The sequence below is a fragment of the Skermanella rosea genome (assembly GCF_016806835.2).
Taxonomy (GTDB): Bacteria; Pseudomonadota; Alphaproteobacteria; order Azospirillales; family Azospirillaceae; genus Skermanella; species Skermanella rosea.
Window position 1 is genome coordinate 4,744,095 of the sequence record NZ_CP086111.1, and the last position, 452,230, is coordinate 5,196,324.

A 452,230-nucleotide genomic window follows, 5' to 3' on the forward strand; every position below is an offset into this window, starting at 1 on the left:
CTCTCGGTTGGCTTGGCGCACGGCCAGGTCGCGCAGCCGGTCGATCATCTCCTGGTGGAACCAGACGCCGAACTGGGGATTGGTCCGGGTCAGGTCGAGGAAGCTCTCCTGCGGCAGGAGCTGGCAGACGCTGTCCTCGCGCGCGACGAAGGTGCTGGTGCCGGGCGATCCCAGCAGCGCCTTGATGTCGAAGCTCTCGCCCGGACCGTAGGCGGCCAGCACCTCGGTCCCGCTCAGCTCCTGGACGAGGCCCTTGAGCACGATGTGCAGGTGGCCGGACGCCTCCTCCCCGCGCAGGACGGTGGCGCCCTTGGACCAGACGGCGATGTCCGAGGCCGCCATGACCTGATCCCGCTCCGCGGGTGTCAGGCGGTCGAACGGCGCGATCGTGAAACTGAAGGCTTCGAACACGTCGGCGCACCTTCGGCGTTGGAGTTCGGAAAAACCGGGGCCCAAGAAAAACGCCCCAAGGTTGGCAGCCTTGGGGCGTCTTGGCGAGAGCCATAGTCGCGGGGGAGCGCTCCCCCGCGACACCATGGCGCAGCCTGCCGGGGCGCAGGGCGCCGGCACTCAGTGGGACGAAGCACCCTCGGCGCCCAGACCGGTCTGGGAGCGGATGTACTGCGCCTCGTAGGCGGCGGCCTCGTCCGCGGCATTCTGGCTCTTGTCGATGATCGAGAAGAACCAGGTCCCGACGAAGGCCAGGGTGACCGAGAAGATCGCCGGGTTGTCGTAGCCGAACGGCGCGCTGCCCTTGGCGTTGCCCAGCACGCTTTCCCACACGGTCGGCCCGAGGATCACCATCACGGTGGCGCTGATCAGGCCCAGGAAGCCGCCGATCAGGGCGCCGCGGGTGGTCAGCTTGCTCCAGAACATCGACATCACGATGATCGGGAAGTTGGCCGAGGCCGCGATGGCGAAGGCGAGGCCCACCATGAAGGCGATGTTCTGCTGCTCGAAGGCGATGCCGAGCACCATGGCGAGGATGCCGAGGACCACGGTCGAGATCTTCGACACCCGGATCTCCTGCACCTCGTTGACCCGGCCGCGGCGGAACACCGAGGCGTAGAGGTCGTGCGACACGGCGGACGCGCCGGCCAGCGTCAGGCCCGACACCACCGCCAGGATGGTCGCGAAGGCGACGGCCGAGATGAAGCCCATGAACAGGTCGCCGCCGACCGCCTTGGACAGATGGATGGCGCCCATGTTGGTGCCGCCGATCATGTCCTTCAGCTTGTCGTAGGAGACGCCGTCGGCCCCCAGCTTGAAGTAGCTCGGGTCCTTCATCAGCAGGACGATGGCGCCGAAGCCGATGATGAAGGTCAGGATGTAGAAGTAGCCGATGAAGCCTGTGGCGTAGAAGACCGACTTGCGGGCCTCCTTGGCGTCGGCGACGGTGAAGAAGCGCATCAGGATGTGCGGCAATCCTGCGGTGCCGAACATCAGCGCGATGCCCAGCGAGATCGCCGAGACCGGATCCTTGACCAGGGTGCCGGGCTCCATGATCGCGATGCCCTTGGGGTGGATGTCCACCGCGGCCTGGAACAGCGCGCCGAAATTGAAGTTATAGGCCACCAGCACCATCAGCGCCATGAAGGACGCGCCGGACAGCAGCAGGACCGCCTTGATGATCTGCACCCAGGTGGTGGCGAGCATGCCGCCGAAGGTGACGTACATGACCATCAGCACGCCGACCAGGATGACGGCGTAGTTGTACTGCAGGCCGAACAGGAGCTGGATGAGCTTGCCGGCGCCGACCATCTGGGCGATCAGGTAGAGCGCCACGACGACCAGCGAGCCGGAGGCCGCCAGGGTGCGGATCGGGGTCTGCTGGAGGCGGTAGGAGGCGACGTCGGCGAAGGTGTATTTGCCGAGGTTGCGCAACTGCTCCGCGATCAGGAACAGGATGATCGGCCAGCCGACCAGGAAGCCGATCGAGTAGATCAGCCCGTCGAAGCCCGAGGTGTAGACCAGCGCCGAGATGCCGAGGAACGAGGCGGCCGACATGTAGTCGCCGGCGATCGCCAGGCCGTTCTGGAAACCGGTGATGCCGCCGCCGGCGGCGTAGAAGTCCTTGGCCGACTTGGTCTTGGACGCGGCCCAGTAGGTGATCCCCAGCGTTCCCGCCACGAAGGCCAGGAACATGACGATGGCGGTCCAGTTGGTCGCCGACTTCTGGACGGCGCCGGAAATGGCGTCGGCGGCGAACGCCGAGCCCGGAACGGCCAGGGCGGCCGCGGCGACAGCCGATGCCGCCGCGAATGCTGCGATGACGCGCTTCATTATTTCAGGTCCTCGATGATCTGCCGGTTCAGTTCGTCGAACTCGGAGTTGGCGCGACGGACGTAGATACCGGTCAGCACGAAGGCCGAGACGATGATCAGCGCGCCGAGCGGAATGCCGATGGTGATGACGCCGAAGACGGGCGTGCCCAGGGCCTTGGGAGCGAAGGCCACCAGGAGGATGAAGCCGTAGTAGATCACCAGCATCACGATCGACAGGAGCCAACCATAAGCTGTACGCTTCCGGGTCAGCTCCTCGAATTTGGGGTTGTTCCTTATTTTTGTTGTTAATTCTCGCTGCATCCGGGGTCCCCTCGATTTGTCCGAGCGCCATGTCAGAAATGAAGCTCTGCTTTTAGTCGCGGGATCGTACCGGAAGCTTCGCGCGATGGGACTGATCTGGATCAATTGTTAAACGCCGCGGTGCGGCAGCCGCGGCGCAGCCCGCGCGCCGATGGCGGGCCTGCCCGGCCCGCGATTTCAATCGGTGGCGGCTCTCTCGCCGCGATCATCTCCGCGCAGATGTGTTTATCCCGGGAAGGTCATGACCATGCGGTCCAGCCGCGAGACCGCGAAGAAAGGACTCCCGATGACTGCAGGCCCTTGGACCTATGATTCCGCCAATGGTCAGATGCCCGGGTCTCGAAATGCAAAGGACTTCCCTCTCGGGCGACATATCCCAAGCGCCGTCGGTCACGACAAGTCCCACGGCATGTTTCTCCCGTATGGATGCATTCACGACGGGGACGATCATGGTGACCAACGAATTCTTCGTAACGACCCGGGTCGGCAAATGGTACGTGGACAACGGGACCGAAAGCCACGGTCCCTATCTCAGCCAGCACGATGCGACCGCCGACGCGATCGACGCGGCGGAGCAGGTCTCGGGCCGCAAGAAGCTGGCGGCCGTCCTGTTGAAGCTGCCCGGCTCCAAGGCGTCGCTGGTCTGGACGTCGCGGCGCGGCCGGGAAGGCGCGACGGCGGAACCCGCGGTGGAGAAGGAGGTCCAGGCGAGCCTTTGAGGCGGCCGGCAGCAGCGCCGGGCGCCGGCCTTCCTGCGTGCCTTCCCGCCTGCGTCCGGAGTTGAGCATGTCCCACTCCTCCAGGAAGGAAGCGCGCTCCCGGCACCCGGAAGAGTCGCCCGAGGCGATGCGCCGCCTGATCGACGACCTTCGGCGCGATCTGGTGATCTCGGGGCTCGAGCGCGAGCAGCTGCAGATGGAATCCGATGATCTGCGCGAGCAGTCGAACCTGTATGCGCAGGCCTGCGACCGCCTGGAGGCGCGGCTCGAAGCCGTGACCGAACAGCTGCGCCGGACCGAGCGGACGCTCGCGGAGGTGCGGCAGCGGCTCGACGACGAGAGGATCTTCCGTCGCTCGCTGGAGCGGCAGCTGCTGGCCAGCCGGGTCGAGGCCGAGACCGCCGAGGAGGAATTCCGCGTCGCGCTGGAGGAACTCGACCAGTCGTCGCGGGAGCTGGCGGAAAGCAATGCCCGGCTGCTCGACCTGAACGAGACGCTGGAACGCCAGGTCGACCGGCGCACCGCCGACCTCAAGGCGGCGCTCGCCGACCGCGATGCCCTGATCCACGAGATCCACCACCAGACCCGCAACAATCTCCAGGTCATCTCAAGCCTGCTCAACCTGCAGGCATCCCGGCTGGAGGAGCCGAGCGCCCGCGAGGTGCGGAAGAGCTTCGGGCGTATCCAGACCATGAGCCTGGTCCACGGCTTGGTGTTCGACGACAGCAGCACCGCCGACATGCCGATCGGGCCGCTGATCGCGACGGTGTGCGACAGGATGACGGCGGAGCTGGAGCCCTCTCCCGGCATAGCGGTGCAGGTGACCGGCGGCACCGGACTGGTTCCCCTGAAGGCCGCCGGGCAGCTCGCCCTGATCGTCGCCGAACTGGTCGCCAACGCGCTGACCCACGCCTACCCGCCCGGCGACGCCGGGAACGGCCGGAACGGCACCGTCGAGATCACCGTCACCGGCGAGCCCCGGGTGAATACCATCCGCGTCCGCGACGACGGGATCGGCCTGGACGAAAGCCGCACCGCGTCGCGCCGCGGCCTGGGCCTGCTGCTGGTCCAGACCCTGGCGCGGCAGGTCGGCGCCCGGATACGCTTCGCGTCCGCCGCGACGCCGGACGCGTCGCCCCGGCCGTTGCGCGGCACGGAGATCGAAATCCGGCTGCCGCGGATCGATTGATGCCGGTCGGATCGGTGCTAGACTAGGGCCGGACGCCTCCCCGCAAGCCCGGACCCGCAGGAGACATCCCTGTCCGCCCTAGGCATCGTCATTCCCACGCTGAACGCCGGAGGACCCGGCGGCCTGAGCCGGACGCTGGAAGCGATCGGCCCGGCCGCGGCGGCGGCGGGATGGCCGATCCTGGTGTCCGACGGCGGCTCGACCGACGGCACTCCCGGGACGGCCTTGCGGCACGGCGCCCGGGTCGTCAGGGCGCCGCGCGGACGCGGCGTCCAATTGGCCGCCGGTGCGGCCGCCCTGCTGGCGGACGGCACGGCGGAATGGCTGTTCTTCCTCCATGCCGACAGCGTGCCCGACCCGTCCTGGGCGGACGAGGCCGCGCGCTTCATGGCGGTGGCGGAGAACCGCGCCCGCGCCGGCTACGGGCGGTTCGCGCTGGACGACGGCGCGGCCCCGGCCCGCCGGATGGAGCGGCTGGTCGAGTGGCGGTGCCGCCGCCTCGGCCTGCCCTACGGCGACCAGGGCCTGCTGGTCCACCGCGACCTGTACCGGGCGGCCGGCGGCTTTCCCGCCATCCCCCTGATGGAGGATGTCGCCCTCGTGCGCCGGATCGGCCGGCGCCGCCTGGTCCCCCTTCCCTTCGCCGTGACCACCTCGGCGGAGCGCTACCGGCGCGGCGGCTATGTCCGCCGGCCGCTGCGCAACCTCGGCTGCCTGGCGCTCTATCTGGCCGGCCTGCCGCCCGACGCCGTCCGCCGGCTTTACGGGTGAACCCGCGATGATCCTCGGCCCCGGCCCGACGGCACGGCACCTCGTGGTGTTCGCGCGGGAGGCCCGCCTCGGGCGCGGCAAGCGGCGCCTGGCGGCCCATGTCGGCCCGGTCGCGGCCGTGCATTTCCAGCGCACCGCCCTCCCCGCCCTGCTGCGCCGCCTCGCCCGGGATCCCCGCTGGACCGTCTGGCTGGCCCTGACGCCCGACCGCGCGCGACCGCCGCCGGGACTGCCGAAGCGGGTGCGCCCGCTCGCGCAGGGCGGCGGCGGCCTGGGCGAGCGGATGCGCCGCCCGATGCGCCGGCCGCCGGTCGGCCTGCCGCCCGGTCCGGTGGTGGTGCTCGGAAGCGACATCCCGGCGGTCCGGCCGGACCACGTCGCGGCCGCCTTCCGGGCGCTGGGAAACCACGCCTTCGTGTTCGGGCCGGCGGCGGACGGCGGTTACTGGCTGGTCGGCGCGCGCCGCCGGCCGGCCGAGCCGCGCGACATCTTCGCCGGCGTCCGCTGGTCCGGCGCGCACGCCTTGTCCGACACGCTCGCCAACCTGCGCGCGCGCGAGGCGGGACCGCCTCTGGACCTGCTGGAGGACGTCGACGATCCGGCGGCCTGGCGCCGCTGGCGGAGCGGCGGGAAAACCGGGCGTTCACGCCGATGTGAAGACCCATGCCCTATGACCGGGCGGCCGGAACGGCCATATCGTTTCACATGATTTCGACGCCCCTGCTCCAGGCCCTGCACCGGCGGCTGATCCGCCTGTCCGGATTCGGGGATGTCCGTCTCGAAGACCTGACGCCCCTGCCGACCACCGGGCTGGCGCACGACCATGTGCGCGTGGCCGGCCACGGCGTCCTCCTCAGGGTGCCCAGGCAGAGCCAGCTCGGCCTGTCCGCGGCGTCCAACCTGACCTACCAGGCGGCCTGCTTCGAACGGGCGGGCGCGGGCGGCCACGTGCCGGGCCTGCACGCCGTGATGCTGCCGGAGGCGACGGTGCCGATGGGGGCGCTGGTGGTCGACGAGATCGTCGGCCGCCCCCCCGTCCTGCCGGCCGACCTTCCCGCGATCGTCCGCGCCCTGGCGTCGATCCACGGGCTCCCGGTGCCGCCCCCGCCGGCCCGCCGCCCCCTGCGGGACCAGGACGACCCGGTCGGCGCCACGCTCCGGGAGGTGACGGCCCAGGCGCGGCATCTCGACGCCGCCGGCCTCCACCCCGAGGCCCGGGCCGCCGTGGCGGAGGAGCTCGCCTGGGCCGAGTCCTTCGCGCGCCGGAGCGGCCGGCCCCCGGTCACCCTGATCTCGTTCGACGCCCATCCCGGCAACTTCCTGATCGCCGGTTCCGGGCCGGCTCCCGGCACGGCCGTCCTGGTCGACCTGGAGAAGGCGCGCTACGGCGCCGCCGGGTTCGACCTGGCGCATGCCACGCTCTACACCTCGACCACCTGGGACGTCTCCTGCCACGCCGTGCTGGGCACCGCCGACATCGCCGCCGCCTACGGGCTGTGGCTGGATGCCGTGGAGGCCCCCCTCGCGGACTCCTGCCGTCCCTGGCTGCTGCCGCTGCGGCGGGTGATGTGGCTGTGGTCGGTGACCTGGTGCGCCAAGTGGCGGGTCGAATCGCGGGCCGCGGCCAAGGCCGGCAAGGACCGGGCCGAGAGCGCAGAGGACTGGTCGGCCGACCTCAGCGACGCGGCCCTGGTGGACCATGTCGCCGGCCGGGTGGCCGATTACCTGGACCCGGTCACCATCGCCGCCGTCCGGTCGGAATGGCTGACCGCCAATCCCCTGACCGACCTGCTGCCGCTCCCGGGCTGAGCCACCAACAGGAGACTCCCGAACAGTGCCATCGCCGTCCCGATTTTCCCCGATCGCCGCCGCCGTCCTGGCGGCGGCGCTCCACCTCGTTCCGGCCGGGCCGGCACACGCCCAGGCGCCGTCGTCCCCGGCGCCCGGCTGGGACGCGACGCTGGCGGCCGCGCGCGGCAAGACCGTGTACTGGAACGCCTGGGCGGGCGATCCCAGGATCAACGACTATATCGGCTGGGTCGGCGGCCAGGTGCGCGACCGGTTCGGCATCGACCTGCGCCACGTCAAGGTGACCGACACCGCCGACGTCGTGTCCCGCGTGCTGGCCGAGAAGGCGGCCGGCAAGGACCGGGGCGGCTCGGTCGACCTGGTCTGGATCAACGGCGAGAACTTCGCGGCCATGAAGGAGAACGGGCTTCTGTACGGCCCCTTCGTGGACCGGCTGCCCAACGCCGCCCGGATCGACACGACAGGCAAGCCGACCACCACCGTCGACTTCACGATCCCGACCGACGGGCTGGAGGCGCCCTGGGGCATGGCCCAGTTCGTCTTCGTCCATGACTCCGAAGAGGTCGCGGATCCGCCGCGCAGCGCCGCCGCCCTGCTGGACTGGACCAGCGGGAACCCCGGTCGCTTCACCTATCCGAGCCCGCCGGACTTCATCGGCAGCACCTTCCTGAAGCAGATGCTGGTGGAGGTGACGGCCGACCCGGCGCGACTTCAGCGGCCGGCCGACGATGCCGATTTCGACCGGGTGACGGCGCCGCTCTGGTCGTTCCTCGACCGGCTGCATCCCAACCTGGCGCGCGGCGGCCGGAGCTTCCCGGCGACCGGCCCGGCGCTGAAGCAGATGCTGGCCGACGGCGAGGTCGCCATGGCCTTGAGCTTCCATCCCGGCGAGGCGTCCCGCGACATCGCCGGCGGCCTGCTGCCGCCGTCGGTCCGCACCTTCGTGCTGGACCGCGGGACGATCGGCAACACCCACTTCGTGGCGATCCCCTACAATGCGAACGCGCCGGAGGCCGCCATGGTGGTGGCCGACTTCCTGCTGTCGCCGGAAGCCCAGATCCGCAAGCAGGATCCCGCCGTGTGGGGCGACTTCACCGTGCTGGACCCGGACCGGCTCGATCCGGAGGACCGCCGGCGGTTCGAGGCCCTGCCCCGGGGCGTGGCGACCCTGTCGGACGAGGAGCTGGGCACGGCCCAGCTCGAACCGCACCCCTCGTGGATGGTGCGGATCGAGCAGCAATGGACCAAGAGGTACGGGAGCTGACGCTCCCGGACTTCGATCTTCCCGGCCTCAGCCCTTGAGCGCCGCGACGCCCGGCAGGTCCTTGCCTTCCAGCCATTCCAGGAAAGCGCCGCCGGCGGCCGAGACATAGGTGAAGGCATCCTCGACGCCGGCCGCGGCCAGGGCCGCCACGGTGTCGCCGCCGCCGGCCACGCTCAGCACCCGGCCTGCCTTGGTCAGCGCCGCGACGCTGCCGGCCACGGCGTTGGTCCCGGCGTCGAACGGACGGGTCTCGAACGCGCCCAGCGGGCCGTTCCAAACCACCGTGCGGCAGCCCTGCAGCTTCAGGGTCACGTACTCGACCGTGGCCGGGCCGACGTCCAGGATCATGGAGTCGGCGGGCACCTGGTCGATCGCCACCACCTGGCTCTCGGCCCCGGCCTTGAACTCCTTCGCGACGATGGCGTCGCGCGGCAGCAGGATCTCGCAACCGGCCTGCTCGGCGATCGCCATGATCTCGCGCGCCTGCTCGGCCATGTCCTTCTCGCACAGGGAGGCGCCGACCGCGGTGCCGCGGGCATAGAGGAAGGTGTTGGCCATGCCGCCGCCCAGCGCCAGCAGGTTGACCCGGCGCACCAGGTTGCCCAGCAGATCCAGCTTGGTGGAGATCTTGGCGCCACCGACCACGGCGGCGACCGGGCGCTCGGGATTCTCCAGCGCCAGGGACAGGGCCTTCAGCTCGGCCTCCATCAGGCGGCCGGCGGCGTTGGGCAGCAGGCGGGCCAGCGCCTCGGTCGAGGCGTGGGCGCGGTGGGCCGCGGAGAAGGCGTCGTTGACGTAGATGTCGCCCAGCTCGGCGAGCTGCTTCGCGAAGCCGGGGTCGTTCTTCTCCTCCTCCGGGTGGAAGCGGAGGTTCTCCATCACGATGATCGAGCCGCCATGGAGCTTGGCGAGGGCCTCCTTGGCCTGGGGCCCGACGCAGTCCGGCGCGAAGGCGACCTTCTGGCCGACCGCCTTGGACACCGCGTCGACCACGGGCTGCAGGGAGTATTTCGGATCGGGGCCGCCCTTGGGCCGGCCGAAGTGGGAGAGCACGACCACCTTGGCACCGGCCTTCGACAGCTCCGTCAGGGTCGGAGCCAGCCGGTCGATGCGCGTCGTGTCCGACACCGCGCCGTCCTTCATCGGGACGTTCAGGTCGGCCCGGACCAGGACGGTCTTGCCATCGAACTGGTAGTCATCAAGGGTTTTGAAGCCGCTCATCGGTTCCGTCCCATTCCTCGTGGATAGTGCGCGCCCAGTGGATCGCCAAAGGTGTCGCAGAATGACTTCGTGGCATTTTCATGATGCCTGTCGCCGCGGGGGGAACCAACCACAACCGGCCCGGCAAATCAATCTCCGGCCTCCGCAAGGGGCGGCGACTATGTCAGGCTACCCGTATCGAAATGGGCGCCGCCTGCGCCCCGGCCGCTCCCGGCTTGACTTGGCGGCTTGACTTGGCGGCCCGGAAAACCAGCATAGCTCTGGTATGATCGCCAACGGTGACGGAGCTTCGACCATGATCGGACCGGCAGGACGCGCGGCCTATGCCCTCAGCCAGACCGCCCGCATCTCGTGGTTCTTCGGGCAGTACCTCCTGGCGGCCAGGCTGAACGGCCGGGTCGTGCCCAGGGACCGGCTGCCCAAGGATCTGAAGACGCCTGACAGGGCGGTCATCCTGGCCGACATCAGGGAGCTGATGCGCCGCGACTTCGCCAACATCGACGCCGGCTACTACCGCATGCCCCACGACATGGTGGAGCCGCCGCGCAAGGTGCTGCGCGACGCGGTGCGCTTCTTCCAGGACCTGCCGGAGGTGCGGCGCCGGCGGCGCGACCGGATCGCCACCGAGGTCTTCGAGGAGCGGCGGGCTGAGGGCGCGAAGCTGCCGCGCTACTATCTTCAGAACTTCCATTACCAGACCGACGGCTATCTCAGCGACCACTCGGCCGAACTGTACGACCATCAGGTGGAGGTGCTGTTCGGCGGCGGCGCGGACGCGATGCGCCGGCAGGCGCTGGTGCCGCTCCACCATCACTTCCGGGAGCGCAGGGTCTCCGAGTGCAGGCTCCTGGACGTGGCCTGCGGCACGGGGCGCTTCCTGACCTTCGTGAAGGACAATTACCCCCGGCTGGACGTCACCGCCCTGGACCTGAGCCCGAACTACCTGCGCCAGTCCCGGCGGCTGCTCAGCCCCTGGTCGCGGACCCGGTTCGTCCAGGCCGCGGCGGAAAGCATACCGGCCCCGGACGAGAGCTTCGACGCCGTCACCTGCATCTACCTGTTCCACGAACTGCCCCGCAAGGTGCGGGCCGCCGCCGCGGCCGAGATGGCGCGGGTGCTGAAGCGCGACGGCATCCTGGTCTTCGTCGAGACCCTGCAGAAGGGCGACCGGCCCGACTATGACGGCCTGCTGGACCTGTTCCCGCTGGCCTTCTACGAACCCTACTACGACGACTATATCCGCCAGGACATCGGCGCCCTGTTCTCGCAGGCCGGGCTCGAAATCGTCGAAACGACGCTGGCGTTCATGTCCAAGGTGGTGGTATTGCGCAAGCGGTGAAAGCGACGGCGGCGGGCCGGCGACACCAGCATCGCGCCGCCGTCGTCTTTCCGGCGGAAGCATCATTATTACAGTTTTGTGAAACTAATATTACATATTGTTTGTATATGGGCTGTCTCCTATAAAGTTTGCCAATGTTTTCAGTTTCATGACAAATCTCGGGCGCTGACATTGTCCCCGGGTTGAGAGACACGAAAGAATGGCAAGCCAGGAGATCGAGCTGAAGCTGCGGGTCGAGCCGCAGCATCTGCCCCGCTTCCGCAATTCCCCGGCACTGGCCGGATCGGCGGGCCGTCCGGCCGCCAAGAACCTCGAGAGCGTCTATTACGACACCGAGGACCTGCGCCTGCGCAGCCGCGACGTGACATTGCGGGTCCGCAAGCAGGGACGCAGCTTCGTCCAGACCATCAAGGCCGCCAACGAGCATGCCGGCGGCGTGTTCAGCCGGGGCGAGTGGGAATGCGCGGTGCCGACCGCGGAACCCGACCTCGCCGCCGTGACGGACGAGGAGCCGTTGCGCCGGCTCGGCCCGATCACCCAGGCCGACCTGCGGCCGGTCTTCGCCAGCCACGTCAAGCGGCAGGTCCGGATGCTGAACGGCGCCGCGGGCCGCGGCCCCGAGACCGTGATCGAGGTCGCCATCGACCAGGGCGAGATCCGGACGTCCGGCGGCGACGTCATGCCCCTGGCGGAGCTGGAGCTGGAGCTCAAGGGCGGCGACCCCCAGGCCCTGTTCGACCTGGCGCTGGAGCTGTCGGGCGTGGCGCCGCTGCGGATCGAGACCCGTACCAAGGCGGAGCGCGGCTACGCCCTGGCCGCGGGCGAGGCCGAATCGGCGGTCAAGGCGCAGAAGCTGATGCTGACGCCGGACCATACCGCCGAGCAGGCGCTGGCCTCGATCATGCGCAACTGCCTGAGCCACGTGGTGCTGAACGAGGCGTCGGCGCTCAAGGGCGCCGACCCCGAGGGCGTCCACCAGATGCGGGTGGCTCTGCGGCGCCTGCGCTCCGCCCTGGGACTGTTCCGCAAGCTGGTGCCGGCGGACCAGTACGGCTGGCTGGCCGCCGAGGTGAAGTGGCTGGCCGGCGAGCTCGGCAACGCGCGGGACTGGGACGTCTTCCTGGCGGACCTGCTGGCCCCGGTCGAAGGCGCGCTGGACGAGGAATCCGCCCGGGGCGGCCCCCTGAGCGCGCTGCGGGAAGCGGCCCTGGCGAGCCGGGAGCGGGCCTATGAACGCGCGCGGGCGGCCATCCTGTCGGCTCGCTACACCACCCTGCTGCTCAAGCTGGGAAGCTGGCTGGAGGCGCGCTCCTGGCGCCAGCAGCCGCTGTCGGAGGAGGCGGCCCGGCTGTTCGCCCCCGTCACCGACCTCGCCGACGGGCTGCTCGCGAAACGGCACAAGCAGTCGCGCCGGCGCGGCGCCGGCTTCGCCCACCTGCGCGCCGAACAGCGGCACGAACTGCGCATCTCCCTGAAGAAACTGCGCTACGCCGCAGAGTTCTTCCGCTCGCTCTACGGCGACAAGGCCACGGCGAAGTATCTCCGCCGGCTGGCCGCCCTGCAGGACGACCTGGGCCACCTGAACGACGTCGCCACCGCGGAGTCCCTGATGGGGCGGCTGGCGGCCGAGCAGGCCGGCGGTCCCGAGCTGTGGCGGATCGGCGGCGGCATGGTGATCGGCTGGCACGCCCGCGGCGTCGCCCAGATCGAGCCGAGGCTGATCCAGGACTGGGAGAATTTCGCCGCGGCGAAGCCTTTCTGGTCGAAGGCTTCCAACGGGTAGGATAGGATCGCCGCCACCATGCTCACAGTCCTCGTCGCCAACATCAAGGGCGGTTGCGGCAAGACCACGATCGCAACCCATCTGGCGGCCGCCTTCGCGACGGCCGGGCAGAACACCCTGCTGGCGGACGTGGACCGCCAGAAATCCAGCCTGGGCTGGGTCGACCGACGTCCGGCCGATGCGGCTCCCCTGACCGGGCTGGACTGGAGCAAGGACCTGGCCACGCCGCCCAAGGGCTCGGGCCGGCTGGTGATCGACGCGCCGGCCGCGCTCAAGACCAAGCAGATCGAGGAACTGGTCAGGCTGGCCGACGTGATCGTGCTGCCGGTGCTGCCCAGCACCTTCGACGAGCAGGCGACCCGGCGCTTCCTGGACAAGCTGGAAGAGCTGAAGCCGATCGCGAAGAACAAGAAGGCGGTCGCGGTGGTCGGCAACCGGCTGCGCGCCCGGACCCGGTCGGCGGACCGGCTGGACGAGTTCCTGGACGGCGTCGGACACAGGGTCGTGACCCGGATCCGCGACACTCAGCTCTACCCCGACACCGCCGCCACGGGCCTGAGCCTGTTCGACCTCAAGGGCAAGCGCGTCGGCGACTACCGAACCGACTGGGAACCGCTGCTCAGCTACATAGCGCTGGTGGAATAGACTCCCCGATCGAGGTAGTCCAAAATTACTGGACAGGTTCCAGCAAACTCGACGGACTGAGCGGCCCCAGACCGGGCCGGCGATGTCCAAGCCCTGGAAAAACCCATCGGGGCGGCGGCTTTCCCACCACTTTCAAAAGTGGCACGCGGCTTGCTGATAGAGGAAGCATCGGCGGACGGCGACGGTGCCGACGGCGAACTGGAACAAACCTTCGATCAGCGGAGAAAATCATGAGCACCAATGTCGGCGTTGAGCAGAGCGGCAAGTCGGGCGGCGACGCGTTCGGTCACTCCACCTCGGGTTCCATGGGCGTCGGCGGCGCGGGCCTGGGCTCCGCCTCGGCCTTCGGCGGCTACGGCAATGGCTCGGCCTCGGGCACCGCGTCGGGCTTCGGCGGCGATGCCGGCTCCAGCTCGGCCGCCTCGGGCGCCCTGGGCGGCGACGTCAGCGACAACACCTCGATCGGCTCCATCACGATCAACTCCTGATCGCTGACGGACCTTCGGGTCAGGAAAAAGGCGCGGTGCCCCCTGGGCGCCGCGCCTTTCCGTTTTCGACGTCCGCTCTCAGTTCTCGTGGGCCGCGGTATCGCCCGGTCCCCGGGGGCGCGCGCCGGCCTGGTCGAAGGCCCGGCGGATCGAGAAGAAGATCACGCCGACGGCCACCGCGAAAACGATCAGCCCCATGTAATAGAACGTGTGATCCGCTGCGCGCGACGCCACGAACAGGCCGATCAGGCCGATCACGCCGACGATGCCGTTGGTCACCCATGTGCCGATCTTGTCCACCGTACTCTCCTCCGTTCCGCAAGGCGGCTCGCCGCCACCGTCGATGATTCCGCATCTCTAATAGGGAAACGGCGCGATCGTCGCAATCGATCCTTGAGGAGGATCCCGGGTGCCTTAAGACGACGGGCTGCCGGCCAGCGGGAGTTCCAGCACGAAGCAGGTGCCGCGGGAATCGCTCCCGGCCAGGCGGATGTCGCCGCCGTGGGCGCGGGCGACCTCGCGGGCGATCGCCAAGCCGAGCCCCGTCCCGCCCGCGCGGGCGGAGCCGGCGAAGGGCTGGAACAGGTTCTCCCGGGCGCGGGGCGCCAGGCCCGGCCCGTTGTCGCTGACCGTCAGGGCGAGCCGGCCGTCACTCTCCGGCGCCGCCGCGGCGACCGTGACCTCGGTGGCGCCGGCCTCCAGCGCGTTCCGCGCCAGGTTGGCCAGCGCGCGGGAAAGCTGCTCGCGATCGGCCTGGACCTTCAGTCCCCGCGGTACCCGGTTGACCAAGGCGATGCCGGTGCCGGCGGCCGGCGCCAGCTCGGCCCCGACCTCCTCCACCATCTCGGCCAGCGGCACCGCCGCGCGCCTGAGCGGCAGCGTGCCGTCGCGCGAATAGGCCAGGGTCTGGCTGCACAGCTCGACCGCCCGGTCGATCGCCTGCATCAGGCGCGGCGTGACCCGGCGGACCTCCGGATCCTCGCTGACCGCCAGCCGTTCGGAAACCAGCGCCGCGGTGGACAGGATGTTGCGGAGGTCGTGGTTGATCTTCGTGACCGCCGTGCCGAGGGCCGCCAGCCGTTCCTTCTGGCGCAGCGCCGAGCGCAGCGCCGCCTGCATGTCGATCAGCTCGCGCTGGGCCATGCCGATCTCGTCGGCCCGGCCGGTCGGCGGCAGGGTCGCCGACAGGTCCTCGGGATCGCGGCGGAAGGCCATCATGCTGGCGGTGATCCGCTGCATCGGCCGGACCATCAGGCCGTTCAGGCTGAGGAACACCAGACCCGCGGTGATCAGCGAGATCAGCACCGACAATGCCAGGATCCGCTCGGCGAAATCGATCATCTCCGCGCGGAGCGGCGCCTCGTCCAGCACCAGCTCGACCTCGGCGCCGCCGTCCTTCGGCGAGACTCCGGCGACCTGGATGACCCGGTCGTCCCGGCGGACCAGCAGGGCCACGGCGTCCATGATCATGTCGAACCATGTGGCCCGCCTCAGGTCGTAGGCTTGCGCCACCGGCGGAGCGGGCGTCGTGCTCAGCATGTAGATGCGCTCGTCCGGCAGCTCGAGATCGACGGAATAGGCGCCGACATGGGCGAGCAGCTTCGTCTCCAGTTCCTCGGTGACCATCTGGTCGGGCGCCGCCTCGATCGTCAGGGCCGCGAGATGGCCGGCCGCCATCCTCTGCTCCAGCCAGACCTGGCGGAAACGGGCGACCGACGGCGCGAAGATGAGAACCTCCGCCAGCATGACGAACAGGATGGTCATGACCAGCAGCTTGGCCGACAGGCTGGTGGCGAACTTGCGAAGGATCATGGCCGGCGGCGCATCCGTTCCGTTGGGGACGGACACCTTATACTTAAAAAGCCGGCTTATTGAACCCGTGCGGCGGAAAGTTTCAGCCGAACCGGCCGAGGAAGCGGACCAGCCCGCGGGTCCGGCCGCTGAACAGCTTGGGCGTGTAGAAGCTTCCCGCCGCCCGTTTCGCCGCCTCGCCCCGGGTCGGGTACGGCGCGATCATCGAGGCGACGGCGCCGATCTTGAGCTTCTGCGAGATCGCCAGGCACCAGACCTGGATCAGTTCCCCGGCATGGGCTCCCACGATCGAGGCGCCGAGGACCCGGCCATTGGGCAGGGTCACGACCTTGACCTTGCCCTCGGTGTCCCGCTCGGCCTGGGCGCGGTCGTTCTCCTCGAAGCCCCAGGTCAGCACGCGCACGTCGCCGTGGGCCTCGCGCGCCTGGGCCTCGGTCAGGCCGACATGGGCCAGTTCCGGCTCGGTATAGGTGACCCAGGGCAGCGCCCTGTAATCCACCTTGGCGGGCAGCCGGAACAGCGCGTTGCGGATCACGATCCCGGCATGGTAGCCGGCGATGTGGGTGAACTGCGGTCCGCCCGCCACGTCGCCCACGGCATAGACCCGCCGGTTGGTGGTGCGCAGCCGGGCGTCCGTCTTCACCCCCTGGGGGGAGTACTCGATCCCGGCGAGATCAAGCCCCAGGCCGTCCACGTTGGCCTGCCGCCCGGCGGCCACCAGCAGGTCGGAACCCTCGACCCGGCCACCGTCGGCCAGCACGACGGCGATGCCGTTGCCGTGGCGCTCGACGCGGGCGATCTCCGCCCGCTCGCGCAGGTCCACCCCCTCCGCCCGGACGCGGTCGCGCACCACCGCGACCAGGTCGGGATCGTCCTTGGGCAGGATGGTGTCCTTCTGGAGCACGGTGATCCGGACGCCCAGCCGGCGGTGGGCCTGGGCCATCTCCATGCCGATCGGCCCGCCGCCGATCACGATCAGGTGATCGGGCGCAGCCTTGCGCTCGAAGATCGTCTCGTTGGTCAGGTACGGCACCGCGTCGAGGCCGGGGATCGGCGGCGTGGCCGCGCGCGAGCCCGTCGCCAGCACGAAGCGGCGGGCGCGGACCGTGGTGCCGCCGGCTTCCACCGTGTCCGGGCCGGTGAAGCGGGCCTGGGCCTGGATCACCCGGACACCCAGCCCCTCGAACCGCTGCACGGAATCATTGGGCGCTATGGCCGCGATCACGCCGTGGACATGGTCGTGGACGCGGGCGAAGTCGATCTCCGGCTCGTGGCCGTTCACGCCGAAGAGGCCGGCGTGGCGGACCGCGTCGGCCGCCCGCGCGGCGGCCAGCAGCGACTTCGACGGCACGCAGCCATAGTTGAGGCAGTCCCCGCCCATGGCGCCGCGCTCGATCAGGACCGTGGAGGCGCCCATCTGGACCGCGCCGGCCGCCACCGAAAGCCCCCCGGAACCCGCACCGATCACGCAGATGTCCGTCCTGATCTCAGCCATTGGCGCTATTCCCCTTGAACTTCTTGTAGATGACCGGCACCAGCGCCAGCAGCGACAGCCCGGCGATCGGCAGCAGGATCTCCGGCTTGAAAATGATCGACAGGTCCGGCGTTCCGCCCGCGTCGAACACGGTGCCCACGCCGTTGCCGACCGAGGCGTAGACGAAGCTGCCGGGGATGATCCCCAGGAAGGTGCCGAGCGCGTAGGTGCCGAGCGGCACGCCCAGGAACGCCGGAACCAGGTTGACCAGCCAGAACGGGAACAGCGGCACCAGCCGGAGGACCAGCAGGTAGCTGAGCGCGTTCTCGCGGAACCCTGCCTCCAGCTTTGCCATCCACGGCCCGGCCCGCCGGCGCAGCCCGCTTCCCAGGGCGGTCCGCGCGGCCAGGAACACGCCGACCGCGCCGAGCGTGGCGCCCGTGACCACGTAGATGCCGCCCGCCAGGGTTCCGAACAGGAAGCCCCCCGCGATGGTCAGCACTGCGGCGCCCGGGATCGAGAACGCCACCGCCGCCGCGTACGCCCCGATGAAGGCCAGGGGCGCCGCCACGGGATGGCGCGCGACCAGGTCGAGCAGGGTTTCCCGGTGCTCGCCGAGGCTGGTGAAATTCAGGTAGCGGTGCAGCCCGAGCGCGAAGAAGGCGACCAGCCCGGCGGCCAGCACCGCCAGCGGCAGGAAGCGTTTCAGGTTGGAGGGCTCGGACATCGGTTCGGCAGCGGCCATGGGCGTCTTCCTCTCCATCGGCGGGGTGCTTTCGAGAGTTACCATCGGGCGATGTTCACCGGCCAGTCACCTTGCCGTGAGGCCGGCCGTGAGGTTGGCTGGCGGGGACGGTTGATCGGGTCATGACACACGGCATCGGGGATCCAACGCCATGGCCGAGAGAAAGAGCCGCCGGCACGCCGAAATCGTCGAGCGCGGCGACATCTACTTCCTGTACCGCCCCAGGGTCCGCGCCGAGGGCGAGCCGGAGGAGAGCGCCGGCGGGATCGGGGACGTGGAGCGCTTCCACATCGTCCTCCGCCCCGACGGGGCGGCGCGGTTCCGGCTGATGACCGTCGGCCGCAAGCGGCTGCCGGACGTGGAGGACCACGAGCGCAACTGGGGCTTCGTCGATCTGGTCGCGAAGAGCGCGAAGGAGATCACCTCGGAGCTGGACGAGCAGCACTACCGGACGAAGACCCGGGGCGAGCGCGTACGTCCCGCCGCACGCCCGGCCGGCGAAGGGGTGTACGTGCTGGCCAGGACCGGCCATTCCCTGCATCTGGCCTATGCGCTGGAGCTTCCGGAGAAGCCCGGCCCGGTCCAGGGGGAGCTGAACATCCTTCCCGAAGGCAGCTTCGCGCTCTCGGTCAAGAATCCCGAGAAGGGCTCGCCGGCCAAGGCCGGGCTGGACGAGGATCGGGAGGCGGACTATCCCGAGAAGCTCCGGGAGGAATTCCGCGGCCGCCGCTTCGCGGCCGAGGACACGCGGCTGCTCGACTATGCCGGGGCCGAGTTCATCCTGGTCGGAGCCGGTCGCGACGTGAAGGGGGACCTCGGCATCGGGCTGGACCCGGAGGATGAGTCCGAAGGGTCGGCCGACATCTTCACCCAACTCCGCCTCGCAAAGGGCAGGCACCCGATCGAGCCGCTCCTGACGGGCAAGTGGCGTTGACGAACTTGGATTGACTCGCGCGGCCCCTGCCCCTATACACCGTCCTTCGTTTTTCCAGTCACCAGTTTCAACGGAGTGTGTGTCGTGAAACGCACGTACCAGCCGAGTAAGATCGTGCGCAAGCGCCGGCACGGTTTTCGCGCCCGTATGGCCACCGTGGGTGGTCGCCGGGTTCTGTCCGCCCGCCGGTCCAAGGGCCGCAAGCGCCTCAGCGCTTAAGCCCGATGCCGCCCGAGGGGAGCGCGCCCGGGCTCGGGCGCCTCAAGCGGCGGCCGGAATTTCTCGCTGTAGCCGGCGCACGCCGTAAATGGGTTGCTCCCGGCCTGATCTTGCAAGCCCGCCGCCATGACGACCGCCAGCACCCCGGTGCCGGCGAGGCGTCCGTGCGCGTGGGCTTTACGGCCAGCAAGAAGGTCGGCAACGCCGTCGCCCGCAACCGGGCGAAACGGCGCCTCCGGGCGCTCGCGGCGGAGATCCTGGCCGAGCACGGCGCGCCCGAGACGGATTTCGTGCTGATCGCCCGGGGCGAGACGCTGGTCCGCCCGTGGGAAGATCTGCGCCAGGACCTGACGACCTGCCTCAAGCGCCTGAAGGCGTGGCGCGCACAACGTGGGACGGACCGATGCGGGACCGGACTATGAGCGGCGGCACGATGGACGGCACCCCTGCGGGCGCAAGCCCTGCGGCATGGCTGCTGCGCGCGTTGGTCAGGGTTTACCAGTGGACCCTGGCCCCGGTTCTGGGCAACAACTGCCGTTTCGAACCAAGCTGTTCCAACTACGCGCTGGAAGCGCTATCTAAGCATGGCGCGGTCCGCGGCGGCTTGATGGCCGCCTGGCGCATCCTGCGGTGCAATCCGTGGGGCGGAGCAGGCTGGGACCCGGTGCCGGATGCTGGAGATGCCAGCGCCCGTCAGGCCGACGCCGGGCAGGCCACCAAACATAAGATTCATAACAGATGCGACCACGGCAGGGACTGACCAGGATCCATGACTGACCAGCGCAACCTCCTCGTGGCGATCCTGCTGTCGATCGTCATCCTGCTCGGATTTCAGTACTTCTACGAAATCCCGCGCATGGAACAGCGCAAGGCGGAATTGGCGCAACAGCGCGCGGAAGAGCAGGCCCGCCTGCCCGCTCCGACCACTCCGGACGGCATCACCGCCGACGGATCGCCGGTTCCGATCCCGGGGGCCCCGGCCGCGGGCGCTCCGCAGGACCGCTCCCAGGTGGTGGCGGCCGGCCAGCGGGTCCGGATCGACACGCCGCGCCTGCACGGCACGATCTCGACCGTCGGAGCGCGCGTGGATGACCTGACGCTGGCCGACTACCACGTGACGCCAGACCGCAGCAGCCCGGAGATCGTGCTGCTCTCCCCCGCCGGGACCACCCAGCCCTATTACGCCGAGTTCGGCTGGGTTCCGGCCGCCGGGACCGACCAGCCGGTGCCGAACGCCTCGACCCAGTGGACCGCGCCGGACCAGCCGCTGACGCCGGACAATCCGGTCACCATGACCTGGGACAACGGCCAGGGGCTGGTGTTCGAGAAGACCTTCTCGGTCGACCAGAACTACATGTTCACGGTGACCCAGCGGGTGCGCAACAACACGGGAGCGCCGGTGTCGCTGGTGCCCTACGGGCTGGTGTCGCGCCACGGCACGCCGCCGACCCTGGGCTACTACATCCTGCACGAAGGCCCGCTGGGCGTCTTCGACGGCACGCTGCGCGAGTACAAGTACGGCGACATCAAGGAAGACGGCAACATCCAGCACCAGACCACCGGCGGCTGGATGGGCATCACCGACAAGTACTGGCTGGTATCGCTGATCCCGGACCAGGACGACCAGTTCCGGTCGCAGGTCCGCCACACCTCGGCGAACGGCCAGGACCGCTATCAGGTCGACTATACCGGCCAGCCGGTCACGATCGCCCCGGGCGAGAGCACCGAGACGACCAACCGCCTGTTCGCCGGCGCCAAGCAGGTCAAGCTGCTGGACGCCTACGCGGAGCAGTACGGCATCAAGAACTTCGACCTCGCGATCGACTTCGGCTGGTTCTACTTCCTGACCAAGCCGTTCTTCTACGCGCTGGATTTCTTCGGCACGCTGTTCGGCAATTTCGGCGTGGCGATCCTGGTGTTCACCGTCTGCGTCAAGGCGGTCTTCTTCCCCCTGGCCAACAAGTCCTACAAGGCCATGAGCAAGATGAAGGCCCTGCAGCCGGAGATGACCAAGATCCGCGAGCGCTTCGGCGACGACCGCCAGCGGATGAGCCAGGAGATGATGGCGCTGTACAAGCGCGAGAAGGCCAACCCGGTCAGCGGCTGCCTGCCGATCCTGATCCAGATCCCGGTGTTCTTCGCGCTCTACAAGGTGCTGTTCGTCACCATCGAGATGCGGCACGCGCCGTTCTTCGGCTGGATCAAGGACCTGTCGGCCCCCGATCCGACCACCATCTTCAACCTGTTCGGCCTGTTCCCCTGGGACCCGCCGAGCCTGCTGCACCTGGGCGTCTGGCCGATCATCATGGGCATCACGATGTACCTGCAGCAGAAGCTGAACCCGGCACCGCCGGACCCGGTGCAGGCGAAGGTGTTCATGGCGCTGCCCTTCGTGTTCACCTTCATGCTCGCCAGCTTCCCGGCCGGACTGGTGATCTACTGGGCGTGGAACAACAGCCTGTCGATCCTGCAGCAATGGATCATCATGCGCCGCATGGGCGTCAAGGTGACCTGACGCGGGAGCCCCGCTCCGACAGCGCCGCCCCGGGCAACCGCGGGCGGCGTTCGTCGTTATGAGACATGGGCCCAGAGCCAGAGAGAAGAAGGAACGCGACCGCCATGACCGGCCCGATCATCCCGACCCTGATGCCCGAGCAGACCGAGTCCGGCCTGGAGGAGGGCCGCCTGCTGTTCGCCAAGGAGTGCAACTTCATCTGGGGTGCGGCCGACGAGGCCAACCTGCCGGAGGCCACCCTGCCGGAGATCGCCTTCGCCGGCCGGTCCAACGTCGGCAAGTCGAGCCTCGTGAACGCCCTGACCGGCCGCAAGACGCTGGCCCGCACGTCCAACACGCCGGGGCGCACGCAGCAGCTCAACTTCTTCGACCTGGGCGGCAGGATGATCCTGGTCGACCTGCCGGGCTACGGCTATGCCAAGGAGTCCAAGACCAAGGTCGCCGCCTGGACCGGGCTGGTGAAGAACTACCTGAAGGGCCGGGTCACGCTCCGCCGGATCTGCCTGCTGATCGACGGCCGCCACGGGCTGAAGCCGAACGACGTCGAGATCATGGACATGCTCGACAAGGCGGCGGTGCCCTACCAGGTCGTTCTGACCAAGATGGACAAGGTCAAGAAGGCCGAGCAGGCCGCCGTCGTGGAGAAAACCGTCGCCGGCCTGAGGAAGCATCCCGCCGCCCATCCCGAGGTGGCCTCGACCAGTTCCGAGGAAGGCACCGGCATCCCCGAGCTGCGCGCCAGCCTGGCGACCCTGGCGCTGCCGGCCTGACCGAGTCCGGCCGGGGGACGCGAAGTCACGGCAGTGTTGCGGCCGAATCACTTGCAACGGGAAAGCGGTCTGTCGCAAAACCGCCGCTAGCAGGCACCACCCCATTGGCTTAGAGTCCCGCGCCATGAGCGAACCGACCGTCCCCCCCGCCCCGCCGCAGCTGTCCCGCGAGGAATGGCTGAACAAGGCCAGGACCCTGTCCGAGGCCCTTCCCTATATGCGCCGCTATTCCGGCCGCACCTTCGTGATCAAGTACGGCGGCCACGCGATGGGCGACGAGTCGCTGGGCGAGATGTTCGCCCGGGACGTCGTGCTGCTGAAGCAGGTCGGCATCAACCCCGTGGTGGTCCACGGCGGCGGGCCGCAGATCGGCGCCATGCTGGAGCGGCTGAAGATCAAGAGCTCCTTCGTCGACGGCCTGCGCGTCACCGACAAGGAAACGGTGGACATCGTCGAGATGGTCCTGTCCGGCTCCATCAACAAGCAGATCGTCACCGCGATCAACAACCAGGGCGGCAAGGCGGTCGGCTTGTCCGGCAAGGACGGCCACCTGATCAGTGCCCGCAAGCTGCGCCGGACCCAGCGGGACACCGACAGCAACATAGAGAAGATCCTGGATTTGGGCTTCGTCGGGGAGCCGTACCAGGTGAACCCCCAGATCCTGGAGACCTTCGAGAAGTCGGACGTGATCCCGGTGATCGCGCCGATCGGCCTGGGCCGCAACGGCGAGACCTACAACATCAACGCCGACACGGCGGCCGGCGCCATCGCCGCCGCGCTGGGGGCCACCCGCCTGTTCCTGCTGACCGACGTCGTCGGCGTGCTGGACAAGCAGAAGAACCTGATTCCCAACATGATGCTGGAGGACGCCCGCCGCTACATGACCGACGGCACGATCACCGGCGGCATGATCCCGAAGATCGAAACCTGCATCTCTGCGGTCGAGCAGGGCGTCGACGCCTCGGTCATCCTGGACGGCCGGGTACCCCACGCCCTGCTGCTGGAGATCTTCACCGAAGGCGGCGCCGGAACGATGATCGGGCGGGACTGAGGCGCCGACCGGCCGCCGAAGGGGGACCCGGTTCCCCCTTCCCATGCCTGATCCATCCACCACAGCGGCATCACCGGGTTAGCCCCGACGCCGACAAGGTCGATGCGACATGCTACGCGGTTGTCTATACGTGGCGGCTCGCCGACGACGAAAGCCCCTGTGGCTGGATGATTTCAGCGCGCAAAGCAAACCGTTGGGAGTCGCGGATTCATGAAACGGTATTCCCTGGAGGAGGTCGCCGAGGCTCATCCGGCGGACTTCCGGAAGATAGAGGCGACGACCGACGCCGACATTGAGCGCCACATCGCGGAGGACTCCGACACCGCGCCCGATCTGGGCAGCCAGTCCCCCTCCGAGTTCGTCGCCCGCTCCCCCGACCTGGACGCCAGGGTAATTCGCAAGCGGCTCGGCATCACCCAGGAAGAGTTCGCCTCCCTTTCGGAATCAACAGCTGGACGCTGCGGGAGTGGGAACAGCATCGCCGTGAGCCGGATGGACTGGCCCAGGCGCTCCTGAGGGCGCAGGAACGTCTATACCAACGGATCCGGCCGGCATGCCGACAAAATGCTGGCCCGGCTGCCTGGCCGTTCCACTCGCCGCACTGTGTTGGGCCATGGGCCCAACCTACGGTTCGATGCAGGGCAAAGGTGATGCGAGCCGACGATTGTAGGTAGGGCCCGTGACCCAACGCATCGGATCGGCTGTCCCGGACGGATCGACCTGATCGGGCACAGCTCTAGCGCGACGCTCCTTCGCCCGGATCAGGCAGGACGTCGCCGCCGCAAGATTCCTCGTCCCCGGCCCCGTTCAAAAATCCAGGAAGGCGCTGCGCTCTCCAGCGGCCGCCCGATTCCTGAAGTACTCCTCGGTCTGCAGTGCCGACAGCTCCACCGCGGCAGCCTTCAACGATGGTTGAGGTCGCAAAGTGTAGTTAAGCTTGCTCATCCGATTCTCGTCGCGTCTTCAGAAAAGACTACATCGGAAACGAATCGACCTGCGAGAGCGAAATGGCGGCGGAATGGGCGACGGAGGCTTCCTTCGCCGCTGTCCATGATGCATGCCCGTCCTTCGCCTTTAGGTGCCCCGCCCCCCTCAGCGCGCCGGCGGCTGGTTCCGGACGGCCCGGTCGAGCATTTCCCGCACGACGGCGTCCTCGCTGCGCTTGGTCGCCATGGCGGTGCCGCGGACGATGGCGTCGGTCAGGTCCATGGCCCGGGTCAGGTCGACGCGCCACTCCCCGTTCTCGCGCACGAAGTCGGCGGGCACCATGACGGGGCGCTGGTTGACCACCAGGGTGCCGCTGGCGCGATCGCCGCGCACCGACACTTTCTCCATGCCGGCCTGGGTGATGACGTTGGGTCCCAGCCAGTTCTTGCGCAGGCCGAACTCGACGATCTGGGCCGGGGTCATGCGCTTCAGCTCCGCCGGCTTCAGATAGTGCTGCAATCCCAGCGCGCCGAACTTCTCCGACGGGCCGAGACCCGCCATCTCGCCGTCCAGAGCCGCCTTGCGGGTCCGCTCGACGCGGGCGAGGCTATCGCGCGACAGCAGCTCCAGCACGCCGCTGCCGTCCTTCGCCAGAAGCGCTTGGCGGGCCGCGACGAAGGTCTCGCCGACCGCGGTGGCGTCCTGGTGGGCCGGCGCCACCTGCGCCAGGGCCGGAGAGCCTTCCGGGTAACCCGCGCTGATGCCGGCGCCGGCGAGGATCGCCACGCCCAGCAACGCATTGCGCACCGCAGCCACAGTCTTCATTCCATCCTATCCGTCACGAAGAGGGATCCTTCCCCCGGGGCGTCCATCACATAATGCGCGAATGCGGCGACGCAAAGGCGTCCCCCGCGGTGCAGCCACTTGCCGTACCGGCCCATCCGGCCCATTGTCACGCCATGACCGCGACCGACACCCGCTCCCCCTCGCCCCTTTCAGGCATCGACGTCTGGATCTTCGATCTGGACAACACGCTCTACCCGGCCTCCAGCAACCTGTTCGCCCAGATCGACCAGCGCATGACCGAGTTCATCGGCGAGCGCTTCGACCTGCCGTGGGACGAGGCGCGCCGCCGGCAGAAGCAGTTCTTCCGCGACTACGGCACGACGCTGCGCGGCCTGATGACGGAGCACGACGTCGATCCGATCGAGTTCATGGATTACGTCCACGACATCGACGTGACGCCGGTGATCCCCAGCCCCGAGCTGGACCGGGCGCTGGAACGGCTGCCCGGCCGCAAGATCGTCTATACCAACGGGTCCTGCCGCCACGCCGACAACGTGCTGGCCCGCCTCGGCATCGCGCGGCATTTCGACGTGATCTACGACATCGTCGCGGCGGGCTACGTGCCGAAGCCCGATCCCCGCCCCTATGGCGAACTGGTCGAGCGGCACGGCATCGAACCCCGGCGCGCCTGCATGGTCGAGGACATCGCGCGCAACCTGGTCCCGGCCGCGGCACTCGGCATGACCACCGTCTGGGTCCGGACCGAAGCCGACTTCGCCCGCCCCGACCGCGGCGGCGTCGGGCATGGCGACCACATCCATCATGCGGTGGACGACCTGATCGAATGGCTGGTCGGCCTGACGCGGCCGGGCGGGTCTCCGGACGCGACTGCGGTCGGCAGTTGACAGCGGCTTTGCCGGTGAACCATGTTCCGGTTTCCCTGATATAGAGCCGGATCGACCCCTGCCATGACCTCCGCCGACACGACCGACCTTCAGACCGCCATCGAGGCCGCCTGGGAAAACCGCGACCAGCTGAATACCGGCACCAGGGGCGCCGTCCGCGACGCGGTCGAGACCGCCCTGGCGGGCCTGGACGAGGGTCGCTTCCGGGTGGCGGAGCGTTCCGGCGACGGCGGCTGGCAGGTCAACCAGTGGTTGAAGAAGGCGGTCCTGCTGTCGTTCCGCCTCAACGACATGGCGCCGATCCCCGGCGGGCCGGTAGACGCGGCGCTGGGCGCGTCCTCCTGGTTCGACAAGGTGCCGTCCAAGTTCGCCGGCTGGGACGACCAGCGGTTCCGCGCCGCCGGGTTCCGCGCGGTGCCCAACTGCGTGGTGCGGCGGTCCGCCTACATCGCGCCGGGCGTCGTGCTGATGCCGAGCTTCGTCAACATCGGCGCCTATGTGGACAGCGGCACCATGGTGGACACCTGGGCGACCGTCGGTTCCTGCGCCCAGATCGGCAAGAACTGCCATATCTCCGGCGGTGCCGGCATCGGCGGCGTTCTGGAGCCCCTTCAGGCGGACCCCGTGATCATCGAGGACAACTGCTTCATCGGCGCCCGCTCGGAAGTCGCGGAAGGCGTGCGGGTCGAGACCGGCTCCGTGCTGTCGATGGGCGTCTATCTCGGCGCCTCGACCCGGATCGTCAACCGCGAGACCGGCGAGATCCTGTACGGCCGCGTTCCGGCCTACTCGGTCGTGGTCTCCGGCACCATGCCGGGCAAGCCGCTGCCCGACGGCAGCCCCGGCCCCAGCCTCTACTGCGCCGTCATCGTGAAGCAGGTGGACGAGCGGACCCGCTCCAAGACCTCGATCAACGAACTGCTGCGCGCCTGATGACCGCCGCCCCGGCAGCGTTGGACCCTGTTGCCCTGACCCAGGCGCTGGTGCGCTGCCCCAGCGTCACGCCGGCCGACGCCGGCGCGCTCGACGTGCTGCGGCGGGCGCTGGAGCCGCTGGGCTTCGTCTGCCACCGGCTCCGCTTCGAGGAGGAGGGGACGGCCCCGGTCGACAACCTGTACGCCCGCCTCGGCACCGCCGGCCCGAACCTCTGCTTCGCCGGCCACACCGACGTGGTGCCGCCGGGCGACCCCGCGGCCTGGGCCGCCGACCCGTTCGCCGGCACGATCGTCGACGGCCGGCTCTACGGCCGGGGCGCCTCCGACATGAAGGCCGCCGTCGCCGCCTTCGCGGCGGCGGTCGCCCGGCGGCTCGGCCGCGCGGGTCCGCCGCCCGGCTCGATCAGCCTGCTGATCACCGGGGACGAGGAAGGGCCCGCCGTCAACGGCACGCGCAAGGTGCTGGACTGGCTGGCGGAAAAGGGCGAGGTGCTGGACGCCTGCATCGTCGGCGAACCGACCAATCCCAACACCCTGGGCGAGATGATCAAGGTCGGCCGCCGGGGCAGCATCACCGGCTACCTGACCGTGTACGGCACCCAAGGCCACGTGGCCTATCCCCACCTGGCCGACAATCCCCTGCCCCGCCTGGTGCGGATGCTGGCGGCGCTGACGGCGGAGCCGCTGGACCGGGGCAACGCCCATTTCCAGCCCTCCACCCTGGCGATCACCACCATCGACGTGGGCAACCCGGCGGACAATGTGATTCCGGCCAGGGGCTCGGCCAGCTTCAACATCCGCTTCAACGACGAGCACACGTCGGACACGCTGAAGGACTGGATCAGGCGGACCTGCGACACCGTCGGCGGGGTTTACGACCTGAAGTTCCGGGTCAGCGGCGAGAGCTTCCTGACGCCGCCCGGCCGCCTGAGCGATCTGGTCGCCGACGCGGTCGAGCGGGTGACCGGCCGCCGGCCGGAGCTGAGCACCACCGGCGGCACGTCGGACGCCCGGTTCATCAGGTCGCACTGCCCGGTGGTCGAGTTCGGCATCGTCGGGCAGACCATGCACAAGGTGGACGAGCATGTGGCCGTGGCCGACGTGGAACGGCTGACCGCCATCTACGAGGCCGTGATCGACGGGTTCTTCGCTCCCGATCCTTCCCCATCCACCGGAGGCGACGCGGCATGACGCTGACGGCACGGGAAGCGGTCTATTCGATCTTCGGGGCCTACCGGCTGGCCATGCTCGACAAGACCGGCCTCAGCTATTTCGACCGCACGCCGGAAGGCGCCCTGCGATCCTTCTACGCCGCCCTGATCGTCCTGCCGGCCTATGCCGTGCTGGTCGTGCTGCGCCTGTGGGACGTGCTGCCCCAGGTATCGGCCCTGCGCTTCATCACGGTGGAAGGGCTGGCCTATGTCATAAGCTGGAGCGCCTTCCCGCTCGCCATGTTCCACATCAGCGGGCTGCTCGACCGTTCAGGCCGGTATTTCGACTTCCTGAGCGCCTACAACTGGTCCTCGGTGATCCAGATGGGCGTCTACCTGCCGGTCGTGGCCGTCGCGGATTCCGGCCTGGTGCCCGAAAGCCTGGGCGAGGGAATGGTACTGATCGTGACGCTTCTGGTGCTGATCTACCAGTGGTTCATCGCCCGGACGACCCTGGACATCAGCGGCGGCGCCGCGGCAGGCGTGGTCCTGCTCGACATGGTCCTGGCCGTCTTCATCACGGGCACCGCCGACGGCATGCTGGGCTGAACGCTCCCTGGTCTTGCGGATTAAAACAATTCGATCGGACTGTCGGCCCGGACTCCGCGCTATGGTGGCACGTGGTCCCGCGCGGTCGCGCCCGTGTCCAGCTTAGGCGCATCGGCTGACTTAACCGGGACTTCGAACCGTTATAGCCTGGGCACCAGCCGGCGAACCTGGATCGGGCCCCGCTCCGAAGGGATCGGGCGGGCCGGACACGAAACGATCGGCCAAGAAGAATGGAATCGCGATGATCAAACTCCTGCATATCGACGCCAGCGATTCCTATCGGTCGCTCCTGGCCGCCATGGCTCCGGCCGGTGCCTTCGCTGTCACGGCATCCCATTCCGGCGTCGCGGAAGCGACCGGGGACGACCGGGGGCTGTCCGGGTGCGACATGGTCATCCTGAGCGGCGCCGCCGCGGATCAGGCGGGAACGGGCATCGCGGCGCTCAAGGCCGCCGCGCCGACCAAGCCGATCGTCATCCTGGCCGAGCGCCTCTCCCTCGACAGCCTGGGCGCCAGCTTCGAGGCCGGGGCGATGGGCTATCTGGTCAAGTCGATCTCCCATGACGCGCTGTTCGAATCCCTGATGCTGGTGATCCTGGGCGAGAAGGTCTTCCCCGCGCAACTCGCCGATCTCTTGATCGAGAAGACACCGCACGACCTGGACCCCGGCCTGGCCGAACGCCGCCGCGCCCTGACCGCGAAGGAGTTCGAGGTCATGCAGTACGTCAAGCTGGGCTACAGCAACAAGCAGATCGCACGGACGCTGGGAATTGCGGACATAACGGTCCGTCTTCATATCAACAACGCGTTCCGCAAGATGAACGTGAAGAACCGCATCCAGGGCGCGCTCTGGATGATCGAGCACGAGGAGGAGCTGAACGCCCGGAAGACGATGCCGCGGGCCGGATAGTTCCAAACAGGACGGCGGTTGGATGCCATGAACGTTGACAAGCCGGATCTGCCCAGGGACGCCGCGGTCGGACGGCAGTCGACGCATCTCTGGATCGCGCGTCCGGACGGCAGCCTGGATTATGTCAACGGCAGCTGGCGCCGCTTCGCTGGCCGCTCCGCTTCGGACATGCTCGCCGACGGCTGGCAGCGGCTCGTCCATCCCGACGACCTGCCGGGCTTCCTGGCGGACTGGCGGGAGGCCTGCCGGTCCGGCACCCCGATGACGGCAGAGGTCCGGCTGCTGGCCGCCGACGGCTCGGCGCCCGTCTTCGTCGTGCAGGCGCAGCCGCTGACCGGCGGCGGCGGCGCGATCCTCAACTGGCACGGGATCAACACCGTCTTCCCGGCGGACTCCCCGGCCCTGTTCCACGGAAGCGAGAAGCCGTCGGAGATCATGGCGCGCGTCCGCACCCGGATGATCGCCTCGGCCGACCACGACCTGAGGCAACCGCTGAGCGCGCTGTCCTTCCTGTCGAATTCCCTCACCAAGCGCCTGCACGACCCGATCTCCCAGGATCTGCTGGCCGCCATGGGCCGGGCGATCCAGTCCATGCAGACGGTGGTCGACGGCCAGCTCTATTTCGACCAGGTGGATTCGGGGCAGGTCCAGCTCAACCTCACCGACCACCCCGTCAACGCCTCGCTGGTGACGCTGGCGAACGAGTTCAGCCCGATGGCGGAGCGCAAGGGACTGGGCTTCACGCTCCATCCCAGTTCCGCCACCGTCCGGACCGATCCGGCGCTGCTGGACACCATGCTGAAGAACCTGGTCTGCAACGCGCTCCGCTACACGGCCGAGGGCCGCGTCGTGGTCGGATGCCGCCGCCGGGGCGACTGGCTCCGCATCCAGGTGCTGGACACCGGCCGCGGCATCGCCGCGGAGGAGCTGGGGCTGATCTGGCAGGACTTCTTCCGCAGCTCGCAGAGCGTCCGCTCCTATCCCGGAGGCTTCGGACTCGGCCTGCCGGTGGTGAAGCGCCTGGCGGAGCGGCTCGGGCACACGGTGGAGGTCTCGACCACCCCCGGCCGAGGCTCCTGCTTCACCATCGCCCTGCCGCTGAGTCATCGCTCGGCGGCGCCGGCACCGGCCGGCGGCACGGCCGCGACACGGCCGCTCGACGGCCTGAGGCTGCTGGTCCTGACCGAGGAAACGGCCGCCGCCAACGCGATCCGGCTGCTCGTGGAGGAATGGGGTGGGACGGTCGAAACCGCGCGCACGGCGGCGGAGGCGGAGAGGCTCCTGGCCGGCGCCTCCGTCCCGCCCGACGCCATCGTCGCCGACTTCCGGCTGGGCGGACGGGCCGGCGTAGCCGGCGGCATCTTCACCATGCACACGCTGATCGGCGGCCAGGGCCATTCCCTGAAGGCGCCGGTGCGCGGCTTCATCCTGTCCGGGGACGACGGCGCCGTGCGGGAACGCGAGATCGAACTGGCCGGCTACGGCATGATCGCCAAGCCGATCGACCCCGAAGCCCTGTTCCGGGCGCTCTTCCCGATTCCCCGCCGGCGGCGACCGTAAAGAATCCCGACGATGCCGCCGTCAAACCCCTGACCAGAAACGCGCAATTCCGGTTTGTCCGGTGTCGGCGGTGTCAAAGGGGCTGACACATTGGGATTAGCCGATTGGCCCCGCAGACGCGGGCTCTCCCCGGCGCTACTGTCCCCACGCACAGTGCGGACAGAGAATGCAGCTCGACCAGACGATGATCGGTGCGGCGACCCATGGGGTCGCGGCGCTCACATATCTGATCCTGACGGCTCTGCTGGCCGGGACCTGGCGGCGCAACCGCCCCGGCGGGGCCCACGGCGTGGCGCTGATCGCCGCCGTCCTGCTGACCGCGGCCTGGGCGGGCGCCGAAGCCTTCGCGCGGATCGCCGCCCTGCCGCCGGCCGTCCCGGAATCGCTGCTGGTGCTCCGCTCGGCCGGCTGGCTGCTGTTCCTCCTGGTCGTGCTGCGCGCGGTGACCCACGGCCCTGCCGCCGGGTTCTGGCGGAATCCCCTCGCCGCCGTGGTGGGCGTGGTGACTGCGGTGGCCCTTGCCGACGCGGCGGTTCCCCTGCCGGTCGGCGGTTTCGCCGACGTCTCGCTGGTGGCCGGGCTGGCGATGGCGGTTCTGGGGCTGCTGATGGTGGAGAACCTGTTCCTGTTCACCCGCGACAGCGCCCGCTGGACCTTCAAGCATCTGCTGATCGGGCTGGGCGGGCTGTTCGCCTTCGACCTGTTCCTGCACAGCGGGGCGCTGCTGCTGGGCCGCACCGATCCCATGGCGCTGGCCGCGCGGCCCCTGGTCCAGGTGCTGGCGGTGCCGTTCCTGCTGGTGTCGGCTGCGCGTATCCGCACCCTGTCGTTCGACGTCACGATCTCGCGCGAGACGGTGCTGCACACCACGGCGCTGGTCGGCAGCGGCGTCTACCTGCTGGGCGTCGCGGCGATCGGTTACCTGCTGCGCGAGACCAGCATGACCCTGGGGCCGCTGGTCCAGATGCTGTTCTTCATGGGCGCCGTCATGGTCCTGGCGGTGCTGCTTCTGTCCGGCGAACTGCGCGCCCGCGCCCGGATGGCGATCGCGCGCAACTTCTTCAGCCTCACCTACGATTACCGGCGGGAATGGCTGCGCTTCATCCGCACGTTGTCGGACAGCGCGTCGCAGACCGGCCTGCACGAGCGCGCCGTCCGCGCCATGGCCGACCTGTTCGAATGCAGCAGCGGCGCCCTGTTCCTGCGCGGGCGGGGCGACATCTACGCCATGGCCGGGCGCTACAACTGGTCGGGCGGCGCCGGCATGCTGGCGCTGCCCAACGCCCTGGCCGAGCGGCTGGGCGAGCGGCGCGTGGTTCTGAACCTGCGCGACGGGCTGGACCTGTCCGGCGACCCGGCCGAGCAGGCGGTGCTGGGCTGGCTGCGCCGGCTCAACGCGCCCTGGCTGCTGGTGCCGCTTCGCCTGCGCGACGAGATCGTCGGCGCCATCGTGCTGAGCGAGCCGCGGGCGCCGCGCGACCTGACCTGGGAGGACGAGGACCTGCTGGAGATCCTGGGCGTCCAGGTCGGCAGCTACATCGCGGAGGAGCAGGCGAGCCGGGCCCTGTTCGAGGCCCAGCGGTTCGAGCGGCTGGGCCAGTCCTTCAGCTTCGTGGCCCATGACCTGAAGAACATGGTCAGCCAGCTCTCCCTGATCCTTCAGCACGCCGAGAAGCACGGCGACAAGCCGGAGTTCCAGCGCGACACGCTGGAGACGATCGGCGACTCGGTGGAGCGGATGCGGGCGCTGCTGGGTCGCCTGCGCGAGCGCGCCGAATCCGGCCCGGACCCGGTGGCCGGGGCGGCGGACCTGCGCGCCATGCTGCTCGACGTGGTCGAGCCGCGGCGCCATGCCCTGCCCGGCCTGGCGTTCGGCCGGCTGGACGAGGGCGTCGCGGTCGCCGTGGACCGGCTGGGCTTCACCGCCGCGGTCGAGAACCTGGTGCAGAACGCGATCGACGCCGCGCGCGGCCGGATCCGCGTCTCCGGCTTCGCCGAGGGCGGCCATGCCGTGGTCGAGGTGGCCGACGACGGGCCGGGCATGACCGACGCCTTCATCCGCGACCACCTGTTCCGCCCCTTCGCCTCGACCAAGACCACCGGCTACGGCATCGGCATGTACCAGACGCGCGACCTGATCGAGCGCTGGGGCGGCCATCTGGAGATCGAGAGCGAGGTCGGCGCCGGCACCACGGCCCGGGTGCTGATGCCCCTCGCCGCGGCGCCATCGCACACGGAACGGCAGGCCATACCATGACGGCACGCACCCTGCTGCTGGTCGACGACGACCCCGCCATCCTGCGCGGCCTGAAATGGTCGTTCGAGGACTGGGAGGTGCATACCGCCTCCGACCGCGAGAGCGCGCTCCGGCAGGTCAAGGCCCACCGGCCGGCGGTCGTGACCCTCGACCTGGGCCTGCCGCCTGCCCCCGACGACGCGGTGGAGGGGTTGCGGACCCTGGCCGAGATCCTGGCGGCGGCGCCCGGGACCAAGGTGATCGTGGTGACCGGCAACGAGGAGCGGGCCCACGCGGTCCGCGCGATCGCGCTCGGCGCCTACGACTTCTACCAGAAGCCGATCGACGGCCAGGTGCTGGGCCTGATCGTCGATCGGGCCTGCAAGGTCTGGGAGCTGGAGGCGGAGAACCGCCGGCTCCAGCAGGCGCGGGAGCCCAGCTTCCAGGGCATCGTTACCGGCGACGACGGGATGCTGGCGCTGTGCCGCACGGTGGAGAAGGTGGCGCCGACCGACATCAGCGTCCTGCTGCTGGGCGAGAGCGGCACCGGCAAGGAGCTGTTCGCCCGGGCGCTGCACGAACTCGGTCCGCGCCGCCGGGCGCCCTTCGTCGCCATCAACTGCGCCGCAATCCCGGAGAACCTGCTGGAATCCGAGCTGTTCGGCCACGAGCGCGGTGCCTTCACCGGCGCCGTCCGGCAGGTCAAGGGCAAGATCGAGACGGCGCAGAAGGGAACGCTGTTCCTGGACGAGATCGGCGACATGCCGATGAGCCTCCAGGTCAAGCTGCTGCGGTTCATCCAGGAGCGGGTGATCGAGCGGGTCGGCGGGCGCGAGCCGATCCCGGTGGATGTCCGGATCGTCTGCGCCACGCACCAGGACCTGGAGGCCCGGATCCGCGACGGCGCGTTCCGCGAGGACCTGTTCTACCGGATCGGCGAGATGGCGCTTAACATACCGCCGCTGCGCGACCGGGGCGACGACTGCGTCCTGCTGGCCCGCCACCTGATCGACAAATTCTCCGCCGACCATGGCCGGCGCAGGCTCCAGCTCTCCCCGGACGCGCTCGCGGCGCTGCGCCGCCACCCCTGGATGGGCAATGTCCGGGAGCTGGAGAACCGCATCAAGCGGGCGGTGATCCTGGCCGGCGGGCAGAGCATCACGGCCGCCGACATGGGACTGGCGGCACCGGCCGGCGATGACGCCGGGCAAGCCTCGGCGACGCTCCAGCAGGCGCGCGACGAGGCGGAGCGGAAGGCGCTGTCCAGCGCGCTCGCCCTGTCCGCCGGCAACCTGTCGGCCGCCGCCAAGATCCTGGGCGTCAGCCGCCCGACGATCTACAGCCTGCTGAAGCAGCACAACGTGAATACGCCGTCCTGAGGAGGGACCTTCCATGAAGACGCATCCGCCGACGAAAGCCCGGCACGGCATGCGGCGCAAGCTGGGCCGCCTGATGGCCGCGGCGTCGATCGCGGCCCTGGGCGCGGGCTTCACCCCCGCGCATGCCGACGCCCAGCGCTCCCAGGGCTTCTACCAGGACGCCGTCCGCCAGTACGAGGCCGGCAACGCCGGCGCCGCGGTGATCCAGCTGCGCAACGCGCTCCAGCAGGACGCCGGCAACCTGGAGGCCCGCCTGTTGCTCGGCGAGCTGTACCTGCGCACCGGCGACCCCGTCTCGGCCGAGAAGGAGCTGCGCCGCGTCTTCGACGCCAGGCGCGGCGACGCGGTTGAACTGCTGCTGGCGCAGTCGCTGATGCTGCAGCGCCGCTTCGGCGACGTCTTCGAGGTCCTGTCGCCCCAGGGCGCCACGCCGGAAGCGACCCGGGCCAAGCTGGTCCTGACCGGGCAGGCCTATATCGGCACCGGCCAGATCGACGACGCCGAGACCATGTTCCGGACCGCGCTGGACGGAGCCCCGGACGCGGTGGACGCCAAGCTCGGCCTAGCCCGCGTCGAGGCCCTGCGCAACGACCTGGACTCCGCCTCGGCGCTGGTGGAGGAGGTTCTCCGGGCCGATCCCGACAGCCTGGAAGGGCTGCTGCTGTCGAGCGAGATCGACCTGGTCCGGCAGCGCACCGACAACGCCCTGGCCGCCCTCAACCGCGCCGGCTCGATCGCCCCCGACGACCCCAGGGTGCTGCTGCCGCGCGCCCGCGTCCGGCTCCAGACCGGGCTGGTCGACGAGGCGGAGAAGGACGTGGCCCGCGTCCTCCAGCGGTCGCCCAGGGACGTCACGGCCCGCTACCTGAAGGCGTCGATCCAGATGATCCGGGGCGACGCCGACGGCGCGCGGGAGACCTTCCTGCCGATCGAGGACGCCCTGGCCGACTACACGCCCGCCCTCCTGCTGAACGCGCTGATCAAGTTCAATACCGGCCAGTATGCCCAGGCCGAAGCCGCCCTGAACCGCTTCAGCGCGGTGATGCCCGACCATACCGGCGCCCGCCGGATGCTCGCCGCGACCCATCTGCGCACCGAGAACCCCTTGAGCGCGGTCGAGGTGCTGAAGCCCCTGGTCGCGGCCCATCCGGAAGACCTGACCGCCCGCCAGATGCTGGCCGGCGCCTATCTGCGGCTGGGCGAGTTCGATCAGGCGACCGCGATCTACCGCGACCTCGCCACGGTGCGCGACCGCCAGACGGCGCTCCGCGCCCGCTCCACCCTGGGCCTGCTCCAGGCCGCCGGCGACCAGTCGCAGGACCTGCCGCCGGAGAAGCGGCAACAGGCGGCGCTGGTGCTGGACTATATCCGCAACGGCGAGTTCCGGCGGGCCCACGAGGCGGTCGCGGCGATGCGGCAGGGCGAACCGGACAACCCGATGCTGGCCAGCCTGGACGCCGCCGTCTACATGGCCGAGGGCGACCTGGGCGCCGCCCGGTCGAAGCTCGAGGACGCCCGGCGGATGGACCCGGAGATGGCCGAGCTGATCGGCAACCTGAACGCCGTGGATGTCCGCATGGGCAACCTGGAGGCCGTGGAGAAGCGCCTGCGCGACGACGCCGCCGCGAACCCGCGGGACGAGCAGCCGGCATTGCGGCTGGCGCAGTTCCTGGCGCGCGGCCAGCGCCCGGACGAGGCGATCGCCGTGCTGGAGGGCGCCGCGGCCGCCCAGCAGGATTCGATCCCGGTGCGCCGGGCGCTCGCCGACCTGTACGCTCGCCGCTCCGACAAGGCCAAGTTGCAGGCGGTCGCGGCCCAGCTCCGCCAGATCGGCGCCGGCCGGCCGGAAGGCCTGGCCGCCGCCGCGGCGGTCTACCGCGCCGCGAACGAACCGGGCAAGGCGGCGGACGCGCTGCGCGACTATGTCAGGGCAAAGCCCGACGACACCGAGGCCCAGGTCGCCCTGGCCCAGAACCTGATGGCGGCCGGCAGGCAGGCCGAGGCGAAGCCGGTCCTGGAGGGGATCAAGGCGAAGGACCCCGCCAACCCTGTGGCGACCCTCGGGCTGATCGACCTGGCGCTGGCCGCCAACGACGCGGAGGGCGCGCTGGGGCTGGCCGACGGCCTCGCCCAGGCCGACCCGGTGGCTTCCGCCCAGCTCCGGAGCAACGTCCTCATCAGGACGAACCGCCCGGCCGACGCGCTGACGTCGCTGGAGCAGGCGATGCAGCGCACGCCGGACCGCCGGCTCGCCATGGCGCTGTTCGAGGTTCGCCGCAACCAGGGACAGGTCGACCGGTCCATCGCCGGGCTGGAAGACTGGGTCCGGGAGAACCCCGACGACACGTCGGTGCGCACCGTGCTGGCCGATACCTACCTGACCCTGCAGAACCTGAAGCAGGCCGAGACCCACTACGACGTGCTGGTTCGGAACCGGCCGAACGACCCGATGCTGCTGAACAACGCCGCCTGGCTGAAGCATGAACTGGACCGGCCGGAAGCGCTGGAACTGGCGCGCCAAGCCTACGCCGCCGCTCCCAACTCGCCGGAGATCGCCGACACGCTGGGCTGGATCCTGGTCCAGGCGGGCGAGACCGGCGAGGGCCTGAACCTGCTGCGCCGCGCCGCCGCCGTCGCTCCGGACAACCGGGACATCCAGTACCACCTGGCCTATGCGCTGAACGCCTCGGGCGCCAAGGACGAGGCCACGGCGATCCTGGAGAAGCTGACCCAGGGCGACCAGGCGTTCCAGGCTCGCGACGATGCGGCGGAGCTGCTGGCCTCGATCAGGCGATAGGGACCATGCAGCTCCGGGTCTCCCCCGCCGCCCCGTCGCGCGCGCTTTCCGACTCGCTGGTGTGCCCGCGCTGCCGGGCTCCGCTGATCGGCCGGGAAACCGGGCTGGCCTGCACGGCTCCCGAGTGCGGCAGGGTCTATCCGGTCGTGGACGGCACCCCCATCCTGATCCACGACGAGAACAGCGTCTTCGCCGTCGCCGACTTCACGGCGCGGCGCGGCGGGGCCGGCGGGGGGCCCGAGACGATCAAGCTCCGCGACGAGGCGCCGGCCCGGGGCCTCAAGGCCGCCCTGCGGCGCGCGGCGGAACGGGCGATCTATTTCTCGGTCAACGCGTCGGACTGGAGTTCGGAGAAGTCGATCGACTACGTGGCCCGGGCGCTGCCCGAGGCGCGCATCCTGGTGACCGGGGCCGGCGACAAGCGCTACCCCGACCTGCCCAACGTCCGGTACGTCTATACCGACGTGATCCTGGGCCAAGGGGCCGACCATGTCTGCGACCTCCACGACCTGCCCTTCGCCGACGCCACCTTCGACGCCGTGATCGCGGTCGCGGTGCTGGAGCATGTCGCCGACCCGTACCGCTGCGTCGCCGAGATCGCCAGGGTGCTCAAGCCCGGCGGCTACGTCTACTCGGTGACGCCCTTCATGCAGCAGGTCCATATGGGCCGCTATGACTTCACCCGCTTCACCTTCCTGGGCCACCGCCGGCTGTTCCGCCATTTCACGGAGATCAAGGCCGGCATGGCGCTCGGTCCGGCCGGCGCGCTCGCCTGGTCGTTCGAGTATTTCGTGCTCAGCTTCTTCCGGGACCGGCGGGCGCGGAAATACGCCAGGGCCGCAGCGAAGATGGCGACCATCCCGCTGAAATATCTCGACCGCGTCCTGGCCAAGCGCGAAGGCTCGCTGGACGCCGCCGGAGGCGTATATTTCTTCGGCACCAAGGCGGAGCAGCCGATCTCCGACCGCGACCTCCTGAAATTCTACCGCGGCCTCGACGTCGTCTACGAGGATTGACGCGGCGAAGGGAGGAATGGGGCACAGATAACGGCGATGGACATGGATACCGCCCGGATCATCTCCGTCCATCGCCGTCATCCGTGGCAAGACTATACATTATCCGACCTACAGCCCCGACGGGTTCTCGCCGTTCAGGACGCCGCGGCCGGCGGACAGGGCGGCGCGGGCGATCTCGGCGGGGGGCAGGCCTTGGAGCCGCAGCCAGCGGACCGCCTCGACGAAGCGCCGGTCGCGCGCGGCGCGGGTCAGCAGGACGCGGGCGGCCCAGTAGCGGCGCGCCTCCAGGATCGGGCGCAGGCGGTCGGACCCGGCGCGGGCGTCGAGCCAGCGGATCACCCGGCCCAGGGCCTCGACATTGTCCATCAGGCGCGGCAGCACGCGGGTTTCGTCGCGCGACAGGCTGGCCGGGATGTTGGCGATGACCGTCCCCGGTTCGGGTGCGAACCCGATGCGGTTCGCCGCGATGGCGGCGCGCCAGAACAGCTCGAAATCCTCGCAGGTCCGCAGGTCGGTCGGGAACAGTCCGCCGATCCGGTCCAGCAGGTCCCGGCGCAGGATCACGCTCGACGTCTTGATGTGCCAACCCGTCAGCAGCGCGGCGGGGTCGCAGCGCTGCTCGACCGTCAGCGGCGATTCCGGGTCCGGCTCGGTTCCACAGGCCTGCTCGAAGTCCTGGACGCAGCGGGAGTGGATGAAATCCAGGCCGGGTTCCCGCCCGATCATCCGGCGGGCATTCTCCAGCTTGCCCGGCAGCCAGGCGTCGTCCGAATCAAGCAGCGCCACCCAGTCGCCGGTCGCCACCCCGATGCCGAGGTTCCGCGCGGCACCCGCTCCCCGGTTGGCCTGCCGGAGCGCCACCACGGGCGGGCCGCCCTCGCGCCCCACGGCTTCCAGGATGTCCGCCGTCCCGTCGATCGAGCCGTCGTCCACGACGATGACCTCGTGGGCCGGGAAGGTCTGGGCGCGCACGGACCGGACCGCCCGGGCGACATGCTCCGCTCGGTTGTAGGTCGGGATCACCACGCTGAAGCGCGGACCGGTCATGACGCCAGGGACAGCGGCTGTCCGCCCGGACCGCCGACCAGCGCCGCCCGCAGGTCGTCCTTCAGCCGTCCGGCCAGCCGGGGCGCGCATGCCGCCCTGACCGCCTCGACCTGGGCGCGGTAGCGCCCGCCCTCCCCCAGCGTGTCGCGGAGGCCGCTGCGGATAAGGTCGGCCATCTCCTCCCCGTCGCGGCACAGATAGCCGATGTCGCCGTGGCGGTCGAACAGGTCGCGGAAGATCGGCAGGTCGAAGGCCAGCATCGGCTTGGCGAACGCCAGGGCGTCGGCCAGCACGCCGCTGGGCGAGTAGCGGTAATGGTCGCCCCGGTAGGGCATGCAGACGAAATGCAAGCGGGCCAGGGCGTCGACATAGTCGCGCCGTCCCAGCTTGGCCGCGGCGGGCCGGCTGGCGAGCGCCTCCAGGTCGGCCCCGGCCATGTCGGCGCCGAGCCGGCCGGCGGCATGGAACTCCACGCCCGGCCCTGCCGCCCGGCCGGCGATGTCCAGGAACTCGGCAAAGCCCTTCTCGCGCGAGGCGCCGCCCATGAAGCCGATGCGCAGCGGGCCGTCCGCGACGGGCGCCGGCGCGGACGCCGCCTCGACCGAGCTGACGGGGTGCGGCAGCACGCGGACGTCGGCGGGATTCAGGCCGGGCAGCGCCGCCAGCAGCTCGCCCCGGATCGCCGGCTCCATCACGAAATAGCGGATCGGCAGCCGGCTCGGCAGCGACAGGGCGGTCCGCAGGTCGGTCAGCCGGGTGACGGGGTTGCGTGACCGCCAGGACCACAGCAATGCCAGGTTCCCGTGCAGGACCACATGGACGTCGCGCACGCTCGACCGAAGGCCGCGCAGCTTCAGCGCGGCGATCAGCGACGGGCACGAGCTGGCCAGGATCAGGTGGGACTCGGTGGCATCGGCCAGCAGCCGGCCGGCGAACTCCAGGTCGTGGCGCATCCGGCCGCGGAAGTCGGGCGTCCGGGGCGGCAGCTCGACCGGCCGGAAATCCACATCAGCCCCGTCGGCAGGGTCGATCAGGGAGCGGATCAGGCCGATATGCCCGGCCTCGCCGTAGAAGCGGACGGGCTCGCCGGGAAAGGCGCGCACGACGGTTTCCAGCAGGCCGGTATTCACCGGCACATGCTCGTCGCCCCAGATGATGGGTTCGGTGACGATGATCATGGTCGGGCGGACATACCGGACGGTGCGGACCCGGTCAACTCGCCGGGGCGCCGGTGGCGGCTGGCCGCAGGAAGCCGCCCCGGCTGACCCGCGCCACCGCCGGCTCGGCCGCCGCCCGTTCCGCCCGCTCGGCCGCGGCCAGGATCGCCTTGACCGAGGTCACGATCACCACGGACACGAAGAACACCGTGTAATAGGCCATCGACAGCGCCGCCCCGGCGACGAAGTAGCTGATGAAGCTGACCTGCATCATCCGTCCCAGGTGGAACGCCCACTCGAACTCCGGCCGGTCCCGGCTCATCCGGATGATCGCCCGGGCGTTCAGCCAGCCGACCAGGCCGATCCCCAGGAAGATCCCCAGCCCGATCGGCCCCTGGTCGCCCAGCACCTGGAAATAGATGCTGTGGGCCGCGCGTTGCGGCCGGCCGGGGACGTAGCGCTGGAACACCTGCCGGACCTCCGTCGTGGCGAGGCCGCCGCCCACCAGCGGGCGGTCGGCCGCCACCCGCATCGCGTAGTTCCAGGCGTCGAACCGGCCCTGGACCGATTCGTCTTTCTGGTAGTTCTCGATCGTGCCGATGCGCTCCTTCCAGCTGTCCGGCATCATCGTCACGGCGGGCACGAAGGAGGCCAGCAGGAGCACCATGGTCACGAACTTGCCGGACGAGCGCAGCCAGAACACGAAGGCGGTCACGCTGAGCGCCAGGAACCCGCCGCGCGAGTAGCTCCCGATCACCGAGATGATGGTCAGCGCCATGGCTAGCGCCAGGCCCAGCTTGATCAGCCGGTTGGCCGTGGTCACCCGCAGGTAGTTCATCAGCGGGATGACCATGCAGCAGGCGAGCGCCAGGTGGTTGCGGTCCTCGATGATCGATTGCGGCGGCCCGAGCACGGTATAGGCGCCGCCGTTGGCGATCGTGAAGCCGCCGCCCTTGACCCCGAAATAGCCGATCGACAGCGTGATCATCCAGATCAGCGCCTGGATGCGGACCTGGCTGCGCATGATCGCCGCGACGGCCAGGGCGAAGACCAGGTTCTTGATGTGCAGGTCCCAGTGGAACCAAGAATTGGACGGCGCCAGCGAGGTGGCCGTCGTGAGCGTCATCCAGGCCATGAACAGCAGGATCATGACCGTGGCGGCGTTCAACGGCAGGCGCTTCGGTTCCCTCGCCACCAGCCACGCGATGAAGGTGATGACGACGATCACCAGGTTCAGTTGGAGGGCGTAGGTGAAGTCCCAGGTCAGGCGGTGCGGGCTCATGATCGCGATCCAGGCCCAGGTGAGCACGCCGACCGCCGGCATCGTCAGCGCCATCACCGCGAGGACCAGGAAAAGCATGAACAGAATGAGGGAACGCATTCAGTGCCCGTCCACCGGAATTCCAAAATCCCTAAAAATCTTTGAAAAGACCATCCGCCGAACGGCCGGCCGCGGCAGTCCGGACCGCATCATGGCGGCCATTTACGGTGCCCGGACCCGTAAGGGTCAAATTGAACTTGGAAGTAAGCCCATTTCGCACTATTGGCCCCCTTTGACTTTTTGCGTAGTGATATGGCGGGTGTGTTTCATGCCGCTTGGCAATATTTCCCGGGTATCGGCGGCATCCTTCAAGGCGGACGAACCGTTTGCCCTCTGGTTGTTCATTCCGGGGGGGTCGTTCATTCCGGGGGGCCGTCCGCCCCGCGGAGCCGTGTCCTGAAGGATCGGGCCCGAAAGGAACTAGGTTGACTGGGTTTGCTTCTTCACAGATTGATCAGGCCATGGTGTCGGCATCCGGCCGCGACGGCGAGGAGCGGAGCGACCGCGATCCCCTGAAGGTGCTGATCCTGTCCTGGTATTTCCCGCCGTCCAACACGATCGGCGCGATCCGGGTCGGCAAGCTGGCCAAGTACCTGATGCGCCGCCATGTGGACGTGCGGGTCGTGACCGCGCGCGAGCCCGACCTCGCCAAGACCCTGCCGCTGGAGATCCCGCCGGAACGGGTCGTCTATACCCGCGCGGTGGACGTCAACCGGCCGATCGACGTGGTCGGCAACCTGCGCAACCGCCTGCTGCGCCGGACGCCGGCGCCGGGCGGCGGCGCTCCGGCCGGGGCCGGCGGTGCCGGCGCAGGGGGCCGAAGCTCCCTGGTCGGCAGGGTCCTGTCCACGGTCAGCGACCTCTATCTCAACCTGTCCAACCTGCCGGACCGCTATGTCGGTTGGCTGCCCTGGGCCGTCGCGGGGGCCAGGCGCACCTGCCGCGACTGGAAGCCCGACCTGATCTACGTGACCGGCCCGCCCTTCACCGCCTTCCTCGCCGGCCACCATCTCAGCGCCCGGCTGGGCGTGCCCTGGATCGCCGAGTTCCGCGACCGCTGGGCCGACGACCCCTATTTCGAGGCGCCGGACTGGCGGATGGCGCTGCTCGACCGCATGGAACGCCGGGTCGCCGGCAGCGCCAGCGGCATCGTCACCGTGTCCGAGCCCTGGACCGAGTTCTACCGCGCCAAGTACGGCAAGCCGGTCGCGACCATCTACAACGGCTACGACCCCCAGGACTTCCCGCTGCCGACCGAGCCGCCCCCGGCCTCGCCGGACCTGACCATCACCTATGCCGGCGTGCTCTATTCCGGCCGGCGGGACCCCTCGCCGCTGTTCCAGGCGCTGGCCCTGCTGGGGCCGGAGCGGGAGCGGGTCCGGATCGAGTTCTACGGCAGCGACCCCGGGCTGGTGTTCCCCCCGGCCGAGCGGGCGGGCGTCACCGACCGGGTCACGGTCCACCCCGCCGTGCCCTACAAGCGGTCGCTGGAGATCCAGCGCCGGTCCGACGTGCTGCTGCTGCTCCAGTGGAACAACCCGCGCGAGCAGGGCAACGTGCCGGCCAAGCTGTTCGAGTATTTCGGCGTGCTCCGCCCCATCCTCGGCATCGGCCTGGAGGACGGCGTGCCCGCGCGCCTGATCCGCGAGCGTCAGGCCGGCTTCTTCTCCAACGATCCCCAGGCCATCGCCGACCAGATCCGCCGCTGGCTGGCCGCCAAGGACGCCGCCGGCGGCCGCCTGGAACGCCTGCCGCCCGCCGCCCGCGAGGGCCTGTCGCGCGACATCCAGTTCGAGCGGCTGCTGGATTTCTGCGCCAAGGTCATCCAGCCCGCCGCCGCCGACTGCGCCACCCGCAAGCCCAGGGACGCCTGAGGGACTCAGGCGAATTCCCGGACTTTTGCCATAAAAACTGCCAAGAACCGCATCGTCGGATGTCATGGAAGGATGGTACCCAGCCGACGGTTGGCAGCGTTCCGAATGACGGGGGCTGAAGATGGCGCGGGCGACGGAAGTACTTATCGCCATTGTCGGTGCAATGATCGCCGTATCCTCCGCCGCCTCGGCGGAGGAAAAGACCGTCATGATCAACACGCTGGAGTGGTGCCCCTATGTCTGCGCCGACGCCGCCGACGGCGGCTTCAACACCGTCATCGTGCGCGACGCGTTCCAGGCGATGGGCTATACGCTCCAGTACGAGATCCTCCCCTGGCAGTGCGCCGTCGCGCAGGCCAAGGACAGCGACACGGTCGCCGGCTATTTTCCCGAGTACCCGGCGGAAATCGAAGGCTTCACGCTGTCGGACAGCATCGGCGAGAGCCCGCTCGGCCTGATAATGCCCGCCGGTGCCAAGGTGCCGGAAGTCACGCCCGCCGGCTTGGCGAAGCTGAAGCTCGGCGTCGTCAGCGGCTACGTCAACGCGGCCCCGGTGAGGGAGGCGGTCGAGAAGCATGGTCTGAAGACCGAAGGCGTGGTGGACGACGTCATCAACATTCGCAAGGTCGCCGCAGGCCGGATCGACGCGGCCGAAATCGACCGGTATGTCTTTGCCCACCTCCTCCGCACGGAAAAGCAGCTCGCCCCGTTGCGCACCCAGGTGGATTACGCCGCGACGATGGAGATCAAGACCCTCCACATCGCTTTCAACAACGGCCCTTACGGACGCAGGATCGCCGAGATCTTCGCCGAGGGACTGAAGCGGATAGACGTGAAGGCGCTGCAAAGCCGCTATTTCGCGCAGGCGCCCACGACCGGCACCGTGGCCCGCTGAAGCCGCATCCATGCGATCGTCAACTCGAAAGTGCCGAAGATCCCTCTCCGCCCTCCCGACCGCCTTCGCCTTGTCGCCCCCGGGCCGGAGTCCTGTTGGCCGGATGCGTCGAGCCTTGGTGCCGGTGAGTCGCAGATCGTTTCCCGATCATCGCCATCAGTAGCGGAAATCGGGCCTTGTGACCACGCCCAGCAAGGTGCCGGTGGAATTCGTGACAAGTAGCGCCTGCGGCCTTGACGCTGGCGTCGAGCCCGCCGGGAAGAATTTCGCAGACAGGTCCCCGGTGGAAACGCCGACATCCACCGTGTCGATCAGCACCGCTGGAGTGGCGGCGACGACGTCGGCGACGGTGGATGCCGTCACGTCGACCAACCCGCCGTCCTCGGTCGCCTTGACGGAAAAGTACTCAAGCAGCATCGTCGGAGTCAGCAGCCGGTAGGGTGGCGTAGCCGTAGGATCGGGGACAAGCGCAAGCGGCGGCCGGGCGCTTCGGACGACACCCAACGCCAAGGCGAGCGTGTCGGTCAAAGAGACGACGGTCGGCGCTACAAACTTTACCGTGGTCAGCAGCTTGCCCGGAAGGTTGGCCTCCGGTGTCGGCGCCGTACGGATCACGGCCGGCACCGTCGAGTGGCGACTCACCCATGCTCTCGTGGATGTGCAACGGAACCCGATGAATTCCAGGATCCTGTCGTGAACCTGTTTGTGGTTGATGTGCCGGTAGTGGACAGGTTCGTGATGCGCGACCCTGTTCCTGAAATCGTTGATGGCGGCAACCCGATCCTTGACGTAGCCTCTTCCCTTGCCAGCCGGCAGGTTGGGAAAAACCGTTTCGAGGATGCTCTTGCCGCTCACGCGGTCAGGCAACGGCCACAGCCAGCTGTAGTCACGACGAAAGAGGTTGGACCAGAAGTCGAACGTAAGCGCTGCGACGATGTCGTCCGGACTTGGATGAATGTTCCCGTTCGCCGCCAGCCTGCTGATCGCTTTCTGAATGGCCGCCTGGGGCTGGATGTTCAGGCGTTTATACAGTCGCCCGGAAGCGGGGTCCATCCACCCAGGACCGCCGAAATTGCTTGAGAACGCCTCGTGCATCGCGTTTCGGGTTATCACCTCGGCAACGTGCAGCGGGTACAGGAACGATTTCGCGATCCTGGCATTCCAGAGATATAACTTCATTGCCATGTCGCGGTCCGAACCGCCCACAGCCACGAGGTATGGCGCCAAGCGCGAGGGCGATATCGCCGCATCGAGGTCGCTATGCATCTGCCCTGTGTAGTGGAACAGTTCTTGACTTTCCGCCATTGCTCACTATTCTCGGTGCCAGAGCAGCTAGCGCAACGCAAGGCGCAGCACAGACCCCGGACCAGGTACGCCGCGTCCGGGGTTTTTCATTTTCTATATAGCTGGCTGCCGATTTTCCACCCTTATAAGCTGTGGTAGCCATACAGGTACGTCGCAAGGAAGCGTCTGGGGATTTTCGGCACGTGTCAATCGCCGGTGCTCCGGCGGAACGATAGCCGTTCCGTTGCTCGGCAGGCTCCCGAACCGAACGCCCTCTCCTCCGGGCAGGGAGAGGGCTGGAACGAAGGGCCGTCTCGATGCCGGCGTCAGCCCGCAACCTCCCGCTCCAGCTCGTTCGCGTCGATGAAGAACTTGGCGGCCCAGTTCAAATACTCGTAGGTGCCGTAGCCGCCGTCCACCGGGAAGGAGCCCTTGACGCCGCCGCGGGTTTCCGGCGGGCCGGCGGTCTCCACGGTGCGGCGGACATGGGCGTTCACCTTCAGCGCCGCGTCGCGGTACCGGGCATCGCCGGTGTCCTGGTACAGCATCAGCCAGCAATGGGCGACCTGGACGGAGCCGGTCAGGCATACCCAGTCGACCGCCGGTTGCCACTCCGCCGTCAGCCGGCCGGGCAGCGACCCGTCGGGGCCGACGCAGCCCAGCAGGCCGTCGGCCAGCCGGATGCCGGCCGCGCGGAAATCCTGGTCGGGCCGGAATCGCGACGCCTCCAGGATGCCCCGCAGCGCGTAGCCCAGCGTGTGGGTCAGCGGCCGGTGCGGCTCCTCCAGGCAGCAGTCGGCCATCCAGCCGTTGGGCCGCTGACGGCCGATGGCCCAGCGCACCTGGGCCAAGCCCGCCTCCCCCCAGCCGCGCGACGGGTCGATCCGGGCGGCCTCCAGCAGGCCCCAGGCGACATGGGTCTCGTAGCTCTTGTCGTCGGCGCGGGCGAACGGCGTCGGAAAGCGGCGCCAGCAGCCGTCCGCGTCCAGGCTACCGGCCAGCCAGTCCGCGGCCTGGGTCATGGCCGGGCGGTAGGCGTCGCCGAACTCCGCCACGCCGGCCGCCAGCCCCAGCAGGATCTGCCCGGTGTTGAAGGTCACCGGCACGCGCGGGGTCTGGCCGACCATGCCGCCCTGGAACCCGCCCTCCGGGAATTGGATCGACGCCAGCCAGTCCAGCATGCGCCGCGCCCGCTCGCGCAGGTCGGCATCGCCGCGCAGCCGCGCCTGGGCGATCAGCGTCGGCACGATGTAGCCGGTCGTCTCCGGGTAGGAGGGCGCCCAGCCGCCCACCAGGCTGTAGTGCCGCGCCACGCCGCCGTCGCGCGAGGCGGAGTTGTCCTGGGCCGCGCGCAGCCAGTCGAGCGATGCGGCGACCGCCGCCTCGATGCCGGGGTCGGCGCGCTGGTCGCCGGAGCGGTCCTGCCGCACGGCCGCCTTGGCCGCCGGGGGCAGCCGCTGGAAGTCCGCCAGGTGCTTAAGCGGACGCAGCCTGTCTTTGACGATCCTCGGGACCAATCTGGGCAGAAGCTCTTGAACCGGCACCGAAGTCTTTCCTCTCGTTGTCATGGCCCGACCCCTCGGCGGGGTCGCGGTAGATGGTGACGCCCTGGACCATCAGGCATTCCAGGCAGGTGAACATGTCGGCCGCCCGGATCACCCAGGCCTTGCCGTCGCCCAACTTGATCCAGCGCAGGCCGCCGTCCCGCTCCAGGTAGCGGGTGATGTGCTCGCGCACGGCCAAGCCCGTCGGCTTGTCGATGCGGTCGGCCGAGACGACCGACGAATGGGCCATGACGGCGACCTTCAAGGTTTCGCCGTTCCGGCCGGTGACCTCCCGCAGGAGCGGGCTGTCCGGCGTATAGACCGGGAACGGGAAGCTGTCGCCGCGAAGGTCCTCCAGCACGTGGTAGAAGGTGACCGGCCCCAGGTCCGTTCCCAGGCCCATCAGCCAGCCGTCCGCCTCCAGCAGCCGCCCGAAGGGGCTGTCGGCGTCGAACGCGAAGGGCGAGCGGTGATGGTCGGCGACCAGCCACTCCGCATGATCGCCCAGCGCCGCCACCGAATGGGTGGGGTGGATGCTGCGCCGGGCGCGCGGGTCTCGGCGCAGGGTCTCGGCGATCCTGCCCATGCCGGTCGGCGTCTCGCGCACGTCGAAGCGCGGGCCGGACTTCAGCGTCTCGTACATCGACCCGGTCATGGTGAAGGCCGGCATCGCCAGCGTGCCGCCCCGTGCCACGACCGTATTCTCCAGCGCCGCCAGCACCGTCGCGGCGCCGCCCTCGACGAAGCCCAGCCGGGAGAGAGAGCTGTGGACGAAGACCACGGCCCCGTCGGGCAGGCCGGCCGCCTTCAGGTCGTTTTCCAGCTCGGCCCGCCCGATCGCGCGGCGGCCGGCGCCGTGGCGCCGCTCCGACCGCTTCGCCAGGGCGGACTCGACCAGGGCGGCCCCGCCGGAAGATATGGCCGCGTTGATCGCCCGCTTCATTCCGGCCGGAAGCAGCCGGCTGGCCGCCCTGAGCAGCGGGCCGGGAACGGCCGATTCGATCATCCGATGGATCCGTTTCCTGTTCTCCGGCGGCACCGACGCGGTCTGGCCAGGGTTCGCAGCCATCGGTTTGTCTCCCCTTGGACTTTCTACAGTCTCGGTATGATTACGCTGATCTTCTCCAGTCAATCGGACCCGGTCCTTTTCATAAATAAAGCTACAAATACAATCATTTCTCTTTGCTCGTGCGAGGTTGCGGGAACCGTAATCGACCATCAATGACGCCAATGGTGAGGCCGATACTTCATATGGATTGTTGCATCTTCGGCACCGGATTCGGGAAAACTCGACCTGCAACAGCCAGCGCCTTGAAGCCGTTACCTCTTCGTTGCGGAGGTGCCGCGAATCACCCCGGCGTTACGGCCCGGATACCTCGTAAGGACAGCGGACAAGCCGCTGTCGCGTCATGCAACTCTATGGGTTCTCATGGTTAGATCGGTTTCCACGATGAGCCGGGCTCCGCTGCAGCAGCACGGCACGGAAGCCGACCCCGACCGGACGGCTCCCGGCGGCATGACAGTGGACGACAGGGCGGCGGACCATGGGGCGGCGGATGACAGGGCGCCGGACGAACCGGCAAAGGAGCGGGAGGTGACACAGAGCGTCCGGGACCGGATTCCGGATGACAGAACGCTGGAGGAACTGGCATCCGACCTGCGCGCGCTGTCCGGCCAGATCGTGACGGCCCGGGTGATGGGCCTGGACGGCCGGCCCGACACGGCCCCGCCCCCGGAGGACGACGGTTCCCACGGGCGTGCCCTGGCGCCGGCCGCCCGGATGGTCGGCGACCTGCTGTCCGCCGAGCTGGGCCGGACCCTGGAGCGGACGATGGAACAGGCGGGAGCGCGACAGCGCGAGGAGCTCGCCTCGCTCCTGCTGAACCATACCCAGGGCATGCGGGCGACCGCCGACCGGGTGGACCGGCTGATGCGCCGGCTGGAAGCCGACCGCGAACGGGAAGAGCTGCTCGGCCGCGCGCTGATCGACCGGCTGGACGCGCTTGCCGTCCGGCAGGAGGAATTGGAGGCGCTGCTCCGGCACCAGCGCCGGTCGCTCGTGCCCGACTGGGTCGCCGGCCTCCTGGCGCTCGCGGCGGTCGGAATCAGCATCGGGTCGGCCCTGGCGATCCATTTCGGCATCCAGCCCTGACCCACCCCCTCCATCTTGTCGCTTGCGGGCCGGCGGTGGCCGGCTAAATCAGGCACACAACACAGACGAACGCGGGAACATGCGGGCGGAAAAGCAAAAAGTCCTGTTCGAGGACGACTGGAATCCAATCAAGGCTCCGCCCGAACTTCCCCCGATCCTGCTGGTGGTGGTGGACGCGGAGGAGGAGTTCGACTGGTCGGCCCCCTTCTCCCGCGATCAGCGCAGCGTCCGTTCCATGGCGGCCCAGGGCCCCATGCACCGCATTTTCGAGAAGTTCGGCATCCGCCCAACCTATGTGGTCGACTATCCCGTGGCGAGCCAGCGCGACGGGCTCGAACCGCTCCGCGACCTGCTGAAGGACGATGCCTGCCTGATCGGGACCCAGCTCCATCCCTGGGTCAACCCGCCGTTCGACGAGGAGGTCTCCGAGCGCAACTCGTTCCCCGGCAACCTGCCGCCCGACCTGGAGCGGGCCAAGCTGGAGGCGCTGACCCGCGCGATCGAGGACGGGCTGGGGCTGACGCCGCGGATCTACAAGGCCGGCCGCTACGGTCTCGGCCCGCGCACCTTCCGCACGCTCGCCGACCTGGGATACTGCATCGACCTGAGCGCCGTCCCGGGAGCGGACCTCCGGGTGCATCACGGCCCGGATTTCCGGCGCGTCGAGCCGCAGCCCTACTGGATCGGCCCGCCGGGCCGGCTGCTGGAGCTGCCGCTGACCCGGGGCTATGTCGGCCTGCTGTCCGGCCAGGGCCCCGGCCTGGAAGGCGCGCTCGAGTCGCCGGTGGCCCAGGCCTGCCGGATACCCGGCGTGCTGTCGCGCCTGGGGCTGATCGACCGCATCATCCTGACCCCGGAAGGGGTGCCGCCGGCCCAGCACATGGCCCTGGTCCGCGCGATGATCCGGCGCGGCCAGCGCATCTTCATGCTGTCCTACCACAGCCCGTCCCTGGTGCCGGGGAACACGCCCTATGTGCGGACCCGGCGCGACCTGGACGTCTTCATGGACCGGGTGGAAGGCTTCTGCGAGCGGTTCTTCGGCGAGCTGGGCGGAACCGCCGGCGATCCCCTGTCGGTGCGCGACCTCCTGAAGCGGCACGCGGGGCTGGCCCGCGACGAACAGCCGAACCGGGCGCCCGCGGTCCGCCCGGCGGCCCGGCAATGCTCGTCGAGCGGCTGACCCACGATTGGCCAGTGGACGCCCGCACGGGGTTGCGCCATGGTGGGCGGGACTCGCGTACAGACAGGCAATCAGGGTTCCCCACCATGCGTCCTCTCTTCACCGCCGCCCTCCTCGCGACCGCCACCCTGGCGGCCGGCGGCTGCACGACCCTGTTTCCCGAGACGACCGCCGCCGAGGCGTGCGCCGAGCTGCCCTCGGCGGTCTGGCCGTGGCAGCCGATTCGGAACGCCCGGATCGAGATCCTGCCGGAAGCCGGTACGCCGGCGCTGTTCCCGATGCGGATGATCCAGGTCGTCGGCACGATCGAGGACGGGGACCGCTTCCGCGAGCCGGTGCCGGTCAAGTTCGAATGCGTCTTCCGCGGCGACCAGGTGAAGAGCTTCGGCTGGATCGAGCCGGCGCAGTTCGTCACGCCCTACACGGAGTGACGCGGAGGGGGCGCCCCCTCCCCGCCCGATCCCTCAGGTCATGTGAATCATGTCGGCCTTCAGTTCGTTGGCCGACACGCCCAGCAGGACGATCTCGATGCCGTTCCCCAGATGGAGCACCGCGTTGCCGTCGGTGTCGGAGGTCGCGGTCCCGATCACCTGGGCGGCCGTGCGCAGCCCGTTGCCGTTCAGGTCGGCGGTGATCTCCAGGATGTCGGAGCCGTGCCCGTTGAAGTCCCCGATCCGGTTGCGTCCGCCCGCCTCCCGGTCGAACACGAAGGTGTCGTCGCCGGAATTGCCCTTCAGGTAGTCGTCGCCCGGCCCGCCGTACAGCCGGTCGTCGCCCGGTCCGCCGTAGAGGAAATCGTCCCCGGCCCCGCCCTTCAGGATGTCGTTGCCTTCCGCGCCGAACAGGATGTCGATCCCCTTCCCGCCCGTGATGGTGTCGTCGCCCAGCGAGCCGTGGATCAGCTCGTTCTTGTCCGCCCCGGTCAGGGTCTGCTTGCCCGACGAGCTGGTGATGCGGATGCTGTCGAAGGTCAGATAGCTCCCGTCGGACAGCTTGGGCGCCACGTTCCAGGTCGGATCATAGTAGAAGGACGGGGCCCCCTTGGCCTGCACGATGGACTTGGTCAGGAAGCCGAACGCCTCCATCGCGTCGGGCGACTGGATCGCGCTGAAGATGGCGGCGACCGCCGCCTTGGCGTTGGCGGCATAGCCGTAGGGCGAGGTCGGCGTGCCCATGATGCCTTCCGCCGGAACCGAGGGAGAGGAGCCGAAGCTGCCTTTGAAGAGGTCGGCCCAGGTCTTGTAGACCGGCCCGTTCGCCGGCGCGTTGACCTTCAGGACGTAGGCCGCCCCGAAGCGCGGGTCGAAACCGTCGTCGCCGTGGATGAAGCGCCCGGACGTGAAGCCGTCCATCCATTTCAGCAGCTCGGCCGCCTGCGGGCTGCCGCGCTCCGCGATCGAGCCGAGGACCAGGGCCACGAAGTCGGACTGCCAGACCAGCAGGTCCCCGTCGGGCCACATGTCGTGGCGGAAGAAGCCCTCGATCTCGCCGTACTTGTCCATGGCGCCTTTGGTGATGTACCGCTCCACCAGGTTGTCCAGGTTGCTTTCCAGCATGTCGACGAAATAGGTCTTCATCTCGTGGTCGTCGGGCGTGATGAAGGCGGTGTCGTTCATGTTGCGCCACGTCCAGGCCCGGCCGCGCACCTGGTCGAAGTCCAGGAAGCCCTCGCCGTGGCCGCGGTAGTGGGGGGCGTACGCCCCGATGCTGTAGGAGGTCTGGGCCAGCAGCTCGTCCAGGTAATACTGCGAGCCGGTGACCAGGTAGGGCAGGTAGCTGAGCGCCGGCTGGTGGGCGGTGTCCATCTCCCAGCCGACCGCGGTGCCCTTGGCGAAGCCGTTGGTCAGCCCGTCGGAACCGAACTCGGCCCAGTTGGTCCGGCCGTCCATCCACAGCCTGGGATGCTGGTCGATGCGCAGGTATTCGCCGGTGTCCTCGTCGCGGTAATGCCACGGGATGCTGCCGGCGGCGTCGGCGTTGGCCAGCATGGTCTTCATCGCGTCCGCGTCCTGGCTCGCCAGGTAGCGGGCGTTCCAGATCGGCATGATGCCGATGTCGCCGCGCCCGCCGACGTCGGACATCTTCTTGTAGATCATGGCGTTGCCCAGGGGGTCCGTGTTCGCCCCCGACGGCAGGTGGACGCTGCCGGCGAGCACGCCCAGGGAGCTGTCGATCGAGGCCACGGCGCCGGTCGCCTGGAGATACCCCACGTCGTAGGCCACGTGGATGTCGGGCTCGTCGCCCGACCAGATCTCCTTGTGCCAGCGGGTGTTCCGGTAATGGGCGATGTCGGTCTTGGCGTAGGCCACGGCGCCGTGGTCGAGCACCTGGATGTCGTAGGTGTAGAAGTTCTGGACGCCGGGCTTGTAGGAGCTTTCGACGCCCAGGGTCACGTCGGTCCGGACGCTGCCGTCCTTGAAGGCGCGGATGTCCAGGGTGACGCTTAGATGGTCGTTGATCGGTTTGACCAGCCGGTACTCGCTCGCCAGCGGGCCGCTCATCCAGGTCGTCAGGGTGCCCGCCGCGGCGGCCTTGGCCAGCTCGGCGGCGGCGTCGACGGTGAACTTGGTGACGGTCCCGTCGGCGTTCTTCAGGTTCAGGACCACGTCGACGTCATAGCCCTTGTTCAGGACGTCGGACGGCCGGATGGCGGGCCCGGCCGGCGGAGCCGATGCGGCCTTGAGCATCAGGTCCACCTTTGCCCCGGCGGCCAGCGCCGGCTGCGCCACGGTCAGGAGGGCATGGCGGACCGAACCGTCCTCGTGGGTCGCCTTGACGTCGAGCTGGACCGGCACCTCGCGCCCGTCGATCAGGGCCACCAGGTATTTGCCCGGCCCGAGGTCGCCCTGCTTGAAGACGTGTCCGAAAGTGACCTGGCCGGCGGGCTCGGCCTTGTCGCCGTCGTTCTTGAGTTGGAGCGCCACGATCTCCCCCGCCCTGGCGGGTTCGGCCAGGTCCGGCGCCTTGAGCACCGGGCCGGAGGCCTTCACCTCGATCACCGCCGGGACGATCGCAACCGGGGCGCCGTTGAACACCAGGGAGCCGCCCCATTTCATGGCCTCGGCCCCGGTGATCGTGCTCAGGCCGGTGCGTGAATAGGCAGCGTCCTCGGCCTGGAGCCGGGTGCCGTTGACCTCGATATAATCGACATACAGGTTGCGGTCGCCCTGCGACGAGCTGTCGTTGGTGTAGCGCAGCTCGATCTTGCTCTGGGACGTCGTGCCCGACGGTGGCGTGAAGGTGAAGGTCTGCCACTGGCCGCCGGCGTGCGACGCGGTGACCGGCGTGGTCGCCCCGATCTTCATGCCGTTGACGTACAGGTCGAACTGCGGCGGAACGCCGCCCGCGAGGTCGCCCGACGCCTTGACGGTGATGGTTCCGGAACCCGAGCCGCCGGACCCGCCGCTGCCGGTGCCCGGAGCGCTGCCGCCGGAGTCCGGCGTCTGCGCGAGGTCGGCGAAGATCAGCTTGCCGCCCCACAGCAGGGCTTCCTGCCCCTTGATCGCGGGCTTGGAATAGCGCTCGTACCGGCCCTCGTCCGGCGTCAGCCGGGTGCCGAGGACGTCGATGTACTGGACATAGAGATTGCGGTCGCCGCCGGAGTCGCCCTGGTCGTTCTCGTAGCGGATCTCGACCCTGCGCGGGTCGGTGCCGGGCGGGAGCTTGAAGACGATGTCCTGCCATTGGCCCAGCTTGTGGGACGCCTGCACCGAGGCGGTCTGGCCGATCTTCTGGCCGTCCACCAGCAGGCTGAAGGTCGGCGCGCCCTTGTAGCTGTCGCCGGAAGCGCGCACGACGATGTCGGTGGCGGCGGCCTTGGCGAGTTGGACCTCCACCGTCTTGTAGGTCGCCGCGGTGTCGCGGTTGGACGACTCGACCGACTGGGCGGCGACGGTCAGCGCGAAGCTGTCGGAGAAGGCGGCCGGCAGGATCATCTGCAGTCCCGCCAGATCAGCCGGCTGCAGGACCCAGTTGCCGCTGTCGTCGCGCGCGCCCGCGGTGAAGGTCACCCCTTGCGGGACCTCGCTGATCATCACCGTGAGGTTTTCGGAACCGTCGAGATCGATCAGGTTCGCGGAGATGTCGATGGGCACTGCTGTCGTCTCCGTGGGCTTCACTTCGGCTCGGAGCGTGCCGGCGACGGAGAGCAGGGGTTTGTCCGCCACGGCCGAGACCTCGACGGACACGAAACCGGTGGTGGTGCCGTTTTTCCCGTCGCTCAAGCTGTAGGTAAAACTATCCCGGCCGCTCCAATAATCCTTCGGGATATAGGTCAGGGTCCCGTCGGCATTGATGGTAACCACGCCGTCGGCGGGCTGCCCCACGCCCGTCAGGTGCATGCTCTCCCCGGCGGGCACCGTGTCGTCGGCCAACACGTCGATGACGACCGGGGTTCCCTCCTTCGTGTCGGCCTCGTCCGGCGCCGCGACGGGCACCAGGTCCTTGAGATCGACGGTGCCGTCGGCGAACTTCAGCTTCTCGATCCCGTCCAGCCGGTCGTTCGATCCGCGGCCGGTCACGGTGACCGTGCCGTCGGTCTCGGCGGTCACGGCATAGTCGGCCCTGGCATGGAGATAACCCGCGGTGTCGATCCCGGCCCCGCCCTCCAGGACGTTGCTGCCGGTGCCGCCATGGAGCAGGTCGTCGCCGTCGCCGCCCCTCAGGACGTCGTCGCCGGCGCCGGGGACCCAGGCGGGATTCCTGACGGCCGGGTATTTGGCCGTATCGAACACCAGCGCGCCGCCCCACATCATGCCGGACTGGCCGGGCTGGACCTTGCCGCCCCGGTCGTAGATCGACTGGTCCGGCGTCAGCGTCGCGCCGTTGACCTCGATGCTGTCGATCCAGAGATTGCGATCCTTGCCGGGCGTCGTGCCGCCCAGGTCGTTGACATATTCGATCCTGATCCTGGCGGCGCCCGACAGGCCGACCCGTGAGAACGCGAAATCCTGCCAGGCACCGTCGCCATGGACCGCCGTGACGGTGACCTCGCCCAGGAAGACCTTGTCCGCCCAGACCCGCATCTTCGGCGCCCCCTGGTAGAGGTCCGCCGACGCCTTGACGCGCAGGCTGAAGGGCTCGGCCACCGTTATCGGCGTCCCGTCGCCCCAGATCGTGTCGTTGCCCGGGCCGCCGGTAAGGACATTGTTGCCGCCGGTGCCGACGAGGGTCTGGCCAGCCGATTGAGCAGTCATGATGCGGATACCTTGGATAAGAACTCTGCTGCGGCGCATCGGAGCGCCCGAAGTTGATCCAAGGCTATTGTTGCGGGCTTAATGATCAGTAAAGGCACAAGTACTTCTAAATCGTAATTTTTTGTACATGGTATATGTAAAGTTAATTATGTAGTCTCCTTTGTGTCTTTATCTGTATTGATTTACTCTGGCAATTACCGCATTTTGTCATACGGCTTTACGCGCTGATTCCGTGCATTTTCGAAGCAAAGTCGAACGGCAGGAATCGCTGCGCTCTCCAGGCCGCAACCTTCGATGGGGTCACCGGCGGCGTGGGAGCGCCTAGCCCGCGTTCCGCTCGCCGCATTGCGTTGGGCCGCCGCCAACCCGCGGTTTTACGCGAAGCGAAGGTGACGCGGGTCTATCGAGTTTGCTTGGGCTGCGGCGCAACGCATCGATCCGGCTGTCCCGGACGGATCGACCTGATCGGGTACCGTTCCAAGCCAATTCGACCGCACGAGGACGCCGCTGCCGAATCCGATGAGGCGGCGCAGTCAGGCGCACGGGAACCGGATTGCGACTTCGCGCCGCAGGGGGTCGTCAGCAGCCCGATCCAGGTCGGCAGGTAAGCTGCCCGGACGACGCTGACCTACCCGACTGAGGCCAACCGGAACCGCTGGTCCATCGCACGATACTGACGGCGATCGAGCGGTTCGACGATGGCTCCCGACAGGCGAGGTGCATTCAACTTGTTGCCGAACGGTCTGGCGGTGCCCCCAAAAGCGGGATTCAAAAGCTGGGGTGACCACGGTCCGCAACGTTCCGGCCGACGGAGGGCGCAGCAAACGCTTCCCGCATACTATCGGAAGGGTTATATTGCGCGACCGGAGGGACAGATGGGCCGTCTATCTGGGAAGTGTCGATGCAATGGGCGGAATCCCTGGCAGTAGACGTTTGCCGCCGATCCGCCGGAGAGAGATTCCATGACTACCCTGACTCGGGAGGAGTTGGTTCTGGCGACCCTCGCCAGTCAACCTGCCGCTTGGTACCAGCCCATTCACGTCCAAAAGCTGTTCTTCCTGATTGATCAGAATTGCGCCGACATGATCGGAGGCCGGAAATTCGATTTCCGGCCCTACAATTTCGGCCCCTTCGACCGAACGGTCTATGACACGCTGGATGGACTTTCCTTGCAGGGATGCGTGATCACGCGCGGCCAGATCGGTGTGGATTATCGGGAATATCACCTGACCGAAGACGGTGCTACGCGGGGTCGGATGGCGCAAGGTCGTCTGCCCGGACCGGTGCGGGACTATATCGACCGGCTGGTGCCATGGGCGTTGAACAGTTCTTTCGATCAGATCGTGGAAGCGGTTTATGAAAAGTATCCGGATATGCGCGCCAACAGCATCTATCGCTCCCGGATTTGATCGCGAGTGATAGCATCATGACGGTCGCTATCGGTATGTATTGCGTGGACGGCGTCGTGATCGTCACCGACAGCGCCCTCACGACCGGCGGCCCGGAGCAGGACGGCGCGACTTCGGAAATGCGTGGACCCAAGGTCCACAAGCTGAACGACCACGCGATTTTCGCTTATGCGGGCGATTATTCGCTGGCTGAGCGTATCCGGCGTCGGATCGAAGGCCTTTTGGACGATTGGATGAAGGAGGCGCCCGACGGTCTGGAATTGGCGGACAAGATCAGTGACGATCTCCAATGCTTTTTCGAAAAGCGCCGCAAGGATGCGATGCATGGCAACGCCTCCATCATGCTGGCTTTCGAAATCAATGGGTGCATCGAGTTGGTCACCTTCGGCGGGCAATTCGTTCCGACTCACTACTCAAGAGGGACATTTTATGTGGCGATGGGGACGGGCAAGAAGATCGCCGATCCAGCCATGTCCTTTCTTCAGGTCGCTTGCGACATCAAGGAGTTGCGGGTAGATGACGCGGTGGTGCTGGCGATGCTGGTCGCCACCCAGGTGATCATCGCCAATCCCGGCGGCGTTCGCGGCCCCCTTCAGGTGCAATATTTGAAACGGACCGACAGCGGATTCGAACACGTCGTCCTTGACGATTTTTCGGAACTCAACACCAAGATCAAGCAGATCAATGACCGAATTCGGACCGCGATCTTCGGATCCGGCGTGCCTGCCAGGGCCGCTCCGATGCCGGAGTTCAATGATCGATGACCTTGATCGGCGACACCACGATGCCGGCCTGACGCCTCCCGGGGTCACCGGGGGGAGAGGGCTTCCTCCCGCGCCCGCCCGGTGGCGGGCGCGCCCGTGCCGGTCGTCTCCGCAACCCGCTCCTCCGGCACGAACAGGTAGTTGCAGTTGTCGGGATGGTAGGGCACGTCGTAATCGGTCGTCTCGAGCAATCCGGCGGCCGGCATCATGCGGAACGAGCGGTAGCCCCGGTCCTTGTTCTGACGTAGCAGGCGCTCGACCGCCGCGGTGCGCCGGTCCCGGATCCCGCCCGCCACCGGGCCGTCCCGGCCGATCGGGTCGACGGTGTAGGGCAGGATCTCGATCAGGACATAGGGACGGTGGCGCCGCACCGTGCGCTCCAGCCCGTCCAGCACGTCGGCCTCGGCGCCCTCGACGTCCACCTTCAGGATGCCGACATCTTCCAGGCCCAGTTCCTCGATCACGGCGTCGCCGACCCGGAGCGGGACCAGGCGCGCGTGCGGCTGCCAGTCCGGCGGCCAGAAGCCCTGGACCGTGGTGGCGCGCGGGTCGCCCGGATGCTCGCTGGTCATGGTGGCGAAGCGGTCGGCGTCCGACAGCCCGATCGGCAGGATCTTGAACGTGTCGAGCCGGTTGATCGAGATCAGCTGGTCGAGATAGTGCAGGCACAGGGGCTGGACCTCGAACCCGACATAGGCGCGCCGACGGTCGTGGCGGGCGACCTTGAGCAGCGTCTGGCCGAAGTTGGCGCCCACGTCGACGAAGCAGCCCGGGCGCAGGTCGAGCAGCCGCGCGATCATCCGTTCGACGATCGGTTCGTGCCCGGTCAGGTTGCCCAGTCCCTGGCCGTCGATCACAGGGATCTTCAATCCCGCGGCGCCGTCGGCGATATCGAACCGGCAATGGTAGCGCAGGAAGGACGACGACAGGATTGCCAGCTTGACACGGTCGGCGAGGCTCTTCATTGCGGCATCCCATGGCATGTTTCCATCGAGCCGATCTGATAGCGAAGCCCGCGGCATGCCGAAAGGCCGGAAAGGGTGTAGCACGGATCGAACGGGGTGCCGGCCAAGTAATTCCCGACCGATCGGACACACCCTTGACGAAATCGGCGCGATGTTACGGAAGAACCGGTACGCCAGTCCGACCGGTCACGCTTAGCCCTTTAGTGGTTGCCCGTACAGACCGTTGAAAAGCACTTGCTTAGATGATTGTTTTTCTATCGTTTTCGGGCGGGAACTCGGCAATTCGCCTAAAAAGCCGTCAGTTCTAAAAGGGGTATGTGGGGTGGAGGAATGATCTCGCGCCGTTTTCGCGGTCGGCCGATGACTCTCGTGACGGCATTCGCGTCGGCGTTCCTGGCCGTGGCCGGCCTGGCGGCCTGCTCGTCCGCCGACAACCCGCCGGCTCCCGGCACCGTCCAGGTCCAGCAACCGACCACGCCCGACTACCGCATCGGGCCGCTCGACACGATCCAGATCTATGTGTGGCAGAGCCCGGAATTCTCGGTCACCGTCCCGGTACGTCCCGACGGCCGGATCTCGACCCCGCTGATCGAGGACCTGGAGGCGACGGGCAAGACGCCGACCCAGCTTGCCCGGGACATCGAGGAGAAGCTGAAGGTCTATGTCCAGGACCCGCTGGTGACGGTGATCGTCAGCGGATTCGCCGGCCCGTTCGACCAGCAGGTCCGGGTCGTCGGCGAGGCGATCCAGCCCCGCGCCATCCCCTATCGCGCCAACATGACGATGCTCGACGTCATGATCGAGGTCGGCGGCCTGACCGAGTTCGCCTCGGGGAACCGGGCCGTCCTGGCGCGCGGCGGCGGCGCGAGTTCCGACAAGACCACCTTCAACGTCCGGCTGGACGACCTGCTGCGCGACGGCGATATCCGGGCCAACGTGCCGGTGCTGCCCGGCGATGTGATCATCATCCCGCAAAGCTGGTTCTAGGGGGCCGTGCCGGGGCCTCGGCCCCGGAGCGCCAGGACAAACCGGACGGTTCACATGAATGACCTGACCTTCAACCTCAAAGACCTGCTGCGCCACTACGCCTCCGAGACGTGGGCGCGGCGCTGGTGGGTGGTCGGCATCGTCTGGCTGGTCAGCCTGGCGGGCTGGCTGGTCGTGGCCAAGCTCCCGGACAGCTACAGCGCCAGCGCGCGCGTCTATGTCGATACCCAGAGCCTGCTGAACCCGCTGATGAAGGGCATGACCGTCCGGCCCGACGTGGAGCAGCAGGTCGAGATCATGCGGCGCACCCTGATCTCCCGGCCCAACATGGAGCAGCTGCTGCGGCTGACCGATCTGGACCTGACGGTCGACAGCGAGGGCGCCCGCGAGGCGCTGCTGACCGACCTGGAGCAGCGGATCAGGTTCTACGGCGAAGGCCGGCAGATCTTCAGCATCCAGTTCGAGGACAGCGACCCGCGGCTCGCCCACTCCGTCGTGCAGTCCATCCTCCAGATCTTCGTCGAGCAGAATGTCGGCGACAACCGGCGCGACATCGAGCGCACCCGGCGCTTCATCGACACCCAGATCGCCGACTACGAGAAGCGGCTGAGGGACTCGGAGGCCGCCGTATCGGACTTCCGCCGGATCAACGCGGAGGAGCTGCGCTACAAGGACGTCGTCAACGGCCGGCTCCAGACCACCGAGTTCGACATCCGCCAGCTCGAGAACCAGCTCCAGTCGACGACCTGGCAGCGCGACCAGCTGCGCGCCCAGCTCGCCGGGACGCCGGAAACGCTCGCCGCTGCCGACGCCGCCCAGGCCGCCGCGGCCCTGGCGGCGACGCCGGCCGGCCAGCGGCTGGAACAGCTCCGCCAGCAGCTCACCGACATGCGGCTGCGCTATACCGACCAGAACCCGTCGGTCGCCAATCTCCGCCGCATGATCCAGCAGGCCGAAGCGGACGTCCGCCGGCAGTCCTCCTCCAGCTCGGTGCCCAACCCGATGCGCCAGCAGCTGGAATCCGAGATCCAGCGCCTCGACTCCGAGATCGGCGGCCTGAACCGCCGGCTGGAACTGCGCAACGAGGAGCTGGCCCAACTGCGCGCCCGGCAGAACGAGGTTCCCGCCGTCGAGCTCCAGCTCGCCCAGATGAACCGCGACTACGGCGTGCTCCGGCAGAACTACGAGCAGCTGATCGAGCGGCGCGAGTCGATCCGGATGGCGGAGCGGCTGGACAGCCAGACCACCAACGTCGATTTCCGCGTGGTCGATCCGCCGGTCGTGCCGAACCGGCCGAGCGGGCCGAACCGGGTGCTGCTGTTCGGCGGCGTCCTGGCGGCGGCCTTCGCGGCGGCCCTGGGCGTCGTGTTCGTGCTGATCCAGCTGAAGGACAGCTTCACGAACGTCAATACGCTCCGCGACACCTTCAACCTGCCGGTGCTGGGCAACGTCAGCATGGTCGAATCGCCCCACCGCAGCCGCTGGCGGCTGCTGGAGGTGTCGGCCCTCGGCGGGTCGGTCGCGGTGCTGCTGGTCGTGTTCGCCGGCCTGATGATGCTGTACCAGCCGGGAGCGCCGAAGCCGACGCTGTCCGGGCTGGCCGGCGGGCTGTTCGAGCGCGGCGAGACCTGATCCCCGGCCGATGCCGGAAGACCGTTCGATCCCGGCGATGCCGGGCGATGCCCGGAGAAGGGCTGTCAAGAGAAGCTCCACGAGGGCAAGGCTACGAACATGGATCTGATCCACAGAGCGGTGCAGCAGTCGAGCGCGGCCCGGCGCGGCAACATCGTCGAGCCGCGGGCCGAGCCGGCCGCCGGCCCGGCCCCGCAGCTGGCTCCGGCGGCATCCCCGGCGTGGGAGGCCCGCGACTCCCGGGGCGATCCCCAGGATACGTTCCGGGAAGCCGTGGAGATCTCGATCGATCCGGCCCGGCTGCGCGAGATGGGCATGATCCATCCGGGCGACCGCCGGTCGCGGCTGGCCGAGGAGATGCGGCTGCTGAAGCGGCGGCTGATCCAGAAGCTGAACCCGATGGAAGCCGACGCGGAGGGACGCACCAACCTGGTGATGGTGACCAGCGCCGTGCCCGGCGAGGGCAAGAGCTTCATCTCGCTGAACCTGGCGCTCAGCTTCGTGGCCGACGAGCATTTCGACGTGCTGCTGATCGATGCCGACGCGATGCGGCCGAGCATCCTGCGGATGCTGGGACTGCCGCCGGCGCGCGGGCTGTCCGACCTGCTGCTGGAGCCGGGCCTGGACCCGTCGGAAGTCCTGCTCCGCGACCCGGGGATGCGGCTGACCATCCTGCCGTCGGGCGGCGAGGTGCCGTCCGCCACCGATCTCTACGGCAGCCCGGCCATGAAGGAGCTGGTCGACCGGCTGGCGCGGTCCCAGCGCAACCGCATCGTGATCCTGGACGCTCCGCCGGTGCTCGCCACCACCGAGCCGGTCGTGCTGTCCCACGTCGTCGACCAGGTCCTGCTGGTGGTCGAGGCGAACCGGACCGCGCATTCCCAGGTGCAGCACGCCCTGGACCTGCTGGAACCCTGCGACAACGTCAACCTGGTCCTGAACAAGTCGGCCGCGGGCAAGACCAGCGAGCATTTCGGCTCCTACTACAGCGGCTACGACAAGGCGTCCCAGGGCGGGCGCGGCTACGGCAAATCCGCAGGCTCCGCCGCCGCCGAAGAGAAGGCCTGATGACCTACCGAACGGAACGTCGGCGGGCACTGCTTCCCGCCGCCGCGCTGCTGGCCTTCACCCAGGCCCTGGGTCCCGCGTCGGTCCTCCCCGCCAAGGCCGCCAACATCCAGGCGCAACGGAACGCCGGATTCGACGTCACGATCACCGACAACGTCAACCTGGAGCCGGACGACCGGGCGGACGCGGCCCTGATCCTGTCGCCCTTCGCCGGAGTCAACGTGCGCGGCGAAGGCGGCCGGGCCGATTTCATCTTCGACTACCGGCTGACCCTGGACACCACCCTGTCGAAGGACACCGACGTCAACGTCCGCAACGACTTCGTCGGCTTCGGCACCGCCGAGCTGGTCGATGACATGCTGTTCGTCGACGTGACCGGGTCGGCCAGCCAGCCGCTGATCGATCCGGCCGGGCGGACCTCGACCAACGCGTCGGTCGGGCGCGGCAACCGGACCCAGGTGGTCGGCGGCTCGATCAGCCCCTACCTGCTGAACCGCTTCGGCAACCTGGCGGAGAGCGAGCTGCGCTACCGCTATTCCTATACCTTCGTGGGCAAGGACGAGATCGGCGACAGCACGACCAGCGAGGCCCGGGCGCGCCTGTCCACCGGCCCCGTGTTCTCGCGCGTGGCGCTCGACGCCATCGCGGAGTACGAGAACACCGACTCGGAGAGCCGGACCGGCGACATCGAGCGCTCGACCTACCGGCTGAACGGGCAGTACGCGGTTTCCCGCCGGTTCTTCCTGCTCGCCTCCGGCGGATACGAGACGATCGACACCAACTCCCTGAACGACGATCCCGACGGGCCGATCTGGTACGTGGGCTTCCTGACCCGGCCGGGGCCGCGCACCGAGTTGCGGGTGACCTATGGCGAACGCTACGGCGAGCCCGACTACAACGGCTCGCTGACCTACCGGATCACGCCCCGGCTGACCTTCCAGGCCGGCTACGTGCACGTGCTGGAGACGACCCAGCGCCAGTTCAGCAGCTTCCAGCTCGCGGTGGACCCGTCGGGCCAGCTGATCGATCCGGTCACCAACCTGCCGGTGGACATCACCGATACCGACCCGGGTTTCGGCCTGCGCACGGAAGCCTTCATCGCCAGCCGGTTCCAGACCTCCCTGGTCGGGAACTACGACCGCAACACCGTGACCCTGGCCGGCACGGCCGAGGAGCGCGAATACGACATCCGCCCGGACGAGCGCTACCTGTCGGCCCGCCTGGGCTGGACCCGGCGGCTGTCGCCCCGGACCAACCTGTTCACCGGGGTCGGCTGGCGCCGCACCGAGAACGACGGCGATGCCGCGGCCACCGCCGGCGCCGCCCCGGTCGCCGGCATCCTGGGCCCCACGGCGCCCGAGACGGATACCTTCAGCGCCCGCATCGCGTTGACCCATTCACTCGCCAAGGACGTTTTCGGAAGCGTGGCGCTCGGCCGCACCCAGCGCGTGGCCGACGACGAGGCCGACGAATACACCGAGAATTCCCTGACCTTTGGCGTACGGATCGTGTTCTGATGTTCGAGGATTTCTACAATCTGACCGGGTCGCCCTTCAAGCTGGGGCCGGACCACCGGTTCTTCTTCCCGAGCCGGAACCACGACAAGGCCCTGTCCTATCTCCGGTACGGATTGCAGCAGGACGAGGGCTTCATCGTGGTGACCGGCGACATCGGAGCCGGCAAGACGACCCTGGTCAGCCAGCTGTTCGCCGAACTGGACCGGAAGCGGTTCCTGGCGGCGCAGATCGTGACCAGCAACATCGATGCCGACGACGTGATCCGCATGATCCTGTCGGCCTTCGGGGTGACGCCCCGGACCACCGACAAGGCCGGGCTGCTGCGCGCGTTCGAGAGTTTCCTGCTGTCCCAGTACCGGGCCGGGCGCCGGGTCCTGCTGGTGGTCGACGAGGCCCAGAACCTGCCGCTCCAGACCATCGAGGAGCTGCGTATGCTGTCGAACTTCACGGTCGAGGGCGGATCGCTGTTCCAGAGCTTCCTGGTCGGGCAGCCCCAGTTCAAGGACGTGCTGGCCGATCCGGCGCTGGAGCAGTTCCGCCAGCGGGTGATCGCCTCCTACCATCTCGGCCCGCTGTCGGAAGAGGAGACGGCAGAGTATGTCCGACACCGCCTGCGCCTGGTCGGGTGGAACGACGATCCCGCGATCGACGCCGAGGCCTTCGCGCTGATCCACCGGCACAGCGGCGGCATCCCGCGCCGGATCAACACCCTGTGCAGCCGGCTGCTGCTGTTCGGCGCGCTGGAGGGGCTCCACGCGATCGACGCGCCCGCGGTCGAGGCCGTGGTCGCCGACCTCAGCACCGAGGTGACCGAGGCGCCCGCCGGCGGCGCCGGGAGAAGGGCCGCCGCCCCGGCCGGGACGGCCGCCTCCGGCGACGTGGCGGCCCTGCTGGCGAGCCTGGACGAGCGGCTGGGCCGGCTGGAAAGGCTGACCGAGACGGTCAACTCCCATGACCGGACCTTGCGCCACCTGCTGGAGACGGCGATGGGCTACCTTGCGGTGAACGCGGCCGGCACGGCCTGGAACGGATCGGCGGCCGGGATCGCCAGGGAGGCCGACGATGACCGCACGTGACGCCGCCACCCACCCGATCGTCAATGCCATGTCGGTGGACGTGGAGGACTATTACCAGGTCTCCGCCTTCGCCGGCACGGTGGACCGCGCCCGATGGGACGGGTTCCCGTCGCGGGTCGGCGACAACACGCGGCGCATCCTGGACCTGTTCGCCGGGGCCGGCGTGCGCGCCACCTTCTTCACGCTGGGCTGCGTCGCCCGGCGCGACCCGTCGCTGGTCCGGGCCATCGCCGACGCCGGCCACGAGGTGGCGAGCCACGGCTGGGAGCATTGGCGCGTCGGCGAGCAGACCCCGGCGGAGTTCCGCGCCGACGTGTCGCGCACCCGAAAGCTGCTGGAGGACCAGTCGGGCCAGGCGGTCACCGGCTACCGCGCCGCCAGCTTCTCCATCGACCGCGGCACCTGGTGGGCGTTCGACGAGCTGGCCGAGGCGGGATACCGCTACAGCTCCAGCATCCACCCGATCCGCCACGACCATTACGGCGTGCCCGACGCCCCCCGGTTCCCCTTCGCGCCGGCCGCGGGCCGCGACCTGGCGGAGATCCCGGTCGGCACGGTGGACCTCAGGGGCCGGCGGCTGTCCTGCGCCGGCGGGGGCTTCTTCCGCCTGCTGCCCTACCGCTGGTCTTCCCACGCGATCGGCAGGGTCAACCGGACCGAAGGCCAGCCCGTGACCTTCTATTTCCATCCCTGGGAGATCGATCCCGGCCAGCCGCGCATCGGCCCGGCGCCGCTCCGCTCCCGGCTTCGCCACTACACCAACCTGTCCGTCATGGAAGCCAAGCTCAAGCGCCTGCTGTCCGACTTCCGGTGGGACCGGATCGACCATGTCTACCGGTCGGCCCTGTCGGGAAAACACAATCATGGAGGGGAAGGCGGATCGGCTTCCATTTCGGCATGACCGGCCTTGATCCACGGCCGTCCGGCACCCTTTTCGGCCGGGGTCCGAAAGCATTGCATTCGGGCGCAAGCCTCCCCTTTCCGTCATGGCCGGACTTGATCCGGCCATCTCTTGCGGGGATCAACGACGTCTTCATGCCCGGAGATGCCCGGATCAAGTCCGGGCATGACGACAGGAAAAAGGAAATCACCTCCTGTAAGCTTCTTTTCGTTGAGGCGGCGGCATGACGGCGATCGTCGAGGTCGGGGCGTTGGACCCGCAGACGGAGCCCGCGTGGGAGGCTTTCGTCGCCGAGTCGCCGGAAGCCACGTTCTTCCACCGCGCCGGATGGGCGCGGGTGATCGGGCGGAGCTACGGGCACCCGACATATTTCCGCCATGCGAGCCGCGGCGGCCGGATCGTCGGCGTGCTGCCGCTGGTCCACGTGAAGAGCCCGCTGTTCGGCAACGCGCTGATCGGCACCGGGTTCTGCACCTTCGGCGGAATCGCGTCCTCGGACCCCGCCGCGATCCAGGCGCTGGCCAGGGACGCCGCCGAGCTGGGCGCCCGGCTCGGGGTCGATCACGTGGAGCTGCGCCATGTGGACGCGCTGCCGATCGGCTGGACAGTCAAGTCGGAGCTCTACGCCGCGTTCCGCCGGCCGCTCGACGCCGACATCGGCGTCACCTGGGGGACCTTGCCCCAGCAGAAGCGTCAGGAGCTCCGGCGCAGCATCCGCGGCGGCCTGCGCCAGCAGGTCGGGCCGGGCCTGCTCGACGCGTTCTACCGGATCTACGGCACCAGCGTCCGCAACCTGGGCACGCCGGTCTATCCGCGCCGCTTCTTCGCCGCCATCGCGGAGGAGTTCGGCGACGCGGTCGAGCTGGCGGTGGTCCACGGCGCCTCCGGCCCGGTCTCGGCCGTGATGGCGTTCCATTTCCGCGACACGGTCTGCCCCTACTTCGCGGGCGGCCTGCCGGAGGCGCGGACCGAGCACGCCTACGACTTCATGTACTGGTCCCTGATGGACAGGGCGACGGAGCGGGGCGCCCGGCTGTTCGACTTCGGCCGCAGCAAGCGCGGGACCGGGGCGTTCGACTACAAGCTGGGCTGGGGGTTCGAGCCCCGGACGCTGCATTACCAGTTCCATCTGGTGCGCGGGCGCGAGTTGCCCGAGATCAACCCGCTCAACCCCAAGTACCGCGCGATGGTGGAGACCTGGAAGCGCCTGCCGCTGCCGGTCGCCAACCTGATGGGTCCCGTGATCGCCCGCCAGATCGGCTGAGCCGCCATGAAAGACCTGCTGTTCCTGGCCCACCGCATCCCCTATCCGCCGAACAAGGGCGACAAGATCCGCTCGTGGCACTTGCTGCGCCACCTGGCGGAGCGCTACCGCGTGCATCTCGGCTGCTTCGTGGACGATCCCGAGGACCGGGCCCACGAACCGGTGCTGCGGGCGCTGTGCGCGAGCTGCCATTTCGCCCGGCTCGACCCGGCGCTGGCCAGGCTGGGCAGCCTGCGCGGGCTGGCGACCGGGGAGGCGCTGACCTTCGCCTATTTCCGCGACGCCGGGCTGACGGAGTGGGTGCGCGCGACCCACGCCGCCCGCGCCATCGCCGTGCAGTTCGTCTTCTCCTCCTCCATGGCGCCCTTCGCCGAGGCGGTGGAGGATTTCCGGGGCCGGCGGATCGTCGATTTCATCGACCTGGACAGCGACAAGTGGCGCCAGTACGCCATGAGCGGCCGGGCGCCGATGCGCTGGATCCACGGGCGCGAGGCCCGGCTGCTGGGCGAGGCCGAGGTCGCCATCGCCGCCCGCGCATCGGCCAGCCTGTTCGTCAGCGAGGCCGAGGCCGACCTGTTCCGCCGGCAGCCGGGCGTCGCCGCGGAACGGGTCCACGGCCTGGGCAACGGGGTGGACCTGGACTATTTCGACCCGCGCCGGGACCATGCCGACCCTTACCCGCCGGGCGGGCCGGTGCTGGTCTTCACCGGCATGATGGATTACCGCGCCAACGTCGATGCGGTGAGCTGGTTCGCGGCGGAGGTGCTGCCGGCGATCCGGGCGCGCCGCCCGGAGGCGCGGTTCGCCATCGTCGGCGCGAAGCCAGATCCCGCGGTCAGGCGGCTGGCCGGGCAGCCGGGCGTGATCGTGACCGGCCGCGTGCCGGACGTGCGCCCCTATCTCGCCCACTCCGCCGTCGCGGTCGCGCCGCTGCGGATCGCGCGGGGCATCCAGAACAAGGTGCTGGAGGCCATGGCGATGGGCCGTCCGGTAATCGCCACGCCCCAGGCCCACGAGGGCATCGACGCCGGGCGGGACGCCCACCTGCTGGTCGCCGACGATGCCGCCGGCCTGGCGGCGCAGGCCTGCCGGCTGCTCGGCGACCGGGCGGAGGCGGAAGCGCTGGGAGCCCGCGGACGGCGCCTGCTGCTGGACCGCTACGCCTGGGAAAGCCGTCTGGCGCCGCTCGACGGCATCATCGAGCGGGCGCCGGCGGTGTTTCCGGCCATGCCGGCGGAAACCCGCTCCCTCGACCGGTCGTGGGAGGGACGGGCATGACCCAGCGCGCCGACATGGATGGCGGCTACTACGCCGCCACCGCCACGCCCCCGGCCGACCCTGCCTGGCCGCGCGCCGTCGCCTGCTTCGCCGCGACGGCGGCGCTGCTGGTGGCGCTGCTCCACGACGTGGCCGGGGCCATGGTCCATACCTGGTCGACCAACGTCACCTACAACCACGGCTTCCTGGTGCTGCCGACCAGCCTTTATCTGGTCTGGCTGCGCCGGGACGAGCTGCGCCGGCTGACGCCCCGGCTGGAGCCGCTGGGTCTGGCCGCCCTGGCCGCGATGATGCTGGCTTGGCTGCTCGGCCGGGCCGGCGACGTGCTGGCGGTGGAGGAGACGGCGCTGGTCGGCATGCTGGTCGCGCTGTCCGTCTTCTTCTTCGGCCGGGCGGTGGCGCGGCGGATCGCCTTCCCGCTGGCCTTCCTGTTCTTCATGGTGCCGGTGGGCGACGCGCTGATCCCGCCGCTCCAGGACTTCACCGCCGTCTTCGCGGTGGCGCTGCTGCGCCTGATCGGCATCCCGGTGTTCCACGACGGGATCATGATAGAGATTCCCAACGGGCTGTTCCGGGTCGCCGAGGCCTGCGCCGGCATCCGCTTCCTGATCGCCAACCTGGTGATCTCGGCGCTGTTCGCCCATCTCGCCTATACCAGGCGCTGGAAGTTCTGGCTGTTCCTGGTCATCGGCTTCACCCTGCCGATCGTCGCCAACGGCTTCCGGGCGTTCGGCATCATCCTGATCGCGCACCTGACCGACGGCAGGCTGGCCGCCGGCGTCGACCACCTGGTCTATGGCTGGGTCTTCTTCTCCGTCGTGATGATCCTGCTGCTGGTGATCGGCAACAGCTTCGCCGATCGCCGGCTGGGCGACTTCTCGCGCGAGGCCGCGGTGCCGCCGGCGGCGAGCCGCCGCGGCTGGTCCTGGCGCCTGCCCCTGGCGCTGCCGGCCGTCCTGGTGGTGCTGGCCGGCCCCGCCTACGCCTGGACGGTGATGGGGCCGCCCGACGGCACCTCCGCCGGCCCGGCGGCGCTGCCGACGCCCGGCGTGGCCGGCTGGACCGCCGCCCCGCCGACCGACTGGCGGCCGGCCTTCCCCGGCGCCGACGGCACGGTGCTGGCCGGTTTCCGCAATCCGGAAGGCCGGACCGCCGAGCTGTTCGTCGCCCATTACGCTTACCAGCGGCAGGGCTCGGAAGTGGTCTACTACGCCAATCGCCTGGAAGGGGACGGCTGGACCCGGGTCGAGAGCCGCACCGTCGAGGGCGTCGGCGGCATGCCGCCGGGCCGGCTCGACCGGATGGTGCGCGGGCAGCGCCAGCGTCTGGTGCTTTCGTGGTACTGGGTCGGCGGACGCTTCACGGCGAGCCCCTATGAGGCCAAGTTGTACCAGAGCCTCGCCACCCTGCTCGGCATCCGCCCCGCCGCGGCCCTGGTCGCCCTGTCGGTCGAGCGGCCGGAGGACGCCGCAAGGTTCCTCGATACCTTCGCGCCGGAATCCTACCTGGAGCAGGCCGCCGCACGATGACGTTTCCCCGACGAGGCCCCACGATGAGGTTCCATGGATAGCCTGCTGTTCCTGTTCTCGCTGATCGGCGTCGTGGTCATCGTCGGCTGGGCGGTGATGAACGACAAGGTCCCGGACGGCGGCAAGACCACCGGGCTGCTCGCCATGCATCACCCGGACGGGGATCGGCCGGACCGGAACCAGCCGGCCGGCCGCAAGCGCCGGCACCCGCGGTGAGGGGACGGCTGACGGGAGCCGCGCTGCTGGCGGCGCTCGCGCCGGCGCTGGGCGGCTGCGCCGGCCTCGCCGCGCCGGTTTCCGCCGACGCCGCGAATCCCGCCGGGACGGAAGCGCCGCCGGTCGTGACCTGCCACGAGCCGGGCCGGGACCTCGTCCTGCGGGTGGCCCCGGCGGAGTGCCGGGGCAGGATCATCGACGAGGCGGAGGCCGCCGCCCTGGCCGCAGCCCGATCCCGGCGGCAGCGGGCGCAGATCGTCGGCGACCGCCGCTCCCGGCCGGACGACAAGGTGGAGATCCGCAGCGCCGGCTCCGGCTTCTTCATCAACGGCCAGGGACAGGTGCTGACCGGCTTCCACGTGGTGGCCCGCTGCGCCGCCCTGACCGTCTCGACGGTCGGGGGCGGGCGGAAGCCGGCCAACGTGATCGCCTCCGACTACGGCATGGACCTGGCGGTGCTCCAGACCAGGGCGAAGCCGAACCGTTTCGCCCGGTTCAACCCGACGCCCGAGCGCAACCAGGGAATGGACGCCTCGGTGGTGGGCTATCCGGCGCTCGGTGCCGCGACCGTCGTGCCGAGCCGGACCGCGGTGGAGGCGTGGCCCTCCCAGGTCACCTCCGACATGCTCGGCGGCGGGACGGAATTCTCGGTCGAGGGCCGCATCCGCGCCGGCCACAGCGGCAGCCCGGTGCTGGACGAGACCGGCAGGGTGATCGGCATGATCCGCAGCAAGGTGGACGAGGTGACCACCTTCCGCGAGACCGGCCGGTTCGTCGACGACGTGGCCCAGGCGGTCACCAACGAGACGATCTTCCGCTTCCTGACTCCGCGGAACATCTCCTACGCCACGCAGGCGCGCGGTCCGGTGCTGTCCCCCGAGGACCTGCTGGAGCGCGCCGGTACCTATTCCGCGCGCGTCGAATGCTGGAACTGACGCCGTGCGGCGTGACGGGGCGGGCGGCATGAGCCGCTTCCTGATCCTGGTGGCGGTGCTGTTCCTGGGCACCCGGCTCGGCTGGATGACGGCGGTCGACGCCGCCCCGATGAGCGACCAGCTCTGGTATTTCCAGCGCGCGGTGGGCCTGCTGGACGGCCAGGGCTACTCGGTCGGGGGGCAGCCGACGGCGTTCTGGCCGGTCGGGTACCCGGCCTTCCTGGCCGGCCTGTTCGCCGTGACCGGCCCGAGCCTGGAGGCCGCCAAGGCCGCCAACCTCGTGCTGTCGGCGGCGGCGCTGGTCTTCCTGTTCCGGATCGCGCGAAGGGCCACCCGGTCGGAGACGGCGGCCCGGGCGGCGCTGGTGCTGGCGGTCCTGTCGCCGACCCTGGTCTTCTACACCGAGCTGCTCTATGCCGAACTGCTGTTCATGGCCCTGCTGCTGGCCGGCCTGGACGCGCTGCTGGCGGCCCTGGACCGGCCCGGCTGGCGGAGGCCGGCCCTCGCCGGCCTCTGCTTCGGCCTGGCCGCCCTGGTCAAGACCCAGGCGCTGCTGCTGCCGGCCTGCGTGATCGCGGCGGCCTTCGTGCTGCGGCGGGCGGGCCTCCGGCGCGCGGTGGCCGTGGGCTTGGTGCTGCACGCCGCCTGCCTGGCCGTGATCGCGCCCTGGACACTCCGCAACGCCCTGGTCCTGGGCGAGCCGGTGCTGGTATCGACCAACGGCGGCTTCAACCTGTTCATGGGGAACAATCCCTGGAACCGCTGGGGCAACTACATGTGGCCGGCCCCGGCCGAGTTCACCGCGGCGACGGAAGGGCTGAACATCCTGGAGCCGATCCCGGACGAGATCGCCCTGGACCGCCGGCTGAACCAGGCCGCCCTGTCCTACATCCGCGACAACCCGGCGCAGGCCCTGCTCCGCGTGCCCTACAAGCTGGACCAGTTCTTCCGGTTCGACCGGCTGCCCCTGGACCAGGCGGAGATCGGCGCCCGGCGCAACGGACAGGATGTCGGCGCCCTGGTCGCGGCCGTCACGCCGCTCGCCGAACTGTGGCACTGGGCGATGGTGGTCCCGGCCTTCCTGTTCCCGTTCCTGTTCCCCTGGGCGCTGCGTCCGCGCGACGCCGCGCTGGCGGCCTTCGTCCCGATCGGCTATTTCGCCGCCATCACCGGCGTCTTCTTCGGGGAGCCCCGGTTCAACCTGCCGCTGCTGCCACTCTACGCGCTGCTCGCGGTGTCGCTGGCGGCCGGCCTGCTTCGGGCGGTGCCCCGGCCGGGAACGAGGTTCGGAAAAAGAGCATGAGCGCCGCCGGTTCCACGAAAGCCCCCGCCCGGACCGCCGGCCCTGTCGCCGTCATCGGCGGCGGACCGGCCGGCCTGATGGCGGCCACCGTCCTGGCGGAGGCGGGCGTCCGCGTCGAGCTGTTCGACGCCATGCCCTCGGTCGGGCGCAAGTTCCTGCTGGCCGGACGCGGCGGCCTCAACCTGACCCACTCGGAACCGCTGGAGGATTTCCTGCCGCGCTACGGCGACCGGGCGCCAACCGTCCGGCGGTGGCTGGAGCTTTTCTCCCCCACCGACCTGCGGCACTGGGCCGCCGGCCTCGGCGTCGAGACCTTCGTGGGCAGCAGCGGCCGGGTGTTCCCGGTGCAGTTCAAGGCGTCGCCGCTGCTCCGCGCCTGGCTGCGGCGCCTCGACGGCCTGGGCGTCGCCGTCCATCCGCGTCACCGCTGGACCGGCTTCGACGAGTCCGGGACGGTGCTGGTCCGGGGTCCGGACGGAGCCTCCCGGCCGGTCCCGGCGGATGCGGTCGTCCTGGCGCTGGGCGGGGCGAGCTGGCCCCGGCTGGGCTCGGACGGCGGCTGGACCGGAATCCTGGAGGCCCGCGGCGTCGCCGTGCGGCCGCTGAGGCCGGCCAATTGCGGCTTCGACGTGGCCTGGGAGCCGGGCTTCATCGCCCGGCACGAGGGGGAGCCGCTGAAGAACCTGGCGCTGACCTTCGAGGGCAGCACCGTCCGGGGCGAGCTGGTCCTGACCCGCACGGGGATCGAGGGCGGCGCCGTCTATGCCCTGAGCGCGCCGTTGCGCGACATGGTCGAGCGTGACGGGTCGGCCTGCCCGACGATCGACCTGCGCCCGCAGCTTTCCCCCGAACAGGTGCGCGACCGGCTGCGGCGGCCGAGGGGATCGGAATCCTGGTCCACCTGGCTGCGCAAGTCCTTGAACCTGACGGGTCCCCTGCCTGGCCTGCTGCGCGGCGCCGCCGGGGCCGACGCCGGACCGGCCGAGCTTGCCCGGCTGGTCAAGGCGCTGCCGCTCCGCCTGACCGGCGTCAAGCCGATCGAGCGCGCGATCTCCTCCGCCGGCGGAATCGATCTGGACGAGTTGACCGACGATCTGATGCTGCGGCGCCTGCCCGGCGTGTTCGCGGCCGGGGAGATGCTGGACTGGGAGGCGCCGACCGGCGGCTACCTGCTCCAGGCCTCCCTCAGCAGCGGCGTGGCCGCCGCCCACGGCGTCCTCAAGCTGTTGGGCCATGGGCCCAACCTACGGCAATTCGCCGACCCGTAGCTTGGGCCCATGGCCCAACAACAGGTCAGAACTTACCGTATCCGGCATGAGCCCGGGCGTCAGGCGCTGCGGGCGACATCCTGGTCCTGGCGGTCCTTTCCGTCCGTCCGGCGGTCGTCGCCGACGATCAGCTCGTCCAGCGGCCTGCGGTGCGAGCGGCTGGCCGGGCGGGTGGTCCTGGGGCGGCCGATGCGGCCCATGAAGACCAGCGAGTCGACCTCGTGGCCGGACACCCGGCCCAGCTCGACCGCCAGTTTCTCCGCCTTGGCGATCAGCTTCGGCGCTTCCGTGAAGCGTGTCCCCGTGACGGCGTAGCTGGCGAAGGCGAGCGGCGCCAGGCTCGGCTGCATCGCCAAGCCCAGCTTCGCGGCGGTCAGCCAGAAGCGCTGGAGCCGCTGCCCGGCGGCCAGCAGCTCCTCCGCCGTCGGCCTGGCGGTCCGGGGAGTGCTCCAGCCGATGGTGAAGTGCCCGGCGCAGGCCATGCCCGGCAGGATGTCCAGCTGAAGGCTGGCGGCGCCCGTGCCCAGCAGGTTCATCCGCTCGACCCGCGACCAGTCCTCCATGGCCCAGCGCATGAGCTTGCGGGTGGCGCCGTCCAGCCCGATGGCGGTGGACGGCAGGCCGTGCGGGCTGAACCGGTTCTCCCAGTCGATCATCCGGCGGTGGACGTCGTAGGCTTCGCGGCAGCGCAGCCGGATGTCGGTGGCCAGCCCGTTGAGGCGGGAGAACTTCCAGCGTTCCCCCCGGCTCTCGAACCAGGAAAGGGTCAGGTCGGGTCCCAGCGCCTCGGCCAGCGCGTCCTTCTGCGCCTGCGTCAGGCCGTCGCGCTTGTAGGCGGTCCGGTCCACCGACCGCAGCTTGACGAAGCCTTCGAGCGGGTCGGGCCGGATGCCCGGCTGCTTCGGCAGGCGGACCTTGATCCGGATCCCGGGCTCGCCGGCATCCGTCCGTTCAAGCGCCCACTCCATCCGCCGGCCGAACCGGGCCGCGGCGATGGCGATGGTCTCCAGCAGGTGGCCGGCCGACAGCAGCGTCGGCTGGCCGTCGGCATACTCGTAGACGTTGGCGCCAGCCTCGTTCCGGATCAGCACCGTCACCGCGTCGTCGCCGTCGACATGGAAGCGCCAGGGCTGGCTGTTGTCGCCGCTGGGCGCCCAGCGGGCGAGGTCGAGGATCCGCTCGATCTCCGAGGCGCGCGGCTCCGGCCTGGCCTGGGGCGCGTTGCGGGCGATCGCCTGCATCATGCGCATGCCCAGCTTCTGCTTGAACCGCTGGCCGACATGCCGGCTGCCGCCCGGCAGCTTCCTGCTGACGAACCGCCCGCGATAGGCGTCGAACTGGTGGAACCAGGGGGCGGCCTTGACGCCGCCGCGGTTCAGCAGGATGCGGAGCGCCTCGATCCCGGTCACGCCGGCGCAGATCTGGCAGGCCATGCCGGTGGACGGTCCGCGCTGGTTGACCAGGTCCAGCCGGGACGGATCGACCAGATAGGAGCGGTGCAGGCCGCGGGGCGTCAGCCCGACCAGGAAATTGACGTATTGCTGCTCGATCGGCTGGCCTTCCAGGCCGAAATACTGCTCGAAGGTCATGCCGCCGGGCATGAAGACCAGGTAGGCCGTGCCCATGCCGATCGGCCCCGCCGTGATCGCCGGGATGCCCAGCTCGGCGCAGCGGGCGAACACCTTGGCGCGCACGTCCAGGACGAAGAAGTCGAAGCCGTCGATGAACAGGTCGACGCCGTCCAGGAAATCGTCGATGTTGTCGTCGCTGATTCCATTCGGGAAACGGCGGATCTCGGCGGTCGGGTTGATGTCGCGCGCCATGCCGGCCATCACGTCGACCTTCGGCCGGCCGAGCGTGGCGGTGCTGGCGCCGATCTGCCGGTTGAAGTTGACCGTCTCGAAGACGTCCATGTCCGAGATGTTGAAGGCGCCGATGCCCAGGCGCGCCAGCGTCAGCAGGTGGACTCCGCCGACGCCGCCCATGCCGGCGATGGCGACCCGCTTGGTGCGCAAGATCTGCTGCTCCCACTCGGTGACCCACCCGATGTTGCGGCTGAAGGCCTCGTCATAGTCGAAGTCGAACGCGCGCACAGGCATCGTGGGCATGGTCATGGTCGGCATTTTCCTCAAGATCGCGTCCCGGGCGGCCGGTTCCTGTCGGTTTGCCCCGGTCGGTGCCCACCCTCAGTTGGCGACCGCCAAGCAGGCCGACCGGGAGGGAGCGGCGACCGCTTCGGCCGGGCTCGTTTCATCCAGCGGCCACAGGCGGCCGCCATCGGTAATGATTTCCCACACGTCGGGACGCTCGGCATGGACGCGGCGCAGCATGGCGCCCAGGTCGGCCCAGCAGGGCTGCCGCCGTCCATGGTAATCGACCAACGATCCCAGCGGGTTGAAATGGATGCCGAGGCGGGTCAGCAGCCGAAGCAAAGCCGGCTCCATCACCGCGGCCCAATGGGTGATTCCCTCGCGCACGCTCATCTCGACACAGGATTTAATGAGCCCGAGCGGCAGATGGAAGAGCATCTTGCGCCATTCTTCGGGAGAAAGGGTCGCCTCGACCCCGTTTTCCGGCATGTGCTGGCGGAAACTCTTGACGATCGAGAAGCGCGAGATCTCGGCCGTGCGGTAGACGGGGAACGGCGCCACGGCATCCGCCGCGATGGCGCCGGCGATCCGCTGCATCGGCAGCACGCGGCGCTCGCCGCCATGCTGCGGGAGCACCAGGCGGACGGTGCCGATGGCGTTGCCGGTGGCGCGATGGGTCAGCAGGGAATGGACGGAATGGGCGTCGAAGGAGTCGCGCTCGAGGCCATCGGGGCTGTTCGCGGGGTCTTCGAACGCGTTATCGATGCAATAAACCTGAAAACGAATACGGAAACAATCATTCTTAAGTTCTGAAGTCGTCGCGATGGAAGATCCAAAAACCGAATTGTAGTATTCCAGGCCGGTGAAACCGGGAGACTTTCGCGGGGCAGCCGTATCGTTCGTGAGTGAAGTGGCGTTACCGATGGCCTGCCCTTCGGATACGAGCCGCTCAACTCCAGATCTCGAATGGTACATGGTGTCTTCCAGTTTGTTTTTGGTTGCACAAACCACCGTGTCCCGGTGATGGCGGCTCCTGCTCATGGTCTCTCGGCGACGGTATGGCCCGATCGCGCATTTCTCGTGCAGCCGCGCTGATCCGGCTGCCTTGCGGTGTGACACGGAGCGGTGCAAAGTGCCGGGAGGATCCCCGGATGGCTCCTGGCGCCCCATGCCGTTCAGCGCAGCCGAATTCAGTGAGCGAACTGCAAATTCGCACTTCATCAAGTCGCTACAAGGGAAACGGGCCTCGGAAGGCCAGACCGCTTACAGCAGATCAAGCATAAAGTCGGATATACGGTTCTTCGCCATGTATCAAAGCACTCAAAAGTTAAATCTCAATTAATTGAGTGCAGACTAACTTTATGCCACGGACGCGAATGTATTCGAAATAGAGGAAAATTTGACGTGGCAAAGATGTGACCTCGATGAGAATTGCTGTGACTTTCAGGGGCTAATCCTGTGAATTTTCCGGCATAATCGTCGTCAATTTCGAAGGATGACCGGCTTATGCAATCAACTTATTTGAAAGGATTCAGGGGTACCGACGCGGCCGGCCCACCGTCCGTGGGCCGCCCGAACATGGTTGCCCCGGGCCTGCGAAATCGCCATCCTGAAGCAGGATTTCGGCAGCCGGATCCGGCGAGGATGGTGGAAGAATGGCAGGCGTTTCCCGGGTTGACCTGAACTGCGACATGGGCGAGAGCTTCGGCGTCTACACGCTGGGCAACGACGCCGATATGCTGAAGATCGTCACCAGCGCGAACGTCGCCTGCGGCTTCCATGCCGGCGACCCCCTGGTGATCGACCGCACCGTGCGCCTCGCCCTGGAAGCCGGCGTCGCGGTCGGCGCCCATCCCAGTTTCCTGGACCAGTGGGGTTTCGGCCGCCGCCCGATCCTGGGGGAGGATCCGGCCGACATCGAGAAGATGCTGGTCTACCAGATCGGCGCGGTCCAGGCGCTCGCCTCCGCCGTCGGCCACCGGGTCACCCACGTCAAGGCCCACGGGTCGCTCGGCAACATGGCGGCGGTCGATGCCGACCTCGCGCTGGCCTGCGCTCGGGCGGTGCGGGCCGTCGACCGCGACCTGATCTGCGTCGTCATGCCCGGCATGGAGACGGAGCGCGCGGCGGAACGGATGGGCCTGAGGGCCGCGCGGGAGATCTATGCCGACCGCACCTACGACGACAACGGCAACCTGACGTCCCGCAAGAAGCCCGGCGCCGTGCTGCACGACCCGGGGGAGGCGGCGGACCGGATCGTCCGCATGCTGGAGGAGGAGGCGATCCCGACGGTGAGCGGCGCCCGGATCCCGGCGCGGATCGACACCATCTGCGTCCACGGCGACAACCCCCAGGCGGTCGCGATGGCGCGCACCATCCGCGGGCGCCTGGAAGCCCTCGGCGTCGCGGTCGAACCGTTCAGCCGGACCCTGGCGTAGGGCTTGGCGGCACGCCTTCGGAGCGTCCAGAGCATCTCCCCCTCCCCTCATCGTCATGCCCGGGCTTGATCCACGGGCGTCCGGCACGGTTGTTGCCTGCTGCTCAAAAGGCCGCGCTGTGGACGAAAACACCCCCTTTTCGTCATACCCGGACTTGATCCGGGTATCTCCCTGCATGGCGGCGCTGATCAAGCCTGCAAGCGATGACCGGGTCAAGCCCGGTCATGACGATAAAGAGAGGAACGCTCTACTGGAAAAGCATCCTCCAATCGAGTCGGCAATCGCCGTGCCGGACAGCCGTGGGTCAAGCCCGGCCATGACGAGTAGGGAGTGTTTCCGCCCGTAGCTTGCAGAACGCAGTTTTTTGGATGGTCGTGACCGGACTTGATCCGGTCATCCACGCGCAAACTCCATTACGCCGGTTTGCGCGTGGATGCGCGGGTCGAGCCCGCGCATGGCGAAGACCAGCCCCGATCAGGGCCGGTCGAAGATCGGCGGGTTCCCCGGCGTGCGGATCGTGGTGGCCGAGCTTCCCGGAGGGGCGTTCTCGCGCCGGGTCTGGCCGAGCGTGTCGGCGGCTTCGCCCGTCACGGTGTCGGAATGGGACGCGGAGCCGTCCGGGGTCGCCCAGCCGACGCTGGTGCCGCCGCCCGCCGAAGCCCCGCCGGCCGGGCCGCGCAAGGGTTCCCCGTCGGGTCCCAGCAGGACCGAAGCGCTCTCCCGCGCCGATTTGCCGCCGCCGGGCATGCCGACCAGCCGGTCGGGATCGGGCGAGCGGCCGGCCGCCCGGCCCGAGATGTCCCCCGAGACATGGGTATGGTGACGGTCCGGATCGGTGTAGAGCCGCGACCTCCGGCCCGCCCCATGGCCACCGTCGCGCTGGTAGCGGTAGCCGAGCCAAGCCGCCAGCAGGATGCCGGCGCTGGCGGCGAACATCACGAAGGGCACGGGATGGTCGCGGATCACCGCGCTGATTCCGCCCGATTCCCCGCTCTGCCGGCGATCGGCACCGCCGATGCGGGCGCGGCCATAGGCGCTGGGGGTGTCGTAGGGGATGTAGGGGTGCTCGGGCGTGTTGCTGAGGTAACGCCTGTTCTCGGTATCGGAAGCGGGTATGGCGTCCACCATTCTTTTGCCCCATTCGTTGGTTGTTGCTTGGGGACCGCCGCGGCGCGACGGCTATGCGATACCAACCGCGGGAAGCCTCGGAACGTTCCGCGGCCGGCCCGCCGCCTTGTTGCCAGAACCGGCGCTTGCCGGTATGACGCCTCTCCCCAACTCCAGTCCCATCCACGGAGCCTGATCTTGATCGACGCTGGTGCTACGACGGCCGAACAGTTGAAGCAGTTCGCCGACCGCATGGAAAATCTGCTGAACGAAATCGACGGACTCAAGAACGACCTGAAGGACCTGAAGGGCGAGGCGAAATCGGCCGGCTTCAACATCAAGGCGCTCGACCGGCTGGTCGCGATCCGCCGCAAGGACTCGGCCGACGCCGAGACCGAGCTGCTGAACGATCTGCTGCTCTACGCCCACCACACCGGCACGCATCTGGACCTCGCGGTTCCGGAGATGGCCGAGGAAGCGGCCTGACCAACCGTACCGGGCGGGGCTCGACATCGCGCCCCGCCCGATGCATCATCGGGCGCGCGATTCGCCGGGCAGCCGGCGGGACGGGCCGTCCGCATCGATCCAGCCCCGGACGACGCCTCGAATTATTGGGACCACCAGCTTGATGGGCACCGCCATTCCGGGCCAGCAGATCTCCGAGATCCAGCGGCTCGAAGCACTTCGCCGGTACGGCATACTCGACACCCCCCGCGAGGAGGAGTTCGACGACGTCACGCGCCTCGCCGCCTATGTCTGCCGCGCCCCGGTCGCCCTGGTGAGCTTCGTCGACGCCAACCGCCAGTGGTTCAAGTCGGAGATCGGGCTGGGCGCCAGCGAGACCGCCCTGAACGCTTCGGTCTGCCGCCTCGCCATCCGGCAGTCCGGCCTCATGATCGTGCCCGACCTGGCTGCGGACGCCCGTTTCTCCGACAACCCGCTGGTGGCCGGCCCTCCGGGCATGCGGTTCTACGCCGGCGCGCTGCTGAAGACCTCCGACGGGCACGCCCTCGGCACGCTGTGCGTCCTCGACCACGAGCCGCGCCCCGGCCTGGACGAGGAGCAGAAGGCGGCCCTGTCCACCCTGGCCCGCCAGGTGATGTCCCTGCTGGAGCTTCGCCGCTCGATCCAGCAGAAGGACCTGATGCTCAAAGAGGTCAACCACCGGGTCAAGAACAGCCTCCAGCTCGTCTCCAGCCTGCTGCGGCTGGAAAGCCGCCAGATCTCCGACCCGGTGACGCGCCGCCACTTCGACGAGGCCTGCGCCCGCGTCGCCACCATCGCCCGGGTCCATGAGCGCCTGTACAAGACCGACAAGGTCGGCATCGTGGAATTCGGCCTGTTCCTGCGCGACCTGTGCTCCGACCTCGCCCACTCCGCCATGGTCGAGCAGGGTCACCACATCGAGGTGGAGGCCGATACCCACGAACTGCCGACCGACAAGGTCATCCCGCTGGCCCTGGTGGTCAACGAGCTGGTGACCAACGCCGTCAAATATGCCTATCCCGCGGGCCGCCGCGGTGTGATCCGGGTCCGGTTCAAGACCCTGCCGGACGGCGGGTTCGAGGTCGGCGTCGCGGACGAAGGGGTGGGATTGCCCGCCGGTTTCGATCCCGCGAAGACCCAGAGCCTGGGAATGCGCATGGTTTGCGCCCTGCTGGGACAGTTCGGCGGCGAACTGGCCTGCGAGTCCGGCCCGGCCGGAACCATGTTCCGGATCCACGCCGCGGGGTGACCGCATCGGGACGACCGGAACCCCATCGGCCGGAACCCCATCGGCCGGAAGCCCATCGGAAGGTCCATTGGAACGACCGCTTTGTAGGCATTTGGACGATTCGAGCCGACAGGTGTTGATCTCTTGCCACCTCCGAGTCCCGAACTGTAGCTTGGTCCGATGCACGCAATCTCAAAAATTCGACTCGTCCACTCCAGCCCCGCCGGTTCCCTGCCCTCGGACCGGCAGGAACCCGCGCGATCACGGCATGTCCGGATCCTGATCGTCGAGGACGAGGCGATCCCGGCCATGCTGCTGGAGGAGATGGTCGAAGACATGGGATTCACCGTCTGCGGCAAGGCGGTCTCCGGTCCCGGCGCCGTGATGGCCGCCGAGGACTACCGGCCGGACCTCGTCCTGATGGACATCCGGCTGGCCCAGGGAACGGACGGCATCGACGCCGCCATCGAGATCCGCCAGCGCCTCGGCATCCCGTCCCTCTTCATGAGCGCCTTCAGCGATCAGGCCACCATGGTCCGCGCCCAGGCGGCCCAGCCCGTCGGCTTCGTCGGGAAACCCTACGACGACGCCCGGCTGGGCGCGGCGCTGACCGCGGCGCTCCAGGGCATGGGGCTGGCGGAGGACTGAGCGGCGCTGCCGCTCCGGCCCTGGTGCCGGCGTCGCCCTGCCGCCCATGAAAGCCCTCCAATGTTCCGGACAGTCAATCCTCCTGCTGTCAGGTAAGTGTTGAAGCAGGCGGCAGAATACCGCTACACACCCGCATATCCCGTCGTTGAAACGCGGGCCGGATCTGTGCCGAGGGACAGCCGAGACGTTGCGGAAATTTAGAGATAAACTCGATATTCAGCCGGCGGACTCCTGTCTTGTCTTCCGTTCGCGCCTGGAAGACTGTATCGCCCGGTTCGATAGATTGCGCCTCGTGCTTCTGTCGGGTCCTTCCGGCGTCGGCAAGACGACGCTGATGGCGCGCTGGCATGCGATCGCACGCAACCGCGGCATCGCGGCGGGCTGGCTGTCCCTGCATCGCAGCGGCCATGATCCCCGGCGGTTCCTGGCGGACCTCGCCGATGTCCTGGACCCGGTCCTGCCGGTCTTCGCGCGGCGGGTCGCCGGCCTCGACGCCGGCGGGGCTCCGGCGGTCCTCGAGGATGTGCTGTGCGATCTGGCGGGGGAACTTGACCGCCTCGGCCGCCAAGTCGTGCTGTTCCTGGACGATTACCAAGCGGTCGCCGACCCGGCGATCCACCGCGACGTCAACCGGATGCTGAGCGCCCTGCCCGGCTGCTTCACCTTGGTGATCGCCACCCGCATCGACCCGCCGCTGCCGCTGGCACGCCTGCGCGGCTGCGGCGCGCTGCTGGAACTGCGCGCCGCCGATCTGCGCTTCACCCTGGACGAGGCGCGCTACTACCTGACCCGGGTCCAGTCCCTCGACCTTACCGAGGATCAGGTCCGGGAGGTGACGGAGAAGACGGAAGGCCGCATTTCGGCCCTTCAGCTGGCGGTGCTGACCCGGCGCCTGATGGCGAAGGAACGCGACGCCCTGCCGGAGATCCGCCACCGCGCCGACCAGTGGCTCGACCAGGTCGATCCCGCCGGATCCGATGCGGCTCCCCAGGCCGACGACCTGCTGCTCCGCGGCTTCGCCGCCCTGATGGTCGGGTATGCGGCGGGTGCCGCCGGCGACCTGGAGTCCGCCATGGCCCAATGCCGGGATGCGATCGAGATGTCCGGCCGCGTGCTGGAAACCCTCCAGCCGGAGACCGCGCGGGCGACTCCCGCCGCGTCCGACCGCCTGCACCACCGCGAGATCCAGATCCTGCGGCTCGTCTCCGAAGGGTTGCGCAACCGCGAGATCGGCGGGCGACTGCGCATCTCGGAGGACACGGTCAAATGGTACATGAAGAGGTTGTTCGCCAAGCTGTACGTCACCACCCGCACCAGCGCGGTCGCCCGGGGGAGGGAAATGGGCTATCTGCCGTAGGTCTTTGGAGTTTCAGCAGAATGCCACCCTTTCGGGTGGTGCGTCCCGTCCCCCCCTGTCCCTAACTTCACGCAAAATCCAGGACATCCGACCGCGTGACCCGGCGACGGGCGATCCGGCGGACCGTCCGATAAGGGGAGGTGCGCATGAACGGGGATCATATACTTGAAACCCGGAATCTGACGAAGGAATTCAAGGGCTTCATCGCGGTCAAGGACGTCAACCTGCAGGTTCGCCGCGGCAGCATCCACGCCCTGATCGGGCCGAACGGGGCGGGCAAGACGACGGTCTTCAACCTGCTGACCAAGTTCCTGACGCCGAGCGGCGGGCAGATCCTGTTCAACGGCAACGACATCACCCGGGTCAAGCCGGCCGACATCGCCCGGCGCGGCCTCGTACGCTCGTTCCAGATCAGCGCCGTGTTCCCGCACCTGACCTGCCTGGAGAACGTACGCGTGGCGCTGCAGAAGCGCCTGCGCGGCGACAGCTTCGACTTCTGGCGCTCGGAGACGACGCTGCACGCGCTGAACGGCCAGGCCGACGACCTGCTCGACCAGGTCAACCTGGCGGCCTACCGCGACATCCCGGCGGTCGAGCTGCCCTACGGGCGCAAGCGGGCGCTGGAGATCGCGACCACGCTGGCGCTGGAGCCGGAGCTGATGCTGCTCGACGAGCCGATGGCCGGCATGGGCCACGAGGACATCGACCACACCGCGGCGCTGATCCGCAAGGTCTCGGCCGACCGCACCATCCTGATGGTCGAGCACAACCTGTCGGTCGTGTCCGACCTGTCGGACAAGATCACGGTGCTGCGCCGGGGCGAGATCCTGGCCGAGGGACCCTACGCCGTGGTGTCGAAGGACCCGCAGGTGATGGAAGCGTACATGGGGACGGGACATGCCTGACGGGGCCGCGACGACGACGGGGATGCTGGAGATCCGGGATCTCCACGCCTTCTACGGCGAGAGCCACATCCTGCACGGGGTCGGGCTGGAGGTGCGGCGGGGCGAGGTGGTGACGCTGCTGGGGCGCAACGGCGCCGGCAAGACCACGACGATGCGCTCGATCATGGGCATCGTGGGCCGGCGGACCGGCTCGATCCGGCTGAACGGGACGGAGCTGGTGAATCTTCCGTCGAACCGGATCGCCCGGCTGGGCATCGGCTACGTTCCGGAGGAGCGGGGGATCTTCTCCAGCCTGAACGTGGAGGAGAACCTGATGCTGCCGCCGACGATCAAGGCGGGCGGGATGGAGGTGGAGGCGATCTACCGGCTGTTCCCGAACCTGAAGGAGCGGCGCAAGAGCCAGGGGACGCGGCTGTCGGGGGGCGAGCAGCAGATGCTGGCGATCGGGCGGATCCTGCGGACCGGGGCCGACCTGATCCTGCTGGACGAGCCCACCGAGGGCCTGGCGCCGGTGATCATCCAGCAGATCGGGCGGGTGGTCCGGGAGCTGAAGCGGAGCGGCTTCACGATCCTGCTGGTCGAGCAGAACTTCCGCTTCGCCGCCACCATCGCGGACCGCCACTACGTGATGGAGGAGGGACACATCGTCGACATGATCCCGAACGACCAGCTCGAAGCCAACATGCACAAGCTGCATGAGTATCTCGGCGTTTGACCAACCAGAACAACGGACAACAGGGGAAACGGTGAAGAGGATGAGCAAGATGCTGAAGCAGATCATGGCCGGAACGGCGCTCGCGGCACTGTCGGTCGGCTTCGCCGCCGCCGCGAACGCGCAGGGCGCCATTTCCGACGGCAGGATCAAGATCGGCGTCCTGAACGACCGCTCGGGCATCTATGCCGACGTGGCGGGCGAGGGCTCGGCCGTGGCGGCGCGCATGGCCGCGGAGGAGTTCGGCAACGCCATCGACGGCACGCCGATCGAGATCGTGGTCGCCGACCACCAGAACAAGGCGGACATCGCGGCCAACGTCACCCGCCAGTGGATCGACCGGGAGCAGGTCGACGTGATCGCCGACGTGCCCAACTCGGCCGCGGCCCTCGCGGTGCAGGAGATCACCCGCGACAAGAACCGCATCTTCCTGATGTCGGGTCCCGGCAGCTCCCGCCTGACCGGCGACGCCTGCTCGCCGACCGGCATCCACTGGACCTACGACAACCACGCGCTGGCGGCCGGCACCGCCCGCGCGCTGACGGAGGAAGGCAAGAACACCTGGTACTTCCTGACCGCCGACTACGCCTTCGGCCATTCGCTGGAGGAGGAGACCACGGCCGTCGTCAAGGAACTGGGCGGCCAGGCCCTGGGCTCGGTGCGCCACCCGCTCGGCAACTCGGACTTCTCGTCCTTCCTGCTCCAGGCCCAGGGGTCCGGCGCCCAGGTGATCGGCCTCGCCAACGCCGGCAACGACACGACCAACGCGATCAAGCAGGCCAACGAGTTCGGCATCACCCAGGCGGGCCAGACGCTGGCCGGGATGCTGCTGTTCATCTCCGACGTCCACGCGCTGGGGCTCGACGCGGCCCAGGGCCTGGTCGCGACCACCGGCTTCTACTGGGACATGGACGAGGAGACCCGCGCCTGGTCGGCCAAGTACCAGGAGAAGATGGGCTCCAAGCCGACCATGGTGCAGGCCGGCGTCTATTCCTCGGTCAAGCACTACCTGAAGGCAGTCCAGGCGGCCAAGACCGACGAGGCGAAGGCCGTGGTCTCCAAGATGCACGAGCTGCCGATCCAGGACATGTTCGCCAAGAACGGCAAGATCCTGGCCAACGGCCGCATGGTCCACGACATGTACCTGGCCCGCGTCAAGGCGCCGTCCGAGAGCAAGGGGCCGTGGGACTATTACGAGATCGTCCGGACCATTCCCGGTGACAGCGCCTATCTCGACGCGGCCGCCAGCGGCTGCAAGATCGCCCAGAAGTAAGGGACGGACCCGAAATGATGGAGCTGCTGGGGATTCCGCCCCAGGTCCTGTTCGGTCAGCTCCTGCTGGGGCTGATCAACGGGTCCTTCTACGCCCTGCTGAGCCTCGGGCTGGCCGTCATCTTCGGCATGCTCAACGTCATCAACTTCGCGCACGGCGCCCAGTACATGCTGGGCGCCTTCGCGGCGTGGATGCTGCTGAAGTTCGCCGGGATCAACTACTGGCTGGCCCTGGTGCTGGCCCCGGTGCTGGTCGGCCTGCTCGGCGTCGTGCTGGAGAAGCTGATGCTCAGCCGGCTCTACAAGCTCGACCACCTCTATGGCCTGCTGCTCACCTTCGGCCTCGCCCTGATCATCGAGGGCATGTTCCGCCACTGGTACGGCGTCTCCGGACAGCCCTACCCGATCCCCCAGGCGCTCGCCGGCGGCTACAACCTCGGCTTCATGTTCCTGCCGACATACCGCGGCTGGGTCGTCGCCGTCTCGCTGGTGGTCTGCTTCGGCACCTGGTTCATGATCGAGCGCACGAGGCTGGGAGCATACCTGCGCGCCGCCACCGAGAACCCGGTGCTGGTCCAGGCCTTCGGCATCAACGTCCCGGTCATGATCACCGCCACGTACGGCTTCGGCGTGGCGCTCGCCGGCCTGGCCGGCGTGCTCGCGGCGCCGATCTACCAGGTCAACCCGCTGATGGGATCGCACCTCATCATCGTCGTCTTCGCCGTCGTCGTGATCGGCGGCATGGGCTCGATCCTCGGGGCCGTGCTGACCGGCTTCATGCTCGGCATCCTGGAGGGCTTCACCAAGGTGTTCTACCCCGAGGCCTCCAACATCGTGATCTTCGTCGTGATGGCCGTGGTGCTGCTGATCAAGCCGGCCGGTCTGTTCGGACGGGAGAAGTAAGCCATGGCAACCCATTCCCATAGCGAGGCCCTGCGGGCCGGCACGCCGCCGCAGGCCCGCCAGGGCTCGCCCGCGCTGAAATGGGCGGCGCTGGCGGCGCTGCTGCTGGTGGCGCTGGCAGCACCCTTCCAGCTCTATCCGGTGTTCCTGGCCAAGGCGCTGTGCTTCGCGCTGTTCGCCTGCGCCTTCAACCTGCTGATCGGCTATGTCGGGCTGCTGTCGTTCGGCCACGCGGCGTTCTTCGGCTCGGCCGCCTACGTGACCGCCCACGCGGTCAAGGTGTGGGGGCTGACGCCGGAGCTGGGCATCCTGCTCGGCGTCGCGGTGGCGGCGCTGTTCGGGCTGGCGTTCGGCTACCTGGCGATCCGGCGGCAGGGGATCTACTTCGCGATGGTGACGCTGGCGCTGTCGCAGATGGTGTTCTTCCTGGCGCTCCAGCTGCCGTTCACCGGCGGCGAGGACGGCATCCAGGCGGTGCCGCGGGGCCACCTGTTCGGGCTGGTCGACCTGGGCGACAACCTGACCATGTACTACTTCGTGCTGGCGGTGTTCCTGGCCGGGTTCCTGCTGATCTACCGCACCATCCACTCGCCGTTCGGCCAGGTGCTGAAGGCGATCCGGGAGAACGAGCCGCGGGCGGTGTCGCTGGGCTACAAGGTGGAGCAGTACAAGCTGGCGGCCTTCGTGATGTCGGCGGCGCTGGCGGGCCTCGCCGGCGGGACCAAGGCGATCGTGTTCCAGCTGGCCTCGCTGACCGACATCACCTGGCAGATGTCGGGCGAGGTGGTGCTGATGACGCTGCTGGGCGGGCTCGGCACGATCTTCGGACCCGTCGTCGGCGCCTTCCTGGTGGTCACCCTGCAGAACTACCTGGCCGGCACCCAGCTCCCCGTCACCGTGGTCACCGGCGTCATCTTCGTCGTCTGCGTCCTGCTGTTCCGCCGCGGCATCGTCGGCGAGATCGGAGCCCTGCTCAAGGGCCGAGGCTGAGGCTTTGGGGAGGAGCTTGCGTCCACGGCCGCCTTTGATTAGCACTATGACTGGTCACGGACGGCCGTGGACACCCGCACAGGCTTCGGTATGGGAGAACGAACTGCTTTCGGCGGAGACTCTCCTTGAGGCGACATTCCCGTACCCGAACGCGGTCGCCTGCATCGCCGTAGGTTGGCCTTCGCCCGTCAGGGCGAACGCCGACGCCCCGCATCGACGCTCCGGCCACGCTGTCGGCGTCGGCCTTCGGCCGAGGCCGACCTACAGTAGGAACTCACTCGAAGCTGAGTTCCACCGCCCCCAGCCTCCCCAAGTCCATTACCACCCGGTCGCCGACGGCCACCCAGTTGGTCTGGACGACGCTGCCGGTCAGCACCAAGTCGCCCGCTTTCAGCCCGCCGCCCTGCCCGGCCAGCCGGTTGGCGAGCCAGGCCAGCGCCTCGAAGGGATGCCCCAGCACGTCCGCGCCGCGGCCGCTCCCGACCACGGCGCCGTTGATCAGCATGGATCCCGCGACCTCGTCCAGGGCGCCCCAGTCATGGACCGGGGCGCCCAGCACGCAGCCGGCGCCGAAGAAGTTGTCGGCGATCAGCAGCGGGGTGCCGACGGTCCGCCAGTCCGCGTAGCGGTCGTCCACGATCTCGGCCGCCGGCATGCAGCACTCGACGAACCCGGCGACGGAGTTCCTGTCGTAGGGCGCGCCGGATTCCGGCACGTCCTTCCCCAGACGCACGGCGATCTCGCATTCCACCCCCGGCCGGCGGAAGGCGGCGTGGTTCAGCGCCGCCCCGCCCCCCGCTACGGTGCTCGACAGGATGCCGCCGCGGCACGGGCTCGCGATGCCCAGGTAGGCCTGCATCACCGCCGTGGTGCAGCCGATCTTGTAGCCCGCCAGCTCCCCGAAGCCGGCTCCGGAGAGCTTCCGGTTCAACGCCTCCTGGACCTGGTAGGCCTCCGCCTCGTCGGCCGGCTGCAACGGGTCGGGCAGCCGGTCGAGCGCCCGCAGGCTGAGATGGGCGGCGAACAGCTCGCAGGCGGCGAAGACGGCGCTCTCCGGGGTCATCATGGCGTCACTTCATGACGGGCATGGTGAACTCGGCCCCGGCGCGGATGCCGGTCGGCCAGCGCGATGTCACGGTCTTCAGGCGGGTGTAGAAATGCACGCCCTCCATGCCGTGGACGGCGTGGTCGCCGAACAGGCTGCGCTTCCAGCCGCCGAAGCTGTGGAACGCCATGGGAACCGGGATCGGCACGTTGATCCCGACCATGCCGACCTTGATCTTGTTGGCGAAGGTCCGGGCGGCGTCGCCGTCGCGGGTGAAGATGGCGGTGCCGTTGCCGTACTCGTGGTCGTTGATCATGCCGACCGCCTGGTCGAAGTCGGGCACGCGGACGACCGCCAGCACCGGGCCGAAGATCTCCTCCTTGTAGATCGTCATGTCGGTGGTGACGTCGTCGAACAGGCAGCCGCCGATATAGAAGCCGTTCTCGTAGCCCTGGAGCTTCAGGTCGCGGCCGTCGACCACCAGCTTTGCGCCCTCCTTGACGCCCTGGTCAACGTAGCCCCGGACCTTGTCGCGGTGCTGCCGGGTGACCAGCGGCCCCATCTCGGCCTCGGGATCGTTGCCCGGGCCGATCTTGAGCGCGCGGACCTTGGGCTCCAGCCGCTCCATCAGCGCGTCGCCGACGCCGCCGACCGCGACCGCGACGGACACCGCCATGCAGCGCTCGCCGGCCGAGCCGTAGGCCGCCCCCATGAGGGCGTCGGTCGCCTGGGACAGGTCGGCGTCGGGCATCACCACCATGTGGTTCTTGGCCCCGCCCAGGGCCTGGACCCGCTTCCCGTGCTCCGTGCCGGTCCGGTAGATGTATTCCGCGATCGGGGTGGAGCCGACGAAGCTGATCGCGTCCACGCGCGGGTCGGTCAGCAGGGCGTCGACCGCCTCCTTGTCGCCGTTGACCACGTTGAACACGCCGGGCGGCAAGCCCGCCTCGGACAGCAGCTCGGCCAGCCGCAGCGCCGTGGACGGGTCGCGCTCCGACGGCTTCAGGATGAAGCTGTTGCCGCAGGCGAGCGCGATCGGGAACATCCACATCGGCACCATGGCCGGGAAGTTGAACGGCGTGATGCCGACGCAGACCCCGACCGGCTGGCGCATGGAGAAGCTGTCGACGTTGGTGCCGACATTCTCGCTGAACTCGCCCTTCTGCAGGTGCGGGATGCCGCAGGCGAACTCCACGACCTCCAGGCCGCGGCTCAGTTCGCCGCGCGCGTCCGACTGGACCTTGCCGTGCTCGGCGCTGATCAGGCGGACCAGTTCGTCGGCATGGGCCTCGACCAGGTACTTGAACTTGAACATCACGCGGGCGCGGACGACCGGCGGCGTGGCGGCCCAGCCGGGAAGCGCCGCGGATGCCGCCTCGACCGCTGCGGCCACGTCGGCCTTGTTCGCCAGGGCCACCCGGCCGCTGACCTCGCCGGTCGCCGGGTTGAACACGTCGGCCCGGCGCTCGCCGGTCCCGGCCACGATCCTGCCGCCGATGTAATGGTCTATGTTGGGCATGTCTGCCCTCCCCCTCTTTGATTGGTTGGTTGCGGGAGACACTAGCAAGCAATCGGCCGTTCCGACAATCTCCGGGGCGGATCCCTGGACCGGCGGCGTGAAAAGACTATCTCCAGGACCAAGTTCCGCCTCCGACGGGGTTTTGCCATGCGCCGTTCCGCCTGCGCCGCCATGCTGATGCTGCTGTCGCTGGTCTTCGCCCTGCCGCCCGCCACGGCGATCGCCGCGATGCCGACGCCCGGAAGCGCCCATGACTTCGACTTCGTCTCGATCGACGGCCGGCCGCTGCCCCTGAAGGAGTTCGCCGGCAAGGCCGTGCTGGTGGTGAACACGGCGTCGATGTGCGGCTACACCCCGCAATATGCCGACCTTCAGGCTTTGTGGGAGCGCTACCGCGGGCGCGGCCTCGTCGTGCTGGGTGTGCCCAGCAACGATTTCGGCGGCCAGGAGCCGGGCAGCGCCGAGCAGATCAAGGATTTCTGCGAGGTCAACTTCTCGGTCGACTTCCCGATGACGGAGAAGCAGGCCGTCACCGGCGCCGGTGCGCATCCCTTCTACCGCTGGGCCGGGCAGGAGCTCGGGCCGGCCGCCGCGCCCCGCTGGAACTTCCACAAATATCTGGTCGCGCCCGACGGGCGGCTGGCCGGCTGGTTCCCGACATCGACGTCACCCCGGTCGGACAAGGTCGTCCAGGCGGTCGAAGCCGTCCTTCCGGAGTGACCTGTCGTTGAATCCGCCGTTCGCTGTTGCGCCGGCCCCGGTGGCTTTGCGATAAAGCAGCCTCGCGAAGGGGGTACGTACGTGCCCCCGGCATGCTTGTCGACACCACGGGAACCGCAGCATGACGCTCGGTCTGCATGACTATGAACGGCGTCGGCGGCGTCGCTTCTGGGTACGTACGGTCAAGTTCCTGGCGTTCGTCGGCGTACTCCTCGGCGTCGGCCTGTTCGCGTACCAGATGGGCGTCGAGCAGGTGAAGGCGCGGGAGGCCGGCCTCAGGGCGGAGAACGCCCAGCTCTCCCAGGCCAATGCCGACCTGGCCCGGAACGTCGCCTCGCTGCGCATGGCCGCCCAGACGGCGGAGACCAGGGCCGCCGAGCTGGAGGCTCGGCTGACGCGCGAGCTGCCGACCGGCGACCTGGCGCGCCTGACCGAGCTGGCGCGCGAGCGGCTGGCGGCCGGCGTCGATCCCAGGCGGCTGGTCTTCGTGCTGAACCAGATCCGGACCCCGCGCCAGTGCGAGAAGCCGGAGAACAAGCGGTTCATCCTGCCCACGCCCATATACAAGGGACCCAATTCCGTGGTCGGCTTCGCCAATGGCGCCGTCACCGTCAGCGGCGAGGGAACGCCGGCCCGGAGCGCCGCCGGCAACGCGGAGGGCTGGTTCGATCCCGCGGCCCCCGTGACGATCCGGTTCACCGAGGCGGGCGGGCGCCAGACCGAGGCCACCGGCGTCCTGCCGCTCAACCACGTGGTGGTGGCCGCCGGCGTCGAGCACCAGTTCACCGTCGTCGCGGGATCCCGGTCGTTCGTCGAGGTGACCAGCGAGCGCTGCCCGTTCCCGTGATCCCCCATTCCTCGGATTTGTAAGTTAATCGGGTATTAAGGGCTCCCGGTCCACATATCGGCCCTGCCGCCCCCGGGGCGGAAAGGTGTTGCGACGGGGACTCCCATGAAGATCCTGATCCTGCTGCTGGTGGCGCTCCTGTTCGGCGGCGGCGGTTTCGGCGCAGGCTGGTACCTGTTCGCCAACAAGGACGCCCACGAGGAGAAGGTCGAGGCGCCGCCGGAGCCGCCCCCGCCCGCCGGGCCGCCGGTCTTCGTCAATATCGGCCCCCTGACGGTCCCGGTGCTGGGCGCGGAGCGGATCGACCAGTTCGTCACCCTGATGGTGGCGCTGGAGGTGCCCGACGCCGCCATGGCCGACCGGGTCCGCGACCAGGCGCCCCGCCTGACCGACGCCTTCCTGACCGGCGTGTACGGTGTCATCGCCTCGGGCAAGGCGATGCAGGCCGGGCTGCTCGACGTCCCGCAGATCAAGGCGAAGCTCAACGAGTCCACCACCAAGGTCATGGGCAAGGGCATCGTCCGCGACGTTCTGATCCAGGTCGTAAACCAGCGCCCGATGTGACGTCCTGGGTGAATCCCCGGAGTCGTGGCCCGAGTCGCGACCCTTAGTTTCCTATTCATCGTCCCGGTTCGGCCGCGGATGGCGGTTTTCGGCCCCGCGGCGTGGCATCCTTGTGCCGAAACAGCCCCGCAGTTGCTTTGTCCGCGGCCCTCCTGCATGCTTCGCCGATAAGAAGTTGCCCGCTACAGCCTTGAATCAACGGGATGATTGCGCGCGATAAAAGCTCTTCGACGGAAATCTGGGGGGATCGATGTCAGTTGCGTTCGTCTTCGTCATTCTATGCGGCCTCGCGGCCCTCGGCTACGGCATCTATGCCGGCCGGGAGGTCCTCGCCGCGAGCGCCGGGTCCGCCCGGATGCAGGAGATATCCGGCGCCATCCAGGAAGGCGCCCAGGCCTATCTGAACCGGCAATACACCACCATCGCCATCGTCGGCGTCGTGATCGGCGTGATCCTGGGCTTCATCCTCGGGTTCCACGTGGCCGGCGGCTTCTTCATCGGCGCCATCCTGTCCGGCGTGGCGGGATATGTCGGCATGAACGTGTCCGTCCGCGCCAACGTCCGCACGGCGGAGGCGGCGCGCCACGGCATGACCCCGGCGCTCGACATCGCCTTCAAGTCCGGCGCCATCACCGGCATGCTGGTGGTCGGGCTGGGGCTGCTGGGCGTGGCGGTCTATTACGGCGCGCTGCTCGCCGCCGGGCTGGAGATCCGCGCGATCCTGGAGGCGCTGGTCGCGCTCAGCTTCGGCGCGTCTCTGATCTCGATCTTCGCCCGTCTGGGCGGCGGCATCTTCACCAAGGGGGCCGACGTCGGCGCCGACCTGGTGGGCAAGGTCGAGGCGGGCATCCCGGAGGACGATCCTCGCAATCCCGCGGTCATCGCGGACAATGTGGGCGACAATGTCGGCGACTGCGCCGGCATGGCCGCCGACCTCTTCGAGACCTACGCAGTCACCATCGTCGCCACAATGCTCCTGGCGGCGATTTTTTTCGTGGGCGAGACCCAGGCCCGGCTGATGATCTATCCGCTGGTGATCGGCGCGGTCTGCATCATCGGCTCGATCGCCGGGACCTTCTTCGTGAAGCTGGGATCCACCAACAACATCATGGGCGCGCTGTATAAGGGACTGGCGGTCACGGCGGCGATCTCGGCCGTGCTGATCTTCCTGGCGACCGCGATCCTGCTGGGCTTCCGCACGCCGCTTGAGCGGATCGGCGGGGAGGCGGTCACCGGCATCCGCCTGTTCGTCTGCGCCCTGGTCGGCCTGGGCGTCACCGGCCTGCTGGTCTGGATCACCGAATACTACACCTCGACCGTGTTCCGCCCGGTGCGCAGCATCGCCAAGTCGTCGGAGACCGGGCACGGCACCAACGTGATCCAGGGCCTCGCCGTGTCGATGGAGGCGACCGCCCTGCCGGCCCTGGTGATCTGCGCCGGCATCCTCATCGCCCACGCCATGGCGGGGCTGTTCGGCATCGCCGTCGCGGCCACCACCATGCTGGCGCTGGCCGGCATGGTCGTTGCCCTGGACGCCTACGGCCCGGTCACCGACAATGCCGGCGGCATCGCGGAGATGGCCGACCTGCCGAAGGAGACCCGCGTCATCACCGACGCGCTGGACGCGGTCGGCAATACCACCAAGGCGGTCACCAAGGGCTACGCGATCGGCTCGGCCGGCCTCGCGGCCCTGGTCCTGTTCGCCGCCTACATCGAGGACCTGAAGCATTACTTCCCCGACGTGGTGGTCACCTTCAACCTTCAGGACCCTTACGTGGTCGTCGGGCTCCTGATCGGCGGCCTGCTGCCCTACCTGTTCGGCGCCATGGGCATGACCGCGGTCGGCCGGGCGGCCGGCTCGGTCGTGGTCGAGGTGCGGCGGCAGTTCCGCGAGATCAAGGGCATCATGGAAGGCACGGCCAAGCCCGACTATGGCCGCGCCGTGGACATGCTCACCCGCGCCGCGATCCGCGAGATGATCCTGCCCTCGCTGCTGCCGGTGGCGGCGCCGATCGTGCTGTACCTGGTGATCAGCCTGATCGCCGGCCAGGCCGAGGCCTTCACCGCGGTGGGCGCCATGCTTCTGGGCACCATCGTGACCGGCATCTTCGTCGCGATCTCGATGACGTCGGGCGGCGGCGCCTGGGACAACGCCAAGAAATACATCGAGGAGGGGAACTACGGCGGCAAGGGATCGGACGCCCACAAGGCGGCCGTGACCGGCGACACCGTCGGCGATCCCTACAAGGACACCGCCGGCCCGGCGGTCAACCCGATGATCAAGATCACCAACATCGTCGCGATCCTGCTGCTGGCGATCCTCGCCAAGCTGGCGGGCTGAGGGTGGAGGTTCCGGGGCGGCGGCGCCGTCCCGGGACCCGCCTCACGCGGCTCAGCGCCGGGGCAGGCCCGGCTGGCGGACGCCGCCCTGGCCGCCGGAGAAGCGACCGATATTGCCCAGCATCTGTTCGATGAAGTTCATGTCGCGGCCCGCGGTCGGCGTCGTGCGCTCGACCAGCTCGACCTGCTGGCCGGCGGACTGGTCCAGTTCCTTGATGTCGGCGACCGTGCCGTTCTCGTCGAACCTGACGACCACGACCTTGCGTTCCACAACCTCCGGCTGGAAGAACGCGGTCTTCTCCGTGCGCGCGCCGATATAGTACCAGGTGTTCTCGTCGAAGGTGCCGACCGTGGACGGCGTCCCCAGCGTGACCGCGACGTCGTCGCGCGTGCTGACGCCGGGCTGGATCTGGTCGAGCCGGGCCTTCTCCGCGAGATTGCCCCGCGTATCGATCGTTGGGGAGCAGGCGGCCACCGTCAGGCCGAGCAGGCAGGCGGCGGAGACGTGACGAAGTGTTGGTCTGACCATGATTGCCCGGTAATGTCCATTGAACGCCCTCCCCGCCATCCGAGGCGGATTGACGGGGACTGGGGCGGCACCCATTTCGGGTGGGACAATTGCACCCCCCGCGCCGCCATGTCAACTTTTCGGATCAGGGAGATCCCCCTTGCTGAACCGCCTGTTCCAGCGCAAGCGCCCCGAGGCCGAGGCCCTGGGCCTCTACGACGCCATCGTCGCCCAGGCGCGGCGGCCGGAATTCTATGCCGGTTTCGGCGTGCCCGACACGATCGACGGGCGGTTCGAGATGATCGCGCTGCACGCCTTCCTGGTGATGCGCCGGCTCAAGGGCCAGGGGCAGGCCGCCGCCGCGGTGTCCCAGGAACTGTTCGACACCCTGATCGCCGACATGGACCGCAGCCTGCGGGAGATCGGCATCGGCGACCTGAGCGTGCCGAAGCATATCAAGAACATGGCCAAGGGCCTGTACGGACGCATCGTCTCCTACGAGAAGGGCTTGGAGGAACCCGGCGACGCCGAGCTTCACGCGGCTCTCGACCGCAACCTGTACGGCACCGTCCTGGAAGTGCCCGAGGCCCACCTGGCCGCCATGGCCGCCTACATGAGGCGGGAGTCCGCCGCCCTCGCCGGCCAGCCGGTGGAAAGCCTGGCCGCCGGCCGTGTGCAATTCGGGCCGCCGCCTGTTATAGGGTGACATTTTCGCCGGTGACGACCGCCCGGCACCGGAGGACGTCAAAGGAGGCCCCCCATGACCGACCAGCCGACCGCCACCCCGTCGATCGGACCGGAATTCTCCCGGACCGTGCTCGCCGACAAGGTGAGCGGTGAGGAGACGATCCAGACCATCAAGGCGAACCCGCAGGAATGCCGCCGGCTCGCCGGCCGTCTGGACCTGCGGGACCTGAAGTCCCTGACCGCCACCGTCCGGCTGAAGCGGGTGCGCGGCGGCCAGATGATCCGGGTCCGCGGCACGCTGGAGGCCGACGTCGTCCAGACCTGCGTCGTCACGCTGGAACCGGTTGAGAACCACGTCGCGGACGAGTTCGAGACGATGTTCGCCCCCCGCCACCTGATCCCCGAGATCCCGATGGAGGTGGAGATCGATCCGGACGCGGAAGAACCGCCCGAGCCGCTGGTCGGCAACCGGATCGACATCGGCGAGCTGACCGCCCAGCACCTCTCGCTGGCGCTCGACCCCTATCCGCGCTGCCCCGGCATCGCATTCGAGGACCATATAGAGGACGCCCCGGCGGAGGGTGGGGAGGAGGTTCCGGACGAGCGGCCGAATCCGTTCCTGACCCTTGCCAAGCTGAAGCGGCCCCACTAAATTCGCGGTTCGCGCTTGCCCCCCGGGGGCGTTTTCTGTAATGAAGCGGTTCGCATAAGGCGGCTCCTTCGGGCCGCCTTTTATAATAGAGAGTTCCGACCATGGCTGTTCCGAAGAAAAAGACCTCCAAGTCCCGGCGCGACATGCGCCGCTCCCACCATGCCCTGACCGCCGCCTCCTATGCCGAGTGCCCGAACTGCGGCGAGCTGAAGCGCCCGCACCATGTCTGCGGCTCCTGCGGCCAGTACGACGGCCGTGACGTGGTGGCCGAAGCCGCGACCGCTTGACCGGTCCGGCGGACGGAGCGGAACCGGACGGTGTACGGAGATCGGATGCGGTGAGCGCGCGTTTGACGATCGCCCTGGATGCCATGGGCGGAGATCATGCGCCGGAGGTGGTTGTCGCGGGTGCCGATATGGCTCGGCTGCGTTGCCCGGAGATCGATTATCTGTTCTTCGGCGACGAACAGCGGATAAGGCCGCTGCTCGCGAACCTTCCCGACCTGGAGCGCATTTCCACGATCCATCACACGCCGGATGCCGTCAGCAACGACGCAAAGCCGGCCGTGGCGCTGCGCGCTGGCCGGAATTCGAGCATGCGGCTCGCCATCGACGCGGTGGCGCAGGGCAAGGCCGCGTGCGTCGTGTCTGCCGGCAACACCGGCGCGCTGATGGCCATGGCCAAGTTCGTGCTGAAGACGCTGCCGGGCATCGACCGGCCGGCGATAGCCTCGTTCTTCCCGACGCTGCGGGGCGAGAGCGTGATGCTGGACCTGGGCGCCAACATCGAGTGCGACAGCAGGAACCTGGTCGAGTTCGCGGTCATGGGCTCGGTCTTCGCCCGCACCGTGCTGGGCCTGATGGAACCGACCGTCGGGCTGCTCAACATCGGGGCCGAGGAGGTCAAGGGGCACGAATCGATCAAGGCCGCCGCCGCCCAACTGCGCGTGACGCCCCTGCCCGGCAAGTTCCACGGCTTCATCGAAGGCAACGACATCCCGTCCGGCACCGTGGACGTGATCGTCACCGACGGCTTCACCGGCAATGTCGCGCTGAAGACGGCCGAGGGGACCGCCAAGCTCTATTCCGAACTGCTGCGCCGGACGTTCGAATCCTCGATCGTGGCGCGCCTGGGCTATCTGCTGGCCCGCAACGCCTTCACCAAGCTCAAGAAACGCATGGACCCGCGACGCTACAACGGCGCGATGTTCCTGGGCTTGCAGGGCGTGTGCGTGAAGAGCCACGGGGGCACGGACCCGACCGGCTTCGCCAACGCGATCTGCGTGGGCGTCGACCTGGTGACCCGGGGCTTCAACGAGACGATCAAGACCGAGATGGCCCGGATCGGCGACCTGACCGCCGCCGCCGGCCCGGACGGCACGCCCCAGAACCCCACGGTTCCGAATTCATCCCTCCCGGACTCAAAGGCAGCGGCCATATAGATGGTTCGACGTTCAAGGATCGTAGGCTGCGGCTCGTACCTGCCGCAGAACGTTGTGACCAATCATGACCTCGCCCAGCGGGTCGACACTTCCGATGATTGGATCACCCAGCGGACCGGCATCCGGTCGCGCCACCTCGCCGCATCGGACGAGAAGACGTCCGACCTTGCGCTGGCCGCGGCGCGCCGGGCGCTGGAGCATGCCGGCATCGCGGCCGCCGACGTCGACCTGATCGTCCTGGCGACCACCACGCCGGACCACACCTTTCCGGCGACCGCCACGAAGGTCCAGGCAGAACTGGGGATCACCCGGGGGTTCGCCTTCGATCTCCAGGCCGTCTGCTCCGGCTTCGTGTTCGCCCTGTCGGTCGCGGACAACTTCATCCGGCTGGGCCAGGCGAAGACGGCGCTGGTGATCGGCGCGGAGACCTTCTCCCGCATCCTGGACTGGGAGGACCGGACCACCTGCGTCCTGTTCGGCGACGGCGCCGGGGCCGTGGTGCTGCAGGCCGCCGAGGGCGAAGGCGCCACGAGCGACCGGGGCATCCTGTCCACCCACCTGCACTCCGACGGGCGGCAGTACGAGCTGCTGTGGGTCGACGGCGGGCCGTCGGCGACCCAGAGCACCGGCCATGTCCGGATGGTCGGCCAGGAGGTCTTCCGCCACGCCGTGACACGGCTGAGCGAGGTCGTGAACGAGGCGCTGGAAGCCAACAAGCTGACCGCCGACGACATAGACTGGCTGGTGCCGCACCAAGCCAACAAGCGGATCATCGAAGGCACGGCGCGCAAGCTCAAGCTGTCGGTAGACAAGGTGGTGATGACCGTTGACCATCACGGCAACACCTCGGCCGCCTCGATCCCGCTGGCCCTGGCGGAAGCGGTCCATGACGGCCGCATCAAGCAGGGCGACTTGGTGCTGATGGAGGCCATGGGCGGCGGCTTCACCTGGGGTTCCGCCCTGGTCCGCATGTGACGGGGACGCCGGTCCGGGAAAGCTGTGATGCCGCCCCGCCCTTCAACGACGCGCGCCAACTCTTTGTAATTGACGCATTTCTTCCGTGGGATTACGGTTCCGGCGGCAGGTCCGGCGGCTATCGGGCCACTGGCGAGAGGGAAGACGTCATGACTCAGGAGACCGTCACCCGCGCTCAACTGAGCGAGGCCGTGTACCAGGAAGTCGGCTTGTCGCGCAATGAATCCGCCGATCTGGTGGAGACCGTCCTGAATGAGATCTCCGACGCCCTTGCGCGTGGGGAGATGGTGAAAATCTCTTCGTTCGGCAGTTTCTCGGTCCGGCAGAAGGGGCAGCGCATCGGTCGCAACCCCAAGACCGGCGAGGAGGTGCCGATCATGCCGCGGCGCGTGCTGGTCTTCCGGGCGAGCCACGTGCTCAAGTCCCGGATCAACCAGACGCTCGCCGAACTCGATCCGCCGCATATTGAAGTAGCCTCGTGACGATGACCGCACCCAACCCGGACCCGCGGCCCCGCAGCATGGCGAAATCGGCCACAGCCTTCCGCACGATCAGCGAGGTCTCGGCCGAACTCGACGTGCCGCAGCATGTGCTGCGCTTCTGGGAGACCAAGTTCCCCCAGATCCGCCCCCTGAAGCGCGGCGGCGGCCGGCGCTATTACCGGCCCGAGGACGTCGAGCTGCTCCGGCGGATCCAGAGCCTGCTCTACAAGGAGGGCTACACGATCAAGGGCGTGCAGCGCCTGCTGCGGGAATCGCGCGGTGGCATGCCCCAGGCCGGCACCGACCAGCAGCCCCGGCCCGGGGAGGGGCCCCGTGCCGCCACGGCCGCGGAGACGGACCACGAACCTTTCGACCATGACGACGACGAGGACGATCATGGCCACGGGTACGAGGAGCCCGGCGGGATGACCCGCACCCAGCGCGAGGACATCGAGGCGGTGCTGACCGAACTGATAGCACTCCGCGACATGCTGCGGGGCGGCAGGAAATAGGCAAATAAATTCATCGGAGCGATTGCGTGACCCCGGGGGCGCGGCTATAGTCCGCGCCACACCGGACGAGCCGCCGCCGACAAGGCCGGTACGGATCGCCTGAGTTTGACGGGCAGTAGCGCAGCCTGGTAGCGCATCAGTCTGGGGGACTGGGGGTCGTGGGTTCGAATCCCGCCTGCCCGATATCTTCAGGAAACTGAAATCGGTCGAGAGCCGGCAACGTGACGAACGTTGCCGGCTCTTTCCGTTCCGGAGCGGCGCCCGTCATCGACGAGGGAACCCGGCTCCGGCCGAAGGATAAGGCACGCGCAAACACGAACGGCCCCCGATCGGGGGCCGTTCGCGTCTACCGAAATTTTCTTGCGGCTCGTTGGCCGCGTCACCCTTTTTCGGGCGTTCCCCCCTAAACTCGGGCCGGTCAGATCCGTTGCATATGTATGCGATCAAAGAAGGTATTATGTCAAGCCTGCGACGTATCGCCACTGGCAAAAATCTAACGTCCAGCTGTTCCGCCGTCCGTCCCGCCGCCCGCCTGCACTTCCAGCAGCAGCCGTCCCGCCTCGGTCAGGCGGCAGACGACCCAGTCCGGCTTCAGCGGATTGTGGAACCAGCGTTCGGCCCAGCCGGCGTTCAGGCAGGACCGGACGAGCGCACGGTCCACGCGCTGCCCCTCCTCATCGAACAGCGGAAGCTTCCCGCCGGGCTGCGCGAGCCCCCGGCGCAGCCACTGGAGTTGCCGGGGCTCCGGCCGGGCGCCGGTCTCTGGGCCGGGTTCTGGCCCTGGTTCTGGAACGGCGGTCATGGATCGGTCCGGCTGGTGGGATGACGGGTGGCGCATCTTACGTTAGCCTGCCTGTTCAGCCAACATCATGCACACGCGACGGGCGATCGATGGACATGATCTTCGTTTACATGACGGTGCCGACCCCCGACGAGGCGCACCGGATCGGACGCATCCTGGTGGAGGAGCGGCTGGCCGCCTGCGCCAACCTGCTGCCCGGCATGACCTCGGTCTATCGGTGGCAGGGCAAGGTCGAGCAGGCCGGAGAGGTAGTCGTCATCGCCAAGACGAGGGCCGACCTGTTCGACCGGCTGGAGGCGAGGGTAAAAGAGCTCCACAGCTATGACTGCCCCTGCATCGTGGCCTTGCCCCTCGCGCGGGGCCACGCCCCCTATCTGGACTGGATCGCCGCCGAAACCGGATGAAGGCGCGCATAGGAGCCATGCGCGGGGTGCAACTTGCCCGTTTCCGCCGCAACATGCGACGGTTTCATCCGGCATCCGTCGACGGCGCCCTTTCTTCTTCCGAGGTCCCTCATGTCTCCCCTCTCCGCCCGCCTCTCGCTGGGGTTCGCCTGTATCGGCCATGCCTTCATGCATGTGCTGACCGCGTTGTACCTCACGGTCGTGCTCGGGCTGGAGCGGGACTGGGCCATGACCTACGACGAGCTGATCCGCCTGTGGACGGTCGGCTCCCTGATGATCGGGCTGGGCGCCCCGATCGCCGGCTGGCTGGGCGACCGCTGGAGCGACGCCAAGATGATGGTCGTCTTCTTCCTGCTGACCGGCGCCGGGTCGATCGCGGCCGGGCTCGCCGGCGGCACCACGGCGCTGGGGGTCGGCCTGGCTGTCCTGGGGCTGGGCGGCTCGATCTTCCATCCCGTCGGCATGTCCTGGGTGATCAAGAACGCGACCAACCGGGGCCGCGCGCTCGGCGTCATGGGGATCTTCGGCAGCGTCGGCATCGCCGGGGCGGCGATCGTCGCCGGCGGCCTGACCGAACTGATCAACTGGCGTGCCGCCTTCATCGTTCCGGGGGTGGTGTGCATGGCCGCGGGCTTCGTGCTGCTGGCCTGCATCGCGACCGGTCTGGTCACGGACAGGGAACGGGACGCCAGGCCGCAGCCGGGGACCAACCGGGCCGACGCCGTCCGCGCCTTCCTGGTGCTGTCGGTCACCATGGTCTGCGCCGGCCTGATCTTCCAGTCCACCATGACCGCGATGCCCAAATGGTTCGGCGAGCGCATGACCGGCCTGGTCGGCGAGGGGACCCTGGGCGTCGGCGGGCTGGTCACCCTGGTCTACCTGTTCGCCAGCGGGTCGCAGTTCGTCGGCGGCATGCTGTCCGACCGCTATCCGCTGAAGCGGGTCTATGTCGGGTGCCTGGCGATCCAGATCCCGCTGCTGCTGATCGCTTCCAGCTTCGCCGGGGTTCCCCTGCTGATGGTGGCGGCCCTGGTGGTGTTCACGCAGAGCCTCCAGATCCCGGCGGAAACCATGCTGCTGGCCCGCTACACGCCGGCCCGGCACCGCGGGCTGGCGTTCGGCGCCAAGTTCGTCCTGTCCTTCGGCGTGGCGCCCCTGGGTGTCCAGCTCGTGGCCCTGGCCTATGGCTGGAGCACCGACTTCTGGTGGCTCTTCGTCATGCTCGCCGGCTTCGCGGCCACCGCCGTGCTGGCGGCCACCCTGCTCCCCCGGGAGGCACCGGCGGCTCCCGCCGTGCCGGCCGCCCCCGCGACGGTGCCGCTCGCGGCCTCCGCCGTCAGCGCGGAGTAGCCTTCGCCAGCGCCTGGTCCAGGTCGGCGATCAGGTCCTCGGCGCTCTCGATGCCGACCGACAGGCGGATGACGTCGGGCGTCGCCCCCGCCGCCTTCAGCCCCTCGTCGGAGAGCTGGCGATGGGTGGTCGAGGCGGGATGGATGATCAGCGACCGCGTGTCGCCGATGTTGGCGAGGTGGCTGAACAGCTCGACGCCCTCCACCACCGCCACGCCGGCGTCGAAGCCGCCCTTCAGGCCGAAGGTGAAGACCGCCCCCGCCCCCTTGGGCAGGTACCTGCGGGCCAGCTCATGGTACGGGCTGGACGGCAGTCCCGCATAGTTGACCCAGGCCACGGCGGGGTGTCCCTGGAGGAATTCGGCGACCTTCAGAGCGTTGGCGCAGTGCCGCTCCATGCGCAGCGCCAAGGTCTCGATCCCGGTGATGGTCAGGAAGGCGTTCATCGGCTGCTGGTTCGGGCCCAGGTCGCGCAGGCCGATGGCGTGGCCGTGGATCGTGAAGGCGAGATCGCCGAAGGTCTCGTGGAAGCGGAGGCCGTGGTAGCCGGGCTCCGGCTCGGTCAGCGCCGGGTACTTGCCCGCCGCGGTCCAGTCGAACCGGCCGCTGTCCACGACCACGCCGCCGACCGAATTGCCGTGGCCCGACAGGAACTTGGTGGTGGAATGGACGACCAGGTCGGCACCGTGCTCGATCGGGCGGCACAGGTACGGCGTCGCCATGGTGTTGTCCACGATCAGCGGGACGTTGGCCTCCCGCGCGACCTCCGCGATCGCCGCGATGTCGGAGACCACGCCGCCCGGATTGGCCAGGCTCTCGATGAAGATCGCCTTGGTCTTCGGCGTCAGCGCCCGGCGGTAGCCGTCGGCGTCCTCCCCGCCCACGAACACCGCCTTCCAGCCGAAGGCGCGGGGAAAGCTGTTGGCGAATTGGTTGAGCGACCCGCCATAGAGCCGCCGCGACGACAGGAACTCCTCCCCAGGCGCCATCAGGGCGAAGAAGGTCAGCATCTGCGCCGCGTGGCCCGAGGCCGTGGCGGTGGCGCCCCGGCCGCCCTCCAGGCTGGCGATGCGTTCTTCCAGCACCGAAACGGTCGGGTTGGTCAGCCGCGAATAGATGAAGCCCATCTTCTGGAGATTGAACAGCGACGCCGCGTCCTCGACGTCGTCGAACACGTAGCTGGTGGTCTGGTAGATCGGCGTCGCCCGCGCGCCGGTCGCCGGGTCCGGAGCCGCCCCGGCATGCACCGCCCGCGTCTCGAACCCGAATGTCCTCTGCCCAGTCCCGTCCCCGGCCATGGCGCTTCCCTCCCCTGTCCTACATCAGTTTCTTGACGGCCTTGACCGGCCGCTTGCGGTTGGTGATGACGTTCGAATTGATGCCGTTCCAGCCCAGTTCGCCGTGGAGCCGCATATACTCGATCTTCGGGCAGCGGTTCATGACGACCTTCAGCCCGGCCTGCTCCGCGCGCTCGGCGGCCTGGTCGTTCCGCACCTGGATCTGCATCCAGACGACCTTGGCGCCGATCGCGATGGCGCTGTCGGTCACATGTCCCGCCGCCTCGGAATTGCGGAAGACGTCGACCATGTCCACCGGCTCGGGGATGTCCTCCAGCCGGGCGTACACCATCTCTCCCAGCAGCTCCTGCCCCGCGACGCCGGGATTGACCGGGATCACGCGGTAGCCTTTGGATTGCAGGTACTTCATCACGAAGTAGCTGGGCCGGTTCCAGTTGGTGCTGGCGCCCACCAGGGCGATCACCTTGACCGAGGCCAGGATGTCCGAGAGGTACCGGTCCGTGTACGTGTCGTGCTGCATGGGATCCGCCTGTGTCAGCGCACTTCGCTGAACGGCATGTACGATACCATGCCGCCCCGCTCAAGCCGGGTCATGTCCTCGGACAGGACCACGAGGCCGTCGGACTCCACCATGGAAGACAGGACGCCGGCGCCGTCGCGGGCGAACTTGGTCGCGACCAGTTCCCCGTCGGCTCCGGGCGCCAGGCAGACCCGGACGAACTCGCGGCGACCCTCCTTCTTCCGGTAGTCGAAGTCGGCCCGGACCCGGAACAATGTCGGCTCCGAAACGGTCTCTCCGGCCAGGTGCTGGATCAGGGGGCGCGCCAGGCAGAAGAAGGTGACCATGGCGGCCACGGGATTGCCGGGCAGCCCGACGAACGGTTTGCCCCGGATCTGGCCGAGCGCCACCGGACGGCCGGGCTTGATGGCGAGCCGCCAGAAATGCAGCCCGCCCAGCGACTCGACGGCCCCCTTGACGTGGTCCTCCTCGCCGGTCGAAACCCCGCCGGTGGTGACGATCAGGTCGTGCCCTTCGGCGGCCCTCGCCAGCGCCGCCCGAAGCTCGGCCGGATTGTCGCGGAGGATGCCGAAGTCGGTCACAAGCCCGCCCATCCGGCGGACCAGCGCCGACAGGGTGAAGCGGTTGGCGTCATAGATCGCGCCGGGGCCGAGCGGCCTGCCGGGCTCCTCCAGCTCGTTGCCGGTCGAGACGACGGCGACCCGCAGCGGCCTGCGCACCGCGGCGCCGGTCAGCCCGACCGCCGCCATCAGCCCGACATCCTGGGGCCGCAGCCGCCGGCCGGCGCGGAGGATGACCGAACCCTCCCGGACATCCTCCCCGGCGCTGCGCCGGTTGGCGCCGCGCTTGATGCCAGGCCGGATCACGACGCTCCTCGTCCCGTCGGGCGCTTCCCGCTCGCCGCAGTCCTCCTGCATCATCACGGTATCGTAACCGGCCGGCATCGGCGCCCCGGTGAAGATCCGGACCGCCGTCCCCGCCGGATCCCGCTCCACCGGCCGGTCGCCGGCCGCCATGCGGGCGACGATGGGGAGCACGGTGTCCCGCTCGGCGGACAGATCCTCGAACCGCACCGCGTAGCCGTCCACGGCGGAATTGTCATGGGGCGGCACGCTGACCCCCGCCACCACGTCCTCCGCCAGCACCCGGTCCAGGGCGTCGTCCAGGGCCACCCGCTCGACCTCCGTGACGGCCACCAGCCGGGACGCCAGCATCCCGCGCGCGGCGTCCAGGGACATCAGGGGGCCGCCGAAGGCGAAGCAATCGTCACTGAGCTGGGCCATGGGGAGTGTTCTCTCGAAGTCTCGGAAACGGCAGGGTCGGAACGCGGCATCCTAACGGGCCTGACCGAAGCCGTCACCCAGCGGATAGTAGCCCACCGGATGTCAGGATGAAGACCCGTTGCGTATCCGCAGGATTTTCACGCCGGTTGCGGCTTCCACTCGATCGTTCCAGGCTCTGTCGGCGGTGATGACCACGGCCCGCCGCTCCCAACCTAGGGAGAGACAAGCCCGATCTCCCAGCGACAGGCCGAACGGCTTGGTCAGGGACCGAAGCTCTCCGGTGCGCACTGCATGACCGTCCGTATAGGGAATGATTTCCACCCCGAGGCAGCGAACCGCTTCCGCGGCAATGTCGGGCGGAGCACCCCGTTCGCAGAGTTTCGAGACGACCTCGGCGAGATTGATCGCGCTGAGCAGCGCAGCGGGCAGGACAGCGGATACCACCTCGTGGCCCGGTTCACTGTTCAACAGGGCAAGGACCGCCGACGCATCAAGTACCGGTTCACTCACGCTCGGCCGCCGCCCGACGCTCCTCGCTCAGTTCATCGACCAAGCTGAGTCCTTCCGGAACATACCGGCGTACCATCGCCTGGGCACGCGCCACGGCAGCCTGGATCGGCTCAAGACGGATCTGGCCGTCCTCGACATGCACGATGAACTTGCCCCCCTCCTGCAAGCCCAACTCGGACCGGACATTCGCCGGTATTACCAGCCGCCCGTTCGCGGCCATGGCGACATACTGATGCACAACACTGCTCTCCATGTTGCCAACTGTCGAGAGTGTGCCACGTCCAGATCTAATGTCAAAACGAAGCTCCTGCCATCGCTCAGCCACATGCCGGGGCCCTGTCCTGCTCCCAGGACTGACCGTTTTCCCTGGGAGCCTATTGGGAATTGGCGGCGAAGTAACGGCTGGGCCCGCTGACAAGAACAGGGCAGGCGAACTGTCTCTACTTTCAATCAGTCGCGAGGGAATTGTGCCGGATCGCCGGGGCTTGTATCCGGTCCGTGATTGACGTTATGCCGAACCGGGCGCGGCAGCAGTGATATCTGCACCGGCCGATCAAGGGCGTAAGCCAGATCAGCGAGGGTTTCCAAAGTCATGTTGGTCTCCCCGCTGAGCTTCCGTGAGATATGCGACCGGTCCACCTCCAGGATGCGTGCCATCTCCGCCATGGTCAGTCCACGCCGTTCCTGCTCTTCAGCCAGGGCTTGAGCGAGGACATGCTTGATCTCGCTCACCAGACGCAGATAGGAGCGGCGGCGTTCGTCGATACGGAAGCTACGTGTTCTCATCGGGCCTTGTCCCCGCGATGCTCTTGGGTTCGTCCAGTGGCAATGCGTCACGAAAGTCCGCGACGTGGTCGATATGCTCTCTATAGGCCGGGGGCTGCCTTAGGTTACGCTTCATGGCACTCCTCACTGCAAGGAAGGTTCCAAGAGCCGGAAACCATCCGAAGATCCGCACGTCCGGTGTTCTCAATGACCAGATGCCCTGCGTTTCCGGTCGGAGAAGCTTCTTATGGACCCCATAGACCATGGGCCATCCCTTGACGAAATCGACGAATATCGCCTCGACCTGCTCATAGGGGCTGATGTCCCTACTGCGGGCATCGCTCCATTCGTTATACAGGACGGCCTCGATCCATTCATCGAATTGCGCCGCGAAATAGACCGACCGGTGCGGCAGTTCATGCGGTGCAAGGTTCGCTTCGAACTTGACGAGGGTACCCTTCGCCCAAAGATGCTCCGGCGTTGCCATAAAAGTCAACGCTTCGTATTTGGGACGGGGGGCGCGGACACGCGTCCAACGTCGCGTTTGGGGCGGTGCTCATGGAGTCTCGCGCGCATTCCCGTCACCAGGCGGCTGAACGATCGGTTCCCATGCAGCCTGGATATAACGAAAGAGGTAGTCAAGCAATTCTCTCGTATGCACGAAAACTGGGAGCGATCATTCCCCCCTGAAATGGCACGCCGCGAAGTGTCCCGGCGCCACCGGATCGAAGCCGGGCGCCAGCTCCGCGCAGACCGCCTCGGCGCGCGGGCAGCGGGTGCGGAAGTAGCAGCCGCTGGGCGGGTTCAAGGGTGAAGGCAGATCGCCGGTCAGGACGATGCGTTGCTTGGACCGCTCGCGGTCGGGGTCGGGGATCGGCACCGCCGAGATCAGCGCCTTGGTGTAGGGGTGGCGCGGGTCGCGGTAGAGGGTGTCGCGGTCGGCCAGTTCCGCCTGCTTGCCCAGATAAAGCACCATGATGCGGTGACTGATGTGGCGCACCACGCTCAGATCGTGGCTGATGAAGATCAGCGACAGGTGGAACTCGCGCTGAAGCCGCATCAGCAGGTTCACGATCTGCGCCTGGATCGACACGTCCAGGGCGGAGACCGGCTCGTCGCAGACGATCAGCTTGGGGTTCAGGATCATCGCCCGGGCGATGCCGATCCGCTGGGCCTGCCCGCCGCTGAACTCGTGCGGATAGCGGTTGATCATCTCCGGCAGCAGGCCGACGCGGGCCATCATGTCCTCGATCCGGGCGCGGCGGGCCGGTCGTTTCAGGTCCGGATGGAAGGTGTCGAGCGGTTCGCCGATGATGTCGCCGACGGTCATGCGCGGGTCCAGCGAGGCCAGCGGGTCCTGGAAGATCACCTGCATGTCCCGGCGATGCGGGCGCATGCGGGACTCCGGCAGGGCGGAAATGTCCTCGCCCAGCCACGCGACCGTGCCGCCGGCCGGCTCGATCAGCTTCAGGACGGCGCGGCCCAGAGTGGACTTGCCGCAGCCGGATTCGCCCACGATGCCCAGCGTCTCGCCGGGATACAGGTCGAAGCTGACACCGTCCACCGCGCGGAGAGTATCGGTGCCCCGGAACATGCCGCGCGGGATCGGGAAGGAGACCCGCAGGTCGCGGACCGACAGGAGGGGAGCGGGTGCGGCGGTCATCGGTATCCCACGGCAGGGTGATCCACGGTAGGGTGATCCACGGCAAGGCGGTCGAGATGGCAGGCCTTGGCGCGGGCCAGTCCCCGCGCGGGATCGACCGTCAGCAAGGCCGGATCCTCGGCGACGCAGCGCTCGAAACGGTAGGGGCAGCGGGTCTGGAAGTTGCAGCCCGGCGGCAGGTGCTGGAGGTTGGGCGGCTGGCCCGGGATCGTCGGCAGCTCCGACAGGGTGTCGGCGTCGATGCGCGGCATGCTCCTAAGCAGCGCCTCGGTATAGGGGTGGCCGGGCGCGTAGAAGATGTCGCGGACGGTGCCGGTCTCGATCACCCGGCCGCCATACATCACCATCACCCGGTCGGCCAGCCCGGCGATCACGCCCAGGTCGTGGGTGATCAGGACGATGGAAGTGTTGAACTCCCGCTTCAGGTCGGCCATCAGGTCCAGGATCGCCGCCTGCACCGTGACGTCCAGGGCGGTGGTCGGCTCGTCCGCGATCAGCAGGTCGGGCCGGCACAGCAGCGCCATCGCGATCATCACCCGCTGGCGCATCCCGCCGGAGAACTCGTGCGGATACATGTCCAGCCGGCGCCGCGCCTCCGGGATGCGGACGAGGTCCAGCATCTCGACCGCGCGGGCGCGGGCCGCCGCCTTGTCCATGCCCTTGTGGAGCCGCAGCACCTCGGTCATCTGGGTGCTGACCTTGAGGTAGGGATTCAGCGAAGTCATCGGGTCCTGAAAGATCATGGAGATCTTCTCGCCCCGGATACGGTTCAGCGCCGGGGCCGGCAGCCCAAGGATCTCCCGGCCGCGGAACCGGACGCTGCCCGAGGCCCGGCCGTTGCCGGCCAGCAGGCCCATCACGGTCATGAAGAGCTGGCTCTTGCCGGAGCCGGACTCGCCGACCACGCCGATGGTCTCCCCCGGCATCACGTCGAAGCCCACGTCGTCGACCGCCCGCACCTCCCCCTCCGGGGTGGCGAAGCGGGTGGTCAGGCCGCGCACCGAGAGCAGGGCGTCCTCAGCGGTCTTTTGGATCGAGAGCGTCACGGATTCCGTCACCGATGAAGTTGAGCGAGAAGAGGGTCACCGCCAGGAAGACCGCGGGGAAGACCAGCATCCACCACGCGCTTTCCATGTTGGCGGCGCCCTCGCTGATCAGCACGCCCCAACTGGTCATGGGTTCCTGGACGCCCAGGCCCAGGAAGCTGAGGAAGCTTTCCAGCAGGATCACCTTGGGCACGGTCAGCGTCATGTAGACGACCACGGGTCCCAGGGTGTTGGGGATGATGTGCCGCCGGATGATCGAGAGCGGGCGGACGCCGCCGGCCCGCGCCGCCTCGATGAACTCCTTGCGCTTGATGCTGAGCGTCTGGCCGCGCACGATCCGCGCCATGTCCAGCCACTCCACCGCCCCGATCGCCACGAAGATCAGCACGATGTTCCGGCCGAAGAACACCATCAGCAGGATCACGAAGAACATGAAGGGCAGCGAGTAGAGCACGTCCACCAGCCGCATCATCACCGCGTCCGTCCGGCCGCCCAGATAGCCCGCCGTCGCCCCGTACAGGACGCCGATGGTCAGGCTGACCGCCGTGGCGACCAAACCGACCATCAGGGAGATACGGCCTCCGTGCAGGGTGCGGACCGCCAGGTCGCGGCCGTTGGCGTCGGTGCCGAAGTAATGCCCGGCTGCGATGTCCGGCGGCGCCATGATGGCGTCCCAGGAGATCTCGTCCAGATCGAACGGGATCAGCAGCGGCCCGGCGAAGCAGGCCAGCACCACCAGAGCCAGGACGACGCCGGCCGACACGGCGGCCTTGTTGCGCATCAGCCGACGCCGCGCGTCGCCCCACAGGCTGCGCCCCCGGATCGGCGCCGCCGTCACGGCGGGGTCGTGCAGGACCATGTCAGGAAACCTCAATCATACCGGACCCTCGGGTCCAGCAGCCCGTAGGCGAGATCGACGATCAGGTTGAACAGGATGATCAGCACGCCGTAGAAGATCACCACGCCCATCACCAGCGTATAGTCGCGGTTCAGGGCGCCCTGGACGAAGTAGCGGCCGATGCCGGGGATGCCGAAGATCTGCTCGATCACCACCGACCCGGTGATCACCGCCGCCGTCGCCGGCCCCAGGTAGGAGACCACCGGCAGCAGCGCCCCTTTCAGCGCATGGCGCAGGATCGTCACCCGCTCCGGCAGGCCCTTGGCCCGCGCGGTGCGGATGAAGTTGGAGCGCAGCAGCTCGATCATGCTGGCCCGGGTCATGCGGGCGATGTAGGCGATCTGCGGCAGGGCCAGCGCCACGACCGGCAGCAGCATCTGTTGCCAGGTTCCCCAGCCGCCCGTCGGCAGCAGCCCCAGATGGACGCCCAGCACCAGGGTCAGCAGCGGCGCTATCACGAAGTTGGGCACGGCGATGCCGACCATGGCCGTCCCCATCACCGCATGGTCCAGCCCGCTGTTCTGGCGGAGCGCCGCGAAGGCGCCCAACGCCGTCCCGATCACCACCGCCAGCAGCATGGCCGTGCCCCCGAGCTGGAGCGACACCGGGAAGCCGCTCCAGATCAGCTGGGTGACGGAGAAGTCCTTGTACTTGAAGGACGGCCCGAAATCGCCCTGCGCCACCTGCCCCAGGTAGCGCAGGTACTGCATCGGCAGCGGCTCGTCCAAGTGGTAGACCGCCGCCAGGTTCCGCTCGATCTCCGCCGGAAGCGTGCGCTCGCCGTCGAACGGCCCACCCGGCGCCAGCCGGACCAGGAAGAAGGTGATCGTCAGGATGACCAGCAGCGTCGGGATCGCGCCCAGCAGGCGGCGGACGGCATAGCTCAGCACGGCAGGTTCTTTCAGACAGGAGCTTCCGGGCTATTCGAGGCGCAGGTAGCGGGTCGGGTGCCAGTCCATCAGGTTGTCCTGCCAGCCCTTCACCTTGTCCGACACCATGTGCTGCTGGCTGTAGAAATAGATCGGGATGATCGGCATGTCGGCCAGCACCATCCGCTCGGCCTCCGCCAGCAGGCCGAATCGCGCGGCCGGGTCGGTCTCGGCGGTCGCCTTGTTCGCCGTCGCATCGTATTCGGGATTGGCGTAGCCGGCCGGGTTCTGCTCTCCGATGTCGCCGCGCAGCAGTTCCAGGAAGCTGTAGGGATCGACATAGTCGCCGATCCAGGCGGCGCGCATCACCTCGAACTGCTTCTTGTTGCGGCTCTCCAGATAGACCTTCCACTCCTCGTTCCGAAGCGTGGTCTCGACGCCCAGGAACTGCTTCCACATGCCGGCGACCGCGATGGCGATCTTCTTGTGGTTGTCGTTGGTATTGTAGAGCAGTTCGACCTTCAGCGGGTTGCCCTTGTCGAAACCGGCCTCGGCCAGGATCTTCTTCGCCTCGGCGACGCGGGCCTTCTGGTCGGTTCCGGCCCAGTCCACCTGCTGCTGCTCGTATCCCGGCACGCCGGGGGGCACCCAGCCATAGGCCGGGATCTCGCCGCCCTTGGTGATCTGCTTGACCAGGATGTCGCGGTCCAGCGCCATGGCCAGCGCGTGGCGGAGCTTGACGTTGCTCTTGAACGGCTCGCGGGTGACGTTGATGCCGTAATAGTAGGTGCCGAAATAGGGCGAGTTGCGGAACTGGCCGGCCATGTCCTTTTCGAGCATGGGGATCTGCTCCTGCGGGACGTCGTAGGTCGTGTGCAGCTCGCCGGCGCGGAACTGCTTCAACTCGGTGCCGTACTCCTCGATCGGGTAATAGAAGACGGTGTCGATCCGGACCTCGGCGGCATCGCGGAACCTTGGGTTCTTGACCGCCTTGATATGCCCCTGGGGCACCCATTCCTGGATCATGTAGGCGCCGTTGGACACGATGTTGCCCGGCCGCGTCCATTCCCGGCCGAACTTCTCGATGGCCTGCTTCGGCACCGGATAGGCCGAGTGGTGCATCAGCATCTGGAGGAAATAGGGGGTCGGAGAGCGCAGGGTCACCTTCAGCGTGCGGTCGTCCACGGCCTGCGCGCCGATCTGCTCCTTCGGCACCTCGCCCTTGGTGATCCGCTCCGCGTTGGTGATCGGCCACAGGATGAAGGCGTAGTTGGAGGCCGTCGCCGGATCGACCATGCGCGACCAGGAATAGACGAAGTCCCCCGCCGTCAGCGGCGTCCCGTCGGACCAGACCGCGTCGGGCCGCAGCTTGAAGGTATAGGTCAGCCCGTCGTCGCTGATCTCCCAGCTCTCCGCCACGCCCGGGCGCAGGGTACCGTCGGGGCCGGGATGAACCAGGCCCTCGAAGATGTCCATCTGGATGAAGGATTCCGGAACGCCGGTCGAAATGGCCGGGTCGAGGGATTCAGGCTCCGCGCCGTTGCCGCGTTTCAGGACGACCTCGGCATGCAATGAAGCGGATGTCGTCGCGGCGAGTGCCAAGGCCAGCCCGGCGCGGGCCAGGAATTTGCGTAGATTCCGCATGTCTTGAAGCTCCCTGTTTACGTAAACGTAAAGCACGCCCTTCCGCGACCGCAACGCATTTTCCCGCGAACCCTTCACTGGGGAAGGAATTCGCAACTTTATTGTGCATCAACCCGCCGGTACGGCGATTACCGCCGGTTTGAGGTTATCCCCGCTTGTCAAACGTTAATACAGCGATACGTCCAGTCCCGGATGCCAAGCCGAAGTCCGATATCCATGCCGCAGCCCGAGCCCCGCCGAAACTGTCCTGTTCCAGACCCGCTCGACACGTCGCCGCCGGTGCTTCGGCCGGGCGCCACCTGCTGGCGCCTGGAGCATGCCGACCGGGTCGCCTTCATCATCGACGCCGCCGACTATTACAGCGCGGTCAAGGCGGCGATGCTGAAGGCGAAGCAGTCGATCATCCTGCTCGGCTGGGACTTCGACACGCGTGTCGGGCTGGAAAGCGACCCGCCCGACCACAAGGTGCCCAACCGGTTCGGCGAATTCCTGGAACGGCTGGTGGAGACCCGGCCCAAGCTCCGGATCCATGTGCTGAAATGGGACTTCTCGATGATCTTCGCGCTCGAGCGCGAGATCTTCCCGACCGCCCTGCTGGACCTGATGACCCATACGCGGGTCTCGTTCCGGCTGGACGGCGAGCATCCCGCGGGCGCCTGTCACCACCAGAAGCTGGTGGTGATCGACGACGCGGTGGCCTTCTGCGGCGGCATCGACATCACGGCCAACCGCTGGGATACCAGCGAGCACCTGGACCACGACATCAGGCGCCGGCGGCCCAACGGCGAGCTGTACGACCCTTTCCACGACATGATGATGGCGGTGGACGGCAAAGCCGCGGCGGCGCTGGGCGAACTGGCCCGTTACCGCTGGCACCGCGGCACCGGCGAGCCGCCCATGCCGCCGGCCACCGTCCCGTCGGACCCCTGGCCGGACCGGCTCCGCGCCGACCTGCGCGACGTCGAGGTCGGCATCGCCCGCACCCTGCCCCGCCACGGCGACCAAGCCGAGGCGCGCGAGGTCGAGGCGCTCTACGTCGCCTCCATCGCGGCCGCCAGGCGGCTGATCTACATCGAGAGCCAGTATTTCACCGCGGAATGCGTCGGGCAGGCGCTGCTGTCCCGGCTGGGCGATCCCGACGGGCCGGAGATCGTCGTGGTCACGCCGCTGAACTGCCCCGGCTGGCTGGAGGAGGAACTGATGGGCCGGGCGCGGCGCCATCTGGTCAACCGGCTGCGCAAGGCCGACACCTACGGCAAGTTCGCCATCTTCGGCGCGGTCACCCCGGCCGGGGTGCCGGTCACGATCCATTCCAAGACCATGGTGGTGGACGACACGCTGATGCGGATCGGCTCGTCCAACCTGAACAACCGGTCCATGGGTTTCGATACCGAATGCGACCTGGCGATCGAGGCGGTTCCCGGCAAGGCGGGCTGCGAGGCCCGGCGCAAGGCGATCCGGCGCTACCGCGACCGGCTGCTGGCCGAGCACCTGGGAGCGCCCCGCGACGCCGTCGCGGCGAAGGTCGCCGAGACCGGCTCCCTGCTGGAGACGATCCGGCATTTCCACGACCCGAAGGGCCACCGGCTGGAACCCGTCAGGGTTGACGATGTTGCCGGTGTCGACAGCTTCATCGCCGAGATCCACCTGTTCGACCCGGAGAAGCCGGTAACCGCAGAGGAACTGACCCGCCAGATCATGCCCGACCTTGAAAAGCCGACACCGCGCCTGAAGTTCGGACTGGCCGTCGCGACGCTGGCCCTGCTGCTGGCGGGGCTCGCCGCCCTGTGGCGCTTCACCGGCCTGAGCGAGCTGGCGACCGTGGACGGCGTGCTGGACTGGGCCCAGGGCGTGGCCGACATGCCGTTCGGGCCGCTGATCGGAGTCGCCGCCTATGTGGTCGGCGGTTTCGTGATGTTCCCGGTCATGGTGCTGATCGCCGCGACGGCCATCGTGCTGGGGCCGGTCTGGGGGTTCGCCACCGCGATCTCCGGTTGCCTCGCCAGCGCCGCCGTCCTGTTCTGGGTCGGCCGTCTCGGCGGCCGGCGCTGGGTGCGGCGTTTCGGCGGCCGGTTCGTCAACAAGATCAGCCGCAGGCTGGCGGACCAGGGTATCCTGGCGGTCGCCGTGATCCGTGTCATACCGGTCGCTCCCTTCAGCGTGGTCAATGTGGTGGCGGGAGCGTCCCATCTGCGGTTCACTGACTATGTCATCGGGACGGCGCTGGGCATGGCGCCGGGAGTGCTGGCGTTCAGCCTGCTCGGCAGCCAGCTCGAACGGACCCTGCGGGAACCCACGCCGGCCAGCATCGGGATCGCCGCCGGCATCGCGCTGGTGGCGGCCAGCCTGGGGTGGATCGCCAACAAGCTGCTGGGCGGGCGGATGAAGCCGGGCCCGGCGCGCAAGGGCGAAACGGCAACGACAGCAACGACGGGGGCAAGCGAAGCGTGACTGATCTGCTCGAAAACACCGACACCGACATCGAGAGCGTCGACGAACGCGACGAGAGGCCGGGTGCTGCACCGCCAGGCCTGCGCTCGTTCCGAGTCGCGACCTACAACGTGCACAGCTGCGTCGGTGTGGATGCCAAGTTCGCGCCCGACCGGATCGCCGGGGTGGTCAAGGGGCTGGAGGCCGACGTGGTCGGGCTCCAGGAGGTCGGCTGGCACCATCGGGGCGAGATCGGGCTGGACCAGTTCGAGTTCCTGGGACGGGAGACCGGGCTGAAGGCCTATTCCGGCCCGACCAAGCACAACGAGCGCGCCCATTACGGCAACGCCCTGCTGAGCCGGCTTCCCGTCCTGGAGATCCGGCCGATGGACCTGTCCCTGCCCCACCGGGAGCCGCGGGGCGCCATCGACGCCGACATCCAGGTCGGCGACAAGGTGGTCCGGGTGATCGTCGCCCATCTCGGCCTGGACCCTTGGGAGCGCAACGCCCAGATCACCCGCGTGCTGAACACGGTGGAACGCGGAGCGGACCGGCCGACCGTGTTCATGGGCGACCTGAACGAGTGGCGGCCCCGATCGCCCCGGATCAAGCGGCTGATGCACTGCTTCGCCGATTGCGCCGCGCCGCGCAGCTTCCATGTCAGGATGCCGACGCTCCGGCTCGACCGGATCTTCGTGTCGGACGGGCTGGTGCTGTCCAATTACGACGTGGTCCGAACGCCGGTGACCCGGCGGGCGTCGGACCACCTGCCGGTGCGCGCCACCGTGGCCCTGAAGAACTGACATCTTGAACGACCGCCTCCGCCGGATCGGGCTGGCCGCCCTGCGCTTCGCCCTGTCGGGCCTGCTGCTCTGGCTGCTGCTGCGGCAGGCCGACCTGACGGCGCTCGCCGGGCGCCTGGCCGGCGTCGATCCTGTCTGGCTGGCGGCGGCCTTCGCCCTGACGGCGGTCCAGGTCGTCCTGATCTCCTGGCGCTGGGCCTTCATCATGGCCGGGCTGGATGCCGCCATCGGCACCGCGCGGGCGCTGCGGATCAACCTGGCCGCCTTCTTCCTGGGCCAGGCGCTGCCGACCTCGATCGCCGGGGATGTCTGGCGGGTCTGGCGGCTCCACGCGCTGGGGCACGGAGTCGGAACCGCCGTGCGCGGAGTCCTGGTCGACCGGACGACGGCGCTGCTCGGGCTGGTCGCGGTGGTCCTGGCCACCGGGCCGGCGCTGCTGGCCCGCATGCCCGACCCGGCGATGCGCTGGGGCCTGCTGGCCGGCCTCGGCACCGGAATGGCCCTGCTGGCCCTGGCGCTGGCGGCCGACCGGCTGCCGGGCCGCTGGCTGTCGGGAAGGCTGCACGGCGTCGCGGAGTTCGGCCGGACGGTCCGCGGGCTGCTCGCCCGCCCCCTGACCGCCGTGCCGATCGTCGGCGTCTCGGCGCTGGTCCATCTGCTGGCCGGGGCGACCATGTGGCTGATCGCCCGGGGTTTGGACGTGCCGGTGGGTCTGGTCGATTGCCTGGTGCTGATGCCGCCGATCGTCCTGGTGGCGGGCATGCCGCTGTCGATCGCGGGATGGGGCCTGCGCGAAGGCGCCGTCGTCGCCGTGTTCGGGCTGGCCGGCGTCCCGGTGGAGGGCGCCCTGCTGATGTCGATCCTGTTCGGAGCGATGCTGCTGCTGGTCAGCCTGCCCGGCGGCCTGTTCCTGGCGCTGGGCGAAACCCCGGCGGCCGGGGCGGCGCTCAGCCCTCGCCGCGCCGGATCCGATAGGTGAAGACGCCGCCTTGCGCGGAATGCTCGACCAGCTCGTGCGCCGTCGTATTGCAGAAGTGGCGGAAATCGATGACCGACGCCGGGTCGGTGACCAGCACGATCAGCTCCTCCCCCGCCGCCATGTGGTCGAGCTGACGGCGGGTGCGCAGGATCGGGAGCGGGCAATGGAGCCCCCGGACGTCCAGTTCCCGTGCCATTCACTCTCCTCCTGTTGTCGGGACCGGAGGCGAGTGTAGCTCAATTGGGCACGGCGAACACGGCCCGGCCGCTCATGCCCGCCAGCAGGTCCTGCTGCCGGCCGCCACCCTTCTCCGCGACCTTGCCGATCACCTTGCCGAACACCTTGATGGACTGGCTGACCGGATCGATCCGGGCGGACAGCCGGGTCACCTCCGCCGCGTAGGCGTGGCCGGTCTCCTCGATCAGGACCTTGAACCCGGTCCCCGGCACCAGCCAGGAGAGCCAGCGCGACGGAACGATCATCTCGACCTCCAGCTCCCGGTCGTCGAGGATCTCCATCAGTTCCTTCCCCTCCGTGACGAACTCGTATCGCCGCACCTTCAGCTCGGCGATCCGCCCGGGGAACGGGGCGAGGACGACGCACCGCTCGACCATGGTCCGCATCATGGCGGTCTCCGCCTCGGCCGCGCTGAACTGGGCCGCGGCCGCCTCCAGCTCCAGCGTGCTGACCGATCCCAGCTTGTCGAGCCGGGAATTGACCTCGTACAGCTTGCGGGCGGCCTGCTGCTGGGCGATCGCCTTGTTGAGCCGGGCGCGGTGGACCGCGCAGTCGAACCCGACCAGCTTCTGCCCTTCCTTGAACCGCTCGCCCTCGCGCAGGCCCAGATCGTCGATCTTGGCCGCCAGTTCGGACGAAAGCATGGTGCTCCGCCGCGGCGAGATCTGCGCCCGGATTTCCGGCACGCCGCCCAGGCCGTTGCCCACGTCGGCTGGCTGGCCCGCGGCCGGAGCGGAGACGATCAGGAGAGCGGCGGCAAGCAGGCTGGAGAACCACCGGATCATCGCCGCCTCCTAGATCGGGTCGGCGATGAGCGGCTTCCGGCTCGGCCCGGCCGCGCGGACGGGGCGCGGCGCCAGTTCGACCGGCGGGGCCGACGCCTGCACGGCTGCGGCAGGCTCCGGGGCGGCAGGCTCCGGGGAGGCAGGCTCCGCGGCGACGGCTTCCCTGACCGGATCGGCGGCCGGCTCCGGGGCGGCCGGTGCGGCGAGCGGCACGGCCTCGACGGGCTGCACCGCCGGGACCGCCGGAGCCGTCGGCACGGCCGGCCGGGGCGGCTCGGCGAGGGCTACCGGCGCGGGCGCTGGCACGGGCGCAGCCGCCGGGGCCGGTTCCGCCACCGGCGGCACGAACCGGCCGGCCTGCCAGTCGGCGTTGATCGCGGCCAGCGCCTCGGTCAGGGCCTTGATGTCGTGGCTGGGCACGGTGGCGGGCAGCGGGTCGAGGCCGAGCGAGACGATCACGTTGGACGCCGCCGCCTGCAGGTCCGCATAGGCCCGGTCACGCGCCAGTTCGGACAGGATGGCCGACGCCGCCGCCCGCACCCGCTCCAGCACGTTCTGGGCTTGGCTCGCCTGGGCCTGCCGGATGTTCTCGTACAGGCGCTGCTCGATCGAATCGAGCAGTTCGGCCTGCTCGAAGTTCTGCCGCGCCCGCTGGTACTGCTGGTAGCCGACATGGACCTGCGTCAGCGCCGCCATGCTCAGCGCCAGGCGCCGCGTCTCGGCCAATTCCTGCTGGGCCTCGGCGACGCCGATCGATGCCGGCGCGGTCAGCAGGTTCAACAGGTTGAAGCTGACCCGCAGCCCCGCTTCGGCCCAGCTGTTGTTCACCAGATAGGAGTTGGAGTCGAAATTGGCGGAGCCGGTGAAGGTCAGCCCGGGCAGCAGGCGCAGGATCGACTTGCGCACCTCGGCGGCGCTGATCCGGCGCTGGTAATGCTCTTCCCGCAGTTCCGGCCGGCGGTTCAGCGCCAGAGCCTCCATCTCCTCGACCGCAAGGCGGACCTGGGGAACGTCGCGGCGGAAGCCGGCCGGCAGCGCCAGCGTGAAGGGCTGGCCCGGCGGCAGGTTCATCAACGCGCGGAGCTGGGCCTTGGCGATGGCGAGATCCTGCTCGACCGTCTCCAGCTGGCGCATGACCTCGATCAGCGCCTTCTGGTAACGAAGCACCTCGACCGGCGGGCGCAGCCGCTGTTCCTCGACCGTCCGGGCGTCGCTCAGCGCCTGCCGGGTCTCCGCCAGGATCGGGATGATCGCGGCCTCGATCCGCTCGGCCGACACCGCCTGCCAATAGGCGGCGCGAACCTGCTGGATCACGGAATGGACGACCCGCCGGCGCCGCTCGTCGGCGATCAGCGCGCGGTCCGCCTGCTGGCGCGCCTGGTAATAGCTGACGCCGAAATCCAGCACGTTCCAGGACAGTGTCAGGTCGGTGGTGAAGCGCTCCTGGTCCTGGCTGATGGACGGATCGGTCGATTTGACGCCGGTCCGGGTGTTTTCCGTGACCGACAGGTTCTCGTTCGACCGGGCCGTGCCCCCGGCGGCGGCCACCAGCCTGGGCAGCATGTCGTAGCGGGACAGGTCGAGCTGCCGGTTCTGGAGCGCCTGGTCCATCGCTGTCAACCGATAGTCCAGGTTGTACTTGATAGCCCGGGCCATCGCCTCTTCCAGCGAGATCGGGCCGGTCACCGGCTCCTGGTTCCGGAACAGGGCCTGCCGGTCCGCCGCGATCAGGGCCGAGCGCTCCTCCGGCGTGACGGGCTCGGGCGTAATCGCGCATCCCGATGCCGACAGCAGTGCCAGGCCAAGCGCCGCAAGCTGGAAGTGCCGCCCGCCCCGCAGTCGACGCCGCACCCGTCCACCCGAAATGATGCCAGTCATATTCGCCCCTTGAAAAGCCCCAGCATGAGATTCGACTGCAGGACATACCTCTTTTTGTTTAATCAATTAGGTGTAGTTGTTACGGTTGGCGCGGTCAATTGATTTTGTTGAAAAGTTGACACGCGCGGCGGTCAAGCCGCGCGGTCCAGGGAATCGACGCCCGCCGCCTTCAGCAGGCTTTCCAGCAGCGCCATCCCCTCGGTCAGGAGATCGCCCTGCCCGGCCGCCTTGAGCTGGGCGGTGAGCGACGGCTTGCCGGCCAGGAGAACCCGCGCCTCCTGCGGGTCGCGCCGCGGTGCGGCGTCGGTGTTATTCCGCCCGTCGCCCGGGACTGCGTCGGGAGCCTGGTCGGCCGCCGGCGTTTCGCCCGACTCGCCCACCTTCAGCTTGAAGTCCACCACGACCTCGGTGCCGGCGTTGTCGCGGGCCTTCACCCGGATCTCCAGCTGGCTTTCCGTGCCGGCCGGCGGCGTTCCGCTGAACGTGCCGGAGGTGGCGTCGAACTTCAGCCATCCCGGCAGCGGCGAGCCGTCCGCCAGGGTGGCCTCGATGGTGATGGTCGCGGTGGGATCGGAGTGGCCGAACACCCCCGACGGCAGCCTGAAGCTGTTCGCGCCGTCGATCCCGAACTGCCGGTCCGGCACGCCGCTGAGCAACCGCAGGCCGTCCGCCGCCCCCGGCCCCGCCCCGATGCTGACCAGCTGGGACTGGCCGGCCGGCAAGGTGAAGCTGCCGGAGAAGGCGGCTTCGCTCCCACCCAGGGTCGAGGAGGAGGACAGGATCGTCGGCGACCCGGTCGACAGGGTGGATGTCGACTGGACCAGCGGCAGGATGATCATGGCGGGCGCCGCGCCGGCCTGTACCGTGGTCGAGGTCGCCGCGGGGAGCGTTTCGGCCGGCCTGGAGACCGGCGTGACCACCTTCGGCGCCGCCTGCGTGGTCAGCGTGAAAGTGGTGGAGACGGTCGCCCCCGCCGGATCGGTCGCCGTCACCCGCACCGCGACCTGCCCGGCGTCGGTGCTGCCCGGCGTGCCGCTGAACGCGCCGGTGGCGGCATCGAACTTCAGCCAGCCCGGCAGGGCCGCGCCGGAAGCGAGGTCGGCCGACAGCGTCAGCCGGTCGGAAGCGTCGGCGTCGGCGAACAGCCCGGCCGGAAGCTTCAGGCTGAAGGCTTCGGCTTCGCGGGCGCCCTGGGCGGCGACGGCGCCGGCCAGCACGGGCGCGTCGTTGGTCCCGACGATGATGACCGCGGCGGTCCCGGCGGCGCTGCCGCCCTGCCCGTCCGAAACGGTGTAGCCGAAGTGCTCGGTCACGGTCTCGCCGGCGGCCAGCCCGTCGTACTTGCCGGCGGTGTCCACCGTGTAGGAGCCGTCCGCCGCCACGGTGACCCGCGCGCCGGACGCCAGGGTGACGGCGGTCCCGACCGCGCCGGGGTTCCCCTGGACCGCGGTCACCGTCAGCACGGTCCCGGTGTCCACATCGGTGTCGTTGGCCAGCAGGCCCTTGGCCGGAACGGCCAGGACGCCATCCTCGGCCACAGCGACGGCGTCGGCGACCGCGGCCGGCCCGTCGTTCGCCCCGGTGATCGTGATGGTGACCGTCGCCGTCGCGGTGCCGCCGGTGCCGTCGCTCACCGTATAGGTGAAACTGTCGGTGCCGCTCTGCCCGGCCGCCAGGCTCTCGAACCGGCCGTTGGGGTCGTAGGCGTAGGAACCGTCGGCCTGGACGGTCAGCTTGGCCCCCGAGTCCAGCAGGATGGCGGCGCCGACGGCGGCGGACGAGCCGTTGACCGCGGAGACGGTCAGGACGGCGCCCCGGTCGGCGTCGGTGTCGTTCGCCAGCAGGCCGGACGGGGCCGCCACGGCCAGGGCTCCGTTCTCTGCCACGGCGCCGGTATCGGCGACCGCCGCGGGGTTCGCGTTGGCGCCGGTGATGGTCAGGGTCAGCGTCGCCGTGGCGCTGCCGCCCTTCCCGTCGGAGACCGTGTAGCTGACGCTGTCGGTCGTGGTCTGCCCGGCCGCGAGGGCCGAGAAGGCCCCGTTGGTGTCATAGGCATAGCTGCCGTCCGCGTTCAGCGTGATCCGCGCGCCCGACGCCAGGGCGATCGCCTGGCCGACGCTGCTGGTCTGCCCGTTCACCGCGCTGACCGCCAGCGCGGCGCCGGCATCCGCGTCGCCGTCGTTGGACAGCACCCCGGAGGATGCCGCGACGGCCGCCCGGTCGTTCTCGCCCAGGGCGAGCGCGTCGGCCCTCGCCACCGGGGCGTCGTTTGCCCCGATGATGGTCAGGGTCACCGTCGCCGTGGCCGTCGCCCCGCCGGCGTCGCGTACGGTCGCGGTGAAGCTGTCGGTCGCGGTCGTCCCGGCCGCCAGGCCGTCGAACCGGCCGTTGGGGTCGTAGCGGTAGGAGCCGTCCGCGTTGACGGTCAGGAGCGCGCCGGACTCCAGCGTGATCGCCCGGCCGATCGCCGACCCGCTGCCGTTGACGGCGGTCACGGTCGCGGTGTCGCCCTGGTCCGGATCGGTCAGGTTGGACAGCACGCCATTGGCGGCGGTCACGCTGACCGCCGAGTCCTCGAACACGGTGCCGGGATCGGGTTGCGGCACCGGCCCGTCGTTGACGCCGGTGATGGTGACAACCACCGTGGCGGTGCTGGTCGCCCCGCTGGTATCGGACGCCGTATAGGTGAAGCTGTCGGTCGCCGACTGGCCCTGGTTCAGGGCGTTGAAGCGGCCGTTCGGGTCGTAGACGTAGGAGCCGTCGGCGTTCAGCGTGAGCCTCGCCCCGGTGGCGAGGCTGATCGTCTGGCCGACCGAGGCGGCGGTCCCGTTGACCGCGGTCACCGTCAGCCGGTCGTCCCGGTTGATGTCGGTGTCGTTCGCCAGCACGCCCAGGGTCGGCACCGACAGCACGGCCTTCTCGGTCACCGTCGCGCTGTCGGCGATCGCCGTCGGGCGGTCGTTGACCCCGGTGATCGTGATGGTCGCCTGGCCCACCGCGGTTCCGCCGAAGCCGTCCGCGACCGTGTAGCTGAAGCCGTCGGTGGTGGTCTGCCCGGCGCCCAGCGTGTTGAAGGCACCGTTGGGATCGTAGACGTAGGACCCGTCCGCGGCCACCGTCAGCTTCGCGCCCGAGGCCAGGGTGACCGTGCCGCCGACGTCGGCGGCCCTGCCGTTGACCGCGGTCACCCGCTGGGGCCGGTCGCCGCTGTCGGCATCCGTGTCGTTGGCCAGCAGGCCGGACGTGCCGGTCGCGGTGACGGCCTGCGCCGCGGTCGTCGCGGCGGCGTCGGCGACCGCCTCCGGCGCGGTGTTGACGCCGGTGATGGTGAGCGTGACCGTCGCGGTCGAGATGGCGCCGGCCCCGTCCCGGACCGTGTAGGTGAAGCTGTCGGTCCGGCTCTGGCCCTGGGCCAGGCCGCGGAACGCGCCGTTGGTGTCGTAGCGGTACGACCCCTCGGCGTTCATCAGCAGCCGGGCGCCCGAGGCGAGCGTGATGGTCCGGCCGACATTGACGGTCTGGCCGTCGACCGCCGACACGGTCAGGGTATCGCTGGTGTCGATGTCGGTGTCGTTGACCAGCACGCCGACGCCGGCGACGTTGAACACGCTGTTCTCCGTCAGGACGGCCGTGTCGGCCGCCGCGAGCGGCGCGTCGTTGACGCCCCGGACCGTGATGGTCGCGGTCGCCGGGGCGGTGGCGCCGGCCGCGTCGCGGACCGTGTAGGTGAAGCTGTCGGTCGCGGTCGCCCCGGCGGGCAGCCTGTCGTACCGCCCGTTGGGGTCGTAGCTGTAGGAACCGTCGGCGTTCAGCCGCAGCAGCGCGCCGGACGGCAGGGTGATCTCCCGGCCGACCGCGTCGGTCGCCCCGTTGACCGATGCCACCCGCAGGGTGTCGCCCGCGTCCACATCGCTGTCGTTGGCCAGCAGGCCGGACGCGTCGCCGGTCAGCCGGGCGCTGGCCGCGACGGACAGGGCGTCGGCGGTCGCCACGGGGGCGTCGTTGACGCCCGTTATGGTGAGCGTCACCGTCGCGATGGCAGTGCCGCCGGCCGCGTCGCGGACCGTGTAGGTGAAGCTGTCGGTTCCGGTCGTCCCGGCCGCCAGCGACGCGAAGGCGCCGTTGGCGTCGTAGGCGTAGGAGCCGTCGGCGTTCACCGTCAGGCGCGCGCCGGACGGCAGGGTGACGGCTTGGCCGACCCAGGCCTCCGTGCCGTTCACGGCGGAAACGCGCAGGCTGTCGCCCGTATCGACGTCCCGGTCGTTGGCCAGCAGGCCGGCGGAGGCCGCGACGGACAGCGTCCCGCTTGCTCCAACCGTGCCGGTGTCGGCCGATCCGGTCGGCAGGTCGTTGACCGGCGTGACCGCGATGGTGGCGGTCGAGGCGGCCGAGTTCGGCGTGCCCCGGACGGTATCGACCATGACGTAGCGGAGCGTCGCGGCGGTATCGCGGTCGGAGGCGGGCGTGAAGCGCAGGTCGGCAACGCCGGCGCTCAGCGGGATCACCGTGCCCGAGGCGCCCAGGACGATGGTGGTCCCGTCGGCCAGGGTCAGGGTGCCGCCGGTGGCCGACAGGATGCGGATCGCGTTGGGGGAATGGCCGTCGCCGTTGGGCACCACGGAAGGCGCAAGCCTGATGTTGGCGGCGCCCGGGGCGGCGCCGTCCTCGGGCAGGAACAGCGTCGTGTTGTCGGTGGCGGTCGCCGTGATGTCGCCGCCGGCGACCGGCGGCTGCGAGGTGGACACGGTGAAGGCGATGGTGGTCGACGTGTCGGCGGTGCGGTCGTCGCCGTCGGAGACGGAGACCTGGAGCGACGGCGCGGTCGCCCCCGCGGTCATGGTGAACCTGATGGTCTCCAGCGTCGCGGTGACATCGGCCGGGCTGCCGGTGACCGTGATCCGGCCGTCGGTCCCGACGGTGACGGTCGCGGAACCGGACGCCGTCGCCTCGACCGTGCCGCCGGTCGGGGCCAGCGTCGCGGTGACCGCGGCGCTGTCCGCGTCCGATATCGAAAAGCCGTGCAGCTCCGTCGGGACGCCGGCGATCGCCGTGCCGCCGGCCGGCAGCGTGACCTGGGACGGCGACACGACGGCGACGGCCAGCGTCGCGGTGACGTCGGGCGAGACCGGGTCGGCATCGCCGGCGGTCAGCGTCACGCTGCCGACGGCGGCGCCGGCCGCGGGCGTGAAGGTCAGGCCCGCCAGCGTCGCGTTGACGTCCTCCTTGGTGCCCGCCACGGTCAGGCGCCCGTCGGCCCCCGCCGTCACGGTGGCGCTCCCGACGGCGGTCAGCGCGACGGCGCCGCCGCTGGGCGCCACGGTGACGGTCAGGCCCGCGTCGTCGAAGTCGGCGACGGAGATGCCGGGGATCGCCCCGGTCTGGCCGGCGGTGACATAGGTGTCCGCCGCGGCCGGGAGCGTGATGGCCGGCGGGTTGACCAGGGCGATGGACAGGGTCCTGTCGATGGCGCCCAGCGACGCGTCGCTGAACTCTACCTGGACCCGGAGCGAGGCGCCGGTCTCCCCCTGGGTGCCGTTGAAGGTCATCGCCGCCAGCGTGGCGTTGATGTCGCTGGAATTGCCGATCAGGGTGAAGAGCCCGCCGCCCAGGTCCGCGACCGAGGCGCCGCCCTGGGCCGCCAGCACCGGCATGCCGTTGGTGGCGGTCAGGCGCACCGTGATCAGGTCGGTGCCGGCGGCGCTCAGCGAGATGCCGGCCAGCGGCGCGTCGGTGCCGGCGGCGAGCACGACGCCGGAGGTCGGCAGTTGCAGCTCGACCGTGCTGGTGATGGTGATCGACAGGGTCGCCTGCGCGTCGGCGGTGCGGCTGTCGCCGTCGCTGACGCTCAGCGCGACGCTGGCGGAAGTTCCCGTGCGGCCCGCGGTGAAGGTCAGCCCGGCCAGGGTGGCGTTCACGGTGGCGACCGCGCCGGTGATGGTGACGGTGCCGTCCGAAGCGGTCGCCACGGTGGCGCCGGCCGCCGCGGCGGCCGCCAGGGTGCCGCCGGTCGGGGCCAGCGTGACGGTGACCTCGCCCGGGTCGGCGTCGGCGACCGTGATGCCGGTCAGCGGCACCGTGGTCCCGGCCACGACCGACGGCTGGCCCGGCAGGTCCAGGGTCGGCGCGTTCAGGATGGTGAAGTCCACCGTCACCGTGGGATCGGGCGTCAGCGCGTCTCGGTCGGTGGTCAGCACCTGGACGCTGCCGGCGGTCGAGCCGATCGTGCCGGTGAAGGTCAGGGTGGCGAGCGAGGCGTTGAGGTCGGCGATGGTGCCGGTCAGGCGCAGCGTGGTGTCGTTCGGCCGGGTCAGCACGGCGGAGCCGACCGCGTCGATGCCGATCTGGCCGTTGGTCGGGACCAGGGTGACCTGCAGCTCGGCGGTGTCGAAATCGCCGACCGTGACGCCGGGGACCGCCTGGGGCACCCCCGCCACCACGGTCTGGGCGGTGGAGACGGTGCTTTCGGGGCTGGAGACGACGTCGATGCTGAGCAGGTCGCTGTCGTCGGCGGTGAGGTCGTCGCCGTCGGCGGTGGTGATCAGCAGGCTGGCGCCGAGCACCCTCGGCACGGCCGTGAACTCCAGCGAGGCCAGCACCTTGTTGACGTCGGCGACGGTGCCCGCGACCTGGACACGGTTGTCGGACAGGCCGGTGACGGCGGCGGAGCCGAACTGGGTGACCGTGACGGTGCCGTTGCTGGGCGTCAGCGTGACCGTCACGCTGCCGCTGTCGGTGTCGGCGACGCTGATGCCGAAGATCTCGCTCGATACGCCGGCGACCACCGTCGGGCGCGCCGGCAGGGTGTTCTCCGGCGCAGACAGGATGGAGACCGACAGCCGCTCCGAGGCGTCGGCGGTGGCCGCGTCGCCGTCGGAGACCGCCACGTCGATCGCGCCCGTGGCGCTGGCGGAGTCGCCGGTGAAGCGCAGGGTGGCGAGCGTGGCGTTGACGTCGGCGACGCTGCCGGTGACCGACAGGACGTTGCCCGAGGCGGAGACCGTGGCCGGGCCGGTCAGGGCGACCGAGCCGTTGACCGGGGTCAGCGAGACGGTGACCGTGGCGCTGTTGCCGTCGGCGACGCTGATCCCCTCGATGGCGGTGGCCGTGCCGGCCAGGACGCTGGCGGTGCCCGGCAGTGTGATCCGGGGAGCGGCGGGGTCGTCGTTCAGGATCACGCCGAACGCGGCGTCGGTCGCCAGCGCCGCGGAGGCGGTCGGGTTGGACAGCACGACGCCGAAGGTCTCGTCCGCCTCAATCGCCTGGTCGCCGGCGATCGACACGGTGATGGTCTTCACGGTCTCGCCGTCGGCGAAGCTCACCGTGCCGCCCGGCAGGGCGCCGCCGAAATCGTCGGCATCAAGGCTGTCGGTTCCGGTGACCTGCCAGTCGACGCTCAGCGCGCCGGACAGGTTGCCCGACCGGGTCACGGTGAAGCTGTAGGCGGTGGTGCCGGCATCGCCTTCCGACTTGGCGGCGTCGGCCGCGGCGATGGCGAGGCGCGACGGTACCACGACGCCCACGGCGGCCTGGTCGACCTGGGTGTCGAGGTTGGTGCCGGTGAAGCTGTCCACCGCGCCGGCCAGCCCGCTGCCCGCGGTGCCCTCCTGCAGGGCGGTCGCGGCGCTGCCCTGGGCCACCACCTGGGCCTGGGTGATGCGGGTCAGGTTCTCCAGCGCATCGCCCGAGCTTCCGCTCGTCGCGGTGTCCACGGCGCCGTTGCTGGCGCCGATCACCCGGGCGGCGTCGGTCGCGACCGCCGCGACGCGGGCGGCGTCGATGCCGGACAGCCGGGCGGCCGCGTTGCGCAGCACGGCCTCGATGACCGTCTGCGAGGACAGGTCGATCGTGGTGCCGGACGGCAGGGCCGACACGGTCTCGGCCAGCGCCGCCAGCACCGCGCGGCCGGCGTCGCCCGAGTTGATCGGCGTGCTGGCGGCCCCGGCCAGCACCGAGCTGCCCTGGACCAGCAGGTTGGCGATCTTGGCCGCCTCCGCCTGGGCCGCGACCGCCGTGGCGATCTCCCCGGCGGAACGGCCCGCGGTGGTCGCCTCGACGATCGGGTCGTAGGTCAGCAGGTCGATCCCGGCGTCGATGCCGAGCGCCGTCTTGACGGCCGTCTGGGCCGCCGCGATCTGCGGGTCGGTCGCGTCGAGGCCGGCGACGCCGACCAGCAGCGTGGTCAGCGGGTTGATGACCTTGGCGCGCGGGGGCGCCTCGAAGATGCCCTTGAAGTCCAGCCCGGTGGAGATGTCGCGGCCGCCCACCAGGATATAGGGGCCGCTGCCGCCCAGGATCTCGAAATTGCCCGAGCCGTCGGTGATCGAGAAGGACTCGCCCTCGTCCAGCACGCTGTTGCGGTTGGCGTCGGCGAACACCGTCCCACCGGTGATGTAGCCATCGACCACCACGCCCTTGAAGGTATTGACGATGACGTCGCCGGTCCGCAGCGCGCCGAGGTTCCGGGCCGCGTTGTTGCCCGCCGCGTCCCGGATCCTGCCGCCGTTCAGGTTGATGTTCTGGCCGACCGAGATGCCGTCCTTGTCGGCGTCCGACGGGGTGACGGTGTAGGCGAAGGTCAGCGTGTCGGCGGGCTGGCCAGCCACCTCGACCAGTTCGGCGAAGCGGGTGGTCCTGCCGATGGTCAGCGCCAGGCGCGGCGTGCCCAGGTTGGTCCGGTCGATCGCCTCGCTGAACTTGACGGTGAAGGTCAGGGTGTCGCCGTCGACATAGTTGCCGGCCGTGGGGGCCGTGACCGACACGATGCTCGGCGGGGTCACGTCGCGGTCGTCGTCCAGGATCGTGCCCCGGGCGGTCTCGCGCTGGAAAACGATCTTGCCGCCGGCGAGGCTGGTGGCGACGCCGGTGACCGAGAAGGTGAAGGTCTCGTCCGGTTCCACCACCGTGTCGGCGGCGACCGTTATAGTGACGTCCACGAAACCGGCGCCGGACGCCAGCGTCGCCTTGCCGAACGGCAGCCCGCCGGCGAAGTCGTCGCGGTCGGCTTGGCCGTTGCTCCGGGTCGGGTTGTCGATCTGCCAGTCGACCACCGTCTCGGCGCTGGTGTCGCCGGTCCGGGCGATGCGGAAGGTCAGCACCGTGTTGCCGGCGGTGCCCTCGCTGGCGACGGCGGCGACCGGCACCACGTCCAGCCGCTGGACCGCGGTGACCCTGATGCCGACCGCCTGGGTGGCCGCGACGCCGCCGTCGGACACGCTGTAGGCCAGCGTGCCGGCGTCGCCGCTGAAGCCGGCCGGCGGCGTGTAGGTCAGGTTGGCGAGCTGGGTCGCGGTCAGCAGCGTGCCGACCGTCACGGCCGTTCCCTCGGCGGTCCTGACGGTGCCGACGGACGGCAGCGCCGTGACCGCGATGGTCAGCGGGTCGCCTTCCGCATCCACCGGCCGCGTGATGCTCAGGCCGATGGACGCGCTGTCCTGGTCGATCGTCACGATCTTGTCCGGCTGGAGGACGGGGCCGTTGTTGCGGCCCTCCACCGTGATGAACAGGGTCGCGGTCGAGGTCAGGCCCCCGGCGTCGACGATGGTGTAGCGCACCTGCTCGACCACGGTCTGCCCGGCGTTGAGGCCGGCATAGGCGCCGTTGGGGTCGAACGCGACGCTGCCGTTCTGGCGGATCGTGACCTGGCCGCCGCCGGCCAGCGTGATCGCCCGGCCGACGCTGGAGGCCAGGCCGTTCACCAGGCTGACGACGCGGGTGTCGCCGGTGTCCGGGTCGGTGTCGTTGGACAGCAGGCCCCGGGCGGCGGAGAGGGTGAAGGCGCTGCCCTCGCCGGTGGAGACCCGGTCGTCCGCCGCGACCGGCGCGTCGTTCACGTTCTCCACGGTCAGGATGAAGATGTCGGAGGCGCTGGCGCCGGCCAGGTCGGTCACGGTCAGCCGGATCGTCAGCGTGCCCACGTCGCCGTTGGCCGGGGTGCCGCTGAAGGTCCGCGTGTTCGTGTCGAACGTCAGCCAGGCCGGCAGCGGGTTGCCGTTGGACAGGGTCGCGGTGCCGGTCAGCGGGTCGCCGCCGTCCACGTCGTTGAAGGCGGTCGTCGGGATCGTCAGGGAGAAAGGCGTGCCCTGGACGGCGGCCGCCCGGCTGATCGTACGGCTGGCGGTCGGGGCGTCGTTGACGGAGAGGGTCCGGACGCTGGTCAGGCTGTCCCCCGCCGTGACCGTCCCGTCGGATACCTGGAGGGAGAACAGGGTGGTTTCGACAGTGCCGGGAGTGACGCGGTTCTCGGTCGGGGTGAAGATGACGGCGCGGAGCGCCGCCTGGATCTGCGCCGCGGTGCCGGTGACTCTCCACACGCCCGTGGCGGCGTCGTAGGTACCGTTGAGGGAGCCCTTGGCCGGATCGATGGTGACCGTGGCGGTCAGCGTCTGGTCCGGGCGATCGGCATCGGTGATCCGGACGTCCGGGAACGGCCGGGCGGTCCTCCGGTCCGTGGTGTCGATGGCGCCGGAGATGCCGGAGATCGCCGGGCCGTCGTTGGCCGAGGTGATCCGGACCGTCGTCGCGTCGTCGCTGGCGCTGGCGCCGGAGGCGTCGAGCGCGGTCACGGTGAAGCGCACGGTCTCGACGGTGCCGGGGGTGACCAGATTCTCGGCGGGCGTGTAGACGAGCTGGCGGAGGGCGGCCTGGGCCGCCGACGCGGTGCCGGTGAAGGTGAAGCTGCCGGTTCCGGCCAGGGTGAAGCCGGAGGCGGTCAGCGACGCCGCGCTGAAGGTGCCTCTGCTTGGCGCGTCGATGCCGACCGTCAGCGTCAGGGACTGGCTGGCGTCGGCGTCGGTGACGGTGAAGCCCTGGAACGGCAGCAGGGTGCCCTTGTCGGAGACCGGCTGGCCGGATGCCGCGCCGCCGAGCTGCGGCGCGTCGTTGGCGGCGCTTGTGGTCACCTGGGTGGAGGCGTCGGAGGCCGAGCCGCCGTTGCCGTCGCTGATCGACACCGTGAAGGTCGTGGTTTCGGTCGAGCCGGGATTGACGCGGTTGTCAGCCGGCGTGAAGACCAGCCCGCGGATGGCGGCCTGCGCCGCAGACGCGGTGCCGGTATAGGTATAGACGCCGCCGCCCTGGCTCGTGAACCCATTGAGCGTGGTGAAGCTGCCCTTCGCGGCGGTGTCCAGGGTGACGGTGACGGTCTGGGTCTGGTCCGGGCTGTCCACGTCGGCGAACAGGATGGTGGCGAACGGCAGGGCAGTCTGCTTGTCGGTGATCGACTGGGTGCCGGCTCCGCCGATGGTCGGCGCGTCGTTGACCGCGTTGACGGTGAGGGTCGCGGTGTCGCTTGCGGCGCTGAAGGCCGAGGTGCCGCCGGTGCTGGAGGTGTCGGCGGTTCCGCCCGCCGTGCCGGCGGTGCGGTCCCAGGCGCGGTAGGTCAAGCTGGCCGAGGTGGCGTTCTGTCCGTCGGGCACGAAGCGGACATGGTCGGCCGAGCGCAGCAGGAGCGCGGCGGCCGAAGTGGGCGAGCCGAAGGCGGTCCAGGTCGAGCCGTCCAGCGAGTACTGCCACGTGCCGTTTCCGGAGGTGATGCCGGTGATGGCGATGCCCTGAACCGCGCCGGTGTCCGCGTCGGTGACGCTGGTGCCCAGGATCGAGGAGACGAGCTGGCCGCCGTTGGTCGTGGCATCCTCGGTGATCGAGGTCAACGTCGGGGACGCCGACGACAGGACCGGCGCGTCGTTCGCCGCGCCGACGGTCAGCGTGACGGTGGCCGGCGTCGGGCTGAGGCCGTTGCCGGCGCTGTCGCGGGCACCCTGGACCTGGAAGCCGAAGGTGCCGCCGTCGGCGGTGTTGGCGTTGCTGTTCGGCCTGAAATAGACTGACGCCGCTTCGGCCGCGGTGATGACGTCGCCGCCGGCGATCGCGGTGGTGGCGCCGCTGTCCTTGTAGAGCGTGCCGCCGGTGATGGCGGAGATCTTGAAGTGCGTGATCTCCGACCCGTCGGTGCCGTTGCGGGTGATCGCGATGGCGCTGGACAGGGTATCTTCGGTGGTGCTGGTGGCCCCCGAGACCGTCGGGGTTTCGGCGACCGCGTTGACCGTCACGGTGAAGCTGTCGGTGGCGGTGTTGCCGGCCTCGTCGGTCACGGTGAGGGTGATCACCGAGCTGCCGAACTGGTTGCCCGTCGGGGTCACGGTGACGGTCCGGCTGGCTCCGCTGCCTCCCAGCACGACGTTGGCGTCGGCCACCAGGGTGGCGTTGCCGGAGCCGCGGGTGAGCTGCACGGTGCCGGCCGCGGTCACGCCGTCGCCGACCGTGACGCTCAGCGCGCCGGTGCCGGCGTCCTCCTCGATGGTCTGGTTGGCCACGTCGGAGATGGTCGGCGCGGTCCGGTCGATGGTCACCGTCGCGGCATTCGAGGTGGTCTGGTTGCCGGCCGCGTCGGTCGCCCGCACGGTGTAGCTGAGGCCGGTGCCTTCGGCGGCGCCCGTGTGGGTCAGCGTATTGGTGCCGGCGGTCGAGGTCGCCGTGGCGACCACGGTGGAGCCGCGGAGCAGTTCCAGCGTCAGGCCGGCCTCGCCCACGGTCAGCGAGAAGGCGGGGTTCGCGGCGTTGGTGATGCCGTCTGCGGACGAGCTGCCGCTGTCGGTCGCGGCCGTGAGGGCCGCGGTGCCCAGGGTCGGCGCGGTCGTGTCGATCACGATGGCCTTGTTGGCACCGAGCGAGCCGGTGGCGCCCGGCGCCGCGAGCGTCAGCGTCGCCGCGTTGCCGGCACTGTCCAGGATGGTGCCGCCGTTGAGCGCCAGCGCCGCGGCCGAGGCGACGTCCAGGTCGGCCGAGGTGTCGCCGGCCTGCACCGTGTAGGTGAAGGTCAGCGTGCTCGTGCCGGAGCCGGAGGCGTAGCTGGCCGCCCGGTCGGTCGTGCCGGTCTCCAGCGTGAGCTGGGGCGTGCCGGTGACGGTCACGGCCTGGCTGAACGCCACCTGGATGCTGACGGTGTCGCCGGCCTTGTAGGAACGGTCGGTGGTGGTCGAGTTGACGCCGGTCACCGTCGCGGTCACCGTGTCCACGGAGGCCCCGGTGGTGTCGGCGGCGGTGGCCGAGGTGCCGTTCGGGCCGGACGCGGTGACGCTGACGTTGCGGCCGGTCGTCTCGATGATGCCCGCGGCGATGGTGTAGGTGGCGGTCCAGGTGCCGGAGCTGTTGGAGGCGCTCACCGCCGAGCCGCCGCCGAACTGGCTGAAATCGACCGTGACGCCGGTCAGCGCGCCGTTGTTGTCGCCGGCCGACGTGCTGTTCCAGGTCGCGGTGACGGTGTCGCCGATCCTGAACGCGCCGCCCGTGCCGGTGGCGCCCGAGATCGAGATGTTGGCGTCGGTGACGGCCGGGACCACGGTCAGGACGACGTCGTTGCCGGTGCCGCCGGCATAGGAGATCCGGTAGGACTTGGTGCCGACGGTCACCAGGCCGCCCTCGGCGATGCCGCTGAAGGTGCCGGTGACGAGGTCGCTGCCGTCATTGTCGATCAGCGTGAAGCTGTCGCCCTGCGCGGGCGTGAAGCCGGCGGTCAGCGTCAGCGTGGCGCCGGTGATGGTCACGGTGCCGGTGACCACGATCTGGTCGTAGCCGGTCCCGGCGGTTGTGCCGTCCAGTTCCGCCGACAGGGTGCCGCCGGACGCGATGGTCAGTCCGTTGCCCAGCGTCAGCGTGCCGGGGCTGTTGCCGGCCCCGATGGTGCCGCCCGAAGCGACCGAGACGGCGCCGGCCAGGGTGCCGGAGCCGCCCAGCGTGCCGCCGGAGGCGACCGAGACGGCGCCGGTGCCGGTGATCGATCCGTTGACCGCCAGCCTGCCGCCGCTGATCGTGGTGGTGCCGCTGAAGCTGTTGGTCCCGGTCAGGGTCAGCGTGCCGGTGCCGGTCTTGACCAGGTTGCCCGACCCGGTGATGGCGCCCGACAGGGTGACCGGGCCGGCGGTATTCAGCGTGCCGTGCCCGCTGCCCAGGGTGAAGTCGTTGGTGATCGCGGTGGCCGTGGTGGCGGTGATGTCCAGCGTGCCGCCGTCGAGCGTCACGGCGCCGCTCAGCGCCGAGGCGGAGCCGATGGCGACGTTGCCGGCGTTGACCGTCATGCCGCCGGTGGCGCCGGACACCGTCAGGGTGCCGGTGCCGATCTTCCTGAGGGTGAAGCCGTTGGCCGCGAGAGTGCCGCTGATGGTCACCGCCTGGTCGGTCTGGATCGAAGCGTTGCCGGTCAGCGTGACGTTGTTGTCGATCGTCGTGCTGGTCTTGACCCGCAGCGCCGTGTCGGCGGCCAGCGTCACCGCGCCGTAGCCCAGGTTGACGTCGGCCGTCAGCATGACCACGCCGCCCTGGACCGAGGTCGCCCAGGCGGAGCCGTTGTTGGTGCTGCCGGTGAGATCCACCGTGCCCGCGCCCGACTTGGTCAGCGTGGTCGAGCCGGTGATGGCGCCGGACAGCGTCAGCGTGTCGGTGCTGCCGGTCTGGCCGTAGAGGATCGTGCCGCCGCCGGTGCCCAGCGTGATGGCCTTGGCGATGGTCTGCGCGCCGGTGCCGGTGAATTCCAGCGTGCCGCCGGCCAGCGTCAGGGAGCCCGTGCCCAGGTTCGCGTCGGCCGACACGCTGAGCGTGCCCGCCGTCACCGAGGTGCCGCCGGCATAGGTGTTGGTCGCGGACAGGACGACCTTGCCGGCCCCCATGCTGGCGACGGTCAGTCCGCCGTTGCCGATGACGCCGCCGAAGGTCAGGTCGGCGCTGGTCGAGTTGTCGACGGTGCGGGCCGCCCCGCCCAGATCGACGGCGCCCGTGAAGGTCAGCGCGCCCGAGCCGGAGATGGTGAAGGTGCCGCCGATGGCGACGGCGTTGGCCAGCGTATAGCTGTTGCTGCCGCCGGCGCGGATCTTGCCGCCCTGGACGGTCATCGTGCCGGTGCCGAGCGCGGTGTTCGAGCCGACCTGGACGATCCCGTTGCCGAGCGTCACGCCGCCGCTGTTGGTGTTGCCGCCCGTCAGCGACAGCACGTTGGCGGCGCTGGTGCCGCCGACCGCGAGCGCCCCGCTGCCGCTGATCACCCCGGCCAGGGTCAGGGAGGCGGTGGACAGGTCGATCGTGCCGCCGCCGGCGCCGAGGGCCATGCCGTTGTCGATGGTGGCGGTGGCGGTCGCAGCCAGCGTGCCGCCGTTCAGCGTCACCGTGCCGGCGACCAGCGCGTCGTCGTCCGACACCGCCAGGGTGCCCGCGGAAACGGTCACGCCACCGGTCAGCCCCGCCTCGTTGGCGGTGTTGGTCAGGGTCAGCTTGGCCGTGCCGGTCTTGGCCAGCGCCTGCGCGCCGCCCGACAGCGCGCCGCTGACGGTGGCGTCGGCGTCGGTCCGGATGGTCGCGGCACCGGTCAGCTCCACGGCGTTGTCCACCGTGGTGGCGGCGGTCACCTGGAAGGTGGTGCCGGACGCGAGGACGAGCTTGCCGCCGCCCAGGCGGCTGTCGGCGTCGATGGACAGGGTGCCGGCCGACACCGTGGTGGTGCCGTCATAGCTGGACGCTGATGTGGTCAGCGCCAGGGTGCCGGCGCCGGCCTTGGTCAGGTTGAAGGCCGAGGACCCGTCGGTGATCCCGCCGGTCAGGGTCAGCGTGGCGCCGGAGGCGGCGCCCAGTGTCGCGTCGGCCGCCAGGGTCACGGCGCCGGACAGGGTGCCGGTGCCGGACGCCGCGTAGAGCGCGCCGATCCCGCTGGCGCCGGTGCCGCTGATCGTCACCGCGTCGGCGACCGTCACGCCGGAGCCGATCTGGAGCGTGGCGCCGCTGCCGACGGTGGTGGCGCCGGCGGTGGTGCCGAGCGCGCCGGCATGCCCGGCGACCAGGATTCCGGCCGATACCGTCGCGGACCCGCTATGGGTGTTGTTCCCCGACAGGGTCAGCGTGCCCTCGCCGTCCTTGGTCAGCGCGCCCGACCCGGAGATCACGCCCGACAGGGTGGCGGCGGCGCCGCTGGCCACCGTCACCCGGCCGCCGCTGCCGCCGATCGCCACGGCGTTGTCGACGGCCGCCCCGTCGCCCAGCACCAGGGTCACGGTCGCGCCGTTCAGGGTCACCGTGCCGGACCCGAGATTGCCGTCGGCGCCGATGCTCAGCGTGCCGCCGCTGACAGAGGTGGCGCCGTAGCCGTTGGTGCCGCCCAGCGCCAGCGTGCCGGACCCGAACTTGCTCAATTGGAAGCTGCCGGAGACGGCGCCCGACAGGGTCAGGATGCTGTTGGAGGTCTGCACCGTCGCGTTGCCGGTCAGCACCACCGCGTTGCCCAGGGTCAGGGTCGCGGCGCTGCCGAGGGTGGGAAGCTGGAGCGTGGTGCTCGCTCCCAGCGTGATCGTGCCGGTGTTGGCCTGGGTGGCGGAAACCCCCGAGCTGTCGCCGAACTCCACCGCGCTGCCGTTGGCGGCCACCGTGATGTTGCCGGCGAAGCTGGTGCTGTTGGACGTGTTGCTCAGCGTCAGCACGCCGCTGGAGCCGGTCTTGGTCAGGGTGACGCCGGCCGCCGCGGTGACCTGGCCGCTCAGCTTGGTGTTGACCGTCGTGTGGATCGTGCCGCCGCCGCTGCCGAGGGTGACGGCCTGGGCGAAGACCTGCTGGCCCTGTCCGCTGACGCTCAGGGTGCCGCCGTCCAGCGTCAGCGTCCCCGCCCCCAGGGAGCCCACTCCGCTGACGGCCGACGGGCTGGCTTTGCCGACGGCCAGCGTGCCGCCGGACACCGTCGTGGCGCCGAGGAAGTTGGTGCTGTTGTCGGCGTTCTGCAGGGTCAGGGCCCCGCCGCCGTTCTTGGTCAGGCGGCCGGCCGCGGTGCCGGTCAGGCCGCCGGTGAAGCTGGTGTCGGCCCTCTGGCTGACCGTCAGCGCGTTGGCGCCGATCGCGACCGTGCCGGTCCCGGACAGCGCGCCGATCGTCTCGGAGGCGGACGACAGGGTCAGCGTGCCGGTCACGGAGACCGCGCTGCCGTCGGCCAGCGCCGTGCCGCTGCCGTTGTTGAGCGTCAGGCCGCCCGCCGAGACCGTGGTGGTCCCCGTGTAGGTGTTGACGCCCGTCAGGATCAGCGTGCCGGTGCCGGCCTTGGTCAGCCCGCCGGTGCCCTCGATCACGCCGGAGAAGCTGGTCGAGGTATTGTCGCCGCCGGCGGTCAGCGTACTGGTCCCCAGCGAGACGGTGCCGCCGCCGTCGAGCGAGCCGATCGTCTCGTCCGCGCCGAGCGACAGGGTGGCGCCCGAGGCGACGGTCACGGCACCCGTATCGCCGAGGGCCGAGCCGCCGCTGGCCGACAGCGTGCCGGCGGAAACCGTGGTGGCGCCGGTGCGCGTGTTGGTGCCCGACAGCGTGACGGTGCCGGCACCGGTCTTGGTCAGCGCCGCGCTGCCGGCGAGCGGCGCGCTGACGGTCGCGGTGTCGCCGGCGCCGTTGGAGAGGGTCAGCGCGCCACCCAGGGTGAGTACGGCGGTGCCGCTGCGCGCGAGGGTCAGGCCGTTCGCCTCGTCGAAGTCCAGCGTGTCGCCGGCCCCGATCGTGACGCTTGTGGCGAGCGTGACGGTGGAATTGTCGGCCAGCTTGACCTTGATGGTGTCCGCCCCCGTCTGCGCCACACCGCGCGCCAGCGCCTCGCGCAAGGAGAAGCCGTCGGCGGCGTCGCCGTCGCTGTCGGTGTCGGCGCTGAGGTCGGCATAGATGGTCGAGCTGGTGACCGACACGTCCGCCGTGACCGATGCGGCATTGGCGTCGGCCAGGGTGAAGCGCACCGTGGTGTCGCCATAGGGCGTGGCGTTGGCGTAGCCGATGTTGCGGACCAGCGTCTGCACCCGGGAGTTGGTGGCGTTGGTGTCGAAGGTGACCACCAGCCGGCCGCTTGCCGAGGTGTAGGCCCAGGTGCCGAACTGCGTGCTGTTGTCGGAAAGGGTGCCGGTGCTGTCGGAACCGCGGGCGATGGACCCGGTTGATCCGACGCCGGACAGGAAGCTGAACACGTCATTGACGCTGCCGTCGGCGGCACCGCCCGAGGTCACCCGCTGCACCGTCAGCGTGCCGGAATTCCAGTTGCCATCGATGTCGAGGGCGGTGGCGCTGGCGAGGCCGTTGGCGGCGTTGGCCAGCGTCACCGTGGTGCCCGTCGCTCCGCCACCCCCGTCCAGGTCGAGGGTGGGCGTGTCGTTGACCGAGGTGATGGAGGTGCCGAGCGAGACGCCGGTTGCCGACACCGTGGAGGTGCCGTCGTCGGTGGTGGTGTCGAAGGTCGCGCGGGTGGTGCCGCTGGTGAAGGTGGTGGCGGTCGAGTTGTCCACCGTGAACACGGTCAGCGCGCCCGGCGTGCCGTTAAAGTCGGCAGCGGGCCGGAAGCGCAGCTTGGTGCTGGTGTCGAGCAGCAACGCCGCCGAGGTCGAGACGGTGCCGACCGCATGCCAGTTGGTGCCGCTGTCGGTCGAGTACTCCCAGGTGCCCTGCGTGCTGGTGCTGGCATCGGCCGAGATCGCGATGCCGGCCAGCGCGTTGGCCGAGGAGCCACCGGTCACCGTGTCGGTGCTGTCGGAGAACAGCGTCGAGAACAGGCTGGTCACCGTGGCGCCCGCCGGGGCCGCGGTATCCTCGTTGACCGCTGCCAGGGTGGCGCCGCCGGTGGCGCCGGGCGCGTCGTTGACCGCGGTGATCGAGGTGCCGAGCGAGACGCCCGCCACCGACACCTTGGAGGTGCCGTCGTCGGTGGTGGTGTTGAAGGTCGTGCGGGTGGTGCCGCTGGTGAAGGTGGTGGCGGAGGAGTTGTCAACCGCGAACACGGTAAGATCGCCCGGCGTTCCGTTGAAGTGGGCGGCCGGCACGAAGCGCAGCTTGGCGCTGGTGTCGAGCAGCAGCGCCGCCGAGGTCGAAACGGTGCCGACCGCGTGCCAGTTGGTGCCGTTGTCGGTCGTGTACTCCCAGGTGCCCTGACCGGCGGTGCTGGCATCGGCCGAGATGGCGATGCCGGCCAGCGTGTTGGCCGGACTGCCGCCGGTCACCGCGTCGGTGCTGTCGGAGAGCAGCGTCGAGAACAGGCTGCTCACCGTGGCGCCCGACGGTGCCGTGGTGTCCTCGCTGACCGCCGTCAGGGTGGCGCCGCCGGTGAAGCCGGGCGCGTCGTTGACGGCCGAGACGGCGATCGACGCGGTGTCGGTGGCCGAGGAGAAGGCCGTCAGCGCGCCGTTGCTGGACGTGCTGGCGGTGCTCCCGGCGGTGCCGGAGGTCTTGTCCCAGGCGCGGAAGGTTATGGTCGCGGTGCCGCCGTTCCAGTTGGCATCGGGCACGAAGCGGATCTTGTGCGTGCTGCTGCCGGTCAGCGTGCCGTCGAGCAGGCGCGAGGCGGACGAGAGGTCGACCGACTGCCCGGTGGTGGCGTTGAAGCTGAACCAGTTCGCCCCGTTATCGGTCGAGTACTGCCAGAGGCCGTGGCTGTTGTCCACGGCGGTGACCGCGATAGCCTCGACCGCCGTGCCGTCCGGGTCGGTGATCGAGCTGTCCACCACGAGGGTGGCGACGCTGGTGCCGGTGTTGGAGGCGTCCGCCACGTCCTCCGCGATGCTGGTCAGCACCGGGGACTGGCTGGTGTCCAGCACCGGCGCGTTGTTGACGTGGGTCAGCACGATGTCGTTGCCGGTGCCGCCCGTATAGGAGATCTGGAAGGTCTTGCCGCCCTGGGTGAGGGTGGCCCCCTGCGACAGGCCACTGAAGGTGCCGGTCACCGGGTCGTCGCCGTCGTTGCTGACCAGGGTGAAGCTGTGGCCCAGCGTCGGCGTGTAGCCCAGCGTGATCGACAGCGTCGCCCCGGTCACGGTCACGGTACCGTTCACCACGATCTGGTCGTAGTTCGTGCCGGCGATGGTGCCGTTGATCTCGGCCGACAGGGTGCCGCCCGACGCGACGCTCAGCCCGTTGTTGAGCGTCAGCGTGCCCGGGCTGGTGCCGGCCGCGACCGTGCCGCCGCTATTCACCGTGACCGCGCCGCTCACGCTTCCGGTACCGCCCAGCGTGCCGCCCGACACAGTGACCGCGCCGGTCCCCGTCTTGGTTCCAGTCACCAGCAGGGTGCCCTCCCCGGTCTTGGTGAGGCTGCCCGAGCCGCCGACCGCGCCGGACAGGGTGGCGGCGATGCCGGTGCCGATGGAGACGGTGCCGCCGTTGCTGTTCAGCGTGATCGCGTTGTCGATGTTCGCGGCGGCCGTCACCGTCAGCGTGCCGCCGTTGAGCGTCACCGCGCCGCTGCCCAGGTTGCCGTCGGCGGCCACGCTCAGCGTGCCGGCCGACACCGTGGTCGTACCGGTGTGGGTCTGCGTGGCCGACAGCGTCAGCGTGCCGGCGCCTGATTTGGTCAGCCCGCCGCTGCCCAAGATCACGCCGGACAGGGTGGCGGCATTGGCGTTGCTGACCGTGCCGCCGCTGGAACCCAGTTCGACCAGGTTGTCGATATCGGCGCCGCTGCCGGTCACGGTCAGCGTGCCGCCGTTCAGCGTCACCTTCCCGCTGCCCAGGTTGGCGTCGGCGGCGACGCTCAGCGCGCCGGCCGACACCGTGGTGGTGCCGGTGTGGGCCTGCGTGGCGGACAGCGTCAGGGTGCCGGCGCCTGATTTGGTCAGGCCGCCGCTGCCGGAGATCACGCCGGACAGGGTGACCGCGTTGGCGTTGCCGACCGTGCCGTGGTTGGCGCCCATTTCCAGAAGGTTGTCGATATCGATGCCGGTCCCGGTCACGGTCAGCGTGCCGCCGTCCAGCGTCACCCTCCCGCTGCCCAGGTTGGCGTCCCCGGCCACGCTCAGCGCGCCGGCCGACACGGTGGTGGTGAAATTCGCTCCGGAATTGGTGCCCGACAGCGTCAGGGTGTTGGCGCCCGCCTTGGTCAGCGTGCCGGTGCCGCCGATGGTACCGGAGAAGGTGTCGTCGCCGCTCTGGTTGACCTTCAGTGTGTGCGTGCCCAGCGTGACGGCGCCGGCGCCGGACAGCGAGCCGATGGTTGCGTTGCCGGTCAGCAGCAGCGTGCCGGTGACGGTCACGGCGCTGGTGTCGGCGATGTTCGTTCCGCTCACCGACAGGGTGCCGGCGGAGACGATGGTGGAGCCGGTGTAGGTGTTGGTGCCCGACAGGGTCAGGACGCCGGTGCCCATCTTTGTCAGACCGTTGCCGGCGCCGGAGATCACGCCGGAGAACGTGGTGCTGGTGTTGTCGCCGCCCGCCATCAGCCCGGCTCCCAGGACGACGTTGCCGGCTCCGGCCAGCGAGCCGATGGTTTCGGCGGAGGCGAGCTGCAAGGTGGCGCCGGTATCGACCGTCACGGCACCCGCGTCGGCCAGGGACGAGCCGCCGCTGACCGACAGGGTACCGGCCGAAATCGTGGTGGCGCCCGTGTGGGTGTTTGTGGCGGCGGTCAGCGCCAGCGTGCCGGCGCCCGTCTTGGTCAGCAGGGTGGAACCGCTGACGACGCCCGAAACCGTTCCGGTCTTGGTGGCGGCGACCTCGATCGTGCCGCCATTGGTGCCCAGGGCGATGGCGTTGGTGAAGGTGCCGGTCTCGGTCAGGCTCAGCGTGCCGCCGTTCAGCGTCACGGTGCCGCCGACCAGTGCCGCGTCGCTTGCCACCGCCAGCGTGCCGGCCGAAACGGTGACGCCGCCGGTCAGGCCGGTCTTGTTGGTGGAGCCCGAGAGCGTCAGCGTGCCGGTGCCGGTCTTGGTCAGCGCCTGGGCGCCGCCCGAGAACGCGCCGGACAGGGTCACGGCGGCGTCGGTCTGGATCGTGGCGGCGCCGGATAGCGCCACCGCGTTGTCGATGGTGGCGCCGCCGGTGACCTGGAACGTCGTGCCGGCGGCCAGCGTCAGCGTGGAGGCGGTGTTGCCCAGGCCGCTGTCGGCGGAGATTGCCAGCGTGCCGGCCGAAACCGTGGTGGCGCCGGTGTAGGTGTTGACGCCCGACAGGGTCAGCGTGCCGGCGCCGGCCTTGGTCACGGCGAAGCCGCCGCTGACGATGCCGCTGACGGTCAGGGTGCCGGCCGTGGTGGTGATTATCGTATTGGCGGTCATCGCGACGTTGCCGCTCAGCGTGTTAGCGCCGCTGACGTTGACCAGCGCGCCGCCGCTGGAAACACCGGCTCCCGCCAGCCCGGTGATCGCCTCGGCGACCATGATGCCGCCCTGCAACGCCAGCGCGGCGCCGCTGGTGACCGAGGTGCCGCCGGCGGTCGCGCCCAGCGCGTTGGCGTGCGTCGCCAGCAGCGTGCCGGCGCTGATGGTGGTGTTGCCGGTGTAGGTGTTGTTGCCGCTGAGGGTCAGTGTTTCCGATCCGGTCTTGGTCAGCGCGCCGGAACCGGAAATCACGCCCGACAGCGTCGTCGCGGCGGTCGTCTGGATCTCGCCGGCCCCGGCCAGATCGACGGCGTTGTCGATGATGGCGGCGGTCGTCACATTGAGCGTGCCGCCATTCAGGCTGACCGTGCCCTGGCCCAGGTTGGCGTCGGCGCCGACCGACAGCGTGCCGGCCCTGACCTCCGTCGTCCAGGTGTTCGACCCGCCGCTGTTGATGCCGGTCAGCTTGACCGTTCCGGCGCCCTGCTTGGTCAGCGAGGTCGTGCCGGAAATGGTGCCCGACAGGGTCAACTCGTCGGTGCCGCCGGTCAGGGCGTAGCTGATCGTGCCGCCGCCCGTCCCCAGGGTGATGTCCTTTGAAATGCTCTGCGCGCCCGTGCCGGTGAAGGCCAGCGTGCCGCCGGCCAGGGTCAGCGCGCCGGTGCCCAGGTTGGACTCCGCGGCGATGCTCAGCCTGCCGGCGGAAACCGTGGTGGTGAAGCTCGCACCGGAATTGGTGCCCGACAGCGTCAGCGTGCCGGAGCCGGCCTTGGTCAGCGCGCCAGCGCCGCCGATCGTGCCGGAGAAGGTGGTGTCGCCACCGTTGCCGCCGGTGGTCAGCGTGTTGGCCCCCAGCGTCACCGTGCCGGCGCCGGCCAGCGAGCCGATCGTCTCGCTGCCGGTCAGCAGCAGCGTGCCGGTGACGGTGACGGCGCTGGTGTCGGCGATGTTCGACCCGCCGACCGACAGGGTGCCGGCGGAGATGGTGGTGGCGCCGGTGTAGGTGTTGACGCCCGACAGGGTCAGCGTGCCGGACCCGGCCTTGGTCAGGCCGCCGGTGCCGCCGATGACGCCGGAGAAGATGGTGGAGGTGGACTGGCTGACCGTCAGCGTGTTCGATCCCAGCGTCACCGTGCCGGCGCCGGTCAGCGCGTCGATCGTCTCGTTGGTGGACAGGGCGAGCGTGCCTGTGACGGCCACGGCGCCGGTGTCGGCCAGGGTGATCCCGCTGGTGTTGGCGAGCGTCAGCGTGCCGACCGACACCGTCGTGCCGCCGGTGAAGGTGTTGACGCCGGTCAGGGTGATGTTGCCGGCGCCCGACTTTTCCAGTGTGCCGGTGCCGCTGATGATCCCGGCATAGGTGCCGGAGCCGTCCTGGGTGAACACGACGGCCGCGTTGTTCGTGATGTCGCCCTGGAGGCTGGTCGTGGTGCCGGTCAGCGTGCCGGCCGAGACGGTGGTGCCGCCGGAATAGGTGTTGGCGCCCGACAGCGTCAGGCCGCCCGCGCCCGTCTTGGTCAGGGCGTTGGCGCCGGTGATGTTGCCGGACAGCGTCGCGGTGATCCCGGTGCCGACATCGACCGTGCCGCCGCCGGTGCTCAGCGTCACCGCGTTGTCGTAGGTGCCGGTGGCGGTCAGGCTGAGCGTGCCGCCGTTCAGGGTCACCGTGCCGCCGGTCAGCGCGTCGTTGGCGCCGACCGACAGCGTTCCGGCGGAGACCGTGACGCCGCTGGTCAAGCCCGTCCTGTTGCCGGTGCTGGTCAGGATCAGCGTACCGGAACCGGCCTTGGTCAGCGCCTGCGCTCCGCCGCCCAGCGCGCCGCCGATGGTCAGGGTAGTGCCGGAAGCGGTGGTGACGGTCGCGGCGGCGGTCAGCGTCACGGCGCCGCTCAGCGTGTTGGCGCCGCTCACGTTGACCAGCGCGCCGCCGCTGGAAATGCCGGTGCCGGCCAGCCCGGCGATCGCCTCGGCGATCGTGATGCCGCCTGACAGGCCCAGCGCGGCACCACTGGTGACCGTGGTGGTGCCGCCGGTCGTGCCCAGCGCGGTGGCGTGCGCCGCCACCAGCGTGCCGGTCGAGACGGTGGTGGCGCCGGTATAGGTGTTGGCCCCCGACAGGGTCACGGTGCCGCTGCCGACCTTGGTCAAGGCGAAGTCGCCGGACACCACCCCGCTCAAGGTCAGCGTGTCGCCGCTCTGGTATGCCCCGATGTCGGTGTCGGCCGCCAGGGTGATATTGCCGATAACGGTCGCCGAACCGGTGCCCTCGTTGACCTTGAGCGCGCCGAACCCGGCGTTCACGCCGGTGCCGCTCAGCGTCAGCGCGTCGGCGATGGTGATGCCGTTGCCGAGCCGGAGCGTGGCGCCGCTGGCCACCGTGGTGCCGCCTTGCGACGTGCCCAGCGCGTTGTTGTGCGTGGCGATCAGGACGCCTTGGCTGAGGGTGGTGGCGCCGGTATAGGTGTTGTTGCCGCTGAGCGTCAGCGCGCTGCTGCCGGACTTGGTCAGCGTCCCCGAGCCGGAGATCTGGCCGGACAGGGTGACGGCGGCGGAATTGCTCACCGTGCCGCCGTTCGACCCCAGCTCGATCGGGTTGTCGATGGTGGTGGCGCCGGTCACCGTCAGCGTGCCGCCGTTCAGCGTCAGCAGGCCGCCGCCCAGGTTGCCGTCGCCGGCGACGCTCAGCCCGCCGGCCGACACCGTCGTCGCCCCGGTGTAGCTGTTGGTGCCCGTCAGGGTGAGCACGCCCGCCCCCGCCTTGGCGAAGGCCCCGGCCCCGCCGATCACCCCGGCCAGGGTGGCGTTGCCGGCATAGGTCGCGGTCAGGGTCATGCCGCTGTCGATGGTCACGTCGGTGGTGGCCGAACCGTTGCCGGTCAGCGCGCCGATCGTTTCGTTGCCGCTCACCTGGAACACGCCGGAGCCGGACAGGGTGACCGCGGCGGCGTTGCCGATAGCACTGCCGCCGGTGACGGCCAGCGTTCCGGCGGAAATGTCCCAGCCGACCGCATCGGTGTTGCTTCCCGACAGGGTAAGGGTGCCGGCGCCGGCTTTGGTGAGGGTCACCGCCGTCCCGGAAATCGTCCCGTTCAACTCGGCGGCGTTGGCGTTGGTGATGGTGGCGCTCTGCGACACCGTGATCGCGTTGGTGATCCGGTTGGCGCCCGTCGCGGTGCCGGTGATGGTCAGCCCGTGGGCCGAACTCGACGCGTTCAGCGTGAGGGCGCCGCTGCCGAGGTTGGTGCCGTCGGTGACGCTGAGCGTGCCGTTGGGGACGATCGTGCCGCCCTGATAGGTGTTGGTCCCACTGAGCGTCAGGGTGCCGTTGCCGGTCTTGTTCAGCCCGCCCGTCCCGTCGATGGCCCCGGACAGGGTCAGGCTTTTGTTGTTGGCGAGGGCGATGGCGACGGTGCCGGACCCCGTCAGGGTGATGGCGTTGTCGGTCGATGCGGAGCCGCCGAGGGTGGTGACGGTCAGGGTCGAGCCGGCAGCGAGGCTGATCGCCCCGGTGCCCAGGTTGGCATCGGCGTCGAACGACAGCGTGCCCTCGGACACGCCGATGGTGTTGAGACCCGTGTTGGCGGTGCTGTTGGTCCCGCCCAGGGTCAGCGTGCCCGCGCCGGTCTTGCTCAGGGCCGACACGTTGGTCCCGTTGTCGCCCAGGGAGGAGTTGATGGTCAGCGTGTCGCCGGTGCCGACAGCCACGGCGAACGCCCCTCCCAGGGCGAACGACTGGCCGGAGAGGACGAGCGTTCCGCTGCCCGCCGTGTCGTCGAACGAGAAGCCGACCCCGTCGCGCACGTGTAACCGGCGTCCAGGGTGATGGTCGAGCCCCGCAGCCCCTCGGCGAACCGGATGGTGACCGAACCGGTGGCCTGGTTGGCGAAGTGCAACGCCTCCTTCAGGTCGAGGCCTGGACCGGTGCCGTCGGCGGTTTCCGCGGTGACGGTGCCGGCGACTGCGCCGCCGTCGATGGCCGCGACCGTCACCACCAGATCGTTGGACACGGTGACGGTCACCGTGCTGGTGGTCGTGTTGTTGGCGCCCTGGCCGTCGTTGGCGGTGATGGAGAGCGTGTAGGTGCCGGGGGTGAGCGCCGACGGGGTGCCCGCCTGGAGCGTGGCGTTGTTGGTCCCGGTCAGAGTGAAGGGCGTGCCGTTGATCGTGATCGGCTGGCTGTTCGCGTCCACCCCGGTGACGGTGCCCAGCGTGAAGGTGACGGTGTGGCTCTCCACATCCGTCGCCGACAGCGTGCCGATCGCGGTGTTGGCCGCGTCGAAGACGCTGATGGCCGAAGCCGACAGCGCGATTCCGGTCGGCGCGTCGTTCACGGCCGTCACCGCCACCGTGCGGGTGGCGGCCGTCCCGGCGTTGCCCGCCCCGTCGGTCAGGGTGAAGGAGACGGTGCGGTTCGACGTGCCCGGATTTTCCGACGTGCTGTCATAACGGATGGCGGCGATGGTGTCCTGGATGTTCTGGGCCGTCGCGGTCGCGCCGAAGGTGATGGTCCAGGCGGTGCCGCCGGTCACGCTGCTGGCCGTGACGGTGCCGATGGCGGTGGTGCCCGAGCGCAGGTCGGTGCCGGAGACGTTGATGCCGGTGTCGGTGCCGGTCAGCAGCGACAGCCGGTCCGTGGCTTCCGCGTTGGCGGTGATCTGCACCGCCAGCACTGAGAAGCCGGGCGACCCGGCCTCCGTCACCGTGGCGCTGCCGGCGATGGCGGCGGCGGTGCCGTTCTCGGTGTAGGCGTGGGCCGACGTGTCGGTGATGCCGACCGTCGGGACGGCGGTGTCGAGCGTCATGGTGAGCGAGCCGCCCGCCGTGCCCACGTTGCCGGCCTGGTCGGTCACGCGCGCGGTCAGCGTCTTCGCCACGCTCCCCCCCAGCGCGCCGTCCGCCAGCGTGAACTCGTAATAGCCGTTGGAGATGTCCGTGCCGGACAGCGTGCGCGTGACCGGCGTGCCGAAGGGGTTCCCGCCCAGCAGCAGCTCCAGCGTGTCGTTCTCGACCGCGCTGGTGCCGGCCAGCGACACCCGGAAGGTCGGCGTGGTGTCGTTGGTCACGTCGTCGCTGCTCGAACCGCCGGTGTCGCTGCCGGCCGTCAGGTCGATGGTGGTGGTGGGCGCGCCGGGCGCGGTATTGTCGAGGGTGTAGGTCTGGCCGGAGATGAAGCCGCCGACGATGGCGGTGCCCCCGTTCGCGATGCCAGTGCCCGAGGCGTTCAGATCGAGCCGGATCGTCCCGTCCCCGGTGATGTTCGTCACCTGGACGGTCCAGGTCGTGCCGCTGCCGGCCGGCGTGCCGATGGTGCCGGTCGCGTTGCCGGTGGCGGTCAGCGTGAAGTCGGTCGCGTCCACCCCCGTCACCGGCTGGCTGAAGGTGACGGTGAAGGTCACGGCGTCGGCGTTGGTGAGAGCCCCGGACGGCGTGGTGCGGTTGATCGTAGCCACAGTGGGGGCGTTCACCACCGACACGGTGGTGTCGGTGTTGGGGCTGGCGGCAACGCCGCCGTTGGCGGTGCCGTCGCCGTCGTTCACCACGAAACGCACCGTGCGGTCGCCCGCGGTGGGCGTGCCGGCGCTGTTCTGGTAGGTGATGTTCTGGATCAGCGCCGCGATGGCCGCGGGCGTGGCGTTGGCGGTGGTGAAGGTGATGGCCAGGGCCGTGGACCCGGTGCCGCCGGTGTAGGTGCCGATGGCGGCGCCCCCATAGGTGACGGTGCCGCCCGATGCGCCGATCTGGCCGGTGCCGGTGCCCTGGTTGCGGATCGCCAGCACCTCGCTCGTCCCGTCCTGGAGCCCGGCCGCGATCGACACGGTCAGGCTGCCGCCGTTGAAGTCGGCGGCACCATCCGGGTCGGTGACGCCGGCCGCCGGGGCCTGGTCGATCACCACGGCCGATCCGCCGCCCACGAACGTCACCGAGTCGCCCGCGAGCGTGTTGATCGCCGGCTGGTCGTTCACAGCGGTTACGGTGACCGACAGGCTCTGGCTCAGGCTGTTGCTGCCGCCATTGGCGGTGCCGCCGTTGTCCGCCACGGTGAAGGTGACGTTGCCGGTGCCGCTGGCGTTGGCCACCGTCCGGTACGTCAGGCCCTGGAGGTCGGCGAGGCTGAGCGTGCCGTTGGCGTTGACCTGCGTTCCACCGTTCCACAGGGTGATGAAGGACGGGATGCCGGTGACGGTGTAGGTCGGCGTCTGCCCGCTCTCGTCCGCGCCGCCGCCCGGCCCGTACGTCACCGCGCCCAGACCCAGCGTGGTGCCGCTGCTGTTGGAGCTGTCCTCGTTGACGGTGATCGCGCTCAGCGTGCCGGCCGTCAGGACCGGCGCGTCGTTGACCGGATCGATCGTGACGTTGACGGTGATGGTGTCGGTGCCGCCCTGGCCGTCGGATACCTGGACCGTGAAGCTGTCGGAGCCGCTGAAGTTGGCGTTCGGCGTGTAGGTGATGGCCTTGGAGGCGCCGGTGCCGGTGGCCCCTGCGGTTCCGTTCGACGCCGCCGAGGAGATCGACCACGTCAGTGCCGATCCCGCCTGCTCGTTGTCCGAGGCGTTGAGCGTCAGGCTGAAGGCGGTTGGGCTGCCGTCCTCCGACATGGTGACGGCCTGGGGACCGGCGCCTTCGGTGATGGTGGGCGGGGTGTTGGGGGCGGCAATGTTGACCGTGAACGTCCCGGCGCTGGCATTGGCGGTCACCGCGTTGCCGGCGGTGTCGGTCACTTCGCTGCCGACGATGGCAATGGTGTAGGTGCCGTTGTCGGCGGAATCCCAGGACCCGCCCGGCGGGATGACCGTGTAGGTGGCAGTGCCGGAATTCCAGCTTGCGCCGGTAACGGTCAGCGTGCCGCCGCCGGCCTTGGTGACCGTGACGTCACTGGTGTCGATCGAGGACGAGTTGATGCCGACATTATCGGAATAGGCGATGGTGAACTGGTAAGACGTGCCGCCGGATGTCGTGACGCTGGAGGCCGTGACTGTGCCGGCGGTGGGGGCGGTGGAGTCGGCTGCTCCGAAATTCACTGTCGTCGTCGCGACGGCACTGTCCGAGGCGTCAGATGCATAGATATTGATGGTTCGCGAGGAACCGGTCGGCGTACCAGCAGTATTGATGTACGTGACGGCCGCAATGGCCGCCTGCATGTCGGCCACGCTGGCGCCCGACTTGCTGTATAGCCGCAGGGTTCCGGTCGAAGAGTCGTAAAGGACGGAGTTGATGTTGCTGTGGGTTCCCGTCAGCGACAGGCTTTCCGATGCGCCATCCTGAATGTTCGAGATGGTAATGACCGCACTGCGCACATTGGTGTCGCCGGAAAGTGACCCGATCGACACGTTGTTGCCGACGACAACGCCGCCCGACACGTAGGTCGTCGCGTAATTGTTGCCGCCCGTGCTGCCATCGAGGTCGAGCGTGCGCGCCGCAGCATATTCATAGGCACCGCGATCGACGTTGGTGCTGACCGTGCGCGGATTGAGCAAGGCGTCCAAACTGGCGTTCGGCGAGGGGGAAGTGGCCGATCCCGCATCGATGGCGGACGCCCCGGAGGCAAGGCGGAGATCGCGGTTGGAACCCGAACCGACATTGACGAAAAGGCCGCTCGTGCTTCCCGTGGTCACATTGGTCTGATTGATCGTTGCGGAACCGCCACTTGAGACGTAGGTTCCGAGATCCGCACCGCTCGCCGCCGAATTGCCGACAACGATCGAGTCGTAAAGGTTGATCACCGTAGTATTGGTGGACGCACTAGAGTAGATGCCACCAGCGTTTCCGGTTGCGGTGTTTCCGACGACCGTTAGATTGTAATAATTGTGAGTCCCGGCGGCAACTCGAAGGGCTCCGCCACCCTGGGCGCCAGCCCCGGTCGACGTATTATTATAGAACACACTGTTGCTTATGGTCCCCCCGACGGTTGAACTAAATGAGCCCGCACCACCGAAGCCGGCGGAGCTGTTCGAATGGAAGACGCTCCGGTCGATTGAATAGCTGGCGGCACCGGAGATCCCGATCACTCCTCCCTGGTGATTGGCAGCGGTGGCTGAATTGTTGTAGAAAAGGGAATCCGAAATCGTAACAGAACCGCCTACTGCGGCGGTTACATGCCGAATGACCGTTGCAGCGGTGACGACGGAACTTGAAAAATTTCTGAACTCAACACTTAAGAGGGTTACGTCGACATTGTTGGTTGAAACGACGTTGATACCCGTTTTGCTGTTCCCGTTGATGATCACGTCGGGAATGTCGTCGCCGTTGACATCGCCGTCGATTGTAAGGTCGACGGTGAGGTTTGGAAGATTGGCGTTCAGCGTGATCGTGCGTTCCGCCACGGTCCTCGTCGCCGGGTTGAACAGCGTGGCATCAAAGCCGATCGTCTTGGCCGTCGTCGTGCCGCCGGCGGCGATGGCGTCGGCGTAGGCCTTTTCGAACGTGCCCGCCCCGGTGCCGCCGACAATACTTGTCACCGTGTAGTCGGCCAGCGAACCCGTGAATGCGTCAAGCGCCGCCGCGGTGAACACGGAAGAGTCGGCGACCGAGCCGCTGGTCGCTTCAAGAATCCAGTTGGCCCCCTGGACGGCTAGGCCTGTGACGTCCTTGGAGGCGGCGATGTCAGCGCCGGTGATGGCGTGCAACCGATTGATGAAAGCCAGCCCTTCGGCGCTCTCCGCGATCTGGCACCCGTAAAACAGGATGTCGCCGTCAGAATTGAGGGAGGCGCCCAAAGCCTGCAACTCGGCTTCGTACCGATCCAACGAGCCGTCCCAAAGAAAGTCCGTGCCGATGTAGAGCTGGGCGTCCCAACCATGGCTGACGACATGGATGGCGTCGTAACCAGTGTGAGTCCGTGACCATTCCGCCATCTGCGCGAGACCGCTCTTGGTCCCATCCAGCAGCACCACCTCCACGCCCGCGCTTACGCCGTCGGCCAACACCTGCCAGTCGGCAACGCTGGTGTCGATGAATGCAACCTCCGTCCGTCCGCCGTTGGTCGTCGCGTCCGCTTCACGAATCACTTGATAGCCATTCCCGGACGCTTGAGCGGTCGGTATGGGAGTCCCGCCCGACTCGGCCGCCTGCGCCGCCGCGTCTAGAAGCTGCTGGTCCACCGGCTGCTCGGCGGCATCGAACAGCGGATCGGCGCCTGCATCCTGCGCCGCCGCATCGACCGCCGTCGCCACACCCGCCGCGTCGAACATGAAGCGCGGTTCCAGCGCCAGGGCCATGCTGGCCGCCGGTTGTCCAGCCCGGAGCGCGCCATCGGCAGTTTCGCTCTTCAACCGGTCGAGCAGCCTGCGGAAACCGGCACGTTCCTGGCGGCGGATCAGATCGTCGGGCATGATGGCGGTGTCCCTGGGCAGCACAGATTTGGTTACGTTTCCACCGTGTCGGCGGAAGCGGTACGCTTTTCGCGTTACGTCGAAAGCGTATAATGCCCGTTCTTGTGTGTTGAATCAACCAACCTCAGCCCGACGGTTGCATTGGCAACACACATGGGTCGGCCTTGGCCGTAGGGCGAACCTTGACCTACCGGCAAACCCCGGATTTCGCGTCGGGCGAGTACCGCCCTTTTTCCCTATTGCACCAGGGAAAAGCACAAGCATATGCTGCCATATGCCATCTCCATGATCATTGAGGTGAAAAATGCAACCCGCTTCGCGGCATGTCCGCCTTTTCCGGAATGGCCGGAATCAGGCGGTCAGAATACCAGTCGAGTTTGAACTGCCCGGCGACGAGGCCATCATGCACCGTGACGGCAACAGGCTGGTTCTTGAACCAGTGCCGAGGCATGGACTTCTCGCCCTTCTCGCCACATGGGAACCTTTGGACGAAGAGTTTCCCGAGGTCACCGACGAACCGGTGAAACCCGAGGACGTATTTTGACCGCACCCCTGTACATGCTCGACACGAACATCGTTTCCGACCTGATCAGGAACCCGGCCGGCAAAGCCGCCCATCGCATCATGTCGGTTGGCGACAAGGCCCTCTGCACAAGCATCGTCGTCGCGGGGGAGCTTCGATACGGTTGTGCAAGAAAGTCTTCGCCCAAGTTGACCCGGAAGGTCGACGAAATCCTGAGCGTGATACCGGTGCTGCCATTCGACGTGCCGGCCGATGCCGACTACGGCAGAATAAGGTGCGAGTTGGAGCAGGCCGGCCTGTCGATCGGGGGGAACGACCTGCTGATCGCCGCACATGCGATGGTGCTTGGGCTGACCCTGGTTACCGCCAATACACGGGAATTCTCGCGGGTATCGGGCCTGCGGGTTGAGAACTGGCTGGAATGATGACGGGAGAGACGCCGACGGTACACCCGCGATTCCCGCGGACGTGACCGTAGTTGCGCCCATGGCGCAACACACCGCATCCACGCCCGCCGGCCGCCGCAGCGCCGGTGCGGCTGTTGCGCCATGGGCGCAACCTACGACGCCAGCGCCGATGCGGCTACGACTCGGGCCGGTATCACCGGTAGGTTGCGCCCATGGCGCAACACAGCGCGTCCGCGCCCGCCGGTCGCCGCAGCGCCGGTGCGGCTGTTGCGCCATGGGCGCAACCTACCGGCGGTGGATGCTTGAGTAGGGCCAATCGTTGGGGTCGGATACCAGGCCGTGCTTGACCGGGTTCCAATGGATGTATGCCATGCAATGCTCGTGATCGGCATCGTCGCGGATCCGGTGCTCCCAGAAACGGCGCTGCCAAACCGCCTGCTCGTTGCGTCTCGTCCGGGCACCCGGCGGGTCGGGACGTAGATGCGGGGGAAGCAGAGCGGTAAAGCGGCCCTTGATCGCGCCCCACCGCGTGGAATAGTCCGAATCGCCCGCCGGCAACGTCCATATCATGTGCAAATGGTCCGGCAGGACGACGCTTGCCTCGATTCGGAACGGACGGTGGCTCTTCACGATGCGGAAAGCCGCGCGCAGCCAGCCGACCGTCGCCGGATCATCGAACAGCGGTCGCCGCCCATAGGTCACCACGGTGAAGAAGTACGACCCGCCCGGGGTCCGATCGCGCCGGTATTCCATGCCGGCGGCATAGCACGCCATCGCATGCCGGCCACCGCGACACCTTCGCCTCGGGTTCGTAGGGTGCGCCCATAGTGCAACATCATGCACCCGCGGCCGGTCCCGGCGGACGATCACGAGGACCGGCCGTTCCGCGTCAGGCGAACTCCGCCAGGTATTGCTGGATCGGCTTGGTGCAGGCGACCGGGATCAGGGGGACATAGGAAATCTCCCGCCCGTCCTCGCTCGTCAGGTGGTAGATGCCCGGGGAAAGCCGCTCCTCCGACGGATTGGCAAAGGTCAGGGTGAACGGGATATTGGCGGTTTCAAGATCCTCCTCCCCCTCCCTGATGCGGATCAACCGCAATTCCACCGGCCGCGGGATCGCCGCGGCGGTGAAAACATTGCCCACCTGTTTCTTGAAATAATCGATATCGACCGGATCCCAACCACTCATCGAAGCTACCCAATCGGCGTTTTGGTCAAAGCTGACCAATGTACCTATATCGAATGGACTAATCTTTCGTTAAGGGCCCGGGCCGCTGCGACCCGGAATGCCGACGGATGCCGCCCGAGCGCTTCCGAGTCGAGGCATCCCCCCTCTCCGGCGGCCACACCTCGCCGGTTCCATCTCTCCCGCACCCTGCGGACCGGCATACCACCGTACCTTGGATTGGTCGTAAAGCTCCGCATACCTCTCGAAAAGCGCATAGTGCGATATCGATTCATCCATCGAGTGTTTTTGTCAATGCAATCCGCGCGGGATTTCGGGTAGCCATGGCTGAGGTCCTAAGCCTTTCGGACGAACCGAAGCAAATCCGGTTCTTCGATGGTCCAGGGCCGAGCGGGGGAAACGGCGGCCCCCCGCGGGGGTAGCCCCGGAATGTTTCGCCATCGCACCAGGAAGGAAGAGTCGAAGATGTCCGATCCGTATTTGGGCACGATCATGCCGGTCGCGTTCCAGTTCGCCCCGCAGGACTGGTCCACGTGTCAGGGGCAGAACTATCAGGTCAGCCAGTACAGCGCCCTGTATTCGCTGCTCGGCAACACCTTCGGCGGCAACGGCAGCCAGAACTTCAATCTGCCGGACCTGACGGGCCGGACCATCATCGGCCAGGGCATTCTGAGCCTCAATGGCGTGAACACCCCGTACAACACCGGCGTCAAGGGCGGGTCCGTCACCGCGACGCTGACCACGGCCAACGTTCCGCTGGCGGCGCATACCCATCCGGTGAGCGGGACGGCCTCCGGTTCGGTGACCATCAACGGGACCCAGGGTCCGGCGACCGAAGCCGGGCCGAGCACCGGCAACGTGCTGGCGACCGCCAGCTACGAGGACCCCGGCACCTTTGCCGTCAGCCCCGTCAAGATCTACGGCCCGGCCAGCGGCGGTGCCGCAGCCCCCATCGGCACCGGCACCGTTTCTCTCAGCGGCGTGACGGTTGGCGCCAACACCCCGACCGGCGCGACGCCGTTCAACATCCGGGAGCCCTACCTGCCCCTGTACTACATCATCGCGATCAACGGTCTCTATCCGACCCGTCCGTGATCCGACGTTGCCGGGCCGCCGCTCTCCGTGGGGACGCGGCGGCCCGGAAGCGCTCAGTTGAAGGCCACGTGGTAGCCCATGCCGTTCTCCTCCCGGTCGGGCGTCAGGCTCGGGATGATGTGGAAGCCGAGGACTCCCGTGCCCTCCGCCTCGACCTCGTAGAACCCTTCCACCAGCAGCGGATCGGCCGGCCCGCGGAACTGGAGCGTCAGCGGCTTGCGGAACCTGGGGTGCGACGCCCCCTTGCTGGGATCATAGGCGCCGGTCAGCCGCAGCTTGAAGTCGGGCGGCACGTCCGGGTGGAGGATCGAGAACTCCTTGCCGATCCACGGCGTGAAAACCTCCAGGGTGAAGATGTCGGGAGCGGCGGTCGCTTCGGTCATGTCATGGCTCTTTCCGGAAGTGTAACGTTCCGGCATTATACTCCGGACGGCCTATGACTCCAGCTTTCCGACTTACCTCCTCCAGAAGGCGTTCCGCATGATCCGCGACGGCGACCGCATCCTGACCACCCGGCCCGGGTTGACCCTGCGGCCCGAGCATCCGGACGACGAGGCGCTCCTCTTCCGCATCTTCGTCGCGTCCAAGGCGCTGGATTTCGACGACATGCCCATGCCGCAGCACCAGAAGGATTTCCTGCTGCGCCAGCTGCATGTCTCGCAGCTCTACAATTGGCGGCATCTTTACCCGGACCTGGAGCAGTGGATCATCGAATGCGACGGCGAGCCGGTCGGCCGCCTGATCTTCTCCAACCCGCCGGACCAGATCCTGCTCCACGACCTCGCGATGCTGCCGGGGCGCAAGGGCGTGGGCGGCGGCCGGATCGTGATCAGGGACGTGATCTTCGCCGAGGCGGTCCGCTGCGGGAAGGTCGCGCGGGCCTCCGTGGCGCCCCACAATCCGGCGCGCAGGCTCTATGCCCGGCTGGGCGTGACCGAGCTTCCGATGACGCCCGACTCGCCGATGATCCCGCTGGAATGGCTGCCCCCGGCGCTGCGCCGGCCGGCCTCCGCGCCCGTCAGTTGTGGATGATCTGGTATTCCTGCATCGGTCCGCTGGACTGGATCGGCGCCATGAAGACCTGCCGGAACTCCCGCCCGCTCTCGCTCTTGAAATCGTAGGTGCCTTCCAGCAGCAGCGTGTCGCGCGGGCTGGCGAAGATCAGCGAGAAGGGAATGCGGAAATCGCGGAGCGTCGGCACGCCTTCCTTCAGGCGGATCAGCTTGATCCTGACCGGCTTGGGCACGGTATCCACCCAGAACATGTTGCCGACCTCGCTTCGGAAGGTCTCGACCGTCAGCGACCCGAATACCACCATGACCAGCGCACTCCACGTTCTCCATAAGTATTACCACTAACCGCATGGAGCCGGGCAGTAAAGTGATAAATCTCCGCTGCCGACGACCCGGACCTTCGGGAGCAGCGGCGTCCCGATGATCCGATCGGCGCAGGCAGAGAAAAGCCCCTCTCCCGTTTCCGGCTAGTCTATCAACAGATCTTTTGCCGGAGAGCTACGCCCTCGCACATTGTTGCGAAACGGGCGTAGCCTCTGGCAAAAGTGATGGGTCCAGCCGGCTTGGATTTGGGATAGCCGTCCCAGCCGCCCAAACGGGCGATAAACCATGCGGCCCAAGCCAGCGTGTCGGGCGGATGTGGGTTTTTGCGGGCGGCGGTGCGGCCTTCCAGACGTGGTTGTAGGGCGATCAGGACGCTGACCTGCTGTGCGGAGAAAGTGTCGTCGATCGGGCGAACCAGGACGCCGTCGCGAACGCCGAGCAGTTGCAGGATGTGCGTGGCGGCGACCAGGGCGACGAAAGCCAGCCGCTGAAGGGCGTCGGCGCTTTCGACCTGGCTCGACTCGATATCCAGCCCCTGCGTCTTGAGAGTACGGAAAAGCTGCTCGATGGTCCAGCGCCGCCGGTACCAAAGCACGATTTCCAAGGCTTTTGCGGTGTCCTCGACCTGATGTGTCGTCAGCAGCCGCCAATGTACCGGGTCTTCTCCGGCGGGGGCGTCCACTTCGCGAACATCGACCATTCGAAGGGCGAGCGCCGGTGCGGCGCCGGGGTGTGTCCCGTTCCTGGGCCGTTTCACCGCGACCGCGCCGTAGCGCAGTTCCAGGGTCGCCGTGCGGGCCGAGCGCTTGCCGGGGCGTTCGGGAAGGTCCAGCGTGAAGCGCTCCGCCACCGCCAGCGCGTCGCTCCAGGCGTATAAGTAGCCGCCTCCGGCCAGCGCCCTGTCGCGGCAGGCCCGCGTCAGAAGATCGAAACCCGTTTCCGGCAGCCGCTCCCATTCCTCGTAGATGTCGCTTTCGCGGTCGGCGACGACCGTGACGTGCCGGGCCGTATCGAGATAGTGCTTGGCTGTCTGCGCGCCCTCCAGCCAGCGCATCGATTCCTTGCTCTCGATCGGCAGAGCCCGACGGTGCTTGGCCGCGGTTTCATGACGGGCGTAGACCTGCGCTCCGACAAGTCCCAGACAAGCTCCGCTTTCGGCCTCGACCGCCAGCACCGGATGGACGAACAGCCCGGCGTCCCGGCCATTGCCCACGGTGCCCAGGCCCCGCGTTCGTCCGGCATGGGCCTGATAGTTCAATTCGCTGGTGTCCTGGATGGCCAGAACATGCAGGCCGACGACGCGCGCCCGCATCTGCTCGCCGATCGTGCATTCCATTTCCACCAGTCTTACCTTGGCATTGTTCAGCCAACGCCCGAAGCGAGCCTCTTCGATCCGGTCGTTCGACAAACGCCGAATGCGGACGGTCGAGCGCTCGACCATCCTTTGCAGCAGTTGCCGCCCCCTTTTTTCAGCCGTTCATCGTTGAAACGGCCGACGATATCAACCTGAATGTCCATTCGTGACGCCCTCCGCCTGAGAACGTCACGAACAGAATCACATCCCCGCCAAACTACGCAACTACAGCGACAAACCCGAGTCAACCTGCCGCACCTAAAAAGATCTGTTGATAGATTAGCCCGTTTCCGGGGAGAGGGGCCTGGGTCTTGCGGCCGGCCTATTCGGCGGCTTGGTCGTGCCGCATTCCCTGCGACGAACCCTTCATCCCGCTCAGGACCTCCTCGGCCGTGGCCTTGCGGTTCTTCACGGAACTGGTCCACTGGCCCCAAACGTTGGGGTCGATCTTGTCGCCGTTGTTGCCCAGGTTCTGGAGCCGGCGCTTGTCCTCGTCGGTCAGCACCTGCTTGGGCAGCGGCGGCAGGTTGCGGACATCGTCGGCGGTGATCCCGAGCACTTCGCCGACGCGGCGGCCATAATCGTCATGGACCAGGAAGAAGTGCCAGATCATCCGTTCCTGGACGTCCCGTTCGCACTGGCCCAGCAGCGTGCCCAGGTTCAGGATCAGGTCGTCGCGTTCCCAGTCCATCATGGTGTTGAAGCGGCCGCGCGCCTGGACATAGTCGTTGCGGCGCTCCAGCACGGCGCGGGTCAGCGGGCCGCGGATCTCCGGCGGGTTGTTGGGCTGCTCCTCCGCGGTCTCCTTCAGGCCGTTGTGGATCGACGGCTCGAAATTGACGTGCGGGTTCTGGCCCGGCGCCAGGTCGCGATAGAAGGACATCTGCCCGCCGGACAGGTTGGTCGCCACCTTCGCGTTCTTGGGCGAATTGACCGGCAGCTGCAGATAGTTGGTGCCGACGCGATAGCGCTGGGTGTCGGAATAGGAGAAGGTCCGGCCGACCAGCATCTTGTCGTCCGAGAAGTCCAGCCCGTCCACCAGCACGCCGGTGCCCATGGCGATCTGCTCGTTCTCGTTGAAGAAGTCCTGGACGTTGCGGTTCAGCGTCATGACGCCGACATGGCGGAGCGGGAAGTCCTTCTCCGGCCAGATCTTGGTGTCGTCCAGCGGGTCCCAGTCCAGTTCGGGGTGCTCATGGTCTTCCATGATCTGGACGAACATATCCCACTTCGGATAGTCGCCGCGCTCGATCGCCTCGAACAGGTCCTTGGTGGCGGAGCCCAGCTCCTGGCCCTGGACCTTGGCCGCTTCCTCCGCCGTCAGGCTGGCGACGCCCTGGCGCGGGTGGAAGTGGTACTTGACCAGCACGGTCTCGCCCTGGGCGTTGACCATCTTGTAGGTGTTGACGCCGAAGCCTTCCATGTGCCGGTAGTTGGCCGGAATGCCGCGCGGGCTGAACAGGTGCGTCAGCATGTGCATGGATTCGGGCGTCTGGCTCATGAAGTCGAAGATCCGGTTCGGCTCCTGGCGGAACGTGACCGGGTCGGGTTTCAGCGAGTGGATGACGTCAGGGAACTTGATGGCGTCGCGGATGAAGAACACCGCCAGGTTGTTGCCGACCAGGTCCCAGTTGCCGTCCTCGGTATAGAACTTGACGGCGAAGCCGCGCGGGTCGCGAGCGGTCTCGGAGGAGTCACGGCCGCCGATCACGGTGGAGAAGCGGATCGCCAGCGGGGTCTTCTTGCCGGCTTCCTGGAACAGCTTGGCGCGGGTGTATTTGGAGGCCGGCTCGTCGCCGATCTTGCCGGTGACCTCAAGCTCGCCGTAGCACACGAAGCCGCGGGCGTGGACGACCCGCTCCGGGATGCGCTCGCGGTCGAAATGGGTGATCTTTTCGAGGAACTGGTAGTTCTCCAGCGTCGCCGGGCCACGGGCGCCGATGGTGCGCGTGGACTGGTTGTTGGCGATCGGATGGCCCTGCCGGGTGGTCAGGATGCCGTCCGATGCTGCCACCGACGGATTCCCCTGTCTTTGATCAGTCATGGCGTTTTCCCCAAGCTGCTTGGTTTTAGCGGCGGACCGCCTGCCCAGAAGGCTGAGGGGCCCACCGCATTAACCATATGGCCGCCTGAAGGTTACACGCCAAGGTCGGTTTTCTTAGAATCGTTTTATTCTGACCGCCGGACCGTCGAAGGGCGGGATTTCGGGCGGCGAACCGCCGGCGGTCAGAACCGCTTGATCTCGATATTGTATTTCCGCAGGGCGTAGCTGACCTGCCGTGTGGTCAGGCCGAGCAGCCGGCCGGCCTTGGCCTGGACCCAGCCGGTGCGTTCCATGGCCCACAGCAGGCGGTCGCGCGGGGTGGTGAATTCCGGCTCGTCGGGGCCGCCGTTGCCGATCCGCATGCCGAGAAGCTCGCCGACCGCGGCGTCGTTCATCGCGTCGGCGGAAGCGTTCGGGTCGGCATAGGCGGGCGGGCCGCCGGCGGGCAGCTGGGGATGCTGCGGCCGCATGGGCTGGGCCAGCGGCATGGGGTTGCCGGCCGGAATGGCGTTGGGCGGCAATGCCGCGGGTGCGGCGGCGCAGGTCCCGCCGGTGGCGGCCGAACAGCCCGGCACGCCGCCGGTGCTGCATCCCGCCCGCGCCGGGGCGGCCTGGGGAAGGACCGGGAGCGCGGCGCCGGGGATGGAGGCGCCGGCGGTCGGCGTGACCGTGCGGTGATGCCACAGGGTCGAGGAGTAGCAGAGGTTCATCTGGCAGGACAGGTCCAGGTCCCAGATCACCCCGTCGCGGCACAGGGTCGCCGCCCGCTCGATGCAGTTCTCCAGCTCGCGCACGTTGCCGGGCCAGGGACATTTCTTGAGGATGTCCAGCGCGTCGTCGTGGAGCGCCACGTTGAGCTGGTTCTCGCGGTTGAACTTCTGGACGAAATGGTTGGCCAGCAGCGGGATGTCGTCGCTCCGCTCGCGCAGCGGCGGCAGGAAGATGGTCACCACGTTGATGCGGTAATAGAGGTCGGCGCGGAACTTGCCCTGGGCGACCGCCTCCTCCAGGTTGACGTTGGTCGCGGTGATGATCCGCACGTCGGTCTTGATGGTCCGGGTGCCGCCGACCCGCTCGAACTCCTGCTCTTGCAGCACGCGCAGCAGCTTGGCCTGGAACGAGGGCGAGATGTCGCCGATCTCGTCCAGGAACAGGGTGCCGCCGGTCGCCAGCTCGAACCGGCCCTTGTGGTCGCGGTTGGCGCCGGTGAAGGCGCCGCGCTCGTGGCCGAACAGCTCGGATTCCAGCAGGCTCTCCGGCAGCGCCGCGCAGTTGATCCGGATGAAGGGCTGTTCCTTGCGCGAGCTGAGCATGTGGATCGCGCGGGCGATCAGCTCCTTGCCGGTGCCGCTCTCGCCGCGGATCAGCACGGTGGAGCGGAACGGCGCCACCCGGTGGACCTGGGCCAGCACCTCCTGCATGCGCTTGCTGCTGCACACCACGTTGTCGACCTGGTAGTCGACCTTGGACACTTCCTTCTGGAGGCGGAACTTCTCCCGCATCATGAAGCGCCGCTCCTCGGCGACGGTGCGGTGCAGGCGCACGGTCTGGCCGATCAGGTTGGCGACCATGGTCAGCAGGCGGACGTCGCTGTCGAAGTTGCCGGCATAGCCCTCGTCGCTGATCCGGTCGATGGTCAGCACGCCGATGCATTCCCCGGCCGCCTTGATCGGCACGCCGACCAGGCTGATCACCACCTCGGCGATGTCGTTGCGCCCGCCGGTGCGGTTGAGGAACAGCGGCTCGTCGGCCAGGTTGGGCACCACGGCCGGCATGCCGGTCTTGACGATCCGCCCGACGATGCCCTCCCCGGCGCGGTACTGGCCGCGCTCCATCTCCTCCTGCGACATGCCGAGCGCCGCGATCAGCCGGAGCGTGCTGTCGTCGGTCAGCAGGCAGATGCGCCCGCGCTGCATTTGCAGATGGTACGACAACAGCCTCAGCACCTCGCGCAGCGTCTGCTGCAGGTCGAGTGAGGAACTCAGGATCTTGCTGACTTCATAGATAGCGAAGAGTTCAACGCTCGATTGGTTGTGGCGTGTCGCTCCGGCCATGGGCAGAACCCTTTCCTCAAGGCAATCAGGGACAGATCAAGTCATCCCGCCACCGATGATGGCGGGTTCAACCCCAGTATCACCTCAGACCCTTCCCGGTGCGCCGGCCCCCTGCCCTTGTGCGCCGCCCGCTGACGCGGGCCGGCCGGGCTGTTGTGACGGGAACGGCGGCTTCATGCTGCACTGAGCGGCATGACGAAGGTCGATCGCCTTCGCGCCTGCAGGGGCGTGCCGTGCCCCTTCGCCCTTGGATCGGGTCTATGCCGCAGTGCGAAGTGTCAAAAATTATCGTGGCCCGCGCAAGCGCCATCTTCCGAACCTCGAACCCGGCCGCCCCCGATCGGGCGGTTTTGCCGCAAGACCCCTATATACTCCTTTCGATAGATGCCGACTAGGACGATTCGCCGAGCGGATTACAGACTGTCCTGTCCCCATACGGGGGTGTCCGGATGGAGCCGAGAAAGGCGCTTGCCGCAAACTGATATATTAGTATATCATCTCCGACATCAGAGCAGCCCGCCCCATGGGGGAATAACGGCAGCCGGAGGAAGCGCAGCGGATGACTTCAGGATTGGACGAGACCGGCGGCGGGACCGCCGAAGCGCCCGCGGCCTCCCCGAAGCCGCGCACCCGGACCGCGCCCAAGCCGGCGCTGCCCAGCGCGGCGCTGCGGGGCGCCACCGTCTCCGCCGCGATCTACCGCGAGCTGCGGGCCGAGATCGTGTCGATGCGCCGCAAGCCCGGCGAGCCGATCGTCGAGAAGCGGATCGCCCAGGACCACGGCGTCAGCCGCACGCCGGTGCGCGAGGCGCTGCTGCGCCTGGCCGACGAGGGGCTGGTGGACATCTTCCCGCAGTCCGGCTCCTTCGTGTCGCGCATCCCGGTCGCCGAGCTGCCGGAAGCCATCCTGATCCGCAAGGCGTTGGAGGAGGCGGCGGTGCGCTACGCCGCCGCCCAGGCGACGCGGTCGCAGGTGGCCAAGCTTCGCGCCAACCTGGAACTTCAGCGGGAGATGAGCGACGGCGCCGACGCCGGCGGCTTCCACGAGGCCGACGAGGCGTTCCACGCGCTGATCGCCGACGCCGCCGGCTGCCCCGGCTTCTGGACCCTGACCCGGCAGGTCAAGGTCCAGGTGGACCGGTACCGGCTGCTGACCCTTCCCGTTCCCGGCCGCATCCGGTCGGTGATCATCGAGCACACCGCCATCGTCGACGCGATCGAGGCCCACGACCCGGCCCGCGCGGCCGAGATGATGGCGGCGCACCTGGAGAGCCTGCGCGCGAGCATCGGCGACATCCGGGAGAACAATCCCTTCTTCTTCTCCGACAGGCCGGAGGGAGCGGGCGGCTGACACGGCGGAAGCCGGGCCGGCCAGCGAAGACACGGACCGATAGAAGCAATCAATCGAGGAAACGACAATGAAGACGACGATCAACGGCCGGACCCTGAAGCGGCGGACCCTGAAGCTGATGGCCTCCGCGGCCCTCATAGCCCTGGCCGCCGTGGCGGTCCCGACCGGCGGCGCCCAGGCCCAGCAGGTGAAGTTCCGGTCGGCCGACATCCATCCCGACGGCTACCCGACCGTCGAGGCCGTCAAGTACATGGGCGAGATCCTGGCGCGGGAGACCAACGGCCGGCTCGGCGTCCAGATGTTCAGCTCGGCCCAGCTGGGCGACGAGAAGGACACGATCCAGCAGACCCAGTTCGGCGTGATCGACATGAACCGGATCAACCTGGCCCCGCTGAACGGCCTGATCCCCGAGACCCGCGTCCCGTCGATGCCGTTCCTGTTCCGCTCGGTCGAGCACATGCATGCCGTGGTGGACGGCCCGATCGGCGACGAGATCCTGAAGACCTTCGAGTCCCAGGGGCTGGTCGGCCTCGCCTTCTACGACAGCGGCGCCCGCAGCTTCTACAACAGCAAGCGCCCGATCAGGACGCTGGACGACATGAAGGGCCTGAAGATCCGCGTGATCCAGTCCGAGGTCTTCATCGACACCATCAAGGCCCTGGGCGGCAGCGCCACCCCGATGCCGTCGGGCGAGGTCTACAGCGCGATCCAGACCGGCGTGGTCGACGGCGCCGAGAACAACTGGCCCACATACCAGAGCCAGCGCCACTTCGAGCAGGCCAAGTTCTACTCGCTGTCCCAGCACTCCATGTCGCCGGAAGTGCTGGTGATGTCCAAGCGGGTGTTCGACAAGCAGACCGCCGAGGACCAGGCGCTGATCCGCCGGGCCGCCAAGGAGTCGGTCGCGAAGATGCGCGAGCTGTGGCAGGCCCGGGAGAAGACCGCCGAGGCCGAGGTGCTGGCCGCCGGCGTGCAGGTCAACGAGGTCGACAAGGCCGTCTTCGAGAAGGCGGTGGAGCCGGTCTACGCCAAGCACATCACCGACGCCAAGCTGAAGGACCTGGTCGAGCGCATCCGCGCGGTCAAGTAAGGCAGCACCGCCAGGCGGGGCCGCGCCCTGATGCGCGGTCCCCCTTTCCCGCCATGCCGAGCCGCCATGCCGACCCGACCGGGTCCGGCACGGCGGCCCCTGCGGAGGTTCGCATGAAACCCGCGCTTGCCGCGTTCTCCCGCCTGCTCGACGTGCTGACCCGCCTCGCCCTGTGGGCCGGCGGGTTCGGCCTGGTCGCCATGACCGCCGCCATCGCGTGGCAGGTCTGGGGCCGCTTCGTGGTCGGCGATACCCCGAGCTGGACCGAGCCGGTGTCGCTGTTCCTGATGCTCTGGTTCATCCTGCTGGTCGCCGCCGTGGGCGTGCGCGAGCGTTTCCATCTCGGGCTCGACCTGATCCGCGACACGGTGCCGGAGCCGGTCCGGGTCGCCATGGACCTGTTCAGCTACGTCATCGTCGGCCTGTTCGGCGGCGCCATGGCCTGGTACGGGCTGGAGCTGGTGCTGGGCACCTGGAGCGCCATCGTCCCCGTGCTGGGCATTCCCGAAGGCATGAACTACCTGGCGCTGGTCGTGTCCGGCACCCTGATCGTGCTGTTCTCGATCGAGCGCGCGCTGATCCTGCTGGTCGAGCGGAAAGCCATGGGCGGCGCCGAATCCCTTGCCCAGGCGCACGCGCCGGGCGCCGTGATGCCCACCGCGGACTGAAGGAGACGCCTCCATGGAACTCACCATCCTGTTCGGCACCTTCGCGGTGCTGCTGGTGCTGGGCGTGCCGATCGCCTTCGTGCTCGCCATCGCGTCTTTCGCGACCATCGTCCATATGGGCCTGCCGCCGCTGATCGTGTTCCAGCGCATGGCGTCGGGCATGAGCGCCTTCGCCCTGATGGCGATCCCGTTCTTCATCTTCGCCGGCGAGCTGATGGTGCGCGGCGCCATCGCGGAGAAGCTGGTGCGGCTGGCGGCCGGCGTGATCGGCCACCTGCGCGGCGGGCTGGGTCTGGTCAACGTGATGTCCAGCACCTTCTTCGGCGGCGTGTCGGGGTCGGCGGTGGCCGACGCCTCGGCGGTCGGCGGGCTGATGATCCCGCAGATGAAGGCGCGCGGCTACGCCGTGGACTATTCGGTCAACATCACCGTCACGGCGGCGATCATCGCGCTGCTGATCCCGCCCAGCCACAACATGATCATCTACTCGATCTCGGCCGGCGGCATGATCTCGATCGCCGACCTGTTCACCGCCGGCATCCTGCCGGGGCTGCTGCTGGCGGTCCTGCTGATGGTCGCGGCCTATATCGTGGCCCGCAGGCGGGGATATCCGGCCGAGGCGTTCCCGGGTTTCCCCGCGCTGCTGTCGATCTTCCTGAACGCGGTGCCGGGGCTGCTGCTGATCCTGGTGATCGTCGGCGGCGTGCGGTCCGGCGTCTTCACGGCGACCGAAAGCTCGATGATCGCGGTGGTCTACGCGCTGCTGATCACGCTGCTGGTCTATCGCAGCCTGAGCTGGACCGACTTCGTCGCCGCGACCCTGGCGGCCGCGCGGACCACGGCCATGGTGCTGCTGGTGATCGGGGCCGCGGCCTCGTTCGGCTGGCTGCTGGCGCTGCTCCAGGTGCCGGCCGCGACGGTGGAGTTCATGCAGTCGCTCAGCGACAATCCGCTGGTGATCTTCCTGCTGCTCAACATCGTGCTGCTGTTCCTCGGCTGCTTCATGGACATGTCGCCGCTGATCATCATCACCACGCCGATCTTCCTGCCGGTGGTCACCGCGTTCGGCATGGACCCGGTCCATTTCGGCGTGATCCTGGTGCTGAACCTGGGCATCGGGCTGTGCACCCCGCCGGTCGGATCGGTGCTGTTCGTCGGCTGCGCCGTCGGCCGGATCCCGATCATGCAGGCCGTGCGGACGATCTGGCCGTTCTACATCGCCTGCATCGTGACCCTGATGCTGGTGACCTACATCCCCGCGATCTCGCTCTTCCTGCCGAAGATGTTCGCGAACTGAACCGACCCCGATCCGACCCCGATCCGACCCCGATCCGACCCCAATCCGACTACGACAGAGACAGGACCCCCGTGATGAAGATTTCCGTCAGGCAGGTATCCCACCCGGATGCCGTCCGCACCTTCGACACCGAGACCCTGCGCGAGCAGTTCCTGATCCCGTCGCTGTTCGAGGCCGACGAGATCGCCCTGACCTACAGCCACATCGACCGGCTGGTGGTCGGCGGCGCCACCCCGGTGGCCGGCCCGCTGACGCTGGAGTCCTCCAAGGAGATCGGCTCCGACACCTTCCTGAAGCGCCGCGAGCTGGGCGTCGTCAACGTGGGCGGCGCCGGGCGGGTCGTGGTGGACGGCACGGCCTTCGAGCTGGCCCCGCGCGACGGGCTCTACGTCGCCATGGGCAGCGCGGACGTGCGGTTCGAGAGCGCCGACGCCGCCAACCCCGCCAAGTTCTACCTGGTCAGCGCGCCGGCCCACGCCCGGCACGAGACCATGAAGATCTCGCTGGAGCAGGCCCGCAAGGTGACCCTGGGCGACATCGCCCAGTCCAACGACCGGACCATCTACCAGATGATCCACCCCGAGGTCTGCCGGTCCTGCCAGCTGGTGCTGGGCATGACGGTGCTGAAGCCGAACAACATGTGGAACACCATGCCGTGCCACACCCACGACCGGCGGTCCGAGGTCTATCTGTATTTCGACCTGCCGCAGGACGGGCGCGTCTTCCACTTCATGGGCGAGCCGACCGAGACCCGGCACATGGTGATCGCCAACGAGCAGGCCGTGCTGTCGCCGGGCTGGTCGATCCACAGCGGCGTCGGCACCAGCAACTACACCTTCATCTGGGCCATGGCCGGCGACAACCAGGACTTCACCGACATGGACATGGTGCCCATGGCCGAGCTGCGCTGAGGGAGGGGACGCCATGACTTCGCTGGGGACTTCGCCCGGAACATCGCCCGGAACCCCGTTCGACCTTGCCGGGCTGACGGCGATCGTGACCGGGGCGAACACCGGCATCGGCCAGGGGATCGCGGTGGCGCTGGCCCGGGCCGGCGCCGGCATCGCCGCGGTCGGCCGCTCGTCCATGGACGAAACGGCCGGCCTGGTCGCCGAAACCGGCGCGCCGTTCCTGGAGATCCGGGCCGACCTGGGCTCCACCGAGCCGCTGGCCGGCATCGTGGAGCAAACCGTGGGCTGGAGCGGCCGGGCCGACATCCTGGTCAACAATGCCGGGATCATCCGCAGGGCCGACGCGATCGACTTCACCGAGGAGGACTGGGACGCCGTCATGGACGTCAACTTGAAGTCCGCCTTCTTCCTGTCCCAGGCCTTCGCCCGCCGGCTGCTGGAGGCCGGGCGGCCGGGGAAGATCATCAACATCGCGTCGATGCTGTCCTTCCAGGGCGGCATCCGGATCCCGTCCTACACGGCATCCAAGAGCGGGCTGGCCGGCCTGACCCGGCTGCTGGCCTGCGAATGGGCGGCGCGCGGGATCAACGTGAACGCGCTGGCGCCGGGCTATTTCGTCACCAACAACACCCAGGCGCTCCGCGAGGACCCCAAGCGCAGCGCCGACATCCTGGGCCGCATCCCCGCCGGCCGCTGGGGCAAGCCGGAGGACCTGGGCGGCGCCGCGGTCTTCCTGGCCTCCGCGGCGTCGGACTATGTCCACGGCGTGGTGCTGCCGGTGGACGGCGGCTGGCTCGTCCGGTGAGGTCTTAGATCGACAAGAGAGGAGCGAGGGACATGGAAACCGGATCAAACCAGGACGCGAAGCGCGGCAGCGACATCTTCCTGAAGGACGCCGAGGTCGGCTGGGAGAGTGTCGGCGAAGGGCTGCGCCGCAAGATCCTGTGCTACGACGAGACGATCATGATGGCGCGGGTCGCCTTCGAGGCCGGCGCCGTCGGCACCCCGCACCGCCACCCGCATACCCAGTGCAGCCTGGTGGAAAGCGGCGTCTTCGACATCACCATCGCCGGCCGCACCGAGCGCCTGTCGGCCGGCGACAGCTTCGTCGTGCCCTCCGACGCCCTGCACGGCGCCGTCAACGTCGAGCCCGGCATCCTGCTGGACGTCTTCACCCCGCTGCGCGAGGACTTCCTGCCGCCGGCCTGAGCGGAAAAATACCATGGAGAGGTTATGGTTAACGAATTTGAAAGGATTCTAACCTAGAACTGGGATCACGCACATGGTTGCGTTTCCTCCCTAAGACTTGGGCCCCGCGCGTCACCCGCTGCGGGGCCTTTTTTTGCGGGAGTGTTCGCCCGAGTGGCCGCCCCGCAAGCCGCACTTGAACCCGCCCGCCACCTGGGCTACTCAACCCCTGCCGGATGGGTGGCCGAGCGGTTTAAGGCAGCGGTCTTGAAAACCGCCGTGGGTGCAAGCTCACCGTGGGTTCGAATCCCACCCCATCCGCCATTCGCATTGGGTAAGCCGCTGTTCCGAAACGAGTTTTTGAGCGGATCAGGTTTCATCCCCTCATTTAGCCCCACATCACAACGCGGCTGTGGGCGATTTGACACGGACAACGGCGAACGATTGACGGGCGGAGCGGATATCGCGCCATAATCCCGGAAACTGTTCGTTGAGAGGTTCTCCCGCCGTGTCAGACAACGATCCCTCTCTCGCGATGCAGTCACAGCCCGCGCCCGTCAACTCCGCAGCGGCGGAAAGCTCGCCGATATCGTCCGCGGCACCATCGGCGACATCCGACAGATTGTCGGTGGCAACGATGCGGCGCCTGATGAGCGAAGGCTTGATCCTGGCGGCCGAGGAAATGCGGAACCGGGAGAAGCGGCTATCCCGGCTTCCGACAGACGAGCAGCACCGCTTGCGGGCGATCCTGAAGGTGCAGGAACGGCCGATCCCGGAGGACTGATCCCGGCGACCGAGCGCACCGACCAACTCATGCAGATGCTGAATTGATCATGCGCCGCCGGCTAACCCGATGACATAGACGAGCCCGGACACGACGGCCCAGCCGGCCAACCTAGAACCATCACTCTTGCGACGGTCCACGGCATACCAGAACAGCGTGACGACGCCGCCGATCAGCCAGCAAAGGAGGCCGGACCCAATCGCAACCACACCCGGCGCCGAACTGTTGTACAGCATATCCGCGAACGTGATAGCGGTGAAGATGATCAGGCTTTTTAGAACGGTTTTCATTTTCGCGTCTGAACCTATATCGATACGAAAATACTGCTAAAAAATAGCATATCATGAATTGTTATATCGTCAAAGTGGCAATGCCATCGGTCCCCGGATCGTGTCCCACGGCGTGGTGTAGGAGCGCCAGTTCCGGGTCAGGCCCGTAGGGAAGGGCGCAGCCGACCGGAGGACCTGACCCGGAACGAACTGGCTGTCGCTGACGAGCGTCGTTTGGAATGGTGCCTATTCCGGCTCTGGAACTTCTCGCGCGAGCCGAGTGCGTTCGAACTGTATCCGCCGCTTGATGCCCACGTGACGCTTACAGCTACAACCTTCCAGGCCGGCTTCTCCTGAGTCAGGCCGGCGCTCATCGTGAAGTCGTCGTTCAGCACCGCCGCCGCGTCGGCCAGCTTCAGCCATTCACCCGATGATCAAGCTCAAATTATTGAAGTTGCAAGCTGCAAGGGTCAACTTCCCGACAAGGATCGGTTCAGGTTGAACGCGCGATGACGGTCAGGCGCCGTGAACGGTGGACTTCGACGATCCTGCGGCGCAGCGTCTCGAATACGTCCTCCGGCAGGAATCCGTATTCGAAGCGGTCGGGACGGGCCGGGGAGACTGGACGCAGGTCCGGTCCTGGCCAGACGAAACGGTTCACTTCGTCGGCGATGATCCATGACGCCTCGGCATCGAGACCAAGGTGCCGCTTGACCTTCATTGGCAGAAGCACGGCGGTGGCAGGATCGGTTGGCGGCCGATGCGTGACCGGGACCACGGTCACCACCAAGTCGCCATCCTGTTGCCGCGCCGTCAGCACAATGGCGCAGGGGCGGTTCTTCACTCCTTCCTCCTGACCGCGATAGTGCTCGTGCCGCCAAAGATAGTCGTAGCGGATGACGAGACCGGGCGCAGGAGTCGGCAGCGGCATCTATGCGTTCACGGACGGGAGATCACGGCAGGTCGTCGCTGCGGTACCGGTGCTCGTCCGGAATGCGCGCCGTTTCGATCGCCGCGATATCGTCTTCACTGAGTTCGGTGACCGCCAGTGCCTGTCGGTCGAGCCGCCTCAGGCGCTCGTATTCGCCGGCCGACAGGATCACCACGCTAGGACGGCCGTACTTGGTCACGATAACCGGTTCGACCAGCGCCTGATCCTGATAACGGCCGAAGTTCTTCTGGACATCGCCCGCCGTGACGGAGTGGGACATAAGCTATCTCCTAAATCTTACGGAAGATACGGAACATTGGCGGGTACGTCAACGAGGAAGACCAGGGGCAGGCCGCGGAGACTCGCCTTGCCAAGCGGCGAAGGCTCGAAGCCGGTTCCCGCCTCTCCACCTCTGCTCGGATACCCGGTGCACCGCGCTGCCGATGCGCGGGAGAACAGGAGAACCTGGAGTGGCCTCGACGGTGTCTTCGAAGACGTGTTCCATCAGACCAAAAGCCGCCGATCCGGTAAACGGCGCTCCGGACCCGATCCGGCGATACCAAGGCAGGAACAGGAATGGCACCACGGAGGGGCAAGGCGCCGCCGCAGGCCGTACTGAACGCGATGCCGGGCATCGTCTCCGGGAAAGAACGGCAGGTCAAGCGCTTGCATGTGAAGTGGTGCCATATCCAGGTGTCGTATACAGTGCGCGTCAGGCCGCCCGTTGTGGCCGCAGCCTTGAACGTCGGGAAAGTGTATTCTCCGGGTGCGAGTTTCGCCTTGGGTGCCGAGATGGGAACTCTTCGGATGAGTCAGTCCTCCCATGTCCACCGAGCAGCGGAAGCCGGGCTTGGTCGCCAAGGGGGCTATGGGTCACCGGGCGGATTGCCCCGGGAAAGAGGAGGAGATGCTGTGCCGGGCCGCCTGTTTTCCGACCGCGCCGCCCTTGAGGCGCTGTGCCGACGCTTCCATGTCCGCCGGCTGTCCCTGTTCGGCTCCACCCTGAAAGGGACGGCGCGGCCGGACAGCGACATCGACCTGCTGGTGGAATTCGCGCCGGGGCGGGAACCGGGCTATCTGGCGCTGGGCGAACTCCAGGCCCGGCTTTCCGCCCTGGCGGACGGGCGGCCCGTGGATCTCCGCACCCCTGAGGAGCTGAGCCACCATTTCCGCAACGCCGTGGTGCAGGCGGCCGAGGTGCAGTATGCCGCCGGAGGATAGGATCCGCGTCCTGCACATGATCGAGGCGGCGAACACGGCCTTGCGCTTCGTCACCGGGCGCCGGCGCGAGGATCTCGACAACAACGAGATGCTATTGTTCGCCTTGCTCCGCGCCGTCGAGGTTGTCGGGGAGGCCGCCTCGCGGGTCTCCCCTGAAACACGCGCCGCAGCTCCCGCCGTACCATGGGCATCGATCGTCGCCATGCGGAACCGATTGGTCCACGCGTATTTCGACGTCGACCGTAACATCGTCTGGAGAACTGTGACCGAGGAGCTTCCGCCGCTGATCTCACTCCTGGATTCCCTGACGGAAAATGAATGATGAGCGCCCGCGACATTCGCCGCCCCCCTCAGCCGACCCTTCGCTCCAGCCACCCGACCGCGAAATCCGTGATCTCCGCCGCATCCACCAGCGTCGCGGGCGCGTCCCCGACCAGCCCCCGGGCACCCCGGCCGGCCGCCAGGAACTCCTCCACGATGGTGGCGAAATAGTCCTCCTCAAGGCCGGGGACGACCGGATCGGCGGTTTCGAACTCCTCGACCATGCGCCACACGGTCCCGGCCGGCGTGGCGAACGGGACCTCGTGGCGGCGGACGCGCTTGCCCGGGATGCGCGCCAGGTGCTCGGCATGGTGCAGCAGGGTCATGGTGTCCAGCGGCGCGCCGACCATCAGCACCTTGCCGCGCGCGGCGACCAGTTTCGCCAGGGGCGATCCCTCGCCGTAGCCGTAGTCGAGCGGATGGTCGGCGGTGAACCACGCCGCGTCAGCGCCGATCGCGGCGACGGATGCCCCCGGGTTGCCGCTCCGCCGGCTGCCGGGATAGGTCTGGACGAACTCCGCCAGGATTCCGTTGTCCCGGGCCGCCCGCGAGGCCAGGGGGTCGAAGGGAGGCACGTGGGCGCGCCACGCCTCGGGAACGCGTCCGTCCCGATCCAGGAGTTCGTCGTACCGGGCGTCCCAGTCGGTATAGGCGAGGATGGTTCCACCCGGGCCGCCCATGCCGCCGACCGCGTCGAGCAGCGCGCCGATCAGCGCGTCGGGGCCGTTCAGCAGCCGCCCGACGCGGCTCATGGCGGCGTGGACCATGACGTCGTCGCCGGGGCGGATGCCCAGACGCTCGATGTCGTCGCGCAATGAAAACCTTGTCCGGAAAGGCAATTCCAGGGTCATGCTGTTCCCGCCCGGGGCGGCCCTATTTTGTCCTATCCGGGACGAAACTTGTAATAGCGAAATGATCCATTAATGCTCCACAAAACTGCTTAGAACCCGGGCACCGCTGATCGAGGGTGCAGGCGTTATTCCATGAAAACCAGATCCCGTCTTACGCTGCTTGTCGCCGCCGCGTCGATGACCTGCGCAGTCCAGGTCGCCAGTCCCGCACAGGCCCAGACACAGGCGCAAACACAGGCCAACACCGTGGACCCAGCCTGGTTCCGGACGCCGGAACCCCAGGGCACCGGGGCCAGGACCATCCCGGTCCACAACGGGCAGTCGCTCCAGGATGCGCTGAACCGGGCCAAGCCTGGCGACGTGGTCGAGATCCACGAGGGAGTCTACAAGGCTTCGAGGGGCTTCGTCATCCTCAACTCCGGCACGCCGGCGCAGTGGATCACCGTGCGCGCGGCGGCGGGGGCGACGCCGACGCTCGACCTGAACAACACCGGGTCGTTCCAGATCACCGCGTCCAACGTCGTGGTCGAAGGGCTGGAGATCGTCAACGGCCTGGGGGACAACATCCATATCTCCCCGTGGCAGGGATCGATCCGCAACATCATCGTGCGCGGCATGAAGATCCATTCGCTGAAGACGGGTGCCGGGGCGGCGATCAAGATCAACCGGAACAACCAGATCAAGGCCGACGTCGAGAACGTCTATATCGAGGACTCCGACCTTCAGCAGCCGATCAACAATGCCGTCGTGGACGGCGTCGGCGTGCGTACCGCCGTGGTCAGGAACAACTGGATCCACAACCCGACCCAGGGCAACTCCGGCATCTTCTTCAAGGGCGGCTCCTCCCAGGTCCTGATCGAGGGCAACCTGATCAGCGGCATCCGGGGCAATTCGGCGCTCATGCTGGGCGGCAACAGCGGCGGGCAGTATTTCGACCCGGATTTCGCCTCGCAGGAAGGCGTGGACCAGATCGCCCGCAACAACATCATCGCGGACTACGACGACTCCGCCATCGAGGTCCGGGGCGTGGTGCGCGGCGCCATCTACCACAACACCATCGTCGGCGCCTCGCCCTACACGGCCTTCCGCCTGACCTATGGCAACAACGCCGCCGGCGGTCGGAGCGGCAACCAGCAGATCACGATCAGCGACAATCTGGTCATCCACACGGCACCCACCCCGATGATGTATGCCTGGAACGACGGCAACGTGGGCAGCTTCAGCGTCGGCCCGCAGCTGTGGGCGGGGCTGTTCAAGCAGTATGAGCGCAACGGCCTGCCGACCTTCCCGCAGAAATTCGACGTGCCGGTCAGCCGGTACGACGTCGCGAACATCGTGCGGAACCCGAGCCACGACGGCCTGACCGGCCTGGACGACGCCCGGTCGCGCTATGCCCTGACCGCCCGCAGCCCGGCGCTGGGCAATGCGAGCGGCTTGACCAGGACGCTGTTCGACGCCGTCGGCGAAGTCCGCTCGAAGGCGCCCTCGCTGGGCGCGCTGGAGTAAGGGCGGGAGCCGGTCCCGCCCACATGGTCTATCAGCGGCGGCCTATCGGCGGCGGCCGTCCGGATCGTCCAGGCGGCGACCGCACAGCAGGTCCAGGGCCATGACGCCGGCCACCGCGGCGGTGGCCGCGGCGACCCTTTCCGTGTCGGAGCGGTCCGAGGCCCAGGCCCTGCCCAGCAGCGCCAAGTCGATCGCGTCGCCGCCGACCCGGGCCCAGACCCAACCGGCGCGGGCCGGCCGGCGGGTGGCCAGGATGCCGAGCCCGCTGGCGATCTCCCGCAGGCCGACCGCCCGCATCGCGGTTACGTTCTCCTCCTCGTCGGGCACCCCGATCAGCCGCGCCATCCCCGCGGGTGCCGCGACCTGCGCAAGCCCCAGCGCCAGGCTGAACCAGCCCAGCCCCCGGGCCAGCCGCTCGCCCGTCCCGTCGGCGTGCCGCCATGGCTCCGGCCGGGTCTCCCGGATCTCCCGATACGCAGTCATTGAAATCCCCCTCGGATCTGGCTTCCGCGCTCTGCGTCGGCCAACAGGCGGCGCCCTCCAACCTTGCGCGGTCCGCCCGGATTAACGCTTCTGCCGCGGCCGGCGGCGGTGCGGGACCACGGACGATAAAGGAACACCGGCCTGCGCCACGGAACATATCCGATATCTTTCGAGAGATGCTCCAGTGTTCGCCGATACAACTGAAACATCATTCCCGGTCACCGGAAATATCCAGGACAAATCCTTGGGCTATCACTTTGGCCGTCCGCAACGCTCCGGATCGAGATTGCGGGAACCGGGATCCTGGACCGGCCGGAAGAGGTCCGCGCCAGGCGCCCCAGATTTCAACACCGGCCCCGACGCGGGCCTGTTCCAAGGGGACCACACATGGCCAATCCCACCAACGGCAACGACATCCTCGACGGCACCAACGGCAACGACGTCATCGTCGGCCTCGACGGCGACGACATCCTGAACGGCAAGGGCGGCAACGACACCCTGATCGGCAACCGGGGCAGCGACAAGCACAATGGCGGCCACGGCCACGACAAGATCGTCTGGAATAACGGCGATGGCTCCGACTTCAACGACGGCGGCTCGGGCCACGACACCCAGATCGTCAACGGCTCGGTCACCGACGGCGACCAGTTCGTAGTGAAAGCCAACGGCTCCGGCTTCGTGTTCGACCGCGTCAACCTCGTGCCGTTCAAGCTGACCGACAAGAACATCGAGAAGCTGGAAGTCAACGGTGGCGGCGGCCACGACACGTTGAAGATCGGCGACATGACCGGGACCAGCCTGAAGGAGGTCCTCTTCAACGGCGGGCACGGCGACGACTTCCTGGATGCCAGCGCCACCAACATCCCCGTCAAGGCCAACGGCGGCTCGGGCAACGACACGATGCTCGGCGGCTCCGCCGACGACGTGCTGAACGGCGACGGCGGCAACGACGTGCTGGTCGGCGGCCGCGGCACCGACAAGCACAATGGCGGCCATGGCAACGATACGATCGTCTGGAACAACGGCGACGGGTCGGACTTCAACGACGGCGGCTCGGGCTACGACACCCAGGTGGTCAACGGCGCCAACGCCGCCGGCGACGAGTTCGTGGTCAAGGCCAACGGCTCCGGCTTCGTGTTCGACCGCGTCAACCTCGTGCCGTTCAAGCTGACCGACAAGAACATCGAGAAGCTGGAGGTCAACGGCGGCGGCGGCCACGACAAGCTGAAGATCGGCAACATGGCGGGCACCAGCCTGAAGGAAGCCGTCTTCAGCGGCGGCTCGGGCAACGACAAGCTGGACGCCTCCCATACCAACATCAAGGTCACGGCCTATGGCGGCCACGGCCACGACTGGCTCGCCGGCGGCTCCGCGCACGACATCCTGAAGGGGGACGCGGGCGACGACCACATCAGCGGCGGGCATGGCAACGACAAGATCTACGGCGGCGCGGGCAAGGACACGCTGACCGGCGGCAGCGGCGCCGACCATTTCTACGTGGACAAGCACGACGTGATCACGGATTTCCAGAAAGGGATCGACACCATCCACTGGATCGCCTGATCTCCGCCGGAAGGCGGTAGGGACGGGGAAGACGGCCGGGTCCGGAGCGTTTCCGGGCCCGGTCCTGTCCGGGACATGCCCGCTGGAGCACCTGACCATGATACATGACGACCCCCTGGCCGGGGCGCTGGCCGGCGCGCTCGCGCGGTGCCGCCGGCCCCTGCTGTGGATCGCGGGATTCAGCCTGCTGATCAACATCCTGATGCTGACCTCGTCGCTCTACATGATGCAGGTCTTCGACCGGGTCCTCGCCTCCGGCAGCCTCGCCACCCTGGTTTTCCTGACGCTCGCCGCGGGCGGGGCGCTGGCCCTGATGAGCGGCCTCGATTATATCCGGTCCCGGGTCCTGTCCGGCCTGGGCGAGTGGCTGGAGCGGCGGCTCGGCGCCGCGGCGCTGGAACGCTCGATCGACGGCATCCTGGCCGGCCGGAACGAGCGCGCCGACGCGCTCCGCGACCTGGAGGCGCTGCGGGGGTTCTTCTCCGGCGGGGTGACCTTCCTGTTCGACGCGCCCTGGGTTCCCGTCTACATCGCCGTGATCTACCTGCTGCACCCCGTACTCGGCCACCTGGCGGTGGCGTCGGCGGCGGCGCTGCTGGCCCTGGCGCTCGCCAACAACGGCCTGACCGCGAAGCCGCTGGCGGCGGCCGGCATCGCGGGCCGCCGGGCGATGCGCACGGCCGACGCCGCCCTGCGCAACGCCGAGGCGGTCGAGGCCATGGACCTGATGCCCGGCATCGTGCGGCGCTGGGACCGGGACCATGGTGAAGCCCTGGCCAACCAGGCCGCCGCCGCCCGCACCGGCGCCCTGCTGCTCAACGTCACCAAGTTCCTGCGCCAGATGGTCCAGGTCGGCATCCTGGCGCTGGGGGCCTGGCTGGTCGTCCGTCACGAGTTGACCGGCGGGGCCATGATCGCGGGTTCGATCATCCTGAGCCGCGCGCTCCAACCGGTCGAGCTGGCGATCGGCGGCTGGAAGCAGGTGTCGAACGCGCGGGCGGCGCGGCGGCGCCTGGACGGTTTCTTCGGCCGGCCCCGGCGCCGGCCCCGTGGGCTGCCGCTGCCCGCGCCGAAGGGTCATCTGAGCGTCGAGGACCTGGTGTTCCGGCCGCCGGGCGGCGACCGGCCCGTCCTGTCCGGGGTGAGCTTCGACGCGAGGCCGGGCGAGGCGGTGGCGGTGATCGGCGCCTCCGCCGCCGGCAAGTCCACCCTGGCCCGCCTGCTGGTCGGCCTGCACCCGGCGACGGCCGGCAGCGTCCGGCTGGACGGCGCCGAGATCTTCGCTTGGCGGCGCGACGACATCGGGCGCCATGTCGGCTACCTGCCCCAGGACGTCGAGCTGTTCGCCGGCACCGTGGCCGACAACATCGCCCGCCTGCACACGCCCGACCCGGAAGCGGTGGTGGCCGCCGCCCTGCTCGCCGACTGCCACGACATGATCCTGAGGCTGCCCAAGGGCTACGACACGGAGATCGGCGACGGCGGCGCGCTGCTGTCGGGCGGCCAGCGCCAGCGGATCGGGCTGGCCCGCGCCCTCTACGGCAACCCCAGGCTGGTGGTCCTGGACGAGCCGAACGCCAGCCTGGACGTGGAGGGGGACGAGGCCCTGACCCGCGCGATCGCCGCCCTGAAGCGCGGCGGCGCCACCGTGGTCGTGATCGGCCACCGGCCCAGCACGCTGGCCCAGACGGAGCGCATCCTCGTGCTCGCCGAGGGACGCCTCCAGCTGTTCGGCCCGCGCGCCGCGGTGATCGACCACCTGAAGCAGCGGCAGGTCCACGCCGTCTAGCCGGCCGGCCCCGTCCCGCCCCTCTTAAGACCGGACCCAGGCCGCCCCGTGCGGCGAACCGAGGACACCATCATGACCGCATCCGTTCCCGCCAACGATCCGTTCCCTCCGGCCGGCTTCCCGGCGATCCCGGACCTTCCGCCGGTCCGACGCGCCCTTCTGGCCGGCGCCGCGCTGGCCGTCCTCGGGTTCGGCGGCTTCGGGACCTGGGCTTCCCTCGCCCCCCTGTCGAGCGCCGCCGTGGCCGGCGGCATCGTCGTGGCGGACACCAACCGCAAGACCGTCCAGCATCTGGACGGCGGCATCGTCGCCGAGATCCTGGTGCGCGACGGCGACCGGGTCGAGGCCGGGCAGGTGCTGATGCGCCTGGACGACCTGGAGACCCGCTCCACCGTGACCCTGCTGGAGGACCAGCGCCGCGCCTATGCCGCCCAGGAGGCCCGCTTGCTGGCCGAACGTGACGGCACCGACGCGCTGGTCTTCCCGGAGGACCTCGCGGCCCTGCGCGGCGACGCCGCCGTTGCCGAGATCCTGTCCGGGCAGGAACGCATCTTCGAGAGCTACCGCGCGTCCCTGGAAGGCCGCACCGAGGTGACCCGCCAGCGGATCGCCCAGTACCGCTCCCAGATCAGCGCCTTCGAGGCCCAGCTGGCGGCGGGACGGCGGCAGCTCGACCTGATCCAGGAGGAACTGGCCGGGGTGAGGGAGCTGTTCGCGAAGGGACTGGAGCGCAAGCCGCGGCTGCTCGCCCTCCAGCGGCAGGCGGCCGGCCTGGACGGCGAGCAGGGCGAGTTTTCCAACAGGATCGCCCAGGCCCGCGAAGCGATCGCCCAGGCCGAGATGGAGATCCTGTCCATGCGCGCGGACCGGCGGAACGAAGTTACGGCCGAGCTGCGGGAGGTCCAGATGCGACTGGCGGAACTGCGGGAGAAGCTGGCCGCCGCCCGGGTCCGCCAGGGGCGTCGCGATCTCGTCGCCCCCGAAGCCGGGACCGTGCTCAATCCGCGCTATTTCGCGCCCGGCGCCGTGGTGCCGGCCGGCGGGCCGGTGCTCGACCTGGTGCCCCTGGACGACCGGCTGGTGGTGGAGGCCAGGATACGGCCGGGCGACATCGACGTGGTGCATGCCGGGCTGCCGGCGAAGGTGATCCTGTCGGCCTTCAAGATGCGGACGACGCCGCAGATCGACGCGCGGGTGATCCGCGTCTCCGCCGATGCCCTGAAGGACGAGCGCACAGGGGAATTCTATTATTCGGCCCGGGTCGCCGCCGCCCCGGACCAGCTGGAGAAACTGGGCGACCTCCGCCTTCAGCCCGGCATGCCGGCCGAGACCCTGATCGTGACCGGCGAGCGGACCCTTCTGCAATATCTGCTGCAGCCGGTCCGGGACACGTTCCGCACCGCTTTCCGGGAGGAGTAAGGGCGATCGTCCGAGGAGTTTACCCGAAGAGGTCCCGAGGCACCGGCGCGCTGACCCAGCCGGTCGGACAGGGAGGAAGACTGGCGCGAACATCCGCCTCGCGCCGGGAGCAGTCATTGGGCTCCCCCGGGCGCGCGAACATGACCGCCTGATAGGCGCCACTTTCGCCGCAGAGATGGATCGGCTGGTCCGGGTGAAGTTTCGTCACCATCGCGGCGGCCGGCGACGGGGCGTCGAGCACATCGACCTTGGCGGAAAGCCTGACCGTATCCTCCAGGCAGGCTTTCCGGTCGACCGCGACTGGCGGGGGCGTGTCCTCCGCCGTATCGGGCAGGTGGGCCGCACAACCGGCGACGGAAAGCCAAACGCATGCCTGGGCAAGGGCGATGAACCTGTCCGTCGTCGGCATGGCGGTTCCCTAGTCGTCGGTTCTGTTCCGCAGGATCGCGAAGGTATGCTTGGTTTCGGCCAGGAAATCACCGGGCGCAAGGTCGTAAACGGCGATACCGACCGAATTTCCGACATTGCCTCCGATCGCAAGCAGGCGCTGCTTGGCGGAGTCGACATGCACGACGATGTCGGTATGGCTCCTGTAGCTGTCCAGGGCCGCCGCGACGTCATAAGTGACGGTCGGGGCGTAAGAGGGATTGTCGCGCGCCACGATGTCCCCGATCTGGGGCTTGACCTCGTTCAGGCGGTACCCCCAGAACGGCAGGGACTTGTTCTCCTTGATGCGGCCCTGGATCGCCTGGTGGATGTATTTGGAGTGAGCCGCGGCGAAGCCGAACTTGGCATAGGCATCCCCGGCCCTGCGCACCATGAAGGAAATCGCGGCTGCGGACCACGGCACGTCCACGTCGGTGCCGTCGAGATGGGGAAGGCCGATCGCTTTCCACATTTCCCCGACATGGTCCGAATAGGGTTTGACGTTCTCCTTCCCGAGGCCCCGCGAAAAACGCATGTATTCGCGGTGCACGGAGGCGATCAGCGCCTCGCGGTTCTTGGTCAGGGGCGCGCGCAGGAACTTCTTCGATACAAAACCTTTCGTCTCTTCGCCCCCGAGACTTGCCGAGCAGCGAACCCAGCCGCCTGCCGCATCCTCCAGCGTTTCCACTGGCTGAGCGAGATAGACGGAACCGATCACGTTATTGTCCTGATCAGAGGGAGAACTCCGGAGATTCAGCGATTCCGCAGTGACATACATGGTGGACATCGGACTTCCTCTTCAAACTGCATGAAGTGGCGCGCACCAACGATCGAGGCCTGCCGAATACTGAACAGGTATTACGCCATTCGCAATATGTCCACTAGGACATGCCCCAAATGTCATAAGATGATTTGCACAGGTATTCCGCTGGAGAGCCGCTGCCCCCTCCCCAGGTCCGGACGGCGGGAAATTTCGCTCGACTCGAGCTTTGGGAGGAAATGCGAAAAGGCCTGTTGAGCGCCCCGTGTATTAGGGGAGATCCAGGATATGAGATTTTTCGTCAAGGCCGCTGCGGTGTTGGTCCTTCTCAGCGCCTGCGCGCAGGAGAATTCCGTTCAGACCTCCGCGACCCGGAACGCGGAGCCGCCGAGCAGGTTCCAGTCGATCGGGTCCTGCGAGCCGACGGCGTGGGTCGGGCTCGATCAGGACGCCCGGAGCCTTCCGCCGGCAGACCGCCAGCAGGTGATGCGTCTGCTCCAGGAGGCCCAGAGCTACCACGCGGAATCGAACCGGGGGCAATGCATCATCACCCTCCAGAACGCCGAGAGGATCGTCCGTCAGGGCACCGGACGATCATAGGCCGTCACCGGCCGGGCGACCTTCCGGCGGCGATGGTCAGCCGCCGGAAGGTCGCCCGGAAGCCGGCGCCGCGGGGCGAGCAGGCGTAGAGCCCCGCCGCGACCGGCCTCGCGCCGTCGTCCTCCGTCAGGCGGCAGATGCGCAGCTGGGTCCAGGCGCCGCCGACCAGGGCGTGGACCGTGTAGTCGCCGGATGCCCGCGTGACCCGCAGGGCGATCCCGTCGCCCTGGAAATCCTGGGTCGACCAGTCGGACCAGCCCTGGTTGGTCACGACGACGCCCAGCCGGGACGGACCGTCCGGCTCGTGCTCCACGGAAGTCTTGAGCCAGCAGCCGGGTGACAGCCGGACCATCAGGCCGGCCTGGTCGTACTGGTGGACCGGCCGGAAATCGACTTCCGTCTCCAGGGTGAAGTCGCCGCCGACCGGGGCGAGCAGGCGCGGCCCCCGGTCCACCCGGAAGCCGTAATGGGTGCCCTGCCAGAAATCCGTGTCCGCGGCGGGAGCGACGACCAGCCCGTCCGGCGTCAGCCGCCAGTCGTCCGGCTCGTCGGTCCAGGTCAGCGGCGGCGCCAGGCCGGGGCCGCCGAAACATTCGTCGATCAGCATGGATGCCTCCCCGTTCCTCCCGCCCCGCGGCGCCCGCGGGGTCAGGAAAGCCCCGCCAGCCGCTCGATGTCCGGGCGCTTCAGCCCGAGTTGGGCGGCGGCGTCGAGGATCTCGCCCCAGGTGGTCGCGTCGATGGGGATGCCCTCGGCGCCGCGGCGGCGGCGGGAGTCCTGCTCCGGCTCGCCGGCGATCCTGATGCGGTCGACGCCCCGGGCGACCGGGGACTCCTTGACCCACTTGACGAACTCGGCGGTCTCGGACGAGAGGTTGGCCGCGGTGCCCAGCCGGTTCGGGTCGATGATGATCGACAGCATGTTGTTGATGATGGCCCGGCTCGACGGCTTGTAGTGGAGCGTGCCGCCGCCGGTCAGCGCCCCGCCCAGCAGTTCGCAGACGACCGCCAGGCCGAAGCCCTTGTGCTCGCCGAAGGGCAGGATGGCGCCGTGGGGCTCGGCGAACAGCTCGTTGGGATCGGTGGTCGGCTCGCCCCGGTGGTCCAGCAGGGTCTCCGGCTTGACCTGCTCGCCCTTGTTCATGGCCACGCGCACCTTGCCCATGGCGATCCGGCTGGTCGCGAAGTCCAGCAGCACCGGCTCCCGGCCCGGCAGCGGGATGCCGACGCAGAACGGGTTGGTGACGAAGCGGGCGTCGCGGCCGCCGAACGGCGCCACCACCGGCTCGCTGATCACGTTGACATAGTGCATGGACACGTAGCCGGCCCGGATGCACTGCTCGGCCCAGTGGCCGATGCGGCCGATATGGTGGCTGTTGGACAGCCCGACCACGGCGACGCCGTGCCGGGCGGCGCGCTCGATTCCCTGCTCCATGGCCTCGAACGCCATGACCTGGCCGAATCCGGCCTTGCCGTCCAGGGTCAGCAGCGCACCGGCGTCGGTGACCGGGGCGACGTGCTGGTTGACCTTGAGGTCGCCGGCCAGGAACACCTCGACGTAGCGCGGCAGCATGCCCACGCCGTGGGAGTCGTGGCCGGTCAGGTTGGCCTCGACCAGATGGTCGGCCACCAGCCCGGCCTCGCGCCGGTCCGATCCGGCGGCGGTCACGATCTCGCGCATCACCGCCTTCAGCGGCTCCGCCGCTATGGTCACGTAGGTCATGGTCCTGGTCATGGTCGTTCCTCCTCAGATGCGCCCGATACACCCTGCGCGCCCGGCAACGCCAGCCGGAAATCGGCGGCGACCGGGTAATGGTCGCTGGCGACGTCGGCCTCCGGCTCGCGCACGACCCAGCCCTTGTCCACGGCGATGCCGCCGTTGACCAGGATGAAGTCGATCCGCATGGCGCTGGAGACGTCCGTGCTCAGCATGGGTGTCGGGATGGTGTAGCCGCGTTCCGCGGCCTTCAGGGCGTCGCGCAGGCCGAAGCGGGGCGCCACGTCGCGGAACAGCACGCGCCCCGCCTCGACGAAGCGTTCGACCTCGCGGCGCGCCACGTCGGGCGCCCGGAAACGCTCGAAGCCCCGCGCCAGGGCCGCCGCGTCCGGCGCGTCCTCCGGGCTGATGGCGTTCATGTCGCCCGCGAGCAGCAGGGGACCGGGCAGCAGCGGCAGGAACCCGGCATAATCCTCCAGCCGCTTGCGCGGGCGGCGCTGCGGGTGGGGATGGTAGGTGGCGACCCAGGCCTCCCCCTCAGGCAGGCACAGCCTCACCGCCAGCAGGCCACGGTCCTGGTTGGCGCCGGCGCGGTGGATGATGGTGGAGACGGTGTCGACAATCGGGTGCCGGCTCAGGATGGCGTTCCCCCAGGAGCCGTCGTAGAGGCGGCTGGCGGCGTGGGGAAAGCCGAACAGCGCGGCATAGTCCTCCCGCTGGCCGAACGCCTCCTCGCAGTACAGCGCCTCGTTGAGCACGAGGATGTCGGGCTTCAGCCGGGCGACCAGGTCCACGGCGGCGCGGCGCCGGCTCTCGTCGGGCACGCGGCGGTCCGCCCCGTCGGCGCGCGGCCGGAACATCCCTTCCAGGATGTTCCAGGCCACCAGCCGGCGGAGCGGCCCGGCGTTTCCGGTTTCGGGGGCGGGTGGCGTCGGTTCCTCCAGCTCAATAGACCAGCACGTCGCCGGCGCCGATCGCCACCGTGCCCAGGATCTCCACCTGGAACTCGGAATAGGCGTCGCCGTCGACGTTGGCGATCAGGAAAGTCTTGCCGCCATCGTTCCGATAGGCAAGCTCGCCGCGTCCGGGACCGCCGTCCTGCCCGACGAAGCTGAGCTTCTGCCGGCCCGCCAGGGTCGTGTCGGCGTCGAAGGCGCCGGTGAAGACGAAATCGTCCAACCCCGGCTCGAAGGCGTCGATCCGGTCGAAGCCGTGGCCGCCGTCGACGGTCGAACTGTCGCTGGGCCGGCCGAACTGGAAATCGTCCCGGCCCTCGCCGCCGTCCAGGCGGTCGGCGCCGCGCCCGCCGTAGAGCTTGTCGAAGCCGGCGCCGCCGTCGAGGCTGTCGTTTCCCGTGTTGGAGTAGGACAGGATTTCGTCGGGACCGTCGCCGCCCCGGAGCACGTCGTCGCCTTCCAGGCCGCGGATGTCCCAGTCCTGAAGGTCGTGCATGACGATCCGGTTGTCGTGCCGGTTGCCCTGGAAGGTGAAGACTTCCTCCCCCCTCATGGGAAAGCCGGACAGCACGGTGAAGTTCTCCACCTCGGCGTAGAAGCTTCCGTCGCGCCCGATGGCGTCGCCCGTGTACTCGATGGTGTCGATGCCGCCGCCGGGATCCTCCACCACGACGCTGCCGGCATCGTCGATGACGGTCGAGAGGACTTCATAGAGGTCGTCGCCGGGGCCGCCCTGCAGCAGGTTGAGATACCACCAGCCGCCGTTCAGCACGTCGTTGCCGGTGCCGCCGTACAGATGGTCGGCATCGCCGCCGCCGTCGAGGACGTCGTCGCCGGCCCCTCCGTCCAGGAAATCCTTGCCGGACCGTCCGATCAGAGTGTCGTTGCCCGCCCCGCCATACAGGCGGTCGGCCAGGGGATAGTCCAGAGGAAAGGTCTCGTCCCCCTCGTTCCCGGCATCCATCCAGTCGTCGCCGTCCTGGCCGTAGAGGACGTCGGATCCGGTCCACCCATTCATCCGGTCGGCGCCGGCGCCGCCGTCGAGGCGGTCGTGCCCGGGCCCGCCGTTCAGGAAATCGTCGCCGCCCTCGCCCCGGAGCCAGTCGTTCCCGTCGCCGGACTCCGGCGGGTCGTAGACCTCCCCGTAGAGGCGGTCGCTGCCGTCGCCCCCGGACAGGATGTCCTCGCCGGCCTCGCCGTAAAGGAAATCGTCGCCGCCGAGGCCGGACAGGTCGTCGTCGCCGGAACGGCCCCAGAGACGATCCGCATCGGCGGTGCCGCGCCGCGCATCCTGGCCGGACGTACCAACCCACGTGACCATTCGCTCCCTCTCCATTCTTGTTTTGCTACCAAACCGCGAGCAGGGATTTCTTCTAGCAAGGGGCGGGTTGCTACCGGAGAGTGATTTTTAGGACCTGGAAACCCGTGGGGGAGCCCGGGGGCCGAACCGGGGAAGGCGTTACAGGTGGCCCGGCCGGGCATGATGCCCGGACCGGGGAGTTCCCCTCAGGACTTGGTTTCGGGATCGTGGGTGTGGTGCCGGTCCCGCTCGCCCCCGCCCGTGCCGACGCGGCTGCGGTTGGAGTTGGTGGGCTGGCCGGGTTCCGGCTGCCAGCCGGCCGGCCGGTTCTTCGGATCGTCCACCGGCTTGTCGGCGTTTTGCTGGCTCGACCCCGGACCGCCGTGGTGGCGGTTGGTGTCCGCTGTGTTCCTAGACATCGTCACCGATCCTGCTGGTAGCCTTGATGGGTGGTGTTCTGCTTGGTGTTGCCCTGGCGGTCCTGTTCGCGGAGGTTCGCCGGCGCCCTGCCCGTGCCGTTGATGTCGGCGACGGAGTTGCCTTCGTGGGCCGAGCCGCCCGGGCCCTTGTCGCTACGGCCGGCGGGAGGTACCGGGGGTGGTTGGTTTGACATGTCGGTCACCGCTCCGTTGGTGGGAAGGTGCTGGGAAAACAGGCGCGGGCGCGGACGGTTCCGATCCGATGGACGGCGGGGAGATTCCCCGGCCCCCGGATTGTTGAAGTCTGCGTGGCCGGTCTTCGGGCCGGATCTGGCTTCGGTAAGGGAAGGTGTCGCGAACAGTGGACAAGCAGCAGCGGGAATGGGCCGAACAACAGGCAGCGCTCGCCGAATTCGGGCAGTTCGCCCTGTCGAGCCTGGATCTCGACCTCATCCTCGGGCGGGCCTGCGAGTTGGTCGCGCGCGGCCTTCGGACTCCCATCGCCAAGATCATGCAGATCGTTCCCGGAGGCGACGAACTGCTGACCCGTGCCCAGGTGGGGCTGCCGCCGGATATCGCCTCGGCGGGGGTCACGACGGTCCCCGGCGGCCACGGGTCGGCTGCGGGCTATGCCCTGGCCGCGGGCGAACCCGTGATCTCCCACATCCCGACCGAAACGCGGTTCGAAGTGTCCGACGTGGTGCGCCGGTCCCGCGTGGTGGTTTCCGCCAACGTCCTGATCGGCGGATGCGCCGGGGCGTTCGGGACGCTGGAGGTGGACAGCCTGGAGGAACGCACCTTCACGCCGTCCGACATCAGCTTCCTGCGGAACTATGCCAACCTGCTGGCGGCGGCGGTGGACCGCCACGCGGCCCATCGCGAACGGGCCGCCGCCGCGGAGGAGCGGGCCGTCCTGCTCCGGGAACTCCAGCACCGTACCCAGAACGACATGGCGATCATCACGTCCATGCTGCGGATGGAGGCGCGCAGGGCGAAGCGCAACGAGACGCGCCGCCGCCTGGACAGCGTCGGCCAGCGGGTCGAGGTCCTGTCCCTGGTCTACCGGCGCCTCTATGCGACCGGGGCGACCGACGCCGTGGATCTGGCGACCTACCTGGAAGAGCTGGTCAAGCGGCGCTTCCTGATGCATGGACTGGAAAGCGGCGATTCCGTCGGCATGGACCTGCGGCTCGCCCCGATCGAGGTGGATCACGGCCAGGCCGTGGCGGTCGGGCTGATCGTCAACGAGCTGGTGACCAACAGCCTGAAATACGCATTCCCCCTGCGCCGCGGGACGGTCAGCCTGTCGCTCGACCGAACCGGGCCGGACCGGGCCAGGCTCACGGTGGCGGACGACGGCATCGGCATGCCGGACGCCCAGGTCAAGGGGCTCGGGATCGGGCTGGAACTGGTTCCCGTCCTCGCCCGGATGGCCCAGGGCGAATTCGCGCCGGAAGCGCGGGAGGTCGGGACGGCCGGCATCCTCGACTTCTCGGTGCCGCCGGCCGGGACCAAACGCGGTGGCGGCTGTTGAGATGATGCCCGGAGACGGGACGCCCGATTGCTTTCATCCCCCCTGGAATCCCAGCCCCCTGGAGCCCCAGCGATGGCCAACCTGATCGAGATCCGGAACGGAACCGTCGTCAGCAACGAGGACCCGGACGACGCCTATCTTCCCGTCAGCACGCCGATCAGCCGGCCCGACGGGCACTATGTCGCGATCGGCATGGACGTGGAGGGGCCGTTCAGCGCGCAGGAGGCGCGCGACCGGCTCGACCACCTGAAGGAGGCGACCCGCATGGAGCTGGAGGACGACGACCGCCGCGGGCAGACCTGACGGCGACCGGGCGGTCGTCAGGCCGGCGGGGTCAGGAAGTCGATCAGCAGCCGGTTGACGCGCTCCGGCTCCTCGTGCTGGACCCAGTGGGTCGCCTCGGGGATGTGGAACACCTCGCACCGGCCGCACAGGGACGCGCCGGCTTCGGCCAGCCGCGGGTCCAGGGCGGCGTCGCGGTCGCCCCAGATCACGCGCACCGGGATGCCGATCGGCTCCGGCGGTGAGGGGGACCGGTGCCGCAGGGCGCGGTACCAGTTCAGCATGGCGGTCACCGCGCCCGGTTGCTCCCAGGCGTCGCGGTAGCGGGCCCAGTCCTCCGGCGCGAACGTGCCGGGCCGGGCGGTCCGCTCCATCAGCCGGCGCATCCCGGCGAAGCCCCGGGCGCGGAGCAGCCTTTCCGGCAGCCACGGCACCTGGAAGAACCCGACATACCAGCTCCTCAGGGCCTGGGACGGGTGGGCCAGCGCATGGCCGCGCACCGTCGCCAGGTGCGGCCCGTTGAGAACCGCCGCCCGCTCGACCCGGCCCGGGAACCGTGCGGCGAGATGCCAGGCGAGGACGGCGCCCCAGTCGTGGCCGACCACCGCGAACCGTCCGATCCCGAGCGCGTCGGCGAGCCCGACCACGTCCCCGGCCAGGGTATCGAGCGCATAGTCGCCGATCCGGACCGGCTTGCCGGACCGGCCGTAGCCGCGCTGGTCCGGAACCACGAGCCGCAGCCCGGCTTCGGCCAGGGGGCCCGTCTGGCGGCGCCAGGCGAGGCGGGATTCCGGGAACCCGTGCAGCAGGATCACCGGCGGGCCGTCGGCCGGACCGGCGGTCGCGACCTGGAGATCGACGCCGTTGACGTGAACGCGCCGGTCCCGGATCGGCATTCCCGCCGGATCGTCCCTCACGGCGTGTCGTCCAGGAGCCAGCCGACGGCTTCGCGCGCGATGTCGGGGGGAACGGTGTGGCCGCCGTCGAACTCGCGGTACAGGACGTCGAAGCCGGCGGCCTGGAGCCTGGGCACCAGCCGCCGGCTGCAGGAATCGATCGGCAGGACGGTGTCCCCGGTGCCGTGGGAGATGTAGAACCGGGGATGGTCGTCCGTGCCGCTCGGGGCGGCGAACCCCGGCGAGAAGGCCGCGACGCGCCGGAACAGGCCGCCGTTGATCAGGCCGAGCGACAGGGCATAGGACGCGCCGTCCGAGAACCCGCCGACCGCGACCCGGCCGGAATCGATCGCGAACCGGCGGAAGACCTCGGCCAGCGCATCGTCGATCCTCTTCACGTCGGGGCCGTAGCCGCCCAGGATCACGTCCCAGGTCGGGCCTTCCGACTGCGGCGCCAGCAGGATCAGCCCGGCCTCGTCGGCCACCGGCTGGAGCCAGCCGATCGCCTGCCGGGCCTCTCCGCCGGCGCCGTGGAGCAGCACCAGGAGCGGTGCCGGACGGTCCGGCCGATATCCGGGAGGGACGGAGATCAGGCCGAACCGCTCGGTGCCGGCGCTCAGCGTCTGGATGCTGGGCGGCGTCTCCGGCCTGTCGCCCTCCATTCCGGGGCGCGCCGCCAGGCGTCCCCGTCCGGCCGGCGTGTCCTCATGAATGATCCGGCGGCTCATGGCCGTCCTCCTGTCCGTTAGGATCTCAGCGCGAGGCGCCGCCCCGGTCGCGGTCGGCGGCCGACGCCCTGGCGGCCTCCTCCGGGTCGGTCACCTGGCCCATGGCGACGGCCTTTTCGGCGGCCTTGGTCTTCTCCGCGTCGGGCCCCTTCTCCTGCGGGGCGGGCTCGGTCGTGATCTTGCCCAGATGGTCGATGCTGCGGTCCGGCATGGGGAATCTCCCGAGTGGGTTTGGGCTCCCATCAACATGCCAGCCCGCGGGATGTCGCGCGCCATGGGAAATCGGCGGACCTTTTCCTTCGGGCACCGGCGCCCGTGCCATGTCGGCGCCTGCGCTGTTGAGGCCGTCGCTTTCAGCATATCCCCACCCCGTCCGGAAAGAAGCGCCCGAGATGCCGTTCCGCGAACCCCGTGCTCCGTCGATACTCTCCGGGCCTCCCCTCCGGAAAGCGGTCGCCGCCGCCCTCACCCTGCTGGCCTGCCCGGCTGCCCTGGCGCAGACCGGACCGGCCGGCGGGCCGCCGCCGGCCGTCACGACGGTCGCGGTGGAGGCGCGCGACGTCGCCCCGACCACCGAGTTCATCGGGCGGACCGAGGCGATCGAGAGCTTCGAGGCCCGTCCCAGGGTCGAGGGCTTCCTGCGCGAGGTGGCTTTCCGGGACGGGCAGGACGTCACGGCCGGCCAGTTGCTCTACGTGATCGAGCCGGCCCCGTACGAGGCGGCGCTGACCGCCGCCCGCGCCCAGCTGTCGCGGGCGGAAGCAAACCTGCTCCAGGCCCGGCTGAGCTTCGAGCGGACCGAGGAGCTGCGCGGGCGCGGCAATGTCAGCCAGGCGCAGCTCGACGAGGCGACGGCCGCGCGCGACATCGCCCAGGCCGAGGTGCTCGCCGCGCAGGCCCAGGTCCAGACCGCGGAGCTGAACCTGGGCTATACCCGCATCGCCTCGCCGATCGACGGCCGCATCGGCGTGACGGCGGCGACCCAGGGCAACCTGGTCACCCCCGGCACGGGGGCGCTCGCCACGGTCGTCCGCCTCGATCCGATCCGGGTCGTCTTCTCGGTCAGCGACCGCGACGTGCTGGCGATCCAGGAGCAGTATGCCGGGCTGTCCCCCCAGGAGGTGGTCGGCCGGTTCGTGCCCAGGCTGCGGCTCGCCGACGGCAGCGAGTATCCGCAGGACGGCCGGGTCGAGTTCGTCGACAACCGGGTCGATCCGGCGACCGGCACGATCGCGGTCCGGGCGGTCTTTCCCAATCCGCGGCAGATCCTGCTGCCGGGCCAGTTCGTGACCGCCCTGGTCCGGCCCGAGCAGTCGGAGCGCCGGCCGGTGGTGCCGGTCGCCTCGGTCCAGCAGGACCGCGAGGGCCGGTTCGTCCTGGTGCTCGACGACCAGAACCGGGTCAGCCGGCGCCGGATCGAGGTGGGGACGCAGATCGAGCAGGCCTTCGCGGTCGAACAGGGGCTCCAGGAAGGCGAGACGGTCATCCTGGGCGGCGTCCAGAAGGTGCAGCCGGGCATGACCGTGCAGCCGTCGCAGGCGTCCGACGCCGTGGCGGGGCAGCCATGATCTCCGCCCTGTTCATCCGCCGGCCCAACCTCGCCATCGTCATTTCCCTGGTGATCGTGCTGGCCGGCCTGCTGGCCATCCGGGTGATCCCGGTCGCCCAGTTCCCGCCGATCACGCCGCCGACGGTGCAGATCACCGCGAGCTATCCCGGCGCCAACGCCCAGGTGGTGGCCGAGACCATCGCCGCCCCGATCGAGGCGCAGGTCAACGGCGTCGAGAACATGATGTACATGAACTCGACCAGCACCGACACGGGCGCCTATACGCTGACCGTGACCTTCGAGATCGGCACCGACCCCGACATCGCGACGGTCAACGTGCAGAACCGGCTGTCGCTGGCGACCCCCTCCCTGCCGTCGGAGGTGACCCGCCAGGGCGTCACCGTGCGCCAGCAGTCGCCCAACATGCTGATGGCGGTCAATATCTACTCGCCCGACGCGCGCTACGACCCGATCTTCATCAGCAACTACGCCAGCATCAACCTGCGCGACGCGGTCGCCCGCATCGAGGGCGTCGGCGAGGCCCAGGTGATGGGCTCGCTGACCTACAGCATGCGGATCTGGATGGACCCCGACCGCATGACCGCGCTGGGCGTCACGGCGCCCGAGGTGGTCGAGGCGATCCGGCAGCAGAACGTCCAGGCCTCCGCCGGGCAGATCGGGGCGCCGCCGGCGCCGACCGGACAGCAGCAGCAGCTGACGATCCTGGCGGAGGGGCGGCTGGACGACGTGGACGCCTTCCGCAACATCATCGTCCGGACCAACGCCAACGGCGCCGTCGTCCGGGTCGGCGACATCGGGACGGTCGAGCTGGGCGCCCAGACCTACGGTTCCCGGTCCAAGCTGAACGGCCAGCCGGCGGCGACGCTGGTGGTCTACCAGGCGGCCGACGCCAACGCGCTCAACGTCGCCCAGTCGGTCGAGGCCGAGCTGGCGCGGCTGGCCGAGCGCTTCCCCGAGGGGCTGGACTATGCCGTCGTGTTCGACACGACGCGGTTCGTCAACGCCACGATCGAGGAGATCGTGCTGACGCTGGGCATCACCTTCGTGCTGGTGGTCGGCGTGACGTACCTGTTCCTCCAGGACTGGCGGTCCACCCTGATCCCGACGCTGGCGATCCCGGTGTCGCTGATCGGCGTCTTCGCGGTGCTTCTCGCCGCGGGCTACAGCGCCAACACGGTGACCCTGTTCGCCCTGATCCTGGCGATCGGGCTGGTGGTGGACGACGCCATCGTGGTGGTCGAGAATGTCCGCCGGGTGATGGAGGAGGACCCCGGGCTGTCCGCGGCGGAGGCCGCCCGGCGCGCCATGCTCCAGGTGACCGGGCCGATCGTCGCCTCCACCCTGGTGCTGGCCGCCGTGTTCGTCCCGGTGGCCTTCCTGCCGGGGATCACCGGGCAGCTCTACCGCCAGTTCGCGGTGACCATCTCGGTGTCGTTCCTGATCTCGGGCATCAACTCGCTGACCCTGAGCCCGGCGCTGTGCGGGCTGCTGCTGCGCCGGCCGGAGATGTACCGGCGCGGGCCGTTCGCCCTGTTCAACCGGGTGCTGGACCGCACCCGCGACGCCTATGGCCGGCTGGTCGGCGCCGGCAGCCGCTGGCTGCTGCTGTCGCTGGCGCTGTTCGCCGGCATCGCCGTGGGCACCGGCCTGCTGATGCGGACCCTGCCGTCGGCCTTCCTGCCGGCGGAGGACCAGGGATATTTCTTCGTCAATGTCCAGCTGCCCAGCGCCGCCGCCCTGCAGCGGACCGACGCCGTGCTGGACCAGGTGGAAGGCATGCTGCGGGAAACGCCCGGCGTCGCCGACGTGATCAGCGTGTCGGGCTTCAGCCTGCTGAGCGGCGCCGGCTCCAACGCCGGCCTGGCGATCGTGGCGCTGGAACCGTGGGAGGAGCGGACCGAGCCGGCCGAGCAGGTCTCCGGCCTGCTGGCGAGCATCCAGCCGCGCCTCGCCGCCATCCCGCAGGCGACCATCTTCGCCTTCAACCCTCCCAGCATCCCCGGCGTCGGCTCCACCGGGGGATTCGACTTCCGGCTCCAGGCGCTGGGCGGGCAATCGCCGCAGGAGCTCGCCTCGACGCTCCGCGGGCTGCTGATCGCGGCCAACCAGGACCCCGCGCTGCGGGCGGTGTTCAGCACCTACAGCGCCGAGGTGCCGCACCTGTTCCTGGAGCTGGACCGGACCAAGGCGGCCCTGCTCGGCATCACGCCGGGCGACGTGTTCTCGACGCTGCAGGCGCACCTGGGCTCGCTCTACGTCAACGACTTCAACCTGTACGGCCGGGTATTCCGCGTGATGGTGCAGGACCAGGCGCGGTTCCGCGACGGGGCCGACGCGATCGACCGGCTTCATGTCCGGGCCGCCGGGGGCGAGCTGGTCCCGCTGCGCAGCATCGCCACGGTCCGGACCGTGCTGAGCCCCGACGCCATCGGCCGCTACAACCAGTTCACCGCGGTCTCGGTCAACGGCCAGCCCGCGCCCGGCGCCAGCTCCGGCGACGCGCTGGCCGCCATGGCCCGGGTGGCGAACGACACGCTGCCGGCGGGCTACGGGTTCGAATGGTCGGGCCTGTCCCTGCAGGAGGTCCAGACCGGCAACCAGACGGCGATCGTGTTCGGGCTGGCGCTGCTGTTCGCCTATCTGTTCCTGGTCGCCCAGTTCGAAAGCTGGCTGGTGCCCCTGTCGGTGGTCCTGTCGGTCGCGATCGCCGCCGGCGGGGCGGCGGCCGGGCTGTGGCTGGCCGGCATCCCGGTCGACGTCTATGCCCAGATCGGCTTCGTCCTGCTGATCGGCCTCGCCGCCAAGAACGCCATCCTGATCGTCGAGTTCGCCCGGACCCGCCGCGAGGAGGGCATGCCGATCGTCGAGGCCGCGGTGGAGGGCGCCCGGACCCGCTTCCGCGCGGTGCTGATGACCGCCATCGCCTTCATCCTGGGCGTCGTCCCGCTGCTGGTCGCGGTCGGGGCGGGTGCCGCGAGCCGCCGGTCGATCGGGACCACGGTGTTCAGCGGCATGGTGGCGGCCACCATCGTCGGCATCGTCTTCGTGCCGATCCTCTTCACCCTGTTCGAGCGGATCTCCGAGCGCCTGACCCGGAGCCGCGGCACACGGCCCCAGGAGGCGCCGGCGGAGTGAGCCCCGATTGCATCGGCGGCGATTACCGCTATGGTGGCCCCCTGGATCGATTCTGGCCGCCCGGTGGGGCGGCCGTCAGGGAAGGGGAAGCGATGGGACGGGACTGGCCGAGGGAATGGCAGAAGGCGGCCACGGCGGAACAGCGCGCCCGCAACGTCTTCCTTCAGGCGCAGGAGCGCGCGCTCCACGTGGTCCGGTTCGAGGAGGGCGAGAGGGCCGCGGTCCTCAGCGCCGCCGACGGGGCCTACCGCGACTGGACGGCGGCGCGGGCAGCCCTGGACAATTTCGTGGCGGACTGGCGCCAGTCGGTCGGAGAGACCGCCGCCGGCTGAGCCGGGAGGCGGCCTCCCCGGTCACCGGCCGGGGCGGGCGAGCGCCGCGGCGCCCAGGCCCGCCATTCCCGCCAGCGCCAGGACGGCGAGGGTGCGCCGGGCGCGCGCCCGCTCCGGTTCGCCCCAGCCGCCGCGGGTTCGGCGCCCGTCCATCACCGGTTCGAACAGCGAGCCCGGGGAGGCCGGCGCCCGGGGACCGGAGCGCAGGAGGAAGCGTTCGCCCAGGCGGGCCACCAGCCTTCCCGTCCGGTCCGGAGCCACCGCGTAGGGGACGGCCAGCGCGTGCTGCGCGCCGATGCGCACCGACCGGCGGGGCCGGAACGCCAGTTCGACCATCACCTCGGCGACCCGCTCGGGCGTGACGACCGGCGGGACCGGGCGAAGCGCGCGGCCGGTATAGTTGGGCGAATGCAGGTTGGTCGGCGTGTCCACGAAGGGCGGGTAGACCCCGCAGACCCGGATGTCGGAATGGGCCGACAGCTCGTCGCGCAAGGCCTCGGTGAAGCCGGCGAGGCCGAACTTGGTGGCGGTGTAGGTGGTGGCCCACGGCATCGGGACCTTGCCGCCGATCGAGATGTTGTTGATCAGGATCCCGCGCCCGCCATGGGCGAAGAAATGGGGCAGGACCGCGTGGGTGCCGTTGATGGCGCCGAGCAGGTTCACCTCCACCAGTCGGGCCTGGCTTTCCAGCGGGATCTCCTCGAACGGCCCCCACAGGCTCATGCCGGCATTGTTGATCCAGATGTCGATCCGACCGAACGCCTCCGCCGCGGCGCCGGCCAACCCGCGCATCTGCGCCGGGTCGGTGACGTCGGCGGTGACGGCAAGCGCCCGGCCGCCCAGGCTTTCGCATTCGCGGGCCGCCAGATCCAGCAGGCCCGTCCGCCGGGCCGCCAGGACAATGTTGGCGCCCAGGCGGGCGAAGGCGTGCGCGGTCGCCAGCCCCATGCCGCTCGACGCGCCGGTGATCACCACGGTGGTGTCGCGCAGGCTTGCCATGGCGGGTCAGCTCGTGCCGGGCTGGGTCAGGTCGTCGGCACCCTCGGCCCGTTCGAGCAGTTCCTTGACGCTCAACCCCGCAGGGGTCGAGCCCTGGAGCGACCCGTCGCCCGGCGTCCGGTCCATGTCCAGGCGCTCGTCGCCGGGCTGCGGTCCGGTCCCGGTATTCTCCTCGCGGACCGAGCCCGAGGGTTGGCCCGAGGGTTGGGACGTCGTCTCCGGCCGGTCGGGCCGGCCCTCCTCCGGCTTGCTCTTGTCCTGGGCCATCGTCGAACCTCCTTTGAAAGACCGGCCGGGCCGCCTCGGGTGAGGCGCCCTCCGGGAAACGGAAAACGGACCGCCACCGCGGCGTCAGGAACCGTGCCGGCGGCTTTTGCCGGCGGCGGCATGGACCGTCCGGCTGGTCGCCCGGGCCGACAGATCCGCGAGCAGCAGCCCCAGCTGGAGCGTGAGATCGACCTGCCTCACCATCAGGTCGGCCTGCAGGGAGACCATGGTCTGCGGCGAACGGCAATGCGCCAGCTTCCGGGCATGCGCCAGGTTCATCCCGACGGTCCGGCGCGCATAGCCCAGATACTCCCGCCAGATCTCCGAGCCGCTGCCGGCCAGGATGTCCTGGCAGTCCAGGAGAGTGTCGGCGGCGCGCGACGCCTGCTGGAGCGAAAGGGTCAGGTTGTCCGGCCCCTGCCGGAGCGCCTGGAGATGCTCGGCGGCCTGCCCGGCAAGGCGGGCCGCCCCGCTGCCCAGCCGTCCCCCGCCGTCTTCCTGGGGTGCTCCGTCGGCATGCCCGCTTTGCTCGGCAGCGGGCCCGGCCTCCTCCGCGGGGTCGTCGCGGGGCGGTTCCTTTCGGCCGCCAGCCAGGGCGGCGACCGCGGCGGCGCCCCCCATGGCCAGCGCCGCGGCGCCTCCGGCGGTGAGAAGCCTGCCGAACCCGCCCGCAGGCCGGGACCCGATGCCGTCTGCCCGCCTGCGTGGCTTGAACTGGAGTCTGGGAAGGGGGCCTTCGGTGATCATGCTGTGGCTTTCGCCTTCGGGTGGAGTTGCGGCCGACGGCACGTGGTCGACCGGGACCGATGGGGATCCTGGCCGCCAACAGGACCGACGACCCGCCGTCACGCACGCGGCCCGGCGTTTTTTCACCCCCGGCGAGAAGGTCACCACCTAACGTACAGGTGACGGCGGAAAGCCGCGGATTTCCGCGCCCGGCCGGGTCCCCGCCGGCGAAAAGCGCCGGGCGGGTTCCCGCAACTCCCGCGCTGCGGACCTGTTGGGCCTCGTCGCTTAGGCTTTCTGGTGCAATGCACAAGACGGATCGGGGATCCGGTGCGAGAAAGAGGTTGGATTACGATGGCTGCTCAAACCGTGCGGAAGGGCGAGGCTGCCCTGAGGATCGCCGAACTGGTCGGGTCCGAGGGGATGCCGGTCAGGCCCAGCGACGAGGCGTACCCGCATGTCACGACCGACGATTGGGGCGACGTGCTGGTGGCCGATTACGAGGCCGTGCAGACCGCCCTCGACGAAGGGGCCGTGGTCCGGGACCCGGAGAGCGGATTCCTGAGGACGAACGCGGCCTCCTGATGCCGTCCGGCGCCTCCCCGGTCCGGGGACGGTCCGGGGACGGCACGGGAAGAATGCGTCCCGCCGGTGGCCGGGCGCCGCGCCGGGCACATATGTATGCACCTGCGCTGCCCCTGGAGACCGGTTCTTGACCCATTCCCCACCGACCCCGCCCCAGCCCCGTTTCGGCTGGTGCTGCCAGTTTATCCCGCCCGACGGCGACGCCGAGACCGCCAAGCGGATGAACCCCGGCACCGTCACCGTGGCGACGCTGAGCCGGCTGGAACCCGCCCGCGCGGCGGAGAAGCTGGAGCACGTGCTGCGCCGGAACCTGCAGTCGCTGCACCTGCAACTGGCCGAGGTGGCGCGCCACCCCGCTTACCGCCGGCTGCTGCGCATCAACAGCGGCCTGCTGCCGGTCTATACCCACGCCATCGGGCTGCCGCTCTACCGGGAGCCGGCGATCCGCGCGCTGGTCGAGAACGCGCTCGACCATGCCGGCCGCAAGTCGCGCGAGGCCGGCATCCGCATCGGCCTGCACCCCGACCAGTTCTGCGTGCTGAACAGCGCCAACCCGGCGACGCTGAAGAACTCGGTGGACGAGCTGGAATATCATGCCGACATCCTGCGCATGATGGGCCTGACCGACGGCTGGCACCCGCAGGGCGCCCATGTCAACATCCATGGCGGCGGCCGCGCGGAGGGGATCGCGGGGTTCCGCCGCGGCCTCGCCCTGCTGTCGGAGGACGCCCGCAACCTGGTGACGGTCGAGAACGACGAGATGTCGTACGGGCTGGACGACCTGCTGCCGCTGGCCGACACGGTGCCGATCATCCTCGACCTGCACCACCACTGGGTCAAGTCGGAGGGCGAGTATATCCGGGCCGACGATCCCCGGATCGAGACGATCCGCCGGTCCTGGCGCGGCGTCCGCCCGATCGCCCATATCAGCGTCTCGCGGGAGGACCTGCTGGACGGCTGGCCGGCGGACGAGCTGCCCGATTACGCCGTGCTGGGCGCCCGCGGGCTGAAGGCCCGGGACCTGCGGGCCCATTCCCAGCGCATGTGGAACCACGCGGTCAACCGGCTGGTCTCGGAGCACTTGGCCTGGGCCGACTTCGAGGTGGAGGCCAAGGCCAAGAACCTGGCCGTGGACGACCTGGAGCGCGACGCCCTGCGCCTGGGCGCGGTCCCGGCGGGGGTCCCGGCGCAGTGACCGTCCCGCCGCTGGACGTCGCCCGCATCCTGGTGGAGCCCGCCGCCGCGGCGCACCCGCGCGGCCGGCAGATCCTGGAGCGGTTCCCCGACGCCGAACGGGTCGAGGTCGCCTCGCACTGGAACATCCCCGACCTGCACGGCGACAGCGACAAGATCGAGGAGTGGGTCCGCACCAAGCGCAGCGTTCTGGTCCTGGGCGTCAAGAAGTCGCTGTCGGTGCGGCCCAACGGGCGGAGCGGCGACTTCATCGCGCCGTCGCATTCCAACGGCTGCGCGATGGCCTGCGTCTACTGCTACGTCTCGCGCCGCAAGGGCTACGCCAACCCGATCACGACCTTCGTCAATATCGAGGGGATATGCGCCACCATCGAGCGCCACGCCGCCCGGACCGGCCCCAAGACGGAGCCGAATCAGGTGGACGGGCATGCCTGGGTGTACGACGTGGGCGAGAACGGGGACTGCTCGGTCGATGCGCTGATCTGCGACAACCTGCGCGACCTGACCGCGCTGTTCCGCCGGCTGCCCAACGCCAAGGGCAGCTTCGCGACCAAATACGTGAACCGGGACCTGCTGTCCTACGACCCCGGCGGCGGCATGCGCATCCGCTTCAGCCTGATGCCGGCCGAGCTGGCGCGCACGCTGGACGTGCGGACCTCCCCCATCCCGGAGCGCATCGCCGCGATCGACGATTTCGTCCGGGCCGGCTGGGAGGTCCACCTGAACTTCAGCCCGGTGGTCGCCTACGAGGGCTGGACCGCCGACTATACCGAGCTGTTCCGGCAGGTCGACGCGGCGCTGTCGGACCGGGCGAAGGCGCAGCTCGCGGCCGAGGTGATCTTCCTGACCCACAATGAGGGCCTGCACGAGGTCAACCTGCGCTGGCATCCCAAGGCCGAGGAGAAGCTGTGGACGCCGCGCTGGCAGGAGAGCAAGGTCTCCGAGAACGGCGCCGTCAACGTCCGCTACCGGGCGCCGCTGAAGGGCAAGATGATCGCCGTCTTCCGCGAGATGCTCGCCCGCGAGATGCCCTACTGCCGCATCCGCTACATCTTCTGAGGAGATTTCCGCCGGAACGCTTCCAGATACGGATATGCGAACCTGGTATACGGGGCCATGGCCGAGTGATCCGCCACCGGGCGGGTCCCGTCGCGGCGCCCGGCCCACGGGTCGCCCCGGATGCCGGGGCCGTCAGTCGTCGTCCGCCGAGGCGGGCAGGATGGCACCGTCCAGCTTCGCCCCGTCCAGCACGGCCCCGGTCAGGTTGGCGTCGATCAGGACCGCGTCGGTCAGGTCGGCGCCGCCGAGGTCGGCGAAGGCGAGGTTGACGTCCCGGAGGTTGGCGCCGACGAGACTGGCGCCGGCCAGCTTGGCCCCGGTCAGGTTGACCGGCCACCGGCGCCCGGCGGCGCGGCCGACGCCGCTCTTGATGTCGACCGACCCCAGCTTGGCGCCGTCCAGCCGCGCGCCGCTGAGGTCGCTGCCCCGCAGGTTGGTGCCGTCCAGGGTCGCCCCGGTGAAGTCCACGTCGCGCAGGACGGCGTCGGACAGGTCCGACATGACGACCAGCGCTTCCCGGAGCGTGGCCCCGGACAGGTCGATCCCGCGGAGGTTGGCCCCGCTGAGATTCACCCGCGTCAGGTCGATATGGGAGAGATCCTGGCCGGCGAGGTCGGCGCGGGCTCCCTTCGAGCCGCCGCTCCTGACCCAGGCGTAGTGGCTTTCCAGGCTCTGCTGGATCGTCCGGGGGAACTGGTCGGCGTTCCTCCGGATGTTGGCGCCCGTGCAGTCGACGCCGGTCAGGTCGACGCCGTCCAGCGTCGCCCCCATCAGGTCCGCGTTCCGCAGGTTGGCGCCCAGCAGGGTCGCCCCGGTCAGGTTCGCGTCCTTCAGGGATGCGCCGGACAGGTTGGCCCCGCTCAGGTTGGCGCCCTTGAGGTCGGCCGAGCCGAGATCCGCGTCCCGCAGGCTGGCTCCGGATAGATTGACCCCGGCCATCAGGGCGCCCGTGCAGTCGGCCCCGTTGAGCTTCGCCTCCGACATGTCGGCCCCGGACAGGTTGGCGCGGGCCAGCAGGCCGTCGTCGAAATCGGCGCCGTGCAGGTCCGAGCGCTGAACGGTCAGGGTGCTGTCGCCCTTGTGGTCGAGCAGCGCGCCGCCCCTGAGGTCCGCGTCGCGAAGGTTGGCGCCGCGCAGCCGCGCGCCGCGGAGATGGGCGCCCCGCAGGTCGGCGCGCTGCAGGTTGGCGCCGGTCAGGTCGGCCGCCTTCAGGTCGGCGGCGAACAGGTCGGCTTCCGACAGGTCGCTCCGCTTGAGGTCGCAGCCGGTGAGGATCGCGCCGGACAGCTTGACCCTCTGCAGGTTGGTGTCGGCCAGATGCATCCCCCGGAGGTCGGCCATGGCAAGGCAGGCCCGGGCACCGCCGGTGCGCCGGGAGAGCCAGCGGTCGTGCCTGTCGATGATGGCCAGCAGCTCGTGCGGAGTCATCAAGCCTCCTGCGTTCTAAGATTGCATCTATTTCTAAGTGCAACAAAAAGTTTAAGATTTCGGTGTAGTCCGATGGGGTTCGACGGCGAATGCGATCCTGGATCGCAGAAGGCCGACGGATTGGATGGAGCGGGCGGAGATGATCAGGGGGCGGATTGTCCACTACGAGATCCTGGTTTCCCGCGAGGGCCGATGGATCATCCAGGGCGTGGTCCGCGAGACCGGTTCGGGAACCGGCGAGGCCGAGGCGACCGAGGCGGCGCGCCTGCTGCTGGCGGCCGGGGACTGCGAGGAGGCCAAGGTCGTCCGCGTCCGCGGCATGATCACCGGCTACTCCACCAAGACGGAGGTCTTCCGCGAGGCGAGGCCGCCGGTCCGGGACAGGCCGATCACCGTGAAGGGCAAGGTCGAGCGGGCCGGCCCCTGCTCGACGGTGACCGACGTCCGCGGCCTGGAGAGCCGGATGATCCTGGGCCGCCTGTTCAGGATGTTCCTGGACAAGCACCGGATCACCACGACGGAACTGCTGCACAACTGGACCTACCTGCGGAAGCTCCAGGACACCGGAACCCTGGTCAACACGGCCACCCACCAGATCGCCGCTGTCCAGGCCAGGGAGCTGGGCGTGCCCGCCCGGGAGCGGGTCCGCGCCCTCGAGACGCTGATCGGCGAGGGCCTGTCGCAGGCGCGCGACCTGGCGGGCGAGAAGAGGCGCCTGCCGCGCTTCGACCCGCAGGCCCTGGACCATTTCAGCCGGCGCGTCCGGGCGCGGGAAGGTCCGGAGCGCCATGACTTCGTGTTCACCGCCCTGCTGTGCGACCACCTCATGGGTTTCCCGTCGATCGGCGGGAAGCTGGAGGCGGTGGTCGGGATGATGGCCGACGATCTGGACCCCCACCTGTCCGGATTGCTGGAGGGTGTCGCGGCCGACGCGCTGGGCAGCGCCGACATCGTCAAGGAACTGCTGGGACCCCAGCGCCATCTCGCCGCGTCCCTGTGCCGGCTGGCCGACCTTCTGCACGGCCGGCTGGACCTCGCCGCCGCCGGCACCAACCCCCTGCTGGCCCGGCTGGGCGGGCTGATCGGGGACGGCAGGGCGCCGTCATGCCGCGCGGTGCTGCTGGAGCGGCTGCTGGCGGAGCTGGGGCGGAACCACCCGCTGGACCACAAGGAACCGGACGCCGAGGGCCGCCTGCTGGAGGAGGTGATCCGCCGCCTGCGCCGGGACGGCACCGACGACATGCTGGGCGGCGTGCTGGCTGAAAAGGCCGTGTCGACCCGCCTGCTGCGCCACCGCCAGGCGATCCTCCGCCAGGGCGGCATGATCGAGGCGGCGGACGCCCTGGCCCGGACCTGGAACCCGGACATCCGCCTGCTGGGCCGGCGCCCGCGGGAGGGTGCCGACGTCAATCCCTGATCGCGCCGGCCCCGATCGCCGCCCGCATCACTCCTTCGGGAAATCGGCGCCGAGGCTGGTTTCCTTCCAGGCGTCGATCTCCTCGATCACGCCGGCCAGCTTGCCGCGCACGGCCTCCACGCCGAAGGCTCCCAGGACGAGATGGCGCGGCGGGTTATCCGCCTCCACGGCCTTGATGATGGCGGCGCAGGCGCGCACCGGGTCGCCGGGCTGCTTGCCGCTGATGCCGGCGGTCGCCTGCATGCGCGCCGCGGCGGTTTCGGCATAATCGGCGATCCGGCTCGGCGTCTGCTTCAGGGAACGCCCGGCCCAGTCGGTGCGGAAGGGGCCGGGCTCGACGCACAGCACCTTGATGCCCAGCGGCTCCACCTCCCGGGCGAGGGAGTCGGAGAGCCCCTCGACCGCGTGCTTGGTCGCCGCGTAGTAGCCGGAGCCGGGGAATCCGACGAAGCCGGCGACCGAGGAGAGGTTGACGACGTGCCCTTTCCCGCGGGCGCGCATGCCCGGCAGCACCGCGCGGATCATGGCCGCCAGCCCGAACACATTGGCCTCGAACATGGCGCGGATCTCGGCGTCGTCGCCTTCCTCGACCGGGGCCTGATAGCCGTAGCCGGCGTTGTTCACCAGCACGTCGATGGCGCCGAAGCGGTCCTCCGCCGCCTTGACCGACGCCGCGACCTGTCCGGCGTCGGTCACGTCCAGCGCCAGCGCCAGCGCGCGGTCCTCGTGGCCCCGGGTCAGGTCCTGCACGCGGCCGGCGTCGCGGGCCGTCACCACGGCACGCCACCCGCGGTCGAGCACCATCCTGGCGAGTTCCCTGCCGAAGCCGGTGGAGCAGCCGGTGATGAACCAGACTGGGGAGCTGGGGGACGTCATGCGTGTCTTCCTTCTTGACCGATGGTTTTATTCCAAACCAACAGGCGGGCGCGCCGGAGGGTTGCGTCGGCCCTTCCGACGGCGCAGATCATGCCGGCGGTGCGGGCGGGTGTTCTTTTCGGGAAAGGGCCGGAGATGTGGTCGGGCAAGCTTCTATCCATCGTGCTTCCGCTGGTCGGGTTCTACTTGGTGGTGGTCGGCGCGCTCTACGCCCTGCAGCGGCCGATGATCTTCCGGGCGGACATGTCGCCGGCTCCCCCCGACCTCCATGCCGTCCCCGGCTTCCGGGAGGTCTCCTACCGCACGGAGGACGGCCTGGGCCTGCGGGCGCTCCACCGGCCGGCCGCGGCCGGCCGGCCGACCCTGGTCTATTTCCACGGCAATGCCGACGGGCTGTCCGGCTCGCTCCGGGTCACCGCCGGCCTCGCCGCGGAGGGCTACGGCCTGCTGCTGGCCGGGTACCGGGGCTATGACGGCAATCCCGGAAGCCCAAGCGAGGCCGGGCTCTACGCCGACGGCCGGGCCGCCCTGGGATGGCTCGCCGCGAACGGCGTGCCCGCTCCGGACACCGTCCTCGTGGGCAATTCGCTCGGGTCGGGGCCGGCGACCGAGCTGGCCGCCTCCTTCCCGGTGGCCGGGCTGGTGCTGATCTCCGGCTACACGTCGCTGCCCGACGTGGCGGCGCCCGTCTATCCCTTCGTCCCGGTGCGGCTGCTGATGCGCGACCGTTTCGACAATGCCGGCAAGATCGGGCGGGTAGCCGCCCCGGTCCTGATCCTCCACGGCACGGCGGACAGGACCATACCCTATGGCCACGCGACGGCGCTCGCCTCGGCGGCCGGGGACCGCGCGCGGCTGGTGCCGTTCGAAGGCGCCGGGCACGAGCTGGTCGGCAGCCCCGCGCTGTTCCCGGTCATCGACCGCTGGCTCGACGGGCTGCGGCGCTGAGGGCACGGCAACCTCAGTTGAACCACGGGACCTCGGCGGACCGCCGGTCCTCCGGGACGGGCTGCGGCTTCAGCCTCGTATAGCGGGCCAGGATGGCGTCGTAGGTGCCGTCGGCGCGCACCTGCTCGAAACCCTCCTGCCAGCGTCTGGCCTCCTGGTCCGACACGTCCTTCGAGGCGGCGAGCCAGATCTCGCTCCGGCGGACGACATGGCCGATGTTGAGTTCCGAGACGTCGCCGCCGACCTCGCGATAGGCGTAGAGCACCATCAGGCGGGGGGCCAGCCAGGCGTCGATCAGCCGGTCCTTCATCCGCTGGGCGTTGATCCACTCCTCGCTCGCCGTCTGGATCCGGTTGAACCCGTGCTCGTGCAGGAGCGATTCCGCCCCGCTGCGCCGGAGCACGCCGATGGGCCGGTCCCTGACCGACCAGAGGTCGCGGACATCGACTCCCGCTCCCCCGACCAGGACGAGGTCGTCCGTGACTACGTTGAACAGCCAGCGATACTGGTCCTCCCGCTCCGGCGAGCGGGTCAGGGCCAGGATGCCGGTGTTCGGCTGGGTCGAGGCCAGCTCCTGGGCATGGACCCAGGGCCAGAACTCGACCGTGCCCGAATGCCCGATCCGCCAGGCGACCTCCCGGACGACCTCATAGACGAGGCCCATCGGCTCGCCCGCCTCCGCCACGGTCGGCGGCGGCACGTGGAAGGCGTAGGGCGGCAGCTCGCCGGTGACCAGCCGAAGCTCGGCGGAGACCGCCGGCGCCGCGGTGAGCGGGAAAGCGAGCAGGACGGCGGCCAGCAGGCGGCGGATCATGAGTCCCCCTCCCCTACATCAGAAGGTGCCGGCGGCGGAGCCGGTGACGATCGCGGCCACCGGGGCCGCGGCCGGCCGTCGATACCCTCGGGAGATTCGGGAAACAGGCGCCATCCCGGCCCATGCCGCGACTCCGACGGACTATGCCGCCGGAAGGATGCGGCATCATTCCCGTGGCTCGACCGCCGCCGGATGGTTGTTCAGGAACCAGTCGTAGGTGGATGCGATGCCGTCCCGCAGCCCGATCGAGGCTTTCCAGCCCAGGCCGGACAGGCGCGAGATATCGAGCGCCTTGCGGGGCGGGCCGTCGGGCTTGGCCGCATCGAAGACGAAACCGCCCTCGAACCCGACGATGTCCGCGATCAGCCCGGCGAGGCCGCGGATGGAGATGTCCTTGCCGAAGCCGACATTCAGGGGCCCGTGGTCCGAGTAGTGCTTCATCATGAACAGGCAGGCGTCGGCCAGATCGTCCACGTGCAGGAATTCCCGGCGGGGCGAGCCGGTCCCCCAGATCACGACCCGGTCCCGCCCGTCACGCCGGGCGGCGTGGATCCTGCGCAGCAGGGCGGGCAGCACGTGGCTGCCCATCAGGTCGAAATTGTCGTTGATGCCGTACAGGTTGGTGGGCATGGCGGAAATGAAGTCGCGGCCATGCTGCCGGCGGTAGGCCTGGCACAGCCTGACGCCGGCGATCTTGGCTATGGCGTACCACTGGTTCGTCTCCTCCAGCGGCCCGGTCAGCAGCGCGTCCTCGCCCATGGGCTGGGGCGCCAGCTTCGGATAGATGCAGGAGGATCCCAGGAACAGCAGCTTCGAAACGCCGGCGAGATGGGCGGCGTGGATCACGTTCGCCCCGATCAGCAGGTTGTCGTGGATGAAGTCCGCCGGCCGGGTGCTGTTGGCATGGATGCCGCCGACCGTGGCCGCGGCGAGGAAGACGGCGTCGGGCCGGCGGGACCGCACCCAGTCCTCGACCTCGGCCTGGCAGCGGAGGTCCAAGGCGCCGCGGTCGACCGTCAGGACCTCGCAATCCTCGGCGGCCAGCCGCCGGACGATGGCCGAGCCGACCATGCCCCGGTGACCGGCCACCCAGACCCTCTTTCCCGCCAGGGGGAAGATCGGCGCCATGCCGTCCTGTTCCGTTGCGCTCATGCCGTCAGGCTCCGGGAAGATGCTCGGCTCCGCCGTCCCCGGCTGTCCAGGGGCGGCGCTTTCGATCAAGGCGGGATCGTAGCGGCGCTTTTGCTAAAACATTCCCTACCTGCGTCCGTATGCCCGCTCGCCCACGCGGAGGGATCAGGACCGGGCGCCCAGCGGCAGCCGGATCTCGATCCGGCTGCCGCCGTCCACGGGCAGGAAGCGGGCGTCGCCGCCGTGGGCACGGACGACATGGCGGACGATCGCGAGTCCGAGCCCCGCGCCGGGGCTGGCGGCCCGGCCCTTGCGGAAGCGGTCGAAGAACTCCTCTCGCAGGTGTTCCGGCACGCCGGGTCCCTCGTCCGCCACTTCCAGGACCGCCTCCGCGCCGGCCGTCAGGCGGACCGTGACGGCGCCGCCGCCGTGGGCCAGCGCATTGTCGAGCAGGTTGCGGACGGCGTCGCGCAGGTCGTCGGCCCGGCCCCGCACCGGGACCGCGTGAGGCGGCGCATCGACCTCGATCGCCCTGCCGGCGGTCTCGGCCACCGGCAGGACCGCGGCGGCGGCTTCGCGGACCGTCCGGCCGAGATCGACCGGGGGCAGCGTCCGGGGGTCCTCGGCCCGGCTCGCGGCCTCCTTGCGCGCCAGGTCGAGCAGCTGATTGACCAGCCTGGTCAGGTCCGACAGGTCGCGGCGGATCGCCGGCCAGTCGGCGGTGCCGCCGATCTCCGCCCGCTGGAGCCGGACGCTGAGGACGGCCAGCGGCGTGCGCAGCTCATGCGCGGCGTCGGCGGTGAAGCGGCCCTCGGCCTCGTAGGCTCCGGCCAGCCGGTCGAGGGCGCCGTTGACCGCCCCGACCAGCGGCTGGATCTCGGCCGGCAGGCCGGCCGGCGACAAGCGGGCCGTGGGAGCGCCGGGAACGATGGCGGCAGCCTCCCGCGCGGCGCGGCCCAGCGGGCGGAGGCTCCAGCCGGCGACGAACCAGACCAGGACAAGCGCCGCCGCGACCGACAGGGCGAGCACCGCGAAGGGTTCGCCGTTTTCCTCCATCAGGGTCTCGGCCAGCGCTTCCAGCTCGGGGTCGATCCGTCCGGCGGCACGGACCAGGGCGCCGAGGAGATCCGATTCGCGGCGGGTCAGCTCGACCACCCGGCCGGCGACGGAGGCTTCCCGCCTGCTGGTGTCGAATTCCAGGCTGCCGCACCGGAGCACCGTGCAGGGGCGCGTTCCCGGCCGGCGCAGGACGGCGCGGATGCGCGCCTCCAGCTCGATCAGGTCGAAGGGCTTGACGATGTAGTCGTCCGCACCGCCGTCGAGCCCGCCGACCCTGTCGCCCAGGGCGTCGCGCGCCGTCACGATCAGCGTGGGGATCGGACCGGCGGGGCGGGACTGGACCTCCCGCAGGATCGCCATGCCGTCGCCGTCCGGCAGGCCGAGTCCAGGACCAGCGCGTCGTAGGCCGCCTCCGGCGCGCCGCGCGCCGCGTCGGCGGTCGCGACGGCATCCACGGCGAAGCCGCGCTGGCCCAGATGACCGGCCACCATCTCGCGGAGCGCGGGATGATCCTCGACCACCAGTATCCTCATGATGCGCCTTCGACGGGGGAAAACGGTGCCCATGGCATGGGCGGCACCGGGGGCGATCCTACACGTCCGTCAGGTTGATGTCAGCCCGATGGTGTCCTCTGCAACCGCCGGAGGGGCCGACCAGGGAACCGCCGTCCCCGATCCGGCCCGGGGCATCATCGGGAGAATCATGGAAAAGCTTTTCACAGGCCTCGTGGCATCGCTGTCGTCGTCGGGCTTCAAGGCGGCCTTGGCCGGGCTGCTGGGCTTCCTGTCGGCCAGCCTCGGCATCGCGACGCTTCACATGGCGACCGTCTTCCTCGGCGACAATTTCCATGCCGTGGTGGCGGGCGAGGTTTACCGCTCGGCCCAGCCCACCCCTGAACGCATCGCCCGGTACCGGAAGGAGTACGGGATCAGGACGATCATCAACCTGCGCGGCGACAATACCGGGAGCGGCTGGTACGACGCCGAGGTGGAGGCGTCGCGCAGGCTCGGCATCGGCCACGTGGATTTCCGCATGTCCGCCCGCCGCGAACTGACCATGGCCCAGTTCGGCGACCTGATGGCGCTCCTCCGGACCGTGGAGAAGCCGGTTCTGATCCACTGCCAGTCCGGCGCGGACCGCAGCGGGCTGGTCTCCGCCCTCTATGTCGCCGGCATCGCGGGCCTGGGCGAGGAGGCGGCGGAAAGCCAGATCTCGTTCGTCTACGGCCATATCCCCCTGTGGCTCGGCTCCACCTACGCGATGAACCGGAGCTTCGAGGCGCTGGAGCCGGCGCTGGGCTTCCCGGGCTCATGACCGTCCCGGCGGCGCGGGGCGGGATTTGTGGTCGGTGCGGGAAGCGGCTATCATCGGGGCCTCAGTTGATCACGAGGCCTTGATGTCCGCCGACAACCCGTTCTTCACGCCGTGGACCGCCGAGTTCGGCTTTCCCCCCTTCGACCGGATCCAGCCAGAGCATTTCCCAGCCGCCCTGGACCGCGGCATGGAGGAAGGCCTGACCGAGTTCGACGCCATCGCCACGTCGGCCGAGGCGCCGACCTTCGCCAACACGATCGAGGCCATGGAGGCGGCCGGGCGGCTGCTGAACCGGGTGTGCTCGGTGTTCTTCAACCTCAACTCCAGCCACACCAACGAGCACCTGGAGGCGATCGCCCGCGACTACAGCCCGAAGTTGGCGCAGTACAACGCCCGGATCTCGCTCAATCCGGCGCTGTTCGAGCGGGTCGCCGACCTTTACGCCCGGCGCGAGGGTCTGGGGCTGGAGCCGGACCAGATGCGCCTGCTGGAGCGCAGCCACCTGGGCTTCGTGCGGAGCGGCGCCGCCCTGGAGCCGGAGGCCAAGGTCCGCATGGCGGAGATCTCCGAGCGGCTGGCGACCCTGACGACGCTGTTCGGCCAGCATGTCCAGGCCGACGAGCAGGCCTGGCAGCTGGTCCTGGAGGAGGCGGACCTGGACGGCCTGCCCGGCTATGTGCGGGAGGCGGCGGCCCAGGCTGCGGCCGAGCGCGGGCTGGAGGGCAAATACGTCATCACCCTGCTGCGCTCCTCGGTGGAGCCGTTCCTGACCTTCTCGACCCGGCGCGACCTGCGCGAGAAGGCGCACCGCGCCTGGATCAACCGGGGCGCCAATGGGGGCGGGACCGACAACCGCGACCTGATCCGCGAGATCGTGGCGCTTCGGACCGAGCAGGCCCGGCTGCTGGGCTATCCGACATATGCCGACTACAAGCTCGACGACACCATGGCGAAGCAGCCGACGGCGGTCATGACCCTGCTGAACCAGGTGTGGGAGCCGGCCCGCGCCCAGGCGATCGCCGAGCGCGGCCTGATCCAGGCGGAGGCGGAGCAGGCCGGCTTCGACGGCGCCATCGAGGCGTGGGACTGGCGCTTCTACGCCGAGCGGGTGCGGAAGGCCCGCTACGACCTGGACGATGGCGAGATCAAGCCGTACTTCCTGCTCGACAACATGGTCCGCGCGGCGTTCGACACGGCGACCCGGCTGTTCGGCATCACCTTCGCCGAGCGGACGGACCTGCCGCTCTACCATCCCGACGCCCGCCTCTACGAGGTCAGGGACAAGGAGACCGGCCGGCATGTCGGCCTGTTCATCCAGGACAATTTCGCCCGCGCCTCCAAGCGGTCGGGCGCCTGGATGAGCAGCTACCGCGACTCCGAATCCTACGAGGAGGAGGTCACGCCGATCATCGTCAACAACAGCAACTTCGCGAAGAGCCGGCCATCGCTGCTGACCTTCAACGACGCGGAGACGCTGTTCCACGAGTTCGGCCACGCGCTGCACGGCCTGCTGAGCAAGGCGCGCTACCCGTCGCAGTCGGGCACTTCCGTCCGCCGCGACTTCGTGGAGTTCCCGTCCCAGGTCTACGAGCACTGGCTGTCGGCGCCCGAGACGCTCCGTGCCTACGCGGTGCACCACGAGACCGGCGAACCGATCCCGGAGGAGCTGCTGGGCCGCCTGCTGGAGGCGCGCAAGTTCGGCCAGGGCTTCGACACGGTGGCCTATACCGGCTCGGCGCTGATGGACATGGAGATCCATTCCCAGGCCAACCCGGACAACCTGGACCCGGAAGCCTTCGAGCGCGACGTGCTGGACCGGCTGGGCATGCCGAAGGAAGTGGGACTGATGCACCGGCTGCCCCACTTCAAGCACCTGTTCTCCGGCGGCTACGCCGCGGGCTATTACTCGTACATGTGGTCGGAGGTGCTGGACGCCGACGGCTTCGACGCCTTCAAGGAGGCGGGCGACCTGTTCGACCCCCGCCTCGCCGCCCGCTTGAAGGACATCTACGAGGCCGGCGACACCCGCGACCCGATGGAACTCTACGTCGCGTTCCGGGGCCGCGAGCCGCAGACCGACGCGCTGTTGCGGAACCGGGGCCTGCCGGTGGGCTGAGGATCAGGCCGGCGCGGCCTCCCGCCGTTCCAGGCTGCCGGACAGCAGGGTGGTGCCGAGCGCCAGCAGGGCAAGCGCGGCGCCGACCCAGGGAATCGCGGCGTAGGACACTCCCGCCGAGATCGCGATGCCGCCGAACCAGGCGCCGGCGGCGTTGCCCAGGTTGAAGGCGCCCTGGTTGAGGATGGAGGCGAGGTTCGGGGCATCGCGCGCCTCGTCCACCACCCGCATCTGGAGCGGGGCGACCAGGGCGAAGACGACGATGCCCCAGACGAAGATCGTGGCGACGGCGGGCACGAACCAGGCGCTGGTGACGCTGAACGCCGCCAGCACCGGCACCAGGACGCAGAAGATGCCGACCAGCGCCGGCATCAGCTTCCAGTCGGCCAACCTTCCGCCCAGCAGGTTGCCCAGCGTCAGGCCGACTCCGAACAGCAGCAGGACCATGGTGACGCCGTGGGGCGAGACGCCCGTCACCTCCCGCAGGATCGGCGTGATGTAGGTGAAGACGCTGAACAGGCTGGCCGACGCCAGCACGCTGATGCCCATGGCGAGCAGCACCTGCGGGCGGCGGACCACCCGGAACTCGCCCAGCAGGTTCGACGGCTCCTCCCGTCCGCCCCGGGGCACCCAGAGGATGATCGCCAGTTCCGCCAGGACGCTGATCGCCACCACGCCCCAGAAGGTCGAGCGCCAGCCCGCATACTGGCCGAGCGCGGTGCCGAGCGGCACGCCCAGAACGTTGGCCAGCGTCAGTCCGGCGAACATCAGCGCGATCGCGCGGGCCCGCTGGCCGGGCGGGACCAGGTTGGCCGCCACCACCGACCCGATGCCGAAGAAAGTGCCGTGGCAGAAGGCGGTGACGATCCGTGCCGCCATCAGCGTCCCGTAGCCGGGCGCCACCGCGCACAGCACGTTGCCGACGATGAACAGGCCCATCAGGGCGACCAGCGCCGTCTTGCGCCGCAGCCTGGAAGTCAGGACCGCCAGGATCGGCGCGCCGACGACGACGCCGAGGGCATAGCCGGACACCAGCATGCCCGCGTCGGGAATGCTGACGCCCAGGTCCGCCGCCACGTCGGGCAGCAGGCCCATGATCACGAATTCGGTGGTGCCGATGCCGAACGAGGCGACGGCCAATGCTAGAAGCGGGAGGGGCATGGGGCTCGCACGGGAGATGGCCCGGAAGGGCGGTTGGAGGACGCGTGGCGGACCTTCCTCCCGGCGGTCATTGTTCGTTGGTAAAACAGTATGTCAGGCGGAGCGGTTCGCCCAGGGAGCATCGCCGCATCGCAGCATTACCGGCCGCGCATGACCTCGGCGGGAACCTCCGGCGGCTCCGGCCGGCCGAGCGGCGGGATGCGCAGGATCCAGCGGGCGCCGGGCCGGGCATCTTCCGTCCGCAGGCTGGCCTGGAGCTGGAGCGACAGCCCCTTGATCACCCGCATGCCCAGGCTGCCGCCGGCCTGGTCGGGGGAGAAGCCCGGCGGCAGGCCGGCGCCATGGTCGCGCACGGACAATTCCAGGTCGCCGCCGTCGACGGGGCCGAACCGGACATCGATCAGCCACCGTCCGTCGGACGGGTTCGAATGCTTGATCGCGTTGGTCACCAGTTCGGTGACGATCAATCCCAGGGGCACGGCGCCATCGGTCGGCAGCAGCACGGGTTCGGCTTCCACCCGGATGGTGAATTCGGGTGCCGTGGCCCTCAGGTCGTCGCACAGCGCGCGGAGATAGACGTCGAAGTCGACCCGCTCCACGTCGGTGCCCCGGTACAGCCGCTCGTGCAGGTGGGAGATGGCGCGGACCCGTCCGGCGGCCTCCTCGAACCGCCGCCGCGTCGCCGGGTCGGCGAACTGGCGACCCTGCATCCCAAGCAGGGAGTTCACCAGCTGCAACGAGTTCTTGACCCTGTGGTTGACCTCCCGCAGCAGCAGCTCCTGCCGCTGCTCCCAGTGCTTGGCCTCGGTGATGTCCTGGGTGATGCCGAGCGCCCGGCAGGGCCGCCCCGCCGGATCGCACAGGACCCGGCCCTCGCTGGAGACCCAGCGCCAGTCGCCGTCGGACCGGGCCACGCGGTATTCGTCCCGGAAGCGCGGCGAGGATCCGCGGGTGGCGTTCCGGAGATTGGCGAGGACGCGGTCCCGGTCGTCGGGATGGAGGTTTCCCAGCCAGTTCTCCAGGGCGCCGTGGGCATCGCGGCCGGGCAGGCCGCACATCTCGGCGAACCGGTCCGACCCGCGCGCCACGCCGGTTTCCAGGTCGACCTCCCAGGTGCCCAGGCTGGCGCCCTCGATCGCGAGGCGCAGCTTCTCGTAATCCTCCCGCCGGGCGGCGTCGCTCCGGTCGAGGTGGGCGGCGAAGCGGATCGCGAGCAGCGTCAGCATGACCGTGGTCGCGAGCACCACCAGCGCCGAGGCCAGGCGTTCGGGGAACAGGCCGGCGTCCGCCGCTTCCAGCGCGAGCCAGCCGGCCGCGACCGGCACCCCGACGATCGCCGGGATCAGGCGGCGCGCCGTCGTCCCGCCCGGTCCCCGGCCGCCCAGGCTCAGCAGCCAGTCGGGCGGGCACAGGACCAGCAGGCCGGTGAACAGGAGGGCGAAGCCCGCGGCGGTATGGACCGCCATCGTCAGGTACGGACCGGACGCGTAGAGGGCATTCTCGCTGTAGAGATATCCCAGCAGGGGCACGGAGACCAGCATCAGGCCGAGCAGCCCGACCGTGGTTCCGCTGTTGCGGCTGCGGCATTTCAGGATCAGGCAGGCGCCCAGCAGGACGAACCCGGCGGCCGACGCCGGGGCCATCCGCCCGGGATAAACCAGCGCCGCGGTCTCGATCTCCCTGGGGAACAGGAGCCGGTCGGTACCGAAATCGAACCCGAAGGCATCCTGGATCAGCGATTGCGTTCCCGTCAGCAGAACGAACGCGCCGCCGAACCGGGCGGGAAGCCTGAACCCGGCCGACAGGGCGGCCAGCGCCACCCCGCCGACCAGGATGCCGAGGGCGGTCAGCGGCTGCATCTTGGCGTAATCGGGCGCCAGGCTCTTCAGGACCTCGATGCCGGCGGCCCAGCCGAACAGCACGAGCATCCCGAGCGTCGCGGCCAGCAGGCCGGCGGCGAACGCGTAGCGTTCGTTGGGCCGGGTCATCGATCTCCGGCTCGGGTCGTCGTCCAGGCCGGGTCGTGGATCGGTCCGGCGGGACCGGCGGTCTTCTTCCTGGTCATGCCCTCTCCTGCGTGCAGGAGGTACAACCCGGGTCAGGCCCACCTGTTCCCCTACCCTCCCGGTTGGGCTATCAGGCGGAGACCGTCCTCTGCGCCACGTAGTAATAGATCGACAGGAAATGGCAGGTGCTGCCGGCCAGCACGAACAGGTGCCAGACCGCATGGTTGAACGGCATGCTCTCCCACAGGAAGAAGGCCACGCCGCCGGTATAGGCCAGCCCGCCGACGGCCAGCAGAAGCACCCCCTCGGTCGCCATGTTCGCGATGATCGGGCCGACGGCGAACACCCCCAGCCAGCCCATTCCCAGGTACAGCATCAGCGACAGGCGGGCGTAGCGGTTGACGTGCAGGATCTTGAACACGACGCCGAAGGCCGCGATGCTCCACATCACGGCGAACAGGGTCCACCCCCAGGCGCCGCCCATGACCAGCAGGCAGTAGGGCGTGTAGGTGCCGGCGATCAGCAGGAAGATGGCGGCATGGTCGCAGGTCTTGAACACCAGCTTGGCCCGCGCGTGCCGGACCGCGTGATAGAGGGTGGAGGCGAGGTACAGCAGCACCAGGGTGGAGCCGTAGATGGTCAGGCTGACGAGGACCCAGATGTCATCTTCCACCAAGGCGAGCGCCATCAGGGCCGCCAGCGCCGCCACGGAGAGCAAGGCCCCGATGCCGTGGGTCACCGCGTTCGCGATCTCCTCCAGCAGGGTGTATTCGTTGTCGGCGGCAAGCGGGTCGGTGGCATGGGGATCGGCGGCCATGGGTTCGGCGGGATGCGCTGGCATGGAACGGCTGCTCCTCGGTGGTGACTCCGGGCGGAACGCGAACGCGACAGATAGAATAACAAGTCTAGTGCGTAGATGTGACGTTCCAATGAAGGATCGGATAAGGGTTCGGGTCAAAGCGTTCGCGGACCGCGCGCCGGCCTTCCTTCCGTCATTATCCCCCTGTAATCAAAGCGAACCGGGCGCTATGTTTGGAGCAACCCGATGATTCGGGGCCGATAGATCCAGGGAGCGGATGGGAACCGATGAAGAGATTTTTTGCCGCCTTGTCCATCACGGCCTGCGCCGTATCGGCCCTCGCGGGCGGCATGGCGCCGGGATCGGCCCGGGCCCAGGATTTCAAGCCCGCCATCGTCTTCGACATGGGCGGCAAGTTCGACAAGTCCTTCAACGAGGCGGCCTATGCCGGCGCCGAGCGGTTCAAGAAGGAAACCGGCATCGAGTACCGCGAGTTCGAGGTGACGCAGGAGGCCCAGCGCGAGCAGGCGCTGCGCAACATGGCCCGGCGCGGCGCCGACGTGGTGGTCGGCGTCGGGTTCGCCCAGGCGAGCGCCATGGGCAAGGTCGCGCAGGAGTTTCCCGACACCAAGTTCTGCATCATCGACAGCGTGGTCGAGGCGCCCAACGTCCAGTCCATCACCTTCAAGGAGCATGAAGGCTCCTTCCTGGTCGGCATGATGGCGGCCATGGCGTCCAAGACCGGCAAGGTCGGGTTCGTCGGCGGCATGGACATCCCGCTGATCCGCAACTTCGCGACCGGCTACCAGCAGGGCGTCAAGCACGCCGCCCCGCAGGCCGAGGTCTTCCAGAACATGACCGGCACCACGCCGGCCGCTTGGCGCGACCCGACCCGCGGCGGCGAACTGGCCAAGAGCCAGATGGACCGCGGCGCCGACGTGATCTACGCCGCCGCCGGCGGGACCGGGCTGGGCGTGCTCCAGGCGGTGGCCGATAACAGGAAGCTGTCGATCGGCGTGGACAGCAATCAGAACCACCTGCATCCCGGTTCCGTCCTGACCTCGATGATCAAGCGGGTGGATGTCGCCGTCCACGACTGCATGAAGTCGGCCAAGGAAGGCACCTGGGCCGCGGGCTCGCGGGTCCTGGGCCTGAAGGAGGACGGCGTCGGCTATGCCGTGGACGAGAACAACCAGAGCCTCGTCACCGACGACATGAAGCAGAAGGTCGAGGCTGCCAAGGCCAGGATCATCGCCGGCGAGCTTCAGGTCCAGCCATACAAGCAGTAAAGACCAGCGGGCATCAGGACGGGGGTGAGCGGCATGACCGGAAACCGGGCCGGGGACACCATCGTGCGTGGCGGGTTCGGCGGCGGCCCGCCTTCCGACCGGGGGCCGCCAGCCCTTGAACTGGTGGGCGTTAACAAGTGGTTCGGCGCCAACCACGCCAACAGGAACGTGTCCCTGACCGTCCGCCGGGGCAGCATCCACGGCGTGATCGGGGAGAACGGCGCCGGCAAATCGACGATCATGAGCATCGTCTACGGCTATCTGCGCGCCGACGGCGGCACCGTGCTGGTCAACGGCGAGCCGGCCGACATCCGCACCCCCGGGGACGCCATCGCGGCCGGCATCGGCATGGTCCACCAGCATTTCATGCTGGTCGACACCTTCACCGTGGTGGAGAACGTCCTGCTCGGCGCGGAGGGCGGCGCCACCCTGGCTCCCGGCCTGGCCCGCGCCCGCCGGGAGCTCGAGCGGCTGGAGCGGGAATACGCGCTGGAGGTCGACGTGGACGCCGTGGTCGGCGAGCTTCCCGTCGGGCTCCAGCAGCGGGTGGAGATCCTGAAGGCGCTGTACCGCGGCGCCGACCTGCTGATCCTGGACGAGCCGACCGGCGTGCTGACCCCGCAGGAAGCGGACCACCTGTTCCGCATCCTCCGCGCGCTGCGCGACCAGGGCAAGACGATCATCATCATCACCCACAAGCTGCGCGAGATCATGGAGCTGACCGACGCGGTCACCGTGATGCGCCGGGGCGAGGTGGTCGCCAACGTCAGCACGGCGGAGACCAGCCGCGACGAGCTGGCCGAGCTGATGGTCGGCCGCAAGGTGCTGCTGCGGGTCGACAAGAAGCCGGCGGAGCCCGGCCCGGTCGTGCTCGACGTGCGCGGCCTGACGGTGATGGAACGCGGCGGCGTCGCCCGGGTCAAGGGCGTCAGCCTGTCGGTCCGCGCCGGCGAGATCGTCGGCATCGCCGGCGTCTCGGGCAACGGCCAGTCGGAGCTTCTGGAAGCGCTGGCCGGCATCCACCCCATATCCGAGGGCACGATCCGGCTGCACGGCGAGAAGATCAGCGACAAGGCGATGTTCAACGCCCGCGGCCTGCGCCGGGCCGGGGTCGCCCACGTGCCGGAGGACCGGCAGAAGGTCGGGCTGGTGACGTCCTTCTCGGCCGCGGAATGCGCGGTGCTGGGCTACCATGACGATCCGCGCTACAACGGCCGAATCCTGATGGACCGGGGCGCCATGCTCAGCCGGTGCCAGGCCGAGATGAAGAGCTACGACGTGCGCCCGCCCCTGTCGGACCTGCGCGCGGCCAACTTCTCCGGCGGCAACCAGCAGAAGATCGTGCTGGCCCGCGAGATCGAGCGGAACCCCGACGTTCTGCTGGTCGGCCAGCCGACCCGCGGCGTCGATATCGGCGCGATCGAGTTCATCCACCGGCGGCTGGTGGAACTGCGCGACGCCGGCAAGGCGATCCTGCTGGTCTCGGTCGAGCTGGACGAGATCCTGGCGCTGAGCGACCGCATCCTGGTGATGTTCGACGGCCACCTGGTCGGCGAGATCCCCGCCGGCCAGGCGACCGAGCGCCGGCTGGGCCTGATGATGGCCGGGATCACCGAGGAGGCGGCGGAGTAGACCCGTTCATCGGGAAGCGGTCACCACAGCAGTTCCTTGCCGAAGGTCAGCTGGGTGGCCAGGACATGCTCGAGGGTGACCAGGACGGTGCCGTCGCCATCGTCGGCATGCTGGTGGAAGACGACGGCGGTGCCGGACCCCTTCCGGGCGAGTTCGATGGACGGATCGGAGTCGGGGCCGGCGAACGCCTTGCGGAGGACCCGCAGGTCGATCATGTCGGTGCCGGGCGTGAAGTCCATGATCACGTCGCCGGCATCGGAAAGCTGCCGGTAGGCGAAGATGTCGTTGCCGGCACCCCCGACCAGGATATCGGCTCCGCCGTTGCCGTACAGGATATCGTCGCCGGTCCCGCCGTCCAGGTAATTGGCGCTGTCGTTGCCCATCAGGCGGTTGTCGAGATAGTTGCCGAAGCCGTCCGATGCCGTGTAGCCGTTGAGGTAGAGGTTTTCCACGTTGTCCGGCAGTCGGGTCGCGTCCAGCCAGCTTCGGATACTGTCTATGCCCTGGTTCGGCGCCTCCACGACCGCGTCGCCGTGCGAACTCACCAGATAGGTGTCGTCGCCGTCGAGACCGATCATGCGGTCCCAGCCGAGGCCGCCGTCCAGGCGGTCGTTGCCGTCGGTCCCGGACAGGGTTTCGCCGTACCGGTCGCCCTTGACCGTGTTCGTCGCCTCGCCGCTCCAGGGCAGCCAGAACGGCTTCTGTCCATGGGACTGGCCCGGGATCTGGAGTTCGATGGAACCCTTGATGGCTTGGGAGGCCGGCGTAATCACCGTTCCGTTGATCGTGATGCTATCGAGATAGAGGGTGAGGTAGGGATTCGGCCCGCCGTACTCGAAGTTGCTCACGTACTCGACGGTTATCGATTTGGCATCGACCGGGAGATGGGTCCTCAGGACGATGTCCTGCCACTTGCCGTCCATGTGCGAAACCGTCACGGCGTTGGCCGAACCGACCGGATAACCGTCGGCGTACAACTGGAACACTGCAGATTCGCGGTAGCCATCCCCGGCGACGCGCAGGTGGATCACATCCAGGGAGGGATTGAGCGGCGGCGGCGGCGGAATGTCCGGCCTGATCGCGGTCTCGACGACGTAGGCGTTGGAGAGCCACCAGTCGGTCGAGTCGTTCCAGTTGCCGTCCCGGTAGATCATCAGCTTGTCTTCGGTACCGTCGTAATTGTTCGGCTCCCCGGGCGCCCAGTTGGTGAAGCCGATCTCTTCGCCGTCCATCCATCGCCATTTTCCGTCGGGACCGAGGCTGCCGCCGATCCAGAGCCGCTCGCTCACGCCCATGGACAGCAGGTTGTTCTTCACGAACGCGTGCTCGGCCCGGCTGTTCAGGCTGGCCAGTTCCGTCCCCGGCCCGATCCCGGGAGCGGCCCGGGCCGCATCCAGCCACGAGATCGAATAAAGCGGAGACGTGACGAGCCTGTACCAGTGACCGTTGCCGCCTTCTTCGGCGGACCACTGCACCCATCTGTTGCTGCCGACCATATCTTCGTCCTTCTGCCCAGGAGGAGGGGCCCAGCCTGCACCCCAAAGATATGGATAAGTATATTTTCCAGTCATTAATGACACATGAAGTATACGTGACTGCAGATTGCCACGGATAATACTCTTGACTTGTTCGCGAACTTCACCTGAAGGAAGCAGCAATCCATTACTATAGTAATTATATCGGTCACCCCTCCCGGATCTGCCGGACCAGCCGCAACACCGCCGCCCGCAGCTCGGACGTGCCGCCCGCCAGCCGCTCGCCGACCACCCGCACGTCGCCGGCGGCGCGGCTGGTCTCGCCGGCGGCCTCGGCCATGCCGAGCGCGTCTGACGTGACGCCGCGGGTGGACGACGCGGCCTGGGCGACGTTGCGGGCGATCTCGGCGGTGGCGGCGCCCTGCTCCTCGACCGAGGCGGCGATACCGGCGGAGATCTCGTCGATCCGGGTCACCGTCAGGGAGATCCCGCCGATAGCGCCCGCCGCCGCCTCGCTGGCGGCACGGATGCCGGCGACCTGGGCGGCGATGTCCTCGGTGGCGCGGGCGGTCTGGCCGGCCAGGCTCTTGACCTCGCCGGCGACCACCGCGAAACCCTTGCCGGCCTCCCCCGCCCGGGCGGCCTCGATGGTGGCGTTCAGCGCCAGCAGGTTGGTCTGCTCCGCGATCTCCTGGATCAGCCGGACCACCTCGCCGATCCGCGACGCCGCCTCCTGGAGGCCGCGCACCGTCGCGTCCGTCCGCTTCGCTTCCGCGTTGGCGTGCTTGGCGATCTCCGAGCTGGTCACCACCTGCCGGGCGATCTCGTGGATGGCGGCGGTCAGCTCCTCCGCCGCGGCGGCGACGGTCTCGACATTGACGGCGGCGTCCTCCGACGCGGTGCGGACGGCGCCGGCGCGCTCGCCGGTCTCGCGCGAGGCGCCGACCATGACGCCGGACACCTCGGCGAGCCGGGCGGAGTCGGCTTCCAGCCGGGCCAGCACCTCGCGGACGCCGCCCTCCACCTCGTCGGCGAGGCGGCCCAGCCGGGCGCGCCGATCCTGCTCGGCGTCGTGCTCGGCCCGCTGCCGCTCGGCGCGCAGCCGCTCGACCTCGTCCGCCTGGGCGCGCGACGCCGCCAGGGCGCGGGCGACGTCGCCGATATCGTCGCGCCGCTCGGCCGGCAGGTCGTCGGTCCCGGCCTGGAGCGCCCGCCGGATGCGCGACAGCGGGGCCAGCACCAGGCTCGACAGCACCACCAGGGTGGCCAGCGCGCCGACCAGGGCGACGCCCATGTCGGACAGGAACCGGCGCAGCACGTTGCCCTGGACGAAGGCGTCGCCGCCGTCGGTGGTCAGCCGGGCGACGGCGCCCAGCCGCCCGCCCAGGTCGGCGGGCGTGAGCACGATGTCGTACCGGGTCTCCTCCGCGTTCAGCAGGTCCCGCGCGGCCTTGCCGTAGTACAGCGCCGGGGTCTCGCCGGCCCGCGCGAGCTCGGTTCCGTCCGGCCGGACCAGGATCAGCCCGATCACCCTTGTGTTCCGGATCACCCGCTCGGCCGACGCCTTGGCCGAGGCCGCGTCGGCCGCGTCGGGCAGCAGCCGCTCCAGCGCCCGGACGACGCCGGTCCCCTCCTCCGCGATCGTGCCGAGGAAGACGGAACGCTGGCCGAAATAGAAGACCAGCAGCAACAGGAGCTGGACCGCCACCAGGGCGGCCAGGACCCCGGCGGCCACCTTGCGGGCCAGCGGGCTTGAGAAGATGGCGGCGAAACTCATGCGCGGCGGCTCCGGTCAGGCGGTATGGAAGTCAGGAAATCACAGGGTCGGCGGATAGTGCGGCGTCAGCGCCTTCTCGCGCCGCCAGGCCCGCCAGAACTCGCCGAGGCTCTGGCCCCGGTGCCCGCGGTCGCGGTTGGCCCTGCCGATGGCGAACAGCAGGCGGTACTGCTCCATCAGGTCGCGCCGCGCCTGCCGAAGCGATTTGGAGCGGTCCCAGACATGGGTCATCTCCGCCCCGGCGCCGTTGACCTCCAGGATGGCGAAACCCTCACCGGCCTGGAGCCGCGCGATGTCGGCGAACCGCACGTCGAACCGGCCGAACCAGAATTCCGGGATGGCGCGGGCGATGGCGTCGAAGCGTTCGGTCATGGCCGGGGTGACCAGATGCGTCCCGTCGCGGAAGATGCTGCCCCGGCTGTGGCTTCCGGCGAAGGCGAGCCGGACCGGCTCCCCCGCCTCCGGCACCTGATCCAGCCGGGCGGCGTGGCGCGGCAGGTAGAGGTGCGGCACCCGGCCTGCGCGCGGGTCGGCCAGGATCAGCTCCCGCAGGGTCGAGCGTCCGTCGCCATGGACATAGGGGAAGTATTTCAGCGTCAGCGACACGATCCGGCCACCCTCTCCACCCGGTTCACGGACGTAGAAGACGCCCGCCTCCGCCTCGTACGCCACGTGGCGCTGGAGGACCAGCCGCGCCCCGGCCGGGAACCCCTCCAGGTAGGCCGCCAGCTCCCCCGGGTCGCGGACCAGCCGCACCCCGGCGCCCCGGCAGCCCAGGTCCGGCTTGGCGACCACGGGGAAGCGAAGCCCCGCCGAGGTCATGGCCGCCTCCGCCGCCAGCGCCTCGCCGATCGCATCGTCGGGGCGTTCGGGACGGTCCACCGCGACGAAGGGAGCGACATGGTCGGGCGCCGCCGCTCGGGCGAGGTCCAGGATGGCCGACTTCGACTCGCCGACCAGGCCGCCGCCGGGGAAGGACGGGTTCGCCGCGGTCGGCAGCGTGACGCCGCGGTAGCGCACCATCAGCCACAGGGCATAGAGGGCGATCGGCCAGTAGAACCGGCGCATCGACCAGAACTCGAAGGCGCTCAGGGGGTCCCCGTCGGTGTCCAGGGGCGGCATCCCGGCGTGCGGCACCGGCCAGGGCCGATCGCGCGGTTCGGGAGCCGGCACGGGAAGGGCGGACGGCGGTTCGACGAGCATGGTCATGGGGACACCCCGGTATCGACGGGTTTGGCCGCGGACGGTCCGCGCAGCAGGCGCGGCAGCAGCAGGGCGAGGAGGACGAGGGGCAGAAGCGCCAGGACGACGGCGGCCATGGGTCCGATGCCGAAGGTACGTTCCAGCAGCTCACCCAGCGCCTGTCCCAGCGCGGTCGCCAGCCAGAACAGCCCCGCGGTCCAGACCGCGACCGCCGCGACGACCAGGGCGGCGAACCGGGGGAAGGAGACGCCGAGCAGCCCGGCGGCGGTGTATGTCGCGAGCCGCAGGCCCGGCACCACGCGGGCGACCACGACGGCGACGCCCAGCCGCCCGTCAAGCGCGGCCCGCGCCCGATCGACCCGGTCATCCTCCAGCCGCCGGCGCAGCGCCGGCACCCGAAGCGCCAGCCGGCCCGTGCCGTACAGGCCGAGGTCGCCGAGCGCGATGCCGCCGGCCACCGCCAGGAAGGCGGCGGGCCAGCCGATGGTGCCGTCGAGCGCCAGGGCCACGCCGGCCGCGATCGCCACGTCCTCCAGCAGGAAGGTGATCAGGACCAGCGCCGGCAGGATGACCCAGGGATCGGCGGACGCGGCGATCAGGGCCGCGAGGGTGGCTTCGAGGCAGGTCAGCATTCCATGGCCTCCGCCCGGGCGATCGCCGCCCGCACGGTCGGGGCGGCGTTCCACGGCAGGAAATGGTCGGCGCCGCCCAGGACCACGGTCTCGACCCGGCAGGCGCCGGTCAGGTGCGTCTCGGCATAGGCGACGTTGGAGAAGGGCACCAGGTCGTCGTCGGTGCCGTGGACGATCAGTACCGGGCAGCGGACCAGGGCCAGTTCGGGGCGCAGCGCCTCCAGCTCCGGCTTCAGGGCGAACAGCTCGGCGTTGGCGTTGCGGATCGGGCGCGGCAGGACGGCCCGCACGGGCGCCCAGGCGCCGACATGCTGCATGGGATGGATCCGCTCCAGGGCGGGATCGAGGGAGGCGGCCAGCAGGATCACGGCATGCACCCGCTCCGGATGGCGCGCCGCGGCCAGGGCCACGATCGGCCCGCCCAGGGAGTGGCCGAGCAGGATCGCCGGCCTGCCGTCGTCCGGCAGCAGCGCCGCGACGGCGTCGGCCTGGCCGTCGAGGCTGGTGACGGCACCGTCCGGACCGCTGTCCCCGAAGCCCGGCCGGTCCAGCGCCACCACCTCGACCCCCGGCGGCGGATCGGCCAGGAAGTCGGCCCAGCCGTCGGCGGCGCCCGGCGTGCCGTGGACCAGGATCAGCCGGATCCCCGAGGGGTCGCCCGCCGTCAGGTAGCTGACCGTCACCGGCTCCCCTCCATCCGCAAGGCCGTCGAGGGACAGGCTGCGGCGCAGGGGATCCATCGCCGTCGCCGGCGTCGCCGGTCCGGGAACGCCGCACCCGGCCATGCCGAAAGCGACGGCGATCAGGCCTGCGGCGCGGAACAGCGACCGGCATCTCATGCGCAGGCGCCCGTCCGGGCCAGTTGATCGCCGGCGGCGCGCACCCGGGCATCCTGATGCAGGCGGGTGAACCAGGTCTGCTGCGCGGTGCTGCCGCCCAGCAGGTGCAGCCTCGGCAGCAGCGGCCCCAGGGTCGCGGCGGCTTCGGCGAACCGTCCGCCGGCATGGGCGGCCAGGGCGCGGGCGGCGGGCAGCGCCACCTCCCCCCAGACCGGGCGGCAGGGCGCCGGCCCGGACCGGGCGAACGCCTCGATCCCCGCCAGCAGGCTCGCCGCCGCCGCCTCCTCGCCCGCCCGCGCCAGGGCGTAGAGGTAATGCAGGTCCAGGAAACCGTTCTGCCGGTCGCCAACCCGCGGGCGGACATGGTCCGCCACGTCGGACCACCGGCCGCCCACGTCGATGCCGCGCAGCTCCAGGCGCGACAGCAGGGACACGGCATTGACTTGGTCCTGGACATAGGTCTTGCGCACGCCCCAGACCCGGCCGTCGAACAGGGCCAGCGCCGCCGCCCCCTCGTCCATGTCCAGGCGGAACAGGGCGGTGTGCCACCAATTGTGGGTATACATGAAGCTGGAGCAGCGCTCCCAGGTGGCCGACAGCGGCTCCAGGAAGGCCAGCCCCGCGGCGGGATCGCCGCGCGCCTCCAGAACGTGGGCCACGGCGTGCTGGGCCCAGGGATCGTCCGGGTTCATCGCGACCGCCTTGCGGCCCGCGTCCTCCGCGGCGTCGAGCGCCCCGGCCTGCTCCATCGCGAAGGCCAGCAGGCCCCAGGCGTAGCTGATCCGCCAGGCGTGCGGCAGGGCGGCCTCCGCCAGTTCCCGCATCCCCGCCCGGTCGCCCCGGTTGAGCTGGTGGATCTGGGCAAGCTTCAGGTTGAGCAGGTCGTGCGGCCAGTCCCGGGCGATCCGCCGGTGCAGGTGGAGCGCCCGGTCGGCGGCGCCCGAGCCCCAGGCGTCGAGGGCCGCCACCATCAGCCGCTCCCGTTCCGAGGCGCCGCCGACCAAGGCGCGGGCGCGGGCCAGGAACGGCGCAGCCTTCACCGCCCCCTCCGAGGTCTGGAGGAACAGGTACAGCGCCCCGGCATAGGCCTGGAGCAAGGCGCAGCCGGGATCGGCCTCGGCGGCGGCCAGCAACAGGCCGGCGTCGCGGCCGTGGCTCAGGACTTCCCCGGTGAAGCGGTCGATCGCCTCGACCGTGGCGGGAAACTCCGTCGTCACGTCCAGCCCGTAGCGGTCGCGCCGGATCGGCATCCCGTCAGCTCCTTCCCAGGCGGGCGCCGGACCGCCCGAACGGCAGGAGCGCCAGGAGATCGGCGCGGCGCAGTGCCAGGATGGCGGCGGACGCGATCCAGACGCCGCAGGCCAGGGCGAACAGCTCGCCGCCGTCCAGACTGCCGTCGGTGTTCACCACCTGGACGCCCAGCGGCGTGAACAGGTGGAAGAAGATGGCGCCGCTGATGACGCCCAGCGCCAGCAGGGCTCCCGCCCCCTGGAGCAGCACCCGGCCGGTGAACAGCCCGGCGATCAGGAGCGCCGAGGCGACCAGCTCGGCCGAGCCGACCACGTACTGGCTGAACGGCCCGGTCGGGGCGAACAGCCCGGCGAAGCCAAACCCGGCGGCCCAGGCGTCCAGCGTCCCGAAGATGTGCTGCGTCTCGGGGCTGTCGGTGAACTTGAAGAACAGCGACTGCACGAAGACGAAGGCGATGTAGAGGGACAGGGCTCCGACGAGGAACCGGCGTCTGCGATCGGTCATCGACGGTCTCCCCTCACTTGCCCAGGACCGCGGGCCAGTTGCGGTCGGCGCTGGCGATGAAGCCCGGGATGTCCTTCTCCCACCGCTGCTGGACGTCCTGGTCGTAGTTCAGGTACAGCTTGCCGTCGACCACCTTCCACAGCTTCGGGTCGCCCGACGCGGTCTTGTTCTGGGCGATCGCCCAGGCGCAGTACCCGCCGTACTGGGGCGCGTATTTCTCGGGCGCCGCGATGAAGAGGTCGCGATTGGCGGCGCTGGCGAAGCGCCATTCCGCGTCCATCCAGCGGGTCGAGAATTCCTTGCTGCCCTCGACCGGCCGGCCCTGGGTGAAATAGGCGACGGGGTCGTAGCCGCCGACCGCGACGCTGCTGAAGAAACCGGTATAGATCACGGCTTCCTTCGCCAGGGCGGGCGGTGAGAACGAGCCGACCGCCGCCAGGGCGGCCAAAGCGACGATCAGCGGGCGTACTGCGCTTCGAGACATCGTGAAACCCTGCCAAGTGGTGGGGACTTCCGGACCACGTCCGTATCCACACCACAATGTTCTTATTCGGCGGCCTTTATAATTCACATCCGCTCACTGAAATCGTGATGCTGTTCACAACATCGTGATTATTCTATTACCGTCGGCCGGAAAAGGCGGGAACCCTTGGTTTGTTTGAAACAAAACAAACCAGTCGGTCTTCTCCACCGGCCCTGGCCCGGCTGGCGGAAAGCTGTATGATCGGCGGGAATGTCGCCGATGGCGCGCGACTCCGATCAACCGACGGGGAGTGTTCCGTTCGTGACCGCGCATCAGACTCCGGACATCCCGGCCGGCCCGGGTCCCCTGGCGACCGGCATGGCGGCAGCCCCGGCCCGGCGCCGCTGGCTGGCCGCGGCGCCCGGTCCCCTGCGGAACGCGACCATCTTCGCCTGGCTCATCACGGTGCTGGCGGCCTTCATGGCCGTGGAGAACATCGCGTTCCCGTGGCCGGGAGAGGAATATGCCGCCTTCAACCGGCTGGCCGCCTGGATCACCGGCGCCCTGCTGGCGCTCGCCGTCAGCTCGCTGCTGTGCGTGCGGGCGGGATGGATGCTGGCCGGGCGGATGGGGATGGTGCTTTACGGCTGCGGCGTCGTCGGGATCATGACGGTGATGCTGGGGCCGGGGACGGGAATCGACGTGCTCGCCGCCATGTGCCTGTTCGCCGGCCCGGCGCTGCTGTTCGCCCGCACGGAGCGCCTGGCGCTGGCCGCTGCCTGCGCGCTGTGCGTCGGCGTCATCGTCTTCATGCAGGTCTGGATCCACCAGGGCCATCCGCCCTATGCCCCGGCCACCGCCGCCAACCTGGCGGAGGTCCGGACCAGCGTGGTGATCGTCGCCGCCTGCGTCGGCGTGCTGGTGGTCTATCTCTACTGGTCGGCGGAGATCGCCCGGGGTGCGGCGGCGCGCGAGGCCGCCCGGTCCGACGCGCTGCTGCTGAACGTGCTGCCGGCCAGCGTCGCCGAGCGGCTGAAGACCGGGGAGCGGCCGATCGCCGACCGGCTGGAGGCCGTGACGGTCCTGTTCGCCGACATCGCGGGATTCACCGCCTTCGCGTCGGACCGCAACGCGGCCGAGGTGGTGGAGGTGCTGGGCGGCCTGTTCTCCCGCTTCGACGCGCTGTGCGCGGCCCACGGGGTGGAGAAGCTGAAGACCATCGGCGACGGCTACATGGCGGTGGCGGGCGCCCCCGCCGGCCTGCCCGACCATGCCGGCGCCGCGGCCCGGGTGGCGCTGGGCATGATGGAGGCGATGGCGGAGACCCTGCGCGACCATCCCGGCCTGGGGCTGCGCGTCGGCCTGAACACCGGCCCCGTGGTCGCCGGCGTGATCGGCACGCACAAGTTCGCCTACGACGTCTGGGGCGATACGGTCAACCTGGCGAGCCGCCTGGAGTCGCGGGCCTCCCCCGGCACCATCGCCGTCTCGTCCAGCACGCGGGAGGCGCTGGGCGACCGCTTCCAGGTGGAGCCGCTGGGCACGGCGGAGCTGAAGGGCATCGGCGCGGTGCCGGTATGGCGGCTGGTCGGGAGTGCGGAGGGGTGATGGGGAGACGGAAGAGGAAGCGAATCGCCATGAGGAAGTGTTCCAAGCTGTCCTTGGCGCTACGAAATATTGAGCGACCCGCCGTTCAAACCGCGCCGACGCGTCTGGTGCCGCTTCGGGCCTGCCTTGGACGACGTTGGAGTGAAACAACGAAAATTGGCCACAGATAACGGCGATATACTCAGATGATCCACGGCTGTCCGGCACGGCGATTGCCGATCAACCATTGAGAACATTTCTAGCGACTGTTTTTTCCTTCGGTTCGTCCTCCGCGGGCTCGACCCGCGGATCTCAAGGCACGGAGGCTTCGAGGCTTCCCGCGAACGATGGCCGGATCAAGTCCACGGCTGTCCGGCACGGCGATTGCTTTCTCAATCAGAGGGTGCTTTTCTGGTAGAGAATTCTTCCTTTTATCGTCATGACCGGGCTTGACCCGGTCATCGCTTGCAGACTCCATCAGCGCCGCCGTGCGGGGAGATACCCGGATCAAGTCCGGGTATGACGAAAAGGGGGAGATTCTGCCTATCGTTCAGCCCTGTGAGCACTCAGCAACAACCGTGCCGGACAGCCGACGGATGATCCGGTTCATATCTTTGTCCATCGCCGTAATCTGTGGCAAGAACCTGGACTATATTTGCGCCCCTCCCGCTATCCCGGCCGGCACCCGGCGGAAGCCTGACCCCATAAGGAGCATGGCTCCGTCATGATCAAACGCCAGCGCCGGCCATAGCCGTAAGATTGGCTCACCGCCTCGACACCGCGCCGAACCTTTGGCTCAACCTGCAAAATGTCGTCGATATCTGGGAGGCGGAACGGGAGTTCAGCGCCTCCCGGAAGGACATCGGGGCGTCCCCCAGCGCGCCGGAGCCGGGTCTGGGATGATCATGCATCCAGGCCCTCGGTGTCCCCGTTCCCCGTAGGCAGCACGGGATACGCGCCGGGCACCCGCGCGCGCAGCTCCTTTTCGGCCGCCGCCATCTCCCCGTGCTCGAAGGCGTTCTCGTACTGCTCGATCTCCCGCGCCGTCATGCCGATAGCCGGCTCGCTCGCCACGTGGTGCCACCGCCCGACGGCTTGCACCACGTCGAGCAGGACTTCCCGCGCCCGCGCGGGCTTCAGCTTGAAATAGCCCGCCACCGCCATCACGGAGGCGATGGAGGCGTCGGCACCCGATTCCTCGGAAATCCAGGTCTTCAGGACGCGCGCCTTGTCCGGGAACGGGTTGACGTCGAACGCGGGCGACAGCCGCCACTTGCCTCCGCCGATGTGCAGGAAGCCGTGGTTGTTCATGTGGTCGTCCACGTTGTTGATAAGGACGGTGAAGGCCATGCGGCGCCACATCTCCTCCCGGTCCCGGTCCGCGTACCGGCAGTTCCGGACGATGGCGTCGGCGATCTCGGTGTAGGAGTGCTCCTGATCGTCGTCGATCTGGAGCATCGTCCTGGCCGAGGCATACATGAACCGCTTGCCGCCATCGCGGTCGAAGCGTCTGACCAGCGTGACCGGAACATCGTCGGAATGGACGATCCGCGCCTCGGCGGCATCGATGCGGGCCAGCTTCGCCAGCTTCAGGGCAAGCACCTCTCCCAGGGTGACCGCCCTGGTGTCTCCCACGCTCGGGAATTTGGCGATGCTCAGCAAGCCGTCGTCGTCAATGACGGAGCATTTCGGGCGCATGCCGCCCAGCGAAGTCCCCTTGCCCCGGAGATAGGCCAGGTCCCGCGCGGTTTCAGTTCCGGTTTCGACGGCCCTGGTGGCGGTCAGCAGATCGCCCAGCTCGATCAGCGGCGGCGTGCCGCGTTTGCCCGGGTCCGGGACCCGGACGAACTTGCCGCCGACCTCGAACCGCAAGGCGCCCACCCTGCTCACGTCATCGACCGCCAGCAGGAAGTCGAGGCCGTCGAGCGGACGGCCATCCGCCGCCCCCTTGCCGGCCTCCTTGAGGGACTTCGCGTGATCGCGCCGGATCACCTGGATGCCCCAGCCGTCCGGCTCGCTGTCCGCGAAACATCCGTGGAACACCGACGCGCGCTCCGACCCGCCCCGTCCCCGGTACTGGGCACCGCGGACAAGCGGCAGTGCGGGGTCGATCTGGAAGCGCTCCTTGGAGGCCAGCCAGCGCGGATGATACTCGAACGCGCTCGCCTGGCGCCGTGAGTCGGAGGTGAAGTACAGCGTTCCGACCGGATGTTCGGCGTCACCCAGGCAGACATTCACGTCGCGCCTCACAACGCTCCATCCCCCTTCGGCACGCGGACGCGCTTCGGCAAGCGTTCCTTGTCGAGCAGCAGTCCGGTGTCATCGTCCCGCATGTCGGCGATGTCGCCGAAGGGATCGTTGAAACCCAGTGCGAACAGGCACATCGCATAGGCGCCGATGGATGCGGCGGGGTCGCCCTTCTCTATACGCTGATAGGTCTGCTTGGACAGGCTCGTCCGCTCCAGCATCATCACCACCGTCAGCCGGCGCTTCCGGCGGGCGACGGCGATGTCGGCGCCGAGCTTCTTCAAGCCCCTCCTCACTTTGGCCGGCATTGTGTCCAAGACACCGGAGCGCATGATACATCATCCCCATGGTCGGTTGGCGGATGATGGAGCATCCCATGGGCCGTGTCAAAGGGAGGCATCGGTGCTGGGCGTCGCTTCCGGCCTGCCCTGGACGACGCTGGGCCGGGAGGAAGGGGTTTGGCCACAGATAACGGCGATATACTCAGATAAACGGAGCCGTATCTTTGTCCATCGCCGTAATCTGTGGCAAGAACCTGGATTACGTTTGCGCCCCTCCCGCTATCCCGGCCGGCACCCGCCGGTCGATGGTGAAACGGGCCGTGTTGGGGTCGAAGCCTCGGCGGTCCATCTCGTCCACCGCTTCGCCCAGCATGTTGACGAGGTAGACCGCATCGTCGTCGGTCAGCGGCGCGCCGTCGGCGTCGAACACGCGCATATCCCCCAGCCCGGCGTCGAACCGGGCCTCGTACCTTCCTGATTGTGGCATGATGCCTACCCCCGCGCCGCCGGCCTGACGACGGAGGGAGCCCCCCGCCGCGACGAACGGGGTCGCCGCGGCGGGGGTAACAATGACCGGAGCGCGAGCACTCCGTTTGTGCTAATCAACTGGGCAGCCATGGATGTATCGCCTTCGACAAGTGGCATTCATGGTCAGGCCGGGCCTAGGAGTTCCCGCTCTTCGGCTCGGCCGCCACGTCTGGATGGTGTGGCGCGCGAATTCTGATCCGAATTCGCGCGCATGTCAAATTATGCGCAGGTTTCGGAACGGTTTGGCGCAATAATGCTCCCGCTCGGGTTCTGTCGCTGCTATCATGCTCGCATCGGTTGATTGCAAGGCTTGGGCGCCGTCGCGGCCGGGCGGTTCCGGACGGGGCGGGCGATGGAATACGATATCTTCTTCAGCTACGCCCACGCCGACCGCGACGCGGCGCTGCCGGTCATCACGGCGCTGAAGGCCCGGAACCTCCGCGTCTTCCATGACGAGACGGAGATCACGGACGGCGACTCCATCGTGCGGCGGATCGTGGAGGGGCTTGGCCGCGCGCGGATGCTGGTGGCCTGGTACTCGGCCACATACCCGACCCGCCGCGCCTGCCAGTGGGAGCTGACCTCCGCCCTGATCGCCGCCCGGCACGAGTTCCCCGACGGCAGGACGGTCGAGCGCCGCATCCTGGCGCTGAACCCGGAGGCGGGCATCGGGCACCTCCATCCGGCCGACATCCTGGCGAAGAAATACGTCGATGCGCGCGGCATCCCGGCGGAGCAACTGGCCGGCCGGGCCGCCGCCCTGCTGGACGGGCTGGCCGGCAGCTTCGGCGAGATCCGGACGCTCGGCCGCCTGCACTGGTACGGCGGCAACCCGCGCGCCGGGTCCAGCCGGTTCGTCGGCCGCTTTCCCGACATGTGGTGGATCGACGAGAAACTGTCGAAGAACCGGATCGCGCTGATCAACGGCGAGAGCGTCGGGCTGGTCCAGGTGCAGGGCATGGGCGGCATCGGCAAGACCTTGCTGGCAGAGGAATACGCCCGCCGCTTCCGCGCGGCCTATCCCGGCGGCATCTTCTGGCTCAACGCCGCCCGGGGGCAGGACCTGGGCACGCAGCGGCAGGGCTTCGCCGGAAACCTCGGCATCGCGGTCGCCGGCCTGGGGCCGCATGAGGTCGAGGGCGCGCTGAAGGAGAAGTTAGCTGAACTGGACAGCTATCTGTGGATCGTGGACGACCTGCCGCCGGACGCCGGCACGGCCGACCTGAACGCCTGGAGCGCCCCCACCGCCAACGGCGCAACCCTGGTCACCTCCCGCGGCACCGGGCCGGGCGGAGCGGGCTTCGTCCACCGGCTGGGGCTGCTGTCGGACACCGAAGCCCACGAACTTCTGACCACGCGAAGGCTTCCGGTCACCGACGTGGAAAAGGCGGCGGCGCGGGAAATCCTGGCGCTCCTCGGCAACCACGCCCTGGCGGTGGACGTGGCGGGTGCCGCCGTCGCAATGCTGGGCTACCAGGCTTTCCGCGACCGGCTGCGCGATCCCGCCAAGGACGCGACAGAGTTGGCCGCGAAGCTGGCTGCCAAACTGGCCGGCGACCTGCCGACCGGCCATGCGCAGCAGATCGCGGCCACCCTGTTGGACAGCATCGACCGGTTGGACGCTGCGGGCCTGCGTTTCCTGCATCTTGCCGCCCTGCTGGCCCCTGCGCCGATTCCCCTGTCCTTGGCGGCCGGTGTCTTCGCCCGGCTGCCCGACGGCGACGACGGCTTGGCCGAAGCTACCCTCGCCCTCAGTGAAGCCACCCGGGAAGCCCTGGCCGAACACATACCGGGCAATGGGGAGGACGGCGGCGATGCCGCGTCGGTCCACGTGCTGGTCAGCCGCACCCTGCGCTTCCACAAGGGCGAACCGCCGCCCGCGATCCGCGATGCCGCCGTGGCGGGCTAAACGCGTCGATGCGGCAGGCCGACGACATCCGCAACCACGCCGCCCTGCTGCCCCTGGTCCCCCACGCCCGCGCCCTGACCGGGGACCTGCCGGACGCTCCGACAGCCACGCTCCTGCTGTGGCTTGGAGACTACAATCGTGCACGGGGAGCCTACGCCGACGCGGCGGCGGACTTCCGCCGAACAGTCGATGCAAGCAAACGCCTGCTGGGCGCCGAGCATCCCGACACCCTGGCCAGCATGAACAATCTGGCCTCAACGCTCCGGGCACAGGGCGACCGCGGTGGCGCCCAAGCGCTCCAGGAGTAGGTGCTGGCACTCCGCCGCCGGGTGCTGGGCGACGAGCATCCCGACACCCTGACCAGCATGAGCAATCTAGCCCTGACGCTCGGGGCACAGGGCAACCATGGCGGCGCCAGGGCGCTCGAAGAGCAAGTGCTGGCGCTCCGCCGCGGAGTGCTGGGCGACGAGCATCCCGACACCCTGACCAGCATGAACAATCTCGCCGGAACGCTCCTGCATCTCGGTGATGCTCAGGGAGCGCGAGCGCTGGTGGCCGATGCGTTGCCCGTCGCATTACGGAAGTACGGGCGCGCGCCCGAGTTTTCGCGAGCCTTAGTCGCCTGGGCTAAGTATCTCGGCGTGCCCGAGCCGTAATGCACCGCCCTACGGTGATCTTCGGATGGGAGCCGGAGCGTCGGTGTCGGCTGCCGCTTCGCTATAGCCGACCTACGAGGTGCCATGCCTCTACTCGGCCGGTCCGTACCTGTTGAGCGCCGATCGCCCGACGGCCCGGTTCGCACCGCCCTGCCGGGGGCACGCCCCAGGAAAGCATTCCTTCACCAGTTCTTGCTATGATTTGGGGGCGCCTCGCGCCGGATCTTTGCATCGTGAATATGAACCCCAACGCGGGCGGGACCGCGCCGGAGGCGCCCAAGGCTGGCCCGGCGAACCGGAAGCACGTGCCCCGCCGCGTCGTTTGTTGACATTCGCGTACATTCCCCAGGGGGAGGGGGTGAGCCGCCGTCGCGTTTTTCCCGCGCTCCGCCCCCATGGATGCTGACGAATGCTGACATCCACCCCAGGCAAATCCCGTCCGCCCGTCCCCGCCGCGCCAGTTTGGCGACCAGCACCTATACGACCGAGGCAGTGGGTTCACTCCAAACCGGAAACCCGCGCCCCGTAGCGTCCTTTGATGACATTCGCGTACATTCCCCGGGGGGGATGCGCGCGTCCTACCCCTCGCTCAGCCACCGCTCCGCCGCGCGGGCGATGCGGTCGGGGTAGTCGGGGAGGTCGGGGCCGATCAGGGGGAGGTCCAGGTCGGCGACGATGCGGGCGACCGTGGCGGTGTCGAGGGGCAGGCCGGCGGTGCGGGCGCGGCGGGCGATGACCATTTCCTGGCCCCAGAAATAGACCTTCGTGGCGCCGGTGTTGGCGCGCATGCGGCGGACCTGCTCCACCCGGTCGTCGCCGTTGAGCGGCAGCCAGATGTCGGCCAGCAGGGTGTCGGCCGGCGCTTCGGGCGTCCAGGACAGGGCGTCGGCGTTGACGACGGCGACCTTGGCGGCGGCGTCGGGCGGGAGCTGGGCGAAGACGCCGACCGCCTCGATCATGGCGATGACCTCCGGGTCGAACTCGACCACGGTCACCGCCGCGACCTCCGGGCGGAGGGCCGAGTTGGCGGCGGCCCAGCCCATGCCGAGGCCCATCACCACCGTATGGCCGAAGGCGGCGCGGCAGCCCAGTTCCTGGCTCTCGATCTCCATGGGGGTCATCGACATCCAGGTGCGCAGGCCCGCGGTCTCGCCGGTGCCCTCGGTGCGGGTCAGCACCGCCATGTCGGTCACGACCTGCACGCCGCTCCAATAGCCGGGGCACAGGCTGAGCGGCGCCACGTCGAGGCGCCAGCGCTCGCCCCGGGCGGGGCAGTAGGCCGGGCGGAACAGGTCCGGGGCGTAGAGCGGCGCGCCGCCCGGGCGGATCAGCCCTTCCGGAATTCCCTGCGTGTCGGCTGGCATGCCTTTCCCTTTCCCACGATGGCCGCAGGGTTCAACTATACATAGGGACTACCCATCAAAGATATGACCGTTTCGCGACCGTCTCCTTTCCGCCGCCCCAACCCGCTTGCCTCGCCCGGTCTAACCGGGCAAGTTCCAGGTCAACGGGAACGATCGGGGCAGGCGCTCGGCATGGCATCCGGAACGACGGCGACGGGCATCGGCAAGGGATTCGGGCAGCCCGGGGAGGTGCCGGGCTGGGTCAACAACGCCCTGCTGCCGGTGCTCAACCTCGTGGCGGCGCTGGTGGTCTCCAGCCTCGTGATCCTGGCGATCGGCGAGAACCCGCTGGCCGCGATGGAAGTGCTGCTCTACGGCTCCTTCGGCTATCCGGAGGCGATCGGCTTCACGCTGTACTACGCCACCAACTTCATCTTCACCGGGCTGGCGGTGTCGGTTGCCTTCCATTGCGGGCTGTTCAACATCGGCGGCGAGGGACAGGCCTATATCGGCGGGCTGGCGATCGGGCTGGTCGGGCTGGCGTTCGGCGGGATGCCGTGGCCGGTGGTGGCGGCCGTGGCGATCGTGGCGGGTGCCCTCGGCGGTGCCGCCTGGGCCTACATACCGGCCTATCTCCAGGCGAAGCGCGGCAGCCACATCGTCATCACGACGATCATGTTCAACTTCATCGCCGCGTCGATCATGACCTACCTGCTGGTGGACGTGCTGATCGCCCCCGGCCAGCAGTCGCCGGAAAGCCGGCAGTTCGACCAGTCCACCTGGCTGCCCTTCATGCACGAGGCGCTGGGCCGGGTCGGCATCGAGATCCCCAACTCGCCGCTGAACCTGTCCTTCGTCTGGGCGCTGGCCTGCTGCGCGCTGGTCTGGGTGTTCGTCTGGCACACCCGCTGGGGCTACGAGATCCGCACCGTCGGCCAGAACGAGCGGGCGGCGGTCTATGCCGGCATCTCGCCGTCGCGCAACATCATCCTGGCCATGGCGATCTCCGGCGCGCTGGCCGCCTTCGTCGGGCTGAACGAGGTGCTGGGCGTCCATCACCGGCTGATCCTGGGCTTCACCGGCGGGGTCGGGTTCGTCGGCATCGCGGTGGCGCTGATGGGGCGCAACCACCCCGTCGGGATTGTGCTGGCGGCGCTGCTGTTCGGCGCGCTGTACCAGGGCGGGTCGGAACTGGCGTTCGAGTTCCCCACCATCAACCGGGAGATGGTGGTGGTGATCCAGGGGCTGGTGATCCTGTTCGCCGGCGCACTGGAGAACCTGTTCAAGGCCCGGATCGAGGCGCTGTTCCGGCGCACCGTGCGCCGGCCGGCGGCGGCGGGCTGAGGCAGAGGGAGGCAAGGCCAAGCGATGGATTACCTCACCCTCCTCTCGGTCCTGGACGGCACGGTGCGGACCGCGGCGCCGCTGGTGCTGGCCGCCCTGGCGGGGCTGTTCGCCGAACGCTCCGGCGTGGTCGATATCGGGCTGGAAGGCAAGATGCTGGCCGGGGCCTTCGCGGCCGCCGCCGCAGCCTCCGTCACCGGGAGCCCGTGGCTGGGGCTGCTTGCCGCGGTCGGCGCCGGCATCCTGCTGTCGATGGTCCACGCCTATGCCACGGTCACCCACCACGGCAACCAGGTGGTCAGCGGCATGGCGATCAATATCCTGGTCGCCGGGCTGACCCCCACCCTCGCCTTCGCCTGGTTCCAGCAGGGCGGCCAGACGCCGATCCTCCAGTCGGGGGAACGGTTCGAGTCCATCGCCCTGCCTCTGGCCGACACGCTGGGCGGCGCCGTCCCGGTGCTGGGTCCCCTCTACCGCGAGGTGATCAGCGGGCATAACATCCTGGTCTATGCGGCGGCGCTGGCGGTGCCGGCCGCGGCCTGGGTGGTCTACCGCTCCCGCTTCGGCTTGCGCTTGAGGGCGGTCGGCGAGAATCCCAGCGCGGTGGACACCGCCGGGATCTCGGTGGCCGGGCTCCGCTACCAGGCGCTGGTGATCTGCGGCGCGCTGACCGGGGCGGCGGGCGCCTATCTCTCGACCGCGCAGGGGGCGGGGTTCGTGCGCGACATGACCGCGGGGATGGGCTATCTGGCGCTGGCGGCGCTGATCTTCGGCAAGTGGCGTCCGGCGCCGACGCTGTTCGCCTGCCTGCTGTTCGCGCTGGCCGACGCGGTGCAGATCCGGCTCCAGGGCGTCGCCATCCCTGGAATCGGGATCATCCCGGTACAGTTCATCCAGATGCTGCCCTATGTGCTGACCGTGCTGCTGCTGGCGGGATTCGTCGGCAAGGCGGTGGCGCCGAAGGCCAGCGGCATACCCTATGTGAAGGAACGATGAGCAGTCTCGACACCATGATCCCGCTGGCGCGCGAGGCGATGCGGCGGGCCTATGCGCCCTATTCCAAGTTCCCGGTCGGCGCCTGCCTGCGCACCGGCGGCGGCCGGTTCTACGCCGCCGCCAACGTGGAGAACGCCGCCTATCCCCAGGGCCAGTGCGCCGAGGCCAGCGCCATCGGCATGATGGTCGCGGGCGGCGACCGGCGGATCGTCGAGGTCGTGGTGATGGGCGGCACGCCCGGCGACGGCATGCTCTGCACCCCCTGCGGCGGCTGCCGGCAGCGGCTGCGGGAATTCTGCGCGCCGGACGTGCAGATCCATGTCTGCGGGCCGGAAGGGCTGCGCCGGACGGTGACGCTGGAGGAACTGCTGCCGCTGTCCTTCGGCCCCGAGAACCTGAGCTTCTGATGGATAGGGAGAGAGACATGGACGGGTCGGCCACTCCCCACGATGCCGCTGCCGTCATCGCGGAGCGGGCGCCGGGGTTCACGCCCCGGGTCGGCATCGTGCTCGGCTCCGGCCTGGGCGGGCTGGCGGACCGGATCGGGGACGCCGTCGCGATCTCCTACGCCGACCTGCCCGGCTTCCCGCGTCCCGGCGTCCACGGCCATGCCGGGCGGCTGGTGCTGGGCACCCTGGGCGGGCAGAAGGTGGCCTGCATGCAGGGGCGGGTCCACCTGTACGAGGGCGCGGGTCCTGCGGCGATCCGGCTGCCGATCCGGGCGCTGAAGCTGGCCGGCTGCGAGACGCTGTTCCTGACCTGCGCCGCCGGGTCGCTCCGGACGGAGGTCGGCCCCGGCCGGTTGATGGCGATCACCGACCATATCAACATGCAGGGCACCAACCCGCTGGTCGGCCCCAACGACGACGCCTTCGGCCCCCGGTTCCCCGGGCTGAAGGACGCCTGGGACCCCGATCTGACCGGGCACCTGGCCGCGACGGCGGAGGGGCTGGGGATCGACCTTGCCCAAGGGGTCTACGCCGCTTGGCTCGGCCCCTGCTTCGAGACTCCGGCGGAGGTCCGGATGCTGAAGGCACTGGGCGCCGACGCGGTCGGCATGTCCACCGTGCCGGAATGCATCGTCGCCCGCCACTGCGGGTTGACGGTCGTGGGCTGCGCGGTCATCACCAACCTGGGCGTGGGCCTGGGCGACGGCGAGGTCAGCCACGACCAGACCCTGCGCTCGGCGGCGTCGGCGGCGGCGGACCTGGAGCGGCTGGTGGTTGGATTCCTGGAAGGATTGGACCGGTGACGACATTGGATGCGGCGGCACGGGCACTGCCCCTGCTGGACCTGACCAGCCTGAACGACGACGACACCGACGAGCGGATCGCGGCACTGTGCGGTCGGGCGGTGACCCCGGCGGGCAGCGTCGCCGCCGTCTGCATCTATCCGCGGTTCATTCCGGTCGCGAAACGGCTTCTGGAGAACAAGGGCGTCGCTATCGCCACCGTGGCCAATTTCCCCGGCGGCGGCGCCCCCGCCGCCGAGGTCGCCGCGGATACCCGCGCCGCGATCGCGGCCGGGGCGGACGAGATCGACGTGGTGCTGCCCTGGCGCGCCTTCATGGCGGGGGAGCGGACGGTTCCCCATGACGTGCTGCGCGCCTGCCGGGACGCCTGCGGCGACGGGATCCTCATGAAGGTGATCCTGGAGACCGGCGGCCTGGCTGACGCCGGCCTGATCGAGCAGGCCGGGCGCGACGCGGTGGCGGCCGGGGCCGATTTCCTGAAGACCTCCACCGGCAAGCTCCAGCCGGCGGCGACCCTGGAGGCGGCGGCGATCCTGCTGGATGTTATCCGCGACTGCGGGCGCCCGGTAGGCTTCAAGGCGGCGGGCGGCATCCGGGACACGGCCGGGGCCGCCGCATACCTGCATCTGGCGGATACCGTCATGGGGCCGGGCTGGGCCACGCCGGCCACTTTCCGCTTCGGCGCCAGCGGGCTGCTGGACGCGCTGCTGGCCGACCTGGGCCATGGCAGGACCGGGCAGAAGCCTTCCAGCGGTTATTAGGGATACGGAACGATCCATGCTTCCCCCCATCCTTCCACAAGAAATCATCCGCAAGAAGCGGGACGGCGGCACCCTTTCCGATGCCGAGATCAAGGGCTTCATCGAGGGCGTCACCGCCGGGTCGGTGACCGAGGGGCAGATCGCGGCCTTCTGCATGGCCGTATTCTTCCGCAAGATGGGCCTGGAGGAGCGGGTTGCCCTGACCCGCGCCATGACCCGTTCCGGCACCGTACTGGACTGGAAGCCGCTGGGCCTGCCCGGCCCGGTCCTGGACAAGCACTCGACCGGCGGGGTCGGCGACAAGGTCAGCCTGATCCTGGCCCCCGTGGTCGCCGCCTGCGGCGGGTTCGTGCCGATGATCTCGGGCCGCGGGCTCGGCCATACCGGGGGCACGCTGGACAAGCTGGACAGCATCCCCGGCTACGTCTCCCTGCCCGACCGGCCGACGCTGGAGCGGGTGGTCCGCGACGTGGGCTGCGCCATCATCGGGGCGACCGACGCCTTCGCCCCGGCGGACAAGCGCGTCTATGCCGTCCGCGACATCACCGCGACGGTCGAGTCGCTGGACCTGATCACCGCCTCGATCCTGTCGAAGAAGCTGGCGGCGGGGCTGGACGCGCTGGTGATGGACGTGAAGTTCGGCTCCGGCGCCTTCATGAGGGAATTCGACGACGCGCTGGCCCTGGCCGACAGCATCGCCACGGTCGCCACCGGCGCCGGCATGCCGACGGTGGCGCTGCTGACCGACATGAACCAGGTGCTGGGCCGCACCGCCGGCAACGCGCTGGAAGTTCGGGAGTCGATCGACCTGCTGACGGGGGCCGGCCATGACGGGCGCCTGTACGAGGTGACCGCCGGCCTCTCCGCCGAGCTGCTGGTGCTGGGCGGCCTGGCGCGCGACGCGGACGCCGCCCGCGTGATGGTGGACGAGGCGATCTCCACCGGCAGGGCGGCGGAGCGGTTCGCCGCCATGGTGGCGGCCCTGGGCGGCCCGGCCGATTTGCTGGAGAACCCCGACACCCATCTGGCGGAAGCGCCGTTCCTGCGGGAGGTTCGCATCCGCGACGAAGGTTTCGTCACCGCCGTGGACACGCGCGCGCTGGGCGTCGCGGTGGTGGCGCTGGGCGGCGGCCGGACCCGCGTCCAGGACCCGATCGACCCGGCTGTGGGGCTGTCCGACGTCGCGGGCCTGGGCACGCCGACCGGCCCGCACGCCGCGCCGCTGGCGATCGTCCACGCCCGGACCGAGGAAGCCGCCGAAGCCGCGGCCGAGGCGGTCCGCGCCGCCTTCACCGTGGGACGCTCCGCCCCGGCGCCGGTGCCGCCGATCGCCCGACGGCTGGCGCGATAGCAAGTGCGACAGGAAACCGGAAGTTCCCGGGCCGAGACCCTCCGCGGCATCGGCCTGCTGACCCTGGCCCTGGTGGCCTTCGCCGTGATGGACGTGCTGATCAAGTGGCTGTCGGCCAGCTACGGCACGTTCCAGATCGTGTTCTTCCGCTCGGTGTTCGGCCTGCTGCCGCTCTGCGTGCTGGTGGCGACCTCGGGCGGCATCCGGCTGCTGCGGACGTCCCGGCCGGGCGGGCACGTGCTGCGGTCGCTGGTCGGCGCCAGCGCGCTGGTCTGCTTCTTCTACGCCTTCAAGCACATGCCGCTGGCCGACGTCTACGCGATCCATTTCGCGGGACCGCTGTTCCTGACGGCGCTGTCCGGCCCGATGCTGGGCGAACATGTCGGCTGGCGCCGCTGGAGCGCCGTCGGGGTCGGCTTCCTCGGCGTCGTCGTGATGCTCCAGCCCGGCAGCGGCATGTTCACCCCGGTGGCGCTGGTGCCGCTGCTGGGGGCCGTGTTCTACGCCTTCGCCATGATCTTCGTGCGGAAGCTGAGCCGGACCGAGACCAACGCGGCGATCGTCTGCTACTTCACGCTGACCGGCGTCGCGGTCGGCGCGATCGGCATGGCCGCGGACTGGCGGACGCCCGACCTGCCCGGGTTCGGCCTGCTGGCGGCCGTCGGCATCCTGGGCGGCGTCGCGCAGATCATGATGACCCAGGCCTTCCGCTCGGCCCCCGCCGCCGTGCTGGCGCCGTTCGAGTATACGGCGATGATCTGGGCGGTCCTGTTCGGCTACCTGGTGTTCGCCGACGTGCCGACCTCGGCGGTGATCACCGGCGCCCTGATCGTCTCGGCCAGCGGGCTCTATATCCTTCACCGGGAGACCCGCCGGCAGCCCCGGCCGGTCATCGAAACCACCGAGAAAGCCGTGGTGCCATGACCATGCCGGGTATTCCGAAGGCCGAGCTTCACGTCCACCTGGAAGGGACCGCCACGCCCGACCTGGTCCGGGCGCTGGCGGAGCGCAACGGCATGGCCCTGCCCCCCGGCCTCTTCACGGAGGCGGGCCACTTCGCCTGGACCGACTTCCTGCATTTCCTGAAGGTCTACGACGACGCCGCGTCCGCGATCCGCACCGCGCGGGACTACCGCGACGTCACATACGACTACCTGCGCCGCTGCGCCGCCGAGGGCGCCGTCTATGTGGAGGTGATGTCGTCGCCCGACCACGCGAGGATGGCCGGCCTGTCGTTCCAGGACCACCTGGACGGCATCGTCCAGGGGTTCGAGGACGCCCGCGCCGAGTTCGGCATCGAGGCCCGGCTGATCGTCACCTGCGTCCGCCATTTCGGCGTCGAGCGGGGCCTGGAGGTCGCCAGGGCCTGCGTCCGGCACCGGCACCGGCTGCTGACCGGGTTCGGAATGGGCGGCGACGAGAACCACCTGTCCGCGGCCGACTTCGCCCCGGTCTTCGCCATCGCCCGGAACGACGCCGGCCTGGGCTGCACCGTCCATGCCGGCGAGTCCGCCGGGCCGGAGAGCGTGCGCGACGCCCTGGACCACCTGCCGGTCAGCCGGATCGGCCACGGTGTCCGCGCGATCGAGGACGCCGACCTGATCCGCCGGATCACCGGCGAGGGCATCGTGCTGGAGGTCTGCCCGACCAGCAACATCCGCACCGCGGTATACGGCTCCTACGCCGACCACCCGCTGGACCGCCTGCGCGCGGCCGGCTGCGCCGTCACGCTGAACAGCGACGACCCGCCCTATTTCGCGACCACCCTGGGCCGGGAATACGAGGTCGCGGCGGAGGCGTTCGGCTGGGGTGAGGAGTACCTGCGCAATGCGACGGTGACGGCGCTGGAAGCGGCCTTCCTGGACGACGAAACGCGCGGCCGGCTGCTCGAGACCGGCCTGCGCCGGGAAACCGGGGTCAGACCACCATTTCCCTGAATGGTCGTTGTTAACCTACGCCGTTGGGAAATGATGGTCTGACCCCGGTTTCCCTCGTCGGCATCAACCCCGCTGTGCGGTGTCACGTCGGCCGGCAACCCAGGCGGAGGGCGCCCCAATGGCGGCCGTGGACCAGGATCGGGGCGCTGACGTCCTTCAGAAGCAGGAACCTGCCGCCGCCCATGTCGCGGCGATAGGTCTGGACCAGGGCTGGCGCCCGGCTGCGCGCGGCGGCGATGCCGGTGAAATCGTCGAACAGGCGCCGGTTGCGGCAGTTGGCGGTGTTCCAGGCCGGCTCGCCCGGCCGCTGGGGCTGCGAATATTTCAGGTTGTGGGTCGGCAGATAGCCGTTGCGGTCCACCACGACGCAGAAATCGATCCGGGTCTCCTTCTGGAGCACCGATTCCTGGATCGGCGGCAGCAGGCGGTCGCACAGCTCCGTGTAGGCGGTCAGGTACTGCTGGGGATCGGTCCCGGGGATCGGCTGGTAGGCGGTGGAGAACATCGCCGCGGCACTGATGCCGCCCTCGTCGATGGTGTCGTCGAACAGGCCGGAGATCTGGCGCGCCGCCGCCTGCACGGTCTCGATCAGCGCCTCGTCGCCCCGGTGCCAGCGGTCCAGCGCCTCGGTCAGCGCGGCCTGGACGGCAGGGCCGAGGTCCTCGAAATGGACATGGAGCACTTCCCCTTCCACGGTGGAGACCCGGGCCGTGACCTCGCCGATGCCCGGCAGGTCGAAGGAAACGGGGGCGTTCTGCCCGGCGGTCCCGGCGGCCAGACGGACCTGGGCGCCGCCGCTGGAGATGTTCTCGACGCAGGCCGGCACCGCGCGCCCGTCCACCCTGCATTCGGTCTTGATGTCCACGGTGACGCGCATCGCCCGCCGGCGCTCGGCGAAGCGGGAGTTGCGCAGGCTGGAGATCACCCGCTTCTCGATGTTGACGACCTGCTCGACCAGTTCAGTCGTGTTGTTGCGCAGCTGGGTCGATACCGTGGTGGTCAGTCCCGCCTGGGTGGCGACGCTGCCGATCCGCTCGTGCACCCGGCGCACGCTGTCGGCCGTCTGGGTCACGGTCTGGGCGATGTCCTGGGTGACAGCGTCCTGCTCGACCACGGCGGAGGCGATCGCGGTGATGGTGTCGTTGACCAGCTCGACCCGGCCGGCCACGTCGGCGATCGCGCTGACCGTGTCGCCGATCGCCTTCTGCATCGACTGGATCTCGGACCGGATATTGCCCGTGGCGTCATTGGTCTGGTCGGCCAGCAGCTTGACCTCGTTCGCGACGACCGAGAAGCCGCGCCCGGCCTCGCCGGCGCGCGCCGCCTCAATGCTGGCGTTCAGCGCGAGCAGGCGCGTCTCCTTGGCGATCTTCTCGATCAGCGAGGCGATCGAGCCGATCCTGTCGGACACGTCGGTCAGGTTGTTGGCGATGTCGCGGGCCGCCTGGGACCGGACGGTGGCGTCCTGGGCGGCCCCGGTCGAGCGGTCCACCTGCCGCGAGATCTCGGCGATGGAGGCCGAAAGCTCCTGGGTGGCGGCGGCGATGGTCTGGGCGTTGACGTCGGCCTCGTGGGACGCCTCGGCGACGTGGCCGCCGTCCTCGCTGACCATGCGGGCGGCGCCCAACACCTCGGTCGAGGCCCTTTCCATCGCCTCGGCCTTGCGGCGGACCAGCTGGACCGCGTCGTCCAGCTCCTGCTCGAAGGTGTCGGCGAGGTCGAGCAGCTCGTCCGTCACGTGCTGCTCGGTCGTCGTGTGGGTATAGACGGAAAGCGCCAGCTCCGCCTCCATCAGGAGGGTGCGGATCAGCGTCGCCGCCTGGTCGGCCGCGGCGTGCCGGCTCCAGCGGTTGCGCTCGATCACCGAGCGGACCAGCCGCTCCAGGATGAAGGAATAGGCCGACAGATAGAAACGCGGCTTCAGCCCGACCCGGTGGTGGGCCGACCCGATCCGCTGCACCCGCTCCACGTACCCGGCGTCGATGCCGTCGACGAACAGCTTGTGCCAATGGTCCTGCTGAGCGCAGATCAGGCGGGTGACCATGCCCTCCGCCGCGATCAGCTCCGCCGTCTCGGGAAAGCGCTTCAGGAAGCCGTAGAAATCGGTGAGGATGCCGTCCAGGTCGGCGTTGACATGGGGGCCGAGCTGCCGGAGCGAGCGCTGCGTGGCACCGTCGATCCGCCAGAGCGCCAGCTCGACCGACGTGCCATGGGACGGGGCCGCGTCGGGCTGAGCCCGCGCGTCGGACAGCTCGCGAGTGTTCATTGGTCATCCCCCCAGTTGCAATCGCGGACAATCGGGCGCCAGGGTTGCAGCGGCAATGATCTACGTCAAAAGTATTAGATTAAACGGCCGGGCGCTCTCCTTCGGATAGGGCTGGCCGAGCCTTGACGGGGCCAAGCCGGACTGTCACTGTCGCGTCACGAAGGCTGGGGTGCCGGGCCGATCCGCCCGTGCTGAGATCATACCCATAGAACCTGATCTGGATCATGCCAGCGAAGGGAGCCCGTGGGACCGACCAAGAGCAAATCGCGGCACTCACAGGTTTCCGCTTCGCAAGGAGGAAGGGGAACCGACGATGTCCGCCCGGAAGTCCACACTGTTCGCCGCCGCGTTCGCCGCCGCCCTGTCGTCCGCCGCCGGCTCCGCCGCCGCGGCCGACCTGGACATCCCGGTGCTGGTGCCGGTCACCGGCTTCCTGGCGCTGGAAGGCACCAGCCAGCGGAACGGCGCCGTCCTGGCGATCCGGGAAGCTCCCGAAGGGGTTACGGTGCGGTCGGAAGTGATCGATACCGGCACCTCCCCCGAAGGCGCGGTAACCGCGCTGGAACGGGCGTCCGGGCGCGGGACCCCGACGGCGGTCGCCGCTAGCATGCTGGGCACCCAGATGCTCGCCATGCTGCCGCTGGCCGACGAGTACGGCATCCCCCTGGTCACGGTCTCCGGCACGGCGTCGATCACCGAGCGCGGCAATCCCTGGGTCTTCCGCTTCTTCCCCGGCGACGGGGTCACCAAGACCGCCCATGCCCGCTACGTGGCGGAGGAACTGGGCAAGCGCAGGCCGGCCGTGATCTACCAGACCACCGCCTATGGCCAGAGCGGCCAGGCGCACCTGCGCGACGCCTTCGGCAAGCTGGGCGTCGAGCCGGTGTTCGAGGAGGGCGTCGATCCCGGCATCCGCGACATGCTGCCGGTGCTGACCAAGGCCATGGCGGCCAACCCCGACGTGCTGGTCCTGCACCTGCATTCCGGCCCGACGGCGCTGTTCGTGCGGCAGGCGACGGCCATGAACCCCGGCGTGCCGATCGTCGCCGGCTCGGCCATGCACCAGCCGTCCACCGCGGCGTTGCTGGAGCCGGCCGAACTGAGGGGCGTCTGCGCCGAGACCTCGGCCTCGCCGGTGTCGGGCGGCTCGCCGGAGATGGAGCGCTTCACCGCCGAGTACCGCACGGCCTTCGGCACCGAGCCCGACGCCTTCGCGCTCGGCCAGTACGACGGCATCCGCATGGTGTTGGACGCGGCGGCCAAGGGGGCGGACACGCCGGAGGCCGTGCGCGACGCGCTGGCCAAGGGGACGTACCGCGGGCTCGCCATGACCTACCACTCCGACGGCCGGGGCAACATGGCCCATTCCGCGGTCATCGTCTGCTACGACGGATCGTCGCGCGTTCCGGCGGTGGTCAAGCGCTACGACGTGGCGCCGTGACGGGTGTCGCGCAGCTTCTGGTCAACGGGGTGGCACTGGGCGCCGCCTATGCGCTGGTCGCCCTGGGCTTCGTACTGGTGCTGAACGCGACCTCGGCCGTCAACTTCGCCCAGGGCGACCTGGTCATGGCCGGCGGATTCCTGGCGGTGGCCCTGGCGGGGCTGATCCCCCTGCCCGGCATCCTGCTGCTGCCGCTGGTGGCGGCGCTGATGGCGGCGCTGGGGCTGCTGGTGTCGCTGCTGGCCTACCTGCCGCTTCGGCATCGCCCGCCGGTCAGCGTCTTCATCAGCACCATCGCGGTCGGCATCATCCTGCAGAACGGCGCCACCCTGCTGTTCGGGCCGGAGCCGAAGGCGGCGCCGCCGCTGTTCGGGGGCGGAACGCTGGAGATCGCCGGCCTGCTCGTGCCTAAGCAGTCGCTCGCGGTCGTGGCGGTGGCCGGGCTGCTGATCCTGGGGCAGCACTGGCTGTTCGCCCGCACCCAGCTGGGCCGGCGCCTGCGGGCGACCGCCCAGGACCCGGAGATGGCGCGGGCCTGCGGCATCCCCGTGACGGCCATGGTCGCCGCCACCTTCGCGCTGGGCGCCGCGCTGGCGGGCGCCGCCGGGCTGCTGCTGTCCAACCAGTTCTTCGTGACGCCGACCTCGGGCAGCGGGCTGATCCTGAAGGCCTACATCGCCGTGACCATCGGCGGCTGGGGGTCGGTCCCGGGCGCCGTCGCCGGCGCGCTGCTGATCGCCGCGTTCGAGGTGCTGGTGTCCGCCACCCTGTCCTACTCGGCGGCGACGGCGGCGCTGTACCTGGCGCTGCTGGCGATCCTGGCGGTGCGCCCCCAGGGCCTGTTCGGCGAGGCGGCCCGCAGCCGTGCCTGAAAACCGGCTCACGAGGATTCCCGGAAGAGGCATTCCGGTTCGGGGGGCCATGCCGCTGCTGGCGGCGGCCGGCGCGGCGCTCGCGGCCTACGCGCTGCTGTTCGCCGACCCCTACGGGCTGCGGGTGCTGACCGTGGCCGGGGTCTATGCGCTGGCCGTGATCGGCTACCAGATGATCTTCGGCAATGCCGGCGCCCTGTCGCTGGCGCAGGGCACCTTCTATGGACTCGGGGCCTATGCCACCGGCATCCTGGGCGGCCGGTACGGCCTCGGCTTCGAGGCGACCTTTCCGCTCTCGGTCCTGGCGCCGACCCTGCTGGCCCTCGCCGTGGCGGCGCCGGTGCTCCGGCTGGAGAGCCATTACTTCGCCCTGGCGACGCTGGGCATCGGGCAGGTGGTGCTGCTCGCCGCGGTGGAATGGCAGGACCTGACCGGCGGCTCCAACGGGATCGCCGGCGTGCCGGGGATAGAGCTGTTCGGCTGGCGCCCCGGGCGCGGCCTGCCCCTGGCGCTGTTCGTCTGGGCGCTGGCGGCGCTGGGCGCCCTGGCGGCGTGGCGGATCGGGCGGGGCCTGCGCGGGCTGGCCTTCCCCCTGATGCGCGACACGCCGGCGGCGGCCCGCACGCTGGGCATCGACATCGACCGGCTACGGCTGGAATGCTTCGTCCTCGGCGCCGCCTATGCCGGCGCGGCGGGAGCGCTCGCCGCCCATATCCAGCGGGTGGTGTCGCCCGAGGTGCTGGAGTTCCCGGTCATGGTCACGATCCTGACCATGGCGGTGATCGGCGGTCTGGGCAGCGTCGCGGGGGCGCTGGCCGGCGCCGTCCTGCTGACCCAGCTGCCGGAATGGTTCCGCGGGCTGGAGGGCGGGTACCTGCTGCTGTACGGCGTGGCCTTGCTGGCGACGGTGGTGGCGGCGCCCTGGGGGCTGGTCGGCCTGGCGGAGCGGCTGCGCGCGCGCTGGCTGCCGGAGCCGCCCCGCCCGCCGCCGGCCCCGCTGGCGCCGGAGCCTCGGCCGGCGGCCCCGTTACGCGGCCCGGTGCTGTATGTCGAGGGTTTCTCCAAGTCCTTCGGAGGCGTCCGGGCGGTCGACGGCGTCGGCTTGGCGATCGATCCCGGCGAGATCCTGGGGGTGATCGGCCCCAACGGCTCGGGCAAGACGACGCTGATCAACCTGGTGACCGGCCTGGAGAAGTCGGACGGCGGCAGGCTGTACGTGAGGGGCGTGGATCTGACCGGACGGGCGCCGCACGGGATCGCGCGGGCCGGGGTCGCCCGGACCTTCCAGACCGCCAGCCTGCCGCCCGGGACGGACGCGCTTGGAGCGGTGGTGGCGGCGCGGATCACCCTCGACCGGGATGTCCGGACGGCGGAAGCCCACGCGATGCATTTCCTGGAACGGGCCGGCGCCGCCGACCTCGCCCGCGAGCCTTGCGCGACCCTGCCGCCGGGGCTTCGGCGGCGGGTGGAACTGGCCCGCGCCATGGCCCGGCAGCCGGCAGTCCTGCTGCTTGACGAGCCGGCCGCCGGCCTGACCGAGGCCGAGCAAGTCGAATTGGCCAGGATTCTCCGCGCCGCGGCCGACGACGGCGCCGCCGTGCTGATCGTGGAGCACAACATGCCCTTCCTGCTGCCGCTGGCGGACCGGATCACCTGCCTGGACGAGGGCGGCGTCATCGCCGAGGGGACGCCCGACGCGATCCGGCGCGACCCCCGCGTGCGCGCGGCCTACCTGGGGTCGCCCGGGCCGGAGGCATCATGACGCCCCGGCCGCTGCTGGCACTCGACGCCCTGTCCGTGTCCTACGGCGGCGCCCCGGTGGTCGACGGCGTCTCGCTGGAGGTGAGGCCCGGCGAGGTGGTGGCCCTGTTAGGGGCCAACGGCGCCGGCAAGTCCAGCCTGCTGAAGGCGGTGATCGGCTTGTTGCAGGCGGCGGCGGGCCGGGTCCTGCTGGACGGGTCGGACATCACCCGGCTGGCTCCCGAGCGGCGCGCCCGCCTGGGCATCGGCTACGTGCCGGAAGGCCGCAGGGTCTTTCCCGGCATGAGCGTGCGCGACAACCTGGAGGTGGCGAGCTTCGCGCCGGCCGCGGGGCGGACGCTGCTGCTGGACCGCGTCTTCGCCCTGTTCCCCCAGCTCCGGGCCAAGTCGGGCGAGCGGGCCTGGCGGCTGTCCGGCGGGCAGCAGCAGATGCTGGCGATCGGCCGCGCGCTGATGGGCGAGCCGCGCCTGCTCCTGCTGGATGAGCCGTCCCTCGGGCTGTCGCCGCTGCTGACGGCTCAGCTGATGGCGACGGTGCGCGAGATCGCCGCAGGAGGCACGGCGGTGCTGCTGGCGGAGCAGGCGACAGCCCGCGCGCTGGAGGCGGCCGACCTCGGCGCCTGGCTCCGGCTGGGCAGGCTGACGGAAACCGGGAGCGCCGCGGACCTGCGGCGGCGGCTGGAGGCCGATCCGGACTTTATGGGCAATCCCCTTGCGACGGGCCGGCCGGCCCTATAGCCTGCCGCCAACCCCCAGCGCAGCCGGATATTGAACGTGCAGTCTCATCTTCTCGCTCTCGCGCTCGGCGCCGCCATCGGCCTGTCGAGCGGCCTTCCCACCGCCGCACTGGCCCAACAGGCGCCGGGCGGCGCCCAGCTGACCGGAGCGCCGATCGGCGACTGGCGCGGCGGCCCCGTGGCCGACCCGAACGGCAAGTTCGTCTATTGCGTCGCGGAGAACCGCTTCGACAACAAGCTGGCCCTGGTGTTCGCCCGCAATCCCAGCGGCGAGACCAACATCCTGATCGGCATTCCCGGCGCCGGCATGACACAGGGGACCAAGTTCCCCATGAGCGTCCGGGTCGACGAGACGGTCAAGCGGAACTTCACGGCCGTCGCGATGGAGCCGGACCTGCTGGTGGTCCCCACCGGCAAGGACGACGAGCTCTACGAGGGCATGCGCAAGGGAAGCCGCCTGATCATGCAGGGGCCGACCGACACGGCGATCTTCCAGCTCCGCGGGACTTCCAAGGCGCTGGGCGACCTGCGCAGCTGCGTCCAGCAGGCAGTCTCGGGCGGCGGCCCCAAGCCGGGCGCCCCGGGCGGGGCCAAGCCGGTCGCGGTCATCCTGCCGGAAGGGCTGCGGGCGCTGCTCGACGCCGCCGGCCTGCGTCAGGCGGTGCCGCTGTCGCTGGCGAACGTGCCGGAGGACCGCCGCCCGGCCGACTTCGCGTGGCGGCTGGGTCCCGTCTTCGGCGGCGTGCGCGGGCACCGGGCTCCGCCGGACGCGGATTTCGCGATGCTCACCAACAACTACCTGGACGCCCTGAAGCAGCGCTGCGGCGGCGAGTTCAAGGCCGATCCCGCCGCGGTCGAGACCCTGCCGCGCGTGACCTTGCGGACCGCCATGGTCGCCTGCACTCCGCCGGAGGGCAAGATCAACGTCGCGATCCTGTTCTTCAAGAGCCAGGACAACGTCTTCAACGTGTTCTTCCACGAGGCGTCCGACGCCGACGTGGAACTGGCCAAAAAGGCGCGCGACGGGCTGACCCAGGTCGTTCGCAAGCTCGGATCGGAACAGCCGCCCCAGGCCGGCCAGCCGGCGCCGGCAGCACCGCCGGCGCAGAACTGACCACCCGCGGACTTGGCTACGGGAGCAGGAATCGTGACCGTCACGATCTACCACAACCCCAAATGCGGCACCTCGCGCAACACCCTGGCCCTGATCCGCAACAGCGGCGAGGAGCCGGTTGTGGTCGAGTACCTGAAGGCGCCGCCGGGGCGCGACGAGTTGAAGGACCTGATCCGGCGCATGGGCGTGACCGTGCGCGACGTGCTGCGCCGTAAGGGCACGCCCTATGACGAGCTGGGCCTGGACGATCCGGACCTGGACGACGACCGGCTGATCGACGCCATGATGGCGCATCCGATCCTGATCAACCGCCCGATCGTCGTCACTCCCCTGGGCGTGAAGCTGTGCCGCCCGTCGGAGACGGTGCTGGATATCCTGCCTTCGCCGCAACGGGGCGCCTTCGCCAAGGAGGACGGCGAACAGGTGGTGGACGAGCAGGGCCGCCGGATCGGACCGGGACATGGATGACCATGCCCCTCCCCCCGACACGCTGCCGGCCCTGAAGCCGGATCTGCTGAGGCAGCCCGACCCCGCCCGCCTCGAACCGGCCGCGCGGATGACCCACCCGCCGCGCATCCTGCTGCTCTACGGGTCGCTGCGGGAGCATTCCTACAGCCGCCTCCTGGTCGAGGAGGCGGCCCGGCTCCTGCGGGCGATGGGGGCCGAGACGCGAGTCTTCGATCCCCGCGACCTGCCGGCGGCCAACAGCGCCGGCCCGGACCATCCCAAGGTGCGGGAACTGCGGGACCTCTCGATCTGGTCGGAAGGCCAGGTCTGGTGCAGCCCGGAGATGCACGGGGCGGTGACCGGCGTGTTCAAGAACCAGATCGACTGGCTGCCACTGTCGGAAGGCTCGGTCCGGCCGACCCAGGGCCGAACCCTGGCGGTGATGCAGGTCTCCGGCGGGTCGCAGAGCTTCAACGCGGTGAACACGTTGCGCCTGCTGGGCCGCTGGATGCGCATGGTCACCATCCCCAACCAGTCGAGCGTGCCGAAGGCCTACGAGCAGTTCGACGAGGCGGGCCGAATGCTTCCGGGACCGCTCTACGACCGAGTGGTCGACGTGATGGAGGAGCTGGTGCGCTTCACCTGGCTATTGCGCGACCGGGCCGACTATCTGGTCGACCGCTACAGCGAGCGCAAGGAGGCGTTCAAGCTGCCGGAGAAGCTGTGAAGGCACGTCGTGGAAGGTGCGCGTCCCGCGCACCTTGGGCGGCGAGACGCCGCCCCTCCGCACACCCTCCGCACCGGGGGCCGCTGGCCGGCAGCGGAAATTTCAGAACAACCCCTCCTCGTGGCGGACCTCGCCGTTGACCAGGATGGCCGAGATCGCCGGGGTGCCCGCCCGGTTGACCGCGACGCGGATGTCGATCCGCTCGCCCTCGGCGGGCCGTTCCAGGGTGCTTCCCGTCCCTTCCGGGACGAAATATTCCTCGATGCCGTAGCGGATGGCCGCGATGCGGCAGGGGACGATCGCGGCGGACTCGCCCGACCCGGACTCCTCGCACTGCTGCTCGGTCACCCACCTGACCTGCCCGCGAAGCACGGCGCCGGTCGGCGTCGCGGCCGGGCGCTGGCGCCAGACGCCGGTGGCCTGCCAGGCGGGGCGGCCGGGCTGGATGTCCACATAGACCGTCTCGCCCCGCTCCAGGTCGTCGTCGCCGACCAGCCGGTCCAGGCGCAGGTGCCCGATATCGTAGCTGAACTCGACATAATCGCCCTGGAACAGCGAGCGCGGGTCGACCGGGCGGATCGAGAGCACGACCGGAGTCCCGGTCTCCAGCGTCCATTGCCGGAATCCGATCAGGCCGGCCAGCACGGCGGTCTGCGCCAACGCCAGGGTCAGCAGGCGGCCGCCGCGGGTCATGCCGCGGCACTCCGCTTGTCTCCCGGACCGCCGCCCGGCCCGTCACCAAGGCCGCCGACCATGAGCCGGCGCTTGCGTTCGAACAGCCAGCCCAGCGCCATGACCAGCAGCCCGCCCAGGATGAAGAACAGCGCCCGGTCGAACAGCAGCCAGAAGGTATCGAAATAGAGCCGCAGCAGGGTCAGCGCGAAAGCCAGGAATCCCAGGTTCACGGTGAAACGGTCCTCCCGGCGGTATCCCTCGGCGATCATGCCGATCAGCGCGCCGACCAGGACCAGGTTCAGCAGGATCAGGGAGATCGCGCGGCTCTCCGGCGGCACCAGCGCGTCGGCCAGCAGCATGGCGACCACCGCCGCGGCTCCTGCGGCCAGCAGCCCGCCCTCGCGGCGCCAGGCCACCGCGGCTCCCGCCGCCGCGACCAGCAGGGGCGGCAGGGCCAGCCCCGCCCACGCCGGCCGGCCGGCCGCCGACGGGTCGGCCTGGAGCACCGGCAGGGCCAGCAGCGACGCTCCGGCGACGAGGCCCAGCAGCGCCAGCCGCTCCAGCGGGACCGCGAAGGCCGCCGCCCGGGGCGAGCCCGCCAGGACGCGGCCCAGGGCCAGGAGCGCGGCGGCGATGGCGCTGCCCAGGCGCAGCACGTCCTCCTCCGCCGCGTCGCCGGTGGAGAGCAGCGACACGAACGTCACGAGGATGAACCAGGCCAGCGACAGAAGCGCCGCATGGTAGGCGACGATCCAGCGCATGCGCAGGATCGGCGGCAGCAGCGCCGCCCAGACCGGCAGGAACGGAAGATAGACCGGGAACGGGGAGTCCGGGACGGCCAGGCTGAACCAGACCGTCACCAGGGCCAGCGCGGCGCAGGCCGCCCACTCGCTCGGCCAGGCCCAGGCCGCCAGGATGGCGCCCAGCGCCCAGATCAGGACGCCGGCGGGCGGGTCCGCGGGCAGGTGGTAGATCTGGCCGACCAGCATGATGCCCGCGCCGAACAGCAGCACGCCCAGCAGGAGCAGCGCTTCGGCGAAATGGTCCATGCCGGCGCGCAGGGCGGCCCAGGCGGCGGCGTGCGCGCCCCACAGCGATCCGAGCAGCACGGCAAGCTTCGACAGGCGTCCCATGCCCTGCCAATTGGCCGCGAGGAACAGGAGCGCACCGACCCCGACGAGGACGGTGCCGAGCAGTGCCAGCAGCCTGGGCAGGGCGACCGGGCCGGGCCGCGCCGCCTCGGCGTCGGCCAGGACAGACTGCGCGTCCTCCGCCCGGAGCCAGCCGCGCTCCACCCAGCGCGGCAAGTCGTCCCGTAATCGTCCGACATAATATCTATTGGCAAAATAGTGTCGCAGCACCGCCGTGATCCGAACTGCCTCCCCGGAGGCGGATCATAGCAGAGGCGCGGCCCTAAAAAGCCTGTCCGATGCTGATATAGAGCTGCCAGCTCGAATCCCCCGGCCGTTTGTTCAGGGGCACGGCCACGTCCAGCCGCAAGGGGCCGAAGCCGGTGTAGTAGCGGGCGCCGATGCCCGCCCCCCAGCGCAGCTCCTCGGAGAAGTCGAGCGTCGAGCTCTCGTAAACGTTGCCGCCATCGATGAAGGGAACGATGCCGATGGTATCGGTCACCTTGACCCGCATCTCCGCGCCGACCTCGATCAGGCTGCGCCCGCCCGCGGGGTCGCCGAACGCGTCGCGCGGCCCGACGTCCTGGAAGCCGTAACCGCGAATCGAGCCGCCGCCGCCGGCATAGAAACGCTTGTCCGCCGGGATGTCCGTGGTGCTGGACCCGAAGATGCTGCCCACCGACAGCCGCCCCGCCGCCACGTACCAGCCGTCGCCGCGGAAATCGTAATAGGCGCTGTTGGTGACGCGGGCGACCGTGAAGATGGCGTCGGCGCCGCCGATCTGCTGGTAGGGAGTCAGGAGCAGGTCGGTGCGGAACCCGCTGGTCGGATTGAGCAGGTCGTTGGTGGCATCGTAGCTGAGATGCAGGGGGACGCCGACCAGGGTGCTCTCGGTGGTCGTGTCCGGCGGATCGACGACCCGCGACTGTTCGAGCGTGACGCCGCCGGATACCGTCAGCCGGTCGGTCAGCTCCCGCTCCAGCAGGGCGGACAGCACGATGGCGTCGCGGTCGTAGGCGTCGGGCCGCTCGCGGATCAGGCTCGCGTCCAGGATCAGCGACTGGTTGAGGGTCAGGAAGTCCGGCTTGCGGAAGTTGGCGTTCAGCCGCACCTCGGTGTCGGTCAGGTCGTTCTCGCCGAGGCGCGACACGGTGGCGGACAGCCGGAGCTGCTCGGCGCCGCCGAACAGGTTGCGATGGCCCCAATAGGTGTTGGTGGCGAAACCGTCCTCGGTCGAATAGCTGAAGCCGGCGCCGATCACCCGGCGCGGCCGCTCCGCGACGGTCACGGTCACCGGGGTCACCCCGTCCGGGCCGGGCTCGCGCGCCAGCCCGACCCGGACCGACGAGAAGACGTTGAGGCCGGAGATCGCCTGCCTGGCGTCCTCGATCTCGTCCGGCCGGTACTCGTCGCCCGGCTCCCACGGGATCCGGTTGCGCACCAGTTGCTCGTAGACCTGGTCCAGCCCTTCGACGCTGACCTCGCCGAAGCGGGTCAGCGGCCCCGGATCGACCGTATAGGTCACGTCCATGGTGCGCGCCTCATGGTCGACCACGGCGCGGCGCTCGGCGATCTTGGCGAAGGCGAAGCCGCGCGACGCCAGCTGGCCGGTCAACCGCGTCTCGGCATCGACGACGGTCGCCGACAAGGCGGGTTCGCCAACCTGGATGCCGATGTCCCCGGCGGTGATCGGCGCCCCTTCGAGCGGCGTGCCGCCGGCCCCGGCCACGGTGATGCGGTCGAACCTGTAGACCGGCCCGGGGGTCACGGTGACCGCCACCTTGGCGGGCTCGACCGAGGTGTCCACCGCGATCTCGACCTGGGCGTCGTAGTATCCGACCGAGCGCAGGGCGGTCTGGAGCCTTTCCCGGTCGGCGTCGGCGCGGCGGCGCAGGCCGATCGGGCTCGGCGGCGGCTGCTCGGCCAAGCGGAACAGGGTCGCGGTGCCCTCGAGCAGTTCGCGGAGGGTACCGTCCTCCACTCCCGTCAGGCTCACCTCGTAGGGGGTCTGCTGCGCCACGACCGGCGCCGCGACGATGCCGCCGACCGCGAGAATCAGGGCCAGGCCGACGACGCCGCGCGTGATGGCCGCCCGGGGGCGGAGCCGCGGCCCCCCGGGACGCCCGGCACGGGGCTTGGAACTGCGGAAGGGGAGCAGGCCGGACTTCAGGGGTTCTCTCCGTTCGAACGGTGGTTGGCAAACACAGTGGTGCCGGACGATGTTCCTTAAGGCAACCCTTCATCCGGGCCTTCATCCGGGAGGGTTTTCGGTACTTGCCCTTGAAACCGCAGGGCCCCCTCCCCATTCTCTTGGGACCGAGCGGAACGGCCTGCCATTCTGGGAACAGATGGCCGCAGGCGGTTCCGCTTGTAGTTCATGGCGCAAACTGTATACTGCGCCGCAACATGACCCGGGCACTGAGAAGGACTGCGATCCATTCTCCAGGTGTTTATCCGGGCATTTTTGTTTGCCCGCGGTACGCCGCGGCTCAACCCGGGACATCAGAGAAGTTCGGTATGGATCTGCGGAATATCGCCATCATCGCGCACGTCGACCATGGCAAAACCACCCTTGTCGACGTGCTGCTTCGCCAGTCCGGTGCCTTTCGCGAAAACCAGCAGGTCGCCGAACGGGCGATGGACAGCAACGACCTGGAACGTGAGCGCGGCATCACCATCCTCGCCAAGTGCACGTCTGTCCTGTGGGACGGCACCCGCATCAACATCGTCGACACCCCCGGCCACGCCGACTTCGGCGGCGAGGTCGAGCGCATCCTGAGCATGGTCGACGGCGTCGTCGTGCTGGTGGACGCGGCCGAGGGCCCGCTGCCGCAGACCAAGTTCGTGGTCGGCAAGGCGCTGAAGCTGGGTCTGCGCCCGATCGTCGTGATCAACAAGGTGGACCGCCCGGACGCCCGTGCGCACGAGGTCCATGACGAGGTGTTCGACCTGTTCGCGGCGCTGGAAGCCAGCGACGAGCAGCTCGATTTCCCGACCCTGTTCGCCTCCGGCCGCAACGGCTGGGCGGCGGAGAGCCTGGAAGCCGAGCGGGTCGACATGAAGCCGCTGTTCGAGCTGATCCGCAACCATGTCCCGGCTCCGAAGGTCGCCGCCAACAAGGACGACGCCAACTTCACCATGCTGGTGACGACGCTGGAGGCGAACCCCTATCTGGGCCGCATCCTGACCGGCCGCATCGAGACCGGCACCGCCCGCGCCAACATGCCGATCAAGGCGCTGTCCCGCGACGGCAAAGTGATCGAGACCGGCCGCATCTCCAAGCTGCTGGCCTTCCGCGGCCTGGAGCGGGTCGGCGTCGACGAGGCCGAGGCGGGCGACATCGTCGCGATCGCCGGCCTGACCAAGGCCACCGTCGCCGACACCATCTGCGATCCCGCCGTCGAGACCGCCCTGCCGGCCCAGCCGATCGACCCGCCGACGCTGGCGATGACCTTCTCGGTCAACGACAGCCCGCTGGCCGGACGCGAGGGCGACAAGGTGACGAGCCGCATGATCCGCGACCGGCTGTTCCGCGAGGTCGAGGGCAACGTGGCGCTGAAGGTCAGCGAGACCGACGGCACCGACGCCTACGAGGTCGCCGGCCGAGGCGAGCTTCAGCTGGGCATCCTGATCGAGACCATGCGCCGCGAAGGGTTCGAGCTGTCGATCTCCCGTCCGCGCGTGCTGTTCCAGAGCGACCCGATCACCGGCCAGCGCCAGGAGCCGATCGAGGAAGTGGTGATCGACGTGGACGAGGAGTTCTCCGGAACCGTCGTCCAGAAGATCTCCGAGCGCAAGGGCGACCTGGTCGAGATGAAGCCCTCGGGCGCCGGCAAGACCCGCCTGGTGTTCCACGTGCCGTCCCGCGGCCTGATCGGGTACCAGAGCGAGTTCCTGACGGACACCCGCGGCACCGGCCTGATGAACCGGCTGTTCCACGGCTACGCCCCGTACAAGGGTCCGATCGCGTCGCGCCACACCGGCGTGCTGATCTCCAACGGCGACGGCACCGCGGTGGCCTATGCCCTGTGGAACCTGGAAGACCGCGGCCCGATGATGATCGAGCCGGGCGTCCCGGTCTACCAGGGCATGATCATCGGCGAGCACACCCGCGGCAACGACCTGGAAGTCAACGTCCTGAAGGGCAAGCAGCTGACCAACATCCGCGCCGCCGGCAAGGACGAGGCGGTTCGCCTGACCAACCCGATCGTGATGACGCTGGAGAAGGCGATGTCCTACATCGCCGACGACGAGCTGCTGGAAGTGACGCCGAAGTCGATCCGGCTGCGCAAGCGCCACCTCGACCCCAACGAGCGCAAGCGCGCCCAGAAGCAGGCCGAGGCGAGCTGATCGCCCGGTTTCCCTGAGGCAACCGGTATGCGGCGCCCCGTTCAGCGGGGCGCCGTTACTTTTTCCAGCCAGCGGATCAGCTCTTCCCGCTCCGCGTCGTTGCCGATGGTCTGGACCGGCATCTTGGTGCCGGGAGTCACCACGTCCGGCCCGCGCTTGAACAGGTCGCCGACCGTCTCGGCGGTCCAGACGATGGTCCCGTCCCGGAGCGCCGGAGAGTAGGGATAGCCCGGCACGGTGCCGATCCGGCGGCCGAACACGCCGTAGAGCGTCGGCCCGGCCCGGTTGCCGCCGTCGGGCGTGACCGTGTGGCAGGCGCTGCACCGGCGGAACAGTTCCGCCCCGCGCTCCCCCTGCGCGTCCCGCGGCACGTCGGAGCCCGCCAGCCTGGGCGCGCCCGTGCGGATCTCCTGCCCGGTCGCCATGTCCCAGAGGCGGATGGTCCCGTCTCCCCCCGCCGTCAGCAGCCGCTTCCCGTCCGGTTCGAAGGCCAGCGCCCAGACCGGGCCGCGATGCCCCGCCAGGGTGTGGAGCACGCGCCCGTCCTCCGGCGCCCACAGGGTGATCCCGCCGGTCACCGCGGAAACCGCACCGAGGGAGCCGTCGGGCGAGACCGCCACCGCGAGCACCGGCGTCGGATCGCCGACCACGGGACCGGCCGCCTCTGTCCCGGTATCAAGGTCCCAGATCCGGACGACGCCGTCGATCCCGCCCGCCATGGCGCGCCGGCCATCGGGCATCAGCGCCAGCGCATTGACCGGCAAGCCGCCGCCCAGCACCTTGATCTCCCTCCCGTCGGAGCGGTTCCACACCCGTACCGTGCCGTCCTCCCCAGCGCTGACCAGCCGACTGCCGTCCGGCGTGAAGGCCACGGCATTGACGTTGCCGGCATGTCCCGTCAGCTCGGCGAGCCGTGCGCCGCTCTCCAGGTCCCACAGCCGGACCGTGCGGTCCCAGGCCGCGGAGGCCGCCGTCCGCCCGTCCGGAGCCACCGCCACGGCGGCGACCCGGCCTTTGTGCCCGGCCATGACCCGCTCGGGAGCGCCCTGCCCCAACCGCCAGAGGATGACCTGCCCGTCGTCCCCGCCGCTGACCACGCGGCTGCCTTCGGGCGTGAAGGCGACCGCGTTGACCGCCGCCTCGTGCCCGTGCATCAGCGCCACGGCCGCCGCCGCGCTGGGGTCCCACAGCATCACCGAATAATCGAACCCGGCGCTGGCCACGCGGGTGCCGTCGGCCGAGACGGCCACCCCCTTGACCATGCCGCCATGGCCGACAAGCTGCGCCCGCGCCGGCATCGCGGCGACCAGCAGCGCTGCGGCCACGATCAGAAAGCGGCGGATGGTTGGCGGTGCGAAGGGCACTGCGGTTGCTCCGTTCTGTCCAGGTCCCGTCACCATGCATAGTTGACCGGCGACGGTCAAATCCAGCCCGCCAGCGCTTGATGCGTCGGACGATATGTTTCTGGCCACAGATGAACGGCGATGGAAGCAGATATGAGGCATGGTTCATCTCTGATCTGCTTCCATCGCCGTTCATCTGTGGCCAAACAATGAAAACCGACCCTACCCCGACACCATCGCATCTGCCCGGATCGTCTCCACCCGGATCTCCTCGGTCAGGCGGGCCTTGTACTCGGCGAACCGCGGCGTCGTCTTGATCGTGTAGGTGCGGGGGTGCGGCAGGTCGATCGGGATGTCGCATTTGATCCGGCCGGGCCGCGCGGTCATGACGACCACGCGGTTCGCCAGGAAGATCGCCTCGTCGATGTCGTGGGTGACGAACAGGACGGTCTTCTGGTCGGCCTCCCAGATGCCCAGCAGAAGTTCCTGCATCAGCGCCCGGGTCTGGTGGTCCAGGGCTCCGAACGGCTCGTCGAGCAGCAGCACCTTGGGGTCGTTGGCGAGCGCCCGGGCCAGCGCCGTGCGCTGCTTCATGCCGCCGGACAGGGTCTTGGGGAAATGGTCGGCGAACTGGCGCAGGCCGACGCGCTCCAGGAAATAGTCGGAGATCTCCTTCTGCCGGGACTTCGGCAAACCCTTCTCGCGCAGCCCGAAGCAGATGTTGTCCCGGACGGTCATCCAGGGGAACAGGCTGTAGGACTGGAAGACCATGCCGCGGTCGGGTCCCGGGCCGCCGACCGGCCGGCCGTCCATCAGCACGCGCCCCTGGCTGGGCAGGTCCAGGCCGGCGACGATGCGCAACAGGGTGGACTTGCCGCAGCCGGACGGGCCCAGGATCGTGATGAAGTCGTTGTCCGCCACGGCCAGGTCGGTCGGCTGGAGTGCCACGGTAGCCGCGCCGCCGCGCCGTGCCGGGGGAAAGACCCGCCCGACGCCGTCGATATCCAAGGTGCTCATTACGATTACGCCGCCGTCAGCTAGCCCAGGAGAACAGGTGCCGGTTCAACTGCTTGAACAGGAAGTCGGAAACCAGCCCGATCACCCCGATCACGAAGATGCCGAAGATCATCTGCCCGGTGTCGAGGAAACGCTGGGCGTCGATGATCATGAAGCCGATGCCGGCGCTCGCCCCGATCAGCTCGGCGACGATAACGTAGGTCCAGGCCCAGCCCAGCACCAGGCGCAGGGTCTCGAAGATCTGGGGAGCCGCCGCCGGCAGCATGACCCGGAGCACGACGCCCCGGTTGCCGGCCCCCAGGGTATAGGCCGCCTCCACCAGTTCGGCGCGGGTGCCGCCGACGATCACCGCGACCATCAGGCAGATCTGGAAGACCGCGCCGATGAAGATCACGGAGAGCTTCTGCGCCTCGCCCACCCCCGCCCACAGGATCAGCAGCGGGATGAAGGCTGAGGCCGGCAGGTAGCGCGCGAACGAGATCAGCGGCTCGAAGAAGGCCTCCACCGGCTTGAAGGCACCCATCAGGATGCCGAGCGGCACCGCGACCGCCGTGGCGATCAGGAAGCCGCCGAACACCCGCCCGACCGTCACCAGGACGTCGCCGGCGAAGCCGAACTCGAAGAACAGGGCGTAGCCCGCCTTCAGCGTGTCCCAGGGACCGGCGAGGAACAGCGGCTTGACGAGGCCGCTGGCGGTGACGGCCCACCACAGGGCCACCACCGTGACGAAACCGAGGACGCCCAGCGCGATCCGGCGGCCGGGGGGCACCGGCTTGAGGGGAGTGAACAGGTCCGGCATGGAAACGGCTGCGCGCCTACTTCACGAAGGACGCGTCGACCATGGTCGAGACGTCGGCCGGGCGGCGCACCAGCCTGGCCTCCACCATGACGTCGTTGGCCTCCTTCAGGAACTTCGGCAGGGTCTCGGCCATGTAGGTCCGGTTCATGTCGCGGTCGTACCACCGCACGAACTTGGCCGAGGCCTGGAACTGCTCCGGCGTCTGGTTCACGTCGGCGCCCATGATGCGGTAGGCCTCTTCCGGCTGAGCCTTGATCATGTCGAGCGCCTCGAACCAGGACTTGACCATGGCCTGGACCACCTTGGGGTTCTCGGCGATGTAGTCCGGCTGGAACGCCAGGGTATCGACGATCACGCCCGGCGTCTCGGCCGAGGTCACGATGATCTTGCCGGCATTGTTGGTCCGCACCGTGGACAGGTAGGGCTCATACGTGACCGCCAGGTCGAACTGGCCGGCGACGAAGGCGTTGGCCGCGTCCTTGGGCTCCAGGTTGGTCAGCTTGAGGTCGTCGAGCTTCATGCCCTGCTGCTTGAGGAGGTAGGCCAGCCAGAACTGCGGGACGCCGCCGAACTGCACGGCCACCGACTTGCCCTTGGCGTCCTTCAACGACCCGATGCCTTCGCGCGCCGCGATGCCGTCGCCGCCGGCGGAGGTGTCGAGCACCAGCACCTGGGTGACCGGGACTCCGCTCGACGCGTACAGGATGTGGGTGTCGACCGTGGTCGTGATCGCCTGCACGTCGCCCGAGGCCATGGCCTGATGCCGGTTGGAGGTCGGCATCTTCTTGATTTCGACCTGGACGCCGTTGCGCTCGAAGATGCCGGCCTTCTGCGCCAGCGTGATCGGGGCGAAGCCGGTCCAACCGCTCATCGCCAGGGTCACCTTGGGCAGGTCGGCGCTCAGCGCCGAGGTGGCGGCGGACACCGCGACGGCCAGGGCCGCCACTACGCCGAAGCATCGTCTGATCATCGCAAAACCTTCCTGTCTCTCGCAGCCTTGGTTCTTGGCCATGCCGGATGATGCAAGCGGGTTGATGCGGTGCGGCATACGGCGGCCAGCGGAGTGTTCCACAGCATCACCGTGCTGTGAAGGGGCATGGAGACCGCGCCCGGCGCACGGGCCGCATTTTTCATAACCTTACATTAACCATATTCCTGTTCTCTTTATCGGCGGCCCGTTTGGTGTATCGTATCGATAGAGAATCCCGTGCCTGAATCCCTGTTTCATCAACCAGTCCCCAGGCTCACCACAAGCCCGTCACAGGATCACGCCCGCATGACGCAGAACTTCGCCTACGCCGCCTTCATGTCGCTGGTGCTCATGGCGCCGCTGCCGGTCCTGGCACAGCCCCCCTCGGCATCACCGGCAAAGGCGTCACCCGCCCGGGATTCGGTGGATGAACGGGCGCTGAACCTGTTCAGCGAGGTGTTCGAGCGGGTCCGCGGGCAGTATGTCGAGAAGACGACCGACGAGCAGCTCGTCAAGGCCGCGATCGAAGGCATGCTGACCTCGCTCGACCCCCATTCCAGCTTCCTCGACACCGAGGATTTCGCCGAGATGCAGGTCCAGACCCGCGGCGAGTTCGGCGGACTGGGCATCGAGGTCACGCTGGAGAACGGCTACGTCAAGGTGATCTCGCCGATCGACGACACGCCGGCGGCGCGCGCCGGGTTCCAGAGCGGCGACCTGATCACCCAGATCGACGGCGAGCCTGTCCAGGGCCTCAGCCTGAAGCAGGCGGTCGAGCGGATGCGCGGCCCGGTCGGCCAGCCGATCAAGGTCATGGTCCGCCGCGGTGCCGCCGAGACGGCGCCCTTCGAGGTGAGCCTGACGCGCGAGGTGATCAAGAGCCAGCCGGTCAAGTCCCGGGCGGAGGGCGACGTCGGCTATATCCGCATCACCGGCTTCAGTCGCCAAACCCAGCCGGGGCTGGAGAAGGCGGTGCAGTCGCTCCAGCAGCAGCTCGGCAACCGGCTGATCGGCTATGTGGTCGACCTGCGCAACAACCCCGGCGGCCTGCTGGACCAGGCGGTCTCCGTCGCCGACAGTTTCCTCGACAAGGGGAACATCGTCTCGACCCGGGGCCGCGACGGGGTGGAAACGCAGCGGTTCGACGCGACATCCGGCGATCTGGCCAAGGGCCTGCCGATCGTGGTGCTGGTCAACGGCGGCTCGGCCTCCGCGTCGGAGATCGTGGCCGGCGCGCTCCAGGACCAGCACCGGGCGGTCCTGATGGGCACCCAGACCTTCGGCAAGGGGTCGGTCCAGACGATCATGCCGCTGCCCGACCAGAAGGCCATGAAGATCACCACCGCCCGCTACTACACCCCGTCGGGCCGGTCGATCCAGGCGCTCGGCGTCACCCCCGACATCACGGTGGAGCAGGCCAAGCTGGAGCAGGTCGCCCAGGCGCCGGGCCGCAAGGAATCGGACCTGCGCGGCGCCCTGTCCAACGACACGCTGCGCGGCCAGCCGCCGGCCGCGGCGCCCGCGCCGGTTCCGGCGACACCCGCCGTGCCCGGCAGCGCCGAGGACTACCAGCTCCGCCGCGCGGTCGACCTGCTGGTCGGCACCTCGCTGTTCCGCCAGCTTCCAGCGCAGCCGCCGGCCCAGCCGCGGGTCACCAAGACCGCGGGCTGAGCGGGGTTCCGGGAAACGGCCTGCCGCCGGCGGATCACACCGGCGGCAGGCTGTTCAGCTTCTCCTCGACTTCGGCGAAGCTCGGCATGTATTCGTGGGAAATGGCCTTCCGGCCGGTCTCCACGCTGATCTGCGGCGCCTGCCCGTGCAGGTGCGCGGTGATGATCACCCGGATCACGTGGTAGAACTTGATCTCGTCCTCGTAGATGCCCTTCAGACGCGTGGCGATCGGGCCGAAGATGCCATAGGCCAGGAGCACGCCCAGGAAGGTTCCGACCAGCGCGCCGCCGATCATCTTGCCGAGCACGGGCGGCGGCTCGTTCAGCGAACCCATGGTCTTCACCACGCCCAGCACCGCCGCGACGATGCCGAGCGCCGGCAGCGCGTCGGCCATGCCCTGGAACGCGTGGGCCACGTGGTCGCCCTCCGCCAGGAAGCCCTTGATCTCGCGGTCCATGATGTCCTCGACCTGATGCGGGTCGTCCTGGCTCATGGAGACCATGCGCAGGTAGTCGCAGATCAGGTCCTGCGCGAAATGGTCGTGGGTGATCTTGGGATAGGCCTGGAAGATCGGGCTCTCGCTCGGCTTCTCGATATGCGGCTCGATCGCGACGGTGCCCTTGTTCTTGGCCAGCTTCAGCAGCTGGAACATCAGGGTCAGGATGTCCATGTAGTCGGACTTCTTGAACTTGGCCCCCTTGATGACCTTGGCCATGTCCTTCAGCGAGTGCTTGATCACGTGCCCGCTGTTGGAGATCAGGAAGGTGCCGACCGCGGCACCGCCGATGGTCGCCATCTCGTGCGGCAAGGCGCCCATGACGATCCCCATGTTGCCGCCCGTCATCGCATAGACGCCGAACACGCAAATGAAAAGAAAAACGAGACCGCCGATTGCGAGCATGATCGTCCGATTTGCCGATAAAGAATTGTTCACGATCTTGCGCTAGGTATTCTGCGACGACACGCAGGATGGCGCGCGGTTTTGACGCAGGACCCGTACAAGACCAGCGCATTTTGTCGTGGAAGTCTTAATATTTCGTCATTCAGGTGAGTCATGGCCAAGGGCGGCGGCGAGCGTCCCATCATCATCAAGCGGATCGAGATCAGCGGTGGCGGCCACCACGGCGGCGCCTGGAAGGTGGCCTATGCCGACTTCGTGACCGCCATGATGGCGTTCTTCCTGTTGCTGTGGCTGCTCGGCTCGACCACCGAGGACCAGCGCAAGAGCCTGGCCGACTATTTCTCGCCGAGCCCGGCGGTCTCCAGTTCCAACAGCGGCTCCGGCGGGCTGCTGGGCGGCGTCACCATCTCCGTGCCGGGCAGCCTGTCGTCGCCCAACGCCGCCTTCACCGCCCAGGAGAGCGCGCCGAGCACGCTGGTCGCCCCGACCGAGAACGACGGCGACAGCCAGGGCGCCGGCGAGGGGGCGGAGGGCGAGGACAGCGGGTCCGGCCAGCAGGCTGCCGGCGCCCCGCCCAAGCCCGGCGCGCCGCCGTCCCTGACGCCGGAGCAGCGCGAGAAGCGCCAGTTCGACCGCGCGGCGGAGGAGCTGAAGAAGGCGATCGAGAACTCCCCCGACCTCCAGGGCCTGAAGAACAACCTGCTGGTGGACCAGACGCCGGAAGGCATGCGGGTGCAGATCGTCGATGCCGAGGGCAAGAGCATGTTCGCGCTCGGCAGCACCCAGATGAACGAAGACATGCGCAAGCTGCTGTCGCGGGTAGTCCAGGCGATCGGATCGCTGCCCAACAAAGTCGCGATCCGCGGCCACACCGACGCGACCCCGTTCGCCAACAATCCCCAGGGCAACTGGGACCTCTCCAGCCAGCGGGCCGGCGCCACGCTGCGCGCGCTGACCGCCATGGGCCTGAACCCCGGCCGCATCGCCGACGTCAGCGGCCGCGCGGAAGTGGACCCGCTGTTCCCCGAGAATCCGAACGATCCGCGCAACCGAAGGATCTCGATCATCCTGTTCAAGCAGGCGCAGTGAGGCGGAGGCGGCCGGGACGCGGGATCAGGTGTTCGCCAGTTCCAGCAGCGCTTCCCGGACATGATGCAGCGCCGGGTCGGCTTCCTTGTCCCGGCGCCGGATCAGGCCCAGCCGGCGGTGGACCGGCGGCGACAGCGGGCGGACCGCCATTCCCTCCGGCAGGGGACGCCGCAGGACCGCCTCGAACGGCAGGATCGAGACGCCCAGGCCGGCCGCCACGGTGGTCTTGATCGCCTCGATCATGTCCAGCTCCATGGCGGGACGCGGCGGCACCCCGGAGGCGGCCAGCCATTGCCGGACCATCATGCCGGTGGTGGCCTTGGCATATTCCAGGATCAGCGGCTGGCGCGCCATGTAGTCGGGCGTGACCGTCTCCGGGATGTCCGGGTAGCTGGTCGGCAGGACCGCCTGCATGGGATCGCTGCGGATATAGGTCACCTCGAACAGGCGCTCGTCCACCGGCAGGGTTACGGCCCCGATGTCGATCTCGTTGCGCAGCATGCCGTCGACGATGCCCTGGGTGGTGCCCACGGTGATGACCAGCTCGATGTTCGGATGCTGCTCGCGAAGCTTCCGCAGGATCGGCGTGAAGAAATAAGCGAGGTAGGTCGCACCGGTGCCGATCCTCACCCGGCCCAGCCAGCCTTCCCGGTGCCGCCTCATGGTGGCGGCCGCCAGATCGGCCTCGTGCGCCAGGCGATGGGCATGCTCGACCAGATCGCGGCCGGCAGGGGTGGCGAAGGCCCGCTTGCCCAGCCGCTCGACCAACTGGACGCCGAAGCGGCCTTCCAGTTCGCGGATCTGCTGGCTGACCGCAGGCTGGCTGAGGTTGAGCCGGCGCGCCGCCGCGGAGAAGCTGCCGCCTTCCACCACTTCGAGCAGGGTCCGGAGCTGGTCGAGATTCAGGCTCCTCATCCCAAGCTTTTCCTTATGGTTTTCATCCAAGGATCCAATTTGCGCTAATAGACAATTCGTCGCAATCTCTACCGGCAATCTTACGGGACTGGCTGAGAGGAGGCTGGGATGAAGACGTCGGCAATCCTGCGGAGACCCGCCCTGGCGGACCTTCCGCCGCTGGCGGACGCGATCGAGGGCACCGGGCGGGCGATGCTGGCACTGGCCGCCGGCCTGCTGGCGGCTTTCCGCGAGAGTCGCCGGATCAGGCGCGACTACCGCCGCCTGATGGAAGCGGACGACTCGCTCCTGCGCGATATCGGCGTCACGCGTGCAGACATCGCCCGGGCATCGGCACGCAGGCGGGGGCCGCGATGACGGAGACGCTTCAGCGGGACGGGTTGACGATCGTCCGCGGCACGCCGGACGATCCCGACGCGGTCCCGCTGATCGACGCGCTCTCGGCTGACCTGCTGCGGCGCTTCGGACAGGACGGGCGCGGATCTTTCGCCGGCTGGGATCCGGATGACCCGGGTTCGGTCTTCCTGCTGGCACGGGACGGGGACGAGGCGGTCGGGTGCGGCGCGATCCGGCCCATCCCGGAAGAGCCCGGCGTGGCGGAGGTCAAGCGGATGTACGCGAAGCGGGGCCGCCGGGGCATCGGCTCGGGGGTGCTGAGAGTGCTGGAGCGGGAAGCCCGGCTGCGCGGGTACCGGGCGATCTGGCTGGAGACGATGGCGACCAACGCCGAGGCCCTGGCCTTCTATGCCCGGCACGGCTATCGCAGGCGCGACAATTACGGCCGCTATACCGGCCATGAAGACCATGTCTGCCTGGAAAAGTCGCTCGACTTACTTTAGGCGACTCCCGTTCGAGACCGTCGAGCAGCTTTACAGCTCCGCGGCGGCCGACGATCAACTCATCGTTACTTCAGGTCATTACCGCCTCGGCGCGGATTTTGCTCCCCTGCTTTCCCGATCGATTCCGACAGACCGGAGGGAAACATGGGCAGACTCATCTATGTGGTTTTCGCCGTGCTTCTTGGTTGCTTGGCGAACGCGACGACCGTCCACGCGACCGCCGTATTCCGTTTTGACGGCGAAACGACACGGGGCCTGTACTCGATGGCGTTCGAACTGGGATTCAGTGACGCCGTGCTGGACCGCGAAGGAAACATCCCCGTCGAGGATCTGGAATGGGCGACGGCGACGTACCAGTACGCGATCGACGAATTCGACCTGTCGTCGCCGTCGGGTCCCCCTAACCGCGTCACCATGGGGAACGGCATGCAATACCCGTTCGTCGATCCGCCCAACCTGACCGGACGCCCGGGCACGATCGCGCAATGGGGTGAGGTCAGGATCGACGGGGAACGGCTGGTCTTCGGTGATCCGCCTCCGGGGCGGCGGGTCACCGCCCTGGGCATAACCCTGCCCTGCCTCCCCCAGGGCGACGACTATTACTGCTATCCGCTGGACGACTACTTCTTCTCGATGGTCGGCGACCAGACACGGCTGGTGCTGTTCCAGGACGAAGGCAATTGCGGCCAGGGATTTTCCTTCTGCGAGGCGATCGGCACGTTCCAGCTCGTCGGCCCCGATTCCGGCACCTCGGTACCCGAGCCCGCCCCCCTGGCCCTGCTGGTCGGCGGCATCCTGGCGGGTGGCTGGCTGGGACTGCGAGGACGCGACACCGCACAGTCGCTGCGCCGGGCGGGCCGACATCGTTGACCGCGACGGCAAACGCCGAGGGCCGGGTATGAAATCGGGGCTCCCCCGCCCTCACGCCTCCTCCAGGTACCGCCGGCGCAGGTGCTGCTGGTACACGCCGGCGTCCAGCGGGCGGCCGGTGGCCTGCTTGAGCAGTTCGTCGGCGGGGAGCAGGCTGCCCTTGGCGTGGATGTTGGTGCGGAGCCAACCCAGCAGCGGGGAGAAGTCGCCCTTCGCGATGCCGGGAAGGACGGCGTCGTCGGCGCGGCAGGCGGCGTCGAACAGTTGGGCGGCGGTCATGGCGCCCAGGGTGTATGTCGGGAAATAGCCCCAGGCGCCGCCCGGCCAGTGGATGTCCTGGAGGCAGCCGAGCCTGTCGTTGGGGACCTTGAGGCCGAGCAGGTCGCGCATGCCGTCGTTCCAGGCGCCGGGCAGGTCGTTCAGCGTCATGTCGCCGGCGATCAGCGCCTTCTCCAGCTCGTAGCGGATCAGGATATGGGCGGGGTACGTGACCTCGTCGGCATCGACCCGGATGAAGCCGGGCTCGACCCGTGTGTAGAGCCGGTACAGGTTGTCGGCCTCCCAGGCCGGGCCGGTGCCGCCGAAGCTCTCGCGCATCACCGGGGCGGCGAATTCCAGGAACGCGCGGCTGCGGCAGGCCTGCATCTCGATCAGCAGCGACTGGCTCTCGTGCAGGCTCATGCCGCGTGCCTCGCTGACCGGCTGGCCCAGCCACTCGGCCGGGCGGCCCTGCTCGTAGATGGCGTGGCCGGTCTCGTGCAGCACGCCCATCAGCGCCTTGGTGAAGTCCGCCTCGTCGTATCGGGTGGTCAGGCGCACGTCGTGGGTGGCACCGCCGCAGAAGGGATGCAGGCTGATGTCGAGCCGGCCGCGGCTGAAGTCGAAGCCGACCGCCTGCATCATCCGGACGCCGAGCGCCCGCTGGGTCTCCACCGGGAAAGGCCCCTGGAGCGGCAGCAGGTCGGGCCGGCGGGCCTGGCGCTCCAGGACCTGGGCCAGGAAACCGGGCAGGAACCCGCGCAGGTCGGCGAACAGGCGGTCGATGGTGTCGGTGTTGCCGCTCGGCTCGTAGGTGTCCAGCAACGCCTCGTAGGGCTGGCAGCCCAGCGCCTCGGCCTTGGCGTCCGCGATCTGCCGCTGGAGGTTCAGCACCTCCGACAGGCTCGGCAGCAGCATGGCGAAGTCGCCGGCCGGCCGGGCGTCGCGCCAGACCATCTCGCAGCGGGAGACGGCGCGGGAATTCGCCTCCACCAGGTCGGTCGGCACCGCGGTCGCGTGCAGGTAGGCCCGGTGCATCTCGTGCAGGTTCGCCGCCTGCCAGTCGGAAAGGTCGGTCTGGTGCTCGGCGTCGGCCAGCAGGTCCGCGTTATCGTCGTCGGTCAGCAGCTCGTGGCTGATCACCTTCAGGGTCGCGAGCTGTTCCGCCCTGCCGTCGGCGGCGCCGGGCGGCATCAGCGTCTCGGTGTCCCATTGCAGGATGCCCAGCGCGTCGGAAATGGCGGCGATGCGGGCGAAGCGGCGTTCGAGCGTCTGGTAGGCGGACATGGATTGCGGCTTCCCTGAAGGCGAAGGATGAGGACGACTGTCGGGGCGGCGTCAGCGCGGCTCCCGGTCGGGGTCGCGCCGCCACTGCGAGGCGACGTAGACGGCGAGCAGCGTCAACGCCAGCCCGTACCAGGTGACGGCGTACTGGAGATGGTTGTTCGGGATGGTGACGTTGGTCTGGCCGCCGACCGGCAGGCCGCCGGGATTGGCGGCGGGTCCCGCCTCCACCACCAGCGGCAGCGGGTTCTCCGCGCCGGCCGAGGCGGCCATGGCCGGGATGTCGTACCAGAACCACATGTTGGCGGCGGCGTCGTTGTCCGGCTGCATCCAGCCCGGCCCCGGCGGCACGCGGGCGATGCCGTCGACCGTGACCGTCCCGGCGGGCAGACCGTCCGGGCGGGTCGCGGGGTCGCGCGCCTCCGTCGGCACCCAGCCGCGGTTGACCAGCACCGTGGTGCCGTCGTCGCGCCGCAGCGGCGTCACCACGTGGTAGCCGATCCGGCCGTTGAAGCTGCGGGCGGCGAGGTTCAGTTCATGGTCGTGGAGGAATTCGCCGGTGACGGAGACGCGGCGGAAGTCCCAGCCCGCGGGGTCGTCGATGCGGGACGGCAGGGGTGCAGGGTCGGCGTTCAGGCCGGCCTCGATCCGGTCGATCAAGTCGTTCTTCCAGGAGAGGCGCTCGACCTGCCAGGTGCCGAGGCCGGCCATGATCGCGACGGCCACCAGGGTGGCCAGGGTGGCGCCGAGACCGGGGCGGAAACGCCGCCCGCTTCTGTCAGCGAGGGCAGCCATGGGTCCTCAATTCCGGGGATCGGCCCGAGACTCCGGGGTCTCGGGGATGTCGTATTCGCTGGCGCGGTGGCGGAACTGGAGGGCCATCAGGTAGGCCTTCGCCGGCCGCAGCATTCCCAGCGCCAGCCCCAGGATCACCACGGTCCACACGACGGCGTGGAGCCAGAGCGGCCAATCGACCGACATGGCGACCCACAGCGCGACGGGAACCACCGTGAAACCCAGGATGAAGGTCAGGAACACGGCGGGGCCGTCGCCGCTGTCGCCCCGGGCGAGCGCGAGGCCGCAGACCTCGCACCGGTCCGAGACGGACAGGAAGCCCTTGTACAGACGCCCCTCCCCGCACCGCGGGCACCGGCACTTCAGCGCCGCGGCGAGGGGAGAGACCCGAGGGTACCGGGTTCGCGTCAGGGCGTCAGGCTCCCCACCAGTAGATGGACACGAACAGGAACAGCCAGACCACGTCGACGAAGTGCCAGTACCAGGCCGCCGCCTCGAAGCCGAAATGGCTCTTGGGCGTGAAGTGCCCGGCCACCGTGCGCCACCAGCAGACGGCCAGGAAGATCGTGCCGATGATGACGTGGAAACCGTGGAAGCCGGTCGCCATGAAGAAGGTCGACGGATAGATGCCGTCGGTGAAGCCGAAATGGGCGTGGCTGTATTCGTAGATCTGGAAGCCGCTGAACAGCACGCCCAGCAGCACGGTCAGGCCGAGCGCCACGCTGGCGGTCCGCCGGTCGCCTTCGATGATCGCGTGGTGCGCCCAGGTCACCGTGGTGCCCGATAGCAGCAGGATCAGCGTCATCATCAGCGGCAGGTGGAAGGCGTTGAACGTCTCGATGTTCTGGGGCGGCCAGACCCCGCCGATCGCCTCCTTGGGGAACAGGCTGGCGTCGAAGAAAGCCCAGAAGAAGGCCGCGAAGAACATCACCTCCGACGCGATGAACAGCGCCATGCCGTAGCGCAGGCCCAGCTTGACGACGGGGGTGTGGGCCTTCTGGCGGACCGCCTCCTTCAGGACGTCGCGCCACCAGCCGGCCATGACCGCCAGGACGGCGACGAACCCGAGCGCCAGCAGGAGCCAGCCGCTGCCGTGCATGAACAGGATGGCGCCGACCGCCAGCAGGCCGCCGGAAAAGGCGCCGAGCAGCGGCCAGGGGCTGGGATCGACCAGGTGGTAGGGGTGGCTGTGGCCGCCCCCGGTGGCATGCGCGTTAGTCTCGGCCATGCTGTGTAACCCTCGTTCTATGCTCTTATTCGTTGATTGACGTTACCTGTCCCGCCGCCCCGCCGCCATGGGCCCGGAAGAAGGTATAGGACAGGGTGATGGTCTGGATGTCGTCCAGCTTGGGATCGTCGGCCATGGCCGGGTCCACGAAGAAATAGACCGGCATATCCACGCTCTGGCCGGGCTCCAGCCGCTGCTCGGTGAAGCAGAAGCACTGGATCTTGTTGAAATAGATCCCGGCCTTGTCCGGCGTGACGTTGTAGGTCGCGGTCCCGACGATCGGCTCGTCGGAATGGTTGACGGCGCGGTAGCTCATCATCGCGGACTCGCCGATGCGCACCTCCATCTGGTGGATCTCCGGCCGGAAGCCCCAGGGCAGCGCGCCGTTGACGTCGGCGTTGAAGCGGACCTTGACGGTTCGGTCCAGGATCTCCCCCGCCGGCCCCTCCGCCCGCTGCGTGGTGCCGCCGAACCCGGTGACCTGGCAGAACAGGTTGTAGAGCGGCACCGCGGCGAAGGACAGGCCGATCATGCCGAAGACCAGCCCGAGCAGGCCGCCCATCACGACCAGGTTCTTGCGCCGCGTGCCCTGGTGCGTCCTGGGGTCCCTGCCCGGCGTCATGAGTTCCCCCCGATGCGGACCAGGGTGATGACGTAGAGCAGGGCCACGAGGGCCAGGAGCGCCAGCAGCACGGCGATGTTCTTGCCGCGCTGTCGGCGCTTCTGCTCGTCGGTCAGCTGATGGCCGGGAAGGCGGTTGGCATTCATGGGACCCACGCGCTCGCTTGCTTTGCGGAAACTGGCTTTACGGGAGCCGGGCCAGCGGCCCGGTCAGCTGCTCGCCGATCAACAGCGACAGCAGCAGGAAGAGATAGAGGATCGAGAAGACGAACATCTGCTTGGCCGCCTTGTCCGTCCTGTCGTACCAGACCTGGACCGCCAGGACGACGAACAGTCCGCCCAGGACGACAGAGCCGGCGAGATAGGCAAGGCCCGCGATGCCGACGAAATAGGGGGCGACCGCGATGGGGAACAGCAGAAGCGTGTAGATCAGCATCTGCTTCTTGGTCTCGCGCTCGCCGGAGACGACCGGAAGCATCGGCACGCCCGCATTGGCGTAGTCGCCGTTGCGGAACAGGGCCAGCGCCCAGAAATGCGGCGGCGTCCACATGAAGATCAGCAGGAACAGGATGATCGAGGCGAGGCTGACGTCGCCGGTCACCGCGGCCCAGCCGATCATCGGCGGGAAGGCGCCCGAGGCGCCGCCGATCACGATGTTCTGCGGCGTGCGGCGCTTCAGCCAGATCGTGTAGACGAAGACATAGACGAAGGAGGCCAGCGCCAGCAGCCCGGCCGCGACCCAGTTGACCGCCAGCCCCATCAGCACGACCGAGCCGATGGTCAGGACGACGCCGAAGCTGAGCGCCTCGTCGGGGTCCACCCTGCCCTCGGGCAGGGGGCGGTTGCGGGTGCGCTGCATCATGCGGTCGATGTCGCGCTCGTACCACATGTTGATGGCGCCGGACGCGCCGGCGGCGACGGCGATGCAGAGGATGGCGGTCAGCGCCAGCACCGGGTGGATGTGGCCGGGGGCCACGATCATCCCGGCGAAGCCGCTGAACACCACCAGGGACATGACCCGGGGCTTCAGCAGTTCGAAATAGTCGCGGACGCCGCCGGTGGCGAAGCCCTCGGCCGGCGCCTGGGCGTCCGGCCGCATGGTGATGTCGGTCATCTCTTCACGTCTTCCCCTGGTACCTTGGGATCGCGGGCCCGGTCCGAGGACCCGCGATCCTTTCCCCCGCCGGACGCCGCGCTTACTTCACGCGCGGCAGCTCGTTGAACTGGTGGAACGGAGGCGGCGAGCTGACCGTCCATTCCAGCGTGGTCGCCGAGTCACCCCAGTAGCTGGCGCCGACGCGCTGGCCGCGGGTGATCGTGTAGAGCGCGATGCCGACGAACAGGACCGCGGCGGCGAACGAGATGTAGGAGCCCACCGACGAGATCATGTTCCAGCCCGCGTACGCATCCGGATAGTCCGGGATACGGCGCGGCATGCCGGCCAGACCCAGGAAGTGCTGCGGGAAGAACGTCAGGTTGACGCCGACGAAGGTCATCCAGAAATGGACCTTGCCCCAGAACTCCGGATACTGACGGCCCGACATCTTGCCGATCCAGTAGTAGAAACCGGCGAAGATCGAAAACAGCGCGCCGAGCGACAGCACATAATGGAAGTGGGCCACGACGTAGTAGGTGTCGTGCAGGACGATGTCCATGCCGCCGTTCGCCAGCACGACGCCGGTGACGCCGCCCACGGTGAACAGGAAGATGAAGCCGATGGCCCACAGCATGGGAGTCTTCATCTCGATGGAGCCGCCCCACATGGTGGCGATCCAGGAGAAGATCTTGATGCCGGTCGGCACCGCGATGATCATGGTCGCGGCCGTGAAGTAGGCACGGGTGTCCACGTCGAGGCCGACGGTGAACATGTGGTGGGCCCACACGACGAAGCCGACCACGCCGATCGCGACCATGGCGTAGGCCATTCCCAGGTAGCCGAAGATCGGCTTCTTGGAGAAGGTCGAGATGATGTGGCTGATGATGCCGAAGCCCGGCAGGATCATGATGTAGACTTCGGGGTGGCCGAAGAACCAGAACAGGTGCTGGAACAGCACCGGGTCGCCGCCGCCGGCCGGGTCGAAGAAGGTGGTGCCGAAGTTGCGGTCGGTCAGCAGCATGGTGATGGCGCCGCCCAGGACGGGGACGGCCAGCAGCAGCAGGAAGCCGGTGATCAGCATCGCCCAGGCGAACAGCGGCATCTTGTGCAGCGTCATGCCGGGGGCGCGCATGTTGAAGATGGTGGTGATGAAGTTGATGGCGCCCAGGATCGACGAGGCGCCGGCCAGGTGCAGGGCGAAGATCGCCATGTCGACCGACGGCCCGGGATGCCCGACGGCGGAGCTGAGCGGCGGGTAGATGGTCCAGCCCGTCCCCGCCCCGGTGCCGACGAAGGCGGATCCCAGCAGCAGCAGGAAGGCCGGCACCAGCAGCCAGAAGCTGATGTTGTTCAGCCTGGGGAAGGCCATGTCGGGCGCACCGATCATGAGCGGCACGAACCAGTTGCCGAAGCCGCCGATCAGCGCCGGCATGACCACGAAGAACACCATGATCAGCCCGTGGGCCGAGATGATGACGTTCCACAGCTGGCCGTCGGCGACGATCTGCGTGCCCGGAGCCTGGAGCTCCATGCGCATGATCACCGAGAACAGGCCGCCGATCAGGCCGGCGATGATCGAGAAGATGATGTAGAGAGTGCCGATGTCTTTATGGTTGGTCGAGAAGAACCACCGCGCGACGAATCCCGGCTTATGGTCGTGGCCGTGATCGTCGTGGGCGGATGCTCCGGTCGCTCCGTGACCCATGGTGCTAGTCCCTTACCCTCGGGTTGTCGTTGCGCCGGCGGCGGCGCGGCCTGAGGCCTCCGCGGTGCCGCCGCGCTGATTGTTCCTGGTGCCCGTGTGCCCGGTACCGCTCATTCCTGGACGGCGGGAACCGGGTTGGCCGGCGCCTGGGCCACCTGGACCGCCGGAGCCTTCGGGGCGTTGGAGGCGAATTCCTCCTTGGCCTCGACCAGCCACTGGGCGAACCGCTCCTTGGAAACCGCCTCGATCGCGATCGGCATGTAGCCGTGGTTGGTGCCGCAGATCTCCGAGCACTGGCCGTAATAGACGCCTTCGCGGTCGATCCGCGCCCAGGTCTCGTTCAGGCGGCCGGGGATGGCGTCCTTCTTGATGCCGAGGGACGGCATGGCCCAGCTGTGCAGCACGTCGCCCGCGGTGACGATGATGCGGATGTTGGTGTCGACCGGCAGCACGATCCGGTTGTCCACCTCGAGCAGGCGGCGCTGGCCGGGCTGGATATCCTCGTCCGGGACCATGTAGCTGCTGAAGGTCAGGTCCTCATGGTCCGGATACTGGTACTCCCAGTACCACTGGTGGCCGATGACCTTGAGGGTCATCTCGGCGTTCTCGGTCTTGTCCATGAAGTACAGGACCTTGAACGACGGCACCGCGATCACGACCAGGATGACCACCGGCAGCACGGTCCAGGCGACTTCCAGGATCGTGTTGTGGGAGGTCCTGGTCGGGTTCGGGTTCGCCTTGGCGTTGAAGCGGACCATGACGTAGATGAGCAGCGCCAGCACCAGCAGGGTGATGCCGGTGATGACCACCAGGAGCAGATTGTGGAAGTCCGTCAGCTGCTCCTTGACGGGGGAGGCCGACGCCTGGAGGCCGAGCTGCCAGGAGTGCGGCTCCCCGACAGCGGGTTGACCCTGGGCCAGGGCGGCACCGGCGCTGCCGAATACGGAAAACAAAAAGGCCGTCAAGACGGCGCCTATCCTGTGCACATTCATCCCTAACCACTCTTCCTTGCGGCGGAGCCGCCCGCTCCGCATGTCTGACGAAACCCGTCCCCCGCTTTGCGCAGGGTGATTCTTGTGGCCGGCTCCTTCCGGTCGCCCCGAGGGCCGCAGGAAGGACCCGCGTGCCCCGGCGCCGGAGACCGCCGTGCGGCTGAACATACCTGTTTGTTCATGACCTGATCAACCGGCGCTCCCGATCAGGGAGGTACATATCGTCGCAGGTGCGCCCGGATTGATCCCGCTCAAAGATCATGGTTTTTACATACGCGCTAGACATCCCCGGCGTCAACTTGACGCAGCGGACCGATCCGTCTGATTTAGCTATAGTTTTCCCCTAATACGCGGGCGCGCGGCAGGGCTGGCACGGTCGCGGCGGAGGTATGGCACGGCAGGACCAATGATGAGTCACACGGTGCGCGCATTCGCCGCATGCCGATCGGCGAAGACTCGGGCATGCAATCACTCCCCGGAAAACCGTCTCGGGGAAAATGATATCGTTATGGGTATGCTCGGCGCAGGGTGCCGAACGCCCGCCAGTCGCAACATGTCGTCGATAGAGACCAGTCCATGGCCAAGAAGACCGAAACCGAAGCCATAGCCAACCAGCTGTCCTTCGCCGTGAAGGAACTCTCAACGGTCGCCGAACGCCTGAGCAAGGCCGGCTATGCCGAGATCGCCGAAGAGATCCGGACCCTGGCGAACAGCGGAGGCTTCTTCGCCGACGAGTTCGCCCGCCTGTCCCGCGAGCGGGCGGGCTGAGCGGCGCGGCGGCCCCGGGCTCTCCCTACCCTGCCGGCACCCTCTCGCGGTACTTGCGGATCGCGGCGTTGACCTGGTCCGACAGTTCCGCCGGCGCGTGGTCGGGGTTGAGGCCGGCCATGATGGCGTCGGACAGGGGGCGCAGAAGGCGGAGCGCCGCGGGTTCGCTGACCCGGCCGCTGTTCACCATCCGCTGGCCCAGGTTGCGCAGTTCGGTCACCATCTCGACGAGCGCCGCATAGGGCGTGCCGGGCAGCCGGTCGAGCAGGTCGTCGCAGGCATCTATCAGGGACTCCAGGTATTCGCGGTTGGCGGCGTCGTCGTTCAGGGCCGGCGTGCCGGAGACGATCAGGCCGGCCAGGAAGCTGACCTGGAAGGCGTCTCGGCGACGCTTCTCCTCGTCGATCTGGCGCTGGGCGCGGGCGATCACCTCGTCCAGGGCGGCCAGTTCGGCGGAGCGGCCCTCCGCCTTGGCGCGCAGGGTGTTGGGCACGTCGAACAGGGGGATCGAGCTGGGGCCGCGCGCCGGGTCCTTGCGGCGGTCGGGGCCGATATAGGCCGAGGTGACGATGAAGGGCTTGCGCTGGCGGACCAATCCTATCAGACGCTCCATGACCGCATTGACCGACAGGGGCTTCACCAGCAGGCCGTCGGCCCCGCTCTCGACGATCGCGCGGACGCGCTCGTTGCTGGCGACCGAGGTCGTCATGATCACGGTCACGAATGGGTTGCGGCCCAGCTTGCCATGGCGAACCGCGCGGACCAGCCCGCAGGGGTCCTCCCCCTCCAGGTCGGCGTCGAGCACCACCACGTCGGGCGGGTCGCCCCCCTCCTCCAGCAGCGTGCGGAGGGACCGGATATCGGGAACGTCGACGATCCCGGAGAACCCCTCCGCCTGGAGGAGGGACTTGAGGGCGACGCGGACCGAGAGATTGCCCTCTCCCATCAGAATGCCGATCTTGGATCGGTGTGCCCTGGCGATCATTCAATCAATCCGCGATCGTCGCTCCCGTTGGTTCGGCAGCGGTCATATTGGTTTGGTACGGGTCCCGAGAATGACACGCCGTTCTCAGACGGCAAGCACCACTATCGCATCTCCGGCGGGAGCAATGTCGCAGCCCGGCGGTTGAGGCAGGGGTGAAGCCGCTGCCGCGGCCGAAGCAAACAGTTCGAGGATCGGCGACATGACAGACACCAGCAGTCCCCAGATCACCCGGCGCATGACCGCCGGCCTCCTCCCGGCCCCCCTGGCGGGCAGCCCGGGAATGCCGGGATGGAGCTCGGCCGGACTGGGGATCCCGTCCTTCGACACCGCGGGCGGGCGCGACGTGGCGCTGATCGCGGAACTGAACGACCTGCTGCAGCTCGACTGCGACGCGGTGGGCGCCTACACGCTGGCGATCGCGGCCCTGCGCGACGGCGGCCTGCGCGACCGGCTGACCCAGTACCGCGAGGACCACGAACGGCACATCGTCGATCTGATAGATCTGATCAGGACGCGCGACGGCGTGCCGATCCGGCTGCCCCATTTCCCGACCGGCCTGTTCAAGCTGCTGGTCCAGGCCGGCGGATCGGCCGGAAGCCTGGCCGGCGGCGACCGCGCGGTGCTGCTGGCCTTCGTCACCAACGAGGGACAGGCCCGCGACAAGTACCGCCGCCACGCCCGGGGCGACCATCCGGCCGACGTGGAGGCGATGCTGAAGCGGGCCGCCCGCGACGAGGAGACCCATTTCGACTGGGCCTGGGACGCGCTGGACCGGCTCGGCGTCGGACGCGGGACGCTTCCGGGGATCGCGGCCGAGAGCTTCGGCTTCTTCCACGGCGCCAACGCGGACATCCTGGAAGCGGCCGGCAAGCTGGGCCTGGACGTGCTGGCGCGGACCCTTCGACGCGTCTGAGCCGCGGGAGGTACCCGCATCCGGAGCGTCCGGTATCGGAGGAGTAGTCGGCAACAAGTCCCGCCCCCGCGGCGTTTGGATGCCGACGCCGGCGGAGGTCCGGGGCCGGCACGGCTCCAGGGTAGGGCTCCGGGCGACCAGCAAGCACGATAGAGGACATCCATGACCAGCTCGCATGAACCCGACGCGCGTCGGGGGAACCTGCGGTATTACCTGTTGGGACTGGCCGTGGTGGCGGTCATCGCGGTGATCGCGGCAATCTCCTTCGGCGTCCAGAGCAGCAGGCTGGAGGAGCAGCTCGCCCAGCGCGAGCGGGAGCACCAGCAGGCCCTCACCGCCGTGACCGGCGAGCGCGACACCGCCCGCGAGGAGCGGCAGGCCTTCCAGGGCGACCTGGAGCGGCTGCGCACCACGGTCCAGGACGAGCGCCGGCTGGCCGGCGAGGTGAACCGGCTGGGCCAGGAGATCCAGGCCGCCCAGCAGCAGCTCCAGGAACTCGGCGCCCAGCGCGAGGCGGCCCAGGCGGAAACCCAGGCCATCCTGCAGCAGCGCGCCGAGGCCGAACAGCAGACGGCCCAGGTCGTCGAGCAGCTTCGCCAGCAGACCCAGCAGCTGGAACGGACCCAGGCCCAGGTGACCGAGGCCGGGCAGCAGCAGGCGACGATCCGCGACCAGCTGGCCGCGATGACCGACCAGGTCGCCCAGCGGACGTCGGAGGCCGAGCAGATCGCCCAGCGCGTCGCCGAGGTCCGCCAGCAGGAGGCGCAGCTTCGCGACAGCGTGGCGGCTCTCAGCCAGGAGTCCGCCGCGAAGGCCGACCAGGCCGCGCAGGCCGCGCAGCAGGCGGAGGCCGCGGTCGTCCAGCTCGACCAGTCCCGGCAGGAGCTGAACCGGGTCCGCCAGGAACTGGCCGACGCCAACGACCAGCTCACCGGCGCCCGGCAGGAGCTGGAGAACGCCCGCCGCGAGCTGGAGCAGACGGTCCAGCGGAACCGGCAGGCGGTCGCCGAGATCGAGCAGCGCCAACAGGATCTGGCCGGGATCGCCCAGCAGGTCGAGCAGCGCAACGCCGACCTGGGCGCTGCCGAGCAGCGGCTCGCCGACCTGACGGCCCGGGCCGATGCCCAGCAGGCCCGCCTGGAGGAAGTGGTCGAGAGCGCCCGGCAAGCGCGCGAGGCCGAGGTGGAAGCCCGCCGCAGCGTCGCCCAGCTGAGCGACGACGTGACCGGACGCACCGACGAACTCCAGCAGATCGAGCAGCGGATCCAGGAGGCCCGCCAGACCCTTCAGCAGGAGCAGCAGGGCCTGGCGCAGCTTCGCGACCAGGTGGCGGAGCAGACGGCCCAGCTCCAGGCGCTGGAGCAGCGCCGGATGGAGGGGCTGCAGCAGCCCGCCGGCGAGGCGGCTCCCCAGCAGCAGCAGCCGGAGCAGACGCCGGCCCAGCAGTAAGGGCCGGCCCGCCAACGGCGAAGGCGGCATGAGAAAGCCCGCCTCCCGGATCGGGAGGCGGGCTTTTCCGTGGGCGCCGTGCCGGCCTCAGGGACGGGTCTGCGGGGTCACCGTGGTGGTCGTCTCGACGCCGGCGGGGGAACCCGAACTCAGGCCCGGGCCGTTCGGCGTCTCGAACACCTTAGCGGCGTCGCGCGCCTTGATCGACGCGGCATCGCGGCCCAGCAGGGTGTCCGGCGACGGGGCGTTGCCTTCCGGGGCGCCGGGGCGCGACGACGAGACGTGCTGGTGGTGGGTGTCGGGATCGACATAGTCCACCGTGCGCCGCTCCGCCCTGCCGTACCGCGAGCCCGTATGGGCGGGAGCGCCGTAATCGAACGCGTCCTCGGTCAGGACGGCGTCGTCATAGTCGAACTCCTCGAGCCGGCCCGCCTGCTCCGGCGTCCAGCGCTCGCGCCGCTTGTCGCTCCGCGACCCCGCGATGGCCAGCCAGGCGACGCTGATCGCCAGCAGCGCCACGGGGATCGGGTTGTCGCGCACGGTCGTCGAGAGATTCGACACGAAGGTCTGGCCCTGGCCGCTGTTGCGCAGATAGCCCCAGACCTCGTCCATCATGCGGCCCGGGGAGAGACGGTCCTCGATGGCCGCCAGGGTCGCGGCGGTGTTCTGCCGGGTCTGCTCGATTTCCCGTTCGATCTGCTCAGGGGTCCTGTGATCCGTGTTCGCCATCTCCAGCCTTCCATTGCATTGAGACGCGGCTCTTCCTGCCGCCTTCCCCTGCAAACCAACCTCTCCCCCGTTAGTTCCGGGTAGGGCCTTCGGCCGCGGTCCGGGGCTGGGGCGCCAGACGTCCGCCCTGGTCCATCCAGGTGGCGTAGCTGGCGTGGATCCAGGCCGGGACCAGCAGGCTGGCGATCGCCAGCAGCGTGATGGCGGTCTTGGTCCCTTCCGTGAAGGGACCGATCCTGCCGTCGAACCCCAAGATCACGTAGACCACCACGACATGGTAGGCATAGACCTGGAGCGAATGCTTGCCGATGAAGGTCAGGAAGCGCCAATTGAACAGCCGGTTCAGCAACACCCCGGCGGTCCGCGCCACCGGCGACGACGCTTCCCGGCCGGCGACCAGCAGCCAGGCGACCAGATAGGCCAGGCCGGCGAAGTTCAACAGGTAGACGAGGGCGAACTCGCCGCGGTTGTTGTAGACGTCGAACCGCAGCGCCATGCTGTCGGGCACGAGGCCGTTGGTGAAGCCCAGCCTGAAGGCCATGAACAGCAGGACGAGCGCGATCGAGACCTTCAGCAGGTCGGTGCGCCGGGGCGAGAACCAGCGGTCCCAATCCAGCTCGCCCCGGGCGTCCGCCGCCCCCAGCAGCAGCCCGGTGACGAACACGACCTGCCAGCCGAGCGGATTGAAGTGGCCGCGCAGCACGAAGCCGGGCGCGTAGGCGCCGACCGTCTCCTCGACGATCCGGATCGCCGGCAGGTGAAGCCCGAGCTGGACCATCAGCCACAGCAGGACGCTGGCGCCCAGCACCTCGCGCCAATAGCCGCGCGCGACCCAACGCAGCAGCAGCGGCGACGCCACCAGGTAGACGATGTATTGGGGCAGGATGTCCATGAAGGTCGGCTGGTAGAGCAGCAGGAACGCCGAGACCCCGGTCAGGGTCGGGGTCTGGTACATCTCCCACATGAAATGCCCCCACAGCGGGCGGGAATTGGGCACCAGCACCGCCAGGAATAGGACCACCGCCAGCACGATGACCGCGTAGACATAGAGTTCGTAAGCCCGGTTCAGGATCTTGGCGTCCATGAGGGACGTCTGCCCCTTCGCGATCATGCGCGTGTAGTAAAGCCCGATGATGACGCCCGAGATGAAAACGAAGCCCTGGGCATCCTGCACATAACCCAGTTCGGAGTGATTGATGCGTGCGAGCAGTAGCTCGCCCTGGAACGGCAAATGATTAAGCATCATAAATACGAGGAAATAACCGCGCAAACCGTCGAGGATTGCAAAACGCTTCATGGCACTCTCCACGGCCGGGGCGACTGCATTCTGATAGTACAGATTTTCATGTGTACCGGCCAAATGAACCGGCGCTGATCATGTTTATTCCTGAAAGGGGCTTTCAATACCCCTTTCAGTTTAGAAGACAGCGAAAAGATCGAGCGGAATACCCGATCATGGCAAGGAACATTCTGCCATTGCTGCGCGTTTAGATTGGTTGCGCATCGGCAACAGTGCCGAGGCGAACGGTGCGCATCCCCTGCAATTCACACTTTGACCATAATTGGAACCGATAGGCTCTGCCGTCGCCGGGCAGCCCGCCAGGCTTCATGACAGCTTCACAGCAACAGCAGCCGAGCGAGCATTTCCGAACCATGGTCAAGCACGTCCTCCCCGCAGTTCTGTCCGGTATCGTCGGTTTCGGCATGATGATCGGGGGCGCCGCGGCGCAGGCTCCCGCGCAATGCGCCGCCCCGTCGCTGGTGGTCCCGGCCTCCGCGCGCGAGATGCCGCGGACCAGCGCGGCCCTCAGCCGCAGGCAGGACCTGCGCATCGTCGCGGTCGGCTCGTCGAGCACCCAGGGGACCGGCAGCTCGGGACCCGCCATGACCTATCCGGCGCAGCTCGACCGGATCCTGGAGACCCGTTTTCCCGGCGCGAAGATCGAGGTGGTCAACAGGGGGATCGGCGGCGAGAAGGCGGCCGGGACCCTGGCCCGGCTGGACCGCGACGTGCTCGCGCTGAAGCCCGACCTGGTGATCTGGCAGCTCGGCACCAACGACGCCTTGGGGAAGGTCGATGCGAAGGTCTTCGGAACGCAGGCGGTGGAGGGCATCCGCCGCATCCGGGAGACGGGTGCCGACCTGATGCTGCTGGAGCCGCAGTTCCTGCCCAAGCAGGCGGGCAACGCGACCTATGCGGCCTACGTGGACGCGGTCCGCGCCCTGGGAGCCGCGCACGGCGTTCCGGTGTTCCGCCGCAACGAGGTGATGAAGCACTGGCTGGACAGCAAGCAGTTCACTCCGGACACCATGCTGTCCAGCGACCAGCTGCACATGACCGACGCGAGCTACCGCTGCCTTGCCGAACTGATGGCCAACGCCATCGTCCCGGCGGCGATGCCGGCAGTCCAGCCGCCCGCCGGTCAGACGATCAAGGTGCTGAGCGGCCCGAACGCGGTGCGCAGCGCCGAAACGCCGAGATAGAACACGGCCCCGACGAAACCCCAGCAGGCGACCGCGGCGGTCAGCGCCAGGATCGCCTGCATCTGGACGGGCAGTTGCTCCTCCGGGCCTTCCGAGAACCGGGACATCATACGCTCGCCGGCGATCCGGCGAATCAGAGCGTTCATGTCGAATCCGAGACCGTTGTTCATTCCTGATCCTCCCCCTTGCCGGGCGATGCTAGTTATGGAAACAAATCGGATGGGTGTCAAAAATGTGACATCCCGGCTCCGCCCGGAAGAAAATCCGCGCGGCGAAGTCGGACCGGGGAAAGCCCGGCCGTGAAGCGCCGTCTCTCTTCAGTCGTAACACCGGCTGGGTCACTGACGGACCGCGTTCCCGACCGGCTATAGTCGCGCCGCAAGTGCAAAACCTCTCGCAACAGGCCGGGGCAGAAGGCCGGGGGATCGGGATATGTTGGGGATCGCCGCCGTCGCAGTGCCGATGGGGTTCCTGTTCGGCTCGGGCTGCGCCGACCAGCCGACCGTGGTGGAGCTGTTCACCTCGGAAGGATGCTCGTCGTCGCCCGCGGCCGACGTGCTGCTGAACGAACTGGCCGGCCGGCCCGACGTTCTGGCGCTGTCGTTCCACGTGGACTGCTGGGACGATCTCGGCTGGGCCGACCCGTTCGCCACGGCCTGGGCGACCCGGCGCCAGCGCGACTACAACGACGCCCTGGGCCGGTCCTCGGTCTATACCCCGCAGATGGTGATCGACGGATCGGCCGAGGTGTTCGGCGGCAACGCGCGCCTCATCGGCCAAGCCGTGGCCACGCGACGGGCCGCCCAGAAAGCACGGCGAAGCCCGGTCGGCATCGGCCTCCAGGAGCGCTCCGGCGGGCTGGACGTGACCGTCCCCGGCGGCCACCGGCGGCGCGAGACGCGCATCCTGGCGGTGCGCTACGACCTGCGGCGGGGCGTCCTGGTGAAAGCCGGCGAGAACCGCGGGCGCCGGCTGTCCCACAGCCATGTCGTGCGCGAGATGACCGACCTGGGTCCCTGGACGGGCGATTCCTGCCGGCTGCGCACCCCGCCGGCGCCGGCCGGCCAAGGGGTGGCCGTGCTGGTCCAGGAACTCGACGAGGCGGGCCGCCCGGCCGCCATCCTGGGCGCCGCGCGCCAGGAGCGCAGCCTGCTGGGCGTCAGCGCCGATCCGAGGGAAGCGGTCGCCCGCATGGTCCGCACGATCCGGGCGAACCGCGACGGCGGGGCTACTCCGCTGTAGCCGGCGCCCAGGATCCGGGCGCTCAGGATTCCGGCGGGCCGAGGAACTTCTCCAGCAGGGCGCGGGCTGCCGCGGTCGGGGTCGTCTCCGCACGGGTCACCGCCTGCTCGGCCCGGGGGAGTTCGGCGCGGACGGCGGGGTGGCGGCGGAAGGCGTCGGTCAGCGTCTCGGCGATCTCGCTCCACATCCAGGCGCGCGCCTGCTCGGCCCGGCGCGCCTCCAGGGCGCCGGAGGCGGACAGGGTGCCCCGATAGCGGCCGACGGTCTCCCAGATCTCCGGCACGCCGGTCCCGGTCGTGGCGGAGCAGGTCAGCACCGGCACCTTCCAGTCCTTCGACGGCGAGCGAAGCAGCGCCAGCGCGTGCCGGTACTCGGCGACGGCGTGGCGGGCGGCGTCCACCAGGGCGCCGTCGGCCTTGTTGACCACGATCAGGTCGGCCAGCTCGACGATGCCCTTCTTGATGCCCTGGAGCTCGTCGCCGCCGCCGGGCAGCAGCAGCAGCATGAACAGGTCGACCATGTCGGCCACGGCGGTCTCCGACTGGCCGACCCCGACCGTCTCGACCACCACCACGTCGTAGCCCGCCGCCTCGCAGGCCAGCATCGCCTCCCGCGTGCGCCGGGCGACGCCGCCCAGGGTGCCGCCGCTGGGCGACGGCCGGATGAAGGCGGCGGGATTGCGGGTCAGCTCCTCCATCCGGGTCTTGTCGCCCAGGATCGAGCCGCCGGTCCGCTGGGACGACGGGTCCACCGCCAGCACCGCGATCCGGTGCCCCTGCCCGATCACATGAAGGCCGAAGGTCTCGATGAAGGTGGACTTGCCGACGCCCGGCACGCCCGAGATGCCGATCCGCACCGATCGGCCGGTATGGGGCAGCAGCTCGGCCAGAAGCGCCTCGGCCCGCTCGCGGTGGTCGGGCCGGCTCGACTCGATCATCGTGATGGCCCGGGCCAGGGCGCGCCGATCGCCCGAGCGGATCGCCTCCGCGGTTTCGGCGGCGGAAGGGACTGCGGCGCGGGAAGCGGAGGGGGATCTGCGCATCATGGGTTCAACCTACAGGGCGGCCCGGCGGCGCTCAAGCGGCCGGAGCCTCCTCGACTTCGTGCAGGCTCCGCGAAGCGCCGTCCCGGGCGGGGACGGTGCGCCAGGGCGGGAACTCCACCCGCGCGGTGGTCCCGCAGCCCACCTTGCTCTCCAGCACCAGCCGCCCCTGGTGCAGGTTGGCGATCGCGTTGACCAGCGACAGGCCCAGGCCGGTGCCGCCGACCTGGCGGGTCAGGCTGTTGTCCACCTGGTAGAACGGTTCCAGCACCCGGGAGAGGTGCTCCTCCGCGATGCCGATGCCGGTATCCTGGACCTCGATCGCGACGCCGCCGTCCTTCAGGGCCAGGGTGCGGCAGGTGACGGTGCCGCCGGCGGGCGTGAACTTCACCGCGTTGGACAGCAGGTTGACGACGATCTGCCGCACCGCCCGGGCATCGGCATGGAGGTTGGGCGCCATCGCCGGGATCTGGCGGTCGAGCAGGACGTCGCCCCGGCGCGCCAGGTCGGAGACCATGGAGCAGCAGCGCGTCACCAGCGCGCCGAGATCGATGAGATCCTCGTTGATCGTGCGCCGCCCGGCCTCGATCTTGGAGATGTCGAGGAGGTCGCTGATCAGCGACAGCAGGTGCTCGCCGGCATGGCGGATGTCGTTGACGTATTCCTTGTACTTGGCATCGCCCAGCGGCCCGAACAGCTCGTCCGCCAGCAGTTCGGAGAACCCGATGATCGCGTTGAGCGGCGTGCGCAGCTCGTGGCTCATGTTCGCCAGGAAGGCCGACTTGGAGCGGTTGGCGACCAGCGCCTGGTCGCGCGCGGTGCGCAGCGCCTCCTCCGTCCGGCGATGGCTCGTGATGTCCTGGAACACCCAGGCCGACAGGGCGGTGCCGTCATCCTCGGTATCGACCTTGAGCAGCGACCGCCGGCTGATCGAGACCGTGCGCTCCCCGGTGCCGGGCGCGGTCAGGGCCGTCTCCGCGCTGGCGCCGGGAACCATGGCGCGGATCGCCGGCGGCACGCCGAGCAGGCTCAGCACGTCGTCGATCCGGCGCCCGGCGACCTCGTCCGGGACGATGTCGAAGATCCGCTGGAACTCCCGGTTCATGGTGAAGGCGTGGAAGACCGAATCCCCGGCCGCCCGGCGCGACACCAGGACCGCCCCCGGCAGCACGTCGATCAGGCCGTGGACGGCGGGCTCGTCGAACCGGGTCCAGGCATGGAAACGCCGGATGTCGCCCGCGAGCCGGTCTGCCAGCCGGGCCGCGCCGCCCGCCGCGGCGGCCAGCCGCCCGGGGAGTTCCCCCCAGCCGTCCACCACCTCGGGCGACCAGGGCGGGCAGCGGCCCGTGACGGTCTGGCGCCAGCGCTCGAAGCTCTTGCGCGGGCTGAGCCGGCCATCCTCGGCGGAGGCCGCCTTCAACGGGTCGCCGCCCCAGAAGATCTCCTGGATCACCTCGCGCCGGAAAGCCAGGGCCACCAGCCGCGGCTGCGCCGAGAGCTCGACCATGAGCATCCCGGCGACCGTCTCGTCGAAGGCGCTCGACTGCGGCTCCAACTCGTGCAGGCAGTCGGTGGCGATCACGCCGCCGCCGGTCCCGGCGTGCCGCGCGCCGCCGCCATGGTGCTCGACCAGGTGGCGGATCTCGTGGGTGTCCGGCGTGCGGCCGAACGCGGCGACGGCTCCGTCCACATAGAGGGCCACGCCGTCCGCCATGCCGAGGTCGCGCAGGCCGCGGTCGCCGCACAGCAGCGCCGCGACGCTGTCCCGCCCGGCGTCGAAGACTTCGTCGAGCGCCGCCAGCCGGGCTTCGGTGCGCCGCCGGGCCTGGGCGATGTCGGCGGCGATGCTGCGTTCCAGCGCGCCCGCGGCGATCAGGGCGATGCGGGAGAGCAGGTCGTGCGTCCCGGCGCAGCACCTGCGTCCGGTCGGGTGGTGACAGGCGATCAAGCCCCACAGCCGCCCCCCGACCATGAGCGAGGCGACCAGGGTGGCGCCGACGCCCATGTTCCGCAGATATTCCAGATGGATCGGCGAGACCGCCCGCAGGGTGCTGCGGCCCAGGTCGACCGGCCGGGCCGGGTCGCGCCCGGCGGGGTCGGCGATCAGCGGCGCCACCTCGCCGTGGACGTCGGCGATGGCGCGCAGCAGGTTGACGCGGTAGAGCTCCCGCGCCTGCGCCGGGATGTCGCTGGCCGGGAAGTGGAGGCCGAGATAGGCCGGCTCGCTGGCGTGCCTGACCTCGGCGATGACGTCGCCGCTCCAGTCCGGCAGGAAGCGGTACACCATCACCCGGTCGAACCCGGTGGACCGCGAGACCAGGTCGGCCGTCCAGCGGGCGATGTCGTAGCGGGTGGCGCAGCCTTCGAGGCGTTCGATGAAGCCGGCCAGATCCTCAGTCGCGGTTCCGTCCGGGACGCTCTCGCGGGGGCCGTCCTCGCCGGGCGGTTCGAGATCGAGCAGGGCGCGGCCGTCGTGACGATGGAATCGGGCTTCCAGCACCGGCCGGCCGGCAGGGGGCTCGAAATCGAAGCGGACCGCCGGGTCGGCGCCGCCGGCCGCCGGCGCGAGGGCCGCGCGCAACGCCGCGGCGCCGGCCGGGCAACTCCGCTCCAGCGGGAAGCCCAGCACCTCCTCCGGGGGGACGCCCAAACACCTGGCGAGGTTGGCGGCCGCGTGGGTGACCGTCAAGTCCGGCTCCGCGAGCACCAGCAGCGTGCCGTGGGCCTGGATCGCGCCGGGAATATGGATCGGCTCCCGGGCGCAATCGCTGAGCGACGGCGTATCAGGCGCCGGGATCGCGGTCGAGGCTTGGTCGGTCATGGTCGGGTATCCGGCTGGGCTCGCGAAGCTGGTCGAGCCAGCGTTCGAGGGCGGCGAACGTCGCTCCCGCCGCCTCGACCGCTTCTCGGCGGGTGTCTTCGGTAGTGACGAAACGGTCCAGCAGCACCTGGAGCGACCCGCGTTCAGCCTCCAGATCGATACCGGCGGAGGCGAAATAGGCAGCACCCCGGTCGGGGCCGACGCCGAGGCTGCGCTGAAGGTGGGGCAGCATCGCCCGGCCCCCGTGGGCCGACCCGTCCAGAACCCAGCGGCAGCCGAGCCGAGCCGCCGCCGTGGCGGGGCGCGGCAGGTCCCCGGCGAGCGGCGGCTCCGGCCGGTCCCGGCCCGGCTGCCCGCCGCCGTCCTCCGCGAGGGTTCGCAGGTCGGCGGCAAGCAGCGGGGCACGGGCGGTCCGGCCCCGGGCTTCGGCACCGAGCAGCGGTTCCATCGGTATGACGAAGCCGTACAGCGCGCGCACCGCGCCCAGATAGCCTTCCGGCGTCGGGCGGCGCTGCGTGAGCGGGCGCAGGACGGGATGGAGATGCAGTCTCTCATGCACCGGCCACGTAGCCTCCCTCATGCGCCGCACAACGTCCTCGGCAGTGGGCGGAACGGGCAGTCCAGAAATCCGGGTATGGGAAGACACTGTTTCAACCATTAAACAAGGTTACATTATGAAGAGTCGGTACGCACGACGAAATCGATACTTCCGAACGGGGCAACTTGACGCTGGGCGGAGTCCGCGACCTTTTCAGTAGGTCACCGGCATGCGCTCGATCGCCTTCTCCCCGGCCGCCTCCTGCTGGCGGGTCCACATGGCTGCATAGGCGCCGCCGCGGGCCAGCAGGTCGGCATGGCGCCCGCGCTCGACGATGCGGCCGTCCTCCAGCACGATGATCTCGTCGGCGTCGATCACGGTGGACAGCCGGTGCGCGATCACCAGGGTGGTGCGGCCCCGGCTGACCTCGCGCAGGTTGGCCTGGATCTCGCGCTCGGTGTGGGTGTCGAGCGCCGAGGTCGCCTCGTCGAACAGCAGGATCGCGGGCCGCTTCAGGATGGTCCGGGCGATCGCGACGCGCTGCTTCTCGCCGCCCGACAGCTTCAGCCCGCGCTCGCCGACCATGGTCTTGTAGCCGTCGGGCAGCCGGTTGATGAAATCGTGGATATGGGCGAGGCGGGCCGCGTGCTCGACCTCCTCCACCGTGGCGCCGGGGCGGCCGTAGGCGATGTTGTAGAAGATCGTGTCGTTGAACAGCACGGTGTCCTGGGGGACGATGCCGATGGCGGCGCGCAGCGACGCCTGGGTCACCTTCGCTATGTCCTGCCCGTCGATCAGGATGCGGCCGGCGCCCGGATCGTAGAACCGGAACAGCAGCCGGCTGATCGTGGACTTGCCGGCGCCGCTGGGACCGACGATCGCGACGGTCCGGCCGGCCGGCACCGCCAGGGACACGCCCTTGAGGATCGGGCGCCGGGGATCGTAGCCGAACTCCACCCCTTCGAAGGCCACCGTGGCGCCTTCCACCGACAGCGGCTTGGCGTCGTCAGCGTCTGCGACCTCCCGGTCGATGTCGAGCAGTTCGAACATCTTCTCCATGTCGGCGAGGCTCTGCTTGATCTCGCGGTAGACGAAGCCGAAGAAGTTGAGCGGCTGGTAGAGCTGGAGCAGGTAGGTGTTGACCAGCACGAAGTCGCCCAGCGTCATGGTCCCGGCCATGATGCCGCGCGCCGCCATGTACATCACGATGGTCAGCCCGACCGAGATGATCGCCGCCTGGCCGATGTTCAGCAGGGACAGGCTCGTCTGGCTGCGTACCGCCGCACTCTCGTAGGAGCGGAGCGCCCCGTCGTAGCGCCGGGCCTCGTGGTCCTCGTTGCCGAAATACTTGACCGTCTCGTAATTGAGCAGGCTGTCGATCGCCTTGGTGTTGGCCTGGTTGTCCATCTCGTTCATCTCGCGGCGGAACTTCATCCGCCACTCGGTGATGACCAGGGTGTAGGCGATATAGGCGACGACGGTCAGGAAGGTCGCCAGCGCGAACCAGACGTCGAACATGCCCCACAGGATCGCGCAGACCAGCAGGATCTCCAGCAGGGTCGGCAGGATGTTGAAGAGCATGAAGGACAGCAGCGTCTGGATCGCCCGGGTGCCCCGCTCGATCGACCGCGACAGCCCGCCGGTCTGGCGTTCCAGGTGGAAGCGCAGCGACAGCGCGTGCAGGTGCCGGAAGACGTTGAGCGCCACCGACCGGATCGACCGCTGCGCCACCTTGGCGAAGATCGCGTCGCGCAGTTCCCCGAACGCCAGGGCCAGCACCCGGGCGAGGCCGTAGGCCAGGATCAGCCCGACCGGCAGCGCCACCGCCGCGGCCCCCGTGGCGCCCAGCGCGTCGACCGCGTGCTTGTAGAGGATCGGGACATAGACGTTCGCCAGCTTGGCGACGATCAGGCAGGCCATCGCGGCGACGACGCGGACCCGCAGCTCGGTCTCGCCGCGCGGCCAGAGATAGGGCAGCAGGGAACGGATGGTCTCCCGCTCCCCGAGCTTTTTCGCGCGGGTGAAGCGGGTCGTGTCGGTGACGCTCATGAAGGCTGGCCTGATGCGGCTGGATCCGGAAGAGCTAACCTAGGCCGGCCGGGTGCGGGAGTCCACCGGGGCGGGGGGAAGCTCCACACCGCGAATGCGCTGTTCCAGCGGGGCGAACGGCTGGACCGTATCTATTTTTCAGCCATCAGCGTGCTGCGCAAGGGCACACCGTCCGCCTCCGGTTCATGATCAACAGCACCGTCGCGAAGGCGCGCAAGAGATTCCGGCGAGAGCCGGTCAACAAGTCCCCGATGGGAGCGCAACCTCTCGAGCACTTCCGCTCCCGTAGGGGCAACGGGGACCGCAGAGGCCGCGACCTTCTTCGCGAGCGGCAGGGTCGCCGCGAAACGGAACTGAAGAGGCAACACCTAAACCTCCAGCCAACAGTATGAGCCACTCTTCGGCGAGCCCGACAGTGAGAAACCCATTTCCATGTAAAGCGGTATGGCGCCTTCGACAGGGCGCATTACCCGAAGCTTCCTGCAACCGATCGTCCGCGCATGGGCGAGGGCCGCCTCCACTACACAGAACCTTACTGCGGACTTGAGCGGGGGTACACGGTTCGGGGCTCCCTCAAGTACATGGACGGAGAGATGCTCTCGTCCTTTCGAAGGCTTGCCGATAGCCAGGCCGCATAGAACCGTTCCACTCCAGATGGCCACTTCGAAACGGTCCAAGGCGTTCTGCCAAGCTTTCCTTTCTTCCGACCAATTCCAGTCAAACCGCCGATCTGGATGATTTCGCCAAGTTTGAGACCAAGCCTCAAGAGCAATTCCATTAATTTCAGTAAGCTGGACTGGCACAAGGACAAGGGATGGAGAGATAGCAGCAAGCAAGGATTGAATACGAATTTCAGCTTCGCGGTAAGCCTCGTTTCGCGCGTATTGATAACGCGTGATGGGATTCCCCAGGATTTCCAAGGCCGTTATTCCAAATTCCATTATACAGCTTTTCTTATGGTAGAATATATATGCGTCTATCCGAACATGCAGAATCGTCAATGGTACAATCTTAAGTTATAAAATGCGCAGTGATCATAGTGCATCGGCTGATGAAAGGAAGATTTTTCTATATCGTCCTGCCGGCCCTAGACGCGACGGAAGCTATATCGCCTGTACCGCAAGAGCCTGTCCAAAAACCGTGCATGCCCAAAGCTTCTTATGCCATCATGGGGCGGAGGCAGTGTCGGCAGGGTGGAAGCGGCATCGGAATGCTCATGAACGGCCCGGAAAGAACCGACGAGACCCGGACCTTCGTGTTCCTGGCCGGCATCGCCGCGGCGGGACTGGCGGTGGCGATCGGGTTCCACATGATCTGGGGGGCGCTGATCCCGCGCAACGATCCCCTGCCGAAGGCCGCCATCTTCGATCCGGCGCTGCGCGTGGCCCTGAGCGAATACGGCGCGTCGGTGACCGAGACGCGCGCCGTGTTCACGGCGTCCACGCCGCAGGGCACCCGCACCGTCAGCAACTGCTCCGACTACATGAAACTGCTGGACCAGGGCGTGCGCGCGGCACCCGGCGAACCCGAAGAGGTGCTCGACGCCTACCGGAACTGCCCGCTGCTCTTCCTGCTCCGGCAGGCGCGGCAGCCCGTCACGTACCTGGCGCCGCTCTCCCATCTGGCGGGAACCATCGCCGAGCGCCTGGACATAGAGACCCTCCCGGCGGAGGTCCGCCCGCCCCTGTCGGCCAAGGACGACGAGTCCCCGTTCCGTCCCCGTTTCGTCATCGACGAGGAGAAGCTCAGGATTTCGTCGGCGGACAATTCCTGGTCCATGACCATCCTGGCCTCGGGCAGCTTCTCCAGCGACGGGCGGGAGGATATCGCGGCCCGGATCGACCGGGGGCAGTCCCGCCGCTACGTCATCCTGTCGGCGCGCCCGGACGGCAGCCTCGCCGCGGCATCGCCGGAAAGCCTCGCGATGACCACCACCCTGCCGGTCCGGCTGCGCTGATCAGGCCGGCACCCGACCGGTCCTGCCCTCGGCCCGGCCCTCGGTCCTGTTCAGGTATCCGACCACCAGATATGTGAACGGCGTCGCGAGCGCCTCGAAGCCCGACTTGACCAGCCACTGGGTGACGGCGGCGCCGACCAGCGCCTCGGCGGGAAGCACGCCGGCGAAGGCCACGGTCATGAAGACGGCGGAGTCCAGGAACTGCCCGACCAGGGTAGAGCCGATGGTGCGGACCCACAGCATCCGGCCGCCGGTCAGGCCCTTCAGCCAGGCCAGGACGTAGGCGTTGACGAACTCTCCCGCCAGGTAGGCCGCGAAGGACGCCAGCAGCAGGCGCGGCGTGGCGCCCAGGATCGCCTCGAACGCCGCCTGGTCATGCCAGAAGGGGGCCGCGGGCAAGGCGAGCGCCAGCGCGAAGGCCGCGACCGCCAGGATGTTGCACAGGAAACCCAGCCAGATCACCCGCCGGGCGGCGTCCAGCCCGTAGACCTCCGTCAGGACGTCGCCGATGATGTAGCTGACGGGGAAGATCAGGACGGCGGCCGGAAGGACCAGCCCGCCGACCATGATCAGCTTGACCGCCGCGACGTTGGAGACGATCAGGCAGGTCACGAACAGGGCGACGATCAGAAGAAAGCTGGATGAATAGCCGGGGCTCGGCGATCTGGACATGGTCGTTCCGGGGAAGCGGCAAAACGCGCCCTATGCCGACTGCCGCCGCGCGTGTCAATGCCGGCGGCATCATTGGGCTTTCCCTTCGGCCCCCGATCGACTATATGGGCGCTCCCCATGAGAACCGCCGATTTCGATTTCGATCTGCCGCCCGACCGGATCGCCGACCAGCCGGCGCGCCCGCGCGATGTCGCGCGCCTGCTCCATGTCGGCCAGTCCGGCGCCGGGGACGCCTTCACCGACCATATCGTGCGCGACCTGCCGGGCCTGCTGAACCCCGGCGACCTGCTGGTCTACAACGACACGCGGGTGATCCCGGCGCGCCTGACCGGCCGGCGCGGCGAGGTCCGCGTCGAGGTGACCCTGCACAAGCGGGAGGGCGCCGACACCTGGCACGCCTTCGCCAAGCCGGGCAAGCGGCTGCGCGCCGGCGACACCATCGATTTCGCGCCCGGCCTGTCGGCGGAAGTGCGGGACAAGCGCGAGGGCGGCGACGTCGAGCTGCGCTTCTCCGTCGCCGGGTCGGACCTGATGGCGGCGCTGCACCGCCACGGCGTGATGCCCCTGCCCCCCTATATCCGCCGGCCCGACGGCGAGGCGGCGGAGGACCGCCAGGACTACCAGACGGTGTTCGCCGCCCGGGAGGGCGCCGTCGCCGCCCCCACCGCCGGGCTGCATTTCACGCCCGACCTGCTGGCGCGACTGGACGAACGCGGCATCCGCCGGGTGCCGGTGACGCTCCATGTCGGGGCCGGCACCTTCCTGCCGGTCAAGGTCGAGGACATCCGCGACCACCGCATGCATGCCGAATGGGGCGAGATCGGGCGCGGGACGGCGGATGCCGTCGCGGAGGCCAGGCGGGCCGGCGGACGGGTCGTCGCGGTCGGCACCACGTCGCTCCGGTTGCTGGAAAGTGCTGCGGCCGAGGACGGAACGCTTGCGCCGTTCAGCGGCGACACCGACATCTTCATTACCCCCGGATACCGTTTCAAGATCGTGGACCTGCTGCTGACCAACTTCCATCTCCCCCGCTCGACGCTGTTCATGCTGGTCTCGGCCTTCGCCGGGCTCGACCGCATGCGCGCCGCCTATGCCCATGCCATCGCCTCGGGGTACCGGTTCTATTCCTACGGCGACACCTCGCTGCTGGAAAGGACACCCCGGGAATGACCGCCCCCACGGGTTTGACGACGGGCCTGGGTTTCGAACTGCTGAAGACCGAGGGCGCCGCCCGGCGCGGCCGCCTGACGACCGCGCACGGCAGCGTCGAGACACCGGCCTTCATGCCGGTCGGCACGGTCGGCACGGTCAAGGGCATGCTGCCCGGATCGGTGAAGGAGACCGGCGCGCAGATCCTGCTGGGCAACACCTATCACCTGATGCTGCGCCCGACGGCGGAGCGGGTGGCCCAGTTCGGCGGGCTGCACAGGTTCATGAACTGGAACGGCCCGATCCTGACCGACTCCGGCGGGTTCCAGGTGATGTCGCTGTCCGAACTGCGGACCCTGGACGAGGACGGCGTCACCTTCAAGTCGCACCTGGACGGGCGGCGCCACCACCTGACGCCGGAACGGTCCATGCGGATCCAGCACCTGCTGGACAGCAACGTGACCATGTGCCTGGACGAATGCACGCCCTTCCCGGCGACCCACGAGGTGGCGGAGAAGTCGATGAGGCTCAGCATGCGCTGGGCGCGGCGCTCGCGCGACGCCTTCGTGGAGCGGCCGGGCTATGGGCTGTTCGGCATCGTGCAGGGCGGCGTCTATCCCGACCTGCGGGCGGAATCGGTCGAGGCGCTGACCGGCATCGGGTTCGACGGCTACGCGGTCGGCGGGCTGGCGGTCGGCGAGGGCCAGCAGACGATGTTCGACGTGCTGGACTTCACCACGCCGCTGATGCCGGCGGACCGGCCGCGCTACCTGATGGGCGTCGGCCGGCCGAGCGACCTGATCGGCGCGGTGCGGCGCGGGATCGACATGTTCGACTGCGTGATGCCGACCCGGTCCGGCCGCACCGGGCAGGCCTTCGTCCGGCGCGGCGTGCTGAACATGCGGAACGCCCGCCATGCCCACGACACCCGTCCGCTGGACGAGGATTGCCGGTGCCCCGCCTGCCGCGACTATACCCGCGGCTACCTGCATCACCTGTTCCGGGCCGGCGAGATGCTGGGGCCGATGCTGCTGACCTGGCACAACCTGACCTATTACCAGGACCTGATGGCGGAGCTGCGGCGCGCCATCGAGGAAGGCTGCTTCGAGCGGCGCGCGGCCGAACTGGAAGCCGGGCTGGCGCTCGGCGACCTTCCCGCCGTCTCCGATCCCCTCAATGTCCCCGTCGTTCCCGAGGAGAGTTCGAGTGTCCCAGTCGATCTATGACGGCCTGACCCAACTCGGCGGCAACACCGCCCAGCCGGCCTCGCCCGAGGAGGCGGTGCTGGAGCGCGTGCCGAACCCGCACCCCGGCACGGCCTATCTGGTGCGCTTCGCCGCCCCCGAGTTCACCTCCCTGTGCCCGATCACCGGCCAGCCTGACTTCGCCCACCTGGTGATCGACTATGTGCCGGGCGACTGGCTGGTCGAGAGCAAGTCGCTGAAGCTGTTCCTGACCTCGTTCCGCAACCACGGCGCCTTCCACGAGGCCTGCACCGTCGGCATCGCCAAGCGGCTGGAGGCGGAGCTGAGTCCTTCCTGGCTGCGCATCGGCGGCTACTGGTACCCTCGCGGCGGCATCCCGATCGACGTGTTCTACCAGACCGGGCCGGTTCCGGACGGCGTCTGGATCCCGGACCAGGGCGTGGCCCCCTACCGTGGCCGCGGCTGAGGCCAGCCAAAGGACACCCGAGGGGATCCGGGAAGCGATCCGCGACCGTGCCCTGGCCCTCGGGTTCGACGCGGTCGGGTTCGCCCCCGCGCGGCTGGGCGGCGAGGTCCGGGAGCGCCTGGCCGAGTTCCTGGCCCAGGGCATGCACGGCGACATGGGCTGGATGGTCGAGAAGGCCGACCGCCGGGGCGACCCGCAGGTGCTGTGGCCGGATGCCCGCACCGTCATCGCGCTCGGCATGTCCTACGCGCCGCACGAGGACCCGCGGGGACTGCTGGAGCATCCCGACCGCGGGATCGTCTCGGTCTATGCGCGCGGGCGCGACTACCACGACGTGGTCAAGTCCCGGCTGAAGGCGCTCGCCCAATGGGTCCACCGGGAGTTCGCGGCGGAGGTCAAGGTCTTCGTCGATACCGCCCCGGTCATGGAGAAGCCCCTGGCCGAACGGGCCGGGCTGGGCTGGCAGGGCAAGCACACCAACCTGGTGTCGCGCGAGCATGGCTCCTGGCTGTTCCTGGGCGAGGTCTATACCGCGCTGGACCTGCCGCCGGACCCGCCGGGCAAGGATGTCTGCGGCTCCTGCCGGCGCTGCCAGGACGCCTGCCCCACGGCGGCGTTCCCCGAGCCCTACCGGCTCGACGCGCGGCGCTGCGTCTCCTACCTGACGATCGAGCACAAGGGACCGATCCCGGAGGAGCTGCGGCCGCTGATGGGCAACCGGATCTACGGCTGCGACGACTGCCTGGCCGCCTGCCCCTGGAACAAGTTTGCCCGCCGCACGCGGGAGGCGGCCTTCCTGCCGCGCGCCGAATTGACCGCACCCCGCCTCGCCGACTTGGCGCAGCTGGACGACGCCGGCTTCCGCCAGGTCTTCTCCGGCTCGCCGATCAAGCGGATCGGCCGCGACCGGTTCGTCCGCAACGTGCTGACCGCGCTGGGCAACAGCGGCGATCCGTCCGTCATCCGGGTCGTGGAACCGCTGACCCGCGACGCCTCGGACCTGGTGCGCGACGCCGCCCGCTGGGCCCTGGAGCGGCTGGGCGGGACGCCCCCGGAATTTTCCCTTTGACCGCGGGACACCTTCGCGTCAGACCGTTGGCGGAAATCCACGGCCCGCGAGAGACCCCGCCATGACGATCCTTCAACTTCTGTTCGGCCTGGTGCTCCTGGTGGCCGGGGGCGAGGCCCTGGTCAGGGGCAGCGTGGCGGTGGCGCAACGTCTGGGCGTCTCGCCCATGCTGATCGGGCTGACGCTGGTCGGCTTCGGCACCTCCACCCCGGAACTGGTCACCAGCCTCCAGGCGGCCCTGATCGGCGCACCGGGGGTGGCGATCGGCAACGTGGTCGGCAGCAACATCGCCAATATCCTGCTGATCCTGGGTGTCTCGGCGGTGATCCTGCCGATGGCCACCACCAAGGAGGCTTTCCGGCGCGACGGGCCGGTGCTGATCGGCGCCAGCGTGCTGATGGTGGCGGCGGTCCTGGCCGGGTCGCTCGCCCGCTGGGTCGGCGTCGTCTTCCTGGTGCTGCTCGCCGCCTACACCGTCTACACCTATTTCACGGAACGGGACAACGGGAGCCCGTCCGCCACGGTGCATGCGGCCGAGGCCGGCAGCGTGGCCGACCTGCCGCCGCGCACCATGGGGTTCGGCCTGGGCGGCCTGTTCATCGTGGGCGGCATCGCCGGGGTGGTGTACGGGGCGAGCCTGCTGGTCGACGCGGCCCTTGTGATCGCCCGGGCCGCCGGACTGTCCGAGGCGGTGATCGGCCTGACCCTGGTGGCCGTGGGCACCTCGCTGCCGGAGCTGGTGACCTCGGTCATGGCCGCGATCCGGAAGCAGACCGACGTCGCCTTCGGCAACATCATCGGCAGCAACATCTTCAATATCCTGGGCATCGCCGGCGTCACCGCCGTCGTCACGCCGATCTCGATCCCGCCCGAGATCGCCGGCTTCGACATCTGGGTGATGCTCGCGACCGCCGTGCTGCTGGTGGCCTTCGCCGTCACCGGCTGGCGCGTCAACCGCTGGGAGGGGGTGGCGCTCCTGGGATGCTACGCGGCCTATCTCGCGGTCCAGCTCTCCCCCGGCGCCCGGGCGGTGCTGGGACTGGCCTGAGGAGGCGCCGATGACAGGCGAGCGGCGGCACGATCCGCGCTTCGGTCCCGACCCCGATGCCCTGCACCCCCTGGCGGACCATCCCCGGGTGATGTTCGTGCGGAACCTGCCGCTCCCGCCCAACGTGGAGATCGGCGCCTACACCTATTACGACGACCCGGAGGGGCCGGAAGCCTTCCTCAGGAACGTGCTGTACCATTACGAGTTCACCGGCGACCGGCTCCGGATCGGCCGGTTCTGCGCCCTGGCGACGGGAACCACGTTCCTGATGAACGGCGGCAACCACCGGACCACGGCGCCGTCCACATATCCCTTCCTGATCTTCGGGGGCGCCTGGGCCGGGCGCTTCGAGGGCGAGGCCGAGTTCCCGGGCCGCGGCGACACCGTGGTCGGCAACGACGTCTGGACCGGCTGGAAGAGCACGATCCTGCCCGGCGTCGCCGTCGGCGACGGCGCGGTCGTCGCCGCGCGGGCGGTGGTGACCCGGGACGTGCCGCCCTACGCGGTGGTCGCCGGAAACCCGGCTCGGGTCGTCCGCATGCGCTACGGCCCGCGGGACGTCGAACGGCTGCTGCGGCTGCGCTGGTGGGACTGGGACGCGGAACGGATCACCCGCAACATCCCCGCCATCAGCGGCGGCGACGTGGACGCGCTGGCGGCGGCGACCTGACGCAAGCGCCGGCGCCCCTCCCGCTCCGCCCGCCCAGTCCCCACATAAGGGGCTCTCCCCACTGTCCTGGAACCCTGATGCTCGGATCGGCCCATCTTCAACGTGTCTACGAAGCGGCGGAGGACTGCGTCGCCGCCGGACGCTACACCAACGCCGCCAAGCTGCTCGCCAGCCTGCTGGTGCAGGACCCGGAGCCGGACCACGAGCGGATCGCCGCCGTGCTGGACGCCCTGATCGAGATGTCGGCCGAGCCGTCGGCGCTGATCAACCGGGCCGCCATGCTGCTCGACCCGGCCATGGGGGAGACCGATCCCGAGCGGGCGCTGGCCCTGCTCCAGGACGCCGCCGACCAGACCGACGACCCCGAGCACCCGGAGCACACCCTCTCCGGGCTGGCCCACGGCATGATCGGCGACTGCTATATCCGGGGAGCGGGCGTGTCGGCCGATCCCGACGCCGGCTTCGGCCACTACCTGCTGGCGGCGGAGTACGGCAACGCCAAGGCCGCCTTCAATGTCGGCCTCGCCTATGACCAGGGGATGCTGGGCCAGGCGGTCGACCGCGACGCCGCCAAGCGCTTCTACCGGATCGCCGCCGACGGGGGCGAGGCCTCGGCCATGACCCGCCTCGCGGTGCTCTACATGACCGACCAGGACCCGCCGGACGAGGTCACGATCGTCGACCTGCTGGAAGCCGCGGTCGAGCGGGGCGACGAGGACGCGGCCGAGATCCTGCAGAACCTCCAGGACGACGTCCTGGAGTGACGCCCGCGCTTGCTCGACCCGGCCCCGGGTCCCGTCAGCGCACGCCTTGGGGCCAGATCACCACTCGGACGGTCTGGAGCAGGATGATCAGGTCGAGCATCAGGCTGCAGTTCTTGACGTAGTAGAGATCGAACTTCAGCTTCTCGCGCGCGTCGGCGATCGACGCGCCGTAGGGGTAATTGACCTGCGCCCATCCGGTGATCCCCGGCTTGACGATGTGCCGGTAGGGATAGCAGGACATGTCCTTGACCAGGTCGTTGACGATGCTGGGACGCTCCGGCCGGGGACCGACGAAGCTCATCTCGCCGCTCAGCACGTTGAAGATCTGCGGGATCTCGTCGATCCGGATCTTGCGGATGATGCCGCCGATGAAGGTCACGCGGGGGTCGTCGACCGACGCCCAGCGGGCGACGCCGTCCTTCTCCGCGTCGACGCGCATGCTGCGGAACTTGATGACCGAGAACTTGCGCCCGTTCAGGCCGACCCGCTCCTGCCGGTAGAAGATCGGCCCCCCGTCCTCCAGCTTGACCGCCAGCGCCGTGAAGCACAGCAGCGGCAGCGCGAACAGCAGGAAACCGAGGCTGACCGTGATGTCGAACGTCCGCTTCACCGCCGTCTCGAAGCGGCCCATCGTGCTGCCGTTGGAGAACAGCAGCCAGTTCGGATAGGGGCGGTCGATCTCGAGCTGGCCGAACTCCCGCTCGAAGAAGGTCGCGGTGTCGAGGATGCGGATGCCCCTCAGGCGGAACTGGAGCAGCGTCTCGCGCGGGACACTCTGTTCCGGGTGCTCCAGCGCCACGACCACCTCGTCGGCGTTCAGCGTCTCGCACAGCGACAGCAGGTCGTTGGCCCGCACCACCCGGCTCTCGGTGACGCAGGTGGCACACGGCTCGACCGGCGCGAAGCCCAGCACGATGAAGTTGGCCGGCCGGAGCTCCCGCTCCGCCCGCTCGATCCGCTGCGCCTGTGGCCCGGTGCCCAGCACCAACACCCGGTTCTTCAGGGACTGGATGCTGGCGATGCGGGTCACCACCGCACGGTTGCCGAGCAATCCCACCGACGCCAGGGCCAACGCCGGAAACAGCGCGCTCATCCAGATCCTGCTGCCGGGGACCACGTAGAAGATCGTCATCAGGCACAGGAAAGAGAGGCCAAGCCCGATCAATATGCGTAGATAAAGCACCTTGATCGTCAGCAGGTATTTCCGCTCGTACAGTCCCATCATGAAAAGGCACGGTATCGTCATCGCCGTGAACACGATGGTCTGATGAAGATGTCCCTCTTGGTTGGTGAGAACTATGTCCAGTGTTGCATAGCTCAGGCTGAGACACAGGATCATGGCGCTCGCCAGAACACCCGCATCGGCAAGCGCCAGGAAAAGGAAAGAGGTTGGAACGAACATGTTGAAAACGCGGATCATACTGAATAGCCCCCTACCCGGTTTTCTGTCCGAAAGCGCCTTTTTGAAGGAATTCTATAAATTTTCATGAAAAAGCGCGCATTGACCGAGGTCCGCAGAATGAGTTCTTGGCGCGGAGGATAGCACCGGTTGACCGCCGGACACTCGTTCTTGTGCATAAAATGGGCAAACCTTTTGACGTACCGCATTGTCCCGAAAGGAGAAATCGGGTTTGCGAGGGAACTTTGCGGACGCACGGCATCGCCCGAACGGGCAGCCCAGGGAACCTTTTACATAGTTACAAAAAAATCGTTCTCGGAGAACAATTTGTTATTAGCAACTGTCATGATGCAACGCGGAAATGTCTTATATTGCAGCGCCTCATAATTGTTTCATCGACCTTTCCACAAATGTTACAGAAGCGATTAGCAGAGGTTTAATGACTCTTTAACGCTGAATCATGTACTCCTGGCAGCAGAAAGCCTCCTGGCGGCCGTATGTTTTCCACAGGAAACTCGTGGATTTCCAGCATGCGCCCTATCAACTTATGAAGCCTGACGGGATGACTGAAAAGAAATCGGAAGTGAGGGCGGCCCTCGCCACCTGCCGCAATGCCTTCGTCATGACTGCGGCGTTCAGCGCGTTCATCAACCTGCTGATGCTCGTGTCGCCCATGTACATGATGCAGGTTTACGACCGGGTGTTGCACAGCCGCAGCGAGGCGACCCTGCTGATGCTGACCCTGATCACGGTCGGCCTGCTGGGCGTGATGGCCCTGCTGGAGGTGATCCGCTCCCGCGTGCTGGTCCGCGTCGGCGGTCGGCTCGACCAGGAGTTGAGCGAACGGATCCTGTCCGCCCAGTTCCAGGCCAGCCTGCACCGGGTCGGCAGCAATCCCGCGCAGGCCAGCCGCGACTTCGACACGGTCCGCCAGTTCCTGACCGGCTCGGGCATCTTCGCTTTCTTCGACGCGCCGTGGACGCCGCTGATCCTGGCGGTCATCTTCGTCTTCCATCCCATCCTGGGCCTGATCGCGCTGGTCGGCGGCATCCTCCTGTTCGCCCTGGCCATCGTCAACGAGGCGGTGACCAAGAAGCCGCTGGAGGAAGCCAACCGCAACGCCGTCGTGGCGGCGGGCGCCATCGAGAGCAGCATGCGCAACGCCGAGGTGCTCGAGGCGATGGGCATGTTCGGCAATTTCCGCCGCCGGTGGGCGGGACGGCGCGAGGAGATCCTGCGTCTCCAGGCGGTCGCCAGCGACCGCGCCGGCGTCATCATGGGCCTGACCAAGTATCTGCGCCTGCTGCTCCAGACCGCGATCCTGGGCGGCGGCGCCTGGCTGGCGATCCACGAGCAGATCTCCCCCGGCGTGATCATCGCGGCCTCGATCCTGATGGGTCGCGCGCTGGCCCCGGTCGAGCAGGCGATCGGCACCTGGAAGCAGTTCGTCGGCGCCCGGATCGCCTATCGCCGCCTGAACGAGCTGCTGAGCCGCATCCCCAAGGCGGTGCCGCGCACCGAGCTGCCCCGCCCGGCCGGCGACCTGAAGGTGGAGACGGTCGTGGTGGTTCCCCCCGGCGGCTCGGCGCCGACCCTGTCGCGGGTAAGCTTCGACCTGGCCGCCGGCCAGGTGCTGGGCGTGATCGGCCCGAGCGGTGCCGGCAAGTCGACGCTGGCCCGGCTGCTGGTCGGCGCGTGGCGGCCCTATGCCGGCACGGTGCGGATCGACGGCGCGGACCTGCACAACTGGGACCCGGAGCGGCGCGGCACCTTCATGGGCTACCTGCCCCAGGACGTCGAGCTGTTCGACGGCTCGGTGTCCGAGAACATCGCCCGGTTCGGCGAACTGGACAGCGAGGCGATCGTCGCCGCCGCCCGGCGGGCCGGCGTCCACGACATGATCCTGCGGCTGCCCCAGGGCTATGACACCCCGATCGGCACCGGCGGCTGCGCGCTGTCCGGCGGCCAGCGCCAGCGCATCGGCCTGGCCCGTGCGGTCTACGGCGGCCCGGCGCTGGTGATCCTGGACGAGCCGAACTCCAACCTGGACGACGAGGGCGAGTCGGCCCTGGTCCACGCCATCTCGGAGCTGAAGCGTGCCGGCACCACCGTCATCATCATCTCCCACCGGCCCAGCATCCTGAGCGCCACCGACCAGATCCTGGTGCTGGCCGACGGCGGCGTCCGGATGTTCGGCAATCGGAACGAGGTCCTGTCCCGCTTCACCCGCCCCGTCGTGGCGTCCGCATCCACCCCGGCCCAGCCGGGCCTGACCGCCCAGCAGGCTTCCTGACATGACCAGTCTGATCGAAACCAATCCCGGCCTCCTGCCCGCGAAGCCCGCCGCCGGCCGCGGCGCGAAGGCCAAGCCGAACTTCCCGACCTCCTACAACGGCACGATCACCGCCGGCTGGCTGGTGATCCTGGCCGGCTTCGGCAGCCTTGCCGCCTGGTCGGCGCTGGCCCCGCTGAGCACCGCCGCCATCGCCAGCGGCACGGTCGTGGTGGACAGCTACCGTAAGTCGGTGCAGCACCTCCAGGGCGGGATCATCCAGGACATACTGGTGCGGGACGGCCAGAAGGTTCAAGCCGGCGACGTGCTGGTCCGCCTCGATCCGACCCAGACCCGGTCGCTGGCCCAGATGCTGCGCGCCCAGGTCGACCTTGCGAAGGCTGAGGAGGCTCGGATGCTGGCCGAGCGCGACGGCCTCCCCGACATCCGCTTCCCCGCCGACATGATCGAGCGCGCCCGGACCGAGCGGGATCTGGCCGAGACCATGGCCGGCCAGAAGCGCATCTTCGAGGCCCGCCGCGAGAGCCTGACCGGCCAGACCTCGATCCTGCGCAACCGCATCGCCCAGTCGCTCGAACAGATCTCCGGCATGGAGATCCAGGAGAAGGCAAAGCTGCGCCAGAGCGCCCTGCTCGACAAGGAGCTGAACGGCCTCCGCGAACTGGCCGACCGCGGCAACGCGCCGGCCAACAAGGTCCTGCAGTACGAGCGCGAGGTCGAGGAGCTGACCGCCGAGCGCGGCGAGATCCTGTCGCGCATCGCCAGCGTCCGCCAGCAGATCGGCGAGGCCGAGCTTCAGATCACCCAGGCGCAGAAGACCTTCCTGGAGCAGGTCGAGACCGACCTGCGCACGACCCAGGCCCGCCTGTTCGAGTCGGCCGAGCGCCTGCACGCCACCACGGCCGAGCTGGGCCGCATGGAGGTGCGCGCGCCGGAGACCGGCGTCGTGGTGGACATGGCGTTCCACACGGTGGACGGCGTGATCAGCCCGGGCGGCCGCATCATGGACATCGTGCCGCAGAACGACCAGCTCGTCGTGGATGCCCAGATCCGTCCGGCCGACATCGACGGGCTCCAGGTCGGCATGGAGGCGGAGATCCGCTTCCCGGCCTTCAACCAGCGCACCACGCCGATGATCCATGGCCAGCTCAAGACCGTCTCGGCCGACCGGCTGGTCGACCCGAAGACCAACATGCCGTACTTCAACGTGCGCGTGCTGGTGGACGAGAAGAGCAAGGAGAGCATCTCCGGCCTCAACATCATCCCGGGCATGCCGGCCGAAGTGGTGATCAAGAAGGGCGAGCGTACGCTGCTCTCCTACCTGATCCAGCCGATGCAGGACACCTTCGTCCGCGCCATGCGCGAATAGCGGGCGACGGCATATGGGAACGAGAAAAGCCGCCCTGCGAGGGGCGGCTTTTCTGATTTCATAGCCCACAGATGAACGCAGATGGACACAGATAAGGAATGGATCAGAACTGAATATCTGTGTCCATCTGCGTTCATCTGTGGACAAGTAAAATCTATAGGCTTGAGCCGGCCTGCGCTTACGTCGAAATCTCAAGCGTGGCCGGCTTCGCCCGACAGCATGGACAGGCTGACGCCCAGCTTGGCGATCGCCCGCTCCCACTTGGTGTCCAGGTCGCGGTCGTACAGCAGGCCGTCGTCGGCCGGCGCGTTCAGCCAGCCGTTGGCCTGCATCTCGGCGTCCAGCTGCCCCGGCCCCCAGCCGGCATAGCCCAGCGCCAGCATGGCATGCTTCGGACCGCGACCGTCGGCGATGGCGCGCAGGATGTCCACGGTGGCGGTCAGCGCCACGTCGTCGTCCACCGTCATCGTGCCTTCGCGAACGAAATCGGTCGAATGCAGCACGAAGCCGCGGCCCGACTCGACCGGCCCTCCGAAATGCACCCGCATGTTGGCCGCGTGGCCCGGCGTGTCTATGCCGAGTTGCTCCAGCAGGTCCGGGAACGTGATCGAGCCGAAGAGCTTGTTTATCACAAGGCCCATGGCGCCGTCCGGGTTATGGGCGCAGATATATATCACCGAGCGCTGAAACCGCTGGTCCGGCATGGCCGGCATGGCGATCAGCAGTTGGCCGGTCAGGTATTGGGGCTTCCGCGTTGCATCAGTCATTCGTGCCGTTCCGTCTGCCTCAAGCTCCGAATGTGGTGGCTGATCTCACCGGATCAACGGGGCCTCATGAAAGTGTGACAGCACCTGCGACCGCTTGCCACCTATAATGCCGAACCACGAGACACAAAATCCAAGCGCCATGATCAGCAGAAGCACCCTCTCCAGCGTCGCCACCGGACTGCTCGTCCTGCTCGCGGCCCTGCTCTCGTCGATCCCGCCGGTCCATGGCGCCTCCGGCCCGTGGCAGGCGACCGAGACCGTCGAGGGAAGGCTGGTCGCCGCCGTGGACGGCGCCGGCTCGCTCGACAGCGTCCCGATCGGGCTCCACCTGAAGATGAAGCCGGGCTGGAAGACCTATTGGCGCTCGCCCGGCGACGCCGGACTGCCGCCGCAGCTTGCCTGGGACGGCAGCGCCAACCTGGCCGGAACGGACATGCGGTGGCCGGCGCCGCACCGCTTCACCCTGTTCGGGATCGAGACCTTCGGCTACGACGGGGAGGTGGTCTTCCCCATCGCCGCCCGCCCCGCGGAACCCGGCCGGCCACTCGACCTCCGCGCGTCGGTCGACCTGCTGGTGTGCAGCGACATCTGCGTGCCCCAGCGCCTGGACCTGACCCTGGCGATCCCGGAGGGGCCGGCAAGCTCGGCGGGCGCCGACGCCAACCTGATCGCCCGCTTCGCCTCCCGGGTGCCCGGCGACGGCGCCGCCTCCGGCCTGTCGATCGAGAGCGTGCGGGCGGCGGACAAGTCGCTGCGGGTCGTGGCGACAGCGCGGGAGCCCTTCGTCGATCCGGACCTGTTCGTGGAGGCCGGGGCGGCCGCCGCGTTCGGCGCCCCGAAGATCGATTTCGCCGACGGCGACCGCCGCATCACGATCACGCTGCCGGTCACCGGCGAGCCGGTGGCCCTGGAAGGGATGCCGGTGACCCTGACCCTGGTGGACGGGCTGCGCGCGATGGAGCGTGCGGCGACGGTGGAGGCGCCCGGTGCCATTCAGGCCGGAGACGTCGGGGGGCTCGCCGCCATGCTGGGCTTCGCCCTGGTCGGCGGGCTGCTGCTGAACCTGATGCCCTGCGTGCTGCCGGTCCTGTCGCTCAAGCTGCTCTCCGTGGTCAGCCACGGCGGCAGCGCCCCGCGCGAGATCCGCGCCGGCTTCCTGGCATCCGCCGCCGGCATCCTGTTCTCCTTCCTGGTGCTGGCCGGCGCCGCGGTCGCGCTGAAGCTGACCGGGTCGGCGGTCGGCTGGGGTATCCAGTTCCAGCAGCCGCTGTTCCTGGTCTTCATGGTGGTGCTGGTCACGGTGTTCGCGGCCAACCTGTGGGGTTTGTTCGAGATCCCGCTGCCGCGCGCCATCGCCGACGCGGCGGTGGGCGGACACGGCGGGCACGCCCCGACCTTGCGCGGCCATTTCGCGACGGGGGCGCTCGCCACCCTGCTGGCGACCCCCTGCTCCGCCCCGTTCCTCGGCACCGCGGTGGGGTTCGCCCTGGCCCGCGGGCCGCTGGAGATCGTCGCCGTCTTCCTGGCGCTGGGCCTCGGCCTGGCCCTGCCCTTCCTGGCGGTGGCGGCCTTCCCCCGGCTGGCCGCGCGCCTGCCCCGGCCGGGCCGCTGGATGATCGTGCTGCGCCGGGTGCTCGGCGCGGCGCTGGCCCTGACCGGCGTCTGGCTGCTGTCGGTCCTGGCGGTCCAGATCGGCCCGGCGGCGGCGCTGGCGGTCGGCGCGCTGATGGTCGCCGTCGTGCTGGCGCTGGCGGTCCGCCGCCGGCTGCCCGGCCGCATCCGGTTCGCCGGCGGCGTGGCGGCGGCCCTGCTGGCGCTGGCCGCCTTCGGGATGCCGACGGCGCTGGACCGCCCGGCCTCGCAGGCGGCCGCGGCGACCGACGCCGAGTGGGTGCCGTTCGACCGGGCCGCCATCGCGGAGCAGGTGGCCGCCGGGCGCACCGTGTTCGTGGACGTCACGGCGAGCTGGTGCATCACCTGCCAGGCCAACAAGCGGCTGGTGCTGGCGCGCGACCCGGTCGCCGGAAGGCTGTTCGGCGGGGCCGTGGTGCCGATGCAGGCGGACTGGACCCGTCCGGACGACGGGATCGCGGCCTACCTGGCCGAGCACGGCCGCTACGGCATCCCGTTCAACATGGTCTACGGCCCCGGAGCCCCCGAGGGCATAGCACTGCCGGAACTGCTGACCGAGGCAGCGGTGCTCGCGGCGCTGGACCGGGCGGGCTGACCGGGAGGCGCCGGACAGGAATGCTCCTTGCGACGCAACGCCGCACCGGTCTACACCTGTGCCCACGATTCACGCTCGGAGGGCCATCAGAATGACGATCAAGGTCGGCGACAAGTTTCCGTCCGTCACGCTCAAGCACCTGACATCCAACGGGATGCAGGAAATCAGCACCGACGACCTGTTCAAGGGCAAGAAGGCCGTGCTGTTCGCGGTCCCGGGCGCCTTCACCCCGACCTGCTCGGCCAAGCACCTGCCGGGCTTCGTCAATCGCGCGGGCGAGTTCAAGGCCAAGGGCTACGAGATCGTCTGCATGGCGGTGAACGATCCCTTCGTGATGGACGCCTGGGCCAAGTCGTCCGACGTCGGCGACAAGATCACCATGCTGCCCGACGGCAACGGCACCCTGACCAAGGCGCTGGGCCTGGAGATGGACGGCACCGGCTACAACCTGGGCCATCGCAGCAAGCGCTTCGCCATGGTGATCGAGGACGGCATCGTGAAGTCGGTGAACGTCGAGGAGCCCGGCGCCTTCGAGGTCTCCAGCGCCGACGCCGTGCTCAACACGATCTGACGGCCGCCTCCGCCGGGCCGGGCTCCGCGCCCGGCCCGGCAGCGGGATCAGGCGAACAGGCCCTTGTGCTCGTCGCGCAGCAGGTTCTTCTGCACCTTGCCCATGGCGTTGCGCGGCAGTTCGTCGATGAAGAAGATCCGCTTGGGAACCTTGTAGTTCGCCAGTTCCTCCTTGCACACCGCCGCGACCCGGTCCGCCGTCACGTCGTCGCGGCCCGGCCGGCGCATCGCCACCGCGACCACCGCCTCCCCGAAGTCGGGATGGGGCACGCCGACCACGGCCGACTCGATGATGCCGTCGATCGCGTCGATCACGCTCTCGACCTCCTTCGGGTAGACGTTGAACCCGCCGGAGATGATCAGGTCCTTGGCCCGGCCGACGATATGGACATATCCCCGGCCGTCGACCTTGCCGACGTCGCCGGTGATGAAGAACCCGTCCGGGCGGAACTCGGATTTCGTCTTCTCCGGCATGCGCCAGTAGCCGCCGAACACGTTCGGCCCCTTCACCTCGATGATGCCGATCCCGTCGGTGCCGACGGGATCGCCGGTCTTCTCGTCCACCACGCGAAGCTCGACGCCGGGCAGCGGGAAGCCCACGGTGCCGGGCACCCGGTCGCCGTCCAGCGGGTTCGAGGTCAGCATGCCGGTCTCGGTCATGCCGTAGCGCTCCAGGATCGGGTGTCCCGTGCGCTCCTGGAATTCCCGGTGGGTGTCGGCCAGCAGCGGCGCCGAGCCGGAGATGAACAGCCGCATGTTCCGGCACAGGTCGGGCGTCACCCTCGGGTCCGACAGCAGCCGGGTGTAGAAGGTCGGCACGCCCATGAAGACGGTGGCGCGGGGCAGCAGCCCGACCACCCGGTCCAGGTCGAACCTGGGCAGGAACAGCATGCCCGACCCGTTCAGCAGGACGCAGTTGGTCGCGACGAACAGCCCGTGGGTGTGGAAGATCGGCAGGGCGTGGAGCAGCACGTCGCCGGGCTTCCAGCCCCAGATCCTGTGCAGCGCCTGGGCGTTCGAGCCCAGGTTCCGATGGCTCATCATGGCGCCCTTGGACCGCCCGGTGGTGCCGGAGGTATAGAGGATCGCCGCCAGGTCGCCCGACTCCGCCGGGACCGTGGCGTAGTCGGGATCGAGGCCGCGCGCCCGTTCCGGCAGGGAGCCGTCGCAGGACTGTCCCAGGGTGAGGACATGGCCGACGCCGGCCTTGGCCGCGACCTCGGCGATCACCGGCTCGCTCTCCGGCCGGCAGACCACGATGGCGGGCTCGGCGTCGCCGACGAAATAGGCCACTTCCGCCTTGGTGTAGGCGGTGTTCAGCGGCAGGTAGGCGGCACCGGCGCGGAGGCAGGCGAGATAGAGGAAGATCGCCTCGGGCGACTTCTCGACCTGGACCGCGACCCGGTCCCCCTTGCGCACCCCCAGGTCGGTCAGCAGGCGGGCATAGCGGCCGGAGGTCTCGTGCAGGTCGGCATAGCTGTAGACTTGCCCGAGGTCGGTCTCGATGAAGGGGCTCGAGAGATCGGCGGGGAAACGGGACTGGAACAGGTCGTACAGGTTATCGCTCATTTTTTCTTGGCTCCGGGGCTGCTTGGTCGATCCTCCACGCTCCGGGACCATAGCCCCCACGACTTGGGAATTGAAGCTCCCGAGCATAAGTTTGTGGCAGGCGAACGGGCGGGGACGGCCAAGGGGGACCGGATGATGGCGGGCATTGCGCGGCGGACCTGGACATGGTGGTTCGACCAGCCGCCCGAGCGGCTGTGGCCGCTGCTGGCCGACACGCCGCGCTTCAACGAGGCGATGGGCCTGCCGCGTTACCAAGTGGAGGAGATCCCCCGGGACGACGGCACCCTGCTGCGCCTCGCCCGCGGGAGGATCGGCCGCTACGCCCTGGAGTGGGAGGAGCAGCCGTTCCAGTGGGTGGCGCCCCGGGGATTCACCCAGGTCCGGCGGTTCCGCGCCGGCCCCTTCGCGACGGTCGGGCCGACGCTGGAGCTGTCGCCGGAGCACGGCGGCTCGCGGGTGTCCTACACGCTGGAGATGCGACCGGCGAACTGGATGGGCCGGCTGCTGCTCCGCCTGGGATTCCTGGAACGGTCCGGCCGGAAGTTCGAGGCGCTGATCCGCGCCGCCGCCGACCATGCCGCGGGATCGCGTCCCGAGCCGTTCGACTACGTGCCGCCCACCCCGGCTGCCGCCGTCGCGGAACGGGTCGCCGGGATGATCCGGGCCTTGGAGGAGAGCGGCAACGGCCACGGCCTGTCGCGCCGCCTGGCCGACCATCTGCTGGCCGCGCAGGAGGTGGATTTGACGCGCATCCGACCCCTGGCGCTGGCGCGGACCTGGGGCGAGCAGCCCCGGACCGTGGTCGAGCTGTGCCTGGGAGCCGTCAAGGCCGGCCTGCTGACGCTCCGCTGGGACCTGCTGTGCCCACGCTGCCGAGGCGCCAAGGCGGTGGCGGCAAGCCTGGACCGGCTGCCGAGCGGCGCCCACTGCCCGTCCTGCAACATAGACTACGGCAGGGACTTCGCGCGGAACGTCGAGCTGACCTTCCAGCCCTCGCCGGCGGTCAGGCAGCTCACCGAAGGCGAGTACTGCCTGGCCGGCCCCATGACCACGCCGCATGTCCATGTCCAGCAGACCCTCCGCCCCGGGGAGGCGAGGACCCTTGAGGCCGTGCTTCCCGCCGGCCCCTTGCGCCTGCGCACCCTGGAGCCGGGCGGCAGCGCCGACCTGGACTGGCTGCCCGCCCCGGGCCAAGGATTTCCCCTGGTGGTCGCGGAAGCCGACGCGGTCACCTCAGGCCCTCCCGCCGCTCCCGGCCTTCTCTGCGTCGAGAACAGGACCGACCGCCCCCTGACGCTGGTGGTGGAGGACCGCGACTGGATCGCGGACGCCCTGACCGCCCACCAGGTGACGACCCTCCAGGCGTTCCGCGACATGTTCTCGGACGAGGTGCTGCGCCCCGGCGACGAGGTCGCGATCGGCACCGTCACCCTGATGTTCACCGACCTCAAGGGCTCGACCGCCCTCTACGACCGCATCGGCGACGCCAGCGCCTACCACAGGGTCCGGGAGCATTTCGCGGATCTGGCGAGGGCCGTGCGCGACCATGACGGCGCCGTGGTCAAGACCATCGGCGACGCCGTGATGGCCGCCTTCGCCGACCCGGGCCAGGCGGTCCGCGCGGCGCTCGCCATCCAGACGGCGCCCCGCGACGGGTTGGTGATCAAGATGGGCCTGCATGCCGGCGCCTGCGTCGCGGTGACCCTGAACGGGCGCCTGGACTATTTCGGCTCCACGGTCAATCTGGCCGCGCGCCTCGAAGGGCGGAGCCGGGGCGGCGACATCATCCTGTCCGAGGGGCTGGCCGCCGATCCGGCCGTTTCGGCTGTGATAACATCGTTGCATTCCGAGGTGGAATCGGCCGCGCTGAAGGGATTTGCGGCTCCTGTCACGTTCCGCCGTCTTGTTCCGGAGACCGTTAGTTCGTATACCGCCCTGTCTTGAAGAGGAGCCTTAAGGGGGAAGCCGGGCAGTCCGGCCGAAACCTTGTCAGGAGGAGTGGATGTCGGATCTGCGGCAGGTGTTCGCCGCCATTCTACCGTTGCTGGTCAGCCTCGGTATCCTGGTCCTGGGCAACGGCCTGTTCTCCACGCTGCTGGCGGTGCGCATGGGGGCGGAGAGCTTCCCGGTCGACCGTATCGGCATCATCATGGCGGCATACTCGGTCGGTTTCGTTCTCGGAACGTTGCGCTGCCCCAGGGTCGTCGAGCGGGTCGGCCATATCCGCGCCTTCGCGGCCTTCGCGGCGCTGGCCGCCATCTCGGCGCTGGTCCACGCGATCGTCGTGGACCAGATCGTCTGGCTGCTGCTGCGCGTCGTGGCGGGCTTCTGCCTGGCGGGGCTGTTCACCATCACCGAGAGCTGGATCAACGCCTCCTCCTCCAACACGGTGCGGGGCCGGGTGCTGTCGGTCTACATGACCGTCAACTACCTCTCCCTGGGTGCGTCGCAGTCGCTGATCACGGTGATCGATCCCAACGGGTTCCAGATCTTCAGCCTGGTCGCGATCCTGGTAGCGCTGTCGCTGGTTCCACTGGCGCTGAGCCGGGTCCAGAGCCCGGGCTCCGTCGGCACCAACCGGCTCCGCGTGATCGAGATCGTCCGGATCTCCCCGCTGGGCGTCGCCGGCTGCATCGGGGCGGGCCTGATCAACGGCGCCTTCGGCAGCATGGGGCCGGTCTATGTCCAGGCGCGCGGCGGCACGGTGGAGGATGTAGGGCTGTTCATGATGGTCGCGATCCTCAGCGGCTTCCTGATGCAATTCCCGATGGGCCGCCTGTCCGACAGGTTCGACCGCCGGACCGTCTTCCTGGGAGCGATCGCCGGCGTCTCCGCCGCTGCCGTGGCCCTGGCCTTCGCCGACGACGTCCCCAACCTCGCCTTCGCGGCGATGCTGGGCCTCTACGGCGGCCTCGCCTACTCGATCTACCCGATCGCCCTCGCCCATGCGAACGACTTCATGAGCTCGGACGAGGTAGTCCCGGCCAGCGCCGGGCTGCTGCTGATGTTCGGCGTGGGGTCCGTCGTAGGACCGGTCCTGGCGTCCCAGGTGATGGGTCTGCTCGGGTTCAACGGGCTGTTCTTCTATATCGGGTCGATCGCGGGCGTCCTGGTGCTGTTCACGCTCTACCGCATGACGGCCCGCCAGGCGAAGCCGCTGGAGGAACAGGGCGCCTTCGTGCCGATGCCGCAGACCGCGACCACGCCGATCGCCCTGGAGTTGAACCCGCGCGCCGAGGCGGCCGGGCAGGAGGCGGACCAGCTCGCCTTCGACTTCGACCCGCCGGACCGGATGCAGGCCCAGGCGGCGGAGTGACGGACGGCGGGGTGACCGGGCGAGGCGCGGCGGGCAGCGGCCTTAGCCCGAACGGGCCGGAAATAAACCGGACATGGCGGCGTTATTAATCGCGTAATGCCTTTGCGCCATATTGAGGCCATCTCTTTCGTCTCAAGTTGGTAAAGCGTCATTGCGCGGGACCGGCCGGTTCCGCTTCGGGATGCCCTACCCCCACTGGAAGGCCGTCTGCCGTGTTTCCCGACCTGTCCGCCGCCCGGCGCCGCCGCCTGACCATCGCCGCGCGCGCGGTCATCGGCACCTTGATGGTCGCCCTGGTCGCGGCGGCCGCGGTGCTGCTGGTCCCGACAACGGGCGGGCCGCGCGCGGACGACATCCGGTTCTTCCGGATCGGCACCGGGACCACCGGCGGCACCTATTTCCCGGTCGGCGGCATGCTGGCCAACGCGATCAGCAACCCGCCGGGATCGCGCCCCTGCGACCGGGGCGGAAGCTGCGGGGTCCCCGGCGTGATCGCGGTCGCCCAGGCGACCCAGGGCTCCGTGGAGAACCTGAAGGAGATGCGGACGGGAACGCTGGAATCGGCCCTGTCCCAGGCGGACATCGCCTTCTGGGCGCGCGAAGGCACCGGCCCCTACAAGGGGCAGCAGCCGTTCGAGCAGCTCACCACCATCGCCAGCCTCTATGTCGAGACGGTCCATATCGTGGTCCGCGCCGAAAGCGACATCCGCAGCATCGCCGACCTGAAGGGCAAGGTGGTGTCGATCGGCGAGGAAGGGTCCGGCACCCTGGTTGAGGCGAGGGTGATCCTGGAGGCCTACGGCATCGCCGAGAAGGACATCGAGCCGCGGTACCTGAAGCCGGGTCCGGCCGGCGACCGGCTGGTGGAGGGCGGGATCGACGCCTTCTTCATCGTCGGCGGACATCCCGTCGCCGCCGTCGCCGAGGCCGCGGCCCGCACGCCGATCCGGCTGCTGTCGTTCGACGACGAGCAGGGCCGGAATTTGAAGGAGCGGCTGCCCTTCTTCACCGAGTCCGTGATCGGCGAGGGCGTCTACGAGGGCGTGTCGGAAACGCGCACCCTGGGCGTCGGCGCCCAGTGGCTGGTCCGCGGCGACGTCCCGGAAGACCTGGTCTACGGCATCACCCGCGCGCTGTGGCATCCCAGCACCCGGCGCCTGCTGGACAACGGCCACCCGAAGGGACCGTCGATCCAGCTTGCCACCGCGACGAAGGGTCTCGCCGCACCCCTCCATCCCGGCGCCGCCCGCTACTACCGCGAAGCCGGTGTGCTGGAGGAAGACGGCGCCGAGCCGAAGGTCGAGCCGCGCCGGGAACCGGAGCGCCCCGAGGACGACCCGATGCCCGCCCTCCCGGTTCCCGTTCCCCCCGCTCCGGCCCGGTAGGGCCGAAAGCTTCCCTCAGAGCAGCGCACCCCAGGGTTCGGCGGCGCCGGCGGCGTACCATTCCCGCATCGCGGGAAGCCCCAGGATCGTGCCGACATAAGCCTGGGCGACGTCGTCCAGTTCCACCCCGTACGTGTCGAAGCGGGTGCAGACCGGCGCGTACATGGCGTCGGCGACGGTGAACCGGCCGAACAGGAAGGGGCCGTCCGCGCCGAACCGCGCCCGGGCGTCGCGCCAGAGCTCGGTGATCCGCGCGATGTCGGCCAGAACCTCCGGCGTACGTCCCTGCCCCCGATGCTTGTCGGTCACGTCCATCGGCATGTTCCGGCGCAGATCGACGAAGCCGGAATGCATCTCGGCCGAGATCGACCGGGCGGCGGCCCGGGCGCCCCGGTCGTCGGGCCACAGGCCGGCCTCTGGATGGCGCTCGGCCAGGTATTCCAGGATCGCCAGCGAGTCATGGACGGTCAGGTCGCCGTCGCGCAGCACCGGCACCTTCCCGGCGGGGGAATGCCGCAGGATTTCCGCCTTGGTTTCCGGCTGGCGCAGCGGGACGGTGATCTCGCGGAACGGCGCGCCGATCTGCTTCAGGGCCAGCCAGGGACGCAACGACCAAGACGACGAGGCCTTGTTGCCGATGACGAGGGTAAGATCGCTCATGAAGAACCGCCGGATCTGCTGGGGGTGAAGGTCGCGCGGGAGACTAGTTGCTGGCGCGCGGTTTCGAAAGCGTTCCGATGGGAAACGGCGCGCCGGACAGTTCCATCTTTTCAGCGGCGGCCCGGTGCTCCATGTTCTGGGCACCGCAACGTAATCGCGACGAAGGAACAGCCACTTGCTGACCCACATGCGCCCGAAGGCCGGGACGGACTCGATCCCGCTCACCCCCGTCACGAAGGATGGCCTCGAAGGCTGGCTCGCGGATCAGCCGGATGCCGTGCGCGCCTGGGTCGCCGGCATCGGCTTCAAGGCCGAGTCCGGCAAGACGGCGCTTCTGCCGGGAGACGGGGGAAAATTCGCCCGCGTGCTGGTCGGCGTGGACGCCGACGCCGACCTCTGGGCCTATGCGTCCCTCCCCGCATCCCTGCCGGCCGGGGCCTACCATATCGACGCGGGCCTGGACGCCGGCACCGCCACCAAGGCGGCGCTCGGCTGGGCGCTCGGCTGCTATGCCTTCACCCGCTACAAGTCCGGGAACGAGCGGAGCTTCGCGACGCTGGTCTGGCCGGAAGGGGCCGACAGGGACGCGGTGGAGCGCACCGCGACCGCCACGTATCTCGTGCGCGACCTGATCAACACCCCCGCCTCCGACATGGGTCCCGCCGAACTGGCCGCCGCGGCCGAGGCGCTGGGCGCCGAGTTCAAGGCCAAGGTCAAGGTGACCGTCGGGGAAGACCTGCTGAAAAAGAACTATCCCGCCGTCCACGCCGTCGGCCGGGCCAGCACCCGGGAACCCCGCCTGATCGACCTGACCTGGGGCGACAAGGCCGCCCCGCGGGTGACGCTGGTCGGCAAGGGCGTCTGCTTCGACACCGGCGGCCTGGACCTGAAGCCGTCCAGCGGCATGCTCCTGATGAAGAAGGACATGGGCGGCGCCGCGCACGTGCTGGGCATCGCCCGCATGATCATGATGGCCGGGCTGCCGGTCCGCCTGCGCGTGCTGATCCCGGCGGTGGAGAACTCCGTCTCCGGTGACGCCTTCCGGCCGCTCGACGTCCTGGCGACCCGCAAGGGCCTCAGCGTCGAGGTCGGCAACACCGACGCGGAGGGGCGGCTGATCCTGTGCGACGCGCTGGCGGAAGCGGTGACCGACAAGCCCGACGTGATCATCGATTTCGCGACCCTGACTGGTGCCGCCCGAGTCGCGCTGGGCACCGAGCTTCCCGCCCTGTTCTGCAACGACGACGCCCTGGCCGACGGGCTGCTGGCGTGGGCCAGGGCCGAGGCCGACCCGATGTGGCGGCTGCCGCTCCACCAGCCCTATGCCAAGATGCTGGAAAGCAAGGTCGCCGACCTGAACAATATCGGAAGCGGCCCGTTCGCCGGGGCGATCCTGGCGGCCCTGTTCCTGGAGCGCTTCGTCGACAAGACGACCCCGTGGGCGCACCTGGACGTGATGGCCTGGAACCCGTCGTCGAAACCCGGCCGGCCGGAGGGCGGCGAAGCCCTGGGCATGCGCGCGGTCTTCGCATATCTGGAAAGCCGTTATGGCAAAAAGAGTTAAATACTTGCCGATTTCAACTTGTTTCGGCACTCTCTCGGCCGAAACCCGATACGCGCGGGTTCGGTATCGGGAGTCAGCGCATGCCGCAGAAGCTTCAAGCCCTCGATCTCTGGCGCCACGTTCTCGTAACGAATGTGCGGCAGGCGGGGCCGGACCTGTCTTCCCGGCAACTGGCGCTGCTGCTCACCGTCTACCTGACGCCGCCGCCCCACACGGTGCGCGGCCTGGCGGCCACCCTGAACATCTCGAAGCCGGCGATAAGCCGCGCGCTCGACCGGCTGGGCCGTCTGGGATTCATCCGCCGCAAGCGCGACGAGGCCGACCGGCGCAACGTCCTGGTCCAGCGCACGGTCAAGGGATCGGTCTTCCTGACCGAGTTCGCGCATCTGGTGCTGGAATCGCAGCATCTGGCCCAGGGCGACGGGACCTTGGGCGACGGGCATGGCGCATCCCCGCCGGAACCGGTGCCGGAACCCGTGATGGAGGCCGTCCATGACCGCGTCCTTGCCGGATCCTCGGACTAACCCCTACCGCTCCGATCTCGCCGCGGCGCACCTGCAAGGCATTGTCCAGGCCGACCGCTTCATCGAGGGAGTGCCCTGCCAGATCAGGGCCGGCTTCGCAACGGTCAAGGGCTCGCCCGACTTCGGCGCCCGCCAGACGACCCAGGCCCTGTTCGGCGAGACGGTGACCATCTACGAGGAACAGGACGGCTGGGTCTGGGGCCAGCTTTCCGGCGACGGCTATGTCGGCTACCTGCGGCTCGACACGCTGTGGGAGGAGACCCCGGAACCGACCCACAGGGTCGCCGCGCTGCGCAGCTTCCTGTTTCCGGAACCGGACCTGAAGACCCCGCCGCTCGACGTGCTGAGCCTGACCACCCGGGTGGCGGCGGCCGGGGAGCGGAACGGTTTCGTGGAGCTGACGCAGGGCGGCTGGGTCTTCGCCGGGCATCTGGCCGAACTGGGCACGCACCAGCCGGACTATGTCGCCACCTCCCGCCGTCTGCTGGGGGTGCCCTACCTGTGGGGCGGCAAGACCAGCCTGGGGCTGGACTGTTCCGGTCTCGTGCAGATCGCCCTGGCGGCGGCCGGCATCGCGGCCCCGCGCGACAGCGACCAGCAGGGCGCCTCGCTCGGGCGGGCGGCGCCGGAGGGGGACCCGCCCCGGAGCGGCGACCTGGTGTTCTTCCCCGGCCATGTCGGCATCATGACGGGACCGGAACGGCTGATCCACGCCAACGCCTTCCACATGATGGTGACCGAGGAGCCGCTGGCCGACGTGGTCGGCCGCGGCGCCCGGATCACCGGGGTGCGCCGGCTCTAGGCCCGGTCAGTAGCCGCGCGCGCGGTCGATCACGTCCTGGAGCGGCAGTCCGGCCTCGAACCTCCTGATCTGCTCGGCGATGTGGCCGGCCGCCGTGCGGGCGTGGGTGACGGCGGCTACGTGGGGCGTCACGATCACCCGCGGGTGGCTCCAGAACGGGTGGTCCGGCGCCAGCGGCTCCTCGGCGAAGACGTCGAGGCTGGCCCCGGCGATATGGCCGCTGTCCAGTTCGGCCAGCAGGTCCGATTCGTCCACATGCCCGCCCCGGGCGACATTGATGATGCAGGCCCCCCGCGGCAGCGCCGCCAGCGTTTCCCAGTTCAGGATGCCGGCGGTCTCGGGCGTGAGCGGCAGCAGGCAGACCAGGATTTCGGTCCGGGCCAGGAACGCCGGCAATCCGGCGGCGCCGTGGAAGCAGGTGACGCCGGGCAGGTCCTTGGGCGAACGGCTCCAGCCCGCGACGTCAAAGCGCAGTTCTTTCAGGACCCGGGCGGCGTCGGCTCCCAGCACGCCGAGGCCGAGCACCCCGACCCGGCGCTCGCGGGCCAGTTTCTGGCCGAGCTGCCGCCACTCCCGCCGCTCCTGCTGCGCCCGGTAGGCCTCCGTCTGGCGGTGCCAATGGAGCACCTGGAGGACGACATACTCGGTCATTCCCTCGGTCAGGCCGGGCTCCACCATGCGGACCAGCGGCTTGTCCGGCAGTTCGGGATCGCTCAGCACCCCGTCCACGCCCGCCCCCAGCGAGAAGATCACCTTCAGGTTCGGCAGCCGGCCGAGCACCCCGGCCGGCGGCCGCCATGCCAGGGCATAGTCGATCTCCGACAGGTCGCCGGCATCGGGCCAGACCCTGATCTCCCGCCCAGGGATCTGCCGGTTCAGTTCCGGCAGCCATTCTGCCGGATCATCGGACGGGGACAGGAACAGGAGAGCCATCGGCGAGAACCCTTCGAATATGATCGATCATGGATGCGCAAAGTCCTGGCACAGCTCGCGCCGTCCGGCAAGGGCGGGAGGCGCGGTCGGTTATGCCGCAGGGGCCTCAAGGTTTTCGGCTCGCCGATGCCGGGCATGCGTGCGACTACTCCCGCATGAATTTCCTGCGCCGGGCTGCCGCGACATCATGCAATCCCGTCTGATCCAGCGACATGATCAGTTCTTCAAGCATCTGCTGGACCATCCCGGCACCGCCGGCGCGCTGATCCGCGAGAGGCTGCCCAAGGCCGTCGCCGAATTGATCTCACCCGCCGATCCCGTTCTCCTGCCCGGCACCTTCGTGGACAAGGAGCTTCGGGAGTACCGGACGGATCGGCTCTACGGCGTCACCACCCGGACCGGCGGTGCCGCCTTCATCTATGTGCTGATGGAGCACAAATCGTCGCCGGACCCGCGCATCGACCTTCAACTGCTCGGCTACGAGACACGCATCTGGCAGGACTGGGACAGGCGCGAAGGCCGGGACGCGGACGGCAGGGTCAGGAAGCTGCCTCCGATCTTCCCCCTGGTCGTCTATCATGGCGAGGCGGAATGGCGGATCCCGCTGAGTTTCGCCGATGGCCTGGATCTCGGCGACGAGGCTATGCGCCCCCATGTGCTGGACTTCCGCTACTCCCTGCTGGACCTGGGGCGGATCGACGACGGAGGATTGTCGAAGGCGGAAAGGCTCCGGGTCGGGCTGCTGATCCTGAAGCACGGCAGCCGGGACGGCGACCTCCACCACACGCTGGTCAGGCTGGGACGGGCCGCTCTCGCCCTCGGCCCTGATGACCTGATCGCCCTGGTGCGCTACATTATGGCGGAGCCGAACGCCGTCGAAGCGGCGATACTTCGGGATGCGCTGAGGGAAATCGTTCCAGGCCAGGAGACAAGGCTCATGTCCATAGCTGATGAATTCAGGGCGGAAGGCATTCTGATCGGCGAAGCCAGGGGCAAAGCTGAAGGGAAGGCTGAAGGTAAGGCTGAGATTCTGTTGCGCCAGCTGAGGCGGCGCTTCGGCTCCGTACCGGAAGACCGGGCAGAGCGCATTTCCGGCGCCTCCGACGACCAGCTGAACGCCTGGGCCGAGACCATCCTCGATGCCGCGACCCTGGACGAGGTGTTCGCCGAGCACAGGGCGAACTGAGACACGCCCCCCCGGCAGCCACCCTTCCCTGTCACCCCCGGGTCGTCGGCAACCTAGCCCCGCCGGTGTCGCTGCCCTTCATCAACGCCATGTTGACCCGGGCTCCCGTCAGGTCGGCATGGCGGAGGATCACGCCGGCTGCGGCGCGGCAGCGCAGGTCGCAGTCGTTCAGCTTGGCATATTGCAGGTTGGTCGGCCACGGACGGTGCAGGTCGCCGACCGGGACGCTGAGCAGGACGCTGTCCCGCAGCGACCCGCCGGTCAGGTTGACCCGACGCATGCCGCACCCGGAAAGGTTGGCGCCGCTCAGGTCCGCACCGCTCAGGTTGCTGTAGCTGAGGTCGGCCATCATCAGGTTGGAACCGGCCAGGTTGGCATTGCGCAGGTTGCAGCGCTGGATCTTTGCTGCCGACAGGTCGACCTCACCCAGGGGCGCGTCGCTCAGGTCGGCCAGGTCCAGCTCCAGCCGCTGCCCGGCCCGGCCTTCGCTGTCCAGCCATTCCTGGTGATGGGCCAGCAGCTCGAACAGCCGCTCGCCCAGCGACTCCAGATTGCCATCGGGGTTGATGCCCTGCTGCGCCATGCGGGCGACGGCGTCGGGATCCAGCAAGGCGCCCGACAAGACGGCGCCGGTCAGCGTCGTGTTCTTCAGCGTGGCACCGGACAGGTCGGTGGATACCAGGATCGCGCCGGTCAGGTCGGCCCCGGACAGGTCGGCATCGACCAGCTCCGCCCCGGTCAGGTCGCAGTTCTCCAGGTTGGAGCCGACCAGGATCGCCCGGTTCAGGTTGGCGTCCATCAGCTCGGTGCGCCGGCTGACCGGCGTTCCGGCGCTGGCCTGTTGCTTGGTGCTGACCGCGCCGAGCGACCCGGTGCGCAGGTCCGCGCCCGCAAGGTTCGCCTCCGCCAGGTTGGCCCCGTTGAAGCAGGCGCCGCGCAGGTCCGCGCCGAGCAGGTCGGCCTGGCTGAGATCCGCCCCCTCGAATTCCGCCATCATCAGCACCGCGGCCTTCAGGTCGGCCCGGGACAGGTTGCTGCGGGAGAACGAGGTCCCGACCAGCTTGGCATTGCGCAGCACGACGCCGCCTAGCGGCAATTGCGACATGTCGTAGAAGCTGAGGTCGGCCTGCATGCCGCCGCGCGTGCCGATCACCCACTTTCGGTGGGAGTTCAGTCGCTTCTTCAGCTCGGCGATGTAGGCGGCGCTGTGGCCGGTAGCCGGAGGGGACATCGGGAGCTGCTGGCACTCAGCCTGGGGCGGTAGGATGCGACAGACTATCCGCCAAGAATCTTAAGTAGATAATAATTCAGGCCGGCGCGTCGTAGACGACGCGGGTCGAGCAGACCAGGTCGTGTAGGGCCGTCTTGTCCCTGGTCCAGCCCGCCATCAGGTAGCCCAGGCCGAAGGGGATCGCCGACAGGATCAGCGCGAAGTACCGCCCCAGCGCCCGCGCCGGGGACAGCCTGCCGCCGTCGCGGGTCATGACATGGATGCCGAGCACCCGCTTGCCCGGCGTGGCCTGGCGTTCGGACGAATGGAAACCGGTATAGTAGGCGATCGCCACGACCGTGCTCAGCACCTGCCCGACACCCTGGGCCGTCCCCTCCCAGATGCCGATCCACAGCATCGCGGAGACGACCACGATGCCGATGAAAGCCGACACCAGCCCCAGGACGAAGCCGTCGACCAGGGCCGCCGCGGCCCGGATCCAGAAGCCGGCGAACCGGATCCCGCCCGTCACATCCGCACGTCGGAGGTCTTGACCGCGACCAGGTTCAGCGCCGCGGCGATGAGGGCGCGGGTATAGTCCTGCCGGGGCGCCTCGAAGATCTGCCGGGTCGGACCCGATTCGACCACCTTGCCGTCCTTCATCACGATCACCTCGTTGGAGAGGGCCCTTACCACTTTCAGGTCATGGCTGATGAAGAGATAGGCCAGGTTGTGCTTCACCTGCAAGTCCCGGAGCAGGTCGACGATCTGAGCCTGGACGGACATGTCCAGGGCCGAAGTCGGCTCGTCCAGGACGACGAATCGCGGCTTCAGCACCATGGCGCGGGCGATCGCGATCCGCTGGCGCTGGCCGCCGGAGAACTCGTGCGGATAGCGGTTGCGGCTCGCCGGGTCGAGCCCGACCTCCTCCAGCGACCGGGCGATCATCGCCTCCCGCTCGGCCCTGCTGCCGATGCCGTGGATCTTCAGCCCCTCCTCGATGATCTGGCCGACCGACAGGCGGGGGCTGAGGCTGCCGTAGGGGTCCTGGAAGACCACCTGCATCTCCCGCCGCAGGGGGCGCATCTGCTTGGCCTGCCAGCCCTGGATATCCTTGCCGTCATAGCGGATGGCGCCCTGGCTGGCGTGCAGGCGCAGCAGGGCGAGCCCCAGCGTCGTCTTGCCCGACCCCGATTCGCCGACCACGCCGACGGTGTGCCCCTCGCGCACCGTGACGCTGATGCCGTCCACCGCCCGGACGTGATCGACCGTCCGGCGCAGCAGCCCCTTCCTGATCGGGAAATGGACCTTGATGTCCCGCGCCGTCATCACGTCGGCCGCGTTCTCCGGCGGCGGCGCCGGATTGCCCTTCGGTTCCGCCGCCAGCAGCCGCTGGGTATAAGGATGCCGCGGACCCGCGAACAGCTCCGCGTTGGATCCCTTCTCGACGATCTCGCCCTGGTTCATGACGCAGACCTGATCCGCCATCTTGCGCACGATGCCGAGATCGTGGGTGATCAGCAGCAGCGCCATGTTGAAGCGGCGCTGGAGGTCCTTCAGCAGTTCCAGGATCTGGGCCTGGATCGTCACGTCCAGCGCGGTGGTCGGCTCGTCCGCGATCAGCAGGTCCGGCTCGTTGGCCAGCGCCATGGCGATCATGACGCGCTGGCGCTGGCCGCCCGAAAGCTCGTGGGGGTACGCCGCCAGCCGCTTCTCCGCTTCCGGCAGCCCGACGAGGCGCAGCAGTTCCAGCGTCCGCCGCCGCGCGGCCGAGCGGGTCAGCCCCTTGTGCAGGAACAAGGTCTCGTTGATCTGCTTTTCGATGGTGTGGAGCGGGTTCAGGGAAGTCATCGGCTCCTGGAAGATCATGGCGATGCGGTCGCCACGAACCTCCCGAAGCGTCTTCTCCTCCGCCCCGACCAGCTCGGTCCCCTTGAAGCGGATGCTGCTGCCGGCCGGGTGCGCCGCCATGGGATAGGGCAGGAGCTGCAGGATCGACAGGGCGGTCACCGACTTGCCGGACCCCGACTCGCCGACCAGCGCCAGGGTCTCGCCCGCCTTGATGTCGAACGACACGCCCCGGACGGCACGGACCTCGCCACCCGACAGCCGGAAATCGACCGCCAGGTCGCGGACGGAGAGCAGGTCGGTCATGCTGATGGTTTCCCTCTGTTCATTCCGCCGCCGCCTTCTTCTCCGGCGCAGCCGCGGCCGGCTTGGCCGTCAGGCCCTTGCGGGGCAACGGGCCGACCGACTTCCGGGGATCGAAGGCGTCGCGCACCGCCTCGCCGATGAAGATCAGCAGGCTCAGCATGATGGCGAGCGTGAAGAAGGCGGTCAGGCCCAGCCAAGGTGCCTGTAGGTTGGCCTTGCCCTGGGCGAGCAGCTCGCCCAGCGACGGCGAGCCCGGCGGCAGGCCGAAGCCCAGGAAGTCGAGCGCGGTCAGCGTAGTGATCGAGCCGTTCAGGATGAAGGGCATGAAGGTCAGCGTCGCCACCATGGCGTTGGGCAGCACGTGCTTGATCATGATCGGCACGTCGCCGGCGCCCAGCGCCCGGGCCGCCCTGACATAGTCGAAGTTGCGGGCGCGCAGGAACTCCGCCCGGACGACGCCGACCAGGCTCATCCAGTTGAACAGCAGCAGCAGCCCCAGCAGCCACCAGAAGTTCGGCTCGACCACGCTGGCCAGGATGATCAGCAGGTAGAGCGTGGGCAGCCCCGACCAGATCTCGATGAAGCGCTGGAACAGCAGGTCGGTCGTGCCGCCGAAATAGCCCTGCACCGCACCGGCCGCGATGCCGATGATCGAGGAGAAGATCGTCAGCGTCAGCCCGAACAGGATCGAGATGCGGAAGCCGTAGATCAGCCGCGCCACCACGTCGCGCCCCTGGTCGTCGGTGCCCAGCCAGTTCTCGGAGGACGGCGGCGCCGGGGCCGGGACGGTCAGGTCGTAATTGATGGTCCGGTAGGAGTAGCGGATCACCGGCCAGATCATCCAACCCTTCTCGTCGATCAGGTCGCGCACGAACGGGTCGCGGTAGTCGGCCTGGGTCTCGAACTCGCCGCCGAACGTGGTCTCCGGATAGACCGTGAAGATCGGCATGTAGAACGCGTCGTCGTAGCGGATCAGCAGCGGCTTGTCGTTGGCGATGAATTCGGCGAACAGGCTCAGGGTGAACAGGATCAGGAAGATCCATAGGGACCAGAAGCCCCGCCGGTTGGCCTTGAAGTTGTGCAGGCGCCGCCGCGTGATCGGCGTGATCCGGATGCCGAGGAAGCGGTCCGCCGGGGCGGCGGGGGGAACGGCGTTGGCGTCGGCCATCACGTCCTCCTCGCTTCGAAATCGATGCGGGGATCGACCGCGACATAGGTCAGGTCGCCGATCAGGTTCATCAGCAGCCCCAGCAGCGTGAAGATGTAGAGCGTCGCGAACATCACGGGATAGTCTCGGTTGATCGCCGCCTCGAAGCCCAGCAGCCCCAGCCCGTCCAGCGAGAAGATCACCTCGATCAGCAGCGACCCGGTGAACAGGATGCCGATGAAGGCTCCGGGGAACCCGGCGATCACGATCAGCATGGCGTTGCGGAAGATGTGGCCGTACAGCACCCGCCCCTCGCCCAGCCCCTTGGCGCGCGCGGTGATGACGTACTGCTTGTTGACCTCCTCCATGAAGCTGTTCTTGGTCAGCATGGTCAGGCCGGCGAAGCCGCCGATCACCAGCGCCAGCACCGGCAGGGTGATGTGCCAGAAATAGTCCAGCACCTGCTGCCACCAGGGCATCAGGTCCCAGCCCTCGCTGGTCAGCCCGCGGAGCGGAAACCAGTCGAGGTAGCGTCCGCCTGCGAACAGCACGATCAGCAGCACGGCGAAGAGGAAGCTGGGGATGGCGTAGCCGACGATGACCACCCCGCTGGTCCAGATGTCGAACTTCGACCCGTCGCGCACCGCCTTGCGGATACCCAGCGGGATCGAGATCAGGTAGGTGATCAGCGTGGTCCACAGCCCCAGCGAGATCGATACCGGCAGCTTGTCGATCACCAGGTCGATCACCCGCTGGTCCCGGAAGTAGCTGCTGCCGAAATCGAAGGTCAGGTAGCTGGTCATCATCTGCAGGAAGCGCTCGTGCAGCGGCTTGTCGAAGCCGAACTGCCGCTCCAGTTGCTTGATGAACTCGGGGTCCAGGCCCTGGGCGCCCCGGTAGCGCCCGGTGACCTGCTCGCCGCCCGACTGCTGGGCCTGGGGCGGCAGGTCGCCGCCTCCCGACGTGCCGCCGATCCGCGCCGTGGCATCCACCCCCGTCCCCTGGAGCTGGGCGAGCGTCTGCTCGATCGGGCCGCCGGGAGCCGCCTGCACGATCAGGAAGTTGATCACCATGATCCCGAGCAGGGTCGGGATGATCAGCAGCAGGCGGCGGACGATGTAGGCCAGCATCCTCGTCTCCTCAATCGCTGCTTTCTGGAATTCCGCTTCAGCCGGGCGAGCGGACGGAGGCCTGCTTGCCGGTATCGATCCACCAGGTGGTGGGGAAGCCGATCGTGTATTTGGCCATCGTCTCCGGATAGCCGAACTTGTTCCAGTAAACCAGCCAGGACTCGTCGTTGTACCATTGCGGGATCTGGTACCAGCCCCAGGACAGCACCCGGTCCAGCGCCCGGTTGGTTGCGGCCAGCGTCTCCAGGTCCCGGGCGGCGATCAGCTCCTCGATCAGCGCGTCCACGACCGGGTCCTTGATGCCAGCCAGGTTGCCCGAGCCCCGGGTCCCGGCGGCGGCCGACCCGAAATAGCTGCGCTGCTCGGCGCCCGGCGGCGGGAAGAAGTTCAGCGCGACCGCCAGCAGGTCGTAATCGAAATCGTCGATCCGCACCTGGTACTGGGAGGTATCCACCACGCGGATCGAGGCGTCGATGCCGGCACGCCTTGCGTTCTGCACGAAAGGCTCGGTCAGGCGCACGAGGGACGGACTGACCAGCAGGACCTCGATCCGCATCTGCTCGCCGGCCCCGTTGACGAGGCGGTTGTTTTTCAGCTCCCAGCCGGCTTCCTTGAACAGGCGAAGCGCCTCCCGCAGGTTGGCGCGGATGTTGCCGGACCCGTCCGTCACCGGCGGCTCGTACGCTTTCGTCAGCACCTCCGGCCGGACCTTGTCCCTGTACTTCTCCAGGATCGACAGCTCCTTCGGGTCGGGCGGGCCGCTTGCGCCGAACTCGGAGTTGGGGAACCAGCTCTTCACGCGCTTGTACTCGCCGAACAGCAGCGTCCGCTGGATCGCCTCGAAGTCATAGAGATGGGTGATCGCCTCGCGTACCCGGACGTCCTGGAACTGTGGCCGGCGCAGGTTGAAGATATAGCCCTGGGTCCCCCGCGGCGTCTGGTCCGGCACCACCCGCTTGATCATGCTGCCGTCCTTGACGGCGGGCACGTCGTAGCTCTGGTTCCAGCGCTGGGCGCGGTTCTCCTGCCGGAAATCGATCCGGCCGGACATGAAGGCCTCCGCCAGCACCGTATCGTCCAGGTAATAGTCGTACCGGATCTGGTCGATGTTGTTCAGGCCCCGGTTCACCGGCAGGTCCGCCGCCCAATAGTCCGGCACCCGCTCGTAGGTGATCGAGCGGCCCGCGTCGATCGCCTTGATCCGGTAGGCGCCGCTGCCCAGGATCGGTTCCAGGGTGGTCTTGGTGATGTCGCGCCCCTCCGCCGTCCACCAGTGCCGCGGCAAGGGGGAGGCGGCGGCGACCGTCAGGAGCGGCTTCATGCTGTCGCGGGTCTTGAAGGTGAACTTCAGCCGGCGCGGGTCCAGCACCTCGACGCCGCTGACATCCTCGTAGAAGCTCTGGAGGAACGGCCGCCCATGCTCCTTGATGGTGTCGAAGGCGAACTTGAAGTCGTCGGCGGTGATCGGCTGGCCGTCCTGCCAGCGCGCCTCCGGCCGCAGGTTGAAGACGATCCAGCTCTTGTCCTCGGGATATTCCGCTGATTCGGCGATCAGGCCGTAGGCCGAGGACAGCTCGTCGCCCGATCCGGTCATCAGGCTGTCGGAGATCAGCCCGATGCCGGACGGCCAGCTCCCGCGCAGGATATAGGTGTTGAGACTGTCGAAGCTGCCGAAGGCTCCCAGCACGACGGAGCCGCCCTTGGGCGCGTCGGGGTTGGCATAGGGCCAGTGTTGCATGTCCGGGCCGTAGAGCGGTTCGCCGAACTCGGCCATGGCCCAGGTCCGGGTGATCTTCCCTCCGGCATCCTGGGCCAGGACGGGAGCGGTCCCGCCCAGCAGCAGGCTTCCCAGGCAAACGGCGGCGGCAAGCAGTCTCTTCATCCGGCCCTCATCTCTCCCGCGGCTTGGCCGCATCGTTGCGTGACAATCGTTCCGGCATTCCCGTACTTCTGCCTTTTGCAGCCGAATCGGGCTTAATCAAGGCGAAACGCCTCAACGGGCGGCCTCCCTCGACCACCAGGTCGACGGGAAGCCCACCTCGTAACGGGGCTTGCGCTCCGGCCAGCCGAACTTGGTCCAGTAGGCGATCCAGGTCTGGTCGTTGTACCATTGCGGGATCATGGCGTGCTGCCACAGCAGCACCCGGTCGAGCGCCCGCGACGTCGCCTGCAGGGTCCCCAGGTCCTTCGCCGCGACGACCTCCTCGATCAGCGCGTCCACGACGGGGTCCTTGATGCCGGCATAGTTGGCCGACCCCTTCACGTCGGCCGCGGCCGACCCGAAATAGCTGCGTTGCTCGGTTCCCGGCGGCGGGAAGAAGTTGAAGAACACCATCACGGCGTCGAAATCGAAATCGTCCGTCCGTGCCTGGTGCTGGGCGCTGTCGACGATCCGAATCGACGCGTCGATGCCGACCCGCTGGAGCGCCGTGACATAGGGCTGCATCACCCGGACCATCGACTGGCTGTCGTCCAGGAACTCGATCCGAAGCTGCCGCCCGGTCTTCGCGTCGACCAGCTTGTTGTCGCGGGTCTGGAAGCCCGCCTCGCGGAACAGCGCCATGGCCTTGCGGACATTGTCGCGGTTGTTGCCCGACCCGTCCGTGACCGGCGGCTCGTAGGCGGTGGTGAAGACCTCTTCCGGGACGCGGCCCCGGTACTTCTCCAGGATGGCGAGTTCGGCCGGCGTCGGCGGCCCGTCGGCGCCGAAGGCGCTGTTCGGGAAATTGCTCTTCACCCGGCGGTACTGGCCGTACAGGATGTTCTTCTGGAGCCACTCGAAGTCGTAGAGGTACGACAGCGCAAGGCGCACCCTGGGGTCGGCGAACTGCGGCCGGCGCATGTTGAACCGGATGCCCTGCGCGCCGAACGGCCGCTCGTTGGCGATCGCCCGCTTCTCGATCCTGCCGTCCTTCACCTGGGGAATGTCGTAGCCCGAGGTCCAGCGCTGGGCGCGGTTCTCCTGCCGGAAATCGTAGGCACCGCCCTTGAACGCCTCGAACATCACGTCGTCGTCGCGGTAGAAGTCGCTGCGGATGGTGTCGAAGTTGTTCTGCCCTACATTGACCGGCAGGTCGCGGCCCCAATAGTCGGGCACCCGCTCGTAGGTGACCGACCGGCCGGGATCGACCGCCTTGACCCGGTAGGGGCCGCTGGTCAGAGGCGGCTCCAGGGTCGTCTTCGAAATGTCGCGGCCCTCCGCCGTCCACCAGTGCTCGGGTACCGGCGCCAGGATGCCGGCGGCGCGGATCAGCGGCTTCATCTCGCCGCTTCCCTTGAAGCTCACCTTCAGGCGGTGCTCGTCCAGCGCCTCGACCGCCGCGATATCCTCCAGGAAGCTCTTGAGGAAGGGCCGGCCATGCTGCTCGATGGCCTTCCAGCCGAAAACGAAGTCGGCGGCCGTCACCGGATGGCCGTCATGGAACCGGGCTTCCGGGCGCAGGTTGAACACCACCCAGCTCTTGTCCGCCGGGTATTCCGCGCTCTCGGCGAGCAGGCCGTAGACCACGTCCAACTCGTCGCCGGACCCGGTGAACAGGGTCTCCGAGACGATGTCGAGGCTGCGCGGCACCTGCCCGCGCAGGATGATCGGATTCAGGCTGTCGAAGCTTCCCGGCTCCGCCATGACGACGGCGCCGCCCTTCGGGGCCGCGGGATCGACATAGTCGAAACGGGCGAAGCCGGCATCGTACTTCGGCGTGCTGAACTCAGCCAGCGCATGCGTCCGGGTGACGGAGTCCCCGGCATGGCCGGCGGAAGCCAGGACGAGCAGCAGCATGGGAACGGCGAAGAGGTGTCTCATCGTGACTCCCCCGTATGGCTTTCCGGAGCGGCCGATCTGCGCCCGCACCCTGGCCGGACCCGTTCCGCGACTGCCGGCACGGTGCCCGCAAGATCAGCCAGAGGAAGTTTACAAGGCCGCGTTTTCTTCTGTAAGTCGTCATGCCCGGACTTGATCCGGGCATCTCCGGCCACGGAGCCCCGATGGAATCCGCGATAAGATGGCCGGATCAAGTCCGGCCATGACGGGAAGGGAGTATTTCTGCCTACGGCCAATACTTTTCCTGATGGGGCAATCACCGTGTCGGACAGTCGTGGATCAAGTCCGGTCATGACGATATGGAGCATGATCGCCACCGCAAAACCCTCTTGAACTCACCCGGCGATCCCGGACCGGACACCGGCTCATTCGTCCTCGTCTTCGTCGTCGTCCTCTTCGCCGTAGCGGTCGTCCATCATCTCCAGGATCGCCTCGTAATCGGGCGTTTCGTCCACGAACTTCTGGAACCGCTTCATGTTGGCGCCCTTCTCCAGCCAGGACTGCGCCGCTTCGGTATGTTCGGGGTGGCACGACAGCAGGTAGAAGGCGGCCTGCTCGGGACGCTCGATCTTGGTCTCGCCCAGCCGCTCCAGGACGGCGCCGACATAGAAGGGCAGCACGTCGGCGAATTCCTCGACCACGACGGCATCGTCATCCCCGTCGTCGGCCGGAACCACGTCGTCGCCGTGCCAGCCGTTCACCTTTCCGTCGGCCGCGGCCTGCTCCTCCACGTATTCGTCGTCCTCGTCATCGAACTCGTCGCCGTCGAACTCATCGTCGTCATCGAGATCGTCTTCGTCCAGGGCGGCCGTATCCAGCCCGTCGGCCCCGTCGTCGTACTCGTCGTCCGCATCCTCGTCACCCTCGAACGCCAGTTCCAGGGCGTCGATGATCTCGAGGAATTGGGTGCTGCGCTGTTCCCAGGAGGGGGCGGCCTGAAGTTCGGCGATCATCCGGTCGAGCATCTCGCGGATGTCCGTGTCGGCGTTCTCGTAAGCTGACTGGGCTGGTTTCGGGATCAGCATGGCAGACATTCCCTGGTCTCAAGCGCAAGGGTGAGGGAGCGGCGCAGCCGGTCCGTGGCCGCGCGGACTCGACTCTTATCAGATGGCGATAGGGGATGGGCAGGGGAAAGCGAAAAGATTGCCGGGATATCAACCGAACGGCATAACGCCCAGCCGCCGCAGCGCTTCCGTATGGCCGGCAATATCACCGGCGGCCAGCACGCGGCCGTCTGAACCCGGGCCGAGCGGCGCTCCCGTCCAGTCCGTCATGATCCCGCCGGCCCCCTGGACCACGGGGACGAGGGCCGCGAAGTCGTACAGCTTCAGCCCGGCCTCGACCACCAGGTCGACGAATCCGGCGGCCAGCAGCCCGTAGGCGTAGCAGTCGCCGCCGTACATGGTCAGCTTGACCTCGTCCGCGACGCGGCGGAAGGCGGTAAAGTCGTGCTGCCCGAACAGGTCGGGCGACGTGGTGTTCAGGGTGGCCCGGCCCAGCGTCGGGCAGGCCCGCACCCGGGCGGCCTTGCCGTTCAGCGTGGTCGGGCGCCCCTCGACGCCGATCCAGCGGTCGCCCACGATCGGCTGGTCGATCACGCCCAGCACGGGGACGCCCCGGTGGAGCAGCGCCACCAGGGTGCCGAAGGTCGGGCGGCCGGTGATGAAGGATTTCGTGCCGTCGATCGGGTCGATCACCCACAGCCACTCGGCATCGGGGTTGGTCGTCCCGTGCTCCTCCCCGATGATCCCGTCGTCCGGCCGCTCCGCGGCCAGGATCGATCGGATCGCCGCCTCGGCCTCGCGGTCGGCAATGGTGACCGGCGAACTGTCCGGCTTGTCGTCGACCGCGAACGGGGTTCGGAAATACCTGCGGATCACGGTGCCGGCGGCATCGGCGAGGCGGCACGCGAGATCCACCGTTCCGCCCGACGGGGTGACCGGTTGATCGGTGTTGTATGAAGCCGTCATGTCTCTGGTCATCCGGTCGGACGGGAGTGAAGCGTCAGATGGTCACTGCGGCAGCGGCGCCGGCTCGTCGGCCTGGGTGCGCAGCCAGGCGATCAGGTTCGCCCGGTCCTCGGGCTTCTTGATGCCCGCGAAGTTCATCTTGGTGCCGGGGGCATACTGCTTGGGATTCAGCAGGAAATGGTTCAGCGCCTCGTAGTCCCAGTTGCCGGGCATGTCCTTGATCGCGGAGCTGTAGGCGAAGCCTTCCATATGGCCGTGCGGTCCGCCGACGACTCCCCACAGGTTGGGGCCGACCTTGGCGGCGCCGCCCTTCTCGAAAGAGTGGCAGGAGGCACAGGCCCGCGCGGCGCGCTCGCCGGCAGCCGGGTCGGCGGAGGCCAGCAGCGGGGCGATCGGCTCCGGCTCGGCCGGGCCTTCCTCGGCGGGGGCCGACGTGGTGACCGCACTGGTGTCCACGACGTAGGCGTTCTGTTCCAGATGCTCAGGCTCGACCAGTACATCCGCGATGAAGCCGGACATCATCGCGATCAGGCCGCCCAACAGGACGGCGCCGGACAATTTGTTGAATTCCATGCTCGACATGCCGCGAGTCCCCAATTCCCTTGTAATCACCGCAAGATAGCGGCCGGGCCGGCTGCTGTCACGCGCAGCGGCTTGTTGTTTCCTTGTCCGCAACATAGGGTCCCGGGGCGCGGGGGTCAGCCGCTTTGAGGCTTGACCCTCGGGACGAAATGTCGCACGCACAGCTATAACCCAAATGTCGCAGATGGCCACCATGCCAACCAATCCTGCTCAGAACAATCCCGCCCAAAGTGATGGCGGCGTGAAAAATCCCGGATCCCGGAACGAGGCGCCGGGCAACCCGGTCGTCATCGTGCCCGCGCGACTCGCCTCCACGCGTCTGCCCGGCAAGCCGCTGGCCGACATCCACGGCGAGCCGATGATCGTCCATGTCTGGCGCCGCGCCGCCGAGGCCGCCATCGGCCCGGTCCTGGTCGCCTGCGCCGAGGCCGAGATCGCCGATGCGGTCACGAAGGCCGGCGGCCAGGCCGTGCTGACCCGGCCGGACCATCCCTCCGGCTCCGACCGGATCTTCGAGGCGCTCCAGTCCTTCGACCCGGAAGGCAGGTTCGACGCGGTGGTCAACGTCCAGGGCGACCTGCCGACGATATCGCCCGAGACGATCCGCGCCGCCTACGCGCTGCTGGACGAGCCCGGGGTCGACATCGGCACGCTGGCGGTGGAGATCGAGGACGCGACGGAGCGCGGCAATCCCAACGTGGTCAAGGCGGTGGTCGAGCGGGCGCCGGGCGCCCGGCGCGGCCGGGCGCTCTATTTCACCCGCGCCACCGCCCCCACCGGGGAGGCGCCGCTGCTGCACCATATCGGCCTCTACGCCTACCGGCGCTCGGCCCTGGCCCGGTTCGTGTCGCTGCCACCGTCGCACCTGGAACAGCAGGAGCGGCTGGAGCAGTTGCGCGCCTTGGCCGCAGGCATGCGGATCGACGTGGCCGTCGTTGACGCGGTTCCGCTCGGCGTCGATACTCCGGCCGACCTCGCCCGGGCCCGGGTGCTCCTCAAGCGCTGATCCCGGTCCCCTCCCCCGTTCTCGTTTTTTCTCCGGTCCCATGTCCAGATCCAGCCTGATCGCCTTCCAGGGTTCGCCCGGCGCCTACTCCGACCTGTCCTGCCGCAACGTCTTTCCCGACCGGAAGACGCTGCCCTGCGCCACCTTCGAGGACGTCTTCGCCGCGGTGCATGGGGGAGAGGCGGAGCTGGGCATGATCCCGGTCGAGAACTCGGTCGCCGGCCGGGTCGCCGACAACCACCACCTTCTGCCCCAGGGCGGGCTGCACATCATCGGCGAGCACTACCAGCGGGTGAACCACCACCTGCTGGCGCCGCCGGGTGCCACGCTCGACACCATCAAGGTGGTGCGCAGCCACATCCAGGCGCTGTCCCAGTGCCGCAAGGTGACCCGCGCGCTGGGCCTGCGCGAGATCACCCATGCCGACACCGCCGGCGCCGCGGCCGAGATCGCCCAGCGCGGCGACGTCACGGAGTGCGCCATCGCGTCGGAACTGGCCGGCGAGATCTACGGGCTGAAGTCCCTGAAGCAGGGGATCGAGGACGCCGAGCACAACACCACGCGCTTCCTGATCATGGCGCGGGAGCCGGTCCATCCGGCGCCCCATTCCGGCCCGGTGGTGACGACCTTCGTGTTCCGGGTCCGCAGCGTGCCGGCGGCGCTCTACAAGGCGATGGGCGGTTTCGCGACCAACGGCGTCAACATGACCAAGCTGGAAAGCTACATGGTCGAGGGCCGCTTCACCGCCGCCCAGTTCTACGTGGACGTCGAGGGCCATCCGGAGGAGCGCCCCCTGCGCCTGGCGCTGGAGGAGCTGGAGTTCTTCGCCCGGGAGGTGAAGATCCTGGGCGTCTATCCGGCCCATCCCTTCCGCCGCGAGCAGAGCCAGGCCCACGGCGACGATTGAGGGACCCCGGCAGCCTCAGCCGTGCAGCCAGCCCTCGATCAGCCGGCGCGAGATCGAGTCGGGCCGCGGCAGGCGGTGGGTTCCGCCCTCGCCCCAGGTGGTCAGGATCTCGTCGCGGGTGAACCAGCCGGCGTCCTCCAGCTCGTCCTGGTCGATGCTGATGTCCCGGCTCACCGCCTCGGCATGGAAGCCCAGCATCAGCGACGAGGGGAACGGCCAGGGCTGGGACGAGTGGTAGGTCACCTCGCCCACCCGGATGCCGGTCTCCTCCAGCACCTCGCGGGCGACCGCCTCCTCCAGGCTCTCGCCCGGCTCGACGAACCCGGCCAGCGTCGAATACATCCCCGGCGGAAAGCGCGACTGGCGGCCCAGCAGGCAGCGGTCGCCGTCATGGACCAGCATGATCACCGCGGGATCGGTCCGCGGGAAGTGCGGCGTGGCGCAGTCGGGATTGGTGCAGCGGCGGACATGGCCGGCATCGGCGCTGACCGTGGGATGGCCGCAGACTCCGCAGAAACGGTGCCGGGCGTGCCACCAGGTCAGGCCGCGGGCATAGGCCAGGATGTTGCCTTCCTCCGGCGCCATCAGCGGGCCGAAGCTTCGCAGGTCGGCGAAGCTGCCCCGGCCGGCAAGATTGGGATGGGCGGCCGGGTCCTCGATGTGGGACAGGTCGGCGGCGAAATAGGCCGTACCGTCGAGCAGTCCCAGCAGCATGGTCTCCGCCCCTTCGGGCAGGTCGGCCAGGGAAAGCAGCCCCGCCCGCGGCAGGTCGGCCCCCTCGGCCACGAAATTCTGGGCGCGCCAGATCGGCACGATCCTGGTCTCGGCCGCCGCGAACAGGGCGTCGATCCAGTCCTGGTCCTTGCGCTGCGCCGATACCCTGTCGAGCACGCCGCCGGCGTAGAAATTTGGCTTGTTTGGCATGGGCCTAGGCTTGTTTGGCATGGGCCTATAGGTGGCACACCGGACCCGTTTCGGGAAGGGAGTTCATCCCGGATCGGTGCCCTGCGCGCGCGGCGGCGCGTTTCCCCTTGCTCCGCGCGCCGCCGCGCGCCATATAGGCGTCGGGAGGTTGGCGGCGGACGAGTCCCTCGCCAACCCGGTCAGGTCCGGAAGGAAGCAGCCGTAACGAGTTTCGGCTCGGGTCGTTCGTCCAGCCTCCCACCCCATTTATTTCCCCCGCATCATCCGACACTCCGCGCCGGTTCGTCTTTCCGCTTCGACAAGCCGCCGTCGGGGATTAGACTGGCCGCAACGCCGTTGCCCGACGCCAGAGTATCGTGTTGACCGACCAGATCCTCCCTCCCCTGACCTCCGCGCCGGCCGACGGCGCGTCCGAAGCCGGCGGCAAGGCCTATCGGGTCCTGGCGCGCAAATACCGTCCGCGCGACTTCTCCGAACTGGTGGGCCAGGAGGCGCTGGTCCGCACGCTGACCAACGCCATCCGCTCGGGCCGCCTGGCCCATGCCTTCATGCTGACCGGCGTGCGCGGGGTGGGCAAGACCACGACCGCCCGGATCATCGCCCGCGCGCTGAACTGCACCGGCCCCGACGGGACCGGCGGGCCGACCATCACGCCCTGCGGCGTCTGCGACAACTGCCGCAGCATCACCGCCGACCGGCACGTGGACGTGATGGAGATGGACGCCGCCAGCCGGACCGGCGTGGACGACATCCGCGAGATCATCGACGGCGTTCGCTACGGCCCGGTGTCGGCGCGCTACAAGGTCTACATCATCGACGAAGTCCACATGCTCACCAAGAACGCCTTCAACGCCCTGTTGAAGACGCTGGAGGAGCCGCCAGAGCATGTGAAGTTCATCTTCGCCACGACCGAGATCCGCAAGGTCCCGGTCACCGTGCTGTCGCGCTGCCAGCGCTTCGACCTGCGCCGGATCGACAGCCAGACGCTGGTGAAGCATTTCAACCGCGTCGCCGAGGCGGAAGGCGTGACGGTCGAGCCGGACGCCATGGCGCTGATCGCCCGGGCCGCCGACGGCTCGGCGCGCGACGGGCTGAGCCTGCTCGACCAGGCCATAGCGCTCGGCGGCGAGCGGCTGACCGCGGTCCAGGTCCGCGACATGCTGGGCTTGGCCGACCGCGCCCGCGTGGTCGACCTGTTCGAGTCGGCGATGACCGGGCAGCCGCGCGAGGCCCTGGACATCCTGTCCGACCTGCACCGCAGCGGCGCCGACCCGGTCGTGGTGCTCCAGGACCTGCTGGATTTCACCCATTTCCTGACCCGCTTCAAGGTGGTGCCGGAGACCGCGACGGACCCCGGCACGCCGGAGACGGAGCGGGTCCGGGGCGGCGAGCTGTCGGGCAAGCTGGGCATGCCCGCGCTGACCCGGGCCTGGCAGATCCTGCTGAAGGGCCTGGGCGAGGTGCAGAGCGCGCCGGTGCCCTTCGACGCGGCCGAGATGGTGCTCGTGCGCTTGGCCTATTCCGCCGACCTGCCCAACCCGGCCGACCTCATCCGCCAGCTCCAGGGCGGCGCCGCGTCGGGCGGGCCGGCGGGCGGCAACGGGGGTGCAGGGGCCAGTGGCGGGGGTGGCGGCGCCCGGGCGAACGGCCCGGCCCTGGCGGTTGCCCATTCCGCCCCGCCCCGGGTCCAGGCCGGCTCCGCCCAGCCGGCCGTCGAAACCGCCGCGACGGCCCACGCCGCCCCCGAGCAGGCCCCTTCGGAACAGGCCGGAGAGGCGGAGCCGCTGCCGGAGCCGAAGACCTTCCGCGAGGTGGTAGCCCTGTTCGGCGAGATGCGCGAGGGCTCGCTGTACGGCCAGCTCTACAGCAGCGTCCACTGCGTCCGGTGCGAGCCGGGCCGGCTGGAAATCCGCCCGAAGGACCGCGCCATGGCGGAGCTTTCCGGCCGGGTCGGCAAGCTGCTGACGGAATGGACCGGCCGGCGCTGGATGGTCACGATCTCCGGCGCGCCCGGCGAGCCGACGCTGAGCGAGCAGGACCGCAATGCCAAGACCCAGGCGCGGGAGGAGGCGGCCCGGCATCCGGTGGTGCGCGCGGTGCTCGACATCTTCCCCGGTGCCGAGATATCCGAAGTGCGCGATCTGGCGGAACCTGAACCCACCTCCGACGAGGCGCTTGCGGAAGACGCCCTTGAGACCGATTTCTACGAGGAAGCCCCGTCCGACCTGGACGACATAGGAGAATTTTAAGCCATGAAGAATCTCGGCCAAATGATGAAGCAGGCCCAGGAAATGCAGACCCGCATGCAGCAGATGCAGGAAGCGCTGGCCGAGGTCGAAGTCACCGGCCAGTCCGGCGCCGGGATGGTCAACGTCACGCTCAACGGCAAGGGCGAGATGAAGAAGCTGAAGCTGGACAAGTCCGTGGTCGATCCCGACGACATCGAGGTGATCGAGGACCTGATCGTCGCCGCCTTCAACGACGCCAAGCTGAAGGTCGAGCAGCACGTCGCCGAGGAGACCCAGAAGCTGATGGGCGGCATGAAGCTTCCCCCGGGCATGAAGCTGCCGTTCTGAGCGGAAGGGCGGCCTCCCCGGTCGCGCCGGCCTTCCTCTTCATCGTGGCCGGACCACTGGCAACGACCTCCTTTTCGTCATGACCGGGCTTGACCCGGTCATCTCCGGGCGTTCAGACGAGCCCGTTCCCGCCGGGAGATAGCCGGGTCAAGCCCGGCTATGACGGGAGAGCGCAATCCTCCTGCAAAGCCAGGGAGCGAATTTGAGCAGTTCCGAGATCGACCGCCTGATCCAGCTCCTGGCCAAGCTGCCCGGGCTGGGGCCGCGATCCGCGCGGCGGGCGGCGCTGCACCTGATCAAGCGGCGCGAAAGCCTGCTGGGCCCGCTGGCCGATGCCATGCACGAGGCGGCCGACGCCATCAAGACATGCTCGGTGTGCGGCAACCTCGACACCCGCGACCCCTGCTCCGTCTGCGCCGATCCAAGGCGGGACGGCGCCCTGATCTGCGTGGTGGAGGAGGTCGGCGACCTGTGGGCGCTGGAGCGCACCGGCTCCTTCAAGGGCCTCTACCATGTGCTGGGCGGCACCCTGTCGGCGCTGGAAGGCATCGGCCCCGACGACCTCAACGTCACCAGCCTGATCAACCGCGCCCGCCGGCCGGAGGTGACCGAAGTGATCCTGGCGATGAACGCCACGGTCGAAGGCCAGACGACCGCCCACTACATAACCGACCGGCTGGCCGATTGCGACGTGACGGTATCGCGGCTGGCCCACGGCGTGCCTGTGGGCGGCGAGCTTGACTACCTGGACGACGGAACGCTGACCGCGGCACTCCGGTCCCGGCGCCCGTTCTGACGGCCTCCGGCCGGACCGTTCTTCCCCTGTTCTCTTTCCCCGCCCGATCCGGTAGCATCCGGTTACCTGGTGGAAGGAGAACTGATGCCGTTCGCGCTCGACGTGCTGTCGCTGATCCTGGGCTTCGTCTTCGGAGCCGGCATCGTCCTGCTGTTGCGCAGCGGCGGCATCGGCCAGGCGGAGGCCGGCCGGCTTGCGGCGGAGGCGGATTTCGCGCTGCGCCAGAACGACGACCTGCGGGCCGATCTGGCGGAGCGGGACCGGGCGCTCTCGGCGCTCCGCGGTGAACTCGGGCGCGCCCAGACCGGCCACGCCCAGCTCCAGACCCGGCTGGAGCAGGAACGGCTGGCCTCGGCCGAGAAGATAGCCCTGCTGGAGCGGGCCGAAGCGAAGCTGTCCGACGCCTTCAAGGCCTTGTCGGCGGAGGCGCTACGCAGCAACAACCAGAGCTTCCTCGACCTCGCCCGCACCACCCTGGAGCGCTTCCAGGAGAGTGCCCGCGGCGACCTGGAGCAGCGGCAGGCGGCGATCTCCGACCTGGTAGCGCCGGTGCGCCAGTCGCTGGAGAAGATGGACGGCCAGATCCAGACGCTGGAGAAGGAGCGGATCGGCGCCTATGAAGGACTGAAGCAGCAGGTTCTCTCGCTGCTGGACAGCCAGCGCGAACTGCGCGGTGAGACCGCCAACCTCGTCCGGGCGCTGCGCTCCCCCGTCGCGCGCGGCCGCTGGGGCGAGATCCAGCTGAAGCGGGTGGTCGAGATGGCCGGCATGGTCGACCATTGCGACTTCTTCGAGCAGCAGACGGTGACCGGCGACCAGGGCAACAAGCTGCGCCCCGACATGGTCGTCAAGCTGCCGGGCAACAAGACCATCGTGGTGGACGCCAAGGCCCCGGTCGAAGCCTATCTCGACGCGACCGGCTCGTCCGAGGACGCCGGCCGGCGCGACGCCCTGGTCCGCCATGCCCGCCACGTGCGGGAGCACATGAAGCAGCTGGGCGGCAAGGCCTACTGGGACCAGTTCGCCGCCTCGCCGGAGTTCGTCGTGCTGTTCCTTCCCGGCGAGAACTTCTTCAGCGCCGCCCTGGAGCATGACCCCGGCCTGATCGAGGCAGGCATCGACAACGGCGTGATCCTGGCGACGCCGACCACGCTGATAGCGTTGCTGCGCGCCGTCGCCTACGGCTGGCGGCAGGAGCACCTGGCCCGCAACGCGCGGGAGATCAGCGACCTGGGCGCGGAGCTGTACAAGCGCCTGGGCGACCTGGGCGGCCACATGGACCGGCTGGGCAGCCAGCTCGGCAAGGCGGTGGACTGCTACAACGGCGCGGTCGGCACGCTGGAGACCCGCGTGCTGGTCAGCGCCCGGCGGTTCCGCGACCTCCACGTGGCGCCGAACAACGCGGAACTGCCCGAGCTTCAGCCGCTCGACCAAGCGCCGCGCAGCCTCCAGGCCCAGGAATGGCGGCTGCCCGCCCGGCTGCCCTGAACAGTCCAGCTTGCGGCTTGACGCACGGCCCCGGAAATCATATCTGCAACAGTCATCCCGCAATAGACCGAATTCGCTACAGGGCTCCATGGCCATCCGCCCCATCATCATCGCGCCCGATCCCGTCCTCAAGACCAAGGCGAAGCCGGTCGAGACTATCGACGGCTCCATCGCCACCCTGATGGACGACATGCTGGAGACCATGTACAAGGCGCCCGGCATCGGCCTGGCAGCCCCCCAGATCGGCGTCCTGAAGCGGGTCATCGTGGTGGACGTGGCGGAGAAGGAGGAGAAGCCCCAGCCCTTCGCCATGGCAAACCCCGAGATCCTGTGGCAGTCGGACGAGAAGTCGGTCCATAACGAGGGCTGCCTCTCCCTGCCCGACCATTACGCCGACGTGACGCGCCCGAAGCAGGTGCGCCTGCGCTACCTGGACCGCGACGGCGAGGTGAGGGAGCTGGACGCCGACAACCTGCTGGCGACCTGCATCCAGCACGAGATCGACCACCTGAACGGCGTGCTGTTCATCGATCACCTGTCGCTGCTGAAGCGCAACATGATCCTGCGCAAGCTCCAGAAACAGAAGCGGTCGCAGGAAACCGTCTGACGTTGGCCGATACTTCCGAAACGCCGCCCGGCCAGTCGCAGCACGGCCGCATCTACGGTGCCGCGCGCTACTACGACATCGCCTTCGCCTATCGCGACTTCGCGCAGGAATGCGACTTCCTGACCGCCGCCGCGGCCCGGCACCTGGGCCGCGCCCCGGAAAGCGTGCTCGAACTGGCGGCGGGGCCGGCGAACCACGCGATCGAGCTGGCGGAGCGCGGGCTCCGGGCGGTAGCGCTCGACCGCGAGCCGGCCATGGTCCGTTACGGCGCCGAAAAGGCCGAGGCAGCCGGGGTCGAGATCGCCTACCAGGAGGGCGACATGACCGGCTTCGCGCTGGACCGGCCGGTCGATATGGCGCTGCTCCTGCTGGGCTCGGCCGCCTGCCTGCTGACCAACAGCGCCGTCATTTCGTGCCTGCAACGGGTCTCCGAGGCGCTGGCCCCCGGCGGCGTGCTGATCGTCGAGTTGCCCCACCCGCGCGAGCTGTTCAACATCGACGACGCGACCGAGGACGGCTGGGAGGTCACCCGCGACGGCACGCGGGTTCGGGTGCGCTGGGGATCGCCGGGCGACAGCTTCGATCCCGTCAGCCAGGTCGCCCAGGTGACCACGACGCTGACCATCTGGGAAGGCGGGCGCAAGCAGGTGATCCGGGACAAGGCTTTCCAGCGCCGTTTCACGGTGCAGGAACTGGACGCGCTGGCGCGGGCGAGCGGATGCCTGGAGGCGGTCGCCTGGTTCGGCGGACTGGACCTGGATGTCGCGATCGACGATCCGGAGGAAGCCTGGCGCATGGTCGCCGTGTTCCAGAAGCCGCCCCTTCGCTGACCCGAGTTCGAGGACCCGGACATGACCCCTCTCCGCATCGCCTTCATGGGCACGCCCGAGTTCGCGGCGGTCGGCCTCCGCGCCCTGATCGACGCCGGCCACGAGATCGCCTGCGTCTACAGCCAGCCGCCCCGGCCCGCCGGTCGCGGCCACCAGATGCAGCGCTCGCCGGTCCATGTGCTGGCGGAGGAGCGCGGCATCCCGGTCCGGACGCCGAAGTCGCTCCGCAACGTCGAGGCCCAGGCCGACTTCGCCGCCCTCGACCTGGACTGCGCCGTGGTCGCCGCCTACGGGCTGATCCTGCCGCAGCCGATCCTGGACGCGCCGCGCCTCGGCTGCCTGAACATCCACGCCTCCCTGCTGCCGCGCTGGCGCGGCGCCGCCCCGATCCACCGCGCTCTCCTGGCGGGAGACTCCGAGACCGGCGTCACCATCATGCGGATGGATGCCGGCCTGGACACCGGGCCGATGCTGCTGAAGGGCACCGTTCCGATCACGGAACGGACGACCGCCGTCAAGCTGCACGACGCGCTGGCCGTCCTGGGCGCCGACCTGATCGTGAAGGCCCTGGACGGCGTGGCCGCCGGGAGCCTGACGCCGGTCCCGCAGCCGGAGGTAGGCGTCACCTATGCCGCCAAGCTGACCCGCGAGGACGGCAGGCTCGACTGGAGCCGTCCGGCCGCCGAGACGGAGCGCCAAGTCCGGGCACTCAATCCCTGGCCCGGCGTGTGGTTCGACCTGGGCAAGGAACGGATCAAGGTGCTGGGCGCCGAAGCGGCCGGCAATCCGTCCGGCGCCGCCCCGGGCACCCTGTTGGACGATCGCCTGACAGTGGCCTGCACGGAAGGCGCCGTCCGCCTGACCCGCGTGCAGCGACCCGGCAAGGCGGCGGTGGACGGCGACGCCTTCCTGCGCGGTTTCCAGCTGCCGGTCGGGACCGTGCTGACGGCGCCATGAGCCGCTGGAAGATCACCGTCGAGTATGACGGCCGGGGACTCGTCGGCTGGCAGCGCCAGGACAACGGTCCCTCGATCCAGCAATCCCTGGAGGAAGCCGTCGAGAAGCTGTCGGGCGAAACCGTACGCGTCCACGGCGCCGGCCGTACGGACGCGGGCGTACATGCGCTGGGACAGGTGGCCCATTTCGACCTGGCCAAGCCCCTGACCGAACGCGCGGTCCGCGACGGGCTGAACTTCCACCTGCGCCCGGCCCCTATCGCGGTGCTCGACGCCGAACCGGTCCCGGACGATTTCCACGCCAGAATGTCCGCCGTCGAGCGCGGCTATGTCTACCGCATCGTCAACCGGCGGGCTCCGCTGGCCCTGGACGACGGCCGCGCCTGGCAGATCGGCCGCCCCCTGGACGCCGAGGCCATGGACGCGGCCGCCGGGATCCTGATCGGCCGCCACGACTTCACGACCTTCCGCGCCAGCCTGTGCCAGGCGAAATCCCCGGTGAAGACCCTCGACGTGCTGACCGTGACCCGCACCGGCCCCGAGATCCGCATCACCGCCCGCGCCCGCTCCTTCCTGCACCACCAGATCCGCAACATCACCGGCACCCTGGTGCTGGTCGGCGAAGGCCGCTGGCCGGTCGAACGCGTCCGCACCGCGCTCGAAGCGCGCGACCGCTCGAAAGGCGGCCCCACGGCGCCGCCGGACGGGCTTTATTTCACCGATGTGGTGTACGATACCGATCGGCGAGTGGGATGATCGGCCATGTACGGCGTTCCGCTCGACCTGACGACTCCAGATCGGTAACGTCTTTCTTTATCTGAGCCGAGTTGCCGTATGGAAACCAAGGTGCTGACCGCGCACGTGCCGCTGCCGCTCGCCGAGAAAGTGGAACAGTTGGCAGCGCGCCTCAATCGCCCGCACGATTGGATCGTCAGGCAGGCTCCGTCAGTTTGGGTCGAACAAGAGGAAGAGCGGAGGCGCCTCACCCTGGAGGCACTGGCCGACGTAGCCTCCGGCTGCGTCATCGACCATCAGTCTGTACAAGCCTGGGCCGACAGCCTCGGTACCAGGATATCGGCAGATGGCGCCATCCTTCCCCGTGATCAATAAATAAGTGCGGTAGGTCGGCCTTCGCCCGTCAGGGCGAACGCCGACACCCTGCGTCAACGCTCCGGCCATGCTGTCGGCGTCGGCCTTCGGCCGAGGCCGACCTACGATCCTCAGCCCCGCCACTCCTCCCGCAGGATCGCGTAGAGCACGTGGTCGCGCCAAGCGCCGTCGATCCTCAGGTAGCCCCTTGCATAGCCCTCGTACTGGAAGCCCACCTTTTCCAGCAGGCCCCGACTCGGCGCGTTGGTCGGAAGGCACGCCGCTTCGATCCGATGAAGTCCCAGCTGGCCGAAGGCGAAGTCCAGAGTCAGGCGGGTCGCCTCGCTCATGTAGCCGCGCCGGGCATAGGTCTCGCCGACCCAGTAGCCCAGCGTGCCCGTCTGCGCCACGCCGCGCCTTATGTTGCTCAGGCCGATCCCGCCGACCACCCGGTCGGTGCGGCGCTCCACGGCCAGGAAGCTGTAGGCCTCGTCGTCACGCCACTCGATGAGCTGGCGGCGCAGCCGGCGCAGATAGGCGGTGCGGGCCAGCGCATCCGCCGGCCAGGTCGGTTCCCACGGCGTCAGGAAAGCGCGGCTGCGCTCGCGCAGGTCGGACCATTCCTGCCAGTCACGCGCCATCGGCGGCCGGATCGAGACCCTCTGGCCGTCGAGCCGTATCGCGGGCGGACTGATCAGACCATTCCTCAGCAATCCGATCACGGCCCTGCGCCATCCCCCGGATGAATCTTCCATGGCGGGAACACGGCGTCAGGACAGGCGCGCGGCGATCCGCCCATAATCCTCAAGCCCGTCCAGGGGTCCCAGCGCGGTCACGGTCGGCGCCTTGGCGCGCAACCGGAGGGCGGCGCGGCGCACGGCGGCGGCATCGACCGCGTCGATCTTCTCCACCATCTCGGTGACCGGCACGGGACGGTCAAAAATTACCATTTGCTGGCCCAGCTGCTCGCAGCGCGACATGGTGCTTTCCAGCGCCATCAGCATGCCGGCCTTCAGCTGCGCGCGGGCGCGGCGGACTTCCTCGTCGGTGACGTCGAGGGCCACCTTGCACAGCTCGTCGCACATCACCGGCACCAGTTCGCCGACCTTTTCCGGCCCGGTCCCGGCATAAACGCCGAACAGGCCGCCGTCCTCGTAGGCGCCGGAGAAGGTATGGACGCTGTAGGCGAGCCCCCGCTTCTCGCGCACTTCCTGGAACAGCCGGGACGACATGCCGCCGCCCAGCAGGGTCGACAGCACGGAATGGGCGTAATAGTCCGGGTCGTGGACGCCGACGCCCTCGAACCCCAGCACGATGTGCATCTGCTCCAGGTCGCGGTCCTCGCGGAAATCGCCGCCGGTATATCGCGCCGGGTCGAGCGCCGCCGGATCCACCGGGGCCGGCAGGTCGCGGAAGACCTCCGCCGCCTTCTCGACCAGCCAGCCGTGGTCGATCCGGCCGGAAGCCGCCAGCACCATGGTCCTGCCGGAATAATTGCCGCCGATATAGTCCACCAGCGCGTCGCGCGGCAGGGCGCCGATGATTTCCGGCTGTCCCAGCACTGGGCGGCCGAGCGCCTGGTCGGGGAAGGCGCAGGCCTGGAAATGGTCGAAGATGATGTCGTCGGGCGTGTCCTCGGCCTGCCCGATCTCCTGCAACACCACGTCGCGCTCGCGGACCAGCTCGTCCTCGTCCAGCAGGCTGTGCTGGAGCATGTCGCCGATCACGTCGAGGGCGAGGGCGGCATCCTCCTTCAGCACCTTGGCGTAATAGGCCGTGTGCTCGCGGGTGGTATAGGCGTTCATGTGGCCGCCGACCGCCTCGATCTGCTCGGAGATGTCGAAGGCGGTCCGGGTCGGCGTGCCCTTGAACACCATGTGCTCGACCAGATGGGCGACGCCGTTGACCTCGGCCCGCTCGTTGCGGGTGCCGACGCCGACCCAGACGCCGAGCGACGTCGTCTCCACATGGGGCATGCTGTCGGTGGCGACCCGGAGGCCGTTGGGAAGAGTCGTTACCTTGATGGTACTCATGCGCTCCTCTGCCCTGCGGCGGTGCGGCGGGCTCGGGATCGGACGAAGGCCTGGACGGCCCTGAGGTCGTTGGGCAGCACGGTGACGCGCTCCTCGCGCTCGTAAAGGTCGGCCAGACGGGGCGGCAGCGGCGGACGCACGCCGGTCGCCCGTTCGACCGCATCGGGGAATTTGGCGGGGTGGGCACAGGCGAGCGCCACCAGGGGAACGGCCGGATCGATATGGGGCTGCTCGGCGCGCGCGGCGGCCAAGCCCACGGCGGTGTGCGGGTCGATCAACAGGCCGCCGGCCAGCCGGCGGGTCTCCGCCATGGTCGCGCGGGTCAGCTCCTCGTCCACCTTGTGGCCGTTGAACACCAGGCGGGCGCGCTCCAGCTGGGCCGGGGTCACGGCGAAGGAGCCGCCGGACCGGAACCGCCCCATGCACTGGTTCAGCGCCGGGCCGTCGCGGTCGTAGAGGTCGAACAGCAGCCGCTCGAAGTTGCTGGAGATCTGGATGTCCATGCTGGGGCTGATGGTCGGCATCACGGCCTGGGTCTGCATCGTGCCCGTGGCGAAGAAACGCGCCAGGATGTCGTTGGAGTTGGTCCCGACCACCAGCCGCTGGATCGGCAGGCCCATGGCCCGCGCGCCGTAGGCGGCGTAGACATTGCCGAAATTGCCGGTCGGCACGGCGAAGGAGACCTGCCGGTCCGGCGCCCCCAGCTCGATCGCCGCCGCGAAGTAATAGACGATCTGGGCCATGATGCGGGCCCAGTTGATCGAATTGACCGCCGACAGGTTCTGCTCGTCCCGGAAGGACGTGTCGTTGAACATCGCCTTGACCAGGTCCTGGCAATCGTCGAACGAGCCTTCCAGCGCGATGTTATGGACATTGTCCGATAGCACCGTCGTCATCTGGCGGCGCTGCACCTCCGACGTGCGGCCCTTGGGGTGCAGGATGAAGATATCGACCGCCTCGCGGTCCCGGCAGGCCTCGATCGCCGCCGACCCGGTGTCGCCGGAGGTGGCGCCGACGATCGTCACATGCTCGGCCTTCTTGGCCAGCACATGGTCGAAAAGCCGGCCGAGCAGCTGAAGCGCCACGTCCTTGAAGGCCAGCGTCGGCCCGTGGAACAACTCCATCACCCAGGTGCTCTGGTCGAGCTGCACCAGCGGCGTCACCGCGGCATGGTCGAAACCGGCATAGGCGTCGCGAACCAGGCCCGCGAACTCCGCCTCGGTCACCCGGCCGCCCAGGAAGGGCGCCATGACCCGGACCGCGAGCTCGGCATAGGGAAGCCCGCGCATCGCGCGGATCTCGTCGGGCGTGAAGGTCGGCCAGGTCTCAGGCACGTACAGACCGCCGTCGCGCGCAAGCCCGGCGAGCAGAACTTCGTCGAAGGCGAGTGTCGGGGCCGCGCCCCGCGTGCTGATGTAGCGCAAGCTGAATAGTCTCCACGTGCGTGCCCGGTCCGCCGGCCATCGTACACTAGCCAGTGAGCCAGTGCGGGCGCAAGGGCCGGGGACGTCTCCATCGAACAGGGCAGCGAAACAAAAGGCGCATGGATCGGGTTGTTGCGGGCGTACCCTGCCCAACCCAGAAACGGATCTTCCGGCGATGCTCCAGCCCGCTTCCCAGCCTGCGACGACCCCCGACCTCAGCCTGGATGCCGCCCAGCGGGAAACCGAGGAGTTCCTGACGGTCCAGATGCCGTCCATCCTATCGTCGGTCGAATACGACATGCCCCGGTTCGGCGAGGAGGCCCGGCCGACGACGCTGGCCCATGTGACCCGCGCCCGGGTCGAGACCCGGCATGTGACAGGCACCTCCGACGCCGCCTACCTGATCAACGCCTTCGGCGAAGACCTGCTGATGAAGATGCAGCTGAACGTCCGGCGCTTCGTCGTGGTCTACTCCATCCCGGTGGTCAAGCCGATCGGGTCCAGCACGGTCGCCCCCCATTTCGAGCGCTGGGCCACCGGGGCCGGCCATGCCGGCTGGATGATCGGCTGGCGCGACGCGGCCTCCCCCACCGAGCCGGACCAGACCTGGGTAGAGACCTACTGCTACGCCAACCTGGAACCGGACTTCCTGATCAACGACCTGCACAAGCTGTACTGGCGCACCGACACGCTCCAGATGACCCGCTATTTCATGCTGGAAGCGATCCGCGCCAGCGTGCCCCTGTCCCCGCTCCGCGCCGGCTACCGGATCTGAGACTCTCTTGCCGCGGATGACGGCGACAGGCAGGGACAATCCGGGAAGTATCTCTGCCCATCGCCGTCATCTGTGGCCGATCATCTCTCTTGCAGCCCGGCAACTCAGGCGAGCCCATCCACCACGCCACCCACCAGGTTGATGCCGAGCAGGCGCTCGCTGTCCAGCTCCCGCCCCGCGCCCGCCGGGGCCAGCCATTCTCCCATCCGGCCGAGCATCGCCTCCCAGTTCCGGCGGATCGCCACCGCCTCGGCCGGATCGACGGCCTGGAACCGGACCGCGTCGCCCGCACGCGCCTGGGCCAGCGACGGCAGGTCGGGCGTTATGACGGTCGCGATCTTGGGATAGCCCCCGGTCGGCTGGCGGTCGGCCAGCAGCACGATGGGCTGGCGGGTGCCGGGAACCTGGACGCTGCCGGCGGCAATCCCGTCGGAGATGATGTTGAACCCGCCGGCATGCTCGATCTCCGGCCCGTTCAGCCGATAGCCCATGCGGTCGGCATCGGCCGTCACGGCATAGGCACCGGTCAGGAAGGTCTCGATCCCGGCGGCCGTGAAATGATCGTCCTGCGGCCCCAGCACCACGCGCAGCACCTCCCGCCGGGGCGGCAGCCCCTGCGGGTCGAGGGCGAGCGGCGGACCCGCGGGCACCGCGCCGGCGGCCAGCGGCAGACGGTCCCCCGCCCGGAGCGCCCTGCCCTCCAGCCCGCCCAGGCCGGAGCGGACATGGGTGGACAGGCTGCCCAGTTGCGGCGCCAGGGCGAAGCCGCCGCCGACCGCCAGGTATCCGCGGAGCGCGTCGCGGGCGGCGCCGATCCTCAGGCGCTGCCCCGGCTCCAGGTCGAAGCCGGTCCAGGGCGGCACCGGCTCGCCGTCCACGGCGACCTGGAAATCCCCGCCCGCGACGGCCAGGCGCAGCGTGGCCCCCTCTGCCTCGTACTCCCCGCCCGCCAGGGTGAACTCGACCGCGGCGGCCCCGGGTGGATTGCCGGCCAGCAGGTTGGCGGCGCGCAGCGACGGCGGGTCCATGGCTCCGGCCGCGGCGATCCCGAAGCGCTGCCAGCCGACGCGGCCGAGATCCTGGATCGTGGCCTGGGGACCGGGCTGAAGGACGATCAGATCGGCCATCGGCTCAATCCTCCCCTCCCGCGGACCCGCCGGCAGGTCCGTCCGGCTCCGGCAGGTAGCCGCCGGCCTCCGCCAGCGCATCCAGCCGGCCGAACTCTTCCGCGTCGATCCGGACGAAGCGGATCCGGTCCCCGGGCCGGAACAGGAAGGGGTCGGGCCGCCGCAGGTCGAATCCCCGGACCGGCGTCCGCCCCAGCAGGTGCCATCCCGATGGGATCGGGGTCGAGCAGACCGCGGCCTGCATGCCGCCGATGGAGATGGTCCCGGCCGGCACCCTCATCCGGGGATCGCGCCGGCGCGGCGTGTGCAGCGCTTCCGACAATCCGCCCAGATAGGCGAAGCCGGGCGCGAACCCGATCATGTAGACCCGGTAGTCGCCGGACAGGTGGAGCCGGACGACCTCCTCCGCCGTGATGCCGTGGTGGCGGGCGACCTCCTCCAGGTCGATGCCGTGCTCGCCGCCATAGGCGACCGGGATGGTCCAGCGCCGCGCCGCGGCCTTCCCGCCATCGGGGGCGGGTCCAAGGGCCGCCATCGCCGCCGCCAGCTCGGCATGGGTCAGCACGGCCGGATCGAACTGGACGAGCAGCGAGCGGTAAGTGGGCACCGTCTCGACCACGCCGGGCAGGGCCGCCTCCGCCAGGACCGCGTCGAGCGCCAGCACGCGGCCGTTGATCTCCCCGTCGATCGCGGCGCCGAACTCGACCGTCAGCGCGGCGTCGCCCGCGGGCAGGAAACGCGGCTTGTCGCAAGCCGTGCCGGATGCGGTTCCGGCCATGTCTCAGCCGCCGATCATCTGGGCCGGCAGCCAGGTCACGATGCCGGGGAAGACTGTGACCAGAACGATGGCGACGACCAGGATCAGGAAGAACGGCAGGGCCGCCCGGGCGACATACAGGATGTCCCGCCCGGTCAGCCCTTGCAGCACGAACAGGTTGAACCCCACCGGCGGGGTGATCTGGGCCATCTCGACCACCAGCACGATATAGATCCCGAACCACAGCGGATCGATCCCGGCGGCCTGGACCATCGGCATGACGACCGACGTGGTCAGCACCACCATGGAAATCCCGTCGAGGAAGCAGCCCAGCAGCACGAAGAACACCGTCAACGCCGCCAGCAGCGCCAGGGGCGACAGGCCGAGATCGTTGATGAACTGGGCCAGCACGCGCGGGATTCCGGTGAAGCCCATGGCGACCGTCAGGAAGGCGGCCCCGGCCAGGATGAAGGCGATCATGCTGGAGGTGACCATGGCGCCCATCAGGCTTTCCCGGAAGCTGTTCCAGGTCAGCGTCCCCGACGCCGCGGACAGCACCAGGGCTCCGGCGACGCCCAGCGCCGCCGCCTCGGTCGCGGTGGCGATCCCGGAATAGATCGAGCCGATCACGGCGGCGATCAGCACCACCACCGGGATCAGCCGGCGCGAGGCCCGCAGCCGCTCGCCCAGGGTCATCGCCGGCCCGCCCGGCGGCGTGCGGTCCGGGTTCATAAGCGACCAGACCACGACATAGCCCATGAACAGGGCGATCAGCAGGATGCCGGGCAGCACCCCGGCGATGAACAGCCGGCCGATCGACACGTCGGCCGCCACGCCATAGACGATCATGATGATCGACGGCGGGATCAGCAGCCCCAGGGTCCCGGAACCGGCCAGCGTGCCGATGCTCATCCGCTCGTCGTAGCCGCGCCGCTTCAGCTCGGGCAGCGACATCCGGCCGATCGTGGCGCAGGTCGCGGCGGAGGAGCCGGACACCGCGGCGAAGATCCCGCAGCCCACGATGTTGACATGCATCAGCCGGCCGGGCAGCCGCGCCATCCAGGGCGCCAGCCCCTGGAACATGTCCTCCGACAGGCGGGTGCGGAACAGGATCTCGCCCATCCAGATGAACAGCGGCAGGGCGGTGAGCGTCCAGCTGGCACTGGCCCCCCACACGGTGGTCGCCATGACCAGCCCCGACGGGGCGGAGGTGAAGAACACCATGGCGATCAGCCCGACCGCCAGCAGCGACAGCGCCACCCAGATGCCGCTGGCGAGCAGGAGCAGCAGCAGGACGATCAGGACGGCGGAGAGGATCAGGGGGTCCAAGGGCGAGGCCTTTTCCTGCAATCAGAGCTTCGCATCGGGGCCGGCCGCCAGCTTCTCGGACTCGAGCAGGTCGCCCTCGGCCCCCTCGTAGCTGGCGGGCCGTCCTTTCGCCACCGCGACGAGGTCGTCGACCAGCGCCACGCAGATCAGCGCCAGGCCCAGGGTCATGGTGCTCTGGGGGATCCACAGCGGGATCGGCAGCAGCCCCGGCGAGACGTCCCCGAAGGTGAAGAATTCCCACGTCATGGCGCCGCTGTACCAGGCGAAGTAGCCGGTCAGCAGGCTTCCCGCGGCCAGGCACCACAGCTCCGCCCAGCGGCGCGGGCCGCCGGACAGGCGCTGCAGGACAAGGCTGACCCGGATGTGGCCGCCGGCCCGCAGCGCGTAGGCCAGTCCCAGGAAGGACGAGGCCGCCATGGCGAATCCGGCCAGGTCGTCGCTGGACGGGATCAGGACCCCGACCAGCCGTCCGCCGACCTGGAGCAGGATCAGCACGGCGATCGCGACCAGGAAGAAGGCCGCGAGCCAGCCGCACAGCCGGTACAGCCCGTCGAGAAGCCTGCGCATCGGCCGTTACTTCAGCGCGTCGGCGATCTTCTGCCCGTCCGCCCCGGCCTTCTTGACCCACTCGTCGACCATGGTGCGGCCGACCGCGCGGACGTCGCCCATCAGGGCCTCCGACGGCGTGACGATGGTCAGCCCGTTCTGGCCCATGGTCTTCTTGGTTTCCTCGGCGATCCGCTCGCTCTCGGCCCAGCCGCGCGCCTCCGCCTTGGCGGCGATTTCCAGCACGCTGGTCCGCACCTCCTCGGGCAGGCGGCGCCAGGCGCGCTCGCCGACCATCACGATGTTGCGCGGGTGCATGGCCGAGGTGTCATAGTAGAACTTGGAGAACTCCCACGCCTTGGTGTCCACGCCGGTGGCGCCCGACGTGATCATCGCGTCGACCACGCCGGTCGCGAAGGCCTGCGGCACCTCGGCCTGCTGCACGGTGGTCGGCGCGGCGCCCAGCAGCTCGGCCAGCCGGGCGGTGGCGGCGTTGTAGGCGCGGAACTTGATGCCGCGAAAATCGCCGACCTTGGCGATCTCCCGCTTGGTGTAGATGCCCTGCCCCGGCCAGGCGACCGAGTAGAGCAGCCGGATGCCCTGGTCGGCCAGGCGCTTCTCCAGCAGCGGCTTCTGCACCTCGTACAGCTTGCGCGCCGCCGGATAGCCCGCCGCCAGGAACGGGATGGCGTCGGCCTCGAACAGCGGGTCCTCGTTGCCGTAGGCGGACAGCAGGATCTCGCCGGCCGGCACCTGGCCCGTCTGGACCGCCCGCTTGATTTCCGGCATCTTGAACAGCGAGGCGTTGCTATGCAGCGTGATGTCGAGTTGCCCGTCGGTGGCGCGACGGACCTCGTCGGCGAACCAGCGCAGCGTCTGCGTGTGGAAGTTGCTGTCGGGATAGGCCGTGGGCAGGTCCCACTTGGTCTGGGCCCAGGCCGCCGTGGACATCGCCCCGGATACCATGAAGCTCGCCGCCAAGCTTGCTGCAGCCACGGCAGCGGTCATCAAACGTCGCATCGACACGTCCCCTGTCTGTAACCGTGAAGCCTCGGGCCTTTAGCCCCAGGTCCGCCATTTTTGTCGCGCCAGGCGGTGTGGAACGATGCTCGCCTGTCGGGGAGGGACGGTCAAGCGTCCAGACAGGGCCGTCGGCACGAACGGCGGTACCGGGAATTGCCCGAAATGAATCGCATATACCGGGTTTTGCCAAGGGCACCGGCGCGTGGTAGTTCCTCCGCGCGGCCCGTGGACGGCTTTCGAGGTGCCGGAGCAAAAATCCGGATGCCCGGCGCGACAAACCACACCGTATATCGTTGAGACTAATTGCAGCACCCAAGATATAGGGATACCCATAAGCCTTGGGTCGGTCGCCCCTGTGGAGGCAAGATATGGACCATAAAACCCGCCTGATCGTTGCGGAAAATGATCCCCTGATCGCCTGGGCCGTGCGATTCGGACTGATGGATCTCGGTTACGAAGTCTGCGCCTGGGCCGATACCGCCCCGGACGCCGTACGGCTGGCCGAGCTGCACCGCCCGGACGTGGCCGTCGTGGACGGCGGCCTCTCCGACCGGAACGAGGGCATCGACGCCGCCCGCGAAATCTCGGGCCGGCTCGGGATTCCCGTGGTGATCTGCCGCGGCAACGCGATCGACGAGGTGATCGGATCCTCCCGCGGCGAGTCGCCTGCGGCGGGGTGGGTCTCCAAGCCTTACCGAATCAGCGACCTGGACCGCCTCATCGCGGCCGCCGCCCGGCATTAATCGACGAGACCACCCTCCACCAGCCGCTCCGCTTCCGCAAGATCGTCGGGGCGGTTGGTGTTGAAGAAGGGATCGACCCGGTCGGCGTCGAAATCGGCGATCGCCAGCCGGTACCGCGCCGTCCAGACATCGACCTTGCGGATCTGCTCCTCGATCATGGCCCGGCGCAGGTCGTGGCGCAGATGGACCGGCCACAGGCCGAACACGGGGTGCTCGCGCCCGCCGGACCGGGCGCAGGCCATGTCGGCGCCCTCCCGCTCCGCGGCGGCGCGCAGACGCTCCACCAGGTCGGCCGGCTGGAACGGCGCGTCGGTCGCGAAGCTCGCGACCCAGCGGGCGCCGGGGACGTTCTCCGCCGCCCAGTCCAGCCCGCTCAGCACGCCGGCCAGCGGCCCGGCATAGTCCGGCACCACGTCGGGGACGACCTCCAGCCCGGTCATGGCGAATCGCGTCGGGTCGCCGTTGGCGTTGAGCACGAGCCGGCCCACCTGGGGCCGGACGCGATCGATGATCCGGTCCAGGATCGACCGGCCGGCCAGCAGCCGCAGCGTCTTGTCGCCGCCGCCCATGCGGCGCGACAGCCCTCCGGCCAGCAGCACGCCGACGACCTCCTCCGCTTTACTCCCCGTCATCGCCCCGGCTCCCCTTCCTGCGGTGCGCGGCGGGCTCGTCGTCGCCCTCGCCCGAGGCGAGATCGAACTCGATCCGCTCCTCCCCCGCCAGCGCCACGAAGCGGCGCCCCCGGGCGCGGCCGATCAGCGTCAGCCCGGCCTCGCGCGCCAGTTCCACGCCCCAGGCGGTGAAGCCGCTGCGCGACACCAGGATGGGAATGCCCATCTGCACCGTCTTGATCACCATTTCCGAGGTCAGGCGGCCCGTCGTGTAGAAGATCTTGTCCTCCGGCCCCAGGCCGTGCCGCCACATGTATCCCGCCACCTTGTCCACGGCGTTGTGGCGGCCGACATCCTCCATATAGACAAGCGGCCTGTCCTCCTGGCACAGGACGCAGCCATGGATCGCGCCGGCCTCCAGGTAGAGGCTGGGCGCGGTGTTGATCTTGCGGGTCAGCGCCGCCAGCCAGGAGGTCTTCAGCCGCGCGGTGGAGGACAGGCGGATGTCGCCGAACTTCTCCATCAGGTCGCCGAACACCGTGCCCTGGGCGCAGCCGGAGGTCAGCGTCTTCTTCTTCAGCTTCTGTTCGAAGTCGGTCGGGCGCTCGGTCCGCACCACCACCGTCTCGATCTCGTCGTCATAGACGATGTCTGTGACGCGGTCGTCGGTGCGCAGCATGTTCTGGTTCAGCAGGTATCCCAGCGCCAGGTACTCGGGATAATCGCAGATCGTCATCATGGTGACGATCTCCTGACCGTTGAGGAACAGGGTCAGGGGGCGCTCGACGGTGACCGAGGTTTCGATCGGGGCGCCGGTCTGGTCGATGCCGGCGACCCGCTTCGTCAGGCGCGGGTCCGCGGGATCCGGGCGGACGACGAATTCTTCCTTGGGGGACTCTTCCATGGGGCGAGCGTAATTCGGCCGCCCCGGTCAAGCAAGCACGGCGCGCGGCACCGCGCCCAAAGCCGGATCCGCCGATCAGATCACGTCGAGCAGGAGATGGGTCGCCACGCCGATCAGCGAGGCCGCGACGACGCCGATCGCGGTATAGCGCTCGGCCACCGACCACCGTGCCCAGTCCTTGACGAAACTGTCCATCCTGGAGCCTCCGTTACTCCGATGCCTGTGCTCTGCCATGACCATGCCCAAGAAAAAAGCCGCCTGTCATGAGATACATCAAATTCATGGCAAGGTAGCCTCAATCAAAAGGCGGGTTTTACACTTTGTCGCAAGCTGATGCCGCGTTGCAACATAGACCGTTCGGCCGAGCCGCTGCGGATCGGAGGATCGGCCATCCACCGGGCGTTCTCAGTGACCTTCATCACGGATTTATACGAAAAAGGCACGAAATCCTCCTAAAGTGAGAGTTCCCGGGACGTCGCCGCCTCGCCGGCTGCCGCTTGTGCCCGGAACTCAACACCTCTATTGAGAGCGTTACGGGTGCAACAGCGGGTCGGCGCATGGGACTGAAGACTTCACACATCATCTTTCTGGCCGCCGCGGTCGTGGCGTCGGCGGGCTGTTCCTCGGCGGGGGGCGAACCCCTGCCCGTTCCGGGCATCAAGCCGCCGCCGGGCGTCGCCGACCAGGCGGCACCCCTGACGGCGGACCCCGCGGCGCAGGAAGCCGACTTCCAGACATGGCTGGCCGGATTCCGGGCCGATGCGCGCGCCGCCGGGGTCGGCCCGGCGACGGTGGACCGCAGCCTGTCCGGATTGCGCGTGCTGCCCGAAGTGCTGGCCTCGGACAGCAGCCAGCCGGAATTCGTCCGTCCGGTCTGGAGCTATCTCGACGGCGCCGTCAGCGAGACCCGGATCACCCGCGGCCGCGAACAGCTCTCCGTGCAGCGCGGCCTGCTCTCGGGCGTCGAGCGCGACTACGGGGTGCCGCCCGAGATCGTCGTCGCGATCTGGGCGATGGAGAGCAATTTCGGCGGCAACATGGGCAGCTACAACGTGGTCGAGGCGCTTGCCACGCTCGCCTGGCACGGCCGCCGGGCCGATTTCTGGCGCGAGCAGCTTCTGGAGGCGCTCCGCATCATCGACCGGGGCGACGCGCCGCAGGGGCGGCTGGTCGGCTCCTGGGCCGGCGCCATGGGCCATACCCAGTTCATCCCGACGACCTATGCCGGCCACGCGGTGGACCGCGACGGCGACGGCCGGCGCGACCTGTGGAACAGCCTGCCCGACGTGTTCGGCTCGACCGCGGGATACCTGCGGGACGTCGGCTGGCGCGCGGGCGAACCCTGGGGCGCCGAAGCCGTGCTGCCCGCCGGATTCGACTACGAGCTGGCCGACATGTCCGTGCGCAAGCCCGTCGCGGAATGGCGCCGCCTCGGCGTCCGGCAGGCAACCGGCACGCGCGCTCTGCCCGACCAGGCCGAGGCGGCGATCCTGCTGCCCGCCGGCCACAGGGGTGCTGCGTTCCTGGTGATGAACAATTTCCGCTCGATCCTGCGCTACAACAACTCCAGCAGCTACGCGCTGGCGGTCTCCTACCTGAGTGACCGCATGGCCGGCCGGCCGGGGGTCCAGGGCAGCTGGCCGCGCGACGAGCGCCCGCTCAGCCGCGACGAGCGGTTCGAGCTTCAGCGCCTGCTGGGCGCGCGCGGCCTGCCGGTCGGCAATCCCGACGGCATCATCGGCGCCAATACCCGGGGGGCGATCCGGGCCTTCCAGAAGTCGCAGAACCTTCCCGCCGATGGCTTCGCGTCAAGCACGCTGCTGGACCGGCTGAGGACGACGGCTTCGGCGTCCTGAGGGAGCGGGACGGGGCCGGTGCCTAGCGCACCAACTCCGCCTGCTGGGATGCGGCCTGTGAGGGGGCTGCGAACATCGCGGCCCCGCGCACGATGTCGAGCGCCCGGGTCAGCTGGTAATCCTCGGGTTTGGCCCCGGCCTGGATGCCCGCCCCGGACCGGGCGCCCACCGGCATCACCTTTGCCGCCTCCACGACGACATCCGGCGTGATCCCCAGCGCCTGGATCGAGCGGCCCGACGGCGTGTAGTAGCGCGCCGTGGTCATCCGCGTCGCCCCCCGGTTGGACAGCGGCGTGATGGTCTGGACCGACCCCTTGCCGAAGGTCTGGCTGCCCAGGACGACGGCCCGGCGCTGGTCCTGCAGGGCGCCCGCGACGATCTCCGAGGCGGAGGCGCTGCGGCCGTTGACCAGCAGGACGATGGGCTTGCCGCGGGCGAGGTCGCCGGGCGTCGCCCAATAGCGCCGCTCCGACAGCGCGCCGCGGCCGCGCGTCGAGACGATCTCCCCCTGGTCGAGGAAACTGTCGCAGACCGAGATCGCCTGCTTGACCAGCCCGCCCGGATTGTCGCGCAGATCGACCACATAGCCGGTCAGCCGGTCGCCTAGCTGTGCGTCCAGCGCCGCCAGGGCCTTCTCCAGGCCCGGCTGGGTCTGCTGGGTGAAACCGCTGATCTTGATGTATCCGACGGTGCCTTCCACCCGCCAGCGCACCGCCGGGCTCTTGACCATCTCGCGCACCAGGGTCAGCTCGAAGGTCTTGCCGTCCGGACCGCGCTGGATCGTCACCGTCAGGGGCGTGCCGACGCTGCCACGCATGCGGTCCATCGCCTCGCTCAGGGTGACGCCGCGGACCGGCTGGCCGTTGATGTGGGTGAACAGGTCGCCGGCCAGTACGCCGGCGCGGAAAGCCGGCGAGTCCTCGATCGGGGCCAACACCTTTACCAGCCCGTTCTCGACCGCCATCTCGACGCCGACGCCGCCGAATTCGCCGCTGTTCTGCGCCTTGTTCTCCGCATAGCGGTCTGGATTGAGGTATTTGGAATGGGGATCGAGCGACGCCAGCAGCCCTCCGATGGCCGCCTCCACCAGCGAATCGGCGTCGACCTGATCCACATACCCGGCCCGCAGATCGGCGAAGGCGGCGTTGAACAGGTTCAGCGCCTGCGACCGGGACATCTCCTCCGCCGATGCCGCCTCCGTTTGCCCCCAGGCCTGGAGCGGGGCGAACAGAAGCAGGGAAGCGACGAGGGCGACGCGGGTCCGGCTCATAGGCGCATTCCTTTTCCACGAGAACGCAAGGGAATGAGCCAAGCCTACAGAGCTTAAGGTTAAAATTTGGTGTGAAATTATGTCCCGGTCGGAGCCGCGGAGAGTCAGTGGCGCGGCGGGGCCAGGATGGCGTCGAGATCGGCCGCGGTGAGGTCGGAGGCGTCGATGACGGCGTCCAGCCAACGATCGAGGTCGGCAACATTCCCCGCGCGGATGCGGCGCCCGGTTTCCTCCGACACGGCGACATGGCGGCGCTCGATCAGCCGGAGGAGCGCTTCCGCCCGGCCTTTCGCCTCGCCCTCGGCCTTGCCCTCCTCCAAACCTTGGGCGAAGATCTCGCTGAGGTAAGGGTGTTCCTTGATGTTGAACTGGATCGCCATAGTCTCCAACTCCTCCTTGACGACCGGGGTCGCCCTGCGCAACTGGGACAGGATCAGCAGCTTGGCCGCGGCGTCCGAGCGCTCGCGCCGGGGCAGCGGGGCGAGGCGGGCCAGGATGCGGCGGACGCGCTCCCTAATATCGTCGCATCGGCACAGGATTGCCAGCACCGCGTCCTCCGGCGCCGGGCTGTCGAGCAGCGGCCCGGCGTCCAGGTCGGCGATGTAGCGCACCTCGTAGCGGAAGGTCAGGTTGGGGTGGCGGATGCCGGGCGGGCCGTCCTCGCCGCGCTCGCCGAGATGGAGCACCAGCTGGGTCACCGGGGCGCCGCCGTGGTGCCGGGAGATCAGGGCGTAGTATTCCAGCATGCGCCAGGCCATGTCCTCGCGGCCGACCTGGAACTCCACGTGGAACAGGCCGCCGCCATCCAGCTCGGCGACCATGTCCGGGCGGCGCTGGCGCACGGAGGAGAACTCGGCCGACAGGAAGCTGGCGACCCGGTCGCCGGCCAGCATCCTCAGCAGGGCCGGGGCGCCGGCCCAGACCAGTTCCTTGACCGTCGCGTCGTAGCCGTTCGCCATGTCCCGCCCCTTGCCGCATGCCGGGGCATGCCCGGCGGGCAATCCATCGCGGTTCCGCACGCGCCGGTCCATGCGGTGCGGTGACGCGGGGAGGGCTTTCCATTTTCGGCCGCAGATGCACGCAGATGAACTCAGATAAGAATCCTGGATCAGCGCCGGCGGACCGCGTACTCCCCGGAGGCAGAAACCCATCTGCGTCCATCGGCGTGCATCTGCGGCCCTAATCCGTGAACGCCGCCTTCACGACCTCGCATTTGTTGCTCAGGTGCCGCCGCAGCGCCGCTCCCAGGCCGACGCCATCGCGGCGCTCCAGGAGCGCCAGGATCTCCTCGTGCTCGTCCACCGCCTGCTTCCACCTTGCGTCCGACATGTTCGCCATGTAGCGGGCGCGGCGGATGCGGGTGGCGAGGCCGTCGTACAGGGTGCGCAGCGTGGCGTTCCCGGACGCATCCATGATGCTTTCGTGGATGCGCTGGTTCAGCCGGAAATAGTCCGGCAGCTCGCCCCGCCGGTAATGCTCGACCATGCGCTCGTGGAGGGCGCGGATCGCGGATATCCCGGCGTCGCCGATCCGGGCGCAGGCCAGTTCGCCCGACAGCGCCTCCAGCGCGCCCATCACCTCGAACATCTCGTCCACGTCGCGGGCGGTCAGCTTGGTCACCACGGCGCCGCGGTTGGGCAGCAGCTCCAGCAGTCCTTCCGAGGCCAGCACCTTCAGCGCCTCGCGCAGCGGCGTGCGCGAGATGCCGAACTGCTCGCACAGCTGCTTCTCCGGCACCCGGCTGCCCGGCGCCAGCTCGCCCTCCAGCACCAGCCCCCGCACCCGCTCGACCACCTCGTCGTGGAGCGAGCGCCGCGCGATCCGGCCGGCCGGTTCCACCAGCGCGTCGGTCATGCCCGTGCCTCCTGCCCAAGCGCCTGTTCGAGCACCCGCGCGACGTGGATCGCGGAGCGCCGGGCGCCGTCGTGGATCTGGTGACGGCAACTGGTGCCGTCGGCGACGATCAGGGTCTCCGCGTCGGCCGCCCGGACCGCCGGCAGGAGGGAAAGCTCGGCCATCTTCATGGACACATCATAATGCTTCGCGTCGAAGCCGAAAGCCCCCGCCATGCCGCAACAGCCGCTGTCGATCACCTCGACCTCCAGCCCCGGCACCAGCCGCAGGGCCTTCTCGACAGAGCCCATGGCCCCGAAAGCCTTCTGGTGGCAGTGGCCGTGGACCAGGGCGCGCTTCGCCGCCAGGGGCTTCAGGGGCAGCTTCAGCCGGCCCGCCGCGTCCTCCCGCGCCAGGAACTCCTCCAGCAGCAGCGCCTGTCCGGCCAGCGCGTCGGTATCCTCCCCCGGCAGCAGCGCCTTGAATTCGTCGCGGAGCGTCAGCAGACAGCTCGGCTCCAGCCCGATCACCGGCACGCCGCGCGCCACGAAGGGGGCCAGCGCCGCGACCGTGCGTCGGGCCTCGGCCCGCGCCTCCTCCACCAGGCCGGAGGCCAGGAAGGTCCGCCCGCAGCACAGCGGCCGCTTTTCCCCGCCGGCACGCGCGGTCCTCACCCGGTAGCCGCCGGCCTCCAGCACAGCCCGCGCCGCCCGCAGGTTCTCCGGCTCGAAATAGGTGTCGAAGGTGTCGGCCAGCAGCACGACCTCCGGCCCGCCGGGATTGCGCTCGGTCTCGTCGGCCCGGAACCAGTCGCGCCGCCACGCCGGCAGGCTGCGCCGGGCGCTGAAGCCCAGCATCCGCTCGCTCAGCCGGGCCAGCGCCGGCACCCGGTCGCGCAGGCCGGCGACGCCGCCCAGCCGGGCCGCCTTGGCGGCGTAGCGCGGCAGGAACGCGACCAGCCTGTCCATCGGCCGCAGGCCGTGGCGCTTGCGGTAATGGTGCAGGAACTCGATCTTCATCCGCGCCATGTCCACGCCGGTCGGGCATTCGCGCTTGCAGCCCTTGCAGCCCACGCAAAGGTCCATGGTCTCGTACATCTCGTCCGAGACCAGCGCGTCCGGCCCGAGCTGGCCGGTCAGCGCCAGCCGCAGCGCGTTGGCCCGCCCGCGGGTCACGTGTTTCTCGTCCTGGGTCGCCCTGAACGACGGGCACATCACCCCGGGGTTGGACTTCCGGCAGGTGCCGTTGTTGTTGCACATCTCGACCGCGCGCGACCAGCCGCCCCAGTCGGACCAGTCCAGCGCCGGCTCCAGGGGTTGGGGGGCGTAATCCGGGCCGTAGCGGAACAGCGTCCGGTCGTCCATGCGCGGCGCCCGGACGATCTTGCCCGGGTTCATCATTCCCTTCGGGTCGAAGGTGTCCTTGATCTCCTCGAAGGCCCGGACCAGCCGCGTCCCGAACATGCTCTCGTGGAACTCCGAGCGGGAGATCCCGTCGCCGTGCTCGCCCGAATGGGAGCCCTTGTAGGCCCGCACCAGGGCGAAGGCCTCCTCCGCAATGGCCCGCATCCTGCGCGCGCCGTCGGCCTCCTTCAGGTTCAGGATCGGGCGGACATGCAGGCACCCGACGGAGGCATGGGCGTACCAGGTGCCGGTCGTGCCGTGCCGGGCGAAGACCTCGTTCAGCCCGTCGGTATAGTCGGCAATATGCTCCAGCGGCACCGCGCAGTCCTCGATGAAGGAGACCGGCTTGCCGTCCCCCTTCATGGACATCATGATGTTCAGCCCGGCCTCGCGCACCTCCCAGATCGAGCGCTGCTGAACCGGGTCGACCACCTCCACCACAGCGTCGGGGAAACCCAGGTCGGCCATGGCCTGGTCCAGCCGCTTCAGCTCCCGCACCAGCGCGTCCCGGTCGGCGCCGGCGAACTCGACCAGCAGCAGCGAATCGGGCTCGCCGCGCACGAACCGGCCGAGCGTCGCGTTGAACTGCGGGATCGCGCGGCCCAGCTCGATGATGTTGCGGTCCACCAGCTCGACCGCGACCGGCCCCAGCTCCACCAGATGCCGGGTCGCGACCATCGCCGAGCGGAAGGTCGGGAAATGGCAGACGCCCAGCACGCGGTGCGTCGGCACCGGCTGGACCTCCAGTTCGACCCGCGTCGTGAAGGCCAGCGTGCCTTCGGAGCCCACCAGCAGGTGGGCCATGTTGTTGCCGCCGAGGCCGTCTCCCGGCACCACGCTGTCCAGGTTGTAGCCGCCGACCCGGCGCTGGACCTTGGGGAAGCGGGCCTCGACCTCCGCCGCCTCCCGCCCCGCCACGGCGCGGACCCGCCGGACCAGGTCCAGGAAAGCGGGCGAGCCGGCGGCGGCGTCGGGGTTGCCCGGCACCGGGCCGAAGCGCATGGCCTCCCCGTCGGACAGGATCGCGTCGATCGACAGCACGTTGTCGACCATCTTGCCGTAGCGGAGCGAGCGCGCCCCGCAGGAATTGTTGCCCGCCATGCCGCCGATCGTGCAGCGGCTGGCGGTGGACGGCTCCACCGGGAAGAACAACCCATGCTTGCGCAGGAAAGTATTGAGCTTGTCCAGCACGATGCCCGGCTCCACCGCGACCCGGCGCGACTCCGCGTCGAACTCCGCGATGGCGTTCAGGTGCCGGCTGACGTCCACCACCAGCGCCTCGCCGACGGTCTGGCCGTTCTGGGAGGTGCCGCCGCCGCGCGGCAGGACCGGCACCCCCTGTTCCCGGGCGATCTCCAGGGTTGCCGCGACGTCCGCGACCGTGCGCGGGACCACCACGCCGATCGGCTGGACTTGGTAGATCGACGCGTCGGTGGCATAGCGCCCGCGGTCGAAATCCCCAAATAGAACCTCGCCCTCGATCGCGCCCTGCAGCCTCCTGGCAAGTCCCGTGTCGCGCACCAGCTTTTCTCCCTCGCCTCGGCGGGCTGAAACCCGTTTTGATTTTGCATTCATAATTATCAATGTATAATGCATTCACAGGCGAGGAAACCACCATTTCATAAAAGAGGAGCCGCCATGCCGGCGCACAGCGGACGTCATTTCCTTCAGATCCCCGGCCCGACCAACGTCCCGGACCGCATCCTCCGGGCGATCGACCATCCGACCATCGACCACCGCGGACCCGACTTCGGGCGCCTCGGCGCGAAGGTGCTCGACGGCATCAAGGGGATCTTCCGCACGGCGTCGCCGGTGGTCATTTATCCAGCGTCCGGAACCGGCGCCTGGGAAGCGGCGCTGGTCAACACCCTCTCCCCCGGCGACCGCGTCCTGATGGCGGAGACGGGGCATTTCGCCAGCCTGTGGCGCGAACTGGCGGCCCGCCTGGGACTGGAGCCGGAATTCCTGCCCGGCGACTGGCGCCACGGCGCCGACCCGGCCGCGATCGAGGCCCGGTTGGCCGAGGACCGCGGGCACGCCATCAAGGCGGTCTGCGTCGTCCACAACGAGACCTCGACCGGCGTCGCCAGCCGCATCCCGGAGATCCGGGCCGCGATCGACCGCACCGGCCATCCGGCGCTGTTCCTGGTCGACACCATCTCCTCCCTGGGCTCGATCGACTACCGCCACGACGAGTGGGGCGTCGACGTCACGGTCGGCGGCTCCCAGAAGGGGCTGATGCTGCCGCCCGGCCTCAGCTTCAACGCCGTCAGCGACAAGGCCCGCGCCGCCGCCCGGTCCGCCCGCCTGCCCCGCTCCTACTGGGACTGGGAATCGATGATCTCCGTCAACGGGACCGGCTACTTCCCCTATACCCCGGCGACCAACCTGCTGTTCGGCCTGGACGCCGCCATCGACATGCTGATGGAGGAGGGGCTGGACAACGTCTTCGCCCGCCACGACCGCCATGCCGAGGCGACCCGCCGGGCCGTCCGCGCCTGGGGGCTGGAGGTCCTGGCGGCCGACGCGCGGGAATATTCCAGCTCGCTGACCGCCGTCATGGTGCCCGACGGGGTCGATGCCGACGCGCTGCGCCAAACCATCCTGGAGCGGTTCGACATGTCGCTGGGCAACGGGCTGGGCCGGCTGAAGGGCAAGGTCTTCCGCATCGGCCACCTGGGCTCCTTCAACGACCTGATGCTGTGCGCCACCCTGTCCGGCGTCGAGATGGGCCTGGTGACCCACGGCGTGCCGGTCGAGCGGGGCGGCGTCCAGGCGGCGATGGAGTACCTGACCGGCAACGCCTGACGCCGGCGCGGGGAACCCGGCCGCCCGCCGGGCGGTTGGATTTCCATGCATGACGTTTCCAATCAAGGCAAGGAACCGATCGACATCGACGCGATGTTCGAGCGGCTGCGCCGGGCGGTGTCCGGCCTGCCCAAGGCCGCCATGTTCGACCTGCGGGACCGGGGCTACGGCACGCCGTTCGAGCAGCTCGTCGGCAGCCTGATCTCCGCCCGCACCCGCGACGAGACGACGGTCGAGGTCTGCCTGCGCCTGTTCGCGGAGGCGCGCACCCCGGAGGACTTCGTGCGCCTGCCCGAGGACCGGCTGGCAACCCTGCTCGATGGTGCGACATTCCCCGAGCCCAAGGCCCGCGACCTGAAGGAGATCGCCCGGCGGATCCTCGGCGAGCACGGCGGCCGGGTCCCCGACAGCCCGGAGGCGCTGACCGCCTTCCGCGGCGTCGGCCCCAAGATCGCGGCCCTGACCCTCGCGGTGGGGTTCGGCCGCCCGGCGGTGGCGGTCGACGTCCATGTCCACCGCATCGCCAACCGCTGGGGCTACGTCGCGACCACGGCCCCGGAGCGGACCATGGGGGAGTTGGAAAGGAAGCTGCCCGAGCGCTACTGGATCGAGATCAACGAGCGCCTGGTGCCGTTCGGCAAGTTCGTCTGCACGGCAGCCCGCCCGAAATGCTCGACCTGCCTTCTGCTGTCCATGTGCCGCCAGGTCGGCGTGGTCAATCCGCGCTGACCGGTCCCCGCGACCCGGGTTCCAGCGATCCGGCGATGGCCCGCTTGAGGTCCGATCCCGCGAGCGGCTTGTGGAGCAAGCGGATGCCGTCCCGGTCGGCCTGCCGGAGCACCTCCGGCGCGGTGTCGCCGGTCACCAGGATCGCCGGGATCGGCCACATCTCGCGGACCGCCGCGATCGCCTCGAAGCCGCTGCCGTCCCCGAGCCGGTAATCCGACACGATCAGGTCGAAGGGTGAATCGCGCCCGGCGAGGCAGGCCCGGAGTTCCCCCACGCCGGAGACCCGGGTGACCTCCAGTCCCCAGTCCCGCATCTCCATCATCAGGGCGGCGGCGATGATGGGATCGTCCTCGGCCATCAGTACGGAGCGCCGCCCGAGGTCACCCGTCCCGGCCGGAGGCGCCGCCGCGGGCCGGGGTGACACCGCGTCCGCCCGCGGCACCCAGACCGAGAAGGTCGATCCGACCGAGAGCCTGGAGGTCACGCCGACGCGAAGCCCGAGCACGTCGGCGATCCGGCGGACCGTGGCCAAACCGATGCCGAAGCCCCCCGGGGGAGCCACCGTATCGCCGCCCTGATAGTAATCGTCGAAGATCCGGGCGAGCTGATCCTCCGGAATGCCCTTTCCGGTATCGCGGACATCGATCCTGACGGTGCCGTCCTCCTCGGCGGCCTGCACCAGGACGCCGCCCTGGACCGTGTATTTCAGCGCGTTGCCGATCAGGTTGCGCAGGATCAGCTCAAGCATCACCTGGTCGGTCAGCACGGCGAGCGGGGTCGCGGGCACCGCGAGCCGCAGTCCGGTCGCCCGAGCCTGTCCGGCGAACTCGCCGGCGAGCCGCTGGAGCAGGGCATCCAGCGGGAAGGCCGCCTTGTCCGGCCGGACGACGCCGGCTTCCAGGCGGGCGAGTTCCAGCAGGCCGTTGAGCAGCCCGCGCAGGCCGTGCAACGACAGCTCCACCATGTCGGCAAGCGCCCTGGCATCCGGGTCGGTCAGCCGCCGGTTCAGGAGGTCCATGTAGAGGCACGCCGCCGTCACCGGCTGGCGGAGGTCGTGGCTGGCGGTCGCCAGGAAGTGCGACTTGGCCCGGTTGGCCCTTTCGGCCTCGTCGCGCGCCTGCCGCATGGTGGCCTCGATCTCCTTGAGGGCGCTGACATCGGTGCTGGTGCCGCACCAATGCACGACGGTCCCCTCGGTGCCGCGGACCGGCAGGGCGCGGGTCTGGAACCAGCGGTACGAGCCATCGGCCCGGCGGAGCCGGTGATGGACATCCAGGTGGCCGTGCCGCGGCGCGGCGCTCCAGGCGACGCGGGTCGCCGCCCGGTCGTCGGGATGGACCGGCGCCAGCCATCCCCAATGGAGCGCCTCGGCGCCGTCCTGCCCGGTGAAGGCGATCCACTGGCGGCTCGCCCAGGTCCAGTCGCCCTCGCCGACCGCCGTCCAGACAAGCTGGGGAATCGCCTCGCTCAGGATGCGGAAACGCGCCTCGCTGGTGCGCAGCGCCGCGTCCGCCTTCTCCAGCTCGGCCAGCTTCGAGAGCACCTGCGCATGGGAGCGTTCCGCCTGGTCCTTCGCGGCGCCGAGCGACCGGAGCAGCCCGACCGCGCGCAGAGCGGTCGCCGCGGCGCGGGCCAGGGTCTCCAGCGCCGCGACCTCCTCCGCGTCCGGCGTCCGGACCTCGGACCAGTACACCCCGATCGCCGAGTCGGGCGCGTCGTTCCCGATCGGCACGGTGATCAGGCTCCTGACGAAAGTCGGCCGGTAGGGGTCGGCGGCAAAACGGTCGTCCCGGTAGACGTCGGGGACCACGGCGGTCCGCCCGTTCAGCATGGCCCACCCGGAGATGCAGGACTCCAGCGGAAAGCGCTGTCCGCGCCAGAGCGGGCCGATCGCGCGTTCGGCGACGTAGAGGCACTCGTCGCCCTCGCGCAGGACGACCGTCACCCCGTCGGCCCCGCACAGCCGCCCGGCCGCGTCGCCGACCGCCTCCATGACCTTCTCCCGCGATCCGGCCGACTGGATCCGCTCCATCGCCTCCGAAAGGCAGCGCAGGCGTGTGATGCTTTTCTCCAGGCGCTGCTCCGCCGCCCCGGCCATGATTATCCCCGTTTCTCATCCCAGTTCGAACAGCAAACAGGCGACGGCGCCAAAGGATCGGAAAAGATCAGCCGTCATCGTTGGAAATTGTCAAAAGGTCTTCAGTCGGCTCCGGCCAGTTTCTTTGGACGGGCCAGGGGATGGTGGTCGTTGACGACTCGGCGGAGGCGGTCGCCGACCACATGGGTGTAGATCTGGGTGGTCGCGATGTCCGCATGGCCCAGCATCTTCTGGACGCTGCGCAGGTCGGCGCCGTGGTCCAGAAGATGGGTCGCGAAGGCGTGGCGCAGCACGTGGGGGCTGACCTTGCGCGGCTCGATCCCGGCGTCGATCGCCAGTTCCTTCAGCAGCTGGGCGAAGCGTTGGCGGGTCAGGTGCCCGTCCTCCGACGTGCGCGACGGGAACAGGAAGGCCGCCTGGCGCTGCTCCCGCCCCGGCACCATGAAGGCCTTGCGCAGCGGCATGTAGGCGGACAGCGCCTCGCGCGCGGGCTCGGACAGGGGCACCATGCGCTCCTTGCCGCCCTTGCCCTTGACGATCAGGCAGCGGGCATCCCGCGCGATGCCGGTCAGCGGCAGCCCGACCAGTTCGGACACGCGCAGCCCGGTGGCGTAGAGCACCTCGAGCAGCGCCACCAGCCGGATGCCGTCCGGGCCGCCGCGGCGCTGGGCGGCCGTCAGCAGCGTCTCGACCTCGACCTCGGTCAGGATCTTGGGCAGCGGGCGGCCCTGCTTCGGGCTGTCGATGGTCGCCGCCGGATCGTCGGTGCGCAGCCCCTCCGAGCACAGGAACCGGTAGAACTGGCGCAGCGCCGACAGCCGCCGGGCGATCGTGCGGACCGCAGTCCCGCCGTCCAGCCCGCTCAGATGGTCGAGATATCCCCTCAGGTCGTCGGTGCCGGCCCCGTCGAGCCCGGTGCCGCGCGTGGACAGCCACGATGCCGCGTCGATCAGGTCCCGCTCATAGGCTTGGCGCGTGTTGTGCGCGGCGCCGCGCTCGGCCACCAGCATGTCGAGGAAGGCCTCGACGCGCGGCGACGCCAGCATCTTGGGTTTTCGGGGGCGTCCGGGACGTGCCATGGGCATGCTTTCCGCTACGGTGAACAGGGGCGCGGCAAATCAGCGCATGGGTCGGCGACACGCCGCCGTCCCCGCCGGGACGGCGGAAGGCGGCGGTTCGGCCGCTCAGCGGGGGAATCGGTCATCGGGAATGACGCGTTCCACCGTCCTGGACGGCGCCGGAATGTCCCAGGTCGCCAGGAACACCGATCCGCCGGCGGCGACTATCAGGACGAGAACGATCAGGACGCTGAGCAAGCGGGACATGATACCAGTCGAGGATGAGCCCGAATACGGGCGGTTGCGAGAGCGAGCCACGGCACCGTCATTGATCTGGAGAAGACGAAATGCCTTGTGTTAAGGAACACCATGGCCTTTTTTAGGCACGGTCCCGACCTGCGGGCGGTCCGGTCGGGATCCGAAGCCGTCCCCCTGCGGGTCGGCCGGCGGATCCTCACCCTGCCCAAAGGTTGAAGACGCTATACTGTACCGATGGCATCGTCGCAGCGCAATATAACCAACTGTCAATCCTGTTCGCAGAAGGCCGCGTCCGTTCCATGAACGCCCAACAGTCTGTCGCCTCGCCGCGCTCGGCGGTCCCTCGCCTCGCGGTGCCCCGGACCGTGGTGCTGGTCGGCCTGATGGGAGCCGGGAAGACGAGCATCGGGCGACGGCTTGCGGCGCGGCTGCACCTGCCCTTCCGCGATGCCGACAACGAGATCGAGACCGCTGCCGGCCGCACCATCGAGGAGATCTTCGAGCAGTTCGGCGAGGCCGAATTCCGCGCCGGGGAGCGCCGGGTGATCGGCCGGCTGCTCCAGGACAACCCGCCGCATATCCTGGCGACCGGCGGCGGCGCCTACATGGACCCCGAGACCCGCGCCCTGATCCGCAGCCACGGCATCTCGGTCTGGCTGCGCGCCGAGCTGGACGTGCTGCTGGCCCGGACCTCCCGGCGCAGCAACCGGCCGCTGCTGAAGCAGGGCAACCCGCGCGAGATCCTGGGCCGCCTGATCGACGTGAGATACCCCGTCTACGCGGAGGCGGACATCACCGTGGACAGCATCGACGCCCCGCCCGAGGAGACCGTCGAGCGCGTGCTGAAGGCGCTCGGCGCCTATCCAGGCGTCACCCTGGCGGACGGCGGCTGAACCGGCTATCTGGATCTCTGGGCTGGATTAATGGGAAAGACTGACACCATGCAGGACATCGTCCGGGTCGATCTGGCCGAGCGGGGCTACGACATCGTGATCGGCCCGGGCGTGATCGCCCAGGCCGGCGCGCGGATCTCCGCCCTGGCCGGCCGGCGGCCGGTCGTCGTGGTGACCGACGACACCGTGGCCCCGCTCCACCTGCCGGCCCTGGAGGCCTCGCTCGACGGGGCGGGCGTCCGGCGCAACGGCCCGGCGATCGTCCTTCCCGCAGGCGAGAAGACCAAGGGCTTCGCCCATCTGGAAGCCCTGCTCGACGACCTGCTCGGCCGCGGCATCGAGCGGTCCACCCTGCTGTTGGCGCTCGGCGGCGGCGTGATCGGCGATCTCGCCGGCTTCGCGGCGGCCGTGGCGCTGCGCGGGCTCGACTTCGTCCAGGTCCCGACGACCCTGCTGGCCCAGGTGGACAGCTCGGTCGGCGGCAAGACCGGGATCAACACGCGCCAGGGCAAGAACCTGGTCGGCTCCTTCCACCAGCCCCGCCTGGTGCTGGCCGACACCGGCGTGCTCGCCACCCTGTCCCGCCGCCACATGCTGGCGGGATATGCCGAGGTGGTGAAGTACGGGCTGATCGACGACCCCGGTTTCTTCGCCTGGCTGGAGGAGAACGGAGCCGCCGTCTGCGCCGGCGAGCCGGAGGCGCTGGTCCGGGCGGTGACGGTGAGCTGCGCCGCCAAGGCCGCTATCGTCGGCCAGGACGAGCGCGAATCGGGCCGCCGCGCCCTGCTCAACCTCGGGCACACCTTCGGCCACGCCTTGGAAGCGGCGGTCGGCTACGACGACCGGCTGCTCCACGGCGAAGGCGTGGCGCTGGGCATGGGGCTGGCGTTCGACCTTTCCGCCCGGCTCGGCCTGTGCGACGCCGAGATTCCCGGCCGGGTGCGGCGCCATCTCGACGCGATCGGCCTGCCGACCCGGCTCGGCCAGGTCGCGGGCGTGACATGGGACACGCAGGAACTGTTGGGGCACATGGCGAAGGACAAGAAGGTCCAGGACGGCCGGATCACCTTCGTGCTGGCGCGCGGCATCGGCCAGGCCTTCACCGCCCGCGACATCGACGGGCGGGAGGTCGCGGCGGTGCTGGACCAGGCCCGCTGACCGCCGGCCCCCGGCCCGCAGCAGCCCCTCCCCTATCCGTTACCGAGGCCCCGCAATCATGGACCTGACGCTCTGGATAACCATCGGAGCGATCCTCGCCCTGCTGGTGATGTCGGCCTTCTTCTCCGGGTCCGAGACGGCGCTGACCGCTGCGTCCAAGGCGCGGATGCACCAACTCGAACACGAGGGCGACCGCCGCGCCACCGTCGTCAACCGGCTGCGCGACGACAAGGAGAAGCTGATCGGCGGGCTGCTGCTCGGCAACAACACGGTCAACATCCTGGCCTCGTCGCTGGCGACCAGCGTCCTGATCCAGCTCGTCGGCGACGCCGGCGTGGCCTATGCCACGCTCGGCATGACGCTGATGGTGCTGATCTTCTCCGAGGTGCTGCCCAAGACCTACGCGCTGCGCCACGCCGAGCGGACGGCGCTGTTCGTCGGCCGGCCGGTGCGGTTCCTGGTGATGGTGTTCTCGCCGATCACCGCGGCGGTCAACGTGCTGGTCAGCGCGGTGCTGCGGGCGTTCGGCTCGGGCATCGAGAATGTCGGCGTACAGTCCAACATCGACGAGTTGCGGGGCGCCATCGAGCTGCACCGGGGCGAGGATCCCGGTGACGAGGAGGAGGTCCGGCACGAGCGCGCCATGCTGCGCTCGATCCTGGATCTCGCCGATGTCGAGGTGATGGAGATCATGACCCACCGGCGCAACCTGGTGACGATCGACGCCGGCCAGCCGCCGGCGCGGATCGTCCAGGAGGTGCTGGAGAGCCCCTTCACCCGCCTGCCGCTGTGGCGCGACGAGCCGGACAACATCGTCGGGGTCCTGCACGCCAAGGCGTTGCTGCGCGAGGTGCAGGCGAACGGCGGCGACCTGGAGAAGCTGGACATCGGCGCCATCGCCGCCGATCCCTGGTTCATCCCCGACACCACAACCCTGTTCGACCAACTCCAGGAGTTCCGCCGCCGGCGCGAGCATTTCGCGCTCGTCGTGGACGAGTACGGCTCCCTGATGGGCATCGTGACCCTGGAGGACATCCTGGAGGAGATCGTCGGCGACATCTCCGACGAGCACGACATCGCGGTGGCCGGCGTGCGGCCCCAGCCGAACGGGACCTACATCGTGGACGGCTGGGTGACCATCCGCGACCTGAACCGCGAGTTCGAGTGGCGGCTGCCCGACGAGGAGGCCTCGACCATCGCCGGGCTGGTCCTGTACGAGGCGCGGCGCATCCCGGACGTCGGCCAGACCTTCAGCTTCTACGGCTTCCGCTTCGAGGTGCTGCGCCGCCAGCGCAACCAGATCACGGCGCTGCGCATCACCCCGCCCGCCGACTCCGAAGACGCCGACGACGCGAGGCGCGACCGCGGAGACGCCGCCGCTTCCGCTTCGGCTTGACCACCCACGCACGATCCTGCCAAAATCGCAATTACGCGAAAAATCTTATACAAGATTGCGTATGATCGATTGCAACTTTCCGTCCGGGGTTCTGGCAGAGAGCCCCGGGCCTGGACAGTTCCGTCCGCAGGTGGAGAGGGATAGGGATAATGCCGAAGCGTAAATTGGTCCCGGATGTGGTCCGGGAACAGGAAGTCATTTCGTTCAAGCCTGATGACATGGTCGGCGCGGCGGTCAAGGCGATGGCCGATCGCCGGGTGGGTGCGGTGCTGGTGATGGAGGGGAACGGCCTGAAGGGGATCTTCACCGAACGCGACCTGGTCACCCGCGTCGTGGCCGAGGATCTCGACCCCAAGACCACCCCCCTGGGCCAGGTGATGACCGCCGGCCCGGACACCTTGCCGCCCGACGCCATGGCGATCGAGGCGCTCGACCTGATGCGCAAGCACAACTACCGCCACCTGCCCGTCCTCCGCGACGGGGTCGTGGTCGGCATCGTCTCCATCCGCGACCTGTACGCGGCCGTCCATTCCCAGCTCGAACAGGAGATCAAGGAGCGCGATTCGTTCATCTTCGGGCAGGAATACTCGATCGGCGCCTGATCACCGGGTGCTGCGGGATGCCGCATGCGACTTCCGGCCGCATGCGGCATCCCCTCGGATGTTTGACGCGGCGCCGCCGCGCGCCACATAGAGCGGTGGTGCGGAACATCCTGAAATAATCAGATTGGGTTGGAGCCTTGTCCCTAACATATCCGGCGCCCCGGCATGCGGCGCCCGCCGCGGCATCGTCCGCGGATGCCCGGCAAGCCCGGGCCATCGCGGTATGGCTGCTTTTCTGCTGCGGCATGGTGTTCGCCATGGCGGTGATCGGCGCCATCACCCGGCTGACCGAGTCGGGCCTGTCCATGGTCGAGTGGAAACCGCTGATCGGCATGCTGCCGCCGCTGTCGGAGGGCGAGTGGAACCGGGTGTTCGACCTGTACCGGGCGACGCCGGAATACCGCTACGTCAATGCCGGCATGTCGCTGGACGAGTTCAAGCTGATCTTCTTCTGGGAATGGTTCCACCGCCTGTGGGGCCAGTTGATCGGCTTCGCCTTCCTGCTGCCTTTCCTGTGGTTCTGGGCGACGAAGCGCATCCCCAAGGGCCTGATGCCCAAGCTGGTCGGGCTTTTCGTGCTGGGCGGACTGCAGGGCGGGATCGGCTGGTTCATGGTGGTCAGCGGTCTGGTCGACCGGCCTTCGGTCAGCCATTACCGCCTGGCGCTCCATCTCGGCATCGCCTTCCTGATCTTCGCGCTGATGCTGTGGGTGGCCCTGGGGCTGCTCGACCCGAAGCCGCTGTCGGGCCGCAGCGCCGCGGCGCCGTCCCTGAGGCGCCACGCCGGGCTGGCGCTCGGTTTCGTCGCGGTGACGGTCGCCTGGGGCGCCTTCGTCGCCGGGCTTGACGCCGGCATGATCTACAACACCTTCCCGCTGATGGGCGGGCAGCTCGTGCCGTCCGACATGTGGTTCCTCGACCCGGCCCCGCTGAACCTGGTGGAGAACCACGCGGCGGTCCAGTTCACCCACCGCTGGCTCGCCATCGCCACCGGCATCGTGGTGCTGGCCCTGACGTGGCGCGCCGCCCGGACCGACCTGAGCCCGCGCGGCCACAGGCTGGCCTATGCCGCCGGCGCGATGATGCTGCTCCAGATCGTCCTGGGCATCGCGACCCTGCTGACCGTCGTCGCCATCCCGGTCGCCGCCGCCCACCAAGCCGGCGCCCTGACACTGATCGGCCTGCTGGTCTGGTTCCGCTACGAGGTCAGGGCGGCGGGGGCTCCGGAAAGAGCAGCCTGACGCAGCTTCCGCCGCCGGCCCGCCCGGCGACCGTGACGCCGCCGGCATGGATCTCCATCGCCTTGGCCACGATCGCCAGACCCAGGCCGGCGGCGCCGCGGGTCCGCCTGTCGCCTTGCGTGAAGCGGTCGAAAAGACCGTCGCGCAGAGCCGGCTCGATGCCCGGTCCCCGGTCGCGGACCTCGATCACCGCCCCCGGGCCGGCGACCACGGTGACGGCGGTTCCGCGCGGCGTCGCCCGGAGGGCATTCTCCACCAGGTTCCGCAGGGCGCCCGCGATGGCGTCGCGATGCCCCGCGACGGCGGCGGCGCCGTCGTCCTGGAACTCCAGTTCCCTGCCCTGGTCGACCGCCAGCGGGGCCAAGCGCCGGACCGTCTCGCGCCCGACCTCGGCCAGATCGACCCGGGCGGGCGGTTCGGCGGCCAGTCCTTCCAGCTGGGCCACCCGCAGGAGTTGGTCGACCAGCCGGGACATCGCCTGCACGTCCCGCTTGGCCGCCGCCGCGGCCGGCCCTCCGATCCCGTCCAGTTCCAGGAGAAGGACGGCCAGCGGCGTGCGCAGCTCGTGGGCCACGTTGGCGGTGAAGTCGCGCTGGAAGCGAAGGACCTCGTCGGCCCTTCCCAACGCCGCGTTGACCGCGCTCACCAGCGCATGGACCTCCCTCGGCAGATCCTCACCCGCATCCAAGCGCAGGCCGCCGCGCCGCACGTCGAGCTTCCTGGCCTGCCCGGCGGCCCGCCCCAGCGGCAGCAGGGTGCGCCGGACCGCGAACACGTTGACGGCCAGGAGCAGCAGGGCCAGCGGCACCATGGGGATCGCCACATGGTCCATCACCTCGTGCGCCAGCACGCCCCAAGCGGTATGGTCCGGATCGGCGGCGATCGCGACGCAGATCAGGAAACCGGGCTTGATCGCGTCGAAGCGCTGCGCCAGGATGCGGACCTGCCCCGTGCCGTCGGGGATGGTGCGCCAGAACAGGTCGGGTGCGGTGGCGGGTTCCGGCAGCGGAACCGTGAACAAGCCGTCATTCATCCCGGCGACGACGTTTCCCCGGCCGTCGACGATGCGGAAGCCGTAGGCATCGGGATGGCGCCGGTAGCGTGCGGCATGCTCTTCCGGCAGATCGAGCACCGGACGGCCGTCGGCGCCCGCCGCGACATGGTCGGCCAGCCGCTCCGCCTCGCTCGCGGCGACCCGCAGGCCGAGCCGGCTGCCGTCCAGCCCATAGTGGAAGGCGACCAGGACGACCTGGGCCGCCATCACGAGGATCGCCACCACGACCAGGCGTACGGTGATCAGCTGCGCCACCGACCGCCGCTGCCGCGGCACCCCGATGCCGAGCCGGCCGGTCACGCGGCCCCCTCGGCCCGCAGCAGGTAGCCGACTCCCCGCACGGTGTGGATCGCCGCGTCCGCCCCGGCCTCGGCAAGCCGGCGCCGCAGCCGCGAGACGTGGGCTTCCAGCGCGTTCGGCGTCACCTCGTCGTTGAACCCGTAGAGGCTTTCCTCCAGGACCGGGCGCGTCACCACCTGCCCGGCGCGGCGCAGCAGGATCTCCATCAGGTCGAGTTCCCGGCGCGGCGCGTCGATCGCCCGCCCGCCGACGCTGATCCTGCGCGAGACGGTATCGAAGGCCACGTTGCCCGCCGTCAGGACCGTGGCGAGGCAGGAGCCGGGGCGGCGCAGCAGCGCCCGGCAGCGGGCCAGCAGCTCGTCCATCTCGAACGGCTTGACAAGATAGTCGTCCGCCCCGGTGTCCAACCCCGACACCCGGTCGCCCAGGCCGCCCCGCGCCGTCGCGACCAGCACCGGGATGCCCTGGCTGCGGCCCCGGAAAGCCTTGAGCCAGGCCAGCCCGTCCCCGTCGGGCAGGCCCAGGTCGAGCAGGATCAGGTCGTAGTCCGCAGCGGCGACGGCGGCATCCGCCTCCTCCAGGGACCCGAAGGCGTCCACCGCGAACCCGGCGCGGGCGAGCCCGCCGGCCATCAGGCCGGCGAGCCTTTCGTTGTCCTCGACGAGCAGGAGCCTCATGCCGATCCTCAGATCCGTTTCCGGCCGGTGATCATCGCCCGGACCAGGTTCTCGCGATGCCGCACGCTTTCATAGATCGCCGCGGCGGCATGGATCAGGGCCAGCCAGAGTATCGCGTCGGCCGTGCCCTCGTGAAGCTCCTCGACCCACTCGACGCCCCAGAACGCGTCGAGCGTCGCCATCCAGCCGGTGATGCTGACGGCCGCGAGCAGCGCCATCAGCGTGACCATCATGACCGCGGCGGCCGGGTTGTGGCCGAGTTGCCGGGGTTCGCGCCCCCGCAGCAGGAGCGAGACGTACCGGACCAACCGGGCCGGCGTCGGCACGAAGTCGGAGAAGCGGGCATGGCGCGTCCCGACGAAGCCCCACGCGATCCGGACGGCCAGGACCGCCGCGACCGCGTAGCCGATGACCTCGTGGGCCAGCCCGCCGTCCTCGACGATGAAGAGGTTGGCGGCGCATCCCGCCACGACCACCCAGTGGAAGAGGCGGACGACCGGATCCCAGACCATGACCGACCCGTGCCGGATGCCGCCGGCCACGCCGCCGCCGATGCCCGTTCCCGTCATCAGTCGTCGACCTCCGCCTTGACGATCCTGGCATCGATCGGATCGAAATAGACTTCCGCCTTGCGGCCGTCCTTGTCGTAGCCATAGATCTCGTAGCAGTTGCCGCTGGTGGTCTTGAAGGTCCGGATGTCCCGGTACCCCATCTCGGCGATCCTCTGCTTCATGTCCGCTTCGGAAAGCCACTTGTCCCTGGGTTCCTTGGTGCAGTTCGGACCGGCCGATGCCGGGCCGGCCAGCAGGGCAAGGGCGAGCGTGGCGGTGCCAAGCAGGACGGGCTTCTTCATGACGCGTTCTCCTTCCGATGTCGGCGGACCGGGATGGTCCGCGCCGTTGATCGATGAAGGAGACCCTAGGCGCCCCGCCTGACGGCAGCCTGACGAAACCGGGCCTTCAGGCGGAAAGGACCGCCGCGGCACCCGGCCGGAAGAACAGGCCCAGCTGCAGGCTCTCCGCGATGCGCCTCGCCCGCTCCAGGAAGCGGTCGGCCTGCGGCGGCTCGAACAGCTCGGCGACGGTCTCCTCGAACAGGGACAGCCACCGGGCGAACAACTCCGCCTTGATCCCGGGAATGCGCATGTGGGCCTGCATCGGGCTGCCATGGTAGGTCCCGGTCTTCAGCATGACCGAGGACCAGAACCGATACATCGTCCCGAGATGCCGGTCCCATTGGCCGTCCACGACCCGCTCGAACACCGGGCCGAGTTCCGCGTCGTCGCGGATGCGCGCGTAGAAGCGGTCCACCAGGGTGACGATGGCCTCTTCGGTGATGCTGTCGAACCTCATGGCTTCCTCCGGTCTCGGGTCGGCTCCCACCGTAGCCCGCGGGAGATAACATGCACATGGAAAGCATCTTTGTGCGTCGCTAGGTCGCCCCCTGGTTTCCGCTCCCGATATCGTGCAGTGTGCCGTCAACGCCTGGAAACAACCGAAGGGGCCGGCCGATGCCGGAGATCGATCTCGCCGCCTGCGAGGCGCTTGACGCCGCCGACCCGCTGGCCCGGTTCCGCGACCGCTTCGCCCTGCCCGACGGCGTCATCTACCTGGACGGCAACTCTCTGGGCGCCCTGCCCCGGGCGACGGCGGCGCGGGTCGCCTCCGTGGTCGAGGCCGAGTGGGGCCGCGACCTGATCGGAAGCTGGACCGCCCACCACTGGATCGACCTGCCGCGGCGCGTCGGCGACAAGATCGCGCGGCTGGTCGGCGCCGGCCCCGGCGAGGTCAGGGTCGCCGATTCGACCTCGGTCAACCTGTTCAAGCTGATGGCGGCGGCCCTGCGGCTCCGTCCCGGCCGCCGGGTCATCCTGTCCGAACCGGACAATTTCCCGACCGACCTCTACATCGCGCAAGGTCTGGTCGATCTTCTCGGCCAGGGTCACGAGCTGCGGCTGGCCGGGCCGGACGAGCTGGTGGACACGATCGACGGTGACGTGGCGCTGGTTTCCCTGACCCACGTGAATTATCGCAGCGGCCGGATCCACGACATGGCCGACGTGACCCGCCGGGCGCAGGCCGCCGGCGCGCTGACATTGTGGGACCTCGCCCACAGCGCCGGCGCCGTGCCGGTCGACCTCAACGGCTGCGACGCCGATTTCGCGGTCGGCTGCGGCTACAAGTACCTGAACGGCGGCCCCGGCGCGCCGGCCTTCCTGTTCGCCGCCGCCCGCCACCACGACACCCTGGCCCCGCCGCTGTCGGGCTGGATGGGCCACGCCGCCCCCTTCGCCTTCGACGGGCACTATCGCCCCGCCGATGGCCTGGACCGGATGCTGGTCGGCACGCCGCCGGTGATCAGCCTGGCCGCGCTGGAGGTCGGGGTGGACCTGATGCTGGAGGCGGACATGGCGACGCTCCGCCCCAAGTCCATGGCGCTCGGCACCCTGTTCGCCGACCTGGTCTCCGCCCGCTGCGGCACCCACGGCTTCCGCCTCGCCTCTCCGGCCGACCCTTCGGAACGCGGCAGCCAGGTCTGCTTCGCCCACGGGCAGGGCTACGCCATCGTGCAGGCGCTGATCCGGCGCGGCGTGATCGGCGATTTCCGGGCGCCCGACATCCTGCGTTTCGGCTTCGCGCCGCTCTATGTCGGCTATGCCGACGTCTGGCGGGCGGTCGAGCATCTGCGCGCCGTGATGGAGAGCGGCGAATGGGACCGCCCGGAATTCCACCGCCGCGCCGCGGTCACTTGAATCGAAGGCAAGGAGAAACCCTCATGGAAGATTCCGACCACGGGGAATCGGGCGCCCACACCGATTTCAGCGGCGCCATGAGCTACGGCGACTATCTCAGGCTCGATCCCCTGCTGGCCTGCCAGCAGCCGGTGTCCGACCAGCATGACGAGATGCTGTTCATCGTCATCCATCAGGCGACCGAGCTGTGGCTGAAGCTGGCGATCCACGAGCTTCAGGCCACCATCGCCGGGCTGGAGCGCGACGATCTCCAGCCGGCCTTCAAGAACCTCGCGCGGGTCTCGCGGATCCAGAGCCAGCTGATCCAGTCCTGGGACATCCTGTCCACCCTGACCCCGGCCGACTACCTGAAGTTCCGCGACCGGCTCGGCCAGTCCTCGGGTTTCCAGTCGCACCAGTACCGCATGATGGAATTCCTGCTCGGCAACAAGCGCGCCTCGATGCTGGCGCCCCACCGCCACCGCGAGGACCTGCATGCCGGCCTCAAGGCGGCGCTCGAAGGCCCCAGCCTGTACGACGCCACGGTCCGGCTGCTGGCCCGGCGCGGTTTCGCCATATCCCGGGAGGTCCTGGACCGGGACCTCTCGACCCCCCACCGCAGCGATCCCACCGTGCTGTCGGCCTGGCTGGAGGTCTATCGCAACACCCGGCAGCACTGGGACCTCTACCAGCTTGGCGAGGAGCTGGTCGACCTGGAGGACTGGTTCCAGCAATGGCGGTTCCGCCACATGACCACGGTGAAGCGGATCATCGGCTTCAAGCGCGGCACCGGCGGCACCGCCGGCGTCGGCTATCTCCGCCGCGCACTCGACATGACGTTCTTCCCGGAACTGTGGGAGGTGCGGACCGAATTGAATTAGCCGCAGATGAACACAGATAAACGCAGATCCATCTGTTGATCAAGCTCTCGCCGGCCGCAAAGAGTTCATGAACCGGAACCCGTCTGCGTGCATCTGTGGCCCAATCCGAACGTCAGTCGAGCTGAACGTTGATGCCGAACCCGATATACTCCAGCTTGCGGGAGTAGAACTGCCCGTTGGGGTTCGAGCCGTTGTAGTATTCCGCCAGCAGCCGGATGTTCCGGGGTGCCAGCAAGGAGCTTTCGAGCTGGAAACCCGCCTGGAGCGAGAAGTCCATGTCCCAGTCCGCCTCCTCGCGGAACTTCATGTCCACCGCGGCCACCGGGCGCAGCAGGCCGCCGGCATAGGTGTCCCGGCTCTCGTACTCCACGCCGGCCTGGGTGCCCCAGGGCTCCAGGTCCGACGGCTCCTGGTCGAACAGGTAGCTGACCCCGCCATAGACCCGGAACTCGTCGTTGATGTCGTAGGAGGCCAACCCCTCGACAGCCTCGTAGCTCAGGTTGATGCGCCGGGACCGGTCGATTTCCTCGCGCAGCAGATATTCGTCGCCCAGGTGGGAGCTCTGGTGGAAGATCCGCCCGAGGACCGAGAAATCGCCCCGCCGCCACGACACCGGGACGCCGACCCAGTAGTCCGCGTTCACCAGGTCCATGCTGTCGCTGTTCAGGTCGAAGATCGAGAAGACGGCGGCCTGGAAACCGATCTCCCAGCGCCCGCCGAACAGGCTGTTGCGGTACAGGGGAAAGGTCTCGCCGAAGCTGACCGCGCCGGCATGCTCCACGTCCGGATCGTCCAGGTAGTACCGGTAGCTGGCCGAGAAACGCGGCCAGCGGGGATCGGCGATCAGCGGTTCGAACAGGTTGTTGCGCGGCAGGATCTCCGCGCCCTGCGCCACGACCGCGGTGGCCGGGGCGCCGGGAGCGTCGGCCGGCGGCTGTGCCAGCACGGGTCCCGGCGCGGGCACGGGCGGCACGGCCGCCTCGCGCACCCTCACGTCGGAGACGCCGGGAATCTCCGACAGGGCGGTGCGCAGGCGCGGACCGGCGGAGGAGGCGAGGGCTTCGGCATCGACCTGGACCACGCCGCCCGACACCGTGACCTTGGACGCGGCCAGACCGAATTCGCGCTGGACGATCGCGGCGGCATAGCCGGCGATGAAGGCGTCGTCGGGCGCCTGGGCGGATGCCGGATTCCCGCCGGCGACTCCGGACAAGGCGGCAAGGCAGAGGACGGACGCCAGGCCATGGCGTCGGATTTGGGACGGAATCACGGGCTTTTCTTCTCCGGCTTCGACGAGCCGCCTTTCACCACGGCGGAAAGGAGGCTGCGGCGTGGAAACGCGCGAGACCGCTCCTTGGCTCCCTCGTGTCCGGAAAAGTTACCACCGGGGCCGGGAAGAAACGAAAAACGCCGCGATCCGAAGGATGCGGCGTTTTCGAACGAACGTCGGAAAGGTTGGGAAGGCCGTCAGGCGGCCTTCTTGACCTGGGCGGCGTCCGTGAACGACTTGACGAGCTGGTCGACGAAGGCCGGCAGGCTGTCGAGGCCGTCGGCGGTGACCAGGGCCTTGTCGAGGGTGATCGGCTCCTCGCTCCACACGGCGCCGGCGGCTTCCAGGGACTCGCGGACCGTCTCCGAGGCGGTGACGGTGCGGCCCTTGACCTTTTGGGCCACGGCCAGGAGGCTGACGCCGTCGTCGATCGCCGCGACCGGCTTGCCGCCGTCCATGAAGCTGCCGATGATCCGGCGGACATGCGGATTTCCGGCCAGCTTCGCGACGCTGCGCTCGCCGCCGGGCAGGATCAGCATGTCGAAATCGGCTGCCAGAACCTCGGCGATCTGCTGATCGACCGGGAAATAATGCCCCCAGGCCTTGCCATGCCAACCGTTCACCAGACCCTGCTCAGGCGAAATCACCTTAAGGCTGGCACCGGTCTTGAGCAGGGCGCGCTGGGGCTCGGTCATTTCGGTTTCTTCGAAACCGTTAGCCACCAGGATGGCGATGGTCTTACCCGCGAGCGGCTGATCCATCAAAGCAATCCTCCATTGGTTGTGTCGTGTGACGTCGGACGCTTCGGCCCGCCGCGGCTGCGACAACCCGGCGAACCACGTCGGCAACTGTAGAAATCGCAGCGAGGTCCGCCGTGAAGCGGCTCGATCCACCGACCCCTCACCTGAACGGATCTGAAGCGGGCTCGGCCAACGCGCGAGATGCAGATGCCTGTGAGACGGTCTGTCCCGGAAGGGGCGCGACCGTAGCCGGGGCGCAAAGGCACCGTCAAGCTTTTCGAAGCATGAGGGTTAAGTGGCGGCTTTCCTGCGCCAAGTCAATGTTTAATTCCGCAGCGCAACCGATGGGTACCGGCCGCCGCCCGGCCGGTAGTGGCCCAATGCCGCCATGACCAACTCATCCGCTCCGGACCCTGTGATTGGCGGGTCGGGCGACATGATTTCGCACATACGAGGTACGCGCCTTGCGCAAGCCTGGAAGACGGCGGCTGGAGAGCCGCGGGGCGCGCAGAGACGAGGCCGGACGGAAAAAAGCGGCGGTGAGGGATCTCACCGCCGCCAGTCTGCTCCAACACTGGGATGGGAACGGTGCTGCCGCGCCGTCAGCCTTCCTGCGCGATGGTGAAGCGCATGTGGCAGTTGCTGCGGGTCGCCTCCGCCTGGGCCTGCCACTTGGACCGGGCCTTCTCATAGCTGTCGAACGGTCCGAACATCTTCTGGGTGCCGTCCTTCATCTCGGAGAAACGGGTGTCCTTGTACTCGCCGCCGACGACCCAGAAACGATTGTTGCTTCCCATGACACTCTCCATCGCTCTCGTAGGGTTGAAGTCTCTCAGGGTGAAATCCGGTGATGCGCTCCGGGCGGAGCGGATCAGTGGAACTGGTCGCTCTCGGTGCTGTCCTTCATCGCGGTGGTCGAGGACTTGCCGCCCGACACCGCGACGCTGACCGCGTCGAAATAGCCGGTGCCGACCTCGCGCTGGTGCTTGACCGCGGTGAAGCCCTCCTTCTCGGCCGCGAACTCCTTCTGCTGGAGCTCGGAATAGGCCGCCATGCCGCGCTCCTTGTAGCCGCGCGCCAAGTCGAAGGTGGCGTAGTTCAGGCTGTGGAAGCCCGCCAACGTGACGAACTGGTACTTGTAGCCCATGGCGCCGATCTCCTGCTGGAAGCGGGCGATCGTGGCGTCGTCCAGGTTGGCCTTCCAGTTGAAGCTGGGCGAGCAGTTGTAGGCCAGCATCTTGCCCGGGAACTCCTTGTGGATCGCCTCGGCGAACCGGCGGGCGTCCTCCAGGTTGGGCTTGCTGGTCTCCCACCACAGCAGGTCCGCATAGGGCGCGTAGGCCAGGCCTCGGGCGATGCAGTAATCGACGCCGACGCCCTTCTTGATGCGGTAGAAGCCTTCCGGCGTGCGGTCCTCGCGGTCGATGAAGGGGTGGTCGCGCTCGTCGATGTCGGACGTGATCAGCTGCGCGCTCTCCGCGTCGGTGCGGGCCATCAGCAGGGTCGAGGTGCCGCAGACGTCGGCGCCCATGCGGGCGGCATTCAGCGTCCGGACGAACTGCTGGATCGGCAGCAGCACCTTGCCGCCGAGATGGCCGCACTTCTTCTCAGACGCGAGCTGGTCCTCGAAATGGACGCCCGCGGCGCCCGCCTCGATCATGGCCTTCATCAGCTCGAAGGCGTTCAGCGGCCCGCCGAAGCCGGCCTCGGCGTCGGCGATGATCGGCGCGAACCAGTAGGTGCCGGACTTACCTTCCATGTGGTGGATCTGGTCGGCGCGCTGGAGCGCGTTGTTGATACGCTTGACCACCGACGGGACGGAGTTGGCCGGATAGAGGCTCTGGTCCGGGTACATGGATCCGGCCAGGTTGGCGTCGGCCGCGACCTGCCAGCCGGAGAGGTAGATCGCCTCCAGCCCGGCCTTGACCATCTGCATGGCCTGGTTACCGGTGAAGGCGCCCAGCGAATGGACGTAGGGGCGGGTGTGCAGCAGCTCCCACAGGCGCCGCGCGCCCAGTTCGGCCAGCGTGTACTCGATCCGGACCGAGCCGCTCAGCCGGGCCACGTCCTCCAGGGTGTAATCGCGCTTGATGCCGTTCCAGCGTTTGGCGTGGATTTCTTCGACGGCGTTGAAGCCGGTGCTGTGGTCGAGCGGTGCCATGGTCGCGATCTCCTTCTTATACCCTTCTCCGGGGCCGGTGCCCCTGCCTGCATCGCTTCGGAAGGTGCGGTGCAGCGATGAACAACAGGTATCGCTATAATGCACGGCGAGCAATAAGTGCCTGATTGTAAAAGGGTAATCCTGTAAAGGTCAGTTACTCGCTTGCCGTAAATTCGTAAAGCTTGTAAATTTTGCGGCACTGCGGCGAAGACGGGGGACGGCCGGTGGGAGCGGACAAGAAGGCGATGCTGGGGCACAAGGTCCGCCGGCTGCGGCGCGACCACAACCTGACCCAGGCGCAGATGGCGGAGCAGCTCGGCATCTCGGCCAGCTACCTCAACCTGATCGAGCACAACCAGCGCCCGGTGACGGTCCAGCTCCTGCTGAAGCTGGGGCAGGCCTTCGAGATCGACCTCCAGGCCTTCGCCGAGGACGAGGAGAGCCGGCTGATCGCGGGGCTGCGCGAGGTGTTCGCCGACCCGCTGTTCGCCGGCAGCGACGTCAAGAACTCCGATTTCCGCGAGCTGGCCGCCGTCGCCCCGACCCTGGGCCAGGCGGTCGTCACGCTCTACCAGGCCTACCGCGAATCGCGCGAGGACATCGAGGCGCTGGCCGGGCGGGTGGCTGACCGCGACAAGCTCCAGGTCGTCCAGGCCGCGGCCTTCCCGGTGGAGGAGGTCCGCGATTTCTTCCACGCCCAGGGCAACCATTTCCCCGAGCTGGAAAGTGCCGCGGAGGAGTTGTGGAGCGACCTGAAGGTGGAGAGCGGCGACCTTTACCGCGGCCTGACCGACTTTCTCAGCCGCGCCCACGGCGTGCGCGTCAAGCTGATGCCGATGGACGTGATGGGCACCGGCCTGCGCCGGTTCGACCGGCACAGCCGACGCATCCTGCTGTCGGAGATGCTGCCGCCGAGCGGCCGCAATTTCCAGCTCGCCTGCCAGATCGCCCTGCTTCACCACCGCGACCTGTTGGACCGCCTCGCCGCCGGAACGTCCCTCTCGGGCGACGAGGCGCGGCGGCTGACCCGCATCGGGCTGTCCAACTATTTCGCCGGCGCCGTCCTGATGCCCTACGACCGCTTCATCGAGGCGGCCCGGTCGGTCCGGTACGACATCGAGATCCTGGGCCACCGGTTCGACGCCAGCTTCGAGCAGGTCTGCCACCGGCTGACCACGCTCCAGCGGCCGGGCGCCAAGGGCGTGCCGTTTTTCTTGATCCGGGTGGACAACGCGGGCAACGTCAGCAAGCGGTTCAGCGCCGGCAGCCTGAACTTCGCGCGGTTCGGCGGCGCCTGTCCGCGCTGGAACGTCCATGACGCCTTCCGGTCGCCGGGGCAGATCATGACCCAGCTGGCCCGGATGCCGGACGGCACGACCTATTTCAGCATCGCCCGCACGGTGGACAAGAGCGGCGGCGGCTGGCGCAGCCCGCCCCAGCAGTTCGCCATCGGGCTGGGCTGCGACGTCGCCCATGCCGGGCAGCTGGTCTATGCCGAAGGCGTCGACCTGGACAATGTCGGCGCCGCGACGCCGATCGGCGTCAACTGCCGCCTATGCCCGCGCCTGGACTGCAGCCAGCGGGCCTTCCCGCCGCTGAACCACCGCCTGATCATCGACGAGAACCAGCGCGGCCTGTCCACTTACTTCTTCATACCGGGCCAGCAACAGACGGAACTTTGACGCACCTTGGCAGGTTGAAAGAGCGAACCAGTCTTTTAAAGTGCAGTCTTCAGTTTCAGACTTTGACCAAAATTGTCGCACATGGTAATTTTTTGCCTGAAAAACTGCTTATATTCCTCGAAATTCAGTCTTTTGTTTGACGTGTCAATAACCACTTTGCACCTTCTCTTGGGGCACGACATATAAATCCTGGTATCGAAGCAGCCAATATGGTCTTCAACCGTTCATGATGCCTGATGAAACTATTGCAGGAACTTGGCTCCGATGACGGTCAACGACAGCGATACCGCTCGGCCCCTCGGTGCCGAACGCTTCAATAAGCCATTCTATCGCCTGCTGATGGCCCTCGGCCTGTTCGAGCCGTCCCGCAGGGTGAACCGCTGGTTGTACCGGGTCCGCACCCAGCGGCGGGCGCTGGCCGGCCAGGGCCTCGTGCCCGAGCAGAAGCTCACCGCCAGCTTCGTCGACGCCATCGAGCGCCTGCGCGGCCTGAACGGCGGCAAGCCGATCGGCGACTACATGGAATTCGGCGTCTGCTACGGCTCGTCCATGGCCTGCATGCACGACGCGCTGGCCCGGACCGGCACGTCCGGCGTCCGCCAGTTCGGCTTCGACAGCTTCGAGGGGCTGCCGCCGGAGACCGACCATCAGGACAACCAGCTCTGGAGCAGCGGCCAGCTCGCCTCGTCGATCGAGTTCGCCCGCAAGCTGCTGACCCGCCGCGGCGTGGACTGGAGCAAGACCTTCCTGATCAAGGGCTGGTTCAAGGACACGCTGACTCCCGACCTGGTCGAGCGGCACGGCATCCGCCATGTCGGCATCGCCATGATCGACTGCGACATCTACACCTCGGCCCGCGATTCGCTGGCCTTCGTCGAACCCCTGGTCGGCGACCACGCGGTCTTCCTGTTCGACGACTGGCACGCCGGCGGCCTGGCGGAGCAGAACCTGGGCGAGAAGCGCGCCTTCGACGAGTTCCTGCGCCGCAACCCGGACATCACGACGACCCAGCTGCCGGCCTATGACGAGAATTCGGCCGTGTTCCTGCTGACCCGGACCAAGGCCCGGCCGAACGCCTGACGGCAGGCCGGAGCCCCCGCCGGGACCGGTGCCGGGCGGGGCCGTTTTTCAATGCCGGGTGGCGGCGATTTCGTGTAGATATCGCCGCCATGCGTGTCCCCGTCCTACTGGCCGTGCTGGCCGTCGCCGTCCTGGGCAACTTCGCCCTGTGGGCGCTCCCCAATCGTCCCCAACCGCTCGAGCCGCCTCCCGGCGGCAAGCTGCAAAGCGTGTCCTTCGCGCCGTTCCGCGACGGGCAGAGCCCGCTGACCATGGTCTACCCGACGCCGGCCCAGATCGAGGAGGATCTCCGCCTGCTGAAGGACGAGGTCACGGCGGTCCGGACCTACACCAGCCGCGAAGGGCTGGAGAACGTCCCGCCGCTCGCCCGCAAGTACGGGCTCAAGGTGATGCAGGGCTCCTGGATCGGGCCCAAGACCGACCTGAACGAGGAGGAGATCGCCGCCCAGATCCGCCTCGCCAACGAGTATCCCGACGTGATCGACCGCGTGATCGTCGGCAACGAGGTGCTTCTGCGCGGCGACCGCACCGTCGAGCAGCTCGTCGACTATATCCGCCGGGTCAAGGCCCAGGTGGAGCAGCCCGTGACCTATGCCGACGTCTGGGAATGGTGGCTGAAATACCCGCAGATGGCGGACGAGGTGGACTTCATCACCATCCACCTGCTGCCCTACTGGGAGGACGTCCCGGCCGGCGTCGAGGGCGCCGAGGAACGCATCCTCGAAGCCTACCGCGAGATCCACGAGCGTTTCCCCGGCAAGCCGATCCTGGTCGGCGAGGTCGGCTGGCCGACCGCCGGGCGGACCCGCGGCCCGGCCGAGACCGGGCTGGTCAACAAGGCCCGGTTCGTCAACCTGTTCGTCCGCATGGCCGAGCGGGAGGGCTTCCAGTACAACATCGTCGAAGCCTTCGACCAGGGCTGGAAATCGGCCAACGAGGGCACCGTCGGCGCCAACTGGGGCCTGTTCTCCACCGACCGCGACCGCAAGTTCTCGCTCGCCGGGCCGGTCGTCGAGAATCCGGACTGGATGCGCCACTTCGCGCTGTCGAGCGGCCTCGCGGTGGTGGCCGTACTGGCCGCCGCGGCGGCGGTGCCGGGGCTCGCCGGCTCCCTGCGGCCCGGCCGCGCGCTGGTCCTGGCGATCCTGGCCCAGGGCATGGCGAGCGCCCTGGTCCTGGCCGGGCACGTCGCCTGGACCCAGACCTATTACCCGTTCGAAACCGTCCGCGCCGCCCTGCTGTTCGCGCTGGAGGTCGTCCTGGCCGCGGCGATACTCGAATCGGCGGCCCGCCTCCTGGCGGACCCACGGGACGGGAAGGCCGGGATGCTGGCCGGCGCCGGCGCCGCGGCGGCCTGGATCATGGCGGCGGTGGCGGTCGTCGCGACCGCGCTGCTGATCTTCGACGGGCGCTACCGGGACTTCCCCGTTCCCGACTACCTGGTCCCGGGCTTGGCCCTGCCGGCGCTGGGGCTGGTCCGCCTCGCCCTCCAGGGCGGCGGGCTGCACTCGCTGACGGTACGAGGCGCCCTGGGCGGCGCTTCGGCGGCCTTGTCGTCGGTCCCGGCCGGACGGGCGGCGCTCGCCCTGGCCGTGCTCCTGCCGCTCGGCGCCGCGGGCATCGTGATTCGGGAAGGCACCGTCAACACGGAGGCGATGGCCTGGGCGGGGCTCCTGGTGCTCACCGCCATACCCTACGCGGCTGCAATCGCGGCGGCCCGCAGCAAGGTTTCGTCAACCAAAAGCATTTTATCAGCATCTCGTTAACCATATGAAAACCCGGCCCGCCCACCCTGTGCTCCGAACTTTGGGAGTAAGGAGGGGGCCGGGATGCCTCATCGGGTTAATACGAAATCGCCGGCGCGGCTGCTGGCCGGCGTCGTCGCCATCGCCCTGGGTTGTTCGGCATCGTCCCGGGCCGACCCCGCCATCGATCCGGCCGACCTGAACAACGCGGTGATCGCGGCCGGACAGCAGACCCGCGCCGTGATCAACCGGCTCAACGATCTCCACGCATCCCATGCCGGCGGCGCGCCCAACGGCGGCAACCGCGCCGAACGGCTCAGGCTGGAACTGGACGAGAAGCAGGTGCCGCTACGTGCCTTCTCGCGCTTCATGCCGCCGGCCCTCAAGGATTCCCGCACCGGCCCGGTCGGCACCTTCTTCAGCGGCAGCGCGCGCCTCGCGAAGAAGGCCGGCCGGCACGAGCGCGGCGGCACCATGCTGGAGACGCCCGGCCTGACGGCGGGGGCCGACATGCAGGTCGGCGACCACAGCTCGATCGGCGTCGCCGGCGGCTATGTCGCGACGGCGGAGAAGCTGTCGGGCCGCAGCATCGCCGTCTACGGCGCCCACATGGTGAAGCCCGGCCTGACGCTCGACGCGGTCGCCGGGACCGGCGACCTGTCCTTCGCGACCGGAGGGGCCGACCTGATGTTCGGCGGCCTGGGCCTCCGCAACGAACTTCGGCTGGACGGCGGCCTGATCCTCGCCGCCACCACCCGCTTCAACTATGCCGCGGCCGAGGGCGGCGACTCCGACGCCGACAGCGAGCTCGCGACCGGGACCGTCGGGGTGCAGGCCAGCTACCGCATCGATTACCTGTGGGGCACGCTGATGCCGCGGGCCGGCATCGAGCATATCCACGAACTGGCCGACGCGGCGGTGCAGCCGACCGAGACCAGCATCCGCTTCGGCCTCACCGCCCACCACCGCGACGGCGGCATCCTGACGATCGACCACTCCACCACCCAGGCCCGGATCCATACCCTGCGGGCGGCGCTGAAGGTCAAGTTCTGACGGAACTGCCGCAGCCTCCGCCCGTCAGGGCGAGGGAGACAGGCGTCCCGGGGGCCGCCCCAGCTTTTCGCGCAGCAGTTCGGCGGCCCCGGCCATGCCGACCAGGGCGACGATCCGCGGCATCAGGGTGCGCAACTCGGAGAACCGCCGCTTCCGGAAGGCCGCCATCGCCTCGTAGATCAGCCCTTTGGCCAGCGAAACCCGGATCTGCCGGCCTATCCGCCCCCTGCACGCCCGCGCGAGCCGGCGGCAATGGTCGGTGTCGATCTCGCGCAGCGCGGTGAAATGGGTCAGCGCGCCGATCAGGATGCGGCGCTCGGCGGCGGTCAGCTCCTTCCCGTTCCTGACGATCCAGGCCAGGTCCTGCCCGGCCTTGTCCGGGACGACGTGCCGCGTCGCGATCGCGAAGCGCTGGATCCGGGCGGTCTGCTCGCTGTAGGCCCTGGATGTCGGGACATAGCGGTCCAGGGGCAGCCCGTCCAGCAGCTCCGAGATGAAGATCCTGTTGTAGCGGCTCCACGCGACGGAAGGGTCCGCGCCGCTGAGCGACTGGGCCAGGGTGCCGCGGGTCCCCGGGTGCCGGCGCTGGATGAAGGTGGGCTCCTCGATCCGCGCCGGCGGGTAGTGGCGCGCGAGCTTCAGCATGATGTCGTAGTCTTGGCACCGGACCAGCCGTTCGTCGAACAGTCCGACCCGCACCAGGCACTCGGTCCTGGCGACGACGGCCGGCTGGCCGTAGACGAAGCAGTGCTCCATCATCCGGATCAGGAACTCGTCCGCCTTCGCCGGCCAAAGCCTCGCCTCGTACTCGACGGCGATCCGGCCGTCGGGTCCGGAACGTCCCACCTGGACCGCGCTGTAGGTGAACCCGGCCTCGGGGTTCCGCTCCAGGGCGGTCAAGTGGCGGTCCAGCGCGTCGGGCAGCGCCACGTCGTCGTCGTCGAAGACCCAGATGCAGTCGCCCCTAGCCAGCGGCACCGCCCTGTTGATGGCCGTCGACTTGCCGCCGTTCGGCTTGGAGACGACTTCGATCCGGCCCGAATAGGCCTCCAGCACCGCCAGGGTATCGTCGGTCGAGCCGTCGTCGACCACGATGACTTGGTCCGGCGCCCTGGTCTGGCCCAGTATGCTGTCGATCGCATCCGCGATGTAGCCCGCCCGGTTGAAGGTGGGAATGATCACGGTGCAGGTCAGGCGCTTCATCTCCCGGTTCCCGTTCGGCCGATCCGTTCGGGTGGGGCTCCGGTCGGCCGCCGCCGGGATATCCTCACCCATGGGAGTCACTGTACATGGTCATCGGTGGTCCGGCACGGTGGGATCGACCGATTCGTCCCGGGTCCCTCAAGCCAGCCTGGCGTCCAGGGTGATCTCCGTCGCCGCCAGCGCCTTGGAGACGGGGCAGCCGGCCTTGGCTTCCTCGGCCTGCTTCCGGAATCCCGCCTCGTCGATGCCGGGGACCTCGGCCTCGCAGACCAGGTCGATCCGGCTGATCCTGAACCCGCCGTCCGCCTTCTCCAGGTGGACCTTGGCGGTGGTCGAGACCCGCTCCGCCGGATGGCCGGCGCCCGCGAGCCCATGGGCCAGCGCCATGGAGAAGCAGCCGGCGTGGGCCGCCGCGATCAGCTCCTCGGGGTTGGTGCCGCTGCCCGATTCGAAACGCGACGGGAAGGAATAGGCGCTGTCCACGACGCCGCTGCCGGTCCTGATCCGGCCGGTCCCGTCCTTGAGCGCGCCGCGCCATTCGGCTTCCGCCGTCCGCACTGCCATGATCGTCCTCCGTCGATAGGGGTCCGTGCCTGCAGAACACGCCGGCGGGCGTTAAGGTCCCGCCTCTTCCGGGCCGGCCCGTTTCACGATGTCACGCCCTTACATCCTGCTTGGCGGCGCGGGCGCGCCTGGATCATCGTCGGGCGGTGATCGTCCGTCCGGAGCATCATGCCTCAACGAGCGGCCTTCCCCGTCGGTTCGACGGTCCCGCGGGCCGCCGCAGCCCTGGCTGCGGCGCTGATGGTCTGCGTCTGCCTGCTTGCCGCCTCGGCCGGTTCCGCCCAGGCGCAGAACGCCGCCCGGACGGTCATGCTGGTCAACGAGATGGATGTCTACGCGCTCGGACGCGACATGGAGCTGTTCGAGGACCCGACCGGCCGCCTGACCATCGACCGGGTGGCTACCCCCGAGTTCTCGCACCGCTTCCAGCCCGGCCGGGCGGACGAGCCGAATTTCGGCCTGACCCGGTCCGCCGTCTGGGCGAGAGTCACCCTGAACAGCATCCTGGCGGTCCACCGGGACTGGTTCCTGGTGTTCCGCGAGGCCCTGGTCGACCGGGTCACGGTCTATGTGCCCCGGCCGGACGGCGGCTGGACGGCGCTGGAGGGCGGCATGCTGGCATCGCGGAGCTATTTCCGGCTGGCCCACCGCTATCCCGTCTTCCCCCTCTGGCTCCAGCCGGCCGAGCAGCCGACCCTCTATGTCCGGGTGGAGAACCGCGGCACGCTGACGATCCCGCTGGTCATCCAGTCCGTGGCGTCGCTCTACACCTCCGACCGGTCCGAGCAGCTCCTGTTCGGGACCCTGTTCGGCATCCTGATGACGGTCTGCGTCTACCTGTTCTTCATCTGGCGGGTCATGCGCGAGCGCTGCCAGCTCTACCTGATCCTGATGCAGCTGTCGGTCACCTTCTACATCGCCTCGGCGAACGGCTTCCTGGCCGAGTACCTGTGGCGCGGCATGCCGTGGTGGACCGGCTATTCGGTGCCGCTGTCGATCCTGCTGGCCATGATCACCGGCATCCTGTTCGCCGACAGCTTCCTGGCGGTCCGGAGACACATGCCGGCCTTCTACCGCGTGCTCCGCCTGCTGGTCCTGACGCTGGCGTCCCTGGCCGTGCTGGCGGCCTTCGACCGCCTGCTCGTCAACAGGCTGCTGCCGTGGTGCGTGATCGGCATGGTCGCGGTGTTCCTCCATGCCGGGCTCGGCGCCATCCGCCTCAAGGTGGACGGCGGGCCGGTCTTCCTGGTCGCCTTCTCCGCCCTGCTGGGCGGCGGCTTGGCGCGCAGCCTGGTCAGCCTCGACCTGCTGCCGGCCAACCTGCTCACGTCCAACATGTTCGATGCCGGGGCCGCGGTCTCCTCCGTGGTCTTCGCGGTCGGCATCGCGGGTCAGTTCAAAACCCGGCAGGAGGAGAAGGAGCGCGCGCTCCGCCTCAGCAACGAGCGGTTCGCCCTGGCCGCCGACGGCGCCAGCGCCGGCCTGTACGACTGGGACCTGGTCACCGGCACCGTTTATTACTCGCCCCGCATGGCGGAGCTCTACGGCGGCCCGGCCGCCGACCTGGGCACCTCGGCCGAGGCCTGGACGCGGCAGATCCATCCCGCCGACGCGACGCGGGTGCGCCGCGCCTACCGCGCCTTCCTGAAGAGCCGGTCGAACACGGTGGCCCTGGAATACCGCCTGCTGTCGCGGGACGGCAGGATGCGCTGGGTCTCGACCACGGGGGCCGCGGTGCGCGATCCGCGCACCAACTGGGTGCTCCGGGTCGCCGGCTCGACCGCTGACATCACGGAGAACAAGCGGGCGGAGGAGAGCCTGCGGGCGTCGGAATCGCTGAAGGCCGCGGTCATCGCCTCCTCCCTCGACTGCATCATCACCAGCGACGCCGAGGGCCGGATCATCGAATTCAACCCGGCGGCCGAGCAGACCTTCGGCCATGACCGGGACTCCGTGCTGGGCAGGCCGCTGGGCGACATCATCATGCCGGTGCTCCAGCGCGCCCGCCACACCGCCGGCATGCGGCACTATTTCGACACCCGCGAGCGCCACCTGCTCGGCCGCCGGGTCGAGGTCGAGGCGATGCGCTCCGACGGCACCGTGTTCCCGGTGGAACTGGCGGTCAACGAGGTCAAGGCCGGCGGGCAGGCGGTCTTCACCGCCTTCGTCCGCGACATCACCGAACGCCGGCGCGCCCAGGCCCAGATCGCCAGCCAGCGCGAGGCGCTCCTCCAGTCGGAGAAGCTGGCAGCATTGGGCTCGCTGCTGGCCGGCGTGGCGCACGAGCTGAACAACCCGCTGTCGGTGGTGGTCGGCCAGTCCGTCCTGCTGGAGGAAACCGCGCCGGACGACCCGACGGCCCAGCGCGCCCGCAAGATCCACCGCGCCGCCGATCGCTGCGCCCGCATCGTCAAGACCTTCCTGTCCCTGGCCCGGCGCAGCCCGCCGGAGCGGCAGGAGGTCGACCTGAACGAGATCGTGCTGGCCGCGGTCGAGCTGGTCGGATACTCGCTGCGCACCGACGGGATCGAGCTGGCCCTTGCCTTGTCGCCCGCGCCGGCCCGGCTGTGGGGCGATGCCGACCAATTGAACCAGGTGGTCACCAACCTGGTGGTCAACGCGCGGCAGGCGCTCCAGGGGGCTCCCGGACCGCGGCGGCTGGAGGTCTCGGTCGTCCGCGTCCCCGGACCGCCGGTGATCCGCCTGACCGTGGCCGACAACGGTCCCGGCGTGCCGGCCGGCATCCGGACCCGGATCTTCGACCCCTTCTTCACGACCAAGCCGGCCGGGATCGGCACCGGGGTGGGGCTGTCCATGTGCCACAACATCATCGACAGCCACGGCGGCACCATCGCCCTCGGCGAGACGCCCGGCGGCGGCGCCACCTTCGCCGTCGAGTTGCCGGCGCGCGATCCGGCCCCGGCCCCCGCGCCCGAGCCGCCGCAGGCCCCGGCGGACGTCCGGCCCCTGAACCTGCTGATCGTCGACGACGATCCCGAGATCGCCCTGACCCTCGCCGAGATGCTCCAGCCCGACGGCCACTGCATCTCCGTCGCCCAGAACGGCGCGGAGGCGCTGGAACGCCTCGCCTCGGATCCCTGCGACCTGGTGATCAGCGACGTCCGCATGCCCGGACTGGACGGTCCCGGCCTCTACCGCGAGCTGGAGGCCCGCCATCCCCACCTGCTGGGGCGCATCGTCTTCGTTACCGGCGACACGCTGAGCGACGCCGTGCGGGACTTCCTGGGCAGGACCGGCGTGCCCGTTCTCGAAAAGCCCTACGAGCCGGCGGACCTGAAGGCGATGGTCGCCCGGCTGGTCGGCGAGCCGTGACCGACCGGGACGGCATCAATAGATGTTGAACGGGAAATAGCGCGAGTTGATTCTCAGGAAGGTCCCGTTGCGCAGCAGCCTGTCGATCGCCGCGTCCACCCGCTCCACCAGGTCCGTATCGCCGAGGCGCATGGCGACGCCGATCCCCTCGTCCACGTAGAAAGGATTCCCGATCCAGGCGAAACCGGCGCCCTGCGGCGTGTTGAGGAAGTGCCAGAGCCCCAGCCCGTCGGCGAGCACGAGGTCCAGCCGTCCCGCGACGAGCGCTTCCAGCATCTCCCCCTGGGTCTCGAACAGGGTCGGCTTGACCGCGGGGCCGTAGGTTCGGAGGAGATGATCGACATGGGCCGTGCCGGTGACCACGCCGATCCGCCGGCCGGCAAGGCTGTCCGCCGTGACCGGCGCCGTTTCGGCGCGGTCCGCCAGGAACCGGATCGGGGTGGAGTAGTATTTGGCCGAGAAAGCCACGAGCCGCCGCCGATCCTCCGTGATCGCGAGGCTGGCCATGACGGCGTCGACGCGGCCGTCGCGAAGCGCCTGGACAAGCTGTTCGAACGGGATATCGACCCACTGGCAGACGGCGCCGAGGCTGTCGCAGATCTGGTTTCCCAGGTCGACCTCGAACCCGGTCAACCGGCCTTCGGCGGTGAAATAGGCGAAGGGCGGGTATCGCGCGTCGGTCCCGATGCGGAGCGTTTCGCCCCGCACCGGTGCCGACAGTCCCGCCACCCCCGGAAAGGCCAGCCCCAGGAGGACCAGCACCAGCAACGCCTTGATCACGGCACCGCGCCCCCGTTCGGATCACTCCCGGAACACTAGGGGTCGAAAGGGGTAGCGTCAACGGCGGGTGCCATCGCCGCTGCAATCCAAAGCTGGGGGGCAGCGAACAAGAGCAGCGACATCCGCTGCGTCGTCATGACCGAGATTGATCCACGGTTGTCCGACATGTTGATCGCGCGTTTCCAACAAAGATTGATTAGGGGTAGGAACGCTCCCTTTTCGTCATACCCGGACTTGATCCGGGTATCTCCCTGCATGCCGGCGCTGGTGGAGTCTGCAGGCGATGACCGGGGCAAGCCCGGTCATGACGAAAGGGGTTTGTTTTGCCTGCACAATGCCTTTGCGCATGCGACGATCACCGCCCATTCCCTCGCGGCGCCACCATGCCTTGAGATCCGCGGGTCAAGCCCGCGGATGACGAAGACCGGCGTGGATCACGACTGCATTGCAGGCGGCCGGTTTCCGTCAGCGCAGGCCGAGGAACGACAGGATCGCGATGATGACGACGACCACGCCGATGATGACGAAGATGTTGGGCATTCATAAACTCCGGAATCTGGACAAGACGAGCAGAAAACGTTCAAATCGTGGCAAAGTTCCGCAATTTCCATAACTGGAACAAATTGCGGAGTGGACTGTTTATGACTCAGCGTGAACTACGGCCGGAACGACTGATGACCTTGAAGAAAACCCTGACTGCCACCGCATTGGCGATTGCGATCTGCCTGCCATTCTCTTTCGATACCGCCCACTCGACTGGAAAGCCCGGCGCCGATTTCAGGCAGGTCGGGACCGCGTCCTGGTACGGCCCCGGCCTGCACGGCAAGAAGACCGCGAGCGGCGCGCGGTTCGACCAGAACAAGCTGACGGCGGCGCACCGCTCGCTGCCCCTGAACACCGTGGTCAAGGTGACCAACCTGGAGAACGGCAAGGCCGTCAAGGTCAAGGTCAACGACCGCGGTCCCTATGCCAAGAAGCGGGTCATCGACCTGTCGCGGGCCGCCGCCCGCAAGCTCGACATGACCGACGACGGCACCGCCCGCGTCCGGATCGAAGTCGCCGAATATCCCGGATCCGACCAGACCGCCTCGTCCAACTGAGGCCTCGGGAACAGGATCCCCGGACGGCGCCGGCCCCGGAGGCCGACGCCGGATCACGGGGATCAGGCCTGCCCTTCGTCCTGGTGCTGGTGCTCGCTGCTGACGCGCCAGACCTTGCTGGCCTGCGGCCCGGTCTCCCCGACGACCTCCACGTAATGGACCGGATCGCCCTCGGAGAAGCTCTCCAGTTCCTCGTTCATCACCGAGTTGCGGTGGAACCAGAGCTGGGTTCCCTCGGCGGTGCGCAGGAAGCCGAAATCATTGTTGGGATTGATCCGCATGATGTGGCCGTGCATGGGCGCATCGTGCGGCTTGGTGACCTCGCTCGACAGCTTGCCCTTGTAGCCCTTCAGCATGCGCTCGGCAGTGTCGAAGGCGTCCTTCAGCACGGTATAGACATCCGGGTCCGCGAATCGCTCGGTCGCCCGGTTGGGCTCCTTGCTGACCACGAGGTCGTCGCCCGGCACCGACATCTCGATCCGGACACGGTAGATGTTGCCTTTCTGATGCTGCCGGTGCGGCGCTTCGACCACCACTCGGCAGGCCACCAGACGCGGAAACAGTTTCTCCAGTTTGGCAACACGTTCGCGCACGCGGGTTTCCACAGTTGCGGAGGGCTCGAGATTGTGGAAGGCGATTTCCAGCGGAACGTCCATGGTATTCGATCCTCGATGCTTCGTGTTCAATGCCCCTCCCAACAGATGAAGGCCGGCATCGGCACGCAGGTCGTGGAGTCCCGACCCGTGATCGGGCGGCCCCGCCGCGGCCGGGGATTCACGCCCCATCTTTCTGCGAAAATGAAACGATATTCCTGCGAGTTTAAAATATATCTTTCCTGCCTCCGGGTTCATCCAAAATATCGCTTGCTCATATCCCAGTATTTACTTCACATCTATAACCTGGAGTTAAGACTGCGGTAATAGACTTTTGCCGATAATCTGTCCGGAACGAGGATTATGGCCGTCGCATGGAGCGACGTCGGGGAGACAGCAGAGTGCCGAACGAGATGGACGTCCAGGATCAACATGGGTCGATCTTCAGTCGCGACGCGGTCGTTCGGCTTGGGCGATCCCATGTCGCGTCCCCGGCCCCCTCCCGCGAAGCCTCCTCCCCCGACACCTTCCTGACGCGGACGCTGAACCGGATCCTGACCGCCGCCAACGGCCTCGACGAGGTCCCGACGCCGGAACCGGCGCTCGGAAGGATCGCCGCCCTGCTGGAGACCATACCGGGCATCTCGGGCGTCGAGTTCCAGCTCGGCAACACCGGGGACCAGCAGGCCCAGCATATGGAAACACCGGCGGCGGACTCTCCCGCCTGCGGGAGCCTGCGCCTGGTCTCCCGCCGCGGATCTGCCGAGGACCGGACCTACCTGATTCCCCTGCGGGCCGGCCGCTCCCACCATGGCTGGCTGCGCCTGCGGCACGACCCGGATGTCCCGCTGTCCCGCCTGTCGAGCGAACTCGGGACGATCTGCCGGCTGGTCGCCCTCCACCTGGAGAAGCGCCGCTCGGCGGACCTGCTGGAGCAGGCGAACCACGACGTGGCGGAGCTGCGCGCGACGCTGGAACGCGCCGCGGACCGGAAGGACGCCGGCCGCCGTGATCCCGGGCCTGACGATGCGGGCTTCGACGACAGGGAAAGGGCGCTCCTCCTCGCCGTCGTGCGCGCCCAGGGCGCGGTCCTGCGCGGCGAGCCGGCGGAGGATGCCCTGGACCCGCTGTTCGCCGCCCTCCGGGATCTCACGGGCAGCAGCGCCGTCCGGACCGGCTGCGACGGAGCCCTCGAATTCGAGGACCCGGCATCCACCTTGCCGCCCGGCCTGCTGGCCGAGGCCCGCTCGGCGGTCGCATCCATCCTCGCGTCGGAAACCCGCGGCGTCGAGCTGTGCGAAGCCAGGCAGCGGGCCGACCGCGCCGAATTCGCCGACCTCGCCAAGACCGAGTTCCTGGCGACCATGAGCCACGAGCTGCGCACGCCGCTGAACGCGATCCTCGGCTTCTCCGAACTGCTGAAGAACCAGACCTTCGGCCCGCTCGGCTCCGCCCGCTACGTCGGCTACGCCTCCGACATCTTCGACAGCGGCAAGCTGCTGCTCCAGATCGTCTCCGACATCATGGACGTCGCCAAGGTCGAGACCGGGCGGATCCATCTCGCCCATGACTGGGTCGACGCGGACCATCTGGTGTCGTCCGTGGTCCGTCTGATCGAGCCGCGCGCCGCGGCGGCCGGCATCGCGTTCGAGACCCGGATCGCCCGGCAGCCGCTGCCCCGCCTGTGGGCGGACGAGCGGCTGATCAAGCAGGCGCTGCTCAACGTCCTGTCCAACGCGGTCAAGTTCACGCCGCCGGGCGGCAGCATCCGGCTGACGGTGGACACGGCCCGGCTCGACTCCGGCGACACCGGCCTCGGGATCGAGATCGCGGACACCGGTCTGGGAATCGCGGCCTCGGAACTGACCCGGGTGTTCGAACCGTTCCACCGCGGCGACTGCGCGACCAACCGCCGGTTCGAAGGCACCGGGCTGGGCCTGCCGCTGGCCCGCTCCTTCATCGACCTCCACGGCGGATCGCTCACCCTCGACAGCATCCAGGGCGCCGGGACCACGGTACGCATCAGCCTGCCGCCCGCCGCCGCGGAATAGGGCGGGCCGCCGGAAGCGGCTCAGCGCTCCGCGAAGAACCGGGCGATCGTCTCCGCCGCAGTCCCGATATGCCGCCTCAGGACCTCCGTGGCCCGGGCGGCGTCGCGCTCCCGCGCGGCCTCCAGCATGAGGCGGTGGTCCTCCTGGGACATGTGCTCCGGTCCCTTGGCGGCGAGGTGGAAACGTAGGTACCGGTCGAACGACGCGAGCTGGGCCTCGACCAGCGCCAGCAGCTTGGGGTGCCCGGCGCGGACATAGAGCGACATGTGGAAGCGCCGGTTCAGTTCGCCCATCCGGGACGGGTCGGCCTCGTCGTCCATCTCCCCGATCAGGTCGGCGGCCCGGCCGAAATCCTCCTCCTCCAGTTTCGGGATCGACAGCGCCAGCGCCGCCGGCTCCAGCGCCAGCCGGATCGCATAGGTATCCGCCGCGTCCGCGGCGGAGATCTCCGTCACCACGGCGCCCCGGTGGGGGACGAAATCGACCAGCGCCTGGGCTTCGAGCTGGCGCAGGGCCTCGCGCACCGGCATCCGACTGACCTGGAACGCCTCCGCGAGGTCCTCCTGCCGCAGCGGCGTGCCGCCCGCCAACTTGCCGGTGAGGATGGCCGTGCGCAGGGTCGCCTCGACGAACCCGGTGGCGGTGCGGTGGCGCGGCGGCGCCTCGGCGATCAGCGCGGCCAGGCCGGCCGAGGCGGAAGGGCGGTTCAGGCTCATCCGATATCCAGGTGTTGATTGGATCCAATTTTCATGTAGGCTCGTCCCGATCGTTTTCCAACCCGGATCCAGCGACGAGGACAGCCGCCATGCGGAAGGATACCGCACTCCGGTCCCTGCTCCAGCCCACGACCGCCGGCTTCCTGGCCGCCCTCGTCGGGTTCGGCAGCGCCTTCCCGATCGTCCTCCAGGGTCTCGCCGGAGTCGGAGCCTCCCCCGCCCAGGCCGCGTCCGGCCTGCTGGCGCTGTGCCTCGTGACCGGGGTGCTGGGTGCTGCCCACAGCATCGCGACGCGCCAGCCGATCAGCATCGCTTGGTCGACACCGGGCGCCGCCCTGCTGATCGCGACCGGCGTTCCGGACGGCGGCTTCCCCGCGGCGGTCGGCGCCTTCGTCGTCGCGGGGGGCCTGGTGGTGCTCGCCGGCCTGTGGCGGCCGTTCGGCCGCGCCGTCGTCGCGATCCCCATGGGCCTGGCGAGCGCCATGCTGGCCGGCGTGCTGCTCGACCTCTGCCTGGCGCCGGTCCGGGCGGTCGGCGCGCTGCCGGAACTGGCGCTCCCGATCGTCGTCACCTGGGCGCTGGGCTGGCGCTTCGCCCGGCTCTACGCCGTGCCGCTGGCCGTGCTGGTCACCGTCCTGATCATCCTGTTCGCCACCCCGATACCCGAGGGCGCGCTGGCCGACATCTGGCCGAACCCGGTTCTGGTGATGCCGGAATTCACCCTGCCGGCGGTGGTGAGCATCGCGTTGCCCCTGTTCATCGTCACCATGGCGTCGCAGAACGTGCCGGGCCTCGCGGTCCTGCGGGGCAACGGCTACCAGCCGCAGGTCGCCCCGGTCTTCGTCTCGACCGGGCTGTTCAGCGCGGCCTCGGCCCTGTTCGGCGGCCACGCGGTCAACCTCGCCGCCATCACCGCGGCGCTCTGCGCAGGGCCGGAAGCCCACCCCGATCCGGCGCGCCGCTACCTCGCCCCCGTCGCGGCCGGTGTCGCCTATGTCCTGCTGGGCCTGTTCGCCGGTTTCGCCGCATCCTTCATCGCCGCCTCCCCGCCCCTGCTGATCCAGGCCGTCGCCGGCCTCGCCCTGCTCTCCAGCCTCGCGGGCGCCCTGGCCGGCGCGCTCGGCCGCGACGACGAACGCCTGCCCGCGGTCGTGACCTTCGTCACGACGGCGTCAGGCGTCGGCTTCTTCGGGATCGGCTCCGCTTTCTGGGGCTTGGTGGCCGGCGGACTGCTCCTCGCCCTGGGGCGGAGCGGGGCGGCCCGCTAGGGGACGGAGGCCGGAGCGCCGCATCAGGGTCCCGCGATAAGACCTGCGGGGCCTGCCGTCGTCGAACAGGCCGTCCAGGGAGGTGACGGCCAGCGCCTTGCGGAAAAGCGCATCCATCGCCTCCGGAGCGGTCCGGCGCACCCGGGCCTGAAGGTCCGGAGGAACCGTCCCGAACTGGGATTCCAGATAGAACAGGATGGCGTCCGCCTTGCCCCTGGCCATACCCTGGTGCAACCCCTCCTCTCGGCCCTTCGCGAGCCCCTCGGCGATGCCCTCGGTCCTGCCCTGGCTGAGCCATTCCTTCGCAGCGAGCGATATCAAGTTCCCCTCCCGATCCGGCCTGACCCTGCGCGCCACCCGGGTCAGAAGCTCGACCGTGATGGCTGGAAACGCCCGGATCATATATCGGATGACCTGCTCTTCAAAGACCGTCCCCTCGCGCAGTTCCGCCAGCACCGCGGCCAGCAGGGGTTCCGGGTCGCCGGGGCGGGAGACATGCTTCAACGCCCGCAGCCCGTTCCGCACCTCGGCATCCGATGACAGCTCCGAGTCGGGAACCGGCCCGACGTCGCACAGCAGGTATCCCATGTCGCCGGCGAGTTGGCGAAGATCCTCGTCGGCGTCCACGCAGCCGATGATCGAGGTCGGGACCGTCCAGGGCCGCCGGCCGTGATAGAAGACCAGGGTGATGATCGGGGGCAGCCGCAGCCTGCCGTCGGGACCGATCGTGCCGACGCGGCGCCAGATGTCGACCCGGTATCCCAGCACCTGGACCGGCGTCCAGGCGAAGGGAGAGCTCTTGTGCTCGACCAGGGCATGGAGCAGCAGGGTCCCGGCGTCGCGCAGCGCCAGCCCGTACAGCCGGTCGCTCTGGGTGGGGTTCAGCTCCGGGTCGACGAAGCTGCCGTCGAGCAGCACCGGCGGCTCGTCCGCCAGCCGGCTCACGATATCGGCCGGAAGATAGTCGCGGATCAGGATGCCCGCGCGGCGGGGATCGTCCAGGAGGGCGCGGAACAGGGCCTCGTGCGGAGCGGACATGGAAGCCGAATACCATGGCAGGAGGCGGGCACCGGGCACGTGACCCGATGCCCGCCCCCGACGCCATGCGGCATGGTGTCAGGCCGGGCGGAAGCCCCGCCGGGCGCCTACCGCACCTTGCCCTGCTTCCAGGCCTCCAGCAGTTGCTCGTAGGCGACCGTCTCGCCCTTGGGCTTCTCGTCGGCCAGCTTCGGCTTCGGCGCGCCGGGCTGGTCGAACCAGTACTGGGCGTCCTGGACCTTGTTCAGCTTCGGGCCGCAGTCGCCCTGGACGTTGGCCCGCTCAAGCCGTGCCAGCACGGCGTCCTGGGCCTCGGCCAAGCTGTCCATCGCCTGCTGCGGGGTCTTCTCGCCCGTCACCGCCTCGGCGACGTTCTGCCACCACAGCTGCGCCAGCTTCGGATAGTCCGGAACGTTGGTGCCGGTCGGCGTCCAGGACACGCGCGCCGGGCTGCGGTAGAACTCGACCAGCCCGCCCAGCTTGGGCGCCATGTCGGTCATCGCCTGGGTCTGAAGGTCCGACTCGCGGATCGGGGTCAGGCCGACCATGGTCTTCTTCAGCGAGGTGGACTTCGCCACGGTGAACTGGGCGTACAGCCAGGCGGCCTTGCGGCGATCGACCGGGGTGCTCTTCAGAAGCGTCCAGGAGCCGGCGTCCTGATAGCCCAGCTTCATCCCCTCTTCCCAATAGGAGCCGTGGGGCGACGGTGCCATGCGCCACTTGGGCGTGCCGTCGGCGTTGACCACCGGCAGGCCCGGCTTGGTCATGTCGGCGGTGAAGGCGGTGTACCAGAAGATCTGCTGGGCGATGTTGCCCTGCGCCGGGACCGGCCCGGCCTCGGAGAAGGTCATGCCGCCGGCCTCGGGCGGCGCGTACTTCTTCAGCCAGTCGATGTATTTGGTCAGCGCGTAGACCGAGGCCGGCCCGTTGGTGTCGCCGCCGCGGGTCACGCTGGAGCCCGCCGGGTTGCAGCCCTCGACCCGGATGCCCCACTCGTCCACCGGAACGCCGTTGGGGATGCCCTTGTCGCCGGCGCCGGCCATGCTCAGCCACGCGTCGGTGAAGCGCCAGCCCAGCGACGGGTCCTTCTTGCCGTAGTCCATGTGGCCGTAGACCCGGACGCCGTCGATGTTCTTCACGTCGTTGGTGAAGAAGTCGGCGATGTCCTCGTAGGCCGACCAGTTGACCGGCACGCCCAGCTCGTAACCGTACTTGGCCTTGAACTTCTCCTTCAGGTCCGGCCGCGCGAACCAGTCCGCGCGGAACCAGTAGAGGTTGGCGAACTGCTGGTCGGGAAGCTGGTACAGCTTGCCGTCGGGGGCGGTGGTGAAGCTCTTGCCGATGAAGTCGTCGATGTCCAGGGTCGGCAGGGTGACGTCCTTGCCCTCGCCCGCCATCCAGTCGCTCAGCGCCACCGCCTGGCCGTAGCGGAAATGGGTCCCGATCAGGTCGCTGTCGTTGACATAGGCGTCATAGACGTTGCGCCCCGACTGCATCTGGGTCTGCAGCTTCTCGATGACGTCGCCTTCCTGGATCAGGTCGTGCTTCAGCCGGATCCCGGTGATCTCGCTGAAGGCGCGGGCCAGGGTCTTCGCCTCGTACTCGTGGGTCGTGATGGTCTCGGACACGACCGAGATCTCCATCCCGCGGAACGGTTCGGCCGCCTTGATGAACCATTCCATCTCCTTCAGCTGCTCCTCCTTGGAGAGGCTGGAGGGCTGGAACTCCTGGTCGATCCAGCGCTGGGCCGCGTTCATCTGGTCGGCGGTCTGGGCCAGCGCCGGCAGGGCCGTCAGGGCCAGGGCGGACGCCAGCACCGTGCCGGCCATCAGGGTTCTTCGCACCGTCTTCGACATCGTTTCCTCCGAACCGTTCTTGGTTGTTGTCGTCACGATCGGGCCCTGCTCCCGGGGACCTCGCCGGGGTCGGGCATTCACCCGAACCTCATGACCACCGCCATCCACAGCAGCGACAGGCCGAACGCGATCCACAGGTTCAGGTCGGTGAAGCCGATGATGGCGAGGTGGATATAGGCGCTGCCCAGCAGGCCGATGAACAGCCGGTCGCCGCGCGTCGTCGGCATCGGCAGGAGGCCCCGCCGCTCGACCGAAGGCGACACCGCCTGCCACGCCGTCATGCCCGCCAGGATCAGCGCGATGCCGGCGAAGAAGGCGGCGGTCGGCCCGGTCCAGGCCATCCATTCCAGTTCCAGGGCGAAATCCACGGGCACCGCCTCCTCAGACCCGGCCCAGGGCGAAGCCCTTGGCGATGTAGTTTCGGACGAACCAGATCACCAGCGCGCCGGGCACGATGGTCAGCACCCCGGCCGCCGCCAGCAGGCCCCAGTCCATGCCGGCGGCGCTGACCGTGCGGGTCATGGTGGCGGCGATCGGCTTGGCGTCCACGCTGGTCAGGGTGCGGGCCAGCAGCAGCTCGACCCACGAGAACATGAAGCAGAAGAAGGCGGTCACCCCGATCCCGGCGCGGATCAGCGGCAGGAAGATGGTCAGGAAGAACCGCGGGAAGCCGTAGCCGTCGATATAGGCGGTCTCGTCGATCTCGCGCGGGACGCCGGACATGAAGCCTTCCAGGATCCAGACCGCCAGCGGCACGTTGAACAGGCAGTGGGCCAGCGCCACGGCGATGTGGGTGTCGATCAGCCCGAAGGTCGAGTAGAGCTGGAAGAACGGCAGCAGGAACACCGCCGGCGGCGCCATGCGGTTGGTCAGAAGCCAGAAGAACATGTGCTTGTCGCCCAGGAACCGGTAGCGCGAGAAGGCGTAGGCCGCCGGCAGCGCCACGGCGAGCGAGATCACCGTGTTCAGGGCCACGTACTGGATCGAGTTGAGATAGCCCGAGTACCAGGACGGATCGGTGAAGATCGTGACGTAGTTGGCGAAGGTCACCGTCTCCGGGAACAGGCTGAACCCGCTCAGGATCTCCTGGTTCGGCTTCACCGACATGGCAAGCAGCCAGTAGATCGGCAGCAGCAGGAAGACGAAATAGACGATCAGCCCGACATGGCGCTTCCTGAAGCCGGAACCGGAATGCTTGCCCCGGGCGCTCATCGCGCGTCCTCCCGGTCGGTGTGGGTGATGTAGGTGTAGAAGATCCAGGACAGCAGCAGGATCACCAGGAAGTAGATCAGCGAGAAGGCCGCCGCCGGCCCCAGGTCGAACTGCCCGACCGCGATCTGCGCCAGGAACTGGCTGAGGAAGGTGGTGGCGTTGCCGGGGCCGCCCCCGGTCAGCACGAACGGCTCGGTATAGATCATGAAGCTGTCCATGAAGCGCAGCAGGATCGCGATGGTCAGCACCCGCCGCATCTTGGGAAGCTGGATGTACCGGAACACCGCCCAGGCGGACGCGCCGTCGATCTTGGCCGCTTGGTAGAACGCCTCCGGGATCGACCGCAGCCCGGCATAGCACAGCAGGATCACCAGGGGCGTCCAGTGCCAGACGTCCATGATCAGCACGGTCAGCCAGGCATCGAAGGCGTCGGCGGTATAGTTGTAGGGGATGCCGATGCCGTTGATCGCCACGCCCGCCAGCCCGATGTCCGGCCGGGCGTAGAGCTGCCAGATCGTCCCGACCACGTTCCACGGGATCAGCAGCGGCAGCGCCACCAGCACCAGGCACAGGGACGACTGCCAGCCCCTGGCCGGCAGGGTCAGCGCCACGGCGATCCCCAGCGGGATCTGGATCAGCAGCACGCAGCCGGAAAAGACGAGCTGGCGCAGGAAGGCGCCGTGCAGCCGCTCGTCGTTCAGCACCTGCTCGAACCATTCGGTCCCGACGAAGACCCGCTGGAACGGCCCCAGGATGTCCTGGACCGAATAGTTCACCACGGTCATCAGCGGGATGATCGCGCTGATCGCGACGATCAGGAAGACCGGCAGCACCAGCAGCCAGGCCTTGTTGTCATAGGGGCGGTTGTCCATGCGGCCTCTCCCTTCAGGCGACCAGCCGGCCGTCGGCATAGAGCCGGGTGCGGTCGGGCGGGAAGGTCAGCCAGCCGCGCTCGACCGGGACCGGGGCGTCCTCGTGCAGCTTGGCCTTCACCTGGTGGCGGCCGAGCCTCGCCGTGACGATCTTGAAGTTGCCGAGGTCCTCGACCAGCGCGATCTCCGCCGGCAGGGCGCCGTTCGCCGGGGAGGCGCCGACGCCCAGGTGCTCCGGCCGGATGCCGATCTCCAGCGGAACGCCGCGGTGCGGGGCGTGCTCGATCACCGACCGGGCGAGCGGGATGCTGATGTCGTCCACCACGGCCGCGCCGCCCTCGAACCGGCAGGGCAGGAAGTTCATGCCCGGGCTGCCGATGAAATATCCCACGAAGGTATGGGCCGGCACCTCGAACAGCTGCTGCGGCGTGCCCAGCTGCATCACCCGGCCGTCATACATCACCGCGACCTGCTCGGCGAAGGTCAGCGCCTCGTTCTGGTCGTGGGTGACATAGATCAGGCTCAGCCGGAACCGGTCGTGGATCTGCTTCAGCTTCCGCCGCAGCAGCCATTTCAGCTGCGGGTCGATGACGGTCAGCGGCTCGTCGAACAGGATCGCCGCCACGTCGCTGCGGACCAGCCCGCGGCCCAGCGAGATCTTCTGCTTCTGGTCGGCGGTCAGGCCGCGCGCCCGCCGGCCCAGGTCGGCCGACAGCTCCAGCATGTCCGCGACCTCCTCGACCCGGGCGCGCACCTCGCGCTCGGCGACCTTCCGGTTGCGCAGCGGGAAGGCCAGGTTGTCGAACACCGACATGGTGTCGTAGATCACCGGGAACTGGAACACCTGGGCGATGTTGCGCTCCTGCGGCGGCAGGGCGGTCACGTCGCGGCCGTCGAACAGCACCTGCCCCTCGCTCGGGACCAGCAGGCCGGAGATGATGTTCAGCAGGGTGGTCTTGCCGCAGCCGCTGGGCCCCAGCAGCGCATAGGCGCCGCCGTCCTCCCAGACGTGCTGCATCGGCTTCAGCGCGTAGTCGCCGTCCCCCTTGGGATCGGGCCGGTAGGAATGGGCGAGGCCGCGCAGTTCGATCCGTGCCATGGGTCTTCTCCCGCTCCCTGCCTATTCCGCCGCCATGCCCAGCCGGGGCCGCGGCGGTGCGGCGACCAACCGCCCGTCGGCCCCGAAGGCGAACAGGCGGCGGGCATTGACCCAGGCGGTGACCTGCTCGCCCAGCCCCAGGCTATGCACCCCCTCCTGCTGCACGACCCAGGCGAAACCGCGGCCATGGACATGGATGAAGGTCTCCGACCCGCTGATCTCCGCCAGTTCGACCGTGCCGGGAACCGGGATGTCCTCCTCGTGCTCCCGGAACACCGAGAGATGGTTGGCCCGCACGCCGAACCGGTAGCGGCCGTGGGGCAGGTCGGCCAGATGGCCCGCCGCCGGCACCCGGATGCCGTCGGCCAGCAGCACGCCCGTCCCGTCGACCACGCCGTCCACCTGGTTCAGCGGCGGATCGCTGAACACCTGCCCCACCCGGAGCGACGACGGGTTGTGGTAGACCTCGACCGTCGGCCCGGTCTGGATCAGTCGGCCCTCGTGCAGCACGGTGATCGTTCCGCCGAGCATCAGCGCCTCCAGCGGCTCCGTGGTGGCATAGACGACGATGGAGCGGTGCCGCTTGAAGATCTCGCGCATCTCGGTGCGCAGTTCCTCCCGCAGCTTGTAGTCCAGGTTGACCAGGGGCTCGTCCAGCAGCAGCAGCCCGGCTTCCTTGACCAGCGCGCGGGCGATCGCGGTCCGCTGCTGCTGGCCGCCGCTCAGTTCGGCCGGCAGGCGCCCCAGAAGCCCGTCGATATGCATGATCGCCGCCGCCTCCCGCACCTTGCGGTCGACCTCGGCCTTGGGCAGGCCCGCCAGCTTCAGCGGCGAGGCGATGTTGTCGTAGACCGTGAAGGAGGGGTAGTTGACGAACTGCTGGTAGACCATCGCCACGTCGCGGTTCCGCACCGACCGGCCGGTCACGTCCCCGCCCTGCCAGAGAATCCGCCCGCCGGTCGGCCGGTCCAGCCCGGCCATCAGGCGCATCAGCGAGGTCTTGCCCGCGAGCGTCGGCCCGAACAGCACGTTGAGCGATGCCGGCTCCAGCGCGAGGGATATGTCGTGCAGGTGGGTCTCACCGCCGACGACGCGTGAAATCCGGTCGAGAACCAGGGTCATCGGCGCCCGGTCCGGCCATGTAACAAGCGGAAAACCGGAACGCAGCCGTTACGGCACATGGTCAGCCATCCTCCCCGATCCTCCCCCTCTAGAGCCCGGCGCGGCGCCGGTGCGGAGAGTTCTTATAATTTGATAAAGGGAGGTTATGCGGACTGCCCGTGTTTTTGCAAACGAAAATTTCGGGTTCAGATTGTTCTTAAACGAACATGATTCCGGTCAGGATGATCGAAAAGGAACATACCGGGCATAGATGTCGCCGGAACCGTCGGCCGGGCGGCGACTCTCCAGCCAGCGGATGATCGCCGCCCGGTCGATCCAGTCCGCGAACAGCAGGCGCCGCTCCTCGCCGAGCGCCACGTTGTAGCGGTGCGGCCCCAGTTCGGCCAGCCGCTCCAGGCAGGCGAGCGCCCGTTCCGGGGTTTCGGGTATGAACTCGAACGACAGGCACTCGACCGGCCGGGACAGCCCGTCGAGCACCGCCCGCTCGAAGCCCTCCACGTCGATCTTGCAGAACCGCGGCACGCCGTGCGCCTCGATCAGCGCGTCCAGGGTGGTCACCTCCACGGTGACCCGCTCCTCCCAGCGTTCGCCGGGAAAGCGCGGCGACGCCGCCACCTGGGCGGCCCACTCCGCCGACAGGGTGGACAGCGTGGGATTGCGCCGGTTGACCAGCAGCTCGGCGCGGCCCGGCACGGCGCCCAGCGCGGCGGGAACCAGCGTCACCGAAGGATCGCGGCCGTGGAGTCGTCCGAGCACCGCTGCCAGATGGGGTTGCGGCTCGACCGCGACGACCCTGGCGCCCAGGTCGCGCCAGGCCCGGACCCGGTCGCCCAGATGCGCCCCGATGTCGAAGGCGAGGTCGCCGGGGCCGAGGAACCGGCCGTAGAACACCCTCGACCGCCGCCGCCGCAGGGGATTGGCCCGGTAGATCAGCGCGGACCGGACGACGCCGTAGGCCTTCAGGAGTGAGTTCGGCCGGAGTGTCAAAGGGAGGGTCCTGTATCCGGATGGTGCCTGCACCTGCGTCAGCAAGATAGGGACGGGCCGCCGGGTTGCCAGGACCGGCGCTTCTTCCGCGTCGGTCCGGCGGGGACTAGGTGCTCGAGGTGAAGGCGAACTCGGCCGCGTTCTCCGACTCGGGCGGGGTATGGCAATAATGGGATCGATCGATTCACGGGTGCTTGGCCTTGCCATGGGCATCGCCACTTTCGTCGCGGCGGCGCTGACCGTCGCCACCTTCCTCCGCCTCGACCGCATGATCGACAAGGATGACGGGGAAAGGCTGGAGAACGCGTGCCGCGCCTTCGCCACCCTGGATTACCGGGCGGAGGAGAACGAGATCCTGGTCTCCTATCTGGTCCGGATGACCGACAAGGGACGCCTCGCCGAGACCTGCGACGGCGGTCGACCAGCAGGAAGCGAGCACCCGGGAGATCGCCCGCAACGTGACCCAGGTGAACGACGGCACCCGCGTGGTCACGGAGCAGGCCGGCGGCACCCTGGACAACGCCCGCGAAGCCAGCGGGCTGGCCGGAAGACGGCCGGGCCGACATGGCCGCCCTCGTGCTCCAGACGGACGCCCTGCGCAGCCATGTCGACGACTTCATCCGGGACATGCGCGCGGCCTGACGGCGTCCGGCGGAGGCCCCGCATCTTTCGCGGCTCCAAGGAACCCGGCGGCGGTTTCGCGGTTGATCCTCCAGGGGTCGCGGAGGGACCCCGGGAGCGGGCCGAAGCCTAATGCTTGGTTAATTTCACGTAAACGAAACTGGACCAAAAAAGCGGCAACTGATCGGAGTCGCAAAAACGGCATAGGGCTTCATTTTACCCCTACCAACCGCACCGGTGTTGCACCAATCTAATTGGCAACGAAGGAGAGGATACATGGAAATCGCTCTGATAGCTTTGATCACCTCTGTCGCCGTTGCCGGCTGCTACGCCGCCGCCAACGCGCCGCGCCCGGTTCCCGTGCGGGTCCGGTCCAACCGGCGCAACCAGCGCCGCTGATCCCTCCCGCCGGATCCGCATGCCGGGATCCGGGAAGGAGAGTCCGACCCGGACGGCGCGTCCGGGCCGAAACCTCGTTCGAACTGACGGCCGGTCACCGATCGAGATCGTTGATCGCCCGGTCCAGTTCGAATTCCTTAGAGGACACATAGGTCTCCATCCCGCCCAGGCGCCGTTCCATCTCCCGGAACTTGTGCTTGAGCCCGGCGATGGTGACATCGGGCTTGGTCGCCACCGTGCGCCAGAAGTCCTCCTCCTCCCGGCTGGCATAGACCCGCGCGGGCTTGTTCTTGAGCACCAGCGCAGCCAGCAGGTAGGCGCCGACGACGGGCATGGTGAAGAAGATCCCGCCCAGCGCCACCCCGAGGCGGACGAGGAAGGCGTCCACCCCGAAGTAGTCGGCCAGTCCGGCGCAGACGCCGAACAGTTTTCCCCGTTCCCGGTCCCGGTAGAGCCGGTGCGGGTTGGGCGAGGCGAAGGGCGATTCCGGCCAGCTCATTGTCGGCTCCTCCACCCCGGCGCCTCGGCGTCCAGGATCTTCTCCAGGCTGACGATCCGATTCTCCATCCTGCCGGCACTCTCCCAGAGCTCGGCCAGCGTCCGTTCATCCTCGGCGGACAGCCCGCGGGCCGACCGCCACTTGGTGACGTAGTGGAAGATGATCCAGAGCGGTGCCACGATGGTCAGGAACAGCACCGCCAGGACGAAAACGCCCCCGCCACCCATGGCTTAGCCCGCCACCGGCTTGGAGTTGTGCAGGCGGGCCTTCAGGTCGGCCAGCTCCTGCTCCACCTTGGACGAGGCCTCCAGGTCGGAGAACTCCTCGGCCAGGGTCCTCTTGCGGCCGAGATCGAACGCCTCGACCCGCCCTTCCATCTCGTCCAGGTTCCGCTCGACCTGCTCGAACCGGGCGAACGCCTCGTTGATCCGGTCGTCGTGGATCTGGCTGTTGACCTTCAGACGGCTGGCCGCCGACTTCTGGCGCAGCACGATGGCCTTTTCCCGCTTCTTGGCGTCGGTCAGTTTCTCCTGGAGCCGGCTGATGTCCTCGCTGCTCTTGGCCAGCGCCTCCTCGATATGGACGAGCTGGTGCTGAAGCGCCTCGATCTGCTCGGCGATCTTCGACTTGGCGACCAGGGCGCCCTTGGCGAGGTCCTCCCGGCCGCGCGACAGGGCCAGCTCGGCCTTGCGCTGCCAGTCCTCCAGCTCGCGGTTCAGGGTGACCAGGCGGCGCTCGATCTCCTTGCGCTCGGCGATGGTCTTGACGGTGCTGGAGCGGACCTCGACCAGCGTATCCTCCATCTCCTGGATCACCAGGCGGATCAGCTTCTCGGGGTCCTCGGCACGGTCCAGGATCGCGTTGAGGTTCGAATTGATGATGTCGGTCAGGCGCGAAAAGATGCCCATGATGGCTTGTCCCGTCTTATGGTCTGTCTGTTGGGGGGATGGTCGGCCCGGCGTCCGGTCAGCCGACGAAGGCGCCCAGGATCACGCCGGCGGCGAAGAACACCCAGGTCTCGGTCGAGCGGGTGCGCAGATAGGCAAGGAAGCGCTCGCCGGTGCTCCGGCTGGACCGGGCCGTGTTCTGGTAGCTGCTCCGGTAGCGCGTATAGTCCTGCATGGCAGTCTCCAAGGGGAACGGTCATGGTGTACGCACTATGCTTTGCACCCCCCGTGCCAACCGCGCGAACAGAGCGTAACCCATTGATAGAATTTAAAAAACGGCAAAGCCGCCTTGCTCTCCCCCTGGTATACCGGATGATTTACGCCACATGATGGCGGGAAAGCTCATTTCTCGGCGAAAATCACCACATGGCGAAACCTTCTCCCGACCTGCCTGCCCTGATGGGCGAATCCCCGGCTTTCCAGGCGATGCTGGAGCACGTCTCCAAGGCGGCTCCGCTGGACAAGCCGACGCTGGTCATCGGCGAGCGCGGCACCGGCAAGGAGTTGGTGGCGGCCCGCCTGCACTATCTGTCCAGGCGGTGGGACCGCGCGTTCGTCAAGCTGAACTGCGGCGCGCTGGCCGAGTCGCTGCTGGAAAGCGAGTTGTTCGGCCACGAGGCCGGCGCCTTCACCGGCGCCGTGCGGCGCCATGTCGGCCGGTTCGAGCTGGCCGACGACGGCACCCTGTTCCTGGACGAGATCGCCAACGCCCCGCCGGCCGTCCAGGAGAAGATGCTGCGCGTCATCGAGTACGGCGAGTTCGAGCGGGTCGGCGGCAGCCAGACCCTGGCGACCGACGTCCGCCTGATCGGGGCCACGAACGCCGACCTCCCGGCGCTCGCGGCGGAGGGGAAATTCCGCGCCGACCTGCTGGACCGGCTGAGCTTCGACGTCATCACGATCCCGCCGCTGCGCGCCCGGCGGGAGGACATTCCCCTGCTGGCCGAGCATTTCGCCGTCGCCATGGCGCGCGAACTGGGGCGGCCCTACTTCGCCGGCTTCACCGACCGCGCCCTCGGGCAGTTGCTGGCACACCCCTGGCCGGGCAATGTCCGCGAACTGAAGAACACGGTGGAACGCACCGTCTATCGGTCCGAGCGGCCCGACCGGCCGGTCGACACGGTGGTGCTCGATCCCTTCGCCTCGCCCTGGCGGCCGGCACCGTCGGCTTCCCCGCCGCCGGTTCCCGCCTCCGGCCCCGCTCCGCCGGAACCGGGCTCCTTTCCGGATGCCGTGCGCGCCTTCGAGATCGGGCTCCTGACGGGGGCCCTGGAGCGCAACCAGTTCAACCAGAAGCGGGCGGCCGCCGATCTCGGCCTCCGCTACCACCAGTTCCGCGGCTACCTGCGCAAATACGGCCTGTCGGAAGACCGGTCGTCCTGAGCGCCGCCGCGGCAAGGACGATACGCGGTGCGACACCTCTGTTGTCCGGCACGATGATTGTCATACCCGCAGAAGCGTCAAGTGCAGGCACAAGCACCCCTTTTCGTCATGGCCGGACTTGATCCGGCCATCGTGTCGCAGGTCTCACCGTGGCTCCGTGGCCGGAGATGGCCGGATCAAGTCTGGGCATGACGATAAACGGAAGACAAATCATCTTGAACATCACCTTCAGGCTGATGAGCAAGTACCGTGCCGGACAGCCGTGGACTTGATCCGGGTATCTTCCTGCACGGCGGCGTTGATGGAGCCTGCAAGGGATGACCGGGTCAAGCCCGGTCATGACGATGAACGGAGGAACGCTCTACCAGAAAAGCCCCCTCTGATCGATTCAGCAATCATCGTGCCGGACAGCCGTGGATCAAGTCCGGCCATGACGAAAAAGGTGTTACCGCCCGCAATAGACACCTTTGAAGAGCAAGCAGTCACCGCGCCGGACAACCGCGGTGTGACACCGCGGCAACCGGCGCGACGACGCGTCCGACGGGAATCTTGATCGATATCAAACCCCGGCCGGAGCGGATCTGTTACGAATTCGTATTATGCCGATTCGCATATGCCTCGCCGCCGCGGTCGCCCTGCTGACCGCCGTCCTGACCGCCGCCACGGGAAGCGCCCTGGCCCGGCCGATGCTGCTGATCTCGACGGAGAACGGCCCCGACCACGTGCAGACCCTGATCGTCAGCCGCTTCGTCGACCGGGTGCGCGACTGCTGCGCCCACCGCATCGATGTCGACCACCGGTTCGGCGGCGAACTCTACCGCGACCGCGACGTGCTGGCGGCCCTGGTCCAGGGCAAGATCGGCATGGCGGTCGCCGGAACCTGGCAGCTCGACCAGGTGGCTCCCGACACCGGCGCCTTCATGCTGCCGGTCTTCTACGGGCGCACCGCCGAGGAGGCGGCGCTGGTCCAGGACGGCCCGGCGGTCGAGGCGATGAACGGCCAGATCGAGGAGGGCCTGGGCGCCATCGTCCTCGGCCGCTGGATCGGGCTCGGCTTCGCCCATGTCTTCACCACCCGGACGGCGATCGACGACGTGGACGATCTCGCCGGGCTGCGCATCCGGTCCCCGGGCGGGGTGGCGAACGCCTGGCGGCTCGCGGCGCTCGGCGCCGAACCCGTGACGATCGCCTGGACCGACCTGCCCCGCGCGCTGGCGGAGAACAGGGTGGACGGCCTGATCTCCACCTTCGCCACGCTCGACAGCGTTCCGCTGTGGACCCGGGGCGTGCGTTTCGCGCTGGAGGACCGCCAGTATTTCTCCCACTACGTCCCGCTGGTGTCCGATTATTTCTGGCGGCAGCTGGACGAGGCAAGCCGCCGCGACCTGCGCACCGCCTGGGACCTTGGCGTCGAGGAAGGGCGTGCCCTGGCGGCCCGAGCCCAGGCGGACGCCCGGGACCGCGCCCTCGCGGCGGGCGTCCGGATCGCCGTCCCGACCCCGGAAAGGGCCACGGCCGTGCGGGCCCGGCTGGTCACCGGGCAGGCGGCCGTGGCGCTCCGGTCCGGGATCGACCGGCTCGCCCTCGACCGCATCACCGCGGGACTGAAGGAATGACCATGACCGACGGCCCGCCGAAGGGGCGGCGGCGAACCGGCCCGTCCCTCCAGGTCCTGTCGCCCCTGGCCGGAGCCGCGATCTTCGCCGGCGCGACCATCGGGCTGGTGATCGTTCTGCTGGTCGTCGGTCTTTGGAAGGACCGCTCGGACCGGCTGGCCCAGGTCCGGTCGGACGCGGAGACCCGGGCGATCCTGCTGGCCCAGCATGCCGACGGAGTCCTGCGCCAGGTCGACATCGCCCTCGCCGCCGCCGCGTTCAACCTGGAGGAGCGCGACCCGGAGGGGACCCGGCCGGAGCCCCGCGATCCCCTCCAGCGCTTCATGGCCCGCCACCTGCCGACCGGCGGCTGCCTGGTGATCTTCGGTCCCGACGGCGGCATCCGCTCCTCCGCCTGCCCGAGGTCGGCCGACCTCGCGCTCGACGACGCCACGCTGCGGGACCATGCCGGCGGCCGGATCACCGGCAGCATGGGCCACGACCATGTGCTGGGGCTGATCGCCCTCCGGCGTTCGATACTCGACCGGCGGGGGCGCTTCCTGGGCATCGCCCAGGCGAGCTTCCAGGCGGTGGCGCTGCTCGGCTACGGCCACACCGCCGGCGTCGAGCAGGTGGAGATCCTGGCGCTGCCCGACGGCGACATCGTGGTCGGGCCCTCCGACATGTTCGCCGGGCAGCGGCAGGACGTCGCGGTCGACGCCGTCGCCCTGATCGGCAGCGGAAGGCGGGATGCCGGCGCCATCCAGGTCGCCGAACGGGACGGTCTGATCGCGGCGGCGGTCCAGGCCCGCGTCCTGCCGCTCCTGGCGGTCGCGGCGACCCGGACGGGGGAGATGATGGCCGCCTGGTGGCGCACCGTGACGATCGCTGCCCTGATCGTGGGCATCCTGGCCGCCGGCGCGCTGCTGCTGCTGGCCCGGCTGTTCCACATCGAGCGGTCGCGGTCGGACGCCTTCTCCGAACTGCGGCTCAAGGACCACGCCCTGGCCCAGTCGAGCAACGGCATCCTGATCTGCCGGGCCGTCACCGACACCCCGATCGCCTGGGTCAACCACGCTTTCGAGCGGAACACCGGCTACGCGTCCGCCGAAGTGGTCGGCAGGAATCCCCGCTTCATGCACGGGGCGGAAATAGCGCAGCCGGCGCTGGAGGAGATCCGCCGGGCGCTGCGCGACAGCAGTCCCGTGGTCGCGACGGTGCGCAACTTCCGCAAGGACGGGTCGCTGTTCTACAACCAGGTCAGCATCGCGCCGGTCTGCGACGACGACGGCCGGCTGACCCACTTCATCGGCATCCAGCACGACGTGACCGACCGCATCCTGGCCGAACGGGCGCTGGAGGACCGCGCCCGGTTCGAGCACACCCTGCTCGACACCATTCCCCTGCCGGTCTTCTTCAAGGACATGGACGGCGTCTATCTCGGCGCCAACCGGGCGTTCGAGCAGGCCCTCGGCCTGGAACGGGGCGGCATCCGCGGACTGCGCGTCACCGACCTCGCCGATCCCGAGACCGCCGAGGTCTATGCCGAGGTCGACCGCGACCTGCGCCTGCACGGCGGCTCCCGGACCTTCGAGACCAAGGTCCGCCACGCCGACGGCAGCCTCCGCGCCGCCGTCATCAGCAAGGCCGTGTTCCTCAACGCCGCCTCCCAGCGGGCCGGGATCGTCGGCGTGTTCAGCGACATCGACGAGATCAGGCGGCGCGAGGCCGAACTGGCGAACCTGGTCGACCAGCGCGACCGGGAGCGGGCCCGCGCCGAGGAGGCGAACCGGGCGAAGTCCAACTTCCTGGCCTGCATGAGCCACGAGCTGCGGACGCCGCTCAACGCGATCCTGGGCTTTTCCGAGATCATCCGGGAACGCAGCTTCGGCGACGACCTCGACCGCTACGCCGAATATGCCGGCGACATCCACGCCAGCGGCGAGCATCTCCTGTCGCTGATCAACGACATCCTGGACCTGTCCAAGATCGAGGCCGGCAAGCTCGACCTCGCCCCGCACCCCCTCGCGATCGGCCCGGTGGTGAACTCGGTGATCAAGCTGGTGCGCCAGCGCGCGGAGGATCACGGCCACTCGCTCCATGTCGATCTCGGCGACGCCGAGGACGAGCCGCTCTACGCGGACGAGCGGGCGGTCAAGCAGATCCTGTTCAATCTCCTGTCCAACGCCATCAAGTTCACCCCGGACCGCGGCAGGATCGACTTGGCCTGCCGGCTGGAAGCGGGAAGCCGCGTGGAGCTGTCCGTCTCCGATACCGGCATCGGCATCCCCGCCGACCGCCTGCTGACGGTGCTCCAGCCGTTCGAACGGATCGACAGCGCCTATACCCGCGGGCAGGAGGGGACGGGGCTGGGGCTGTCGCTGGTCGACGCCCTGGTCAAGGGGCATGGCGGCACCCTGGCCATCGACAGCACCGTCGACGTGGGGACCCGCGTCCGCATAACGCTGCCGACCGTCAAGCAAACCTCCGGCATGGCCGCGTGACGAAATGCGGCGGCCCGCCTACCCTCAACGGATAGTCGCACCCCGAACGCGCCTGTGATAAATAGAAGACGCCCGGCGCGATGCCGGGATCGGGAACCAAGCGAATAGGGTCAGCGGATCATGTCCATGGGACTGTCGGACATCGGCAAGGCGATGAGCCCGGTCAGGGCCAGCTATCAGGCGCGCGTACAGTCGCAGAACGCGGTGACCGAGGAAGTCGTCCAGAAGAACGAAAGCCGGCAGAACCAGACGCCGCAACTGATGGGCTCCTCGTTCGAGATCTCGAACCAGGGGCTGCGCAGCCGAGGCGGCCGGATCGACATCCAGGTCTGACCGGCCTCCCTCCCCGCCCCGTCCTCGCGGGGGGGGGCGCCCGTCATCCCCGCCAGGTCATCGCCATCACGTCATTTGGCGTTCCTCAGATGCACGCCGCGCATCAGGTGCGCCGAACCGTCGCGCCTATCGGCGTTCCGGGGGTTCTTCCGGGTACGTTTCGGCCACGAGAACAGCCAATGCAGGCCCAGCCGGTTGATCACCTCGATGGCCACCAGGGTCCCGGCGAAGCCGATGGCCCCGAGCAGGGCGAACAGCACCATTCCCTGGTCCTCCGGAACGGCCTTTCTCAGCATCACCACCGCGATCGCCAGGATGATCCAGTGCAGGATATAGGCCGGCAGCGAGTTCCGGCCGATATGGCGGAACAGCGCCGCGAACGGCTTGTCGCCGATCCGCCCGGCCAGCAGGATCATGATGCCGATGCCGCCCACGGCGAGCGGGATGCTGGGGATCCGGTAGCGGAGATCGGTTTCCAGAAGCAGGACGGTGGCCGGCATGCCGAGGGTCAGCACGGTCATGACGGCGACCACCCTGCGGTCGGCCAGCAGCCGGGAGATCAGGTCCTCCCGCTGGACGGCGTAGTCGCCGAGCGCGAAGAACCCGAGCAGGAAGAAGAACCGGTCGAGGTACCAGAAGTCGACCAACCCCGACGCCGCCAGGGCCACCGCCGCGATGACCAGCCGCGAGACCCGCTGGAGCGCCAGCACGATCAGGTAGAACAGGAACAGGTTGTGGAGGAACCACATGTGCCCCTGCGGCGCATAGGGGATCATCAGCAGTTCGCTCCAGGAATGGGGCGTGCCGGAGAACGGGGCCGCGACCACCCAGAGGGAGACGTAGACCGTCGACCACAGGACATAGGGATAGAGGATGTTCCTCGTCTTTCCCGACAGGTAATCCTGGGCGCCCTTGCGCAGCGACGGGCTGAGCAGCATGCCCGACAGGAAGACCATCAGCGGCATGCGCAGCGGATTGAAGATGAGCGACAGGGTCGCGATCCATTCGGGAACGCTGTCGGAATTCAGCGTGGCGTGATAGAGCGCATGGTCGAAGATGACGAGGATGATCGCCATCCCTCGCAACGTATCCATCCAGCCGATCCGGGCTTTGCTTCCGGACGGCCTGCCCACGCCGTGTTCCGTTGAATCGGAAGTTGGCAGCAATACCATAAAGTGATCTCACGATAGCCGGGATCTGGCGCGTGTCGCATGGACACCGCAGAGACACGGACTCCCCGGGCCGGGGTCCGTTTCAGTGAAAGCCGGGTATCGTGGGGATCAGGGCGGTGACGACTTGACGCAGCGCTGGCCCCGGACGGCCATGATGGTGCCGCCGTCGCGGCGCGCCGTCGGGATGAAGCCGAGCAGGACCGCCGCTATCCGGACCAGCACGACGGAAACCTCGACGCCGCCGCGGGCGTCTTGTCGGGCACTCCAGGGTGCGGTCGTTGTCTGAAGGATGGTTGTCCACATGCCGTCCTCGCATTCCGGCATGGTCGCCGCGGATGCTCAGTAATCCTGAACGTCCTATCCGGCGCCTTGTTGCCGGCGAAGCAGGAGTTTGTTCATCCCGTTCAGAACCGTATACAAGTCGTCGAATTGTGCAAGGAACGCCGTAATGGTCAAGCTTCCTTCAACTTTCCCAAGTGCTTCATAGAGCTTACCCACGCTGGTACGGCCGTCGATCCGGGCCAGCAGCGGCCCGGCCAGGCGGGGCATCGGAAGGTTCACCGGCATCCCGCCGAGGTCGGCGCGCAGTCCGGCGCCGGGCTTGAGGCCGCGGGCGATGGCGGCGCCGTCGAGGTCCCGCAGCACCGGCACCATGTCCAGGTCGCCGGGCGCGGCGACGGCGTCCGCGGCATCCTCCGGCCGCACCAGGTAGCACACGTGCTTCGCCATGCTGCCCGACAGCTGCTCGGCCAGGGCGGCCCGCGCCACCGTGCCGAGCCCGTCAAGGCGCCGGCGGACGCGGGGATCGGTGATGTAGCGCGCGGGATCGTAGCGCGCCGGCTCGATGAAGGCGGTGATGGCGAGTCCGCAGTCCGACGCCAGCTCCGCCAGTTCCGGCACCGTGTAGGCCCGGTCGCGGCTGTGCAGCAGCAGATCGTAGAGGCCGGCGTCGGATTCCTGGTGGTCGCCGATGAAGGGGTTGCGCTTCAGCCAGTTGGTCGGCGGCAGGGTCTTCAGCAGGCGCTTGGCCAGGTCGATCCGCTCCGGGTCGGGCAACCCGTCCGCCAGGGTCCGCAGGGCGTCCTGAAGCGGGTAGACCCCCGTCCGCCCGAAGGTGCCGTAGACCATCAGCCCGATGCCGCCGCCGGGCGCCAGGGCGGACAGCAGCGACCGGAGCCCCGCCGCCGGGTCCTCCAGATGGTGCAGGACGCCGCAGCAGTCGATGTAGTCGAAGCTCCCCAGCCCTTCCAGGTCGAGCAGCGACCCGCTCCGGAAGCGGATGCCGGTCAGTCCCCGCGCCTCGGCGCGCCGTTCCGCGATGGCGCGCGACGCGTCGGACAGGTCGAGATAGGTGATCTCGGCCGCCAGCCCGGCGTCGGCCGCCTGCTGGGCCAGCATGATCGTGCCGTCGCCGGTCCCGCCGCCGGCGAACAGCACGCGGAACGGCGCCGCCCCGCCGGAGCTCCCGCCGAGACGGCCGCCGAAGACATAGTGGTTCACCTCGTCCAGGTGCCCCGGCGACCCGGTCAGCAGGCGTTTGGCCTCGTCGCGGGGATCACGCGCGGGATAGGGATAGGATTCGTACTGGGCGCGCAGGCGGTCGGACATGACTGTGATTCCAAGCGGATCCGGATCAGCCCTGCCCGGGGATCGAGAGCACCACCTTGCCGGTCGAGCGCCGCTCGATCAGCAGCCGCAGCGCCTCCCCATGGTCCCCGATCGGCAGCCGATGCGAGATATGCGGCCGGATCCGGCCCTCCTCGAACCAACGGAACAGGGTGCGGAAGCTCTCGGCGACGGTGGCGGGTGCATGCTGGCGATAGGCACCCCAGTGGACGCCGACCGCGGCGCAGTTCTTCACCAGCAGGATGTTGGCCGGGATCTGCGGGATGCGCCCCTCGGCGAACCCGATCACCAGCAGCCGCCCGCCCCAGGCGATGCAGCGCAGGCTGGCGTCGAACACGTCTCCCCCGACCGGATCGAAGATCACGTCGGCTCCGGCCCCGCCGGTCAGCTCCTTGACCCTGGCGCGGATATCCTCGGTGCGATAGTCGATCAGGTGGTCGGCGCCGCGGCCGGACGCCACCTCCAGCTTCTCGGCCGATCCGGCGGAGGCGATCACGGTGGCGCCCATCGCCTTGCCGATCTCGACGGCGGTCAGCCCGACGCCCCCGGCGGCCCCGTGGACCACCAGCGTCTCGCCCGGCTTCAGCCCGGCGCGCTCCCACAAGGCCACGTGCGAGGTGCCGTAGGCGATGGGGAAGCCGGCCGCCGTCTCGAAATCCATGGAGTCCGGGATGGGGAACACGTCGGCGGCCCGCGCCACGGCCCGCTCGGCATAGCCCCCGTGGTCGAGCAGCGCCATCACCCGGTCGCCCGTCCGGACCGAGGTCACGCCGGGACCGGTCTCCTCGACGACCCCTGCGACCTCCAGCCCCGGCGAGAACGGGAATTCCGGCTTGACCTGGTACTTGCCGCGGATCATCAGCGTGTCGGCGAAATTGATGCCCGCCGCCCTGACGGCGATCCTGACCTGGCCCGCCCCCGGCGCCCCGGGCTCCGCGACCTCTTCCAGGACCAGGCTCTCCGGCCCGCCCCACTCCCGGCACACCACGGCACGCATCGGCTCCCCTCCTCGATCCTTCTTCCGCGGCCGGACTATATAGCCCCCGTCCGGCCGGGCCAACCTCAGTCGGGACCAGGCCTTACCCGGGCCAGCCGGCCGCCGGACGGACCTCGCCCACCGCCAGGCCGACGCGGTTGGCGATTTCCGGGTGGGTCACCGCCGCCAGCTCCTGCCAGCGCGCCTCGGTCAGCACCTTGCACTGGCGCAGCAGGGCGGCCATGGCGACGCCGGCGGCGCGGGTGGCGCCGTCCTCGATCTTGACCGCGATGCCCAGGCCCAGGCCGGGCAGGACGGCGCACATCACGCCCTCGGCCCCGATCTTGACCAGCGCCTCGCCGCCGGTCGCCTCCATCATGCGGGTGTCGAAGGTGCCGCGCCCGCCGACCAGATAGGGATGGGTCCCCCAGGCGCGCCGGATGCGGGCGACCGCCTCGGCCCTGCGGTCCGGCAGTTCGCGCGGGTCGGCCATCCGGGCCATCGCCAGCGCGAGCGACCCCAGCGGGATCGCGATGGTCGGGATACCGCAGCCGTCGACGCCCCAGGGCGCCGCCGACAGGTCGCGCGCCGTCATCTGCTCCAGGACGCCCAGGATGCGCTGCTGCACCGGGTGGTCGAAGCGGATATAGCCCTTGGTCGGCTCGCCCTTGTGCCGGGCGGTCGAGAGCATGCCGGCATGCTTGCCGGAGCAGTTGTTGTGGACCGTGCCCGGCGCCTCGCCCGCGCGGATCAGGGCGTGGGCGGTCTCCTCGTCATAGGGCAGGTGGGTGCCGCACTCCAGGTCGGCCGGGCCGCAGCCGATCCGCTCCAGCCAGGCGGCGACCAGCCTGGTATGGCGCTGCTCGCCGTTGTGGGAGGCGCAGGCCAGCGCCAGTTCCTCGTCAGAAACGCCGAACGCCTCGGCGGCGCCGCTCTCGACCAGCGGGATCGCCTGGAGCGACTTGATCGCGGACCGGGCATAGATCGGCTTCTCGAAGTCGCCCCAGTGGGCGACCACGTGGCCCTCGGCATCGACCACGGCCGCGATGCCGCGGTGGCGGGACTCGACGATGCCGCCGCGCGTCACCTCGACCAGGACCGGCGTCTCGGCGGCGCCCAGCTCGGCATGCCCTTCCAGGGATCCGGACACGTCTTGTCCATGGGTATGGCCCTGTCCGCAACAGGCGTGGCCGTGGTGATCGCTCATGGGAATTCCATCCGACGGTGCTTCAGAACGCGTGATACTTGCCCCGGCGAAGGCGCCGGTGCAAGGTGCGCTCATGCGTGGATATTTTGCAATCGGGGTAGAGGGCGTCAGCAAGGCCTTCAACGTGGGCAACCTCGTCAGGTCGGCCCATGCCTTCGGCGCCAGTTTCGCCTTCACCATCGACGCCCGGCTGGACAAGCGCCAGCTCCGCGTCTCCGACACCTCCGATGCCGGCGGCCACCTGCCGCTCTACCACTATCCCGACCTGGGATCGCTGGAGCTGCCCCAGGGCTGCGCCCTGGTCGGCGTCGAGCTGCTGGACTGCTCGATCGACCTGCCCAGCTTCCGCCACCCGCTCCGCGCCGCCTACGTGTTCGGCCCCGAGCGCGGAAACCTGTCGCCCGAACTGGTCGAGCGCTGCGAGTTCGTGGTCAAGATCCCGACCCGCTTCTGCATCAATGTCGGCGTCGCCGGCGCCCTCGTGATGTACGACCGCATGATCAGCCTGGGCCGCTTCGCCGAGCGCCCCGTCCGCGCCGGCGGCCCGACCGAGGCGGTCCCCGAACACGTCCACGGCAAGCAGATCTACCGGACCCGCAAGGAATAGGGCCGCAGATGGACTCAGATGAACACAGATGGGTTCCGGCCTCGGGCATGCTCGCGGCCCGCCGGCGCTGATCCAGGATTCTTATCTGCGTGCATCTGCGTTCATCTGCGGCCAAGAATGGAAAGCCCGCCCCGCGTCATCGTGCCGGAGGAGGCCGAGCGCCGCATCCGGGCGGCGACGGTCGCCGACCTCGACCGCTGGTTCGACGCCGTCCTCGACGCGCCCGACCTCACCGCCGACGGTCTCGACGCCATCCTGGCGGCACCGCGCCACTGATCTCCGGCCCGGCGGTCAGAAGCTCACGAACGGGTTCAGCAGGCGCATCAGCGGACCGGTCAGGCGCAAAGGAGCGTCGGTCAGGGCGACGCAGACGCAATCCTCGCCCTGGTCTGCGACCGGCCGGTGGTCCACGTCCGAGTCGGAACACGCGAGGTCGCCGCGCCGGTAATGCCCGGAGGCGTCGCTGAAGCCTCCGGCCAGCACCAGGGTCATCTCGATACCTTCGTGGGTATGCTGGGGCACCGCGACGCCACCCTTGACCCGCATCAGCCGGACCTTGATCCGCCCTCCGCCGGCGGAGCCGACCGGTATGTCGTACAGATCTACGCCGCGGATCAGCCGCTTCCACCGAACCGCCTCCAGGCTGCCGCCGACATAGTCGCGCAGCGGCCGGGGCAGCGCCGGCACCGTTTGGGGAACGCCGGCCGGCCCGGCAGTCTCGGCGGGCACCGGGCCGCGGGTCTCCTCCCGGTCCAGCCGGGCCATCAGGGCCGGCAGCGCGTCCGGTGCCATCGGAGCAGGCTCGACATCGTCGAGCAGCGCTCCCCCGACCGCCTCGAACAGGGCCACGGCGTCGCGGCAGGCGGGGCAGAGCGCCAGGTGGGTGGCGACCACGAGGCTGGTCGCCTCGTCCAGGGTGCCGGCCGCGTAGCCGGCCAGCAGCGCGTCCTCCGGATGATGGGCCGGAATCACCGCCCGCCCTCCAGTTCCCGGCGCAGGCGGCCCATGGCGAGGCGCAGCCGCGACTTGACGGTCCCGAGCGGCAGGCCGCGCGTCTCGGCGATCGCGGCGTGGGGCTGGTCCTCGAAATAGGCCAGCCGCAGCAGGTCCGCCTGCTCGGCCGGCAGCCTCAGGATGGCCGCCCGCAGGCGCGCGGTGTCCTCGACCGATTCGATGGCGCGGTCGGCGCTCGGCGGCACGTCGGGGACCAGGGCGGGATCGCCGGGATCGATCTCGGGCCGGCGCTCCCGCCGGATGGCGTCGATTCGCTTGTTGCGGGCGACGGTGAAGATCCAGGTGGCGGCGCCGGAACGGGCCGGATCGAAGGACTGGGCACGGCGCCAGACCAGCAGCATGACCTCCTGCGTAAGCTCGTCGGCCTGGGCCGAGCCGGCGCCGAGCCGTTGCAGGTAGCCCTTCAGCCTGGGCGCTATCCGATGGAACAGCTCGGAAAAGGCCACCCGGTCCCGGTCGCGCGCGACGGCGACCAGAAGATCGTCGAGCGACCGCTCCTGGGCGGCGGCAAGGGGCGGAACATCCGGCATTCCCCTATTGAAGGTGAATACCCGCCCCAGGACAAGCCCGCAGATGACGGCAGGCGCCCCGCCCATCGGCGCCGCCCTCGATGAAAGTGCGCATCCCATGGCCGGTTGTACGCGGGAGGCCCCGCGCCGGATCACCCGGTTAACGGAAATTTTTCCAACCCCTGCGCACAAGAGTGGTTACCACGGTTAATTTGGGCGCTACGGGCGCTGGAAATCCTCCCTCAACCTGTATAGTGTGGCGCCATGCCGATACCATTTCGCACCTGCACAATGATCAGCCTCATCCCGTCCTTCCGGTCAGCCGGCCTCCTCCCGGCCCTCTGTCTCGCCGTCGCGACGCTCGCCTCCGGAACCTCGGCCATCGCCGCGGAACCGCAGCTGATCGGCTCGTTCAACGACTGGAACGCGTTCTCGTACGACGAGAACGGCCAGAAGGTCTGCTACATGTCGAGCCGGCCGAAGAAGGACGAGGGGAATTACAAGCAGCGCGGCGACATCTATGTGCTGATCACGCACCGTCCGGCGGAAAAGAGCCTGGACGTGGTCAGCGTGACGACCGGCTACACCTACAAGGAAAAGAGCGAGACCACCGTCTCGATCGGCAACCAGAACTTCAAGCTGTTCACCGACGGCGACACGGCCTGGGCGCGCGACGAGAAGACCGACCGGGCGCTGGTCGACGCGATCCGCAGCGGGTCCGCCATGATCGTCAAGGGCACGTCGAACCGCGGCACGGCGACCACCGACACCTACAGCCTGTCGGGCACCTCGGCGGCCTACGACGCGATCAGCAAGGCGTGCGACGTCAAGCGCTGATTCGGGGGGCCTGCCGCTCCATACAGCATTTGACACCGCAGGGGCGAGGCCCCATTTAGCGCCGCATGGGCGTTTCAAGTCATGCAAGCATGTTCGCCCCGCCGGCCTCCAGGGCCGACGGGCGCCGTAATCTGATCGGCCTCGACCGCGTCGAGCTGGCCGCCGAGTTGGGCACGCTCGGCCTGCCGGCCTTCCGCGCGCGCCAGGTCTGGCACTGGCTCTATCATCGCGGCGCCACGTCGTTCGAGGTGATGACGACGCTGGCGAAGCCGGTGCGCGAGCAGCTGGCGGAGCATTTCTTCATCGACCGGCCCGAGGTCACCCGCGACCTGAAGTCGTCGGACGGCACGGCCAAGTGGCTGCTGCGCATGGCCGACGGCCAGCAGTTCGAGACCGTCCACATCCCCGAGGAGGACCGCGGCACCCTGTGCGTCTCCTCCCAGGTCGGCTGCACGCTGACCTGCCGGTTCTGCCACACCGGGACCCAGCGGCTGGTCCGCAACCTGGAGCCGTCGGAGATCGTCGGGCAGGTGATGCATGCCCGCGACCGGCTCGGCGAGTGGCCGGCGCCCAAGGACGGGCGCATGCTGTCCAACATCGTGATGATGGGCATGGGCGAGCCGCTCTACAATTACGACAACGTCGCCAAGGCGCTGAAGATCGTCATGGACGGCGAAGGCATCGCGATCTCCAAGCGCAGGATCACGCTGTCGACTTCCGGCGTCGTGCCGATGATGCGCCGCTGCGGCGAGGAGCTGAACGTCAACCTCGCCGTCAGCCTCCACGCCGTCACCGACGAGCTGCGCGACCGGATCGTCCCGCTGAACCGGAAATACCCGATCGCCGAGCTGCTGGACGCCTGCCGGACATATCCCGGTATCAACAACGCCCGCCGGATCACGTTCGAGTACGTGATGCTGAAGGGCGTCAACGACAGCCTGGCGGACGCGAAGGAACTGGTGCGGCTGCTCGACGGCATCCCGTCCAAGATCAACCTGATCCCGTTCAATCCCTGGCCGGGCGCCCCGTTCGAGCGCTCGACCGACGCCGCGATCCGCAAGTTCGGCGACTACGTCAACAACGCCGGCTATGCCAGCCCCGTGCGCACCCCGCGGGGCGAGGACATCATGGCGGCCTGCGGGCAGCTGAAGTCGGACAGCGTCAAGCAGCGCGCGTCGGACCGGCTCGCGGAAGAGGCCGCGGCCCGCGCCGCCGTCGCCCTGGCGGTGGCCGAGAAGGAAGCGGCCCTTTCCCTCTAGGGCCTAATGCCCTAGATCATCGCCGGACACCGACGCCGGGCAGGCCACCGCTGGAATCATCGCCGTGCAGTATTTCCTCGATCCGTTCTGGTTCAACCTGGCGCTCAGCGCGGCGGTGCTGTGGCCGCTCTGGCGGATCTTCCGCCGGGCCGGGCTCAATCCCGTCTGGTCGCTGCTGATCTTCGTATCGGTCGCGATCCCGCTGCTGGGCCAGCTATTGGTGCTGCTGGTGCTGTTCCATTCCAAATGGCCGACCCTGCCGCCCAAGCCGCCGCCCCAGCCGCGCAAGAAGCCCCGCCCGGTGCAGCGGGCAGGGGCATGAAGGAGATACCGGCATGGGCAATCTGAGCGAGACGGTGACCTTCTTCCGCGACGTCGATCCCAACGTGTCGCTGATCATCATCGGCATCATGCTGACCTGGACCCTGGCCGCCGGCTCGTTCCTGCTGGCTCGGCTCGGCATCAAGCCGCTGTGGGTGCTGCTGCTGGTGGTGCCCGGCCTCAACGTGCTGGCGATCTGGCTGTTCGCCTATGTCCGCTGGCCCCGGTACGAGGAGGCGAAGCGCAAGGGGCTTCTTCAGCCCGGCGGATCGCCCTGATCGGTCCCGCGATAGCTGGTCCATGACCCGTGCGGGGTCCGGGTGCTCCGGGCGGCGTCGCCCCGGCGCTCGGCCCGGTCGTCCACCGCGTCGTCATAGCCGCGCCGGTTGCTGTAGAAGACCAGGAACATCAGCCCTCCCCCCAGGGCCAGCGTTCCCACCCCGCCCAGCAGCAGGGCCAGCAGCCCGTGGCCGCTGATCGCGACCTCGGCGCCGTCCAGGTTCCAGCCCGCGAAGCCGAAGACGAGCGCCGCCGCGAGCAGCGCGACCAGCACGGCGATGACGAGGAAGGTCTTCATGCCGGGTTCAACCGCTCCGGGACGGGGATTGTTCCGGCCGTCCCGTTCCGGCTTCCGCGGGCGGTCTTGCAGGCCGCCGCCGTTGGCCCTAATGTCGCGCCGGCTTTCTACCCTCGGACTGTACGGGCACCCTCATGAGCGGCGACATCAAGAAAATCGTGCTGGCCTATTCCGGCGGCCTCGATACCTCCGTCATCTTGCGCTGGCTGCAGGAGACCTACCGCTGCGAGGTGGTGACCTTCACCGCCGACATCGGCCAGGGCGAGGAGCTGGAGCCCGCCCGCAAGAAGGCCGAGATGATGGGCGTGCAGCAAATCTACATCGACGACCTGCGCGAGGAGTTCGTGCGCGACTTCGTCTTCCCGATGTTCCGCGCCAACACCCTGTACGAGGGGACCTACCTGCTCGGCACCTCGATCGCCCGGCCGCTGATCGCCAAGCGCCAGATCGAGATCGCCAACGAGGTCGGCGCCGACGCCGTCGCCCACGGCGCCACCGGCAAGGGCAACGACCAGGTCCGGTTCGAGCTGGGCTACTACGCCCTCAAGCCCGACATCAAGGTGATCGCCCCCTGGCGCCAGTGGGACCTGAACAGCCGCACCAAGCTGCTGGACTACGCCGAGCAGCACCAGATCCCCATCGCCAAGGACAAGCGCGGCGAGGCGCCCTACTCCACCGACGCCAACCTGCTGCACATCTCCTACGAGGGCAAGGCGCTGGAGGATCCCTGGGTCGAGCCGGACGAGGACATGTTCACCCGCTCGGTCGCCCCGGAGAAGGCCCCGGACACCCCGACCTATGTCGAGATCGAGTTCAGGCACGGCGACGCCGTCGCGGTGGACGGCGCCGCCCTGTCCCCGGCGCAGGTGCTGACCCGGCTGAACGAGCTGGGCGGGCAGAACGGCATCGGCCGCCTGGACCTTGTGGAGAACCGCTTCGTCGGCATGAAGAGCCGCGGCGTCTACGAGACCCCCGGCGGCACCATCCTGCTGGCGGCCCACCGCGGCATCGAGAGCATCACACTCGACCGCGGCGCCATGCACCTCAAGGACGACATGATGCCCCGTTACGCGGAGCTGATCTACAACGGCTTCTGGTTCAGCCCGGAGCGACTGGCGATCCAGGCCCTGATCGACAAGACGCAGGAGCAGGTCAACGGCACGGTCCGGCTCAAGCTGTTCAAGGGCCAGGCCAGCGTGGTCGGCCGCAAGTCCCCCAACTCGCTCTACCGCCTGGACTACGTCACCTTCGAGGCCGATTCGGTCTACAACCAGAAGGATGCGGAAGGCTTCATCAAGCTGAACGCGCTCCGCCTGCGCCTCGGCGCCATGGCGAAGGGGAGCTGAAGCGCCGTTCGGAGACGTCGGCAGCCGATCCCCCAGGGTGATCGGCGCCGGCCGGCGGAATTTCCGATGAAGGGGGAAGCCCGCGGAACGACGGCAGCCAGCCCTCAGACCGGCGGCAGGGGCGACACGCCGAACAGCCAGGCGTGGCCGTGCAGCAGCCCGGCATAGAGCGCCAGCGCCACGACCAGCCGGATCCAGCCGATCTCCCGGACGGTGGCCGCCAGGTTCTGGCGTCCCTGGACGATGGCGGCGAAGGGAACGTTGGAGCTCAGCTCGGTCCAGCGCTCCCATGCCAGCCCCTTGCGCACCGCATTCTTCGAATCGATCAGGGCCGACCCCAGCAGCGCCAGCACCGCCAGGGTCCCGAAGAACAGCAGGGAGGCCCAGTCGCCGTTCGGTATCATGTGCGACACCGCCCACAGCCCGATCGCCCACATCACCGGGTTGCGGGTGATGCGCAGCACGCCGCGCGGCCCCAGTTCCTTCTCCAGCAAGGCGCCCTGCCCGACCGCGGTCGGGTTCGGCGTGCTGACCCCGCCGACCAGCAGCAGGAAGGCCAGCGGCATCAGGACCAGCGGGAAGAACCACATCCAGGCCGAGGGAAACCAGACCGGCTCGTAGGGGGCGGCGGCATAGGCCCGGGCCAGCCAGACGATGGCCCCCAGCGCCACGATCGAATAGACGCCGGTATAGGCCCGCTCGCCGATCCGCCGGACCAGGGCCGCGCGCAGGCCGGTGCTGGACACGCCGAAATGGCTCGCCAGCAGGAAGGCGGCGGCCAGGGCCAGCCAGCCGAAATTGCCGGTCATGGATGCACTCCCACGGGACGGACTCTCATGGATGGTCTCCGGATCTGGTGATGACGACCTGCACGTCGGCCGGTCCGGCGAAATAGGGCGCCGAGGTGACCAGCACGGCGCAGCCGGTCGCGGCATAGGCCGCGGCGTTGGCCTCGGTGATGCCGCCCGCCGCCGCGACCAGCGGGACCGGGTCCAGCCCGGCCACCCGGCGCACCGCCTCGGCGACCGCCTCGGGCGCCAGCTTCTCCAGTTGCAGCACGTCGGCCCCGGCCTCCGCCGCCGCGACGGCGTCCGCGACCGACGCGACCTCGACCACCAGCTTGCGCTCCGGATGGCGGCGCTTCAGCCCGTGGAAGTCCGGCGCGCCATCCAGGAAGACCGCGTGCTCGGGGAACACCAGCAGCGTCTCCGACAGGCCCAGCCGGTGCATCTGCGCACCGCCGGCCAGCACCGCCCTGACGCTGATCTCCTTCGTGCCGGGGAAGTTCTTGCGGGTGCAGGCGACCGCCACCCCGGGGGCCACCGCCTGCGCCGCCTCGACGATCCGCCGCGTCCGCGTCGCGATGCCCGACGCATATTCCACCAGCGTCTGGGCCACCTTCCAGGCCAGGTGGATGCCGCCGGCAGGCCCCTCCCCCTCCAGGAAGACGGTGCCGGCCGCGATCCGCTCGCCGCTGCCGTGGCGCAGGGATGCCCGGACGCCGGCGCGCTCCAGCAGGCGGGCGGCCTCCTCGGCGCAGCACAGCACCATGTCGGAGCGGGCGGCGAAGCTGATCCGGCCGGGGCGGGACCCGATGCCCAGGGCATGGGTGGTCAGGTCGCCGGCCGGCGCATCCTGGGCCAGCAGCGCGTCCAGCGCGCCGTCGCCGATCGGCAGCATCATGGCGTCCCGCATCCTCCCGAAACCGCAGTGGGCCGAAACCGCGTTCGGCCGAAACCGCGGTGGGCCGAATCGGGCGGGATGGTAACTTCGGCGCCCCGACAATGCACCTGCCCGTCTGGCCGCAGGCGGCGAATCGGGCGACCTGATCCATTTTTGCACTTCCTCCGGGGTTGACCGGAACGGGATAGACGCCAAGTCTGTTATCAGTCGCGTCACCCAGCAGCGTGATGCCAATCCCATTAAATCGCTCCAAGTATCCCCAGTAATATCCCGGGGCGATGAAGATCCTGTACTTACGTTGGAGGAAAGAGATGCCGAAGTCCATTGAAGGCCGCACGGTCGCTATTCTGGCCACCCATGGCTTCGAGCAGGCTGAACTGGTCGAGCCGCAAAAGGCTTTGAAGGAAGCGGGCGCCACCGTCCACGTGGTCTCGCCGGAACAGGGCACGATCCGCGGCTACCGCCACCTGGACAAGGGTGACGAGGTCGGCGTCGACCGGGTCCTGGACGACGCGCGGCCCGACGACTACGACGCGCTCGTGATTCCCGGCGGCCTGTTCAATCCCGACGAGCTGCGCACCAACGAGGCGGCGCTCCGGTTCGTCCGCGCCTTCTTCGCCGCCGGCAAGCCGGTCGGCGCCATCTGCCACGGTCCGCAGGTCCTGATCAGCGCCGATCTGGTCCGGGACCGCACCCTGACCGCGGTGGCCCCGATCCGCAAGGACCTCGCCAATGCCGGCGCCCATGTCCTGGACGAGGAGGTGGTGACCGACAAGGGTCTCGTGACCAGCCGCACGCCGAAGGACCTGCCGGCCTTCTGCGCCAAGCTGATCGAGGAGATCGCCGAGGGCCGCCACCGCGGCCATTCCAAGGCCGCCGCCGAATAAGGCGGCGCCCCTCTACCTGAGGGAGTGCAGCTACCTGAGGAAGTGCAGCAGCAGGCCGGCGGCGGCGCACGCGCCGATCACCGGCAGCACCCCGGCCTTGAAGCGGAACACCGCGACCACCGCGGCGGCGCTCAGCAGCAGCGCCGCCGCATCGACCGAGGCCGCGACCGGCCAGTCGATGCTCATGATACCGGCCACCCGGACCTCCCGCACCTCCCGGAACAGGACGTGCAGGGCGAACCAGATCGCCAGGTTCAGGATCACCCCGACCACCGCCGCGGTGATCGCGGCCAGCGCGGCGCCCAGGGCCCGGTTGCCGCGCAGCTTCTCGACGAAGGGCGCTCCCAGGAAGATCCACAGGAAACAGGGCACGAAGGTGACCCAGGTGGTCAGCAGCCCGGCCAGCACGCCGGCCAGCAGCGGCGGCAGGATTCCGGAATCGCGGAACGCGCCCATGAATCCCACGAACTGGAGCACCATGATCAGCGGCCCCGGCGTCGTCTCGGCCATGCCCAGCCCGTCCAGCATCTCCCCCGGCTGGAGCCAGCCATAGGTCTCCACCGCTTGCTGGGCGACATAGGCCAACACGGCGTAGGCGCCGCCGAAGGTGACCACCGCCATCTTGGAGAAGAACAGCGCGATCCGGGTGAAGGTGTCGTCCCACCCCAGCGACAGTCCCAGGACCAGGATCGGGCCGAGCCACAGCGCCAGGCACACGGCGGCGACCTTCAGCGACCATCCGAGGGACGGCCGGGCATGGGCGGGGATCTCCTCGCCCAGCAGCGATTCGGCATCGTCCAGCGCCCGCCCCCCGGCCGGGCCGTGGCCGCCGCCCCCGGCGAAGGCGCTCCACCCGAAATGCCCGCCCGCGAGGCCGATCAGCGCCGCTCCCAGCACGATCAGCGGGAACGGCACGTCGAACAGGAAGATCGCGGCGAAGGCCGACGCCGCGATGCCCAGCGCCGCCCCGTTCTTCAGCGCCTTGCTGCCCAGCCGGACGACCGCCTGGAGCACGATCGCCAGCACCGCCGCCTTCAGGCCGAAGAACACCGCGGCGACCAGAGGCACCGTGCCGAAGGCGGCATAGACCAGGCTCAGCGCCATGATCGAGACGACGCCGGGCAGCACGAACAGGATGCCGGCGATCAGCCCCCCCGCCGTCCTGTGCATCAGCCAGCCGATATAGACGGTCAGCTGCTGGGCCTCGGGCCCGGGCAGCAGCATGCAGTAGTTGAGCGCGTGCAGGAACCGGGTCTCGCCGATCCAGCGCAGCTCCTCGACCAGGATCCTGTGCATCAAGGCAATCTGCCCGGCCGGCCCGCCGAAGCTCAGCAGGCCGATCCGCAGCCAGACCCGGAACGCCGTCCCCAGGCTGACGCCATGACCCGTACTCGATGTGCCGTGCCGCGGCGAACCGGAGCGGCCTGCGGGAATGTCTGTCATGTCGGGAAATCCTTGCCCCGGTTGTCGCCTGCCGGGACCCTAAGCCGGAGTCCCGTCCAGGAGCAACAGCCCCGCGACGACGGCCCGCCGAATTCAGCCGCCCCGCTCCATCTCGTCCTGCCGCATCGGCATCGAGTCGATGGCGGCGAACAGCTCCTCGGCCAGGATCGGCTCGCTGCGGCGCAGCTTCTCGGTGCCGTCCTTGCCGATCAGGATCGCGGTGAACCCTTCGGCCGGCGCGCCGTAGCGCTCGCGGAAGCCGGCCGCTTCCGGATCGCCCGCCGGCATCGCCCGCACGATCAGGTCGCGGTCGGCGAAATCGTCCTTGTTGTCGGCGGCGCTGGTCAGCTGGTGCTGGACCTGGGGATCCTCGGGCGATGGGCCGAAGACCAGCAGGACGCGGTTCTTCCCGCGATAGACGTCCAGGGAAACCATGATGAAACTCCTCGGGCAATCGATATGTCGAACCCCGTCAACACTCCGCCCCGCGATCCCGTGCCGCGACTTTCCGCCGATTGCGGCGATCGCATTTGAGGCATATGATCGCGATCACGGCAGGGGCACTCGCACCCGCCGCGTCTTCCGGGGGAGCAGACAATCCATGAAAGCCTTCGTTCTCGGCGTCTTCACCGCCGTCGTCCTGGCCGTCGGGGCGGCCGTCGTCCTGCAGAACTACGTCCAGCAGCCGGCGTTCCAGGCCTTCAGCACTTCCTCGGTCCGCGTCTGACCGGGAGGCCGGCACCCTTATCCCCGGCACCCTTATCAATTGCGCTTATCCAGTAAGCAATCGGGTCCAGTAAGGTATCGGGTCAGCCCGCGGCCAGCATCGGCTGGCCCGCGGGCTTGCGCAGCGCCTGGGCGGCGTTGAGCACCGCCTTCTGGAGCTTCTCGAACGCCCGCGCCTCGATTTGCCGGATCCGCTCGCGCGACACGGCGTAGCGCTCGCCCAGCACCTCGAGCGTCGCCGGCTCGTCCGCCAGCCGGCGCTCCATCAGGATCTGCCGCTCGCGGTCGTTCAGCTTCTCCAGCGCCTGGCCCAGCAGGCGCCGCCGCAGGGCCAGCTCGTCGGCCTCCGCGACCACCGACTCCTGGGTCGGCCGCTCGTCCGACAGCAGGTCCAGCCAGTCGGTGTCGCCTTCCGCCCCCACGGCCGCGTTCAGCGAGCTGTCGCCCATGGACAGCCGGCGGTTCATCTCGATCACCTCCGACTCGGGCACGTCCAGTTCGGTCGCGATGGTGGTCACCGTGGCCGGCGACAGGTCGCCCTGCTCCAGCTCCTCCATCCGGCCCTTCAGTCGGCGCAGGTTGAAGAAAAGCTTCTTCTGGGCGGCCGTGGTGCCCATCTTGACCATGGACCAGTTGTGCAGGATGTATTCCTGGATCGCCGCGCGGATCCACCAGATCGCATAGGTGGCGAACCGGAAGCCGCGGTCCGGGTCGAACTTCTGGGCCGCCTGCATCAGGCCCACGTTGCCCTCGGCGATCAGCTCGGACGCGGGCAGGCCGTATCCCGCGAAGCCGCGAGCGATCTTGATCACCAGCCGCAGGTGGCTGCCCGTCAGCAGGCGCAGGGCCTCCTCGTCGCCGCGCTCGCGCCAGGCGATCGCCAGGTCCCGCTCCTGTTCGGGATTCAGCATGGGAAAGCGTTTCGCTTCGTCCAGGTAGCGGCCCATGCCGCCGCCGGCCTGCGCGATATTCAACAGTGTCATTCGTCGAGCCTCCTCTTCGTCGACATGTCCCACCCTGACGTAACCCGCCCGACACGACAAAATCGCCCAGTTCCGGCGGTGATTCTGAAAATCACCCCGTGCTGGGTCGATGCGCGTCGAACCGGTATAGGTCGGGATTTCCGGGAAAGTTCGTCGATCCGATACGGCTCCTTCCGAGCCTCGACGAACAGACTAGAGATAAGATTTCCTGACCGGATTTCAAGTGCTTACGACCGGTGACGCGGACCGGTATCGCATATTGACTAGGAACCATCGACCCCGTTGATAACAGATTTATAACACCGGCGACAGCGATTCGGCCCAACTCATGGCTGGATTGAAAAAACTGAGCCTTCGTCAGTAAATCCACGCCGCCCCCGCTCGAAACGGAAAACGCCGCCGGCTCCGCGGCCTTTTGCCAGCTCCCGCCTCCGCCCAGTCTTGCCAAAACTTTCGTGAGGCTTTTGAAAGCATTCCGCGATCTGATAACTTGGCCTGCCGACATCATGAGTCGGCTGGCGGGTGGCTCGACGATCCTTTGTTTCGGAGGCAGGGAAATGATCGTATCAAGTCCATCGTTCGGCACGGTGGATCTGACGAACTGCGATCGTGAGCCGATCGAGATCCCGGGGTCGATCCAGCCCCACGGCGTGCTGGTCGTCCTCCACCCCGAAACCCTGTGCATCCTCCAGGCCGCCGGCCCGACCGAAACCCTTCTCGGCAGCGCCCCCGGAGACCTCGCCGGCGTCCCGTTCGCCTCGCTGGTGAACGCCGACGCGATCGGCGTGATCCGCGACGTCCTGGCGCGGGCGAACCTCATTCCCCGTTCGGAGAACCTGTTCAGCTTCGAACTGGCCGCCGCGGGCCGCCGCTTCGACGCCTCGGTCCATGCCGGGGAAGCCGGCCTGGTCGTCGAACTGGAGCCGGTTGACGGGGCCACCCCCCTGCCCCCCGGCGGCCCGCTCGGGCTGGTCCAGTCGATGCTGGGCGCGCTGCAGGGCGCCGCCACGCTCCGCGACTTCTGCCAGGGCGCCGCGGAGGAGGTGCGGCGGGTCACCGGGTTCGCCCGCGTCATGATCTACCGCTTCAACCAGGACGACAGCGGGCACGTCTTCGCCGAGAGCCGGCGCGAAGGCATCGGCTCCTACCTCGACCTGCATTATCCCGCCTCGGACATTCCCGCCCAGGCGCGCGACCTCTACCGCCGGAACTGGCTGCGCCTGATCCCCGACGCGCGCTACCGGCCGGCTCCCCTGGTGCCGCCCGTCAGCCCCCTGACCGGCCGGCCGGTCAACCTGGCGCACTGCGCGCTCCGCAGCGTCTCGCCCCTGCACCTGGAATATCTCGCCAACATGAACGTGCGGGCATCCATGTCGCTCTCGATCCTGCACGGCGACCGGCTGTGGGGGCTGGTCGCCTGCCACCATGACGAGCCGCGCTATCTGGCCCACGGCGTCCGGGCCGCCTGCGAGCTGTTCGCGCAGATGTTCTCCTTCCAGCTCGACGCCAGGCTCAAGGCCGAGATGCTGGAGGAAGCCATGCGCATGCACGGCGTCCATGACCGGCTGGTCGGCGTGATCTCGCGCGATCCCGACCTGGCCGGCGGCCTGGTGCGCCATAAGCCGAACCTCCAGGATTATGTGCCGTGCTCTGGCGTGGCGCTGTGGCTCGACGGCCGTTTCTCCTCGATCGGCACAACCCCGGACGAGGCGACCGTCAGGGACTTGGTGGACTGGCTCGGCCGCACCAGCCCGGACGGGGTCTGGGAGACCGACCGGCTTTCCCGGGTCTGGCCCGGCGGCGACGGCATGCGAGGCATCGCCTCCGGCGTCCTGGCGCTCTCGGTCTCGCGCAGCCCGCGCGACTATATCCTGTGGTTCCGGCCGGAGGTCGTCAGGACGGTCACCTGGGCCGGCAACCCGAACAAGCCGGTGGAGGCGACGTCCGCCGGCGACCGGCTCTCGCCGCGCCGCTCCTTCGAGGCCTGGAGGGAGGAGGTCCGCGGCCGCTCCCGGCCCTGGAGCGAGGCGGAAGTCGCCGCGGTCCGGACGCTCCGCACTACCCTGCTCGAAGTGGTGCTCCAGCGGGTCGACCAGATCGCGAAGGAACGCGAGGCGGCCCGGCGCAGCCAGGAGCTCCTGCTCGCGGAGCTGGACCATCGGGTCAAGAACACGCTCGCCAACATCCAGGCGCTGGTCCAGTACTCGGCCTCCGGGCACCGGGGCAGCTCGACCGCGCTGGAGGACTTCACCACCTCCTTCGGCCAGCGTCTCCGCGCGATGGCCTATGCCCACAGCCTGCTGACCCGCAGCCGCTGGGAAGGCGCCGACCTGCGCAGCCTGCTGGAGGAGGAGATGCGCGCCCACGACGATCCCCGGGCCGCCGGCCGGCTGCGTCTCGACGGCCCGCCGATCCTGCTGCGTCCCAAGGCGGCGCTGGCGCTCAGCATGGCCGTCCACGAACTGGTCACCAACGCCGCCAAGTACGGCTCGCTCTCGACCCCCTCCGGCACCGTCGAGGTGCGCTGGGCGCTGGCCGGCCCCGCCGAGGCCCGGATCTTCACGCTCGACTGGACCGAGCGCGGCGGCCCCGCCGTGACGCCCCCGGATCGCAGCGGCTTCGGCCGCATCGTCATCGAGAGGAGCCTGGCCTACGAGGTGGACGGGACCAGCCGGCTCGATTTCGAGCCCGAGGGCGTGCGCTGCCGCATCGGCATCCCGGAGGAGCACGTGATCGGCGTCGCTCCGCCCCCCTCGCCGCCGGATGCCGGACCGTGCGATCCCGCTCCGGCCGCGTCCCGGAAGCCCCGCCGGGTCCTGCTGGTCGAGGACTCGGCCCTGGTCGCGATGCAGGTCGAGCAAATGCTCCTGGCCGCCGGGTGCGAGGTGGTCGGTCCGGCCGCCCGCGTCGCCGCGGCGCTCAAGCTGGCCCGGGAGGAATCGGTCGACGCCGCGATCCTCGACATCGATCTCCACGGGACTCCCTCCTGGGATATCGCCGACGTCCTGGCCGACCGCGGCATCCCCTTCCTGCTCGCCACCGGCTTCAGCTCCGACGAGGCCCTGCCCGAGCGCTTCCGCCATGTCCGGCGCCTGCTCAAGCCCTACTCCTCCGGCGACTTCGCGGAAGCGCTCGATACCCTGCTCGGGACGGCGGCCTACCCGGCGTAGACGGCGTCGAAGAACGCCTCCTCCAGCACCATCATTCTCCGGAAATTGTCGCGCATGGCGGCCCCGGTCCCCTCGTCCGCCGCCGCCCCGACCCGGTCGGTCTCCTCGCGCAGCCAGGTGACGAAGGCCTCGAACTCGGGAATCGCGTGCAGGTCGATCCACTCCGCCAGCCAGAACCGCTCCGGCCGCCGGGCCGGGCAGGCCTGCGCCCAGGTCAGGTAGCTCCACTCCGCCGCCACCAGCACGGCGAGGATGCGCGGATAGCTGCCACTTCGCCCGGCCCCCTCCAGCACGGCGATGAAGTCCCGCGTCACCGGTCCCAGCTCTGGCGTCTTCCAGGTTCCCTCGGGGATGCCCAGCGCCTCGAACGACCGGAGGAAGAAATCGTTCTCATCGGCGGTGACCGCCGCCGCGAAGCCGGCGAACCGCCGCTTCGACGGCATCGCCGGCGCCGCCGCGATGGCGCTTCCAAGCAGCGAGACGAAGCTGTTCACGAAGGCGTAGTCCTGCACCAGGTAACGCCCCGCGACAGCATCGTCCAGGGTATCCTCGCCCAGCTCCCGGGCGAACCGGTGCGTCGTCATCCGCGTCCAATGCGGCTCGGCCTCCTGCCTCAACCAATCGGTGAAACGCGCCTCTGGGTCGTTCTTCCTGTACTCGGCGAAACTCATGCTCCCGGGCCTTCCCTTGTCTTCCGTTTCCTCGCCGCCGAGGATAGCCCGCCGGCACCCGTCATGACACCCCGACGACGGGGGACGTAGCACCTGCCGTCGAGTCACATCGATCCCCGCCGGTTCGCGTGGGTCGGCCTCGGCCGAAGGCCGACGCCGACACCCTGGCCGGAGCGCCGATGGAGGACGTCGGCATTCGCCCTGCCGGGCGAAGGTCGATCTACGGTACTCGGCATCTTCCCCCTGACCCTCTTCGGAAGGTAAGCATGGCGGCTTCAAGGCTCAGGGGCTGCTGTGCAGGGGTGAGGCGAGCCGGGCGCGCAGGCGCGGCGCGGCCCAGTCCAGGAAGGCGCGGACTTTCAGCGGCAGCATGCCCTGCTCCGGATAGACCAGGCTGACGGGCACGGGCGCGGGGCCGAAAGGCTCCAGCACGGGCACCAGGGCGCCGCTCCTCACCTCGTCGGCGACTTGGTACGACAGCAGCCGGGTGATCCCCAGGCCGGCGACCGCCGCATCGACCGCGGCCTCCGCCGTGTTGACCGCCAGGCGCACGCGCGGCACCGCGACACCGCGGGAGTGGCGCCAGTCCGGGTCGGCGGGCGTGCCGCGGAACTCGATGCCGTCATGGCCGGCCAGATCCTCGGGCGTTCGCGGCGTACCCCGGCGCGCCAGATAGTCCGGGCTGGCGCACAGGACGCGGCGGATCGAACCGACGCGCGTGGCGACCAGCGTGCTGTCGTCCAGCACGCCGATGCGCAGCGCAAGGTCGATATGCTCCTCGTGCAGCGCCACCGACCGGTCGATCAGCAGCAGCCGCAGGTCGATCTCGGCATGGGCCGCCAGGAACTCCAGCGCGATCGGCAGAAGGTGGCGGCGGCCGAACACGATCGGCGCGGTCACGTTCAGCTCGCCGCGCGGTTCCCGGTACTCCCCCGATGCGGTCCGCTCCGCCTCCTCCACCTGCTCCAGGATGCGCTTCGACGCGGCGACATAGGCGCGCCCGGCGTCGGTCAGGCCGATGCGCCGGCTGGTCCGCACCAGCAGGCGGGTGTGGAGGTGCCGTTCCAGGTCGGCGACCTTGCGGCTGACCGTGGCCAGCGGCTGGCCGAGCCGGCGCGCCCCGGCGGACAGGCTGCCCGCCTCGACCACCGCCAGCAGGACGCTCATCGCCTCGAACCGGTCCATCCCAACCTCCCATGAAACGGGAGGGAAACTCCCGAAACCGCAGGATACTGTGTTTTCACGGAAGGCATTAGGTTTTCCTCAGCCGATGGCGTCGGGCGATCGGCAGGGACCACCCCTCACCAAGGAGAACCGACATGCTTCGCAGAACGCACCCGCTGCTCGCCCCGACCGCCGAAACCGGATCGGCCCCTTCTGAGTCCGGATCCATCCAGGTCCGCCACCGCACCGTCGCCGTGGATGGCCTCGACATCTTCTACCGGGAGGCAGGTCCCCGCGGCGCGCCGGCCATCCTCCTCCTGCACGGCTTTCCGACCTCCTCGCAGATGTTCCGCGACTTGATCCCGCGCCTCGCGGACCGCTACCGGGTGGTCGCGCCGGACTATCCCGGCTTCGGCCACAGCGCCGCCCCGGACCGCGACGCGTTCGCCTACACCTTCGACGCCTATGCCGGACTGGTCGACAAGTTCACGCGGCAGATCGGTCTCGACCGTTTCGCGATCTACGTCATGGATTACGGCGCTCCGGTCGGCTTCCGGCTGGCGACCGCCAATCCCGACCGGGTGACGGCGCTGGTGATCCAGAACGGCAACGCCTATGACGAGGGCATCGCCGGGTTCTGGGATCCCATCAAGGCCTACTGGCGCACCGGCGCCGCGCCCGAGCGCGAGGCGATCCGCTGGTTGACGTCGCTCCAGGCGACGCGGTGGCAATACACCAACGGCGTCAAGGACACGAGCCTGGTCAGCCCCGACGCCTGGACCCTCGACCAGGCGCTGCTCGACCGGCCGGGCAACCAGGAGATCCAGCTCGACCTGCTCTACGACTATCGCACCAACCTGCCGCTCTATCCGCAATGGCAGGCCTATTTCCGGGACCGCAAGCCGCCGGCCCTGGTGGTCTGGGGCGCCAACGACGGGATCTTCGTGGCACCGGGTGCCGAAGCCTACCGGCGCGACCTGCCCCATGCGGAGATCCACATGATCGACACCGGGCACTTCGCGCTCGAAACCCACGGGCCGCAGGTCGCCGCGCTGATCCGCGACTTCCTCGACCGCTCCGTCGGCTCCAACCGAACGTAGGGACGCGATCATGATCAACCGTTTCCTGCAGATCGCCTCGACCCCGTCGGTCCGGTCCGCGCGGGAGAAGCAGGGCAGCGCCGCGGGCTACGCCCGGTTCGACGGTACCCTCGACCCGGACGGGCCGGTCGCCCACGACCGCCTCGGCGCGGCGGAGGTGGAATTCATCGCCCGGCGCGACGGCTTCTACATCGCCTCGGTGTCCGAGACCGGATGGCCTTATGTCCAGTTCCGGGGCGGTCCCCCGGGCTTCCTCCGGGTCCTCGACGACCGGACCCTGGGCTTCGCCGATTTCCGCGGCAACCGGCAATACATCACGGCCGGCAATGTCGGGCAGAACGACCGGGTGGCGCTGTTCCTGATGGACTACGCCCACCGGCGCCGGCTGAAGCTGTTCGGCCGGATCGCCCTGGTGGAGGCCGGGGACGACCCCGGCCTCAGCGCCCGGCTGGCGGTGCCGGGCTACGCCGCCAGGGTCGAGCGGGCGGCCCTGGTCACCGTCGAGGGGTTCGACTGGAACTGCCCCCAGCACATCACCCCCCGCTTCACCGAGGCCGAACTGGCCGACGTGCTCGCCCCGCTGACCCGGCGCCTCGAAGAGCTGCGGGCCGAGAACGACCGCCTCAAGTCCGCCCTGGCGGAGCGGGCCTGACCTGCCGGCGAGGCTGTAGCCCCTCGCTGACGAAGCGTCGGTGTCCGTCCGGGAAGGGGCTGAACCGGATCGAACGGGCAGGGGAGAGGGCTTGAAGGCATCGACTCGGTTGTGACTCTCTCGTCGGCATCGGCCTGTCGTTCCGCGCCCTGCACACCGCCCCGCCGACCCCACTCATAAGATTGAAATCCTCGATAATAAAGGATAACATACCTATACCACCTGCCCGGAGAGCCCCGCCATGTCCGCCACCGCCAGCACGCCCACCCCCGCCCTTCAGCGCCGGCACGAGGTCTTCGCCCGCCACGTCGCCGCCGGCCGCAGCCTCGCCGAGGCCGCCCGGCTCTCCGGCTATGCCTGGAACAGCGCCCGCCAGACCGGGTCGCGCCTGATGCAGGACGGCTGCGTCGCCGCCCGCGTGGTCGAACTCGCCGCCGAGGAGGACCGCCGCCGCCGGGAGGAGGCCGACGAACTGGTCGCGGTGCTCAAGCGCGTCCTGTTCGAGGCCGTGGACAAGCAGAACTACTCCGCCGCCCTGCGCGCCGCCGACCAGATCGCCCGCTTCCGCGGCCTGCTCCCCCCGGCGCCCAAGGCCGGCCGGCACGCCGGCGCCGGCATCACCGGGACCATCGCCGCCGCCCTGGCGGAGGCGGAGGACGAGGACGACGGCGCCCTCCCCGCCGATCCCGACGCTCCGGGGCTGGTCGGCTTCGACCCGCCGATGCCGCCGGCCGCCATCGCCCCGGTCGAGCCGATGCGCAACCTGAAGGAGGAGGCCCGCAAGCGGCACGCCGCCGCGGTCGAACGGAACTCCCGCTGCCTCAAGCTGATCCTGGGCCGCCACAAGGACAACAAGGAGCTCAAGGCCCGGATCGAGTCGTCCGACGACGCCCACCTCTTCTTCGACGCGGACTACCGCCTGCTCCCGCCCGACCAGTGGCCCGGCGCCGACACCGCTCCCGCGCCGCGCGCGTGACCCCTCGATCATGACGAATCATGACATTCATCCGCCTTGGCAGCAGCCCCGGGGCCGGCCGTGCAACCTCCGCCCCCTTCGGGCGGTTAACTGGCTGCAGGCCGTTTCGACCGGCCGCATCCACCCCAACCGGAGACCGGAGCGACCATGCTGAAGGGCCTAGACCCGCTGCTCCACGCCGACCTGCTCTATGTCCTGGCCGCCATGGGCCACGGCGACGAGCTGGCCCTGGTCGACAAGAACTTTCCGGCCGTGTCGCTGGGCGCGCGGGTGGTCCGGCTGGACGGGGCGGATGCGCCGCGGGCGCTGGAGGCGATCCTGTCGGTCATGCCGCTGGACGACATGCTGGACACCCCCTACACCCGCATGGTCGACCTGACGATCGGCGAGATCGAGGAGTCGGAGATCTGCCGCCAGTTCGTGGACATCGTCGAGCGTTTCGAGGGTCCGCGCTGGACCATCGGCCAGATCGACCGCTTCGGTTTCTACGACCGGGCGCGGGCCGCCTTCGCCGTCGTCGTCACGGGCGAGACCCGGGTGAACGGCTGCCTGCTGCTGGCCAAGGGCATCGTCCGGCCGGCCCAGCCGGTCCCCGACCGGCCCGCCTCGGGGTCCGGGGAGCCCGGCGCACGGTCATATTCCCGCCCCGATTTTCAGGGGGAATCATCTTCGCGGGAGCGCCCGGTTCCTGTATCCTGAACCGGTTCTGCTGTGCCGACGCGGGTGGTTCTGGGGGGTGGGAGACACTGCCATGGTGGTGGGGCGCCGTTATCTGATCCGGCAGGCGACGGGCGACCTCGTCGAGCTGTCCCGCCGGGATTTCGACCGTGCGGACGACCGGATCGCCCCGATCGCCGGACTGGCCGGCCGGTGCGTCGAGATGGTGTCGGTGGTGGTGGTCGAATCGCCCCACCTGACGCCGGTGGTGTCCGACGTCGCCTTCACCAAGGTCTATTTCGACGACGATGGGTTCATCGACGTCTCCAAGCGCGACCTGATGATCCGGCTGATGGTCGAAAGCTGCGCCGACCAGCGATCCCAGGTGGCGCCGCCGCTCGACCAGAAATCGCTGGTGGTGTTCGCCCACCGGGCGCGCGGCCGGCTCGACCGCGAGTTCCGCTGGAGACCCGACCCGGCCGTTGTGACCGAGGTGCTGAACAGGTTCGACCTGCCGGTGTCCAACGGCCTCGGCCAGCGCCTCCTCGCGATGAGCCGCACGCTCCATTAGCGCCCGCCGGCCCGGGGGAACCGCCGCCCGGGCCGATGTCAGCCCAGCAGGTACATCAGAAGCGCCATGCGGACGAACAGGCCGTTCTGCATCTGGCGGAAATAGGCCGCGCGCGGGTCGGCGTCGAGCGACAGCGGGATCTCGTTGACGCGCGGCAGCGGGTGCATCACCGACATGGTCGGCTTGGCCCGCGCCATGTGGTCCTCGGTCAGGGCGTAGTGATAGTCGCCGGTGGACTCGAACCGCTCCTTCTGGACGCGGGTCACGTAGAGCACGTCGGTCCCGGCCAGCACTTCGTCCAGCTCGGTGACTTCCCGGTCGGCCGGGCGGACCAGGTCGGTCGGCATGCGCAGCTCGGGCGGCGAGACATAATTGATCGTCACGTCGTACATGCGCAGCAGGCGCGACAGGCTGTGGACGGTGCGGCCATGCTTCAGGTCGCCCATCATGGTCACGCTCAGCCCGTCGATCCGGCCCTGTTCGGCCAGGATGGTGAACAGGTCGAGCAGCGCCTGGGTCGGGTGCTCGCCCACGCCGTCGCCGGCATTGACGATCGGCACCGGCGACACGGCGGCGGCCCGGGCGGCGGCCCCCTTCTCGGGGTGGCGCAGCACGATGATGTCGGTGTAGCAGGCCAGGGTCCGGATCGTGTCCTCCAGGATCTCGCCCTTGGACACGCTGGAGAAGGTCACGTCGTTGATCGGCAGGACGCGCCCGCCCAGCCGGCTCATGGCCGCGAAGAAGCTGGACGAGGTCCGGGTCGAGGCCTCGTAGAACAGGTTCGCCAGCAGCTTGCCGCGCAGGTGGCTGATGCTGTGCCCCTTGGCCTTGCTGATCCAGTTGGCGTGGTAGAACAGCTCTTCGATCAGCGCCTTGTCGAACTGGTCGACGGACAGGACGTGGTTAAGCTTCATCGGAGGACTCCACAGGACGCGCGCGGCACCTATTGCAGCATATCCGGCCGGGATACAACCCGGATGTGATCCCCGAACGAGGGGTGGGCGTCTCCTCCGAAGGCGTGACATGGATCACGCCGTTGCCATGGCCGGTACGCCATAGTGCGCTACATTCCGTGATGTGCTGATCCGAGAATTGCCATGATCCCCCGCCTCGCCGTCCTTCCCGCCCTGGTGGCGCTTCTGCTGGCCGCCCTGCCCGTGCGGGCCGGCGGATTCGACCAGGGCATGGCGCGCTGGGTGGCGGCACTCGAAACCCGGCTGGTCGCGCTGGAGGAGGAATTGCCCGGCGCGCCGCCCGCCACGCGGATCGCCCGCGGGCCGGTGCTGAAACCGGGCATGATCGATACCCGGGTATTCGAGCTGACCCGCCGGCTGGTCGAGCTGGGCTACCTGGAGCCCGGCTCGGAGCGTGACGTCCTCGACGATCTGGTGACGGCCGCGGTCGTGACCTTCCAGGCCGAGCGCGGCCTCAACGCGGACGGGAAGGTCGGCGGCGCGACCCTGGCCGCCCTCAACCTGACTCCGGCGGAGGAGGTCGCCTCGATCCGCGAGACCCTGTCGCGGATCGCCGAGTTCGGCGCCTCGGCACCCGCCACGCTGGTGCTGGTCAACCTGCCGGCGCAGGACCTGACGCTGGTGCGCGACGGGGAGATCATCCTGGCCATGGACACGGTGGTGGGCAGCCCGTCCCGGCCGACGCCGCTGCTGACCGACACCATCACCCACGTGGTGGTCAACCCGACCTGGACCGTGCCGCCGACCGTCCTCAAGCAGGACAAGCTGCCCAGCCTGCGCCGGACCGGCTCGCCCGGCATCGACCACGCGACCGTCTGGCTCGACGGCGAGCCGGTCGATCCCGCCGCGGTCGACTGGACCGGCGTGTCCCATTGGCGGGTCCGGATCGTCCAGTCGGCGGGCGACCACAACGCGCTGGGCCGCTTCCGCTTCAACCTGACCAACGGCGACCACATCTACCTGCACGGCACCAACGCGCCGCGCGTCTTCGACCGGGACCGGCGGGCGGTCAGTTCCGGCTGCGTCCGGCTGGCCGATCCGGAGGCGCTCGCCGACGACCTGCTGCGGTCCGCCGGCTTCACGCCGGAGCGGATCGCGTCCCTGGTGAGCACGGGCGAGACCCGCTGGCTCCGGCTGGCCGAGCCGATGCCGGTCCGGTTCGTCTATTGGCCGGCCGTGCTGCGCAACGACCGCGTCGTCGTCCTGCCGGACATCTACGGCATCGTTCCGCCTCCGGAAATGGTTGCGGCGACGAACTGACACTGCGCGCTTGCCTCTCCCGGCCATCCGGTTAACGTTGCGTCCGATATCGTAACGGGAGGAAATCCAATGGACCTCGGTCTTTCGGGCAAGCGCGCCCTGGTGCTGGGATCGAGCAAGGGCCTGGGCCACGGCATCGCCGAGATGCTGGCCGCCGAAGGCGCCCACGTGATCCTGGTCGGCCGCAACGAGGAACGGCTGGCCCAGGCGGCCGAGACGATCACCGCGCGGGGCGCCGGCACCGCCCGCTTCGTCGCGGTGGACATGAACGGCCCCGGCGCGGTCGACCGGCTGATGGAAGGGGTGGAGGGCGGCCCCGGCGCCGTCGACATCCTGGTCAACAATTCGGGCGGGCCGCCGCCGGGCAACATCTCCGCGGTCGGCGCGTCGGACTGGACCAAGCATTTCGAGACCATGGTCGTGACCCTGATCGAGACCGCCGGCCGGGTGCTGCCCGGCATGCGGGAGCGCAAGTGGGGCCGCATCCTGACCATCGCCTCGTCGGGCGTGATCCAGCCGATCCCCAACCTGGGCATCTCCAACACGCTCCGGGTCTCGCTGGTGAACTGGGGCAAGACCCTGTCTCTGGAAGTCGCCCCCGACGGGGTCACGGTGAACACCATCCTGCCCGGCCGCATCCATACCGAGCGGGTCGACCAGCTCGACCAGTCGGCATCGGACAAGCAGGGCAAGGATATCGAGGCGGTCAGGGCTGCGGCGAGGGCCCAGATCCCGGTCGGCCGCTACGGCACGGTGGAGGAGTTCGCCTCCGTCGCCACCTTCCTGGTCAGCGCGCGGGCGAGCTACGTGACCGGCTCGGTCACCCTGGTCGACGGCGGCCTGGTCAAATCCTGGTGACGATTCGCCGTCCTCCCCTGTTGTCCATGGCGTAACCGACAGGAGAACGACCATGGCAACAGAACCGATGGCACCCGGCGACGACGCCCCTCCCGGCACTCCCGGCACCGGCGAGAACATCTGCCCGGACTGCAAGGGCAGCGGCCGGCTCAATGACAAGTCGTGCCCGACCTGCTCGGGCACGGGGAAGATCATCGAGGGGGTCGGCGGCGCCTGACCCGAAACGCCCTGACCCGGAACCCTAGGGAGCCGAGGCGGCGACCATGGCGGTGCGGAGCTGGCGGTCCATCCGCCGGCCCAGAGCCTCGGTCATGCGGTTGAACTGGCCCCAGGTCAGGCGGCCCGACGCCAGGGCCGCGTAGAGCTGCTCCTGCTCGTGCCAGGTGGTCAGGATCGCCCGCCCGGCCGCTTGGTCGCGCGGGTTCAGGATCGCCTCGGTCCGCGGGGTGCAGGCGGCGACGGCCAAGAGGTAGCCGCGGGCCAGTTCCTGCTCCTCCGGCGTCGGCTTGGCCGTGTCGCCCAGGTTGGCCGGCGACATCTCGCCCAGGGGCGGGCTCTTGGCCCGCAGGGGCGCGAACTCGGGCCGGCCTTCGACCTCGCCGACGCAGGCGGCCGATGCCCCGACTTCCATCGCCAGGGGGGAACTGGACTGGGTGGTGCCGCAGCCGGCCAGAAGCGCCGCCAGCGGAAGGAGCGTCAGGATGCGGAAACCGGTGATGCCGCTCATTGCGTGAACCAAGCCTACTTGCCTTTCATCGGGTTGCAGTACTGGCCCGACGCCTTCAGGCCGGTACAAAACTCCGACACGTCGGTCAGTTGGGTGAACCCGTCCGTCATCAGGCGCACGAAGGTCCCCTGCCCCGGGATCTCGGCCCTGACCATGACCGGGGCCCGGTTGATCAGCAGGTCGCGATGCGATTTCTTCAGCGTCTTCCATCCCGCCATGGCGTGCTCCTGGTCCCGGTAGGAGGCGAGATGGGCCATGTATCCGCCCCGCTGCGGCGTCTCCGGCTTGGGCTCCGCCGCCGGCTCGGCGGTCCGGTCGATCACGGCGGCCCGGGCGAGCGGCACGGCCGACGGCACCGCTTCGGGCGCCGCCGCCACCGCCGGGGACGGTGCCGCCTTGGGTGGCGGAGGCGGCGGGGCCGGCTCCGGAGCCTCGGCGACCATGACCGGCGCGGGGGCGGGCTGGGCCGTGACGGGGCCGGTGATGTATCCCATGGCGCGGTCGTCGCTGGTCAGCCAGGCGCCGGTCCAGGGGTTGACCGTCATGTCGGCGGTGATCTGCATGTACCCCCGGGAGAACCCCCCGTCCGACGCGGAAGCCGTCGCGACCGATGCCGGCGGGGGCGGCGGGGTCGGCGGCGCGGTCAGCGGCATCACCGAGGCGGTGGCGGTCCCCGGGACCTCGGCCCTCGGCATCGTATCGGGCCCGGGCGCCGCGACGGGTGCGGGAACAGGAGCCGGAACCGGGCGCTCCGGCATCGGCGGAACCTCCAGCTTCGCGACCCGCTCCGCCTTGGGCGGGTTGGCGGCGCGGCCGGCACCGCCGGCCCCCATGCCGCCACCGCCGCCGCCCTGCACGTAATAGCCGGTCGCCGCCGTGGCGCCGAGCATGCCATAGGCGACAGCGATGAATTTGAAGCTCAAGACCCTCTCCCCTCGAAATCCGTACCGGGAGCCGCAGCGGCACGCTGCGGTCCGATATTAATTTCGATGGGGTTAACGATTCCTGAGTGTCGCGTCTTTGTCCCGCCGGGGCCGCCGCGGCGCTTTTCCTGGAAACATTCCAAGCCTGCCGGGGTTTCTGCCTTGTGATCCCTTCAGAGCGGCTCCGACGGCCCGGGCATCGGATGCCCGAGGGCGGGCAGGCGCCCCGACCCTACCAAGACCCAGAAGACAGGAAGCAACCACGATGCCGGACAACAGGCTTACCAGCAGCCGCGAGCCCGCGCGCTTCGCCGACCAGGAAGTGATCCGGGGCGAGGGCGGCGAAACCCATCAGGTGGCCGGCGGCGACGTGCCCGTCCTGACCACCCAGCAGGGCGTTCCCGTCGCCGACGACCAGAACTCGCTCAAGGTGGGATACCGTGGCCCGACGGCGCTGGAGGACTTCCACTTCCGGGAAAAGATCTTCCACTTTGACCACGAACGCATTCCCGAGCGCGTGGTCCATGCCCGCGGCTTCGGCGCCCACGGCTATTTCGAGACCTACGAGCCGCTGTCCGACCTCACCCGCGCCGACCTGTTCCAGCGCGCCGGCGAGAAGACCCCGGTCTTCGTCCGCTTCTCCACGGTCGCGGGCAACAAGGGCTCGGCCGACCTGGCGCGCGACGTGCGGGGCTTCGCGGTCAAGTTCTATACCCAGGAGGGCAACTGGGACCTGGTGGGCAACAACATTCCGGTATTCTTCATCCAGGACGCCATCAAGTTCCCCGACCTGGTCCACGCGGCCAAGCAGGAACCCGACCGCGGCTTCCCGCAGGCCCAGACCGCGCACGACAATTTCTGGGACTTCATCTCGCTGTCGCCGGAAGCGGTCAACATGGCGTTGTGGATCATGTCCGACCGGACCATCCCGCGCTCGTTCCGCTTCATGGAAGGCTTCGGCGTCCACACCTTCCGGCTGGTCAACGCCGAGGGCAAGTCGACCTTCGTCAAGTTCCACTGGAAGCCCAAGCTGGGCATGCAGTCGGTGGTCTGGAACGAGGCGCTGAAGATCAACGGCGCCGACCCCGATTTCCACCGCCGCGACCTGTGGAACGCGATCCAGGCCGGCGACTTCCCCGAGTGGGAGCTGGGCCTTCAGGTCTTCGACCAGGACTTCGCCGAGAAGTTCGACTTCGACGTGCTGGATGCCACCAAGATCATCCCCGAGGAGATCCTGCCGATCCGCCGCGTCGGGCGGCTCGTGCTCGACCGCTGCGTCGACAACTTCTTCGCCGAGACCGAGCAGGTCGCTTTCTGCACCCAGAACATCGTACCGGGCATCGATTTCACCAACGATCCGCTGCTCCAGGGCCGCAACTTCTCCTACCTGGATACCCAGCTGAAGCGGCTGGGCGGCCCCAACTTCACCTACCTGCCGATCAACGCGCCCAAGCGCCCGGTCCACCATTTCCAGCAGGACGGGCACATGGCGATGGTCAACCCCAAGGGCCGCGCCAACTATGAGCCGAACTCCTGGGGCGGGGCGGCCGGCGGCCCGCGCGAGGCGCCGGACATCGGCTTCAGGTCCTTCCCGGCGGAGGAGCAGGGCGCCAAGCTGCGGATCCGCGCCGAGAGCTTCGCCGACCACTACAGCCAGGCCCGGCAGTTTTACCTGAGCCAGACCCCGGTCGAGCAGACCCACATCGCCGACGCCTTCACCTTCGAGCTGAGCAAGGTCAAGACCCCGGCGATCCGCGCCCGCATGGTCTCGCACCTGCTGAACGTGGACCAGGGGCTGGCGGAAAAGGTCGCGACCGGCCTGCGGCTGGAGGAGATGCCGAAGCCGGCCGACGCCGCCCGGCCGACCCGGAACCTGCCGCCCTCGCCGGCGCTCAGCATCCTGCTCAACGGTCCGGAGAGCTTCAAGGGCCGCAAGGTCGGGGTGCTGGTCAGCGATGGCGTCGACATCGGCTTGGTCAAGGCGCTCAAGGACGCGATCACCGCCGAGGGCGCCATGCTCGAGTTCGTCGCCCCCAGGGTGGGCGGCGTCAAGGCCAGCGACGGCACCCTGATCGAAGGCGACGAGAAGATCGACGGCGGGCCATCGGTCGTCTACGACGCCGTCGCGGTGCTGCTGTCGGACGAGGGCGCCAAACTGCTGTCGAAACAGGCGACCGCCCGCGACTTCGTGACCGACGCCTTCGCCCATGCGAAGTTCATCGCCTACAACAAGGAGGCGATGCCGTTGCTGGAGAAGGCCTGCGTCGCCGCCGACATGGACGGCGGCTTCACGGAATTGAAGGGTGCACCGGACGCCAAGGACTTCGTCCAGTCCTGCCGGAAGCTGCGCTTCTGGGAGCGCGAGCCCAAGGTGAAGCAGGTCTGAAGTCCATGAACAGCAAGCCGATCAGCCCGCTGTTGCTGGGCGCCCTCCTCGCGCTGGGCGCCTGCCAGCAGCTCTCCGACGCCGGCACCGCCGTGTCGAACGACCCCGCCGCGGCGGCCCGGGGTGCCCCGACCCTGGCCGCGGCCGATGCCGACATGCGGTCGGTGCTTCTGGCTTTCCAGGCGCTGGGGTCGAAGCCGATCGAGACCTTGTCGCCCGAGGAGGCGCGGCGCCAGCCGACCCTGGCCGACGCGGTCGCGAAGGTGCTGGCCGACGACGGCCGGAGCGCCGCGCCGGAACCCGTGGCCTCCGTGCGGGACGTGTCCATTCCGGGGCCGGGCGGCGCCCGGCCGGCCCGGATCTATGTCCCCGGCTCCGCCCGGAGCCCGCTTCCGGTCATCGTCTACTACCATGGCGGCGGCTGGGTGATCGCCGACCTGGACACCTACGACGCCTCCGCCCGGGCGCTCGCCAACCAGGCCGGCGCGATCGTCGTCTCGGCCGGGTACCGTCAGGCGCCGGAATCCAAGTTCCCGACCGCCCACGAGGATGCCCTGGCGGCCTTTCGCTGGACCCAGGTGAACGCACGCCAGTTCGACGGCGATCCGGACCGCATCGCCGTGGCGGGCGAGAGCGCCGGCGGCAACATGGCGATCGGCGTATCGCGGATGGCGCGGGAGCAGGGAATACAACCTCCGGTTCACCAAGTCCTGATCTATCCGGTCGCGGGCAACGACATGGAGACGGAGTCGTACCGGGAGCAGGCGGACGCGAAACCGCTGAACAAAGCCATGATGGGCTGGTTCTTCGACAAGTACCTGCGCAGTTCGCGCGACGGCAACAACCCGCTGATCAATGTCGTCGACGCGCCGGACCTCGCCGGGCTGCCGCCGACCACCATCGTCACGGCGGAACTGGACCCGCTGCGGTCGGAGGGCGAGTTGCTGGCCCGGCGGCTGCGCAACGCCGGGGTGGAGGTGGCGTCCAACCGCTACGAGGGCGTCACCCACGAGTTCTTCGGCGCGGCGCCTGTCGTGGAAAAGGCGAAGGAGGCCCAGGCCTATGTCGCCGGCCGACTGCGCGAGGCTTTCGTCGGGGGCTCGGCCGGGTCGGGCTCCTGAGGTTGCGAAATGATCGGGGTGAGGTGAGACGATGAGACGGACCGTACTGACGGCATTGGCCTTGGGCATGATCCTGACCGGGGGCCCGCTGGCGCCGGTACGGTCCGCCTCGGCCGATCCGATGTTGGCGGGCTTCGACTATCCCTACGAGGTGAAGCGGTTCGAATTCACCTCGCAGGGCCAGCCGCTGTCCATGGCCTACATGGACGTCCGGCCGTCCAATGCCGGGAACGGCGGGACGGTCGTCCTGCTCCACGGCAAGAATTTCTGCGGCGCCACCTGGGAGAGCGTGATCAAGCCGCTGACCCTGGCGGGCTACCGGGTGATCGTTCCCGACCAGGTGGGGTTCTGCAAGTCGACCAAGCCGCGGGCCTACCAGTACGGCCTGCACCAGCTGGCCGCCAACACCCATGCCCTGCTGGAGCAGGCCGGCGTCCGCCGCCCCATCGTCATGGGACATTCCATGGGCGGCATGCTGGCCATGCGCTATGCCCTGATGTATCCGGACCGGACATCCGGGCTGGTCCTGGTCAACCCGATCGGGCTGGAGGACTGGAAGGCGGAGGGCGTGCCGGTGGTCACCGTGGACCAGCTCTACCAATCGGAACTGAAGACCGACTACGACAACATCAAGGAATACCAGCGGACCACCTATTATTCGGGCGACTGGAAGCCCGAATACGACCGCTGGGTCGAGATGCTGGCCGGCATGTACCAGGGCGACGGCCGCGACCTGGTCGCCTGGAACCAGGCGCTGACGTCCGACATGGTCTTCATGCAGCCGGTGGTGCACGAGCTCCAGAACATCCGGGTGCCGACCCTGTTGATGATCGGCGAGCGCGACACCACCGCGATCGGCAAGAACCGCGCCGAGCCGGACGTCGCCGCCCGCCTGGGCCGCTATGCCGAGCTCGGCCGCCGGACCGCGGAGCGTATCCGCGACGCCCGGCTGGTCACTTTCCCGGAGCTCGGCCACTCGCCGCAGGTCCAGGCGCCGGAGGAGTTCAACGCCGCCCTGCTGGAGAACCTGGAGCAGGTGAGCGCGCTGGAATGAGAGGGACGACATGACGGAACAGGTGACCGA

The 452,230-nt window shown here is 69.1% G+C and carries 411 protein-coding genes, 2 tRNA genes, 1 other RNA gene and 1 riboswitch (2 of these 415 only partly in view); of the genes, 218 read left to right on the forward strand and 196 right to left on the reverse strand.

Annotated features, from left to right (window positions below):
* The 3 genes from JL101_RS22240 to JL101_RS22250 all read right to left on the reverse strand — a co-directional run.
* A protein-coding gene (locus tag JL101_RS22240) for a putative nucleotidyltransferase substrate binding domain-containing protein (RefSeq protein ID WP_228435070.1) crosses the window boundary here: on the reverse strand, positions 1 to 411 show its start. Its footprint begins 1,404 nt before the window's first position; the window shows 411 of its 1,815 coding nt (coding positions 1–411); its start codon is at positions 409 to 411; its stop codon lies off the left edge, out of view.
* Positions 412 to 570: 159 nt separating this feature from the next.
* Positions 571 to 2,283 (reverse strand): cation acetate symporter, encoded by a 1,713-nt coding sequence (locus JL101_RS22245; RefSeq protein ID WP_203096228.1) that lies wholly within the window; start codon positions 2,281 to 2,283, stop codon positions 571 to 573.
* Positions 2,283 to 2,585 (reverse strand): DUF485 domain-containing protein, encoded by a 303-nt coding sequence (locus tag JL101_RS22250; protein WP_203096226.1) that lies wholly within the window; start codon positions 2,583 to 2,585, stop codon positions 2,283 to 2,285. The genes JL101_RS22245 and JL101_RS22250 overlap by 1 nt, the downstream gene beginning before the upstream one ends.
* A gap of 449 nt (positions 2,586 to 3,034) precedes the next feature.
* Between JL101_RS22250 and JL101_RS22255 the strand changes: the two genes are divergently transcribed.
* From JL101_RS22255 to JL101_RS22280, 6 genes are all read left to right on the forward strand, one after another.
* Positions 3,035 to 3,304 (forward strand): hypothetical protein, encoded by a 270-nt coding sequence (locus tag JL101_RS22255; protein WP_203096224.1) that lies wholly within the window; start codon positions 3,035 to 3,037, stop codon positions 3,302 to 3,304.
* 67 nt (positions 3,305 to 3,371) lie between these two features.
* Positions 3,372 to 4,493 (forward strand): sensor histidine kinase, encoded by a 1,122-nt coding sequence (locus JL101_RS22260; RefSeq protein ID WP_203096222.1) that lies wholly within the window; start codon positions 3,372 to 3,374, stop codon positions 4,491 to 4,493.
* Positions 4,494 to 4,592: 99 nt separating this feature from the next.
* Positions 4,593 to 5,264 (forward strand): glycosyltransferase, encoded by a 672-nt coding sequence (locus tag JL101_RS22265; protein ID WP_228435522.1) that lies wholly within the window; start codon positions 4,593 to 4,595, stop codon positions 5,262 to 5,264.
* 7 nt (positions 5,265 to 5,271) lie between these two features.
* Positions 5,272 to 5,973, forward strand: coding sequence for a TIGR04282 family arsenosugar biosynthesis glycosyltransferase (locus JL101_RS22270; RefSeq protein WP_203096220.1), 702 nt, complete (start codon positions 5,272 to 5,274; stop codon positions 5,971 to 5,973).
* A complete protein-coding gene (locus JL101_RS22275; RefSeq protein WP_203096218.1) occupies positions 5,970 to 7,073 on the forward strand; it encodes a phosphotransferase in 1,104 nt (367 codons plus the stop codon). The genes JL101_RS22270 and JL101_RS22275 overlap by 4 nt, the downstream gene beginning before the upstream one ends.
* 25 nt (positions 7,074 to 7,098) lie before the next feature.
* Entirely contained in the window at positions 7,099 to 8,337 is a 1,239-nt protein-coding gene (locus tag JL101_RS22280; protein WP_228435071.1) for an ABC transporter substrate-binding protein, read from the forward strand.
* Positions 8,338 to 8,364: 27 nt separating this feature from the next.
* On the opposite strand, the gene JL101_RS22285 is transcribed toward JL101_RS22280, so the two are convergent.
* Positions 8,365 to 9,558: a phosphoglycerate kinase gene (locus tag JL101_RS22285; RefSeq protein WP_201073859.1), complete on the reverse strand. Its 1,194-nt coding sequence runs from the start codon at positions 9,556 to 9,558 to the stop codon at positions 8,365 to 8,367.
* A gap of 295 nt (positions 9,559 to 9,853) precedes the next feature.
* Between JL101_RS22285 and JL101_RS22290 the strand changes: the two genes are divergently transcribed.
* From JL101_RS22290 to JL101_RS22305, 4 genes are all read left to right on the forward strand, one after another.
* Positions 9,854 to 10,897 carry a class I SAM-dependent methyltransferase gene (locus JL101_RS22290; RefSeq protein WP_203096216.1) on the forward strand — a complete coding sequence of 348 codons (1,044 nt, stop codon included), beginning with the start codon at positions 9,854 to 9,856 and terminating at the stop codon, positions 10,895 to 10,897.
* Positions 10,898 to 11,096: 199 nt separating this feature from the next.
* Complete coding sequence (locus JL101_RS22295) at positions 11,097 to 12,680, forward strand: CYTH and CHAD domain-containing protein (protein WP_203096214.1); 1,584 nt, start codon at positions 11,097 to 11,099, stop codon at positions 12,678 to 12,680.
* 18 nt (positions 12,681 to 12,698) lie between these two features.
* The gene (locus JL101_RS22300) at positions 12,699 to 13,325 is read left to right on the forward strand and encodes a ParA family protein (RefSeq protein ID WP_203096212.1); all 627 of its coding nucleotides are present in this window, start codon (positions 12,699 to 12,701) and stop codon (positions 13,323 to 13,325) included.
* Positions 13,326 to 13,555: 230 nt separating this feature from the next.
* Positions 13,556 to 13,813, forward strand: coding sequence for a hypothetical protein (locus tag JL101_RS22305; protein WP_203096210.1), 258 nt, complete (start codon positions 13,556 to 13,558; stop codon positions 13,811 to 13,813).
* Between the two features lie 78 nt (positions 13,814 to 13,891).
* Here the strand turns inward: JL101_RS22305 and JL101_RS22310 are convergent, their stop codons facing one another.
* From JL101_RS22310 to JL101_RS22325, 4 genes are all read right to left on the reverse strand, one after another.
* On the reverse strand, positions 13,892 to 14,113 hold the full coding sequence (locus JL101_RS22310) for a hypothetical protein (RefSeq protein WP_202681892.1): 222 nt from the start codon (positions 14,111 to 14,113) through the stop codon (positions 13,892 to 13,894).
* A 114-nt stretch (positions 14,114 to 14,227) separates the two neighbouring features.
* The gene (locus JL101_RS22315) at positions 14,228 to 15,625 is read right to left on the reverse strand and encodes a sensor histidine kinase (RefSeq protein WP_203096208.1); all 1,398 of its coding nucleotides are present in this window, start codon (positions 15,623 to 15,625) and stop codon (positions 14,228 to 14,230) included.
* 82 nt (positions 15,626 to 15,707) lie between these two features.
* A complete protein-coding gene (locus tag JL101_RS22320; RefSeq protein ID WP_203096206.1) occupies positions 15,708 to 17,120 on the reverse strand; it encodes a dihydrolipoyl dehydrogenase family protein in 1,413 nt (470 codons plus the stop codon).
* Complete coding sequence (locus JL101_RS22325; RefSeq protein ID WP_203096204.1) at positions 17,113 to 17,844, reverse strand: TVP38/TMEM64 family protein; 732 nt, start codon at positions 17,842 to 17,844, stop codon at positions 17,113 to 17,115. The genes JL101_RS22320 and JL101_RS22325 overlap by 8 nt, the downstream gene beginning before the upstream one ends.
* Positions 17,845 to 17,995: 151 nt before the next feature.
* Between JL101_RS22325 and JL101_RS22330 the strand changes: the two genes are divergently transcribed.
* From JL101_RS22330 to JL101_RS22365, 8 genes are all read left to right on the forward strand, one after another.
* A complete protein-coding gene (locus tag JL101_RS22330; protein WP_203096202.1) occupies positions 17,996 to 18,778 on the forward strand; it encodes a hypothetical protein in 783 nt (260 codons plus the stop codon).
* An 84-nt stretch (positions 18,779 to 18,862) separates the two neighbouring features.
* Positions 18,863 to 18,997 carry a 50S ribosomal protein L34 gene (gene rpmH / locus JL101_RS22335; RefSeq protein ID WP_201073882.1) on the forward strand — a complete coding sequence of 45 codons (135 nt, stop codon included), beginning with the start codon at positions 18,863 to 18,865 and terminating at the stop codon, positions 18,995 to 18,997.
* A 5-nt stretch (positions 18,998 to 19,002) separates the two neighbouring features.
* Positions 19,003 to 19,419 (forward strand): ribonuclease P protein component, encoded by a 417-nt coding sequence (rnpA, locus tag JL101_RS22340; RefSeq protein ID WP_203096200.1) that lies wholly within the window; start codon positions 19,003 to 19,005, stop codon positions 19,417 to 19,419.
* The gene (gene yidD, locus JL101_RS22345) at positions 19,416 to 19,757 is read left to right on the forward strand and encodes a membrane protein insertion efficiency factor YidD (RefSeq protein WP_228435072.1); all 342 of its coding nucleotides are present in this window, start codon (positions 19,416 to 19,418) and stop codon (positions 19,755 to 19,757) included. Before rnpA ends, yidD begins: the two co-directional genes overlap by 4 nt.
* A 9-nt stretch (positions 19,758 to 19,766) precedes the next feature.
* The gene (gene yidC, locus JL101_RS22350) at positions 19,767 to 21,512 is read left to right on the forward strand and encodes a membrane protein insertase YidC (protein ID WP_203096198.1); all 1,746 of its coding nucleotides are present in this window, start codon (positions 19,767 to 19,769) and stop codon (positions 21,510 to 21,512) included.
* A 104-nt stretch (positions 21,513 to 21,616) separates the two neighbouring features.
* Entirely contained in the window at positions 21,617 to 22,282 is a 666-nt protein-coding gene (yihA, locus tag JL101_RS22355) for a ribosome biogenesis GTP-binding protein YihA/YsxC (RefSeq protein WP_203096196.1), read from the forward strand.
* 124 nt (positions 22,283 to 22,406) lie between these two features.
* The gene (gene argB / locus JL101_RS22360; protein WP_203096194.1) at positions 22,407 to 23,333 is read left to right on the forward strand and encodes an acetylglutamate kinase; all 927 of its coding nucleotides are present in this window, start codon (positions 22,407 to 22,409) and stop codon (positions 23,331 to 23,333) included.
* A gap of 210 nt (positions 23,334 to 23,543) precedes the next feature.
* Positions 23,544 to 23,849, forward strand: a complete 306-nt coding sequence (locus JL101_RS22365) for a hypothetical protein (RefSeq protein WP_203096192.1) — start codon at positions 23,544 to 23,546, stop codon at positions 23,847 to 23,849.
* A 291-nt stretch (positions 23,850 to 24,140) separates the two neighbouring features.
* Here the strand turns inward: JL101_RS22365 and JL101_RS22370 are convergent, their stop codons facing one another.
* Both JL101_RS22370 and JL101_RS22375 read right to left on the reverse strand, forming a co-directional pair.
* Positions 24,141 to 24,278, reverse strand: a complete 138-nt coding sequence (locus JL101_RS22370; RefSeq protein WP_203096190.1) for a hypothetical protein — start codon at positions 24,276 to 24,278, stop codon at positions 24,141 to 24,143.
* A gap of 147 nt (positions 24,279 to 24,425) precedes the next feature.
* The gene (locus tag JL101_RS22375) at positions 24,426 to 25,085 is read right to left on the reverse strand and encodes a hypothetical protein (RefSeq protein WP_203096188.1); all 660 of its coding nucleotides are present in this window, start codon (positions 25,083 to 25,085) and stop codon (positions 24,426 to 24,428) included.
* 134 nt (positions 25,086 to 25,219) lie between these two features.
* Here JL101_RS22375 and JL101_RS22380 point away from each other — a divergent pair, with 134 nt between their 5' ends.
* The 10 genes from JL101_RS22380 (at position 25,220) to JL101_RS22425 (ending at position 38,544) form a co-directional block, all read left to right on the forward strand.
* Positions 25,220 to 25,951 carry a pyrimidine 5'-nucleotidase gene (locus JL101_RS22380; protein ID WP_203096593.1) on the forward strand — a complete coding sequence of 244 codons (732 nt, stop codon included), beginning with the start codon at positions 25,220 to 25,222 and terminating at the stop codon, positions 25,949 to 25,951.
* 63 nt (positions 25,952 to 26,014) lie between these two features.
* Positions 26,015 to 26,884 (forward strand): 2,3,4,5-tetrahydropyridine-2,6-dicarboxylate N-succinyltransferase, encoded by an 870-nt coding sequence (gene dapD / locus JL101_RS22385; protein ID WP_203096186.1) that lies wholly within the window; start codon positions 26,015 to 26,017, stop codon positions 26,882 to 26,884.
* Positions 26,884 to 28,077, forward strand: coding sequence for a succinyl-diaminopimelate desuccinylase (gene dapE / locus JL101_RS22390; protein ID WP_203096184.1), 1,194 nt, complete (start codon positions 26,884 to 26,886; stop codon positions 28,075 to 28,077). The genes dapD and dapE overlap by 1 nt, the downstream gene beginning before the upstream one ends.
* A complete protein-coding gene (locus JL101_RS22395) occupies positions 28,074 to 28,646 on the forward strand; it encodes a hypothetical protein (RefSeq protein WP_203096181.1) in 573 nt (190 codons plus the stop codon). The genes dapE and JL101_RS22395 overlap by 4 nt, the downstream gene beginning before the upstream one ends.
* A gap of 241 nt (positions 28,647 to 28,887) precedes the next feature.
* Positions 28,888 to 29,556 (forward strand): LuxR C-terminal-related transcriptional regulator, encoded by a 669-nt coding sequence (locus JL101_RS22400; protein ID WP_203096179.1) that lies wholly within the window; start codon positions 28,888 to 28,890, stop codon positions 29,554 to 29,556.
* Positions 29,557 to 29,583: 27 nt separating this feature from the next.
* Positions 29,584 to 31,116 (forward strand): ATP-binding protein, encoded by a 1,533-nt coding sequence (locus tag JL101_RS22405; RefSeq protein ID WP_203096177.1) that lies wholly within the window; start codon positions 29,584 to 29,586, stop codon positions 31,114 to 31,116.
* Between the two features lie 166 nt (positions 31,117 to 31,282).
* On the forward strand, positions 31,283 to 33,373 hold the full coding sequence (prsK, locus tag JL101_RS22410; protein WP_203096175.1) for an XrtA/PEP-CTERM system histidine kinase PrsK: 2,091 nt from the start codon (positions 31,283 to 31,285) through the stop codon (positions 33,371 to 33,373).
* Positions 33,370 to 34,731: a PEP-CTERM-box response regulator transcription factor gene (gene prsR, locus JL101_RS22415; RefSeq protein ID WP_203096173.1), complete on the forward strand. Its 1,362-nt coding sequence runs from the start codon at positions 33,370 to 33,372 to the stop codon at positions 34,729 to 34,731. Before prsK ends, prsR begins: the two co-directional genes overlap by 4 nt.
* Before the next feature lie 13 nt (positions 34,732 to 34,744).
* Positions 34,745 to 37,528 carry an XrtA/PEP-CTERM system TPR-repeat protein PrsT gene (gene prsT / locus JL101_RS22420; protein WP_203096171.1) on the forward strand — a complete coding sequence of 928 codons (2,784 nt, stop codon included), beginning with the start codon at positions 34,745 to 34,747 and terminating at the stop codon, positions 37,526 to 37,528.
* A 5-nt stretch (positions 37,529 to 37,533) separates the two neighbouring features.
* Entirely contained in the window at positions 37,534 to 38,544 is a 1,011-nt protein-coding gene (locus JL101_RS22425; protein ID WP_203096168.1) for a methyltransferase domain-containing protein, read from the forward strand.
* A 108-nt stretch (positions 38,545 to 38,652) separates the two neighbouring features.
* On the opposite strand, the gene JL101_RS22430 is transcribed toward JL101_RS22425, so the two are convergent.
* From JL101_RS22430 to JL101_RS22440, 3 genes are read right to left on the reverse strand one after another with little or no spacing between them, the layout of a single operon-like run.
* The gene (locus tag JL101_RS22430; RefSeq protein ID WP_203096166.1) at positions 38,653 to 39,591 is read right to left on the reverse strand and encodes a glycosyltransferase family 2 protein; all 939 of its coding nucleotides are present in this window, start codon (positions 39,589 to 39,591) and stop codon (positions 38,653 to 38,655) included.
* Positions 39,588 to 40,769 carry a glycosyltransferase gene (locus tag JL101_RS22435; protein ID WP_203096164.1) on the reverse strand — a complete coding sequence of 394 codons (1,182 nt, stop codon included), beginning with the start codon at positions 40,767 to 40,769 and terminating at the stop codon, positions 39,588 to 39,590. The genes JL101_RS22430 and JL101_RS22435 overlap by 4 nt, the downstream gene beginning before the upstream one ends.
* 34 nt (positions 40,770 to 40,803) lie before the next feature.
* Positions 40,804 to 42,129 carry a putative O-glycosylation ligase, exosortase A system-associated gene (locus JL101_RS22440; protein ID WP_203096162.1) on the reverse strand — a complete coding sequence of 442 codons (1,326 nt, stop codon included), beginning with the start codon at positions 42,127 to 42,129 and terminating at the stop codon, positions 40,804 to 40,806.
* A gap of 401 nt (positions 42,130 to 42,530) precedes the next feature.
* Between JL101_RS22440 and JL101_RS22445 the strand changes: the two genes are divergently transcribed.
* Both JL101_RS22445 and JL101_RS22450 read left to right on the forward strand, forming a co-directional pair.
* On the forward strand, positions 42,531 to 43,943 hold the full coding sequence (locus JL101_RS22445) for a glycosyltransferase (protein WP_203096160.1): 1,413 nt from the start codon (positions 42,531 to 42,533) through the stop codon (positions 43,941 to 43,943).
* Between the two features lie 208 nt (positions 43,944 to 44,151).
* On the forward strand, positions 44,152 to 44,838 hold the full coding sequence (locus JL101_RS22450; RefSeq protein WP_228435074.1) for a substrate-binding periplasmic protein: 687 nt from the start codon (positions 44,152 to 44,154) through the stop codon (positions 44,836 to 44,838).
* Positions 44,839 to 44,994: 156 nt separating this feature from the next.
* Here the strand turns inward: JL101_RS22450 and JL101_RS22455 are convergent, their stop codons facing one another.
* From JL101_RS22455 to JL101_RS22465, 3 genes are all read right to left on the reverse strand, one after another.
* Entirely contained in the window at positions 44,995 to 46,143 is a 1,149-nt protein-coding gene (locus JL101_RS22455; RefSeq protein WP_203096155.1) for a hypothetical protein, read from the reverse strand.
* Between the two features lie 305 nt (positions 46,144 to 46,448).
* A complete protein-coding gene (locus JL101_RS22460) occupies positions 46,449 to 47,639 on the reverse strand; it encodes a hypothetical protein (protein ID WP_228435076.1) in 1,191 nt (396 codons plus the stop codon).
* The gene (locus JL101_RS22465) at positions 47,599 to 48,735 is read right to left on the reverse strand and encodes an AAC(3) family N-acetyltransferase (RefSeq protein ID WP_203096151.1); all 1,137 of its coding nucleotides are present in this window, start codon (positions 48,733 to 48,735) and stop codon (positions 47,599 to 47,601) included. Before JL101_RS22465 ends, JL101_RS22460 begins: the two co-directional genes overlap by 41 nt.
* 381 nt (positions 48,736 to 49,116) lie before the next feature.
* Between JL101_RS22465 and JL101_RS22470 the strand changes: the two genes are divergently transcribed.
* From JL101_RS22470 to JL101_RS22480, 3 genes are all read left to right on the forward strand, one after another.
* Entirely contained in the window at positions 49,117 to 49,818 is a 702-nt protein-coding gene (locus JL101_RS22470; protein ID WP_203096149.1) for a hypothetical protein, read from the forward strand.
* A gap of 79 nt (positions 49,819 to 49,897) precedes the next feature.
* The gene (locus JL101_RS22475) at positions 49,898 to 50,998 is read left to right on the forward strand and encodes a polysaccharide deacetylase family protein (RefSeq protein WP_203096147.1); all 1,101 of its coding nucleotides are present in this window, start codon (positions 49,898 to 49,900) and stop codon (positions 50,996 to 50,998) included.
* 86 nt (positions 50,999 to 51,084) lie between these two features.
* A complete protein-coding gene (locus tag JL101_RS22480) occupies positions 51,085 to 51,429 on the forward strand; it encodes a hypothetical protein (RefSeq protein ID WP_203096145.1) in 345 nt (114 codons plus the stop codon).
* Positions 51,430 to 51,462: 33 nt separating this feature from the next.
* On the opposite strand, the gene JL101_RS22485 is transcribed toward JL101_RS22480, so the two are convergent.
* The gene (locus JL101_RS22485) at positions 51,463 to 56,193 is read right to left on the reverse strand and encodes a carbohydrate-binding domain-containing protein (RefSeq protein WP_267133533.1); all 4,731 of its coding nucleotides are present in this window, start codon (positions 56,191 to 56,193) and stop codon (positions 51,463 to 51,465) included.
* A gap of 962 nt (positions 56,194 to 57,155) precedes the next feature.
* Between JL101_RS22485 and JL101_RS22490 the strand changes: the two genes are divergently transcribed.
* Positions 57,156 to 57,602 carry a Panacea domain-containing protein gene (locus JL101_RS22490; protein ID WP_203096143.1) on the forward strand — a complete coding sequence of 149 codons (447 nt, stop codon included), beginning with the start codon at positions 57,156 to 57,158 and terminating at the stop codon, positions 57,600 to 57,602.
* Positions 57,603 to 57,619: 17 nt separating this feature from the next.
* Positions 57,620 to 58,366, forward strand: a complete 747-nt coding sequence (locus JL101_RS22495) for an Ntn hydrolase family protein (RefSeq protein WP_203096141.1) — start codon at positions 57,620 to 57,622, stop codon at positions 58,364 to 58,366.
* A 44-nt stretch (positions 58,367 to 58,410) separates the two neighbouring features.
* Here the strand turns inward: JL101_RS22495 and JL101_RS22500 are convergent, their stop codons facing one another.
* Complete coding sequence (locus JL101_RS22500; RefSeq protein WP_203096139.1) at positions 58,411 to 59,331, reverse strand: FkbM family methyltransferase; 921 nt, start codon at positions 59,329 to 59,331, stop codon at positions 58,411 to 58,413.
* 360 nt (positions 59,332 to 59,691) lie between these two features.
* Between JL101_RS22500 and JL101_RS22505 the strand changes: the two genes are divergently transcribed.
* The 13 genes from JL101_RS22505 (at position 59,692) to JL101_RS22565 (ending at position 74,305) form a co-directional block, all read left to right on the forward strand.
* Positions 59,692 to 60,318, forward strand: coding sequence for an XrtA/PEP-CTERM system exopolysaccharide export protein (locus JL101_RS22505; protein WP_203096137.1), 627 nt, complete (start codon positions 59,692 to 59,694; stop codon positions 60,316 to 60,318).
* Between the two features lie 54 nt (positions 60,319 to 60,372).
* The gene (locus JL101_RS22510) at positions 60,373 to 61,950 is read left to right on the forward strand and encodes an XrtA system polysaccharide chain length determinant (RefSeq protein ID WP_203096135.1); all 1,578 of its coding nucleotides are present in this window, start codon (positions 60,373 to 60,375) and stop codon (positions 61,948 to 61,950) included.
* Positions 61,951 to 62,049: 99 nt separating this feature from the next.
* The gene (locus JL101_RS22515; protein WP_203096133.1) at positions 62,050 to 63,018 is read left to right on the forward strand and encodes a P-loop NTPase; all 969 of its coding nucleotides are present in this window, start codon (positions 62,050 to 62,052) and stop codon (positions 63,016 to 63,018) included.
* Complete coding sequence (locus JL101_RS22520; RefSeq protein ID WP_203096131.1) at positions 63,018 to 64,535, forward strand: TIGR03016 family PEP-CTERM system-associated outer membrane protein; 1,518 nt, start codon at positions 63,018 to 63,020, stop codon at positions 64,533 to 64,535. Before JL101_RS22515 ends, JL101_RS22520 begins: the two co-directional genes overlap by 1 nt.
* On the forward strand, positions 64,535 to 65,611 hold the full coding sequence (locus JL101_RS22525; RefSeq protein ID WP_203096129.1) for an XrtA/PEP-CTERM system-associated ATPase: 1,077 nt from the start codon (positions 64,535 to 64,537) through the stop codon (positions 65,609 to 65,611). Before JL101_RS22520 ends, JL101_RS22525 begins: the two co-directional genes overlap by 1 nt.
* Positions 65,598 to 66,512, forward strand: coding sequence for an XrtA system polysaccharide deacetylase (locus JL101_RS22530; protein ID WP_203096127.1), 915 nt, complete (start codon positions 65,598 to 65,600; stop codon positions 66,510 to 66,512). The genes JL101_RS22525 and JL101_RS22530 overlap by 14 nt, the downstream gene beginning before the upstream one ends.
* A 223-nt stretch (positions 66,513 to 66,735) precedes the next feature.
* A complete protein-coding gene (locus tag JL101_RS22535) occupies positions 66,736 to 67,776 on the forward strand; it encodes a FemAB family XrtA/PEP-CTERM system-associated protein (RefSeq protein ID WP_203096125.1) in 1,041 nt (346 codons plus the stop codon).
* Between the two features lie 6 nt (positions 67,777 to 67,782).
* On the forward strand, positions 67,783 to 69,054 hold the full coding sequence (locus tag JL101_RS22540) for a TIGR03087 family PEP-CTERM/XrtA system glycosyltransferase (protein WP_203096123.1): 1,272 nt from the start codon (positions 67,783 to 67,785) through the stop codon (positions 69,052 to 69,054).
* Positions 69,051 to 70,583 carry an exosortase A gene (gene xrtA / locus JL101_RS22545; protein WP_203096121.1) on the forward strand — a complete coding sequence of 511 codons (1,533 nt, stop codon included), beginning with the start codon at positions 69,051 to 69,053 and terminating at the stop codon, positions 70,581 to 70,583. The genes JL101_RS22540 and xrtA overlap by 4 nt, the downstream gene beginning before the upstream one ends.
* Before the next feature lie 33 nt (positions 70,584 to 70,616).
* Positions 70,617 to 70,799, forward strand: coding sequence for a hypothetical protein (locus tag JL101_RS22550; protein ID WP_203096119.1), 183 nt, complete (start codon positions 70,617 to 70,619; stop codon positions 70,797 to 70,799).
* On the forward strand, positions 70,796 to 71,734 hold the full coding sequence (locus tag JL101_RS22555) for a S1 family peptidase (RefSeq protein ID WP_203096117.1): 939 nt from the start codon (positions 70,796 to 70,798) through the stop codon (positions 71,732 to 71,734). The genes JL101_RS22550 and JL101_RS22555 overlap by 4 nt, the downstream gene beginning before the upstream one ends.
* 4 nt (positions 71,735 to 71,738) lie before the next feature.
* Positions 71,739 to 73,037, forward strand: coding sequence for an ArnT family glycosyltransferase (locus JL101_RS22560; RefSeq protein WP_203096115.1), 1,299 nt, complete (start codon positions 71,739 to 71,741; stop codon positions 73,035 to 73,037).
* Positions 73,034 to 74,305 (forward strand): BaiN/RdsA family NAD(P)/FAD-dependent oxidoreductase, encoded by a 1,272-nt coding sequence (locus JL101_RS22565; RefSeq protein ID WP_203096113.1) that lies wholly within the window; start codon positions 73,034 to 73,036, stop codon positions 74,303 to 74,305. The genes JL101_RS22560 and JL101_RS22565 overlap by 4 nt, the downstream gene beginning before the upstream one ends.
* A 59-nt stretch (positions 74,306 to 74,364) precedes the next feature.
* Here the strand turns inward: JL101_RS22565 and JL101_RS22570 are convergent, their stop codons facing one another.
* On the reverse strand, positions 74,365 to 76,419 hold the full coding sequence (locus JL101_RS22570) for a ThiF family adenylyltransferase (RefSeq protein WP_203096111.1): 2,055 nt from the start codon (positions 76,417 to 76,419) through the stop codon (positions 74,365 to 74,367).
* A gap of 72 nt (positions 76,420 to 76,491) precedes the next feature.
* Positions 76,492 to 77,436: a PEP-CTERM/exosortase system-associated acyltransferase gene (locus tag JL101_RS22575; protein ID WP_203096109.1), complete on the reverse strand. Its 945-nt coding sequence runs from the start codon at positions 77,434 to 77,436 to the stop codon at positions 76,492 to 76,494.
* A gap of 614 nt (positions 77,437 to 78,050) precedes the next feature.
* Here JL101_RS22575 and JL101_RS22580 point away from each other — a divergent pair.
* Entirely contained in the window at positions 78,051 to 78,833 is a 783-nt protein-coding gene (locus JL101_RS22580) for a LamB/YcsF family protein (RefSeq protein ID WP_203096107.1), read from the forward strand.
* Positions 78,834 to 79,307: 474 nt separating this feature from the next.
* Here JL101_RS22580 and JL101_RS22585 read toward each other — a convergent pair whose 3' ends face one another.
* Positions 79,308 to 79,961 (reverse strand): hypothetical protein, encoded by a 654-nt coding sequence (locus JL101_RS22585; protein ID WP_203096105.1) that lies wholly within the window; start codon positions 79,959 to 79,961, stop codon positions 79,308 to 79,310.
* Between the two features lie 177 nt (positions 79,962 to 80,138).
* On the opposite strand from JL101_RS22585, the gene JL101_RS22590 reads away from it, so the two are divergent.
* The 9 genes from JL101_RS22590 (at position 80,139) to JL101_RS22630 (ending at position 88,441) form a co-directional block, all read left to right on the forward strand.
* Positions 80,139 to 80,426, forward strand: a complete 288-nt coding sequence (locus JL101_RS22590) for a GapR family DNA-binding domain-containing protein (RefSeq protein WP_192499100.1) — start codon at positions 80,139 to 80,141, stop codon at positions 80,424 to 80,426.
* A 142-nt stretch (positions 80,427 to 80,568) separates the two neighbouring features.
* Positions 80,569 to 81,675 carry a sensor histidine kinase gene (locus JL101_RS22595; RefSeq protein ID WP_203096103.1) on the forward strand — a complete coding sequence of 369 codons (1,107 nt, stop codon included), beginning with the start codon at positions 80,569 to 80,571 and terminating at the stop codon, positions 81,673 to 81,675.
* A 159-nt stretch (positions 81,676 to 81,834) separates the two neighbouring features.
* A complete protein-coding gene (locus JL101_RS22600; RefSeq protein WP_203096101.1) occupies positions 81,835 to 82,302 on the forward strand; it encodes a response regulator in 468 nt (155 codons plus the stop codon).
* 187 nt (positions 82,303 to 82,489) lie between these two features.
* On the forward strand, positions 82,490 to 83,659 hold the full coding sequence (locus JL101_RS22605) for a LuxR family transcriptional regulator (RefSeq protein ID WP_228435078.1): 1,170 nt from the start codon (positions 82,490 to 82,492) through the stop codon (positions 83,657 to 83,659).
* Between the two features lie 146 nt (positions 83,660 to 83,805).
* Entirely contained in the window at positions 83,806 to 84,564 is a 759-nt protein-coding gene (locus tag JL101_RS22610) for an ABC transporter ATP-binding protein (RefSeq protein WP_228435080.1), read from the forward strand.
* The gene (locus JL101_RS22615) at positions 84,557 to 85,279 is read left to right on the forward strand and encodes an ABC transporter ATP-binding protein (RefSeq protein ID WP_203104631.1); all 723 of its coding nucleotides are present in this window, start codon (positions 84,557 to 84,559) and stop codon (positions 85,277 to 85,279) included. Before JL101_RS22610 ends, JL101_RS22615 begins: the two co-directional genes overlap by 8 nt.
* Positions 85,280 to 85,328: 49 nt before the next feature.
* Entirely contained in the window at positions 85,329 to 86,549 is a 1,221-nt protein-coding gene (locus tag JL101_RS22620) for an ABC transporter substrate-binding protein (RefSeq protein WP_203104649.1), read from the forward strand.
* A 14-nt stretch (positions 86,550 to 86,563) separates the two neighbouring features.
* Entirely contained in the window at positions 86,564 to 87,451 is an 888-nt protein-coding gene (locus tag JL101_RS22625; RefSeq protein ID WP_267133534.1) for a branched-chain amino acid ABC transporter permease, read from the forward strand.
* A 3-nt stretch (positions 87,452 to 87,454) separates the two neighbouring features.
* On the forward strand, positions 87,455 to 88,441 hold the full coding sequence (locus JL101_RS22630) for a branched-chain amino acid ABC transporter permease (RefSeq protein WP_228435082.1): 987 nt from the start codon (positions 87,455 to 87,457) through the stop codon (positions 88,439 to 88,441).
* A gap of 274 nt (positions 88,442 to 88,715) precedes the next feature.
* Here JL101_RS22630 and JL101_RS22635 read toward each other — a convergent pair whose 3' ends face one another.
* Both JL101_RS22635 and JL101_RS22640 read right to left on the reverse strand, forming a co-directional pair.
* The gene (locus tag JL101_RS22635) at positions 88,716 to 89,507 is read right to left on the reverse strand and encodes a 2-keto-4-pentenoate hydratase (RefSeq protein ID WP_203102731.1); all 792 of its coding nucleotides are present in this window, start codon (positions 89,505 to 89,507) and stop codon (positions 88,716 to 88,718) included.
* A gap of 4 nt (positions 89,508 to 89,511) precedes the next feature.
* On the reverse strand, positions 89,512 to 91,005 hold the full coding sequence (locus JL101_RS22640) for a CoA-acylating methylmalonate-semialdehyde dehydrogenase (RefSeq protein ID WP_203102732.1): 1,494 nt from the start codon (positions 91,003 to 91,005) through the stop codon (positions 89,512 to 89,514).
* 147 nt (positions 91,006 to 91,152) lie between these two features.
* On the opposite strand from JL101_RS22640, the gene JL101_RS22645 reads away from it, so the two are divergent.
* The 4 genes from JL101_RS22645 to JL101_RS22660 all read left to right on the forward strand — a co-directional run bounded on the left by JL101_RS22645 (position 91,153) and on the right by JL101_RS22660 (position 95,477).
* On the forward strand, positions 91,153 to 91,725 hold the full coding sequence (locus JL101_RS22645; protein ID WP_203102734.1) for a glutathione peroxidase: 573 nt from the start codon (positions 91,153 to 91,155) through the stop codon (positions 91,723 to 91,725).
* A gap of 121 nt (positions 91,726 to 91,846) precedes the next feature.
* Complete coding sequence (locus JL101_RS22650; protein WP_203102736.1) at positions 91,847 to 92,572, forward strand: hypothetical protein; 726 nt, start codon at positions 91,847 to 91,849, stop codon at positions 92,570 to 92,572.
* 105 nt (positions 92,573 to 92,677) lie between these two features.
* Positions 92,678 to 93,136, forward strand: a complete 459-nt coding sequence (locus JL101_RS22655) for a flagellar basal body-associated FliL family protein (RefSeq protein WP_203102738.1) — start codon at positions 92,678 to 92,680, stop codon at positions 93,134 to 93,136.
* Between the two features lie 250 nt (positions 93,137 to 93,386).
* Entirely contained in the window at positions 93,387 to 95,477 is a 2,091-nt protein-coding gene (locus JL101_RS22660) for a sodium-translocating pyrophosphatase (protein ID WP_203102740.1), read from the forward strand.
* Between the two features lie 51 nt (positions 95,478 to 95,528).
* On the opposite strand, the gene JL101_RS22665 is transcribed toward JL101_RS22660, so the two are convergent.
* On the reverse strand, positions 95,529 to 96,005 hold the full coding sequence (locus tag JL101_RS22665) for an outer membrane protein assembly factor BamE (protein ID WP_203102742.1): 477 nt from the start codon (positions 96,003 to 96,005) through the stop codon (positions 95,529 to 95,531).
* Between the two features lie 139 nt (positions 96,006 to 96,144).
* Between JL101_RS22665 and JL101_RS22670 the strand changes: the two genes are divergently transcribed.
* The 8 genes from JL101_RS22670 to JL101_RS22705 all read left to right on the forward strand — a co-directional run bounded on the left by JL101_RS22670 (position 96,145) and on the right by JL101_RS22705 (position 100,916).
* Positions 96,145 to 96,690 carry a ubiquinol-cytochrome C chaperone family protein gene (locus tag JL101_RS22670; protein ID WP_203102744.1) on the forward strand — a complete coding sequence of 182 codons (546 nt, stop codon included), beginning with the start codon at positions 96,145 to 96,147 and terminating at the stop codon, positions 96,688 to 96,690.
* A 54-nt stretch (positions 96,691 to 96,744) separates the two neighbouring features.
* On the forward strand, positions 96,745 to 97,323 hold the full coding sequence (locus JL101_RS22675) for a YceD family protein (protein ID WP_203102746.1): 579 nt from the start codon (positions 96,745 to 96,747) through the stop codon (positions 97,321 to 97,323).
* A 101-nt stretch (positions 97,324 to 97,424) separates the two neighbouring features.
* On the forward strand, positions 97,425 to 97,610 hold the full coding sequence (gene rpmF / locus JL101_RS22680; RefSeq protein WP_202685450.1) for a 50S ribosomal protein L32: 186 nt from the start codon (positions 97,425 to 97,427) through the stop codon (positions 97,608 to 97,610).
* 50 nt (positions 97,611 to 97,660) lie between these two features.
* A complete protein-coding gene (plsX, locus tag JL101_RS22685; RefSeq protein WP_203102748.1) occupies positions 97,661 to 98,764 on the forward strand; it encodes a phosphate acyltransferase PlsX in 1,104 nt (367 codons plus the stop codon).
* The gene (locus tag JL101_RS22690; protein ID WP_203102750.1) at positions 98,765 to 99,739 is read left to right on the forward strand and encodes a beta-ketoacyl-ACP synthase III; all 975 of its coding nucleotides are present in this window, start codon (positions 98,765 to 98,767) and stop codon (positions 99,737 to 99,739) included.
* A gap of 149 nt (positions 99,740 to 99,888) precedes the next feature.
* Positions 99,889 to 100,221, forward strand: a complete 333-nt coding sequence (locus tag JL101_RS22695; RefSeq protein WP_158047070.1) for an integration host factor subunit alpha — start codon at positions 99,889 to 99,891, stop codon at positions 100,219 to 100,221.
* Between the two features lie 2 nt (positions 100,222 to 100,223).
* Positions 100,224 to 100,733 carry a MerR family transcriptional regulator gene (locus JL101_RS22700; protein ID WP_203102793.1) on the forward strand — a complete coding sequence of 170 codons (510 nt, stop codon included), beginning with the start codon at positions 100,224 to 100,226 and terminating at the stop codon, positions 100,731 to 100,733.
* A gap of 109 nt (positions 100,734 to 100,842) precedes the next feature.
* Positions 100,843 to 100,916: transfer RNA gene (locus tag JL101_RS22705), tRNA-Pro, on the forward strand.
* A 310-nt stretch (positions 100,917 to 101,226) separates the two neighbouring features.
* Here the strand turns inward: JL101_RS22705 and JL101_RS22710 are convergent.
* On the reverse strand, positions 101,227 to 101,535 hold the full coding sequence (locus tag JL101_RS22710; protein WP_228435084.1) for a hypothetical protein: 309 nt from the start codon (positions 101,533 to 101,535) through the stop codon (positions 101,227 to 101,229).
* Between the two features lie 95 nt (positions 101,536 to 101,630).
* Here JL101_RS22710 and cutA point away from each other — a divergent pair, with 95 nt between their 5' ends.
* Both cutA and JL101_RS22720 read left to right on the forward strand, forming a co-directional pair.
* A complete protein-coding gene (gene cutA, locus JL101_RS22715; protein ID WP_323374680.1) occupies positions 101,631 to 101,939 on the forward strand; it encodes a divalent-cation tolerance protein CutA in 309 nt (102 codons plus the stop codon).
* Positions 101,940 to 102,050: 111 nt separating this feature from the next.
* Positions 102,051 to 103,289, forward strand: coding sequence for an MFS transporter (locus JL101_RS22720; protein WP_203102754.1), 1,239 nt, complete (start codon positions 102,051 to 102,053; stop codon positions 103,287 to 103,289).
* On the opposite strand, the gene JL101_RS22725 is transcribed toward JL101_RS22720, so the two are convergent.
* The 12 genes from JL101_RS22725 to JL101_RS22780 form a co-directional block, all read right to left on the reverse strand.
* A complete protein-coding gene (locus JL101_RS22725) occupies positions 103,276 to 104,586 on the reverse strand; it encodes an O-acetylhomoserine aminocarboxypropyltransferase (protein ID WP_203102756.1) in 1,311 nt (436 codons plus the stop codon). The genes JL101_RS22720 and JL101_RS22725 overlap by 14 nt on opposite strands.
* Positions 104,587 to 104,605: 19 nt before the next feature.
* A complete protein-coding gene (locus JL101_RS22730) occupies positions 104,606 to 105,106 on the reverse strand; it encodes a CoA-binding protein (protein WP_203102758.1) in 501 nt (166 codons plus the stop codon).
* 14 nt (positions 105,107 to 105,120) lie between these two features.
* Entirely contained in the window at positions 105,121 to 106,389 is a 1,269-nt protein-coding gene (locus JL101_RS22735; protein ID WP_203102760.1) for a molybdopterin molybdotransferase MoeA, read from the reverse strand.
* Positions 106,390 to 106,491: 102 nt separating this feature from the next.
* Positions 106,492 to 106,899 carry a type II toxin-antitoxin system VapC family toxin gene (locus tag JL101_RS22740; protein WP_203102761.1) on the reverse strand — a complete coding sequence of 136 codons (408 nt, stop codon included), beginning with the start codon at positions 106,897 to 106,899 and terminating at the stop codon, positions 106,492 to 106,494.
* Positions 106,892 to 107,137 (reverse strand): AbrB/MazE/SpoVT family DNA-binding domain-containing protein, encoded by a 246-nt coding sequence (locus tag JL101_RS22745; RefSeq protein ID WP_211111290.1) that lies wholly within the window; start codon positions 107,135 to 107,137, stop codon positions 106,892 to 106,894. Before JL101_RS22745 ends, JL101_RS22740 begins: the two co-directional genes overlap by 8 nt.
* Positions 107,138 to 107,349: 212 nt before the next feature.
* Entirely contained in the window at positions 107,350 to 107,685 is a 336-nt protein-coding gene (locus JL101_RS22750; protein ID WP_203102762.1) for a helix-turn-helix transcriptional regulator, read from the reverse strand.
* Positions 107,672 to 108,151: a hypothetical protein gene (locus tag JL101_RS22755; protein ID WP_203102763.1), complete on the reverse strand. Its 480-nt coding sequence runs from the start codon at positions 108,149 to 108,151 to the stop codon at positions 107,672 to 107,674. Before JL101_RS22755 ends, JL101_RS22750 begins: the two co-directional genes overlap by 14 nt.
* Positions 108,152 to 108,340: 189 nt before the next feature.
* Positions 108,341 to 109,327, reverse strand: coding sequence for an ABC transporter ATP-binding protein (locus JL101_RS22760; RefSeq protein ID WP_203102764.1), 987 nt, complete (start codon positions 109,325 to 109,327; stop codon positions 108,341 to 108,343).
* On the reverse strand, positions 109,324 to 110,373 hold the full coding sequence (locus JL101_RS22765; protein ID WP_228435086.1) for an ABC transporter ATP-binding protein: 1,050 nt from the start codon (positions 110,371 to 110,373) through the stop codon (positions 109,324 to 109,326). The genes JL101_RS22760 and JL101_RS22765 overlap by 4 nt, the downstream gene beginning before the upstream one ends.
* Positions 110,345 to 111,232, reverse strand: coding sequence for an ABC transporter permease subunit (locus JL101_RS22770; protein ID WP_203102767.1), 888 nt, complete (start codon positions 111,230 to 111,232; stop codon positions 110,345 to 110,347). Before JL101_RS22770 ends, JL101_RS22765 begins: the two co-directional genes overlap by 29 nt.
* An 11-nt stretch (positions 111,233 to 111,243) precedes the next feature.
* A complete protein-coding gene (gene oppB / locus JL101_RS22775; protein ID WP_202684075.1) occupies positions 111,244 to 112,161 on the reverse strand; it encodes an oligopeptide ABC transporter permease OppB in 918 nt (305 codons plus the stop codon).
* A gap of 30 nt (positions 112,162 to 112,191) precedes the next feature.
* Positions 112,192 to 113,784 (reverse strand): peptide ABC transporter substrate-binding protein, encoded by a 1,593-nt coding sequence (locus JL101_RS22780; protein ID WP_203102769.1) that lies wholly within the window; start codon positions 113,782 to 113,784, stop codon positions 112,192 to 112,194.
* A 216-nt stretch (positions 113,785 to 114,000) separates the two neighbouring features.
* Here JL101_RS22780 and JL101_RS22785 point away from each other — a divergent pair, with 216 nt between their 5' ends.
* Genes JL101_RS22785 through JL101_RS22795 form a run of 3 tightly spaced genes read left to right on the forward strand, consistent with a single transcriptional unit; the run spans position 114,001 to position 117,996 of the window.
* Complete coding sequence (locus JL101_RS22785) at positions 114,001 to 116,235, forward strand: VTT domain-containing protein (protein WP_203102771.1); 2,235 nt, start codon at positions 114,001 to 114,003, stop codon at positions 116,233 to 116,235.
* Positions 116,232 to 117,017, forward strand: coding sequence for an endonuclease/exonuclease/phosphatase family protein (locus JL101_RS22790; RefSeq protein WP_158047085.1), 786 nt, complete (start codon positions 116,232 to 116,234; stop codon positions 117,015 to 117,017). Before JL101_RS22785 ends, JL101_RS22790 begins: the two co-directional genes overlap by 4 nt.
* Positions 117,018 to 117,021: 4 nt before the next feature.
* Positions 117,022 to 117,996 (forward strand): lysylphosphatidylglycerol synthase transmembrane domain-containing protein, encoded by a 975-nt coding sequence (locus tag JL101_RS22795; RefSeq protein WP_203102773.1) that lies wholly within the window; start codon positions 117,022 to 117,024, stop codon positions 117,994 to 117,996.
* On the opposite strand, the gene JL101_RS22800 is transcribed toward JL101_RS22795, so the two are convergent.
* The 6 genes from JL101_RS22800 to JL101_RS37115 form a co-directional block, all read right to left on the reverse strand.
* Positions 117,965 to 118,192, reverse strand: coding sequence for a sulfurtransferase TusA family protein (locus tag JL101_RS22800; protein ID WP_203102775.1), 228 nt, complete (start codon positions 118,190 to 118,192; stop codon positions 117,965 to 117,967). The genes JL101_RS22795 and JL101_RS22800 overlap by 32 nt on opposite strands.
* 40 nt (positions 118,193 to 118,232) lie before the next feature.
* Complete coding sequence (locus tag JL101_RS22805; RefSeq protein WP_203102777.1) at positions 118,233 to 119,018, reverse strand: efflux RND transporter periplasmic adaptor subunit; 786 nt, start codon at positions 119,016 to 119,018, stop codon at positions 118,233 to 118,235.
* A gap of 9 nt (positions 119,019 to 119,027) precedes the next feature.
* Entirely contained in the window at positions 119,028 to 120,869 is a 1,842-nt protein-coding gene (locus JL101_RS22810) for a TolC family protein (protein ID WP_203102779.1), read from the reverse strand.
* A 158-nt stretch (positions 120,870 to 121,027) separates the two neighbouring features.
* Positions 121,028 to 146,674 carry an autotransporter-associated beta strand repeat-containing protein gene (locus tag JL101_RS22815; RefSeq protein ID WP_323374741.1) on the reverse strand — a complete coding sequence of 8,549 codons (25,647 nt, stop codon included), beginning with the start codon at positions 146,672 to 146,674 and terminating at the stop codon, positions 121,028 to 121,030.
* Positions 146,647 to 152,298, reverse strand: coding sequence for a DUF4347 domain-containing protein (locus tag JL101_RS36555; RefSeq protein WP_203102781.1), 5,652 nt, complete (start codon positions 152,296 to 152,298; stop codon positions 146,647 to 146,649). The genes JL101_RS22815 and JL101_RS36555 overlap by 28 nt, the downstream gene beginning before the upstream one ends.
* A 289-nt stretch (positions 152,299 to 152,587) precedes the next feature.
* Positions 152,588 to 152,749, reverse strand: coding sequence for a hypothetical protein (locus JL101_RS37115; protein ID WP_323374681.1), 162 nt, complete (start codon positions 152,747 to 152,749; stop codon positions 152,588 to 152,590).
* Here JL101_RS37115 and JL101_RS36935 point away from each other — a divergent pair.
* On the forward strand, positions 152,681 to 152,842 hold the full coding sequence (locus JL101_RS36935; protein WP_456115348.1) for an antitoxin: 162 nt from the start codon (positions 152,681 to 152,683) through the stop codon (positions 152,840 to 152,842). The genes JL101_RS37115 and JL101_RS36935 overlap by 69 nt on opposite strands.
* Entirely contained in the window at positions 152,839 to 153,246 is a 408-nt protein-coding gene (locus JL101_RS22835; RefSeq protein ID WP_323374682.1) for a type II toxin-antitoxin system VapC family toxin, read from the forward strand. The genes JL101_RS36935 and JL101_RS22835 overlap by 4 nt, the downstream gene beginning before the upstream one ends.
* A gap of 267 nt (positions 153,247 to 153,513) precedes the next feature.
* On the opposite strand, the gene JL101_RS22840 is transcribed toward JL101_RS22835, so the two are convergent.
* The gene (locus JL101_RS22840; protein ID WP_228435090.1) at positions 153,514 to 153,981 is read right to left on the reverse strand and encodes an REP-associated tyrosine transposase; all 468 of its coding nucleotides are present in this window, start codon (positions 153,979 to 153,981) and stop codon (positions 153,514 to 153,516) included.
* 136 nt (positions 153,982 to 154,117) lie between these two features.
* Positions 154,118 to 154,456 (reverse strand): DUF6916 family protein, encoded by a 339-nt coding sequence (locus JL101_RS22845; protein WP_203102785.1) that lies wholly within the window; start codon positions 154,454 to 154,456, stop codon positions 154,118 to 154,120.
* 423 nt (positions 154,457 to 154,879) lie between these two features.
* On the opposite strand from JL101_RS22845, the gene JL101_RS22850 reads away from it, so the two are divergent.
* Positions 154,880 to 155,509, forward strand: a complete 630-nt coding sequence (locus JL101_RS22850) for a phage tail protein (RefSeq protein ID WP_203102786.1) — start codon at positions 154,880 to 154,882, stop codon at positions 155,507 to 155,509.
* Between the two features lie 53 nt (positions 155,510 to 155,562).
* Here the strand turns inward: JL101_RS22850 and JL101_RS22855 are convergent, their stop codons facing one another.
* The gene (locus JL101_RS22855; RefSeq protein WP_203102788.1) at positions 155,563 to 155,892 is read right to left on the reverse strand and encodes a DUF6916 family protein; all 330 of its coding nucleotides are present in this window, start codon (positions 155,890 to 155,892) and stop codon (positions 155,563 to 155,565) included.
* A 97-nt stretch (positions 155,893 to 155,989) separates the two neighbouring features.
* Between JL101_RS22855 and JL101_RS22860 the strand changes: the two genes are divergently transcribed.
* Positions 155,990 to 156,541: a GNAT family N-acetyltransferase gene (locus JL101_RS22860; protein WP_203102789.1), complete on the forward strand. Its 552-nt coding sequence runs from the start codon at positions 155,990 to 155,992 to the stop codon at positions 156,539 to 156,541.
* Here JL101_RS22860 and JL101_RS22865 read toward each other — a convergent pair.
* The 4 genes from JL101_RS22865 to nifA form a co-directional block, all read right to left on the reverse strand.
* A complete protein-coding gene (locus tag JL101_RS22865) occupies positions 156,528 to 156,827 on the reverse strand; it encodes a DUF6916 family protein (protein WP_203102791.1) in 300 nt (99 codons plus the stop codon). The two genes, JL101_RS22860 and JL101_RS22865, sit on opposite strands and share 14 nt — an antisense overlap.
* 170 nt (positions 156,828 to 156,997) lie before the next feature.
* The gene (locus JL101_RS22870; protein ID WP_228434914.1) at positions 156,998 to 158,287 is read right to left on the reverse strand and encodes an IS4 family transposase; all 1,290 of its coding nucleotides are present in this window, start codon (positions 158,285 to 158,287) and stop codon (positions 156,998 to 157,000) included.
* Positions 158,288 to 158,522: 235 nt separating this feature from the next.
* Complete coding sequence (locus JL101_RS22875; RefSeq protein ID WP_203097852.1) at positions 158,523 to 160,244, reverse strand: catalase; 1,722 nt, start codon at positions 160,242 to 160,244, stop codon at positions 158,523 to 158,525.
* Between the two features lie 182 nt (positions 160,245 to 160,426).
* Complete coding sequence (gene nifA / locus JL101_RS22880; protein ID WP_203097853.1) at positions 160,427 to 162,298, reverse strand: nif-specific transcriptional activator NifA; 1,872 nt, start codon at positions 162,296 to 162,298, stop codon at positions 160,427 to 160,429.
* Between the two features lie 559 nt (positions 162,299 to 162,857).
* Here nifA and JL101_RS22885 point away from each other — a divergent pair.
* The 9 genes from JL101_RS22885 to JL101_RS36560 all read left to right on the forward strand — a co-directional run bounded on the left by JL101_RS22885 (position 162,858) and on the right by JL101_RS36560 (position 169,587).
* A complete protein-coding gene (locus JL101_RS22885) occupies positions 162,858 to 163,649 on the forward strand; it encodes a GntR family transcriptional regulator (RefSeq protein ID WP_203097854.1) in 792 nt (263 codons plus the stop codon).
* 67 nt (positions 163,650 to 163,716) lie between these two features.
* The gene (locus JL101_RS22890; RefSeq protein WP_203097855.1) at positions 163,717 to 164,739 is read left to right on the forward strand and encodes a TRAP transporter substrate-binding protein; all 1,023 of its coding nucleotides are present in this window, start codon (positions 163,717 to 163,719) and stop codon (positions 164,737 to 164,739) included.
* 113 nt (positions 164,740 to 164,852) lie between these two features.
* Positions 164,853 to 165,407: a TRAP transporter small permease gene (locus JL101_RS22895; RefSeq protein WP_203097856.1), complete on the forward strand. Its 555-nt coding sequence runs from the start codon at positions 164,853 to 164,855 to the stop codon at positions 165,405 to 165,407.
* Positions 165,408 to 165,420: 13 nt separating this feature from the next.
* Positions 165,421 to 166,704 carry a TRAP transporter large permease gene (locus JL101_RS22900; protein WP_203097857.1) on the forward strand — a complete coding sequence of 428 codons (1,284 nt, stop codon included), beginning with the start codon at positions 165,421 to 165,423 and terminating at the stop codon, positions 166,702 to 166,704.
* A gap of 74 nt (positions 166,705 to 166,778) precedes the next feature.
* Complete coding sequence (gene kduI / locus JL101_RS22905; RefSeq protein ID WP_202683736.1) at positions 166,779 to 167,615, forward strand: 5-dehydro-4-deoxy-D-glucuronate isomerase; 837 nt, start codon at positions 166,779 to 166,781, stop codon at positions 167,613 to 167,615.
* A gap of 13 nt (positions 167,616 to 167,628) precedes the next feature.
* Positions 167,629 to 168,420 carry a 2-dehydro-3-deoxy-D-gluconate 5-dehydrogenase KduD gene (gene kduD / locus JL101_RS22910; protein ID WP_203097858.1) on the forward strand — a complete coding sequence of 264 codons (792 nt, stop codon included), beginning with the start codon at positions 167,629 to 167,631 and terminating at the stop codon, positions 168,418 to 168,420.
* Positions 168,421 to 168,452: 32 nt separating this feature from the next.
* Positions 168,453 to 168,824 (forward strand): cupin domain-containing protein, encoded by a 372-nt coding sequence (locus tag JL101_RS22915; RefSeq protein ID WP_203097859.1) that lies wholly within the window; start codon positions 168,453 to 168,455, stop codon positions 168,822 to 168,824.
* 213 nt (positions 168,825 to 169,037) lie between these two features.
* Positions 169,038 to 169,127 (forward strand) — tRNA-Ser (locus JL101_RS22920).
* Positions 169,128 to 169,452: 325 nt separating this feature from the next.
* A complete protein-coding gene (locus JL101_RS36560) occupies positions 169,453 to 169,587 on the forward strand; it encodes a hypothetical protein (RefSeq protein ID WP_267133535.1) in 135 nt (44 codons plus the stop codon).
* Positions 169,588 to 169,634: 47 nt separating this feature from the next.
* Here the strand turns inward: JL101_RS36560 and JL101_RS22925 are convergent, their stop codons facing one another.
* The 3 genes from JL101_RS22925 to JL101_RS22935 form a co-directional block, all read right to left on the reverse strand.
* On the reverse strand, positions 169,635 to 169,877 hold the full coding sequence (locus JL101_RS22925) for a hypothetical protein (protein WP_203097860.1): 243 nt from the start codon (positions 169,875 to 169,877) through the stop codon (positions 169,635 to 169,637).
* Between the two features lie 472 nt (positions 169,878 to 170,349).
* Positions 170,350 to 170,787: a type II toxin-antitoxin system PemK/MazF family toxin gene (locus JL101_RS22930; RefSeq protein ID WP_203097861.1), complete on the reverse strand. Its 438-nt coding sequence runs from the start codon at positions 170,785 to 170,787 to the stop codon at positions 170,350 to 170,352.
* 22 nt (positions 170,788 to 170,809) lie between these two features.
* Entirely contained in the window at positions 170,810 to 171,067 is a 258-nt protein-coding gene (locus JL101_RS22935; protein ID WP_203097862.1) for a type II toxin-antitoxin system Phd/YefM family antitoxin, read from the reverse strand.
* Positions 171,068 to 171,699: 632 nt separating this feature from the next.
* Here JL101_RS22935 and JL101_RS22940 point away from each other — a divergent pair.
* Positions 171,700 to 172,008 carry a nucleotidyltransferase family protein gene (locus JL101_RS22940; protein WP_228421036.1) on the forward strand — a complete coding sequence of 103 codons (309 nt, stop codon included), beginning with the start codon at positions 171,700 to 171,702 and terminating at the stop codon, positions 172,006 to 172,008.
* A 16-nt stretch (positions 172,009 to 172,024) separates the two neighbouring features.
* Positions 172,025 to 172,330, forward strand: coding sequence for a HepT-like ribonuclease domain-containing protein (locus JL101_RS22945; protein WP_228435092.1), 306 nt, complete (start codon positions 172,025 to 172,027; stop codon positions 172,328 to 172,330).
* Positions 172,331 to 172,358: 28 nt separating this feature from the next.
* Here JL101_RS22945 and aac(3) read toward each other — a convergent pair whose 3' ends face one another.
* On the reverse strand, positions 172,359 to 173,144 hold the full coding sequence (gene aac(3), locus JL101_RS22950) for an aminoglycoside 3-N-acetyltransferase (RefSeq protein WP_267133536.1): 786 nt from the start codon (positions 173,142 to 173,144) through the stop codon (positions 172,359 to 172,361).
* A gap of 168 nt (positions 173,145 to 173,312) precedes the next feature.
* Between aac(3) and JL101_RS22955 the strand changes: the two genes are divergently transcribed.
* Complete coding sequence (locus JL101_RS22955) at positions 173,313 to 174,686, forward strand: right-handed parallel beta-helix repeat-containing protein (RefSeq protein ID WP_203097866.1); 1,374 nt, start codon at positions 173,313 to 173,315, stop codon at positions 174,684 to 174,686.
* Between the two features lie 42 nt (positions 174,687 to 174,728).
* On the opposite strand, the gene JL101_RS22960 is transcribed toward JL101_RS22955, so the two are convergent.
* On the reverse strand, positions 174,729 to 175,169 hold the full coding sequence (locus JL101_RS22960; RefSeq protein WP_203097867.1) for a hypothetical protein: 441 nt from the start codon (positions 175,167 to 175,169) through the stop codon (positions 174,729 to 174,731).
* Between the two features lie 387 nt (positions 175,170 to 175,556).
* On the opposite strand from JL101_RS22960, the gene JL101_RS22965 reads away from it, so the two are divergent.
* The 3 genes from JL101_RS22965 (at position 175,557) to JL101_RS22975 (ending at position 179,940) form a co-directional block, all read left to right on the forward strand.
* Positions 175,557 to 176,732 (forward strand): calcium-binding protein, encoded by a 1,176-nt coding sequence (locus JL101_RS22965; protein WP_203097868.1) that lies wholly within the window; start codon positions 175,557 to 175,559, stop codon positions 176,730 to 176,732.
* Positions 176,733 to 176,829: 97 nt separating this feature from the next.
* Entirely contained in the window at positions 176,830 to 178,521 is a 1,692-nt protein-coding gene (locus JL101_RS22970; protein ID WP_203097869.1) for a type I secretion system permease/ATPase, read from the forward strand.
* Positions 178,522 to 178,593: 72 nt separating this feature from the next.
* A complete protein-coding gene (locus JL101_RS22975) occupies positions 178,594 to 179,940 on the forward strand; it encodes an HlyD family type I secretion periplasmic adaptor subunit (protein WP_203097870.1) in 1,347 nt (448 codons plus the stop codon).
* A 19-nt stretch (positions 179,941 to 179,959) separates the two neighbouring features.
* Here the strand turns inward: JL101_RS22975 and JL101_RS22980 are convergent, their stop codons facing one another.
* The gene (locus JL101_RS22980) at positions 179,960 to 180,349 is read right to left on the reverse strand and encodes a hypothetical protein (protein ID WP_203097871.1); all 390 of its coding nucleotides are present in this window, start codon (positions 180,347 to 180,349) and stop codon (positions 179,960 to 179,962) included.
* 9 nt (positions 180,350 to 180,358) lie between these two features.
* Complete coding sequence (locus tag JL101_RS22985) at positions 180,359 to 181,084, reverse strand: DUF2272 domain-containing protein (RefSeq protein ID WP_203097872.1); 726 nt, start codon at positions 181,082 to 181,084, stop codon at positions 180,359 to 180,361.
* A 330-nt stretch (positions 181,085 to 181,414) separates the two neighbouring features.
* Between JL101_RS22985 and JL101_RS22990 the strand changes: the two genes are divergently transcribed.
* Complete coding sequence (locus tag JL101_RS22990) at positions 181,415 to 181,726, forward strand: hypothetical protein (RefSeq protein ID WP_203097873.1); 312 nt, start codon at positions 181,415 to 181,417, stop codon at positions 181,724 to 181,726.
* Positions 181,727 to 181,730: 4 nt separating this feature from the next.
* Here the strand turns inward: JL101_RS22990 and JL101_RS22995 are convergent, their stop codons facing one another.
* The 6 genes from JL101_RS22995 to JL101_RS23020 form a co-directional block, all read right to left on the reverse strand.
* Positions 181,731 to 182,333 carry a DUF1349 domain-containing protein gene (locus JL101_RS22995; RefSeq protein ID WP_203097874.1) on the reverse strand — a complete coding sequence of 201 codons (603 nt, stop codon included), beginning with the start codon at positions 182,331 to 182,333 and terminating at the stop codon, positions 181,731 to 181,733.
* Positions 182,334 to 182,374: 41 nt separating this feature from the next.
* The gene (locus tag JL101_RS23000) at positions 182,375 to 183,460 is read right to left on the reverse strand and encodes a malate/lactate/ureidoglycolate dehydrogenase (protein WP_203097875.1); all 1,086 of its coding nucleotides are present in this window, start codon (positions 183,458 to 183,460) and stop codon (positions 182,375 to 182,377) included.
* A complete protein-coding gene (locus JL101_RS23005) occupies positions 183,457 to 184,302 on the reverse strand; it encodes an endonuclease/exonuclease/phosphatase family protein (protein ID WP_203097876.1) in 846 nt (281 codons plus the stop codon). The genes JL101_RS23000 and JL101_RS23005 overlap by 4 nt, the downstream gene beginning before the upstream one ends.
* A gap of 85 nt (positions 184,303 to 184,387) precedes the next feature.
* A complete protein-coding gene (locus tag JL101_RS23010) occupies positions 184,388 to 185,719 on the reverse strand; it encodes a calcium-binding protein (protein WP_203097877.1) in 1,332 nt (443 codons plus the stop codon).
* Positions 185,720 to 185,904: 185 nt separating this feature from the next.
* Positions 185,905 to 186,117: a hypothetical protein gene (locus JL101_RS23015; protein ID WP_203097878.1), complete on the reverse strand. Its 213-nt coding sequence runs from the start codon at positions 186,115 to 186,117 to the stop codon at positions 185,905 to 185,907.
* Positions 186,118 to 186,119: 2 nt separating this feature from the next.
* Positions 186,120 to 186,311: a hypothetical protein gene (locus JL101_RS23020; protein ID WP_203097879.1), complete on the reverse strand. Its 192-nt coding sequence runs from the start codon at positions 186,309 to 186,311 to the stop codon at positions 186,120 to 186,122.
* A gap of 155 nt (positions 186,312 to 186,466) precedes the next feature.
* Between JL101_RS23020 and JL101_RS23025 the strand changes: the two genes are divergently transcribed.
* Complete coding sequence (locus JL101_RS23025; RefSeq protein WP_203097880.1) at positions 186,467 to 187,651, forward strand: sensor histidine kinase; 1,185 nt, start codon at positions 186,467 to 186,469, stop codon at positions 187,649 to 187,651.
* Positions 187,652 to 187,723: 72 nt separating this feature from the next.
* Complete coding sequence (locus tag JL101_RS23030; protein ID WP_203097881.1) at positions 187,724 to 187,954, forward strand: hypothetical protein; 231 nt, start codon at positions 187,724 to 187,726, stop codon at positions 187,952 to 187,954.
* 17 nt (positions 187,955 to 187,971) lie between these two features.
* On the opposite strand, the gene JL101_RS23035 is transcribed toward JL101_RS23030, so the two are convergent.
* Genes JL101_RS23035 through JL101_RS23045 form a run of 3 tightly spaced genes read right to left on the reverse strand, consistent with a single transcriptional unit; the run spans position 187,972 to position 189,768 of the window.
* The gene (locus JL101_RS23035; protein ID WP_203097882.1) at positions 187,972 to 188,850 is read right to left on the reverse strand and encodes an alpha/beta fold hydrolase; all 879 of its coding nucleotides are present in this window, start codon (positions 188,848 to 188,850) and stop codon (positions 187,972 to 187,974) included.
* On the reverse strand, positions 188,847 to 189,557 hold the full coding sequence (locus tag JL101_RS23040; RefSeq protein ID WP_203097883.1) for an alpha/beta hydrolase: 711 nt from the start codon (positions 189,555 to 189,557) through the stop codon (positions 188,847 to 188,849). Before JL101_RS23040 ends, JL101_RS23035 begins: the two co-directional genes overlap by 4 nt.
* Positions 189,558 to 189,582: 25 nt before the next feature.
* Positions 189,583 to 189,768: a hypothetical protein gene (locus tag JL101_RS23045; RefSeq protein ID WP_203097884.1), complete on the reverse strand. Its 186-nt coding sequence runs from the start codon at positions 189,766 to 189,768 to the stop codon at positions 189,583 to 189,585.
* A 181-nt stretch (positions 189,769 to 189,949) separates the two neighbouring features.
* On the opposite strand from JL101_RS23045, the gene JL101_RS23050 reads away from it, so the two are divergent.
* The 3 genes from JL101_RS23050 to JL101_RS23060 are packed head-to-tail and all read left to right on the forward strand — an operon-like array spanning position 189,950 to position 194,594.
* On the forward strand, positions 189,950 to 191,125 hold the full coding sequence (locus tag JL101_RS23050) for an efflux RND transporter periplasmic adaptor subunit (protein WP_203097885.1): 1,176 nt from the start codon (positions 189,950 to 189,952) through the stop codon (positions 191,123 to 191,125).
* Positions 191,122 to 194,262, forward strand: a complete 3,141-nt coding sequence (locus JL101_RS23055; RefSeq protein WP_203097886.1) for an efflux RND transporter permease subunit — start codon at positions 191,122 to 191,124, stop codon at positions 194,260 to 194,262. The genes JL101_RS23050 and JL101_RS23055 overlap by 4 nt, the downstream gene beginning before the upstream one ends.
* Entirely contained in the window at positions 194,259 to 194,594 is a 336-nt protein-coding gene (locus JL101_RS23060; protein ID WP_203097887.1) for a hypothetical protein, read from the forward strand. Before JL101_RS23055 ends, JL101_RS23060 begins: the two co-directional genes overlap by 4 nt.
* A gap of 21 nt (positions 194,595 to 194,615) precedes the next feature.
* On the opposite strand, the gene JL101_RS23065 is transcribed toward JL101_RS23060, so the two are convergent.
* From JL101_RS23065 to JL101_RS23075, 3 genes are all read right to left on the reverse strand, one after another.
* On the reverse strand, positions 194,616 to 195,593 hold the full coding sequence (locus tag JL101_RS23065) for an SDR family oxidoreductase (RefSeq protein WP_203097888.1): 978 nt from the start codon (positions 195,591 to 195,593) through the stop codon (positions 194,616 to 194,618).
* A gap of 6 nt (positions 195,594 to 195,599) precedes the next feature.
* Positions 195,600 to 195,860 (reverse strand): hypothetical protein, encoded by a 261-nt coding sequence (locus JL101_RS23070; RefSeq protein WP_203097889.1) that lies wholly within the window; start codon positions 195,858 to 195,860, stop codon positions 195,600 to 195,602.
* Between the two features lie 84 nt (positions 195,861 to 195,944).
* Entirely contained in the window at positions 195,945 to 196,607 is a 663-nt protein-coding gene (locus JL101_RS23075; protein ID WP_203097890.1) for a phasin family protein, read from the reverse strand.
* Positions 196,608 to 196,940: 333 nt separating this feature from the next.
* Between JL101_RS23075 and JL101_RS23080 the strand changes: the two genes are divergently transcribed.
* The 3 genes from JL101_RS23080 to JL101_RS23090 all read left to right on the forward strand — a co-directional run bounded on the left by JL101_RS23080 (position 196,941) and on the right by JL101_RS23090 (position 199,424).
* Positions 196,941 to 197,171: a hypothetical protein gene (locus tag JL101_RS23080; RefSeq protein WP_203097891.1), complete on the forward strand. Its 231-nt coding sequence runs from the start codon at positions 196,941 to 196,943 to the stop codon at positions 197,169 to 197,171.
* Positions 197,172 to 197,298: 127 nt separating this feature from the next.
* On the forward strand, positions 197,299 to 198,366 hold the full coding sequence (locus JL101_RS23085) for an apurinic/apyrimidinic endonuclease family protein (RefSeq protein ID WP_203097892.1): 1,068 nt from the start codon (positions 197,299 to 197,301) through the stop codon (positions 198,364 to 198,366).
* Positions 198,363 to 199,424, forward strand: coding sequence for a spore photoproduct lyase family protein (locus tag JL101_RS23090; RefSeq protein ID WP_203097893.1), 1,062 nt, complete (start codon positions 198,363 to 198,365; stop codon positions 199,422 to 199,424). Before JL101_RS23085 ends, JL101_RS23090 begins: the two co-directional genes overlap by 4 nt.
* A gap of 132 nt (positions 199,425 to 199,556) precedes the next feature.
* Here JL101_RS23090 and JL101_RS23095 read toward each other — a convergent pair whose 3' ends face one another.
* Entirely contained in the window at positions 199,557 to 200,852 is a 1,296-nt protein-coding gene (locus tag JL101_RS23095; RefSeq protein ID WP_203097894.1) for a pentapeptide repeat-containing protein, read from the reverse strand.
* Positions 200,853 to 200,991: 139 nt separating this feature from the next.
* Here JL101_RS23095 and JL101_RS23100 point away from each other — a divergent pair, with 139 nt between their 5' ends.
* Positions 200,992 to 202,269 carry a hypothetical protein gene (locus JL101_RS23100; protein ID WP_203097895.1) on the forward strand — a complete coding sequence of 426 codons (1,278 nt, stop codon included), beginning with the start codon at positions 200,992 to 200,994 and terminating at the stop codon, positions 202,267 to 202,269.
* Positions 202,270 to 202,296: 27 nt separating this feature from the next.
* Here the strand turns inward: JL101_RS23100 and JL101_RS23105 are convergent, their stop codons facing one another.
* Positions 202,297 to 203,145: an oxidoreductase gene (locus JL101_RS23105; protein ID WP_203097896.1), complete on the reverse strand. Its 849-nt coding sequence runs from the start codon at positions 203,143 to 203,145 to the stop codon at positions 202,297 to 202,299.
* Between the two features lie 135 nt (positions 203,146 to 203,280).
* Between JL101_RS23105 and JL101_RS23110 the strand changes: the two genes are divergently transcribed.
* Entirely contained in the window at positions 203,281 to 204,093 is an 813-nt protein-coding gene (locus JL101_RS23110) for an alpha/beta hydrolase (protein WP_203097897.1), read from the forward strand.
* A gap of 13 nt (positions 204,094 to 204,106) precedes the next feature.
* On the opposite strand, the gene JL101_RS23115 is transcribed toward JL101_RS23110, so the two are convergent.
* From JL101_RS23115 to JL101_RS23130, 4 genes are all read right to left on the reverse strand, one after another.
* Positions 204,107 to 204,907, reverse strand: a complete 801-nt coding sequence (locus JL101_RS23115) for a substrate-binding periplasmic protein (protein WP_203097898.1) — start codon at positions 204,905 to 204,907, stop codon at positions 204,107 to 204,109.
* A 165-nt stretch (positions 204,908 to 205,072) separates the two neighbouring features.
* A complete protein-coding gene (gene fcl, locus JL101_RS23120; RefSeq protein ID WP_323374683.1) occupies positions 205,073 to 206,059 on the reverse strand; it encodes a GDP-L-fucose synthase in 987 nt (328 codons plus the stop codon).
* Positions 206,060 to 206,203: 144 nt separating this feature from the next.
* Positions 206,204 to 207,457, reverse strand: coding sequence for an ATP-binding response regulator (locus JL101_RS23125; protein WP_203097899.1), 1,254 nt, complete (start codon positions 207,455 to 207,457; stop codon positions 206,204 to 206,206).
* Positions 207,403 to 207,630, reverse strand: a complete 228-nt coding sequence (locus JL101_RS23130; RefSeq protein WP_203097900.1) for a response regulator — start codon at positions 207,628 to 207,630, stop codon at positions 207,403 to 207,405. Before JL101_RS23130 ends, JL101_RS23125 begins: the two co-directional genes overlap by 55 nt.
* A gap of 169 nt (positions 207,631 to 207,799) precedes the next feature.
* Between JL101_RS23130 and JL101_RS23135 the strand changes: the two genes are divergently transcribed.
* Both JL101_RS23135 and JL101_RS23140 read left to right on the forward strand, forming a co-directional pair.
* On the forward strand, positions 207,800 to 208,411 hold the full coding sequence (locus tag JL101_RS23135) for a dual specificity protein phosphatase family protein (RefSeq protein ID WP_228435096.1): 612 nt from the start codon (positions 207,800 to 207,802) through the stop codon (positions 208,409 to 208,411).
* 82 nt (positions 208,412 to 208,493) lie between these two features.
* Positions 208,494 to 210,527, forward strand: coding sequence for a M3 family metallopeptidase (locus tag JL101_RS23140; protein ID WP_203097901.1), 2,034 nt, complete (start codon positions 208,494 to 208,496; stop codon positions 210,525 to 210,527).
* Between the two features lie 3 nt (positions 210,528 to 210,530).
* Here the strand turns inward: JL101_RS23140 and JL101_RS23145 are convergent, their stop codons facing one another.
* The 3 genes from JL101_RS23145 to trhA form a co-directional block, all read right to left on the reverse strand.
* Positions 210,531 to 211,688, reverse strand: a complete 1,158-nt coding sequence (locus JL101_RS23145; RefSeq protein WP_203097902.1) for an MFS transporter — start codon at positions 211,686 to 211,688, stop codon at positions 210,531 to 210,533.
* Positions 211,689 to 211,825: 137 nt separating this feature from the next.
* Positions 211,826 to 213,676, reverse strand: a complete 1,851-nt coding sequence (locus JL101_RS23150) for a sensor histidine kinase (RefSeq protein WP_203097903.1) — start codon at positions 213,674 to 213,676, stop codon at positions 211,826 to 211,828.
* Positions 213,677 to 213,824: 148 nt separating this feature from the next.
* Complete coding sequence (gene trhA / locus JL101_RS23155; protein WP_203097904.1) at positions 213,825 to 214,535, reverse strand: PAQR family membrane homeostasis protein TrhA; 711 nt, start codon at positions 214,533 to 214,535, stop codon at positions 213,825 to 213,827.
* Positions 214,536 to 214,780: 245 nt separating this feature from the next.
* Between trhA and JL101_RS23160 the strand changes: the two genes are divergently transcribed.
* Positions 214,781 to 215,782, forward strand: a complete 1,002-nt coding sequence (locus JL101_RS23160; protein WP_407697345.1) for a BMP family lipoprotein — start codon at positions 214,781 to 214,783, stop codon at positions 215,780 to 215,782.
* A gap of 33 nt (positions 215,783 to 215,815) precedes the next feature.
* Positions 215,816 to 217,414 (forward strand): ABC transporter ATP-binding protein, encoded by a 1,599-nt coding sequence (locus tag JL101_RS23165; RefSeq protein ID WP_203097905.1) that lies wholly within the window; start codon positions 215,816 to 215,818, stop codon positions 217,412 to 217,414.
* 20 nt (positions 217,415 to 217,434) lie between these two features.
* Here JL101_RS23165 and JL101_RS23170 read toward each other — a convergent pair whose 3' ends face one another.
* The 8 genes from JL101_RS23170 to JL101_RS23205 all read right to left on the reverse strand — a co-directional run bounded on the left by JL101_RS23170 (position 217,435) and on the right by JL101_RS23205 (position 225,579).
* Positions 217,435 to 218,910 carry a lectin-like protein gene (locus tag JL101_RS23170; protein WP_203097906.1) on the reverse strand — a complete coding sequence of 492 codons (1,476 nt, stop codon included), beginning with the start codon at positions 218,908 to 218,910 and terminating at the stop codon, positions 217,435 to 217,437.
* A 187-nt stretch (positions 218,911 to 219,097) separates the two neighbouring features.
* Entirely contained in the window at positions 219,098 to 220,666 is a 1,569-nt protein-coding gene (locus JL101_RS23175) for a methyl-accepting chemotaxis protein (protein WP_203097907.1), read from the reverse strand.
* Between the two features lie 39 nt (positions 220,667 to 220,705).
* A complete protein-coding gene (locus JL101_RS23180) occupies positions 220,706 to 221,875 on the reverse strand; it encodes a D-alanine--D-alanine ligase (protein WP_203097908.1) in 1,170 nt (389 codons plus the stop codon).
* Entirely contained in the window at positions 221,872 to 222,501 is a 630-nt protein-coding gene (locus tag JL101_RS23185) for a DedA family protein (RefSeq protein ID WP_203097909.1), read from the reverse strand. The genes JL101_RS23180 and JL101_RS23185 overlap by 4 nt, the downstream gene beginning before the upstream one ends.
* Positions 222,495 to 223,340 (reverse strand): alpha/beta fold hydrolase, encoded by an 846-nt coding sequence (locus JL101_RS23190; protein ID WP_203097910.1) that lies wholly within the window; start codon positions 223,338 to 223,340, stop codon positions 222,495 to 222,497. The genes JL101_RS23185 and JL101_RS23190 overlap by 7 nt, the downstream gene beginning before the upstream one ends.
* Positions 223,337 to 224,590 (reverse strand): tetratricopeptide repeat protein, encoded by a 1,254-nt coding sequence (locus JL101_RS23195; protein ID WP_203097911.1) that lies wholly within the window; start codon positions 224,588 to 224,590, stop codon positions 223,337 to 223,339. Before JL101_RS23195 ends, JL101_RS23190 begins: the two co-directional genes overlap by 4 nt.
* Positions 224,591 to 224,594: 4 nt before the next feature.
* Positions 224,595 to 225,095, reverse strand: a complete 501-nt coding sequence (locus JL101_RS23200) for a hypothetical protein (protein ID WP_203097912.1) — start codon at positions 225,093 to 225,095, stop codon at positions 224,595 to 224,597.
* 13 nt (positions 225,096 to 225,108) lie between these two features.
* Complete coding sequence (locus JL101_RS23205) at positions 225,109 to 225,579, reverse strand: YHS domain-containing (seleno)protein (RefSeq protein WP_203097913.1); 471 nt, start codon at positions 225,577 to 225,579, stop codon at positions 225,109 to 225,111.
* A 300-nt stretch (positions 225,580 to 225,879) separates the two neighbouring features.
* Here JL101_RS23205 and JL101_RS23210 point away from each other — a divergent pair, with 300 nt between their 5' ends.
* The gene (locus JL101_RS23210; protein WP_203097914.1) at positions 225,880 to 227,166 is read left to right on the forward strand and encodes an adenylate/guanylate cyclase domain-containing protein; all 1,287 of its coding nucleotides are present in this window, start codon (positions 225,880 to 225,882) and stop codon (positions 227,164 to 227,166) included.
* Between the two features lie 882 nt (positions 227,167 to 228,048).
* Here the strand turns inward: JL101_RS23210 and JL101_RS23215 are convergent.
* The 3 genes from JL101_RS23215 to JL101_RS23225 form a co-directional block, all read right to left on the reverse strand.
* A complete protein-coding gene (locus JL101_RS23215; RefSeq protein WP_203097915.1) occupies positions 228,049 to 229,395 on the reverse strand; it encodes a type II toxin-antitoxin system HipA family toxin in 1,347 nt (448 codons plus the stop codon).
* A complete protein-coding gene (locus JL101_RS23220; protein WP_203097916.1) occupies positions 229,392 to 229,676 on the reverse strand; it encodes a hypothetical protein in 285 nt (94 codons plus the stop codon). The genes JL101_RS23215 and JL101_RS23220 overlap by 4 nt, the downstream gene beginning before the upstream one ends.
* A 256-nt stretch (positions 229,677 to 229,932) precedes the next feature.
* Positions 229,933 to 230,160: a hypothetical protein gene (locus JL101_RS23225; protein ID WP_203097917.1), complete on the reverse strand. Its 228-nt coding sequence runs from the start codon at positions 230,158 to 230,160 to the stop codon at positions 229,933 to 229,935.
* A 393-nt stretch (positions 230,161 to 230,553) separates the two neighbouring features.
* On the opposite strand from JL101_RS23225, the gene JL101_RS23230 reads away from it, so the two are divergent.
* Genes JL101_RS23230 through JL101_RS36570 form a run of 3 tightly spaced genes read left to right on the forward strand, consistent with a single transcriptional unit; the run spans position 230,554 to position 232,766 of the window.
* Positions 230,554 to 232,110: a toll/interleukin-1 receptor domain-containing protein gene (locus JL101_RS23230; protein WP_203097918.1), complete on the forward strand. Its 1,557-nt coding sequence runs from the start codon at positions 230,554 to 230,556 to the stop codon at positions 232,108 to 232,110.
* 8 nt (positions 232,111 to 232,118) lie between these two features.
* Positions 232,119 to 232,418, forward strand: a complete 300-nt coding sequence (locus tag JL101_RS36565; RefSeq protein ID WP_203097919.1) for a tetratricopeptide repeat protein — start codon at positions 232,119 to 232,121, stop codon at positions 232,416 to 232,418.
* Positions 232,419 to 232,766, forward strand: a complete 348-nt coding sequence (locus tag JL101_RS36570; protein WP_203097920.1) for a tetratricopeptide repeat protein — start codon at positions 232,419 to 232,421, stop codon at positions 232,764 to 232,766.
* A gap of 578 nt (positions 232,767 to 233,344) precedes the next feature.
* Here JL101_RS36570 and JL101_RS23240 read toward each other — a convergent pair.
* Positions 233,345 to 234,130 carry a hypothetical protein gene (locus tag JL101_RS23240; RefSeq protein ID WP_203097921.1) on the reverse strand — a complete coding sequence of 262 codons (786 nt, stop codon included), beginning with the start codon at positions 234,128 to 234,130 and terminating at the stop codon, positions 233,345 to 233,347.
* Positions 234,131 to 234,301: 171 nt separating this feature from the next.
* Between JL101_RS23240 and JL101_RS23245 the strand changes: the two genes are divergently transcribed.
* The 8 genes from JL101_RS23245 to JL101_RS23280 are packed head-to-tail and all read left to right on the forward strand — an operon-like array spanning position 234,302 to position 241,750.
* On the forward strand, positions 234,302 to 235,453 hold the full coding sequence (locus JL101_RS23245; RefSeq protein WP_203097922.1) for an ABC transporter permease: 1,152 nt from the start codon (positions 234,302 to 234,304) through the stop codon (positions 235,451 to 235,453).
* Between the two features lie 24 nt (positions 235,454 to 235,477).
* The gene (locus JL101_RS23250; RefSeq protein WP_203097923.1) at positions 235,478 to 236,449 is read left to right on the forward strand and encodes an ABC transporter permease; all 972 of its coding nucleotides are present in this window, start codon (positions 235,478 to 235,480) and stop codon (positions 236,447 to 236,449) included.
* Entirely contained in the window at positions 236,446 to 236,856 is a 411-nt protein-coding gene (gene cdd, locus JL101_RS23255) for a cytidine deaminase (RefSeq protein WP_203097924.1), read from the forward strand. Before JL101_RS23250 ends, cdd begins: the two co-directional genes overlap by 4 nt.
* Before the next feature lie 17 nt (positions 236,857 to 236,873).
* Positions 236,874 to 237,701 (forward strand): purine-nucleoside phosphorylase, encoded by an 828-nt coding sequence (locus JL101_RS23260; RefSeq protein WP_203097925.1) that lies wholly within the window; start codon positions 236,874 to 236,876, stop codon positions 237,699 to 237,701.
* Positions 237,698 to 238,462, forward strand: coding sequence for a deoxyribose-phosphate aldolase (deoC, locus tag JL101_RS23265; RefSeq protein WP_228435098.1), 765 nt, complete (start codon positions 237,698 to 237,700; stop codon positions 238,460 to 238,462). The genes JL101_RS23260 and deoC overlap by 4 nt, the downstream gene beginning before the upstream one ends.
* A gap of 16 nt (positions 238,463 to 238,478) precedes the next feature.
* Positions 238,479 to 239,813 carry a thymidine phosphorylase gene (gene deoA / locus JL101_RS23270; protein ID WP_211111153.1) on the forward strand — a complete coding sequence of 445 codons (1,335 nt, stop codon included), beginning with the start codon at positions 238,479 to 238,481 and terminating at the stop codon, positions 239,811 to 239,813.
* 3 nt (positions 239,814 to 239,816) lie between these two features.
* Complete coding sequence (locus JL101_RS23275) at positions 239,817 to 240,737, forward strand: DMT family transporter (RefSeq protein ID WP_228435100.1); 921 nt, start codon at positions 239,817 to 239,819, stop codon at positions 240,735 to 240,737.
* Positions 240,734 to 241,750, forward strand: coding sequence for an adenosine deaminase (locus JL101_RS23280; protein ID WP_203097926.1), 1,017 nt, complete (start codon positions 240,734 to 240,736; stop codon positions 241,748 to 241,750). The genes JL101_RS23275 and JL101_RS23280 overlap by 4 nt, the downstream gene beginning before the upstream one ends.
* A gap of 82 nt (positions 241,751 to 241,832) precedes the next feature.
* Here the strand turns inward: JL101_RS23280 and JL101_RS23285 are convergent, their stop codons facing one another.
* Complete coding sequence (locus tag JL101_RS23285; RefSeq protein WP_203097927.1) at positions 241,833 to 244,016, reverse strand: methyl-accepting chemotaxis protein; 2,184 nt, start codon at positions 244,014 to 244,016, stop codon at positions 241,833 to 241,835.
* A 155-nt stretch (positions 244,017 to 244,171) separates the two neighbouring features.
* Positions 244,172 to 244,272: riboswitch (TPP riboswitch) on the forward strand.
* A gap of 57 nt (positions 244,273 to 244,329) precedes the next feature.
* On the opposite strand from JL101_RS23285, the gene JL101_RS23290 reads away from it, so the two are divergent.
* From JL101_RS23290 to arsH, 7 genes are read left to right on the forward strand one after another with little or no spacing between them, the layout of a single operon-like run.
* The gene (locus JL101_RS23290; RefSeq protein ID WP_203097928.1) at positions 244,330 to 245,457 is read left to right on the forward strand and encodes an ABC transporter substrate-binding protein; all 1,128 of its coding nucleotides are present in this window, start codon (positions 244,330 to 244,332) and stop codon (positions 245,455 to 245,457) included.
* The gene (locus JL101_RS23295) at positions 245,454 to 246,329 is read left to right on the forward strand and encodes a branched-chain amino acid ABC transporter permease (RefSeq protein WP_203097929.1); all 876 of its coding nucleotides are present in this window, start codon (positions 245,454 to 245,456) and stop codon (positions 246,327 to 246,329) included. The genes JL101_RS23290 and JL101_RS23295 overlap by 4 nt, the downstream gene beginning before the upstream one ends.
* Positions 246,330 to 246,378: 49 nt before the next feature.
* The gene (locus JL101_RS23300; protein WP_203097930.1) at positions 246,379 to 248,091 is read left to right on the forward strand and encodes a branched-chain amino acid ABC transporter ATP-binding protein/permease; all 1,713 of its coding nucleotides are present in this window, start codon (positions 246,379 to 246,381) and stop codon (positions 248,089 to 248,091) included.
* Entirely contained in the window at positions 248,088 to 248,828 is a 741-nt protein-coding gene (locus JL101_RS23305; protein ID WP_203097931.1) for an ABC transporter ATP-binding protein, read from the forward strand. Before JL101_RS23300 ends, JL101_RS23305 begins: the two co-directional genes overlap by 4 nt.
* A 36-nt stretch (positions 248,829 to 248,864) precedes the next feature.
* Entirely contained in the window at positions 248,865 to 249,941 is a 1,077-nt protein-coding gene (locus JL101_RS23310) for a hypothetical protein (RefSeq protein ID WP_203097932.1), read from the forward strand.
* Between the two features lie 33 nt (positions 249,942 to 249,974).
* Entirely contained in the window at positions 249,975 to 250,409 is a 435-nt protein-coding gene (arsC, locus tag JL101_RS23315; RefSeq protein ID WP_203097933.1) for an arsenate reductase (glutaredoxin), read from the forward strand.
* Complete coding sequence (gene arsH, locus JL101_RS23320; protein WP_203097935.1) at positions 250,402 to 251,115, forward strand: arsenical resistance protein ArsH; 714 nt, start codon at positions 250,402 to 250,404, stop codon at positions 251,113 to 251,115. Before arsC ends, arsH begins: the two co-directional genes overlap by 8 nt.
* Positions 251,116 to 251,217: 102 nt before the next feature.
* Here arsH and JL101_RS23325 read toward each other — a convergent pair whose 3' ends face one another.
* The 3 genes from JL101_RS23325 to JL101_RS23335 form a co-directional block, all read right to left on the reverse strand.
* Entirely contained in the window at positions 251,218 to 251,808 is a 591-nt protein-coding gene (locus JL101_RS23325; protein WP_203097936.1) for a GDYXXLXY domain-containing protein, read from the reverse strand.
* A complete protein-coding gene (locus JL101_RS23330) occupies positions 251,805 to 253,097 on the reverse strand; it encodes a DUF2157 domain-containing protein (RefSeq protein WP_203097937.1) in 1,293 nt (430 codons plus the stop codon). The genes JL101_RS23325 and JL101_RS23330 overlap by 4 nt, the downstream gene beginning before the upstream one ends.
* Before the next feature lie 106 nt (positions 253,098 to 253,203).
* Positions 253,204 to 254,940, reverse strand: a complete 1,737-nt coding sequence (locus JL101_RS23335) for an autotransporter assembly complex protein TamA (RefSeq protein ID WP_228435102.1) — start codon at positions 254,938 to 254,940, stop codon at positions 253,204 to 253,206.
* Between the two features lie 497 nt (positions 254,941 to 255,437).
* Here JL101_RS23335 and typA point away from each other — a divergent pair, with 497 nt between their 5' ends.
* Complete coding sequence (typA, locus tag JL101_RS23340; protein ID WP_201076957.1) at positions 255,438 to 257,270, forward strand: translational GTPase TypA; 1,833 nt, start codon at positions 255,438 to 255,440, stop codon at positions 257,268 to 257,270.
* Between the two features lie 41 nt (positions 257,271 to 257,311).
* On the opposite strand, the gene JL101_RS23345 is transcribed toward typA, so the two are convergent.
* The 4 genes from JL101_RS23345 to JL101_RS23360 all read right to left on the reverse strand — a co-directional run bounded on the left by JL101_RS23345 (position 257,312) and on the right by JL101_RS23360 (position 261,399).
* Positions 257,312 to 258,634, reverse strand: coding sequence for a c-type cytochrome (locus JL101_RS23345; RefSeq protein WP_228435103.1), 1,323 nt, complete (start codon positions 258,632 to 258,634; stop codon positions 257,312 to 257,314).
* Positions 258,635 to 258,835: 201 nt separating this feature from the next.
* Positions 258,836 to 259,630 (reverse strand): ABC transporter ATP-binding protein, encoded by a 795-nt coding sequence (locus JL101_RS23350; protein WP_203097940.1) that lies wholly within the window; start codon positions 259,628 to 259,630, stop codon positions 258,836 to 258,838.
* Positions 259,631 to 259,646: 16 nt separating this feature from the next.
* Positions 259,647 to 260,429, reverse strand: coding sequence for an ABC transporter permease (locus JL101_RS23355; RefSeq protein ID WP_203097942.1), 783 nt, complete (start codon positions 260,427 to 260,429; stop codon positions 259,647 to 259,649).
* A gap of 16 nt (positions 260,430 to 260,445) precedes the next feature.
* Entirely contained in the window at positions 260,446 to 261,399 is a 954-nt protein-coding gene (locus JL101_RS23360; RefSeq protein ID WP_203097943.1) for an ABC transporter substrate-binding protein, read from the reverse strand.
* Positions 261,400 to 261,750: 351 nt separating this feature from the next.
* On the opposite strand from JL101_RS23360, the gene JL101_RS23365 reads away from it, so the two are divergent.
* Positions 261,751 to 263,070, forward strand: coding sequence for a S41 family peptidase (locus tag JL101_RS23365; protein ID WP_407697443.1), 1,320 nt, complete (start codon positions 261,751 to 261,753; stop codon positions 263,068 to 263,070).
* A gap of 34 nt (positions 263,071 to 263,104) precedes the next feature.
* On the opposite strand, the gene motA is transcribed toward JL101_RS23365, so the two are convergent.
* Positions 263,105 to 263,971, reverse strand: a complete 867-nt coding sequence (gene motA, locus JL101_RS23370) for a flagellar motor stator protein MotA (RefSeq protein WP_203097945.1) — start codon at positions 263,969 to 263,971, stop codon at positions 263,105 to 263,107.
* 153 nt (positions 263,972 to 264,124) lie between these two features.
* Here motA and JL101_RS23375 point away from each other — a divergent pair, with 153 nt between their 5' ends.
* Positions 264,125 to 265,060: a flagellar motor protein MotB gene (locus tag JL101_RS23375; protein ID WP_203097947.1), complete on the forward strand. Its 936-nt coding sequence runs from the start codon at positions 264,125 to 264,127 to the stop codon at positions 265,058 to 265,060.
* 24 nt (positions 265,061 to 265,084) lie between these two features.
* On the opposite strand, the gene JL101_RS23380 is transcribed toward JL101_RS23375, so the two are convergent.
* Positions 265,085 to 265,975 carry a LysR family transcriptional regulator gene (locus tag JL101_RS23380; RefSeq protein WP_203097949.1) on the reverse strand — a complete coding sequence of 297 codons (891 nt, stop codon included), beginning with the start codon at positions 265,973 to 265,975 and terminating at the stop codon, positions 265,085 to 265,087.
* 108 nt (positions 265,976 to 266,083) lie between these two features.
* Between JL101_RS23380 and JL101_RS23385 the strand changes: the two genes are divergently transcribed.
* From JL101_RS23385 to JL101_RS23395, 3 genes are all read left to right on the forward strand, one after another.
* Entirely contained in the window at positions 266,084 to 266,332 is a 249-nt protein-coding gene (locus tag JL101_RS23385; RefSeq protein WP_203097951.1) for a DUF1127 domain-containing protein, read from the forward strand.
* On the forward strand, positions 266,329 to 266,814 hold the full coding sequence (locus tag JL101_RS23390; RefSeq protein ID WP_203097953.1) for a GNAT family N-acetyltransferase: 486 nt from the start codon (positions 266,329 to 266,331) through the stop codon (positions 266,812 to 266,814). The genes JL101_RS23385 and JL101_RS23390 overlap by 4 nt, the downstream gene beginning before the upstream one ends.
* Before the next feature lie 144 nt (positions 266,815 to 266,958).
* Positions 266,959 to 267,684: a hypothetical protein gene (locus JL101_RS23395; protein ID WP_203097954.1), complete on the forward strand. Its 726-nt coding sequence runs from the start codon at positions 266,959 to 266,961 to the stop codon at positions 267,682 to 267,684.
* Positions 267,685 to 267,735: 51 nt separating this feature from the next.
* On the opposite strand, the gene JL101_RS23400 is transcribed toward JL101_RS23395, so the two are convergent.
* The 9 genes from JL101_RS23400 to coxB form a co-directional block, all read right to left on the reverse strand.
* A complete protein-coding gene (locus JL101_RS23400) occupies positions 267,736 to 269,229 on the reverse strand; it encodes a carboxypeptidase M32 (protein WP_203097955.1) in 1,494 nt (497 codons plus the stop codon).
* 51 nt (positions 269,230 to 269,280) lie between these two features.
* The gene (locus JL101_RS23405) at positions 269,281 to 270,021 is read right to left on the reverse strand and encodes an SURF1 family protein (protein ID WP_203097956.1); all 741 of its coding nucleotides are present in this window, start codon (positions 270,019 to 270,021) and stop codon (positions 269,281 to 269,283) included.
* 6 nt (positions 270,022 to 270,027) lie between these two features.
* Entirely contained in the window at positions 270,028 to 270,528 is a 501-nt protein-coding gene (locus JL101_RS23410) for a DUF983 domain-containing protein (RefSeq protein WP_323374742.1), read from the reverse strand.
* Entirely contained in the window at positions 270,437 to 271,249 is an 813-nt protein-coding gene (locus JL101_RS23415; RefSeq protein ID WP_203097957.1) for a cytochrome c oxidase subunit 3, read from the reverse strand. The genes JL101_RS23410 and JL101_RS23415 overlap by 92 nt, the downstream gene beginning before the upstream one ends.
* 25 nt (positions 271,250 to 271,274) lie before the next feature.
* Entirely contained in the window at positions 271,275 to 271,871 is a 597-nt protein-coding gene (locus JL101_RS23420; protein ID WP_203097958.1) for a cytochrome c oxidase assembly protein, read from the reverse strand.
* Positions 271,868 to 272,017, reverse strand: coding sequence for a hypothetical protein (locus tag JL101_RS23425; RefSeq protein WP_203097959.1), 150 nt, complete (start codon positions 272,015 to 272,017; stop codon positions 271,868 to 271,870). The genes JL101_RS23420 and JL101_RS23425 overlap by 4 nt, the downstream gene beginning before the upstream one ends.
* Before the next feature lie 37 nt (positions 272,018 to 272,054).
* Positions 272,055 to 272,984: a heme o synthase gene (cyoE, locus tag JL101_RS23430; protein ID WP_203097960.1), complete on the reverse strand. Its 930-nt coding sequence runs from the start codon at positions 272,982 to 272,984 to the stop codon at positions 272,055 to 272,057.
* A gap of 82 nt (positions 272,985 to 273,066) precedes the next feature.
* Complete coding sequence (gene ctaD, locus JL101_RS23435) at positions 273,067 to 274,671, reverse strand: cytochrome c oxidase subunit I (RefSeq protein WP_203097961.1); 1,605 nt, start codon at positions 274,669 to 274,671, stop codon at positions 273,067 to 273,069.
* A gap of 110 nt (positions 274,672 to 274,781) precedes the next feature.
* Entirely contained in the window at positions 274,782 to 275,636 is an 855-nt protein-coding gene (coxB, locus tag JL101_RS23440; RefSeq protein ID WP_323374684.1) for a cytochrome c oxidase subunit II, read from the reverse strand.
* A 603-nt stretch (positions 275,637 to 276,239) separates the two neighbouring features.
* Between coxB and JL101_RS23445 the strand changes: the two genes are divergently transcribed.
* On the forward strand, positions 276,240 to 276,431 hold the full coding sequence (locus JL101_RS23445; protein ID WP_203097963.1) for a hypothetical protein: 192 nt from the start codon (positions 276,240 to 276,242) through the stop codon (positions 276,429 to 276,431).
* A gap of 25 nt (positions 276,432 to 276,456) precedes the next feature.
* On the opposite strand, the gene JL101_RS23450 is transcribed toward JL101_RS23445, so the two are convergent.
* Positions 276,457 to 277,416 carry a response regulator gene (locus JL101_RS23450; protein WP_203097964.1) on the reverse strand — a complete coding sequence of 320 codons (960 nt, stop codon included), beginning with the start codon at positions 277,414 to 277,416 and terminating at the stop codon, positions 276,457 to 276,459.
* Between the two features lie 199 nt (positions 277,417 to 277,615).
* On the opposite strand from JL101_RS23450, the gene JL101_RS23455 reads away from it, so the two are divergent.
* Together JL101_RS23455 and JL101_RS23460 are read left to right on the forward strand one after the other, a co-directional pair.
* Entirely contained in the window at positions 277,616 to 278,329 is a 714-nt protein-coding gene (locus JL101_RS23455; RefSeq protein WP_203097965.1) for a ferritin-like domain-containing protein, read from the forward strand.
* A gap of 162 nt (positions 278,330 to 278,491) precedes the next feature.
* Entirely contained in the window at positions 278,492 to 279,778 is a 1,287-nt protein-coding gene (locus JL101_RS23460) for a coiled-coil domain-containing protein (protein WP_203097966.1), read from the forward strand.
* Positions 279,779 to 279,865: 87 nt separating this feature from the next.
* Here JL101_RS23460 and JL101_RS23465 read toward each other — a convergent pair whose 3' ends face one another.
* Complete coding sequence (locus JL101_RS23465) at positions 279,866 to 280,507, reverse strand: DUF3618 domain-containing protein (RefSeq protein ID WP_203097967.1); 642 nt, start codon at positions 280,505 to 280,507, stop codon at positions 279,866 to 279,868.
* Between the two features lie 70 nt (positions 280,508 to 280,577).
* Positions 280,578 to 281,804, reverse strand: coding sequence for an OpgC family protein (locus JL101_RS23470; RefSeq protein ID WP_203097968.1), 1,227 nt, complete (start codon positions 281,802 to 281,804; stop codon positions 280,578 to 280,580).
* 356 nt (positions 281,805 to 282,160) lie between these two features.
* Between JL101_RS23470 and JL101_RS23475 the strand changes: the two genes are divergently transcribed.
* Positions 282,161 to 282,991, forward strand: coding sequence for an SGNH/GDSL hydrolase family protein (locus tag JL101_RS23475; RefSeq protein ID WP_203097969.1), 831 nt, complete (start codon positions 282,161 to 282,163; stop codon positions 282,989 to 282,991).
* Here JL101_RS23475 and JL101_RS23480 read toward each other — a convergent pair.
* Positions 282,931 to 283,161, reverse strand: coding sequence for a hypothetical protein (locus JL101_RS23480; protein ID WP_228435107.1), 231 nt, complete (start codon positions 283,159 to 283,161; stop codon positions 282,931 to 282,933). The genes JL101_RS23475 and JL101_RS23480 overlap by 61 nt on opposite strands.
* Positions 283,162 to 283,423: 262 nt before the next feature.
* Between JL101_RS23480 and JL101_RS23485 the strand changes: the two genes are divergently transcribed.
* Positions 283,424 to 284,233, forward strand: coding sequence for a DUF1223 domain-containing protein (locus tag JL101_RS23485; protein WP_203097971.1), 810 nt, complete (start codon positions 283,424 to 283,426; stop codon positions 284,231 to 284,233).
* A gap of 22 nt (positions 284,234 to 284,255) precedes the next feature.
* On the opposite strand, the gene meaB is transcribed toward JL101_RS23485, so the two are convergent.
* The 4 genes from meaB to JL101_RS23505 form a co-directional block, all read right to left on the reverse strand.
* The gene (meaB, locus tag JL101_RS23490; RefSeq protein WP_407697348.1) at positions 284,256 to 285,278 is read right to left on the reverse strand and encodes a methylmalonyl Co-A mutase-associated GTPase MeaB; all 1,023 of its coding nucleotides are present in this window, start codon (positions 285,276 to 285,278) and stop codon (positions 284,256 to 284,258) included.
* Between the two features lie 31 nt (positions 285,279 to 285,309).
* Entirely contained in the window at positions 285,310 to 288,096 is a 2,787-nt protein-coding gene (locus JL101_RS23495; RefSeq protein WP_203097972.1) for an ATP-binding protein, read from the reverse strand.
* Complete coding sequence (locus JL101_RS23500) at positions 288,059 to 288,655, reverse strand: biliverdin-producing heme oxygenase (protein ID WP_203097973.1); 597 nt, start codon at positions 288,653 to 288,655, stop codon at positions 288,059 to 288,061. The genes JL101_RS23495 and JL101_RS23500 overlap by 38 nt, the downstream gene beginning before the upstream one ends.
* Before the next feature lie 192 nt (positions 288,656 to 288,847).
* Positions 288,848 to 290,683 (reverse strand): ABCB family ABC transporter ATP-binding protein/permease, encoded by a 1,836-nt coding sequence (locus tag JL101_RS23505; protein WP_203097974.1) that lies wholly within the window; start codon positions 290,681 to 290,683, stop codon positions 288,848 to 288,850.
* 1,210 nt (positions 290,684 to 291,893) lie between these two features.
* On the opposite strand from JL101_RS23505, the gene JL101_RS23510 reads away from it, so the two are divergent.
* Positions 291,894 to 292,640 carry a hypothetical protein gene (locus JL101_RS23510; RefSeq protein ID WP_203097975.1) on the forward strand — a complete coding sequence of 249 codons (747 nt, stop codon included), beginning with the start codon at positions 291,894 to 291,896 and terminating at the stop codon, positions 292,638 to 292,640.
* Here the strand turns inward: JL101_RS23510 and JL101_RS23515 are convergent, their stop codons facing one another.
* A complete protein-coding gene (locus JL101_RS23515) occupies positions 292,641 to 293,312 on the reverse strand; it encodes a queuosine precursor transporter (RefSeq protein ID WP_203097976.1) in 672 nt (223 codons plus the stop codon). It abuts the gene before it with no gap.
* Positions 293,313 to 293,429: 117 nt separating this feature from the next.
* Here JL101_RS23515 and queA point away from each other — a divergent pair, with 117 nt between their 5' ends.
* The 7 genes from queA to JL101_RS23550 all read left to right on the forward strand — a co-directional run bounded on the left by queA (position 293,430) and on the right by JL101_RS23550 (position 299,683).
* Positions 293,430 to 294,482, forward strand: coding sequence for a tRNA preQ1(34) S-adenosylmethionine ribosyltransferase-isomerase QueA (queA, locus tag JL101_RS23520; RefSeq protein ID WP_203097977.1), 1,053 nt, complete (start codon positions 293,430 to 293,432; stop codon positions 294,480 to 294,482).
* Positions 294,479 to 295,687: a tRNA guanosine(34) transglycosylase Tgt gene (gene tgt, locus JL101_RS23525; RefSeq protein WP_203097978.1), complete on the forward strand. Its 1,209-nt coding sequence runs from the start codon at positions 294,479 to 294,481 to the stop codon at positions 295,685 to 295,687. Before queA ends, tgt begins: the two co-directional genes overlap by 4 nt.
* Positions 295,638 to 296,132, forward strand: a complete 495-nt coding sequence (queF, locus tag JL101_RS23530; protein WP_203097979.1) for a preQ(1) synthase — start codon at positions 295,638 to 295,640, stop codon at positions 296,130 to 296,132. Before tgt ends, queF begins: the two co-directional genes overlap by 50 nt.
* Positions 296,119 to 297,201 (forward strand): tRNA epoxyqueuosine(34) reductase QueG, encoded by a 1,083-nt coding sequence (gene queG / locus JL101_RS23535; RefSeq protein WP_203097980.1) that lies wholly within the window; start codon positions 296,119 to 296,121, stop codon positions 297,199 to 297,201. Before queF ends, queG begins: the two co-directional genes overlap by 14 nt.
* Before the next feature lie 61 nt (positions 297,202 to 297,262).
* Positions 297,263 to 298,249 carry a calcium/sodium antiporter gene (locus JL101_RS23540; RefSeq protein ID WP_203097981.1) on the forward strand — a complete coding sequence of 329 codons (987 nt, stop codon included), beginning with the start codon at positions 297,263 to 297,265 and terminating at the stop codon, positions 298,247 to 298,249.
* Positions 298,250 to 298,259: 10 nt separating this feature from the next.
* A complete protein-coding gene (locus JL101_RS36825; protein WP_203097982.1) occupies positions 298,260 to 298,919 on the forward strand; it encodes a CatB-related O-acetyltransferase in 660 nt (219 codons plus the stop codon).
* A gap of 77 nt (positions 298,920 to 298,996) precedes the next feature.
* Entirely contained in the window at positions 298,997 to 299,683 is a 687-nt protein-coding gene (locus JL101_RS23550) for a tetratricopeptide repeat protein (protein ID WP_201076892.1), read from the forward strand.
* Between the two features lie 34 nt (positions 299,684 to 299,717).
* Here the strand turns inward: JL101_RS23550 and JL101_RS23555 are convergent, their stop codons facing one another.
* Positions 299,718 to 301,103 (reverse strand): TIGR03013 family XrtA/PEP-CTERM system glycosyltransferase, encoded by a 1,386-nt coding sequence (locus tag JL101_RS23555; RefSeq protein WP_203097984.1) that lies wholly within the window; start codon positions 301,101 to 301,103, stop codon positions 299,718 to 299,720.
* Between the two features lie 541 nt (positions 301,104 to 301,644).
* Here JL101_RS23555 and JL101_RS23560 point away from each other — a divergent pair.
* Entirely contained in the window at positions 301,645 to 303,375 is a 1,731-nt protein-coding gene (locus JL101_RS23560) for a type I secretion system permease/ATPase (RefSeq protein ID WP_228435109.1), read from the forward strand.
* 1 nt (position 303,376) lies between these two features.
* Positions 303,377 to 304,744: an HlyD family type I secretion periplasmic adaptor subunit gene (locus JL101_RS23565; RefSeq protein WP_203097986.1), complete on the forward strand. Its 1,368-nt coding sequence runs from the start codon at positions 303,377 to 303,379 to the stop codon at positions 304,742 to 304,744.
* 191 nt (positions 304,745 to 304,935) lie between these two features.
* Here the strand turns inward: JL101_RS23565 and JL101_RS23570 are convergent, their stop codons facing one another.
* On the reverse strand, positions 304,936 to 305,511 hold the full coding sequence (locus tag JL101_RS23570; RefSeq protein WP_203097988.1) for a YqgE/AlgH family protein: 576 nt from the start codon (positions 305,509 to 305,511) through the stop codon (positions 304,936 to 304,938).
* Between the two features lie 139 nt (positions 305,512 to 305,650).
* Between JL101_RS23570 and JL101_RS23575 the strand changes: the two genes are divergently transcribed.
* Both JL101_RS23575 and JL101_RS23580 read left to right on the forward strand, forming a co-directional pair.
* Positions 305,651 to 307,738: a protein-disulfide reductase DsbD family protein gene (locus JL101_RS23575; protein WP_203097990.1), complete on the forward strand. Its 2,088-nt coding sequence runs from the start codon at positions 305,651 to 305,653 to the stop codon at positions 307,736 to 307,738.
* Between the two features lie 91 nt (positions 307,739 to 307,829).
* Positions 307,830 to 308,309 carry a peroxiredoxin gene (locus JL101_RS23580; RefSeq protein ID WP_203097992.1) on the forward strand — a complete coding sequence of 160 codons (480 nt, stop codon included), beginning with the start codon at positions 307,830 to 307,832 and terminating at the stop codon, positions 308,307 to 308,309.
* Positions 308,310 to 308,356: 47 nt separating this feature from the next.
* On the opposite strand, the gene JL101_RS23585 is transcribed toward JL101_RS23580, so the two are convergent.
* Complete coding sequence (locus JL101_RS23585) at positions 308,357 to 309,877, reverse strand: malonate--CoA ligase (protein ID WP_203097994.1); 1,521 nt, start codon at positions 309,875 to 309,877, stop codon at positions 308,357 to 308,359.
* A gap of 132 nt (positions 309,878 to 310,009) precedes the next feature.
* On the opposite strand from JL101_RS23585, the gene JL101_RS23590 reads away from it, so the two are divergent.
* From JL101_RS23590 to JL101_RS23600, 3 genes are all read left to right on the forward strand, one after another.
* The gene (locus JL101_RS23590) at positions 310,010 to 311,821 is read left to right on the forward strand and encodes an adenylate/guanylate cyclase domain-containing protein (protein WP_203097996.1); all 1,812 of its coding nucleotides are present in this window, start codon (positions 310,010 to 310,012) and stop codon (positions 311,819 to 311,821) included.
* A 58-nt stretch (positions 311,822 to 311,879) separates the two neighbouring features.
* Positions 311,880 to 313,193 carry an MFS transporter gene (locus tag JL101_RS23595; protein ID WP_203097998.1) on the forward strand — a complete coding sequence of 438 codons (1,314 nt, stop codon included), beginning with the start codon at positions 311,880 to 311,882 and terminating at the stop codon, positions 313,191 to 313,193.
* A gap of 212 nt (positions 313,194 to 313,405) precedes the next feature.
* On the forward strand, positions 313,406 to 314,578 hold the full coding sequence (locus tag JL101_RS23600; RefSeq protein ID WP_228435111.1) for a TAXI family TRAP transporter solute-binding subunit: 1,173 nt from the start codon (positions 313,406 to 313,408) through the stop codon (positions 314,576 to 314,578).
* Positions 314,579 to 314,593: 15 nt separating this feature from the next.
* Here the strand turns inward: JL101_RS23600 and JL101_RS23605 are convergent, their stop codons facing one another.
* The gene (locus JL101_RS23605) at positions 314,594 to 315,238 is read right to left on the reverse strand and encodes a glutathione S-transferase family protein (protein WP_203098000.1); all 645 of its coding nucleotides are present in this window, start codon (positions 315,236 to 315,238) and stop codon (positions 314,594 to 314,596) included.
* 175 nt (positions 315,239 to 315,413) lie between these two features.
* On the opposite strand from JL101_RS23605, the gene JL101_RS23610 reads away from it, so the two are divergent.
* The 3 genes from JL101_RS23610 (at position 315,414) to JL101_RS23620 (ending at position 318,128) form a co-directional block, all read left to right on the forward strand.
* Positions 315,414 to 316,802, forward strand: a complete 1,389-nt coding sequence (locus tag JL101_RS23610; protein ID WP_407697350.1) for a leucyl aminopeptidase family protein — start codon at positions 315,414 to 315,416, stop codon at positions 316,800 to 316,802.
* Between the two features lie 80 nt (positions 316,803 to 316,882).
* A complete protein-coding gene (locus JL101_RS23615) occupies positions 316,883 to 317,326 on the forward strand; it encodes a MarR family transcriptional regulator (protein ID WP_203098002.1) in 444 nt (147 codons plus the stop codon).
* Complete coding sequence (locus tag JL101_RS23620) at positions 317,295 to 318,128, forward strand: C40 family peptidase (RefSeq protein ID WP_203098004.1); 834 nt, start codon at positions 317,295 to 317,297, stop codon at positions 318,126 to 318,128. The genes JL101_RS23615 and JL101_RS23620 overlap by 32 nt, the downstream gene beginning before the upstream one ends.
* Before the next feature lie 6 nt (positions 318,129 to 318,134).
* Here the strand turns inward: JL101_RS23620 and JL101_RS23625 are convergent, their stop codons facing one another.
* Positions 318,135 to 319,061, reverse strand: a complete 927-nt coding sequence (locus JL101_RS23625; protein WP_203098006.1) for a 2-hydroxyacid dehydrogenase — start codon at positions 319,059 to 319,061, stop codon at positions 318,135 to 318,137.
* A 187-nt stretch (positions 319,062 to 319,248) separates the two neighbouring features.
* On the opposite strand from JL101_RS23625, the gene JL101_RS23630 reads away from it, so the two are divergent.
* Complete coding sequence (locus JL101_RS23630) at positions 319,249 to 320,247, forward strand: Rpn family recombination-promoting nuclease/putative transposase (protein WP_203098008.1); 999 nt, start codon at positions 319,249 to 319,251, stop codon at positions 320,245 to 320,247.
* 31 nt (positions 320,248 to 320,278) lie between these two features.
* Here the strand turns inward: JL101_RS23630 and JL101_RS23635 are convergent, their stop codons facing one another.
* The 10 genes from JL101_RS23635 to JL101_RS23680 form a co-directional block, all read right to left on the reverse strand.
* The gene (locus tag JL101_RS23635) at positions 320,279 to 321,478 is read right to left on the reverse strand and encodes a pentapeptide repeat-containing protein (protein WP_203098010.1); all 1,200 of its coding nucleotides are present in this window, start codon (positions 321,476 to 321,478) and stop codon (positions 320,279 to 320,281) included.
* 76 nt (positions 321,479 to 321,554) lie between these two features.
* Positions 321,555 to 321,989: an RDD family protein gene (locus JL101_RS23640; protein ID WP_203098011.1), complete on the reverse strand. Its 435-nt coding sequence runs from the start codon at positions 321,987 to 321,989 to the stop codon at positions 321,555 to 321,557.
* Entirely contained in the window at positions 321,986 to 323,611 is a 1,626-nt protein-coding gene (locus JL101_RS23645) for an ABC transporter ATP-binding protein (RefSeq protein WP_203098013.1), read from the reverse strand. Before JL101_RS23645 ends, JL101_RS23640 begins: the two co-directional genes overlap by 4 nt.
* 19 nt (positions 323,612 to 323,630) lie before the next feature.
* Positions 323,631 to 324,779, reverse strand: coding sequence for an ABC transporter permease (locus JL101_RS23650; RefSeq protein ID WP_211111155.1), 1,149 nt, complete (start codon positions 324,777 to 324,779; stop codon positions 323,631 to 323,633).
* Complete coding sequence (locus JL101_RS23655; RefSeq protein WP_203098014.1) at positions 324,779 to 325,888, reverse strand: microcin C ABC transporter permease YejB; 1,110 nt, start codon at positions 325,886 to 325,888, stop codon at positions 324,779 to 324,781. Before JL101_RS23655 ends, JL101_RS23650 begins: the two co-directional genes overlap by 1 nt.
* 37 nt (positions 325,889 to 325,925) lie before the next feature.
* A complete protein-coding gene (locus tag JL101_RS23660) occupies positions 325,926 to 327,770 on the reverse strand; it encodes an extracellular solute-binding protein (RefSeq protein ID WP_203098015.1) in 1,845 nt (614 codons plus the stop codon).
* A gap of 111 nt (positions 327,771 to 327,881) precedes the next feature.
* Entirely contained in the window at positions 327,882 to 329,690 is a 1,809-nt protein-coding gene (locus JL101_RS23665; RefSeq protein WP_203098016.1) for an extracellular solute-binding protein, read from the reverse strand.
* Positions 329,691 to 330,073: 383 nt separating this feature from the next.
* Positions 330,074 to 330,733, reverse strand: coding sequence for a hypothetical protein (locus JL101_RS23670; protein WP_203098017.1), 660 nt, complete (start codon positions 330,731 to 330,733; stop codon positions 330,074 to 330,076).
* Between the two features lie 129 nt (positions 330,734 to 330,862).
* Positions 330,863 to 331,678, reverse strand: coding sequence for a histidinol-phosphatase (hisN, locus tag JL101_RS23675; protein WP_203098018.1), 816 nt, complete (start codon positions 331,676 to 331,678; stop codon positions 330,863 to 330,865).
* A 42-nt stretch (positions 331,679 to 331,720) separates the two neighbouring features.
* Complete coding sequence (locus JL101_RS23680) at positions 331,721 to 332,260, reverse strand: c-type cytochrome (protein ID WP_203098019.1); 540 nt, start codon at positions 332,258 to 332,260, stop codon at positions 331,721 to 331,723.
* A 241-nt stretch (positions 332,261 to 332,501) separates the two neighbouring features.
* Between JL101_RS23680 and JL101_RS23685 the strand changes: the two genes are divergently transcribed.
* The gene (locus JL101_RS23685; RefSeq protein ID WP_228435113.1) at positions 332,502 to 333,266 is read left to right on the forward strand and encodes a 3-deoxy-manno-octulosonate cytidylyltransferase; all 765 of its coding nucleotides are present in this window, start codon (positions 332,502 to 332,504) and stop codon (positions 333,264 to 333,266) included.
* 40 nt (positions 333,267 to 333,306) lie between these two features.
* On the forward strand, positions 333,307 to 334,173 hold the full coding sequence (locus tag JL101_RS23690) for a prephenate dehydratase (protein WP_203098021.1): 867 nt from the start codon (positions 333,307 to 333,309) through the stop codon (positions 334,171 to 334,173).
* Positions 334,174 to 334,188: 15 nt separating this feature from the next.
* Here JL101_RS23690 and nudC read toward each other — a convergent pair whose 3' ends face one another.
* Positions 334,189 to 335,097 carry an NAD(+) diphosphatase gene (nudC, locus tag JL101_RS23695; protein ID WP_203098022.1) on the reverse strand — a complete coding sequence of 303 codons (909 nt, stop codon included), beginning with the start codon at positions 335,095 to 335,097 and terminating at the stop codon, positions 334,189 to 334,191.
* A gap of 143 nt (positions 335,098 to 335,240) precedes the next feature.
* Here nudC and ffs point away from each other — a divergent pair.
* From ffs to JL101_RS23745, 10 genes are all read left to right on the forward strand, one after another.
* An RNA gene (gene ffs, locus JL101_RS23700) (signal recognition particle sRNA small type) lies at positions 335,241 to 335,338 on the forward strand.
* A 118-nt stretch (positions 335,339 to 335,456) separates the two neighbouring features.
* Complete coding sequence (locus JL101_RS23705; RefSeq protein ID WP_407697351.1) at positions 335,457 to 337,346, forward strand: DNA polymerase III subunit gamma/tau; 1,890 nt, start codon at positions 335,457 to 335,459, stop codon at positions 337,344 to 337,346.
* A 3-nt stretch (positions 337,347 to 337,349) separates the two neighbouring features.
* A complete protein-coding gene (locus tag JL101_RS23710; protein ID WP_203098023.1) occupies positions 337,350 to 337,673 on the forward strand; it encodes a YbaB/EbfC family nucleoid-associated protein in 324 nt (107 codons plus the stop codon).
* Positions 337,674 to 337,875: 202 nt separating this feature from the next.
* The gene (recR, locus tag JL101_RS23715) at positions 337,876 to 338,469 is read left to right on the forward strand and encodes a recombination mediator RecR (protein ID WP_203098024.1); all 594 of its coding nucleotides are present in this window, start codon (positions 337,876 to 337,878) and stop codon (positions 338,467 to 338,469) included.
* Positions 338,470 to 338,553: 84 nt separating this feature from the next.
* Entirely contained in the window at positions 338,554 to 339,957 is a 1,404-nt protein-coding gene (gene rmuC, locus JL101_RS23720; protein ID WP_203098025.1) for a DNA recombination protein RmuC, read from the forward strand.
* 88 nt (positions 339,958 to 340,045) lie between these two features.
* A complete protein-coding gene (gene def / locus JL101_RS23725; RefSeq protein ID WP_203098026.1) occupies positions 340,046 to 340,564 on the forward strand; it encodes a peptide deformylase in 519 nt (172 codons plus the stop codon).
* Positions 340,565 to 340,566: 2 nt separating this feature from the next.
* Complete coding sequence (locus tag JL101_RS23730) at positions 340,567 to 341,394, forward strand: class I SAM-dependent methyltransferase (RefSeq protein ID WP_203098027.1); 828 nt, start codon at positions 340,567 to 340,569, stop codon at positions 341,392 to 341,394.
* 21 nt (positions 341,395 to 341,415) lie between these two features.
* Positions 341,416 to 342,351 carry a methionyl-tRNA formyltransferase gene (gene fmt / locus JL101_RS23735; RefSeq protein ID WP_203098028.1) on the forward strand — a complete coding sequence of 312 codons (936 nt, stop codon included), beginning with the start codon at positions 341,416 to 341,418 and terminating at the stop codon, positions 342,349 to 342,351.
* Positions 342,348 to 343,106, forward strand: a complete 759-nt coding sequence (gene truA, locus JL101_RS23740) for a tRNA pseudouridine(38-40) synthase TruA (RefSeq protein WP_203098029.1) — start codon at positions 342,348 to 342,350, stop codon at positions 343,104 to 343,106. Before fmt ends, truA begins: the two co-directional genes overlap by 4 nt.
* Positions 343,107 to 343,184: 78 nt before the next feature.
* The gene (locus JL101_RS23745) at positions 343,185 to 343,460 is read left to right on the forward strand and encodes a CopG family ribbon-helix-helix protein (RefSeq protein ID WP_203098030.1); all 276 of its coding nucleotides are present in this window, start codon (positions 343,185 to 343,187) and stop codon (positions 343,458 to 343,460) included.
* A 110-nt stretch (positions 343,461 to 343,570) separates the two neighbouring features.
* Here JL101_RS23745 and JL101_RS23750 read toward each other — a convergent pair whose 3' ends face one another.
* Genes JL101_RS23750 through thrC form a run of 3 tightly spaced genes read right to left on the reverse strand, consistent with a single transcriptional unit; the run spans position 343,571 to position 346,896 of the window.
* Positions 343,571 to 344,161, reverse strand: coding sequence for a GNAT family N-acetyltransferase (locus tag JL101_RS23750; protein ID WP_203098129.1), 591 nt, complete (start codon positions 344,159 to 344,161; stop codon positions 343,571 to 343,573).
* Between the two features lie 48 nt (positions 344,162 to 344,209).
* Positions 344,210 to 345,472 carry a M16 family metallopeptidase gene (locus tag JL101_RS23755; RefSeq protein WP_203098031.1) on the reverse strand — a complete coding sequence of 421 codons (1,263 nt, stop codon included), beginning with the start codon at positions 345,470 to 345,472 and terminating at the stop codon, positions 344,210 to 344,212.
* On the reverse strand, positions 345,469 to 346,896 hold the full coding sequence (gene thrC, locus JL101_RS23760; RefSeq protein WP_201076835.1) for a threonine synthase: 1,428 nt from the start codon (positions 346,894 to 346,896) through the stop codon (positions 345,469 to 345,471). Before thrC ends, JL101_RS23755 begins: the two co-directional genes overlap by 4 nt.
* A 175-nt stretch (positions 346,897 to 347,071) precedes the next feature.
* Between thrC and JL101_RS23765 the strand changes: the two genes are divergently transcribed.
* Positions 347,072 to 347,671, forward strand: a complete 600-nt coding sequence (locus JL101_RS23765) for a hypothetical protein (protein WP_203098032.1) — start codon at positions 347,072 to 347,074, stop codon at positions 347,669 to 347,671.
* 104 nt (positions 347,672 to 347,775) lie between these two features.
* On the opposite strand, the gene JL101_RS23770 is transcribed toward JL101_RS23765, so the two are convergent.
* From JL101_RS23770 to JL101_RS23790, 5 genes are read right to left on the reverse strand one after another with little or no spacing between them, the layout of a single operon-like run.
* Entirely contained in the window at positions 347,776 to 348,798 is a 1,023-nt protein-coding gene (locus JL101_RS23770; RefSeq protein WP_203098033.1) for a 5-oxoprolinase subunit C family protein, read from the reverse strand.
* Between the two features lie 4 nt (positions 348,799 to 348,802).
* On the reverse strand, positions 348,803 to 349,576 hold the full coding sequence (gene pxpB / locus JL101_RS23775) for a 5-oxoprolinase subunit PxpB (protein WP_203098034.1): 774 nt from the start codon (positions 349,574 to 349,576) through the stop codon (positions 348,803 to 348,805).
* Positions 349,577 to 349,579: 3 nt separating this feature from the next.
* Positions 349,580 to 350,884 carry a TRAP transporter large permease gene (locus tag JL101_RS23780; RefSeq protein ID WP_203098035.1) on the reverse strand — a complete coding sequence of 435 codons (1,305 nt, stop codon included), beginning with the start codon at positions 350,882 to 350,884 and terminating at the stop codon, positions 349,580 to 349,582.
* Positions 350,885 to 350,905: 21 nt separating this feature from the next.
* On the reverse strand, positions 350,906 to 351,451 hold the full coding sequence (locus JL101_RS23785; RefSeq protein ID WP_203098036.1) for a TRAP transporter small permease: 546 nt from the start codon (positions 351,449 to 351,451) through the stop codon (positions 350,906 to 350,908).
* A 6-nt stretch (positions 351,452 to 351,457) separates the two neighbouring features.
* On the reverse strand, positions 351,458 to 352,450 hold the full coding sequence (locus tag JL101_RS23790) for a TRAP transporter substrate-binding protein (protein WP_228435115.1): 993 nt from the start codon (positions 352,448 to 352,450) through the stop codon (positions 351,458 to 351,460).
* A gap of 371 nt (positions 352,451 to 352,821) precedes the next feature.
* On the opposite strand from JL101_RS23790, the gene JL101_RS23795 reads away from it, so the two are divergent.
* On the forward strand, positions 352,822 to 353,196 hold the full coding sequence (locus tag JL101_RS23795; protein ID WP_203098037.1) for a response regulator: 375 nt from the start codon (positions 352,822 to 352,824) through the stop codon (positions 353,194 to 353,196).
* Here the strand turns inward: JL101_RS23795 and mobA are convergent.
* Positions 353,193 to 353,828 carry a molybdenum cofactor guanylyltransferase MobA gene (gene mobA / locus JL101_RS23800; RefSeq protein ID WP_203098038.1) on the reverse strand — a complete coding sequence of 212 codons (636 nt, stop codon included), beginning with the start codon at positions 353,826 to 353,828 and terminating at the stop codon, positions 353,193 to 353,195. The two genes, JL101_RS23795 and mobA, sit on opposite strands and share 4 nt — an antisense overlap.
* The gene (gene fdhD / locus JL101_RS23805) at positions 353,815 to 354,711 is read right to left on the reverse strand and encodes a formate dehydrogenase accessory sulfurtransferase FdhD (RefSeq protein ID WP_203098039.1); all 897 of its coding nucleotides are present in this window, start codon (positions 354,709 to 354,711) and stop codon (positions 353,815 to 353,817) included. Before fdhD ends, mobA begins: the two co-directional genes overlap by 14 nt.
* A 557-nt stretch (positions 354,712 to 355,268) precedes the next feature.
* Here fdhD and JL101_RS23810 point away from each other — a divergent pair.
* Entirely contained in the window at positions 355,269 to 356,567 is a 1,299-nt protein-coding gene (locus JL101_RS23810; RefSeq protein ID WP_203098040.1) for a lytic murein transglycosylase, read from the forward strand.
* 22 nt (positions 356,568 to 356,589) lie between these two features.
* Here the strand turns inward: JL101_RS23810 and JL101_RS23815 are convergent, their stop codons facing one another.
* From JL101_RS23815 to JL101_RS23830, 4 genes are all read right to left on the reverse strand, one after another.
* Entirely contained in the window at positions 356,590 to 357,837 is a 1,248-nt protein-coding gene (locus JL101_RS23815) for a S41 family peptidase (protein ID WP_203098041.1), read from the reverse strand.
* 104 nt (positions 357,838 to 357,941) lie between these two features.
* Positions 357,942 to 358,796: an RpnC/YadD family protein gene (locus tag JL101_RS23820; protein ID WP_203098042.1), complete on the reverse strand. Its 855-nt coding sequence runs from the start codon at positions 358,794 to 358,796 to the stop codon at positions 357,942 to 357,944.
* A gap of 220 nt (positions 358,797 to 359,016) precedes the next feature.
* Complete coding sequence (locus JL101_RS23825; RefSeq protein ID WP_203098043.1) at positions 359,017 to 359,691, reverse strand: GntR family transcriptional regulator; 675 nt, start codon at positions 359,689 to 359,691, stop codon at positions 359,017 to 359,019.
* Entirely contained in the window at positions 359,688 to 362,594 is a 2,907-nt protein-coding gene (locus tag JL101_RS23830; protein ID WP_228435117.1) for an FAD-binding and (Fe-S)-binding domain-containing protein, read from the reverse strand. Before JL101_RS23830 ends, JL101_RS23825 begins: the two co-directional genes overlap by 4 nt.
* A gap of 117 nt (positions 362,595 to 362,711) precedes the next feature.
* On the opposite strand from JL101_RS23830, the gene JL101_RS23835 reads away from it, so the two are divergent.
* Entirely contained in the window at positions 362,712 to 363,881 is a 1,170-nt protein-coding gene (locus tag JL101_RS23835) for a pyridoxal-phosphate-dependent aminotransferase family protein (protein WP_203098045.1), read from the forward strand.
* A gap of 45 nt (positions 363,882 to 363,926) precedes the next feature.
* Entirely contained in the window at positions 363,927 to 364,610 is a 684-nt protein-coding gene (locus JL101_RS23840) for an endonuclease III domain-containing protein (protein WP_203098046.1), read from the forward strand.
* Here the strand turns inward: JL101_RS23840 and JL101_RS23845 are convergent.
* From JL101_RS23845 to JL101_RS23855, 3 genes are all read right to left on the reverse strand, one after another.
* Positions 364,597 to 366,708: a hybrid sensor histidine kinase/response regulator gene (locus JL101_RS23845; protein WP_203098047.1), complete on the reverse strand. Its 2,112-nt coding sequence runs from the start codon at positions 366,706 to 366,708 to the stop codon at positions 364,597 to 364,599. The genes JL101_RS23840 and JL101_RS23845 overlap by 14 nt on opposite strands.
* A gap of 101 nt (positions 366,709 to 366,809) precedes the next feature.
* Positions 366,810 to 367,787 (reverse strand): site-specific tyrosine recombinase XerD, encoded by a 978-nt coding sequence (gene xerD, locus JL101_RS23850; RefSeq protein ID WP_228435119.1) that lies wholly within the window; start codon positions 367,785 to 367,787, stop codon positions 366,810 to 366,812.
* A gap of 105 nt (positions 367,788 to 367,892) precedes the next feature.
* Positions 367,893 to 368,033 (reverse strand): hypothetical protein, encoded by a 141-nt coding sequence (locus JL101_RS23855; RefSeq protein ID WP_192499217.1) that lies wholly within the window; start codon positions 368,031 to 368,033, stop codon positions 367,893 to 367,895.
* 290 nt (positions 368,034 to 368,323) lie between these two features.
* Between JL101_RS23855 and JL101_RS23860 the strand changes: the two genes are divergently transcribed.
* The 5 genes from JL101_RS23860 (at position 368,324) to JL101_RS23880 (ending at position 373,314) form a co-directional block, all read left to right on the forward strand.
* Positions 368,324 to 368,917, forward strand: a complete 594-nt coding sequence (locus tag JL101_RS23860; protein ID WP_203098048.1) for a shikimate kinase — start codon at positions 368,324 to 368,326, stop codon at positions 368,915 to 368,917.
* A gap of 48 nt (positions 368,918 to 368,965) precedes the next feature.
* Positions 368,966 to 370,075 (forward strand): 3-dehydroquinate synthase, encoded by a 1,110-nt coding sequence (gene aroB / locus JL101_RS23865; RefSeq protein ID WP_228435121.1) that lies wholly within the window; start codon positions 368,966 to 368,968, stop codon positions 370,073 to 370,075.
* 58 nt (positions 370,076 to 370,133) lie between these two features.
* Complete coding sequence (locus JL101_RS23870; protein WP_203098050.1) at positions 370,134 to 371,471, forward strand: HlyC/CorC family transporter; 1,338 nt, start codon at positions 370,134 to 370,136, stop codon at positions 371,469 to 371,471.
* 149 nt (positions 371,472 to 371,620) lie between these two features.
* Positions 371,621 to 372,073, forward strand: coding sequence for a CBS domain-containing protein (locus tag JL101_RS23875; RefSeq protein WP_203098051.1), 453 nt, complete (start codon positions 371,621 to 371,623; stop codon positions 372,071 to 372,073).
* 137 nt (positions 372,074 to 372,210) lie between these two features.
* Entirely contained in the window at positions 372,211 to 373,314 is a 1,104-nt protein-coding gene (locus JL101_RS23880; protein ID WP_228435122.1) for a COX15/CtaA family protein, read from the forward strand.
* Here JL101_RS23880 and JL101_RS23885 read toward each other — a convergent pair.
* The 5 genes from JL101_RS23885 to JL101_RS23905 form a co-directional block, all read right to left on the reverse strand.
* Positions 373,280 to 374,668 carry a sensor histidine kinase gene (locus JL101_RS23885; RefSeq protein WP_203098052.1) on the reverse strand — a complete coding sequence of 463 codons (1,389 nt, stop codon included), beginning with the start codon at positions 374,666 to 374,668 and terminating at the stop codon, positions 373,280 to 373,282. The genes JL101_RS23880 and JL101_RS23885 overlap by 35 nt on opposite strands.
* Complete coding sequence (locus JL101_RS23890; protein WP_203098053.1) at positions 374,665 to 375,345, reverse strand: response regulator; 681 nt, start codon at positions 375,343 to 375,345, stop codon at positions 374,665 to 374,667. The genes JL101_RS23885 and JL101_RS23890 overlap by 4 nt, the downstream gene beginning before the upstream one ends.
* An 8-nt stretch (positions 375,346 to 375,353) precedes the next feature.
* On the reverse strand, positions 375,354 to 375,914 hold the full coding sequence (locus JL101_RS23895) for a cytochrome b/b6 domain-containing protein (RefSeq protein WP_203098054.1): 561 nt from the start codon (positions 375,912 to 375,914) through the stop codon (positions 375,354 to 375,356).
* The gene (locus JL101_RS23900) at positions 375,914 to 376,198 is read right to left on the reverse strand and encodes a PepSY domain-containing protein (protein ID WP_203098055.1); all 285 of its coding nucleotides are present in this window, start codon (positions 376,196 to 376,198) and stop codon (positions 375,914 to 375,916) included. Before JL101_RS23900 ends, JL101_RS23895 begins: the two co-directional genes overlap by 1 nt.
* Before the next feature lie 106 nt (positions 376,199 to 376,304).
* A complete protein-coding gene (locus JL101_RS23905) occupies positions 376,305 to 376,697 on the reverse strand; it encodes a group III truncated hemoglobin (RefSeq protein WP_203098056.1) in 393 nt (130 codons plus the stop codon).
* Between the two features lie 158 nt (positions 376,698 to 376,855).
* Here JL101_RS23905 and kynU point away from each other — a divergent pair, with 158 nt between their 5' ends.
* Both kynU and kynA read left to right on the forward strand, forming a co-directional pair.
* Complete coding sequence (gene kynU, locus JL101_RS23910) at positions 376,856 to 378,097, forward strand: kynureninase (RefSeq protein ID WP_203098057.1); 1,242 nt, start codon at positions 376,856 to 376,858, stop codon at positions 378,095 to 378,097.
* 23 nt (positions 378,098 to 378,120) lie between these two features.
* Entirely contained in the window at positions 378,121 to 378,957 is an 837-nt protein-coding gene (gene kynA, locus JL101_RS23915; protein WP_203098058.1) for a tryptophan 2,3-dioxygenase, read from the forward strand.
* A 112-nt stretch (positions 378,958 to 379,069) separates the two neighbouring features.
* Here kynA and JL101_RS23920 read toward each other — a convergent pair whose 3' ends face one another.
* The 4 genes from JL101_RS23920 to aceA all read right to left on the reverse strand — a co-directional run bounded on the left by JL101_RS23920 (position 379,070) and on the right by aceA (position 383,128).
* Positions 379,070 to 380,227: a DUF1207 domain-containing protein gene (locus tag JL101_RS23920; RefSeq protein ID WP_203098059.1), complete on the reverse strand. Its 1,158-nt coding sequence runs from the start codon at positions 380,225 to 380,227 to the stop codon at positions 379,070 to 379,072.
* Between the two features lie 197 nt (positions 380,228 to 380,424).
* The gene (locus tag JL101_RS23925) at positions 380,425 to 380,988 is read right to left on the reverse strand and encodes a DJ-1/PfpI family protein (protein ID WP_201076800.1); all 564 of its coding nucleotides are present in this window, start codon (positions 380,986 to 380,988) and stop codon (positions 380,425 to 380,427) included.
* A 581-nt stretch (positions 380,989 to 381,569) separates the two neighbouring features.
* Positions 381,570 to 381,764: a DUF4170 domain-containing protein gene (locus JL101_RS23930; RefSeq protein WP_203098060.1), complete on the reverse strand. Its 195-nt coding sequence runs from the start codon at positions 381,762 to 381,764 to the stop codon at positions 381,570 to 381,572.
* A gap of 74 nt (positions 381,765 to 381,838) precedes the next feature.
* Positions 381,839 to 383,128 (reverse strand): isocitrate lyase, encoded by a 1,290-nt coding sequence (aceA, locus tag JL101_RS23935; protein ID WP_203098061.1) that lies wholly within the window; start codon positions 383,126 to 383,128, stop codon positions 381,839 to 381,841.
* Between the two features lie 245 nt (positions 383,129 to 383,373).
* On the opposite strand from aceA, the gene JL101_RS23940 reads away from it, so the two are divergent.
* The 4 genes from JL101_RS23940 to JL101_RS23955 all read left to right on the forward strand — a co-directional run bounded on the left by JL101_RS23940 (position 383,374) and on the right by JL101_RS23955 (position 388,688).
* Positions 383,374 to 384,810, forward strand: a complete 1,437-nt coding sequence (locus tag JL101_RS23940) for a helix-turn-helix domain-containing protein (RefSeq protein WP_203098133.1) — start codon at positions 383,374 to 383,376, stop codon at positions 384,808 to 384,810.
* A gap of 264 nt (positions 384,811 to 385,074) precedes the next feature.
* Positions 385,075 to 385,890 carry a TylF/MycF/NovP-related O-methyltransferase gene (locus tag JL101_RS23945; protein WP_203098062.1) on the forward strand — a complete coding sequence of 272 codons (816 nt, stop codon included), beginning with the start codon at positions 385,075 to 385,077 and terminating at the stop codon, positions 385,888 to 385,890.
* An 89-nt stretch (positions 385,891 to 385,979) separates the two neighbouring features.
* The gene (locus tag JL101_RS23950; RefSeq protein ID WP_203098063.1) at positions 385,980 to 387,656 is read left to right on the forward strand and encodes a glycoside hydrolase family 17 protein; all 1,677 of its coding nucleotides are present in this window, start codon (positions 385,980 to 385,982) and stop codon (positions 387,654 to 387,656) included.
* A gap of 63 nt (positions 387,657 to 387,719) precedes the next feature.
* Entirely contained in the window at positions 387,720 to 388,688 is a 969-nt protein-coding gene (locus JL101_RS23955) for an autotransporter outer membrane beta-barrel domain-containing protein (RefSeq protein ID WP_203098064.1), read from the forward strand.
* Positions 388,689 to 388,712: 24 nt separating this feature from the next.
* Here the strand turns inward: JL101_RS23955 and JL101_RS23960 are convergent, their stop codons facing one another.
* Positions 388,713 to 389,891, reverse strand: a complete 1,179-nt coding sequence (locus JL101_RS23960) for a glycosyltransferase family 2 protein (protein WP_203098065.1) — start codon at positions 389,889 to 389,891, stop codon at positions 388,713 to 388,715.
* A gap of 138 nt (positions 389,892 to 390,029) precedes the next feature.
* Positions 390,030 to 390,455, reverse strand: coding sequence for an OsmC family protein (locus JL101_RS23965; RefSeq protein ID WP_203098066.1), 426 nt, complete (start codon positions 390,453 to 390,455; stop codon positions 390,030 to 390,032).
* A 168-nt stretch (positions 390,456 to 390,623) separates the two neighbouring features.
* On the opposite strand from JL101_RS23965, the gene JL101_RS23970 reads away from it, so the two are divergent.
* A complete protein-coding gene (locus JL101_RS23970) occupies positions 390,624 to 393,788 on the forward strand; it encodes a PAS domain S-box protein (protein ID WP_203098067.1) in 3,165 nt (1,054 codons plus the stop codon).
* 15 nt (positions 393,789 to 393,803) lie between these two features.
* On the opposite strand, the gene JL101_RS23975 is transcribed toward JL101_RS23970, so the two are convergent.
* Positions 393,804 to 394,568: a transporter substrate-binding domain-containing protein gene (locus JL101_RS23975; protein ID WP_203098068.1), complete on the reverse strand. Its 765-nt coding sequence runs from the start codon at positions 394,566 to 394,568 to the stop codon at positions 393,804 to 393,806.
* A 255-nt stretch (positions 394,569 to 394,823) separates the two neighbouring features.
* Between JL101_RS23975 and JL101_RS23980 the strand changes: the two genes are divergently transcribed.
* Entirely contained in the window at positions 394,824 to 395,114 is a 291-nt protein-coding gene (locus JL101_RS23980) for a hypothetical protein (RefSeq protein WP_203098069.1), read from the forward strand.
* Positions 395,115 to 395,242: 128 nt separating this feature from the next.
* On the forward strand, positions 395,243 to 395,668 hold the full coding sequence (locus JL101_RS23985; RefSeq protein ID WP_228435124.1) for a septal ring lytic transglycosylase RlpA family protein: 426 nt from the start codon (positions 395,243 to 395,245) through the stop codon (positions 395,666 to 395,668).
* Positions 395,669 to 395,730: 62 nt separating this feature from the next.
* On the opposite strand, the gene JL101_RS23990 is transcribed toward JL101_RS23985, so the two are convergent.
* Positions 395,731 to 396,324: an HPF/RaiA family ribosome-associated protein gene (locus JL101_RS23990; RefSeq protein ID WP_203098071.1), complete on the reverse strand. Its 594-nt coding sequence runs from the start codon at positions 396,322 to 396,324 to the stop codon at positions 395,731 to 395,733.
* 338 nt (positions 396,325 to 396,662) lie between these two features.
* Between JL101_RS23990 and JL101_RS23995 the strand changes: the two genes are divergently transcribed.
* Positions 396,663 to 398,312 (forward strand): sensor histidine kinase, encoded by a 1,650-nt coding sequence (locus JL101_RS23995; protein WP_203098072.1) that lies wholly within the window; start codon positions 396,663 to 396,665, stop codon positions 398,310 to 398,312.
* Between the two features lie 20 nt (positions 398,313 to 398,332).
* On the opposite strand, the gene JL101_RS24000 is transcribed toward JL101_RS23995, so the two are convergent.
* Positions 398,333 to 399,028, reverse strand: coding sequence for a GntR family transcriptional regulator (locus JL101_RS24000; RefSeq protein ID WP_203098073.1), 696 nt, complete (start codon positions 399,026 to 399,028; stop codon positions 398,333 to 398,335).
* 89 nt (positions 399,029 to 399,117) lie between these two features.
* Between JL101_RS24000 and JL101_RS24005 the strand changes: the two genes are divergently transcribed.
* Entirely contained in the window at positions 399,118 to 400,296 is a 1,179-nt protein-coding gene (locus JL101_RS24005) for a benzoate/H(+) symporter BenE family transporter (RefSeq protein WP_203098074.1), read from the forward strand.
* Here JL101_RS24005 and JL101_RS24010 read toward each other — a convergent pair.
* From JL101_RS24010 to JL101_RS24050, 9 genes are all read right to left on the reverse strand, one after another.
* A complete protein-coding gene (locus JL101_RS24010) occupies positions 400,201 to 401,334 on the reverse strand; it encodes an Rpn family recombination-promoting nuclease/putative transposase (RefSeq protein ID WP_203098075.1) in 1,134 nt (377 codons plus the stop codon). The genes JL101_RS24005 and JL101_RS24010 overlap by 96 nt on opposite strands.
* Positions 401,335 to 401,441: 107 nt before the next feature.
* Positions 401,442 to 403,190, reverse strand: a complete 1,749-nt coding sequence (locus JL101_RS24015; RefSeq protein WP_203098076.1) for an ABC transporter substrate-binding protein — start codon at positions 403,188 to 403,190, stop codon at positions 401,442 to 401,444.
* Positions 403,191 to 403,267: 77 nt separating this feature from the next.
* Positions 403,268 to 403,558 carry a DUF2160 domain-containing protein gene (locus JL101_RS24020; protein ID WP_323374685.1) on the reverse strand — a complete coding sequence of 97 codons (291 nt, stop codon included), beginning with the start codon at positions 403,556 to 403,558 and terminating at the stop codon, positions 403,268 to 403,270.
* Between the two features lie 13 nt (positions 403,559 to 403,571).
* Positions 403,572 to 404,402, reverse strand: a complete 831-nt coding sequence (locus tag JL101_RS24025; protein WP_203098077.1) for a carbohydrate ABC transporter permease — start codon at positions 404,400 to 404,402, stop codon at positions 403,572 to 403,574.
* The gene (locus JL101_RS24030) at positions 404,399 to 405,274 is read right to left on the reverse strand and encodes a carbohydrate ABC transporter permease (protein ID WP_203098078.1); all 876 of its coding nucleotides are present in this window, start codon (positions 405,272 to 405,274) and stop codon (positions 404,399 to 404,401) included. Before JL101_RS24030 ends, JL101_RS24025 begins: the two co-directional genes overlap by 4 nt.
* 13 nt (positions 405,275 to 405,287) lie before the next feature.
* On the reverse strand, positions 405,288 to 406,373 hold the full coding sequence (locus tag JL101_RS24035; RefSeq protein ID WP_203098079.1) for an ABC transporter ATP-binding protein: 1,086 nt from the start codon (positions 406,371 to 406,373) through the stop codon (positions 405,288 to 405,290).
* Between the two features lie 21 nt (positions 406,374 to 406,394).
* Positions 406,395 to 407,495 (reverse strand): ABC transporter ATP-binding protein, encoded by a 1,101-nt coding sequence (locus JL101_RS24040; RefSeq protein WP_203098080.1) that lies wholly within the window; start codon positions 407,493 to 407,495, stop codon positions 406,395 to 406,397.
* Positions 407,496 to 407,711: 216 nt separating this feature from the next.
* Positions 407,712 to 408,482, reverse strand: coding sequence for an FkbM family methyltransferase (locus JL101_RS24045; RefSeq protein ID WP_203098081.1), 771 nt, complete (start codon positions 408,480 to 408,482; stop codon positions 407,712 to 407,714).
* 184 nt (positions 408,483 to 408,666) lie between these two features.
* Positions 408,667 to 408,975, reverse strand: a complete 309-nt coding sequence (locus JL101_RS24050; protein WP_203098082.1) for a hypothetical protein — start codon at positions 408,973 to 408,975, stop codon at positions 408,667 to 408,669.
* A gap of 404 nt (positions 408,976 to 409,379) precedes the next feature.
* On the opposite strand from JL101_RS24050, the gene JL101_RS36575 reads away from it, so the two are divergent.
* Positions 409,380 to 409,502: a hypothetical protein gene (locus JL101_RS36575; RefSeq protein ID WP_267133537.1), complete on the forward strand. Its 123-nt coding sequence runs from the start codon at positions 409,380 to 409,382 to the stop codon at positions 409,500 to 409,502.
* 94 nt (positions 409,503 to 409,596) lie between these two features.
* On the opposite strand, the gene pspC is transcribed toward JL101_RS36575, so the two are convergent.
* From pspC to JL101_RS24070, 4 genes are read right to left on the reverse strand one after another with little or no spacing between them, the layout of a single operon-like run.
* Entirely contained in the window at positions 409,597 to 410,001 is a 405-nt protein-coding gene (gene pspC, locus JL101_RS24055; protein WP_203098083.1) for an envelope stress response membrane protein PspC, read from the reverse strand.
* A complete protein-coding gene (gene pspB, locus JL101_RS24060) occupies positions 409,998 to 410,228 on the reverse strand; it encodes an envelope stress response membrane protein PspB (protein ID WP_203098084.1) in 231 nt (76 codons plus the stop codon). Before pspB ends, pspC begins: the two co-directional genes overlap by 4 nt.
* A 3-nt stretch (positions 410,229 to 410,231) precedes the next feature.
* The gene (gene pspA, locus JL101_RS24065) at positions 410,232 to 410,909 is read right to left on the reverse strand and encodes a phage shock protein PspA (protein WP_203098085.1); all 678 of its coding nucleotides are present in this window, start codon (positions 410,907 to 410,909) and stop codon (positions 410,232 to 410,234) included.
* Between the two features lie 58 nt (positions 410,910 to 410,967).
* Positions 410,968 to 411,123, reverse strand: coding sequence for a hypothetical protein (locus JL101_RS24070; RefSeq protein WP_203098086.1), 156 nt, complete (start codon positions 411,121 to 411,123; stop codon positions 410,968 to 410,970).
* Positions 411,124 to 411,314: 191 nt separating this feature from the next.
* Here JL101_RS24070 and pspF point away from each other — a divergent pair, with 191 nt between their 5' ends.
* The 4 genes from pspF to JL101_RS24090 all read left to right on the forward strand — a co-directional run bounded on the left by pspF (position 411,315) and on the right by JL101_RS24090 (position 416,763).
* The gene (gene pspF, locus JL101_RS24075) at positions 411,315 to 412,331 is read left to right on the forward strand and encodes a phage shock protein operon transcriptional activator (protein ID WP_203098087.1); all 1,017 of its coding nucleotides are present in this window, start codon (positions 411,315 to 411,317) and stop codon (positions 412,329 to 412,331) included.
* A 599-nt stretch (positions 412,332 to 412,930) separates the two neighbouring features.
* Entirely contained in the window at positions 412,931 to 413,947 is a 1,017-nt protein-coding gene (dctP, locus tag JL101_RS24080; RefSeq protein ID WP_203098088.1) for a TRAP transporter substrate-binding protein DctP, read from the forward strand.
* Positions 413,948 to 413,949: 2 nt separating this feature from the next.
* Positions 413,950 to 416,430 (forward strand): sensor histidine kinase, encoded by a 2,481-nt coding sequence (locus JL101_RS24085; RefSeq protein ID WP_203098089.1) that lies wholly within the window; start codon positions 413,950 to 413,952, stop codon positions 416,428 to 416,430.
* A 126-nt stretch (positions 416,431 to 416,556) separates the two neighbouring features.
* Complete coding sequence (locus JL101_RS24090; protein ID WP_201076764.1) at positions 416,557 to 416,763, forward strand: hypothetical protein; 207 nt, start codon at positions 416,557 to 416,559, stop codon at positions 416,761 to 416,763.
* Positions 416,764 to 416,834: 71 nt separating this feature from the next.
* Here JL101_RS24090 and JL101_RS24095 read toward each other — a convergent pair whose 3' ends face one another.
* The 5 genes from JL101_RS24095 to JL101_RS24115 all read right to left on the reverse strand — a co-directional run bounded on the left by JL101_RS24095 (position 416,835) and on the right by JL101_RS24115 (position 421,744).
* A complete protein-coding gene (locus tag JL101_RS24095; protein WP_203098090.1) occupies positions 416,835 to 417,857 on the reverse strand; it encodes an acyltransferase family protein in 1,023 nt (340 codons plus the stop codon).
* Positions 417,858 to 418,043: 186 nt separating this feature from the next.
* A complete protein-coding gene (locus JL101_RS24100; protein WP_203098091.1) occupies positions 418,044 to 418,238 on the reverse strand; it encodes a hypothetical protein in 195 nt (64 codons plus the stop codon).
* Between the two features lie 54 nt (positions 418,239 to 418,292).
* Entirely contained in the window at positions 418,293 to 419,543 is a 1,251-nt protein-coding gene (locus JL101_RS24105) for a class I SAM-dependent methyltransferase (RefSeq protein ID WP_203098092.1), read from the reverse strand.
* A gap of 25 nt (positions 419,544 to 419,568) precedes the next feature.
* Positions 419,569 to 420,558, reverse strand: a complete 990-nt coding sequence (locus tag JL101_RS24110; protein ID WP_203098093.1) for an NADPH:quinone oxidoreductase family protein — start codon at positions 420,556 to 420,558, stop codon at positions 419,569 to 419,571.
* A gap of 82 nt (positions 420,559 to 420,640) precedes the next feature.
* Entirely contained in the window at positions 420,641 to 421,744 is a 1,104-nt protein-coding gene (locus JL101_RS24115) for an asparaginase (protein WP_203098094.1), read from the reverse strand.
* Between the two features lie 73 nt (positions 421,745 to 421,817).
* On the opposite strand from JL101_RS24115, the gene JL101_RS24120 reads away from it, so the two are divergent.
* Both JL101_RS24120 and JL101_RS24125 read left to right on the forward strand, forming a co-directional pair.
* Positions 421,818 to 422,351, forward strand: a complete 534-nt coding sequence (locus JL101_RS24120; RefSeq protein WP_203098095.1) for an RNA methyltransferase — start codon at positions 421,818 to 421,820, stop codon at positions 422,349 to 422,351.
* Between the two features lie 117 nt (positions 422,352 to 422,468).
* The gene (locus JL101_RS24125) at positions 422,469 to 422,627 is read left to right on the forward strand and encodes a hypothetical protein (RefSeq protein WP_203098096.1); all 159 of its coding nucleotides are present in this window, start codon (positions 422,469 to 422,471) and stop codon (positions 422,625 to 422,627) included.
* Positions 422,628 to 422,642: 15 nt separating this feature from the next.
* On the opposite strand, the gene JL101_RS24130 is transcribed toward JL101_RS24125, so the two are convergent.
* Both JL101_RS24130 and JL101_RS24135 read right to left on the reverse strand, forming a co-directional pair.
* Complete coding sequence (locus JL101_RS24130; protein ID WP_203098097.1) at positions 422,643 to 423,323, reverse strand: ChrR family anti-sigma-E factor; 681 nt, start codon at positions 423,321 to 423,323, stop codon at positions 422,643 to 422,645.
* Entirely contained in the window at positions 423,320 to 423,895 is a 576-nt protein-coding gene (locus JL101_RS24135; protein ID WP_203098098.1) for a sigma-70 family RNA polymerase sigma factor, read from the reverse strand. The genes JL101_RS24130 and JL101_RS24135 overlap by 4 nt, the downstream gene beginning before the upstream one ends.
* A 270-nt stretch (positions 423,896 to 424,165) precedes the next feature.
* Between JL101_RS24135 and JL101_RS24140 the strand changes: the two genes are divergently transcribed.
* The 4 genes from JL101_RS24140 to JL101_RS24155 all read left to right on the forward strand — a co-directional run bounded on the left by JL101_RS24140 (position 424,166) and on the right by JL101_RS24155 (position 426,569).
* A complete protein-coding gene (locus JL101_RS24140) occupies positions 424,166 to 424,711 on the forward strand; it encodes an invasion associated locus B family protein (protein ID WP_203098099.1) in 546 nt (181 codons plus the stop codon).
* Between the two features lie 65 nt (positions 424,712 to 424,776).
* Positions 424,777 to 425,970 (forward strand): 23S rRNA (adenine(2503)-C(2))-methyltransferase RlmN, encoded by a 1,194-nt coding sequence (gene rlmN / locus JL101_RS24145; RefSeq protein ID WP_203098100.1) that lies wholly within the window; start codon positions 424,777 to 424,779, stop codon positions 425,968 to 425,970.
* A gap of 64 nt (positions 425,971 to 426,034) precedes the next feature.
* Positions 426,035 to 426,292, forward strand: coding sequence for a hypothetical protein (locus JL101_RS24150; protein ID WP_203098101.1), 258 nt, complete (start codon positions 426,035 to 426,037; stop codon positions 426,290 to 426,292).
* A gap of 13 nt (positions 426,293 to 426,305) precedes the next feature.
* Positions 426,306 to 426,569 carry a hypothetical protein gene (locus JL101_RS24155; protein WP_203098102.1) on the forward strand — a complete coding sequence of 88 codons (264 nt, stop codon included), beginning with the start codon at positions 426,306 to 426,308 and terminating at the stop codon, positions 426,567 to 426,569.
* Here JL101_RS24155 and JL101_RS24160 read toward each other — a convergent pair.
* The gene (locus JL101_RS24160; RefSeq protein WP_203098103.1) at positions 426,548 to 426,868 is read right to left on the reverse strand and encodes a hypothetical protein; all 321 of its coding nucleotides are present in this window, start codon (positions 426,866 to 426,868) and stop codon (positions 426,548 to 426,550) included. The genes JL101_RS24155 and JL101_RS24160 overlap by 22 nt on opposite strands.
* A 134-nt stretch (positions 426,869 to 427,002) precedes the next feature.
* Here JL101_RS24160 and JL101_RS24165 point away from each other — a divergent pair, with 134 nt between their 5' ends.
* The gene (locus JL101_RS24165; protein ID WP_203098104.1) at positions 427,003 to 428,214 is read left to right on the forward strand and encodes an argininosuccinate synthase; all 1,212 of its coding nucleotides are present in this window, start codon (positions 427,003 to 427,005) and stop codon (positions 428,212 to 428,214) included.
* Positions 428,215 to 428,318: 104 nt separating this feature from the next.
* On the opposite strand, the gene JL101_RS24170 is transcribed toward JL101_RS24165, so the two are convergent.
* Both JL101_RS24170 and modD read right to left on the reverse strand, forming a co-directional pair.
* Positions 428,319 to 429,023: an NnrU family protein gene (locus JL101_RS24170; protein WP_203098105.1), complete on the reverse strand. Its 705-nt coding sequence runs from the start codon at positions 429,021 to 429,023 to the stop codon at positions 428,319 to 428,321.
* 25 nt (positions 429,024 to 429,048) lie between these two features.
* The gene (gene modD / locus JL101_RS24175) at positions 429,049 to 429,897 is read right to left on the reverse strand and encodes a ModD protein (protein WP_323374686.1); all 849 of its coding nucleotides are present in this window, start codon (positions 429,895 to 429,897) and stop codon (positions 429,049 to 429,051) included.
* Between the two features lie 311 nt (positions 429,898 to 430,208).
* Here modD and JL101_RS24180 point away from each other — a divergent pair, with 311 nt between their 5' ends.
* The gene (locus JL101_RS24180) at positions 430,209 to 430,784 is read left to right on the forward strand and encodes a type 1 glutamine amidotransferase domain-containing protein (protein ID WP_203098106.1); all 576 of its coding nucleotides are present in this window, start codon (positions 430,209 to 430,211) and stop codon (positions 430,782 to 430,784) included.
* 30 nt (positions 430,785 to 430,814) lie between these two features.
* Here JL101_RS24180 and chrA read toward each other — a convergent pair whose 3' ends face one another.
* Complete coding sequence (chrA, locus tag JL101_RS24185; protein ID WP_203098107.1) at positions 430,815 to 432,227, reverse strand: chromate efflux transporter; 1,413 nt, start codon at positions 432,225 to 432,227, stop codon at positions 430,815 to 430,817.
* Positions 432,228 to 432,320: 93 nt separating this feature from the next.
* The gene (locus JL101_RS24190; RefSeq protein WP_203098108.1) at positions 432,321 to 432,662 is read right to left on the reverse strand and encodes a DUF4174 domain-containing protein; all 342 of its coding nucleotides are present in this window, start codon (positions 432,660 to 432,662) and stop codon (positions 432,321 to 432,323) included.
* Positions 432,663 to 432,828: 166 nt separating this feature from the next.
* Here JL101_RS24190 and JL101_RS36580 point away from each other — a divergent pair, with 166 nt between their 5' ends.
* Positions 432,829 to 432,954 (forward strand): hypothetical protein, encoded by a 126-nt coding sequence (locus tag JL101_RS36580; protein ID WP_256445747.1) that lies wholly within the window; start codon positions 432,829 to 432,831, stop codon positions 432,952 to 432,954.
* Positions 432,955 to 433,036: 82 nt separating this feature from the next.
* Here JL101_RS36580 and rpoH read toward each other — a convergent pair whose 3' ends face one another.
* Positions 433,037 to 433,936 (reverse strand): RNA polymerase sigma factor RpoH, encoded by a 900-nt coding sequence (rpoH, locus tag JL101_RS24195; RefSeq protein ID WP_203098109.1) that lies wholly within the window; start codon positions 433,934 to 433,936, stop codon positions 433,037 to 433,039.
* A gap of 557 nt (positions 433,937 to 434,493) precedes the next feature.
* Here rpoH and JL101_RS24200 point away from each other — a divergent pair.
* Positions 434,494 to 437,106 carry an HWE histidine kinase domain-containing protein gene (locus JL101_RS24200; protein ID WP_203098110.1) on the forward strand — a complete coding sequence of 871 codons (2,613 nt, stop codon included), beginning with the start codon at positions 434,494 to 434,496 and terminating at the stop codon, positions 437,104 to 437,106.
* Here JL101_RS24200 and JL101_RS24205 read toward each other — a convergent pair.
* On the reverse strand, positions 437,094 to 437,777 hold the full coding sequence (locus JL101_RS24205) for a TenA family protein (RefSeq protein WP_203098111.1): 684 nt from the start codon (positions 437,775 to 437,777) through the stop codon (positions 437,094 to 437,096). The two genes, JL101_RS24200 and JL101_RS24205, sit on opposite strands and share 13 nt — an antisense overlap.
* A gap of 282 nt (positions 437,778 to 438,059) precedes the next feature.
* On the reverse strand, positions 438,060 to 438,962 hold the full coding sequence (locus JL101_RS24210; protein ID WP_203098112.1) for a LysR family transcriptional regulator: 903 nt from the start codon (positions 438,960 to 438,962) through the stop codon (positions 438,060 to 438,062).
* Positions 438,963 to 439,096: 134 nt separating this feature from the next.
* On the opposite strand from JL101_RS24210, the gene JL101_RS24215 reads away from it, so the two are divergent.
* The 5 genes from JL101_RS24215 to JL101_RS24235 all read left to right on the forward strand — a co-directional run bounded on the left by JL101_RS24215 (position 439,097) and on the right by JL101_RS24235 (position 442,897).
* Positions 439,097 to 440,041: an alpha/beta fold hydrolase gene (locus JL101_RS24215; RefSeq protein ID WP_203098113.1), complete on the forward strand. Its 945-nt coding sequence runs from the start codon at positions 439,097 to 439,099 to the stop codon at positions 440,039 to 440,041.
* Positions 440,042 to 440,051: 10 nt separating this feature from the next.
* The gene (locus tag JL101_RS24220; protein ID WP_203098114.1) at positions 440,052 to 440,693 is read left to right on the forward strand and encodes a pyridoxamine 5'-phosphate oxidase family protein; all 642 of its coding nucleotides are present in this window, start codon (positions 440,052 to 440,054) and stop codon (positions 440,691 to 440,693) included.
* 241 nt (positions 440,694 to 440,934) lie between these two features.
* Positions 440,935 to 441,669 carry a terminase small subunit gene (locus tag JL101_RS24225; RefSeq protein WP_228435127.1) on the forward strand — a complete coding sequence of 245 codons (735 nt, stop codon included), beginning with the start codon at positions 440,935 to 440,937 and terminating at the stop codon, positions 441,667 to 441,669.
* A 147-nt stretch (positions 441,670 to 441,816) separates the two neighbouring features.
* Entirely contained in the window at positions 441,817 to 442,368 is a 552-nt protein-coding gene (locus JL101_RS24230) for an RbsD/FucU family protein (RefSeq protein ID WP_203103242.1), read from the forward strand.
* A 52-nt stretch (positions 442,369 to 442,420) separates the two neighbouring features.
* A complete protein-coding gene (locus JL101_RS24235) occupies positions 442,421 to 442,897 on the forward strand; it encodes a hypothetical protein (RefSeq protein ID WP_203103243.1) in 477 nt (158 codons plus the stop codon).
* Positions 442,898 to 442,935: 38 nt separating this feature from the next.
* Here the strand turns inward: JL101_RS24235 and pyrB are convergent, their stop codons facing one another.
* Positions 442,936 to 443,811 (reverse strand): aspartate carbamoyltransferase, encoded by an 876-nt coding sequence (gene pyrB / locus JL101_RS24240; RefSeq protein ID WP_203103244.1) that lies wholly within the window; start codon positions 443,809 to 443,811, stop codon positions 442,936 to 442,938.
* Positions 443,812 to 443,994: 183 nt separating this feature from the next.
* Between pyrB and JL101_RS24245 the strand changes: the two genes are divergently transcribed.
* The 3 genes from JL101_RS24245 (at position 443,995) to JL101_RS24255 (ending at position 446,206) form a co-directional block, all read left to right on the forward strand.
* Positions 443,995 to 445,131, forward strand: coding sequence for a L,D-transpeptidase family protein (locus JL101_RS24245; RefSeq protein WP_203103245.1), 1,137 nt, complete (start codon positions 443,995 to 443,997; stop codon positions 445,129 to 445,131).
* 69 nt (positions 445,132 to 445,200) lie between these two features.
* Positions 445,201 to 445,989: an SDR family oxidoreductase gene (locus tag JL101_RS24250; protein WP_203103246.1), complete on the forward strand. Its 789-nt coding sequence runs from the start codon at positions 445,201 to 445,203 to the stop codon at positions 445,987 to 445,989.
* A 52-nt stretch (positions 445,990 to 446,041) separates the two neighbouring features.
* Positions 446,042 to 446,206 (forward strand): hypothetical protein, encoded by a 165-nt coding sequence (locus JL101_RS24255; RefSeq protein WP_192499135.1) that lies wholly within the window; start codon positions 446,042 to 446,044, stop codon positions 446,204 to 446,206.
* A gap of 24 nt (positions 446,207 to 446,230) precedes the next feature.
* Here the strand turns inward: JL101_RS24255 and JL101_RS24260 are convergent, their stop codons facing one another.
* Positions 446,231 to 446,716 carry a hypothetical protein gene (locus JL101_RS24260; protein ID WP_203103248.1) on the reverse strand — a complete coding sequence of 162 codons (486 nt, stop codon included), beginning with the start codon at positions 446,714 to 446,716 and terminating at the stop codon, positions 446,231 to 446,233.
* A 14-nt stretch (positions 446,717 to 446,730) separates the two neighbouring features.
* Positions 446,731 to 447,639 carry a hypothetical protein gene (locus JL101_RS24265; RefSeq protein WP_203103250.1) on the reverse strand — a complete coding sequence of 303 codons (909 nt, stop codon included), beginning with the start codon at positions 447,637 to 447,639 and terminating at the stop codon, positions 446,731 to 446,733.
* A 265-nt stretch (positions 447,640 to 447,904) separates the two neighbouring features.
* Between JL101_RS24265 and katE the strand changes: the two genes are divergently transcribed.
* The 4 genes in view from katE to JL101_RS24285 are tightly spaced (at most 31 nt apart) and all read left to right on the forward strand, a layout consistent with a single transcriptional unit that may run on beyond the window.
* Entirely contained in the window at positions 447,905 to 450,025 is a 2,121-nt protein-coding gene (katE, locus tag JL101_RS24270) for a catalase (protein ID WP_203103252.1), read from the forward strand.
* 5 nt (positions 450,026 to 450,030) lie between these two features.
* Positions 450,031 to 451,146, forward strand: a complete 1,116-nt coding sequence (locus JL101_RS24275; RefSeq protein WP_203103254.1) for an alpha/beta hydrolase — start codon at positions 450,031 to 450,033, stop codon at positions 451,144 to 451,146.
* A gap of 31 nt (positions 451,147 to 451,177) precedes the next feature.
* Positions 451,178 to 452,200, forward strand: a complete 1,023-nt coding sequence (locus JL101_RS24280; protein ID WP_203103256.1) for an alpha/beta fold hydrolase — start codon at positions 451,178 to 451,180, stop codon at positions 452,198 to 452,200.
* A gap of 10 nt (positions 452,201 to 452,210) precedes the next feature.
* Positions 452,211 to 452,230, forward strand: partial view of a GNAT family N-acetyltransferase gene (locus JL101_RS24285; RefSeq protein WP_203103258.1) — the start only. Its footprint extends 256 nt past the window's final position; only the first 20 of its 276 coding nucleotides appear in the window; its start codon is at positions 452,211 to 452,213; its stop codon lies off the right edge, out of view.

Excerpts from the sequence above, each read along its gene's own strand:
- xrtA (WP_203096121.1), top strand. The coding sequence starts at position 69,051 with ATGACCCAGCGCGCCGACATGGATGGCGGCTACTACGCCGCCACCGCC.
- JL101_RS23450 (WP_203097964.1), bottom strand. The coding sequence starts at position 277,416 with ATGATCGCCAGGGCACACCGATCCAAGATCGGCATTCTGATGGGAGAG.
- cyoE (WP_203097960.1), bottom strand. The coding sequence starts at position 272,984 with ATGACCGACATCACCATGCGGCCGGACGCCCAGGCGCCGGCCGAGGGC.
- JL101_RS22875 (WP_203097852.1), bottom strand. The coding sequence starts at position 160,244 with ATGACTGATCAAAGACAGGGGAATCCGTCGGTGGCAGCATCGGACGGC.
- JL101_RS23620 (WP_203098004.1), top strand. The coding sequence starts at position 317,295 with ATGACCGCGTCCTTGCCGGATCCTCGGACTAACCCCTACCGCTCCGAT.
- JL101_RS22690 (WP_203102750.1), top strand. The coding sequence starts at position 98,765 with ATGGTTCGACGTTCAAGGATCGTAGGCTGCGGCTCGTACCTGCCGCAG.
- JL101_RS22595 (WP_203096103.1), top strand. The coding sequence starts at position 80,569 with ATGGGCACCGCCATTCCGGGCCAGCAGATCTCCGAGATCCAGCGGCTC.
- JL101_RS24005 (WP_203098074.1), top strand. The coding sequence starts at position 399,118 with ATGCGGAAGGATACCGCACTCCGGTCCCTGCTCCAGCCCACGACCGCC.
- JL101_RS23680 (WP_203098019.1), bottom strand. The coding sequence starts at position 332,260 with ATGTCGAGCATGGAATTCAACAAATTGTCCGGCGCCGTCCTGTTGGGC.
- JL101_RS22575 (WP_203096109.1), bottom strand. The coding sequence starts at position 77,436 with ATGAGCAGGAGCCGCCATCACCGGGACACGGTGGTTTGTGCAACCAAA.
- JL101_RS23160 (WP_407697345.1), top strand. The coding sequence starts at position 214,781 with ATGAAGAGATTTTTTGCCGCCTTGTCCATCACGGCCTGCGCCGTATCG.
- JL101_RS22315 (WP_203096208.1), bottom strand. The coding sequence starts at position 15,625 with ATGATCCTTCGCAAGTTCGCCACCAGCCTGTCGGCCAAGCTGCTGGTC.
- trhA (WP_203097904.1), bottom strand. The coding sequence starts at position 214,535 with ATGCCAGCGCATCCCGCCGAACCCATGGCCGCCGATCCCCATGCCACC.
- JL101_RS22480 (WP_203096145.1), top strand. The coding sequence starts at position 51,085 with ATGCGTCCTCTCTTCACCGCCGCCCTCCTCGCGACCGCCACCCTGGCG.
- katE (WP_203103252.1), top strand. The coding sequence starts at position 447,905 with ATGCCGGACAACAGGCTTACCAGCAGCCGCGAGCCCGCGCGCTTCGCC.
- kduD (WP_203097858.1), top strand. The coding sequence starts at position 167,629 with ATGACTTCGCTGGGGACTTCGCCCGGAACATCGCCCGGAACCCCGTTC.
- JL101_RS24110 (WP_203098093.1), bottom strand. The coding sequence starts at position 420,558 with ATGCGTGCCGTGGTGTGCCGGGAGTGGGGCGGGCCGGAGAGCCTGGTC.
- JL101_RS23845 (WP_203098047.1), bottom strand. The coding sequence starts at position 366,708 with ATGGCCGGGGCGGCGGAGCAGCGCCTGGAGAAAAGCATCACACGCCTG.
- JL101_RS23055 (WP_203097886.1), top strand. The coding sequence starts at position 191,122 with ATGATCTCCGCCCTGTTCATCCGCCGGCCCAACCTCGCCATCGTCATT.
- JL101_RS23875 (WP_203098051.1), top strand. The coding sequence starts at position 371,621 with ATGCCGAAGCGTAAATTGGTCCCGGATGTGGTCCGGGAACAGGAAGTC.
- JL101_RS23150 (WP_203097903.1), bottom strand. The coding sequence starts at position 213,676 with ATGACCCGGCCCAACGAACGCTACGCGTTCGCCGCCGGCCTGCTGGCC.
- JL101_RS23645 (WP_203098013.1), bottom strand. The coding sequence starts at position 323,611 with ATGACCGACCTGCTCTCCGTCCGCGACCTGGCGGTCGATTTCCGGCTG.
- JL101_RS22800 (WP_203102775.1), bottom strand. The coding sequence starts at position 118,192 with ATGGCACGGGAACTGGACGTCCGGGGGCTCCATTGCCCGCTCCCGATC.
- JL101_RS22900 (WP_203097857.1), top strand. The coding sequence starts at position 165,421 with ATGGAACTCACCATCCTGTTCGGCACCTTCGCGGTGCTGCTGGTGCTG.
- JL101_RS22960 (WP_203097867.1), bottom strand. The coding sequence starts at position 175,169 with ATGACTGCGTATCGGGAGATCCGGGAGACCCGGCCGGAGCCATGGCGG.
- JL101_RS23630 (WP_203098008.1), top strand. The coding sequence starts at position 319,249 with ATGCAATCCCGTCTGATCCAGCGACATGATCAGTTCTTCAAGCATCTG.
- JL101_RS22550 (WP_203096119.1), top strand. The coding sequence starts at position 70,617 with ATGGATAGCCTGCTGTTCCTGTTCTCGCTGATCGGCGTCGTGGTCATC.
- arsH (WP_203097935.1), top strand. The coding sequence starts at position 250,402 with ATGGATGACCATGCCCCTCCCCCCGACACGCTGCCGGCCCTGAAGCCG.
- rpoH (WP_203098109.1), bottom strand. The coding sequence starts at position 433,936 with ATGACACTGTTGAATATCGCGCAGGCCGGCGGCGGCATGGGCCGCTAC.
- JL101_RS22640 (WP_203102732.1), bottom strand. The coding sequence starts at position 91,005 with ATGCCCAACATAGACCATTACATCGGCGGCAGGATCGTGGCCGGGACC.
- JL101_RS23595 (WP_203097998.1), top strand. The coding sequence starts at position 311,880 with ATGTCGGATCTGCGGCAGGTGTTCGCCGCCATTCTACCGTTGCTGGTC.
- JL101_RS23360 (WP_203097943.1), bottom strand. The coding sequence starts at position 261,399 with ATGATCAGACGATGCTTCGGCGTAGTGGCGGCCCTGGCCGTCGCGGTG.
- JL101_RS24040 (WP_203098080.1), bottom strand. The coding sequence starts at position 407,495 with ATGACCCTGGTTCTCGACCGGATTTCACGCGTCGTCGGCGGTGAGACC.
- JL101_RS23945 (WP_203098062.1), top strand. The coding sequence starts at position 385,075 with ATGACGGTCAACGACAGCGATACCGCTCGGCCCCTCGGTGCCGAACGC.
- JL101_RS23175 (WP_203097907.1), bottom strand. The coding sequence starts at position 220,666 with ATGAGTTTCGCCGCCATCTTCTCAAGCCCGCTGGCCCGCAAGGTGGCC.
- JL101_RS23130 (WP_203097900.1), bottom strand. The coding sequence starts at position 207,630 with ATGAGGATACTGGTGGTCGAGGATCATCCCGCGCTCCGCGAGATGGTG.
- JL101_RS23925 (WP_201076800.1), bottom strand. The coding sequence starts at position 380,988 with ATGGATCAGCCGCTCGCGGGTAAGACCATCGCCATCCTGGTGGCTAAC.
- JL101_RS23125 (WP_203097899.1), bottom strand. The coding sequence starts at position 207,457 with ATGGCGATCCTGCGGGAGGTCCAGTCCCGCCCCGCCGGTCCGATCCCC.
- JL101_RS22980 (WP_203097871.1), bottom strand. The coding sequence starts at position 180,349 with ATGCCGACGACGGACAGGTTCATCGCCCTTGCCCAGGCATGCGTTTGG.
- JL101_RS23180 (WP_203097908.1), bottom strand. The coding sequence starts at position 221,875 with ATGACCATGCTCGTCGAACCGCCGTCCGCCCTTCCCGTGCCGGCTCCC.
- JL101_RS22485 (WP_267133533.1), bottom strand. The coding sequence starts at position 56,193 with ATGACTGCTCAATCGGCTGGCCAGACCCTCGTCGGCACCGGCGGCAAC.
- JL101_RS22515 (WP_203096133.1), top strand. The coding sequence starts at position 62,050 with ATGGATCTGATCCACAGAGCGGTGCAGCAGTCGAGCGCGGCCCGGCGC.
- nudC (WP_203098022.1), bottom strand. The coding sequence starts at position 335,097 with ATGCCAAACAAGCCAAATTTCTACGCCGGCGGCGTGCTCGACAGGGTA.
- typA (WP_201076957.1), top strand. The coding sequence starts at position 255,438 with ATGGATCTGCGGAATATCGCCATCATCGCGCACGTCGACCATGGCAAA.
- JL101_RS22850 (WP_203102786.1), top strand. The coding sequence starts at position 154,880 with ATGTCCGATCCGTATTTGGGCACGATCATGCCGGTCGCGTTCCAGTTC.
- JL101_RS22655 (WP_203102738.1), top strand. The coding sequence starts at position 92,678 with ATGAAGATCCTGATCCTGCTGCTGGTGGCGCTCCTGTTCGGCGGCGGC.
- JL101_RS23325 (WP_203097936.1), bottom strand. The coding sequence starts at position 251,808 with ATGACCCGCGGCGGCCGCCTGCTGACCCTGGCGTTGGCGCAGACCGCC.
- motA (WP_203097945.1), bottom strand. The coding sequence starts at position 263,971 with ATGCTCGCAATCGGCGGTCTCGTTTTTCTTTTCATTTGCGTGTTCGGC.
- aceA (WP_203098061.1), bottom strand. The coding sequence starts at position 383,128 with ATGGCACCGCTCGACCACAGCACCGGCTTCAACGCCGTCGAAGAAATC.
- JL101_RS22725 (WP_203102756.1), bottom strand. The coding sequence starts at position 104,586 with ATGGCCGGGGACGGGACTGGGCAGAGGACATTCGGGTTCGAGACGCGG.
- JL101_RS36560 (WP_267133535.1), top strand. The coding sequence starts at position 169,453 with ATGAGCGAAGGCTTGATCCTGGCGGCCGAGGAAATGCGGAACCGGGAG.
- JL101_RS23970 (WP_203098067.1), top strand. The coding sequence starts at position 390,624 with ATGCCTCAACGAGCGGCCTTCCCCGTCGGTTCGACGGTCCCGCGGGCC.
- JL101_RS22425 (WP_203096168.1), top strand. The coding sequence starts at position 37,534 with ATGCAGCTCCGGGTCTCCCCCGCCGCCCCGTCGCGCGCGCTTTCCGAC.
- JL101_RS22530 (WP_203096127.1), top strand. The coding sequence starts at position 65,598 with ATGACCGCACGTGACGCCGCCACCCACCCGATCGTCAATGCCATGTCG.
- JL101_RS22665 (WP_203102742.1), bottom strand. The coding sequence starts at position 96,005 with ATGGTCAGACCAACACTTCGTCACGTCTCCGCCGCCTGCCTGCTCGGC.
- JL101_RS24280 (WP_203103256.1), top strand. The coding sequence starts at position 451,178 with ATGAGACGGACCGTACTGACGGCATTGGCCTTGGGCATGATCCTGACC.
- JL101_RS23555 (WP_203097984.1), bottom strand. The coding sequence starts at position 301,103 with ATGATCCGCGTTTTCAACATGTTCGTTCCAACCTCTTTCCTTTTCCTG.
- JL101_RS23140 (WP_203097901.1), top strand. The coding sequence starts at position 208,494 with ATGTCCGCCGACAACCCGTTCTTCACGCCGTGGACCGCCGAGTTCGGC.
- JL101_RS22285 (WP_201073859.1), bottom strand. The coding sequence starts at position 9,558 with ATGAGCGGCTTCAAAACCCTTGATGACTACCAGTTCGATGGCAAGACC.
- JL101_RS22365 (WP_203096192.1), top strand. The coding sequence starts at position 23,544 with ATGAAACGGTATTCCCTGGAGGAGGTCGCCGAGGCTCATCCGGCGGAC.
- JL101_RS23105 (WP_203097896.1), bottom strand. The coding sequence starts at position 203,145 with ATGACGTCCCCCAGCTCCCCAGTCTGGTTCATCACCGGCTGCTCCACC.
- JL101_RS23955 (WP_203098064.1), top strand. The coding sequence starts at position 387,720 with ATGCCTCATCGGGTTAATACGAAATCGCCGGCGCGGCTGCTGGCCGGC.
- JL101_RS23185 (WP_203097909.1), bottom strand. The coding sequence starts at position 222,501 with ATGCTGACCTGCCTCGAAGCCACCCTCGCGGCCCTGATCGCCGCGTCC.
- JL101_RS23350 (WP_203097940.1), bottom strand. The coding sequence starts at position 259,630 with ATGAGCACCTTGGATATCGACGGCGTCGGGCGGGTCTTTCCCCCGGCA.
- JL101_RS23495 (WP_203097972.1), bottom strand. The coding sequence starts at position 288,096 with ATGACCGACCAAGCCTCGACCGCGATCCCGGCGCCTGATACGCCGTCG.
- dapD (WP_203096186.1), top strand. The coding sequence starts at position 26,015 with ATGACCTCCGCCGACACGACCGACCTTCAGACCGCCATCGAGGCCGCC.
- JL101_RS23465 (WP_203097967.1), bottom strand. The coding sequence starts at position 280,507 with ATGGCGAACACGGATCACAGGACCCCTGAGCAGATCGAACGGGAAATC.
- JL101_RS23895 (WP_203098054.1), bottom strand. The coding sequence starts at position 375,914 with ATGACGGGAACGGGCATCGGCGGCGGCGTGGCCGGCGGCATCCGGCAC.
- JL101_RS23905 (WP_203098056.1), bottom strand. The coding sequence starts at position 376,697 with ATGAGGTTCGACAGCATCACCGAAGAGGCCATCGTCACCCTGGTGGAC.
- JL101_RS22470 (WP_203096149.1), top strand. The coding sequence starts at position 49,117 with ATGAGCCGGGCTCCGCTGCAGCAGCACGGCACGGAAGCCGACCCCGAC.
- prsK (WP_203096175.1), top strand. The coding sequence starts at position 31,283 with ATGCAGCTCGACCAGACGATGATCGGTGCGGCGACCCATGGGGTCGCG.
- JL101_RS23205 (WP_203097913.1), bottom strand. The coding sequence starts at position 225,579 with ATGTCTCGAAGCGCAGTACGCCCGCTGATCGTCGCTTTGGCCGCCCTG.
- JL101_RS22260 (WP_203096222.1), top strand. The coding sequence starts at position 3,372 with ATGTCCCACTCCTCCAGGAAGGAAGCGCGCTCCCGGCACCCGGAAGAG.
- JL101_RS23400 (WP_203097955.1), bottom strand. The coding sequence starts at position 269,229 with ATGTCCGCCTACCAGACGCTCGAACGCCGCTTCGCCCGCATCGCCGCC.
- JL101_RS22895 (WP_203097856.1), top strand. The coding sequence starts at position 164,853 with ATGAAACCCGCGCTTGCCGCGTTCTCCCGCCTGCTCGACGTGCTGACC.
- JL101_RS22585 (WP_203096105.1), bottom strand. The coding sequence starts at position 79,961 with ATGGTGGACGCCATACCCGCTTCCGATACCGAGAACAGGCGTTACCTC.
- JL101_RS36825 (WP_203097982.1), top strand. The coding sequence starts at position 298,260 with ATGACAGGCGAGCGGCGGCACGATCCGCGCTTCGGTCCCGACCCCGAT.
- dapE (WP_203096184.1), top strand. The coding sequence starts at position 26,884 with ATGACCGCCGCCCCGGCAGCGTTGGACCCTGTTGCCCTGACCCAGGCG.
- JL101_RS22505 (WP_203096137.1), top strand. The coding sequence starts at position 59,692 with ATGACTCTCGTGACGGCATTCGCGTCGGCGTTCCTGGCCGTGGCCGGC.
- JL101_RS22620 (WP_203104649.1), top strand. The coding sequence starts at position 85,329 with ATGCTGAAGCAGATCATGGCCGGAACGGCGCTCGCGGCACTGTCGGTC.
- JL101_RS23385 (WP_203097951.1), top strand. The coding sequence starts at position 266,084 with ATGAAGACGTCGGCAATCCTGCGGAGACCCGCCCTGGCGGACCTTCCG.
- JL101_RS24260 (WP_203103248.1), bottom strand. The coding sequence starts at position 446,716 with ATGAGCGGCATCACCGGTTTCCGCATCCTGACGCTCCTTCCGCTGGCG.
- JL101_RS22805 (WP_203102777.1), bottom strand. The coding sequence starts at position 119,018 with ATGATCCGGTGGTTCTCCAGCCTGCTTGCCGCCGCTCTCCTGATCGTC.
- aroB (WP_228435121.1), top strand. The coding sequence starts at position 368,966 with ATGCAGGACATCGTCCGGGTCGATCTGGCCGAGCGGGGCTACGACATC.
- JL101_RS22375 (WP_203096188.1), bottom strand. The coding sequence starts at position 25,085 with ATGAAGACTGTGGCTGCGGTGCGCAATGCGTTGCTGGGCGTGGCGATC.
- JL101_RS22645 (WP_203102734.1), top strand. The coding sequence starts at position 91,153 with ATGCGCCGTTCCGCCTGCGCCGCCATGCTGATGCTGCTGTCGCTGGTC.
- JL101_RS22660 (WP_203102740.1), top strand. The coding sequence starts at position 93,387 with ATGTCAGTTGCGTTCGTCTTCGTCATTCTATGCGGCCTCGCGGCCCTC.
- JL101_RS22915 (WP_203097859.1), top strand. The coding sequence starts at position 168,453 with ATGGAAACCGGATCAAACCAGGACGCGAAGCGCGGCAGCGACATCTTC.
- JL101_RS22405 (WP_203096177.1), top strand. The coding sequence starts at position 29,584 with ATGAACGTTGACAAGCCGGATCTGCCCAGGGACGCCGCGGTCGGACGG.
- JL101_RS22325 (WP_203096204.1), bottom strand. The coding sequence starts at position 17,844 with ATGGCCGCTGCCGAACCGATGTCCGAGCCCTCCAACCTGAAACGCTTC.
- JL101_RS22925 (WP_203097860.1), bottom strand. The coding sequence starts at position 169,877 with ATGAAAACCGTTCTAAAAAGCCTGATCATCTTCACCGCTATCACGTTC.
- JL101_RS24210 (WP_203098112.1), bottom strand. The coding sequence starts at position 438,962 with ATGGACCGGTTCGAGGCGATGAGCGTCCTGCTGGCGGTGGTCGAGGCG.
- JL101_RS22300 (WP_203096212.1), top strand. The coding sequence starts at position 12,699 with ATGCTCACAGTCCTCGTCGCCAACATCAAGGGCGGTTGCGGCAAGACC.
- JL101_RS22435 (WP_203096164.1), bottom strand. The coding sequence starts at position 40,769 with ATGATCATCGTCACCGAACCCATCATCTGGGGCGACGAGCATGTGCCG.
- JL101_RS23655 (WP_203098014.1), bottom strand. The coding sequence starts at position 325,888 with ATGCTGGCCTACATCGTCCGCCGCCTGCTGCTGATCATCCCGACCCTG.
- queA (WP_203097977.1), top strand. The coding sequence starts at position 293,430 with ATGAGAACCGCCGATTTCGATTTCGATCTGCCGCCCGACCGGATCGCC.
- JL101_RS23245 (WP_203097922.1), top strand. The coding sequence starts at position 234,302 with ATGGCATCCGGAACGACGGCGACGGGCATCGGCAAGGGATTCGGGCAG.
- ctaD (WP_203097961.1), bottom strand. The coding sequence starts at position 274,671 with ATGGGTCACGGAGCGACCGGAGCATCCGCCCACGACGATCACGGCCAC.
- JL101_RS22520 (WP_203096131.1), top strand. The coding sequence starts at position 63,018 with ATGACCTACCGAACGGAACGTCGGCGGGCACTGCTTCCCGCCGCCGCG.
- JL101_RS24250 (WP_203103246.1), top strand. The coding sequence starts at position 445,201 with ATGGACCTCGGTCTTTCGGGCAAGCGCGCCCTGGTGCTGGGATCGAGC.
- JL101_RS24220 (WP_203098114.1), top strand. The coding sequence starts at position 440,052 with ATGATCAACCGTTTCCTGCAGATCGCCTCGACCCCGTCGGTCCGGTCC.
- JL101_RS23950 (WP_203098063.1), top strand. The coding sequence starts at position 385,980 with ATGCGTGTCCCCGTCCTACTGGCCGTGCTGGCCGTCGCCGTCCTGGGC.
- JL101_RS23050 (WP_203097885.1), top strand. The coding sequence starts at position 189,950 with ATGCCGTTCCGCGAACCCCGTGCTCCGTCGATACTCTCCGGGCCTCCC.
- kynU (WP_203098057.1), top strand. The coding sequence starts at position 376,856 with ATGCCGGAGATCGATCTCGCCGCCTGCGAGGCGCTTGACGCCGCCGAC.
- JL101_RS23765 (WP_203098032.1), top strand. The coding sequence starts at position 347,072 with ATGCTCCAGCCCGCTTCCCAGCCTGCGACGACCCCCGACCTCAGCCTG.
- JL101_RS22565 (WP_203096113.1), top strand. The coding sequence starts at position 73,034 with ATGAGCGCCGCCGGTTCCACGAAAGCCCCCGCCCGGACCGCCGGCCCT.
- JL101_RS22760 (WP_203102764.1), bottom strand. The coding sequence starts at position 109,327 with ATGACCGCCGCACCCGCTCCCCTCCTGTCGGTCCGCGACCTGCGGGTC.
- JL101_RS24235 (WP_203103243.1), top strand. The coding sequence starts at position 442,421 with ATGGTGGTGGGGCGCCGTTATCTGATCCGGCAGGCGACGGGCGACCTC.
- JL101_RS22975 (WP_203097870.1), top strand. The coding sequence starts at position 178,594 with ATGACCGCATCCGTTCCCGCCAACGATCCGTTCCCTCCGGCCGGCTTC.
- JL101_RS24200 (WP_203098110.1), top strand. The coding sequence starts at position 434,494 with ATGATCGTATCAAGTCCATCGTTCGGCACGGTGGATCTGACGAACTGC.
- JL101_RS23045 (WP_203097884.1), bottom strand. The coding sequence starts at position 189,768 with ATGCCGGACCGCAGCATCGACCATCTGGGCAAGATCACGACCGAGCCC.
- JL101_RS23575 (WP_203097990.1), top strand. The coding sequence starts at position 305,651 with ATGATCAGCAGAAGCACCCTCTCCAGCGTCGCCACCGGACTGCTCGTC.
- JL101_RS23550 (WP_201076892.1), top strand. The coding sequence starts at position 298,997 with ATGCTCGGATCGGCCCATCTTCAACGTGTCTACGAAGCGGCGGAGGAC.
- JL101_RS23165 (WP_203097905.1), top strand. The coding sequence starts at position 215,816 with ATGACCGGAAACCGGGCCGGGGACACCATCGTGCGTGGCGGGTTCGGC.
- JL101_RS23075 (WP_203097890.1), bottom strand. The coding sequence starts at position 196,607 with ATGATCACCGAAGGCCCCCTTCCCAGACTCCAGTTCAAGCCACGCAGG.
- JL101_RS23145 (WP_203097902.1), bottom strand. The coding sequence starts at position 211,688 with ATGCCCCTCCCGCTTCTAGCATTGGCCGTCGCCTCGTTCGGCATCGGC.
- JL101_RS23285 (WP_203097927.1), bottom strand. The coding sequence starts at position 244,016 with ATGAACACTCGCGAGCTGTCCGACGCGCGGGCTCAGCCCGACGCGGCC.
- JL101_RS22380 (WP_203096593.1), top strand. The coding sequence starts at position 25,220 with ATGACCGCGACCGACACCCGCTCCCCCTCGCCCCTTTCAGGCATCGAC.
- JL101_RS23115 (WP_203097898.1), bottom strand. The coding sequence starts at position 204,907 with ATGATCCGCCGCCTGCTGGCCGCCGTCCTGCTCGCTTTCCCGCTCACC.
- pspC (WP_203098083.1), bottom strand. The coding sequence starts at position 410,001 with ATGAGCTGGCCGGAATCGCCCTTCGCCTCGCCCAACCCGCACCGGCTC.
- JL101_RS24215 (WP_203098113.1), top strand. The coding sequence starts at position 439,097 with ATGCTTCGCAGAACGCACCCGCTGCTCGCCCCGACCGCCGAAACCGGA.
- dctP (WP_203098088.1), top strand. The coding sequence starts at position 412,931 with ATGCCGATTCGCATATGCCTCGCCGCCGCGGTCGCCCTGCTGACCGCC.
- rlmN (WP_203098100.1), top strand. The coding sequence starts at position 424,777 with ATGGGCGTTTCAAGTCATGCAAGCATGTTCGCCCCGCCGGCCTCCAGG.
- JL101_RS36580 (WP_256445747.1), top strand. The coding sequence starts at position 432,829 with ATGAAAGCCTTCGTTCTCGGCGTCTTCACCGCCGTCGTCCTGGCCGTC.
- kynA (WP_203098058.1), top strand. The coding sequence starts at position 378,121 with ATGGAAGATTCCGACCACGGGGAATCGGGCGCCCACACCGATTTCAGC.
- JL101_RS23665 (WP_203098016.1), bottom strand. The coding sequence starts at position 329,690 with ATGAGACACCTCTTCGCCGTTCCCATGCTGCTGCTCGTCCTGGCTTCC.
- JL101_RS22430 (WP_203096166.1), bottom strand. The coding sequence starts at position 39,591 with ATGACCGGTCCGCGCTTCAGCGTGGTGATCCCGACCTACAACCGAGCG.
- JL101_RS23455 (WP_203097965.1), top strand. The coding sequence starts at position 277,616 with ATGACAGACACCAGCAGTCCCCAGATCACCCGGCGCATGACCGCCGGC.
- JL101_RS23135 (WP_228435096.1), top strand. The coding sequence starts at position 207,800 with ATGGAAAAGCTTTTCACAGGCCTCGTGGCATCGCTGTCGTCGTCGGGC.
- queF (WP_203097979.1), top strand. The coding sequence starts at position 295,638 with ATGTCCCCGTCGTTCCCGAGGAGAGTTCGAGTGTCCCAGTCGATCTAT.
- JL101_RS23690 (WP_203098021.1), top strand. The coding sequence starts at position 333,307 with ATGTCCAGATCCAGCCTGATCGCCTTCCAGGGTTCGCCCGGCGCCTAC.
- JL101_RS23510 (WP_203097975.1), top strand. The coding sequence starts at position 291,894 with ATGCTCATGAACGGCCCGGAAAGAACCGACGAGACCCGGACCTTCGTG.
- JL101_RS23795 (WP_203098037.1), top strand. The coding sequence starts at position 352,822 with ATGGACCATAAAACCCGCCTGATCGTTGCGGAAAATGATCCCCTGATC.
- JL101_RS23415 (WP_203097957.1), bottom strand. The coding sequence starts at position 271,249 with ATGGCCGAGACTAACGCGCATGCCACCGGGGGCGGCCACAGCCACCCC.
- pspF (WP_203098087.1), top strand. The coding sequence starts at position 411,315 with ATGGCGAAACCTTCTCCCGACCTGCCTGCCCTGATGGGCGAATCCCCG.
- JL101_RS22450 (WP_228435074.1), top strand. The coding sequence starts at position 44,152 with ATGATCAACACGCTGGAGTGGTGCCCCTATGTCTGCGCCGACGCCGCC.
- JL101_RS23840 (WP_203098046.1), top strand. The coding sequence starts at position 363,927 with ATGCATGACGTTTCCAATCAAGGCAAGGAACCGATCGACATCGACGCG.
- yihA (WP_203096196.1), top strand. The coding sequence starts at position 21,617 with ATGACCGGCCCGATCATCCCGACCCTGATGCCCGAGCAGACCGAGTCC.
- JL101_RS22475 (WP_203096147.1), top strand. The coding sequence starts at position 49,898 with ATGCGGGCGGAAAAGCAAAAAGTCCTGTTCGAGGACGACTGGAATCCA.
- JL101_RS23030 (WP_203097881.1), top strand. The coding sequence starts at position 187,724 with ATGGCCAACCTGATCGAGATCCGGAACGGAACCGTCGTCAGCAACGAG.
- JL101_RS24010 (WP_203098075.1), bottom strand. The coding sequence starts at position 401,334 with ATGTCCGCTCCGCACGAGGCCCTGTTCCGCGCCCTCCTGGACGATCCC.
- JL101_RS22465 (WP_203096151.1), bottom strand. The coding sequence starts at position 48,735 with ATGGCTGCGAACCCTGGCCAGACCGCGTCGGTGCCGCCGGAGAACAGG.
- JL101_RS22630 (WP_228435082.1), top strand. The coding sequence starts at position 87,455 with ATGGCAACCCATTCCCATAGCGAGGCCCTGCGGGCCGGCACGCCGCCG.
- JL101_RS24105 (WP_203098092.1), bottom strand. The coding sequence starts at position 419,543 with ATGTCCGACCGCCTGCGCGCCCAGTACGAATCCTATCCCTATCCCGCG.
- JL101_RS24180 (WP_203098106.1), top strand. The coding sequence starts at position 430,209 with ATGCCGAAGTCCATTGAAGGCCGCACGGTCGCTATTCTGGCCACCCAT.
- JL101_RS22935 (WP_203097862.1), bottom strand. The coding sequence starts at position 171,067 with ATGTCCCACTCCGTCACGGCGGGCGATGTCCAGAAGAACTTCGGCCGT.
- JL101_RS23250 (WP_203097923.1), top strand. The coding sequence starts at position 235,478 with ATGGATTACCTCACCCTCCTCTCGGTCCTGGACGGCACGGTGCGGACC.
- JL101_RS23230 (WP_203097918.1), top strand. The coding sequence starts at position 230,554 with ATGGAATACGATATCTTCTTCAGCTACGCCCACGCCGACCGCGACGCG.
- JL101_RS23670 (WP_203098017.1), bottom strand. The coding sequence starts at position 330,733 with ATGCTGATCCCGAAACCAGCCCAGTCAGCTTACGAGAACGCCGACACG.
- rmuC (WP_203098025.1), top strand. The coding sequence starts at position 338,554 with ATGCCGTTCGCGCTCGACGTGCTGTCGCTGATCCTGGGCTTCGTCTTC.
- JL101_RS23020 (WP_203097879.1), bottom strand. The coding sequence starts at position 186,311 with ATGTCAAACCAACCACCCCCGGTACCTCCCGCCGGCCGTAGCGACAAG.
- JL101_RS23505 (WP_203097974.1), bottom strand. The coding sequence starts at position 290,683 with ATGAGCGTCACCGACACGACCCGCTTCACCCGCGCGAAAAAGCTCGGG.
- JL101_RS22540 (WP_203096123.1), top strand. The coding sequence starts at position 67,783 with ATGAAAGACCTGCTGTTCCTGGCCCACCGCATCCCCTATCCGCCGAAC.
- kduI (WP_202683736.1), top strand. The coding sequence starts at position 166,779 with ATGAAGATTTCCGTCAGGCAGGTATCCCACCCGGATGCCGTCCGCACC.
- fmt (WP_203098028.1), top strand. The coding sequence starts at position 341,416 with ATGACCCCTCTCCGCATCGCCTTCATGGGCACGCCCGAGTTCGCGGCG.
- JL101_RS24000 (WP_203098073.1), bottom strand. The coding sequence starts at position 399,028 with ATGAGCCTGAACCGCCCTTCCGCCTCGGCCGGCCTGGCCGCGCTGATC.
- JL101_RS23790 (WP_228435115.1), bottom strand. The coding sequence starts at position 352,450 with ATGCGACGTTTGATGACCGCTGCCGTGGCTGCAGCAAGCTTGGCGGCG.
- JL101_RS22635 (WP_203102731.1), bottom strand. The coding sequence starts at position 89,507 with ATGATGACCCCGGAGAGCGCCGTCTTCGCCGCCTGCGAGCTGTTCGCC.
- JL101_RS23870 (WP_203098050.1), top strand. The coding sequence starts at position 370,134 with ATGGACCTGACGCTCTGGATAACCATCGGAGCGATCCTCGCCCTGCTG.
- pspA (WP_203098085.1), bottom strand. The coding sequence starts at position 410,909 with ATGGGCATCTTTTCGCGCCTGACCGACATCATCAATTCGAACCTCAAC.
- JL101_RS23515 (WP_203097976.1), bottom strand. The coding sequence starts at position 293,312 with ATGTCCAGATCGCCGAGCCCCGGCTATTCATCCAGCTTTCTTCTGATC.
- JL101_RS24100 (WP_203098091.1), bottom strand. The coding sequence starts at position 418,238 with ATGTGGACAACCATCCTTCAGACAACGACCGCACCCTGGAGTGCCCGA.
- JL101_RS23940 (WP_203098133.1), top strand. The coding sequence starts at position 383,374 with ATGCTGGGGCACAAGGTCCGCCGGCTGCGGCGCGACCACAACCTGACC.
- JL101_RS22870 (WP_228434914.1), bottom strand. The coding sequence starts at position 158,287 with ATGGTCGAGCGCTCGACCGTCCGCATTCGGCGTTTGTCGAACGACCGG.
- prsR (WP_203096173.1), top strand. The coding sequence starts at position 33,370 with ATGACGGCACGCACCCTGCTGCTGGTCGACGACGACCCCGCCATCCTG.
- JL101_RS22970 (WP_203097869.1), top strand. The coding sequence starts at position 176,830 with ATGATACATGACGACCCCCTGGCCGGGGCGCTGGCCGGCGCGCTCGCG.
- JL101_RS23580 (WP_203097992.1), top strand. The coding sequence starts at position 307,830 with ATGACGATCAAGGTCGGCGACAAGTTTCCGTCCGTCACGCTCAAGCAC.
- JL101_RS22615 (WP_203104631.1), top strand. The coding sequence starts at position 84,557 with ATGCCTGACGGGGCCGCGACGACGACGGGGATGCTGGAGATCCGGGAT.
- JL101_RS23225 (WP_203097917.1), bottom strand. The coding sequence starts at position 230,160 with ATGCCACAATCAGGAAGGTACGAGGCCCGGTTCGACGCCGGGCTGGGG.
- modD (WP_323374686.1), bottom strand. The coding sequence starts at position 429,897 with ATGATGCTGCCGATCGGCGACGGCGCGCTGGACGCGCTGCTGGCCCAG.
- JL101_RS23110 (WP_203097897.1), top strand. The coding sequence starts at position 203,281 with ATGTGGTCGGGCAAGCTTCTATCCATCGTGCTTCCGCTGGTCGGGTTC.
- JL101_RS23980 (WP_203098069.1), top strand. The coding sequence starts at position 394,824 with ATGCCGGCGCTGGTGGAGTCTGCAGGCGATGACCGGGGCAAGCCCGGT.
- JL101_RS24025 (WP_203098077.1), bottom strand. The coding sequence starts at position 404,402 with ATGAGCGCCCGGGGCAAGCATTCCGGTTCCGGCTTCAGGAAGCGCCAT.
- JL101_RS23835 (WP_203098045.1), top strand. The coding sequence starts at position 362,712 with ATGCCGGCGCACAGCGGACGTCATTTCCTTCAGATCCCCGGCCCGACC.
- JL101_RS22490 (WP_203096143.1), top strand. The coding sequence starts at position 57,156 with ATGACTACCCTGACTCGGGAGGAGTTGGTTCTGGCGACCCTCGCCAGT.
- JL101_RS23625 (WP_203098006.1), bottom strand. The coding sequence starts at position 319,061 with ATGGCTCTCCTGTTCCTGTCCCCGTCCGATGATCCGGCAGAATGGCTG.
- truA (WP_203098029.1), top strand. The coding sequence starts at position 342,348 with ATGAGCCGCTGGAAGATCACCGTCGAGTATGACGGCCGGGGACTCGTC.
- JL101_RS23240 (WP_203097921.1), bottom strand. The coding sequence starts at position 234,130 with ATGCCAGCCGACACGCAGGGAATTCCGGAAGGGCTGATCCGCCCGGGC.
- JL101_RS23200 (WP_203097912.1), bottom strand. The coding sequence starts at position 225,095 with ATGACCGATCGCAGACGCCGGTTCCTCGTCGGAGCCCTGTCCCTCTAC.
- JL101_RS23480 (WP_228435107.1), bottom strand. The coding sequence starts at position 283,161 with ATGAACAACGGTCTCGGATTCGACATGAACGCTCTGATTCGCCGGATC.
- JL101_RS23395 (WP_203097954.1), top strand. The coding sequence starts at position 266,959 with ATGGGCAGACTCATCTATGTGGTTTTCGCCGTGCTTCTTGGTTGCTTG.
- JL101_RS23785 (WP_203098036.1), bottom strand. The coding sequence starts at position 351,451 with ATGCGCAGGCTTCTCGACGGGCTGTACCGGCTGTGCGGCTGGCTCGCG.
- JL101_RS22995 (WP_203097874.1), bottom strand. The coding sequence starts at position 182,333 with ATGCTGATCGACGAATGTTTCGGCGGCCCCGGCCTGGCGCCGCCGCTG.
- JL101_RS24135 (WP_203098098.1), bottom strand. The coding sequence starts at position 423,895 with ATGCCGGATGTTCCGCCCCTTGCCGCCGCCCAGGAGCGGTCGCTCGAC.
- JL101_RS22965 (WP_203097868.1), top strand. The coding sequence starts at position 175,557 with ATGGCCAATCCCACCAACGGCAACGACATCCTCGACGGCACCAACGGC.
- JL101_RS23820 (WP_203098042.1), bottom strand. The coding sequence starts at position 358,796 with ATGGCGAACGGCTACGACGCGACGGTCAAGGAACTGGTCTGGGCCGGC.
- fdhD (WP_203098039.1), bottom strand. The coding sequence starts at position 354,711 with ATGGAAGAGTCCCCCAAGGAAGAATTCGTCGTCCGCCCGGATCCCGCG.
- JL101_RS23280 (WP_203097926.1), top strand. The coding sequence starts at position 240,734 with ATGACCATGCCGGGTATTCCGAAGGCCGAGCTTCACGTCCACCTGGAA.
- xerD (WP_228435119.1), bottom strand. The coding sequence starts at position 367,787 with ATGGCACGTCCCGGACGCCCCCGAAAACCCAAGATGCTGGCGTCGCCG.
- JL101_RS22525 (WP_203096129.1), top strand. The coding sequence starts at position 64,535 with ATGTTCGAGGATTTCTACAATCTGACCGGGTCGCCCTTCAAGCTGGGG.
- JL101_RS23860 (WP_203098048.1), top strand. The coding sequence starts at position 368,324 with ATGAACGCCCAACAGTCTGTCGCCTCGCCGCGCTCGGCGGTCCCTCGC.
- JL101_RS22440 (WP_203096162.1), bottom strand. The coding sequence starts at position 42,129 with ATGCGTTCCCTCATTCTGTTCATGCTTTTCCTGGTCCTCGCGGTGATG.
- JL101_RS22455 (WP_203096155.1), bottom strand. The coding sequence starts at position 46,143 with ATGGCGGAAAGTCAAGAACTGTTCCACTACACAGGGCAGATGCATAGC.
- JL101_RS23540 (WP_203097981.1), top strand. The coding sequence starts at position 297,263 with ATGACGATCCTTCAACTTCTGTTCGGCCTGGTGCTCCTGGTGGCCGGG.
- JL101_RS24085 (WP_203098089.1), top strand. The coding sequence starts at position 413,950 with ATGACCGACGGCCCGCCGAAGGGGCGGCGGCGAACCGGCCCGTCCCTC.
- JL101_RS23755 (WP_203098031.1), bottom strand. The coding sequence starts at position 345,472 with ATGAGTACCATCAAGGTAACGACTCTTCCCAACGGCCTCCGGGTCGCC.
- pyrB (WP_203103244.1), bottom strand. The coding sequence starts at position 443,811 with ATGAAGCTTAACCACGTCCTGTCCGTCGACCAGTTCGACAAGGCGCTG.
- chrA (WP_203098107.1), bottom strand. The coding sequence starts at position 432,227 with ATGACAGACATTCCCGCAGGCCGCTCCGGTTCGCCGCGGCACGGCACA.
- JL101_RS23590 (WP_203097996.1), top strand. The coding sequence starts at position 310,010 with ATGATGGCGGGCATTGCGCGGCGGACCTGGACATGGTGGTTCGACCAG.
- JL101_RS23375 (WP_203097947.1), top strand. The coding sequence starts at position 264,125 with ATGGCCAAGGGCGGCGGCGAGCGTCCCATCATCATCAAGCGGATCGAG.
- JL101_RS22890 (WP_203097855.1), top strand. The coding sequence starts at position 163,717 with ATGAAGACGACGATCAACGGCCGGACCCTGAAGCGGCGGACCCTGAAG.
- def (WP_203098026.1), top strand. The coding sequence starts at position 340,046 with ATGGCCATCCGCCCCATCATCATCGCGCCCGATCCCGTCCTCAAGACC.
- JL101_RS24015 (WP_203098076.1), bottom strand. The coding sequence starts at position 403,190 with ATGTCGAAGACGGTGCGAAGAACCCTGATGGCCGGCACGGTGCTGGCG.
- JL101_RS22445 (WP_203096160.1), top strand. The coding sequence starts at position 42,531 with ATGGTGTCGGCATCCGGCCGCGACGGCGAGGAGCGGAGCGACCGCGAT.
- JL101_RS24245 (WP_203103245.1), top strand. The coding sequence starts at position 443,995 with ATGATCCCCCGCCTCGCCGTCCTTCCCGCCCTGGTGGCGCTTCTGCTG.
- JL101_RS22785 (WP_203102771.1), top strand. The coding sequence starts at position 114,001 with ATGCCGCAGCCCGAGCCCCGCCGAAACTGTCCTGTTCCAGACCCGCTC.
- JL101_RS23390 (WP_203097953.1), top strand. The coding sequence starts at position 266,329 with ATGACGGAGACGCTTCAGCGGGACGGGTTGACGATCGTCCGCGGCACG.
- JL101_RS22780 (WP_203102769.1), bottom strand. The coding sequence starts at position 113,784 with ATGCGGAATCTACGCAAATTCCTGGCCCGCGCCGGGCTGGCCTTGGCA.
- JL101_RS22700 (WP_203102793.1), top strand. The coding sequence starts at position 100,224 with ATGACCGCACCCAACCCGGACCCGCGGCCCCGCAGCATGGCGAAATCG.
- JL101_RS22320 (WP_203096206.1), bottom strand. The coding sequence starts at position 17,120 with ATGGCTGAGATCAGGACGGACATCTGCGTGATCGGTGCGGGTTCCGGG.
- JL101_RS24165 (WP_203098104.1), top strand. The coding sequence starts at position 427,003 with ATGAGCGGCGACATCAAGAAAATCGTGCTGGCCTATTCCGGCGGCCTC.
- JL101_RS23770 (WP_203098033.1), bottom strand. The coding sequence starts at position 348,798 with ATGGCCGATCTGATCGTCCTTCAGCCCGGTCCCCAGGCCACGATCCAG.
- JL101_RS22500 (WP_203096139.1), bottom strand. The coding sequence starts at position 59,331 with ATGAAGAGCCTCGCCGACCGTGTCAAGCTGGCAATCCTGTCGTCGTCC.
- JL101_RS24190 (WP_203098108.1), bottom strand. The coding sequence starts at position 432,662 with ATGGTTTCCCTGGACGTCTATCGCGGGAAGAACCGCGTCCTGCTGGTC.
- meaB (WP_407697348.1), bottom strand. The coding sequence starts at position 285,278 with ATGATGCGCAGATCCCCCTCCGCTTCCCGCGCCGCAGTCCCTTCCGCC.
- JL101_RS22600 (WP_203096101.1), top strand. The coding sequence starts at position 81,835 with ATGCACGCAATCTCAAAAATTCGACTCGTCCACTCCAGCCCCGCCGGT.
- JL101_RS23710 (WP_203098023.1), top strand. The coding sequence starts at position 337,350 with ATGAAGAATCTCGGCCAAATGATGAAGCAGGCCCAGGAAATGCAGACC.
- JL101_RS23290 (WP_203097928.1), top strand. The coding sequence starts at position 244,330 with ATGTCCGCCCGGAAGTCCACACTGTTCGCCGCCGCGTTCGCCGCCGCC.
- JL101_RS22625 (WP_267133534.1), top strand. The coding sequence starts at position 86,564 with ATGATGGAGCTGCTGGGGATTCCGCCCCAGGTCCTGTTCGGTCAGCTC.
- JL101_RS22275 (WP_203096218.1), top strand. The coding sequence starts at position 5,970 with ATGATTTCGACGCCCCTGCTCCAGGCCCTGCACCGGCGGCTGATCCGC.
- JL101_RS36565 (WP_203097919.1), top strand. The coding sequence starts at position 232,119 with ATGCGGCAGGCCGACGACATCCGCAACCACGCCGCCCTGCTGCCCCTG.
- JL101_RS23005 (WP_203097876.1), bottom strand. The coding sequence starts at position 184,302 with ATGTTCCGGCCGCGCGCCGACGGGGCGGACCGCCGCGTGCCCGACGAG.
- JL101_RS22945 (WP_228435092.1), top strand. The coding sequence starts at position 172,025 with ATGATCGAGGCGGCGAACACGGCCTTGCGCTTCGTCACCGGGCGCCGG.
- JL101_RS23960 (WP_203098065.1), bottom strand. The coding sequence starts at position 389,891 with ATGAAGCGCCTGACCTGCACCGTGATCATTCCCACCTTCAACCGGGCG.
- JL101_RS23170 (WP_203097906.1), bottom strand. The coding sequence starts at position 218,910 with ATGGTCGGCAGCAACAGATGGGTGCAGTGGTCCGCCGAAGAAGGCGGC.
- JL101_RS22930 (WP_203097861.1), bottom strand. The coding sequence starts at position 170,787 with ATGCCGCTGCCGACTCCTGCGCCCGGTCTCGTCATCCGCTACGACTAT.
- JL101_RS22400 (WP_203096179.1), top strand. The coding sequence starts at position 28,888 with ATGATCAAACTCCTGCATATCGACGCCAGCGATTCCTATCGGTCGCTC.
- JL101_RS24275 (WP_203103254.1), top strand. The coding sequence starts at position 450,031 with ATGAACAGCAAGCCGATCAGCCCGCTGTTGCTGGGCGCCCTCCTCGCG.
- JL101_RS23965 (WP_203098066.1), bottom strand. The coding sequence starts at position 390,455 with ATGGCAGTGCGGACGGCGGAAGCCGAATGGCGCGGCGCGCTCAAGGAC.
- JL101_RS22535 (WP_203096125.1), top strand. The coding sequence starts at position 66,736 with ATGACGGCGATCGTCGAGGTCGGGGCGTTGGACCCGCAGACGGAGCCC.
- cutA (WP_323374680.1), top strand. The coding sequence starts at position 101,631 with ATGATCTTCGTTTACATGACGGTGCCGACCCCCGACGAGGCGCACCGG.
- JL101_RS23445 (WP_203097963.1), top strand. The coding sequence starts at position 276,240 with ATGGCCAAGAAGACCGAAACCGAAGCCATAGCCAACCAGCTGTCCTTC.
- rpmF (WP_202685450.1), top strand. The coding sequence starts at position 97,425 with ATGGCTGTTCCGAAGAAAAAGACCTCCAAGTCCCGGCGCGACATGCGC.
- JL101_RS24120 (WP_203098095.1), top strand. The coding sequence starts at position 421,818 with ATGCGTGGATATTTTGCAATCGGGGTAGAGGGCGTCAGCAAGGCCTTC.
- cdd (WP_203097924.1), top strand. The coding sequence starts at position 236,446 with ATGAGCAGTCTCGACACCATGATCCCGCTGGCGCGCGAGGCGATGCGG.
- JL101_RS22610 (WP_228435080.1), top strand. The coding sequence starts at position 83,806 with ATGAACGGGGATCATATACTTGAAACCCGGAATCTGACGAAGGAATTC.
- JL101_RS23040 (WP_203097883.1), bottom strand. The coding sequence starts at position 189,557 with ATGAGCCGCCGGATCATTCATGAGGACACGCCGGCCGGACGGGGACGC.
- JL101_RS23000 (WP_203097875.1), bottom strand. The coding sequence starts at position 183,460 with ATGACCAGGACCATGACCTACGTGACCATAGCGGCGGAGCCGCTGAAG.
- JL101_RS23930 (WP_203098060.1), bottom strand. The coding sequence starts at position 381,764 with ATGGGAAGCAACAATCGTTTCTGGGTCGTCGGCGGCGAGTACAAGGAC.
- JL101_RS24070 (WP_203098086.1), bottom strand. The coding sequence starts at position 411,123 with ATGCAGGACTATACGCGCTACCGGAGCAGCTACCAGAACACGGCCCGG.
- JL101_RS22885 (WP_203097854.1), top strand. The coding sequence starts at position 162,858 with ATGACTTCAGGATTGGACGAGACCGGCGGCGGGACCGCCGAAGCGCCC.
- JL101_RS22865 (WP_203102791.1), bottom strand. The coding sequence starts at position 156,827 with ATGGTGGTATTCGGGTCGCTGACGGTCGAGACCTTCCGAAGCGAGGTC.
- deoA (WP_211111153.1), top strand. The coding sequence starts at position 238,479 with ATGCTTCCCCCCATCCTTCCACAAGAAATCATCCGCAAGAAGCGGGAC.
- mobA (WP_203098038.1), bottom strand. The coding sequence starts at position 353,828 with ATGACGGGGAGTAAAGCGGAGGAGGTCGTCGGCGTGCTGCTGGCCGGA.
- JL101_RS23095 (WP_203097894.1), bottom strand. The coding sequence starts at position 200,852 with ATGACTCCGCACGAGCTGCTGGCCATCATCGACAGGCACGACCGCTGG.
- JL101_RS22855 (WP_203102788.1), bottom strand. The coding sequence starts at position 155,892 with ATGACCGAAGCGACCGCCGCTCCCGACATCTTCACCCTGGAGGTTTTC.
- JL101_RS23565 (WP_203097986.1), top strand. The coding sequence starts at position 303,377 with ATGACCAGTCTGATCGAAACCAATCCCGGCCTCCTGCCCGCGAAGCCC.
- prsT (WP_203096171.1), top strand. The coding sequence starts at position 34,745 with ATGAAGACGCATCCGCCGACGAAAGCCCGGCACGGCATGCGGCGCAAG.
- JL101_RS22255 (WP_203096224.1), top strand. The coding sequence starts at position 3,035 with ATGGTGACCAACGAATTCTTCGTAACGACCCGGGTCGGCAAATGGTAC.
- JL101_RS23855 (WP_192499217.1), bottom strand. The coding sequence starts at position 368,033 with ATGTCCCGCTTGCTCAGCGTCCTGATCGTTCTCGTCCTGATAGTCGCC.
- tgt (WP_203097978.1), top strand. The coding sequence starts at position 294,479 with ATGACCGCCCCCACGGGTTTGACGACGGGCCTGGGTTTCGAACTGCTG.
- JL101_RS22290 (WP_203096216.1), top strand. The coding sequence starts at position 9,854 with ATGATCGGACCGGCAGGACGCGCGGCCTATGCCCTCAGCCAGACCGCC.
- JL101_RS23100 (WP_203097895.1), top strand. The coding sequence starts at position 200,992 with ATGATCAGGGGGCGGATTGTCCACTACGAGATCCTGGTTTCCCGCGAG.
- JL101_RS24205 (WP_203098111.1), bottom strand. The coding sequence starts at position 437,777 with ATGAGTTTCGCCGAGTACAGGAAGAACGACCCAGAGGCGCGTTTCACC.
- JL101_RS22750 (WP_203102762.1), bottom strand. The coding sequence starts at position 107,685 with ATGAGAACACGTAGCTTCCGTATCGACGAACGCCGCCGCTCCTATCTG.
- pxpB (WP_203098034.1), bottom strand. The coding sequence starts at position 349,576 with ATGGCCGGAACCGCATCCGGCACGGCTTGCGACAAGCCGCGTTTCCTG.
- JL101_RS22270 (WP_203096220.1), top strand. The coding sequence starts at position 5,272 with ATGATCCTCGGCCCCGGCCCGACGGCACGGCACCTCGTGGTGTTCGCG.
- JL101_RS23635 (WP_203098010.1), bottom strand. The coding sequence starts at position 321,478 with ATGTCCCCTCCGGCTACCGGCCACAGCGCCGCCTACATCGCCGAGCTG.
- JL101_RS22730 (WP_203102758.1), bottom strand. The coding sequence starts at position 105,106 with ATGCAGCACGACACGTACACGGACCGGTACCTCTCGGACATCCTGGCC.
- JL101_RS23355 (WP_203097942.1), bottom strand. The coding sequence starts at position 260,429 with ATGCCGGACCTGTTCACTCCCCTCAAGCCGGTGCCCCCCGGCCGCCGG.
- JL101_RS36555 (WP_203102781.1), bottom strand. The coding sequence starts at position 152,298 with ATGCCCGACGATCTGATCCGCCGCCAGGAACGTGCCGGTTTCCGCAGG.
- JL101_RS23585 (WP_203097994.1), bottom strand. The coding sequence starts at position 309,877 with ATGAGCGATAACCTGTACGACCTGTTCCAGTCCCGTTTCCCCGCCGAT.
- JL101_RS23365 (WP_407697443.1), top strand. The coding sequence starts at position 261,751 with ATGGCGCCGCTGCCGGTCCTGGCACAGCCCCCCTCGGCATCACCGGCA.
- JL101_RS23405 (WP_203097956.1), bottom strand. The coding sequence starts at position 270,021 with ATGGCTGCCCTCGCTGACAGAAGCGGGCGGCGTTTCCGCCCCGGTCTC.
- JL101_RS23070 (WP_203097889.1), bottom strand. The coding sequence starts at position 195,860 with ATGGCCCAGGACAAGAGCAAGCCGGAGGAGGGCCGGCCCGACCGGCCG.
- JL101_RS23660 (WP_203098015.1), bottom strand. The coding sequence starts at position 327,770 with ATGAAGAGACTGCTTGCCGCCGCCGTTTGCCTGGGAAGCCTGCTGCTG.
- JL101_RS23890 (WP_203098053.1), bottom strand. The coding sequence starts at position 375,345 with ATGAGGCTCCTGCTCGTCGAGGACAACGAAAGGCTCGCCGGCCTGATG.
- hisN (WP_203098018.1), bottom strand. The coding sequence starts at position 331,678 with ATGACGGCTTCATACAACACCGATCAACCGGTCACCCCGTCGGGCGGA.
- JL101_RS23985 (WP_228435124.1), top strand. The coding sequence starts at position 395,243 with ATGACCTTGAAGAAAACCCTGACTGCCACCGCATTGGCGATTGCGATC.
- argB (WP_203096194.1), top strand. The coding sequence starts at position 22,407 with ATGAGCGAACCGACCGTCCCCCCCGCCCCGCCGCAGCTGTCCCGCGAG.
- JL101_RS23305 (WP_203097931.1), top strand. The coding sequence starts at position 248,088 with ATGACGCCCCGGCCGCTGCTGGCACTCGACGCCCTGTCCGTGTCCTAC.
- JL101_RS23080 (WP_203097891.1), top strand. The coding sequence starts at position 196,941 with ATGGCTGCTCAAACCGTGCGGAAGGGCGAGGCTGCCCTGAGGATCGCC.
- JL101_RS23825 (WP_203098043.1), bottom strand. The coding sequence starts at position 359,691 with ATGACCGACGCGCTGGTGGAACCGGCCGGCCGGATCGCGCGGCGCTCG.
- fcl (WP_323374683.1), bottom strand. The coding sequence starts at position 206,059 with ATGAGCGCAACGGAACAGGACGGCATGGCGCCGATCTTCCCCCTGGCG.
- JL101_RS23190 (WP_203097910.1), bottom strand. The coding sequence starts at position 223,340 with ATGAGATGCCGGTCGCTGTTCCGCGCCGCAGGCCTGATCGCCGTCGCT.
- JL101_RS22510 (WP_203096135.1), top strand. The coding sequence starts at position 60,373 with ATGAATGACCTGACCTTCAACCTCAAAGACCTGCTGCGCCACTACGCC.
- JL101_RS23460 (WP_203097966.1), top strand. The coding sequence starts at position 278,492 with ATGACCAGCTCGCATGAACCCGACGCGCGTCGGGGGAACCTGCGGTAT.
- JL101_RS23015 (WP_203097878.1), bottom strand. The coding sequence starts at position 186,117 with ATGTCTAGGAACACAGCGGACACCAACCGCCACCACGGCGGTCCGGGG.
- JL101_RS23745 (WP_203098030.1), top strand. The coding sequence starts at position 343,185 with ATGGAAACCAAGGTGCTGACCGCGCACGTGCCGCTGCCGCTCGCCGAG.
- JL101_RS23650 (WP_211111155.1), bottom strand. The coding sequence starts at position 324,779 with ATGGCCGACGCCAACGCCGTTCCCCCCGCCGCCCCGGCGGACCGCTTC.
- JL101_RS22295 (WP_203096214.1), top strand. The coding sequence starts at position 11,097 with ATGGCAAGCCAGGAGATCGAGCTGAAGCTGCGGGTCGAGCCGCAGCAT.
- JL101_RS22250 (WP_203096226.1), bottom strand. The coding sequence starts at position 2,585 with ATGCAGCGAGAATTAACAACAAAAATAAGGAACAACCCCAAATTCGAG.
- JL101_RS22695 (WP_158047070.1), top strand. The coding sequence starts at position 99,889 with ATGACTCAGGAGACCGTCACCCGCGCTCAACTGAGCGAGGCCGTGTAC.
- rnpA (WP_203096200.1), top strand. The coding sequence starts at position 19,003 with ATGCCGCCCGAGGGGAGCGCGCCCGGGCTCGGGCGCCTCAAGCGGCGG.
- JL101_RS24115 (WP_203098094.1), bottom strand. The coding sequence starts at position 421,744 with ATGAGCGATCACCACGGCCACGCCTGTTGCGGACAGGGCCATACCCAT.
- JL101_RS22395 (WP_203096181.1), top strand. The coding sequence starts at position 28,074 with ATGACGCTGACGGCACGGGAAGCGGTCTATTCGATCTTCGGGGCCTAC.
- JL101_RS22330 (WP_203096202.1), top strand. The coding sequence starts at position 17,996 with ATGGCCGAGAGAAAGAGCCGCCGGCACGCCGAAATCGTCGAGCGCGGC.
- JL101_RS24160 (WP_203098103.1), bottom strand. The coding sequence starts at position 426,868 with ATGAAGACCTTCCTCGTCATCGCCGTGCTGGTCGCGCTGCTCGCGGCG.
- JL101_RS22650 (WP_203102736.1), top strand. The coding sequence starts at position 91,847 with ATGACGCTCGGTCTGCATGACTATGAACGGCGTCGGCGGCGTCGCTTC.
- JL101_RS23380 (WP_203097949.1), bottom strand. The coding sequence starts at position 265,975 with ATGAGGAGCCTGAATCTCGACCAGCTCCGGACCCTGCTCGAAGTGGTG.
- JL101_RS23900 (WP_203098055.1), bottom strand. The coding sequence starts at position 376,198 with ATGAAGAAGCCCGTCCTGCTTGGCACCGCCACGCTCGCCCTTGCCCTG.
- JL101_RS22770 (WP_203102767.1), bottom strand. The coding sequence starts at position 111,232 with ATGGTCCTGCACGACCCCGCCGTGACGGCGGCGCCGATCCGGGGGCGC.
- JL101_RS22735 (WP_203102760.1), bottom strand. The coding sequence starts at position 106,389 with ATGGCCCAGCTCAGTGACGATTGCTTCGCCTTCGGCGGCCCCCTGATG.
- JL101_RS22840 (WP_228435090.1), bottom strand. The coding sequence starts at position 153,981 with ATGGAATACCGGCGCGATCGGACCCCGGGCGGGTCGTACTTCTTCACC.
- nifA (WP_203097853.1), bottom strand. The coding sequence starts at position 162,298 with ATGGCCGGAGCGACACGCCACAACCAATCGAGCGTTGAACTCTTCGCT.
- JL101_RS23010 (WP_203097877.1), bottom strand. The coding sequence starts at position 185,719 with ATGGTCACGTGGGTTGGTACGTCCGGCCAGGATGCGCGGCGCGGCACC.
- JL101_RS24140 (WP_203098099.1), top strand. The coding sequence starts at position 424,166 with ATGATCAGCCTCATCCCGTCCTTCCGGTCAGCCGGCCTCCTCCCGGCC.
- JL101_RS24125 (WP_203098096.1), top strand. The coding sequence starts at position 422,469 with ATGGAAAGCCCGCCCCGCGTCATCGTGCCGGAGGAGGCCGAGCGCCGC.
- JL101_RS22720 (WP_203102754.1), top strand. The coding sequence starts at position 102,051 with ATGTCTCCCCTCTCCGCCCGCCTCTCGCTGGGGTTCGCCTGTATCGGC.
- pspB (WP_203098084.1), bottom strand. The coding sequence starts at position 410,228 with ATGGGTGGCGGGGGCGTTTTCGTCCTGGCGGTGCTGTTCCTGACCATC.
- JL101_RS23300 (WP_203097930.1), top strand. The coding sequence starts at position 246,379 with ATGCCGCTGCTGGCGGCGGCCGGCGCGGCGCTCGCGGCCTACGCGCTG.
- JL101_RS23485 (WP_203097971.1), top strand. The coding sequence starts at position 283,424 with ATGTTGGGGATCGCCGCCGTCGCAGTGCCGATGGGGTTCCTGTTCGGC.
- JL101_RS24255 (WP_192499135.1), top strand. The coding sequence starts at position 446,042 with ATGGCAACAGAACCGATGGCACCCGGCGACGACGCCCCTCCCGGCACT.
- JL101_RS22755 (WP_203102763.1), bottom strand. The coding sequence starts at position 108,151 with ATGGCAACGCCGGAGCATCTTTGGGCGAAGGGTACCCTCGTCAAGTTC.
- JL101_RS22580 (WP_203096107.1), top strand. The coding sequence starts at position 78,051 with ATGGCAGGCGTTTCCCGGGTTGACCTGAACTGCGACATGGGCGAGAGC.
- JL101_RS24230 (WP_203103242.1), top strand. The coding sequence starts at position 441,817 with ATGCTGAAGGGCCTAGACCCGCTGCTCCACGCCGACCTGCTCTATGTC.
- JL101_RS23615 (WP_203098002.1), top strand. The coding sequence starts at position 316,883 with ATGCCGCAGAAGCTTCAAGCCCTCGATCTCTGGCGCCACGTTCTCGTA.
- JL101_RS23570 (WP_203097988.1), bottom strand. The coding sequence starts at position 305,511 with ATGACTGATGCAACGCGGAAGCCCCAATACCTGACCGGCCAACTGCTG.
- JL101_RS23065 (WP_203097888.1), bottom strand. The coding sequence starts at position 195,593 with ATGGCAAGCCTGCGCGACACCACCGTGGTGATCACCGGCGCGTCGAGC.
- JL101_RS24225 (WP_228435127.1), top strand. The coding sequence starts at position 440,935 with ATGTCCGCCACCGCCAGCACGCCCACCCCCGCCCTTCAGCGCCGGCAC.
- JL101_RS24170 (WP_203098105.1), bottom strand. The coding sequence starts at position 429,023 with ATGACCGGCAATTTCGGCTGGCTGGCCCTGGCCGCCGCCTTCCTGCTG.
- JL101_RS23990 (WP_203098071.1), bottom strand. The coding sequence starts at position 396,324 with ATGGACGTTCCGCTGGAAATCGCCTTCCACAATCTCGAGCCCTCCGCA.
- JL101_RS23605 (WP_203098000.1), bottom strand. The coding sequence starts at position 315,238 with ATGAGCGATCTTACCCTCGTCATCGGCAACAAGGCCTCGTCGTCTTGG.
- JL101_RS23420 (WP_203097958.1), bottom strand. The coding sequence starts at position 271,871 with ATGACGCCGGGCAGGGACCCCAGGACGCACCAGGGCACGCGGCGCAAG.
- JL101_RS23810 (WP_203098040.1), top strand. The coding sequence starts at position 355,269 with ATGGGACTGAAGACTTCACACATCATCTTTCTGGCCGCCGCGGTCGTG.
- JL101_RS22495 (WP_203096141.1), top strand. The coding sequence starts at position 57,620 with ATGACGGTCGCTATCGGTATGTATTGCGTGGACGGCGTCGTGATCGTC.
- JL101_RS24035 (WP_203098079.1), bottom strand. The coding sequence starts at position 406,373 with ATGGCACGGATCGAACTGCGCGGCCTCGCCCATTCCTACCGGCCCGAT.
- yidC (WP_203096198.1), top strand. The coding sequence starts at position 19,767 with ATGACTGACCAGCGCAACCTCCTCGTGGCGATCCTGCTGTCGATCGTC.
- JL101_RS22570 (WP_203096111.1), bottom strand. The coding sequence starts at position 76,419 with ATGACCATGCCCACGATGCCTGTGCGCGCGTTCGACTTCGACTATGAC.
- JL101_RS22710 (WP_228435084.1), bottom strand. The coding sequence starts at position 101,535 with ATGACCGCCGTTCCAGAACCAGGGCCAGAACCCGGCCCAGAGACCGGC.
- JL101_RS24090 (WP_201076764.1), top strand. The coding sequence starts at position 416,557 with ATGGGACTGTCGGACATCGGCAAGGCGATGAGCCCGGTCAGGGCCAGC.
- JL101_RS37115 (WP_323374681.1), bottom strand. The coding sequence starts at position 152,749 with ATGCCTCGGCACTGGTTCAAGAACCAGCCTGTTGCCGTCACGGTGCAT.
- yidD (WP_228435072.1), top strand. The coding sequence starts at position 19,416 with ATGAGCGGCGGCACGATGGACGGCACCCCTGCGGGCGCAAGCCCTGCG.
- JL101_RS23260 (WP_203097925.1), top strand. The coding sequence starts at position 236,874 with ATGGACGGGTCGGCCACTCCCCACGATGCCGCTGCCGTCATCGCGGAG.
- JL101_RS22860 (WP_203102789.1), top strand. The coding sequence starts at position 155,990 with ATGATCCGCGACGGCGACCGCATCCTGACCACCCGGCCCGGGTTGACC.
- JL101_RS23425 (WP_203097959.1), bottom strand. The coding sequence starts at position 272,017 with ATGAATGCCAACCGCCTTCCCGGCCATCAGCTGACCGACGAGCAGAAG.
- JL101_RS24030 (WP_203098078.1), bottom strand. The coding sequence starts at position 405,274 with ATGGACAACCGCCCCTATGACAACAAGGCCTGGCTGCTGGTGCTGCCG.
- JL101_RS22955 (WP_203097866.1), top strand. The coding sequence starts at position 173,313 with ATGAAAACCAGATCCCGTCTTACGCTGCTTGTCGCCGCCGCGTCGATG.
- JL101_RS24095 (WP_203098090.1), bottom strand. The coding sequence starts at position 417,857 with ATGGATACGTTGCGAGGGATGGCGATCATCCTCGTCATCTTCGACCAT.
- JL101_RS22990 (WP_203097873.1), top strand. The coding sequence starts at position 181,415 with ATGAGATTTTTCGTCAAGGCCGCTGCGGTGTTGGTCCTTCTCAGCGCC.
- JL101_RS22245 (WP_203096228.1), bottom strand. The coding sequence starts at position 2,283 with ATGAAGCGCGTCATCGCAGCATTCGCGGCGGCATCGGCTGTCGCCGCG.
- JL101_RS23475 (WP_203097969.1), top strand. The coding sequence starts at position 282,161 with ATGGTCAAGCACGTCCTCCCCGCAGTTCTGTCCGGTATCGTCGGTTTC.
- JL101_RS23560 (WP_228435109.1), top strand. The coding sequence starts at position 301,645 with ATGACTGAAAAGAAATCGGAAGTGAGGGCGGCCCTCGCCACCTGCCGC.
- JL101_RS23195 (WP_203097911.1), bottom strand. The coding sequence starts at position 224,590 with ATGCCGATCCGGCGCGACCGCTACGGGCTGGACGTGACGACGGAGTTT.
- JL101_RS23470 (WP_203097968.1), bottom strand. The coding sequence starts at position 281,804 with ATGAAGCGTTTTGCAATCCTCGACGGTTTGCGCGGTTATTTCCTCGTA.
- JL101_RS23815 (WP_203098041.1), bottom strand. The coding sequence starts at position 357,837 with ATGAGCCGGACCCGCGTCGCCCTCGTCGCTTCCCTGCTTCTGTTCGCC.
- JL101_RS36575 (WP_267133537.1), top strand. The coding sequence starts at position 409,380 with ATGGAAATCGCTCTGATAGCTTTGATCACCTCTGTCGCCGTTGCCGGC.
- JL101_RS22305 (WP_203096210.1), top strand. The coding sequence starts at position 13,556 with ATGAGCACCAATGTCGGCGTTGAGCAGAGCGGCAAGTCGGGCGGCGAC.
- JL101_RS24155 (WP_203098102.1), top strand. The coding sequence starts at position 426,306 with ATGGGCAATCTGAGCGAGACGGTGACCTTCTTCCGCGACGTCGATCCC.
- JL101_RS22675 (WP_203102746.1), top strand. The coding sequence starts at position 96,745 with ATGACCGACCAGCCGACCGCCACCCCGTCGATCGGACCGGAATTCTCC.
- JL101_RS22370 (WP_203096190.1), bottom strand. The coding sequence starts at position 24,278 with ATGAGCAAGCTTAACTACACTTTGCGACCTCAACCATCGTTGAAGGCT.